Raw genomic sequence first — 461,373 nt, 5'->3', positions numbered from 1 at the left:
GTCACCGCCTACGCGGGCAAGACGCTGCACGGCGTCGTCAAGTCGACCTGGCTGCGCGGTGAACGCATCGTCGCCGAGGGCGAGTTCACCGCTCCCGCCGGCAAGCTCCTCGAAAGGAACAACTGATCACTGTGACGGCGATTCCCAGCTTCACCGGCGACGCGAACCCCTACGGCGGCGGCGACCCCTACGCCGACTACCGCACCGCCGACTTCCCGTTCACGCAGTACGCCGACCTCGCCGCGCGGCAGCTCGGCGCCGGTGTCATCGCCGCCAACGACGAGTTCTTCGCCCAGCGCGAGAACCTCCTCGTGCCCGAGCGCGCCGAGTTCGACCCCGAGCACTTCGGCCACAAGGGCAAGATCATGGACGGCTGGGAGACCCGCCGTCGCCGCGGCACCGGCGCGGACCACCCGTGGCCGACCGCCGAGGACCACGACTGGGCACTCGTCCGGCTCGGCGCCCCCGGCGTGATCCGCGGCATCATCGTGGACACCGCCCACTTCCGCGGCAACTACCCGCAGGCCGTCTCCGTCGAGGCCGCGTCCGTGGAAGGCGCTCCCACCCCGCAGGAGCTCCTGTCGGGCGACGTCAAGTGGACGACGCTCGTGCCGCGCACGGCGGTCGGCGGCCACGCGGCCAACGGCTTCGCCGTCGACGTGGAGCAGCGCTTCACGCACCTGCGCGTCAACCAGCACCCCGACGGCGGCATCGCCCGCCTGCGCGTCCACGGCGAGGTTGTGCCCGACCCCAAGTGGCTCGCCACGCTCGGCACCTTCGACGTCGTCGCCCTGGAGAACGGCGGCAGCGCCGAGGACGCCTCCAACCTCTTCTACTCGCCCGCGAGCAACACCATCCAGCCGGGCCGCTCCCGCAAGATGGACGACGGCTGGGAGACCCGCCGCCGCCGCGACCAGGGCAACGACTGGATCAGCTACCGCCTGGTCGCCCAGTCGCAGATCCGCGCCCTGGAGATCGACACCGCCTACCTCAAGGGCAATTCGGCGGGTTGGGCGTCCGTCTCGGTGCGGGACGGCGATGATGGCGAGTGGGCCGAGGTCCTGCCCCGCACCCGTCTCCAGCCCGACACCAACCACCGCTTCGTGCTCGACACCCCCGCGGTCGGTACCCACGCGCGCGTGGACATCTACCCGGACGGCGGCATCTCCCGCCTGCGCCTGTTCGGCTCGCTGACCGACGAGGGCACGGCCCGCCTGACGGCCCGCCACCAGGAGCTCGGCGGCTGATCCCGTCCCTCCCGCAGACCCGCGCGGGGGCGTACCGGCCCGACAGCACCGGTACGCCCCCGCGCGCATCACGTCATGCCGCGTGCCCGCCGTCCACGGCGAACTCCGCGCCCGTGACATAGGTGGCCTCGGGGCCCGCGAGATAGGCGACCATCGACGCCACCTCGTCGGCCGTGCCGAACCGGTCCAGTGCGACGGAAGCGGTCTGGCCCGGGGCGTAGGGGCCGTCCGCCGGGTTCATGTCCGTGTCGATCGGGCCCGGGTGGACGATGTTCGCCGTGATGCCGCGGCCGCCCAACTCGCGCGCCAGCGCCTTCGTCAGGCCGATCAGGGCCGCCTTGGTCGTCGCGTACACGGTCCCGCCGGGACCCGGTACACGCTTGGCCATGCAGGTGCCGACGGTGACGATCCTGCCGCCGTCGGACAGCCGTGCCGCGGCCGCCTGCGAGGCCAGCAGGACACCGCGCACGTTCACCGCGAGCGCGTGGTCGATCTCGGCGAGGGAGAAGCCCTCCAGCGGTCCGAGCACTCCCACCCCCACGTTGTTGACCAGCACGTCGAGCCTGCCGAACGCCTCCGCCGCCTGCTCCACCGCCCCGGCCGCCTCGTGGGCGTCCGCCGAGTCGGCGCGCAGGGCGAGGCCGCGCCGCCCCAGTGCCTCGATGCGGCGCACGACCTCCTCGGCCGCCTCCTTGCCGTTCACGTAGGTGACCGCCACATCCGCGCCCTCACGGGCGAGCCGCAGCGCGGTCGCCGCCCCGATCCCACGGCTGCCACCGGTGACGAGTACTGCCTTGCCGTTCATGGGTCCTCCTGAAGTCATCGGTTGTTATGACTTCAAGTAAATGGACGGGCGGTCCCTGGTGCTGGCGGCAAACGGACACCTATGCCGCCGCCCCCGGCCACGCGGGCAGACCGATGCATTCCGGGTGCGGGTGGGCCCAGGGCCTCTCGACTGGATCAGGCGAAAGACCCGAGCCGGCCCGGCGGGCGGAAAGCGCTGGCCCGGACGATCTTGCCGCGGGTACGGTGAGCCGCCCCCGTGCGAGCCGCCGCCGTCTCCACGCCCGCCGTACGCCGCCGGAGACCGCACCTTGACCACGCTCACCGTCACCGCGCCCCGCCGCGCCTGGCTCACCGACCTGCCCGTTCTCCTCGTGGCCGTCGTCTGGGGAACCAGCTATCTCGCGGCCAAGGGCATCACCACACAGACCACCGTCCTCGCGGTGCTCGTGCTCCGCTTCGGCGCCGTCCTTCCGGCGCTCGCCGTGGCCGGACGGGGCGCGCTGCGTGGGCTGAGCGCCGCGCAGTGGCGCGGGGCGGGACTCCTCGGGCTGATCCTCAGCGGGATCTTCCTCCTGGAGACCTACGGCGTCGTCCACACCTCCGCGACGAACGCGGGCCTCATCATCAGCCTCACCATGATCTTCACGCCCCTCGCCGAGGCCGCGGTGACCCGGACCAGGCCTTCCCGGACGTTCCTCGCCGCGGCGGCCGTCTCCGTGGCGGGCGTCGTCCTGCTCACCCAGAGCGGCGGCTTCACGGCCCCGTCCGCCGGCGACCTCCTGATGCTGCTCGCGGCACTCGCCCGCACCATCCACGTCCTCGCCATGGCCCGGATGAAGTCCGTGCGGGGCGCGGACGCGCTGCCCCTGACGACGGTCCAACTGGGCTCGTCCGTCGTCGTGTTCGCGCTCCTGTGCGGGGTGCCGGGGACCGGCGCCGCACCGTGGGAGGCGGCCGCGGACTTCGGTGCGCGCGAGTGGGCGGGGCTCGTCTTCCTGTCCGTCTTCTGTACGCTCTTCGCCTTCTTCGTACAGATGTGGGCGGTCCACCGGACGTCACCGTCCCGGGTGAGCCTGCTCCTCGGCACGGAGCCGCTGTGGGCCGCGGCGGCCGGCATCGTCATCGGCGGCGAACGCCTGGGGCTGCTGGGCCTGTTGGGAGCCGTGTTCGTGCTGGCAGGGACGGCATGGGGGCGCCGCGCCACCGCCTGAGCCACCGCCAGAGACGCACGCCGATCGGGCCCCGAACGCGCCCCGGACGCGCCTGAAGCGGCGCCTCCGATTGGTTAACTTCCGGAAAACTCCCCTGACTTGACGTTGACACGTCATGCTCTACGCGCGTCACACTAGGGGTCATGCGAATCCCCCCACGAATCGCCAGTGTCACTGCCCTCGCCGCCGCCCTGCTCATCGGCGGCCCCGTCCTCGCCGGTTCGGCCACCGCGGCCCCGGCCCCCGTCACGTACTCCGTGACCGCCGTCGGCGACATCTGTTACTCGGCGCTGCCCTCCCAGGCCCACGACACCCTCGACCTCATCGAGCAGGGCGGCCCCTACCCGTACGACCAGGACGGCACCGTCTTCCAGAACCGGGAAGGCGTCCTGCCCTCACAGTCCACCGGCTACTACCACGAGTACACGGTCATCACCCCCGGCTCCCCGACCCGCGGCGCCCGTCGCATCGTCACCGGTGAGCAGTCCCAGGAGGACTACTACACCGGCGACCACTACGCGACGTTCGACCTCGTCGACTACGGCTGCTGAACCGCCCGCGGTGACCGGCGCCGTCAGCTCCTGACGTCTCCGATGCGGCGAACAGGGCGAACGCGAGCACGATCAGCGCGATGCTCCCGTACACCTCGTAGCCGTCGAGGAAGCCGAGGTGCTGGATGACGCCCCAGCTCAGCCACCCGGTGAACTCGTGCAGCAGGCCGACCGCGCCCTGAATGAGCGCGATCGCGCCGATGAACTCCAGAACCTTCTTCATAGGTGACAACCTCGCCCCGCGGACCTCCCACGCACATCGGCCGCGGGGCGAGGCGCGTCCCGCCGGAAGACGGGCTTTCCGGCGCGACGCGCCCACCGAAGTCGCAGGCGCAGGCGCCCCGACTTTCGTCTACCAGGTTCATCGGCAGCGCTCCGCCGTTCATGGCGGAGGTGAAGCCGATCTGGTCGTAACGGCGCGGAGCGCCGTAGCGTCTGGTCCTGTCGTGAACCGACGCGAGTCGGGTGGCATTCCGGGGCTGGAGAGAGGTTGTGGTCAGGTGGCGCGTTGCTGTTGCCGGATGTACTGCTTGACCACGGTGAGGGGTGCTCCGCCGCAGGAGGCGGCGAAATAGGAGCCGGACCAGAAGCGCCCACCCCACAGGAAGCGGCGCACATGGGGCTCGAACTCCTGGCGCAGTCGGCGTGAGGAGACGCCCTTGAGGGAGTTCACCAGCTTCGACAGGGCGACCTTGGGCGGATAGTGCACGAGAAGGTGCACGTGGTCGTCCTCGACGTTGAACTCGCGCAGTTCGGCCTCGAAGTCTGCGCAGACCTCCCGCATGATCTCGTCACACCGGTCCAGCATCGTCTCCGTGAACACTCCGCGACGGTATTTGGTCACGAACACCAAGTGGACGTGGAGGTCGTAGACCACATGACGACCGGTTCTGACATCCATGTTTGGCTTCAGGCCCACGCGGCGCGCACCACGTGGAACCTGCTGCACGACTGGTGGACGATGCTGCCGAAGACGAAGCGGACCCTGGCGGCGGCCGACGCGGTGATTCGCCAGGGCCGCCGGGAGTTGGACTGGCTCGGCGTGCTGCCCGCGCAGGCCGCTCAGGCGGTGTTGAAGACCTACTTCCAGGCCTGGAAGAACTGCTGGGAGGGACGCGCCGGAGCGCCGGACTTCAAGGCCCGCTTCCGCACCAGGATGAGTATCGACATCCCCCAGGGCCGTGACCTGCAGGTGGTACGGGTCCATCGTCGGTGGGGCATGGCCAACATCCCCAAACTCGGCCGGGTCCGCTTCCGCTGGACCAAGGACCTGCCCGTCGGCAAGCACGCTGGGAAGGACCACCGGATCACCGGGGCCCGGCTGATCAAGGACGCCCTGGGCTGGCACATCGCCTTCCGCGTCACCAACCTCGCCGAGGCCCCGGCCGCGCATCCCGGTCCGCAGGTCGGCATCGACGCCGGGATCACCGTCCCGCTCGCCCTGTCCGACGGTGAGACGGCCGAGCACGGTCCCTGGCTCAGCAAGGAGGAAGAGGTGCGCCTGCTGCGCTTCGAGCAGCACGCCGCCCGCCGCAAGGCGCATCGCAAGAAGGGTGAGCGCACCAGTCGCCGCCTGCACAAGACGTACGACCAGATCGCTCGCATCCGCGCGACAGCCAAGCGAAGGCGCGAGGACTGGCAGCACAAGACCACCACCGCCATTGCCGAGACGTACGGCACGGTGGTCGTCGAAGCACTGCACATCACGAACATGACCCGCTCCGCAAAGGGCACCGTCGAGCAACCGGGGACGAAGGTCGTGCAGAAGGCGGGCCTGAACCGCTCCATCCTGGGCGAGGCCTGGGGACGCACCGTGGCGCTGCTGGCGTACAAACTCGCCCACCGCGGCGGCACCCTCGCCCAGGTCCCCGCCCAGGGCACCTCGCAGGAATGCGCCCAGTGTCACACCGTGACCCCAGGCAGCCGCAGGAGCCAGGCGGAATTCGTGTGCAACAACCCCGCGTGCGGCGGGGAAGGCAACGCCGACCACAACGCCGCCCGCACCGCGCTCCACCGATTCCGGACGGGCCATGCGCTCGTCCCGGCTGCCGGGAGGGCAGTCGTCAGGCGCGCTGGTCACGGCGTCGAACCCGCCACCGCAAGGTAGGCAGGAATCTCCCGGATTTACCGGGAGAGAGCTTCAAATGAGCGTCGCCACCGTCAAGGCTCACGTCTCCCGCATCCTCGCGAAGCTCGGCCTGAACAACCGCGTCCAGATCGCCCTCCTCACACACGACGCGGGACTCCTGGACGACTGACCCGTGCGGCACGGGTAAATTCACAGTGTGATCCGGGCGCGGGCGAACAGTGCCCAGGGTCCGCCGCACGGGGGAGGATGACGATGGCCGGACCACGCCGGCGCACGGTGCGTGACCTCAGACGCAACAACCGCGCCACGGTGCTGCGCAAGCTCTACTTCGACGGGCCGCTCAGCCGACAGGAGCTGGGACCCCTCACCGCGCTCAGCTCGGGGTCGATCAGCAACGTCGTCTCCGAACTCGTCGCCGACGGCCTCCTGGAGGAGGCCGGTTCGGTCGACTCCGACGGCGGCAGGCCGCGCACGCTCCTGCGCGTCGCCCCGCACTGCGGCCACCTCGCCGGCGTCGACATCGGCGAGACACGCGTACGCGTGGAGCTGTTCGACCTCACCCTGAACGAACTTGCGCGCGTGGACGCCCCGTTGCCCGACGGACACCATGACGCGCAGGACGTCGTACGGATCGTCGCGGCCGGCCTTGCGCAGGTGCTCGACGAGGCGAAGGTCGCCCCGGACGCCCTCATCGGCGTCGGCATCGGCGTGCCCGGCATCGTCGACGCCTCCGATGCGGGCGGCGCCGTCGGAGCCGTCGTGCACGGCCAGGCCATCGGCTGGGACGCCGTCCCCCTCGAAGCGATGCTCCGTGACCGAGGTGAACTCCCGCCGGAACTGCCCCTGTTCGTCGACAACGGCGCCAAGACTCTGGGTCTCGCCGAGATGTGGTTCGGCGCGGGCCGCGGCGCCCGCACCGCCGTCGTCACCCTCATCGGCTCCGGCGTCGGCGCCTGCGTCATCGCCGACGGCGTCCCCTACCAGGGCTCGTCCGGCAGCGCGGGGGAGTGGGGCCACACCACGCTTCAAGTCGGCGGGCGCCGTTGCCGGTGCGGGGCGCGCGGCTGCCTGGAGGCATACGTGGGCGCCGAGGCGCTGCTCGAACGGTGGCGCGAGAGCGGCGGCCACTGGACCTCGACCGACGAGGAGGGGGCGCTCGCCGAACTCCTCGCCGACCCCGGCGCCGGTGAACTCCTCGACGAGACAGCCGAGTTCCTCGGCGCGGGCATCGCCGACCTCGTCAATCTCTTCAACCCGGAGCGCATCGTCGTCGGCGGCTGGGCCGGGCTCCTCCTCGGCCCCCGCCTCCTCGAACCGGTCCGGCGGGCGGCCGCCGCGTACGCCCTGCGCCACCCGTACGCGCAGACCACGATCGAACTCGGGCGCCTCGGACCCGACGCGGTGACGGTCGGCGCGGCGACCCTGCCGCTCGCGCGCTTCCTCGCCGAGGGCGGCGCGGCGATCACCTCACGGGAACCGATCGCCAGTGGCGCGAGTTAGATTCAGCAGAAGCCGAGGGTCAGGGTCATAGCGAGGGGCGGCGCCGTGGGGGAAGCGATCGATCTGGGCGAGTACGCGGGCTTCACGGCCGACCCGTATCCCGTCTACGAGGAGCTGCGCGCCCGCGGCCCGGTGCACCGGGTGCGGCTGCCCAAGCCCGCCGACGACGGCGAGGCGTGGCTGATCGTCGGGCACGAGGAGGCGCGCGCCGCGCTCACCGACCCGCGCCTGGTCAAGTCCCCTGCCAGGCTGGGCTTCTCCGGCCTCGACGAAGAGCTGATCGGCACCCATCTGCTGATCACCGACCCGCCGCACCACACGCGGCTGCGCTCCCTCGTCACCCGCGCCTTCACCGCACGCCGGGTCGAGTCGCTGCGCCCGCGCATCCAGCGCATCACCGACGACCTGCTCGACGCGATGCTCCCGCACGGCCGGGCCGACCTCGTCGAGTCGTTCGCCTTCCCGCTGCCGCTCACGGTCATCTGCGAGCTCCTCGGCGTCCCGGACATCGACCGCGCCGACTTCCGGCGCATGTCGAACGAGGTGGTCGCGCCGAGCGACCGCGACGGCGAGTACGCGACGTTCGTGGAACTCGCCGCGTACCTGCGCGACCTGATCGAGGACAAGCGGGCGTCGGCCCCCGCCGACGACCTGCTCAGCGCCCTGATCCGCACGACCGCGGAGGACGGCGACCGGCTCTCGCCCGACGAGCTGTGCGCCATGGCCTTCATCCTCCTCATCGCGGGCCACGAGACGACGGTGAACCTGATCGCGGGCGGCGTACGCGCCCTGCTGACCCACCCCGACCAACTCGCCGCGCTGCGCGCCGACATGACCCTCGTCGGTGGCGCCGTCGAGGAGATGCTGCGGTACGAGGGTCCCGTGGAGAACGCGACGTACCGCTTCACGGTCGAGGACACCGAGGTCGGCGGCACGGTCATCCCCGGCGGCTCCGCAGTCCTCGTCGGTCTGGCCGCCGCCGACCACGACCCGGAGCGCTTCCCGGAGCCGGACCGCTTCGACATCCGGCGCGACGCGCGGGGCCACATCGCCTTCGGGCACGGCCTCCACTACTGCCTCGGCGCACCCCTGGCCCGCCTCGAAGGGCAGATCGCCCTGCGCTCACTTCTGGACCGCGCCCCCGCGCTCGCACTCGACGGCCCGGCGGACGACTGGCTGCCCGGCATGCTGATACGCGGCGTGCGAAGCCTGCCGGTCCGGTGGTGACCGACGCCCCCGCGCGCGGCATGGCCGGCCGTACCCGCACCCGCCGACCTGCCCGGAGACCCCCATGACCGCACCACGCGACAGTGACAGCCCCCAGGAGCTGGACCTCGCCCTGGCCGCGAAGCTCCTGGACGCTCAGCCGTTCAGCCGTCTCGTGGGCGCCCGGCGCACCGCGTTCGGTGACGGCGAGGCCACCATCGAGGTCGACATCAGGCCGGAGCTGCACCAGCAGAAGGGCTCGCCGAGGGGCCCTGGGGATCAGCCCCCGGGGATCTCCTCCATCCGGACCAACCGCCGTTCCCGGCGGGACAGTTCGCAGGCCTCCGCGATGCGCAGCGCGTGCAGCGCCTCGCGGCCGTCGCACGGGTTCTCGCGTTCGCCGCGCACCACGTCGACGAACGCGACGAGCTCCGCCTCGTACGCGGGGGCGAAGCGTTCCAGGAAGCCGGGCCAGGGCTTGGACGCGGCGGGCGGGCCCTTGGGCTCGGTGGAGGCGACGGGTGTGCGGTCGTCGAGGCCGACGACGACCGTGTCCAGCTCGCCGGAGAGTTCCATGCGCACGTCGTAGCCCGCGCCGTTGCAGCGCGTCGCCGTCGCCGTGACCAGCGCGCCGTCGTCCAGCGTGAGGACGGCGGCCGCCGTGTCGACGTCCCCGGCCTCGCGGAACATCGCGGGTCCGGCGTCGGACCCGGTCGCGTACACCTCCGTCACCTCGCGGCCGGTCACCCAGCGCAGGATGTCGAAGTCATGGACCAGGCAGTCCCGGTAGAGGCCGCCGGAGAGCGGCAAGTACGCGGCCGGCGGCGGCGCCGGGTCGCTGGTCATGGCCCGTACGGTGTGCAGCCGGCCGAGACGGCCCGAGCGCACCGCCTCGCGCGCCGCGGTGTACCCCGCGTCGAAGCGGCGCTGGAAGCCCAGCTGCAGCACCGTCCCGGCCCGCTCGACCTCGGCGAGCGCGGTCAGTGTGCCCGGCAGGTCGAGGGCGATGGGCTTCTCGCAGAACACCGGGAGCCCGGCCCGCGCCGCCCGCCCGATCAGCTCGCCGTGCGCGGACGTCGCCGCCGTGATGACCACCGCGTCCACGCCCCACGAGAAGATCTCGTCCACCGTGGGCGCCGCCGTCGCGCCGATCCGGTCCGCGAGCGCGACGGCCCGCTCCGGGTCCGCGTCCGTGACGACGAGCGAGCCGACCTCGCGGTACCGCTCCAGAACTGCTGCGTGAAAGGTGCCGATACGGCCCGTCCCGATAAGTCCGATGCGCATGCAGTCAAGGTGCCGCCCGGGGAACCCGCTGTCAACGGTTTGTCCGGACAACCGAACTTCACGACTTCCCGTCAACATTCCTTGCGACTACGCTCGGCCCGTGGCCAAACCAGTAGTCGATCCGACCGTGTCGCTCCAGCTCAGCGTGGACCGCAGCAGTCCGGTCCCGCTCTATTTCCAGCTCTCCCAGCAGCTGGAGGCGGCGATCGAGCGCGGCTCCCTGACGCCCGGCAGCCTGCTCGGCAACGAGATCGAGCTCGCGGGCCGGCTCGGTCTGTCCCGGCCCACCGTGCGCCAGGCCATCCAGTCCCTCGTCGACAAGGGCCTCCTCGTGCGCCGCCGCGGCGTCGGCACCCAGGTCGTCCACAGCCAGGTCAAGCGCCCCCTGGAGCTGAGCAGCCTCTACGACGACCTGGAGGCGGCGGGCCAGAAGCCCGAGACGCGTGTCCTGGCCAACACGCTCGTGCCGGCGTCCGCCGAGGTCGCGGCCGCGCTCGGGGTGGGGGAGGGCGACGAGGTGCACCGGGTCGAGCGGCTGCGGCTGACCCACGGCGCCCCGGTCGCGTACCTCTGCAACCACCTGCCCACCGGGCTGCTCCCGCTCGACACGGAGCGGCTGGAGGCGACGGGGCTCTACCGGCTGATGCGCGCCGCCGGGATAACCCTGCACAGCGCCCGCCAGTCCGTCGGCGCCCGCGCAGCGACGGTCGAGGAGGGCGAGCGGCTCGCCGAGCCCGCGGGCGCTCCGCTCCTGACGATGCAGCGGACCACGTTCGACGACACCGGCAGACCCGTCGAGTTCGGGTCGCACACATACCGGGCGTCCCGCTACTCCTTCGAGTTCCAGCTCCTCGTACGGCCGTAAGAATGTTATGACAAAGTCATTGACGGTGCCGGGTACCCACCGCTAGAACTCCTCCAGCCGCACACGGGCGGCGAGGAGAGAGGTGGCACACCATGCGCACAGCCCGCACGGCAGCAACCCTCATTGCGGTCGTCGCACTCGCGGCCGGATGCAGCAGCTCCGGAGGCAAGACCTCCGAGGACAAGGCCGACGGCTCCACGGGCGGCAAGTCCGCCGGCACGCCCCGCCTGAAGATCGCGATGGTCACGCACTCCGGCGAGGGCGACACCTTCTGGGACATCGTCCAGAGCGGCGCCAAGCAGGCCGCGGCCAAGGACAACGTCCAGTTCCTCTACTCGAACGACAAAGAGGCCAAGGGGCAGGCCGAGCTGGTCCAGTCGGCGATCGACAAGAAGGTCGACGGGATCGTCGTCACCCTCGCCAAGCCCGAGGCCATGAAGGCCGTACTCGCCAAGGCGAAGGACGCCGGGATCCCGGTCGTCACGATCAACTCGGGCGGCGAGTTCTCGCAAGCGTTCGGCGCGCTCACCCACATCGGGCAGGACGAGTCCGTGGCCGGTGAGGCCGTCGGCAGCGAACTCAACAAGCGCGGCCGGAAGAAGGCGCTCTGCGTCATCCACGAACAGGGCAACGTCTCCCTGGAGCAGCGCTGCGCCGGCGTCAAGAAGACCTTCAAGGGCACCGTCGAGAACCTCAACGTCGAGGGCACCAACGCCCCCTCGTCCCAGTCGTCCATCGAGGCCAAGCTCCAGGCGGCCAAGGACATCGACGCGGTCGTCGCGCTCGGCGCCCCCACTGCGGCCGTCGCCGTCAAGGCGAAGCAGGACGCGGGCAGCGAGGCGGAGGTCGACACCTTCGACCTGAACGCGGCCGTGGTCAAGAGCCTCAAGGCCAAGGACGTCGGCTTCGCCGTCGACCAGCAGCCCTACCTCCAGGGCTATCTCGCCGTCGACGAACTGTGGCTCTACAAGACCAACGCCAACGTCATCGGCGGCGGAAAGCCCGTCCTGACAGGCCCGGCGATCGTCACCGAGAAGGACGTGCCGAAGCTCGAGAAGTACACCGCGCGCGGTACCCGGTGAACGGATGCATGGTCCCAGTGCCTGCTGTGCCTGCCCGGGGGACAACCCCCGGACCCCCGGCCGGAGGTGCGGCGCGTTGCCCGGGACCTGCACGGCCGCTGAAATCCCCGGTCGGGGATACTGAGGCGTCCGGGGCCCACGATGCGCCCCCCGGGTCCGGTTCGCCGGGGCCGGAGTACCAGGCAGCACAGCAAGAAGGGCACGGCCTCGTGGCACGGTTTCGGAGCTGGGTGAGCATCGCCCTCGCAGGGGCAGTCGGTCTCACCCTCGCGGGGTGCAGCAGCACCGGCGGCAAGCGGGCGGAGGACGCCAGGAAGGCGGCCTCGGCCCAGGGCAAGGCCGCGGTGAACACCCCGCGCTGGACCGTCGCGATGGTGACCCATTCCGGCGACGGCGACACCTTCTGGGACATCGTCCAGAGCGGCGCCAAGCAGGCCGCCGTCAAGGACAACATCAACTTCCTGTACTCGCACAGCGACGAGGCGCAGCAGCAGGCCCAGCTCGTGGACGCGGCCGTGGACAAAAAGGTCGACGGCCTGATCGTCACGCTCGCCAAGCCCGACGCCATGAAGGCCGCCGTCGCCCGCGCCGAGAAGGCCGGCATCCCCGTGATCACCGTGAACTCCGGCTCCGAGGAGTCCAAGAAGTTCGGCGCGCTCACGCACATCGGCCAGGACGAGACGATTGCGGGCCAGGCCGTCGGCGAGGAGCTGAACAAGCGCGGCCGCAAGAAGGCCCTGTGCGTCCTGCACGAGCAGGGCAACGTCGGCCACGAGCAGCGCTGCGCCGGCGCCAAGGAGACCTTCAAGGGCCAGATGCAGAACCTGTACGTCGAGGGCACCAACATGCCCGACGTCCAGTCCTCCATCGGCGCCAAGCTCCAGGCCGACAAGTCCATCGACTCCGTCGTCACGCTCGGCGCGCCCTTCGCCGCCACCGCCGTGAAGGCCAAGCAGGACGCGGGCAGCAAGGCCGAGATCGACACCTTCGACCTCAACGAGAAGGTCGCCGCCGGCCTGAAGGACGGCACGCTCGGCTTCGCCGTCGACCAGCAGCCCTACCTCCAGGGCTACGAGGCCGTGGACCTGCTCTGGCTCTACCGCTACAACGCGGACGTCCTCGGCGGCGGAAAGCCGGTCCTCACCGGACCGCAGATCATCACCAAGGACCAGGCGGCCAAGCTCGAGGAGTACACGAAGCGGGGGACCCGATGAGCGCCGTCGCACCAGGGACCCCGCCGCTGACGGACGAGCGGCTCCTGAAGTCATCGCCGCTGCGCAAGCTCATGGGCCGGCCCGAACTCGGCTCGGTCGTCGGCGCCGTCGCCGTCTTCCTCTTCTTCGCGATCTTCGCGGACAGCTTCCTGCGGGCCTCCAGCCTCGCCACGGTCCTGTACGCGTCGTCGACGATCGGCATCATGGCCGTACCCGTGGCCCTGCTGATGATCGGCGGCGAGTTCGACCTCTCCGCCGGCGTCATGGTCACCACGTCCGCGCTGATCTCGTCGATGTTCAGCTACCAGATGACGGCGAACGTCTGGGTCGGAGTGGGCGTCTCGCTCCTGCTCACGCTCGCCATCGGCGTCTTCAACGGCGTCATGCTGACCCGCACCGACCCACCGAGCTTCATCATCACGCTGGGCACGTTCCTGATGCTGACCGGCATGAACCTCGGCTTCACCAAGCTGATCAGCGGCACCGTCTCCACCAAGTCGATCTCCGACATGGAGGGCTTCTCGTCCGCCAAGGACGTCTTCGCCTCCACGCTCACCGTCGGCGGCGTCGACTTCAAGATCACCATCCTGTGGTGGCTCGCCCTGATCGTCGTCGCCACCTGGATCCTGCTGCGCACCCGCGTCGGCAACTGGATCTACGCGGTCGGCGGCGGCGAGGACGCGGCCCGCGCCGTCGGTGTCCCGGTCAACAAGACCAAGATCGGCCTGTACATGGGCGTCGCCTTCGGCGCCTGGATCTCGGGGCAGCACCTGCTGTTCTCGTTCGACGTCGTGCAGTCCGGCGAGGGCGTCGGCAACGAGCTGATCTACATCATCGCGGCCGTCATCGGCGGCTGCCTGATCACCGGCGGCTACGGGTCCGCGGTCGGCGCGGCCATCGGCGCCCTGATCTTCGGGATGACGAGCAAGGGCATCGTGTTCGCCGAGTGGAACCCGGACTGGTTCAAGTTCTTCCTCGGGGCGATGCTGCTCCTCGCGACCCTGCTCAACGCGTGGGTCCGCAAGCGCGCGGAGGCGACGAAATGACCGAGACCGCAGAACGCACGGCGCTTGTGGAGCTCGACGGCGTCAGTAAGTACTACGGCAACATCCGGGCCCTGGAGGACGTCTCCCTCGTCGTGCACGCGGGCGAGATCTCCTGCGTCCTCGGCGACAACGGCGCGGGCAAGTCGACCCTCATCAAGATCATCGCGGGTCTGCACAAGCACGACTCCGGGTCCTTCAGCATCGAGGGCGAACAGACGCGGCTCGCCAACCCGCGCGAGTCCCTCGACCGCGGCATCGCCACGGTCTACCAGGACCTCGCCGTCGTCCCGCTGATGCCGGTCTGGCGGAACTTCTTCCTCGGCTCCGAGCCGACGAAGGGCTCCGGCCCCTTCAAACGCCTGGACGTCGACCTCATGCGCCGGACGACCCACGCGGAGCTGCTCCGCATGGGCATCGACCTGCGCGACGTCGACCAGCCCATCGGCACGCTCTCCGGCGGCGAGCGCCAGTGCGTGGCGATCGCCCGCGCCGTCTACTTCGGCGCCAAGGTCCTCGTACTCGACGAGCCGACCGCCGCCCTCGGCGTCAAGCAGTCCGGCGTCGTCCTCAAGTACGTCGCCGCCGCGCGCGACGCGGGCCTCGGCGTGGTCTTGATCACGCACAACCCGCACCACGCCTACCTCGTCGGCAACCGCTTCGTCCTCCTGAAGAGGGGCACGATGTTCGGCAGCTACGCACGCGACGAGATCACCCTCGACGAACTGACCCGCCAAATGGCAGGCGGCAGCGAACTGGACGACTTGCGCCACGAGCTGGAGGGCCGGGACGCTCCGTAGGCAGCGCGCCCCAAAGGGGCGCGGGGCTGTGACACGTGCGGCTCCGCCGCGGGGCGCGACAAGCCACGACGAACCCGCGCCCGAAACAGAACCGGCGGTAGCGAACGGCCCACCGCGGGTGACCCGCACGGCACCGGTCCGCCCGAGCGGCGAGCGAACTGGCACAATCGGCGCGATGAGCACCTACCGCGACCTCGCACACCGCGGCTCCGCACGAGCCACCGTCCTGCGGACCGTCGGCACGCGTGAGCGCCGTTCCCACCTGACGGCGCCCCGCGTCCCGACCGTCGGTATCGACATCGGCGGTACGAAGGTGATGGCGGGTGTCGTCGACGCCGACGGCAACATCCTGGAGACCCTGCGCACCGAGACGCCGGACAAGTCCAAGAGCCCCAAGGTCGTCGAGGACACCATCGTCGAGCTGGTGCTTGATCTTTCCGACCGGCACGACGTGCACGCCGTCGGCATCGGCGCGGCGGGCTGGGTCGATGCCGACCGCAACCGTGTCCTGTTCGCCCCGCACCTGTCCTGGCGCAACGAACCCCTCCGGGACCGCATCTCCGGCCGCCTCGCCGTCCCCGTCCTGGTCGACAACGACGCCAACGCCGCCGCCTGGGCCGAATGGCGTTTCGGAGCGGGCCGTGGCGAGGACCACCTCGTCATGATCACGCTGGGCACCGGCATCGGCGGCGCGATCCTGGAGGACGGTCAGGTCAAGCGCGGCAAGTTCGGCGTCGCCGGCGAATTCGGCCATATGCAGGTCGTCCCCGGTGGCCACCGCTGCCCGTGCGGCAACCGCGGCTGCTGGGAGCAGTACAGCTCGGGCAACGCGCTCGTGCGCGAGGCCCGCGAGCTCGCCGCCGCGGACTCCCCGGTCGCGTACGGGCTCATCGAGCGCGTGAAGGGCAACGTCTCCGACATCACGGGCCCTCTCATCACCGAGCTCGCCCGCGAGGGCGACGCCATGTGCATCGAGCTGCTCCAGGACATCGGCCAGTGGCTCGGCGTCGGCATCGCGAACCTCGCGGCCGCCCTCGACCCGTCCTGCTTCGTCATCGGCGGCGGCGTCTCCGCGGCCGACGACCTCCTGATCGGCCCGGCCCGCGACGCCTTCAAGCGCCACCTCACCGGCCGCGGCTACCGCCCCGAGGCCCGCATCGCCCGCGCCCAGCTCGGCCCCGAGGCCGGTATGGTCGGCGCCGCGGACCTCGCGCGGCTCGTCGCCCGCCGCTTCCGCCGCGCCAAGCGGCGTCGCGTGGAACGGTACGAGCGCTACGAGCGTTACCACCAGGGCAAGGGCTTCGGCCTCGGCCCGCAAAGCCCGGCGAGCGCCGCCGGCGAGAATCAGGGAACCAAGTAATGACCGTGCCACGCCAGCCCTCGTCCCCCGACGAAGGGCAGCGCCCCCCTGAGAACCGCCGACGGGTCATCCGCCGCCGCGCGCTCACGCTGCTCACGATCGTGCTGCTCATCGGCGTGCCCGCCGGCTATCTGGTGATCTCCGCGGACCAGAGCCGTAGCAGCGGCAAGGACAAGGAGGCCAAGTACTCCGCGACGGGCCTCACCATCGGGTGGCCCTCCAAAGTCCAGCGCCGGCTGTACCAGGTGCCGATCCCGGTCTCCACCGCCAAGGGCGTCGCGTACTACGAGACGAACAACCTCAGGACGAGCCGCCTCTACGCCCGCTTCCGCACGACGGACGTGGGCCTCGACAAGTTCCTGAAGACCATCGGGACCAGCTCGTCCAAGTTGAAGAAGGACGAGATAACCATCAGCGCGCGCAACCAGAAGGTCGTCGGCTGGGTGTTCGGCGGCCCCGGCCCGTACTGGGGCCTCACCCACAAGCAGAAGAACCCCGAGCCGACCCTGGACATCGTGGTGAACCGCGCGGACCCGGCGAAGCCCGTCGTGTACGTGGTGTCGACGACGACGCCGTAGCGCCGGCGCGCACCCGGCGCCGCTCACCGCTCCTCGCGGTCGGCGGCCTCCCGAACCCCGTACACCACCAACCCCAGGCATACACTCCGTGCGCACTCACGGGCCTCGCCCCGAACCCTCACAGAGCGACTGGATGGCGTGGAGCAAGTGAGTGAGACGAAGACACCTGCCCTCCAGTACCGCCTCGACGGCCCGGACGACGCCCCGGTGCTCCTCCTCGGACCCTCGCTCGGCACCACCTGGCACATGTCGTAGAAGCCGTCTTCTGACGTCCATGTGGTCCGGGGCAATGCTGTTTGCGCAGGTGGGGGCCTTGGGGTTCCGGTGCGTCGATGGTGTTCGTGACAGGCGTGTGCCAGAACAGGCGATGCAGAACCCCCCGCTGGCTCGCCCAGCCGGGGGTTCTGTCGCGTACTGAGTCGGGCCCGGCCGCATGTACGTCCCCCGGTTCGAAGGTACGGGATGACGCGAGGAATGGATGGCCGGCAGCGCTTGCCTCGGGAGGAACGGGCGCAACGGCGTCACATGTCGGGCGTGATCACCGGCCGCACCTGGGGTGCCGAGGGGCGCGCCCCTCGGTCATGCGGCGCGCGGGCAACCGGTTCTCGGTGAGGTGACGACCGTCTCACGCGTGGTGCGGGACCAGATCACCAGGCATCAAAGGGCCTATCCCGCCGGTCGCAGCGACAGATCGCCGTAGTACACCAGGCCCAACGGCGGGCCGTAAGAGTGGGTTCACCTGCTACTACCCTCGTCAGCATGTCTCGCGTATACGGGTGTCTCGCTCCTTCGCGTGAATCGACGGCATTCCTCGGTGTCACAGTGGGTGACTGTCCAGGCGTGCCCTCATCGTGGGTCCGGCCCACCAACCAGGGCCTCTGCTACTTGTGCCCGGGCCTGATGGGCCCGGTGCCTGAGCTCACCGCGAAGGGGTTCGCCTGTGGAGACCGGCCGACGAGAAGTGCTGCGAACCGGAGCGGCCGTCGTGGCCGCCGGGAGCCTGATCGGGCTGGGCGGCGGGGGTGCGGGCGCCGCCGCCCCCGCCGATGCGGCCGCCGCCCGTTCTCTCTTCGCGGGCGAGGGGGTCGAGCCGGCCGCGTGGCGTGAACTGAGGCGGAGCCTCAGTCCGGCCGCCCGTCTCTACCGCCCGGGGGGCGTGGAGTACGCGGCACGGGCGACGCCCGACAACCAGCGTTACGCATCCGTCCGCCCGGCCGGTGTCCTCGCCTGCGCGACTGAGGGCGACGTGGCAGCCGCGATCCGGTGGTGTGCCAAGCACGGCGTGCCCTTCGCACCTCGCTCCGGGGGGCACAACTACGCGGGCTACTCCACCACTCCCGGTCTGGTGATCAGTCTGCGCGCGCTGAAGGCGGTGGTCCCACAAGGGCAGCGGCTGCGTCTGGGTGGCGGCGCCACGAACTCGGACGTGTACGCGGCCCGTGCGGCCAACCTGTACTTCCCCGGTGGGCGCTGCCCGGCCGTGGGCGTCGCCGGGCTGACCCTCGGCGGCGGGCTCGGGTTCAACGACCGTAAGTGGGGTCTGACCTGCGACCGGCTCACCGAGACCCGGGTCGTACTTGCCGACGGGACGCTGGTACGCGCGGCCGACGACGAGAACGCCGACCTGTTCTGGGCCTGCCGGGGCGGGGCCGGCGGCAACTTCGGCATCAACACCGGCTTCGTCTTCGACGCCGTGTCCGTCGCCCGGCTGCGCGCCACCGTCTTCGACCTGACGTTCACACTGGACGCGGGCGTCCAGGTGATGGAAGAACTGCGGCACATCCTCGACGCGGACCGCGACAACAACTTCGACGTCCGGGTCGGCTTCAAGCACACGGGCGACGGCACCACCACGCTCTGGCTCCTCGGGCAGCGGCTCGGCGATGAGAACGCCCTGCAACGCCTGTTCACGCCCCTTCTGCAGCTGCGACCGACGCGGACCTTCATCGAGGAGCGCGGATTCTGGTCCGCGCAGGACTACCTCATGGAACCCCTCGGAGCGAAGGAAGCCTACGCCTCCAAGTCCCTCGTCCCCGACCAGTGGCCCACTCCCGACACGGTGGCCGCCGTCGCCGACTGGACACGCGGCTGGCAGCCGGGACCCGGCCGGGCCACCGGCTACGTGACCCTGTTCGCCATGGGCGGCGGCAGCGCCGCGCCCCGTCCGCACGAGACGGCCTACCCGCACCGCGGCGCGACCTTCGTGATCGACATCGGCACTCACTGGAAGCCCGGCGCCCCGCCCACCCAGGTACGCGCCCTCTTGGAACAGACGCGTACCGCCCATCACATGCTTCGCCGCCGCCTGTCCACCCGCGCGGCCTACGTCAACTTCCCCGACCCGGACCTGCCCGACTGGCAGCACGCCTACTACGGCCGCAACTACGACCGCCTGGTCGCCGTCAAGCGACGCTACGACCCCGCCGGCCTGTTCCGCTACCAGCAAGCCGTCGGCCGTCCCCGCGGCTGAGACCGACAGCCCCCGGTTTACAGAAACGGCCCGTCGGTGAGGCCGACGGGCCGTCACGCAGGCGGTCGGACCGGAGCGGTGGCGAAGCACCCTCGCTCCGTCAGATCGCCGTGTCGCTCACCGCTGGAAGGTGCGGTTCATCTCAGCGATCCGCCCGGGGGCTGACGGCCGACCCGTTCGCCCCAGCCGGCGACGGCGTCCGCGACCACTCGATCCTCAAATACATTGCGGCGCTGAAGAACAACCTCAGCTGAATTCCGCCCGGTTGCGCCAGATGTTCGTGCCCGAACGCACTTCCGGCAGCGGACGGCACACACGTACTCCCGTTGGTCACTGCCCCGCTTCAAGCGGGCAGCTGCGTCCCGGAGAGTTGACCGCCGAGTGAGGATCAGCCTGCTGACCGCCGTACCCGAGCATCCGATCCTCACCGCCACCGCAGCCCTGCTCGCAGAAGAGGGCCACGTCGTTGAGCATCTTCTGCCGGGCCGGACTGCCGAGCAGGCTCCCCTCGCCGACGTCTACCTCCTCAAAGCCAATACCCCGGCCGCGCTCGCCGTCGCCCGCCGGCTGGAGGGGCTCGGCGCGCAGGTGGTCAACTCGGCTGCCTCGACAGGGTTCTGCCAGGACCGGGCACGCATGGCCCGCCTCGCAAGGCGCGCCGGGCTTCCCTTCCCCGCCACTACCGAGCTGCCCGGGCTCGACGCCCTGCTGGCACATGGACCGGTGCGCCGACCGCTCGTGGTGAAGAGCCGCCGCAGCCGTCGAGGCAACCTGGTCGCTCTCGTTGCCGACGACGAGCGGCTGCGTGAACTCGTCGGCCAGTGGCCCGGTGAGCCCGTGGTTGTCCAGGATCTGGCACCAAGCACCGGCTGGGACCACAAGGTCTGGGTGGTCGCCGGTCGGATCTTCGTAGAACTGCGCCACTCCGAACTGGCCGTGGGGGAACAGCTATCCTCCCGGGCCGTTGGCGAGCTGCCGTCCGGCTGGTCCGAGCTCGCCCTGAGAGTGGGCGAGGTGTTCGGCCTGGACGTGTACGGGGTGGACATCCTGGATGTCGGAGGCGCTCCGCTGATCGTGGACGTGAACGCCTTCCCCGGGATACGAGGACAGTCGGCCGCTCCAGCGGCCCTGGCTCGCCTTGCAACCGAGGTCGCCGCCGGAGAGATCTCCCCGCGCGTGATCGCGTAATCGCGGGAATGCCCCGGACCCGGGTGGGCCGACCGGTGCGGTGAAGCGCACCAGCCGTATCCCGCCTCCGGCAGACCGGCCGCGTAGGGGGTATTGCCCGGCGGCCCGTGAACCCGCGGCGGCCGCGGACGTTCACGACTGCCGCGGGCCGTGGTGGGTCTGTTCTCAGCCGTCGTCGCGGACGCACACCGCGTAGGCCGTGTACGGGTAATGCGTGTCGATGTGCACCGTCCAGCCTGCACCGTCCGGATGAGGACAGTTCATCTTGACGCTGTCCGTGTCGTTCATCGAAGGGGCATTCCAGCCCCCACCGGTGACGATGTAGCCCTTCGGGGCCTTCACTTCGACTCTCTGCGTGCCTTCGGCTTCGACGATCTTGTACTCCAGGCCGGATCCGTTCTTGCCGCCGAGAGCGACGTACGCGGTGTCGCGAACCTTTCCGGCGGTCTTGGCCGCACCGTCAACGATTCCCATCTGGCACTCCTTCACTACGGGGGACAGGGCGCCACATGGGTACCCGGCACGCTCCGTGACCTACGCGGCTGTCACTCCAACGGGCCTGGGCGGTGGCCGTCATCCGCGGCACCGCCCAGGCCCTGCCGCCCGCAGCAACCGCACCGCCCCGGCCTTGGTTCCCGCCAACCGAACGCTTGGTCACGGCCGGACCACCGCACCCGCCCGGACGCCGAATGCCATGTCGTCCAAGGTTGAGCGCGGTGTGCCAGGGGCGGTGGCGGGATTGCCGCCCACCTCGGTTCGGGACGCGGACTCGGACTCTGCTCCCGCCAGCCGTAGCAGCAGTCCGGCGATCTGCTGTGTTGACGGCGGCTGAGCCGGAGTGGGTTGGTCTGTTCGCGGGACTGAATGAGCGGCAGTTCCGCAAGCTCGTGGTGCTCGTGCGCGTCGGGGTGGGGGCAAGCCCACCGGCGGCCGACCGTCGGCCCTGCCTCTGGAGGACCGCATATTGCTGGCGGCGGCGTACTGAGGGAGTGCTTCAGTCGGCCACTGAGAAGTTCAGTTGGCCGTTCTGGTGTGCTCAGCATTGATCTGCGTCGTCGCGATCGGAGAATGAGGACGCCTCACCTGGCGACCGAGGCTACTCCAGCCACGCTCCCTCGCGCATGAGGACTCTGCCGCGCAGTTCCGGCTCGCCGCGCCAGGCCAGCACCGTCTTCGGCGCCACGCGTATATACAGAAAGGGGCCTTCCTCCGCACGTGGGTCCCACCCGAACTTTTCGGCGAACGCATCCGCGGCGCCCTCCGGCACGCCCCGGTCCGAGAAGCACTCCGCCTCCCCCTGCAGGAGCACCACATCGAAGGTGTCAGGCAATGCCAGGCGCACACGGGGCTCCTTTCGCACATTACGCGCAGTCGCGGAGGTCTCGCCGGTGCACATCCACACGGCCTGCCCGTCCCACCAGAACCACAGCGGCACTTGATGCGGGCCGTGATCCGGATGAGCCGTCGATACCCATATATCCCGTTCTCCAACGAGCCGTTCAAGAGTGTCGCGCCTGCGCTCCGGCACATCACGACGAGCGATTTCCGTGGTCTGCATGAACGCCGACACTAATCAGCGGTTCCGAAGCGCGCATGAGGCGTTGGTCCTACTCCCAGCGACCGACAAGCCACTCAGCCCGCAGCTTGGGGGTGTGGCCAACTGTGAGGCTCAGGCCGACCAGCTGAAGTGCTGAGTCACAACCGACCGTAGCCAGCAAGATCACGATCTCCAGCCAGATCTTGTTCTGTGCGGCCTCGTGCAGGAGCAGGTTGCGCAGGCCGGCGGCTCGGGCGGACCGGATCCGGTCTTCTGTGCGGGCCCGCAGTCGGTGACGAAGCTCCAGCTCGGCGACCGGACGGTTGGCGGTGTTCGTGGCGAACCACGTGATCCGCATGCCGTCCGCGTCGGTGATCCTCAACTGGCCGCCGGGATGCGGTCGTTCCTTGCGGACGATCAGCCGCATGCCCTTGGGCCGGCCGCCGAGGACGTCACTGGTCAGTTCGGCGACCCAGGCCCCGTCACGGACCTCTCCGTCCGTCTCGATGGCCGGGGTCCAGACCGATGCCGGGATCTTCAGCACGTGCTGGTGGATGGTGCCGGTGATGGTCACGCCGACCGAGTAGGGCAACCAGCGGCCCCGTCGGGCGAGCCAGGTGACGCACTCGGCCGCATCCTGCTTGTCCGAGTGCGCGACGACGAGGACACTGTCCGTCCACCGTCACCTTGGCGCCCGCATCCGGGGCACGGTCGCCAGCCAAGGACCAGACCCGGGGACTTCGGACCGTGCCAGGCGGACGGCGTCCAGTGCCTTCTCGCCCGAGGCAGCGAGGACGTCGATGAGGCGGGAAACGGTCGGATCGGATGCCACCAGGCCGAAGACGGCCGACTCGGACCGCAGCATGGCGATGTCCGCCTCCGCGCCCGCGATACGGAGGATGACGCTGTTGCCCCCGCCCTCCAGGCGGATCAGGTCGAACGACTCCTCAGCCATGAGGGCACCTTCCAGCTCGGCTCCCAGATACGACACACCGTCACTCATCGTCGCTGGAGCCGGGCTCGAAGGTCGGGTTGAGCGCGTACCGCGCCACCCCGAACGGCTGGAAATCGGCATCGGTAAGGATGCGGTAGAGGAACTCCGAGGTGGACATGTCGTACTGGTGCCATGGGCCGACGTCATCGGCCCGCGCGAGGACGGGGTAATCGCCCGGCCGCTCGGCATCGATCAGCCAGCAGTACTCGTCGGCCCATTCGGTGGAGCCCCAGTGGACCAGCCCCTTGCCGCCCGGCGCGTAGATCGCATAGGGCTCGACGGCGGAGACGCTTCCGAGCGCGCTGTCCTGGTCGACCGACAGGGCAACCCGCCACTGTGTCAGGAAGTCGAACGCGAGGCCCTCGTCGCGCCCCAGAAAGTAGACGGAGTCACTGAAGACGCCGCCGCCGAACGCCTCGTAGAGCTCCTTGTAGTCCGCCGGCAGCGCGACTCCTAGCTCTCCCTCGATCGCCGCCCAGTCGGCGGAGATCCCGAGCGGCTCCCACCCGGTCAGTTCGATCACTCGCTGAACCCACATACAACAACCTTTCGGACGGAGGGTCAGACGCTGAGGGTGCGGGTGAATGTCCGCGATATCACCCGCACCCGGAGATGCATCCCGGCCGCTGGTTCAGCCGGCGTTCCTCAGCCTGACGATCGCTCGCCTCAGGGTTGGAGGCCCGTCGGCGTGTCCCGGTCGTCGCCCCGGGCTCGTATTCTCCGGTGTCCATGTTGAGCCAGGTGATGGTGAGGTAGTCGGGAGTTCGGCAGGGCCGGCGGATGGCGGTCAGTGTCCGGGAGCCCGCTGTGGCGAGCGTACCGACCGGGCGGGAGACCGTCGGGTCAGAGGCCACCAGCCCACACAGGGCTGGTTCGGCTCGCTGCATCGCGATATCGGCCAGGCAGTCCTCGCTCAGGGCGGTCGCGAGCGTGAGATCCAGCAGGATGTCGCCCGGGTCGTGCACCGTCCGCGGCTTGCTCCACAGTGCGAGCGCCGCCGGCAACGCAGCATCCACGCCGCTCTTGCGGACCGTCTCCACCAGCAGCACGGCCCCGGCCTGCGAGACCACGGCACGGCCGTTGCCCTCGACTAGGACGGGGCGGGTACGACCCGCTGCGCGTCTTCACTCGGGAGTGCTTCTCCATCGGTGACGAACAGGACCTTCGGCAAGCCCCATCCTCCCAGTTCAGAGGCACTCCTCGCTTATTTGGTCAACCTTCGGACGGCCGCCTTCGTGAAAGCCCGAGGTTAGTTCGGCGGCGAGTTGGGTCCACTGCTGCTCGGGACGTGGACGACGTCGTCGAGTGAGCTGTCCGCGGCGTTGCTGTGCGGCAGCCCGCGGCGACCGAACGCGGCACTAACTTCCGCGGCGACCGAGATCAGGTGATGGACGTGCGATACGCCCAGGATGGCCTTGAGTTCGACCAGGAACGCGAGTACCTGGGTGTCGGAGCCGAGCCGGTCCACTTCGTCGATGGCGATGACGCCCTCGTGACTGTCCGGCAGGAAGCAGGAAGCAGGAAGCAGGAAGCAGGAAGCAGGAAGCAGGAAGAGGGAATCGGGGTCCTCGCTGAGCAGCCGGCCCGCCGCCGAGGCCGTCACGGGGCGGGTCTCCTCGACTAACGGCCCGGGTGGACCGTGATCAGGCCCAGCGGCGCCGCGCCGCTGGGCCTGCCGCGTAGGGCGTGGCGTCTCAGCCGGCGAGGTGAGCTGTCTTCAACGGGGACGGCTATCGCGTTGTCGTCTACTTCAGGCCGGAGGCGGAGAGAACCTCTCGTGCTGTAGTTCCGTCGATCTGTTCTCCCAACTGACGCAGCACGTCGGATCCGTGGCGCAGTGTGCCGCGTTCGCGGGAGCGGTGGGCGCCGGTGTCCAGTTCGTGCCAGAGCAGCGGGTTGGCGACGAGTACGCGGGGGTCCAGTTCCAGCCAGTGGCCGTACGCGTCCCTCAGGACGAGGTGTGCGGTGACACCGCCGTACTGCCGTACGGTCACCAGCGCGTCGGTACGCACCCGACGCCGGCGCACGAGCCCGCGTACCGCCAGCCAGCCGTGGCCTGCGGTGATGCGTGGCGGGAGCAGCACGGTGAACACCACGGCGGCCAGGGTGAGCCAGATGCTTGCGCGGAACATGGTGAGAGTGCCCGCGTCCCAGTCGGCCAGCGTGGCCATGCCCCAGGCCGCGAGAGCGAACCCGGACGCGAACCGGGCGTCGCCGCGCCAGTGGCGGTCGTCGGCCGAATCCCGGGGGCCGCTTCGCTTCATATGACAGACGCTAGGTCGCCCGGACCCCGGCGGATCCGACGCTGACGGCACCCTGACGCCGTGTTGCCCGTTCCTGACGCGTCCTTGACGCCCTCGCCGGCTCAGCCGACGTGGATCCGGGGGCGGCGGTCCCTGTCGGGTTCGGCCTCGCGCAGGACCTCACGGGTGACGGGTGCGACCTCGCCCTGGCCGAAGAGGAAGAAGCGGAGGAAGTTGGTGAAGGGGTTGCCCTCGGTCCATTCGAAGTAGATGTGCGGGGTACAGCCCGTGCTGTCGCGGACGTGCAGGAGGAGGGCGGCCAGGGCGTTGGGAATGGACGAACTCTCCAGAGTCAGGATCCGGTAGCGGTTGTGGAGGACCTCCCCGCGCACGGTCAGCTTCGACTCGAACTCCGAGGCATCGAGGACGGTGACCTCGACGAAGACGAAGTCCTCCGGGGAGGGGACGTCGTTGTCGTGGCGGATCTGCTCGATCTTCTCGCGGTACTCGGCCTTGTCGCGGTTGTCGGGCTCGTTGGCGATGAACCGGATCCGGCGGCTGGCGATGTCGCGTACGAACCGCTGCGCCATGTCGTCCAGGGTCACGCTGGTGACGCGCAGTTCGAAGGCGCGGGCGAGCCGGGAGAGGAACGAGACGAGCATGATGCCGGCGATGAAGCAGGCGCCGATCTTCACGCCGTCGGGGCGCTCGATGACGTTCACGACGGTGACGTAGAGGAGCACCGCCGAGACGACGGCGAAGGCGATGGTCCAGTTGCGCTGGCGGGCCTTGCGCGCGGCGATGGTCACCGCGATCGCCGCGGAGGACATCAGGACCAGGACACCCGTGGCGTAGGCGCCGCCCTGGGCGTCGACGTCGGCGTCGAAGATCCAGGTCACCAGGAATGCCACCAGGGTGAAGACGATGACCATGGGGCGTACGGCGCGCGCCCAGTGCGGGGCCATGCCGTAGCGCGGCAGGTAGCGGGGCATCAGGTTGAGTAGACCGGCCATCGCGGAGGCGCCGGCGAACCACAGGATGGCGATCGTCGAAACGTCGTAGACCGTGCCGAAGGCATTGCCGAGGTACTCGTGCGCCAGATAGGCGAGTGCGCGGCCGTTGGCCTGGCCGCCCGACTGGAACTCCTTCTCCGGGATGAGCACGGTCGTGATGAAGCTGGTCGCGATCAGGAACACGCTCATGATCACGGCGGCCGTGGTGAGCAGCTTCTTGGTGCCGCGGATCCGGCCTGTGGGCTTCTCCTCGGTGTCGGTGGCATCGCCCTCGACGTGCGGCATGACCGCCACGCCGGTCTCGAAGCCGGAGAGACCGAGGGCCAGCTTGGGGAAGACCAGCAGGGACACCCCGATCATCGCGAAGATGTTTCCGTGTTCGGCGGTCAGGGCGTTGGACCAGTCGGTGACCACATGCCCCGCGGACATCACGTGCCACAACCCCGTGATCACGACCACGGTGTTGAGCCCCAGATAGACCGCCACCAGGACCACGGCCACCCCGATCGCCTCGAGGAAGCCCTTGAGGAAGACCGCGCCGAGGAGCGCGACCAGGATCAGCGTGATCAGCAGCTGCTTGTCGTGGAGAGCGTCGGTCAGGTGGGGGTTCTCGACGAGGTGGGTGGAGGCGTCCGCCGCCGAGAGGGTGATGGTGATCAGGAAGTCGGTGGCGGCGAAGCCGAGCAGGGTGAGGACGAACAGCTTGCCCTTCCAGAAGGACAGCAGCCGCTCCAGCATCGCGATCGAGCCCTCGCCGTGCGGGCTCTCCTCGGCAACTCGCCGGTAGACGGGCAGCGCGCCCGCCAGGGTGACTATGACGAGCACGATCGTGGCCACGGGGGACAGCAGCCCGGCTGCGAGGGCCGCGATGCCCGGCTGGTAGCCGAGGGTGGAGAAGTAGTCGACGCCGGTCAGGCACATCACCCGCCACCAGCGCTGCCCCTTGTGTTCGGGCTCCGGCTCGACGGCCCGCTGCCCCTGCTGGTGCTTGGCCATGTCGGACAGGCCTTCCAGCATCCACCCACGCAGGCGGCTCGTGCGGGCGTCGTGGTCGGTGGCGGCCATGGGCGTGCTCCAGACGTACGGCTCTTCGAAAGTTTCCGGCCATCGAGGACACGGCAGCACCAGCGTATGCAGAGAGTGATCCCCAGGCCCACGGATGGCTGGGCCGACCGCGTCAAGGCTGCGTTAAGACCAGCCGGTCGCGCACCTTCACGGGTCACGCTTCCCAGGCGGTGAAACCGTCGTGAAACTGTCCTGATCCCGTATCACCTCCACATGCGGAGCAGTGCACAGCGACGCTTACTGAACCGATACGAAGCGGAGTCCCCACACGGCACTCGGTGACACCCGGTTCGTACGGGATCCGGCGAAGGCCGCGAAGGCCGCGGAGGTGGCGGGCGCGGGGGTCGGCGCGGAACTGCTCGACGGCGCGGGGCCGCCGCCGCAGTACCGGCAGTACCTGGAGATCCTGGTGTTGGTGGACGGGCCGGAGCACACCCGGCTGCGGACCCTTGTGATGAAGGCCTTCGCGCCGCGCCGGATAGCCGCGCTGCGGCCACGGAGCGAGCGCATCGCCGAGGATCTGACCGAGGAACTCGCGGCAAAGGGAAGCGAGTTCGACCTGCTGAGTGCCTTCGCGTACCCGCTGATGACGAACGTGATCTGCGAAATCATCGGGGTCGAGGAGGCGGACCGGCCGAAGGCGGGCGGCTGGATCCGCGACTATGAATCGGACGAGCCGGACCGCTTCCTCCCCGGGATCGACCAGCTCGCCGCGTACGTCGACGGCCTCCTCGACCGCCGTGCCGCCGAGCCGGCCGAGGACCTGGCTGGCCTCTGATCTGCTGCGCTCCAGCCCGGAGGCGGAGGCGGAGGCGGGGCAGCGGCTGAGTCGGCAGGAGATGATCGCGCTGGTCTTCCTGCTGATCAACACGGGGATCGCGCCGCCGGCGTTCTTCCTCACCGATGCGGTGCTCGCCCTCCTCGACCACCCGCAGGAAGTGGCACGGCTGCGCGCCGAGCCCGGACTGCTGCCGCGCGCCGTGCAGGAGCTGATGCGATATGTGTCCGCGGTCCGCGTCGGCGCCACCCTGTTCGCCACCGAGGACGTGGAACTCGGTGGGGGTCCTGGTCCGTCGCGGCGAGGGTGTGGCGAGCGCGCTGCCCGCCGCCAACCGAGACCCCGGCGCCTTCGCAGACCCCGGGCGTCTCGACCTCACCCGCGAGGCGGCGCGCGGTGGCGGGCACTTCGCGTACGGGCACGGCGCGCACCGCTGCATCGGCGCGGCGCTCGCCAACCTGCAGACCGAAGTGATCCTCGAGCAGTTGTTGCTGCGGCGCGACGGCCTCACCCTCGCCGTCGAGCGAGGCGACCTCCAGCGCGTCGGGTTCGCGGGCGACGGCACCTACGCGATCGGGCTGCCGGTCCGGTTCTGAGAACCGAACCGGTCGGCGGGAACGCGGACCTGACCTAGCGCTGGCCGGCCTTGCGGCCGTGGTTCGCCTTCTTCTTGCGGCGGGCTCTCTTCTTGCGGGATCGCTTCGACATGGGCGACAACTCCGTTACGCGGTTGGGAAGTTCAAGCGGCGCGGCCGACGAGGAGGTCGGCCAGTTTGTTGAGGCGCTTGACGGTGCGGTCCTCGGTGGCGGCGGGCGCCGGGTCGACGCGCTCGGCGCGGTCGTAGTAGGCGCCGTTGACGATTTCGACCGACGGGTCGCAGAGGCGGACGACGTGCGCGGCACCCTCGGTGGGCGTGACGCCGTCGTGGGCGTAGAGGGGGAGCAGCGCGGTGTCGCACACACCCGGGTGGACGGACACCGCGGTGACGCGCGGATCCGCCGCGAAGACCGTCAGGGCCAGCTGCGACTGGGCGTACGCGGCGAGCCGGGAGTAGCGGCGGGCGCGGTTGGGGTCGCTCCACTGGATGGAGCCGGTGCGGTGCAGGGAGGAGGAGACGTTCACGACGCGGCCGCCCGGATTTTCCCCAAGCTCTCGGCTTCGCTCGAGCAGGGGAGACCCCAACGTGAGTGCTGGTTCCAGCAGGCAGGTCAGCAGGTAGTGGGCGAGGAAGTTGACCTGGAAGGCGATCTCGTTGCCGTCGGCGGTGATGGTGTGCCGCTCGGGCGCCGCCATGCCCGCGTTGTTCACCAGGACGTCCAGGTGGGGGTGCTCGGCGACGACACGGGCCGCCAGGGTCTCGACCTCGTCCAGGCGGGTGAAGTCGGCGCCCACGGTGCACAGTCGGTCTGCGTCGATGCCGGCCGTCGCGACGAGGCGGTCGGCGGCGGCGCGGGCTTCCTCGGCTGTGCGGCCGTGCAGCAGCACGGTGGCGCCGCGTTCGGCGAGCTGCCGGGCGGTCTCCAGGCCGATGCCGGAAGTGGCGCCCGTGACGAGGAGGGTACGGGACGAAAGGGTGGCGTCAGACATGGTCCATCCGGGGTTCCGAGTACGGCTTCGTGTACGGCTCGGGTCCGCGTACGACAGTTGCGTACGGGCATGGAAAGGGGCGCCGGACGTGGGTCACGGCGCCCCTGGGCAGCGGAAGGCGCGTCAGCGGACGGCGGACGCGGGCGTTTCCGCACAGCGGGGCACACGGCGGGACGCCCGATGAGGCGGCCGGTCGATGAGGAGCCACTCGCTGTTCACGATGTCCATGGAACCGGTTGGAGCTGCCCCGGACAAGCTCAAGTCCGATCCCTTACGGGCCTCTGACGTGCTCGGACGCTTTCTTGACGCGGGCTGTTCACCCCAGCCCCGGCATGCCGGAGATCAGCAGATCGATGAGCTTGATGCCCAGGAAGGGCAGGACGAGGCCGCCGAGTCCGTACAGCGTCAGGTTGCGCCGCAGCAGGTCGTGCGCCGACGCGGGCGTGTAACGCACACCCCGAAGCGCGAGTGGGATCAGCGCGACGATGATGAGCGCGTTGAAGATGATCGCCGAGGTGATGGCCGAGGTCGGGCTGTGAAGGCCCATGATGTTGAGCGACTCCAGACCCGGGTACGCGCCCGCGAACATGGCCGGGATGATCGCGAAGTACTTGGCGACGTCGTTCGTGATCGAGAACGTGGTCAACGCGCCTCGGGTGATGAGGAGTTGCTTGCCGATCTCGACGATGTCGATGAGTTTCGTCGGGTTGGAGTCCAGGTCGACCATGTTCCCGGCCTCCTTGGCGGCCGAGGTACCGGTGTTCATCGCCACGCCCACGTCGGCCTGCGCGAGCGCCGGCGCGTCATTCGTGCCGTCGCCCGTCATCGCGACGAGCTTCCCGCCCTCCTGCTCACGCTTGATCAGCGCGAGCTTGTCCTCAGGAGTGGCCTCGGCCAAGTAGTCGTCCACGCCGGCTTCTTCGGCGATGGCCTTGGCCGTCAGCGGGTTGTCGCCCGTGATCATCACGGTTCTGATGCCCATGCGGCGCAGCTCGGCGAAGCGCTCGCGGATACCTTCCTTGACCACGTCCTTCAGGTGGATCAGGCCCAGCACCCGTGGCCCGTCCCAGTCGTGCACGGCAACCAGGAGCGGGGTGCCCCCGGAGGCTGCGACCGAGTCGGCGAACCACCGGGCCTCGGCGGGGACTTGACCGCCGTACATCTGAACCCACTCGATCACCTGCTGGGCAGCGCCCTTGCGGATCGCGCACACCGCGCCGTTCTCCCAGCGCAGATCGACACCGCTCATGCGGGTCTGCGCGGTGAACTTCACCCACCGCGCGTGGACCAACTCGCCCTCGGTAGGCGCCCGTAGCCCGTACCGTTCCTTCGCCTGCACGACGACGGAGCGACCCTCGGGCGTCTCGTCGGCCAGCGACGACAGCTGGGCGGCGTCGGCGAGCTGCGCTTCGGTGATGCCGGGCAGAGGTACGAAGGCGACCGCCTCGCGGTTGCCGAGGGTGATGGTGCCGGTCTTGTCGAGGAGCAGAGTCCCCACGTCACCGGCGGCCTCGACAGCGCGGCCGGACATGGCGAGCACATTGCGCTGGACGAGCCGGTCCATGCCCGCGATGCCGATCGCCGACAGCAGTGCCCCGATGGTTGTCGGGATGAGGGTGACGAGGAGGGCGACGAGGACGGTGGTGGACTGGGCCGCGTCGGCGTACTCGGCCATCGGCTGGAGCGCGACGACGACCAGGACGAAGACGATCGTCAGCGCGGCCAGCAGGATGTTCAGGGCGATCTCGTTCGGCGTCTTCTGACGCGAGGCGCCTTCGACGAGCACGATCATCCGGTCAAGGAAGGAGTGTCCCGGGCGCGCGCTGACGCGGACCACGATCCGGTCGGACAGGACCGTCGTGCCGCCCGTGACACCGCTGCGGTCGCCCCCCGACTCCCGGATGACGGGCGCCGATTCGCCGGTGACTGCCGACTCGTCGACGGCCGCGACGCCGTCGATGACGTCGCCATCGGCGGGGATCAGCTCGCCTGCCTCGACCACGACGACGTCGAGCGGTTTCAGGTCGGTCGCGGCCACCGCCTCGGTCTCTGCGCTGCCCGGATTGGTTCCGTAGCTCCAGTGGCGCAGGCGCAGCGCGACTGTGTCCGTACGCGCCTTGCGCAGCGATTCCGCCTGCGCCTTGCCGCGGCCCTCGGCGACAGCCTCGGCGAGGTTCGCGAAGATCGCCGTCAGCCACAGCCAGGCGCTGATGACCCAGGTGAAGACGGCGGGGTGGAGGAGCGCGGAGAGGCTGGTGAGGACGGCTCCGACGGAGACGACGAACAGCACCGGGTTCCTGACCAGGACCCGCGGGTGAAGCTTGCGCAGCGCCTCGGGGAAGGACCGTGCGAGCTGGGCGGGTTCGAACAGCCCGCTCGGGGCGCGACGTCCCGAACCTCCCTCCGATCCTGACTGGGGAGCACGCTGCGGACGGGACGGCGGAGCCGGCTGGGGAGGGGCGGAAAACATGGGGACCTTCATGCCTCGGTGGGGAACCGCGCCCACGCGCAGGGCGGCGCGCCGGCGACCGGTCGGGCTGACAGAAACGTGGGGTGGCCGCCGGGCCTTGCGGTGCCGGGGCCCCGGCACCGCAAGGCTGCGCACGGACGTCGGCGACGGGACGACGAGACGCCGCCGCGCGCTCGGCCGCCCGTGAGGTGCCCCGGCCGGAAGCATCCGATGGGTACTTCCGATGGAGAGCCGTCATGCCACTGACGCCCACGGGCCTCTCCGGCGGCCGAGGGGAAATCTAGCCCCGCCGGATGCCCGAACTATCCCGTCCGGCACGGAATTTGCGCCTCCCTTACGGCCAGTCGAACGGCGGCATCAAGCCCCCGTCAAGGTCACCTGAGAAAGCGTCAGGAGAGCGTCAATGGACCACGTCCGTGGCCGATTCCGGTCGCAGACTGAGCGGCGCGGGGGACACGGTCGACCGTCCGTGGCGTGACGATGGAGGGCTCGTGACCATCACGGCCGGTACCACGCGCAGTTCAGAGGCGGAGGCCGGGACTGTCGCAGAGCCACAGCACGAAACGTTCGCCCCGACCGGGGGCGGGCCCGGTCCGCGGCCACGAGGGGGGTCGCGGCCGGGCCCTCACCTCCGTCGCGAGGCCGTGGACGCGTCGGCCGCTCTGCGCCGCCGCTTCTGGGCCACCATGCCCGCGCGGCTGCGACTCCTGCACGTGGCCACGGCCTCGCTCGCCGCCGCCCTCGGCCTCCTGCTTGTGCTGGCCGGGCTCGCCGCTTCCGGCACCTGGGACGCGGTCGCGGAGCAGGACGCGCCCCGCACCACCAGTGCCGCCGACCTCAACCTCGCCCTCAACGACATGGACGCGCAGGCTGCGAACATCCTGCTGTCCAGCGGCGACGCGGGCAAAGGGCGCATGCGGACGCCCTACGAGAAGGCGGTCGGCTTCTACGGCGACGCCCGCACCGCCATCGGCCACGACCTGCGCACCCTCGCCGTAGCCGCCCAGGGCGACCGCACCGACGAGCACACCGTCGAATCCCTCACCGACAACTTCGCCGAGTACCAGGAGCTGGTGGGACGCGCTCTCGAGAACGACGGCCGCACCGGCGGCAAGGCGTCCGCGCTCGCCGACCACCGGAGTGCGACGGACCTGCTCCAGCGGCAACTCCTGCCGGAATCACGCGAGTTGGTGGCCTCCAGCAATCGGGCATTCAACACGCAGTACGCGCAGGCCCGTTCCACGCTGTCCGCGCAGCTCGCCGCTGTCATCGCGCTCGGCGTGCTGCTCCTCGCTGTGCTCGCCGTACTCCAGTGATCGCCGTCGGCGCGGCAAATCGGATCCGTTCGATGCCGAGAACGCGGCGCGAGCCGTGGTGAGCGGGCGGGCGCGCGCCCGGGCCAAAGCGGGCGATGGGCCGGTGCAGATCGCCAGGATGTACAAGCTGGCCAAGGCGTCGGCCGTCAAGGCCCGCACCCAGGCCATCAACCAGCTCAAGTCCGTCCTCATTACTGCTGACCCCGCCTTGCGGGAAGAACTGGCGGGACTGGGCAATGCGGAACTCTTCCGTACCTGTGCGCGGTTCGCTGACGTGAGCGGTCGCGAGGAGGTCAGCGAGGAGTCGGTGCTGCAGGCCACTCGGATCACGCTGGGTCTGCTGGCTCATCGGATCGGCCAGCTCTCCGAGCAGATCCGGGATGTGGACGCTCGTCTGGCCCGTCTCGTGGAATGTCATGCCCCGCAGCTGCTCGACGTGGTGGGGATCGGTCCGGACACGGCCGTCGCTTTGCTGTCACGGTGGGGGACAACCCGGAACGCCTGGACAGTGAGGCGTCCTTCGCCGCTTTGTGCGGGGTCAGTCCTGTCGAGCGTTCCTCGGGTCGCCGGCAGTTCCGTCGTCTCAACCGTGGTGGCGACCGGCAGGCAAATGCCGCGCTCCATCGCATCGTGTTCACGCGTCTGCGGGTCGACCCGCGCACTCAGGACTACTACGAGCGCCGGAGCAAGGAGGGTTAGACCCGTCGCGAAATCGTCCGTTGCCTCAAGCGCTATGCGGCCCGGGAGGTCTTCCACCTGGTCGGACAGCCACAGCCAGGACCCCGCTTATGAGGACTGTGACATGAAACACGGTCACTTCCGAGGCCTGGTTGTCTGCCACGATCTACGTCGCGTGAGCGGAGCGAGGCCGTCGAGGGGCAGCATCTCCGGCTGAACTGCCGGCCCGCCCAGTGCTACGGCGAGGGGGGCCGCTGTGGGGAGCGGAGTACGAGCAGGGTGATCTCGCTCGGGGCGAAGACGCGGAACGGCGGGCCCCAGAAGCCGGTGCCGCGGCTGGTGTAGAGGAGGGTGCGGGTGCCGTGGTGGCTGAGGCCGGCGAGGGCGGGCTGGTCGATGCGGACCAGGTGGTGGAAGGGCCAGATCTGGCCGCCGTGGGTGTGGCCGGAGAGTTGGAGGTCGATGCCGGCGGCTGCCGCCTGGTCGACGAACTTGGGCTGGTGGGCCAGGAGCAGGACGGGGTGGTCGGGGTCGGCGCCGTGCAGGGCTCCGGCGAGGTGGGCGCGGTGGCCGGCGAGGCCGGAGGACTCGGCGGTGACGTCGTCCACGCCGGCGACCACGAGGGTGTCGCCGCCGCGTTCGAGCAGCAGATGGCGGTTGCGCAGCGGCTCCCAGCCCAGTTCGTCCATCAGGTCGACCCAGCCCTGGGCCTCGCTGTAGTACTCGTGGTTGCCGGTGACGTAGACCCGGGCCCGGGTGGCGTGCACGGTGCCGAGTGGGGTGGCCTGGGCGCGGCGGCGTTCGGCCGTGCCGTCCGCGATGTCTCCGGTGTGGCAGACCAGGTCGGCGTTCAGAGTGTTCACCGTCTCGCAGACCCGCGCCGACCAGCGGGCGCGGTCGAGCGGGCCGTAGTGGGTGTCGGTGACAAGGACGACGCGCGTGCCGTCCAACCCGGCCCCAAGCCGCGGAAGTTGCACGTCGAGGCGGCGTACCCGTGGCACCCGGCGGGCCTCGGCGTACCCCCAGGCGAGCAGCACGGCGGCTGCGCCGAGGACCGCCCAGGTGACGATCCGGGCCCGGTCCTGGCCGTCGCCGACGCCGGTCACGGTCAGGGCGAGCCGGAGCAGGACGCCGAGCACAACGGACCAGGTGAACAGGACCCAGATGGTGCCCAGCAGGGTGTCCCCGACGATCGCCGCCCAGTCCTGCTGCCGTCGGCCGTGGCCGCGCACCATCGCGAGCGGCATACCGATCAGGCCGAGGGCGAACAGGGCGGTGCCGGCCGGCGTGACAGGGAGCGGCCAGTGCTGGCCGGCGTGCAGCAGCAGCCAGCAGGGCACGGTCCACAGCAGGACGGGGGCGATCAGGGGGAGGTAGCGCATCAGGCGGTGCAGCCGGCTCTGCTGAGTCTCGTGCGCTGCACTGTCGGCGGATCGGGTTTCGCTGGTGTCGGTCACGCTTCCCCTCCTCAAGCAACCAGGCTGCCGTCGCGCACTGTATCCGGCCGTCTTCGGGCCGGTCGGACGGGCGGGGTGTTCATGGTGGGCGACTCCATGTGGCGAAGGGGACTTTGCCGGGCGGCAAGACTCCGCTACGGCGCCGGGTCTGGACGCTGCGCACCAGCTACGAGTGGAGGTGTCCGCGGTGGCGGGTGGTCGCACCACGGATACGACGATGGCCCAGGCCGCCGTGCTGCAGTACCCGGCCCGCTGTGCCGACGCCCTCCACCTCGGCGTCAGTTCTGGCGCGAGGGGGCCGCGGAGGTGTCGAACGGTGAGGCGTAGAAGCTCCGGAAGCAGATGAGAGTACGTCCCACCGCCGTGAGCCGGGAGGTCTTCCACCTGGTCATACAGCTACAGCCAGGACCCCGCTCATAGGGGCTGTCGTTACTGGCGACGAGGGCGGAGAGGTGGGACCTGGCGCTGCGTCCGCCGTGCACCTGATGGCCGTCGAGGAGGGCACCCACGTGGTGCAGTCCGCGTGCATGGCTGCGGAAGGGGACGCCGGTGGCGGTGGCCGTGCCGCCGGTGGGTGCGTCCAGCCCGAGGATCATTCGAAGGGTGTGGTCTTGCCCGCTCCGTTGGGGCCGAGGAACCCGGTGACCCGGCCCGGCCGCACGGTGAAGGTCAGCTGGTCGACGGCTGTCTTGCTGCCGTAGCGCTTGGTGAGTTCGTTGACTTCGATCACGAGGGCAACACTCCGGGAGGGGCCGTGTCCGGGCATCGGACCGGGGGCGGCAATCCGGAAGAGCGCCCATCCCCCGGGTGTAAGCCCGGGGGATGGTGACCGCCCGTCGCGGGATGGCTGATCTCTTGTGGGCCGGAAGCTCCCTGCACGGGTACACGGGCTGCTGGTGGGGGCGGCCGCGCACGTGTCCGGCACGGTGCGCGCGGTGGGATCCCTGCTGGCCCTGAGCCTGCTCATCGGAGTGGTGCGGCGCGCCGGTGGCGGCACTGGTGCTCGTGCTGTCGGGGGTCACGTTCATGATCGCGGGCGACCCGAGTCCCGCCGGGGCGCGGTCGTCGGTTGCCTACCAGGGGCAGTTCCTCGCCTACCTGGCGGACGACTTCGTCCTCGTACGCATCGTGGTCACCCGCCTGCGGCGGACCGCGATCGCCGCCGCGACCGGCGCTTCGCCACGCTGAGTACGTCACGAAAGGCCGACGACGTCGTCGGCGTCGCCCGGTGAGACGAGTCCCGTCTCATAGGCGAGGACGACGGCCTGGGCGCGGTCGCGCAGGCTCAGTTTGGAGAAGATCCGGGCGACGTGGGTCTTCACGGTCGCCTCGCTGAGCGTCAGTTGCCGGGCCAGTTCGGTGTTGGACATGCCCCGGCCCATCAACGTCAGCACCTCCCGCTCGCGTGGTGTCAGTGCCGCCAGGTCTCGGTGGACGGCCGGGGCCACGGGCCCCGGGCCGGGGCCCGTACCCGGCGTCGGGGTGTCGGCGGCGAAGCGTTCCACGAGGCGGCGGGTGATCGAGGGGGCGAGCAGGGCGTCCCCGGTGTCGACCAGGCGTACGGCGGCGGCCAGGTGCGCGGGGGTGACGTCCTTGAGGAGGAAGCCGCTGGCTCCGGCGGCGAGGGCGGCGTACACGTACTTGTCGAGGTCGAAGGTGGTCAGCATGATCACCCGGCAGTCCGGGGCCTGCGCAAGGATGCGGCGGGTGGCCTCCAGGCCGTCCATGACGGGCATGCGGATGTCCATGAGGACGACGTCGGGCCGCAGTTCGCGTACGGAGGCAACGGCCTGGGCGCCGTCCCCGGCCTCGCCCACCACGTCGATGCCGCGGGCGGTGAGGATCATGCGGAAACCGGTGCGTACCAGTTCCTGGTCGTCGGCGATCACGACGCGCGGGGCGGGCCCGGTGGGCGTCGTCACGGCCGGTCCAGGGGGATGCGGGCGCGCACGCGGTAGCCGCCGCCGAGGCGGCGGCGGGCGTCGAGGTCGCCGCCGTAGACGGAGACCCGCTCGTGCAGGCCGAGCAGCCCGCGTCCCGTGCCGTCCGCCCGTTCCCGGCCCGGCTCCGTCGGGGCGGGCGTGTCGCCCGACAGGACGCTCGGCCCGCTGTTGAGCACTTCAACGCGCAGGTGGTTGTCCGCGTACCGCACCGTCACTTCTGCTTTCGTCCCGTCTCCGTGTTTGAGTGCATTGGTCAGGCCCTCCTGGATGATCCGGTAGGCGGTGACGTCGATCCCGGTCGGCAGCGGGCGCGGCTCGCCCGAGATCCGCATCTCGACGGGAAGGCCGGCGAAGGCGATCTTGTCGATGAGTGGGCCGAGACGGCTCAGGCTCGGCTGCGGCGACAGATCCACTTCGTAGGGCTCGTCCTCACCGTCCTGCGCGGGCGCGAGCAGGCCGAGCAGGTGCCGCAGCTCGGTCATCGTGTTCCGGCCGGCGGTTTCCACGGCGCTCATCGCAGCCGCGGCCTCTTCGGGCAGGGTGGTCAGTACCTCACGGGCGGCTCCGGCCTGGACCACCATGACGCTGACGTTGTGGCTGACGACGTCGTGGAGTTCGGCGGCGATACGGGCCCGTTCGGCGTGGACCGCGGCCCGTGTCGCGCTCTCACGCTCGCGTTCCAGCAGCCAGCCGCGCTCCTCGATGGCCTTGCGGTGGCGGCGTCGCGCCCGCGCCGCGGCCAGCCACCCGGTGGCGCAGACTGCCGCCGCCAGGGCGATGATCAGCACTGTCGTCAAAGGTTCCCCCATCTGATCATCTTCCCAGGTGTACGGCGCGGCCCGTATCGGCCTCCCGGTGATGGCCGTGTACATCCCCGGGATGACCTGCCCGGACGGATACATCCGGTGGGCGACGCCTCGTCATCGCCTCCCGGCCTAGGTTCGGGGCATGACAAACGATCGCGATGGTGCCCGGCAGACAGTGGTGCGGCTGGACGGCGTACACAAGGAGTACGGCGACGCGAAGGCCCTGGACGGGCTTTCGCTGGAGATCCGGGCGGGCGACGCGGTCGCGGTGATGGGGCCTTCCGGCTGCGGCAAGTCCACCCTGCTCAACATGGTGGCCGGTCTGGACCGGCCGACGTCGGGCACGGTCGAGGTGCAGGGCCACGACCTCGGGAAGCTCAACGAGACGGGCCTGGCGCTGTTCAGGCGGCGGAACGTCGGCATGATCTTCCAGTTCTTCAACCTCATCGACGACCTGCCCGTCCTGGACAACGTGGCGCTGGCCGCGCAGTTGACCGGCACCCCGGCCAAGCAGGCGCGCCGCCGGGCCCTGGAGCTGCTGGACGAACTGGGCGTCGCCAAACGCCGCAACAACTATCCGGCGACGCTCAGTGGCGGCGAGCGCCAACGCGTCGCTGTCGCAAGGGCGTTGATGAACCGCCCGGCCCTGCTCCTCGCGGACGAGCCGACCGGCGCACTGGACAGCCGGTCGGGCGAGCAGGTGATGGATCTGCTCATCGACCTGAACCAGATCGGCCAAACCCTGTTGATCGTCACCCACGACCCGCAGCTGGCCACCCGCTGCGCCAGCCGGCTGGTGGAAGTCGCCGACGGCCGGGTCGCCCACGAGAGCACGCTGGAGGTGTCCGCATGAGGGCCGTGTGGAGAGCCTCGCGCGCGGCGGTGAAGCGCCGCCGGGTCCAGACCTTCGTCATCGGGCTGGTGGTGCTGTGCTCCACCACGACCGTCCTGCTCGCGCTGACCCTGCTGACCGCCGCTTCCAGCCCCTTCGACAAGGCGTACGCCGAACAGCGCGGCGCGCATACGGCGGCGTCCTTCGACACCACGAAGGTCTCCCCGGAACAGCTGGCCCGGACCGCCCGGCGGCCGGGGGTGGAGGCCGCGGCAGGACCGTTCGGGCAGGCCGTCGTCGACATCCCCAAGAACTGGCTGTGGATGGCGGGCGGCACCCTCAGCGTGGTGGGCCGGGCCGACCCGGCGGGCCCCGTGGACCGGATCGACCTCCTGGAGGGCCGCTGGGCCACGGGCACCGGCGAGATCGTCGTCAACTGGTCCGCGCAGGGCTCACCCGGCACCGAATTCCTCGGTACGAAGCTGAAGACACCCGGCGGAGCGACGCTGACCGTCGTCGGGTTCGCCACCAGCATGAGCAAGTCGGCGAGCGCCTGGGTCTCACCCGCACAGATGACCGCACTGCACCCCACCTCCGCCCAGATGCTCTACCGCTTCACGAAATCCGACACGGACGCCCAGCTGAGCGCCTCGCTGGACCGGGCCACCGCGGGATTGCCCAAGGAAGCACTCACCGGCGCGCAGACCTACCTCACCCTCAAGCAGGCATTCTCCGCGCTGGCCGACTCCTACCTCCCCTTCATGGCCCTCTTCGGCATTCTCGGCCTGCTGGTCTCCGTCCTGATCGTCGGCAACGTGGTCAGCGGGGCGGTCGTCTCCGGATACCGGCACATCGGAGTGCTCAAGGCGTTGGGGTTCACCCCGAACCAGGTCGTCGCCGTCTACCTGACGATGCTCTCCGTACCGGCCGTGGCGGGCTGCGTGCTGGGCACACTGGCCGGCAACGCACTGGCCGGACCGATCATGAAGGTCGCCTTCACCGGTATCGACGTGGGCCGGGCCACGGTCGGCGAGATCAGCCCGTGGGTGTCCGTGGCCTGCCTGGTGGGCATGCCCGCGCTCGTTCTACTTTCCGCACTGGTGCCCGCCCTACGGGCTCACCGGCTGCCCGCCGCACAGGTCATCAGCGCCGGCGGCGCACCCCGCACCGGGCGCGGGCTCCGCGTCCAGCGGATGCTCGGCGCCACCCGGCTGCCACGCCCGGTCAGTCTGGGCCTGGGCCAGCCCTTCGCCCGCCCCGCCCGCACCCTGCTGACCCTGGCCGCCATCGTCCTCGGGGTCACCACCGTGACCTTGTCCACCGGCCTGACAAGCACCTTGGTGGCATACGGCAACGTCGGCAAGGAGGGTGGCGGCGCCCGCATCCAAGTGACGACCGGCGGAACAGGCGACGCCAAGACGACGCCACGCCTCAGCGATGTGCAGCTCGAGGAACGGCTGCGCGCCCTGCCGGGTGCGAAGGGAGTACGGGCCCGCGCGCTGTCCCAGGCGAACATGACCGGCCAGAACCAGCCCGTCTTCGCCGACTTCTACCGCGGCGACAACTCCCTCTACGAGCACACCATCGTCAAGGGCCGGGCCCCGATGGCGGCCGGCGAGATCGTGGCCGGACCGGCCTTCCTGACCCAGCGCGGCCTGAAGATCGGCGACCGGACCACCCTGGAACTGAACGGAAGGAAGATCACCGCAACCGTCGTGGGTCAGGTCATCGAAGGCAACGCCCGTGCCCTGGAGGCGACTTGGGACACTTTGACCCGGCTCGCACCAAACGCCCACGCCACCGAGTACACGGTCCGTCTCGCCCCCGGTGCCGACGCCCGCGCCTACGCCGAAGAGGCCGGGAAGCTCGACCCGGCCGTGCACGCCTCCGTACTGGACCCCGGCAACGCCGGCACCACCACCGTCATCACCTTCTCCACCGTCTTCACCGTGCTGCTCACCCTCGTCGCCTCGCTCGGCGTCTTCAACACCGTCCTCCTCAACACCCGGGAACGGCGCAGGGACCTGGGCATGCTCAGGTCCATCGGCATGACACCCCGTCAGGTGATCCTGATGACGGTGACCTCGGTCGCCGGACTCGGCGCGGTCGGCGCACTGCTCGGCATCCCGCTGGGGATCGCCGCCCATCGCCTCGTCGTGGACCACGTCGGCGTGATCGACTTCCCCGAGTACATGAAGGACGTCTGGCACGCACCGCAACTCGCCGTGATGCTCCTGGCAGGCGTGACGATCGCCGTCCTCGGCGCCCTCGTCCCCGCCCGGACGGCGGCCCGCACCACCATCGCCATGGTTCTGCATACTGAATAGTCGTCCCGGGCCCTGTCGGTCCCGCCCGCGGCCGGGAAAACAGGGGCGGGTGTCCACCCGGAGGACGTCGACGGAGCCCGGGTCGTCTGACCGGCGGCGGCCGGGGCTCAGGCCACAGCGGCGCCCCCACTCCCGCAGCAGCACGGTGGTGATTCCCGCGCCCACGTCGGCGACCCAGGCATCGGCGCCTGACCACGGTCCGCGAACTCCTCGAAACCGAGACACGCCCATATCGCGCCAACAGTGGGGCAGTCGACAGCCGCGCTCGACCTGCCCCGCGGCACACGCAGCCGTCGAGAGGGGGCGCACCGGTCGTGGAGCAACCTGAACCAAGATGTCGGCCTGTGTGAAGGCAAGACCCGACGCGAAATCGTCCGTTGTCTCAAACACTACGCGGCCCGGGAGGTCTTCCACCTGGTCATACAGCTACAGCCAGGACCCCGCTCATAGGGGCTGTCGTGACAGATGAGAGGGTCAGGCGGGTGAGTGAGACAACGACGAAGACCCTGCAGTACCGCTTTGACGGGCCAGAAGACGCACCAGTCCTGATCTTGGCTCCCTCACTGGGTACCACATGGCACATGTGGGACCGGCAGGTGCCCGAGCTCGCCCGGCAGTGGCGGGTGTTCCGTTTCGACCTTCCCGGGCATGGCGGCGCCCCCGCCCACGCGGCCGGTTCCGTAGCCGACCTCGCCGCGCGGCTCCTGGCCACGCTCGACGAACTCGGCGTGCAGCGCTTCGGCTACGCGGGCTGCTCCCTGGGCGGCGCCATCGGCGCGGAGCTGGCGCTGCGCCACCCTCAGCGCGTGGCCTCCCTCGCGCTGATCGCGGCCTCGCCCCGCTTCGGCACCGCCGACGAGTTCCGCCAGCGCGGCGTGATCGTCCGCAGCAACGGCCTCGACCCCATCGCCCGCACGTCCCCGGAGCACTGGTTCACCAGCGGCTTCGCGGCCGCCCAGCCCGCCATCACGGACTGGGCCGTGCAGATGGTGCGCACCACCGACCCGGGCTGCTACATCGCGGCCTGCGAGGCGCTCGCGTCCTTCGACGTACGGGCCGAGCTCGGCTCCATCGGGGCCCCCACGCTCGTCCTCGTCGGCTCCGACGACCAGGTGACGGGCCCCGCCCAGGCGCGCACGCTCGTCGCCGGCATACCGGACGCCCGGCTCGCCGTGGTGCCCGCCGCCTCGCACCTCGCCCCGGTCGAGCAGCCCGCCGCCGTCACCGACCTCCTCGTACGGCACTTCTCCACCGCCTGGCAGCCCGCGTACGAGACCGGGCAGCACGCGATCCCCGCCGCTCCCGTCAAGCCCGTCCTCGCGCCGCCGCCCCCGCCGGTCGCCCCCGTCGCGGAGATCGGCCCCACGGAGGCCCAGCCCGAGGCGGCGATCCGGCCCGACCGGCACGACATGGGTCTCAAGGTGCGCCGCGAGGTGCTCGGCGACGCGCACGTCGACCGGGCACTGGCCTCCGCGGACGCCTTCTCCGGCGACTTCCAGGAGTTCATCACCCGCTACGCGTGGGGGGAGATCTGGAGCCGGCCGGGCCTCGACCGCCGCATGCGCAGCTGCGTGACGCTCACCGCGCTCGTGGCCGGCGGCCACCTCGACGAGCTGGCCTTCCATACCCGGGCCGCCCTGCGCAACGGCCTCACCGCCGACGAGATCAAGGAAGTGCTGCTCCAGGCCGCCGTGTACTGCGGTGTGCCCGCGGCGAACTCGGCGTTCAAGGTGGCCCAGGCCGTGATCCGCGAGGAGACCACGCCGCAGGAGTAGGAGCCGCAGGAGTGGAAGACGGGCGCCGGGGCGGGCCGGACGCGGGTGGGGAGCGCAGGATGGTTTGTATGAAGCTCACGAAGAAGATCCATGCCTGCGTCCGCCTGGAGAAGGACGGGCGGACGCTCGTCATCGACCCGGGCGGCTTCTGTGAGGAGGACGCGGCTGTCGGCGCCGAGGCGATCCTCGTCACGCACGAGCACGCCGACCACTTCAACGAGGCCCGGCTGCGGGCGGCCCTCGACGCCGACCCGGCCACCGAGATCTGGACCCTGAAGTCCGTGGCCGACAAGATCTCGTCGGCGTTCCCGGGGCGGGTGCACACGGTCGGGCACGGTGACACGTTCGAGGCGGCCGGTTTCGACATCCAGGTCCACGGCGAACTGCACGCCGTCATCCACCCGGACATCCCGCGCATCACGAACGTCGGCTATCTGATCGACCACGGCCGGGTCTTCCACCCCGGCGACGCGTTCACCGTCCCCGACCAGCCCGTCGAGACGCTCCTCGTGCCCGTGATGGCCCCCTGGAACAAGATCGCCGAGGTCATCGACTACCTCCGCGAAGTCGGTCCGCAGCGCGCGTACGACATCCACGACGCGCTGCTGACCGACCTGGCGTGGCCCATCTACGAAGGGCAGATCGGGGCGCTCGGCGGCACGGACAACCTGCGGCTGACGCCGGAGGAGTACGCGACGCTCTGAGCGTTCCCTGAGGGTCTGCGAACTCCCGTTACCGGCCGAGGAGTTCGACGACCTCGTCGGTCGTGGCGAGTTCCGCGATCCGCGGGAAGATCTTGCCGAAGCTGTGCTCGTGGGAGGCGGCGTCCGTGTCCGTCGTCGCGTCCTCGACCACCGTGAGGTGGTAGCTCAGCTCGAACGCGGACCGGGCCGTGGACTCGACGCCGATCGAGGACGAGATCCCCGCGAGCACGATCTGCGTCACTCCGCGGCGGCGCAGCTGGAGGTCCAGCTCCGTCCCGGTGAAGGCGCCCCAGTGGCGCTTGGTGATCACGATGTCGTCGCCGAGCGGGCCGAGCTCGTCCGGGAACTCGGAGAACGCGGCGGGCGGCGCCTGGGTGAGCCCCGGGGTGGCCGACCGGCTCACCGGCAGGTCGCCGCCGTCGGGGGACCAGGCGACGCGGACCCGCACGACGGGCAGGCCCTTGGCGCGGAAGGCCTCCGCCAGCGTGGCCCCGTTCTTCAGGACGGCGTCGGCGGGGTGGACTGTGGGCAGGCCGAGGATCCCGTTCTGGAGGTCGATGAGGACGAGGGCGGTGCGCTCGTCGAGGGTGGTGGCGGGCATGGGGGTGCTCCTTGCGGATCCGGGGGAGATGCTTCGACAGGCTAACTTTCAAGCAGGGAAACTTGCAAGGTAGCCTGCCTATCGCGCCCTGCCTCCGGGCGGTGGCCGCACCTGGGGTCGGCGGCCGCACTTGGGGTCGGCGGGCGTTGTCGTACCCGCCCGGTAGGTTGTGGGCATGCGGATTGCTACCTGGAATGTGAACTCGATCACCGCCCGGCTGCCCAGGCTCCTCGCCTGGCTGGAGAACACCGGGACGGACGTGCTGTGCGTCCAGGAGACCAAGTGCACGGCCGAGCAGTTCCCCGCGGACGAGCTGCGCGAGCTGGGCTACGAGTCCGCGGTGAACGCGACCGGGCGGTGGAACGGCGTGGCGCTGATCTCCCGCGTCGGCCTGGAGGACGTCGTGACCGGCCTGCCCGGCGACCCCGGTTACGAAGGCGCCCACGAGCCCCGCGCGATCTCCGCCACGTGCGGCCCGGCGCGCGTCTGGTCGGTGTACGTGCCGAACGGCCGCGAGGTGGACCACCCGCACTACGCGTACAAGCTCCAGTGGTTCGAGGCGCTCAAGGCGGCCGTCGCGGGCGACGCGGGGGGCTCCCGCCCGTTCGCCGTGATGGGCGACTACAACGTCGCGCCGACGGACGACGACGTCTGGGACATCTCCCTCTTCGACGGCGCCACGCACGTCACCCCCGCGGAGCGCGCCGCGCTCGCCGCGCTCCGTGAGACGGGCCTGTCCGACGTGGTCCCGCGCCCCCTGAAGTACGACCACCCCTTCACATACTGGGACTACCGCCAGCTCGGATTCCCCAAGAACCGTGGCATGCGCATCGACCTCGTCTACGGGAACGCGGCGTTCGCGGAGGCTGTGAAGGACTCGTACGTGGACCGCGAGGAGCGCAAGGGTAAGGGCGCCTCGGACCACGCGCCAGTGGTCGTGGACCTGGAGGTCTAGGACCGCTGCGATCCGAGCGGGGCTGGGCCGGAGCCCTACGGCTTCAGCGCCCCCAGATCCACCGCCCGGGCCATCGCATCGAGCCCCGCGTCCCCGGGGTGCAGATGGTCCCCGCTGTCGTACTTGGGCCGGATCCGTGCGGGATGCGCCGGATCCCGCACCACGGCGTCGAAGTCGACCACCGCGTCGAAGTCGCCCCCGCTGTCCCGCACATACGCGTTGACGACCTCCCGCTCCCGGTCCGCCGTGGCCGTGCACAGAGTCTCGCCCTCGCACGGAGTGACCGTCGCCCCGACCACGCGCAGGCCCCGCGCGTGGGCGCGGGCGGCGATCTCCCTCAGCCCGGCGACGACTTGGGCCCCGGAGAAGCCGGCCCGTACGTCGTTGACGCCCTGGAACACGACGACCGTGCGGGCCGACGTCTGGGACAGCACGTCACGGTCGAGGCGGTGCAGCGCGCTCACGCCGCCCGTGTCCGTGGAGACGCCGTCCCCCGCATAGCGGTCGCCCGTCACCCGGTTCGCCGAGATCCCCTGGTTCAGGACCCCGTAGTGCGGCACCGCGTCCTGCTCGCGCAGCCGGGTGGCGAGGACGTCGGGCCAGCGGTGGTTCGCGTCCGGTGTCGACTTCACGCCGTCCGTGATGGAGTCGCCGAGCAGGACGACCGACCCGGGCCCGCCGCCCACGTCGACACCGGTGAGCAGCGGCCAGTACGTGATCGTCGACGTGTACGAGGCCGCTGAGACCTCCGCCGTGTGATCGCCCGGCAGGCTCACGTACGAGTGCTGGATCGCCTGGCTGTGCACCGGCGCCGTGGCGACCGCCTCCGGGAGGTGGAAGCTGACCAGCAGATTCGCGCCCGCCGGCACATCGAAGCCCACTGCGTCGCTGAACGCCTGCGCCCCCGCGGGGATCTCCGTGCCCGCCGCGCCCCGGAACGTCAGCGGCACCGGATCGGCCTCGGCCCCGGCGCCCGCGTCCTGCACGGCCACCGTCGCGCTCCCGACCCGCACCGGCGCCGACGCGAACGTGTTGTCGAGCCGGATCCGCACGCGCGGCCCGCCCACGCTGGTGTGCACGACCAGCCGCACCGTACGGTCCGCCCAGGGCCCGACGGCCGTGTATCCGGCGGTGGACGCCGACCAGGTGCCGGTCCACCCCGGCGCGGGCGAGCGCACCGACAGGGCGAAGACATGCAGATCGGGGGCGCCGGGGTCCCGGGGCAGATCCACGGAGGCGATCTCGCGGCCCTTGGCCACGGGCACGGTGACGACGAACAGGCGTGTCTTCTCGGCGAGTTGGCCGCCGGGCGTGTTGCGGTGGGGCAGCGCCACGGACTTGGTCGCGACCGGCCCCGTGCGCCAGTCGGGCGCGGTGAGGCGGTATGTGGAGCGCGAGCCGTCCCGGTAACGCACGGTGCCCGAACCGGCCGCGTCGCCGCCGGTTCCGGCCACCAGGAAGGCGAGCGCGTCGCCCCGGCCGTGCACGCGGACGCGCTGGCCGTCGGCGCGCACGTTGTCGGGCCCCGTCGCCGCCGTGCGCGGCCAGGTGAGGCGGGCACCCTCAACACCCAAGGCGCGCCCGGGAGTCCAGCCGGCCGCCGTCAGATCCCCGGCGGACAATGAGCTGCCCGAGCCGTCGAAGTCGGCCTCCCCGGCCCGGTCGTCAGCGCTGACCGCCCTGTTGTCGAAGAGCCGCTCCAGGGGGAGCGGCTCGGGTCTGTGCGGGGCGGCCTGCGCGACGGCGGTTGGGGCGAAGCCCGTAAAGAGCGCCAGTACAGCTGCCGTTCCCCAGACGTGTCGGCGCACGACCGACTCCCTCCACTCGTGGGTGAGACGTGACAGGTGCGCCATGAAGCTAAAGACGGGACAGGTTCGCGTCAATGAGCCGCGTGCGAACGTGGCCCGAACTCTCCGTAACGGGGCTCCGCGCGCCCTGTGGTGCGACGGCCTGCGGGGATGTCAGGGTGAGCGGTATGAACATCCCTTTCTTGGACAACTGGCGCAAGAAGCACGGCTCCGCTTTCGGCGTGGCCGTCTTCACCGAGGGTGACGGCGGGGCCGAGGGCGTCGCGGAGCTCCTCTCCGAGTGCGAACTGCTGCGCTCGCAGGCGCACGAGGCGGGGGTCGAACTGGACGACTCCGTCGCGTCGTTGGAGGCACTCGACCAACTGGTGCCGCGCTGGCGCGAGGACGAGGAAGCGCTGCCGTGGCTCGGCAACGACGCGGGCCTCTACCTCGGTACGGTCCTCGTCCGCCAGGTGCCGGAGGCGACGTGGATGATCTGGCCCAACGGGCAGCCGGTGGTGCGGCTCCCCTCCGGCCGCGAGGTCGACGTCGTCGCCGCGGGCCACGAATGGGCGACCAGCGGGGCGCCCGAGCTGTCGCAGTTCTACGCCGAGGCCTCGGAGACGTAGCACCGCAAATACGGTTAATGGCCATACGTGCGTGTCGCCGGTCAAGTCCCAAATTGACGTGGATAGTTTGCGCGGACCGACACAGCTGAGAGTGGGCAGGTCTTGCCATGGCCGTCGATCCGTTGATCGAGCTGCGTGACGTCAACAAGTACTACGGGGAGCTGCATGTCCTCCAGGACATCAACCTCACCGTCGGCAAGGGGGAGGTGGTGGTGGTCATCGGCCCTTCGGGGTCGGGAAAGTCGACACTCTGCCGGGCGATCAACAGGCTCGAGACGATCCAGTCGGGGAACATCCGACTCGACGGACAACCGCTTCCGGAGGAGGGCAAGGCCCTCGCCCATCTGAGGGCCGAGGTGGGGATGGTCTTCCAGTCCTTCAACCTCTTCGCGCACAAGACGGTCCTGCAGAACGTCTCCCTCGCCCAGATGAAGGTCAGGGGCCGCAAGCGGGACGAGGCCGACAAGCGCTCCCGTGAACTCCTGGACCGGGTGGGGCTCGCCTCGCAGGCCGCCAAGTTCCCCGCCCAGCTCTCCGGCGGCCAGCAGCAGCGCGTGGCCATCGCCCGCGCCCTCGCGATGGACCCCAAGGCCCTCCTCTTCGACGAGCCGACCTCGGCCCTCGACCCGGAGATGATCAACGAGGTCCTCGAGGTGATGCAGCAGCTCGCCCGCGACGGCATGACCATGGTCGTGGTCACCCACGAGATGGGCTTCGCCCGCTCCGCCGCCAACCGCGTCGTCTTCATGGCCGACGGCCGCATCGTCGAGGACCGCACCCCCGAGGACTTCTTCACCAACCCGCGCAGCGAGCGGGCCAAGGACTTCCTCTCCAAGATTCTCAAGCACTGACGGGGGTGGACCGATCCATGCTGCGCAAGACACGTGTGTTCCGCGCCGTCGCCGCCCTCGCGCTCACCGCCCTGGCCGCTGCGGCCTGCGGCAAGGAGGGCAGCCCGCCGACCAAGGGCCCGTCGGACGCGCAACTGCCCAAGTACCAGGTGGCACAAGGGTTTGAGCTGACCGACTCCAAGACGTGGCGCAAGGCCAAGAAGCGCGGGCACTTCGTCGTGGGGGCCAAGGAGGACCAGCCCTACCTCGGCGAGAAGGACCCGGCCACCGGTGTCTACTCCGGCTTCGACATCGAGATCGCCAAGATGATCTCGGCGTCCCTCGGCTTCGCGCCCTCGTCGGTCTCCTTCAGGACGATTGCCTCGGCCAACCGCGAGACCGCCCTGCAGAACGGGCAGATCGACTACTACGTGGGCACCTACACGATCAACGACAACCGCAAGAAGCTCGTCGGCTTCGGCGGCCCCTACTACATGGCCGGCCAGTCGCTCCTCGTCCGCACCGACGAGCACGACATCAACGGACCTCAGGACCTGGACGGCAAACGCGTCTGCTCCGCGGCCGGCTCGACCCCCTACCAGCGCATCCAGAAGGACTATCCGAAGGCGGTGCTCGTCGCGTACGACACGTACTCGGTCTGCGTCGACAACCTGCTCACCTACCAGGTCGACGCCGTCACCACCGACGACGCGATCCTGCTCGGCTACGCGGCCAAGGTGCCCGACGAACTCAAGCTGGTCGGCAAGCCGTTCTCCAAGGAGCCCTACGGCATCGGCGTACCGAAGAGCGACAACGCGCTGCGGTTCGCGATCGACACCGCGCTCCAGACCCGCGAGAACGACGGCGACTGGAAGAAGGCGTACAACGCGACGCTCGGCCTCTCCGGAGTGCCCGCGCCGAAGCCGCCCCCCATCGACCGCTACCCGGCGAGCTGAGGAGGCCCCGTGGACGTACTGACCAGCAATTTCTCCACCTTCGCCAAGGGGTTCCTCGGGACGGTCGAACTGACCGTCTACGCCTCGGTCCTCGCGCTCGTCCTCGGCTTCGTCATGGCGTCGTTCCGGGTCGCGCCCGTCGGCTCCTTCCGTGTCTTCGGCACGGTCTGGGTCAACATCCTGCGCAACACCCCGCTGACCCTGCTGTTCTTCGCGGTACTCCTCGGCCTGCCGCGCTTCGGAATCGTGCTGCCCTTCAAGGTGTTCGCGATCCTCGCCCTCGGCTGCTACACCTCGGCGTTCATCTGCGAGGCCCTGCGCTCCGGCATCAACACCGTGCCGAGGGGACAGGGCGAGGCGGCCCGCAGCCTCGGCATGACGTTCGGCCAGACGCTGTCGATGGTCATTCTCCCGCAGGCCTTCCGGTCGGTCATCCCGCCCGTCGGCTCGACCCTCATCGCCCTCGCCAAGAACTCGGCGATCGCCGGCGCCTTCAGCGTCAACGAGCTGCTCGGCACCTACAAGACCCTCAGCGAGCTGGGCTACAACATCATCTGGACGTTCTTCTGGATCGCCGTCGGCTACCTGATCATCACCCTCACCATCAGCGCGATCTTCAACGTGCTCGAGAAGCGCTGGGGAGTTCCCCGATGAAAGCTCTGGCCCACGACGCGACGGCCCTCTACGACGTACCGGGACCGAAGACCGAGCGCCGGCACCGGCTGTACGGGGTGCTGTCCACGCTGATCCTGCTCGGCCTGCTCGCCTGGATCTTCTACCTCCTGTTCGACACCGACCAGTTCACGTACACGAAGTGGATGCCCTTCGAGTACAAGGGCATCCAGGAGCTGCTCCTGCGCGGGCTCGGCAACACACTGAAGGCCTTCGCCATCGCCGCCGCGCTCTCGCTCGTGCTCGGGACCGTCCTCGCGGTGGGGCGCCTGTCCGACCACCGGCCGGTGCGCTGGCTCGCCACGCTCGTCGTGGAGTTCTTCCGTGCGATGCCCGTCCTGGTGATGATCTTCTTCATCTTCGTGGCGCTGAAGGTCCAGCCGCTGCCCGCCCTCGTCGCCGGGCTCGCCCTCTACAACGGCTCGGTCCTCGCCGAGGTCTTCCGCTCCGGCGTCAACTCCGTCGAACGCGGCCAGGGCGAGGCCGCGTTCGCGCTCGGCATGCGCAAGACCCAGGTCATGACGCACGTCCTCGTGCCGCAGGCCGTACGCGCCATGCTGCCCGCCATCATCAGCCAGCTGGTGGTCGCCCTGAAGGACACCTCGCTCGGCTATCTCATCACCTACGATGAGTTCCTCCACGCCGGGAAACTCATCGCCTCGAACCTCGACTACGATTTGCCTTTCATCCCCGTGGTGATGGTGATCTCTCCGATCTACATCGGGATGTGCATGCTGCTTTCGTGGTTCGCCCAGTGGGTGTCCAAGCGCCAGCGGCGCAACCCCAAGGTCGAGGCGGCCGAAGTCGCCCCGGCCGAACCGGGGACGCTGCTGCCGGGGGTGCAGTAGCAGGGGCTCCTTGCAGAGACCACAGGGCCCTGCCCGCCCGGCAGCAGCCGGAGATCACTGCTCGCGCAGGGGGATCGACACGTATGACGGGTCGTCCTTCGGCGAGGAGAAGGTCAGCTGCGCGCCGGTCGGGTTGTGCTCGATATAGAGCGGGTCGACCGTGTCGACGACCAGGGCGAGCCGGTGCCCTGCCGGGACGTCGTAGGCCGTGGAGAACAACTCCAGGTCCACGCCGAACGGAGCACCGGGTGTCTTGCCGTGGAAGGTGTACGGCGCGTTGCTGACCAGCTTGCCGAGGCCGAGCGGGCCCACGTCGTAGAGGTACGCGACGAGGGTTCCGCTCTCCTTGGTCGGGGTGAGCGTCGTGTGCAGCTTCGCCGTCCCGCGCACATGCTGTTCGGACGTGTACTTCTCCGACTGCCACACGCCCGCCCAGCGGCGCGGCAGCAGCGGCACCGAGGCCGTCGGGGGCAGCCGCAGGAACTGGTCGAGGATGTTCGAGAGTTCCAGGAGCCCGCCGTTGGCGCCCGAGTCGACGTTCGTGTGGATCGTGGTCGTGCCCGCGAGGGCGATCTTCTTCTTCGTCGCGCCGACCGACTTCCAGTCGGGGTAGCTCTCGTACGCGCCGGTGGAGCGGGACTTGATGCGGACGGGGAGCTCGCGGTCGACGCCGTTGTCGTCGCCCTTGAGGTAGTGGTCGAACCAGCGGTGCGTGTCCTCCCACGTGTCGTTGGGCAGCCCGAGCAGTCCGGTCGCCTCGGCCGTGGCGTGGTCGCCGGGGCGGAACTCCAGGCGCTTGGGCGTGGTCAGTTTCTCGTAGAAGTCCGCGTACTGGTTGGGCGGGAAGATGGTGTCGCCCCAGGCGTTGCCGAGCAGGATGGCGGCGCCGTTCTTGTTGATGCTGTCGAGGTACGTCTCGGGGGAGCGCTTCTTGCCCCACGCGATCATGTCGTCCTCCTTGGCCAGGTTCGAGCCGAGGAAGTCCTTCATGACCTGCTGGAGTTCGGGGCTCGGGCGGCCCGTGAGATAGCCGGCGCCGGAGAGCAGGGCGGCGGCCTGGAAGTGCTGGGTGCGGCCCGAGTAGATCGAGTCGATCAGGTCGCCCCAGCCGCTGAGCGCCGCCACGGCCTTGATGCGCTTGTCGTGCCCCGCGGCGAGCAGGCTGATGCCCGCGCCGTAGGAGACGCCCGCCATGCCGACCTTGTCCGGGTCGGCCTGGGTGTTCGCGAGGGCCCAGTCGATGACCTTCGAGGCGTCCTCGATGTCCTCGGGGCCGCCGACCTCGATCTCGCCGCCGGACTGCCAGAAGCCGCGCGAGTTGTAACTCACCACGACATAGCCGGAGTCGGCGAGCTGCTTGGCCTGGGCGAGGTACTCGATCTGCGGCACGGCCCAGCTCGTGGGGAGCACGACGACCGGGTATCTGCGCGAGGTGTCGGAGGGGGCTACGACGTTGGCCTTGAGGACCGTTCCGCCGGCGCCGCTGATGTCGACGAAGCGCACGCCCGGCCCCGGCGCCGCCTGCGCGGCGGGGGCCAGGCCGAGTGCCGCCCCGGCGATCAGGGTCGCGGACACGGCACCAACAGTGGTCGTACGCAGCGCTCTGCGCGGGTGTCGCGGGTGTCCCACGGGTCACTCCTCACTCGTGTCAGTGCAAAGTGACCCGACGGTAACCGTGGCGCCTTACCGTAGGTAACCCGTCGGTAAGTTACGTACGGGTAACGATGTTTTGTTGTTCAACGGCGCCCGCCGTACGGCAGGTCAGGGGCGGGTCACTTCGCCCGGTGCGAGGAGGCGCGGGGCGTCGCCGCCGGGGCCGGCGCCTGGGCGGCGCGGGTGACGTCACCGACCAGCTCGACCACATCGGGGCCGTACGCCTGGGAGTTGACGACCTTCAGGAGGAGCGCGAACGCGTTGCCGCCGTGCTTGCGGGCCAGGCGCTCGTGGTGGCGGGCGAGATAGCGGGTGGCCGCCTGGTTGGTGACCGGCAGCTGGCCGCAGAAGAGGAAGACCGGGCGCGAGTCCTGCCCCTGGCCCGCAGTCAGCCGAGCGAGCAGTACGTACTCCGTGATCCCCGGCTCCAGGCGGTAGCGCTCGCTTCCTATCTGGAACGCGCCGCGGTCGGGGCCGGGTTCCGGATCCGTGTTGACGCGGACGCCCGGCAGAAGACTGTGCATATGGGCGGCCATCCGGCGGTTCGACGCCGGTCCGCCCACGCAGAACTCCGTGCGCTCCCCGAAGCCCTGCTGGGCCGTGTCGTGCGCGACGACCTGCGCGTGCGCCCCGCAGTCCTTGATGATCGCCGAGAGTTCGAGCAGGGCGAAGACGTCGTGACGCTTCACCGTCAGCTCGGGGCCGCCCGCGTCGCGATTGACCACGAGGAGCGACTCGGAGTTGTCGGGCAGCCCGAAGAAGGCCTGCCTGCGGCGGAGTTTGCGCTTCCACAGGTAGGTGCGGGCGAGCCAGCCAAGGGCGGCGCTGATCCCGGCTGCGATCACGCCGAGGACGATGTTGCGCACGTCTTCAGTCATGGGGGCGCATGCTAGCGGGCGGACGGATCCTTGTTCGAGGGGGTCATGACGGCTCGCGGAAGTGAAGTTACGCTGCGCAGAAGGCTGTTGACTGGAGGTACGGATGAGACGTCCTGTTGCGCGGAATCTGCGGAATCTCTCGGGTTTGGCCGTTGCAGCAGCAATGGTGACGGTTGGGGCGGCCACGCCCCCTTCATCCGGCTCGTCCGACGCGCCCGCGCAGAAGGTGCCGCTGGCCGTCGGTTACGGCGGCGCGGTCTCCAGCGTCGACGCGGACGCGTCCGCCGCCGGCATCGAGGTCCTGCGCAAGGGCGGCAACGCGGTCGACGCCGCTGTCGCCACGGCGGCGGCGCTCGGCGTCACCGAGCCGTACTCCGCGGGCGTCGGCGGGGGCGGCTACTTCGTGTACTACGACGCGAAGACCCGCAAGGTGCACACGATCGACGGCCGCGAGACGGCGCCGCTCACGGCCGACTCGGGGCTGTTCCTGGAGAACGGCAAGCCCCTCGACTTCAACGACGCGGTGACGAGCGGCCTGAGCGTCGGGACGCCGGGCACGCCCGCCACCTGGCAGACCGCGCTCGACACCTGGGGCAGCGAGCGGCTCGGCTCGGTCCTGCGGCCCGCGCAGAAGCTGGCGCGGGACGGGTTCACCGTCGACCCGACGTTCCGCTCCCAGACCGAGGCGAACCAGGCGCGGTTCAAGGACTTCCCCGCCACGGCGAAGCTGTTCCTGCCGGGTGGCGCGCTCCCCGTGGTCGGCTCCACGTTCAAGAACCCCGATCTCGCCCGCACCTACGAGGAGTTGGGGCACGACGGCGCCGGCGCCATCTACCGGGGCGACATCGGCGAAGACGTCGTACGCACCGTGAACAAGCCGCCCGTGGACCCGGCGTCCGGCCGGGTCGCGCGGCCCGGCAAGCTGTCCGTCAAGGACCTCAAGGCGTACGGGGCGAAGCTTCAGGCCCCGACGAAGACCTCGTACCGGGGGCTCGGCGTCTATTCGATGGCGCCGTCGTCCTCGGGCGGGACGACCGTCGGCGAGGCGCTCAACATCCTTGAGCGGACGGACCTCTCGAAGGCCACGCAGGAGCAGTATCTGCACCGTTACATAGAGGCGAGCCGGATCGCGTTCGCGGACCGCGGGCGCTGGGTCGGCGACCCGGTCTTCGAGGACGTGCCGGCGAAGGAGCTGCTCTCGCAGCGGTTCGCGGACTCGCGTGAGTGCCTCATCAAGGACGACGCGGTCCTGACGAGCCCGCTGGCGCCGGGCGACCCGCGCCACCCGGGCGCGTGCGGCAAGCCGGGCGACAAGGCTGCCCCGACGACCTTCGAGGGCGAGAACACGACCCATCTGACGGTCGCCGACAAGTGGGGCAACGTCGTCGCGTACACGCTGACGATCGAGTCGACGGGCGGCAGCGGCATCACGGTCCCCGGGCGCGGCTTCCTGCTCAACAACGAGCTCACGGACTTCTCGTTCGCGCCGGCCAACCCGGCGGTCCACGACCCGAACCTGCCCGGGCCCGGCAAGCGCCCGCGCTCGTCGATCTCCCCGACGATCGTGCTCGACCGGCACGACCAGCCGGTGGTGGCCCTCGGTTCACCCGGCGGCGCGACGATCATCACGACCGTCCTGCAGACGCTGACCGGCTTCGTCGACCGCGGTCTGCCCCTGGTGGACGCGATCGCGGCGCCCCGCGCCAGCCAGCGCAACGCGGCGGCGACGGAGCTCGAACCGGGCCTGTGGGACAGCCCGTTGAGGGCCGACCTGGAGAAGCTCGGCCACGTCTTCAAGCAGAACCCGGAGATCGGCGCGGCCACGGGCGTGCAGCGTCTGAAGAACGGCAAGTGGCTCGCGGCGGCCGAGAAGGTACGGCGCGGCGGCGGCTCGGCGATGGTGGTGAGGCCGGCCTCCGGCGGCTGACCGTACGAACGCGCAGGCGGAACAGGTGCCGTGAGGTGCCTCCCCAGGGTTTACGCTGCGGCGTCGCGTGATCGTCCCGAACACGCCGACGTGACAGTGCGGCCCTGGGGAGGGGCTGCCCGACGAGGGGGCCTCGACGGTGCTCAGCGCCACGGAACAGACGATTCAGCCATGCCCGCAGTGCGGCACCGAGATCCGGACCGACCGACGGTTCACCACGTGGTGCGCCGCGTGCGACTGGAACGTCGACCCGGTCGGGCCGGAGACGCGGCCGGGCCGCCTGGAGAGGGCGCGGCGCAGACTCGCCCAGCGGTACGGGGAGCGGCTGCTCGCCGAGATGAGCGCGGGGACCCCGCGGCGCCCCCGACGTGACGTCGCGGGCGTCCTCGCTCACGCCATCGCCCTGTGCGTGCACGGAGTGACCGTCGCCATGGCCGTCGGCGGTGCCCTGCTCGTCGTGCTCGGCTGGGGCGGAGCGCTGCCCGTGCTCGGGGCGTTCCTGCTGGCCCTCGCCTGGCTTCTGCGGCCCCGGTTCGCGAAGCTCCCCGACGACGCCCCCGTGCTGCACCGCGCCGACGCACCCCGGCTGTTCGCCCTGATCGACGAGGTCGCCGCCGTCGCCCCGACCGGTGACGTGCACGCCGTGGCGGTCACGGCCGATGTGAACGCGAGCGTGTACCCGTACGGGATCCGGCAGCGCCGTCTGCTCACCCTCGGGCTCGGGCTGTGGGAGATCACGGCGCCCCAGGAACGCGTCGCGCTGCTCGGGCACGAGCTGGGCCACTACGCGCACGGAGACACGCGCCACGGCGTGATCATCGCCAACGCACTGCGCTCCCTGGATTCCTGGCGCTATCTGGTGACGCCCATCCGGAACCCGGGCGCCATCGAAGTAGCCATGAACGCCCTTTACCTGCTGCCCTTTCTCGCCGTCCAGGGTGTGACGATGCTCCTCGACCAGCTGACGCTGCGCGCCGCGCAGCGCGCCGAGTACCTGGCGGACACGACCGCGGCCCGGGCCGGATCCACCGAAGCCGCGGTGGCCCTCATGGACCGCCTCCTCGTGGCCGACTCCGCCGAGGCCGTGCTGCTGCGCGAGTCCAACGCCCGCCAGGTGCGCGGCGGCGGGGCGTCGCGCGAGGAGGCCGCGCGGGACCTGTGGGACCGCCTCGCGGCCCACGTCGAATCGATACCCGAGAACGAGTACGAGCGCCGGCGCCGCGCCGCCGCCCTGCACGGCCACAGCGTCGACACGACCCACCCGCCGACCCACCTGCGCCGCGCCTGCCTCCTCGCCGCGCCGCCCGTGCCGGCCGCGGTCACGGCCGACGCCGAGGCGGTGGCGGCGATCACCGCCGAACTGGCCGACGCGCGGCTCGAGTTGGCGCGGCACGTCGTACGCGGCTGACCCTACGTGGCGAGAGGGGCCCGTGGGTTCCGCTGGTTGATGTGCGATCGACGTCAACTGGCGGGAGCCGCGGGCCTCTTGGCGTATTCGAGGGGTTGACAGGTACCTGCGGTGACGCAAGATTTGGGGCCCGAAGGTAAGGAAACTTTCCTAACAGAAGGGTCCCCCACGTGCGTACTCGAACGCTCGCCCTCACCGCCTCCGCCGGGGCCGCGCTGCTCGCGACGGCTCTGCTCCCCACGAACGCCACCGCCCGCGAGAGCGGCCCCCAGCGCGCCCAGGAGGGCACGGTCAGCGCGGCCGACCTGCTCGCCAAGGTCACGTCCTGCTCGCAGATATCGAACGGCAAGTACCGCACCGACGAGGAGACCTCGGCGACCGTGCCGGTCTGCGGCAAGAACGGCGCGGTGTTCTGGAAGGCCGACATGGACATCGACTGCGACGGCCGGATCACCACGCAGTGCAACGCCGACACCGACCCCTGGTTCCAGGACGACACGGCCTTCCACCAGTCCGACGGCAAGCCGCTGAGCGCCGAGAAGCTCCCCTATGTCGTCGTGCCCAGCTCCAGCGGCATCTGGAACTACGCCGGAGCCGGCATCAAGGGCGGCGGCGTCGTGGCCGTCATCTACAACAACAAGGTCGAGTACGCGGTCGTCGGCGACACCGGCCCGGACAAGATCATCGGTGAGGCGTCCTACGCCACCGCGAAAGCCCTCGGCATCGACCCGGACCCGGAGACCGGCGGCACGGACTCCGGCGTCACGTACATCGTGTTCAAGAACAACCAGACGTCCCCGATCGAGAGCCACGGCGCGGCGGTGACCCTCGGCGACTCCCTGGCGAAGAAGTTCCTCCAGGACAACTGAGCCGGCGTCGGCGCCTCCCGTTCACAGCGCCGTCAGGATCCGTGGCCCCGCGTCCGTGATGGCCACCGTGTGTTCGGCGTGGGCGGCGCGGGTGCCGTCGCTCGTGCGCAGGGTCCAGCCGTCCGGGGCCGCGTAGTAGTCGTCCATGCCTCCGGCGATCACCATCGGCTCGATCGCGATCACCATGCCGTGCTTGAGGCGCATGCCCCGGCCCGCCCGTCCCTCGTTCGGGACGGGCGGGTCCTCGTGCATCTTGCGGCCGATGCCGTGCCCGCCGAAGCCGTCCGGGATGCCGTATCCCTCCGCCCGGCACACCTTGCCGATGGCGTGGGCGATGTCCCCGATCCTGTTACCGACGACCGCCGCCGCGATGCCCGCCGCGAGCGCGCGCTCCGCCGTCTCGATGAGGTGTACGTCCTCGGGGCGCGCCGTGCCGACCGTGAAGCTGATCGCGGAGTCCCCGGCCCAGCCGCCCAGCTGGGCGCCGAAGTCGGCCGAGAGCAGGTCTCCGTCGCGCAGCCGGTACCCGTCGGGGATACCGTGCACGATCGCGTCGTTCACCGACGCGCACAGGACCGCCGGGAAGGGCGTGGGCGCGAACGAGGGGTGGTAGCCGAGGAAGGGGGAGCTCGCGTCGGCCGCGCGCAGGATGCCGTGCGCCACCGAGTCCAGCTCCAGGAGCGAGACCCCTACGGCCGCCTTCTCGCGAACCGCCGCGAGCGCCTGGGCCACGACCCGGCCCGCTTCCCGCATCTCGTCGATCGATGTGTCTGTCTTGAGTTCCACCATGCCAATTACAATACCGGTATTTGAATGGGGTTCCGCAAGTTTTGCCGGTAGGCTGGGGGCATGGTCCGAACCCCCCTGACCCCCGAAGAGCGCGAGCGCGGTGAGCGGCTCGGGCTGCTGCTGCGCGAGGCCCGGCGCGGGCGGAGCATGGTCGAGGTCGCCGCGAGCGCGGGTCTGTCCGCCGAGACGCTCCGCAAGATCGAGACCGGCCGTGCGCCCACCCCCGCCTTCTTCACGGTCGCGGCCCTCGCCCGGACCCTCGGCCTCTCCATGGACGAGATCGTGGCGAGCTGCTCACCGGTGACCGTCTAGGGCGTGTCCGGCGGATCATGGCCGGGGCCGCGACGCCTGGCACGGCACCTCGCCGCGTTGCCGAAACGCCCGAATAGCTCCGCTATTAGGACGCTCCGGCGCCTTGCGATGCACCGCACCAGCCGCCGCGACCTATCCGACCCTGATCCGCCGGAGACGCCCTGGCTACGGCGAGTGAGGACGGTGCCACTGCGGAAAAGCGCCCGTAGCGCCCTCGAAACACGGAGGGTGTTTTCTTCCGAACCGGAAGACTCCACTCTGCGGAGGGATCGGGCGGCGTGTGATGGAAGTGGAACAACTCCCTGACCAGGTCCGGGAGTTCGCGGTGTACCTGCGGAACCTCCTGGCCCGGCTCGACCAGGACGCCGGCTGGTGCGGCATCTTCTGGCAGCGCGACCCCGACGGGATGAGGGTCTGCCTCACCGGCGCCGAGGTGCCTCCCTGGGATGTCGTGGAAGCCCTGCTCCAGGATCTGGGCGTGGGCGGGCAGTTCTACGAGACTGAGGTCGAGGCCGAGGCCGTACGGGCCCGAGCCCTGCACCGCGCCTCGCTCACCGCCTTCGACGCGCGGCCCGGCGGCCGTGACCTGCTCGGTGACCGGCTCGACGTGATGCTCCGCGAGCAGCGCTACGCCGCCGAGCGCCAGGTGGAGCTGGCCCAGCTTTTGCACACGGCCGCCACGCGCGAGCAGGCGGAGGCGATGCGCCTCGACCTGGCCTGGGCGCGCGACGACCACGAACGCGCGACGGCCCGCTGCGCGGAGCTCCACCGGAGGATCGCGGACCTGGACCGCCAGCCACCACCGTCACCCCTGCCCGTACCGCAGCAGCGCCCGCAGCCGGCGCCGCCCGACCCCCCGGAACGCTCCAAACCGCCCAAGGAACGCAAGCGCCGCCCCCGCGGCAGCGCCCGTTTCGCCGGAATGCTCGACGAGGCCGCGCTCGACGAGGCCGCGCCCGCCGACGACACGCCCCTGCCCACCGCCCTCGCCTTTGACGGCCCGTTACGGGACTCCGCCGCGAGCCCCCGCGGCGCCCGGTTCGCCGGGGCCGCCGAAGGGGAGGCGACGGCACCGCCCGCCCCGCAGCACCTCGACAGCGAGGCGCGCCCCGCCATCGCCGCCTGCGTCGGCACCCTCCTGCGGCTGCGCGCCGAGGGCCGCGGCGGGGAGGCGCACGGCGTGCTCGTCGAGGCCGCCCACTGGCCCGCCGCCCGATTCCCGCTGTTCGCCGCCGAGTTGAACCGCGCGGGCCTCGGCGCCGACTGGGCGACCCTGCTCTGGGAGACGGCCTCGCTCCCGGCCGACCTCCTCGTGGCCGCCGCCGACGCGCTCGCCGCCGCGGGACGCACCGCCGACGCGCAGCAGATCCTGCGCCAGGGAGTGGCCCGCCCCGCCACCGAGATCGGCGCGTCCGTGCTCCGTCTCACCGGCGAGGGCCGCCACCGCGAGACCCGCGCGCTCCTCGACGCGTACGTCCGCGTACGCACCCCCGAAGAGGCTGCCCGCAGCGTGCACGACGACCCCGGGCGCCTCGTCCCGCTGCTCGTCGAGGCGGCGCGCGGCGTGTCCGACGAGCGGTACTGGGACGTCGTGCACGCACTCAGAGTCGCCGGGTTCCACACGTAGCCCGGTCACTCCTCACCCGCACGGGTGCGAAACATGATCGATTCCGTCGGTTAACGGCGATGGTCTTGGCAAGGCCGCCGGTGAGGCTTACGTTCGTCCCTCTACGGCCTGTATCTACGGGCGTAGAGGCTCTCTGACGTCCCCCGGCGGGGGCAACAGGCAAAGGAGCGGCACATGGCCCACGTCGTACGCGCCGCGCTGGTCCAGGCGACCTGGACGGGCGACACCGAATCCATGATCACCAAGCATGAGGAACATGCGCGGGAGGCAGCCCGGCAGGGCGCCCGGATCATCGGCTTCCAGGAGGTCTTCAACGCCCCCTACTTCTGCCAGGTGCAGGAGGCCGAGCACTACCGCTGGGCCGAACCCGTGCCGGACGGGCCGACGGTGACCCGCATGCAGGCGCTGGCCCGCGAGACCGGGATGGTCGTCGTCGTGCCGGTCTTCGAGGTCGAGCAGTCCGGGTTCTACTTCAACACCGCGGCCGTGATCGACGCCGACGGCACGTACCTCGGCAAGTACCGCAAGCACCACATCCCGCAGGTGAAGGGCTTCTGGGAGAAGTACTACTTCAAGCCGGGAAACCTGGGCTGGCCCGTCTTCGAGACCGCCGTCGGCCGCGTCGGCGTCTACATCTGCTACGACCGGCACTTCCCGGAGGGCTGGCGCCAGCTCGGCCTCAACGGCGCCCAGCTCGTGTACAACCCGTCCGCCACGAGCCGCGGCCTCTCGGCGTACCTGTGGCAGCTGGAGCAGCCGGCCGCGGCCGTCGCGAACGAGTACTTCATCGCCGCGATCAACCGCGTCGGCGTGGAGGAGTACGGCGACAACGACTTCTACGGCACGAGCTACTTCGTCGACCCCCGTGGGCAGACCGTGGGCGACGCCGCGAGCGACAAGGACGAGGAACTCCTCGTACGGGACCTCGACTTCGGACTCATCGACGAGGTACGCCAGCAGTGGGCGTTCTACCGGGACCGCCGGCCCGACGCATACGAAGGGCTGGTGCAGCCATGACCACTGTCACTCGTGAAGGAGCCGACGAAGGGACCCGTGGAGCCGTGATGACCCCCGACCTGTACGCCCGTCACCGCGCCGTCCTGCCGGACTGGCTCGCCCTGTACTACGACCGCCCCCTCGAGATCACCCACGGCGAGGGCCGCCACGTCTGGGACGCCGCCGGGAACAAGTACCTCGACTTCTTCGGCGGCATCCTGACGACGATGACCGCGCACGCCCTGCCGGAGGTGACCAAGGCGGTCAGCGAGCAGGCCGGACGCATCATCCACACCTCGACCCTCTACCTCAACCGGCAGATGGTCGAACTCGCCGAGCGCGTCGCCTCGTTGTCCGGCATCCCGGACGCCCGCGTCTTCTTCACCACCTCCGGCACCGAGGCCAACGACACGGCGCTGCTGCTCGCCACCGCGTACCGCCGCTCGAACCAGATCCTCGCGATGCGCAACAGCTACCACGGCCGGTCCTTCTCCGCCGTCGGCATCACCGGCAACCGAGGCTGGTCCCCGACCAGCCTCTCCCCGCTCCAGACGCTGTACGTCCACGGCGGGGTGCGCAGCCGGGGCCCGTACTCCCAGCTGACCGACGCCCAGTTCATCGAGGCGTGCGTCGACGACCTGCGGGACATCCTCGGCCAGACACGTGGCGTCGCCGCGCTGATCGCCGAACCCATCCAGGGCGTCGGCGGGTTCACCTCGCCGCCCGACGGCCTGTATGCGGCGTTCCGCGAGGTGCTCCAGGAGCACGGCATCCTGTGGATCGCCGACGAGGTGCAGACGGGCTGGGGCCGCACCGGCGACCACTTCTGGGGCTGGCAGGCGCACGGGCAGAACGGTCCCCCCGACATCCTGACCTTCGCCAAGGGCATCGGGAACGGCATGTCCATCGGCGGTGTCGTCGCGCGCGCCGAGGTCATGAACTGCCTCGACTCCAACTCCATTTCCACGTTCGGCGGCTCGCCGGTGACGATGGCCGCCGGCCTCGCCAACCTCATCTACCTCCTCGAACACGACCTCCAGGGCAACGCCCGCCGCGTCGGCGGCCTCCTCATCGAGCGGCTGCGGGCCGTCGGCGCCACGACGGAGTGCGTACGAGAAGTGCGCGGCCGGGGCCTGATGATCGGCATCGAGCTGGTGAAACCCGGCACGGACGAGGCCGACCCGGACGCGGCGGCGCGCGTGATCGAGGCGGCCCGCGAGGGCGGACTCCTCGTCGGCAAGGGCGGCGGGCACAACACCAGCGTGCTGCGCATCGCGCCACCCCTGACGCTCACCGTCGCCGAGGCGGAAGAGGGCGCGGCCGTCCTGGAGCGGGCCCTGCACAGCGCCTGTTAGCCGAGGCAGCGGGTCTGCCAGCCGAAGGCAGTGCTAAAGAAGGGGCCCCCGATGACCGTCACCGCCGCCGAACACGCCCTGTCCGTACGGCAGATACTCGCCCTGGAGCGGATCGCGGCGGGGGACCCCGAGGTGGTCGCGGGGGCCGGTCACCTCGACCGGCCCGTGCGCTGGGTGCACGTCGCCGAGGCCGCCGACGTCGGGGTGATGCTCAGCGGCGGCGAGATGGTCCTCACCACCGGCGTCCTCCTGGCCGGGAACGCCCACGCCAGGACCGAGTACATCAAGTCCCTGCACCGCGCCGAGGCAGCCGCCGTAGTCCTCGGGCTCGGCCGTGCCTTCCCGTCACCGCCCGAGGACATGCGGCGCGCGGCCGAGCGGTACGGCCTGCCGATGGTCGTCCTGCACCGCCCGTTCCCCTTCGCCGAACTCACGGAGGAGGTCCAATCGAGGCTCGTCCGCAGGAAGTTCGCCGCCGTCAGCCTCTCCGAGGGCATCCGCACCGCGCTGACCGGACTCATCACGGCGGGCGCCCCGCTCCAGCGGCTCCTCGACGAGGTCGCCGCGCACAGCGGCTGCCCCGTCGTCGTCGCCAACCTCGCCCACCGTGTCCTCGCCACCGCCGGTGAGCGGTCCGCCGTGGACGACGTGCTGCGCGACTGGGAACGCATCGCGCGCCGGGCGGGCTGCGCCGACGGCGCCGACTGGTACCGCGCCGACCTCGACGGGCGCGGCGAGCGCTGGGGCAGCGTCGTGCTGTGCGGCTACCGGGGCGACGGCCCCACCGGACGGCTCCTCGCCGAACGCGCGGCCGAGGCCCTCGTCCTGCACCGCATGCTCGGCGGCGCCTCCCACACCTGGGAGGAGCAGTCGGCACAGAGCATCCTCACCGACCTCGTCTCCGGCGTCGTACCGGCCCGCCAGCTCCTGCCGCGGGCCAGGGCCGCCGGGCTTCCCGTCAACCGCCGCACCTTCGCCCCGCTCGTCGTCCGCGACGGCGACCCGGCCGAACTCGGCCGTGTACTACGCCTGTTGGGGCTGTCGGGGCTCGCCGCCGAACTCGCGGATGGGGCCACCGCCGTCCTGCTCAGCCTCGCCCGCGACCAGGCCGCCGGACCGCTCACCGAGCACTTCGCGGCCCGCCTGCGCGCCGGGGCGGGGGAGGAGCAGGTCGTCGTGGCGGCCGCCGAGCCGTGCACCGGCTGGGACGACGTGCCCGCCGGACTGCGCGAGGCGCTGCACATCGCGCAGGCCGCCGCCGGCACCCCGGACGTCCCGCCCGTCGTGCGCCTGCGCGACGTACGCCTGCGGGGCCTCGTACGGCTCCTGCGCGACGACCCGCACGTCCAGGCCTTCGCCGAACGCGAGCTGGACGGGCTCCTGTACGCCGACGACCCGGGCCTGCTGCCCGTGCTGCGGACCTATCTCGCGACCGGGCGCAACAAGTCGCGCACGGCGCAGCTCCACCACATGAGCCGACCCGCCCTCTACCGCAGGCTGGAGGCCATCGAGTCGCTCCTCGGCCTCGACCTCGACGACTTCGAGCAGGCCGCGTCCGTCCACATCGCCCTCCTCGCCCATGACGCGCAGAGAGGGTGACAGCGTGGAACGCAGTACGGCTCCAGACGTGACACGGTGCAACTCCGGTACGCGGCGCGGACTTCCTAGGCTCACGGCACACCGAGCGACCGGAGGTCCCCGATGAGCACCGTGATCCGCGCCGCGATCTTCCAGACCGCCTGGACGGGCGACAAAGAGTCCATGATCCAGGTCCATGAGCAGGCCGTCCGCGACGCCGCCGCGCAGGGGGCGAAGGTCCTCTGCTTCCAGGAGCTGTTCTACGGCCCGTACTTCTGCCAGGTGCAGGACGCGAAGTTCTACGAGTACGCCGAGGCGATCCCCGACGGCCCCACCGTCCGCCGCTTCCAGGCGCTCGCCGCCGAGCACGGCATCGTCCTCGTGCTGCCCATGTACGAGGAGGAGCAGCCCGGCGTCCTCTACAACACGGCCGCCGTGATCGACGCCGACGGCACCTACCTCGGCAAGTACCGCAAGACCCACATCCCCCAAGTGAAGGGATTCTGGGAGAAGTTCTACTTCCGGCCGGGCAACTCCGGCTGGCCCGTCTTCGACACGGCCGTCGGGAAGATCGGCGTCTACATCTGCTACGACCGGCACTTCCCCGAGGGCTGGCGCGCCCTCGGACTCGAAGGCGCGCAGATCGTCTTCAACCCGTCGGCGACCTCGCGCGGCCTGTCCGGCTACCTGTGGCAGCTGGAACAGCCGGCGTCCGCCGTCGCGAACGAGTACTTCGTCGGCGCGATCAACCGCGTCGGCCAGGAGGAGTACGGCGACAACGACTTCTACGGGACGAGCTACTTCGTCGACCCGGAGGGCCAGTTCGTCGGGGAGGTCGCCGGGGACAAGGAGCCCGAACTCGTCGTACGGGACCTCGACATGGCCAAGCTGCGCGAGGTCCGGAGTCGCTGGCAGTTCTACCGCGACCGCGCGCCGGGCGCGTACACGCCGCTGACCAACCCGTAGGCAGCGTAGACACGGAAGAGGGAGCATGAGCAGCAGCCGTACCGTCATCCGCGGCGGACTCGTCGTCACCGCCGCCGACGAGATCCACGCCGACGTACTCATCGAGGACGGGCGCATCGCCGCCCTCGCCGCGGCGGGCACCGACGCCGCGGAATCCTGGACCGCGGACCGGACGATCGACGCCCGCCAGAAGTACGTCATCCCGGGCGGTGTCGACGCGCACACCCACATGGAGCTGCCGTTCGGCGGCACCTTCGCCTCCGACACCTTCGAGACGGGCACCCGGGCGGCGGCCTGGGGCGGCACCACCACCATCGTCGACTTCGCCGTCCAGACCGTCGGGCACACCCTGCGCGAGGGTCTGGACGCCTGGCACGCCAAGGCCGACGGGAACTGCGCGATCGACTACGGCTTCCACATGATCGTCTCCGATGTGCACGACGAGACGCTCAAGGAGATGGACCTGCTCGTCTCGGAGGGGGTCACGTCGTTCAAGCAGTTCATGGCGTACCCCGGCGTCTTCTACTCCGACGACGGGCAGATCCTGCGCGCCATGCAGCGCTCCGCCGAGAACGGCAGCCTCATCATGATGCACGCCGAGAACGGCATCGCCATCGACGTCCTCGTCCAGCAGGCCCTGGAGCGCGGCGAGACCGATCCCCGGTATCACGGGGAGGTCAGGAAGGCTTTGCTGGAGGCCGAGGCGACGCACCGCGCCATCAAGCTCGCCCAGGTCGCGGGCGCGCCCCTCTACGTGGTGCACGTCTCGGCGCAGGAGGCCCTCGCCGAGATCGCCCGCGCCCGCGACGAGGGCCTGAACGTCTTCGGAGAGACCTGCCCGCAATACCTCTTCCTCTCCACGGACAACCTCGCCGAGCCGGACTTCGAGGGCGCCAAGTACGTGTGCAGCACGCCCCTGCGGCCCAAGGACCACCAGGCGGCCCTGTGGCGGGGCCTGCGCACGAACGACCTCCAGGTCGTCTCCACCGACCACTGCCCGTTCTGCTTCACCGGGCAGAAGGAGCTGGGCCGCGGCGACTTCTCCAAGATCCCCAACGGCATGCCGGGCGTCGAGAACCGCATGGACCTCCTGCACCAGGCCGTCGTCGACGGACACATCTCGCGCCGCCGCTGGATCGAGATCGCCTGCGCGACCCCGGCCCGCATGTTCGGCCTCTACCCGAAGAAGGGCACCATCGCGCCCGGCGCCGACGCCGACGTCGTCATCTACGACCCGCACGCCGAGCAGGTCGTCTCCGCCGAGACCCACCACATGAACGTCGACTACTCGGCGTACGAGGGCAAGCGGATCACCGGCCGCGTCGAGACCGTGCTCTCCCGCGGCGAACTCGTCATCTCCGAGCGGGAGTTCACGGGTCGCGCCGGTCACGGCGTGTACACCGCTCGCTCCACCTGCCAGTACCTGAACTAGAAACGTGGTGGATCCCATGGACTTCGGACTCGTCCTCCAGACCGACCCCCCGGCCTCCGGCGTCGTCTCCCTCATGCAGCGCGCCGAGCGCGAGGGCTTCACCCACGGGTGGACCTTCGACTCGGCCGTGCTGTGGCAGGAACCCTTCGTCATCTACAGCCGGATCCTGGCCGAGACGTCGCACCTGACCGTCGGCCCGATGGTCACCAACCCGGGCACCCGCACCTGGGAGGTCACCGCCTCCACCTTCGCCACCCTCAACGACATGTACGGCAACCGCACCATCTGCGGCATCGGCCGCGGCGACTCCGCGATGCGCGTCGCCGGACGCAAGCCCAACACGCTCGCCCGGATAAGCGAGGCCATGAAGGTCATCAGGGCGCTCGGCCGCGGCGACGAGGCCGACCTCGGCGGCACGGTGATCCGCTTCCCGTGGGTGCGAGACGGTGCCCAACTGCCCGTCTGGATGGCCGCGTACGGGCCCAAGGCCCTGAAGATGGCCGGTGAGGAGGCCGACGGGTTCATCCTCCAGCTCGCCGACCCGTATCTGACCCAGTACATGATCAAGGCCGTGCGGGCCGCGGCCGCCGGCGCGGGCCGCGACCCGTCCGAGGTGAAGATCTGTGTGGCGGCGCCCGCGTACGTCACCGCCGACGACTCGCCCGAGGCCCTCGCCCACGCGCGCGAGGAGTGCCGCTGGTTCGGCGGCATGGTCGGCAACCACGTCGCCGACCTCGTCACCAAGTACGGCGAGCACTCGTCGATGGTCCCCGACGAACTCACCGACTACATCAAGGCCCGCCAGGGCTACGACTACGCCCACCACGGCAGGACCGGGAACCCCGACACGGCGTTCGTACCGGACGAGATCGTCGACCGGTTCTGCGTCATCGGCACCGCACAGGACCACGTCGAGAAGCTGCGCGCCCTGCGGGACCTCGGCGTCGACCAGTTCGCGCTCTACGCGATGCACGACGCGAAGGAGGAGGTGATCGACGCGTACGGGGAGCACATCATTCCGGCGGTGAACGCCTGAGGCGATCCCGTGGGGAAACGCCTGAGCCCCATCTCGGTACACCCCGTCACCCCCGTCCTCCCTGCCAGGGTCCCCACCGCCCGCACCCGCACGGCCCGTTCGCACCTCCCCGCTGACTGAGCCGCGGCTCCTCCGGCTCCCGAACGAATGGCCTGCTCATGACCGACACCGCGCCACCCACGCTGCCCGCGGGCGGCGGCATCGACCTCAGCGCCGACGCCTACCCCTCCGACAGCCGCTACGCCAACGACGACCTGCGCCCCGTCCCTCTCGCCGAACGCCGCTGGACCACCTACAACTTCGTGGCCCTGTGGATCGGCATGGCCCACTGCATCCCGTCCTGGACCCTCGCCTCGGGCCTCGTCGCGCTGGGCATGGACTGGAAGCAGGCCGTCCTCACCATCGCCCTCGCCAACGTCATCGTGCTCCTGCCGATGCTGCTCACCGGGCACGCGGGACCCAAGTACGGCATACCCTTCCCCGTCCTCGCCCGCGCCTCGTTCGGCCTGCGGGGCGCCAATCTGCCCGCGCTGATCCGGGCGGCGGTGGCCTGCTGCTGGTTCGGCATCCAGACCTGGATCGGCGGGCAGGGCGTGTTCGTCCTGCTGGGGAAGGTCTTCGGCGGCTGGGCCGACGTGTCGAAGGTCGGCGGCTACCCGTGGACCCTGTGGCTGTGCTTCGTGCTCTTCTGGGTCCTCGAACTCGCCATCATCTACCGGGGCATGGACACCCTGCGCCGCTTCGAGAACTGGGCGGCGCCGTTCGTCCTCGTCGGCGCGGTCGTCCTGCTCGTGTGGATCGCGAACAAGGCGGGCGGCTTCGGCACGCTCCTCGACGAGCCGTCCAAGGTCGGCTGGGGCGCCGACTTCTGGAAGATCTTCTTCCCCGGCCTCATGGGCATGATCGGCTTCTGGAGCACGCTCAGCCTCAACATCCCGGACTTCACCCGCTTCGGCAAAGGACAGCGTGCCCAGGTCTGGGGGCAAACCCTCGGCCTGCCCACGACCATGACCCTGTTCGCCCTGATGTCCGTCCTGGTGACGTCCGGGTCCGAGAAGGTCTACGGCGCCGCGATCTGGGACCCGGTCGCGCTCGCCGGCAAGACCGACAACGTCTTCGGGCTGCTGTTCGCGCTCATCACCGTTTTCGTCGCGACCATCTCCGTGAACATCGCGGCGAACGTCGTGTCACCCGCGTACGACCTGGCGAACCTCGCGCCCAAGCTCATCAACTTCCGCACCGGCGCGCTGATCACCGGTGTCATCGGCGTCCTCGTCATGCCGTGGAAGCTGACGTCCACGCCCGAGCTGTACATCTTCACCTGGCTCGGCGTCGTCGGCGGACTGCTCGGCACGGTCGCCGGCATCCTCATCGCCGACTACTGGATCATCCGCCGCACGGTGCTCCATCTCGCCGACCTGTATCTGCCGAACGGCCGGTACTGGTACTCGGGCGGCTGGAACTGGAACGCGGTGATCGCCTTCGCCGTGGGCGGCGTCCTCGCGGTCGGCGGCTCGTACTCGACGGTCGACGCGAAGGGCGCCAAGCAGGGCCCGTTCCCGGTGGACGGCCTGATCCCGTTCCTCAAGCCGCTCGCGGACTACGGCTGGGCGGTCGGGCTCGGGTCCTCGCTGATCCTTTACGTGGCTCTGACCAAGGTGCGCGGGGCCCGGATTTAACCGGTCGGACTTGTTTTGCCGGTCAGCGCCGCCACCGCGTCCCCGGCCGCCTTCAGGGCGCCCTTGTAGATGCCGTCCGTCGCGGGCGCGCCGTGGGACTCGAAGTTGCTGCCGTTGTAATTGACGGTCACCAGGGCGTTGCCGGCCCTGACCGTCACCACGGCCTCCCGGGTGTTCTGCTTGTCGTGCGTGGTGAGGGCGACGGCGATCCTGGCCTCGTCACCGAGGCCGGGCGCCGCTTCGCCCTTGCCGCGCACGGCGAAGGAGGTGTTTGCCGCGGCGGCCGACTCCTTGATCTCGAAGGAGACGTCGAGCCAGCGGTAGTCGTAGTCCTTCAGCGCGCTCCACGAGCAGCCGCGGCGCAACGAACGGTCGGCGGCGGCCAGTTCCTTGCCCGCCGGGTCGGCCTTCGGCACCAGGTCCGTGACCGTGTTCGCCGTGACGGCGGAGCACGGCTCGGGCGGCTTGTCGTAGGCGCGGCTCGTCGCGGGCCCCGCCGACTGCGGGGCACGCTTCGACGAGGGCTGCGGGGCAGCGGCGGGCTGCCCGGACGAGTCCGCCATCGGGCCCGAGGTCCAGGCCCAGCCGGTGCACGCGAGCACCACGACCGGCAGGACCCGCACGGTCAGCGCGAGGGGGAGAGGGAGAGAACGCACGGCGTACGCCCCTTGTGCGAGGGGGAGGGGACGCCAGTGTCACACGAGTTGCCCCGTGACAACACCGCCCCCTTGCCCCTCATGCGTCTCACGCGCAGTTCAGTAAGCCCGCACCGCCGCGCCTTCACCCCAAAGGGGTCTTCCGCGTACGCGGTCAGGGCCTCTCCATGAGGGCAGGCAGGGGCAGGGCGGACTCGATACGGTCGATCGCGGCGAAGGCGCCGTACGCGATCAGATGGACCAGACAGTGATCGGTGAAGGGCGGCTTCAGCCAGGCCGCCACGTCCTCGTCGGTGATGCGGTACGGGGCGACAGCGGCCAGCACCGCGAGGCGCGCCCCGGGCCGCCGGTCGCGGTCGGGCAGCTCGTCCCAGGCGAGCGGCGGATGCGAGCCGTCCCAAGCGGCGACGGCCTCCTCGACCAGGGCCAGGTCGACGTCGTCGAGCAGTCCCGCGCCCGTGGACGCGGCGTCGAGCAGCGCGGCGTACGCCGGGCCCACGGGCGTGCCGGCCGCCCAGGCGGGCCCGGGGCCCGGATCGTCGAGCAGGGCGAGGCTCGCGCCCGGCACGTGGTCCCGGCGCACCGTCCGCGCCAGGCTCCGGCCCCCGAGGCTGCGCACGGGGCGCAGGCGCTGGGCGTTGCCGGGCAGCAGGTTCTCGGTGAGCAGGGCGGACACCACGCGGTTGATGAAGTGGAAGGCGAACGCGGTCCCGAGCTGCGCGGGGACCTCGGCACTCGGGAAGGGGAGCGGGGTGAGCCCGGGGGAGCCGGGGGTGCGGGTGGCGCGGCCCCAGTCGAGCACGCGCGCGTGCCGCTCGTCGGACGGGGCCTCGCCGCGCGCAAGGGACTCGGCGAGCGCGTGGTCGCCGGTGGCGTGCAGCAGCATGGTGTGCGCGTCCACGCAGAACGGGCACCGGTTCGCGAGCGACACCCCGGCGGCGACCAGCTCCCTGTCGGTACGGGTCCCCGCACCCGCGATCAGTGACTCCCGCATCAACGCCCAGGCGGGAGCCAGGAGTTCGGGGGCCGACGCCAGGACCACGAAGGTGGCGGCGCGCTCGATCCCGAAGTCCTCGCCGAGCTGCCGGTAGACCTCGGCCACGCGACCGGTGGCCGACTGCGGGGGTGGCGGGCTGGTGTAGCGGAACGTCCGTGACATCGGGTCCTCCTGGTGGCTGCGGGCTGCTTCCGGCTCGCCCCACAGTGGCCGGACGCGGCACCCTCACGCGTCGTACGCCGGAGGTGAGTCGGCGCTGCGCCCCGGAGGCCGAACCCGCCGCCCACTACTGCACAGGGAGTAGTCCAGGGGCGGTCCCCAGGGGTGACGCCGTTGTCGGCGGCCCAGGCTATGGTGCCGGCATGGAGGGGGACCGCAAGCGCCGCACAGGTCCGGTCGGCGCGGACCGCAAGGCCCTGATCGGCGACGTCACACTGGCCGTCGTCATCGGGGCGCTCGTCGTGGCCGCTGCGCTGGCCGACGGGGGAGTGACGGCGCTCGATGCCGTCCTGATCGCCGCGGGCTCGCTCACCCTCACCGCCTACCGGCGGGCGCCGCGCACGGTCCTCGCGCTCACCACGGCGTGTACTGCGGGCTACGTGCTCCACGCGGAGCCGGGCGCCCTCGCCGCGCTGCCCGTCCTTGCGGCCGTGCACACGGCGTCCCGTGCGGGGCACCGCCTGCTCGCTGCGCTGGCGGGCGCCGCGTTTCTCGTCGTGTGCGGCATGGCGGGACGGCCCCTGGAGAGCTGTCTGCTCCTCGCCGGCTGGTTCCTGTGCGCCGTCGTCACCGGGCTCGCCGACAAGAACTGGCAGGCGTATCTGCGTCAGACCGAGCAGCGCGCCCTGGAGGCGGAGCGCACCCGTGAGGAGGCCGCGCTGCGCCGGGCCGGGGAGGAGCGCCTGCGCATCGCCCGCGAGCTGCACGACTCGCTCACGCACAGCATCTCGATCGTCAAGCTCCAGGCGGGCGTCGCCGTGCATCTGGCGCGCAAGCGCGGCGAGGAGGTACCGCCCGCGCTGCTCGCGATCCAGGAGGCCAGCGGCGAGGCGATGCGCGAGCTGCGCTCCACCCTGGACGTGCTGCGGGCCGACGAGCCCACGGGAAGTCCGGCGCTCCTCGTGGAGCGCGCCCGCTCGGCCGGCCTCGACGTGGAGCTGGTGGTGACGGGCTGCGAGCGGCTGCTTCCGACGGCCCTGGACCGTGCCGCGTACCGCATCGTCCAGGAGTCGCTGACGAACGTCGCCCGGCACGCGGGCCCGACCGGGGTGACCGTACAACTCGCCTATGAGGAGAACGAGTTGCTGATCTGTGTCGAGGACGGTGGCGCCGCCGACCCTGCGCGCCCGCCGGTCTCGGGCAACGGACTGAAGGGCATGGCCGAACGTGTCGCCGCGCTCGGCGGAACCCTCCACGCCGCGCCACGCCCCGAGGGCGGCTTCGCGGTGCGGGCCCGGCTTCCTGTGGAGGGTCCCGCTCAACTCCCGTACAAAGATGGGGATATGGCGGAGAGGGTGGCCCGATGAGTGGCGGTGGGCGTCCCGTGATCCGGGTCGTGCTCGTCGACGACCAGGCGCTCATGCGCGCCGGGTTCCGCGCCCTCCTGGAGGCCGAGGACGGCATCGAAGTGGTCGGCGAGGCGGCCGACGGGGAGCAAGGGGTCGCCCTCGTGAGCGAGCACGTGCCCGACATCGCCCTCGTGGACGTCCAGATGCCCGTGATGAGCGGCATCGAGGCGACCCGCCGGATCGCCGCCGACCCGCGCCTGAGCGGCGTACGCGTCGTCATCCTCACCAACTACGGCCTGGACGAGTACGTCTTCGACGCGCTGCGCGCCGGGGCGTCCGGCTTTCTGCTCAAGGACACCGAGCCCGAGGACCTGCTGGCCGGGATCGAGGTCGTGGCCCGCGGGGACGCCCTGCTGTCGCCGGCCGTGACGCGCCGCCTCATCGGCGAGTTCGTGTCCCGGCCACCCGACCGCTCCACGCCGCCGGGCCTGGAGTGCCTCACGCGCCGCGAACGCGAGGTGACCGCGCTCGCGGCGCGCGGCCTGACGAACGAGGAGATCGCCGCCCACATGGTCGTCAGCCCGTTCACGGCCAAGACCCACGTCAGCCGTGCGATGACCAAGCTCGGCGCGCGCGACCGGGCCCAACTCGTCGTGTTCGCCTACGAGTCGGGCCTGGTCGCGGCACGTACACGGTGACGCGCGTCGCTACGAGGCGTGTTACTCCCGCTCGACCGGGATCCACAGCTGCGCGTCCGCCTGCGCCGCGTCGGGTGACAGGCGTGTGCTGAGGATCTCGGGGCCGGGCCTGCTCCGGTACGGGTTGGACGGGAACCACTGGGTGAACACGTCCCGCCACAGATGCTGGAGCGTCTGCGGGAACGGGCCCGAGCTGTCGAAGACGGCCCACGTGCCCGCCGGGACGGCGAGGGTGTCCAGGTCGTCGGGGCCGGCGGCGGAGGCCACCACCGCGTGGTAGTAGTCGAGTTCGGTGCCCTCCGCGCGGCTCGGGTCGAGGTCGTCGCTCACCGAGACGATCCCCTCGGGCTCCTGGTCGGACAGCGCGTGGATCCGGCGCACGGTCTCCTTGTCGATGCCCCGGATGAAGTCGGCGATCGCCGGATTCATGCCCTCGTGGACGAGGGGGACCCGTGCCTTCCTGCCGACCACATGGAACTCGGGCTTCTCCGTCACTCGGTATCGCATGGTGCTGCTCCCTTCGATGATGAGCCGGAAGGACATCCGGGGCTGGGACCGCAGGGCCGCACCGGTCCGCCTGGCCTCGCCGGGGCCCACGCCGTGCAGGCCCCGGAAGGCCCGCGCGAACGCCTCGCCCGAGCCGTAGCCGTAGCGCACCGCGATCTCGAGGAGCGTCGGCTCCCCGGAGAGCACCTCCGCGCCCGCGACGGTCAGCCGCCTGCGCCGGATGTACTCGGAGAGCGGCAGCCCCGCGAGCGCGGAGAACATCCGCCGGAAGTGGTACTCCGACGTCGCGGCGATCCGGGCCAGCTCGCTGATCTCGATGCGCTGGTCGAGGTGGCGCTCGATGTGGTCCATGGCTTCGTTGAGCCGGTCAAGCACCCCGGGCTCCTTCCTGTTGACATCGCTCACGCTAGGGAGGACCCATGGTCGCGGACCCGACATCCTGTGCCCGTTCCGGTCGGGGGTGCCCGTTCCGGCCGGTTGGGGCCTTGTGACCTTCTTTGTCGGGGCCGGTTATTCAATCTTCATCAAATGCGTTCCGCCATGCGGACAACCCTCTTGCCTGTGGACTGTATGCGAAATACGTTCTGCGGTATTCCTTGATCACACACGGATCACCCACAGGATGTCCCGCACACTCGTCCCCTGGCGGAGGTATCTCCTCGTGCGCCGAACAGCGGTTGCCTGCACGGCAGTTGCCCTGGTGTTGTCCACAACGGCGGGCTGCGGCTCCCTCCAGTCCTCGGCCACCGAGGTCGGCGGGGAGCGCATGACCGACGACCGGCCCGTACGGGACGGCGGCACGCTCACCGTCGCCCTCAACGCGGACCCGGACAAACTCGACCCCTCGCTCGCCCAGACCCTCGTAGGCCGCACGGTCTTCGCCGGGATGTGCGAGAAGCTCTACGACGTCGACGAGGCGGGCAAGGTCGTCCCGCAGCTCGCCACCGCTCTGCCGAAGACCTCGCCCGACGGCCGCACCGTCACCTTCTCCGTCCGCAAGGGCCTGAAGTTCAGCGACGGCACCTCCCTCGACGCGGCCGCCGTCGTCACCTCGCTGCTGCGCCACCGCGACCTGCCGGGATCGGCCCGCGCCACCGAACTCGCCCCGCTCAAGGACGCCGAGGCCACCGGCGCGTACTCCGTGAAGCTCACCCTCAAGCAGGCCTACGTCCCGCTCAGCGCCGTGCTCGCCGACCGCTCCGGCATGGTGATGTCCCCGGCCGCGCTCAAGAAGTACGGCAAGAACTTCACCAACCACCCCTCCTGTGTAGGCCCGTTCAAGTTCGTCGAGCGCGTCGGCGGCGACCGCATCGTGCTCGCCAAGGACCCGAACTACTACGACGCGCGCGACGTCCACCTCGACAAGGTGATCTACAAGCCGATCCCCGACGGCAGCGTCCGCCTCGCCAACCTGCGCTCCGGCGACATCCAGGTCGGCGACCAGATGGCCCCCGTGGACGTGAAGAGCGCGCTCACCGAGCCCAAGCTCCAGCTGTTCAACTCGCCCTCGCTCGGCTACCAGGGCATCGGGCTCAACGTCGGCAACGTCAAGGGCCTCGGTGAGAAGCCCGGCAAGCTCGACACCCCCCTCGCCCGCGACGTGCGCGTGCGGGAGGCCTTCGAGCTGTCCATCGACCGCGACCTGATCAACAAGGTCGTCTTCCAGGGCATGTACGAGCCCGCCTGCGGGCCCGTCTCACCCGAATCCGCCATCGCGCCCGGCGCCGCGGCCTCCGCCTGCCCCAAGCGCGATGTCGCCAAGGCGAAGCGGCTGCTCAAGGCGGCGGGCGTGAAGACCCCGCTCAAGATCGAACTCAAGACGTCCACCACGCCCGAGAACAGCCGTCTCGGCCAGGTCGTCCAGGCCATGGCCAAGGAGGCCGGGTTCGAGATCTCGCTGCGGCCCACCGAGTACGCGACGATGCTCGAGGAGACGGACGCCGGGCACTACGACGCGTTCACCAGCGGCTGGTCGGGACGCCTCGACCCGGACGGCAACATCGCCAGCTTCCTCCAGACGCGCGGCGCGATGAACGCCTACGGCCTCTCCGACCCGGACATCGACCGGCTCATCGCCCGCGGCCGCAGCGAGGCCGACCCCGCCCAACGGAACAAGATCTACGACGAGTTGACGAGCCGAGCCGCAGGCCTGCACGCCCTCGTCTACCTCTACCGCCAGAAGAACTACGTCGTCGCCGGCAAGGGCATCGCGGGCATCCGCGTCTACGGCGACGGCCTGGTCCGCGTGAAGACTGCGGGGTACACCAAGTGACGACCGCTCAAGCAACCCTGCCGAAGGCGCGGTTCGCCTTCCTCGCGGGGCATCCGATGGCCGCGTACGTGCTGACCCGCGTACGTCAGTCCGTCATCACCCTCTTCCTCGTCTCGGTCGTCGTCTTCGCCGGCATCCGCGCGCTGCCCGGCGACCCGGCCCTCGCACTCGCGGGCGAGGAGCGCAGCCCCGCCGCGCTCGCCGCGATCCGCGCCGAGTACGGGCTCGACGACAACATCGTCATCCAGTACGGCCGGTTCATCGGGCACGCCCTCACCGGCGACCTCGGCACCTCGTCGCGCACCGGCCTGCCGGTCTCCGACGCCATCGGCCAGGCCTTGCCCGTCACCCTCGAACTCGCCGCGCTCTCCCTCCTGTTGGCGGTCGTCCTCGGCATCGGCGCGGGCATCGTCGCCGCCGTCCGCCGCGGCAGGCCCGCCGAGTGGATCGCCAACGGCCTCGCCCTGCTCGGCCTGTCGGTCCCCACCTTCTGGCTCGGCATGGTCCTGGTCCTCGCGTTCGCCATCGCCGTCCCGGTCTTCGCCGCCTCCGGATACGTCCCCTTCGGCACCGACCCGCTCGACAACCTGCGCCGCATGGTGCTGCCGGCGATCGTCCTCGGCTCGGGGCTCGCCGCCGTCGTCATGCGGCAGACCAGGGCCGCGATGCTCGACTCCCTCTCCGCCGACTACGTGCGCACCGCCCGCGCCAAGGGCCTGACGCGCCGCGAGGTCATCGGCGGCCACGCGCTGAGGAACTCCCTGGTCACCGTGGTGACCGTGCTCGGACTCCAGCTCGGTCACCTCATCTCGGGCGCCGTCGTCACCGAGCAGATCTTCGTCCTGCCCGGCTTCGGCAAACTCACCATCGACGCCGTCTTCACCCGCGACTACGCGACCCTCCAGGGCGTGGTGCTGTGCACCTCCGCCGCCTACATCCTCATCAACCTGCTGGTCGACGTCGCGTACTCGGTCATCGACCCGCGCATCCGGCTCGGAGGCGCCAAGTGACCACGGCCCTTTCCCTGACAGCTGTCCGTTCGCGTGCCGCGGGCAGCGCCAAGCTGCGCGCCCTGCGCAAGAACCGGCTCGCGATGACCGGCGGTGTCATCGCCGGAGTCTTCGTCCTTGCCGCGCTCCTCGCCCCGCTCGTCGCCCCGTACGACCCGGCGCAGCCCGACTTCGGCAACGTGCTCGCCGCGCCGGACTGGTCGCACTGGCTCGGCACCGACGACCTCGGACGCGACCAGCTCTCCCGCGTCGTGTTCGGCGCCCGCGCGTCCATGCAGGTCGGCGTCCTCGCGGTGATCCTCGCGTTCGTCGTCGGCGTCCCCCTCGGGCTGCTAGCCGGCTACTACGGCAAGCTCGCCGACAGCGTCGTCTCGCGCGTCACCGACACGATGCTCGCGTTCCCCTTCCTGGTCCTGGCTGTCGGTCTCGCCGCCGTCCTCGGCCCGTCCCTCACCAACGCGACCATCGCGATCGGCATCTCGCAGATCCCGGCCGTCATCCGCATCACCCGCGCGGAGACACTGCGGCTCAAGCACGTCGACTACGTTGCCGCGGCCGTCGCCAACGGGGGAGGGGACGGCACCGTCCTGTTCCGCCACATCCTCCCCAACGCGACCTCGGCGCTCGTCGTCCAGGCCACCGTCGGCATCCCGGCCGCGATCATCGGCGAGGCTCTCCTGAGCTTCCTCGGCCTCGGCGTCCAGCCGCCCGAGCCGTCCCTCGGCGTGATGCTGTCCTCCGCCCAGGCCTTCCTCGCCCCCGCGCCCTGGATGGCGGTCTTCCCCGGCCTCGCCGTCGTCGCCGCGACCCTGGCGTTCAACCTGCTCGGCGACGGCCTGCGCGACGTACTCGACCCCCGTGGAGCGACCCGATGAGCCCCGACCCCGTGCTGAGTGTCCGAGACCTCTCGGTGTCCTTCCGTTCGGACGCCCGCACCGTCCACGCCGTCGACCACGTCTCGTACGACCTCGCGGCCGGTGAAGTCCTCGCCGTGGTGGGCGAGTCGGGCTGTGGCAAGTCCGTCGCCTCCATGGCCGTCATGGGCCTGCTCCCGCCCACCGCGCACATCACCGGGTCGATCAGGCTCGGGACACGCGAACTCGCGGGCGGCGACGACAAGGCGTACGGGAAGATCCGCGGCAAGGACATCGCGATGATCTTCCAGGAGCCGATGACCTCCCTGAACCCGGTCCTCACCATCGGCCGGCAGATCGGCGAGGTGCTCCGCCGCCACCAGGGCCTGAGCAAGAGGGAGGCACGCGCGCGTGCCGTCGAACTCCTGGACCTCGTGGGCATCCCCGCCCCGGCCCAGCGCGTCGACGAGTACCCGCACCAGCTCTCCGGCGGTATGCGCCAGCGCGTGATGATCGCCATCGCGGTCGCCTGCGACCCGGCCGTCCTCATCGCCGACGAGCCGACCACCGCCCTCGACGTCACCGTGCAGGCGGGCATCCTGGAGGTCCTCCAGTCGCTGCGCGAACGCCTCGGCACGGCGATCGTCCTCATCACGCACGACCTCGGCGTCGTCGCCGACATCGCCGACCGCGTCCTCGTCATGTACGCGGGCCGGCCCGTCGAACAGGCCCCCGTGGACGAGCTGTTCGCGGCGCCCCGCCACCCGTACACCCACGGACTCCTCTCGGCGGTCCTGCGGCCCGGCGCCTCGGCCGCCGCGGACGGTGGCGGCAAGCGGCGCCTGCCCGAGATCCCCGGCCTCGTGCCGAGCCTCGACTCCCAGCCCGACGCCTGCACCTTCGCCCCGCGCTGCGCCCGCGCCGACGAGCGGTGCACGACGGCCAGGCCCGGCTTCAAGTCCGTCACCGACGACGCCGGAGACGGCGCCCCGCACCTGACCGCCTGCTGGCACCCGAACACCCTCCAGGAGGCCGCACAGTGAGCACCCCGGTCCTGCAACTAGACGCTCTGGAGCGGCACTTCACCGCGCCGGGCGGCACCGTACGCGCCGCCGACGGCGTCACCCTGACCGTCGGCCGCGGCGAAGTCCTCGGCCTCGTCGGCGAGTCGGGCAGCGGCAAGTCCACCGTCGGACGCTGCGCCGTACGCCTCGACGAGCCCACCGGCGGCACCGTACGCATCAACGGCACCGACGTGACGACCATGTCCCGGCGCGCCCTGCGCCCCCTGCGCAAGGACTTCCACCTCGTCTTCCAGGACCCCTCGTCGTCCCTCGACCCGCGCATGACCGTCGGGCAGATCGTCGCCGAACCGCTGCGGCTGCACGGCATCGCGAAGGGCGAGGCGGCACGCGCGCGCGTGGCGGAACTCCTCGCCCAGGTGGGCCTGCGTCCCGAGCACGCCGACCGGCATCCGCACGAGCTGTCCGGCGGCCAGCGCCAGCGCATCTCCATCGCCCGCGCCCTGTCGGTCGACCCGGCGCTCCTCGTCGCCGACGAGCCGACCTCCGCCCTCGACGTGTCCGTCCAGGCGTCCGTCCTCAACCTGCTCGCCGATCTCCAGCGCGACCGCGGCTTCGGCTGCCTGTTCATCACCCACGACCTCGCCGCCGTCGAGTACCTCGCCGACCGGATCGCGGTCATGTACCTCGGCCAGATCGTCGAACAGGCCCCCACCGCCGAGCTGTTCGCCGACCCCAAGCACCCCTACACACAGGCCCTCCTGTCCGCGGCGCCCGTGCCCGACCCGGTCACCCAGCGCACCCGCGAACGGATCGTCCTCAGCGGCGAACTCCCCAGCCCGCTGGCGCCCCCGCCCGGCTGCCGCTTCCACACGCGCTGCCCGCTCGCCGTCGACCGCTGCCGCACCGAGGTCCCGGCCCTGCGCACCCTCGAAGGCACGGACAGCGGCCGCGAGGTGTCCTGCCACCTCGTCGCCGACGACGGCGCCGCCCCCGACGCCGCGGCACCCCGTCCCGCGGACGCCGACACCTCACTTCGTACGATCCCTCACAGCCGCCCCGCATCCGCCTGACGCCCGAGGAGCACCACCCTTGTTCACCACCCGGCCGACCCTGCAAGGCACCTTCGGCATGGTCTCGTCCACCCACTGGCTCGCCTCCCAGTCGGCCATGGCCGTCCTGGAGAGCGGTGGCAACGCCTACGACGCCGCCGTCGCCGCGGGCTTCGTCCTGCACGTCGTCGAACCGCACCTGAACGGCCCCGCCGGTGAGGTCCCGATCATCCTCGCCCCCGTCGGCGAGGACGTGAGCGTCCTGTGCGGGCAGGGCGTCGCGCCCGCCGGGGCCACCGTCGCCCACTACCGCTCCCTCGGCCTGGACCTCGTCCCCGGCACCGGCCCCCTGGCCGCCGCCGTGCCCGGCGCCTTCGATGCCTGGATGCTCCTCCTCAAGGACCACGGCACCAAGTCCCTGGCAGAGGTGCTGAGTTACGCGATCGGGTACGCGGAGGGCGGGCACGCGCCCGTGGAGCGCGTCGGCGAGACCGTCGAGACCGTGCGCGCCCTCTTCGAGAACGAGTGGCCCTCCTCGGCCGAGGTCTACCTCAAGGACGGCGCCTCGCCGAAGCCCGGTGAGCTCTTCCGCAATCCGCAGCTCGCCGCGACGTGGCGACGCGTCATCGAGGAGGCCGAGGAGATCGCGGGTGACGCCGGCGACAAGCGGGTCGCCGAGATCGAGGCCGCCCGCGCGATCTGGCGCGAGGGCTTCATCGCCGAGGCTCTCGTCCGGCAGGCCGGCCGCCCCACCATGGACACCAGCGGCACCCACCACACCGGCACGCTCACCGCCGCCGACCTGGCCGGCTGGTCCGCGACCTACGAGGCGCCCGCCACGTACGACTGGAACGGCTGGACCCTGTGCAAGGCCGGCGGCTGGAGCCAGGGCCCCGCCTTCCTCCAGCAGCTCGCCCTCCTCCCCGCAGAGCTGCCCGCCTACGGCTCCGCCGAGTACGTCCACCTGCTCATCGAGGGCTGCAAGCTCGCCATGGCCGACCGCGAGGCCTGGTACGGGGACGCCGGCCCTGAGGGCGTGCCCGTCGCCGAGCTCCTGTCCGACGAGTACAACGCCGCGCGCCGCGCCCTCATCGGCGACAAGGCGTCCCACGAGCTGCGGCCGGGCAGCCCGCGCGGCACCGAGCCCCGGATCTCCGCGCACGCGCACGCCGTGGCCGCGGGGGACGAGGGGTTCGACGCCATGGGGATAGCGGGCGCCGGTGCCGGTGAGCCCACCGTCGCCAAGAGCGGTGACCAGGAGGTCGCCGCGGACGGCGCGACCCGTGGCGACACCTGCCACCTCGACATCGTCGACCGCTGGGGCAACATGGTCGCCGCGACGCCCTCCGGCGGCTGGCTCCAGTCGAACCCCGTCGTGCCCGAGCTCGGCTTCCCGCTCGGCACCCGTCTCCAGATGGCCTGGCTGGAGGAGGACCTGCCGAACTCGCTCACGCCGGGACGCCGTCCCCGTACGACGCTGACGCCCTCGCTCGCCCTGAAGGACGGGGTGCCGGTCCTCGCGTTCGGCACGCCCGGAGGCGACCAGCAGGACCAGTGGCAGGTCCACTTCTTCCTCGCCGTCGCCCTGCGCGCGGCCGTGCGCGGGGGGCTCGACCTCCAGGGCGCCGTCGACGCCCCGAACTGGCACAACGACTCCTTCCCCGGCTCCTTCTACCCGCGCGGCATGCGGCCCGGCAGCGTCACCGTCGAGTCCCGCGTCGGCGAGGACGTCATCGAGGAGCTGCGCCGCCGCGGCCACGACGTGACGGTCGGCGAGCCCTGGTCGGAGGGCCGCCTGTGCGCCGTCGCCCGCGACCCGGAGACCGGCGTCCTGTCGGCCGCGGCCAACCCGCGCGGGATGCAGGGGTACGCCGTCGGCCGCTGACCGATCAGGCCGTGTACGGACGGATCAGGGGTGGGGTTCCGCGGTATTCACGGGGATTCCACCCCTCGTACACCGGGCGGGTACGAATTGTCAGTGGAGCGTGCTCTCATGGACGCATGATCGAAGCACAGGAAACGACGGAAAGCATCGACGACTTTCTCGTACACGGGGTCACCGAGGTGGAGCGCGCTGTGCGCGCCGCCGCTGCTGCAGAGGTGATGCCCCGCTTCCGGCAGCTCGCCGAGGGTGACGTCGCCCAGAAGAGCGGCCCGCACGACCTCGTGACCACGGCCGACCGGCTGGCCGAGGAATATCTGACCCGAGAGCTGGGCGCCCTGCTGCCCGGCTCCGTCGTGGTCGGCGAGGAGGCGGTGCACGCCGACTACACGGTCTACGACGCGATAGGCGAGGACGCCCCGGTGTGGATCGTCGACCCGGTCGACGGCACCCGCCAGTTCGTCCACGGGGACCCCGGGTTCTGCATGCTCGTCGCGCTCGCCCAGCACGGCACGGTCCTCGCCTCCTGGACGTTCGCACCCGCGCTCGGCGAGTTCGCCGTAGCGGTCCGCGGCAAGGGGGCCTGGCTCAACGGCGAGGCGCTGCACGCCGGTTCGCCCGGTGCGGACGAGCCCATCGACGTGGCGACGTCGCACCCCGACTACACGACGGACGCGCAGAAGCGCGACCTCCTGGGCCTGTGGACCGACGGCGTGCGCCCGCGCCCGTGCGGCTCGGCCGGCCTCGAGTATCTGGCCGTCGCCCGTGGCGAGTTGGACGCCACCGCCTTCTCGTGGGAAGCCGCCTGGGACCACGCCGCGGGGCTGCTCCTCGTGGAGGAGGCGGGCGGCACGCACCTGACGAAGGCGGGCGAACCCTTCCGGATCACCGGGGGGAACGCACTGCCGTTCACGGCGGCCCGGGACAAGGCCACCGCCCGGCGCGTGGTGGACCTGCTCGGCGGAGAGTGACCCGGCGGCCGGGGCCCTGGCGGGTGCCCTGGGGGCGCCCGCGCCCATGACCTGCGCCGACCCTCGGCGCTCCTTCGCGCAGCCCGTCCGGGAACGCCCCGCGCCCCGGCTCTGTCAGCCCTCCGGCATATCCTGGCGGCCAGTGGCCTCGGCTGACAAAGGAGTCCGAAGGTGCCGTCGATGCTCGATGCCGTCGTCGTGGGTGCGGGACCGAACGGACTGACCGCTGCCGTGGAGCTGGCCCGCCGAGGCCTCTCCGTGGCCGTCTTCGAGGCCAGGGACACCGTCGGCGGAGGCGCGCGCACCGAGGAGCTCACCCTCCCCGGATTCCGCCACGACCCGTGCTCGGCCGCTCACCCTCTGGGGATCAACTCGCCCGCGTTCAGGGACATGCCGCTGGACCGGTACGGCCTGGAGTGGCTGCACGCCGAGCTCCCCATGGCGCACCCCTTCCCCGACGGCAGCGCGGCCGTGCTGTCACGCTCCGTCGCCGAGACGGCCGCCTCGTTCGGGCCGCACGACGCGGGCACCTACCGCCGGCTCGTCGCACCCCTCCTGCCCAAGTGGGACGCCCTCGTGCGGGACTTCATGGCGCTGCCGCTGACCACCCTGCCGCGCGACCCGCTCACCCTGGCACGCTTCGGGCTCACGGGGCTTCCGCCGTCCACATGGCTGATGCGCCGCTTCCGCGACGACCGGGCGCGCGCCCTGTTCTCCGGCCTAGTCGCCCACGCCATCGCCCCGCTCGGCGGCCTCGGCACGGGAGCCGTCGGCCTCGTCTTCGCGCTCGCCGGCCACGCGCGCGGCTGGCCCGTCGCCCGCGGCGGCTCACAGTCGATCTCCGACGCGCTCACCGCGTACCTCAAGGACCTCGGCGGAGCCGTCCACACGAACTACGAGATCAAGCGCCTCGACGACCTGCCGCCCGCCCGCGCCTACATCTTCGACACCTCGCCCACGGCGCTCGCCCGCATCGCCGGGCTCGGCAGCTACTACGAGCGCTTCCGGTACGGCGCGAGCGTCTTCAAGCTCGACTACGCGCTCGACGGACCCGTGCCGTGGACGGCGAAGGAGGCCCGGAGCGCGGGCACCGTCCAGGTCGGGCCCGGCAGCCGCGACATCGCGGCGGCCCTGCGCGCCGCGTCCCGCGAGGGCCGCGCCCCGGACAAGCCCTTCCTCATCACCGTCCAGCCCAGTGTCATGGACCCCTCCAGGGCCCCGGCGGGCAAGCACGTCTTCTGGGCGTACGGGCATGTCCCGAGCGGCTGGGACGGCGACCTCACCGACGCCGTCGAGCGGCAGCTGGAGCGCTTCGCGCCCGGGTTCCGCGAACGGATCCTGGCGCGGGCCACGGCGGGACCGCCCGAGCTGGCCGCACGGAACGCGAACTATGTGGGCGGTGACATCGCCTGCGGCGCGGTGAGCGGTCTCCAGCTGCTGCTGCGGCCCAAGCTGTCCCTGTCGCCGTACACGACGCCGCACCCCGCCGTCTTCATCTGCTCGTCCGCGAGCCCGCCGGGGCCGGGCGTCCACGGCATGTCCGGGCACAACGCGGCCAAGGCCGTGTGGAGGAGGATCCGCGCGTCATGACCCGAATCACCCTGGTCAAGGGCGACATCACCGCCGAGACCGCCGACGCGATCGTGAACGCGGCCAACTCCTCGCTGCTCGGCGGCGGCGGGGTCGACGGCGCGATCCACCGGCGCGGCGGCCCCGAGATCCTCGCCGAGTGCCGCAGACTCCGCGCCTCCTACTACGGCAAGGGCCTGGCCACCGGGCAGGCGGTCGCCACGACGGCCGGGAACCTCGACGCCGGGCATGTGATCCACACCGTCGGCCCGGTGTGGTCCGCTTCCCTGGACCGGTCCGAACTGCTCGCCTCCTGCTACCGCGAGTCGCTGCGTGTGGCGGCCGGGCTCGGCGCCCGGACCGTGGCCTTCCCCGCGATCTCGACCGGGATCTACGGCTGGCCGCTGGACGACGGGGCGCGCATCGCGGTCCGCACCGTGCGGGAGGTCGCCGGGCCGCCGGTCGAAGAGGTGCGGTTCGTCCTCTTCGACGACAGGGCGTACGCGGCCTTCGCGGAGGCTCTCGCCGAGTGACAGCTCTCCGTCGAGGGCCGGACCGGCGCACACGTTGATGTCGGATTCTCGCCAGCCGGGGCGGCGGCCCTCGGCCATGCTTGCTTCATGCACACCGACACCGACCGATGCGTCCGGGCCGTCCAGTCCAAGGACGCCCGCTTCGACGGCTGGTTCTTCACCGCCGTCCTGACGACCCGGATCTACTGCAGGCCCAGCTGCCCGGTAGTGCCTCCGAAGCCCGAGAACATGACCTTCCTGCCCAGCGCCGCGGCCTGTCAGCAGGCCGGATTCCGGGCCTGCAAGCGCTGCCGCCCCGACACGAGCCCCGGCTCCCCGGAGTGGAACCGGCGCGCCGACCTGGTGGCCCGCGCCATGCGCCTCATCGGCGACGGCGTCGTCGACCGCGAGGGCGTCCCCGGCCTCGCCGGACGCCTCGGCTACAGCACCCGCCAGGTCGAGCGCCAGCTCCTCGCCGAGCTGGGCGCGGGCCCGCTCGCCCTGGCCCGCGCCCAGCGCGCCCAGACCGCGCGCATCCTCGTAGAAACGACCGAGCTGCCGATGGCCGACATCGCCTTCGCCGCCGGCTTCTCCTCGATCCGCACCTTCAACGACACGGTCCGCGAGGTCTTCGCGCTCTCCCCGAGCGAGCTGCGCACCCGCGCGCCCAGGAACGGCGCGTCGGCACCCGGCGCGATCACGCTGCGCCTCCCGTTCCGCGCCCCGCTCAACCCCGACAACCTCTTCGGCCACCTCGCCGCGACCGCCGTACCGGGCGTCGAGGAGTGGCGCGACGGCGCGTACCGGCGCACGCTGCGCCTCCCCTACGGGCACGGCATCGTGACCCTCACACCCGCCCCCGACCACATCGGCTGCCGCCTCGTCCTCACCGACCAGCGCGATCTGACCGTCGCGATCAGCCGCTGCCGCCGCATGCTCGACCTGGACGCCGACCCCGTCGCCGTCGACGAGCAGCTGCGCGCCGACCCGCTGCTCGCGCCGCTCGTCGACAAGGCGCCGGGCCGCCGGGTGCCGCGCACCGTCGACGAGCCCGAGTTCGCGGTCCGCGCCGTGCTCGGCCAGCAGGTGTCCACGGCCGCCGCCCGCACCCACGCCGCCCGCCTCGTCACCGCGCACGGCGAGCCCGTCGACGACCCCGAGGGCGGCCTCACCCACCTCTTCCCCTCACCGGAGGCCCTGGCGGCCCTCGACCCCGAGGCGCTCGCCCTGCCGCGCAGCCGCCGCACCACCTTGACCACACTGGTGCGCGAACTCGCGGAGGGCACCCTCGTCCTCGGCCCCGAGAGCGACTGGGACGAGGCCCGCGACCGGCTCATGGCGCTGCCCGGCTTCGGGCCCTGGACGGTCGAGGTCATCGCGATGCGCGCCCTCGGCGACCCGGACGCCTTCCTGCCGACCGACCTCGGAATGCGGCGCGCCGCACAGGAGTCGGGGCTGCCCCACACCCCGGCCGCGCTCACCGCGCGCGCCGCTTCCTGGCGCCCCTGGCGCGCGTACGCCGTCCAGTACCTGTGGGCCACCGACGACCACCCGATCAACTTCCTCCCCGTGTAAGGGACTCGGCACCATGACCGGTAAGCAGCACCACGTCCTCGACAGCCTCTACGGGCCGCTCACGCTCGTCGCCACCGACGGCACGCTCAGCGGCCTCTACATGACCGACCAGCGCCACCGCCCCGCCGAGGAGACCTTCGGGGAGCGTGACGGCCGGCCCTTCGGGGCGGTCGTCGACCAGCTGGAAGCCTATTTCCAGGGCGAGTTGAAAGAGTTCGACCTGCCGCTGCGCCTCGAAGGCACCCCGTTCCAGCGCAGCGTCTGGGAGCAGCTCCAGCGCATCCCGTACGGGGAGACCCGTACCTACGGGGAGCTCGCCGAGGCCCTCGGCAACGCGAACGCGTCCCGCGCGGTGGGCCTCGCCAACGGCAAGAACCCCGTCGGTGTCATCGTCCCCTGCCACCGCGTCATCGGCGCGAGCGGCGGCCTGACCGGCTACGGCGGCGGCCTGGAGCGCAAGCAGCGCCTCCTCGACTTCGAACAGGGCGCGGCGCTGTTCTAGCGGCACCCCCTACACGGGATCCCGTACGGGGTCAGCTCGGCGAGGAGCCGGGGGAGCGCCGTCCGATCGGTTCCCGCACGACCTCGGCGGCCTGGCGTCGTCGTACGGCGACGGCTCGGCGTTCACGATGACGAGGCGTGCCCCGTTGTCCGCCGCGAGGCTCGCGAGGCCGGCGAGGCCCGTACTCGTACGTACGGACAGCTCATCGTCGGCGGAGGCCCGAATCCGACCAGCTGCCATAGCCCGTATGGCGCACCGTGGTCTTCCTCCCGAGTGACTCCGGTGGCGCGAGTCCCTGGATCGCTGGTGTCTGTACGAAGGAGGACCAGGCAGAAAGCGAGAGACCATGGAGCGAAAGCACGAGCGCCTCGCGACTCCCTGGGCCGCCGGGGTGGCCGGGGTGGTGTTCGCGATCCTGATGGCCGCGGCGATCGTCCTGATGCGCATCGCTCTGCCCGACGGCACCGGCGGGGACGACGTAACCTTCGACGCCGGACAGCGCAGCGCCGTGCAGACGGCGCTGGCGCTGCTCCCGTTCGCCGGGATCGCCTTCCTGTGGTTCATGGGCGCCCTGCGCGAGCAGGCCGGCGAGGGCGAGGACCGGTTCTTCTCCACCGTGTTCCTGGGCAGCGGCCTGGTCTTCGTCGCCACCCTGTTCGGCGCCGCCGCGGCAGCCGGAACTGTGCTCGACGAGAGTCAGCAGCACCCTCCTTTCGGCCGGCACTTCGCCTACGTCCTGCTGACCACGTACGCGATGCGGATGGCGGCCGTGTTCATCATCACGACCTCGACCATCGGCCGCCGGCACGGCTCCCTCCCGCGCCCGCTCGTCGCCCTCGGCTACCTGGCGGGCCTTGCGCTGCTCGTGGTGGGATCGAACGTGCCGTGGTCCGAACTGGTCTTCCCCGCCTGGGCGTTGCTCCTCAGCCTGAACATCCTGCGGGGTCGGCGTCCCGCCCCGTCACAGCCGGCCCCATCGACCTGAGCCGACCACACCGCTCACTCGAACGGCCCCCTTCTCGTCGCCGCGTCCCGTCCGGACACCGAGAGTGGCCACAGGGGGCTGAGCGGGCCGTTGGAGAGGACCGATCCCGTGGTGAGGATTGCCGTCGACCTGAACCGCTGTCAGGGGTATGCGCAGTGCGCGTTCCTCGCGCCCGAGATCTTCGCCATGCACGGCGAGGAGGCGCTGCTGTACAACCCGGAGGCCGACGAGGCACAGCGCGAGAAGCTGGCTCAGGCCGCCACAGCGTGCCCTGTTCAGGCCATCCTGGTCGATGCGGTGGACGTCCCGGCCGAGGCGGTGTCCGGTGAACGGTGACAGATCCCTGGAACGGCTCAAGCGCGAAGGCCGCATCGTCGTCGTCGGCGCCTCGCTGGCGGGCCTGCGGGCTGCGGAAACCCTGCGCGACAAGGGCTTCGCGGGCTCCCTGACCATCATCGGTGACGAGCCCTACGAGCCGTACGACCGACCCCCGCTGTCCAAGCAGGTGCTGCTGGGCAGGGCGACCGCCGACGGCACCGCGCTGCCCAGGCGCCGGTCCGTCGACGCGACCTGGCGGCTCGGGATCCCGGCCACCGGCCTGGACATGCCCGCCAAGCGGGTGCGGCTGGCCGACGGCGACGAAGTGCCGTACGACCGACTGCTGATCGCCACAGGGGTACGGGCGCGACCGTGGCCTCGCGAGGCCGAGGCGGAACTTGACGGCGTCTTCGTGCTGCGGACCCGCGACGACGCGGCCGCGCTCGCACGGCGGCTCGACGAGGGACCCAAGCGGGTCTTCGTCATCGGCGCCGGGTTCACCGGCTCGGAGATCGCCTCCGCCTGCCGCGAACGCGGCATCCCGGTCACCGTCGCGGAGCGCGCCGCGGCGCCCCTGGTCGGCGCACTCGGCGGGGTGGTCGGCGCGGTCGCCGCCGAACTCCATCACAAGCACGGCGTGGACCTGCGGTGCGGAGTCATGGTGACCGCCCTGGAGGGCGACGCCTCGGGACGTGTGCGCGCCGCGCATCTGTCCGACGGCTCCACCGTGGAGACCGACGTGGTGGTTGTTTCGCTCGGCGCCACCCGCAACACCGGTTGGCTCGCCGGATCCGGACTCGGGGCGGGCCCTCGCGGGATCGCGTGCGATGCCGGCTGCCGTGCGTTCGACATCCGCGGAATCGTGACCGACGACATCTATGTGGCGGGCGACGTCGCCCGCTCCCCGCACGCCTTGTTCGGCTACCAGTTCCTGTCCCTGGAGCACTGGGGCAATGCCGTCGCCCAGGCCGGGATCGCGGCGCACAACATGCTGAGCGAAAGTACCGACCGTCTCCCCCACATGTGGATGCCGGCCTTCTGGTCCTCGCAGTTCGGAGTCAACATCAAGTCGGTCGGGGTGCCGTCGCTGGGGACGGAGATCCTCATCTCACAGGGTTCGCTCGAGGAGCGCCGGTTCGTCGGCGTCTACGGGTACCAGGGGCGCGTCATCGGTGCGGTCGCCTTCGACCATGGCCGGTGGATGCCGTTCTACCAGGAGTTGATCGAGACCACCGCACCGTTCCCGCCGCCGTTCCCCACGGTCGACCGGCGCTCGGACGGACAGCAGCCGATGGACGCGGACTTCCCCGACCCGTCGGTCCCCACTCACGGTCCCACCGTGACCCTCAGCGGATACTCGCCGGCCGACCGCCGGATGACGTTCACCCCTGCGCACTGACCCGCACGGCCACGAGGACTCGCCATGACGCAATCCCCCCTGCACCAGATCCTGGACTACGCCAACCGCGCCAATCCGTACCCGATTTACGAAGAGCTGCGGAAGACGCCGGTCCACCACGAAGAGGACGGGCCGTTCGTCGTCAGCACCTACTACGAGATCCGCAGCCTCCTGCACGATCCCCGGATCAGTTCCGACGCCCGCAATCTGGCCTCGACCGCCCGCGACCCGCTGGCCGAGTCGTCCCAGGAGGACGAGAGCGTCCTGCCGCCCAGCTTCCTGCGGCTCGACCCTCCGGAGCACGACCGGCTGCGACGTATGACGAACCGGCCCTTCGGCCCGCCGCACTCCCCCCACCGGGTCGACGGGATGCGCGGAGAACTCCATGGCATCGTCTCCGGCCTCATCGACGGCATCGGCGATCCGGGCCGGATCGACCTGGTGGACCAGTTCTCCTACCCCTTCCCCGTGACAGTGATCTGCCGGCTGCTCGGGATTCCGCGCGAGGACGAGGCGCGCTTCCACACCTGGGCGGACACGATCGCCGCGAGCCTGGACCCCGACCCGGACGGGGATTCCACCGAGCGGGGCAAGACGTCGCACGACGCCCGGATGCAACTGGGCATGTACTTGGCCGGCCTGATCGAGGAGCGCCGCAAGAAGCCCGGGAACGACATGCTCTCCGAGCTGGCGACGGCCAAGGGCGAAGACGGCTCGATGACCACGATGGAACTCCTCAGCACTGCGGCGCTGTTGCTGATCGCGGGCCATGAGACGACCGTCAACCTGATCACCAACGGAATGCTGACCCTGCTGCGCAACCCCGATGTCCTTGAGCGGCTGCGTGCGGATCCACGGCTGGCCGTGCCCATCGTCGAGGAACTGCTGCGCTTCGAGCCGCCCGTACAACTGGTGCCGCAGCGCACCACCCTCGCCGACATCGAGGTCCGGGGCGTCACCATCCCCAAGGGCGCCTCCCTCTGGCTGGTCCTGGCCTCCGGCAACCGCGACCCTCAGCGCTTCGAGGATCCGGACCGCTTCGACCCGGACCGCGGGGACATCCAGCACCTCGGCCTGGGCAGCGGCATCCACAGCTGTTTGGGCGCACCTCTCGCCCGGCTGGAGGCCCAGTTCGCCCTGTCGGAACTGGCCCGGAGGCTGGAAAACCCACGTCTCCTTGAGGACCCGCCGCCGTACCGGCAGAACGCCGTGCTGCGCGGGCCGCGGCATCTGCCCATCTCTTGCGACGGGATCCGCCCTTAGGGCCTGTCCGGCGGATCAGCTCGGCGTGGCGGGGTCCGCCGGAGGGGTCCTAGGGGTGCGCCATGCCGAGTTGGCGCAGCAGCTTCGGCAGCGCGGTGCCGATGGGTTCGCGGATGACTTCGTCGGCCAATTCGTCGTACGGCGTCGCCTCGGCGTTCACGATGACGAGCCGTGCCCCATGATCCGCGGCAACACCGGCGAGCCCGGCGGCGGGCTGCACCTGGAGACTGCTCCCCACGGCGACGAACACCTGACACGCCTTGGTGATCGCGACGGCCTCACCCAGCACCACCGGATCGAGCTGCTCCCCGAACATCACGGTCGCCGACTTGAGGATCCCCCCGCACTCCAGGCACGGCGGATCGTCTTCTCCGGTCTCGACCCGGGCGAGGGCGTCCGCCATGGGCCCACGCGCATGACAGCCGGTGCACACGAAACTCCGTGCGGAGCCGTGCAGTTCGAGCACCTTGCGGGCGGGCATGCCGGCGAGCTGGTGCAGCCCGTCGACGTTCTGCGTGATCACCCGCACGGGTACACCGGCCTGCTCCAGCTCGGCGACGGCCCGGTGCGCGCCGTTCGGCTCGGCGGCAAGGGCCCGGTTCTTCCGCCGCATCTGCCACGACCGCCGCCGGATCTCGGGATCGCCCATGTAGTACTCGTACGTCACGAGCTTCTCGGCCCCGGGATCCTTCCGCCACAGCCCGTTGGGCCCGCGGTAGTCCGGGATCCCGGAGTCCGTGGAGATGCCTGCACCACTGAGAATCGCGACGAGAGGCTGCGTGCTCATGCCGCCGAGGGTAGGCGTCCCGCCGGCCGAACCGCGAGGCGATATCGGCGCCCCGCCGCGCGAGGCCGCGTCAGCCCACGCGGTTGCCGTCCTCCAGCTCGGCTGTGCCCTCGCCCCGCGTGAGCACGTCGAGCGCCGCGAGGACGCGTCGGCCGAGCGAGCCCGGCAGGTACTCCGGCAGGTCGGCCGGGTCCACGAGGCGCCAGGAGAGCAGTTCCTCCTCCTGGAGCCTGATCGCCTTGAAGCGGTCCTCGTCCAGGACCCCGCCGTCGTAGAGATATGCCACGAGCGGCGGTCGCGCGGCCGTGCCGGACACCCAGTCGACCGCGAGCAGCCGGCCGAGCTCCACGTCGAGGCCGATCTCCTCGGCCGTCTCGCGCCGGGCTCCCTGGCGCGGGGACTCACCGGTGTCGGACTCGACGGTGCCGCCGGGCAGCGCCCACCCGTCGCGGTAGTTCGGCTCGACGAGCAGCACACGCCCCTCGGAGTCACGGAAGATCGCGGCGGCGCCGCACAGGACACGGGGGAGACCCGCGATGTACGCGGCGAACTCGGCGGAGACAGTCATGCGGGAAGCCTAACGACCGTGCGCCGCGGCCCGCGCCCGCCGGACTACGCCTCGGCCAACTCGACGGTACGCGCCGCGAGCTCGCTGATCCGCGCGCCGTCGAACCCGAACACCGCGCTGCGCACCCGGTCCTCCAGCGGGTCCTTCCACTGCGCCGGGATCGCCGCCGCCCCGCACAGCACACCGGCCACGGACCCGGCCGTCGCGCCGTTCGAGTCGGTGTCCAGGCCGCCGCGCACCGTGAGCGCGAGGGTGCGGGTGAAGTCCCCGTCGCCGTACAGGAGCCCGGCCGTGATGACGGCCGCGTTCGGGACCGTGTGGATCCAGCCGAGCCCGGCTGTCTCCTCCTCCAGCGTGGCCAGGGTCTCCTCCCAGCTCAGCCGCGACTCGTGGAGCGTCGCCGTGCGGCGCACCGTGCGGGCCAGTCGGCTGCTCGCCGGGATCACGGTGAGCGCGGTGTCGAGCGCCGCGCGCGGGCCCGGCGCCGTGAACGCCGCCGCGACGAGCGCCGCCGCCCACATCGCCCCGTACACGCCGTTGCCCGTATGGGACAGGACCGCGTCGCGGCGGGCCAGGGAGGCGGCGCGGCGCGGGTCGCCCGGGCAGGTCCAGCCGAAGACGTCGGCCCGGATCAGCGCGCCGATCCACTCCTGGTACGGGTTGTCGTAGGTCGCCGTGAGTGGCGGCTTCAGCCCGTTCGCGAGATTGCGGTACGCCACCCGCTCCGCGGTGAACGTCTGCAGATACGGCAGCCTCAGCAGCCACAGATCACCCACCTGTTCCGTGGAGAAGGCGAAGCCGTACGTCTCCAGGAGGTGCAGGCCGAGGATCGCGTAGTCCACGTCGTCGTCCCGGCAGCTGCCATGGATCCGCCCGCGCACGCACCGGCGCCACTCGGGCCGCAGCGCGAGGCCGTCGGACTCGTCGGCGGGTTCGGGCAGATAGTCGGTGAGCGGCAGGGCGGCGGCCCGCCGCAGATAGCCGTCGATGCGCGCCCGGGTCCAGTACTCGCCCTGTTCCACCGGCTTGCCGAGCATGTTGCCGGCGATCCGGCCGAGCCAGCCGCCGAGCACCCGGTCCTGAAGGTCGCTGCCCACTGGGGTCATGTCCTTGGTGTACCCGATGAGGGGGCGCGGCGGGGCGAGGCGTCCCGTACCGGGCGCCGGACCGTCCGCACCGCGCCCGGCTGATCGATCATTTCCGTGCTCGGGACGCCCCGCTATGGGCGGGAATATCGGGGTTTATCGTCCGGGTGTGCCGTTTCGCGGACCGGACAGCCATGGGCAGCGGCCCCCACCTCCGGTTAAGGTCGCAGCGGCGCGACTGCCTTGCGCGAGCAAGGCGCGAAAGCAAGGGGAATGCAAGGTGGCGGACGCTGGAGTGACGGCGGAGCACGTGCTCATCGCCGCGGACAAGTTCAAGGGCTCGCTCACGGCCGTGCAGGTCGCCGAGCGGGTCACGGCCGGTCTGCGGCGGATCGCGCCCGGGGTGACGGTCGAGTCCGTGCCCGTCGCGGACGGCGGGGACGGCACGGTGGCCGCGGCCGTGGCGGCCGGTTTCGAGCGCCGCGAGGTACGGGTGACCGGGCCGCTCGGTGACGAGGTCACGGCGGCGTACGCCCTGCGCGACGGCACGGCCGTCGTCGAGATGGCCGAGGCGTCCGGGCTCCAGCTGCTGCCCGAAGGCGTCTTCGCGCCGCTGACCTCGACCACGTACGGATCCGGCGAACTGCTCGCCGCCGCGCTCGACGCGGGCGCCCGCTCCATCGTGTTCGGCGTGGGCGGCAGCGCCACGACCGACGGCGGCGCCGGGATGCTGGCCGCGCTCGGCGCCCGTTTCCTGGACGCGGACGGCAAGCCCGTCGGCCCGGGCGGCGGGCCCCTCGCGGACCTGGCCACGGCCGACCTCTCGGGGCTCGACCCGCGCCTGGCCGACGTGGAGATCGTCCTCGCCAGCGACGTCGACAACCCGCTGACCGGCCCGAAGGGCGCGCCCGCGGTGTACGGCCCGCAGAAGGGCGCGACGCCGGACGACGTCGCCACCCTGGACGCGGCGCTGGCCCACTTCGCGCAGGTCCTGGCCAAGGCGATCGGCCCGAAGGCACTCGAGTACGCCGACTCGCCCGGCGCCGGAGCCGCCGGCGGCATCGGCTACGGCGCCCTCGTCGGCCTCGGAGCGGGCTTCCGGGCCGGGATCGAGGTCATGCTCGACGTCCTCGGCTTCGCGCCCGCGCTCGCCCGCGCCACCCTCGTCATCACCGGCGAGGGCTCCCTCGACGAGCAGACGCTGCACGGCAAGGCCCCGGCGGGCGTCGCCGCGGCGGCCCGCGCGGCGGGCATCGAGGTCGTGGCGGTCTGCGGCCGTCTCGCCCTTGTCCCGGAGGCCCTGGGCCGCGCGGGCATCCGCCGCGCCTACGCCCTCACGGACGTGGAGCCGGACGTGGCCCGCTGCATCGCCGAGGCGGGCCCGATCCTGGAGACGGTGGCGGAGCGGATCGCCCGCGATTTCCTCGTGTGACGGGTGATGCCTGAACCCTGACGCGCGCCGGGGTGAGGGGCGACCCTCATCCCGGCGAGAGCCGGTACGCGTCGAGGGCCAGGGTCGCCGTTGTCGTCACCCAGGACCTCGGCGACCCGAAGGCCCCCTCGAACCGGTCGGTGATCCTTCAGCCCGACAAGTCGGTGACCGGCGGCATGAAGATCGTGCGCCAGGCGCAGCAGTCGGAGGTCGCCAAGGGCTACACGCCGTCCGTGGCCTGATCCCCGGTGAGGCCGCGCCAGTAGCGGTCGGCGGGCTCCCGCAGCGCCCGCCACGCGTCGACGAACAGCCGGGTCGCGGCGCGGCCCGGCCAGTCGTGCGGCAGCAGCGCGCCGGGCAGCCGCGGATCCCGCTCGAACGTCCCGCGCCAGGCGTGCACCAGCCGGGTCCTGGCCACGAACGCGGCCGCGTCGCCGGACGCGTTCTCTGCTGTGCGGAGGCCGGCGAAGCGCGCCACGAACCGCTCGTGGCTCTCGCGGACCGCGGCCAGGTCCCAGGCCCGCTCGATGAGCCGCGCGTCGTCCGGCGTGCGGGATGTCAGCCACAGCGCGTACGCGTCGAGGCCCTGCTCGCGCAGCAGCTCACGCAGCACCGGCACCCCACCGGCGTCGGCGGCCACCCACACGCCCTGCCCGAGCGGTCCGAACCCCTCGAACGCCAACTGCTGTTCCACCAGCGCCCGTTCACGCCACGCTCCGGCCGGAACCCGCAGCAGCAGCTGCTGCCACTCGCCGCCCCACGCCGTCTCGTCGACCGCGCGCTCCAGCCGGTGCGTCCACGCGGTGAGCAGCGTCACCAGGCGCGGCTCCAGGACGAGGCGGGTCCTGCGCCCGGCCGGCTCCGCGCGCACCCAGCCCTCCCGCGCGAGCCGCGTCAGGGCGCGCCGCGTCGCCGCCTCACCGATGCCGCAGGCGCCGAGCGCGCCCACGACGGCTCCCGACCACACCTTCCCGTCGCCGGGATAGCGCACGTACTCGCCGAGAACGGTGAGCGCGAGCGTGCGCGCACTGGGCGAACCGTCGCCCCGCCGCCGGGTCCGTGGCTCTTCCAACTCCCGCTCCCTGTCCCGCTGTTGCCGTGTGCGTCTGTTGATTTATACGCCGCGCCGCTATAGGACGTAAGAAGCACGATGCCCGACCTTATGTCTCATGAACTGGCCGACGAAAGGCGTACGCGTGCACTCTCCAGCGCATCGACTGCCCACGCGCTTCGGCGCGTTCATCGCCCCGTACCACGGAACCGACGGCAGCCCCGCCCTCCAGATCCGCGGCGACCTCGACCTGGTCCGCCATCTCGACGCACTCGGCTACGACGAGGCGTGGATCGGCGAGCACCACTCCGCCGGGTACGAGACCGTCGCGTCGCCCGAGGTGTTCATCGCTGCGGCCGCCGAGCTCACGCACCGGATCAGGTTCGGCACGGGCGTGAACTCCCTGCCGTACCACCACCCCCTGATCCTCGCCGACCGGCTGCTCCAGCTCGACCACCAGACGATGGGGCGGGTGATGTTCGGCGCGGGCCCGGGCCAGCTGGCCTCCGACGCGTTCATGATGGGCATCGACCCGCTGCGCCAGCGCGCCATGATGGCCGAGGCGCTCGACGCGATCGTGCGCCTGGTGCGCGGCGAGACGGTGACCGAGCGGACGGACTGGTACGAGCTCGCCGACGCGCGCCTCCAGCTCGGCCCCTACCGGCCCGAGGGCCTCGACATGGCCGTCGCCTCCACCGTCTCCCCCTCCGGCTCCGTCCAGGCGGGCCGGCACGGCATCGGCCTGCTGTCCCTCGCCGCCGCGGACCCGGCCGGGCTCGCGGCCCTGAACGGGAACTGGACCGCGTACGAGAAGTCCTGCGCACGCCACGGCCACACCGCCGACCGCGCCGCCTGGCGCCTCGTCGTGCCGATGCAACTCGCCGAGACCCGCGAGGCGGCCCGCGAGCAGGCGGCGTACGGGGTCCTGCACCTGGTGCGCTACATCGAGGGCCTGTCCGGCACGGAGCTGCCCTGGGGCCGCACCGCGAAGGACGCGCTCGACCGGTGGACGACCGAGGGCATCCCGGTCTTCGGGGTCGCCACCATCGGCACCCCGGACGACGCGCTGGCCCGTATCGAGGCGCTCACCGAAGCCTGCGGCGGCTTCGGCACGCTCCTCCTGCTCGACCTCCCGACCGGCAGCCCGGCCGCCAAGCGCCGCAGCTACGAGCTCTTCGCCGAGTACGTCGTCCCACACTGCACCGGCGCGAACCGGCGCCGCACCGCGTCGGCCGCCTGGGCCCACGCGAACAGCGAACGGTTCGTCGGGGCGATGCGCAGCGCCGTCGAGGCGGCGGTGCGCGGCGGGGGTGAGGTCCGGTGAGGGCCGCCGTCCTGCGCCGCGGCCGGTTCGTCGAGGACGACGTGCCCGAGCCCGTGCCGGGCCCCGGACAGGTCCTTGCCGAGCCGCTCGCCACCGGCATCTGCGGCTCCGACCTGTCCGCCGCGCGCCACACCGACGCTTTCCTGCGCGCCTCTCGCGACTCCGGCACCGAGGCCTTCCTGTTCGACCCGGACGCCGATCTGGTCATGGGGCACGAGCTGTGCGCGCGGGTGCTGAGCCCGGGGGAGTGGCAGGGCCGGGTCGTCGTCGGGCTGCCGTGGGCGCTCGACGCGGGCGGCACCCTGCGCACCGTCGGATACGCCACCGCCTTCCCGGGCGGCTTCGGGGAGCGCGTCGTGCTCCAGGAGGCCGCGCTGATCCCCGTGCCCGACCACGTGGCGCCGCATGTCGCCGCGCTCACCGAGCCGCTCGCCGTCGGCTTCGGGAACGTCGCGCGGGCCGCGCCCGAGCGCGGCTCCGGCGCCGTCGTCATCGGGGCGGGGCCCATCGGCCTCGGGGCCGTCGCCGCGCTCGTGGAGCGGGGCGTGGCGCCCGTCGTCGTGTCGGAGCCGTCCCCGCGGCGGCGCGCCCTCGCCGAGCGCTTCGGCGCGCACGTGTGCGTCGACCCGGCGGCACAGGACCCCTTCGACGCATGGCGGGCGGCCGCGCCCGCGGACACGCCGCTCACGGTCCTGGAGTGCTCGGGCCGCGCCGGCATGTTCAACGAGATCCTGCACAGGGCGCCGCGCCGGACGCGGGTGCTCCTCATCGGGGCCTGCATGACGGAGGACGTCTTCACCCCCGTCGTGGGCCTCTACAAGGACATCACCGTGACCATGTGCATGGCGTATCCGCCGGAGGAGTTCGGCAGGACCCTGGAGCGCATCGCGGACGGCACGATCGACGCGGCCGCGCTCGTCACGGGCCAGGTGGGCCTGGGCGGGGTGTCCGCGGCGCTGGACACGCTGCGGCAGCCGGACGACCACGTGAAGGTCCTGGTGCGCCCCGGCCTGCCCGGCCCCGGCCTGCACCCCGCGCCCTGAGACAGGCGAAGGGCCCCGAACCAAGCGGTTCGGGGCCCTTCGGACGTACGGATGGCGGGTTACGGCAGCTGCGCGGCGCGTGCCTCGCGGCGGTTGTCCCGGAAGTTGTTCACCCTCCGGGCCGTCGCGAACAGCGGGATCACGGCGCCGAGGACCAGCTGGAGCGCGCAGCCGGTCTGGAGCAGCAGCTGGCCGCCGGGGGCGTCGAACGCCCAGGCCGCCAGGAGCCCCATCGCCGCCACGATCCACCCCAGCATCGCGACCGCGAGCGGCCCGCGCGGCTTCGGGTACTCGACGCGGCTCACCATCAGCCAGGCCGTCCCGATGATCGCGAGGACCGTGGCCACGAACGGCAGCTCGAGGAGCACGATCGACACGACCGTGAGCGCCCCGAACGGGCTCGGCATGCCCTGGAAGGTGCCGTCCTTCACCGTCACGCACGAGAATCTCGCGAGTCTGAGCACGACGGCCAGGAGCACCACGATGGCGCCCACCGCCGCGACCCGCTGATGCGCGTCGTCCGCGACCATGCCGTACACGAGGACGAAGTACGCGGGCGCGAGGCCGAAGCTGATGAGGTCCGAGAGGTTGTCCAGCTCGGCGCCCATCGGCGACGAGCGGAGCTTGCGCGCCACCAGGCCGTCGAACAGGTCGAAGATCGCCGCGGCTAGCATCAGGATCACGGCCGTGGCCGCGCTGTGCCGGGCCATGCCCGACTCGGCGCTGCCCTGGAGGTGCGGGATCAGGATGCCGGTGGTGGTGAAGTACACCGCCATGAAGCCGCACGTGGCGTTACCGAGCGTGAGGGTGTCCGCTATCGACAGGCGCAGTGAAAGCGGCATTTCCTCCGCTTCATCCGCCTCCTCGGCCTCGGGCACCCACCCGGCCTGCGTCTCTGGATCAGTCACGGTCAATGCGAGTCACCCCAGCCACGGTCTTCTGCCCGACCTCGAGCGCGACCTCGACACCCTCGGGGAGGTAGATGTCGACGCGCGACCCGAAGCGGATCAGACCGATGCGCTCGCCCTGCTCGAGCTTGGTGCCCTGCGGGACGTACGGGACGATCCGGCGGGCGACCGCGCCGGCGATCTGCACCATCTCGATGTCGCCGAGCTCGGTGTCGAAGTGCCAGACAACGCGCTCGTTGTTCTCGCTCTCCTTGTTGAACGCCGGGACGAACCCGCCGGGGATGTGCTCCACGGACGCCACCGTGCCCGCGAGGGGCGCGCGGTTGACGTGGACGTTCAGCGGGCTCATGAAGATCGCGACCCGGGTCCGCCCGTCCTTCCACGGCATGATGCTCTGCACCACGCCGTCGGCCGGGGAGATGACCCGGCCGGGGGCGATCTCACGCTCGGGGTCGCGGAAGAACCACAGCATGCCGGCCGCCAGAGCGGTGGCGGGTACGGCTACTGCGGCGGCCTTCTTGGAGCGACGCGAACGGGCCAGGCTCAGGGCGGCTGTGGCGACGGTCGGCAGGAGCCACGGCGATGCTCCGCGCGCAATGCGTCCACCGAGGACGCCGTCGCGTGGTGCAGAGGTTTGGCTGTGGGGCATGGATGACCTTCGTAGCGGATGATGCCGCGCTCTGTACGGGGGGACGGCGGCTTTTCCGGGATGCTATCGGTTGCGAGCCACAACTGGGCAAGCCAGGAAGCTGAGTCGGCGGCCGAAGAGTGCTGACAGGGTGTGATCTTCTTCTCGAACAAAACACCCTGTAGCGGACATTCAGCCCTGGAATCGATACTCCTCGAGCAGGCGGCGACCAATGATCATTTTCTGGATCTCGGCGGTACCTTCACCGATCAGCAGCATCGGTGCCTCGCGGTAGAGACGCTCGATCTCGTACTCCTTGGAGAAGCCGTAGCCGCCGTGGATCCGGAAGGCGTCCTCGACCACTTCCTTGCAGTATTCGGAGGCGAGATACTTCGCCATTCCTGCTTCGAGGTCGTTTCGTTCCCCGGAGTCCTTTTTGCGCGCTGCATTGACCATCATCGCATGGGCGGCCTCGACCTTGGTAGCCATCTCCGCGAGCTTGAACTGGATGGCCTGGTGCTGGGCGATCGGCTTGCCGAAGGTGTGACGTTGCTGGGCGTAAGAAACCCCCAGCTCAAACGCACGCTGCGCGACACCGCAGCCACGTGCCGCGACATTCACGCGGCCGACTTCGACTCCGTCCATCATTTGGTAAAACCCTCGGCCGGTCTCGCCGCCGAGTACCCGATTGGCCGGAATGCGTAGTCCGTCCATGATGAGTTCGGTCGTGTCGACGCCCTTGTAACCCATCTTGTCGATCTTCCCCGGAATGGTGAGGCCCGGGCGGACCTCTCCGAAGCCGGGCTCCTTCTCGACGAGGAAGGTCGTCATCGACTTGTGGGGCGCCGTGCCCTCCGGGTGTCCTTCGTCACTCTTGACCAGAACGGCCACCAGATTCGACGAGCCGCCGTTCGTCAGCCACATCTTCTGGCCGTTCAGGACGTACTCGTCGCCGTCCTTCACCGCCTTCGACGAGATCGCCGACACGTCAGAGCCGAGCGCCGGCTCCGACATCGAGAACGCGCCGCGCGTCTCGCCCAGCGCCATGCGCGGCAGGAAGTAGTCCTTCTGCTCCTGCGTGCCGTGCTGCTTGAGCATGTACGCCACGATGAAGTGCGTGTTGATGATGCCGGAGACCGACATCCAGCCGCGGGCGATCTCCTCGACGCACAGGGCGTACGTGAGAAGGGACTCGCCCAGGCCCCCGTACTCCTCGGGGATCATCAGGCCGAACAGGCCCAACTCCTTCAGTCCGTCGACGATCTGCTGCGGGTACTCGTCGCGGTGCTCCAGCTCGGTCGCGACCGGGATAATCTCCTTGTCCACGAAGTCGCGGACGGTGGAGAGGATCTCCTGCTGGACGTCGGTGAGACCGGCGGTCTGGGCGAGTCGCGCCATGGCTACTTCTCCTGCTCCTTGAGCTGGGGGCGGCCGGGCTGCTCGCCGCCGCGCTCCTTGATGTACGTCTCGGTGGGGACCATGACCTTGCGGCGGAACACGCAGACCAGCGTGCCGTCCTGCTTGTAGCCCTTGGTCTCCACGTAGACGATCCCGCGGTCGTTCTTCGACTTCGAGGGCGTCTTGTCGAGGACCGTCGTCTCGCCGTAGATCGTGTCGCCGTGGAAGGTCGGCGCGACATGGCGCAGCGACTCGATCTCGAGGTTCGCGATCGCCTTGCCGGACACGTCCGGGACGGACATGCCGAGGAGTAGCGAGTAGATGTAGTTCCCTACGACGACGTTCTTGCCGAAGTCGGTCGTGTTCTCCGCATAGTTGGTGTCCATGTGGAGCGGGTGGTGGTTCATGGTGAGCAGGCAGAAGAGGTGGTCGTCGTACTCGGTGACGGTCTTTCCGGGCCAGTGCTTGTAGACCGCGCCGACCTCGAACTCTTCGTAGGTGCGTCCGAACTGCATGGTGCTCAGGCCTCCGGGGCTTCGAACTTGGAGGTGCGCTGCATGCCCGCGGCGCGTCCCTTGCCGGAGATGACGAGGGCCATCTTGCGGCTGGCCTCGTCGATCATCTCGTCGCCCAGCATCGCCGAGCCCTTCTTGCCGCCGGCCTCGGACGTGCAGAAGTCGTACGCGTCCAGGATCAGCTCGGCGTGGTCGTAGTCCTCCTGCGAGGGCGAGAAGATCTCGTTCGCCGCGGCGACCTGGTCCGGGTGCAGCACCCACTTGCCGTCGAAACCGAGGGCCGCGGCGCGCTTCGCGACCGCCTGGTAGCCCTCCTGGTTGCGGATCTGCAGGTAGGGGCCGTCGATCGCCTGGAGGTTGTTGGCGCGGGCGGCCATCAGGATCTTCATCAGGATGTAGTGGTAGGCGTCGGCGTCGTAGCCGGGCGGCTGCTCGCCGACGACCAGGGACTTCATGTTGATGGAGGCCATGAAGTCGGCCGGGCCGAAGATGATCGTCTCGACGCGCTGGGAGGCCGTCGCGATCGCGTTGACGTTGTTGAGGCCCTGCGCGTTCTCGATCTGCGCCTCGATACCGATCTTGCCGACCTCGAAGCCCATCGTCTTCTCGATCTGCGTGAGCAGCAGGTCGAGCGCGACGATCTGCTGGGCGTCCTGAACCTTCGGCAGCATGATGCAGTCGAGGTTCTGGCCCGCGCCCTCGACGACCGTGACGACGTCGCGGTACGTCCACTCGGTCGTCCAGTCGTTCACGCGGACCACGCGTGTCTTGCCCGTCCAGTCACCCTCGTTGAGGAACTTGACGATGGTGTGCCGCGCTTCCGGCTTGGCGAGCGGCGCGCAGGCGTCCTCCAGGTCCAGGAAGACCTGGTCCGCGGGCAGCCCCTGGGCCTTCTCCAGGAAGCGGGGGTTCGATCCCGGGACCGCGAGACACGAGCGGCGGGGACGAAGACGGTTGATGGGCGCGGTCATGCGGGGACCTCCAGAGGGTCGAGCTTGTTCGCTTGCCGGATCTCGTCGACGATACGTCCGATGATCTCCGTGATGCCGAAGTCCTTGGGGGTGAAGACGGCGGCCACGCCCGCGCGCTTCAGGTCCTCGGCATCGCCGTTGGGAATGATGCCGCCGACGATCACCGGGATCTCGGCGGCGCCCGCCTCGCGCAGCCGGTCGAGGACGTCGGGCACGAGCGCGGAGTGCGACCCGGAGAGGATCGACAGGCCGACGCAGTGCACGTCCTCGGCGAGCGCGGCGGACACGATCTGTTCGGGCGTGAGCCTGATGCCCTGGTAGACCACCTCGAAGCCCGCGTCACGGGCCCGGACGGCGATCTGCTCGGCGCCGTTCGAGTGCCCGTCGAGGCCCGGCTTGCCGACCAGCAGGCGCAGCTTGCCGCCGAGCTCGTCGCCGGTGCGGCGGACCTTCTCGCGGACGAGGGCCAGCGGCGTGCCCGCCTCGGCGGTGACGGCGACCGGCGCCGACGAGACGCCCGTGGGGGCGCGGAACTCGCCGAACACCTCGCGCAGTGCCTGTGACCACTCGCCGGTGGTGACACCCGCGCGGGCGCATTCGAGCGTGGCTTCCATCAGGTTCTCGGTGCCGGCCGCGGCCTCCTTCAGGCGCTCCACGGCCTGCTGGGTGGTCGGGTAGTGGAACGGGTCGCCCATGCCCTGCCGGTCGCTCGACTCCTGGCGCGTGGTGCGCCACTCGTCGATGGCCCGCACGACCCGCGACTCGACCTGGTGATCCACCGTCATGATCGCGGCGTCCAGGTCGGCGGTGAGCGGGTTCGGCTCGGTCGACTCGTGGATGTTCACGCCGACGATCTTCTCCTCGCCGCCCTCGATCCGCGCCCGTCGCTCGGCGTGCGAGGAGACGAGCTGCGACTTGAGGTAGCCGGACTCGACGGCGGCCATCGCGCCGCCCATCTCCTGGATCCGCTCGATCTCGGCGAAGGAGTCGGCGACGAGCTCCTCGACCTTCTTCTCGATGACGTGCGATCCCGCGAAGATGTCCTCGTACTCCAGCAGGTCGCTCTCGTGCGCGAGGACTTGCTGGATGCGCAGGGACCACTGCTGGTCCCAGGGGCGGGGCAGGCCGAGCGCCTCGTTCCAGGCAGGGAGCTGGACGGCGCGGGCGCGGGCGTCCTTGGACAGCGTCACGGCCAGCATCTCCAGGACGATGCGCTGGACGTTGTTCTCCGGCTGCGCCTCGGTCAGGCCCAGGGAGTTGACCTGGACGCCGTAGCGGAAGCGGCGCTGCTTCGCGTTCTCGATGCCGTACCGCTCGCGTGTGATCTGGTCCCAGATCCGCCCGAACGCCCGCATCTTGCACATCTCCTCGATGAAGCGGACACCCGCGTTCACGAAGAAGGAGATGCGGGCCACGACGTCCCCGAACTTCTCGGCGGGGACCTGCCCTGAGTCGCGTACGGCATCGAGAACGGCGATGGCGGTGGACATCGCGTACGCGATCTCCTGGACCGGTGTGGCCCCCGCCTCCTGGAGGTGGTAGCTGCAGATGTTGATCGGGTTCCACTTCGGCATGTGCCGGACCGTGTACGCGATCATGTCCGTCGTCAGCCGCAGGGAGGGGCCCGGCGGGAACACATGCGTGCCCCGCGACAGGTACTCCTTGACGATGTCGTTCTGCGTCGTGCCCTGGAGCTGGGTGATGTCCGCACCCTGCTCCTCGGCGACGACCTGGTAGAGCGCCAGGAGCCACATGGCGGTGGCGTTGATGGTCATCGAGGTGTTCATCTGCTCCAGGGGGATGTCCTGGAACAGCCGGCGCATGTCACCGAGGTGCGAGACCGGCACCCCGACCCGGCCGACCTCGCCGCGGGCGAGGATGTGGTCCGGGTCGTAGCCGGTCTGCGTCGGCAGGTCGAACGCGACCGACAGACCCGTCTGGCCCTTGGCGAGATTGCGCCGGTACAGCTCGTTGGACGCCTCAGCCGTGGAGTGACCGGCGTACGTGCGCATCAGCCACGGCCGGTCCTTCTGGCGCTCAGTCATGTTCCGCTACTCCTCAGGGATTCAGATGTTGCGGAAGCGGTTGATGGCGTCGATGTGCTGGGCGCGCAGTTCCTGGTCGCGGACGCCCAGGCCCTCCTTCGGGGCCAGCGCGAGGACGCCGACCTTGCCCTGGTGGAGGTTGCGGTGCACGTCGTAGGCGGCCTGGCCGGTGTCCTCGAGGGAGTACACCTTCGAGAGCGTCGGGTGGATCTTGCCCTTGGCGACCAGGCGGTTCGCCTCCCACGCCTCGCGGTAGTTGGCGAAGTGTGAGCCCACGATCTTCTTGAGGGACATCCACAGGTAGCGGTTGTCGTACTCGTGGTTGTAGCCGGACGTCGAGGCGCAGGTGACGATCGTGCCGCCCTTGCGGGTGACGTACACGGAGGCGCCGAAGGTCTCGCGGCCCGGGTGCTCGAAGACGATGTCGACGTCCTCGCCGCCGGTCAGCTCGCGGATGCGCTTGCCGAAGCGCTTCCACTCCTTGGGGTCCTGGTTGTGCTCGTCCTTCCAGAACTTGTAGCCCTCGGCGTTGCGGTCGATGACCGCTTCGGCGCCCATGGCCTTGCAGATGGCGGCCTTCTCCGGGCTGGAGACGACGCAGATCGGGTTGGCGCCACCGGCCAGCGCGAACTGCGTGGCGTACGAACCGAGTCCGCCGCTGGCGCCCCAGATCAGGACGTTGTCGCCCTGCTTCATGCCGGCGCCGTTGCGCGAGACGAGCTGGCGGTACGCGGTGGAGTTCACCAGGCCGGGGGCCGCGGCCTCTTCCCAGCTCAGGTGGTCCGGCTTCGGCATCAGCTGGTTGGACTTGACGAGCGCGATCTCGGCGAGGCCGCCGAAGTTCGTCTCGAAGCCCCAGATGCGCTGCTCGGGGTCGAGCATCGTGTCGTTGTGGCCGTCCGAGGACTCCAGCTCGACGGAGAGGCAGTGCGCGACGACCTCGTCGCCGGGGTTCCAGGCGTTGACGCCGGGACCGGTGCGCAGCACGACGCCCGCGAGGTCGGAACCGATGATGTGGTACGGCAGGTCGTGGCGCTTGGTGAGCTCCGACAGGCGTCCGTAGCGCTCCAGGAAGCTGAAGGTGGACACCGGCTCGAAGATCGAGGTCCAGACCGAGTTGTAGTTCACGGAGCTGGCCATGACAGCCACGAGCGCCTCGCCCGGGCCGAGTTCGGGGACCGGCACGTCGTCCAGGTGGATCGACTTGCGGGGGTCCTTGTCCCGGGTGTCGAGGCCGGCGAACATCTCCGTCTCGTCCTTGTGCACGGTGATGGCGCGGTACGACTCGGGGAGCGGCAGAGCGGCGAAGTCGGCGGAGGTCGACTCCGGCGACTGAATCGCGTCCAGGATTTCCTTCACGATGTTGCCTCCGGCGATGCGTCCCAGGGGGACGTTGAGGGGTACGTCGGGGTGGAGAGCTGCTGTGTGGGTGAAGAGGTGCCGTCGGTTCGGCGGGGTGTTGCTACGGCAGCGCTTGGTCGGCGCGAGAAGTTTGCCTGTGACGCAGGCGTCCGGGCGCGCTCGCCACGGTTTGGGGTGGCTTGCGGGGACAGCCGACGTACGGAAGTTCTCTGCACGCCGGCCGCCCGGACACATTCAACGTATGGCACCGCGTGCCAGTCGGCAAGACACTGGGTGCCACAAGTTTTTGAGCGATGATCGATCAGTGCAGGTCAGGGGTGGTGCGGCTCGGTGGCACCGGAGGTCATCGGCGGCTCTGAACTGCGTCTCAGAGGCCCTGGAGGGGGTCCGCGGGGGCCTCCAGGGGTCTCCGGGAGGTCGGGGCGGCGCAGGGGTGAGATGCGGCGAGAGGGCGGCGCGCGGGTCGCGCATCTTGTGGCCGGGCAGCGCCTCGGACTTGGCGCTTGGCCGGCCGGTTCCGGTGAAGCGGCACCGCCGCCCTCCGGAAGCCGGGCGCGCCCATCGCGCCGGACGGCCTGCCGGGGGCGGCGGCGCTCGCCGAGCGGGGGCCCGCGCCCGGGAGCGCCGGGGGGCACCGCGCGTGCGGGTTTTCCGAAAGGGGCGTCAACAGCCCCTGGTTCCCGCGGAGTTCAGAAGATTTCCGGCGGAGCCTAGCCGTGGTCCCGCAGTGCCTTCTCGATCGTCCCCATGATCTCGTCCAGCGGCGCGTCCGTACGCGCCACGGTGACGAGGACGTCGCCTCCGGTGCTCACCGAGGCGGCGGGGGTGGTGGCGGTGGCGGTGTCCCGGCCCGCGCCGATGCCCGTACCGAACGTCTTGCGGACGATCGCGAAGGCGTGGTCGAGCTGATTTTCGACGTCGCCCTGGCCGCCGGCCCGCAGCCAGCGCCGCAGCACGTGGTTGTGGGCGGTGACGACGGCGGACGCGGCGACCTCGGCGAGCAGCGGGTCGTCATTGCCGTGCTGGTGGGCGTGCTCGTCGAAGTGGCCGAGGAGATAGCGGGTGAACAGCCGCTCGTAGCGGGCCACCGAGGCGATCTCGCGCTCGCGCAGGGTGGGTACCTCGCGCGTGAGGCGGTAGCGCTCCACCGACACGGCGGGCGACGCCGCGTACATCTTCATGACTTCCTTGATGCCGCGGCACACCGTGTCGAGCGGATGCTCGTGCGCGGGCGCCGCGTTGAGGACCGCCTCCGCCCGGATCAGGGTGTCGTCGTGGTCCGGGAAGATCGCCTCTTCCTTGGAGCGGAAGTGGCGGAAGAAGGTCCGCCGTGCGACCCCCGCCGCGGCCGCGATCTCGTCGACCGTCGTGGCCTCGTAGCCCTTCGTCGCGAAGAGTTCCATCGCCGCGGCCGCCAGCTCCCGGCGCATCTTGAGCCGCTGGGCGGCGGCGCGGGACCCCGCGGCGCTCTCCGGAGCGTCGGGCGTGGGCGTCGTACGGGAGGACTTGGCGGCCTTGGACATGCCATGAACGTACTGCATATGCGCGGTGGCGTGCGCCCGAGCGGGGTTCCCCCCGCCCGGGTCCCGGGCGGGGGGTGTGAGGCCGGGCGGCCGGAGCAGCCCGCCCCAGTCCGTGGGGCGGGCGGTGCCGCTGCCCTTGGGCCGGTCAGCGCCGGGCATATTCGCGGAAGCCGCGGCCTGTCTTGCGGCCGAGGCAGCCCGCGGCCACCAGGTGCTCGAGCAGCGGCGCGGGGGCCAGGCCCGGGTCGCGGAACTCGCGGTGCAGGACCTTCTCGATGGCCAGCGACACATCGAGGCCGACCACGTCGAGGAGCTCGAAGGGCCCCATCGGGTAGCCGCCGCCGAGCTTCATCGCGGCGTCGATGTCGTCGAGCGTCGCGTAGTGCTCCTGCACCATCTTGATCGCGTTGTTCAGGTACGGGAACAGCAGCGCGTTCACGATGAAGCCCGCGCGGTCACCGCAGTCCACCGGGTGCTTGCGGATCTTCGCGCACACCTCGCGGACGGTGGCGTGCACGTCGTCGCCGGTCAGCACGGTCCGCACGACCTCGACGAGCTTCATCGCAGGGGCCGGGTTGAAGAAGTGCATGCCGATCACGTCCTGCGGGCGCGAGGTCGCGCGGGCGCAGGCCACGACGGGCAGCGACGAGGTCGTGGTGGCCAGGACCGCGCCCGGCTTGCACACCTTGTCGAACGTCCCGAAGAGCTGCTGCTTGACCTCCAGGTCCTCGGCGACCGCTTCGAGCGCCAGGTCGACGTCCGAGAAGGCGTCGTACGAACCCGCCGGAGTGATCCGGTCCAGGGTCTGCGCCGCCGCCTCGGCGGTCATGCGGCCCTTGTCGACAGAGCGCGAAAGAGACTTGCCGATACGGGACTTGGCCTTCTCGGCCTTCTCCTCGCTGCGGGCGGCGAGCACCACGTCGTAGCCCGCCTTCGCGAAGACCTCCGCGATGCCGGACGCCATGGTCCCGGAGCCCGCGACGCCGACCGAGCGGATCGTGCGTGCGTCGGCCACGACCTCGCCCGCGAGCGGGGTGAGCGCGTCCCGCACCACCTCGGAGCTGCCCGGCTCCGTGTACGTGTAGAAGCCGCGCCCCGACTTGCGGCCGGTCAGACCCGCCTCGCTGAGCTGCTTGAGGACGGGCGCCGGCGCGTGCAGGCGGTCGTGGGATTCGGCGTACATGGCGTCGAGGACCGTGCGCGCGGTGTCGATGCCGATGAGGTCGAGCAGCGCGAGGGGACCCATGGGCAGGCCGCAGCCCAGCTTCATGGCGGCGTCGATGTCCTCGCGGGAGGCGTACTTGGCCTCGTACATAGTGGCGGCCTGGTTGAGGTAGCCGAAGAGCAGGCCGTCGGCGACGAAACCGGGCCGGTCGCCCACCGCGACGGGCTCCTTGCCCAGTTCGACGGCGAGATCCGTGACCGCCGCGACGGCCGTGGGCGCGGTGAGCACCGACGAGACCACCTCGACGAGCTTCATCGCGGGCGCCGGGTTGAAGAAGTGCAGCCCGAGGACGCGCTCGGGGCGGGCCGAGTCGGCGGCGAGCCGCGTCACGGACAGGGCGTTCGTACCGGTCGCGAGGATCGTCTCGGGCCGCACGACGGTGTCGAGCTCCCGGAAGATCTGCTGCTTGATCTCGTACGACTCCGGGGCCACCTCGATGACGAGGTCGGCGTCGGCCGCGGCCTGGAGGTCCGTAAAGGTGCGGAAGCGGGCGAGGACGTCCCGCCGCTCGTCCTCGGTGAGGCGCTCGCGGCGCACCGCACGCGCCGTCGAGGCCTCGAGCGCGGCGACGGCCTGCTTGGCCGCGGCCTCGCTGACGTCGATGCCGATGACCTCGCGGCCGGCGCGGGCGAGCACCTCGGCGATGCCGGTGCCCATCGTGCCGAGGCCGACGACCGCGACGGTCGGGAGGGTGGCCGGGGATGCGGGGGACAGAGGAGCGTCCATCTGGGACTCCAGGAGGGAGGAGTGACGACTGAGGGGCACACGCGGATACGCCGACGGGCGCACGGAGTGCGGGAATTCGAGCCCGGACGCGACGCACACAGGCGTCCGGTGAATCGGTGAGAGGGAGATCCGGCGGGCCCTGTCCCGGGGCCGCGCCGTACTGCGGTACCTGAGGCACCGAACCGACTGACACTCTCGGCGGCTGCGTCACCAGGCCGCCAGGAGTGGGGTGCGGGGAGTGTGCCCCGCTCAATTGAGGTTAACCGGCGAGTAACGAGCGCGCCAGTCCTCGGCGTTCACCAGTCTCTGTGATCTACGTCGCCGGGGCCCGGGGCCTGTCTACGCTGGACCGCATGGACGAAGAGTTGCGATCGGTCACGGAGCGCTTACGGGCCGAGTCGGGTGCCTCCCCCCTTCTCGACCGCCTCGCGGCGACCGGCGACGTCGACGAGCTCGCGGCCGTGCTGACCGAGCCCGGGCAGCCGCTGTGGACGCGGGAGCTGGCCGCGTACCGCCTCGGAGTGGCGGGGGACCGCCGGGCCTTCGAGGCGCTCGTCCTGCTCCTCAACCACCGCGACCCGGCACGCTGTGCCACCGCCGCGCACGCTCTGGCCGCGCTCGGTGACCCGCGCACCGCACGCGCGGCGGCGGCGCTCGCCACGAACGAGCTGCGGGTCGCGTACGCGCTGCACCCGGTGCGGCTCCTGGCCGCACTGCGCGCGCCCGAGTCCGCGCCGGCGCTGATCACCACCCTGGAGCGGCGCCTCGGCCCCCGCGATCCGTACCGCGCGGTCGCGCTCGCGTGCGTGGAGGGGCTCGGCGGCCTCGGGGACGCCCGCGCCCGGCCGGTCCTGACCGCGGCCCTCGCCCACCCGGCGCTCGCGGAGGCCGCGGTGCACGCGCTCGCGCGACTGCCCGGGCAGCGTGAGAGCCCGAGCGGCGTCAGAGACTGACAGCGCGCACGTAGCGCACCTCCGGTACGAGTTCCCCGTCCACCTCGTACGGCTCCTCGGCGCCGTCCGGGGTGAACCCGGCGCGCTCGTAGAACCTGCGGGCGCGGGTGTTGCCCTTGAGCACCCACAGGCGTATCCGCTCGTACCCGGCGTCGGCGCAGCGGTCCAGGCAGATGTGCAGGAGGGTGCGGCCCACGCCCGTGGACAGCTGGCCGTCGTGCACGTAGATCGCGTACAACTCGGCTTCCCCGGGCGGGAGATCGTCGTCGCGGGACGGGCCGTGACAGGCCCAGCCGACGATGTCGCCGGCGCGCTCGGCGACCACGTTCACCACGGACGAACCGGCCCGCGCGAGACGCTCGCGGCGGCGTGCCGCGTCTTCCTCGATGCTCAGCGCGGCCAGGAAGGACGCGGGCATCAGGCCCGCGTACGCCGTCCGCCAGCCGCGGATCCGGATCCCGGCCACCGCCTCGCAGTCGGCGTCGGCCATGTCCCGGACGCGGATCTCCGCCGCCGGAACCGAAGCGGGGGCGGTGTCGTGGGCCCGAGGGGTGCTCATGCGCCCATCGTGACCCGGCGGACACCGCCCCTGCCAGGGTGTGCATCAAAAGGAAGTGCTCAGCCGCGGAAGCCCATCAGCCCGTGCAGGCGCACGCCGCGTGACGGGGGCGGGGCGGCGGCGCCCTTCTTCGTGAGCGGCTTCGGGTCCGGCTGCTTCTTGCACGTCGCGTCGGCCTCGCCGCTGCCGCGCGGCACCTTCCCGGTCCGCAGATAGCCGGCCAGGTACCGGTCCAGGCAGGCGTTCCCGCTCAGGCTGATGCCGTGGTTCTCGCCGCCCTGCTCGACCACCAGGCTGGAGCCGCGCAGCTCGCGGTGGACGGCGACCCCGCCCTCGTACGGCGTGGCCCCGTCGTCGGTGGCCTGGAAGAGCAGCGTCGGCGGCAGGTCGTCGTTGGACACGTCCGGCGGGTCCAGCGGGCTCGTCGGCCAGAACGCGCACGGCGCGTTGTACCAGGCGTTGTTCCAGGTGGAGAAGGGGGCCTTCTCGGCCACCTGCCAGTTGTCGTCGCGCCACTGGTTCCAGTCGCGCGGCCACCGGGCGTCGCGGCACTGCACGGCCGTGTAGACGCTGTAGCCGTTGTCGCCCGCGGCGTCGACGGCGCCCAGCTTCTTGTACGCCGCGACCAGCGGGGCCGGGTGCTTGTCCTTCACGTACGCCGCGAACGCCTCGGCCAGATAAGGCCAGTAGCCGTTGTAGTAGCCGCCCGGCAGGAAGGTGTCCTCCAGCTCGGCGGCGCCGACCTTCTTGCCCGCCGGCTTCTTCTGCACGGCGTCGCGCATCGCGTACCACTCGGCCTCGACCTTCGCCGGATCCTTGCCGAGCTTGTACGTCGCGTCGTGCCGCGCGACCCAGGCGAGGAACGCCTGCTGGCGGGCGTTGAACGCGTGGTCCTGCCCCATGTTGTCGTCGTACCAGACCCCGCCCGGGTCGACGATCGAGTCGAGCACCAGGCGCCGCACGCGCTGCGGGTAGAGCTTGGCGTAGACGGCGCCCAGGTAGGTGCCGTACGAGTAGCCGAAGTAGTTGAGCTGATGCGCGCCGAGCGCCGCGCGGATCGCGTCCATGTCCCTGACGGTGCTCACGGTGTCGAAGTACGGGAGTACGTCCGCGTACTTCGTGGTGCACGCCTTCGCGAACGCCTGCGCGCGGTCGAGGTTGGCGCGCTCGATCGCGGGTGTGGACGGCACGCTGGGTGGGCGCACGGTGGCGAAGTGCTTGGGCCGGCAGTTCAGGGCCGGTTTGCTCTTGCCGACGCCGCGCGGGTCGAAGCCCACGACGTCGTACTGGGCGGCGACGCTCTTCGGCAGCTCGCGTGCCACGAAGCCCGCCAGCGACAGGCCGCTGCCGCCGGGCCCGCCGGGGTTCACCAGGAGCGGGCCCTGCGACGTCTTCGCGGTGTGCCGGACCCGGGACAGGGCGAGCGTGATCTGCTCACCGCCGGGCCGGTCGTGATCGAGCGGCACCCGCACCGTGGAGCACTGGAGCTTCGGGTAGTTCTTGGTGCCGCAGTCCTTCCAGGTGAGGGCTGCGCGCTGGAGGGAAAGGGTCGGGGCGGCGGCGGCCGGAGCCGCGGCGAGCATGCCGGCCACCATGGTGGCGGCGCCGCACACAGCGGCTACGCGTTTCTTCATCGGGCCTCCCAGGACGGAGGGTTCGGGGCCGCGAGCGCGCGGCCCCCGCGGCATGGTCCCCGAATCCATGCCAGGAACGTCCTGTTCTGCATAGAGTTGACCCGATTGGCGTGTACGTGTACGGGAGCCGCGTGATCAGAGAAGCGTGAGCTGGGTGGCCGCGGGGGCGGGCTCCGGCTCATGGCGTGCGCGCAGCCGTCGCGGGCCCTCCGCTCGCGAGGGGCCGATGCCGAACTCCTCCGCCAGCTCGTGCACCTGACGGGTGATCCGGCGCTGGTACCACTTCGGCGCGTAGGCGCCCTCCGCGTACAGCCGCTCGTAACGCCGCACCAGGTGCGGGTGGTGCTGCCCGAGCCAGGACATGAACCACTCGCGTGCCCCGGGCCGCAGATGCAGCACGAGCGGGGTCACGGAGGTCGCCCCGGCCGCCGCGACGGCCCGTACGGTCTCCCGCAGCTGTCCGGGGTGGTCGCCCAGGAACGGGATCACGGGGGCCATCAGCACCCCGCAGCCGATGCCGGCCTCGCCGAGGGCGCGGACGACGTCAAGGCGGCGCTCCGGCGCGGGCGTGCCCGGCTCGACGGTGCGCCACAGCTCGCGGTCGACGAAGCCGACGGACACCGAGACGCCGACGTCGGTGACCTCGGCGGCCTGCCGCAGCAGGTCGAGGTCGCGCAGGATCAGCGTGCCCTTCGTGAGGATCGAGAACGGGTTCGCGTAGTCCCTGAGCGCCTCGATGATCCCCGGCATCAGCCGGTAGCGCCCCTCCGCGCGCTGGTAGCAGTCCACGTTCGTGCCCATCGCGATGTGCTCGCCGTGCCAGCGGCGCGAGGCCAGGTGGCGGCGCAGCAGCTCCGGCGCGTTCACCTTCACGACGATCTGGCTGTCGAAGCCGAGGCCCGTGTCGAGGTCCAGATAGCTGTGGGTCTTACGGGCGAAGCAGTAGACGCACGCGTGCGTGCATCCCCGGTACGGGTTGACCGTCCACTCGAACGGCATGCGGGAGGCGCCGGGCACGCGGTTCACGATCGACCTGGCCCGGATCTCGTGGAAGGTGACGCCTGCGAATTCGGGCGTGTCGAAGGTGCGGGTCGTCACGGTGTCCGCGCCGAACAGCGCGGCGTCCGCGACCCTCCCTGTCGGGATTTCGGCCGGATTCTCCGTGAGGTTCTCCCAGCGCATGACGCCTCCTAGTTGGCACTGGGCACAGAATAGAACACATGTTCCCTTGATCGTGCGACCCCGATTTTGGCGGCCGATGCGGAGGGTGGTTGGCTTGGGCTCCCTCTCGAACACCGAGAACACCGACTGCTGGAGGAAGTGCCATGGCGCAGGTCGAGGCCATCACGGAGCGGGTCATCGCCGCCAAGCCGGACGACGTATTCGACGCGCTCGCCGACTACAGCGGCACGCGCGCGAAGCTGCTGCCCGAGCACTTCAGCGAGTACGAGGTCCGCGAGGGCGGCGACGGCGAGGGCACGCTCGTCCACTGGAAGCTCCAGGCCACCAGCAAGCGGATCCGCGACTGCCTCCTCGAGGTCAGCGAGCCCACCGACGGTGAGCTCGTCGAGAAGGACCGCAACTCCTCGATGGTCACCACCTGGCGCGTGACCCCCTCCGGCGAGGGCGCCTCCCGCGTCGTCGTCAGCACCGTGTGGAACGGCGCGGGCGGCATCGGTGGCTTCTTCGAGAAGACCTTCGCCCCCAAGGGCCTCGGCCGCATCTACGACGAGGTCCTCGCGAAGCTCGCCGCCGAGGTGGAGAAGTAACCCCGCTGCAGTACCCCGATGTAGTGCTCACCGTTTCGAGTGGTTTTCCGTTCGCACGCGGTTGTACGCCGTAGGGCTCCCACCGGCGCATTCGCGCCCGGAACCCGCCGGAGCCGCCGCTCGTCGCGCTTGCCCGCAGTTGTCGCGTAATGCGAGAAATATGCGGCGCAGGCGCGACGAGGGGAGCGACAGGTGGGCACGACGACGCTGGTGACGAGTGAGCCGGGGGCGGTGCCGGCGACGGAACCGACCCCGTACCCCGAGTCCCAACCGGCCGTGGAGCAGCGGCAGTTCCCCGACCACGGCCTCGGCCCGAGCCGGGTCCGGATGGTCTTCTTCGGACTCATGCTGGCGCTGCTGCTGGCCGCGCTCGACCAGATGATCGTCGCCACCGCGCTCCCGAAGGTCGTCGGCGAGCTGCACGGCCTCGACAAGATGTCCTGGGCGATCACCGCCTATCTGCTGACCGCCACCATCGGCCTGCCGATCTACGGCAAGCTCGGCGACCTCTTCGGCCGCAAGGGCGTCTTCCAGTTCGCCATCGCCGTCTTCGTCGTCGGCTCCGCGCTGGCCGGCTGGTCGCGCAACATGGACGAACTCATCGCGTTCCGCGCCGTCCAGGGCATCGGCGCCGGCGGTCTCATGATCGGCGTGCAGGCGATCATCGCGGACATCGTGCCGCCCCGCGAACGCGGCCGCTACATGGGCCTCATCGGCGCCGCGTTCGGCCTCGCGTCCGTCGCGGGCCCGCTGCTCGGCGGCTACTTCACCGACCACCTCACCTGGCGCTGGTGCTTCTACATCAACGTGCCCTTCGGCCTGGTCACGCTCGCCGTCGTCACCGTCGTCCTCAAGCTGCCCCGCCCCAAGGCCAAGGCCAGGCTCGACGTCCTCGGGGCCCTGCTGCTCGCGGCGGCATCGACCTGCCTTGTGCTGCTGACCAGTTGGGGCGGCACCGAGTACGCGTGGGGCTCACGCGTCATCCTGGGGCTCGCCGCCGGAGCGGCCGTGACGGCCGTGCTCTTCGTCGTCGCCGAGCACTTCGCCGCCGAACCCATCATCCCGCTGCGGCTGTTCCGCGACCCCGTCTTCAACATCACTGGCCTGGTCGGCATGGTCATCGGTATCGCCCTCTTCGGAGCGGCCAGTTACCTGCCGACCTTCCTCCAGATGGTCGACGGCGCGAGCGCCACCGAGTCCGGCCTGCTCATGCTCCCGATGATGGGCGGCATCGTGATCGCCTCGGTCGTCTCCGGCCAACTCATCAGCCACACCGGGCACTACAAGATCTACCCGATCCTCGGCGGGGCCCTCTCGACGGCGGGCATGTGGCTCCTGTCCCGCCTCGAAGTGGACACCCCGCGGCTGCACTACAGCCTCTTCATGGCCGTACTCGGCGCGGGCATCGGCCTGATCATGCCGGTCCTGATCCTCGCCGTGCAGAACGCCGTACGCCCCGCCGACATCGGCACCGCGACCAGCGCCAACAACTACTTCCGGCAGATCGGCGGCAGCGTCGGCGCCGCGATCTTCGGCACCCTCTTCGCCGACCGGCTCGCCGACGCACTCGCGGACCGGCTGCCCAAGGGGGCGGGCCTGCCCGACCCGGAGTCCATCACCCCGCAGCTCGTCCATGCCCTGCCGCCCGCGCTGCGCGACGGCTACATCCAGGCGTACGCCGACGCGATGCCCCGGATCTTCCTCTACCTCGTCCCGGTGCTCGTCCTCGGCCTCGTGATCGCCTTCTTCCTCAAGGAGACACCCCTGTTGTCCAGTGCCGCCCCCCACAGCGCCCCGAGCGGCGAGACCACCTCCGTCCCGTCCCAGTCCCGGACCTCGCACGGCGCCGGCGTGCCGGTCTGCGGCATCGTCCAGCACTCCGACGGGACCGCGGTGCCGCGCGCCGCGCTCACCCTCATCGACGTCGGCGGCCAGCAGATCGGGCGCGGCGCGAGCGGCGACGACGGCCGGTACGCCCTGTCGACGCCCGGCTCCGGAAGTTACGTCCTGATCGCGGCCGCGGGCGGACACCAGCCCCAGGCCGTGACCGTCACCGTGGGGGAGCGGCCCGTCGACCTCGACGTCGTCCTCGGCGGCGCCGGGCGGCTCGCCGGGAGCGTACTGACCGCCGACGGCGCGCCCGTGCGCGACGCCACCGTGACCCTGACCAACGTCCACGGTGAGGTCGTCGCCACGACCCGCAGCGGGCGCGAAGGCAGCTACGTCATCACGGAGTTGGTGGCCGGCGAGTACACGCTCGCCGGGAGCGCGCCCGCCTTCCGCCCCGCCGCGCTGCCGGTCACCGTGATGGCCGCGCGCGAGACCCGCCAGGACGTCGAACTCGCGGGCGGCGCCGTGCTGCGCGGCACGGTCAGGGCCGGCGGCGGCCGCCCCGTCGAGGACGCGCGCGTGACCCTCCTCGACGCAGCGGGCAACGTCGTCGACACCCTCACGACGGGCGCCGACGGCACGTTCCGCTTCGTCGACCTGTCGTCGGGCGAGTACACCGTGATCGCCGCCGGTTACCCGCCGGTCGCCACGGTGCTGCACATGGCGGGCGGCGGCCGCACGGAGCGTGACCTGCAACTGGGCCACGAGGACTGAGTGTTGGGGGCCGGGCAGGGCGCCCGGCCCCGGCGCGCCGCGCCCGTTCAATTCGGCCGATGCAGCCCCCTGTACCCCCGTACCGCGTACCGTGGAACGGGAAAGGGCCGAACCAATGACGCTCGGTCGCCGCGCGGGGAAGGGAGCGCAGGCCATGCACAGTGGCACCGGGACGGCCCCGCAGAGCCCCGTGCCCGGCCGTGTACCCCTGGCGGTCGTCGTGGTCGACGAGTCCGGGCTCGTCTCGCACTGGAGCACCGGCGCGCGCCGCCTCTTCGGCCCCGCGCGCGAGGACGCCGTCGGCCGCCCCGCCACCGACCTGCTGCCCGTCTCCGGCGCACTGCCCGAAGGGCCCAACTCCCCGGCGTACGGGGACGAGAGCGCGTACGACGGGCTCGGCCCGGACCTGGAGTCCTCGCTCGACGGGCGGGCCTCCTACCCCGCCGCGGGCCGCGCCCGCCTCGAGGCCCCGCGCCAGCAGCGCATCGACGTCCTGTGGTGGGCCTACCCGCTCGTCGGCCCCGGCCCCGAGAAGCTCCTCGTACTCGCCGCCGACGCCGGCCGGCTGCACGCCGACGACGTGCCCGACGGGCATCCGCTGGAGCGCATCGCACCCGGCTTCGCCCTGCACACCGACTTCCCCGGAGCCGACGAGCTGGCCCGCGGACTCCCCGCCATCCTGCCCAGCATGAGCGTCGGCGAGAGCGCCCGCATTGTCTCCCAGGTGCTCGAACTCGGCTATCCCGTCCTGGAGTTCAGCCTCCACGACCGCGTCCCCGTCACCGCCGACTGGGGCGTGCCCCGGCGTGCCGAGCGCAAGGCCCGCAGGGAGGAGGCCGCCCGCGCGGCCGCCGCCGGACTACCCGCGCCGCGCCGCGCACCCGACGACGACGACGCCGGCGACCTCGAGTACGCGGCCGTGCGCGAACACCTGGAGTTCCTCAACGAGGTGAGCGGGCGCATCGGTTCGTCCCTCGACCTGTCCCGCACGATCACCGAGGTCAGCCGGGCCGTCGTGCCGCGCTTCACGGACGTCGCGGGCACCTATCTGCGCGAACAGGTCGTCGCGGGCGAGGGGTTCCCCGACGGCCCGCCCGACGCGACCACGATGTGGCACCGCGTCGCCCTGGAGCATACGGACGAGCCGGGCCGCTGGGACGACGTCGTACCCGTCGGCGAGTCCATGCCGTTCCCCGCGCACACGCCGTTCTTCCAGTGCATGACCTCCGGGCAGCCCGTCCTCGTCCCGCGCATCACCGAGGAGATGGGCAACGCGATCGCGTCGCAGTTCGAGAAGCGCGACATCAGGCCCCTCATCACCGACCGCTCGATGCTGGTGGTGCCCCTGAAGGCGCGCAACGTCGTCCTCGGGTTCATGATCCTGCTGCGCCACCGGGAACGCCCGGTCTTCAACGACATGGACCGCGTCACCGGCGCCGAACTCGCCGCCCGCGCGGGCCTCGTCCTCGACAACGCCCGCATGTACACGTACCAGGAGAGCGTCGCCGAGACCCTCCAGGACAGCATGCTGCCGCACATCGAGCCCCACATGCCCGGCTGTGACATCGCCACCCGCTATCTGCCCGGCACCCTGCTCGGCCGCGTCGGCGGCGACTGGTTCGACTCGATCAAACTCCCGGGCTCGCGGACCGCTCTCGTCGTCGGCGACGTCATGGGCCACGGCCTCAACTCGGCGGCGATGATGGGCCAGTTGCGCACCGCCGTCCAGACCATGGCCGCCCTCGACCTGCCGCCGGCCCAGCTCCTGCGCAACCTCGACGACCTCGCCCAGCGCCTCGGCGAGCACTACCTCGCGACCTGCCTGTACGCGGTCTACGACCCCATCGCGAACGAGCTGGAGCTCGCCAACGCCGGGCACATCCCACCGGTCCTCGTCCGCGCCGAGGACGGCCGCAGCGAACTGCTCGAACTGCCCACCGGCGCGCCCATCGGCGTCGGCGGCGTCCCCTTCGAATCGGTCCGCGTCCCGATGGCGCCGGGCGACCGGCTCGTCATGTGCACCGACGGCCTCGTCGAGGTGCGCGGCGAGGACATCGGCGTCGGCCTCGCCACACTCTGCGAGTCCGCCGCCCACCCGGCGGCCTCCATGGACGCCGCCTGCGACACCATCATCAGGTCCCTGGCTGTGACATTTGCTGACGCGGGCCGCGGCGGCCGCAAGGACGACGTCGCCCTCCTCATGGCCCGGCTCAACGGCATCGCGCCCGAGGACGTCGCGCACTGGAGCGTCTCTCCCGAGCCCGCCGAGGTGCCTCGCACGCGCGCCCTCGTCCGCGACCAGCTCACGGCCTGGGGCCTCGGCGCGCTCACCGCCCCCGCCGAACTCATGGTGGGGGAGCTCGTCGCCAACGCCGTGCGGCACGCCCGCACCCGCAGCGTCGAGGTGCGCCTGGTGCGCTCGGGGACCCTCGTGTGCGAGGTCGAGGACGACGACCAGAGGCTGCCCACGCTGCTCAGCGCGGGCCCGGGCGACGAGTTCGGCCGCGGCCTGCGCGTCGTGAGCGCCCTTGCCAGGGAGTGGGGCACGAGCCGTACGGGTTCCGGGAAGACGGTGTGGTTCGAACTGGCGTCGCCACGAACGTAGTTGGCGGCGCTGGGCGCCCGGCGTACACGTATCGAATGCGCCGTGAAGGTATGCGCCGGGTGCTTGTGGGCGGGCCCGGGGCGCGGTAGACCGATCTTGCCGTGCCACCGCACCCCGGGAGTTGCAGATGAGCGTGACGAGTCGGTACAAGGACGCCTGGGAGAGTTTCTGGCGCGAGGCTCCCGGTGAACCCGGCGGGGTCTTCTGGGATGCCGAGCCCGCCCTCACCGCGGGAGTCCATCTCGCCCTGTTCGAGCCGCACTTGGTGAAGGGCCTGCCCGTCGTGGACCTCGGCTGCGGGAACGGCACCCAGACCCGCTTCCTCGCCGACCGATACCCGCGTGTCGTCGGTGCCGACCTCTCCGTCGCCGCCCTCGACCACGCCCGGCACGCCGACCCCGCGGGCCGGGCCGACTTCCGGCAGATCGACGCCACCGAGCAGACCGAGGCACACCAGCTGCACGCCGAACTCGGTGATGCGAACGTGTACATGCGGGGCGTGCTGCACCAGTGCGAGTCCGAAGACCGTCAGCCGCTGGTCGACGGCATCGCGGCGCTCGTCGGCGAGCGCGGCCGTGCCTTCGTCGTGGAGCTCGCCGAGGCCGCCCGGCCCGTCCTGATGTCTCTCGCGCAGAGCCCCACGGGCCCGCCCGCGAAGCTGGCACCGGTCTTCGCGCACGGCATCGCGCCCGGCGAGGTGTCCGACGCGGCGGTCCCCGACTACGTACAGACCGCGGGCCTCGACGTGCTCGCGAGCGGCGAACTCCCGCTCACCACCACCGAGTACACACCCGACGGCACCCGCATCGAGCTCCCGTCACGATGGCTCGTCGTGGGGCGGGCGCAGTAGGCGCCACAGGCCGAGGCGGCGCAGGGCGTTGCCGAAAGGTCCCAGGAGATGCGGGCAGAGCGGCCGGCCGTGCCGGAGCGGGACGCCTTCGTGTGCGGTGACCGCGAGGAAGAAGCCGCGGCCGGGCCGGGTCTGGAGCGTGGTGTTCCAGCGGTAGCCGTGGCCCTGGGCCAGCGTGACCCGCACCGCGCGCCGGCCGAGCCCCGCCTGACGGCGTGACTCCAGGATCCAGATGCCGAGGAGCCGGCCCGTGCGGCACGGCGCGCACAGCCGGAAGCGGACCTGGCCGACGAGTGCGCCGCTCTCGTCGTGGAGCAGCACCTCACCGGCGCCGCGCGCGGTACGGGGAGGGGTGCTCGTGAGGCGCACCGGCCCGGACGGTGACGCCGGCGGGCCGGGGCCCATGGGGGATCGACCCGCCCGTCAGTCGCGCGAGTTGCCGAAGAGGAGGCGGTAGCCGATGAGCAGGACGAGCGAGCCGCCGATGGCCGCGATCCAGGTGGTCCCGTCGAAGAACTGGTTCTCGATCGGGCGGTCGAGGAACCGCGACGAGATCCAGCCGCCGACGAACGCGCCGGCGACGCCGATGAGGGTCGTGCCGATCAGGCCGCCCGGGTCGCGGCCGGGGAGCAGGACCTTGGCGATGACTCCGGCGGCGAGGCCGAGGATGATCCAGCTGATGATGCCCACGTGTGCGTCGTTCCCCTCGGTGATGTGTGGTGCCTTGTGCCTGTGTTTCCGGCTGAGCTTGTGCGTTGCGAATTTGCGCAACTGTACAGACAGAGGTGAAGACGCGATACGGTCCCGGTCGGTTGCACCAGGTCAGCCAAGGTCAGCCGTAGGACAGGTTCGAGCACAGGTTGTCGTCGGCGGAGCGGGCGTCGTCGGAGACCTGGGACGGTACGGCGGTGGGTTCCGGCGACGCCGTGGCGGCGGCCGACGGATGGTCCGCGTAGTCCTGCCCGAGGACCGCCTTGATGCCCGCGGTCGAGGTCTCTTCCAGGCGCGCGCCCGGGAACCGCTGGGCGAGCGTGCCCGCTCGCGCCTTCTCGCCGGGGCCGTACTGGATCAGCGTGGTGGCCTGGTCCTGGGTGGACGCCGTCGCCGTGCCCGTGACGGTGAACCCGTCGTCCTCCAGGGTGCGCGCGGCCTGGGCGGCCAGTCCCATGACGGTCGTTCCGTTGTAGACGGTGACGCGGATGCCGTCCCCCGGACTCGGCGCGGCAAAGGGCGCGGGGGAGGCGCTCGACCGGGCGCCCTTCTTGCCGCTGGCGTCCTTCCCGTCGATGGTCCGGTCGTCCCTGAGCGACGCCCACAGGGCGTCGGCGTCCGGTTCGACGACCGCGACGCGGCTTCCCTCGTAGCGCCAGGGGATGGTGACGAACTTGGTGTTGTGCAGGTCGACGTTCTTGAGGGACATCGCGAAGGAGAGGAGCTTGTCGGCGGAGCCGAGGCCGGAGTCGACGGTCATCGACCGCGTGGCCGCGTTCGCGAGCGGCAGGAGCTTCGTGGGCGTCAGACCGTCGCTCTTGACCTTCTTTATGAGGCTGCCGACGAAGGCCTGCTGCCGCTTGATGCGGCCGATGTCGGAGCCGTCGCCTATGCCGTGCCGCAGGCGGACGTAGTCGAGGGCCTTCTGCCCGGAGACGCTCTGCTCGCCGCGCGGGAACAGGAGCTTGCCCGGCGTCGTGCGATGGGGGTTGAGGTCACGCTGGTGGATGGGCTGCGGGAGGCACACCTTCACGCCGCCGACGACGTCGGTCAGGGCGGCGAAGCCCTTGAAGTCCACGACGACGGTGTGGTCGACGCGCAGGCCGGTCAGCTTCTCCACCGTGTTCTGCGTGCAGGCGGGGTTCCCGCTGGCGGTCTCGCCGGTCGAGTACGCCGCGTTGAACATCGTGTCGGGCCGCGTCCTGGTCCAGCTGCCGTCGGGCAGTTTGCAGGGCGGGATCGTGACGAGGGTGTCGCGCGGGACGGACACCGCGACGGCGTTGCGATGGTCGGCGTAGACGTGCAGCAGGAACGCCGTGTCCGAGCGGCCGATGTCGCCCTTGTCGCCGCCGCCCAGTGCCTCGTTGCCGCCGGTGCGTGCGTCGGAGCCGATGACGAGGACGTTCTCACCCTTCGACGCGTCGGCGTCCGGGCGGTCGCCGGAGATGCCGTCCGAGCTGAACGTGTTGATGTCGCCGCCGAGTTTCAGGTACACCCAGCCCACGCCGCCGGTCAGGAGGACGAGCAGGGACAGGGCTATCGCGAGCGTGAAGCGCACGCGGCTGCGCCTCGGCCGCCCCGAGCGTGCGGCGGACTTGGCGCTGCCTCCCCGGCGCGTGGGTGACAACTGCTCACGGGTGCCTGCCATGGGGTGCGCCCTCACTCGGATCCGGGGTTGTACAGTTGTGCAATGTAGCAAGCTTCTTGGTGGGTGCCGTCCGTGGCGCTCACCTCATCCGAAGAGACGAAGGGTGGGGCGAAAATGTTCCGCAACGGTCTGGAGCCCTGGCACCTGCTCATTGTGGCGATCGTGGTCATCGTTCTGTTCGGTTCGAAGAAACTCCCCGACACGGCGCGCTCGCTCGGCAAATCGCTCCGGATCCTCAAGAGCGAGACGAGGGCGATGAAGACCGACGAGGTCGAGGAGCGCCGGGACACGGCCGCCTCCTGACGTCAGTGATCCTCCCTGGCCGGAGGGGTGCGCGCCGCCTTTCGGAGGACTGGACCTCTGGCTCTCAGGGTGGCTCTGGCCTGCGCGTTCCCTGACGCGTACCGTGATGCGCCATGAAGATCCTCATCAGCGCCGACATGGAAGGCGCCACCGGCGTGACCTGGCCGGGGGACGTGCTGCCCGGCACCCCGCAGTGGGAGCGCTGCCGGTCCATGTTCACCTCGGACGTCAACGCCGCCGTGCTCGGCTTCTTCGACGGGGGCGCCGACGAGGTGCTCATCAACGAGGCCCACTGGTCGATGCGCAATCTGCTCCTGGAGCAACTCGACGAGCGCGCGGAGATGATCACGGGCCGCCACAAGACGCTCTCCATGGTCGAGGGCGTCCAGCACGGCGACGTCGACGGCATCGCGTTCATCGGTTACCACACGGGCGCCGGCACGGAGGGCGTCCTCGCCCACACGTACCTCGCCAACTCCATCACCGGCGTCTGGATCAACGGCGTACGGGCGAGCGAGGGCCTGCTGAACGCGCACGTCGTCGCCGAGTACGGCGTACCCGTCGTCCTCGTCACCGGCGACGACCTCACCTGCGACGACGCGCTCGGCTACGCGCCCGAGGCCCGCAAGGTGGCGGTCAAGGATTATGTGTCCCGGTATGCGGCTGTCTGTCGTACGCCGAAGCGGACCGCCGCCGACATCCGGGCCGCGGCGAAGGAGGCGGCGGCGCTCGCCGTGCGCCACGAGCCCGTCCAGGGCGGCCCGTTCACCATCGAGCTCGAGTTCGACGCCGAACATCTGTCGATGGCCGCGACGGTGGTGCCCGGCGTCCGGCGCACCGGCGAGCGCAGGGTCTCCTACACGAACGAAAACATGTACGACGGCATCCGCACCTTCAAGGCGGTCACCACGATCGTCTCGGCCGCGGTGGAGGAACAGTATGGCTGACCAGGTATTTCAGGTGGACGAGCAGGCGCTCGACGAGGTCGTGACCTTCACGTCCGAGCTGATCCGCATCGACACCACCAACCGCGGCGGCGGCGACTGCCAGGAGCGCCCGGCCGCCGAGTACGCGGCCGCGAAGCTCGCCGAGGCGGGCCTGGAACCGACCCTCCTCGAACGCACCAAGGGGCGCACGAACGTCGTCGCGCGCATCGCCGGCACGGACCCGACCGCCGACGCGATGCTCGTCCACGGCCACCTCGACGTCGTCCCCGCGGAGGCCGCCGACTGGAGCGTGCACCCGTTCTCCGGAGAGGTCCGCGACGGGGTCGTGTGGGGCCGCGGCGCTGTCGACATGAAGAACATGGACGCGATGATCCTCGCCGTCGTCCGGCAATGGGCCCGCGCCGGCGTGAGCCCGCGCCGGGACATCGTCGTCGCCTTCACCGCCGACGAGGAGGCGAGCGCCGAGGACGGCTCCGGCTTCCTCGCCGACCAGCACGCCGGCCTCTTCGAGGGCTGCACCGAGGGCATCAGCGAATCCGGCGCCTTCACCTTCCACGACGGCTACGGCAAGCAGATCTACCCGATCGCGGCGGGCGAACGCGGCACGGGCTGGCTCCGGCTCACCGCCCACGGCAAGGCGGGCCACGGCTCGAAGGTGAACCACGCCAACGCCCTCACCAGGCTCACAGCCGCCGTCGCGCGGATCGGTGAGCACGAGTGGCCGGTGCGGCTCACGCCGACTGTGGCCGCCGCGCTCACCGAACTCGCCGCCCTGTACGGCATCGACGCCGGCGTGGACTCCCCGGACTTCTCGGCCGACGAGCTGCTCGCCAAGCTCGGCCCGGCCGCGGCGCTCGTCGCGCCGACCGTGCGCAACAGCGCCAACCCGACGATGCTGTCCGCCGGATACAAGATCAACGTGATCCCCGGCGAGGCGACCGCGCACATCGACGGCCGGTATCTGCCGGGCGGCGAGGACGAGTTCCGCGAGACCCTCGACCGGCTCACCGGACCCGATGTGGAGTGGGAGTTCGAGCACCGCGAGGTCGCGCTCCAGGCGCCGGTCGACTCGCCGGCTTTCGCGAGGATGCGCTCGGCAGTGCAGGAATTCGCGCCCGAGGGGCACGTCGTGCCGTACTGCATGTCGGGCGGCACCGACGCCAAGCAGTTCTCGCGGCTCGGCATCACGGGCTACGGCTTCGCGCCGCTGAAGCTCCCCGAGGGCTTCGACTACCAGGCGCTCTTCCACGGTGTCGACGAGCGGGTCCCGGTCGAGGCGCTGCACTTCGGTGTCCGCGTACTCGACCGCTTCCTGCGGTCCGCATAGGCGCCGCCGGGCGGGGTTCGGGCAAGCGGTTCGGGAGACGGTCTAGGAAATGGCGTCACACGTGGAGAACATGGGGGCCTCTGAAGTCATGGGGGACGTGGACAAGTTGGTGCTGATCCAGAATTACGGATCGTGGCCGTCGCCGATCACGGCCGCGCTCGCCGCGGCGCACGACGGGAAGCCGGAGTACGTCGGCTTCGTCGGCGACGAGGCATGGTGGACCGAGCCCCGCCCGGCCGAGGGCGGCCGGCGGGCCCTGGTCAGGCGGCGCGCCGACGGCACGGAGCACACCGTGCTGCCCGCGCCGTGGAACGTGCGCAGCCGCGTCATCGAGTACGGCGGACAGCCGTGGGCCGGCGCCGGGCGCCCCGAAGGCCCGCTTGTCGTGTTCGCCGACTTCGCGGACCAGCGGCTCTACGCCTACGAGCCCGACGCCCCCGGCGCCGTACCCCGCCCCCTCACGCCCGTCTCCGCGGTGGGGGACGGGCTGCGCTGGGCCGATCCGCAGATCCACCTCGACCGGGGCGAAGTGTGGTGCGTCCTGGAGGAGTTCACCGGGGACGCGCCGACCGACGTGCGCCGCGTCGCCGCCGCGGTGCCGCTCGACGGGAGCGCGGCCGAGGACCGCGGCGCGGTGCGCGAACTCTCCGACGGGCGCCACCGGTTCGTCACGGGCCCCCGCCTCTCGCCCGACGGCCGCCGCGCCGCCTGGCTCGCCTGGGACCACCCGCGCATGCCGTGGGACGGCACGGAGCTGGTCGTCGCCGACGTGTCCGCGGACGGCACGTTCAGCGGGGCGAGGACGGCGTTCGGCGGGCCCGACGAGTCCGTCGCGCAGGTGGAGTGGGCGCCGGACGGCGCCCTCGTCTACTCCAGCGACCGCAGCGGCTGGTGGAACCTCTACCGCGTCGGCCCGGACGGCGCACCGCGGCCCCTGTGCCCGCGCGAGGAGGAGTTCGGCGGACCGCTCTGGAAGATCGGCCACCGCTGGTTCGCCCCGCTGGAGAGCGGCCTGATCGCCGTCGTCCACGGCGTCGGCGCCACGGCGCTCGGCGTGCTCGACCCGGCGACCGGCGAGGTCGTGGACGCCGCCGGACCCTGGACCGAGTGGAGCCCCGCGCTCGCCGTGCACGGCACCCGCGTCGTCGGCATCGCCGCCAGCCCGCGCACCGGCCACGAGGTCGTGGAGCTCGACACCTGTACGGGCCGGGCGCGCGTCGTCGGCGCCGCGCACTCCGACGCCGTCGACCCCGCGTACTGCCCGGAGCCGCAGATCCGCACCTTCGCGGGCCCCGAGGGCAGGGACATCCACGCCCACATCTATCCGCCGCACAGCCCCACCCACGCCGCGCCCGACGACGAACAGCCGCCCTACGTCGTGTGGGCACACGGCGGCCCCACCGGGCACTCGCCCCTCGTACTCGACCTGGAGATCGCCTACTTCACCTCGCGCGGCATCGGCGTCGCCGAGGTCAACTACGGCGGCTCCACCGGCTACGGCCGTGAGTACCGCAACCGCCTGCGCGAACAGTGGGGCGTCGTCGACGTCGAGGACTGCGCCGCCGTGGCGCTCGCGCTCGCCGCCGAGGGCACCGCCGACCGCGACCGGCTCGGGATCCGCGGCGGCAGCGCCGGGGGCTGGACCGCGGCCGCGTCCCTGACCGGCACCGATGTATACGCCTGCGGCACGATCCTCTACCCCATCCTCGACCTCACGGCCTGGGGCTCGGGCGAGACCCACGACTTCGAGTCCCAGTACCTGGAGTCGCTCGTCGGGCCGCTAGCCGAGGTGCCCGCGCGGTACGTGGAGCGCTCGCCGTCCGAGCACGCGGAGCAGCTCACCGCGCCGTTCCTGCTGCTCCAGGGCCTCGACGACGTGATCTGCCCGCCCGCGCAGTGCGAGCGGTTCCTCGCCCGCCTGGACGGCCGGCGCGTCCCGCACGCCTACATCGCCTTCGAGGGCGAGAGCCACGGGTTCCGCCGCGCGGACACCGTGATCCGCGCTCTGGAGTCCGAACTCTCCCTGTACGCCCAGGTGTTCGGCCTGCATCCGATAGGGATCCCCACACTGGAGCTGTCCAAGTGACGTCGACGACACCGCTGACCCGTCCCGCACGCCTCGCCCCCGGAGCCCGTGTCGCCGTCGTCGCGCCCAGCGGACCTGTGCCCGAGGACCGGCTCGAGGCCGGGCTCGACATCCTGCGCGGCTGGGACCTGGAGCCCGTCGTCGAGCCCCAGGTACGCGCTGTGCACGACCGGTTCGACTACCTCGCGGGCAGTGACGCCGAGCGCGCCGCCGGCCTCCAGCGGGCCTGGTGCGACCCGTCCGTGGACGCCGTCCTGTGCGCGCGGGGCGGATACGGCGCGCAGCGCATGACCGACCTGCTCGACTGGGACGCGATGCGGGCCGCCGGGCCCAAGGTGTTCGTCGGGTACAGCGACATCACGGCGCTGCACGAGGCGTTCGCCGCCCGGCTCGGACTCGCGACCCTTCACGGGCCGATGGTCGCGGCGGCCGACTTCCTCAAGAGCGCCCGCGCACAGGACCACTTGAGGGCCACGCTCTTCGAACCGGAGACCGTACGGACGATCACGGCTGTGGAGGGCGGGCGGCCGCTCGTGGGCGGCACCGCGCGCGGCGTCACGCTCGGCGGCTGCCTCTGCCTGCTCGCCGCCGACCTGGGCGCCCCGCACGCCCGTCCGTCGGCCGCGGGCGGGCTGCTGTGCCTGGAGGACACCGGCGAGGAGACCTACCGCATCGACCGCTATCTCACCCAACTCCTGCGCGCCGGCTGGCTGGACGGGGTCGCGGGGATCCTGCTCGGGTCCTGGGCCGAGTGCGACGCGTACGACGGGTTGCGCGCGCTGCTCGTCGACCGGCTCGGCGGGCTGGGGGTGCCCATCGTCGAGGAGTTCGGCTTCGGGCACTGCGAGGGGGCGCTGACGATCCCGTTCGGCATTCCCGGTGAACTGGACGCGGATGCGGGGACGTTGACCCTGGACGTGCCCGCGCTGGCCTGAATCGTTCGGTTGCTGAATCTTCGTCAAGAAACACGCGTCACGGTGATTGACCCGCGTATGACACGTGTCACAACATGACCACGCCCAGACTTACCGGTCGGTAGCCGGTGGGTCTTCCTCAGCGTGGAGGTAGCCGTGTCCCGTGCCGTGCCCCGATCCCGACCGCGATCTCCACTGGCGCCGGCCCTCGCCCTCGGCGCCATGGTCGCCGCGCCGCTCGCCCTCGCCGCGCCCGCGAACGCCGCGCCGCAGACGCAGCAGACGGGCGAATACACCGTCACCGCACTGAAGTTCACGATCCAGGCCGGCGGCCGCAGCTGCGTCGTCGACGCCGACCTCTACCGGCCCGCGGGCGTCGACGCCGCCCACACCGCGCCCGCCGTCCTCGCCACCAACGGCTTCGGCGGCAGCAAGTCCGACGGCTCGACCGACGCCATCGGCAAGGCCTTCGCCGCGCGCGGCTACGTCGGACTCGTTTACTCCGGACTCGGCTTCGGCAAGTCGGGGTGCCTCGTCTCGCTCGACGACCCCCGCATCGACGGCGCCGCGGCCTCCGGACTCGTCGACTTCCTCGCCGGGACCCGCGCGGCCGACGACGGAACGAAGGCCGACTACGTCACGAAGGACGGCAAGGGCGACCCCCGCGTCGGCATGATCGGCGGCTCGTACGGCGGGGCGATCCAGCTGGCCACCGCCGCGGTCGACCACCGCGTCGACGCGCTCGTCCCGATGATCACGTGGAACGACCTAGCGTACTCCCTCGACCCGAACAGCGCCGCCGACCGCTCCGTACCCGGCGCCTTCAAATGGCAGTGGACCAACGGCTTCTACCTGATCGGCGAGGGCCAGCCCCTCCTCGAACCGTCCCTCGACCCGTCCCGGATCAACAAGCTCACCTGCCTGCACTTCGTCACCGACGCCTGCGAGACGATCAGCACCCTGAACTCCGGCCGCTACCCGTCCGACAAGGCGGGACCGATGCTCGACTACGCGCGCAGCGTCTCCCCGGTCTCGTATCTGAAGCAGGTCAAGGCGCCGACGCTGCTCGTGCAGGGCCAGTCCGACAGCCTCTTCAACCTGAACGAGGCGCAGGCCACGTACGGGACCCTCAAGGCACAGGGCACCGCCACGAAGATGATCTGGCAGTCGTGGGGCCACAGCGGCGGCCTCACCGATCCGGCGAGCGGTGAACTCAACCTCGCACAGGGCAACCTGGAGACCTCGTACGTCGGCAAGCGGATCCTCGCCTGGTTCGACCGCTACCTCCAGCACAAGAAGGACGTCGACACCGGGCCCGCGTTCGCCTACTACCGCGACTGGATCACGGACCCCGGCCAGACCTACGCCACCGCGCAGAGCGTCCCGGCGCTGAGCCGGAAGCTGTACCTCTCCGGCGACGGCAAGCTCGTCGACAACCGGTCGAAGGTCGCGCGCGGCAGCCGCGAGTACCGGAACTGGCTGATCCCCACCAGCCACTCCGAGTCCTCCCTCGCCGGCCTGATCGGCCTCCCCGACCCCGCCCCGCGCGACACCGCGGGCACCTACCTCGGCTGGACCAGCGAGCCCCTGACCCGCACGACCGACGTCGTGGGCTCCCCGAAGGCCACCCTCAAGGTCGTCTCGCCGAAGACCGAGCGGGTCCAGAACTCGGACGACGCCGCCGACAAGCTCGTCCTCTTCGCGAAGCTGTACGACATCGCGCCGGACGGCAGCAAGACACTCGTGCACCGCCTGGTCGCACCGGTCCGCGTGCCGGACGTGACCCGCTCCTTCACGGTGTCGCTGCCCGGCATCGTCCACCGCTACGAGAAGGGGCACCGGCTCCAGTTCGTCATCGCGGCGAGCGACGACGCGTACGGCGGCAACAAGGGCATCAAGCCCGTCACCGTCACCAGCGCGCCCGAGGACACCGGCGTCCTGGAGCTGCCCGTCGTCGGACAGTAGGCCCGCCCCGGGTCCGGCTGGTGGCGCCGCCACCCGTACGGCCCCACGCCCCACCCCGGAGGGACACCCCGCCGTGCGCGAACCCCGCCCGGCCGCACACGCTGGGCGGGGAAGGCACGGGCCGCTCCGACGGGAGGGCCCACCGATAAGCCCCAAGGACACGGCACCGGCCCCACGGCCGCCGCGTAGGCTGGCCGGATGTCTGCCACCGGTCACCGCCACCTCGCTGAAGGCCCTCGCGTGGGCATACGCCCCTTCGCCCTCGCGGACGTCGACGAGTTCACGGCGCGGGCTCGGGAGAGCGAAGACCTGCACCACCCCTGGCTCTACCCGCCGACCGCCGCCGACACCTACGCCGCCTACGCGGGCGCCCTCATCGACGACCCGACGCGGTTCGGCTGCCTGGTGTACGAGCGGGCGGGCGGCGGCATCGCCGGCTTCATCAACATCAACAACATCGTCCGCGGCGGCTTCCGCTGCGGCGCCCTCGGCTACGGCGCGTTCGCGCACGCGGCGGGCCGCGGCCTCATGAGCGAGGGCCTCGGCCTCGTCGTCCGGTACGCCTTCGGCCCCCTCGGACTGCACCGCCTGGAGATCAACGTGCAGCCGGGCAACGAGGCGTCCATCGCCCTCGCCCGCCGCGCCGGGTTCCGCCTCGAGGGCTACTCGCCCGACTTCATCTTCATGGACGGCGCCTGGCGCGACCACGAGCGCTGGGCGCTCACGGCCGAGATGCCCGGTGCTTCCGGTTGACCTTCATCGTGTCCATGTCCGTCGCCGACGACTTCAGCGCCCCGAAGCCGTACCCCTCACCGAGCGCACCGAGCGACGCCTCGGCCCGCTCCTCGGCGAGCGCCTCCGCCATCTCCTCGCCGTCCTCGGCATCCGACTCCACGACGAACCGGTACGAGAAGTGCTTCAGCACCCGGTCGTACGTGAGTGATCCCTCCGGCGTGAACCTCATCGACGCGAGCCCGTGCTCGTCGACCTCGGCGAGCAGCCGCTCGCGCGCGCCGTCCGCCAGACCGTCCCATGTGCCGCGGACGATGACCCGATAGGTGTGCTGCGTTCCCATCCGCGGAGAGTAACCCGGCGGGCCGAAATGCGCCTTTGCTTAATTCTGACCCGGGGAACCCCTGGTCAGCTCATGGGCGAGCCTGTTCCATGGTCGTCGGGGCACACCGCGTGCGGACGGCGGGCCCCGCGAACCGGGAGGCGGACTTGACGGACTCGCAGGCCGAGCGGACGACCCTTCGACGCGACGTACTGACCCTGCCCGGCGTGGCGGTGGGCGCCCCCGACCCGCTGCCGCCGCTGCGGCCCCTCGACGAACTCCACGAACTCGACGACCGCTCCAAGCAGGGCATGCCGCGCGACATGGCCCGCCAGATCGGCTACGAGAAGCTGCGCAGCGTACTGCCGGAGCGGCTCAAGAACGGCTACGGGCGCGAGCGCGCCCCCCTCACCCTCGACACGCTCGTGATCGAGAACGGCCGGCTGCGCGTCACGGTCCTGCCCGGACTCGGCGGCCGCATCCACTCGATGTTCCACAAGCCCACCGGCCGTGAACTCCTCTACCGCAACCCGGTGTTCCAGCCCGCGGACTTCGCGCTCAACGGCGCCTGGTTCTCCGGCGGCATCGAGTGGAACATCGGCGCGACCGGGCACACCACGCTGTCCTGCGCACCCCTGCACGCCGCCCGCGTCACCGCGCCCGACGGCGGGGACATGCTGCGCCTGTGGGAGTGGGAGCGGCTGCGCGACCTGCCGTTCCAGGTGGACCTGTGGCTGCCCGCCGGATCGGACTTCCTCCACGTGGGCGTGCGGATACGCAACCCCCACGAGCGGCCCGCGCCCGTCTACTGGTGGTCGAACATCGCCGTCCCCGAGGAACACCGCGTCCTCGCCCCCGCCGACGAGGCCTGGCACTTCGGCTACGAGCGCAGCCTGCGCCGCGTCCCCGTCCCGGAGTCCGACGGCGTGGACCGCACCTACCCCCTCAGCGGCGAATACCCGGCCGACTACTTCTACGAGGTCCCCGACGGGCAGCGCCGCTGGATCGCCGCGCTCGACAACGACGGCCACGGGCTCGTACAGACCTCGACCGACCTGCTGCGCGGCCGCAAACTGTTCCTCTGGGGCCACGGTGCGGGCGGCCGCCGCTGGCAGGAGTGGCTGACCGAGCCGGACACGGGCGGCTACGCCGAGATACAGGCGGGCCTCGCCCGCACCCAGCTGGAGCACGTACGCCTGGACGCCGAGGGCGAGTTCGCGTGGCTGGAGTCGTACGGACCGCTGTCCGCGGCGCCCGACGCCGTGCACTCGGCCGAGGACTGGGCGGCCGCGCGCGGTGAGGTCGAGGAGTGCCTCGAAGCCGCGCTGCCGAGGGCCGACGTCGACGCCGCCTACGAGGCCTGGCGCCCGCACGCCGACACCGAACCGGGGGAGTTGCTCGCGGCCGGCTCCGGCTGGGGCGCCCTCGAAGTGCTGCGCGGCGACTTCAAGCTCCCCGGCACCCCCTTCGACGAGTCGACCCTCGGCCCGGCGCAGACACCCTGGCTCGACCTCCTGCGCACCGGCTCCATCCCGGAGCCGCGCCGCGTCGGACCGCCCGGGCCCACCCTCGTCGCGCCGCACTGGCGGGACATGCTGGAGACGGCGCCCGCACAGCCGCTCACCGAGTACCACCTCGGCGTCGCCCAATGGCACGCGGGCGACCTGGCGCAGGCCGTACGCAGCTGGGAGCGCGGCCTCGAACTCGCCCCGTCCCTCTGGCCGTTGCTGCGCTGCCTGGCCGTCGCCGACCAGGAGGCCGGTCATCGTGAACGCGCCGCCGACCGCTACGCCGAAGCCTTCGACGACCTGTGCCAGGAGCGGCGCGACGACGGCGAGGCCTGGACGGCGGCCACCGCGGCACTGGGCCGCGAGGCCATCGACGCGCTGCTCGCGGCACGCCGCCCCGGACCGGCCCGCGCCGTCTGGGACCGGCTGCACGCCGCGACCCGCGCCCGCGGCCGCTTCCGGCTCGTCGAGGCCCGCCTCCTGATCGCCGAGGGCGACAAGGAGGCGGCACGCGCCGTGTTCGACGAGGGCTTCGAGGTCGCCGACCTGCGCGAGGGCTCGGAGGCCATCGCCGAACTGTGGGCGCGCCTGGCCGCACCGGGCGAGCGGCTGCCCGCCCAGTACGACTTCAGCATGCGGCCCAGGGAGTCCTGACCCGGCCGGCGGCGCCGTTCGTGGTCAGGGCAGCAGCAGTTCGCCGTCCCTGGCCACGACCCGGCCCGCCCTGACCACCAGGTCGCGCGGGGGCAGATCCACGACGACCTGGGGCAGGCATTCGCCGCGCACCAGGAAGAAGTCGGCCGGTGAACCGGCGGACAGATCCAGGTGGGGCAGGCCGAGCACGCGGGCGCCGTCATCGGCGGCGACACGGAAGGCGTCGGCCAACTCCTCGTCCAGACGCGCCCCTTGGGCACGGGCGAGCAGGTGCGCCCGGTGCAGCATGTCCGCGTTGCCGAACGGGCTCCACGAGTCGCGCACCCCGTCCGAACCGAGCCCGACCCGCACCCCGAGCTCGCGGAGCCGGCGCGTGGGCAGGACCAGCGGCCGTGAGGGCGCCACGGTCGTCAGGGAGATCCCCGCGTCCGCCAACTCGGCGCCCATGCGGTCGAGTTCGACCCCTTCGAGGCCGGGCACGCAGAACGCGTGACTGATGCTGACCTTGCCCTGGAGGGACAGTGCCCTGGTCCGGTCGATGATCGCGTGCACCGCGGTCAGGCCGGGGACGGACTGGTCGTGGAGGTGGATGTCGACGCCCACGCCGTGCCGGTCGGCGATCTTGAAGACCAGGTCGAGCTGGGCGTCGAGCGCCTCGTCGAAGCCGATCGGGTCGATGCCGCCCACGATGTCGATGCCACCGGTGCGGGCCGCCTCCTCCAGGAGCTCCGCGGTGCCGGGCGCCCGCAGGACGCCGTGCTGCGGGAACGCGACGATCTGCACGTCGACCGCGTCCCGCAGCGCCTCACGCGCGGCGCCGACACCCTCGACACCGGCAAGGCCGAAAGCGGGCGCGACATCGACATGGGCCCGCATCGCCCGGGTGCCCCGGGTGACCGAGTGCGCCATCAGGCGCTGGGCGCGGTCCTTGAGGGGTGTGGTCTGCGAGCGGTACAACTCGGCGTCCGCGGCGGCGAATTCGGCGATCCCCGACGCGGGCTTGCGCGACACCCACGGCTCGCCCCACGCGGTCTTGTCCGGGTGGATGTGCGCGTCCACCAGGGTCGGCAGCGCGATCCGGCCGCCGCAGTCGACGACCTCGGCACCCTCGGGCGCCGGACCGTCGACGATCACCCCGTCGACGACCGTGAGGTCCACGGCCTCCGTCGCACCGAGCGGGCGTACGTTCCGGAAGACGGTGGCCGTCATACGGCGACTCCCGTACGCACCACGCGCACCGGCTTCTTCAGCACCGACACGTCGGCGAGCGGGTTGCCGGACAGCAGGATCGCGTCGCCCGCGTAACCGCGCGCGAGACGACCCACCTTGCCCTCGAAGCCGAGGAGACGGGCCGCGTTGGTGGTCGCGGTGCGGATCGCGTCGAGCGCGGACAGACCGGCCGAGTGCATCATCTCGATCTCGGCGCCGATCGGCTCGACCGAGCCGCCCGACGAGTCCGTGCCGGACACCAGGCCCACGCCCAGCTCGTGGGCGAGCTTCGCGGCTGCCTTGAGCTTCGGCAGGTAGGTGCGGCCGCGCTCGTCGAGAACCGGGTCGGGGTCGCCGATCATGCCGCCGATCGCGACCATCGTGGGCGTGAAGTACGTACCACGGCGGCGCATCTCGTGCAGGGTCCGCTCACTGATGAACGCGCCGTGCTCGACGGACTTGACGCCGGCCATGACGGCGTCGTGGCAGCCCTTCTCGCTGTAGCTGTGGCACAGGACGTCCTTGCCGCCGCGGCGGGCGGTGGCGACGATCGTGGAGAGCTGCTCGCGGCTGTAGACCTGCTCCAGCGGGTCCTGCTCGGCCAGGCCGGCGCGCGGGTTCACGCGCGTCTTGACGGTGTCGGCACCACGCGCCAGGTTGACCTCGACGACGCGGCGCAGCGCCTCGGTCGAGGTGACGCCGCCCTTGAGGCGGGCGAGCGGGGTGAGGTCGGGGTCCGCGAGGATCGTGTCACCGAGGTCGGGCGTGACGAAGACGCCGGACGCGCGCAGCCTGGGGGCCAGGCCAGGGGCCTGCCGGGAGAGCTCGCGGACGGCGATGTCCTGGTAGAAGTTCGTCGAACCGCTGCGCGCGGTGGTGGCGCCGAGCGCGAGGGTCTTGGCGGCCTCGCCGGCGGTGTTCAGGTGGATGTGCGAGTCGACGAGACCCGGCAGGACCCACTGGCCGTGCGCGTCGAGGACGGTGACGCCGGCGGGCACGTCGACGTTCTTGCGCTGGCCGGCCGCGCGGACGACGCCGTCACGGATGACGACGACCGCGTCCTCGGTGACCTCGCCCGTCGCGGGGTCGAGGAGCGTGCCGCCGTCGATGACGAGGTCACCGCCGCGGGGGGCGTTCCCGGAGCGGGCGGCGGACGTGCGGGTCATCGGGGCGGCAGCGGACGCGCCGGGCGCGGCGGCGAGGGCGGCGGTGGTGCCCGCGAGTGCGGCGGCACCCGCGAGTACGCCTCGGCGGGTCAGCCGGTTCGACGGCGGGGGGCAGTTCTCGACGCACATGCGGGGCTCCTCGGCGGATGGCGGGAGGGATCGGTTGGTCCGACATTTTGTATACCAAGATGGGGGAGCGGGCAAGGAGGGGATGATTCCGCTCCTGTCTGACCTGCATGTTCTGCCCGGATCCTGGTCAACCGGAGCAGGATCTAGTAGAGGCTGGTATACAAAGCGGCGTCGTCTCCGTGGCCGGCACCGCGACCGTCATCGCCCTCGTCACCGAAGAGCGAGCGCAGCGCCACCGACCGGCTGTCGCGTACGTGCAACAGCGTGCTCGCGGCGGCCGTCTCCTCGTCGCCCGCGACGATGTGCCGGAAGATCACCGCATGCTGCGCCCGCATGTGGGCGGGCTCCTCGCGCAGGCCGAACAGCAGCTGGAGCTGCCAGCCGAGCTGCTCCATGGTGCGCGCCAGGAGAGGGTTCCCGGACAGGGTCACGATGCCCTCGTGGAACGCGGTGTGCGCGGCCACCTCACGCGCGCCCTCGTCGGCCGCGGCCGCCCGCTCCGCCACGTCCAGCGTCCCGCGCAGCACGCCGAGCCCCTCCGGCTCCCGCGGCGCGGCCCGCGCGACCCGCCGGGCCGCGAGCCGGGACGCCTGTACGGCCAGCGGCTCCCACACCTCGTAGAGATGCTCCACGTCGGCCCGCGCCAGCCGCCGCACGCGCACCCCGCTGTGCGGCAGGAGTTCGAGCAGGCCCTCGGTGACGAGCGAACGCAGCGCCTCCCGCACAGGGACGCGCGACATCCGGAGCTCTTCGGCGACCTCGCGCTCCACGAGCCGGGAGCCCTGCGGGTAGCGCCGGTCGACGATGCGCTCCCGGATCGCGTCCCGCGCGCGCGAGCCGAGCGGCGGCCGGGCCCCGCCGCTCTTCGCGGATTCCCCGGCCTCCCGGGTCTCGCCGCCGTCGTCGTTGCCCGCCATGTCCACCGTCCTCGCTCCCGCTTACCCCGGGCGAGGATACGGGGACGGGCCCGCGACCTGGCGCTAAGCCTGGCCCTGCCGGTCGGCGTACTCGAAGACCGAGCCGTCCGGGTGCATCGCGATGAGGTTGCGGCCCGCGGGCGTCGGGACCGGCCCCGCGAGGACGTGTGCGCCGGACGCGCTGAGGACGGCGTGCGCCTCGTCGACGTCCGGGACGGCGATCGTCGCCGCGACCTTGCGCAGGACGTCGATCTCCTCCTTCGGACCGCTCATCAGGAGGAAGCAGCCGACCGCCGCGACGGAGACCCCGCCGCGCTCGAAGCGCAGGGCCCGGCTGCCCGCGAGCCGTTCGTAGAACGCGACCGAGGACTCCAGGTCCTCGACGCAGATACGCAGCGTGGTTCCCAGGATCTCCATAGCGGTGAGCGTAGTTGGCCACGCGCGGAGGTGTGATCGTTTCCGGGGATCGGTCATGAGCGGGCGGCGGGGCCCGTGTCACCGGGAGGCCGGCGGCACGGGCCCCGCATCGCTCGGCTCAGCTCGCAGCGCCCTCGCGATCCGTCTTGCGGCACAGGATCTCGCCGTGCAGCACCGAGAACCAGGTGTCCGGCTGCTTCCCCCAGGTCCGCCATGCCTCGGAGATCGCTTCCAGCTGTCCGGTCGTCGCGTGGCCGCTCTCCGTCGCGCGCTCGGCGTACGCGGAGGCGACGGTGCGGTCCGCCCACAGGCCGCTCCACCAGTCGGTCTCGTCCGGCGCGGAGTAACACCAGGTGGAGGAGGACGCGTTGATGTCGGCCGGGGCGAAACCCGCCTCCAGCGCCCAGGACTTGAGGCGCCGGCCCGCGTCCGGTTCGCCGCCGTTGGCGCGGGCGACCCGCCGGTACAGGTCCAGCCAGTCGTCCATGGCCGGCGCGTTCGGGTACCAGGTCATGGCCGCGTAGTCCGAATCGCGGACGGCGATGAACCCGGTGGGCTTGGTGACCCGGCGCATCTCGCGCAGGGCCTGCACCGGGTCGCCGACGTGCTGGAGCACCTGGTGGGCGTGCACGACGCAGAACGTGTCGTCCGGGTAGTCCAGTGCGTGGACGTCCGCGGTCGCGAAGTCGACGTTGGTCAGGCCGCGTTCGGCCGCTGTCGCCCGGGCCTGGTCGAGGATCCCCGCGGCCTGGTCCACGCCGGTGACATGTCCCTCGGGGACCAGCGCCGCCAGGTCGGCGGTGATGGTGCCGGGGCCGCACCCGATGTCCAGGATCTTCATGTGCGGCTTCAGCGAACCGAGCAGATACGCCGCCGAGTTGGCGGCGGTGCGCCAGGTGTGGGAACGCAGCACGGACTCGTGGTGGCCGTGCGTGTAGACGGCGGTCTCCTTCGGCATGGCGGACCCCTTCGCAAGATCGGTGAGCGGTGAACCCAGTGAGATCACCGTACGCCGCTCCTCCGAATATTGAGATGGGCATCTCATGATGCGGACCGGATGTGTGGTGTCACAGCATGGCCGGCGGCCGGTAGACCCGCAGCGCCTCGTGCTGCTTGTCGAGGATCAACTCCCGCCCGCACGGCCCGACTTCACCGTCGAAGGCCAGTGGTGTGCCGGGGCTGATGCGGTTCATGCGCAGCCGCGTGCGCCGGACCGCGGCGTGGAACGGGGAGCGGGAAAGCGGCCCAGCGAACGCCGCCGCCAGCAGTCGTACGCCCGGCAGCCGGCCGCCCTGCACCACGCGCACGTCGAGCAGGCCGTCCGCGAGATCCGCGCGCCGGCCCGCCGTGAGCCCCATCCGGCGGTAGGTGCAGTTCCCGGCGAACACCATCCACAACGGCCGACGCGTGCCGTCCAGTTCGGCCTGCAACGGGTGGTCGCGGCGCAGCACGTGCGTGGCGGCCACCACGTCGGCGAGCCGTCCGCCGATCCGCCGCGACCAGCGCTCGCGCTCCTTCACCAGCTCCGGGTACACGCCCAGGCTGAAGGTGTTGAGGAAGATCCCGGAGGTGGCCGACGACCGGAAGCGGCCGACGTCGACCGCGACGGCGTCGCCCGCCTCGACGGCCCGCGACAGATCGCCCGGGTCCTCGACCCCCAGGTCGTACGCGAAGTGGTTGAGCGTGCCGCCGGGAAGCACGGCGAGCGGCAGACCGTGGCGCAGGGCGACCCCTGCCGCCGTGTTCACGGTGCCGTCCCCGCCGCACACCCCGAGCGCCCGCGCCCGGGTCGCCGCCTTCTCCAGCGCGGCCGGCAGATCGGACCCGGAGGCCTCGACGAACTCGGCGTGCGGCAGCAGCCCGCGCAGCGCCCGCGCCTGGTCCGGACTGCCCGCGCCCGTGTTGACCACCATCACCAGGCCCTCACCGCCGGGCAGCTTCGGCACGTCGTCCACCATCGGGCGGCCCGGCGAGGGCATCTGGTCGCGGGTCGGCACGAGACCCCGTACCGCGAACGCCGCGCCCGCCCCGAGCGCGGCGCCCGCGAGGACATCGCCCGGGAAGTGCGCGCCCGTATAGACACGGGACGCGGCGACGGAGAACGCGAGGGGCGCCACCAGCGCGCCCAGCGGACGGGACTCCAGCGCGACGCCCGCCGCGAACGCGGCCGCCGACGCCGCGTGCCCGGACGGGAACGACGTCGTGAACGGCTGCCGCTTCAGGCGCCGCACCAGCGGCACCGGGTCGAGCAGGGGCCGCGGCCTGCGCACCGAACGCTTGCCGAGCGTGTTGATCGTCACGGACGCCACGGCGAGCGAGGCGACACCGCGCACGGCCGCGCGGCGGGCCTTCGGCGAGCCGCCCACCGCCAGCGCGCCCGCCACCGCGAACCACAGCACCCCATGGTTCGCGCTGCGGCTCAGCCGGGGCAGGACGCGGTCGCCGCCCGGCCAGTGCCGGCGCGCCGCGTACTCGAAAACACGCAGGTCAAGGGCGGTGAGCCGGCCGCGCAGGCCGGGCCCGGAAGGGGGCGCGGTCCGCCAGGTCGTCAGATGGTCGAGGGAAGCGCACATTGCGCACGTGTACCCGCCCCGGGACCCCGCACCGGGAGGGCGTGCCGAAATCGTTTTGCTCCTCACCCGGCCGGGCGCCCACAATGCGGACCATGGGACATCTGGAAGCCGCGCATCTCGAGTACTACTTGCCGGACGGGCGGGCGCTGCTCGGTGATGTCTCCTTCCGGGTCGGGGAGGGCTCCGTGGTCGCCCTCGTCGGGCCGAACGGCGCGGGAAAGACGACGCTCCTCAAGCTGATCTCCGGCGAGCTGAAGCCGCACGGCGGCACGGTCACCGTCGGCGGCGGGCTCGGCGTGATGTCGCAGTTCGTCGGCTCGGTGCGCGACGAGACGACCGTGCGCGACCTGCTCGTATCGGTCGCGACCCCGAGGCTCAGGGAGGTGGCGAAGGCCGTCGACACGGCCGAGCACCTGATCATGACCGTCGACGACGAGGCGGCGCAGCTCCAATACGCGCAGGCCCTGTCCGACTGGGCCGAGGCACACGGCTACGAGGCCGAGACGGTCTGGGACATGTGCACCACGGCCGCCCTCGGCATCCCGTACGACACGGCGCAGTTCCGCGAGGTCCGCACCCTCTCCGGCGGCGAGCAGAAACGACTCGTCCTCGAAGCGCTGCTGCGCGGCACCGACGAGGTCCTCCTCCTCGACGAGCCGGACAACTATCTCGACGTGCCCGGCAAGCGCTGGCTGGAGGAGAAGCTGCGCGAGACCCGTAAGACGGTCCTGTTCGTCTCCCACGACCGGGAGCTGCTCGCCCGCTCCGCCGAGAAGATCGTCAGTGTCGAGCCGGGACCCGCCGGCGCCGACGCCTGGGTGCACGGCGCCGGCTTCGCGACGTACCACGAGGCGCGGCGCGAGCGGTTCGCGCGCTTTGAGGAGCTGCGCAGGCGCTGGGACGAGAAGCACGCCCAGCTGAAGAAGCTCGTCCTCAACCTGCGGCAGGCGGCCGCGGTCAGCCACGAGATGGCGTCCCGCTACGCGGCGGCGCAGACCCGCCTGCGCAAGTTCGAGGAGGCGGGACCCCCGCCCGAGCCGCCGCGCGAGCAGGACATCACCATGCGACTGCACGGCGGCCGCACCGGCGTGCGGGCCATCACCTGCAAGGGCCTGGAGCTGACCGGCCTGATGCAACCCTTCGACCTGGAGGTCTTCTACGGCGAGCGGGTCGCGGTCCTCGGCTCGAACGGCTCGGGCAAGTCGCACTTCCTGCGCCTGCTCGCCGGGAACCCCGACGACGAGGTCGCGCACACGGGGGAGTGGAAGCTCGGCGCGCGCGTCGTGCCCGGCCACTTCGCGCAGACCCACGCCCACCCCGAGCTCCAGGGCCGCACCCTGCTCGACATCCTCTGGCTCGACAACGCCAAGGACCGCGGCGCGGCGATGGGGCGGCTGCGGCGCTACGAGCTGACGGCCCAGGCCGAGCAGAAGTTCGAGCGCCTCTCGGGCGGCCAGCAGGCCCGCTTCCAGATCCTGCTGCTCGAACTGGCCGGAGTGACGGCGCTCCTCCTCGACGAGCCGACGGACAACCTCGACCTGGAGTCCGCCGAGGCGCTCCAGGAGGGCCTGGAGGCGTTCGACGGCACGGTCCTCGCCGTCACGCACGACCGCTGGTTCGCCCGCTCCTTCGACCGCTACCTCGTCTTCGGCAGCGACGGCCGCCTGCGCGAGTCCGACGAGCCCGTCTGGGACGAGCGCAGGGTGGAGCGGGCGCGGGGGTAGCCGCCGCGGCGCCCCTGCCGCCGCCCCGTCACCCACTCGGCCCAGGCCCGCGGCACCCTCCCCCCACCGCATTCCCCCGTGCTCCCGCTTCCGGGCGACGGGCACCGACCCTCCCGCGCAGGCCGCGCGGGAGTGTGCGGCTCGGGAGAGGCTGGGGAGGGTATGAGGTGCCCATGAGGTCCCGGCAGTGCGGACTGGCAGCGCGTGGAGGTGGCACATGCGGGGCAACGACCACGGGATCCTGGAGGGGCGCGGGCCCGTCCGGTACGGGCCGCCGCTGCCGGACGACGGCCTTCCCGTCCTGCCTGAGCTGGCCGCCGCGGCCGCCGCTGCGGACCCGGCAGTCCCGGAACCGCTTGGCGGCGCCCCCTCCCTCCTCGACGCCGCCTGCGGCTACTGGCTGCGCCGCGGCCTTCCCACCGAGCCGGGCAGCACCGCGGCCGCGCCCGGCGGCGTACCCCTGCTCCTGGCGCTGACCGCCGCGATCGGCGGCGACGTGCTGCTGCCCCGGCCCTGCCCGGCCTGGTGGGAGCCCCAGGCGCGACTCCTTGGCCGGTCGGTCTTCCACGTGGCGACGCCCGCCGAGTGCGGCGGCGTCCCCGATCCGTACGCCCTCCTCGAAACCGTGCGCCGGGTCCGCGCCGAGGGCGGCGACCCGCGGCTCCTCGTCCTGTCCGTCGCCGACGACCCGACCGGGACGGTGCCGCCGCCCGAGATCCTGCACGAGGCCGTCGAGGCCGCCGCGGCCGAGGGCCTGCACATCGTCAGCGACGAGACCTGGCGCGACACCCTGCACCACGACCCGGCCCGCGCCACCGTCCTGATCGGCCCCGCCGAGATGCTGCCCGAGCACGTCACCGTCGTCACCGACCTCACCGGCGCCTACCTGCCGCCCGGACTGCCCGCGGCCGTCGCCCGCCTCCCCGCCACGGCGCGCGGGGCCGCACTGCGCGCCCGCGTCCTGGACATCCTCACGGCGCTCGGTGCGGTCCTCTCGGCCCCCGCCGCGGCGGCCGCCACGTACGTGCTCGGCGAACCCGCCGGGATCACCGCGCGCCTGCGCGCCACGACCGCCCTCCACGCGCGCGTGGCCGCCGCCGTGCACCGCGCGTTGCTCGTCTCCGGCGGACTCGCCCGGCCGCCCGAGGCCGGCCGCCACCTGTACGCGGACCTGGACCGGCTGCGCCCCGCACTCGCCGCCCGCGGTGTCGGCGACGCCCAGGACCTGGAGGACCGCCTCTCCGAACGGCTCGGCATGCCCACCCCCGGCGGCCACCGCTTCGGCGACGACCTCGCCGCACTGCGCGTACGCCTGTCCACCGGCCCCTTCCTCGGCTCAACCCCGCAGGAGCGCATGACGTCTCTCACCACACCGGAACCTCTGGAATTGCCGCACGTGCAGCGGGCGTTGAGCATGTTGGAGTCGGCACTCGACGATCTCAGGGCCGACGTCAAGGGATGGGAGAGTCCTCGATGACGCAGCAGTCCGAGTCGACGGCACAGCGAGCTGATGCCCCCGCGTCCTTCGTACCCCTCGCCGAGCCGAAGCCGCTCGGCGGGGGACGTATGTGGCCCAAGTCGTTCGCCGACCGCCTGACGGCGCCGCTGCCCGGACTGCGCGCCTTCGCCCGGTTCGCCAGGGAGGGCGCGCTGCGGCCGCCGCCCGAGGCCCTGACCGAGATCGCCGCCCTGCCGTTCGAGCCGGGCCCGCTGCCGGCCGTGGACGCCCGTACCGTCGCCGTCAGCTGGGCGGGGCACGCCAGTTGGGTGCTGCGCATAGGCGGCCTCACCGTGCTCACCGACCCCGTCTGGTCCCGCAAGATCCTCGGCACCCCGGCCCGCGTCACCCCCGCGGGCGTCGCCTGGAGCGCCCTGCCGCGCGTCGATGCCGTCGTGATCAGCCACAACCACTACGACCACCTGGACGCCCCCACCCTCAAAAGGCTCCCGAGGGACACCCCCGTGTTCGTGCCCGCCGGACTCGGCCGCTGGTTCACGCGCCGCCGCTTCACCCGCGTCACGGAGCTCGACTGGTGGGAGGCGGCCGAACTGGACGGCGTGCGCTTCGACTTCGTCCCGGCCCACCACTGGTCCAAGCGCAGCCTCGCCGACACCTGCCGCACCTTGTGGGGCGGTTGGGTCCTCACCGACCTGGAGGGGCAGCGGGTCTACTTCGCCGGGGACACCGGATACGGCCACTGGTTCTCGGAGATCGGCAGCCGCTACCCCGGCATCGACCTGGCGCTCCTGCCCATCGGCGCCTACGAGCCGCGCTGGTGGCTGAAGGACGTCCACTGCGACCCGGAGGATGCGGTGCAGGCTGCGCAGGACGTGGGCGCGCGCCGGATGGCGCCCATGCACTGGGCGACGTTCCTGCTCTCGGCCGAGCCGGTCCTCGAACCTCTCACGCGCGTACGGGCCGCCTGGCAGAAGGCGGGACTTGCGCGCAAGGACCTGTGGGACCTGCCGGTCGGCGCCTCACGCGTGCTGACCGTCTGAGCGGCCCCCGCGCAGCCGCCGCCACACGGCGGGCGCCGCGCTGATCAGCAGCGTCAGACCGACCGCCGCCACGACGCCCTCCCACGGCTCGCTGAACAGGGAGCCGCCGAGGATGCCGATGAGCTGATACGTCAAGGCCCAGGCCAGGCACGCCGGGACATCCCCGCGGGCGAACTGCCGCAGCGGCATCCTCGCCATCAGGCACGCCAGCATCACGGGGATGCGCCCGGCGGGCACGAGCCGGGACAGGACGAGCACCATCACCCCGTGGTCGGCGAGCTTGTCCTGCGCCTGCGCGAGCCGCTCCTCGGGAGCCCGGTCGCGAATGGCGGCCAGCCACTTCGAGCCGTTCTTCGACCCCATCCCGCGCTGCCCCAGCCAGTACAGCGCCACATCACCGAGGAACGCCGCGAACGCGGAGACACCGAACACCAGGAGCAGCGAGAACGGCGCCGTCTGATGGAAGGCGACCACGGCCGCCGAGCTGACGAGCGCCCCCGTGGGGACGACCGGCACCAGCGCCCCGATCACGATCAGCAGGAACAACGACGGGTATCCGACCGCCTGTTGGGTGGACTCCGGCGGCGTGTGCGTCACCGCGGCGGCGAGCAGCTCGTGGCCCGCGCGACCGGCCGGGTTCACCTGGCGACCTCCGGCCGCACGCTCTCCCCGTGACCGAGCAGATGCACCGTCACCTCGGGCGCCAGCTGGGCGGAGCGCCGCACGAACTCGTCGCCCGGCGTGTGGAATTCGTGCGGCCGCACCGCGTCCATGCCGATCGGCCAGTACGTCCCGTAATGCACCGGAACGGCGCTGCGCGGCGCGATCCGCGCGAGCGCCTCGGCGGCCCGGCCCGCGTCCAGATGGTGCGGCCCGAGCCAGGGACCCCAGCCGCCGACCGGGAGCAGCGCCACATCCACCTCGCCCACCGCCTCCGCCATGGAGTCGAAAAGCCCGGTGTCACCGGCGAAATACGTGCGGGCCTCGCCGCTCACCACGAACCCGAGCGCGGGGGAGCGGTGCGGTCCCACGGGGAAGCGCCGCCCGTCGTGCGACGCGGGCACGGCCCGTACGACGAGGTCGCCCACCTCCACGCGCGTGCCCGGCTCGACCTCCGTGAACCGCAGGTGCGTGAGCTTGCGCAGGCCGGGCACCGCGCGCCGGGCCCCTCGCGGGAGCAGGACCAGGGTGCCGGGGGCCAGCCGGGCCAGGGACGGGACGTGCAGATGGTCGGCGTGCAGATGCGAGACGAGGGCGACGTCGGCGACGGCGGCCTCGGGCGGCGGGGGCGCCCCGCGGCGCCGGCGCAGATGGGCGAGGCGGCGCGTGAAGAGCGGGTCGGTCAGCACACGGATCCCCGAGTCCTCGACCGTGCAGGTGGCGTGACCCCACCAGGTGATCTCCACCGGCACCTCCAGGACCTCCTCCGTGCGACTCCCCCCGAGCCTACGGGCAGGAGTAGGGTCGTCGGGGAAACCGGAGGTGAGGGGGACACCATGGGTGAACCGGCGGAAGAGACGGCGGCCGGCGCGGTCCGCGTCACGGCGATCGCCAGTCTGACCCCGCTGGAGGAGCTGGACGCCGACCCCTTCCTCGTGGACTCGCGCAGCCAGCACGCGATGTGCGCCCGCTGGGCCGCCGACCGGGGCTACGTCGTGACCAGAGAACTCCTCGTCCACTCACTGCGCTCCGACCACGACGTGCTGTGGGCGGACGTCGACGCGGGCCTCGTCGACCTGTTCGTCGCCCCGAGCGACCGGGTCCTGCGGGCCGCTCTGCGCTCGGTCGACGAGTTCACGGCCGAGTGCGAGCGCCGCGGCGTCCGCCTGGAGACCGCGGGTCTCGCGGAGCCGTCGTACGACGCGGAGATGAAGAAGCGCGTCCACCGCCGCATGTCGATGCCGACGGCCGGTTACGACGGCTGCTGAGCCGGCACCCCGCGCGTCCCGCGCCGGGCACTTGTGTTCGCAGTCAGGGGAAAACCCGGACGTATCGCGCTCATATGACACGCTTGGCCCGGGGTCGACCGGACAGCGAGAGGGTGAGCGAGGCGTGGGCGAGGGGCGTTGGCGGCGGTTCGCCGGCACGTGGTGGCGGTCGATCGCCGTGTGGGCGGTCAGCACCGTCACGATGCTCGTGCTCGCCGGGATCCTGCCGGACTTCCAGCTCCAGTCGGACAACGGCGACAGCGCCACCCGCATCGCCGTCACCGCCGCGCTCGGCGCGGGCGCCTTCGGCATCCTGTCCGCGCTGGTGTGGCCGCTCCTCGTGCGCGCCCTGCTCCTGGTGCCCGCGCTCGTCCTCGGCCTCGTCGTCTTCTTCCTCAACGGCGGACTGCTGCTCTTCGCCCTGGCCCTCGTCCCCGACGGCCGGGGCGAGGCCAACCCCGAGACCGCCGTCGTCGTCGCCGCCGTGATGTCCGCGGTCGCGTCCGCCACCGGGGGAGCCCTCGCCGTACGCGACGACGACGCCTACCGCCGCCGCCTGTACCGCCTCGCCGACCGGCGCCGCCGCAGAGGGAGCGCCGGAGCGGGACCGTCCACCCCCGGCACGGTCTTCCTCCAGCTCGACGGCGTCGGCCACGACGTCCTGCGTGACGCCGTGGACCAGGGCGTGATGCCCACCGTCGGCGCCTTTCTCGGCGCCGGCACCCACCGCCTCACCCCCTGGCGCACCGACTGGTCCAGTCAGACGGGCGCCAGCCAGCTCGGCATCCTGCACGGCAGCAACTACGACGTGCCCGCGTTCCGCTGGTACGAGAAGGACACCCGCGAGATCCAGGTTTCCAACCGGCCCACCAGCGCTGCCGAACTCCAGCGCCGCGCCATCGAGCACACCGGCGACGGCGGCCTCCTCACCCTGGACGGCGCCAGCCGCGGCAACCTCTTCAGCGGTGGCGCCGAACAGGTCGCCCTCGTGCTGTCGGTCGCGGCCCGCCGCGGCAGGGAGAACCGCTCGCGGGCCGGCTACTTCGCCTACTTCAGCGACCCGGCGAACGCCGTGCGCACCGCCCTGTCCTTCGTCGCCGAGGTCGGCCGCGAGGTCGGCCAGTCCACCCGGGCCCGCCTGACCCGGCAGCGCCCCCGCGTCGGCCGCGGCGGGCTCTACCCGTTCATCCGGGCCTTCGCGACGGTCGTGGAGCGGGACGTCGTCGTCGCCGCGGTCGTCGGCGACCTGCTCGCGGGCCGCAGCGCGGTCTACGCCGACCTCGTCGCGTACGACGAGGTCGCCCACCACTCCGGGCCCGTCAGCCGCGACGCCGAGAAGGTCCTCGCGCGTCTCGACCGCTCCCTCGCGCTGATCGCGAAGGCCGCCGAGCACGCCCCGCGCCCGTACCGGATCGTCGTCCTGTCCGATCACGGGCAGAGCCCCGGCGAGACGTTCCGCGCCCGCTATGGTCTCGGCCTCCAGGACCTCGTCCGGGCGGGCTGCGGGCTGCCCGTGCCGCGCAGGGCCCGGCGCACGCACAGTGGCGCCGAGGCCCGCGCCGCCGTCAGGACCGCGCTGCGCAGACCCGTCGAGGAGGGCGGCGAGAAGCACCGCCCGGCGTCGCGCCGCTCCGAGCCGATCGTGCTCGCCTCCGGCAACCTCGGCCTGGTCTCCTTCCCGGACGTGCCGCACCGCATGAGCAAGGAGGAGATCGACGCCCGCCACCCGGCGCTCCTGCCCACCCTCGCCAACCACCCCGGCATCGGCTTCCTGCTGGTGCGCAGCGAGGAGCACGGCGCCGTCGTCCTCGGCGCGCGCGGCGCCGAGATCCCCCTGGCCGACCTCGACGAGCGCCCGGGCCCGCTGGCCGACTTCGGCGCGCACGCCGCCGACGCGGTCCGCCGCACCGACTCCTTCCCGCACACCGCCGACATCATGGTGAACTCCTGGTACGACCCGGCCGAGGGCGAAGTGCTCGCCTTCGAGGAGCAGATCGGCTCCCACGGAGGCCTCGGCGGCGCCCAGGGCCACCCGTTCCTGCTGGCCCCGAAGGTCTTCTCGCCGCCCGTCGCGAAGGGCGCCGAACTGGTGGGCGCCCAGCAGGTCCACCACGTGCTCCGCCGCTGGCTGCGCGAGGGCAGCGGCCCTCAGGTCCCGGTGGACAAATCCCGGCACGAGCCCGCCCCCGACGCATCATTTACGGCCGCGACGGTCCCTCCGCAGGACAAATCCGCCTGATTTTGAACGATGTGTGCCGGGGGCCGACCATGGGACGTCGCCCGGCGATCCCGGTCGGCGCCCGCACGAGAGAGGCGCACCACCCCATGCCCCACACCGGAACCGTGACGAAGCCGGCTCCGGCCCCGCAGCACGAAGAGCTCCCCAGCAAGCACGCCCGCCGCTTCGGTCTCCCCATCGCCACCACCCTCGTGATGGGCAACATCATCGGCGGCGGCATCTTCCTGCTCCCGGCCTCCGTCGCCCCCTTCGGCACCATCAGCCTCGTCGCCTTCGGCGTCCTCACCGTCGGGGCCATCGCGCTCGCGCTCGTCTTCGGCCGCCTCGCCCGCCGCCATCCCCAGACCGGCGGACCGTACGTCTACGCGCGCGAGGCGTTCGGCGACTTCGCCGGGTTCCTGGCCTCCTGGTCGTACTGGATCACCACCTGGGTGTCGAACGCGGCCCTCGCCGTGGCCGCCGTCGGCTACCTCGACGTGCTCCTGCCCATCCACGGATCCCGGTTCTGGACCCTCGTCGCCGCGCTCACCGTCCAGTGGCTGCCCGCCCTCGCCAACCTCGCGGGCACCCGCTACGTCGGCGCGGTGCAGCTCGTGTCGACGGTCCTGAAGTTCGCGCCGCTGCTCCTAGTCGCCGTCGGCGGCCTGTTCTTCTTCCACGCCGACAACCTCGGACCGTTCCGGGCGAGCGGCGACTCCTCGCTCGGCGCCGTCTCCGCGTCCGCCGCGATCCTCCTCTTCAGCTACCTCGGCGTCGAGTCCGCCTCGGTCAGCGCCGGCGAGGTCCGCGACCCCGAGCGCAACGTGGGCCGCGCCACCGTCCTCGGCACGGGCCTCGCCGCCCTCCTCTACCTGCTGTGCACGGTCGCCGTCTTCGGGACCGTCGCCCACGACCGGCTCGTCGACTCCAGCGCGCCCCTCTCCGATGCCGTCAACGCCATGTTCGGCGGCACCTGGGGCGGCACCGCCGTAGCGATCGCCGCGATCGTCTCCATGCTCGGCGCCCTGAACGGCTGGACGCTCCTGAGCGCCCAGACCCCGTACGCCGCCGCCAAGGACGGCCTGTTCCCCGCGGTGTTCACCAAGAAGAAGCGCGGCACCCCGACCGTCGGCGTCCTCGTCGCCGTCACCCTCGCCTCGCTCCTGACGGTCTACAACTACACGGCGGGCTCGGCCGGGGTCTTCGAGACCCTCGTCCTTGTCACCACGTTCACCGCGACCGTCCCCTACCTCCTCGCGACCGCCGCCCAGATCTACTTCCTGCTGTCCGGGCAGGGCCACCGCGTCAGCGGCCCGCGCCTGGCCCGCGACATGGTGCTCGCCCTCGCCGCGTTCGGCTTCTCCCTGTGGCTGGTCGGCGGCGCCGGATACGCGGCCGTCTACCAGGGGGTCCTGTTCCTCTTCGTCGGGGTCCTCGTCTACGCGTGGATGGCGGCCCGCAAGAAGCGCATCGCCGGGGACACCACCGACTGATCCGTGCCCCGTGCGCATTCCGGCCATAAGCGGTCCGGGTGTGGTCGGATGGTGCCCAACGCCCCAACCGGCACCCGACTGAAGGGAATCACCGTGGCTACCACGCGCTCCGCGCACACCGTGTGGGAAGGCGATCTGCTCAAGGGGAGCGGCCTCGTCACCTTCGACTCGTCCGGCATCGGCCAGCAGGCCGTGTCCTGGCCCTCCCGCGCCGAGCAGGCCAACGGCAAGACCAGCCCGGAGGAGCTGATCGCCGCCGCGCACTCCAGCTGCTTCTCGATGGCCCTGTCCAACGGCCTGACGACCGGCGGCAACCCGCCCACCAAGCTCGTCACGTCCGCGGACGTCACGTTCCAGCCGGGTGAGGGCATCACCGGCATTCACCTCACGGTGGAGGGCACGGTGCCCGGGCTCGACGAGGCCGGATTCACCGCGGCCGCCGAGGACGCCAAGAAGAACTGCCCGGTGAGCCAGGCGCTCACCGGCACCACGATCACCCTCACGGCAAAGCTCGCCTGACGGCGCACACGCAGCCTTCACGTGCCGCGGTCCCGCAACGACGGGCCCGCGGCACTGCTGTCACCACGCGTCGGCTGTCACGGCACGTCGGCGGTCACCACGCGTCGCCGTCATCACACGTGGGCGGTCACCACGCGTCGGCGGTCACCACGCGTCGTGTGTTTCAGAGCGCGTCGCGCTTCTTCCGCAGCAGCTCCACCGTGCGCTCCGCGGACGCCGCCTGCGCCGCGATGTGGTCGAGCACCTCCAGATGGGTGCCCACCTCGGCCCGGCCGTCCAGATAGAGCGCGCCCGTGACGTACTCGCTGAAGACCATGTCCGGCAGCTCGCGCACCGGGAACCGGAAGAGCGTGAACGGTCCGAACGTCCCCGGGTGCGGGCCCGCTGCGAACTCGGCGATCTGGAGCGTCACTTGAGGCAGTTCCGTCGCCTCGATGAGCCGGTCGAGCTGATTGCGCAGCACCTTGGGGCCGCCCGGCGGCCGGCGCAGCACCGTCTCGTCCATCACGACCCACAGATGAGGCGCGTCCTCACGGGTCAGCAGCGCCTGCCGGGCCATCCGCAGCGTCACATGGCGTTCGAGGTCACCGGGCCGCGTGCGCCCGACGGTGCCCGCGTCCAGGACGGCCCGCGCGTACTCCTCCGTCTGCAGCAGCCCCGGCACGAAGTGCGGCTCGTACGACCTGATGAGCCCGGCCGCGCTCTCCAGGCTCACGTACAGGCTGAACCAGTCGGGCAGGATGTCGTGGAACCGCTGCCACCAGCCCGGCAGATTCGCCTCCTCGGCGAGCCCGACGAAGGCCTCGGCCTCCTGCTCCGGCACCCCGTACAGTTCCAGGAGCATCTGTACGTACGGGATCTTGAGGGCGACCTCCGCGGTCTCCATGCGGCGTATCGTCGCGCCGGTGACGCGCAGCGCGCGGGCAGCCTCGTCGCGATTGAGCCCGGCCGACTCCCGCAGTTCCCGCAGGCGTCTGCCCAGAACCACCTGACCCACGGTCGGCGCGGGCCGCCGTTCACTCACGTCACGTCTCCCCACGTGCCGGGCGGCGAGCGGATTCGGGAGCCGGTGCGCTCCCAGCCGCGGCACTGCGCGCACTGAACATGTGCGCGAGCCGCGTGAACGGTACCAGTGCGATGAGTAGCCTGCCCACTACCGCGTGGATCCCGCCAGGAGGTCCCCGACTACGGCGCGAGCGACCGCAGATACTTCGCCGTCGCCGGGTCGGCGGGCAAGAACGTCTCGATCGCCAGCTCGGCCACCGTCACGTCCATCGGGGTGTTGAACGTCGAGATCGACGACACGAACGACAGGACCTGCCCGTCGTGCTCGATCACCATCGGCAGCGCGAAATAGGGCACCTCCTCGCCGCCCTCCCCACCGTCGTCGCCCCCGTCCCTGTCCGCCACCGGATACGCCTTGACCTCGTCGTACACCGCGCGCAGCGCCTCCGAGCGGTCCAGCGCGATCTGCCGCTCCATCTGCGCCAGGAGATGCCCCCGCCACTCGCGCAGGTTCCGGATCCGTGGCGCGAGGCCCTCCGGGTGCAGGGTGAGCCGCATCGCGTTGAGCGGCGGGGTCAGCAGCGACTCGGGAATCCCCTCCATCAGCATCGCGATGCCCCGATTGGCGGTGACCACCGTGTACGTCGCGTCGACGACCAGCGCCGGATACGGCTCGTAGCCGTGCAGGAGCCGGTCCAGGCCCTCACGCAGCGCCCCCATCGACGGGTCGTCGAGCGGGGTCTCCGCGAACCGCGGCGCGTAACCCGCCGCGAGCAGCAGCGCGTTGCGCTCCCGCACCGGCACGTCCAGATGCTCCGCGAGCCGCAGGACCAGCTCCTCGCTCGGCCGCGACCTGCCCGTCTCCACGAAGCTGAGATGCCGGGCGGACGAATCGGCGCGCAAGGCGAGCTCCAGCTGGCTCACCCGCCGCCGTTCCCGCCACTCGCGCAGCAGAGGACCGATTCCGGACTGGCGAGCACGCGTGGCAGTCGACATGCCACGACCGTAGCCGAGGGGCGCGCGGCACCACCCCTGTGGGACGCTGGAACTCCTCGCACATCACAGGGAAAGGACCTGGTCATGCCCTTGGAGCCGCTGTCCCAGAAGGAGATCGAGGACCGTCTCGCCGAGCTGCCCGGATGGAGCGTGGCCGACGACAGACTCACCCGCACCTACCGCCTGGCCAACCACTTCGCGGCCACGGCCCTCGTCGTGCACATCGCGCAGATCCAGGACGAGCTCGACCACCACTCCGACCTCACCCTCGGCTACAACACGGTCGACCTGTCTGTGAACACCCACAGCGTGGGCGGCGCCCTCACTCACCTCGACTTCGGCCTCGCCCGGCGCGTCGAAGAGATCGCCCCCACCCACGGCGTGCGCTGACCGCCAGTGCTGGACTACGACAAGGAAGCCGCGGTCTACGACGAGACCCGCGGCGGCATACCCCGCGCCCGGTCCGCCGCCGAGGCGGTGCTCCGCCTCGTGCCGCCCACCGCCCGCACCCTTCTCGACCTGGCCTGCGGCACCGGGCTCGTCACCATGCGGCTCACCAGGCCGGGCCTGCGCCCTGTCGGCGTCGACCTCGCCCCCGGCATGCTCCGCGCCGCGGCGCCTCGCCTCGACGGCGCCGCCGTCCGCGGCGACAGCCGCCAACTCCCGTTCCGCAGCGCCTCCGTGGACGTGGTGACCGTGATCTGGCTGCTGCACCTGCTGCCCGACGCGCGCCCCGTCATAGCCGAGGCCGCCCGCGTCCTGCGGCCCGGCGGCGTCCTGGTGACCACCGTCGACAAGGCCGCCGCCCACGACGTGGGCAGCGACATCGACGCCCTCGTGGCCCCCTACCGCGGCCGCCTCCCCTCCGACGCGGCCGCACAGGTCGCCGCCCACGCCGCCGGCCACGGGCTGCGGCCGAGCGGCGAGGCCCGCTTCCCCGGACACGGCCAGGGCCGCACCCCGAGGCGCCTCGCCGACGACGTACGCCGCGGCAGGGTCTACGCGGCCGGGGGCGCCGCGCTCGCCGACCGTCTCGCCGCGCTCCCCGGCCCCGAAATCCCGCGCGCGGACCCGCAGTTCACCGTGCACGCCTTCACACGGCACACCTGACGCAGCATCAGTGGGCCGCGTCGGGCCGAGCACGGAGTCTCGGCGTTGAAGCGCACGCGAAGTTCAAGGCGTGGCGCGGCGCGGGACCGGGTCAGGCGTGACGGGTGAACGCCATCGTCCAGTTCGACAGCCACGTGTCCCCGCCGTCCACCGAGAAGAACTGCTCCCAGTGCGCCGTCGTCGCCGAGATCCCCGACCAGACGAACCGCACGCGGACGTCCTTGCCGTCATGGGTGTCGTCCCCCTCGAAGACGCCCCGCCCGGCCCCGTCGAAACGGCCGATGACCGGCGGGAACAGGATGCCCGTGCGGCTGGACGACCAGTTCAGCGACCACGTACCGGCCGCGTGGTCGAAGAGCCGCAGTGTGAGTCCCTTGAAGCCCTGGGCGGGGCAGTCCATCTCGTCGATGTTCGCCGCACCGTCGAACATGCTCCAGCAGCGGTTCGTCGCGGCGAACTCCTCCCAATCGCTGTCCGCGTCGAGGAAGTCCGTGCGCCTGCGGTGGGCGACGTCCCAGTCGCCGCAGAAGAAGTCGAAGTCGTGCGCGGTGCTCATCAGCGGTCTCCCGTGGTGCCGTCGGTGAGTGAATCGGCCAGATATCCGTCGAGGTCGGGGACGTTCGGGGCCAGCATGTGCCGTACCCACGCATCGCGTTCGTGCAGCACCGGCGGCAGCTCCCACACGCAGCCGATCCACGGCAGGTCGAGGATCACGAACCGCGTCGGATCGCTGTCGGGACAGCCGATCACCGGCTGCCCCGCGGCCGCGCCCCGGAAGTGCAGGACGTTGTCCCACACCCAGCTGTACGCGTTGATGTACGCCCCGTCGTCACCACCGCGGTGCACCACGACGAAGGTCGCCGGAGGCGTCCCGTCCGGCTCCGGAAGCAGCTCCGGCAGCATGGCGTACGCCGCCTTCTCCACATCCGGCGCGATCCCCGCCGGATCCGCGCTCACGTGATAGCGCTTCACGCGCCGGCCCCCCACCTCGACGGGCGGCAGCGACCACAACAGTTTCTCCTCGAAAGCCATGGCTGGAAGCTAAGGCCACTTCACTGACATCCTGTGTCAGTGAAGTCCAGCCGACTGGTGTCCATCCTGCTGCTGCTCCAGACCCGCGGCAGAATGACCGCCGCCCAGCTCGCCGCCGCACTCGAAGTCTCCGTACGCACCGTGTACCGCGACATCGACGCCCTGCACGCGGCGGGCGTACCGCTCTACGGCGACGCCGGGCACGCCGGCGGATACCGGCTCATCGACGGCTACCGCACCCGGCTCACCGGCCTCACCGCCGACGAGGCCGAAGCCCTCTTCCTCGCCGGAGCGCCAGGACCCGCCGCCGAACTCGGCCTCGGCCCCGTGCTCGCCGCCGCCCAGCTCAAGGTCCGCGCCGCGCTCCCCGCCGAACTGCGCGCCCACTCCGAACGCATCAGCGCGCGCTTCCACCTCGACGCCCCCGGCTGGTACGCCGACGAGGACGACGTCCCCCACCTCCCGGCCGTCGCCACCGCCGTCTGGAACAGCCGCGTCCTGCACGTGCGCTACCGGCGCTGGCGCGCACCCACCGACGTCGAACGCCGCCTCGAACCCTACGGACTCGTACTCAAGGCGGGCCGCTGGTACGTGATCGCCTCCGCCGGAACGGAAGGCGCCCGCACCTACCGCGTCGACCAGTTCCTCCAACTCCACCTCAGCGACGAGAAGTTCGAGCCGCCCGCGGACTTCGATCTCGCCGCGTACTGGCGCGCCTACCAGGACGACTTCCACGGCCGCCTGCACAGAGGCGACGCCGTCGTACGCCTGGCCCCGGGCGCCGCCGACCGGCTGCCGGGCCCCGTGCCGCGCGCAGCGGCCCACGCCACCGCCCGCCCGGAACCCGACGGCTGGACCAGAGCGGTCGTCCCCATCGAGTCGGTCGACCATGCCCACGACGAGTTCCTGCGCCTCGGCGCCGACATCGAGGTCCTGGAACCCGCCGACCTGCGCCACCGCATCCAGGCCACCGTCAAAGCCCTCGCCGGCCTCTACGGCCGCGCCTGATGACAGGCCTCACACACGTGTGCCCCGCCTCCGGACGGAGACGGGGCACACGTTGCCGTACGTGTGAAGCGGTCAGGCCATGTCGAACGTCGCCGGGTCGGGACCCAGGCGACGGTCCTCGTTCAGCGCGCTGATCGCCGCGATGTCCTCGATGTCCAGCTCGAAGTCGAACACGTCGATGTTCTCCACGATCCGCGACGGCGTCACGGACTTGGGGATCACGACATTGCCGAGCTGGACGTGCCAGCGCAGCACGACCTGAGCCGGCGTGCGCCCGTGCTTCTGGGCGATGGCGACGATCGCCGGGACCTCGAGAAGGCCCTTGCCCTGACCCAGCGGCGACCAGGCCTCGGTGGCGATGCCCTGCTCCGCGTGGAACTCGCGCGCGGCGCGCTGCTGGAGGTGCGGGTGCAGCTCGATCTGGTTGACCGCCGGGATGATCGACGTCTCGCCGAGGAGGCGCTCCAGGTGCTCCGGAAGGAAGTTGGAGACACCGATGGCCTTGGCGCGACCGTCCGCGTAGATCTTCTCGAAGGCCTTGTACGTGTCGACGTAGCTGTCCTTCGAGGGCAGCGGCCAGTGGATCAGAAACAGATCGAGGTAGTCGAGGCCCAGCTTGTCGAGGGAGGCGTCGAAGGCGCGCAGCGTCGCGTCGTAGCCCTGGTCGGCGTTCCACAGCTTCGTGGTGACGAAGAGCTTCTCGCGGGCGATGCCGGAGGCGGCGACGGCCTTGCCGGTGCCCTCCTCGTTGCCGTAGATCGCGGCGGTGTCGATGCTGCGGTACCCGGCCTCCAGGGCCGTCGCGACAGCCTTCTCGGCCTCGGCGTCCGGCACCTGCCAGACGCCGAAACCGAGCTGGGGCATCTCGACGCCGTTGTTCAGGATGATCGGGGGGACCTTGCTCACGAGCTCTCGATCCTTCGCGTTGTCGGGTGGTACTCCCATCGTGAACGATCACGGCCCGGGACGCATTCCCGTTCACGGCGTGTTCACAGCGGCGCCCCGGGCCCCGCTCACCCGGCGGAACCGAGATAGGCGTCCCGCACGGCCGGGTCGGCGCGAACCGCCGCCGGAGTGCCCTCGGCCAGCACGGTCCCCAGGTCGAGAACGACGATGCGGGAGCAGAGGTCCATGACGAAGGAGACGTTGTGCTCGACGAGGAGCACGGCGCAGCCCTGTTGGTCTGACAGATGACGGATGACAGATGTCAGCTGACAGATTTCATCATCTGTCATTCCTGACGCGGGCTCGTCGAGCAGCACCACCCGCGCCCCCTCCACCCCCGCCCTGGCCAGTTCCACCATGCGTGCCTGGCCCACGGGGAGCGCCCCCGCGTACTCCCCGGCCAGCGCGTCGAGGCCGCACGCGCGCAGCATCGACGCCGCCCGCTCGCGGCGCCGGCGCTCGTACGTCCGTCTGGTCGGCGCCGCCAGCAGGTCGGCGGCGAGCCCGCCCCCGCCGCCCCGCCATTCCTGCGCCACCAGCAGGTTGTCCGCGACCGTGAGCTGGCCGAAGAGCTGCTGGCGCTGGAACGTGCGGCGCATCCCGTGGCGGGCCCGCCACACGGGGGAGCGGCGCGTGATGTCCTCGCCGTCCAGAAGGACACGGCCCTCGTCGGGGCGCCGGATCCCGGAGACGACGTCGAAGAACGTGGTCTTGCCTGCGCCGTTCGGGCCGATGAGGCCGCACACCTCGCCGGCGCGCAGCGTCACGCCGGCCCCGTCGAGCGCGCGGATCCCGCCGAAGCGGACGCCGACCCCGGCCGCTTCGAGTACGGGTCCCCCAGTGGTCCCGCTCATGGCCGCACCGCCCCTTCCTCTTCCGCGTCCTGCGCCGTGCCCGGTCCGCTCGCGGCGAGTCCCAGGTAGGCCTCGGTGAGCCGGTCGGCCCGCACCTCGGCGCGCGGGCCGCACCACGAGACGCGGCCCCGGTCGAGATACGCGACGGTGTCGGCGACGCCGAGGATCTCGGTGGCCTTCTCCTCGACGAGGAGCAACCCCGTCCCGGCGTCGCGGAGTTCGGTGAGCAGCCGGAACACGTCCTCGACGATGCGCGGCGCGAGGCCGAGGGACGGCTCGTCGGCGATGAGGACCCGGGGCGGCTCCTGGAGGAGCGGGGCGAGGGCGAGCAGCTGCTGTTCACCGCCGGAGAGTGCGCCCCCGGTGACGTTGCGGCGGGCGGCGAGCCCGGCGAAGCGCTCGTACACGGCCTCGCGCGCGTGCTTGTCGGGGAGGTGCAGGGTGAGGTTCTCCTCGATGGTGAGGGCGGGGAAGATGCCGCGCCCTTCGGGGGCGAGGAGTACGCCGGCCCGCGCCCGGCGGACGGGGCCCTCGCGTGTGACGTCGCGCCCGGCGACGTACACCTGCCCCCGCAGGGGTGTGAGGAGTCCGGCGGCGGTACGGCACGTCGTGGACTTCCCGGCGCCGTTGGGGCCGAGGAGGGCGACGATCTCGCCGGGGTGGACGGCGATGCCGACCCCGTGCAGGACGGGCGCGCCGTCGTATCCGGCGTGCAGGCCGCGCAGTTCGAGTACCGGCGGGGCGACACTGTCGGGCGGAGGGGCCGGCGCCCGGCTCGTTGCTTCGACGACAGGGCCTCCCGCCCCCGGTTTCGTACTCCTGCGCCTGTGCCGTCGTACGGAAACCGCCGCGCAGTACCCGTCCGGGTCGTTGGCGAGTGCGAGGCCCGCCAGGCCGAACAGGACGACCGGCAGATGGACGGAGTCCGTGACGTAGTCCGCGACGAGGTGCGGCACGATCGCGTAGACGAGGCCCGCGACGACCGCGAACTGGGGGCGCCGTACCCCTGCCGCGACGACCACCGCGAGCCAGATCAGGCCCGTCATCGCGGTGAAGTCGGTAGCGGTGATACGGGTGTTGTACGACGCGTACATCACGCCCCCGAAGCCCGCGAGGCCGGCCGAGAGGGTGAAGAGGAGGAGTTTGGTGCGGATCACGGAGACGCCGGAGGCCATCGCGGCGGCGGGCGCCGAGCGTACGGCGAGCATCGCGCGGCCCGAGGGGGAGTTGCGCAGTGCGCCGAGGGCGGCCACGGCGGCCGCGCACAGGACGACCATCGCGACGCCCATCGCCCGGTCGTCGCTCAGGTCGACAGGTCCGAAGGCGGGGCGCGGGATCTCCCAGCCGGTGTCGCCGTTCCTCAACCAGCCCATCTGGAAGAGGACTTGGTCGGCGAGGAAGGCGAGGGCGAGCGTGGCGAGGGCGAGGGTACGGCCGCCGAGGCGCAGCGCGGGCAGCGCGACGAGCGCCCCTAGGACGGCCGCGACGCAGGTGCCCACGAGCGCCGCCGCGATGAACGGCCAGCCGTGGCTCATCAGGAGCCCGGCCACGAGCGCCGCGCCGGTGACGAAGGTGGCCTGCGCGAGGGACACCATCGCGCCGAGCCCGGTCACGACGGTGAAGGAGACGAAGACGAGCGAGAGGGCGAGGCCCTGGGCGAGGATGCCGCTCCAGAACGGGGTCGTCACCGTGTAGAAGGCGGCCGCGAGCAGCACGGCGGCCACTGCCCACGGCCCCCACTTCCGTGCCCAGGGGCGGCCCGCGAGGTAGTCGACGGGCGGGGCGTCGGCGGCGGCCGTCCCCGCCGTGCGCTGTCGCCGGGTGAGCAGCAGCAGTCCGGCGAAGAGGATCAGGAACGGGACGGCGGTGCGGAACCCCGTGATGCGTTCGGCGAAGGAGGAGTAGCCGGCGACGAGGTTCTGCAGGACACCGAGGCCGAGTCCGCCCGCGAAGGCGAGGGGTACGGAGGCGAAGCGCCCGAGGACCGCGGCGGTCGCCGACACGAACAGGAACAGGGTGAAGTCGTGCGCGGACAGGCCGAGCAGCGGGGTCGCGAGGACGCCGGCGAGGCCCGCGAGCCCGGACGACAGCATCCACGCCACGGTGGAGAGCCGGTCGGCGCTCATGCCGCGCAGTTCGACGAGTGAGCGGTTGTCGACGGCGGCCCGCAGGCGCAGGCCGAGGGTGGTGTGGCGCATCAGGATCCACAGGCCGAGCGCGACGGCGGCGGTCGCCACCCAGGTGATCAGCTGGTCGGAGTCGATGCCGACGCCGTCCATCAGCTGCCAGTTCTTCGCGGGGCTCGGGCCGACGCCCGGCAGCCCGAACTGGTTCTCGGCGGGCTTGACGGACACGCCCGCGTCGTCGAGCAGTTCCACCACCCACAGGCCGAGCGCGGGCAGTGCGACGAGGAGGCCGATGGTCGCGACGATCTGTGCGGTCTCGCCGACGCGCGCCAGCTTGCGGAACATCAGCCGGTCAAGTCCCCAGCCCAGCAAGGGAGATGCGACACAGACGAGGAGGAGCGCGGTCGGCACGGCGGGCCAGCCGAGACCGGAGTGCAGTTCGTAGAAGGCGAGCGCGCACAGGTAAGCGGTGGCGCCATGGGCGAAGTTGAAGAGGCCGGAGGCCGAGTAGGACAGGACGAGGCCGGTGGCGAGGAGCGCGTACAGCGCACCCGACACGAGCCCGCTCAGCACGAAGGCCAGCAGGTCGGACATGCGGGGCGCCCCCTACTTGAACGGGATGGGCTCGTAGCACTTGAAGGGTGACGAGACGTGGTACGCCCCGTTCTTGAGCTGGACGAGGGCGCCGCAGCCGAACGACTCCTTCTGCCCCTTGGGCAGGGCGCGGTCGCCGACCATCGTGCCGGTGTCGGAGAACCCGTTCGCGGCCTTCTGGAAGGAGGCGACGGTGAGGTTCCGGCCGGCCTTCTGCGCGATGGAGAGGAACAGGTCGGCGGACATGTAACCGGTCATCATGTGCATGTTGAGCGGCACGTCCTTCCCGCCCGACGCCTTCTTGATGTCCGCCTTGAACTGCTTCATCGCCGCCGAGCGCGTCTCGAAGGGCTCGAAGGTCAGCAGGATGTGCACCCCGTCGAGCGCCTCCTTCGTCGCGCTCTTGGCGAGCAGCCCCGGGTCGTAGTCGGTCGGGTCGGTGAGGACGCCGCGGTACCCGGCGCGCTTGACGGCGGTGAACAGGCCGATGTTGTACGGGGTCTGCATGACGGAGACGACGATGTCGGGTGCCTTGCCGCCGTCGCTGCGCAGGATCTCCTTGGTGTACGCCGACCAGTCGCTCGGCACCGAGGTCGCGGGCACGGACGACTTGGCGAACGTGACATTGTATCCGGCGGACGCGAAGCTCTGCTTGTAGGTGCGGATGGCGAAGGTGCCCGCGTCGTTGTCGTTGGCGAGGATGGCGACGGTCTTCCCCTTGGCGCCGTACGTGACCTGCTTGAGGCCCTCGGGCCAGGTCTGCGAGATGGTGCCGCCGGGCATCGGGACCATGCAGCCGCCGAAGCCGTAGATGTAGGCGGGTCCGCAGAAGGACGGGATCGTGCCCCAGCCGAACGTGGGGACCTTCTGCTTCTGGAGGAAGTCGGCGCCGGAGAAGGTGACCGAACTCATCGGCGAGATCGCGAACACCTTGTCCTGCTGGACGAGTTTGCGGGCCGCGGCGAGGTTCTTGGCCGGGTCCTGGCCGTCGTCCTCCGCGCCCAGGTAGTCGATCTTCCTGCCGTTGATCCCGCCCTCGGCGTTGGCGCGGGCGAAGCGGGCCCTCGCGCCGAGATCGGTGTCCTTCTTGCTGTAGCCGCTGGCGGTCGTCATCGAGACGATGCCGCCGACCTTGATGGCGTCATCCGTCACTCCGCGTACCGAACTCCCCTTGCTGTCAGGGGAGTTGCCGGTGGCTGCGGAGTTGCAGGCGGTGGCGAGCAGCAGTGCCGCCACAGTGGCGGTGATGGCGCGGACAGTTCGCGACACGATGGGCCCCCTCCGTCGGGTGAGGGTGATTCTGTGTGCGACCTGATGAACCGTCAATAACTGACGCATCGGTAATTGATGAACCGTCAGAAACGATTCGCGGCCGGGTCAGGGCCTTGTGGCGGGGTTACCGTCGGGAACGTACCGGGGCGCGATCAGCCCCGGTACAGCGCCTCGACCTCCTCCGCGTACGCCGTCTCGATCGCCTTCCGCTTCAGCTTCAGGGACGGCGTGAGCAGCCCGTGCTCCTCGGTGAACTGGTAGGCCAGTATCCGGAACGTACGGATCGACTCGGCCTGCGAGACCAGGGTGTTGGCCGCCACGACGGCCCTGCGCACCTCGGTCTCCAGGTCATGGTCGTGGACCAGCTGGGCGGGCTTCAGCGGCGGCTTGCCCCGCATGTTCAGCCAGTGCTCGACGGCCTCGGCCTCCAGCGTGACGAGCGCGGCGATGTACGGCCGGTCGTTGCCGACGACGATGCACTGCGCGACCAGCGGATGGTCGCGCACCCGCTCCTCCAGCTGCTGCGGCGAGACGCTCTTGCCGCCGGAGGTCACGAGGATCTCCTTCTTGCGGCCGGTGATCGTCAGGTAGCCGTCGTCGTCGAGCGCGCCCAGGTCGCCGGTGGCCAGCCAGCCGTCGTGCAGCGTGGCGTCGGTGGCCTTCGGGTCGTTGAGGTACCCCTGGAACACATTGCCGCCGTACAGCCAGACCTCGCCGTCGTCGGCGATATGAACCGTCGTGCCGGGGATGGCCTGGCCGACCGTGCCGTAGCGGGTCTGCTCCGGCGGGTTCGCGGTCGCCGCCGCCGTGGACTCGGTGAGCCCGTAGCCCTCGTAGATCGTGACGCCGGCGCCCGCGAAGAACAGGCCCAGGCGGCGGTCCATCCCCGAGCCGCCCGACATCGCGTGCCGCACCCGGCCGCCCATCGCCTCGCGGACCTTGGAGTAGACGAGCTTGTCGAAGATCGAGTGCTGCATGCGCAGCGACGCGGACGGCCCGGGGCCGGTGCCGAACGCCTTCGCCTCCTGCGCGTCCGCGTATTTGACGGCGCACTCGACGGCCTTGTCGAACGGCCCCGCCTTGCCGTCCTTCTCGGCCTTGCGGCGGGCCGCGTTGAACACCTTCTCGAAGATGTAGGGCACGGCGAGGATGAACGACGGGCGGAACGACTGCAGATCGGGCAGCAGGGCCGCCGCGTTGAGCTGCGGCTGGTGGCCGAGCTTCACGCCGCCGCGGATCGCGGCGATCTGCACCATGCGCCCGAAGACGTGCGCGAGCGGCAGGAACAGCAGTGTCGAGGCCTCGTCGCCGCGTTTGGAGTGGAACACCGGCTCCCACCGGCTGACCATCGTGTCCGCCTCGAACATGAAGTTCGCGTGGTTGATGACGCAGCCCTTGGGGCGGCCCGTGGTGCCCGAGGTGTAGATGATCGTGGCGACGGAGTCGGGGGTGACGGCGCGCCGGTGGCGGTGCACCACCTCGTCGTCGATGTGGGCGCCGGCCTCGATGAGATGGGGCACGGGATCGGAGTCCAGCTGCCACATCCGGCTGAGCGTGGGCAGCCGGTCGATGACGGTGGCGATCGTCATCGCGTGGTCCTCGTGCTCCACCATCGCGGCCGACACCTGCGCGTCGTGCAGGGTCCAGAAGACCTGCTCGGCGGAGGCCGTCGGATAGATGGGCACGACCTGGGCGCCGATCGTCCACAGCGCGAAGTCGAAGAGGGTCCACTCGTAGCGGGTCCTCGACATGATCGCGACGCGGTCGCCGAAGCGGACGCCCTGCGCGAGCAGCCCCTTGGCGAGCCCGAGCACTTCGTCACGGAATTCGGCGGCGGTCACGTCGCACCAGCGGCCCGCATTGTCCTTGCGGCCCAGCGCGACGCGCAGCGGATCCTCCAGGGCATGGTCGAACACGGCGTCGGCCAGGCCGCCCACCGGCGGCGCCGACGCCAGAGGGGGGTTGGTGAACTCGCGCAATGTTGCTCCTTGTGGCGCTCCGCACAGCGCCGGTGACGGTACCCCACCGCGCGCCCCGGCGGGAGGGGTCCAAATGGGCCGGAGCGCGCGGAATATGCACTGGTCAGCCGGTGAAATACGGCCACAAGGGGAAGGGCGGGACAGAATTCCTACGGTTCAGTAAGTTTCGGTGGCGTAATCTCCACGGAATCTGTACGGGGCGCTTACTGGGGGTCCGCTGCGGGGTTTTTGGGCGGACTGGTCGCTTCCGATTTCTCCACGGATAGCCCACGACCGTCCCCGGCGGCCGCGGCGGAGGTCGCTCCCCGTGGACGGTGGGCGGCCCGCGGCGCCCTCACCAGCGCAAGGACCAGCACCCCCGCGACGAGCGCCGCACAGCCCGCGACCACGGACGCCGTGTTCAGCCCCGACGCGAAGGCCACCCGCAGCGCGTGCTCCGGGACCACCCCGTCCAGGGCCCGCGCCCCGCCGCCCGCGAGCGTGTGCGCGGCGCCGTGCGACAGGGAGTGCTGCATCGTCGACGTCAGTACGGTGCCGAGGACGGCCACCGCGAGCGCGTAGCCGAGCTGCCGGAACGTGTTCACCGCGCCGCCCGCCATTCCCGCGCGCTCCGGTTCCACCGCGGCGAGCGCGGCGCCCGCGATCCCCGGCGAGACGAACCCGGTCCCGACGCCGACCAGGACGAGCCCAGGCACGAGCGCCGTCCACGTCGAGCCCGGGTCGACGAACGCCTGGCAGAACAGCCCGGCCGCGATCAGGACGAGGCCGCCGCCGATGGTGAACCGGGCCGGCACCCCGTGCAGCAGCCGCCCGCCGATGACCGCCACCACGACCGAGGCGCCCGACATGGTCAGGAAGACCAGGCCGCCGTGGACGGGGCTCATGCCGAGCAGGGTCTGCAGCCAGATCGAGGTGTAGGGGACGACGCCGAACGCGGCGCCGTTGAACGCGAGCGCCCCCGCCATCACCCCGACGAACGCCGGCTTGCGCAGCAGGGCCAGATCCAGCAGCGGATGCGCGCTGCGCCACTCGACCACGACGAACGCGACCAGCGCGAGCGCCGCCACGACGAACGCGGCGGTGGTCCCGGCCGATGTCCACCCCTGCGAACCGGCCCGTACGACCCCGTACGTCGCCGCCCCCGCGAAGCACGCGAACGCCGCGGTGCCCGCCCAGTCGACCCGCCGCCCGCGCGGCCCCCGCGACTCGGGCACCACCCGCAGCGTCAGCCACACCGACACCACGCTCACCGGCAGATTGATCCAGAAGATCCACCGCCAGCCGGGACCCTCCGTCATCACCCCGCCGAGCACGGGACCGATCGCGGCCGCGCCGCCGCTCACCGCTCCCCAGACCCCGAGCGCCGCCGAGCGCCGCTTGCCCTGGTAGACGGAGCCGAGCAGCGGAAGCGTCGTCGCGAACATGGCCGCGGCGCCCACCCCCTGCACCATCCGCGCCGCCACGAGCAGCCCCGGACCGCTCGCGAGACCGCAGCCGAGCGACGCCACCGCGAACAGCGCCACGCCCGCCACATGGACCCGGCGCCGCCCGAGTATGTCGGCGGCGGCCCCCATGCCGAGCAGCAGCGCGGCGAGCGCCAGCGCGTAGCCGTCCATCACCCATTGCAGATCGCTCAGCGACGCGTGCAGGCTGCGCGCCATGTCGGGCAGCGCCACGACGACGATCGTCACGTCCAGCAGCAGCATGAACGTTCCCAGACAGACCGCGGTCAGCGGTCCCCATGTACGCATCCTCAAAAGCTCCTCGCCCGATGCCTTACCGATGTCAGGCTCGTACGATGGGCCGCGCACGGCGGATCCCGGTGATCAGCGGCCAGGGAACGAAGGAATCCGACATCAGGAGCGAGCAGACCGATGGAATCCCCTCCCTTCGACGAGCTGGATCTGAAACTGCTCCACGCCCTTGAGGTCGACGGCCGCGCCCCCTTCAGCCGGATCGCGGCCGTCCTCGGCGTCTCCGACCAGACCGTCGCCCGCCGCTACCGCAAGCTCGTCGCCGAGGGCGGTCTGCGGGTCGTCGGACTCCAGGACAGCCAGCGGCTCGGCCACGACCACTGGATGCTGCGCCTGCGCTGCGCCCCCGAAGGCGCCGAGGCCATCGCCACCGCCCTGGCCCGCCGCCCCGACACCGCGTGGATCGGCCTCACCTCGGGCGGCACGGAAGTCGTCTGCATGACCGTCCCGCGCACCCAGGGCGACCACGACGACCTCCTCCTCGGCAAGTTGCCGCGCACCCCGCACATCGTCGAGATCCGCGCCCTGCAGACGCTGCACCGCTTCTTCGGCGGCCCGGCCGGCTGGCTCGTCAAGAACGGGCCGCTCACCGCGGACCAGGTCGCGGAGCTCGGCGCGCCTCTCCGGTCCACCGGGGACCTCGTCCGCGTCACCCCCGACGACGCGGCGCTGACCGCCGTACTCAAACGCGACGGCCGCGCCGGATACCCCGAACTCCAGCGCGCCACGGGCCGCTCGGAGTCGTCCGTGAAGCGCCGCCTCGACCAGCTCATCGCCTCGGGCTCCCTCTACATCGACATCGAGTACGACACCGAGCGCCTCGGTTTCACCAACGGCGCCGTCCTGTGGATCACGGCGGCCCCCGCCTCTCTCGACGCCGTCGGCCGCGCACTCGCCGAGCACCGGGAGATCGCCTACGCCGCCGCGACCGCGGGCCCCTCGAACCTGGTCGCCACCGTCGTGACCCGGGACACCGCCGACCTCTACGCGTACATCAGCGGCAAGCTCGGCCGGCTCGAAGGCGTCCAGCACGTGGAGACGTCGCCGTTCATGCGGAAGGTCAAGCAGCTGACGTACCAGCCGCCCGTCCGCTAGCGCCCGCCCGCCCGTTCGCTGGCGCCCGCTGCTAGCGGTTGCGGTGCAGCCGGTCGCCCCCGTCGAGGATCGCCTGGGCCAGCGCCTGCGCCGCCTCGCCCTGGGCGCGGCCGTGCCGCGGGCCGTGCAGCAGTACGAAGTCCACCTCGCCCAGCTCCGGCAGTCCGGCCCGTTCCGGTACGCGGACCAGGCCGGGCGGGATCAGGCCGCGCGAGTGCGCCATCACGCCGAGGCCTGCCCTGGCCGCCGCGATCAGGCCGTTGAGGCTGCCGCTGGTGCAGGCCACGCGCCAGGCGCGGCCGTGCCGCTCCAGGGCTTCGAGGGCCAGGGCCCGCGAGATGCCCGGCGGCGGGTACACGATGAGCGGCACCGGACGGTCCGGGTCCAGGCGCAGCCGCTCCGCGCCGATCCACACCAGCCGGTCGTGCCACACGGACTCGCCGCGCGGGTCCTCCGGCCGCCGCTTGGCGAGGACCAGGTCGAGCTTGCCCGCGTCGAGCTGCTCGTGCAGCGTCCCGGACAGCTCGACCGTCAGCTCCAGGTCCACCTCGGGGTGGTCGTGCCGGAACGCCTCCAGGATCTCGGTGAGCCGGGTCAGAACGAAGTCCTCCGACGCGCCGAAGCGCAGCCGCCCGCGCAGCCGCGTGCCCGTGAAGAACACCGAAGCCTGCTCGTGCACCTCCAGGATCCGGCGCGCGAAGCCGAGCATCGCCTCGCCGTCCTCCGTGAGCTCCACCGTGTGCGTGTCCCGGGTGAACAGGGTCCGCCCCGTGGCGTCCTCCAGGCGCCGCACATGCTGACTGACCGTGGACTGGCGCAGGCCGAGGCGGCGGGCGGCCTGCGTGAAGCTCAGCGTCTGGGCCACCGCGAGGAACGTACGCAGCTGCGAGGGGTCGTACATGCCCCCGACCCTACCCGCGCCCATCGCGAAACGTGATGACAGTCAGTGCGGTATGCAGGATTCCCGATCGCGGTGATCAGGAGGACGATGAAGAGGGCACGACCTGAACCGACAGCAAGGAACATGGAACCCGTGAAACGCCTGACTTGGCCGTCCTGGATGCCGGTCGACCCCTACATCCTGGCGCTCATAGGGACGGTGGGCCTCGCGGCGCTCCTGCCCGCGCGCGGTGGTGCGGCCGATGTCGCGTCCGGCGCCTCGACCACCGCCGTCGCGTTCCTCTTCTTCCTCTACGGGGCGCGCCTGTCGACCCGCGAGGCCCTCGACGGGCTCAGGCACTGGCGGCTCCATGTGACCGTCCTCGCCGCCACGTTCGTCGTCTTCCCGCTCCTCGGCCTCGCGGCCCGCGGCCTCGTCCCCGTGGTCCTCACGCCGTCCCTCTACGACGGCCTGCTCTTCCTCACCCTCGTCCCCTCGACGATCCAGTCGTCGATCGCCTTCACCTCCATGGCCCGCGGCAACGTGCCCGCGGCGATCTGCGCGGGCTCCTTCTCCTCGCTGGCCGGCATCGTCATCACCCCGCTGCTCGCGGCGGGCCTCCTCGGCAACAGCGGCGGCGGGTTCTCGGCGGACTCCCTCGTCAAGATCGTGCTGCAGCTGCTCGTACCGTTCCTCGCCGGGCAGTTCCTGCGCCGCTGGGTCGGCTCCTTCATCACGCGGCACAAGAAGGTCCTGAGCTACGTCGACCGCGGCTCGATCCTCCTCGTCGTCTACACCGCGTTCAGCGAGGGCATGGTCCAGGGAATCTGGCACCAGGTCAGCGCGGTGCGCCTGGGCGGGCTCCTCGCCGTCGAAGCGGTGCTGCTCGCCGTGATGCTGGCGGTCACCTGGTACGGCGGCAAGACGCTCGGCTTCGGGCGCGAGGACCGCATCGCGATCCAGTTCGCCGGGTCGAAGAAGTCCCTGGCGGCCGGACTGCCCATGGCGAGCGTCCTGTTCGGGGCGCACGCGTCCCTCGCCGTGCTGCCGCTGATGCTGTTCCACCAGATGCAGCTGATGGTGTGCGCCGTGATCGCCAAGCGCCGGGCGCTCGACCCCCTGGAGCAGGTCAGCGCGGGGGAGAAGCGAGCCGCAGAGCCACGAACCGCGGCCGGTACAGCGACACGTTCCGGCTGACCTGCGCCTGCGCGGTGGCGGGCGCCGCGTCCAGCCAGTTGACGTCATAGCTGAGCAGCACGCGCCCGTCACCACCGCCGAGCGCGGGGTGCGCCTGCGGGTTGTACGCAGCCGTGTCCTGCCGGAGCGCCCCGTCCCGCGGCAGCGGCGCCTCGAAGCCCTTCGCGGGACCGTGCCAGGGCCCGGTCGGCGCACACGCCCAGTAAGAGGTGACGCGCGTCAGGCCGGCGGTCCCGGCGGCCATCGTGAACAGGACGTACGTACCGCCGTCGCGCACGACGGTGAACGCGCTGCCGACCCCGCGCCGTTCACCGTCGCCGAGGACCGCCCGTGGCCGTGGAGCGCGCGTCCAGCGCGAGCCGTCCCAGTAGCGCCACGCCCCCGGCTCGGCGAGCCGGCCGTGCGGCACCCGCGCGACATAGGCGCGGCGCGTGGCCCCCTGCCCGTCGTCACCGCCGAACACGTACGTCCAGCCGCCCCGGTCGACGGCCGTCGTGCCGAACAGGACGCGCCGCGCCGGGTCCGGCACGCCCCGCTGGTCGAGGACCGTGGCGACGCTCTCGACGCCCAGGCCGGGCAGCGAGAGCGTGGCGACCTCGGTGGCGGCGGGCATGCCGTAGATCCAGGGACCCGTCCCCGTCGTACGGGTCCACAGCAGGACGCGGACGACCTGCTCGGCGGAGCCGGGGGAGCGGGGCTCGACGCGGGCGGCGACGGGCCAGCGCCACTGCTGCGGCGCCGGGTCGGGGAACAGGGGCGCGGGGAGCGTGCGCTCCAGGGCGCCCGAACGGCCCGTCACCACCGCCGAGTTGCGCACGAACGGCGCCGAGATGTCCCGCCAGGCGTGGGGCTGGCCCGCCGGGTTGGGCGGCGCGTGCACCTGCCCGAGATAGGTGTCGGAGAACAGCCACAGGACCCGCCCGTCCGGGAGCCGCACCGAGTGCGTGCCGTCGCCGCCCGTCCAGTCGTCGCCCCGCGACGCGTCGTCGCCGTAGCGGGCGAACGCCCCCGTGAGGCCGGGGTCGGCGGACCACGAGGCGACGGTACGCGCAGCGCACGGGCGACCGCCCTCCCGGTCGTCGTCCGGGAGGGCGGTCAGCAGGGCGGCGGCGCACACCAGGGCCAGCAGCAGGCCGAGACCCGCTCCCACGCTCCTGCGGCGCACCGCCTCCGTGTCCGCGGGCACCTTTCGGACGCTAGTGGCCGCCGCGCACGCGGTCCATGGGCAGCCACAGGACGGTGTCCGGGGTCACAGTGGTGATCGGAGTGTTGAGCTCCTCGTCGCTCAACGCCCGGTCCTGGACCCGGACTTCGTCGATCGCGCCGGTGAAGTGCGCCCGGCTGTCCATCCGCTCGCCCACGTGCACGCCGAACGGCGAGTTACGGCTGACGGAGCCCGGTACGTCCGCGGTACTCACCGACGTACCGTCCACGGACAGCGTCAACTGCCCCCCGCCGCGCCGCAGTACGGCGCGGTGCCACTGGCCGTCGTTGTACGCGGCGGCGGTGCGCACCGAGGCCGTTCGCGGGGCCGCGGCTCCGTCCCGCGTGGTGATCAGGCCCGTGATGCGGTTGCTCGCGGGCTCGGCGCGCAGCCACACCTGCGGCTGCGTGGTGCCGATGCCGCCCATCCACAGCAGGGGCTGCTCACCGGTCGTGGCGGAGTAGCGGAACCACAGGGACGCGGTGAAGTCCTTCGTCCCGAGCGGCAGCCGGTCGCCGTACGGGAGCCGTACGGCGTCGTCCGTGCCGTCGAAGGAGAGCGCCCCGCCGAAGCGGCCGGCGGTCGGGGAGGCGCCGCCGAGCACGGCCGCGTCCCGCGCGTGGCGGGCCCGGTCCTGCGTCGTCGGGTCGGCGCCGCGGCGCGGCGTCAGCCAGTCCTCGGTGAAGCGCGCGAAGCGGATCTCGTCGCGGGCGTCGACCGCGCCGCCCTCGTACATGAGGCCCACCTGGTCGCGGGTCGCCTGCACGAGGTCCGAGTAGCCGGACCAGTCGGTCGTCACCACGGTCGAGCGGTCGAAGCTGTCCCAGGTTCGCCCGCCGTCGTACGAGGAACGGATGGTCATGGTCCGGCGCCGGTCGGGGTCGCCGGGGCAGGCCAGCAGGAGCCGGTTGCCGGTGCGCAGGACCGAACCCTGCACCTGCGGGGTGTAGAGGTCGGGGATCGCCGTGAAGCGCCGCGTGAACGAGTCGCCGCCGTCCCGGCTCCACGTGTGCGTGCGGTGACCGAGGTCGGTGCCGTCCTGCTCGCGCCCCGACACGTACAGGGTGCCGCCGGGCAGTTCGGCGAGGGTCATCTCGGACGGCTTCTGCCGGAAGGTGCCGTCGTCCGCGATCGGCCACGAGTCCTTCGCGCCGACCCGCCAGTGGCTGCCGCCGTCGTCGCTGACCATGAGCGCGGCGTGGTTCGCGGTGACGCGACTGCCGTTCCAGGTCTCGGCGTTGACGGTGAAAACGAGCCGGCCGCGGTGACGCCCCTGGGTGAGCTGGATGCCGTGCACGGGCCCGGTCGCGTACCAGGAGTTCCAGTCCTTCGGCAGGATCTCGTCGCTCAGGTCGCGCGGCGCCGACCAGGTGCGGCCGTCGTCGTCGCTGTACTGGAGGTGCGGGGTGCGGTCGCACGGCACGGCGCAGTTCTTTCCGTCCGTGCGGCCGGTGTTGTACGTCTCCGCGAGCAGGATGCGGCCCGTCCTGAGGTCGACCACCGGGGCGGGGTTGCCGTGCGTGTCACCGGCGCCCTCGTTGACGACCTGGAGCGGGCTCCAGGTGCGGCCGCCGTCCTCGGACCGCTTGACGACGATGTCTATGTCGCCCGCGTCGGAACAGTCGTTCGTCCGCCCCTCGGCGAAGGCGAGCAGCGTCCCCTGCTTCGTCTTCACGACGGCGGGAATGCGATAGCAGGCGTACCCGGGATCCTGGGAAGCCTTGAAGAGGACCTGCTGCTCGAACGGCGGCTGCGTCGCGGCCGCTCGGGCCGCCTGCGCCGCGCCGGCCGGTTCGGCGGCGTGCGCGGGCAGCGCGGCTCCGGCGGCGACGGCGAGCAGCGCGACGACGGATGTGCCCAGGGATCTCAGACGTACGCGGAGACTTGACGACATGGTGCGGCCACCCTTCAACGGCTCATGTCAAGGCTGATGTCACGGCTCATGCGTCTGGACATCCAGACATCCCACGTCCAATGTCCGGGCCACAGACGCTACTTGGGACGCTCGGCACGCCACAAGCACCGTGCATCAGGGGATCAGGACGACCTTGCCGAGATTGGCGCGCCCTTCGATGGCCTCGTGGGCCCGCGCCGCGTCCTCCAGGGCGAACTCCGCGTGCACCACGGGCCGCAGAGCCCCCTCGAAGAACAGCCGCCACAGCTCTTTGCGCCACCGTTCGTACATCTCGGGCTTCCCTCGCGCGATGAGCGCCATCTGGAAACCGATGACGGACTTGGCGCCCACGAGCAGGTCGTACGCCTCGACGGTGCCGCCGCCCGAGCTGTACGCCACGAGCCGCCCGTGCGGCGCGAGCGCCTTCACGCCCGGCGTCAGCAGCTCGCCGCCCACCGCGTCCAGGACGTAGTCGACAGGCTCGCCCCAGGTCTCGTCGGCGTAGATCACCACGTCGTCGGCGCCGAGTCCGCGTACGAACTCCGCCTTGCCGGGCCCCGACACTGCGCCTGTGACCCGGGAAGCCCCGCTCGCCGCCGCGAGTTGCAGGGCCAGATGGCCGACCCCGCTCGCCGCCGCCGTGACGAGCGCCGTCTCGCCCGGCTCGGGGCGTGCGGCCTGCAACGCTCCGTACGCCACGAGCCCGCTGCGGACCAGGGCCACCGCGTCGGTGGCGCTCGCGCCGTCCGGCACCGGTGACGCCATGGCGACGTGCAGGAGCGCGTGGTCGGCGTAGCCGTGTCCGAAGACGAGGCCGGTGACGCGGTCGCCAGGGGCGTACTCCGTCACGCCGGGACCCACGGCCGCCACTTCGCCGGCGATTTCGCCGCCCAGTGCGATGGGTTCGCGCGACTCCCGCACCTTGCGGACGACGGGCAGTGTGACGCCGATCGCCTCGGTGCGGACGAGGAGTTCGCCGGGTCCCGGCTCGGGAACGGGCGCGTCTTCCAGGAACAGGACGTCGGGGCCACCGCTGTGTTCGTACCGGACGCGCCGCATCGGCACACCGCCTTCCCGGAGGGAGTCGTTGGGAGAGCCAACGATACCGAGATTCATTGGGAAGTCCAACGGTTATTGGTTAAACTGCCCCCATGTCCGAGAACCCGCCCGCCCTGGGCGCCATCCGCACCCTCCCCAGCTGGCGCCTCGGCCGCGCCGCGGAGCGCGGGCGCGGCCTCGTCGCCGACGCGCTCGCCCGCGAGGGCCTGAAGATGTGGCACCACGTGGTCCTGTGCGCGGTGACGGACCTGCAACCCGTGGCCCAGGCCGACCTGGTGCGCAGCGTCTCGCTCGACCCCAAGGACATGGTCGGCGTCCTGAACGACCTCCAGGACGCGGGACTCGTCGTCCGCACCCCCGACCCGAAGGACCGCCGCAAGAACGCCGTCACGGTCACGGACAAGGGCAGCGCGACGCTACAGCGGTGCGCCGCGGCCGCCGAGGACGCCAACGCCGCGCTCCTGGCGCCGCTTTCGGCCGAGGAGCGCGCCGCGTTCATGGACATGCTGGGGCGGATATCCGGCGAGCCGGGCACGTAGAAAAGCGAGCCGGGCACGTAGAAAAGAGGGATGTCGGGGCGGCGTCGGCGCGTGGGGCCCGGCCGGCGCAGGGGGCGCTCCCCGCCGGATCCGGGCCCCGTCGCCGTGCCGCGGGGAAACCGGTCAGCCCTGAGCGGCCGCGGCCCGCAGGGCGATGCGGTGTTCTCCCGCGTACACGTTCATGTTGGGCCCACGCAGGAAACCGACCAGCGTGAGGCCGGTCTCGGCGGCCAGGTCGACCGCGAGCGACGACGGCGCGGACACGGCCGCGAGGACCGGGATGCCCGCCATCACCGCCTTCTGCGCGAGCTCGAAGGAGGCGCGGCCCGAGACGAGCAGGATCGCGCGCGACAGCGGAAGGCCGCCGCTCTGGAGGGCGCGCCCGACAAGCTTGTCCACCGCGTTGTGCCGGCCCACGTCCTCGCGGATGTCGAGCAGTTCCCCGCCCTCCGAGAACAGCGCCGCGGCGTGCAGACCCCCGGTCCGGTCGAAGACCCGCTGGGCCTCGCGCAGCCGGTCGGGGAGGCTCGCCAGGAGCGAGGGCTCGATCCGGACCGGGGGAGTGTCGTCGATCGCGAACCGCGTCGTCGTACGGACCGCGTCCAGGCTCGCCTTCCCGCACAGGCCGCACGACGACGTCGTGTACACGTTGCGTTCGAGCGTGATGTCGGGGATCACCACACCGGGAGCGGTGCGCACGTCGACGACGTTGTACGTGTTCGACCCGTCCTCCAGGGCCCCCGCGCAGTACACGATGCTCTGCAGTTCCTCCGTCGCGCCGAGGACGCCCTCGCTGACCAGGAACCCCGCCGCGAGCGCGAAGTCGTCGCCCGGGGTGCGCATCGTGATGGCGAGGGGCTTGCCGTTGAGCCGGATCTCCAGTGGCTCCTCGGCGACGAGCGTGTCGGGCCTGCTGGAGACTTGCTCGCCCCGGATGCGGAGCACCTTGCGTCGTTCCGTGACTCGTCCCATGTTCCGATCAGTCCCGGTTCTGTACGTGCTGATAGCCGAAGCGGCCCTTGATGCAGAGGTTGCCGTGGGTCACCGGGTTGTCGTGCGGCGAGGTGACCTTGACGATCTCATTGTCCTGGACGTGGAGAGTGAGGTTGCAGCCCACTCCGCAGTACGCGCACACCGTCGTCGTCTCCGTCTGCTCCGCCTCGTTCCAGGTCCCCGCCGCCCGCATGTCGAACTCCGACTTGAAGGACAGCGCGCCCGTCGGGCACACCTCGATGCAGTTGCCGCAGTACACGCACGCCGACTCGGTGAGCGGGCCGTCGTGCTCGACGGCGATCCGGGCGTCGAAGCCGCGCCCCACGACCGAGATCGCGAACGTGTTCTGCCACTGGTCACCGCACGCGTCGACGCACTTGTAACAGAGGATGCACTTGTCGTAGTCCCGGACGTACAGGTCGTTGTCGACGCGCGGCTCCTCGTCCACACGCGCCGCGTCCGGTCCGAACCGGTCGGGCTTCGCCTCGTACTCCTTGATCCACTCGGCGGCGCGCGGCGTCGTCGACAGGTTCACGGACGAGGCGAGCAGTTCGAGGACGACCTTGCGGCTGTGCCGGGCCCGCTCCGTGTCCGTGCGCACCTCCATTCCCGCCTCGGCCTTGCGCGAGCACGCCGGGGCGAGGGTACGGGCGCCCTCGACCTCGACGACACAGACCCGGCACGCGTTCTTCGGCGTGAGGGTGTCGCCCTCGCACAGCGTCGGGATGTCCTTGCCCGCGGCCCGGCAGGCGTCCAGGATCGTCGACCCCTCGGGCACCCGCGTCTCCTGCCCGTCCAGCGTGAACTCGACGAGGCGGCGCGGTACTCCCAGCGGTATGGCGGTCATTCGTACGCCCCCAGGCGGTCGATGGCGGATTCCACGGCGTTCCACGCGGTCTGCCCCAGACCGCAGATCGAGGCGTCCCGCATGGCCCGCCCCACCTCCCGCAGCAGCGCGATGTCACCGGCGGCCGCCGCGCCCGTCCGCTCGGCGATCCGGTGCAGCGCCTCCTCCTGCCGGACCGTGCCCACCCGGCAGGGCACGCACTGCCCGCACGATTCGTCCCGGAAGAACTCGGCGATGCGCAGCAGGATGCGCGGCAGCGGCACGGTGTCGTCGATGGCGAGGACGACGCCGGAGCCGAGCGTCGTGCCGGCCGCGCGCGTCCCCTCGAACGTGAGCGGGATGTCCATCTCGTCGGCGCGCACGAAGCCGCCCGCGGCGCCGCCGAGCAGCACGGCCCGCAGGTTCTCCGGTTTCCCGGCGAGGTCGAGCAGTTCGCCGAGCGTCGCGCCGAACGGCAGCTCGTAGATCCCGGGCCGCCCGACGCTCCCGGACACGCAGAACAGCTTCGGCCCCGTCGACTTCTCCGTGCCGATCGCCGCGTACGCCTCGGCGCCCATGGTCAGGATCGGCAGCACGTTCACGAGTGTCTCGACGTTGTTCTCGGCCGTCGGCTTCCCGAACAGGCCCTTCTCCACGGGGAAGGGAGGCTTGGAGCGCGGCTCGCCGCGGTAGCCCTCGATGGAGTTGAAGAGCGCGGTCTCCTCGCCGCAGATGTAAGCACCCGCGCCCCGCCGGATCTCGATGTCGAAGGCGTAGCCCTGACCGAGCACGTCGTCACCGAGCAGCCCGCGGGCGCGTGCCTGCTCGATCGCGTTGCCCAACAGCCTTAGCGCGCGCGGGTATTCACCGCGCAGATACAGGTATCCCTTGTGGGCGCCGACCGCGTACCCGGCGATCGTCATGGCCTCGATGAGGGAGTACGGGTCCCCTTCCATCAGGACCCGGTCCTTGAAGGTGCCGGGCTCGGACTCGTCGGCGTTGCACACCAGATAGTGCGGATGGTCGGGCTGCGAGGCGGTGGCCTTCCACTTCACGCCGGTGGGGAAGGCTGCCCCGCCGCGCCCGACGAGGCCCGCGTCGGTCACTTCCCGGATCACCCCGGCGGGCCCGAGCTCGAACGCCCGGCGCAGGGCGGTGTATCCGCCGTGGGACCGGTAGTCGTCGAGCGAGGCGGGGTCCACGACGCCGATGCGGCGCAGCAGGATGAGGCCGGACTGCCCGGCCTGCGGGACGGCGAGGGAGGCGGGCGGTTCGGGATCCGCGGCCTCGGGGGCGGTGGCGGCGAGGACGGCGGCCTCGGGGGTGGCGGGGGCTATGACGGCGGTCGCGTACGACTTCTCGGCGCCGGCCCCCTGTCCCGCCGCAGCGCCCGTACCTTCACCTGCACCCGCGTCCGAGCCCGCCCGCACCACCAGCGCCGCCGGCGCCCGCTCGCACAGCCCCAGACAAGGACTCCGCTCGACCGAAACCCCACTGCCGAGCCCAAGGCGCCCCTCCACCCCCGCGCAGAGCTCGGCGGAGCCGGCCGCCGCGCACGCGACATCCGTGCACACGTGCAGCACGGTCGCCGGGCGCGGCTTCACGGAGAACATCGAGTAGAACGTCGCCACCCCGTACGCCTCTGCGGGCGGCACCGTCAGCCGCCGGCACAGATAGTCGAGGGCGCCCTCGCTGATCCAGCCGACCCGGTCGTTGACCGCGTGCAGCCCCGGCAACAGCAGATCCCGCCGCTCCCGCGCCGCGCGGCCGCCGCGCGCCCAGCGCAGATCCGCGTCCGAACGGACCGTCGAGTCACCGAAAGGCGCTTCCCACGCCGACCCGGGCGGCCCGAGCAACGCGTCCACCGCCTCGCGTTCCTCGTCGGTGGGCTTGCTGTCACCGAAGTGCAGATCCATTTCCTGCCTCAGCTCCTCACGGCCGCGACGGGCAGCTTCTCGATACGGATCGCCGACGCCTTGAACTCCGCCGTCCCCGCGATCGGGCAGTTCGCCTCGATCGTCAGCTGGTTGGTGTCCACCTCGTCGGGAAAGTGCATGGTCATGAACGCGAGCCCGGGTCGCAGGGCCGGGTCGACCCACACGGGCGCCACCACGACGCCGCGCCGCGACGACACTCGGACCTCCTCGCCCACCACGACGCCGTAGTGCTCCGCGTCCTCGGGGCACAGCTCGACGTACTCGCCGCGCCGCAGCGGAGAGGCGAAACTCCCGCTCTGCACACCGGTGTTGTACGAGTCGAGGCGCCGGCCCGTGGTCAGGCGGATCGGGTACGTCTCGTCGGTCAGGTCGACCGGCGGGTCGTGCGCGACGATGCCGAACGGCGCGGGCCGGCCGCGCAGCGCCGGGTCCGACTCCCACAGCCGCCCGTGCAGGAAGCTCGACGGCAGGACCTCCAGGTCGGGGCACGGCCACTGAAGACCCTGGTGCTCCGCGAGGCGGTCGTACGTCATGCCGAAGTGGTCCGGCGACAGCGAGCGCAGCTCGTTCCACACGGCCTCGGAGTCGGCGAACTTCCAGTCGTGGCCGAGGCGCGCGGCGACCTCGCAGATGATGTCGATGTCCTCGCGGGCCTCGCCGGGCGGGGTGAGCGCGGCACGCACGCGCTGAACCCGCCGTTCGCTGTTGGTCGTTGTGCCGTCCGTCTCCGCCCACGCGGCGGTCGCGGGCAGCACGACGTCGGCCATCTCCGCCGTCTTCGTCAGGAAGATGTCCTGCACGACCAGGTGGTCGAGGGCCGCGAGACGGCGCATCGCCTGCTCGCTGTCCGCCTCGGACTGGGCGGGGTTCTCGCCGATGCAGTACACGGCGTGCAGCTCGCCGTGCTCCATCGCCTCGAACATGTCGGTGAGCGTCATCCCGTAGCGCGGCTGGATCTCGGTGCCCCAGGCCCGCTCGAACTTGACGCGGTGCGCGGCGTCGAGGATGTCCTGGAAGCCGGGCAGGCGGTTGGGGATGGCGCCCATGTCGCCGCCGCCCTGGACGTTGTTCTGCCCGCGCAGGGGCTGGACGCCGGAGCCGTAGCGGCCGACGTGCCCGGTGAGCAGCGACAGATTGATCAACGCCCTTACGTTGTCCGTGCCGTTGTGGTGCTCCGTGATGCCGAGGGTCCAGCACAGCTGGGCGCGTTCGGCGGTGGCGTAGGCGTGCGCGAGGTCGCGGATGGCGGCGGCGGGGACGCCCGTGACCTTCTCGGCGAGGGAGAGGGTCCACGGCTCGACCAGCTCGGCGTACTCGTCGAAGCCGGCCGTGGCCCGCTCGATGAACGCCTTGTTGTGCAGGCCCGCGTGGATGATCTCGCGGCCGACGGCGTGGGCGAGCGGGATGTCCGTGCCGACGTTCAGGCCGAGCCAGCTCTCCGCCCACTCGGCGGTCGACGTGCGCCGCGGATCGACGGCGTACATCCGTGCCCCGTTCCTGATCCCCTTCAGGACGTGCTGGAAGAAGATCGGGTGCGCGAAGCGGGCGTTGGAACCCCACATCACGACGAGGTCGGTGTGCTCGACCTCCTCGTACGAGGAGGTGCCGCCGCCCGAGCCGAACGCCGCGGACAGGCCCGCGACGCTCGGGGCGTGACAGGTGCGGTTGCACGAGTCGACGTTGTTGGTGCCCATCACGACGCGCGTGAACTTCTGCGCCACGTAGTTCATCTCGTTCGTGGCGCGCGCGCAGGACAGCATCGCGAACGCGTCCGGGCCGTGCGCCTCCTTGGTGCGCCGGAACCCCTCCGCCGCCCTGGCGAGCGCCTCGTCCCAGGTGGCGCGGCGGAACGGCTCTTCGCGTGAGTCCCGCACGAGGGGATGGGTGAGGCGGGTGTACGTCTTCGGGGTGCGGTCCCGCTTCTTCATGCCGCGCTCCTCATGCGGTCGGCGAGCAGATCCGAGATGGCGTGGACGGTGCGGAGCGTCGGGACCGGGACGCCGGTGATCTCCGCGAGTTCCACGACGGCCGCGAGCAGCACGTCGAGTTCGAGCGGTTTGCCGCGCTCCAGGTCCTGCAGTGTCGAGGTGCGGTGGTCGCCGACGCGCTCGGCCCCGGCCAGGCGCCGTTCGACGGAGATGTCCGGCCGGCAGCCCAGCGCCCCGGCGACGGCGAGCGTCTCGGTCATCATGATCTCGATGACCCGGCGCGTGCCGCCGTGCAGGCACATCTGCCGCATGGTCGCCCGGGACAGCGCACTGATCGGGTTGAACGAGATGTTGCCGAGCAGCTTGATCCAGATGTCACCGCGCAGCTCGGGCTCGACCGGGCACTTGAGGCCCCCGGCCTGCATCGCCTGACTGAACGCGAGGCACCGGTCCGACACCGAGCGGTCGGGCTCCCCGATGGAGAACCGGGTCCCTTCCAAGTGCCGTACGACGCCGGGGCCTTCGAGCTCCGTCGCCGCGTAGACGACACAGCCGATGGCCCGCTCCGGCGCGAGCACCGCACTGACCGCGCCGCCTGGGTCCACACTCTCGATGCGCTGCCCGTCGTGCGGGCCGCCGTGCCGGTGGAAGTACCACCAGGGGATGCCGTTCTGGGCCGCGATCACGGCCGTCGAGCTGTGCAGCAGTGGCTCGATGAGCGGCCCGCACGCCGCGTACGAGTTTGCCTTGAGGCCGAGGAAGACATAGTCGACCGGGCCGATCCCCGAGGGGTCGTCGGTCGCGTGGGTCCGGGCGGTGAAGTCACCGCGGGGGCTGCGTACTTGGACGCCGTGCTGCCTCATGGCCGCGAGGTGCGGTCCACGGGCTACGAGATGCACGTCGGCGCCGGCGCGGTGCAGCGCGGCTCCGACGTAGGCGCCGATCGCACCGGCGCCGAGGACTGCGACTTTCACGATGGCGAGCTCCGTTCGGTCGAGGGCTCCTGCTCTCACGGGAGGAGAGTGCGGAGGACCGTCGGACTGTCGATGGAATATTGTCTACAGTATGGAAGATGGGCCGACAAGAGGTGGCGCATCGCATACCGTGTACGGATTCCGGTGCGTGCTCTTCCCAACTCCCGGGCTGCTCCCTAACGTTCGGGATCATGAGGCCCCCCGTCGCGCCAACCGGCTGGAGCCGCTGGCTCGTTCCGCCCGCCGCTCTGTCCGTCCATCTCTCCATCGGCCAGGCCTACGCCTGGAGCGTCTTCAAGCCCCCGCTCGAATCCGCCATGCACCTCAGCGGCACCGAGAGCGCCCTCCCCTTCCAGCTCGGCATCGTGATGCTCGGCCTCTCCGCGGCCTTCGGCGGCACGCTCGTCGAGCGCAACGGCCCGCGCTGGGCGATGACCGTCGCCCTCATCTGCTTCTCCTCCGGCTTCCTGCTCTCCGCGCTCGGCGCCGCCACCGGACAGTTCTGGCTGATCGTCTTCGGCTACGGCTTCGTCGGCGGGATCGGCCTCGGCATCGGCTACATCTCGCCCGTATCGACCCTGATCAAATGGTTCCCCGACCGGCCCGGCATGGCCACCGGCATCGCGATCATGGGCTTCGGCGGCGGCGCGCTGATCGCCTCGCCCTGGTCCGCGCAGATGCTGGAGTCCTTCGGCGCCGACTCCTCGGGCATCGCCCTCGCCTTCCTCGTGCACGGACTCGCGTACGCCGTGTTCATGTCGCTCGGGGTGCTGCTCGTGCGGGTGCCCCGTACCGAGGGGGCGCCCAAGCCAGGGGCGCCCGCACCGCTCGAAGGGGTGCAGGTCTCGGCCCGCAGCGCCGTGCGCACCCCCCAGTTCTGGTGCCTGTGGCTCGTGCTCTGCATGAACGTGACGGCGGGCATCGGCATCCTGGAGAAGGCCGCCCCGATGATCACGGACTTCTTCAAGGACAGTGGCACCCCCGTCAGCGTCTCCGCGGCGGCGGGCTTCGTCGCGCTCCTGTCGGCGGCGAACATGGCGGGCCGCATCGGCTGGTCCTCCGCCTCCGACCTGGTCGGCCGCAAGAACGTCTACCGCCTCTACCTGGGCGTGGGCGCCGTCATGTACCTGCTGATCGCCCGCTTCGGCGACTCGTCCAAGCCCCTGTTCATCGGCTGCGCGCTGGTGATCCTCTCCTTCTACGGCGGCGGCTTCGCCACCGTCCCCGCGTACCTCAAGGACCTCTTCGGCACCTACCAGGTCGGCGCGATCCACGGCCGGCTGCTCACCGCGTGGTCCACCGCCGGAGTGCTCGGCCCGCTGATCGTCAACCGGGTCGCCGACAGCCAGGAAGAGGCCGGCAAGCACGGTCAGGACCTCTACGGCCTGTCCTTCACGATCATGATCGGTCTGCTCGTCGTCGGGTTCGCCGCCAACGAGCTGATCCGTCCCGTCCACGCCCGCCACCACATCCCCGCCCCGAGGGAGGCCACCGATGACGCAGCCGCAGAGCGCCGGCAGTCCGCCTAGCCGCCGCGCGCTCACCCTGTTCGCCTGGCTGTGGGTCGGGGTGCCGCTCGTGTACGGCCTGTACGAACTCGTGCAGAAGGCGAGGCAGCTCTTCACGGGGTAGACCGGGGCAGACCCCGGGCGCCACAGGGTGATGTGGGGCACCCTCCAACCAGGGCGCCCCAATCCTGTCGCTTTACGTGCCCTCGTACCGGTGAGTCGCTCACCAGACTGGTGGATCCGCATCTCGAACACCGAGGGGGCCCACCCATGACCGGTTCGCGCATCACCGCCGTAGGCCACTACCAGCCCGCCAGGGTTCTCACCAACGAGGACCTGGTGGCCATGGTGGACACCGACGACGCGTGGATCCGCAGCCGCGTGGGCATCCGCACCCGTCACATCGCGGGGCCCGACGAACCGGTCGACGAGCTGGCCGCGCACGCCGCGGCGAAGGCCCTCGCGGCGGCGGGGATGACGGCGAGCGACATCGACCTGGTCGTGGTCGCCACCTCCACCGCCGTCGACCGCTCGCCGAACATGGCCGCACGCGTCGCGCACCGCCTCGGCGTGCCCTCGCCCGCCGCGCTCGACGTCAACGTGGTGTGCGCGGGCTTCACGCACGCGCTCGCCACCGCCGATCACGCCGTACGGGCGGGTGCCGCGACGCGCGCCCTGGTGATCGGCGCCGACAAGATGTCCGCCGTCACCGACTGGACGGACCGCACCACCTGCGTCCTCGTCGGCGACGGCGCTGGCGCCGTCGTGGTCGAGGCCTGCCCGCCCGGCGACGAGCCGGGCATCGGGCCCGTCCTGTGGGGTTCCGTGCCCGAGATGGGCAACGCCGTGCGCATCGAGGGCGAGCCTGCGCGCTTCGCGCAGGAGGGCCAGAGCGTCTACCGCTGGGCGACACAGCAGCTGCCGCCGCTGGCCCGCGCGGCGTGCGAGCGGGCCGGGTACACGCCCGCGGATCTGGCCGCCGTCGTCCTGCACCAGGCGAACCTGCGGATCATCGAACCGCTCGCCGAGAAGATCGGCGCGGTGAACGCCGTCGTCGCGCGTGACGTCGTCGACTCGGGCAACACATCTGCCGCCAGCGTCCCGCTCGCCTTCTCCAAGCTCGTCGAGCGCGGCGAGATCCGCAGCGGCCAGCCGGTGCTGCTCTTCGGATTCGGCGGCAACCTGTCCTACGCGGGCCAGGTCGTCCACTGTCCCTGAGCAGGCGTGATTTCGCGGCGTTCACGGGTGTGACGAGACCGACTCCCGCCCCTACTGGCCATTGTGCTCGGTAGACTGTAGACGAAAGCCAATTCATACTGGCTTCTCCGTTGCACAGGAGGGGGACCGCGATGTTGTCCACAGGACTGCCGCAGGGGGCGGTGCCCAAGCTCGAGCGCCCCGGACCGCTGCGCGAGCGGGTCTACGAGGCGCTGCTCGAACTGATCACGACGCGTGCACTTCAGCCCGGCCAGCACCTGGTCGAGAGCGAACTCGCCGGGCACCTGGGGGTGTCGAGGCAGCCCGTGCGGGAGGCGCTCCAGCGGCTGAACACGGAGGGCTGGGTCGATCTCCGTCCCGCGCAGGGCGCCTTCGTGCACGAGCCGACCGAGGACGAGGCGGACCAGCTCCTCACGGTCCGTACGCTCCTGGAGGCCGAGGCGGCCCGCCTTGCCGCAGCGAACGCCGGCAAGCCCGGGATCACCGCACTCGAAGAGCTGTGCGCCAGAGGCGAGCAGGCCGTCGCCGACGGCGACGTCGAACTCGTCGTCGCCACGAACGCCGCCTTCCACGCCAAGGTCATGGAACTCGCGGGGAACGTCGTCCTCGGAGAACTCGCCGGACAGGTCGACCGCCGCGTGCGCTGGTACTACCAGCCGGTGGCCCGCCAGCGCGGCAAGCAGTCCTGGATCGAGCACCGCGAGCTGATCGCGGCGATCGCGCAGCGGGACGAGGCACGCGCGACGGCGGTCATGCGGGCCCACACCGAGCACACCCGCGAGACGTACCACCGGCGCGACCAGGCATAGGCGCAAGGGACGCGCCGCCCGCGGATCACGGTCGGGGCGCGCCCCTGAAGAGGGCGCGGGGCCGCTACATATGCGGCTCCGCCGCGTGGGCGCGACCAGCCACAGACAACCCGTCGCCCGAAGGAACGCCCCGACAGGCCCGCGCCTCCGCGGCCAGCATCGCCACAAGGATCACGACGAGCGCGACGAGTTCCGCCACGGCGGCCACCTGCGTCCCGAGCAGCGCCGAGCCGAGCACCACCGGCACGGCTGCCGCCCTGAAGGCCAGCGGGGAGAGCCGCATCGCGGTCCTGAACGCGACATCGCCGGCCAGGAACAGCGCGACACCGCCCGCGAGCGCGAGCGCGGGCCCGCTGTGCAGATGCTCGCCGAGGTGCCCGAGCGACTTCTTCACGCCCGCTGCGAGGAACGCGACGCCGAGCAGCATCGGCAGGAAGGCGTAGTAGTACGCGTTCATCGCGAGGCGGAACCGGCGCGCGGGCGACGTCGCCCGGAACGTCTCCTCGGCCGCGCCCTCGTCCCGTACGAAGTACGTCCACCACAGCGCGACCGCGACCGCCAGCGCCAGGAACGCGCCCCCGAACAGGCCCACCGTCAGCGGCTGGTCGCCGATGCCGATGCCGATCGCGATGACGGACTCGCCGAACGCGATGATCAGGAGCAGGCCGTGGCGCTCCACGAAGTGCCCCGGCTCCAGTCCGCCGAGCTGACCCCTGAGGTCGTCCGTCGTGCGCCCGCCCCGGCCGCGGGGGCCGATCTGGGCGAGGAACGGCGTCACGATCTGGAGCACGATCGCGAGCACCCACCACGCGTCGGCGGCGAGCCCGTGGAAGAACCCGGCCGTCGTCACGGCGAGCGCGGCCAGCGCGTTCGGCACCGCGTACCAGATCACGTCACGGCCGTGGCTGCGCGTGTACAGCGCGCTGTGCACCACGACCACGAGCAGGAACCCGAGGCCGAAGACCACGCCGCCGTCGGTGAAGGCGCGCGGGATGGCGAGCGCGCACACGAGGAACGCGCCCATCCCGACGATGAGCAGCAGTCGGCGTGAGAGCCGGTCGGGCGGCACCTGGTTGGTGAGGTAGGCGTAGGCGCCGTACATCCAGAACAGCACGACGAAGACGATGACGACCCGCCCCGCCGTGGCGAACGACAGGTCGTGCGCCAGCAGCACGGTGATCTGCGTCAGGGTGAAGACGAAGACGAGGTCGAAGAAGAGCTCCAGCGTGCTGACCCGCAGTTCCGCGGCGGGCTGCTCCGCTCTCCGCCCGGCGGGCCGTTCCTCTCCCTGCTCCGCCGGCGCGCGCGTGCTCTCCGTCATTCCAACCCCCTTGTGACGTCCATCAGTTGTGCGAGCGACAGGGTACGCGGATCCTCCCTCCCGGCTCTTTGTCCTGTCACTGGAGAAAGTCATGGGTAATTGCTGCGCAACTTCTTCCCACTCCCGGCAAGCACTGCTACGTTCCCCTCGAAAGCCCGAAGACGGGACGACAGGCGGCCCGGTGAGGCGGTGAGGGGCACGTGAGACGCATGACGGCTCGACCCGCGAACGCGCACCAGGCGCGTCTGCTGCGTCTGCTGCGTGACGGCGGACCCAACTCCCGGGCCCAGCTGGGCGATCAGATCGACCTCTCGCGGTCGAAGCTGGCCGTCGAGGTGGACCGGCTCCTGGAGACGGGCCTCGTCGTGGCCGACGGACTCGCCGCCTCGCGCGGCGGGCGCCGCTCCCACAACATCCGGCTCGCCCCCGAACTGCGTTTCCTCGGCGTCGACATCGGCGCGACCTCGGTCGACGTCGCCGTCACCAACGCCGAACTGGAAGTCCTCGGGCACATCAACCAGCCCCTGGACGTCCGCGAGGGTCCGGTCGCCGTCTTCGAGCAAGTGCTCGCGCTGGCGGCCAAGTTGAGGGCCTCCGGGCTCGCCGAGGGGTTCGACGGAGCCGGGATCGGCGTCCCCGGACCCGTCCGGTTCCCCGAGGGCGTGCCGGTCGCGCCGCCGATCATGCCGGGCTGGGACGGGTTCCCCGTCCGCGAGGCCCTCAGCCAGGAACTCGGCTGCCCGGTCATGGTCGACAACGACGTGAACCTGATGGCGATGGGGGAGCAGCACGCGGGCGTCGCCCGCTCCGCGCGCGACTTCCTCTGCGTCAAGATCGGCACGGGCATCGGCTGCGGCATCGTCGTCGGCGGAGAGGTCTACCGCGGTACGACGGGCAGCGCCGGCGACATCGGCCACATCCAGGTCGAGCCCGACGGACGCCAGTGCGCCTGCGGCAACAAGGGCTGCCTGGAGGCCTACTTCAGCGGCGCGGCACTCGCCCGCGACGCCGAGGAGGCCGCCCGCGAGGGCCGTTCCGGCGAACTCGCGGCCCTGCTCGAAGGGGCCGGGAAACTCAGCGCCGCCGACGTGGCCGTCGCGGCGGCCGCCGGTGACGCCACCGCACTCGATCTCATCCGCGAGGGCGGCAACCGCACCGGGCAGGTCATCGCCTCACTCGTCAGCTTCTTCAACCCGGGCCTCGTGGTGATCGGGGGTGGCGTGACCGGCCTCGGCCACACGCTGCTCGCCGCCCTGCGTACCCAGGTCTACCGCCAGTCGCTGCCCCTGGCGACCGGCAACCTCCCCATTGTCCTGGGCGAGCTCGGCCCCACCGCCGGAGTCATCGGCGCGGCCCGCCTGATCAGCGACCACCTGTTCTCACCGGCGTAACACCGCCCGGCGTAACACCGCACGCGATCACCACACCAGTACGGCGTTCAGCTCCGCCCTGCCCTGACACCGGCCCGCATCCGCCGAGGGGATCACTCATGGCACCGGAACCACCCCTGCTCACCATGTCCGGCATCACCAAGTCGTTCCCCGGTGTCCGCGCCCTCGACGGCGTGGACCTGGCGGTCCTGGCCGGTGAGGTGCACTGCCTGCTCGGCCAGAACGGCGCGGGGAAGTCCACCCTCATCAAGGTCCTCGCCGGCGCCCACCAGCCCGACGACGGCACGATCACCTGGCGCGGCGAGCGCACGGTGCTCAAGTCGCCCATCGCCGCGATGCGCCTCGGCATCGCCACCATCTACCAGGAACTCGACCTGGTGGAAGGGCTGTCCGTCGCCGAGAACGTCTACCTCGGACACGAGCCGACCACCGCCGGCTTCGTGGTCCGCGGACGCGACGCCCGCACCACAACTGCTGCACTGCTTAAGCGACTTGGGCACAGCGAGATCGATCCGGGCACGCTCGTCGGCGACCTCTCGGCGGCCCAGCAGCAGATCGTGTCCATGGCCCGCGCGCTCTCCCACGACGTCCGTCTCATCGTCATGGACGAACCCTCGGCCGCCCTCGACCCGGACGAGGTCGACAACCTCTTCCGCATCGTCGACTCCCTCACCGCCGACGGCGTCGCCGTCGTCTACATCTCGCACCGCCTGGAAGAGATCCGCCGGATCGGCGACCGCGTCACCGTCCTCAAGGACGGCCGGGCGGTCGCGGGCGGACTGCCCGCGAAGGAGACGCCGACCCGCGACGTGGTCGCCCTCATGACCGGCCGGAACGTCGAGTACGTGTTTCCCGACCGACCCACGGGCCCCCCGCTCACCGAACCCGTCCTCACCGTCAAGAACCTGTCCCGGCAAGGGGAGTTCGCGCCGCTCGACCTGGAACTTCGGCCCGGCGAGATCGTCGGCCTCGCGGGCCTCGTCGGCTCGGGACGCTCGGAGATCCTGGAGACGATCTACGGCGCGCGCAAGGCCAGCACCGGACAAGTCGTCGTCGACGGACAGGTGTTGCGGCCCGGCAGCGTACGCGCCGCCGTCCGCGCCGGGCTCGGCCTCGCCCCCGAGGAGCGCAAGGCACAAGCCCTCCTCATGCTGGAGTCCGTCACCCGCAACGTCTCGGTCTCCTCCATGTCCCGTTTCTCGTACGGAGGTTGGCTCGACCGCGGCAAAGAGCTCGACGCCGCGCGGGCCGCGACCCGCGAGCTGTCCCTGCGCCCCGACAACCCGTCCGCGCCGGTGCGCACCCTCTCCGGGGGCAACCAGCAAAAGGCCGTCCTCGCCCGCTGGCTCCTGCGCGGCTGCCGCGTCCTCCTCCTCGACGAGCCGACCCGAGGCGTGGACGTCGGCGCCCGCGCCGAGCTCTACGCCGTCATCCGCCGCCTCGCCGACGACGGCCTCGCGGTCCTCCTGGTCTCCAGCGAGGTCCCCGAGGTCCTCGGCCTCGCGGACCGGGTCCTGGTGCTGAGGGAGGGCCGGGTCGTCCACGAGGCCCCGGCGGCGGCCCTGGATGAACACAGGGTCCTGGACCTGGTACTGGCCGGGGCATGAGGCGCCCCTTCAGGGGGCTCAGCTACGACGAACCCGCACACGAGCGACGACGAGGGCGCCCCTTTAGGGGCGCGGGGAACTGCGCAAACGCCCGCCACAACGAACCCGCACACGAAGGGAGCCCGGCACCATGACCCAGCCCGCATCCCCCGCCCGGCCCGCCACCCCGAAGACCACGCCCGCCGGCCCCCGCCCGAGAGGGTTCCGCCCAGACGTGCGGACCCTGTCCCTAGTGGGCGTATTGGCCGCCCTGGTCCTGATAGGCGGAATCACCCAGCCCGACTCGTTCCTCGACACGAACAACGTGCAGCTGATCCTCACGCAGGCGTCCGTCATCGGTGTCGTCACCGTCGGCATGACCTTCGTGATCATCTCCGGCGGCATCGACCTGTCGGTCGGCGCGATCGTCGCCCTCGCGAGCGTCTGGGCGACCACCGTCGCGACGCAGGACTACGGCTTCGCCGGAATCCTGTTCACCGCCGTCGTCGTGGGCGTCGGCTGCGGACTGGTCAACGGGCTGCTGATCGCGTACGGCGGCATGGTCCCCTTCATCGCCACCCTCGCGATGCTCGCGTCGGGCCGCGGTCTCGCCCTCCAGATCACCGACGGCAAGACGCAGACCGTGTCCGTGGACAGCGTCCTCAAGCTCGGCGAGCGCGACGCCTACATCCTCGGCATCCCGCCGCTCGTCCTCGTGTTCGCCGCCGTCACGGTCGTCGGCTGGCTGGTCCTGAACCGTACGACGTTCGGCCGCCGCTCCGTCGCCGTCGGCGGCAACGCCGAGGCCGCGCGGCTCGCCGGCATCGACGTACGCCGCCAGCGCCTCTACCTCTACCTCCTGTCGGGCCTGTGCTGCGGCATCGCGGCCTTCCTCCTGATCGTCCTCGCCGGTTCCGGACAGAACACGAACGGCAACCTCTACGAACTCGACGCCATCGCCGCCGCGATCATCGGCGGCACCCTGCTGACCGGCGGCCGGGGCACCATCACCGGCTCCGTGCTCGGCGTACTGATCTTCACCACGATCACCAACATCTTCGCGCTCAACAATCTGCAGAGCGACGTCCAGCAGATCGCCAAGGGGGCGATCATCGTCGCCGCGGTCCTGGTCCAGCGACGCACCTCCACCACCACTTCTTGACCCGGGAAGGGCCCACCGACATGCCAGAGACCACGAGCCGCAGAGGACTGCTCTTCGGGGCGGCAGCCGCCGTCACCACGGGCGGACTGCTCACCGCCTGCACGAGCAACGAGCCCAAGGACGCGAAGCCCGCGGCGAACGACAAGCCCGCCGCGGACGACAAGCCGGGCAAGCACGTCACCATCGGGTTCGCGGGACCGCAGGCCGACCACGGCTGGCTGAACGCGATCAACGACAACGCCACGGAACGTGCCAAGAAGTACTCCGACGTCACCCTGGAGGCGACGGAGGGCTCGAACGACACCGCCGCGCAGATCGGGCAGGTCGAGACGCTCATCAACAAGAAGGTCGACGTCCTGGTGATCCTGCCGGCCGACGGCAAGGCCCTCACCCAGGTCGGCCTGAAGGCGATGCGCGCCGGGATCCCCGTCGTCAACCTCGACCGGATCTTCAACACCCCGCAGGCGTACCGCTGCTGGATCGGCGGCGACAACTACGGCATGGGCCTGAGCGCCGGCAACTACATCGGTGAGCAGCTCAAGGACAAGAAGAACGCCAAGGTCGTCGAGCTCGCGGGCCTCGACAACCTGGAGCTCACCAAGCAGCGCACCCAGGGCTTCGACGACGCCCTGAAGAACTTCCCGAACGTCAGGAAGGTCGCCCGACAGGCCGCCGAGTTCACCGTCGAGTCGGGCCAGTCGAAGATGTCGCAGCTCCTCCAGGCGCAGAAGAACTTCGACGCCCTGTGGAACCACGACGACGACCAGGGTGTCGGCGCCCTGCGCGCCATCAAGCAGGCCGGACGTGACGACTTCCTGATGGTGGGCGGCGCCGGAGCGCTCTCCGCCATGCAGGCCATCGAGGCCGGCAACAGCGTCCTGAAGGCGACCGTCCTCTACCCGCCGACCATGGCCGCCTCCGCGATCGACCTCGCGCGCGCCCTCGGCCAGGGCAAGGGCGTCAGCGGCATGGCCGAGTTCGAGATCCCGGCCCACGTGACGCTCTTCTCGGCGGTCGTCGACAAGGACAACGTCGCCCAGTACATGCCGACCGGTTTCAAGTGATGGATGCCCCCACAGCGCATCTCGCGGGGCCGGCGTCGACGAGGAGGACTACTGCATGGGCACGACTCAGGAGCCCGGGGCAAGGCCGCGCCCCCTGGGTGTCGGCATGGTCGGCTACGCCTTCATGGGCGCCGCCCACTCCCAGGGCTGGCGCACCGTGGGCCGCGTCTTCGACCTGCCGCTGCGACCGGTGCTCGCGGCCGTCTGCGGCAGGGACGGGCAGGCCGTCCGAGCCGCGGCCGACCGGCTCGGCTGGGCCGCGGCCGAGACGGACTGGCGGGCGCTGATCGCCCGGGACGACGTCGACGTCGTCGACATCTGCACCCCGGGCGACAGCCATGCCGAGATCGCCGTCGCGGCCCTGGAGGCGGGCAAGCACGTGCTGTGCGAGAAGCCGCTCGCCAACACGGTGGACGAGGCCGAGGCGATGGTCGAGGCCGCCGAACGGGCCCGTGTGCGGGGTCAGTTGGCGATGACGGGCTTCAACTACCGGCGGGTCCCCGCCACCGCGCTCGCCCGCCGCATGGTCGAGGAGGGCCGCCTCGGCGCCCTGCGCCACGTCCGCGTCTCCTACCTCCAGGACTGGCTCGTCGACCCCGACTTCCCGCTCACCTGGCGGCTGAAGAAGGAGTACGCGGGCTCGGGCGCCCTCGGCGACCTGGGCGCGCACGCCGTCGACCTCGCGCAGTACCTGGCAGGGGAGTCCCTCGTCGGGGTCTCCGCGCTCACCGAGACGTTCGTACGGGAACGGCCGATCCTGGAGGGGGCGTCGGCCGGGCTCGCGGCGGGCGGCGGCGGGACAGGGCGCGGCCCCGTGACGGTGGACGACGCGGCGCTCTTCACGGCCCGCTTCGCCTCCGGGGCGCTCGGCTCCTTCGAGGCGACCCGCTTCGCGTCCGGCCGCAAGAACGCCCTGCGCATCGAACTCAACGGCGAGAAGGGCTCGTTGGCCTTCGACCTGGAGCGCCTCAACGAGCTCTCGTTCCACGACCACACCGAACCCGGGGTCAGCGCCGGCTTCCGCCGCATCCTCGTCACCGAGCCCGGCCACCCCTACCTGGAGGCCTGGTGGCCGCCGGGCCACGGCCTCGGCTACGAGCACACCTTCGTGCACCAGGCCCGCGATCTGGTCCATGCCATCGCGGCAGGCCGGCAGCCCGAACCGTCCTTCGCCGAGGGCCTGCGCGTGCAGCGCGTGCTCGCCGCCGTGGAGGAGAGCGCGCTCAAGAACTCCGTCTACACCCCCATCCCGGTCTGAGGAGGCACGGCTCATGCCACGCCAGTTCACCCTGTTCACCGGACAGTGGGCCGACCTGCCGCTCGAAGAGGTGTGCAGGCTGGCCCGCGACTTCGGCTACGACGGCCTCGAACTCGCCTGCTGGGGCGACCACTTCGAGGTCGACAAGGCCCTCGCGGACCCCGGCTACCTCGACTCGCGCCGTGCCCTGCTCGACAAGTACGGCCTCAAGTGCTGGGCGATCTCCAACCACCTGGTGGGGCAGGCGGTGTGCGACGCGATCATCGACGAGCGCCACCGGGCGATCCTGCCGGCCCGCATCTGGGGCGACGGCGAGGCCGAGGGCGTACGACGGCGGGCCGCGGCCGAGATGGAGGACACTGCACGGGCCGCGGCGGCCTTCGGTGTCGACACCGTCATCGGCTTCACCGGCTCGTCCATCTGGCATCTGGTCGCCATGTTCCCGCCCGCGTCCGAGTCGATGATCGAGCGCGGCTACCAGGACTTCGCCGACCGCTGGAACCCCATCCTCGACGTGTTCGACGAGAACGGTGTCCTGTTCGCGCACGAGGTCCACCCGTCGGAGATCGCGTACGACTACTGGACCACGCAGCGCGCCCTCGACGCCGTCGATCACCGGGCCGCCTTCGGCCTGAACTTCGACCCCAGTCACTTCGTGTGGCAGGACCTCGACCCGGTCGGCTTCCTGTGGGACTTCCGTGACCGGATCTACCACGTCGACTGCAAGGAGGCCCGGCGCCGCCTGGACGGCCGCAACGGCCGCCTCGGCTCGCACCTGCCCTGGGGCGACCCGCGCCGCGGCTGGGACTTCGTCTCCGCGGGCCACGGCGACGTGCCCTGGGAGGACGTCTTCCGGATGCTGCGCTCCATCGACTACGAGGGCCCGATCTCGGTCGAGTGGGAGGACGCCGGTATGGACCGCCTCCAGGGCGCGCCAGAGGCCCTCAGGCACCTCAAGACCTTCGACTTCGAGCCCCCGACCTCATCCTTCGATTCGGCGTTCAGCAACTAGCCCCCCGAAACCAGCGCCCCGAAGGGGCGCGGGGCTGTATCGATTTGCGGCTCCGCCGCGTGTGCGCGACCAGCCCCAACGGTCGCGCAGTCGCTGAACCCTGCCCAGACACCCCTTTGTCTTCACGCAGGAGAAAGCCTCAACAACCTTACGCACAAGGGCTATCCGAACCAGACAAACGCGGCTAGCTTCGTTGGCGCCTACATGGCAACCGCTTACCCGGGGTGACGGCGCACCCCGTCCACAGCACGTCCCGCCCCCCTTTCCGGAGGAACCCCGTGCACAGGAAACGCCCGAGATTCCGCAAGGCACTCGCACTCCTCACCGGCTCACTTCTCGCCGGAGCCTCACTCGCGATCGGCGCCCCGCACGCCGGCGCGGCGCCCGCCCCCGACGCCGCGGTCGCCGCCGCTGAGGACTTCCAGCAGGTCACCCTCGCCAAGGGCGCCGAAGAGGTCGGCGAGCCCATGTCGCTCGCCGTCCTGCCGGACCGCAAGGTCCTGCACACCTCCCGCGACGGCGTCCTGCGCCTGACCGACGAGAACGGCACCACCAAGGTCGCCGGCAAGCTCGACGTCTACTCCCACGACGAAGAGGGCCTCCAAGGCGTCGGCGTGGACCCGAAGTTCAGCGACAACCACTTCATCTACCTCTACTACGCGCCTCCGCTCGACACCCCCGCGGGCGACGCCCCGAACGACGGCACGGCCGCGGACTTCAAGCCCTTCGACGGCCACAACCAGCTCTCCCGCTTCGTCCTCAACGCGGACGGCACCCTCGACAACGCCAGCGAGAAGAAGATCCTCGAAGTCCCCACCTCGCGCGGCATCTGCTGCCACGTCGGCGGTGACATCGACTTCGACAAGGAGGGCAACCTCTATCTGTCGACGGGAGACGACTCCAACCCCTTCGCCTCCGACGGCTACAGCCCGATCGACGAGCAGGCGACCCGCAACCCGGCCTACGACGCCCGGCGTTCGGCCGGCAACAGCAACGACCTGCGCGGCAAGGTCCTGCGCATCAAGGTCAACGACGACGCCACGTACTCCATACCCGACGGCAACCTCTTCGCCCCGGGCACGGACAAGACCCGCCCCGAGATCTACGCGATGGGCTTCCGCAACCCGTTCCGGATGAGCGTCGACAAGCCGACCGGCATCGTCTACGTCGGTGACTACGGACCCGACGCCGGCGCCGCCGACCCGAAGCGCGGCCCCGCGGGCCAGGTCGAGTTCGACCGGGTCACGAAGGCCGGCAACTTCGGCTGGCCCTACTGCACGGGCAACAACGACGCGTACATCGACTACGACTTCGCCACCAAGACGTCCGGCGCCGCCTTCGACTGCGCCGCGCCGAAGAACACCTCGCCCCACAACACGGGCCTCGTCGACCTGCCGCCCGCGCAGCCGGCCTGGATCCCCTACGACGGCGGCTCCGTGCCCGAGTTCGGCACCGGCTCCGAGTCCCCGATGGGCGGCCCGGTCTACCGCTACGACGCGGCGAACACCTCGCCCGTGAAGTTCCCCGAGGCCTACGACGGCGACTTCTTCGCCGGAGAGTTCGGCCGCCAGTGGATCAAGCGCATCGAGCAGGACGGCGACGGCAAGGTCACCTCGATCAACCCGTTCCCGTGGACCGGCACGCAGGTGATGGACATGGCCTTCGGACCGGACGGCGCACTGTACGTCCTGGACTACGGCCTGTCCTGGTTCGGCGGTGACGAGCACTCCGGCCTCTACCGCATCGAGAACGCCACCGACGGCCACTCACCCGTCGTCGACGCCAAGGTCGACAAGACCTCGGGCCAGGCCCCGCTGAAGGCCCGCTTCTCCTCGACCGCGACCGACGCCGACAGCGACGCGCTGACGTACTCCTGGAACTTCGGTGACGGCACCAGCGGCACGGGCGCGGCGCCCAGCCACACGTACAAGAAGAACGGCACCTACACCGCGACCGTCACCGCCAAGGACACCACGGGCCGCACCGGCAGCGCCGACGTCCACCTCGTCGTCGGCAACACCGCGCCCAAGGTGACCCTCGAACTCCCCGCGGACGGCGAGCTGTTCACCTTCGGCGACAAGGTGCCCTTCAAGGTGAAGGTCACCGACCCGGAGGACGGGACGATCGACTGCTCCAAGGTCAAGGTCACCCACATCCTCGGCCACGACAGCCACGGCCACCCGGTCACCTCGGCCAACGGCTGCTCGGGGACCATTCAGACCTCCGCCGACAGTGAGCACGACGCGAACGCCAACGTCTTCGGGGTCTTCGACGCCGAGTACACGGACCAGGGCGCCAACGGCCAGCCCGCGCTGACCACCCACGACCAGAACGTCACCCAGCCCAAGCACCGCCAGGCCGAGCACTTCGGTGACTCCAAGGGCGTGAGCATCACTGCTCACACCCCGGCGGAGGGCGGCAAGACGGTCGGCGACATCAACAACGGTGACTGGATCTCCTTCAAGCCGTACGTCCTGAGCAACGCCACGTCGTTCACCGCGCGCGTCGCGTCCGCCGGCAGCGGCGGCACCCTCGAGATCCGCAGCGGCTCCGCCACCGGCAAGCTCCTCGGCAGCGCCAAGGTCGAACCCACCGGGTCCTGGGAGACGTACAAGGACGTCACCGGCACCATCAGCCGGGCGCCCGACACGACCACGACACTCTTCCTGGTCTTCAAGGGTGCGGGCACCGACGCCCTCTACGACGTGGACGACTTCACCTTCACCACCGGCTGAGGAAGGAGCAGGACTGTGCGCACCTCCACCCGTATCGCGCTCGCGGCCTCCGCGGCCGCCCTGCTCATCGGCTGCGTCTCCGCTCCCGCGTCCTCCTCACCGGGGGACGCGGGGGCGGGGGGCCGGGTCCTGGTCTTCTCGAAGACCGCGGGCTTCCGCCACGACTCGATCCCCGACGGGATCGCCGCCGTGAAGGACCTGGGCGCAGCGAACGGCTTCGCCGTCGACGCCACCGAGGACGCCGGCGCCTTCACCGACGCCAACCTGCGCCGCTACGACGCCGTCGTCTTCCTCTCCACCACCGGCGACGTGCTCGGCCCCGACCAGCAGACCGCCTTCGAGGACTACATCAGGAAGGGCGGCGGCTACGTCGGCGTCCACGCGGCCGCCGACACCGAGTACGACTGGCCGTTCTACGGCGGCCTCGCCGGCGCCTACTTCCAGAACCACCCGGCGATCCAGCCCGCCACGCTCAGGGTCGAGGACCGCGGCAACCCGGCCACGGCCCACCTCGACCGGGCCTGGAACCGCACCGACGAGTGGTACAACTACCGCTCCAACCCGCGCGAGCACGCCCATGTGCTCGCCTCGCTCGACGAGTCGTCGTACACCGGCGGCACCATGGCGGGCGACCACCCCCTCTCCTGGTGCCAGAACTACCAGGGCGGGCGCTCCTTCTACACGGGCGCCGGCCACACCAAGGAGTCGTACGCCGACCCCGCCTTCCGGCAGCACCTGCTCGGCGGGATCCGCTGGGCGGCAGGCAGAGCGCAGGCCGACTGCCGGCCCGAGAACGGCTACACGTCCCTGTTCGACGGGACGACGCAGTCGCTCAAGGACTGGAAGCAGGCGGGACCCGGCGCCTTCACGCTCTCCGACGACGGCACCCTGACGTCGACCGGCGGCATGGGGATGCTCTGGTACTCGGGCCGCTCGCTCGGCTCGTACTCCCTGAAGCTCGACTGGAAGATGGCCGGGGACGACAACTCCGGTGTCTTCGTGGGCTTCCCGGAGTCCGACGACCCCTGGTCGGCCGTGAACAACGGCTACGAGGTCCAGATCGACGCGACCGACGCACCCGACCGCACCACCGGGTCCGTCTACAGCTTCCAGTCGGCCGACGTGAAGAAGCGCGACCGCGCGCTGAACCCGCCGGGGGAGTGGAACACGTACGAGATCCGGGTCGAGGGCGAACGCCTGCGGATCTGGCTCAACGGCGTGAAGGTCAACGACTTCACCAACACCGACCCCGCCCGGAGCCTGCGCGACGGGTACGTCGGGATCCAGAACCACGGCAACGACGACCAGGTGTCCTTCCGTGACATCCGGGTCAAGGACCTGCCCGCGAAGCCGGGCGCCGGGTCCGGCCACTAGACGACGGCGGGCGGGGGACGCCGGACCCCCGCCCGTCGTCCCGCACCACCGCCGCTCCTCCGGCTCCAGGTTCGCGTACGACAAGGAGGCTGCCCATGTCCGCCGAACCCACTTCCCCCGCCCCCCGCTCTCCTCGTTACGGGGTCTGGCTCATCGGGGCCCGCGGCTCCGTCGCCACCACCGCGGTCGCGGGCTGCGCCGCCGTCGCCGCGGGGCTGCATCCCCCGACCGGCATGGCCACCGAGACCGAACCCTTCGCCGACGCCGGCCTGCCAACGTTGTCGTCCCTCGTCTTCGGCGGCCACGACACCGTCGACTGCCCCCTGCCCAAACGCGCCGAACACCTCGCCGCCGGAGGCGTCCTGCCGCACGGTCTGCCGGCCGCGGTCGGCGCCGAACTCGCCGCCGCCGACCGGGAGATACGCCCGGGAGGCCCCCAGCCGGGGGACTCCCGCTCCGACGACGAACTCATCGCCGGCTTCGCCGCCGACATCCGTGACTTCGCCGACCGCGGCGGCCTCGCCGGCGCCGTCGTCGTGAACGTGGCGTCCACGGAACCCGCCCCCGACAGCAGCCGGCTGCCCGCCAGCTCCCTGTACGCGGCGGCCGCCCTGCGCGCGGGCTGCCCGTACGTCAACTTCACCCCCTCCACCGGCCTGCACCACCCCTTGCTCGCCGATCTCGCCGCCACCAGCGGCCTGCCCTACGCAGGGCGCGACGGCAAGACCGGCCAGACCCTCCTGCGGTCCGTGCTCGCGCCGATGTTCCTCCAGCGCTCCCTGTCTGTGCGGGCCTGGTCCGGCACGAACCTCCTCGGCGGCGGTGACGGCGCCGCGCTCGCCGACCCCGGCGCCGCCGCGGCGAAGAACGCCGGCAAGGAGCGCGTCCTCGCCGACGCGCTCGGGGCCGCGCCCGAGGGCGAGGTCCACATCGACGACGTGCCCGCGCTCGGCGACTGGAAGACGGCCTGGGACCACATCGCCTTCGACGGGTTCCTCGGCTCCCGTATGATCCTCCAGACGATCTGGCAGGGCTGCGACTCCGCGCTCGCCGCCCCCCTCGTCCTCGACCTGGCCCGCCTCCTCCTGCGCGCCCACGAAAAGGGCATCGAGGGACCCCTGCCCGAACTCGGCTTCTACTTCAAGGACCCCGACGGCGACGCGTCCCCCGCGCTCGCCGAGCAGTACGCGACACTGGTCGGTTTCGCGGGACGCCTGCGGTGACCGGCCGCGCGCAGCACCTGCGGGCCTGGGCCGAACTCCTGCGCCTGCCCGCCCTGTTCACAGTCCCCGGCGACGCGCTCGCGGGCGCCTCCGCGGTGGGCCTGCGCCCCGGCCGAGGCACCTTCCTCGCCATCGGGTCGTCCCTGTGCCTCTACGAGGCGGGCATGGCCCTCAACGACTGGGCGGACCGCGCCGAGGACGCCGTGGACCGCCCGCACCGCCCGCTGCCGTCAGGGCGAATCCGCCCCGCAGCGGCCCTCGCGGCAGCGGGCGCCTTCACGGCGGGAGGTCTGGCCCTGGCGCACCGGGCGGGCCGCCCGGCCACCGCCCTGGCCACCGCACTGGCGGCGACGGTCTGGGCGTACGACCTGGGTCTGAAGCACACACCGGCGGGACCGGTGGCGATGGCGGCGGCGCGGGGCTTGGACGTACTCCTGGGGGCAGCAGCCACACACGCCCCACCTCGCTGTGGGCAGGCGTCCCGCAAGGCGATGGGGGTCCCCCCTGCTCGAGCGCAGTCGAGAGCTTGGGGGAGGGTGGGCACAGCCCCATTCGCCGGGCAACAGGCACACGGCCTAAGCAATGCCCTCCCCACGGCAACAACAATCGCCGCCCACACCCTCGCCGTCACCACGGTCTCCCGCAACGAAACCCAGGGCGGCAGCCCCACGGCCCCGCTGGGCGCCCTCGCAACAACCATCGCCCTGACCCACAAACTCCCGACAGGCCGGCGGGTAGCAGCCGCCCCCGGCCTGTCGGGCTCCACCCTCACCACCCTCGCGGCAGGCGCCTACGTCGCGGCAACGGCCCGCCCCTATTTCCACGCCGCCCTGAACCCCTCCCCACCCCTCACGCAACGCGCCGTCGGCGCGGGAATCCGCGCCCTGATCCCCCTCCAGGCGGCCCTGGCCGCCAGAAACGGCGCCCCGGCAACCGCCCTGATCACCGCCGCCCTGGCCCCGCTGGCAAAGCGCATCGCACCGAAGGTGAGCGTCACATGACCATCCGCTGGGGATACGGCACCAACGGCCTGACCGACCTCCGCCTGGAGGACGCCCTCGCGGTCCTCGCCGACCTGGGCTACGACGGCGTCGGCCTCACCCTCGACCACATGCACCTGGACCCCCTGGTCCCCGACCTGCCCACCCGCACCCGGCAGGTGGCCCGCGTCCTCGACCGGCACGGCCTGAGCGTCACCGTCGAGACGGGCGCCCGTTACGTCCTCGACCCGCGCCGCAAGCACGGCCCCTCGCTCCTCGACCCCGACCCGGACGCGAGGGCCGCCCGCACCAGGCTGCTCATCAGGGCCGTGCAGGTCGCCACCGACCTCGGCGCCCACGCCGTGCACTGCTTCAGCGGCATCACCCCGGACGGCACGGACGACGGCACCGCGTGGAAGCGGCTCGCCGACGCGCTCGCCCCCGTCCTCGACGCGGCCTCCGCCGCCGGCGTCCCGCTCGCCATCGAGCCCGAGCCCGGCCACCTCCTGGCCACACTCGCCGACTTCCACTACCTCCGCGAGGAGTTCGGCGGCCCCGAAGCGCTCGGCCTCACCCTGGACATCGGCCACTGCCAGTGCCTGGAGCCGCTGCCGCCCGCCGACTGCGTGCGCGAGGCCGCTCCCTGGCTGAAGCACGTACAGATCGACGACATGCGACGGGGCGTCCACGAACACCTCCCGTTCGGCGACGGCGAGATCGACTTCCCGCCGGTACTCGAAGCCCTCGAAGCCACCGGCTATCAGGGACTGACGGTCGTGGAACTGCCCCGCCACTCCCACGCGGGACCCCAACTCGCCGAGGAATCCCTGCGGTTCCTGCGCGCCGCCGCGGAAGGAGGCACCCCATGACCGGCACACCTCCCGGCATCGCGGCCCTCCGCGCCCGCACCGACGCCTCCCTCGGCGAGACGGCCCGCACGTGGCTCGACAAGGCCACGGCGGAGGCCGCCGCAGATGACGGAGGCATGCAACAGGCGTACCCCACCTGGGAGTTGAGGTTCGCCGAAGCCGGGCGCCGCTGTGGATCCGAGTACGCCGACAGCGCCCGCATCGTCCTCCTGCACGCGGCCCGCGCCGACACCGCCACCCTCACCCGCCTCTACGAACAGGGCGCCGCCGCCGAACGCCGCGCCGTCCTCGCAGCCCTGCCCCACCTCGTCGCAGGGCCCGAAGCGCTGCCCCTCGTCGAGGACGCGCTGCGCACGAACGACACCCGGCTCGTCGCCGCCGCCGTCGGGCCCTACGCCGCCGAGCACCTCACCGCGCACCACTGGCGGCACGCCGTCCTGAAGTGCCTCTTCACCGGCGTGCCGGTGTCCGCCGTCGCCGAGCTCGCCGAACGCGCCCGCGGCGACGCCGAACTCGCCCGCATGCTCGGCGACTACGCGAACGAGCGCACCGCCGCGGGCCGCCCCGTCCCCGACGACCTGCACCGCGTACTGGCCCTGACCCCCCTGGTCGTGCCCCCTCCCCACAAGGCCGAGGAGTCCTGATGCGCATCTTCGACCCGCACATCCACATGACGTCGCGCACCACCGACGACTACGAGGCCATGTACGCGGCGGGCGTACGGGCGATCGTCGAGCCGTCCTTCTGGCTCGGCCAGCCCCGCACCTCGCCCGCCTCGTTCTTCGACTACTTCGACGCGCTCCTCGGCTGGGAGCCCTTCCGCGCCGCGCAGTACGGGATCGCCCACCACTGCACGCTCGCCCTCAACCCCAAGGAGGCGAACGACCCACGCTGCGCACCCGTCCTCGACGCGCTGCCCCGCTACCTCGTCAAGGACAACGTCGTCGCCGTCGGCGAGATCGGCTACGACTCGATGACCCCCGCCGAGGACACCGCGCTCGCCGCCCAGCTCCAGCTCGCCGCCGACCACGAACTCCCCGCGCTCGTGCACACCCCGCACCGCGACAAGCTCGCCGGACTGCGCCGCACCCTGGACGTCGTACGCGAGTCGGCCCTGCCGCTCGACCGGGTCCTCATCGACCACCTCAACGAGACCACGGTCAAGGAGGCCAAGGACGCGGGCTGCTGGCTCGGGTTCTCCGTCTACCCCGACACCAAGATGGACGAGGAGCGGATGGTCGCGATCCTCACCGAGTACGGGCCGGAGCAGGTACTTGTCAACTCGGCCGCCGACTGGGGTAAGAGCGATCCCCTCAAGACCCGCAAGGTCGCCGACGCGATGCTGAAGGCCGGCTTCACCGAGGACGACGTCGACCGCGTCCTGTGGCGCAACCCCGTCGCGTTCTACGGCCTCAGCGGCCGGCTCGACCTCGACGTCGCGGGGACCGACGCCACTCACGAGGGCAACTCCATCCTGCGCGGCGGGGCGTGAGCGATGCGCTTCCGCCACCCCGACGGGTCCACCGTCCACCTCGCGTACTGCACGAACGTCCATCCCGCCGAGACCCTCGACGGCGTGCTGGCCCAGCTGCGCGACCACTGCGAACCCGTCCGCAAGCGCCTCGGCCGCGACCGGCTCGGCATCGGCCTGTGGCTCGCCAAGGACGCCGCGCGCGCCCTCACCACCGACCCCGTCGCCCTGCGCGGCCTGCGCACCGAACTCGACCGGCGCGGCCTCGAAGTCGTCACCCTCAACGGCTTCCCGTACGAGGGGTTCGGCGCCGAAGAGGTCAAGTACCGCGTGTACAAGCCCGACTGGGCCGACCCGGAGCGCCTCGCGCACACCGCCGACCTGGCCCGCCTCCTCGCCGCGCTGCTCCCCTCCGACGTCACCGAGGGCACCATCTCCACGCTGCCCCTCGCATGGCGCACCGCCATCGACGCGGCCCGCCGGGACGTCGCGTACGCCGCGCTCACCACCCTCGTCGAGCGGCTCGACGCCCTGGAGGAGCTGACCGGCCGCTCCATCCGCATCGGCCTCGAACCCGAGCCGGGCTGCACCGTCGAGACGACCGGCGACGCGATCGTCCCGCTCACGGCCGTGGCCCGCGACCGCATCGGCGTCTGCGTCGACACCTGCCACCTCGCCACCTCCTTCGAGGACCCGGCCACCGCACTCGACGCGCTCGCCGCCGCAGGGATCCCCGTCGTCAAGTCCCAGCTCTCCGCGGCCCTGCACGCCGAGCACCCCGAAAGGGCCGAGGTCCGGGAGGCGCTCGCCGCGTTCGACGAACCCCGCTTCCTGCACCAGACCCGCACCCTCACCCCCGAAGGGCTGCGCGGCACCGACGACCTCGGCGAGGCGCTCGCCGGCGGCGCGCTCCCCGACACCGCGCCCTGGCGCGCCCACTTCCACGTACCGCTGCACGCGGCGCCCGCGGCCCCCCTCACCTCCACGCTCCCGGTGCTCAAGGAGACGCTCACGCGTCTGGTCGGCGGCGCGCATCCGCTCACCCGGCACCTGGAGGTCGAGACGTACACCTGGCAGGCGCTCCCGCCCGAGCTGCGCCCCCGCGCCCGCACCCAGCTCGCCGACGGCATCGCCGCCGAACTCACCCTGGCCCGCGACCTCCTGACGGACCTCGGCCTGAAGGAACTCCCATGACAACTGCCCGTACCGACACCACAGTCGACCGGCCGGACGTGAGCCCGAACCCGCTGCTCGTCCTGGACGTCGTGGGCCTCACCCCGCGCCTCCTCGACCACATGCCCCACCTCAAGTCGCTCGGCCGGACGGGTTCCCAGGCCCACCTCGGCACGGTCCTGCCCGCCGTCACCTGCGCCGCCCAGTCGACGTTCCTCACCGGCACCATGCCGTCCGAGCACGGCATCGTCGCCAACGGCTGGTACTTCCGCGAGCTGGGCGACGTACTCCTGTGGCGTCAGCACAACGGACTCGTCGCCGGCGACAAGCTCTGGGATGCGGCCCGCCGCAGCCACCCCGGCTACACGGTCGCCAACATCTGCTGGTGGTACGCCATGGGCGCCGACACCGACATCACCGTCACACCCCGTCCCGTCTACTACGCCGACGGCCGCAAGGAACCCGACTGCTACACCAGGCCGCCGGCCCTGCACGACGAACTCACCGAGAAACTCGGCACGTTCCCCCTCTTCCACTTCTGGGGCCCGGGCGCCGACCTCGTCTCCAGCCGGTGGATCGTCGACGCGACCCGCCACATCATCGCCACCCGCCATCCCGACCTGGCGCTGGCCTACGTCCCCCACCTCGACTACGACCTCCAGCGCTTCGGCCCCGACGACCCGCGCTCGCACCGGGCAGCGGCCGAACTCGACGCCACCCTCGCGCCACTCCTCGACGACGCGAAGGCCGAGGGCCGCACCGTCGTCGCCCTCTCCGAGTACGGCATCACCCGCGTCGAGCGGCCCGTCGACATCAACCGCGCCCTGCGCCGCGCCGGACTCCTCGAAGTGCACACGCAGGACGGCATGGAGTACCTCGACCCGATGACGTCGCGGGCGTTCGCGGTCGCCGACCACCAGATCGCGCACATCTACGTGCGCCGCCCGGAGGACCTCGACATGGTCCGCGAGGCGCTGAAGGACGTGCCCGGCATCGAGCAACTCCTCGACGACGAGGGCAAGAAGGCCCACCACCTCGACCACCCGCGCTCCGGGGAACTCGTCGCCATCGCCGAGCCCGACGCCTGGTTCACGTACTACTACTGGCTCGACGACGACCGCGCGCCCGACTTCGCGCAGCTCGTCGAGATCCACCGCAAGCCCGGCTACGACCCCGTCGAGCTGTTCATGGACCCCCAGGACCCCTACGTCAAGGTGAAGGCCGCCGGCGCCCTGGCCCGCAAGAAGCTCGGCATGCGCTACCGCATGGCGGTCGTGCCCCTCGATCCCTCACCCATCCGCGGCAGCCACGGCCGCCTCCCCTTGAGCGACGACAGCCCCGACGGTCCGCTCATCCTGTGTTCCACCCCCCGCGCCGTCACCGGCCGTGTCGCGGCCACCGACGTGAAATCGCTGTTGCTCGACCTGGCCGGTCTCGCATGAGGCCACCTTTGAGAAAGAGAGACACCGTGACCGCGTTCAACGACGAATCCGGAACCGGCGACGCCCTGCGCCGCACCCTCGGCGTCAGCCGCCGCCGCTTCCTGAGCACCTGCACCGCCGCAGCGACCGCCGCCGTCGCCGCCCCCGTCTTCGGCGCCGCGCCCGCCTTCGCCGAGACCGCGCCCACCGCCACAGGCGCCGGCGGTGGCGGCGGCCTCGCCCTCGTCCCGTCGGGCAAGCGCGGCATCATCCTCTACACCGTGCGCGACGCCACGGGCAGAGACCCGCTCTCCTCGAACCTGCCGTCCGGGTTCCGGGAGGTCTTCAAGGAGCTGGCCCGTTACGGCTACAAGCAGGTCGAGTTCGCCGGCTACGGCCAGCACGCCAACGCGCCCGGCGGCGCCAACCTCGAATCCGTCGAGGGCGCCAAGCTGCTGCGGTCCTGGCTCGACGAGTACGGCCTGCGCGCGCAGGGCAACCACGGCTTCATCCCGGGGTCGTGGCCGCTCAGCCAGCCCGACCTCGATACGTTCAAGAAGCACCTGGAGATAGCCAACATCCTCGGCATGGACCACATGGGCACCGGTGGCGACCCCACCGGCAGCGCCTACCGGTCCGACTGGGACACCGCCGCCGACAAGTGGAACGCGCTCGGCAAGATCGCCCACAGCGCGGGACTCAAGCTGTACACGCACAACCACGACGCGGCGTACGGCTTCCTGCTCGACGGCGGGCCCCTCGACGCGCAGGGCAAGCCGACCCGCAGCTCCGGCATCCGCAAGCTGGAGTACTTCCTCGAGGTGACCGACCCGAAGACGGTCTGGCTGGAGATGGACATCTTCTGGGCGCACGTCGCCCAGTACAAGTTCCACACCTACACCGCCCACGACGGCTCGCAGCAGGAGAACGTCTTCGACCCGGCGGCGCTCGTACGCAGCAACAACAAGCGCTACCCGCTGTTCCACGCCAAGGACGGCACCACCAACACCACGAACGGCATGGGCTACGACATGGTGCCGTTCGGCGAGGGCGTCATCGACTACCGGACGTTCTTCTCCCGCGTCGGCGCGAAGAACTACCACAACCCGATGGTCGAGCAGGACAACGCGCCCAGCTCCACGGACCTCGGGCAGTCCCTGAAGTACGCGCGGATCGGCTACGACAACCTGGCCGCCCTGCGCAAGTAGTACACAGAGGGCGGCCCTCCCCGTGACACTCGCGGGGAGGGCCGCCCTCTGTACGGACGGGTCTCAGGCGACAGCCTGTGGTGCCGGCGCCCCCTTCGTCCGCCCCGGCTGACGCAGCAGCAGCGCGATCACGGCCGCCACCATGGACACGCCGCCGGCCAGCGCGTACGCGCCGTCGTAGCCCCAGGCGGCGACCACCATCGAGCCGAGCCCGCCGCCGAACAGGCCGCTGACCAGCTTTCCGCTGTACACGAGGCCGTAGTTGGTGGCGTTGTAGTTCTCACCGAAGTAGTCCGGGGTCAGCGCCGCGAACATCGGGTAGAACGCGCCGCCGCCGAACCCGGAGAGGAACGCGAAGACCAGGAACAGCCATTCGCTGTGCATCCTGCCCGCCCAGATCACCCCGAACTGGGCGAGCCCCAGGACGACGATCACGAACACCAGGGTCAGCTTGCGGCCCCAGATGTCGGACAGCCAGCCCACCACCGCGCGGCCGACGCCGTTGATGACGGCCATGAGACCCATCGACGTCGCGGCGACCAGCGGACCGAAGCCCACCTCCTTCGCGAAGTCGACCTGGAACGAGATGCCGAAGATCGACACACCCGCGGTCATCACGATCGTGACCCACATCAGCGGGAGCATGCCCGTCCTGATGGCCTCCTTGGGCGTGTACTGCTTCACCGCGGGAGGATTCTTGGCCAGGCTCACCGCGTTCTTCTCGTCGCCCGCGAAGGACAGCGGGTCGATGTCGGAGGGCCACCAGTTCTTCGGCGGGTCCTTGAAGAAGAACGCGCACGACAGGACCACGATCAGGATGTAGCAGCCGATGAGGTCGAGGACCCGCGTGTAATTCGCTGTGTCGAAGGCGTAGTTGAAGATGAAGATGAACGGCAGCGAGCCGTAGGCGAATCCGCCGTTCACGAATCCGGTCCGCGCCCCGCGCCGCTCGGGGAACCACTTGCCGACCATGTTGATGCACGTGGCGTAGACGAGTCCGGAGCCGACGCCGCCGATGACGCCGAACCCGATGATGGCGAGCAGGACGTTGTGCAGATGCGAGAGGGCGAGAAATCCGACCAGACACATCGCGGAACCGGCGTACATGGCCCTGCGCGCGGTCAGGATTCCCTTCTCCCGCAGCCAGCCCGCGGGGAACGCGATGCCCGCCTGGAAGAACACCCAGACGCTCAGGATCCAGAAGGTGTTGCTCTGCGTCCAGCCATGGGCGTGGGACAGGGTGTCCTCCGCCGAGCCGAAGGCGTACTCGAAGACGCTGATGGCCATCATGGCGATCCACGGCAGGTACACCATGAATTTCCGTGAGTGGCCGAGGATGTCCCGGTCGGTCTCCCCGACCCGGTAGACGCGGCCGTGTCCGTCGGTGACCTCGCGGTACCGGCGGCCCGCGGTGTCCGGCGTCTGTCCTGCGGCGATCGGCTCCGCCGTCATATCAAGCCATCTCCTCACCGAGCGGTTGCGGGTTGGGAACGATGCGGCGCTGGTGCTTGGGCCGTCCCGGTGCCTTCAGGAACAGCGCGAGCACCGCGGAGGCCAGTCCGATGGAGCCCGCGATGACGAAGGCGCCCTCGTAGTCCCACGCGTGGACCACGACGCCGCCCACTCCGGAGCCCACGAGCCCCGATATCAGCTTCGAGCTGTAGACCATTCCGTAGTTGGAGGCGTTGTTGTTCTCACCGAAGTAGTCCGCCGTCATCGCCGCGAAGAGCGGGAAGATCGCTCCCCCGCCGAATCCGGAGACCATGGAGCAGAACAGGAAGAACGGCATGCTGCCCATCGACCCGGAGACAAGGACGCCGAACTGGGCGGAGCCGAGGACGAGGCAGACGATGATGAGTGTGTTGCGGCGGCCGAAACGGTCGGAGATCCAGCCGATGACTCCGCGGCCCGTTCCGTTGACGATCGCCTTCAGCGACATCGCCGTGGCGACGATCCCGCCGGCGAATCCCATGTCCTTTCCGAACGGCACCTGGAAGGCGATGCCGAAGATATTGATTCCCGCGGTGCAGAGCAGACAGAACCACATCATCCACAGGACGGGCGTACGGGCGGCCTCCTTGGGGGTGTACTGCTTGACGGCCGGCGGGTTCTTCGCCAGAGCCCGGCGGATCTTCGGGTCGTCCGACACCTTCAGCGGGTCCACGTGCGAGGGCCACCAGCCCTTCGGCGGATCCTTGAAGAACCAGCCCGCGAACGCGACGACGGCGCAGCAGATGAGGCCGACCATCACCAGGACGCCCTCGTAGTTGCCGACGTCCATGTACGAGGTGAACAGGAACACGAAGGGCACCGAGCCATAGGCGAAACCGCCGTTGACCATGCCGGTCTTGCCGCCCTTGCGCTCCGGATACCACTTGCCGACCATGTTCACGCAGGTCGCGTAGACGAGGCCGGCGCCGATGCCGCTGAACATGCCGAACCCGATGTACGCGACGATCACGTGCGGCGCGTACGCGAGCGAGAGATAGCCGAGGATCGTGCCGAGAGCGCCGAGGAACATGGCGTAGCGCGCCGGCAGTCTGCCACTCTCGCGCAGCTGCCCGGCCGGGAAGGCGACGGCGGCCTGGAAGAACACCCAGACACCCATCAGCCAGAAGATGTGCCCGCTGTTCCACAGATGGGCCTCGTGCAGTGTGTCCTCGGCGGAGGTGAAGGCGTACTCGGACGAGCTGATGCCGAGCATGCCCATCCATGGGAAGAGCACCATGGTCCAGCGTGGTCGCCCCATGATGTCCCGATCGGTCTCACCGATGCGGTACAGGCGGCCGTTGCGGTCCGTCACCTCCCTGTAGGGGACGGAGGTTGATAGATCGGTTGCGGTCATGACGGTCGCACCCCTTGCGTCGAAAGATCTGGCCAGCGCCCCCTGTCCAAATTCCTTTCGCGTGCGCATGGGTCCCGGGGCCGGCCTGCGCGCACCGCCGGCCGGCCCCCAGTCCGGTCACCTCATGAACCGCCCCCCAACAGCCCCGCCGCACGGGCCCACCGGGCGGTGTTTCGCCCGGGGGGCAACCCCCGGACCCCTGGCCGGTTCGTGGGCTGGTCCGGGCATCACAACAGCCCCGCCGCACGGGCCCACCGGGCGGTGTTTCGCCCGGGGGCAACCCCCGGACCCCCGGCCGGTTCGTCGGCTGGTCCGGGCATCACAACAGCCCCGCCGCACGGGCCCACCGGTACTTCGCACCGAGTGCGGCCACCGGCTTCTCCGTCGTGTACGGGTACGCGACGACGCCCCGCTCGTAGAGGTACTGGCAGGCCTCCTCGACCTCGACGTCGCCCGCGAGCGACGCCACCACGGGCTTCTCGATGCCCCGTGCGCGGAACTCCTCGACCACCCGCGCCGTCAGCTCCGCGAAGACCATCGGCGGGGTGACGATCGTGTGCCAGTAGCCGAGGACGAGGGAGTGGATGCGCGGGTCCTCAAGGCCGAGCCTGATGGTCGCCTCGTACGTCGACGGCGGCTCACCGCCCGTGATGTCGATCGGGTTGCCCGCGGCGCCGAAGGGCGGGATGAACGCCTTGAAGGCGGCGTCGAGATCCTCGGGGATCTCCATCAGGGTCAGGCCGTTGTCGACGATGGCGTCCGAGAGCAGCACACCCGAGCCGCCCGCGCCGGTGATGATGACGACGTTGTCGCCCTTGGGCGTCGGCAGCACGGGAAGCGCCCGCGCGTACTCGAGCATCTCGTTGAGCCCCGGCGCCCTGATGACGCCGGCCTGCCTGAGGATGTCGTCGTACACCGCGTCGTCGCCCGCGAGGGCTCCCGTGTGCGAACCGGCGGCCTTCGCGCCGGCGCTGGTGCGCCCCGCCTTGAGGACCACGACGGGCTTCTTCGGCACCGTCGCCCGCGCGGCCTCCACGAAGGCCCGCCCGTCCTTCAGGTCCTCCAGGTGCATGGCGATGCACTGAGTGTTGGGGTCCTCGCCGAACCACGTGAGCAGGTCGTCCTCGTCCAGGTCCGACTTGTTGCCGAGCCCGACTATCGCGGAGACACCGGTCTTCGTCGTGCGCGCGAAGCCGAGGATCGCCATGCCGATGCCCCCGGACTGCGAGGTCAGCGCCACCCCGCCCTTCACGTCGTACGGCGTGCAGAACGTGGCGCACAGGTCCTGCCACGTCGAGTAGTAGCCGTAGATGTTCGGCCCGAGCAGGCGTACCCCGTACCGCTCGCCGATCGCCACGATCTCGTCCTGGAGGGCCTGTTCGCCGGTCTCCGCGAACCCGGAGGGGATCAGGACCGCGTTCGGGATCCCCTTGCGTCCCACCTCTTCGAGGGCCGAGGCCACGAACTTGGCGGGGATCGCGAAGACCGCCACATCCACCTCACCCGGGACGTCCGTGACACTCTTGTACGCCTTGCGGCCCAGGATGTCATCGGCCTTGGGGTTCACCGGATGGATCTCCCCGGAGAAACCCCCGTCGATGAGGTTGCGCATGACCGAATTGCCGATCTTGCCCTGCTCGTTGGACGCGCCGATCACCGCGACCGAGCGCGGCTGCATCAGCCGGCGCATCGACCTGAGGATCTCCTCGCGCGAGTACGTGCGCCGCTGCTTCGGCGCCCCGTCGGCGAGGATCACCCGGATGTCGGCGGCGACCGCACCCTCCGGCGTCGCGATCACCGGGTTGAGGTCGACCTCGGCGATCTCCGGGAAGTCGGTGACCAGTTGGGACACCCGGCGGATCTGCTCGGCCAGCGCCCACCGGTCGACCGGCTGCGCACCGCGCACCCCGCGCAGCACCTCGGCCGCCCGGATCGAGTCCAGCATCGACACGGCCTCGTCCGCGCCGACCGGCGCGAGCCGGAACGTCACGTCCTTGAGTACCTCGACCAGCACACCGCCGAGCCCGAACGCGACGACCTTCCCGAACGTCGGATCGGTGACGGCCCCGACGATGACCTCCTGCGAGGAGGGCCCGGTCGGCAGCAGTTCCTGCACCTGGACGCCCTCGATCCGGGCGTCCGGCGCGTAGGCCCGCGCGTTCTTCACGATCGTGCAGAACGCGGCCCGTACGTCGGCGGCGCCCTCCACGCCCACGATCACGCCGCCCGCGTCCGTCTTGTGCAGGATGTCGGGGGAGACGATCTTCATCACGACGGGTCGGCCGAAGCGCGCCGCGTACGCGACCGCCTCGTCCACGTCCCTCGCCAGCTCCTCGCCGGGCACGGAGATCCCGTACGCGTCGGCGATCACCTTGCCCTCGGGGGCGGTGAGAGCGCTGCGGCCCTCCGCGCGCACGGATGCGAGCAGCGCCCGTACCGTGAGGTCACGGTCCTCGGCCATCAATCAGATCACTCCGTTCGACTTGAGCAGGCGCAGTTCCTCGTCCCCGAGCCCCAGTTCCCCGACGAACACCTCGGCGTTGTGCTCGCCGAGCAGGGGTGAACTGACCACTTCCACAGGGGAGTCGGAGAGCTTGAGGGGGGAGCCGACGGTGGTGAACGTGCCGCGCTCCGGGTGGGCCACCTCGACGACCATCTCGTTCGCGACGAGCGACTCGTCCTCGATGATCTCCTTGGTGGACAGGATCGGCCCGCACGGGATGTTGTGCGCGTTGAGCCGCTCGAGCACCTCCCACTTGGGCAGGGTCGAGGACCACTCCTCGATGAGCTGGAACATCTTGTTGAGCTTGGGCAGGCGCGCCTCTGGCGTCGCCCACTCGGGGTCCTCAGCCAGCTCGGGCCGCCCGATCAGCTCGCTCAGCGGCTGCCAGCCGACGGGCTGCACGATGACGTACACGTAGTCGTTCGGGCCGCCCGGCGCGCACTTGACCGCCCAGCCTGGCTGCCCACCGCCGGACGCGTTGCCCGAGCGCGGCACCTCGTCCGCCTCGGCGGTGTCCTGGGAGTTCGGGTACTCGGCCAACGAGCCGTGGGTGAGGCGCTGTTGGTCGCGCAGCTTGACCCGGCACAGATTGAGCACCGCGTGCTGCATGGCGACGTTCACGCGCTGGCCGCGCCCGGTGTTCTCGCGCTGGAACAGCGCCGCGAGGATGCCGGCGACGGCGTGGATGCCGGTGCCGGAGTCGCCGATCTGCGCGCCGGTGGCCAGCGGCGGGCCGTCCTCGAAGCCGGTGGTCGCCATCGAGCCGCCCATGGCCTGCGCCACGACCTCGTATGCCTTGAAGTTGGTGTACGGGCCGTCGCCGAAGCCCTTGATGGAGGCGTAGACGATGCGCGGGTTGATCTCCTGGATGCGCTCCCAGGTGAAGCCCATACGGTCGACGGCGCCCGGGCCGAAGTTCTCGACCATGACGTCGGAGCGCCGGATCAGCTCGGTGAGGAGTTCCTTGCCGCGTTCCGTCTTCGTGTTGAGGGTGATGCTCCGCTTGTTGCAGTTGAGCATCGTGAAGTAGAGCGAGTCGACGTCCGGCAGGTCACGCAGCTGCTTGCGCGTGATGTCCCCGGTCGGCGCCTCCAGCTTCACCACGTCCGCGCCGAGCCAGGCGAGGAGCTGGGTCGCGGAGGGCCCGGACTGCACATGGGTCATGTCGAGGACACGGACGCCCTCAAGAGCCTTGGTGGTCATGGCAGGGGCTCCTCACTTGTACATGGTCTGGTTCATGGTTCCGGGGGCGTACGCGTCCGGGTCGACCCACACGTTGATCAGCGAGGGCTTCCCGGACTCGCGGGCCCGCCGGAGCGCGGGCGCGATGTCGGCGGGGTCGCGGACCTCTTCGCCGTAACCCCCCAGCATCTGCGCGAACTTGTCGTAGTGGACGTCGCCGAGCGTGTTGCCGACGCGCTCGCGCTCGTCGCCGTACTTGGCCTTCTGGCCGTAACGGATCTGGTTCATCGACGAGTTGTTGCCGACGATCCCGACGAAGGGCAGGTTGTAGCGGACGAGGGTCTCGAAGTCCCAGCCCGTCAGCGAGAACGCCCCGTCGCCGAAGAGCGCGACGACCTCCTTGTCGGGCCGCGCCTGCTTGGCGGCGAGGACGAACGGGATGCCGACGCCGAGGGTGCCCAGCGGCCCCGGGTCCATCCAGTGGCCCGGCGACTTGGGCTGCACGACCTGCCCGGAGAAGGTGACGATGTCGCCGCCGTCGCCGATGTAGATCGAGTCCTCGGTGAGGAAGTCGTTGATCTCGCTGACCAGGCGGTACGGGTGGATCGGCGAGGCGTCGGAGCGCAGGCTCGGCAGGCGCTTGTCGATGGCGGTCTGCTCGGCGGCCCGCAGCTCGTCGAGCCACTCCTTGCGCTTGGCCCCGCCGCCGTTGAGGCGCCCGGACGCGGCCTCGGTGACGGACTTCAGGACGAGGCCCGCGTCGCCGACGATGCCGAGGTCGATGTCCCGGTTCTTGCCGACGGTGCGGTAGTCGAGGTCGATCTGCACGACGGTCGCGTCGGGGGAGAGGCGTTTGCCGTAGCCCATGCGGAAGTCGAAGGGCGTGCCGACGATGATGATGAGGTCGGCGTTGGAGAAGGCGTAGCGGCGCGAGAGCTGGAAGTGGTGCGGGTCGCCGGGCGGCAGGGTGCCGCGGCCCGCCCCGTTCATGTAGGCGGGCACGTTGAGGGCGCGTACGAGTTCGATGGCGTCCTTGGTGGCACGGGTCGTCCACACCTGGCTGCCGAGCAGGATCGCCGGCTTCTCGGCGTGCACGAGGAGGTCGGCGAGCTTCTCGATCGCCTCGGGGTCACCGGCCGAGCGGGTCGAGGCCCGGTACTGCCCGGCCCGGGGCACGCGGGCCTTGTCCACCGGCACCTTGGCGTCGAGGACATCGCGCGGGATCTCCAGGAAGGACGGGCCGGGGGCGCCGTGGTAGCACTCGCGGAACGCCATCGACACCATGTCGGCGGCGCGCGCGGTGTCCGGCACGGTCGCGGCGAACTTGGTGATGGGCGTCATCATGTCGACGTGCGGCAGGTCCTGGAGCGAGCCCATCTTGTGCTGGGTGTGCGCGCCCTGGCCGCCGATGAGGAGCATGGGTGACTCCGCGCGGAACGCGTTCGCGACGCCGGTGACGGCGTCGGTGGTGCCCGGGCCCGCGGTGACGACGGCGCAGCCGGGCTTGCCGGTGATGCGCGCGTACCCGTCCGCCGCGTGGGCGGCGACCTGCTCGTGACGGACGTCGACGACTTCAATGCCTTCGTCGACGCAGCCGTCGTAGATGTCGATGATGTGACCGCCGCACAGGGTGTAGATGACCTCCACACCTTCTGCCTTGAGCGCCTTGGCGACCAGATGACCACCGGAGATGAGTTCCTGGCTGTCGTCGGGCATGGCGAAGTCCTGTCCCTTCGTAGGGGAGTCGTGCGCTGTCGCAGTACATTGCATACAGTCGACGAATACTGTATGAAGCTTGTTATCCCGCATCCGGTGGGTGGTGTCCAGGGGGCGTGCGGCACTTTTCCGGGGGACTGGGGGTCGCTCCCCAGACAGACACAGTGGCAGGAGCCGAGATGGACCTGTACGAGCACCAGGCAAGGGAACTCTTCGAAGAACACGGCATCGTGGTGCCGAAAGCCGAGGTCACCCAGTCACCCAAGGAGGCCCGCGAGATCGCGCGCAGGCTGGGCGGCCGCGTCGTCGTCAAGGCGCAGGTGAAGACCGGGGGCCGCGGCAAGGCGGGCGGCGTCAAACTCGCCGCCGACCCGGCCGCCGCCGAGCTGACGGCACGCCAGATCCTCGGCATGGACATCAAGGGCCACACCGTCGGCAAGGTGATGCTGGCCCAACCGGTCGACATAGAGAGCGAGTTCTACGTCTCCTACGTCCTCGACCGAGCGGCCGGACGCTTCCTCGCCATCGCCTCCGCGGAGGGCGGCATGGACATCGAGGAGGTCGCGGCCACCCGGCCCGAGGCCGTCGCCCGTATTCCGGTCGACCCGGCCGAGGGCGTCACCGCGGCGAAGGCCGCACAGATCGCACAGGCGGCAGGGCTGCCCGCGCAGACCGTGGACGCTCTGGTCCGCCTCTGGTCCGTCCTCACCCGCGAGGACGCCGTACTCGTCGAGGTGAACCCCCTCGTGCGCACGAGCGGCGGCCAGATCCTGGCCCTCGACGGCAAGGTCACCCTCGACGACAACGCCCGCTTCCGCCAGGAGCGTTGGGGCACCCAGGAGTCCCCCCACGACGACGCCCTCGAAGCGGCCGCCGCGGCCAAGGGCCTCAACTACGTCAAGCTCGACGGCGAGGTCGGCATCATCGGAAACGGCGCCGGACTCGTCATGTCGACCCTCGACGTGGTCGCGGGCTGCGGCGCCCGTCCCGCCAACTTCCTCGACATCGGCGGCGGCGCCTCCGCGCAGATCATGGCCGACGGCCTCTCCGTCATCCTCTCCGACCCGGCGGTGAAGTCCGTCTTCGTGAACGTCTTCGGCGGCATCACCGCCTGCGACGCCGTCGCCGACGGCATCGTCCAGGCCCTGGAGTCCGTCCGGCTGACCAAACCACTCGTCGTCCGCCTCGACGGGAACAGTGCCGTGGAGGGCCGCGCCATCCTCGACGGCCGCGCCCACCCCCTCGTCGAACAGGCCACCACCATGGACGGCGCCGCGCGCCGGGCCGCCGAACTCGCCAACGCGCACTGAGGAGCCGGGACATGGCGATCCACCTGACCAAGGAGAGCGGGACATGGCGATCTATCTGACCAAGGAGAGCAAGGTCCTCGTCCAGGGCATGACCGGCGCCGAGGGCATGAAGCACACCCGCCGCATGCTCGCCGCGGGCACGAACGTCGTGGGCGGCGTCAATCCGCGCAAGGCGGGCCGGAGCGTCGACTTCGATGACCGTGCTGTCCCCGTGTTCGGCTCGGTGGCCGAGGGTATCGCGGCCACCGGCGCCGACGTCACCGTCGTCTTCGTGCCGCCCGTCTTCGCCAAGGCCGCCGTCACGGAGGCCGCCGACGCGGGCATCCCCCTCGCCGTCGTCATCACGGAGGGCATCCCCGTCCACGACGCCGTGACCTTCCACGCGTACGCCGCCGCGAAGGGCACCCGCATCATCGGCCCCAACTGCCCCGGCCTGATCACCCCCGGCCAGTCCAACGCCGGCATCATCCCCGCCGACATCACCAAGGCGGGCCGCATCGGCCTCGTCTCCAAGTCCGGCACCCTCACCTACCAACTCATGTACGAACTGCGCGACATCGGCTTCTCCACCTGCGTCGGCATCGGCGGCGACCCCGTCATCGGCACGACGCACATCGACTGCCTCGCCGCGTTCCAGGACGACCCGGACACCGACCTGATCGTCCTCATCGGGGAGATCGGCGGCGACGCGGAGGAGCGCGCCGCGGCCTACGTACGCGACCACGTCACCAAGCCGGTCGTCGCCTACATCGCCGGGTTCACCGCCCCCGAGGGCAAGACCATGGGGCACGCGGGCGCGATCGTCTCGGGCTCCTCCGGCACGGCGCAGGCCAAGAAGGAGGCCCTGGAAGCGGCCGGGGTCCGCGTCGGCTCCACCCCGACGGAGACGGCCCGCCTGGTACTCGACCTCTTGGCGGACTGACGCGTACGGCGGGAGTGGGGAGCGAGCCCACCGGGCAACCTCCCCACTCCACCCCACACCAGCCATGCACCCCCCGCCCCGACTGTGCACCGTGAGCGGAGAACCCGAAATGGCAAACAACCCAGGCAATCCCACTGACCGCACCCCCGGCCCCGACGCCACCGGCCCGGACACTCCCGTGGCGACCACCCTCAAGGCCGGCACCTCCTGGCACGACGCCTGGCAGCGCTGCCTCGCCGTCGCCCCCGAGGCATTCCGCGACGACCGCGTACTCAACCTGTGGAACGGCACCTGGCAGGCCGACGGCCGCGCACTGCCCGCCAGTACCCCCGTCGACGGCAGCCCCATCGCCGGACCGCCCCGCCTCGACGCCGCCACCGCCCACCGGGCGGTGCGCGCCTCCCTCGACCAGCACCGCGCCTGGCGGCACGTCCCGCTCGACGAGCGCCGCGCCCGCGTCGGCGCCACCCTCGACGCCCTCACCCAGCACCGCGAACTCCTCGCGCTCCTCCTCGTCTGGGAGATCGGCAAGCCCTGGCGCCTCGCCCAGGCCGACGTCGACCGCGCCATCGACGGGGTGCGCTGGTACGTCGACGGCATCGAGCCCATGGTCGAGGGCCGAGCCCCGCTCGACGGCCCCGTCTCGAACATCGCCAGCTGGAACTATCCGATGAGCGTCCTCGTGCACGCGGTCCTGGTCCAGGCACTCGCCGGCAACGCGGTCATCGCCAAGGCCCCCACCGACGGCGGCGTCGCCTGCCTCACCCTGGCCTGCGCGCTCGCCGCCCGCGAGGGCATCCCCGTCACCCTCGTCAGCGGCAGCGGGGGCGAACTCTCCGAAGCGCTGGTGCGGGCCCCCGAGATCGGCTGCGTCTCGTTCGTCGGCGGCCGCGACACTGGCGCCGCCGTCGCCACGGCCGTCGCCGACCTCGGCAAGCGCCACATCCTCGAACAGGAGGGCCTCAACACCTGGGGCATCTGGAACTACTCCGACTGGGACAAGCTCGCGGCGGTGATCCCCAAGCTCTTCGACTACGGCAAGCAGCGCTGCACCGCGTACCCGCGCTTCGTCGTCCAGCGCAGCCTCTTCGACGACTTCCTCGCCGCGTACCTCCCGGCCGTACGCACGCTGCGCATCGGCCACCCCCTGGCAGTGGCGAACCCCCAAGACCCCTACCCCCAGCTCGACTTCGGCCCACTCGTCAACGCGGCCAAGGCGAAGGAACTCGCCGACCAGGTCGCGGAGGCCATCGACCGCGGCGCCGTGCCGCTGCACCGCGGCGCCCCGGACCCCGCCCGCTTCCTGCCCGGCCAGGACACGAGCGCGTACGTCCACCCGGTCACGCTCCTGAGCCCACCCCGCTCCTCCCCCCTCCACCACGCCGAACCGTTCGGCCCCGTCGACACGATCGTCCTGGTCGACACCGAGGCGGAGCTGCTCGCCGCGATGAACGCCTCCAACGGCGCGCTGGTCGCCACCCTCTCCACGGACGACGACTCGACGTACGACCGCCTCGCCCCACAGATCCGCGCCTTCAAAACAGGCCGGGACAAGCCGCGCTCGCGCGGCGACCGGGACGAGCTGTTCGGCGGGTTCGGCGCGTCCTGGCGCGGCGCGTTCGTCGGTGGCGAACTCCTCGTACGGGCCGTCACCCAGGGCCCCGACGGCGAGCGTCTCCCGGGCAACTTCCCGGACTACCACCTGATGCCGTAGGCCTCACCGCACCACCGAGCGGCACACCACGGTCCACCGCCACGGCGGGTGGTGTGCCGCTCCCTCACCCGATGCCCTGCCCGTCAGGCCGGAGCGTGAAGTCACGGTCGGCGGCGTCCGGCACGGTCCGCTCCACGGCCAGCGTCAGCAGCTCCCGGTGCCGCAGCAGCGGCCCGCGCCGCTCCTCGGGCGCGAGCAGCAGCAGATCGTCGAGCCCGGCCGGCATGTGCCGCGACACCTGGGGACTGCCGACCGCGCACCCCCGGATCTCGGCGAACCCCAGATCGACGAGCTCCTCCCACCCAGGCACCGGCTGCACGAGCCGCACCACGCCGCTCCGGTCCGCCTAGACACCGATGAAGGTCATCATCGCGGCGCTGATGGTGCTCACGACGGTCTGCGCGTCGTCGGCGATGCTCTGGAGCTCGGCGATGCTGTCGTACGCACCGTCATGGCGCAGCGCGTCGACGATGGCGGTGTCCAGCTCGTTGGCCAGCGCCCACACGACGACGATCCCGACCATGGCCCCGGTCGGCGCGAACCAGAACGTGTCCCGAAGATGCTCCCGCAGCGGCGACAGGGCTCGCGGCCGCCGCACCCGTCGATAGGTCGTCCCGGTGACGGACTGACTACTCATGGTGAGACTGTAGGCGGCCCCGCTCCCGACCTCCCGCAGGTGCCGCCGAAGGGACGGAAACGCAGGTGAAAGGCACTCCGAGGCTTTGGTATTGTTATCCATGTCGCCGCGGGGAACACCCCGGCCGGGCGACAGACACCTAGTCCGGGTGGCGGAATGGCAGACGCGCTAGCTTGAGGTGCTAGTGCCCTTTATCGGGCGTGGGGGTTCAAGTCCCCCCTCGGACACCAGTGAGAGTGCCGGTCGAGATCTTCTCGACCGGCACTTCGCGTTTGCGCCCTTGGGGACCACGCGGGCCGCGGCGCCGGCATCCCGATCACAGCGAGTGACGGGCGCTTACCGGGAAAGGCTCACTGGCCGTCGGCCGTGTCAGCGGGGGAGCCCGCCCGGTTGGCACCTCATTTTCTAAACATTCTCAGCCCGCACGAGCACCCGCATCACCGGCGCCGAGGCCACATTGAGCGTCCACCGGGCAAGCGGCCCCGAGGTCCGGAGCTACCTGGCGACGGCACCAGCGCTGTTGGGGAGGGATTGCTCGGCCCAGATGGTCTTGCCGCGGGGGTGGTAGCGGGTGCCCCAGAGCTGGGCGAGCTGGGCGACCATGTACAGCCCGCGTCCTCCCTCGTCGGTCTCCAGTGCGCGCCGGATGTGGGGGGAGGTGCTGCTGCCGTCGATGACCTCGCAGATCAGGCTATTGTCGCGGATCAGCCGCAACTGGATCGGCGGGCTGCCGTAGCGGATGGCATTGGTGACCAGTTCGCTGACCACGAGTTCCGTGGTGAACTCCAGTTCCTCCAGGCCCCATTCAGTTAGTTTCCGGTTCGCGAGCGCGCGTGCCTGGCCAACGACCTCGGGCTCGGCCGCCAGTTCCCAGGTGACGTGCCGGTCCGGGGCAAGCCCGTGTACCCGCGCTACGAGCAGGGCCGCATCGTCCTGCGTGCGGGCCGGCATCAAGTGGCGGATCATCGCGTCGCAGACACCGTCGAGCCCGGGCGGATGGGTGAGGCGGGTGTCGGACAGTGCCTCGCGGAGCCGTGCGAGAGCCGTATCCGCGCTCTGCTCCGGTCCGTGCGCCGGGCCGTCGGTGTACAGCACGAGCAGTTCTCCGTCAGCCAGAATCACCTCGCCGCTCTCGAACGGGGCTCCGCCGCGACCGAGCGGAGGATCGCCGGGCAGATCGATGAACTCGACGTTCCCGTCCGCCGTCACCCGCGCAGGTGGCGGATGTCCCGCCCGCGCCACCGTGCATCGCCGTGCGATGGGATCGAACACCGCGTACACGCATGTCGTTCCGGCCGCCCCGCCTGTGAGCCCCTCCCCGTGTTCCTCCTGGAACCGGTTGACTTGGTCATCCAGATGGGTGAGCAACTCCTCAGGCGACAGGTCGAGATCCGCGAGGGTGCGCACCGCGGTACGCAGCCGTCCCATGGTCACCGCCGACTGCAGGCCATGCCCGACCACATCTCCTACCACCAAGGCCACCCGCGCGCCCGACAGCGGAATCACGTCGAACCAGGCACCACCCAGCACCGCGTGACCGCCCGCCGGCAGATAGCGTGACGCCACTTCCACAGCACCGAACACCGGCATCTGCTGCGGCAGCAGACTGCGTTGCAGCGCCAATGCCGTCGTCCGCTCGCGGGTGTACCGCCTCGCGTTGTCGATACACACGGCGGCACGCGCCACGAAATCCTCGGCCAGCAGCACGTCGTCCGCCTCGAACGCATGCGTCCCCCGGTGGCGTAGGAAGACCGCCGCACCGAGCGCGGCTCCTCGTGCGAACATCGGTACCAGCAGCCACGAGTGGACGCCGTATTCGCGGACCAGCGCGGCCCGTTGAGGGGCGACCGCGGCGATGGCGGCTATCACCTCTTCGCTCGTCAGTAGCAGGGGCTCGCCACTGGCCAAAGCGCGGGTGAACAAGGACCTGGCCCCGGAGGTGAACGGGTCGACGTCCCCCGTCTCAACCACTGGTTCCCTCGGACCCTCAGGGACAGTCGAACTTGCCGCACGGCGCAGTGGCATGGCCTCGGAGACGGGACCGGTAACCGGCTCATCGCCCCCGAACACCGAGTCCAGTAGGTTGACATAGGAATGATCGGCCAGGAGGGGGACGGCCACGTCGGTCAGTTCCTGCGCGGTGTGCAGGACGTCAAGTGTGCTGCCGATCTTCGCGCTCGCGTCGTTGACCAGGGCCAGCCGCTCCCGTGCCCGGACCCGCTCGGTCACTTCGAACACCACGTGTGCCAGTCCGATCACCTCGTCGGAGTCGCTCCGCAGCGGAACGATGGTCTCCGAAAAGGCTTGGTACCGGTCCGGGTCATCGGGATCCCGGGCGTGCACCTCAGTGGCGACCAGCGCTTCACCGGTGGCCAGGACCTGCCGCTGGCGGCTCTCGAAGGCCGTCATGTCCATCACTCCGGCCGGGGCCACCTCCCGCATGGTGCGCCCGAGGAAATCCTGGTTCCTGAAACCCTTCAAGCGCCGCGCATTTTGCGCGACAAAGCGGAACTGGGTGTCGAATACGTCGATGTGGAAAGGCGATTCGGTGAACAAGCCTTTCAGGAGCGCGCGGCCGAGATTCTTCCGGCGTACGGCATCGATGCTCTCCGCCTGGACCAGCCAATACGGCTCACCGGTGGTGGACACGAGGGAATGGGCCCACAAATCGACCTCGACTCGGCTGCCATCCCGGTGTCGCAGCGCTATCGCCCCAAGGGCGGTGGCCTCCCGTGCGTGGCAGCGCTCCACGAGACCGGCGGCGTCGGCATGGAAGTACAGCAGTTCGGCCCCGCGCCGCCCGCGGACTTCCTCGGCGGTGTAACCAAGCAGCCGCTGGGCACCTGGGCTCCAGCCCGTCAGCACACCCTGTCCATCGACAGTGGCGTATCCCTTGTCGCCCGGCTCGGGGAGATCGCCGAGGGCGCCGTGGAACATGGCGTCGTGCATGTGTCACACCCGCTCCGAGACCCGCGGCACTTGGCTGTGCCACACCTCAGGAAATTTCGCTGCCGTATAGAAGGCGTTATTTCGCTGGCCGGGTCCGACAATTCCGAATCCAACTCTATCGTCGAGTCATGCCTCCTGCGAGTCAGCGAACCGCGGTGATCAGTGCGCAGAACAGCCTGATTGCGGGGGGGCGAGTTTGCGCCACTCACGAGAGCGAGCCGTTCCCCTGCGCGGAGTGGCGGAGCTCCGCCCACACCGTCTTGCCTGCCTGTTCGCGAGGCGCCGTTCCCCAGCGTGTGGCCAGCGCCTCGACCAGGAGCAGGCCTCGGCCCGTGATCGCCCCGTCGTGCGACTCCGCAGCGGGGTGCGGCAGCCGCTCGCCTCGGGCGTCCGAGACCGCGATCGTCAGAAGGTCACCTTCGAGGGTCAGCCGCAGCTCGAAGTCCCGGCCCGGAACGCGTCCATGGGTGACGGCGTTCGTGGCGAGTTCGGCGACGACCAGCGCGGCCGACGTGGACAAGTCGCTGTCGTAGGCGATGCCCCACGCGCTGAGCTGCCCGACGGAAAGCAGTCGCGCCAGGCGGGCGCCGCGTCTCGTCGGGCTCAGGCGTTGCGAGAACACACGTACGGTAGCCGTCGCCGGGGACGTCGGGGGAGATGTCATGCGTCCACGGTGGCGAGTTCGGGCAGGTCACGCCATGGACGCCGCTCGTACGGAGCGCAGCGTACGAGCTCACGCTCTGGACAGTACGCGTGACCGACCGTGAGCATGGTCGCGTTGCGTGCCCGAGTCGGGTGCGGCAGGCGTGAGACGCGCGACAAGGGGGTCGCCCATGGCGAACAACAGCACCGAACCCGAACCGTCCGACAGCCTGAAGGCCTTCGGCGCGATCCTGAAGGTCTTCCGTGAGCGCGCCTCGCTCACACAGGAGCAACTGGCCCCGATGGTCAGATACTCGCCCCACTTCGTGGGCTCGATCGAGCAGGGGCGCCGCCTGCCGCCGACCGACTTCGTGGAACGCGCCGAGGAGGCGCTCGACGCGTTCGGCGTGCTGAAGGCTGCGGCACGGCATGTCGCGCGGCAGCCTGGTCTGGCGGCCTGGTTCCGGCTGTGGGCACAGCTCGAGGCGACCAGCGTCGGACTGTGCACGTACGAGTGCCGCGTGGTGCCGGGGCTGTTACAGACCGAGGCCTACGCTCGATCAGTCATGCTCAGCGTTCCGCCGCCGCCCACGCGGGAGCAGGTCGGCGAGCGGATCGCCGCCCGCCTGGAACGGCAGAAGCTGCTCACGCGCACACCACCTGTCGCCTTCAGCTTCATCGTCGAGGAGGCGGTTCTGCTACGGGGTACGGGCGGGGAGGACGTCACTCGTGAGCTGCTTGAACACCTCATCGTCTGCGGAGAGTTGTGGAACGTCGAGGTGCAGATCATGCCTCTGCGGCAGCCGCACCACGCGGGAGCTGATGGGCCGATGCAGCTTCTGGAGACGCCGGACAACCGGTGGTTGGGGTACGCGGAAGGGCAGCAGACGGGGCAGCTGATTTCTGTCCCGAAAGACGTCAGCTTGATGCAGATGCGCTATGCCAAGATGCGCTCACAGGCCCTGTCCCCCGCGGACTCGGCGGACCTGTTGACGCGGATGCGAGGAGCGCTATGAGTGGCGACAGCGGCGGGCTGAACTGGTTCAAGAGCAGCTACAGCGGTTCTCAGGGCGACAGCTGCGTGGAGGTCGCGTATGGGCGTGGGGCGGGTGACGGTGCCGCCGTTCATGTGCGGGACTCAAAGGACAGGGAGCGTCCGGGAGTCGCCGTGTCCCCGGCGGCCTGGGCGGTGTTCGTCGGGCACGCGGGCCGCTGAGCGCGCCCCCAAGCGGACCCGTACACCTGATCGGATACGCTGCGGCGCGATGTATGACGTGTACACCTCTGGTGTGCGAGCCCCTGAAGAGGAGAAATGTCCGTGAAGCAGCGCCCGGTGTTCGCCGGCCTGACATTGATGCTTGTGGCCGTTCTGAGTGCGTGCGGTGGCGGTGCGGACAAGGGGGACGGCCACGCCGGAGGCAAGGGCGGTGGGAAGGGCGGTAGTTATTCTCAGCCGCACTCCGACCAGGTGCGTGGTCTCTACGACGCCGTCCGGCATCTCCCGCGCAAGACCGCCAAGGCCACCCGCGCGCACATGGTCAAGGAGTGCGACCCGGCGACACGGAAGGTCAAGCACACCTCGCGCAGCGGCAGTGGCAAGCGCAAGAGGACCCGCACCTGGTACACCACCGAGCGCTACAACCAGTGCCACAAGGTCCGTAAGGGCAGCGAGACGTACACCCGCGTCGTGCGGCCCGAGCGGTGGTGCGTGCGGCTCGACGACGTCAACGGGAAGCCCCAGAAGGACGACCGCTGGTTCCGCGTCAGCCCCGCCACGTACAGCGAGGTCCACGGCAAGGATGAGCACGCGCGCGTGAAGTTCGAGCCGCGGGGGCGCGGCTGCTGATGCCGGTCCGCATCCGCGGGCCCGTGTCTACTCGTAAAACCGCAGGTCCGCGCCCCCGTACCCATGGCATCCTGACCCGGTGAACGGACCGGAGATCGTCGTCAGTGTCGTGCCCGAGCTGGGTCTTTTCGTTCCGCACGGGCGGCGCGAGGGCAGGGCCGTCCCGCTCGTCACCGACGGCGTGTCCACGCTGGGGCATGTGATCGAGTCGCTCGGCGTGCCGCTGACGGAGGTCGGGGCGCTGGTCGTGGACGGGCGCGAGGTGGCCGTCGGGCACATTCCCGTGGCCGGGGAGCGGGTCGAGGTCAGGGCCGTCGTCCGGCCGCAGCGGGTCGGGGGAGCACCGCTGCGGTTCTTGCTCGACGTCCATCTCGGCACGCTGGCACGGCGGTTGAGGCTGCTCGGGATCGACTCCGCGTACGAGTCCACGGACATCGGCGACCCCGCGCTGGCGGCCCGCTCCGCCGCCGAGCGGCGCGTCATGCTCAGCCGGGACCGCGGGCTGCTGCGGCGGCGCGAGCTGTGGGCCGGCGCATACGTCTACAGTGACCGGCCCGACGAGCAACTACGCGACGTACTGGGCCGGTTCGCGCCCGAGCTGCACCCCTGGACCCGGTGCACCGCCTGCAACGGACTGCTGAAGGAAGCCCGTAAGGAAGACGTCGCCGACCTGCTTGAAGGCGGGACGCGCGGCACGTACGACGTGTTCGCCCAGTGCCGCGCGTGCGGGCGCGTGTACTGGCGGGGTGCCCATCACGACCGGTTGGAGCGGATCGTGGGGCGGGCGGTCGCCGAGTTCGGGAGCTGAGCGGCTGCCTCGTCCTCCGGCACCCGGGGTGATTCGATGCGCCAGGCGATGCGCTGCCCGTCCTGGACCACCCTTCGGTACGCGTACAGCACCACCGAGATCAGCAGGATGCCGACCGCGAGGAAGGACTCCGTCGCGCCCCCGTAGCCCGCGAGGGACGGGTGCGTGACGCCCACCGAGACGATCACGACGTTGAACGCCAGGATGACCCAGGCGACCGGGATCCAGGCGCGGGCACGGCGGATCGGGCGGGGCCAGTCGGGGCGGTCCTTGCGCAGGAGCAGGAAGCCGGCGACCGCGAGTGTCATGGCCACCAGATAGCCGAAGTTGCTGGCGATGAGAATGCTCAGGGGCTCGCCGAGCAGGACCACGATCGCCGCGTTGACGAGCGCGTCCAGCGTGAGGGCCCGGCCCGGCACGCCCCAGCGGTTCACCTTGTCGAGCTGCCGCACGGTCATGCCCTCGCGCGCCAGGCCGTACAGCGCCCGGCCCCCGTCCGCCGTGCACGACACCATGCCGAAGAACATCGAGACGATCAGGATGAGGACGCCGACGTCGGAGAAGCCGCCGAGCGCCTGGGTGAAGGCCGTGGCGAACGCGCCGACCGGGTCCGAGCGCAGCGTCGCCTCGCCGACGCTGCCGACCGTCGCGAGCGGGACGACGAAGAAGACACCGAGCGAGATGAGGGACGTCAGCCGCAGCGCCTTCGCGGTGTCGCGCGCCGTGTCGCGGTACTCGGGCGCGAACGACGCGCAGATCTCCGTGCCGTACGTCGTCCAGGCCGTGACGTAGAACCACACGATCAGCGTCATCCAGCTCCCGCCGTGGTACCAGGTCAGACGTGACGCATCCCAGCTCCCCGGGCGCAGGAACGGGGCTATGACGACCACCGCCAGACCGCACATCACCAGGGCCGCGACGGCCTTGGAGACGCTCGCGGCCAGCCGTGCGCCGAAGTAGTTGCAGGCCCAGCCGCCGGCGATGGCCAGGACCGCGAGCGCTTCCGGGAGACCGATGCGGTGGCCGGGGAACGGGATCGACGGGGCGTGCGGGAACCACTGGGCGGTGATGAGGTGGCCGATCGCCGCGCCGTTGACCGCGATGCTGAACGACCAGCCGATCCAGTAGCCGTACGACGCCACGGCGCCCAGCGGGGCGAAGTAGCGCTTCCAGCCCTCGGTGGCGTATCTGCTGATGCCGCCGGACATGCCGGGGAACATCGCGGCGGTCTCGGCGAACAGCATGTTCTGAGCGAACGCGACGAGCGCCCCGACGCACCAGATGGTGATCGCCGTCCAGCCTCCGATCGCGCCCACGGTGTAACCCACCGTCAGGAGCAGGCCGTTGGGGATCACCATGGCGATGGCGAGGCCGTCGCGCCAGGTCAGGGACTTGTGCAGCTGTTGGCTCAAGGGGGCCACCTGTCTCGGTCGGGGGGACTGACGGGAGAAGGTCGGGCGCGGCGAAAAGTGATGCCGCTGCGCTGTGTCGGCGGTCACAATAATTCGTTATTGTTGGCCGGGATAGGGGTCCGGCAGTGGCCAATTCCAGAGGGGTCGGTTCCCGGGCGAGCGGTTCCGGAGCGACCGACACAGAGACGAGGGGCGGGCATGGGGGAGAAGGAGAGCGGTGGCGACGCGGGCGAGGTGCAGCGCGAGCGGATTCTGCGGGCGGCCGCCCTGGTCATGGCCGAACGCGGCTTCGACGCGGCGCGCATGAGGGACGTGGCGCGCGGCGCCGGCGTGTCCATCGGGCTGCTCCAGCACTACTTCGACACACGCGACCTGCTGTTCCGCGAGGCCTTCGAGTGGTCGATCGGCGAGCTCATCGCCCGCTGGCGCAAGGGTGCGTCCGCCGAGCCCGACCCGTGGCGCCGCTTCGAACTCCTCGTACGCGAACTGGCCGACGACCCCGACCTCCAGCGCCGGTGCGCGACCTGGACCGAGTTCTGCGCGAGCGCCGCCCGCAGGCCCGAGCTGCGCGACGGGGTGCGGCGCGCCCACCAGGACTGGCGCGAGCTCGTCCTCGGCATCGCCGAATCGGGCGTCGCCGCAGGAAAGTTCGTGCCCGTCGTGTCCACCGACGTCGCGGTGCGCTCCGTGCTCGCCGCCGTCGACGGCTGCGACATGGCCGTGGCGTCGGGCAGCGGCATGGGGGCGGAGGGCTACGCCGCCGTCATCCTCGCCACCGCCCGCTCGGTCCTCGGCGTACGCGACTGAGCTGTTTCCCTATCGACTCACTCCATCCGAGCCGCAGTTCACAGGAGGCACCGCGCCATGACGTCGACCGCGTTCCCGCATCTGTTCAGCCCGCTCGCCATCGGCGGCGTGACACTGAAGAACCGCGTTCTGTCCTCCGGCCATGACACGGTCCTCGTCGAGGGCGGGCAGGTCACCGACGATCTGGTCGCCTATCACGAGGCGCGCGCCGAGGGCGGTGTCGGGCTCATCGTCGTACAGGTGGCGGGAGTTCACGAGACGGCGCGGTACACGACGCACGTGCTTATGGCCACGGACGACTCGTGTGTCGAGGGGTACCGGCGGCTCGCCGAGGCCGCGCACCGGCACGGCGCCAAGGTCTTCGGACAGCTCTTCCACCCGGGACGCGAGATCCTGGAGTCGCGCGACGGCTCCGCGCCCGTCGCCTGGTCGGCGTCGGCGACGCCCAGCGAGCGCTTCCATGTGATGCCGCGCGCCATGACCGGGGCCGAGATACGCGAAGTCGTCGACGGGTACGGAGAGGCCGCCCGCAGGTTGCGCGCCGCCGGGCTCGACGGCGTGGAAGTGGTCGCCAGCCACGGCTACCTCCCGGCCCAGTTCCTCAACCCGCAGGTCAACGTGCGCACCGACGGGTACGGGGGTGACGTGGACGGCCGGCTGCGTTTCCTGCGCGAGGCCCTCGCGTCGGTGCGGGCGCACACCGGACCCGGCTTCGTGGCCGGACTGCGCATCTCCGGCGACGAGTTGAGCCATGACGGCCTCACCGCCGAGCTCGCCGTCGAGGCGGCCGCCCGGCTGGACCGCGAGGGTCTCGTCGACTATGTGAGCGTCTGCGCCGGGTCGTCGGCGACGATCTCCGGCGCCGTGCACATCGCACCCCCGATGACGCAGCCCGCCGGATACACCGCCCCCATCGCCGCGCGCGTGCGGGCGGCGGTCGAGGTGCCGGTCATGGTCGCCGGGCGCGTCAACCAGCCCCAGGAGGCCGAGCAGATCATCAAGGAGGGCCAGGCCGACGCCTGCGCCATGACCCGCGCCCTGATCTGCGACCCCGACATGCCGGGCAAGGCGAGCGACGGCCGCACGGAGGAGATCCGGGCCTGCATCGGCTGCAACCAGGCCTGCATCGGCCACTTCCAGCGCGGCTACCCGATCTCCTGCATCCAGCACCCCGAGACCGGCAGGGAGCGCCGGTTCACGCGGCTGCCCCAGCCCACCAGACGTCGGAAGGTCCTCATCGCGGGCGGCGGACCGGCCGGGCTCAAGGCCGCCGCCGTGGCTGCGTCCCGTGGGCACGACGTCACCCTGCACGAGGCGGGACGGCGCGTCGGCGGACAGGTACTGCTCGCCCAACTCCTCCCAGGACGCGCCGAGTTCGGCGGTGCGATCACCAACCTTGAGGGCGAGGCGCGGCGGGCCGGGGCGCGGATCGTCACGGGATCCCGCGTCGACGCCGAGCTGCTCGACCGTGAAGAGGCGGACACCCTCATCGTCGCCACGGGAGCGGTGCCGCGCCGGCCCGCACTCGAACTCCTCGACGACCCCGTCGTCCTCGACGCCTGGGACGTCATCCGCGGCACCTCCGAGGTCCCCAAGGGCCGGATCGTCGTCGCGGACTGGCGGGGCGACTGGATCGGGATCGGCGTGGCCGTCCAACTCGCGGGCCAGGGAAGAAGAGTGACGCTGTGTACGACCGGCTTCGGCGCGGGCGAGCATCTTCAGCAGTACGTGCGCGCGTCGATGCTCGCCGAGGCCGCGCGGGCCGGCGTCGAGACCGTGCCGACGGTGCGTCCCTACGGCGCCGACGCCGACACGGCGTACTTCCAGCACACCCTCACCGAGGAGCCGGTGATCATCGAAGGGGTCGCGGCCCTCGTCCTCGCCCAGGGGCACGACCCCGTGGGTGAACTCGCCGGCCTGGCGGACGGACGGGTGGGTGAGGTCCTGATGGCGGGGGACTGCGTGTCACCGCGGACCGTGGAGGAGGCCGTACTGGAGGGGCTGACGGTCGCGTCGTCGCTCTGAGACACGCAGACATGCCCGGTCACCGGCCGCCATGCGTGGTTCAGCGCGGATGGCGGCGCAGCCGCACCCGGTACGAGTAGTGCTCCGGAAGGAAGTGGCTGACGGCCAGCTCGACCGGGCGGCCCGATGCCGACAGGTAGAGGCGGTCGATCCGGAGCAGCGGATGCTGCGGCGGGCAGTCCAGGTGCGCCGCCACCTCGGCCGAGGCGAGGGCGACCGTGACGGACTGCTCCGCCTCCGCGATCGGCTCGGGCAGCCGGCCGTCGAGGAGGCCGATGATGGTGACGCGGCTGTCCGTGCCCGCCTCCGTCAGCTCCGGGCGGTCCGCGACGAGCGCGCCCACGTCCGGCGGCAGATGCACCGTCGTCAGGCAGAACGGGGTGTCCTCGTGCAGCCGCAGGAACGAGAGGTGGTCCACGCGGTCGGAGCCGACGCGCAGCCTGCCCGCCGCGTCCACGTCGACCCGGCGGCGCAGCGGCGACACCAGGCGCATCGTCGTGTCGAGGGACAGCGCCATGAGGTCCTCGACCGAGCCGAACTGCCGCAGATACTGCTCCTCGCGGGGCGCCGCGAACGTGCCGCGCCCCGGGACCCGGTGCACCAGGCCCTCCGTGACCAGGTCCTGGAAGGCGCGCCGCACGGTCTGCCGGCTGAGCCCGTGCGAGGCGGCGAGCTCCGCCTCCGTGGGCAGCCGCACCCCCTCGGGGTAGTCGTGCCGCAGGATCGCCTCGCGCAGCTCGCGCGCGAGGCGTACATAGGCGCTGTCACGCCCGGGGGCCGCCATCTGTGTCCCCCTCGTCCGCTCTGTGCGTGTCGTACGCGTCATGTCTGCCGTTCACCGCCCTGCCTGTGCCGTGAGTCTAATGGCCGTACAAGACGGTGCGCAGGTCAGACGTCCAGACCGCCGCGGGAGACCAGCTGGCGCACGATGACGCCCCGCTGGATCTCGTTGGTGCCCTCGCCGACGATCATCAGGGGCGCGTCGCGGAAGTAGCGCTCGACGTCGAACTCGGTCGAGTAGCCGTAGCCGCCGTGGATACGGACCGCATTCAGGGCGATCTGCATGGCCGTCTCCGACGCGAAGAGCTTGGCCATGCCCGCCTCCATGTCGACGCGCCGGCCCGCGTCCGCCTCGCGGGCGGCGTACAGGGTGAGCTGGCGCGCCGCGGTGAGCGAAGTCGCCATGTCCGCAAGGTAGTTGCCGATCGACTGGTGCTTGTAGATGGGCTCGCCGAATGTCTCGCGCTCCTGCGCGTAGCGCAGCGCGTCCTCGAACGCGGCCCTGCCGACGCCGAGCGCGCGCGAGGCGACCTGGAGGCGGCCCGTCTCCAGGCCCTTCATCATCTGCCCGAAGCCCTTGCCCTCGACGCCGCCGAGCAGCGCGCCGGCCGGGACGCGGTAGTCGTCGAAGGTCAGCTCACAGCTCTCGACGCCCTTGTAGCCGAGCTTCGGCAGGTCGCGCGAGACGGTGAGCCCCGGGCCGTGCTCGGCGAGCAGGATGGAGATGCCGCGGTGCTTCGGCTCGGCCGCCGGGTCCGTCTTGCACAGCAGCGCGATCAGCTGCGAGCGGCGGGAGTTGGTGATCCAGGTCTTGCCGCCGTTGACGACGTACGAGTCCCCGTCGCGCCGCGCGACCGTGCGCATCGCCTGGAGGTCGGAGCCGCCGCCCGGCTCGGTGAGGGCCATCGTCGAGCGGATCTCGCCGGTGGCCATCTTCGGCAGGTAGCGGTTCTTCTGCTCGTCGGTGCCGAAGTGCAGCAGCAGCTTGGAGACGACGGTGTGGCCGCCCATGGCGCCGGCGAGGCTCATCCAGCCGCGCGCCAGCTCCTCCGTGATCAGCACGTAGCAGGGCGTGGAGACGGGCGTGCCGCCGTACTCCTCGGGGATCGCCAGGCCGAAGATGCCGAGGTCCTTCATCTGCTCGATGAGCGCCTCGGGATAGGTGTTGGCGTGCTCCAACTCCCGTACGACCGGCTTCACTTCGCGGTCCACGAAGTTCCGCACGGTCTCGACGATCAGCTGCTCGTCGGAGGAGAGGGTGTCGAGGGTGCTCACTTCGCGGACGCTCCTTGCTCGTGGTCGTGCGTGGTGTCGATGACGCCCTGCGCCCGCAGCCGCTCGATGTCGGCGGCGCTGCGGCCCAGGGAGGTGAGGATCCGCTCGGTGTGCTCTCCCGCGGCGGGCACGGGGTCCATCCGGGGGGTGACGCCGGAGAGGTCCGCCGGGGGGAGCAATGCTTGTACGGGTCCCTGCGCGCCCGGCACCGCGATGTCGCGCCAGCGGTCGCGCTCGGCGAGGGCCGGGTGGGCGAGGAACTCGGCGATGGAGTTCACACCCGCGTTGGCGATGCCGGCCTTGTCGAGGAGCGCCACGGCGTCCTCGCTGCCGAGCTCGGCGAAGCGCGCGGAGACGGCCGCGTTGACCTCGTCGCGGTGGGCGACGCGGTCGGCGCCGGTGGCCATGCGGGGGTCGTCGGTGAGTTCGGGACGGCCGAGGACCGTGGAACACAGGGCCTGCCACTCGCGCTCGTTCTGGATGGAGAGCAGCACCTCCTTCCCGTCGGAGGCGGTGAACGGGCCGTAGGGAGCGATCGTGGCGTGCTGGGCGCCGATGCGCGGCGGCTGCGTGCCGCCGTAACGCGTGTAGTAGGCGGGCTGGCTCATCCACTCGGCGAGCGCCTCGAAGAGGGAGACCTCGACGGCGGGCACCCGCCCGGTGGTGGCCCGCGTGTAGAGGGCGGAGAGGACGCCGCTGTACGCGTACATGCCCGCCGCGATGTCGGCGACCGAGATGCCCACGCGGGCGGGTTCGTCGGGCGAGCCCGTGATGGAGAGCAGTCCCGTCTGGCACTGCACGAGCAGGTCGTACGCCTTGCGCTGCGACCAGGAGCCGCTGGTGCCGTACCCGCTGATGGTGCAGGGGATCAGGCGGGGGTGGCGGGCCTGGAGCGCGGCGGGGCCGAGGTCCATGCGGTCGGCGGCGCCCGGGGCGAGGTTCTGGACGAACACGTCGGCGTCCGTGAGGAGTTCCTCCAGGATGTCCCGGCCCTCCTGCGACTTGAGGTCCAGGGTGAGGGACTCCTTGGAGCGGTTGAGCCACACGAAATAGCTGGCCTGGCCGTGCACCGTGGTGTCGTAGCGGCGGGCGAAGTCGCCACCGCCGGGACGCTCGACCTTGATGACGCGGGCACCCAGGTCGGCGAGCTGGCGGGTGGCGAAGGGCGCGGCGACGGCCTGTTCCAGGCTGACGACCGTGATGCCTTCGAGGGGGAGCGGCTCGGTCATGCGGGGTCCTTCCCGGGAAGTTCGGTCAGGAGAAGGGCGCGGGCCGACTCCCAGGTCGTGTCCTTGAGCAGAGCGGGTACGTCGCTGCCGCACGCGACGAACTTTTCCTCCAACTCCCTTTCTGTAGGCGGACGTTGGGGCGAGCCTGGGGGATGGGCGAGGGCGGACCGCAGGACCCGGCCGTCGGTGAGCGTCACCGCGAGGTCGACCTCGCCGTCGAGGAGCCCGGCACCGCCCTCGGTGCGCTCCGTCTCGACGGTGGCCATCAGGCGCCGCGCCTCGGGCCGGCCCACCGCGTCGTCCGTGAAGGCCCCGAAGCCGGGGAAGCCGTCGAGCAGGGCCGTCGCCACCGCGTACGGGAGGCTGAACTTGCCTTCGAGCCCGGTGTCCGGGTCGTCGTGGATGAGGGGGTGGACGGTGGCACCCGGGGTGGTGACGCGGACGGCCGTGACGTCGTCGGGGCCGCACTCGGCGCGCAGGTCGCGCAGCGCCGCGATCGGGCGCTGCATCGCGTAGCAGCAGGGGAACATCTTGATGGCGAGGCCACCGGGTACGGCGGGACCGCCGCTGTGGGGCGCACCTCCCTCGGCGCCGTCCGCTCCTTGCGCGCCCACCAGCTTCAGCCACGCGTCGACCGCCCGCGGGTCGGCCGTCGCGCCGGCCCGGGCGAGGCGCGCCGCCCGCACCCCCGCCTCCGCCGCGAAGCCCACCTGGAGCGACTTGCTGTGCGTGCCGAACGCGGCCTGGACCCCGCTCGCGCCGGGCACCGCGAGCGCCATGGCCGTCGCGAGCCGCTCGGGCGTGAGGCCCCAGGCGACACCCGCCGCGACGGCCGCCGCGGGGGCGCCCGCCGTGCACGTGGCGTGCCAGCCGGCCGCGTAGTGCGACCAGCCGAGCAGGGTGCCGAGCCGGGCCATCACGCCCGCTCCGGCGAGATAGGCGCGCGCGTCGCCGCCCGCCGCGAGGACCGCGGGGACGATCACGACGCTGATGTGTGTCGTGGACTCGATGTGCAGGTCGTCGAAGTCGAGGACGTGCCCGACCGCGGCCCAGCGCGCCGCGTCCGGCAGTTCGGCGGCCAGCGCGCTCACCGGGTGGTCGCGCGCGGCGAGCGTGACCGCGACCGTGTCCAGGAGGGAGCGGCGGGCGAGCGCCAGGTCCTCGGCGTCGGGTTCGTATCCGTACGCCCACTCGGCGAGCGATTCCGCGATGGCCGGCATGGCTTCCCTTCGTACATGTCCTGCACTGCGTGGTTACTTTGTACGGCCAAATGGCGGGGCCGTCAATGCCGCCACCGCAGGGCAACTCAAAGCTTTCACATGCGACTTCTTCCCAGGGGGGTTGACGGGACGCCCGGCGGGGCGGACGCTGGGCCGCGTTTTGTACGGCACAATCCGCCATTGAGGCGGCCACATCAATCGGTCTGTCCAGCCACCTGTCCAGCACCTGGCAATCCACCTGTCCAGGTACCTGGCAATCCCACCTGTCCACCGGCTGTCCGACCGCCTGTCCCCCCGGAGGTCTCGCATGGGCGATGCGCATCCCCTGCTCGCCGCGCTCAGCGGCGCCCGGCACGGTGCCCTGCACCGGCGGGTGCTGCTCACTGTCAGTGCCATGTTCTTCTTCGACCTCGCCGACCTGAACACGTTCGCGTTCGCCGCGCCCGCCATCCGCCGGGCGCACCTCTTCACCGTCGACGACATCGCGTTCGTCACCGCCCTGGCCTTCGCCGGCATGGCGGCAGGCGCGATCCTCGGCGGCCGGTTCGCCGATCATGTGGGCCGGCGCCGGGTCATGGCTTGGTCCGTGGTGCTCTTCTCCGCGGCCTCTGTGATCAACGCAGTGGTCAGCGGGGTGGGCGCGATGGCCGCGGCCCGCTTCGCGACCGGGTTCGGCCTCGGCGCCATGACCTCCGTCGCGATCACCTACCTCTCCGAGGTCACCCCGGCCGCACGCCGCGGCCGCGCCCAGGCGACGGCGCTCGGCACCGGCCTGATCGGCATCCCCGTCGTGGCGTTCACCGCCCGCGGCCTGACCGCCGACGACCCCGGCGGCTGGCGCGCCCTCTTCGTCATCGGCGCCCTCGGCGTCCTGCTCGTACCGCTCCTGATGCGCCTGCCCGAGTCGCCGCGCTGGCTCCTCGCGCGCGGCCGCGGCGCCGAAGCCGTGCAGGTCACGCGCGCCTTCGTGCCCGACTGGGAGCCGTCCGCCGACGCGCTCGCCGTGCCGCCCGCTCCGTCGGACCGGCCCCGGTTCACCGAACTCTTCGCCGCGGGCCAGCGGCGCAACACCGTCGCCCTCATGGCCCTGTGGCTCTTCGGGCTCGTCGGCTTCTACGGGTTCCAGTCCTGGGTGCCGACGCTGCTCGCCGACCACGGCCAGGACTTCGCGAAGAGCATGACCATGTCCGCGGTCACCACCATCGGGGCGGTGCCCGGCGCGTTCCTCGCCTGGCCGTTCATCGACCGCTACCCGCGCAAGCACCTCGCGGTGGTGCTCGGTCTCGTGGTCGCGGTCCTCGGCATCGGGTACGGGCTCAGCTCGTCCGTCGTGGCCGTCGTCGTGTTCGGCACGCTCGTCGCCGCACTCAGCCAGACGTTCATCGCGGTGCTCTACTCGTACACCCCCGAGGTCTTCCCCACCCGCCTGCGCACGGCGGGCGCCGGGCTCGGCAACGGCGTCGGCCGGATCGGCAACGTCATCGCGCCGCTCGTCGTCGCGGCGATCTACACCACACCGGGGCTCGGCTACGTCGCCGTGTTCGTGTTCATCGCGGGATGCTGGCTGGTCGCCACGGCCACCGTGTTCTTCTTCGGCGTCGACACGCGCGGCCGGTCGCTGGAGACCCTGCACGACGCTGCGGCGGCCCCGGTGGCTTCCACGGCACCCGTTTCGCAACGCATCGGAGAATGAGAACCATGCCCCAACCAGACGTATCCCAGGGCGAGTTCGGGCTCGCTCGGTATCTGGACGCCTGGGCCCCGGCGCCCGTGACCCTGGACGATCCCGTCGCCGCCGCGCCCGTCGCCGCGCTGAGTCAGGTGCTCGACCAGGAGGCGGCCGTGGCCGGCGAGGGGGAGCCGTTGCCGCCGCTGTGGCACTGGCTGCACTTCCTCGAATGGCCCGCACAGCGGGAGCTGGGGGCCGACGGGCACCCCGCGCACGGCCACTTCCTGCCGCCCCTCCCGGACCGCAGGCGCATGTTCGCCGGCGGCCGCGCGGAGTTCACCGCGCCGCTGCGGGTGGGCGTGCCTGCCCGGCGTACGAGTTCCCTCGCCAAGGTCGAGATCAAGCGCGGCCGCACCGGCGAGATGGCCTTTGTGACGGTCCGTCATGAGATCGCGCAGGAGGGGGAGACGCGGGTCACCGAGGAGCAGGACCTCGTCTACCGCGTGGGCGAGGACGAGCGGCGGAGCGGGGGCTTCGGCCTCGACCTCGGTGAGGCCGAACCGTCCGACGCCGACTGGCAGTTGATCCTGCGTCCCTCGCCGACCCTGCTGTTCCGCTACAGCGCGCTGACCGCGAACGCCCACCGCATTCACTACGACGAGCCGTACGTGCGCGACGTCGAGGGCTACCCGGGTCTCGTCGTCCACGGGCCGCTCCTCGTCCAGCTGATGCTGGAACTCGCGCGCCGCGAGGCCCCGGAGCGGGAGATCCACACGCTTTCCTACCGGCTCCGCAAGCCCGTGTTCGCGGGCGAGCAGGTGTGTGCGCTCGGCGACGTGGCGGACGGCGGAGGGTCGGCAGGCATGCGGATCGCCACGCGTCGGGACGAGCGGCATGCGACGGCGGAGGTGACTTTCAAATGAGCGCTGAGCACACCACTGTCGAACCTGCGAGTGCCGACCCCGCGCGTCCCGAACTCGCCGGCCCCGCACGCCTCGGCAGGGACCGCACCCGCCTCGCCGCCGCCCGCACCCTTCTCTTCGTCCCGGGGCACCGCCCGGACCGGTTCGAGAAGGCGGCCGCGGCCGGGGCCGACGCCGTGATCATCGACCTGGAGGACGCGGTCGCGCCCGACGCCAAGGACGCGGCCCGCCGGCACGCCGCCGACTGGCTTGCGCGGGGCGGGGACGCGGTGGTGCGGATCAACGCGCCCGGCACGCCTTGGTGGGACGCCGACCTGGACCTCGTCACCGCGTTCGGCTGTCCGGTGATGCTGCCCAAGGCCGAGGACCCCGAGGTGATCGCGCGGATCGCGGAGATCTGTGCCGTGATCCCGCTCGTCGAGACGGCGTCCGGGATCGAGCGCGCCCTCGAGGTGTGCTGCGCGCCCGGAGTCGTCCGCGCGGCCTTCGGCAGCGTCGACCTCGCCACCGAGCTGGGCGTGCGCCACGACGACACCCTGGCGCTGGCGTATGCGCGGTCCCGGCTGGTCATGGCGTGCGCTGCCGCCGGTGTCGCGCCCCCGCTGGACGGCGTCACCACCGCGCTCGACGACGCAGACGCCCTCGCGCAGGACATCCACCACGCCCGACGGCTCGGCTTCGGAGGCAAACTCTGCATCCATCCGAGGCAACTCCCCGCGGTGGCCGAGGGGTTCGCGCCTTCGGGCGAGGAGCTGGCCTGGGCCAGGAAGGTGCTCGCCGCGGGCGACGCGGTGTCGTCCGTGGACGGCGTAATGGTCGACAAACCGGTGCAGGAGCGGGCGCGACGGCTGCTCGGGGCGGAGCTCACCACCGGCCCTGCGGGAGAGATGGCGTAAGGCGGAGGATCAGGGGACGCCCGGCGATGTCACGTCGCCGGCAGTTCCCGGAGCCCGTCGGCGAACCCGTCGACCAGGTCGACGAGCGCCGCCACCGCCGGATCGGTGTCGTCCGCCCGCCAGGCGAGGCCGAGCGGGAGGGCCGGGGCGTCAAGGACCGGGACCAGCGTCACCCCCGGCACCGCCAGATGCCCGGCGGAGTCCGGAGTGAGCCCGATGCCGACGTTCGCCCCCACCAGGGAGAGAAGGGTGTGGGTGTCGGGCGCGTCCTGGACGATGCGCGGGGTCGTGCCCTGCGCCAGGAACGCCGACAGCACCAGGTCCCGCACGATCGAGCCCCGGCCGGCCGGATAGCTGACGAAGGGCACGCCCCGCAGATCGGCGAGGGTCAGCGACTCCCGTGCGGCGAGCGGGTGTTCGGAGGGTACGGCCGCGACCAGCGGGTGCCGCAGCAGCTCCCGCACCCGCAGCCCGGTGTCCGGCAGCGGGAGCCGCACCAGACCCGCGTCCGCCTCCCGCAGGTGCAGGCGCTCGGCCAGCTCGCCACCGTAGTAGGGGCCGACGATGTCGAGCCTGACGGTGGGGTGCCGCAGCCTGAACTCGCGGGCAATGGCGAGGAGTTCGCGGTACGACGTGGGGCCGCTGAACGCCAGCCGCACCACCCCGGTGAGCCCCTCCGCCGCGCGGTGCGCCGCGAGCTTCGCGGCTTCCAGGGAGTCGAGCGCGGACCGTACCTCGGTGAGGAACGCCGCCCCGGCGGCGGTGAGTTCGACGCTGCGGGTGGTGCGGTGCAGCAGCTCGACGCCGACGTCCTGCTCAAGACGCTTGATCTGCTGCGAGAGCGGCGGCTGCGACATGTGCAGCCGGGCCGCGGCCCGGCTGAAGCTGAGCTCCTCGGCGACCGCGACGAAAGCCTGCAGACGGCGCAGTTCCATGCCCTTCCACCCTCCACCTCCGCCGGAAGCCGTTTCGTTCCGGTGCGTCGAGATTATGTCGCCCAGGCGAATAAATCGATGGCCAACAATGTGTTAGTTGCATCACACATCCGGTGATACGGTAAATTTCACCAGACGCGAAAAGCGGCCGCACGGAGGCCGGAATTCAATAAGCGCGCCATTGGCCCAACTACCCACGTGAGACGGGCTTTCGGTGAATCCGAATTGCCTCCCGAAGGAGTGTGGCAAGGGTGAGACGCAAACTCGTCGCAGACGAGAAGATGGGGCGGCGAGCGGGAATTGCCGCATTCATCGGAACCACCATCGAGTGGTACGACTTCTACATATTCGGGACCGCGTCGGCGATTGTTCTCGGGAAACTCTTCTTCCCCGAGGCGTCACCCGCCGTCGGCGTCCTCGCATCCTTCGCGACGTTCTGGATCGGCTTCGTCGCCCGCCCCCTCGGCAGCATCGTCTTCGGGCACCTGGGCGACCGCATCGGCCGTAAGAACACGCTCATCGCGACGCTTCTCCTCATGGGCGTCGCCACCGCGGGCATGGGCCTGCTGCCCACGTACGACACGGTCGGCGTCCTGGCCCCGGTCCTGCTCGTCCTGCTGCGCGTCGTGCAGGGCGTCGCCGTGGGCGGCGAATGGGGCGGAGCCGTACTCATCGCGACCGAACACACCGAGCGGCGCCGCGGGTTCCTCTTCGGCGCCTTCGCCCAGCAGGGCTCGCCCACCGGCCAGATCCTCGCCGTCCTCGCCTTCACCGCCGTCACGCAGCTCCCCGACGCCGCCTTCGTGACGTGGGGCTGGCGCCTGCCCTTCCTCGCCTCCGCGCTGCTCGTGATCGTCGGTCTGATCGTGCGGATGCGCATCCAGGAATCCCCCGAACTGCTGCGGCTCAAGGAGACGGAACAGGTCGCACGGCTGCCCCTCGTCGAGCTGCTGCGCACCCACAAGACGACGGTCGCGCTCGGGCTCGCCGCCTCCGTCATCGCGTACGTCGCCTCGTACCTCAAGAACACCTTCGCCCTGTCCTGGGCCACCAACGACCTCGGCATGTCCCGCGACAGCATGCTCACGATCATCCTGCTCGCCACGGTCGCGCAGTTCGTCGCCCAGCCCTTCGGCGCCGTCCTCGGCAGCCGCTGGAACACCCGCAAGGTCGTCACCGTCCTGCTGATCCTCGAGATCCCGGCCATGCCCGTGCTGTTCTGGCTGATCTCGACCCGCAGCTTCGGCCTCACCCTGCTCGGCATGGTCATCGCGACGCTGCCGCACGTCATGTTCTACGCACTCCTCGCCGGCATGCTCGCCCAGGCGTTCCCCGCCCGCGTCCGCTACACCGGCATCTCGGTGTCGTACTCCGCGGCCGGGATGCTCTTCGGCGGCGGCACGCCCCTCATCGGGCAGGCGCTGCTCACCGCCACCGGGTCGATCGTGCCCGTCGTGGCCTTCGCCGTCCTGATGGTGCTGCTCTCGCTCTTCGGTGCCCGCGCCCTGCTCGCGCGCACCGCGGCCGCCGAGGAGCGGGACGCCGTGGCGGCAGACGCGACGCAACAGCCCGCCGCGCTCTGACGATCAGTCAAGTAACAGGCCGGACAGGCCCCGACATGAGGGAGACACAGTCATGGACTCCGATGTCTTCGAGGACATCCTGCGCACCGTGAAGGACTTCGTCCGCGGTGAAGTCGTGCCGCTGGAGGAGGAGATCGAGCAGAGCGACGCCATACCCGAGCGGCTGCGGCGCGGCGCCGCCGACATGGGCCTGTTCGGCTGGGCGCTGCCCGAGGAGTACGGCGGGCTCGGCCTCGACATGCGCCAGGACGTGCGCCTGGCCATCGAACTCGGCTGGACCACACCGGCGTTCCGCTCCATGCTCGGCACCAACAACGGCATCGCGGGCAAGGCCCTGGTGAACTTCGGCACGCCCGAGCAGCAGAAGCGCTGGCTGCCCGCGCTCGCCACCGGTTCCGCCGTCGCCTCGTTCGCCCTCACCGAGGACGGCGCGGGCTCGGACCCCAGCGGCGTACGCACCCGCGCCGTCCGCGAGGGCGACGGCTGGGTCCTGTCCGGCGCCAAGCGGTTCATCACCAACGCCGACCACGCCGACCTGTTCGTCGTCTTCGCGCGGACCGACCCCGACGCCGAGGCCCACCGCGGAATCTCCGCCTTCCTCGTGGAGAGCACGGCGCCGGGCGTACGGATCGGGCCGCCTGACCGCAAGATGGGCCAGCGCGGCGCCCACACCGCACCGGTCTACTTCGACGACGCGCGGGTCCCCGCCGACGCCGTACTCGGCGGTGAGCCCGGCACCGGATTCCGCGCCGCGATGGCCTCCCTCACGCGCGGCCGCCTGCACATCGCGGCCCTGTGCGTCGGCCTCGCGGCCCGCGCACTCGACGAGGCCGTGCGCTACGCCGCCACCGCCGAGCAGGGCGGCGAGTCCATCGGCCGCTTCCAGCTCGTCCAGGAACTCCTCGCCGAGTCGCACGCCGAACTCCTCGCGGGCCGCTCCCTGGTGCTTGCCGCCGCCGAGGCGTTCGACGCGGGCACCGACACCCGCATGGGGCCCTCCAGCGCCAAGCTGTTCTGCAGCGAGATGGTGTGCCGGGTCGTCGACCGCGCCGTTCAAGTGCACGGCGGCAGCGGCTACATGAGCGACTCGACCGTCGAGCGCCTCTACCGTGACGCGCGCCTCTTCCGCATCTACGAGGGCACCAGCGAGATCCAGAAACTCATCATCGGCAAGGGGCTGCTGCGGGAGGCCCGGGCATGAGCGCGCGACCGTCCCGCACGGACCTCGTCGACACCCTGCTCCACCCCCGCTCGATCGCCGTACTCGGCGCCTCCGACAACCCCCGAAAGCTGTCGGGGCGCCCCATCGACTACCTCAAGCGCTTCGGATACGCGGGCCGCATCCTGCCCGTGAACTCCCGCCGCGCCACCGTCCAGGGCCTGCCCGCCCACCCGACCCTCGACGCGATCGACGGCGACATCGACCTCGCGATGGTCATGCTCGACGCCGCCCACGCGGCCGACGGCATCCGGGCGTGCGGCCGGCGCGGCATCAAGGCGGCGATCGTCGCGGCCGCCGGTTACGCCGAGACCGGCGAACAAGGAGCCGAACTCCAAAGGGAGTTGAAGGCAGCCGCCGAGGAGAGCGGCGTCCGCGTCCTCGGGCCCAACTGCCTCGGCCTCATCAGCGTCCACGACCGGGCGGTGCCCACCTTCACGTCGGCGCTCGACGAGAACATCGAACTGCGCCCGGGCCCCGTCGCGTTCGTCAGCCAGAGCGGCGCCTTCGGCTCGTTCATCTTCAGCGAGGCCCGCCAGTACGGCATCGGCCTCGCCCACTACGTCAACACCGGCAACGAGGTCGACATCTCGGTGTCCGAACTCCTCGGCGCGTTCGCCGCAACCGACGAGTCGAAGGTCCTCCTCGCCTACCTCGAAGGCGTCAGCGACGGCCCCGGGCTCCTCGACGCGGCCCGCGCCGCGCACGCGGCCGACAAGCCCGTCATCGCCGTGAAGGTGGGCCGCTCCGCCGCCGGTGCCCGCGCCGCCCAGTCGCACACCGCGTCACTGGCCGGCGAGGACCGCGTCTTCGACGGCGCGGCACGCCAGTTCGGCCTCACCCGCGTGAGCGGCGTCGAACCCATGCTGGACGCCGCCCAGATCTTCGCCACCGGCCGCCGCACCAGGGGCCGCCGCCTCACCACCCTCTCCCTGTCGGGCGGCGCCGGAGTCCTCATGGCCGACGAGGCCGCCACCCACGGCATCGCCGTCGACACCTGGGACGAACAGTGGCAGCGGCGCATGGCCGGCGTCATCCCCCCGTTCGGCTCGCCCCGCAACCCCGTCGACCTGACCGCCGCGCTCGTCAGCGAACCCGACATGCTGCGCCGCGCCCTCGACGTCGCCCTCGAACACCCCGGAACCGACATGATCGGCGTGCTGCTCGGCAACGCCGACGGCGACATCGACGAGCTGACCGACGCCATCGCGAAGGCGCACGGCTCCACCGACCAGCCGCTCGTCGTCGTCTGGACCGGCGGCAACGGCAGGGCGCGGCAGCGGCTCCGCGAGCTGGGCGTGCCCTGCTACAGCGACCCGGGCCGGGCCGCCGCGGCCCTCGGGCACCTCGCCGACTTCAGCCTTCGCCCGCCCCTTCCGACGGGCGCACGCCCCACGGGCACCGACCCGCAGGCCGCCCGCGCGGTCATCGACGAGGGCCGCGCCCAGGGCCGTACCAGGCTCGACGAGTACGAGTCGGCCCGGCTCATCGCCGCCTACGGACTCCACTGCGCGCAAGCCCGCACCGCGCGCGACCCCGAGGAAGCCGTACGGGCGGCGGCGGACCTCGAAGGGCCCCTGGCCGTCAAGCTGCTGTCGGCAGACATCGCCCACAAGAGCGACATGGGGGGCGTGCGGCTCGGCCTGACCACGCCGGACGGCGTGCGTGACGCCGCGCGGGACATCCTCGCCGCCGCGGCCCGCGCGGGCGTCGGCGACGCGCGGCTCCTCGTGCAGCGCATGGCGGGCGGCGACCGCACCGAGCTGATCCTCGGCATCCAGCGCGACGCCGCGTTCGGGCCCGTCGTGGTCGCCGGGTTCGGCGGTGTCCTCGTCGACGTACTCGACGACAGCCAGGTCGCCGTGGCCCCCGTCGACCACGCGGGGGCGGTGCGCATGCTGCGCTCGCTGCGCGCGGCGCGGGTCCTCGACGGGGTGCGCGGCGCGCCCGCGCGCGACGTCGACGCCGTGGCGGACGCGCTCGTCCGCCTGTCCTGGCTCGCCACCGACCTCGCCGACGACCTCCTCGAACTCGACGTGAACCCGCTGCTGTGCGGCGCGGCGGGCGACGGCGCCGTCGCCGTGGACTGCCTCGCCCTGCTGAGCGCCCCTTCGGAACAGGACGCACGATGAACCCACTCGCCCCCCGTGAAGACGCCGTGACACCGGAACACCGGTCCCCGGCCCTCGCCCACCGCGCCGGCCTCAGCCGCGGCGAACTGCGCTACCAGCGCTGCGCGCACTGCGCGTCCGCCGTCTTCCCGCCCCGCACCCTCTGCCCCGACTGCGGTGCGCAGAAGCTGAGCTGGGAACGCAGCACCGGTGACGGCACCGTGTACGCGACCACCGTCGTGCGCGGCCGCGACAGCGCGCACAACGTCGTACTCGTCGACCTCGACGACGGCTTCCGCATGATGTCGCGGGTCGAGGGGCCCGCTCCGGAGGACGTCGCGATCGGCGACCGCGTCCGGTTCCGTACGACAGCGGACGGCGACACCGCCGTCTTCGAGCCGAAGGAGGACGCCCGATGACACAGTCGCTGCGCGGCAGGGCCGCCGTCGTCGGCGTGGCCGAGTCCGACCTCGGCGAGGTCGCCCCCGGCCTCACCCACCTCGACCTCGTCGGCCAGGCCACCGCCCGCGCCCTCGCCGACGCGGGCATCGCCAAGTCGGAGGTCGACGGCCTATTCACCGCCTCGTCGTACCTGCCGATGGCCGCCATGGACACCGCCGAGTACCTCGGCATCCGCCCCCGCCACCTCGACGGCACCAACATCGGCGGCAGCTCCTTCGTCTCCCACCTCCTGCACGCGGCCGCCGCGATCGAGCAGGGCCTGTGCACCACCGCGCTGATCGTGTACGGCAGTACGCAGCGCTCCGACGGCGGCCGCCTCGTCTCCCCGACCAGGCCGGACCCGTACGAGGAGCCGTACGGCCCCCGCTACCCGCTGAGCATGTACGCGCTCGCGACCTCGCGGCACATGTACGAGTACGGGACCACGCGGGAACAGCTGGCCGATGTGGCGGTCGCGGCGCGGGCGTGGGCGCAGCTCAACCCGGCCGCCTTCGAACGCAAGCCGCTCACCCGCGAGGACGTCCTCGGCTCCCGTATGATCAGCGACCCGCTGACCGTACGGGACTGCTGCCTCGTCACCGACGGCGGCGGCGCCCTCGTCGTCACCTCGGCCGAGCGGGCCCGCGACCTGGCCGCCGCGCCCGCCTATCTGCTCGGCGGGGGCGAGGCCACCTGGCACCGCAACATCTCGCGGATGCCCGACCTCACCGTGACGGCGGCGACCGAGTCCGGACGCCGCGCCTTCGACATGGCGGGGCTCACCCCGGGCGACGTGGACGTCGTCGAGCTGTACGACGCGTTCACCATCAACCCCGTCCTGTTCCTGGAGGACCTCGGGTTCTGCGCCAAGGGAGAGGGCGGTCCCTTCGTCGCCGACGGCGGCATCGCGCCCGGCGGCAGGCTCCCCGTCAACACCAACGGCGGCGGCCTCTCGTACGGCCACCCCGGCATGTACGGCATCTTCACCGTCATCGAGGCCGTACGCCAACTGCGCGGCGACTGCGACGAACGCCAGGTCGACGGGGCCCGCGTCGCCCTCGCCCACGGCAACGGAGGCGTGCTCTCCAGCCAGGTCACCGCGCTGCTCGGCACCGCCGAAACCCTCAACTGACGTATCCGGCAAGGAGATTCAACCCATGCTGCACGGCAGGAGCGCCCTGGTCACCGGGGCCGCCAAGGGGATCGGCCTCGCCATCGCCACGGCCTTCCACAAGAACGGCGCGCGCGTCGTCATCGCCGACATCGACGGGCCCGCGGCCGAGGCGAGCGCCCGCGCCCTCGACTCCACCGGCACCCAGGTGGCCGCCGTCACCTGCGACGTCACCGACGCCGACGCGGTGAAGGCCGCCGTACGCGGCTGTGCCGAGCGGTTCGGTTCCCTCGATGTGATGGTCAACAACGCGGGCATCACACGGGATGCCACCCTGCGCAAGATGTCCGAGGCCGACTTCGACGCGGTCGTCGACGTCCACCTCAAGGGGGCCTGGCTGGGCACCCGAGCGGCCGCCGAGGTCATGCGCGAGCAGGGGAGCGGCTCGATCGTCAACATCTCGTCGATCTCCGGCAAGGTCGGCATGGTCGGACAGACCAACTACAGCGCGGCCAAGGCCGGTCTCGTCGGCCTCACCAAGGCCGCCGCGAAGGAACTCGCCCACCGGGGCGTACGCGTCAACGCCGTCCAGCCCGGCCTGATCCGCACCGAGATGACGGAGTCCCTGCGCGAGGACATCTGGAACGCCAAGCTCGCCGAGGTACCGATGCGCCGCGCCGGCGAACCCGAGGAGGTCGCGGGCACGGTCCTGTTCCTCGCCTCCGACCTGTCGTCGTACACGACGGGCTGCGTCCTGGAGGTGGCGGGCGGCCGGTTCATCTGACGGGCCGCCGGGCGTGCGGTCAGTCCGTGGCGCTCTCCGGCGAGACGGACCGCGCCACGGGTTCGGGTGAGGGGGAGGGTGCGGCCGCGGGCATCGGCTTCGGGCTCGGCTTCGGTGCCGGTGGTGCCGATGGGTCGGCCCGGTCGGGCCCCGGTCGTGGGAGCCGGGTCCCGGTGGAGCGCTCGTCCGTCCGGTGTTCCAGCTGGGGGTGAACTCAGCGCGGGCGGTGACGTCTGCGGCGAGTGCGATGTGATGGACTGCGGCATCGGCCGAGCAGTACCGGACGCCCGATCGAAGGGACACAGCATGGGCCTTGGCATCATCGTCGTGCCGCTGTTCCTCTATCTCGCCCTGGTGACGCCGCTGTGCGTCAAGGTCGGCGAAAAGACGTCGGAGAGGACGGGCTGGTTGATGGCCGCAGGCCTCGTCGTCCCTCCGGTCGCCCTGTTCATCGCCCTGCTCACCTAGGGCCTTTCGCCTGGATCAGGCTGGGCTCGCGGGGTCTGGTCTCGTTTGAGGCGTGCCGGGCTCGCGAGGTCCGGCACGCCCAACTGCCGTGCCGCCGCTACCTCGCCGCCCGCTGCACCGCCTCGGCCGCCAGACCCGTGGCCGCTCGGCGCGTCGCCTCCGACAGGAGTGCCGTCCGGATGGGGCCTCCCGCCGCCAGATGACGGTCGTACGGCAGGTGCACCACCGCGACCCCCGTCTCGCGCAGATGGGCGGTCGCCGCCTTCAGGTCCAGCGTCATGTCGGGCGCGCTCGACGTGAGTGCGACGACGGTACTGGCCAGAGCCGCCTTCGGCAGCTGCGCCAGCCAGTCGAGCACCACGCGCGTGCCGCCCACACCCTCCACCGTCATCGGGGCGACGACCACCCGCGCGTGCGCCGTGTCCATCGCCGTACGCGCCACCTCGCCCGGCAGCGTCTCGCAGTCCACGACCATCATGGCGAAGTAGCGCCGCAGGGCGAGCGACACGGTCCGGTACGTGGGCACGTCCAGCGGGGCGCCGACGCGGCCCTGGCTCGCCGGCAGCAGCCAGCCGCCGTCGGTGACCGGCACGAGATAGCCGGTGACGTCGATGAGTTGCATCGACGGTTTGAGGATCTGCGCCAGGTCCGGGCACGACCAGCGCACCGACTCGGCACCGAGCCGCACCGGCAGCGTGCCGAGAGCGGCGTCCGCTTCCAGCGCGAGCACCGGGTCGTGGCGGTAGTGGTTGAGGGTGCGGGCGAGGAGGGCGGACACGGTGGTCTTGCCCACCCCGCCGCGGATGGACGTCACGGCGACCACCCGGCCGTTGGACACCGGCTGCTGCAACTCCCGTGCGAGACGCGTCTCTTCGGACACCTCCTGCGCGGCGGACGAGGCGAGCCTGCGCAGTGAACGCCCGGTACGCCGGGCCACGGTGTCCCCGTGCTGAGGCCGCCCGAGCGAGCCCGCGAGCCGCGGGTCGACGGTGGGGACGGATTCGGGGGTGACGGCGGGGAGGCGGGAGTTCCGCGAGCGGGAGTTGGGGGCGACTGCGGGCGTGTGCGGCTGGGGGGCCGGCGCGGGCACGGGTGTGTAGGGGGCGGGGAGTCCTGAGGGGGCCGGAGCGGGCGGCAGCGGTGAGGCCGGGGTGTACGGGGGTGGGGTGGGCGCCGGGGTGTGGGCGGGGGCGTCGGGGGTGGGCGGGGCGTCCGTGATGTCGGCTCGGGGGTTGGGGGTCGGTGCGCCGGGGGCCGGGGTGGGGGTGGCTGCCTTCGGGACGGGCGCGGCGTTCGTGATGTCGGCTCGCGGAGTGGGGGTTGGTGCGTCCGGAGCCGGGGTGTGGGTGGCTGTTACCGGGACGGGCGGCGCGGCGTCCGTGATCTCGGCCGGCGGTACGGGTGTTGGTGTGGCCTTCGTCTGGATCTCGATGGACACGTTCGGTATCGCAGAGGAGCCCGTGCCGATGGGTCGGGGCGCTGGCGCCGGGGGCTCTGGGGCCGCCGGCGCGTCGGCGGGGGCGTCGGTTGATGCCTCCGGGACCGGTGCCGCGTCCGTGACGTCGGCCTTGAGCAGAGACGCTGGCGCGCCCGGCGCCGGGGCATGCGCGGGTGCGGGCGCCTCAGAGGTGGCGTCCGCGTCCGCCGGCGGAGTCGGACGGCCCGCTCGGCCTGCCGCCAGGCGCGCCGCCAGTGACGCCGTCCGGCGCGGAACCGGGGTGGACGTCTGGCGCGGCGCCGGGGTGACCGTCCGGGGCTCCGGCCCATCCGTTGCGTCGGCGTCCGGGTCGAGCGGCGGTGAGGGCGAAGGGCCGGGGCCCGCGCCCGGTGACGGGGCCGTGTTGGGGCGCCGGCGCGGAAGCCGGGCGCGCCCGGGCGCGGGCGGTGGCGCCACTGAGGTCTCCGCCTCGCCACCTGCCCCGGAGTCCTGCCCCGCCACCCCGGAACCCGGCACCTCAGACGCCGCCATCCCGCCGTCCTCCCCGCCCAGTTGTGCCTGGGTCTGCCTGAGCAGGTCCCTCAGTACGTTGTTCTGCCAGTCGCTCTGCGTCATTCCCCGAGCCCTTACGCGAAGGTGCCGAGCAGACGCCCGTACACACCGAACACGCCGATCACCAACGGGAGCAGCGCGATCACACCGACCGATTCGAGTACGTCGCCGACGCGGCGCAGCCGGACCCGCACAGGTTCTGCGGGCCGCACGGCGAGCACCCCGAGCGACATCAGCGCGAGTACGACCAGCGCGGCGGGCGGCCCCACCGCGCCCGAGCCGTCGTGCCCGGCGAGGAGCGTGCCGCCGACGGCGGACAGCGCGTCCGCCTGGCCCTGGCGTGCGAGGAGTCCGGCGAGAACGGCCCAGACGACCGTGGCCGCACCGGCCACCACCCTGCGGGCGGCGGGCCGCCGGCGCCAGGTGCGCAGGTCGATGCAGATGTCTTCCGCAGACGTGGACGCCGATCCTTCGCTGCGTACGAGGCGCAGCACCGCACCGTCGGACACACCCGCGGACTCCAGCGTGCTGTCGGGTTCGAGTGCCGACCCGTCGGCGGCGATGAGGCGGTCGTGCGGGGAGCTGCCGTCGTCGAGGAGGCGCAGGACTTCCGGCGGGAGCACGCCGAGCGGCTCGCGGGACGGCAGGACGAGTTCGACACGTCTGCGCGCACCCACCAAGGTGACTCGGCTCAGCGCCGTACGGCTCAGTGGCCCCGTCGATATCACGCGTTTGAACCTATCATCGGGCCGAAGACGTGCTGGTCGGCGTGGTGGACGGGGTCCCGGCGGGAGGAAATGGCCGGTTGCGTACGTTCCCTGCGGTCCCGCTGGTCCGGGAATCGAGGACCTGGACGGTCGCGCCGCGGCTGTTCAGCCACTCTTCGAGTGCGAGGCCGGACAGCTCGCGCGGCGGACCGTTTCCTTCGAGGCGTGCGGGACCGAAGACGGTGCCGGTGAGGCCCTCGACGCGCGTGCGGTCGTCGAGAACCGCCTTGAGGGACGTCTCGCGCACCGAGGCGCCGGCGAGGTCGGCGCCGTCCAGACGCGCGTCGAGGAACGAGGCACCGTTGAGCCGCGCGCCGCGGAAAGAGGCCGCCCGCGCGTCGACGCCGTAGAGCTCCGCGCTGCCGAGATTCGCCTCCACGAAGACCGCGCCCCTCAGGTCGGCCTCGTCGAGGATCGCCTTCGTCAGGCAGGCGCGGGAGAGATCGGCACCTTCCAGGACCGCGCCTTCCATGTGCGCGCGATACAGGTCCGTGCCGATGAGCCGGGCGCCGCGCAGCACGGTCCCGGTGAGCAGCCCCACGGCCAGGTCGAGGCCGGAGAGGTCGGCGTGGGACAGGTCGAGTTCCGCCACGTCGAGCAGGGAATCCCCTTGCTCCGCCCATGACGTGAGAACGGCGGCGGCCTCGGGGTTGGCGGGCGCAACGCGGACACGACGCCGCGAATCGGCCGTAGCGGACACCCTCACCCCTTTCTCCGTGCTCTCGCGCGGACGCATTGGGGGACATCGTACGAGCAGCCCGCGTCGCACAAGCAAACCGCCTGGTGCGGTGTGGGGGTGGGGGTGGGGCCAGCGCCGGGAATCCGGCGCGGCCCCGAAGGCAGTTGACCCGGAGTGCAGGCAATGGCCGAGGGCGGGCCCGCACCAGCGGACCCGCCCTCACCTCACTCCGTACCGTGGATCAGCGCCGCAGCGTCACCGTGAAGTCGCGGTCGAGGGACTGGCGCGCGGTCTTCACCGTCGTCACTCCCGTGTCCGCGTCGTAGTACCAGCCGGACCCGGCCGCGGCGAGCGCGTCCGCCGAGCCGACGCGGGGCAGGGTGCGCCCCTCCGCCGACACCCGGTGCGGCGCGCTCTCGCCGTGGACGGTGAACCGGTAGGCGCGGGCGTCGGGCTTGTTCTTGTAACTGCCCTTGCTCGCACCGACGTTGACCTCGGTCGCGTGCTCGCCCTGGTCGACGGTGACGTGCTGCGTCGCCGACGCGCCCTTGGCGAAGTCGCGGGTCACCCCGTCGTCCTCGTACAGCGTGTAGGAGGAGCGGCCCTGCGGGTACACGTCCCAGTCCAGCTCGTGGACGTCACGGGACTTGTACGATGTCGTCCCCTTCGGCCACATCGGCACGACCGCACCGGACTTGACGAAGAGGGGGAGCGTGTCGATGGGCGCGTGGTAGCCGTCGATCGTGGTCGGACCGTGGTACGTCTTGCCTGTCCAGTAGTCCGTCCACGTGCCCTTGGGCAGGTAGATGCCGTCGCGGGTGTCCGAGTCCTTGTAGACCGGGGCGACCAGGAAGTCGTCGCCCGCCAGGTACTCGTACTTGGCGTTCGCGCCCAGCGTGGCGGGGTCGTCCGGGTACTCCAGGTAGAGCGGGCGCACCCCGCCGACGCCGGTCTTCGCCGCCTCGGCGGACAGCGTGTACAGGTACGGCAGCAGGCGCTCGCGCAGCTGGAGGTACTTGCGGTTGATGGATGTGTAGGGCTCGCCGTCCACCCACGGCTGCTGGTTGATCTTCTGCTTCGTGGTGATGTCCCGCGCCCAGCCGTCCATCGTCATGATGGCCGGCAGGAACGTCTTGGCCTGGAGGTCACGCGCGTACATCTTGGCGTCGTGGCTGTAGATGCTGCCGACGTCACCGGTGTTGTACGCGATGCCCGACATCGTGGCGCCCGCGTACGTCGGGATCTGCCAGCGCACGAAGTCCCACGACAGCTTCTGGTCGCCGCTCCACAGCACGCCGCAGCGCTGCGCGCCCGCCCACGAGACGGGCATCCAGACGAAGCCGCGCGCGTCGCTGTTGTCCTCGATGCCGGCCTTCGCCTTGTCGCAGGCGTCCAGGGACATGCCGTAGCCGTTGCCGATCCAGGCGACGTCGAGCTTCGCGACACGCTGCCCGGCCTTCACCTGCTCGGCGAGCTTGCCGATGCCGTCCTGGGTCCACAGGCCCATCTCTGCGCCCCGGTCCTGGAGGCCCTTCGCGGTCTCGGCGAGGTTCTCGTAGCCGCAGCCGTAGCCGTCGTTGACGAGCATCCAGCCGAGCGGCATCTGGTTGTCGACGTACCCGTCGGCGACCTTCAGTGAGTCGAGGGTGTGGCGCTCGCCCTGATTGGCGTTGTGGAGATAGCAGTCGGCGTCGCCGGGTTCGAGGCCGTACACCGGCGGCATGAACGGCTTGCCGACCAGCGACGTGTAGCCGCCGATCACCTTCTTCGCGTCACCGAGGAAGTAGTACGCGTCGAGGCGGCGCTCCTGCTGGCCCGCGTGGACCGAGGGGCCGAAGTCGTAGACGCCCGGGGCGAAGGTGTTGCGGTAGACGCCGTAGCCCGCCGAAGAGAGGTAGAACGGCTGCGAGTTGTTGTAACCGCCCTCGTTCCAGTTGGTGTTGTTCGCGACGTAGACCGTCTTGTCGCGGTGCGAGAACGAGCCGTTCTGCTCGCCGCCGCCGAAGAACTGCTCATCCTTGCCGCGCTCCAGGCTCTGCCGCATGCCGCCGGTGGACCAGCGCAGGGGCTTGTCCTCCTGCCAGATCCGCGTCCGGTTGTCGGCCTTGTAGAGGCCGAAGCGCAGCGGCTTCTTGTAGACGCGCAGGACGGCGCCGGCGGAGCGGATGCCGTAGTACGCGCCCGCGTCGAAGGACGACGTGTGCTGGTCGAGGGCGGGCTGCTTGCGCACGATCTGCGAGCCGGCCGGATCGCTGAACGTGCCGGACGGGTCGGCCTGGAGCCGCAGTTGACCGCCCGTCAGGAAGTCGGCCCGCGCCTTGAGGGCGCCGGCCCCGATGGTGTAGCTGCCGTCCTTGCCCGTGAAGGAGGTCAGGTCGCCCGCGTCGGTCGTCTCGGGCAGATAGGCCTTGCCGACGAAGGAGTTGTCGTGCACGTCGTAGGGGACGACCACGACGTGGTACGTGCCGTTGGCCTTCGGGATCACCGTGGCCTCGGGGTCGGCGGTGCCCGCGCTGGCGGCGACCTGCTTGCCCGCGTCGTCGAACACGTACATGTCGAAGTCGTCGGTGGGCTGCTTCGCCCACTCGATCGAGACGGGCACGCCGCCCTCGGGGTTGTCGTCCCAATAGCCGTCAGGGACCGACACCTTGAGGTCGAAGCGGTCGCACACCTTGTTGTCGGGGTCGTCCGCGGCGGCCGGGCACTTGCCGGGATCGCCCACGGTCCCCGCGGCGTACACCGGGCTCTGCCACGTCACGCTCTTGTGGCCGTCGTCCAGGACGCCGCTGCCGGGGGTCGCCGCCTTCGCCTGCTGGGCGGGGGCCCCGAGCAGGGTCGCGCCGAGGAGTGCGGCCGTGCCGATCACCGCCAAGGTGCCCCCGCGAGACGGTCGTTGCCGTCTCAGCCGCCGTTGCCGCAGTCTTCGCAATCCGTGCAAGGTGCATCTCCGCTCAACCCGAGTGACCCGTGGAGCCCGGCCGGTCGATGTTTACCAGTGCTTGAACTATTGCCGTTTCGAGCAACTTCGAGCACGAAGTTCACAGGGTTCAGGGGTTCTGTCAATGTCCTTGCGCGGGCTGCGGCCCTTGCGCGAGCCGCGTTCCCTGCGCGGGCTACGCCATCTGACGCCGCACCAGCTCGTGCAGCCGTCCGTTCGTGTCCGCGAGCAGCTGGGCCGGCGGTCCCTGCTGGACGACGCGGCCGTCCGCCATGACGATCACCCGGTCCGCGTCCATCACCGTGGACAGGCGGTGCGCGATGACGACGCGCGTGGCGTTCAGGGCGCGGGTGCTGTCGATGACGGTGCGCTGGGTCTCGTTGTCGAGCGCGCTCGTGGCCTCGTCGAAGAACAGGATGCGCGGCCGGCGGATCAGCGCCTGCGCGATCATCAGGCGCTGGCGCTGGCCGCCGGAGATGGCGCCGCCGCCGGCGATCATCGTGTGCAGGCCCATCGGCATCCGCTTGATGTCCTCGGCGAGCCCCGCCATCGCCGCCGCCTCCCACGCCTCCTCCTGCGTGAACACCTCGGCGCCGCAGATGCAGTCCAGGATCGAACCGGTCAGCGGCTGCGCATTCTGGAGCACGACGCCGCACTGCCGGCGCACGGCGGCCTGGTCGAGCGCGCCGAGGTCCTGGCCGTCGTACAGGACACCACCGGAGACCGGTTTGTCGAAGCCGATGAGGAGGCGCAGGAGCGTGGACTTGCCGCAGCCGCTCGGCCCGACGACCGCGACGAACTCGCCCGGCCTGATCGACAGGTTCACGTCGTCGAGGACGAGCGGCCCGTCGTCCGTGTACCGGAAGGACACGCCGCGCGCCTCGATCTCGCCGGTCAGCTCGCCCGGCTGGGTGCTGGCGGCCCGCACCTCGGGCGCCTCGTCGAGGACGGGCTTGATCTGCTCGAACATCGGCAGGACGGCCGCCGCGGAGATCAGGGCGCCCGTGAGCTGCGTGACCGACGACAGCAGCATCGTCACCGCGGTGCTGAACGTGAGGAAGTCGCCCGCGGAGAGGGTGCCCCGCGCGGGGCCCGCGAGCAGCATGAACATCACGAGCGAACACAGCGGCAGATAGACCGCGTTGAGGACCGTCGTCAGGTTCTTGATGCGGCCCGCGCGCCGCTGGAGCTCCCGGCTGCGCGCGAACTCCCCGGCCCACGAGGCGTACGCGAAGCTCTCCGCCCCCGCGACCCGCAGCTTCGGCAGGCCGCGCAGCGTCTGGAACGCCTGGTTGTTGAGCTTGTTGCCGAGAACGACGAGACGGCGCTGCCAGCGCAGCTCCCACAGCCCGAGCGTGAGGAACACGCCCGCGATCACCGCGAGCATGGCGAGCGCGGTCAGTGCCAGGGGGACGCTGTAGAGGAGGAGCAGGACGAGGTTCATCGCGCCGACCGTGCCGGACTGCACCACCACCGGCCCCACGCCGGACATGAGGCGGCGGATCGAGCTGATGCCCATGGCGGCGCTCGCCAGCTCGCCCGTCGACCGCGACGCGAAGAACCGCGTCGGCAGCCTCAGCAGGCGGTCCCACACGGCGGGTTGGAGCGCGCTCTCGATCCGGCCCTCCATGCGCAGGATCGTCAGGTTCTGCAGCAGCATGAACGCGGCCGACACGATGCTCGTCACCATCACCGCGAGGGAGACCTGCACGATGAGGTCCGTCTGGGCGTTCGGCACGTACACGCCGAGCACCCGCCCGGTGGCGACCGGCACCAGGGCCCCGATCGAGACCGTCACGAGACCGGCGAGCAGCAGGTTGCGCACGTCGGCCCGGGTGCCGCGCGCGCTGAACCGCAGTAGCCGCAGTGGGCTCAGCGCCCGGTCGGGCAGCGGCCGGTACAGCATGACGGCCCGCGTTTCGAACTCCTCCGCGTTGTCCTCGTCCACCCGGGTCCGCCGCCCGCTCGACGGATGCACTGCCTCGTACCCGCCGCGCCGCCACAGCAGTGCGACCGGGGTGCCGGACGCCGCGCGGTGACCCACCAGGGGACCCGCGTTCTCGCGCCACCAGCGCCCGTCGAGGCGGACCGCGCGGGTGCGGATCCGTGAGGCGACGGCGACCTGCTCGACCGGGTCGACGCGGTCGCTGACGGCGCCGCTCCGCTCGGGCGCCGTCAGCTTGATCCCGGCCGCGGTCGCGACCAGCTTGCATGCGGCGTACGTCGCGTCGTCCCCGTTCCCGGAGGAGGAGCCGCGCCGCGCACCCCCCTTGCCCTGGCGGCCGATGGACGCGAGCAGCGTCCGGTCGGCCTCCTCGCGGACGGTCTCGCCCGCCTTGATCCCGGCCGCGGTCCGGGTCTCGTGCGCGCTCTCCAGGCGTTCGATCCACCGGTCGAGTGCCGACAGGAGACGGAACTGCTGGTTGACCATGCGCTGCCACATCGAGCCGTCGACGAGCAGCTCGCCCACGGTGTCCGCGCTGTACGACGCCCCGTACTGCACGCTGCCCGGCAGGATCGGCAGCCACAGGATGTCGTCGTCGCCCACGGAGTCGTCACCGGCCGTCCGGCCGTCGAGCGGCGCCTCGAACAGGACGCGCTGGCTGCGCCCCACACCCAGGGCGAAGGCGTGCTCGAGGAGGCTGAGGGCCGCGTCCTGGGTGTCGTACTGGCTGAGGTACTGCTGGTCGTACGACCACGAGGCGTCGCCGTAGTCGGGGCGCTGGAGTTCGCGCAGACCGATACGGCGCAGCAGGCAGCCCTGCAACGGGCGGCCCACCAGCGTGTGCTGGGGTCCCTCGACCGGGCCGAGCAGCAGGGTGCCCGCCTCCAGGCGTCCGAGGAAGTGCCAGTGGCCCTGGGCGGCCGCGTCGACCGCGAACAGGTCGAGCGCGCCCTGGACGACCAGCCACAGGACCTGCGGTCCTTCGAGGTCCAGGCTGCGCATGCCGGCGCAGTCCACCGGCATGCCCAGGGAGCCGAACGAGGCGGTCACCTGGTCGCCGGCCGCGTACTCCTGATCTGCGTACGTCACGTCAGTGCTCCTTGACCAGCTCGGCGTACGGCCCGCCGGCGGCGACGAGCGCCTCGTGCCGGCCCCGCTCGACGATCTGGCCGTGGTCGAGGACGACGATCTCGTCGCTGTCGCGCACGGTGCTGAGGCGGTGCGCGATCACGACGCAGGCGCAGCCGCGGCGCCGCAGATTGTCGATGATGAGCTGTTCCGTCTCGGCGTCGAGCGCGCTGGTCACCTCGTCGAGCACGAGGATGCTCGGCCGGCGCACCAGGGCCCGTGCGATCTCCAGGCGCTGGCGCTGACCGCCGGAGAAGTTCCGCCCGTCCTGCTCGACCCGGCCCTGGATGCCGCCGGGCCTGCGCGCGATGACGTCGTACAGCGCCGCGTCCTTGAGGGCGTCGACGACGGCCTCGTCCGGGATCGACGGATCCCACAGGGCGACGTTGTCACGGACCGTGCCCTCGAAGAGGAACACGTCCTGGTCGACGAAGGACACCGACGCCGACAGGGCGCCCCGCGGGATGTCCTCCAGACGCTGCCCGTCGATCCGGATCGTGCCCTCCCACGGGCTGTAGAGCCCGGAGATCAGCCGGGACACCGTCGACTTGCCGCTGCCCGAGCCGCCGACGAGCGCCACCTGCTGACCGGGGCCGACCGCCAGCGAGAAGCCCGTGAGGAGCGGCTTGTCCAGCGGGCTGTACCCGAACGTGATGTCGTCGAGCGTGACGTGTCCCTTGAGGCGGCGCGTGCTCGCCGCCGCGTCGGGCCGCGTGTACAGGGCGTCCGCCGGGAAGCTCTCCACGTCCTTGAGGCGCGCCACGTCGGCGGCGAAGTCCTGGATGCGTCCCGCGACACCGTTGAGGCGGGTGATCGGCGCGGTGAACCGCGTGACGAGCGCCTGGAACGCCACGAGCAGACCCACTGACAGGTGTCCCTCGACCGCGCGCAGGCCGCCGATCCACAGGATCAGGGCGCTGTTGAGCGTCGCCAGGGTCGGCGCCACGATGCCGAGCCACGCGCTCGGCACCCCGAGCCGCTGCTGCTCCTCCAGCGTGGTCGCGTGCTGCCCCGCCCAGCGCCGGAAGTACCCGTTCTCGCCGCCCGTCGCCTTCATCGTCTCGATGAGCTGAAGGCCGGTGTACGAGGTGTTGGTGAGCCGCGCCGTGTCCGCGCGCAGCTTCTGCGTACGGGTGGCCCGCAGCCGGATCACGATCCGCATCGCGACGACGTTCCCGAGCGCGATGCCCACCCCGACGAGCGTGAGCTGCGGGTCGTACGTCCACAGCAGCGCCGCGTACAGGAGCACCACGACACCGTCGACGCCCGCCGCGGTCAGGTCACGCGCGAGCGTCTCGGAGACCGCGTCGTTCGACTGGAGGCGCTGCACCAGATCGGCCGGACTGCGCTGCGCGAAGAACGTCACCGGCAGCCGCAGCAGATGGCCGAAGAACCGGGCGCTGCTCAGCGTCGACGCGATGACGCGCCCGCGCAGCAGATTGGCCTGCTGGAGCCAGGTGAGCACGGCCGTGAGCGCCACCATCGCGCCCATCGACGCGAACAGCGCCCCGAGGAGCGAGGTCTGCTCACCGATCAGGAACATGTCGATGTACGTGCGGCTCAGCGCGGGCAGCGCCGCGCCGACCGCGACGAGCAGGAGGCTGGCGAGCAGCGCCGCGAGCATCGTGCCCGTCGTGCCGCGAAGGCGGGCGGGCAGCGCCCGCAGGACGCCGGGCCTGCGCCCGCCCGGGCGGAAGCCGTCGCCGGGTTCGAGGACGAGGACGACGCCCGTGAAACTGGTGTCGAAGTCCTCGGAGGGCACGAACCTGCGGCCCTTGTCCGGGTCGTTGATGTGCACGCCGCGCCGCCCGAAGCGCCGGCCCATGCCGTCGTAGACGACGTAGTGGTTGAACTCCCAGAACAGGATGGCGGGCGCCTCGACCTCCGCGAGCGCGGCCGGCTCCATCTGCATGCCGCGCGCGGTCATCCCGTAACTGCGGGCCGCCTTCAGGAGGTTGCTGGCCCGCGAGCCGTCGCGCGAGACGCCGCACGCGATGCGCAGCTCCTCCAGCGGGACGTGGCGGCCGTGGTGCGCCAGGACCATCGCGAGGGACGCGGCGCCGCACTCGACGGCCTCCATCTGGAGGACGGTGGGCGTGCGGACGGTGCGGTGCCGGCGCCGCGGCGGCTTCGGCGCGGGGCGCGCGCGGCGGCGGCCGTGTCCGGCCGGGGGCAGCTGCTGCTGGACTGCGGGGGAGGGGCTCACGGGAGCAGCCAATCGATCGGGCGCTGCTCGGCGAGGTGCACGGCGCCGGAGGCGGGGGTCATCGAGTCGAGCGCGTACGGGGGGCCGCCCTTGGACGACCAGGCGTAGCCCGACTTGGTGGAGGGCGACGCGACGAGCTTCACGAGGACCGCGACCGTCGGGCCGTCCTTAGTGAACTGCGTGGCCAGTTCCTTGTCGCCGAGGAACGCCTCGACCCGCTGACTGCTCTGCGCGCCGCGTCCGACCGCCTGCACGCGGCCGCGCAGCATGCCGTACTGCTGGGACGGTGCCGACTGGACGGTGAGGTCCACGTCCGCTCCGACGGGCACGGTGCCCGCGCGGTCCGCGGGGACGTACAGCATCGCGAGGAGGGGGTCCTTGGCGCCGGTCTTCTCGACGGTCGCCACGTCGGAACCGGTGGTGACGACCGCGCCGATCCGGGCGACGAGTGTGGTGACGCGGCCCGCGTCGACGGTCCGCACATAGCGGTCGCCCTGCGGTGTACTGACCTTGAGGAGCGGGGAGTTCGCGGCGAGGCGCTGCCCCTCCTTGGCGAGCACGCCCGTGACCTGACCGGTGACGGGGCTCTGGAGGACGTAACTGCCCTGCGCGTGGGTGAGGACGCCGGGGACCCGCAGCGTCGAGGAGAGCGACCCGGTCACCGCCCACACGGACGCGGCCGCCATCACGACGAGGGTCACGGCCAGCGCGAGTACGCCCTGGGGCCTGGCGAGCCGCACGGGAAGGTCGAGTTCCTCGGGCGACTGCAGTTTGGACAGGGCCTGTTGGCGGAACTGCACGACGTACTTCCCTTACGTGTCTTCCGGTCCGGCGAGGTGCCGGGAGTGCCCAAGGGCCCCGGAACCGGGGGGAGGTTCCGGGGCCCTGGCAGAGCCGTGGCTCAGAGACCAGCGGTCAGGCCGGTGGCCAGGCCGGTGACGGCGGCGGTGTTGACGCCGGTCAGGCCCTCGACGGTGCCGGTCAGGCCACCGACGACGCCGGAGATGGGGGCGATGGAGTCGGCCGCGCCGGTCACGTTGGCGGCCAGACCGCCGACGAGGCCGCCCGACACGTTGTCGAGGTCGGCGTCGGAGATCTCGAGGGTCTCAACCTGGGGGGTGGAGTTCATGATGTGAGCTGCCCTTCTCATTGGTAATTCCAGAATGCGTGAATCACTTGCGTAACTCCCGCAGTGCGGAGGATCAAAGCACGCCAACGCCTCGCACATCCAATCGGAAGGTCCCCGGTCAGAGGCTGTGCGGGCACGTAATTACCGCCGCGTGCAGGAGTGTTCACGTCGTGGGAGCAGACCCTTCACAGGATCCACAGGTCCGAATTTGCGAGCGGGCTCCATGAATTTCTGCAAAATGGACACTCCCGTATTTTTGGCCTGGGTCACATTTGAGGGTTGTGCGCATTCACAGCACACCGTGACCGGACTGCGCATTCGGTGTGCAGGTTTGCTGGAGGGGTGCGCGGGACCGCAGGGGGGTTGTCTCCCGGGCCCCGCCGTGAACAATGGGGCGATGCTGGAGTTGTCGCAGGACACAGGTGTGACGCTGCCCGGCGGTGCGGGGGCGGTGCGGTTCGGGATGACACCCGACGAGGTGCTCTCCCAACTCACCGAGGGCGCGATCACGCGCAGGCGGCAGTGCATGACGCTGACGCGCGAGCAGTACCCGGAGCTGCGGCACGCGCACGACGCCTGGCTCAACGGGCTTCTCCACGAACCGGACTGGGCCTTCGAGGCGGAGTTCGACGGCGTCACGCTCGGCTTCCGGGGCGGCGGCCCCGGAGCGGCGGACCGGCTGTCCCGGCTCGACGTCACCACCACGGTCCCCGCCCCCGCGACGCCGGTCGCCTGGGACGACATAGACCTCTTCGGCTACCCGGCGGGCGAGGTCGCCGAGGCCCTGCCCGAGGCCACGCGGATGCCGGACGGCCCGGCGGCGGGAGCCGGCCGGACCGCCACCGGCCTGGTCGTCGAGACCGCGGGACTGAGCCTGTCCCTGCTGACGCCCGCGGCGGCCGGCCAGCGCGTCGTGCTGCTCGGACCCGACGCCCGGTCCTGGCAGGCGTGTTGCGACGGCGCGTGGGAGTGCGCGAAGGAAGGGGACGCACTCACCGGGATCATGCGGTGACCACGCGCGCTACAGCGGCGGTGCGCAGACGGCGATCGGCGCGGCGAACGCGGGACCGTCCGCCGGGGTGAGCCCGCCGGCGCCGTCCAACGCGCCTCAGCGGTCCAGCTCCTTGTGCGCGCTCTCCGGCAGCCGCAGGTACACCACGGACGACACCAGGCAGAGCACGGCGACGTACCAGGGGAAGAGTCCGGCGTGCCCGGTCTCCTTGAACAGCGTGCCGACATAGGGGGCCGTCCCGCCGAAGACGGCGACGGTCAGCGAGTACGGGAAGCCGATGCCCGCCGCGCGCACCCGCGCGGGGAACACCTCGGCGTTGACCGCTGCCGAGATCGACGTGAATCCGGTGAGCAGCACCATCCCCGCGCACTGCACCAGGAGCAGCGACCCGAACGAGCTGCCGAGCGACCGGAGCAGCGGCACACTGAGCAGCGCGAAGCCCAGGCCGAAGAAGAGCAGCAGCGGCTTGCGCCCGAACCGGTCCGAGAGCATCCCGCCGACGGGCTGGAGCAGGGCGAAGAAGGCCAGCGCGATGGTGCCGGCGACGAGTGCGTCCGCCTTGTCGATGCCCGCGTTCAGCTCCGCGTACGTGGGCAGATAGGACGTCCACGTGTAGTAGGCGAGGGTGCCGCCCGCGGTGATGCCGCAGATCAGGAGCGACTGGCGCGGGTGGTGACGCAGCGCGTCGAAGAGGCCGGGCCGCTCGGCCGCGCGCTGCTCGGCGCTGCGCGTCTCGTACGCGCCGCGCCGGATCCAGAAGCCGACCAGGCTGAGGAGCGCGCCGAGCACGAACGGCACGCGCCAGCCCCAGCCGTCCATCTGACCGTCGCCGAGCGTGCTCACCAGCGCCGCCGCGACTCCGGACGCCGCGAGCTGCCCGGCGGACGTCGACACGTACTGGAAGGACGAGAACAGGCCGCGCCGTCCCGGGCCCGCCGACTCCACGAGGAAGGTGGTCGAGGCCGCGAACTCGCCGCCGACGGACAGGCCTTGGAGCAGTCGCGCGAGGACGAGCACGACGGGCGCGAGGACGCCCATGGCCGCGTACGTCGGGGTGAGCCCGACCAGTAGGCTGCTGCCGCCCATCAGGAGGATGGTCACGGTCAGCGCGGCCCGGCGGCCGTGCCGGTCGGCGACCGCTCCCATGAGGAGTCCGCCGACCGGCCGCATGAAGAACCCCACGGCAAACACCGCGAACGTGGAGAGCAGCGGCACGAGGGAGTTGCCGGAGCTCTTGGGGAAGACCTGGCCCGCGATGTACGTGGCCAGAAAGGTGTAGGCGTACCAGTCGTACCACTCGACGGCGTTGCCGACCGAGGCGGCGAGGAGCTGGCGCAGTGGGCGGCGCGGGGGAGCGGCGGTCAGGGCCCCGGCCGCCGGCTGTGACGGGTCCGAGGGGCCGGACGGGGCCGACGGGGAGGGGGACGTGCGATCTGTCATGATCGCGACCATCCCCCGAACCCCGCCGTCCCACACCTCAGCCCTTGCGGTACGAGATCACCGTCGTCGTCACCAGACACGGAGAGGGCGGCACCATCTCCACGCGCAGCGTGCCGCGCGCCGTGTCGTAGTCGACGCCCTCGGCCTCGAACGTGCCCGAGCAGATACTGCGTTGCGGGATAGCGAACGCGCTCGTGACGTGCCCGGCGGCCGGCGAGCCGTCCAGCGGGCGGTCGAGGGCGACCTCCAGGACCTCCTTCGTCGAGCCGTCGGACGAGCACACCAGATGCGTGGCGTCGGTGAAGTCGCAGCCCTGGATGTTGTCGACCGGCTTGTCGAGGCTGATCTGCCCGGCCTGCGGGAGGTTCGCGCCGGGCGCGGGCGCCGACGGGTTGAGCACGGGCGCCGGGAACACTTGCAGCCGGTTCATGGTGCCCCACTCGCCCGCCACCAGCCACTGCCCGTCGGGCGACACGGACGCGAACGAGTTGTTGAGCAACTCGCCCTGATCCAGGGCGTGTTCGTACGTGGTGCGCTGCCCGTCCGGGGCCGTCACCGCGAACATCTTCTTCGTCGCGCCGTCGCCGCCCTGGTACGCGTCGAACGTGTAGCCCTGCGCCACGTCCGGGTCGCCTATGTGCGACCAGCCCGCCGTGCGCAGATCGAGCGGTACGGAAGCGAGGCCCCGGTACACCAGCGAGCCGTCGGCATGGCTCGCCAGGCCCTGGCTGCCGGTCAGTGAACTCACCCGCGCGGTGCCGGTCTCGGTCCAGGTGGGCGCGGCCGTCGCCGTGCCCGCGCCGAGCGACAGGGCGCCCAGGGTCGCGGCCAGAGTGAGGAGTTGGCGTCTCGTCCGTCGTTGCGTGGGGGGTTTCATGCGGCCTCCGCCGGTCGAAGATCGGGTCGCGGACCAGGCTGCCCTACGATCGGCGCATGAGGCTGACGATTCTCGGCGGTGGCGGATTTCGAGTGCCCTTGGTGTACGGAGCGCTGCTCGGCGACCACGCCGAAGGCCGGGTCACCGAGGTCACGCTGCACGACACCGACCCGGACCGGCTGCGGGCCGTCACCGGCGTACTGGCGGAACAAGCCACCGGCGTCCCCGACGCGCCCGCCGTGCACGCCACCACCGACCTCGACGAGGCGCTGCGCGGCGCCGATTTCGTCTTCTCCGCGATCCGCGTCGGCGGCCTCGCGGGCCGCGCGGCGGACGAGCGGGTCGCCCTCGCCGAGGGGGTGCTCGGCCAGGAGACGGTCGGCGCCGGCGGCATCGCGTACGGCCTGCGGACCGTGCCCGTCGCCGTCGACATCGCGCGCCGCGTCAGGCAACTCGCCCCCGACGCCTGGGTCATCAACTTCACCAACCCGGCCGGCCTGGTCACCGAGGCCATGTCGCGGCACCTCGGCGACCGCGTCATCGGCATCTGCGACTCGCCCGTCGGACTCGGCCGCCGCGTGGCGCGCGTCCTCGGCGCCGACCCGGGCGAGGCCTGGATCGACTACGTCGGCCTCAACCACCTCGGCTGGCTGCGCGGACTCAGGGTGAACGGCCGCGACGAGCTGCCCCGCCTGCTCGCCGACGAGAAGCTGCTCGGCTCCTTCGAGGAGGGGCGCCTCTTCGGCACGGACTGGCTCCGCTCGCTCGGCGCGATCCCCAACGAGTACCTGCACTACTACTACTTCAACCGCGAGACGGTGCACGCCTACCAGGAGGCCGAACGCACCCGCGGCGCGTTCCTGCTCGACCAGCAGGCCGCCTTCTACTCCGACCCGTCGTACGCCAGTTGGGACCGCACCCGGGCCGAGCGCGAGGCCACGTACATGGCGCACAACCGCGAGGCGTCCGGCGCGGGCGAGCGGGACGCCGCCGACCTGGAGGAGTCGGGCGGCTACGAGAAGGTGGCGCTCGCCCTGATGCGCGCCATCGCCCGCGACGAGCGCGCGACGCTGATCCTCAACGTGCGCGGGCGCGGCGCCCTGCCGTCCCTCGACGACGACGCCGTCGTCGAGATCCCCTGCCTCGTCGACGCCAACGGCGCGCACCCCGTGAGCGTGGCGCCGCTGCCCGGCCATGCCACGGGCCTCGTCTCCTCCGTCAAGGCCGTCGAGCGCGAGGTTCTCGAAGCGGCCGAAGGCGGCTCGCGCGCCACCGCCGTCAAGGCGTTCGCCCTGCATCCCCTCGTCGACTCCGTGACCGTGGCCCGCCGCCTCCTGGAGGGATACACGGCGGCCCACCCCGGCCTCGCCTACCTGACCCGCTAGGGGGTGTCCGGCGGGTCAGGGTCGGGTAGGTCGCGGCGAGGTGCCGTGCCAGGCGTCGCGCCCCCGGCCGTGATCCCGGACGCCCCCTAGCAGAGGAGCAGGTATGCACGACGAACTCCGCCGCATCGAGCAGCGCGTCGCCCGTGTCCACGACCAGCGCGTCAAGCCGGCCGTCCACAGCGCCAGGGTCCCGCTCGCCCTCCAGGCCTGGCACGCGCCCGGCGAGCCCGTCCCCTTCGCCGAGGCGAAAGCGGCCGCGTACAAGCCGTTCGGCGTCGGCACCCCGTGGGGGCCGCCCTGGGGCACCACCTGGTTCACGGCGCACGGCACCGTCCCCGCCGAGTGGGCGGGCCGCCGCGTCGAGGCCGTCTTCGACCTCGGCTTCGTCAACGAATGGCCCGGCAACCAGGCGGAGGCCCTCGTCCACCTCCCCGACGGCCACCCCCTCAAGGCCGTCAACCCGCAGAACCAGTACGTGCCCGTGGCCCGCCCGGCCCAGGGCGGCGAAGAGGTCGAGTACCTCATCGAGGCCGCCTCCAACCCGGACATCCTCGCCGACCGCTTCGCCCACCCCACCGCGCTCGGCGACCCGCGCACGGCGGGCGACGAGCCGCTCTACACCTTCAGGAGCGCCGACCTCGCGATCCTCGACGAGGACGTCTTCCACCTGTCGCTCGACCTCCAGGTCCTGCGCGAGCTGATGCTGGAACTGAGCGAACACGAGCCACGCCGCCACGAGATCGCGCACACCCTCGAAGCGGCGCTCGACACCCTCGACCTCGACGACGTCTCCGGCACGGCCGCCGCCGCCCGCGCCGTCCTCGCCCCCGCCCTCGCGAAGCCCGCGCACGCCGGCGCCCACACCCTGTCCGCCGTCGGCCACGCGCACATCGACTCGGCCTGGCTGTGGCCGATCCGCGAGACCAAACGCAAGACGTCCCGCACCTTCTCGAACGTGACGGCGCTCGCCGACGAGTACGACGAGTTCGTCTTCGCCTGCTCGCAGGCCCAGCAGTACGAGTGGGTCAAGGACAACTACCCGCACGTGTGGGACCGCATCAAGGAGGCCGTCGCCAAGGGCCAGTGGGCGCCCGTCGGCGGGATGTGGGTCGAGTCCGACGGCAACCTGCCCGGGGGCGAGGCCATCGCCCGCCAGCTCGTCCACGGCAAGCGTTTCTTCATCGAGCACTTCGGCGTCGAGACCAAGGGCGTGTGGCTGCCCGACTCGTTCGGCTACAACGCTGCGTACCCGCAGCTCGCCAGGCTCGCCGGAAACGAGTGGTTCCTCACGCAGAAGCTGTCCTGGAACCAGACCAACAAGCTGCCCCACCACTCCTTCTGGTGGGAGGGCATCGACGGCACGCGGATCTTCACCCACTTCCCGCCGGTCGACACCTACAACGTCGAGTTCTCCGGCAAGGAGATGGCGCACGCCGTGCGCAACTACCAGGACAAGGGACGCGGCACCCGCTCCCTCGCGCCCTTCGGACACGGCGACGGCGGGGGCGGCCCCACCCGCGAGATGCTGGAGCGGGCCCGCCGGCTCGCGGACCTGGAGGGCTCCGCGAAGGTCAGGGTCGAGCACCCGGACGCCTTCTTCGCGCAGGCGAGCAAGGAGATCCCCGAGGACCAGGTGTGGTCGGGGGAGCTCTATCTGGAACTGCACCGCGCGACGTACACCTCGCAGGCCCGCACCAAGCAGGGCAACCGCCGCAGCGAACACCGCCTGCGCGAGGCCGAGTTGTGGGCCACGGCCGCGGCTCTGCGCGCGCCGGGGTACACGTACCCGTACGAGAAGCTCGACCGGCTGTGGAAGACGGTGCTCCTGCACCAGTTCCACGACATCCTGCCCGGGTCGTCCATCGCCTGGGTGCACCGGGAGGCCGAGGCGGAGTACGCGCGCGTGGCGGTCGAACTCGAAGCGGTCACCGCGGAAGCGGTCGCCGCGCTCGGGGAGGGCGCGCTCGGGGAGGGCGTGCCGCACGTCTTCAACACCAGCCCGTACGCCCGTACCGAAGTGATCCGCACCCCGGCCGGTGAGCTGGCCCGCACCCACGTGCCCGCAGGCGGGTCGGCGCCCCTCGCCCCCGCCGCCCCCGACCACCCCGTCACCGTCACGGACGGCCGCACCCTCGACAACGGCCTCGTGCGCGTCGTCGTCGGCCCCGACGGGACGCTCGCCTCCGTGTACGACCTGACCGCGGAACGCGAGGTCCTCGCCGGCCCGGGCAACCTGCTCCGCCTCCACAGCGACCTGCCCAACTACTGGGACGCCTGGGACATCGACAAGCACTACAAGAACCGTTATCACGACCTCCTCGACGCCGAGTCCGTGACGGTGACCGAGGAGGGGCCGCTGTGTGCCGCCGTCCGCGTGGAACGCGCCTTCGGCAAGGGCTCCCGCATCACACAGACCGTGACCTTGCGCGCGGGCAGTAAGCGCGTCGACGTCGAGACCGAGATCGACTGGCACGAGACCGAGAAGATCCTCAAGGCCGCGTTCCCCGTCGACGTCCGCGCCGACCACTCCAGCGCCGAGATCCAGTTCGGCCACGTCAAGCGCCCCACGCACACCAACACCAGCTGGGAGGCGGCCCGCTTCGAGGTGTACGGCCACCGCTGGGTCCACATCGGTGAACCCGGCTACGGCGTCGCGGTCCTCAACGACTCCACGTACGGCCACGACGTCTCGCGCACGACCCGCGACGACGGCGGCACGACCACCACGGTCCGCCTCTCCCTGGTGCGCGCCCCGCGCGTCCCCGACCCGGAGGCCGACCAGGGCGCGCACCGCTTCACCTACTCCCTGCTGCCCGGCGCGACCATCGCCGACGCCGCGGCCGAGGGGTACGCGCTCAACCTGCCGCTGCGCGTGGCAGGTTCGGGTGGTGCGCCCGACCCGGTGGTGTCGGTGGACGGCGACGGTCTGACGGTGGAGGCGGTGAAGCTGGCCGACGACGGCTCGGGCGATGTCGTCGTGCGGCTCTACGAGTCGCTCGGCGGCCGGGCGGCGGGCACTCTGCGCACGGGCTTCCCGCTGGCCGGTGTCCAGGTCACCGACCTCTTGGAGCGGCCGCTCGCACAGCAGCCGGACCAGGTGCGGCAGGCGGCGGACGGCGGTGACGCGGTGCGGGTGGCGCTGCGGCCGTTCCAGATCGTGACGCTGCGGCTCGCGGTGGGCGAGCGGGGCTGAAGTCGTCGGCGGGGAGGACCGGTTGGAATCCGTTCGGTCCTCCCCGTCGATCGAGGCCTCAGCGCCTGGGTGATTGTTTCTGACGCATACGGCGAGTTTTCATGCAAGTGTCATCACCCCTTCCCCTGTGACCGGTCCTCTTGGAACACTCTGCTCGCTTCTGTCCCCACACACCCAAGAGGCCCCACACCCATGCCTGAACTCAACCGGCGGCGTTTCCTGCAGATAGCGGGCGCGACCGCGGGCTTCACCGCCCTGTCGAACAGCATCGACCGCGCCGCGGCCATCCCGGCCGCCCGCGTCAAGGGAACCGTCCAGGACATCGAGCACATCGTCGTCCTGATGCAGGAGAACCGGTCCTTCGACCACTACTTCGGCACGATGAAGGGCGTCCGCGGCTTCGGCGACCCGCGACCCGTGACGCTCCCCAGCGGCAAGCCCGTGTGGAACCAGGCGAGCGGCGGCAAGGAGGTCCTGCCCTACCACCCCGACGCGGCGGACCTCGGCATGCAGTTCATCGCGGGCCTCGACCACGACTGGGCCGGCGGCCACAGCGCGTTCAACAACGGCAAGTACGACAACTGGATCGCCGCCAAGGGCACCGGCACGATGGCGTATCTGACGCGCCAGGACATCCCGTTCCACTACGCGCTCGCCGACAAGTTCACGGTGTGCGACGACTACCACTGCTCGTTCATGGGAGCCACCGACCCCAACCGCTACTACATGCTGTCGGGTTACGTCGGCAACGACGGCACCGGCGGCGGCCCGGTCCTCGGCAACCAGGAGGCCGGCTACGGCTGGACCACGTACGCCGAGCGCCTGGAGAAGGCCGGGGTCTCCTGGAAGGTCTACCAGGACATCGGCGACGGTCTCGACGCCGCCGGGAGCTGGGGCTGGATCAACGACGCCTACCGCGGCAACTACGGCGACAACTCGCTCCTCTACTTCAACAACTACCGCAACGCCAAGCCGGGCGACCCCCTCTACGACAAGGCCCGCACCGGCACGAACGCCAAGGCGGGCGACGGCTACTTCGACGTCCTGAAGGCCGACGTCAAGGCCGGGAAGCTCCCGAAGATCTCCTGGATCGCCGCGCCCGAGGCGTTCTCCGAGCACCCCAACTGGCCGGCGAACTACGGGGCTTGGTACATCTCGCAGGTTCTCGACGCGCTCACGTCCAACCCGGACGTGTGGAGCAAGACGGCGCTGTTCATCACGTACGACGAGAACGACGGCTACTTCGACCACGTCGTGCCGCCCTACGCCCCCGCCTCAGCGAACCAGGGGCTGTCCACCGCCGACACCACGCTCGACTACTTCAAGGGCAACGTGAGCTACGCGGCGGGCCCCTACGGCCTCGGCCAGCGCGTCCCCATGATCGTCGTCTCGCCGTGGTCCACGGGCGGCTACGTCTGCTCCGAGACGCTCGACCACACCTCGATCCTGCGGTTCATGGAGAAGCGCTTCGGCGTCAAGGAGACCAACATCTCCCCGTGGCGCCGCGCGATCTGCGGCGACCTCTCCTCCGCTTTCGACTTCTCCCTCACGGACACGGCCCCGGCTCAACTGCCCAGCACCGCCGCGTATGTGCCGCCGGACCACGACCGGCACTCCAGCTACGTGCCGAAGCCGCCCGCCCAGCCCGTGCTGCCCAAGCAGGAGTCGGGCTCCCGGCCCGCGCGCCCGCTGTCGTACGCGCCGTACGTCGACGGGGTCTCCACGCCGTCGACCGGCAAGTTCCAGCTCACGTTCAGCGGCGGCCCCTCCGCGGGCGCGGCCTTCCAGGTCAGGTCGCAGAGCCGGACCGACGGCCCCTGGACGTACTCCACCGAGGCCGGGAAGTCGATCTCGGACGCCTGGAACTCCACTTACTCCGCGGGGAAGTACGACCTCACGGTGCACGGCCCGAACGGATTCCTGCGCGCCTTCAAGGGCACCAACACCGTCGCCGAGCCCGGACTCACGGCCCGCCACGACGCGAGCACGGGCAACCTCACGCTCACGCTGACGAACCCCACCGGCGCCGACGTCCACCTCACGGTCACCAACGCCTACGGCGGACAGCCGCAGACGTACACCGTGCGGGCCGGTGCCACCGTCACGCAGACCGTCGACCTGCGCGCGACCAAGCGCTGGTACGACCTGAAGGTGACAGCCGACAGCGACAGCACGTACCTGCGGCGCCTCGCGGGCCATGTCGAGAACGGGCAGGCCGGCGTGAGCGACCCCGGGATCCTCACGGTCTGACCACGTAGGGCTTCGATCTCGAAGACCTCGAAGACACTGGAAAATCGCGCCGCCGCCCGTTCCGTACCGGTTCGGGCGGCGGCGTACGTCACATCTGTCCGGACTGGATACCGCCACAGGACGGCGCGATAGTGTGCCCGGGTGACGACGCAATCGAACACCCCTGCAGGCTGGTACCCGGACCCCCAGGGCGCGCCCCAGACCCTGCGGTGGTGGGACGGCGCGCAGTGGACCGAGCACACCAGCCCCGTACAGCAGCCCGCCGGCCAGCAGGTCCCGCACCAGGCGCAGCAGCCTCAGCAGCAGCCCGTGCAGCAGGCGGCCCAGGGCCAGTTCGCGCAGCAGCAGCAGCCTGTGCAGCACCAGCAGCCCGGGCAGTACCAGCAGCCCCAGCAGCACGCCGCCGCCGGTCCGTACGGGCAGCAGGCCCCGCAGCAGCAACAGAGTTACGTCGACCCCGCCAAGGTGCAGCGCCAGGTGCAGCACCAGGCCGGTGTCGCGCCCACCGCGCAGGGCGGCGGCAGCCTCTTCACCGAGCCGGTCCTGGTGGTGAACCAGAAGGCCAAGCTGATCGAGCTGACGAACGAGTACACCGTCATGGATCAGAACGGCGGCCAGATCGGCTCCGTCGTCCAGGTCGGCCAGAGCACGCTCAAGAAGGTCGCGCGCTTCGTCTCCAGCCTCGACCAGTTCATGACCCACAAGCTGGAGATCCGCGACGCGTACGGGCAGCCGCAGCTCGTCATGACACGGCCCGCGAAGTTCATGAAGTCGCGTGTCGTCGTGGAGCGTCCGGACGGCTCGCCGGTCGGCGAGATCGTCCAGCAGAACATGATCGGCAAGATCAACTTCGGGATCAACGTGAACGGCCAGCAGATCGGCGCCATCAAGGCCGAGAACTGGCGGGCCTGGAACTTCTCGATCGTCGACCACGCCGACAACGAGGTCGCCCGCATCACGAAGACGTGGGAGGGACTCGCCAAGACGATGTTCACGACCGCGGACAACTACGTCCTCCAGATCCACTACCAGCTGCCCGAGCCGCTCCTGAGCCTCGTCGTGGCGACCGCCCTCACCGTGGACACCGCCCTCAAGCAGGACGCGCGCGGCTTCGGCTGACCGGGCCGGCACCCGGGTACCCGGCGGGCGCCGGTTCACCGCGACGTCGGCTGCTCCAGGCCCACCTGCTCGTCCGCCCCGGCCGTCGTCCCGTGCGCGGCCGGGACGCGCGGTCCGCCCGCGCGGCGCGCGGCCGGGACCAGCAGCGCGGCGAGCGCGGCGGCGAGGCACAGCGCCGCGAGCAGCGTGAAGCCGTGGGTGTACCCGGAGGCGTAGGGGAGTCCCGACGCCTGGAGGTGCCCCGTGACCAGGCTGCTCATCACGGCGGCGCCGATCGAGCCGCCGATGGTGCGGATGTTGGCGTTCATGCCGGTGGCCGCGCCGGTCTGCGCCGCCGGGACGTTCTGCACGATCAGGTTCGCCATGGACGCGAACGCGAGCCCGATGCCGAGCCCGAACACGCCTGCCGCGAGGGCGACTTGCCACTGCTCGGTGTGCCAGGCGGCAAGCATCGCGCAGGAGACCGCGCCGAGCGCGGCGCCGGTGGTGAGCAGCGCCTTCGCCCCTACGACCGGTTCGAGCCGGCCGCTGAGCACTCCGGCGAGGAACATCGCCACGAGCATCGGCAGCATCAGGAGCCCCGCACCCGTCACGCTCGCCCCGAAGCCGTATCCGGCGGACGAGGGCGTCTGGGCGAAGCCGGGCAGGAACGACCACACCGCGTACATCCCCGCGCCGAAGAGCAGCGCGGCCGTGTTCGTCGTCCACACGGCGGGCAGACGCATGACGCGCAGGTCGATCAGCGGGCTCGCGGAGCGGGCCTCGGACAGCACCCACGCGGCGAACAGGACCACGGCGGCGGCCAGCAGACCGACGACCTTGATCGATCCCCAGCCCCAGGACGTGGCCTGACTGATGGGGAGCAGCAGGGCGACGAGCCAGCCGGAGAGCAGCACGGAGCCGAGCCAGTTCACGCGTCCCGTGCCGCGCGTCGGCGACTCGGGCACGTAGCGGTGCGCGATCAGCGCCGTCACCGCGACGACGGCCGCGGGCAGCCAGAACAGCCAGCGGTAGTCGAGCGCGCCCACGATCGGCCCGGCCGCGACCATGCCCACACCGCCGCCCGCCGCGATGACGGCGGACAGGTTGCTGATGCTGGGGCTGACCCGGTGGCCGGGGAACTCGTCGCGGATGATGCCGAACGACAGCGGGAAGAGCGCGCCGCCGATGCCCTGGACGACACGGGCGACGATGAGCACGGTGATGCTCGGGGCGAGGGCCGCGAGCAGACAGCCCACGGTCAGCGCGACGAGCGCGGCGACCATGGTGCGCTTCTTGCCGACGAGGTCGCCGACCCGGCCGAGTATGGGCGTGAAGATCGAGGCGGACAGCAGATAGGCGGTCATCACCCAGGTCGAGGTGGCCTGGCTGGTGTGCAGCGCGTGCTGGACGGTGGGCAGGGCCGGGGCGACGAGCGACTGCATCATCGAGAACACGCCGGCACCGGTCGCGAGGACCGCGAAGGTGAGGCGGTTGGAGCTTCTGGGCGCCGGGCTCGGCGCCATGGGGATCCCGGACGTGGGATTACCGGGCAGAGGGTTCCTGGTCGTGCGACGAGAGGGCATGCGATTCCGGTTCAAGGCGGTGTCTCTCTGAACGGAAGGTGGCCGGGCACACCGGCGTGACCTGTGGCAAGGGCCGCGGTCTGCGGGCGCGCACGAGCTGGGAGGATGGGGGATCCGGCCGTTTCGGCCGGTCTGCCCGCAGCGCTGTGCGGCGGGCGCGGGGTGCGTCGACTGTTAAAGTGGAGGCACCCCTCGACTTCGATAACGATAGCGGAGGGAAGCCTCCGGTACAACCTCGGCAGCCCGCGCTGCCTCACCCCGGGAGTGGCACGCATGACGGACAGGGAACTCGTCGGCGGGATCGTCGCGGCCCAGCGCCCGCGCCGCGCGGACGCGCGCCGCAACTTCGACGCGCTCCTGGCCGCGGCCCGCGACGCGTTCGCCGAGAAGGGCGCGGAGGCGTCGCTCGAGGACATCGCCCGCCAGGCCGGCGTCGGCATCGGCACCCTGTACCGCAACTTCCCCACGCGCAGGCACCTCTTCGAGACCGTCTACGCGGAAGAGGTCGACGCCCTGTGCCGGCTCGCCGACGAACTCGCGGACGCCCCGCCGTGGGACGGGCTCGCCACCTGGCTGCGCCGCTTCGTGGACTACACCGTCACCAAGCGCGCCATCAGGGACGCGCTCAGCGGGGAGTCCGACATCTTCATCGCCTGCCGCCGCGCCATGCTCGACGCCGGCGAACCCCTGCTGCTGCGCGCGCAGGCCGCCGGGGAGGTCCGCTCGGACATGTCGTTCGACGACCTGCTCCGCCTGATCTCGGGCGTCACCGGCGCGGCCTATGTGGACACCGAGCAGCGCGACCGGGTCTTCGGGATCACGCTCGACGGGATGAGGACGCGTCCCGCGCCTGCCAAGCCGTGACGCGGAACCCGTAAGGCGGAACCCGAAAGGCGAAACTCGTCATGGGGAACCCGTCATGGGGACCCCGTAAGGGATCGCGCTCAGGATGCCTGGAGCGCGCCCGGTGCCGATTCCGGCTGCGTCGGGATCGACGGCAGGACGATCACCGTGCCCGGCAGTATGGGCATCGGGGGAAGGCCCTGAAGGTCCGGCGGGGTCGCGATCGGCCCCGTCTCCGTCACCCGGGACGGCAGCTCGGGCCGGCGTTCCGCCGCGCTGAGCGACGGTTCCGGTCGGGTCTCCGGAGTCTCCTGCGTCTCCGGCGACGTACGCGTGAGGAGCAGGACACCCCGGGCCGCGAGCGTCGCCCCTGCCGCCGCGAGCAGGATCCCCGTGATCCCGCCCTGGAGCCGTTCGCCGAGCAGCGTGACGCCGATGACCGCCGCGGCCACCGGGTTGGAGAGGGTGACCATCGCGAGCGGGGCGCCGAGGCCACCGCGGTAGGCGATCTGGGACAGGAGCAGGCCGCCCGCGGCGAACGCCGCGATCAGCAGTGCCACGACGATGACCTTGACGCTGAGCAGCGGCCCCGTCCGGTCGGTGACCGCGACGGTCACGGTCTGGGCGAGCGCCGAGGCGATGCCCGAGGCGAGACCGGAGGCCGTCGCGTGCCGCAGTCCCGGCTTCGCGCCGCGCCGCGACAAGAGGCCGATCAGCGCGGCCGTCGCACCGGCGACGGTGAGTGCCTCGCCGAGGCTGAGTGTGTCGTCGGGGGCCGGGCCCGAGGCCGTGAGCAGGAGCGCGCCGAGCCCGGCGAGCGTGAGCGCGGTACCGCGCCATTCGACGGACAGGACGCGCCGCCCCGCCATGCGCGCCCCGAGTGGCACCGCCGCGACGAGCGTCAGCGCGCCCAGCGGCTGTACGAGGGTGAGGGGACCGTACTTGAGAGCCGCCACATGCAGCAGCGCGGCGGACGCGTTGAGCAGGACCGACCCCCACCAGGCACCGGTGCCGAGCAGGCGCAGGACACCGGAGTCGGTCCCCGCGGTGCGTGACGCGAGGCGTTCCTGGGCGACGGCGGCAGCCGCGTAGGCGACCGCCGAGACGAGGGAGAGTGCGACGGCGAGGAGGGTGGCGTTCACCGGTGTGCTCCCGTCGCCGTGAGGACCGCGCGACCCGGACCCACCGCTCCCGCCGTGACCGGCGCGTCGACGGCGGACGCCGAGCCCCCGGTCACCGACACCGGGATGTGTGCGAGCACTTCGGACGCGGAGAGGGGTCCGCCGCGCTGGTGCGCCGGGGTCCACGGGGCGGGCAGCGCCGCGCCCATGGTCTCCGCCGTCGCCATGAGCGAGGCGGCGGAACGCGGGGCGGGCAGCAGGCGCCGGCCGATGGACTGTCCGGGCTTCGCGGCCTGTGTGGTGCCGGGCAGCCGGATCGCCGCGAGCGCGATGCCCAGGAGACCCGTCGCCACGATCGCGTCCAGCCAGTAGTGGTTCGCCGTGCCGACGACGACGAACAGGGTGAGCGCCGGGTGCAGCAGCCACAGCCAGCGCAGCCGGGAGCGGGTCGCGGCGATGAGGCCGACGGCGACCATCAGGGCCCAGCCGAAGTGCAGGGACGGCATCGCGGCGAACTGGTTCGCCATCGAGTCGGTCTGCGGCGTCGCGCCGTAGACGGTCGGCCCGTACACCTGCCCGGTGTCCACGAGGTGCGCCGCGGCCAGCATCCGGGGCGGCGCCAGCGGGAAGGTGAGATGCAGCACAAGGGCCGCGGCGGTGAGGGCGGCCAGTACCCGGCGCGTCCATATGTAGTGCCGGGGCCTGCGCAGATACAGCCAGACCAGAAAGGCGGCCGTCGCCGGGAAGTGCACCGTCGCGTAGTACGTGTTCGCGATGTGTACGAGGTCTTCGCTGTGCAGCAGGGCATGCTGCACGGCGCCCTCGCCCGGCAGATGGACGGCGCGTTCGAGGTCCCACACGCGGTGCGCGTTGTGGAACGCCTCGCCGGTGTGGCCATTGGCCAGTTGCCTGCCGAACTTGTAGACGAGGAACAGTCCGACGACCAGCAGGAGCTCCCGGACCAGGGGCGGGCGGGCGACGACGTCCGGCTGGTGGCCGACAGCGTCCGTCTCGCGGCCGGCTGTGTCCGGCTCCGGTTCGGCAGGCTCGGTAAGGGAATTCATCCCCCGGCCCCTTTTCATGACGACTGGGTGGTGCGGTGATGCGGAGGTGAGCACGGCGTGAACCGCGCTCATCGATACGCCAGTGTACCGAAACGCTGGCGTACCGGTACACTGGCGTATCGATAGCGAAGATCGCGAGGAGAAGAGCCATGACGTCCCAGGAGCAGGCAGGCACATCAGTGACCACTTCGCGCCGCTCCAAGATCACTCCGGAGCGCGAGCGGGAGTTCTACGACGCGGTCCTCGACCAGCTCCGCGAGAACGGCTACGAGGCGCTCACCATGGAGGGCGTCGCGGCCCAGGCGTGCTGCAGCAAGTCCACGCTCTACCGGCAGTGGAAGACGAAGCCGCAGCTCGTGGCCGCCGCACTGCGGGCGGGGCGCTGCGTGAAGTTCGCCAGTGTCGACACGGGTACGTTCGCCGGGGACCTGCGCTCGGCCGCCCGCGCGGCGGCGCAGCAGGCGGGACGTGACACCCAGCTCGTCCAGGCCCTGGGCCATGCGGTCCTCAGCGACGAGGAACTCCAGGCGGCGCTGCGCGAGGCCCTGGTCGAGCCGGAGCTGGCCGCGCTCGGGGCGATGGTCGACCGGGCCGTGGTGCGCGGCGAGATCGCTGCGGACCATCCGGCCGTCGAGTTCCTGGCCGCCCAGCTGCTCGGGGTGCAGCGCATCCGTCCGGTCCTCGAGGGCCGGTACGCGGACGCGGACTACCTCACCCGCTTCGTCGACGCCGTGGTGCTGCCCGCACTGGGCCTGAGCGAAGCCACCTGAACGGGAGACCGCCGTCTGTCGGGATGACCGGACGGCGGTCTGCCCGCGCCGCACCGTGGGGACGGGCGCGGCGCGCACCCCCGGGCCGGGCGGGTCCCTCCTTGAGCGGAGGGGGACCTGCCCGGCCCCTGGGCTTTCTCCCCGGCGACGCCCCCGGGTGGTTCACGGAGTCCCGCACGTCTTGCTACGGGGTCCCGCACATCTTGCTGCGGGGTCCTACACGTTCTGTCCGTTGCCGCCGCCCTCGGCGATCGCGGACTTCTTGATGCCCTTGGTGATCTTGTCCATCGACGTCACGTCCGGCGCCTTGTCGTTCACGTCGATGCCGAAGCGGACGACGACGAGCGACTTGGGGTTGGCGGGCGCGGGGAAGACCAGCGACTCGACGTAGCCGTCGTCGCCCTTGGCCGTGACCACCTGCCAGCGCACCAGGTAGCCCTTCTGGCCGGCCACGGTGACGGCCTCGGAGGCCAGTTCCTTGTGCGAGGTGATCTTTCCGTAGATCGCGCCGCCGTATGACTCCTGCGCGTTCTTGGAGATGTCCTCCTTGGCCGCGGCCTCCGCGCCCGTCGCCTTGAGCTTCAGCGCCTCGGCCGACGCCGAGAACGCGCCGCCGCGCACACACTGCTGCTTCGTGTCGCCGGGGCAGGCGTACGGGCCGGTCGTCACCCCCGCGTTGCCGCCCTTCGTCGTGCCGCCGGTCCAGCCGTCGAGCACGGGCATCGACACCCCGTTGACGAGGTCGGCGGCGAAACCGTCACCCGAACCCGGCGCCTGCGGAGCGCCGCTCTCCCCGCCGGAACCGCCGGAACCGCCGGTGCCACCGCCGCCCCCGCTCCCGTCAGGACCGTCACCCGGTGCCTGGGGAAGTCCCGGAGAAGCAGAGGGACTTGACGACGAGTCGGCCCGGTCCCTCTTCCCGTCGCCGTCACCGGAGGTCAGCGCGTACACCCCGCCGACGATGCCGCCGAGCACCACCACGGCGACACCGGCGGCGATGGCTATCTTGAGGCCGCGTCTCGGCTTCGGCTCCGGGTACGCGGGGTAGCCCGGGTATCCGGGGTGGCCGAACTGCCCCGGCGGCTGCGAGGTCTGCGGATAGCCGTACGCCTGCGGATGCGCGCCGGGAGCCGCCGGCGCGTACGCGGGCGGGCCCGTCGCGGAGCCGGTCTCGGCGGCACGGGTCTGCTCCGTCCACACACTGCCGTCCCACCAGCGTTCGGTGCGGGGGCCTTCGGGCTTCTGGCCGGGATCGGGGTACCAGCCGGGGGGAGTCACCTGGGTCATGGGCGCCACAGTATGAGGCGTGCGTGAAAGGGGCATGAGAGGGGGCGGGTCCCGTTCCGGAACGGCACCCTCCCACTTATGGCGAAGACCTGCGCAGACCCCCACCCACAACCCCCCGGCTACGGCTACTCTCAACATCTGTACGTCGATTGAGCGACTTCGGGAGGGTGCGGGATGACGCAGAGTCGGCCTGAAGGAGCCGCCTCGGCCGCCCTGTGGGAGCGGGACAAGGAGATCGGGGTCGTCGAGCAGGCGCTCGGTGAACTCTGCGGGGACGCGGCGTCGTCGGGCAGCCTCGTCGTGTTCAGGGGCGAAGCGGGCATCGGCAAGACCGCCCTCCTGGAAGAGGTGCGCCGCATCGCGGTGGGACGGGCCACGGTCTGGTCGGCGCGCGGCGGCGAGACCGTCACCTCGGTCCCCTTCAACGTCGTACGCCAGTTGCTGCAGCCCGCGCTCCTCGCGCTCTCGCAGGAGGAGGCCCGCGAGTACTTCGGCGACTGGTACGAGATCGCGGGCCCCGCCCTCGGGATAGCCGAACCGGGCGGCCGGCAGGCCGACCCGCAGGGTGTGCGCGACGGACTCGTCGCGGCGGTGTCCCGGCTCGCCCGGCTGCACTGGCCGCTCGTCCTGCTCGTCGACGACGCGCAGTGGGCCGACGAGGAGACCCTCCACTGGCTCGCCGCGTTCGCCGAACGCCTCGACGACCTGCCCGTCCTCGTCGTGGTCGCCCACCGCGACGGCGAGGCCACCGCCGCCTCCACCGGCCACCTCGAAGCCGTCGGCGCCGCCGCCCGGCCCCGCACCACCCTGTACGCCCTCACTCCCGACGCCACCGCAGGCCTCACCCGGGCCACCCTCGGCGAGCACGCCGACGCCCCCTTCTGCCGCGAGGTGTGGGCCGTCACCGGCGGCAACCCGTACGAGACCGTCGAGCTTCTCGCCAAGGTCCAGGACAGCGAACTCGAACCCGCGGAAGGCTCGGCCGGCGAACTGCGCGCCCTGAACAAGTCGGCGCGCGGCCGCGGTCTGATCGACCGCCTCGAAGGCCTCGGCACCGACGCGACGCGCTTCGCCTGGGCCGCCGCCATCCTCGGCACCCGGATCGCCCACGACCTCGCGGCGCGCCTCGCCGGGATGACGCCGGGCGAGGCCGGCCGCTGCGCCGTGCGGCTGCGCGCCGCCCGCATCCTCACCGACGCGACGTACGAAGACGGCGGCGTGGGGATGGAGTTCGTGCATCCGCTGATCGCCAGCGCCGTGTACCGCTCGATCCCTGCGGCCACGCGCACCGCCATGCACGGGCAGGCCGCCTGGGCCGTCACGGCCTCGGGCCACGGCGCCGCGGCCGCCTCCCGGCATCTGCTCCAGGTCCACCCGGACGACGACCCCGAGCTCGTCGAGCAGCTGCGCGCGGCGGCCGGTGAACATCTCGCGGTCGGCGCCCCGGAGGCCGCCCGCCGCTGTCTGGAGCGCGCGCTCCAGGAACCGCCGCTGCCCGGCGTACGGTCCCAGCTCCTCTACGAGCTGGGCTGCGCCACCCTCCTCACCTCGCCTGCCGTCACCATCGGCCATCTGCGCCAGGCACTCGACGCCAAGCCGGGGCTCGACGGCGACGCGCGCGTGGACGCCGTGTGCCGGCTGTCCCAGGCCCTCGTCCACAACAACCAGCTGGAAGAGGCGCTGCGCGAGATCGACTCCGAGGCCGCGCGGCTCGAACCGGGCCCGTCCCGCCTCCGCCTCCAGGCCATGCGCTACATGTGGGAGGGTATCCACGCCGGCGAGGAGGACTCCCCGGGCCGCTCCCGCAGCCTCGCCGCCCTCGCGGGCTCCCTCACCGGCCGGGACAACCCCGAGCGGGTCCTGCTCGTCCTGCGCGCCTTCGACGCGATGACCCGAGGCGAGAACGCGGAGGTGGTGGTCGAACTCTGCGACCGCTCCCTCGTCAACGAACGCCTCGCGCCGGGCCTCGGCTGGACCGACCCCGAGTGGGGCTTCGAACTCCTCGCCATGCTCGGCAGCGCGTATCTCTTCTCCGACCGGCTCGACCGCGCGGAGAGCCTGTTCACGGAGGCCGTACGCGCCTACGAGACCGCCGGCTGGAGCGGCGGCCATCTGGCGCTCGCGCACGCCTTCGTCGGTTACGTCCACCGCAGGCGCGGCCGCCTCACCGACGCCGAGGCCGTCCTGCGCGAGAGCCTGCGCCTGGCCGACCGCGTCGGCCGCGGCCTGCCCATGCACTGGGACGCCGCGTGCATGCTCATCGACACGCTCGTGGCCCGCGGCCGGATCGGCGAGGCCATGGAGATCGCGGACCGCTACTCCTTCGGCCCGCCCTACCCCTCCACGATCGTCCTGCCCGACGCGCACTCCGTGCGCGGCCGCCTGCTGATCGCCGCGGGCCGCACGGAGGAGGGCGTCGACGAGCTGGAGGCGGCGGCCAAGGCGGCCACCGCCCGCGGCGGACACAACACGATCATGGCGCCCTGGGCCTGCGACCTGGCCCGCGCGCTCGCCACCGAGGACCCCAAGCGCGCAAGGCAACTCGCCGCCGACGCCCGGCTCCAGGCCGAGCGCTTCGGCACGGACACGGCGATCGGGGAGGCCCTGCGCTGCGAGGCAGCCCTGGAGACCGGCCAGCGCTCCCTGACGCTCTACGCGAAGTCGGTCACGTACCTCGAAGCCTCTCCCTGCGCGTACGAACACGCGGCGGCCCGCGTCGAGTACGGCATCGCGGCCCGCTCGGTCGCGGAGATCACCCGCGGCCTCACCCTGGCCAAGTCGTGCGGCGCCGACGGCCTGGTGGCCCGCGCCCGCGAGGTACTCGACACGGGACGCGGCCTGCGCTGACCGTCGGCGTACGCGGGGTTCAGCCCGCGGCCGGGTCCTCTCCGCTCTGCTCGGAGAGGACCCGCTGAGCCACGGCGAACGCCGAATTGGCCGCGGGGACACCGCAGTACACCGCGGTCTGCAGCAGTACGGCGCCGATCTCGTCGGGCGTCAGGCCGTTGCGCAGCGCGGCGCGCACGTGCATGGCGAGCTCGTCGTAGTGGCCGTGGGCCACCAGCGCGGTCATCGTGATCATGGAGCGTTCGCGGCGCGCCAGCGTCGGGTCGGTCCAGATCTCGCCCCACGCGTAGCGCGAGATGAAGTCCTGGAAGCGGGCCGTGAAGGGGCTCTGCCGGGCCTGCGCGCGGTCGACGTGTGCGTCGCCGAGAACCTGCCTGCGCACCTCCATCCCGCGTTTGGTGCCTCCGCCGAGCTGGGCGCGCAGCGCCGTGATCACGGGTTCGGGGCACTGGGCGGGGGCGAGGTGCGAGGCGCCCGCGATCTCGACGAGCGACGAACCTGCCACCGCGTCGGCGATCTCCCGCAGATGCGCGGGCGGCGTCGCCGGGTCCTCGCGGCCCGCGATCAGCAGCGTGGGAGCCGTGATCGAGGAGAGGTCCTCGCGGATGTCGAAAGCGGCGAGCGCGTCGCAACAGGCCGCGTATGCCTCGGGGTCGGCGGTGCGGTGGTCCTCGACGAGGGCCGGCACGGTGAACCCGGGGGTGAACCAGCGCCGGTCGGCGGTCTCGGCGACCGGGCCGAGCCCCTCGCGGCGTACCAGCGCGGCCCGTTCCTCCCAGGGCTTCGAGCCGCCGAAGTGTGCGGACGAGCAGATCACCGCGAGGCTCGTGACCCGCTCCGGGTGGTGGACCGCGAGGTGCAGGCCCACGGCGCCGCCGAGCGACACCCCCGCGTACGCGAAGCGCTCGATGCCGAGGGAGTCGGCGAGGTCCAGGACGAGCCCGGCCAGATCGGCGACGGTCGCGCCGGGGCCGATCAGCGTGGCCGGGGACCTGCCGTGCCCCGGCAGGTCCCAGCGCACCACCCGGTGGGTGACGGACAGCTCGGGCGCGACCGCGTCCCACAACGCGGTGGAGGTGCCGAGCGAGGGGCCCAGGAGGAGCGGGGGAGCGGTGGCGGGACCTTCGGCGCGGTGATGAAGGAGTGTGCCGTGGTCGGGGGATGCAGTGCTCAACGTCGCTCCAGAGCGCGGTCGGTGAGGGCTCCGGCGGAGCCGGTGTAACGGATGGGGTCGGTGAGGTCGGCCAGGTCGACGCCCTTGAGATCGGGCTCGTCGGCCAGGATCCCGGCCAGGGGCCTGTCCTCGGCGCGGGTGCGCCGCGCCGCCTCGGTGAGCAGGGACTTCGCTCGGGCACGCCCGAGCAGGGGCGCGAGCTCGGCGGCCAGGCGCTCCGAGACGATCAACCCATGGGTGGCGAAGAGGTGTTCACGCATCACGTCCGCGTGGACCTGAAGCCCTTCGGCGAGCTCGGCGGCGTCGCGTGCCGCGCCGCCCACGAGCCGCAGGAGGTCGCGCAGCGGCTCCCACTCCGCGTGCCAGGCGCCGGCCGGGCGCTCGTCCTCGGCCGCCATCGACGCGTACAGCGTCGCGGCGAGGGCGGGGGCGCGGCGGGCGGCCGCCGCGACGAGCGTGGACCTCACGGGGTTCGCCTTGTGCGGCATCGCGGAGGAGCCGCCGCCCGCACCCTCGCCCAGCTCGCCGATCTCCGTACGGGACAGCGTGAGCACGTCCACCGCCGGCTTGCCGAGCGCGCCGGCCGTGAACGCTAGCGCGCCCGCGAGGTCGGCGACCGGGGTGCGCAGAGTGTGCCAGGGCAACACGGGCGCGACCAGACCGAGTTCGGCCGCGTACGCCTCGGTCAGCTCCCCGGCGTGGGTGGCACCGAACACGCCGAAGGCCGCCAACGTGCCCGCCGCGCCGCCCAGTTGGACGGGAAGCGAGGCCCGTACGGTGCGCAGCCGGTCGCGTGCGTCGAGCACGAGGGAACGCCAGCCCGCCGCCTTGAGGCCGAACGTCGTCGGCACGGCGTGCTGCGTGAGCGTACGGCCCGGCATGACGGTGTCCCGGTGCGCGGCGGCGAGCCGCCCGAGCGCACTTTCCGTGCGCGCCAGGTCGCCGAGCAGCCCGTCCAGCGTCCGGGCCGCGACCAGCATGAGCGCCGTGTCCAGGATGTCCTGGCTGGTGGCGCCCCGGTGGACGTACGGGGCGTGCTCCCCGGCCACCGCAGCCGTCAGGTCGGCGACCAGCGGGATCACCGGGTTGCCCCCGGAGCGGGCGCGCAGCGCGAGGTCACGGGCGTCGAAGCGCCCCTCGTCCGCGGCGGCCCGCGTCACCGCGTCCGCCGCGGCCGCGGGCGCCAGGCCCAGGGCGGCCTGCGCCCGGGTGAGCCCGGCCTCCGCGTCGAGCAGGCCGCGCAGGACCGCCGCGTCCGAGGTGGCCGACTCGGCGGGGGATCCCGCCCGGCCGGGGGAGAGCAGCCCGGCGTCGGGATCGGCGTCAGGATCGACGTGTGTCACTGGAACTCCAGGAAGACCGTTTCGCCTTCGCCCTGAAGGCGGATGTCGAAACGGTACGTGCGGTGCGCGTCTTCCTGCGGCTGCGCGAGCAGCGTCGCGCGCCGCTCCGCCGGCAGGGCGTCGAGCAGCGGGTCCGCGCCGTCGGCGAGGTAGGCGCGGGTGAACAGGTGGTGCAGGAGCCCGCGCGCGAACACGCACACGCTGACGTACGGCAGTCCCGCGTTGCCCGGCGGCAGTGTGAAGAGCGCGTAGTGCCCGTCGGCGTCCGTGGCGACCCGGCCGAACCCGGTGAAGTCCGTACCGTTGCGGCCGAGATAGCCGCCGGTCGTGGTGTCGCGGCGCAGCGAGCCCGGCGCCCCGGCGAGCGAGCCGTCGGGGCCCGCCTGCCAGAACTCAAGGATGGCGTCCGGCACCGGGTCGCCCTGGCCGTCGAACACGTGGCCGTGCAGGGCGATCGTGTCGGGATGCCCCTTCGGCGCGACCTGCTCGCCCTCGGGGAAGGGCAGGGCGTAGCCGTAGAACGGGCCGACGGTGTGCGACGGCGTGGGGAGCAGCTTCTCGGGCACGGAGGTCATCGGCCTTCCTCGATCCAGGTGGCGGAGGGACCGTCGAGGACGATGTCCCACTCGTATCCGAGGGAGAACTCGGGCTGCGACAGGTCGTGGTTGTACGCCGCGACCAGACGGTTGCGAGCTGACTCGTCCGTCACCGACCGCAGGATCGGGTCGTAGCGGAACAGCGGGTCGTTCGGGAAGTACATCTGCGTCACGAGCCGCTGCGTGAACGCGTCGCCGAACAGGGAGAAGTGGATGTGCGCGGGGCGCCACGCGTTGGTGTGGTTGCGCCACGGGTACGCGCCCGGCTTGACGGTGGTGAAGGAGTACCGTCCCTGATCATCCGTCAGGGTCCGCCCCACACCGGTGAAGTTGGGGTCGAGCGGCGCCGGGTGCTGGTCGCGCAGATGCGCGTACCGGCCCGACGCGTTGGCCTGCCAGATCTCCACGAGCTGGCCGCGCACGGGGCGGCCGTCGCTGTCGAGCAGCCGTCCGGACACGGTGATGCGCTCGCCGAGCGGCTCGCCCGCGTGCTGACGCGTCAGGTCCTGGTCGATGTCGGTGATGTCCGTGGCGCCGAAGACGGGCCCGTACAGCTCGACGGTCTCCGGGTCGCCGCCGTTCACGGCGACGAGCGGCTGCTGCGGGTGGCGCAGCAGCGAGCTGCGGTACGGCGCGTAGTCACGCGCCGGGTGGTGCTGGGCGGGGGCGCCGCCCGCGAGCGCCTTGTCGTACGCGCTCTGGAGGTCCGCGACCTCGACGTCGATGTCCGACTGGGTGAGTGCCATGGTGGGTTCCTGAGTCCTTAGCGTTCGAGGACGAGCGCGAGGCCCTGTCCGACGCCGATGCAGAGGGTGGCGACGCCGGTCCCGGAACCGGCGGCCTTGAGCTGGTGCGCGACGGATCCGGCGAGCCGTGCGCCGGACGCGCCGAGCGGGTGGCCGATCGCGATGGCGCCGCCGCGCGGGTTGAGGATCGCGGGGTCGAACTCGGGCCACTCGGCGACACAGCCGAGGACCTGAGCGGCGAACGCCTCGTTCAGTTCGAGCGTGGTCAGGTCGCCGAAGCCCTTGCCGGTCCTGGCGAGCGCGCGGTTGACCGCCTCGACGGGGCCGAGCCCGAAGTAGTGCGGGTCGATCGCGGCGACCCCGGAGGCCGTCACCCGGGCGAGCGGCTCGCGGCCGGTGGCCTTCAGCCCCTCCTCGTCGACGAGGAGCAGCGCGGCGGCGCCGTCGTTGAGCGGGGACGCGTTGCCCGCCGTCACCGTCCCGTTCTCCGTACGGAACGACGGCTTGAGCTTGGCCATGGCCTCCAGCGAGGCGCTCTCGCGCACGCACTCGTCGCGTGCGAGGACGAGCGGGTCGCCCTTGCGCTGCGGGACGGCCACCGGCACGATCTCGGCGTCGAACAGTCCGTTCTTCTGTGCGGCGGCCGCCTTCTGGTGGCTGCCCAGGGCGAACGCGTCCTGCTGCTCGCGCGTGATGCCGTGCTTCTCGGCGATCAGCTCGGCCGACTCGCCGAGCGGCACGGTCCACTGCGGCTCCATCCGCGGGTTGACCATGCGCCAGCCCAGGGTCGTGGAGTACAGCTCCGCGTTGCCCGCGGGGAACGGCCTCTCGCTCTTGGGGAGCACGTAGGGAGCGCGGGTCATCGACTCGACGCCGCCGGCCAGGGCGATGGAGGCGTCGCCGAGCGCGATGGCCCGCGCGGCTTGGATCACGGCTTCGAGGCCGGAGGCGCACAGCCGGTTCACGGTGACACCGGGCACGGAGGTGGGCAGCCCGGCGAGGAGCCCCGCCATACGGCCGACGTTGCGGTTCTCCTCGCCCGCGCCGTTCGCGTTGCCGAAGTAGACGTCGCCGATCAGCGCCGGGTCCAACTCCGGCGTCCGTGCGAGCAGTTCACGGATGACGTGCGCGCCGAGGTCGTCCGGGCGGACCGGGGCGAGGGAGCCGTTGTACCTGCCGACCGGCGTGCGGACGGCATCGACGACGTAGACGTCCTTCATCGGGCTTCCTCCGGAATGCGGACCTTGGCCGCGGTCCTCGCGGTGACGTCGTCGGCGGTGACGCCGGGGGCCAGCTCGACGAGTTCGAGCCCGTCGGCGGTGACGTCGAGGACGCAGAGGTCGGTGATGACGCGGTTGACGCAGGCCTTGCCGGTCAGGGGCAGCGTGCAGTCCTCGACGATCTTGGGCGTGCCGTCCTTGGCGGTGTGGGTCATGGCGACGATGACCGTTCGCGCGCCGTGGACGAGGTCCATGGCCCCGCCGATGCCGGTGATCATCTTGCCGGGGACGGCCCAGTTGGCGAGGTCGCCGCGTGCGGAGACCTGCATGGCGCCGAGCACGGCGACATCGATGTGGCCGCCGCGGATCATGCCGAAGGAGAGCGCCGAGTCGAAGTAGGAGGCGCCGGGCAGGACGGTGACGGTCTCCTTGCCGGCGTTGATGAGGTCGGGGTCGACCTCGTCGTCGGCCGGGTAGGGGCCGACGCCCAGGATGCCGTTCTCGGACTCGAGGATCACCTCGACGCCGGGCGGCAGGTGGTTCGGGATGAGGGTCGGCAGGCCGATGCCGAGGTTGACGTACTGGCCGTCGCGCAGTTCGCGGGCGGCGCGCGCGGCCATCTCTTCGCGGGTCCAGGCCATCAGCTGCTCACCGTTCCTTGTGCCGGAGGCGCGGAGACGGTGCGCCGTTCGATCTGCTTGTCGGTCGCCTGCCCCGGCGTCAGCGCGACGACGCGCTGGACGAAGATGCCGGGCAGGTGTACGGCGTCGGGGTCGATGTCGCCGGGTTCGACGAGTTCCTCCACCTCGGCGATGGTGATGCGTCCGGCCGTCGCGGCGAGGGGGTTGAAGTTGCGGGTGGACTTGTTGAACACGAGGTTCCCGTGGCGGTCGCCCTTGGCGGCGCGCACGAGGGCGTAGTCGGTGCGGATGCCGTGTTCGAGGACGTAGTCCGTGCCGTCGAAGGTGCGGACCTCCTTGGGCGGGGACGCCAGCGCCACGCCGCCCTGGCCGTCGTAGCGCCAGGGGAGTCCGCCCTCGGCCACCTGGGTGCCGACGCCGGCGGGCGTGTAGAAGGCGGGGATGCCGGCGCCGCCGGCCCGCAGGCGCTCGGCGAGCGTGCCCTGCGGGATCATCTCGACCTCGACCTCGCCGGACAGGTACTGGCGGGCGAACTCCTTGTTGGCGCCGATGTACGACCCGGTGACCCGGGCGATCCGCCCGGCCGCGAGCAGCACGGCCAGGCCCGAGTCCATCGCCCCGCAGTTGTTGGAGACCACGCTCAGGCCCGTGGTGCCGCGCTCGTGGAGCGCGCCGATGAGCACGTTCGGGACGCCGACAAGACCGAACCCGCCGACCGCGAGGGACGCCCCGTCCCCCACATCGGCGACCGCTTCCGCCGCCGTCGCCACCACCTTGTCCATCCGAGCCAGCCTCTCCACGAACTGAAATGCTCAGCGCACTGAGCATTTATGTGACTGGCGCTTACGGTGCCACCGCATGCCCGTACCGTCAATAGCTCAGGGTTACGACGGTTGGAGGCGGGGGAGTCGACTCGACATGGGCTGCCCTATGGTCGAGTATTGGTCAGTACACACCCGAAAAAGACCGGAGGTCCGCGATGGCCGCGGTGGATCTGACCACCCACCCGGGGCACCTGGCCCGGCGCCTCCAGCAGGCGCACTACCTGCTGTGGAACACGATGGTCTCCGAGGAGATCACCTCACCGCAGTTCGCCGTCCTGAACGCGCTCGTCGCCGAGCCCGGCCTCGATCAGCGCACCGTGGGCGAGCGCGTCGGCCTCGACCGCTCGACCATCGCCGAGGTCATCAGCCGCCTCAGCCGCCGCGGACTGATCGACAAGGTGCGCGACCCGCAGGACGGCCGCCGCTCCCTGCTGCGTCTCACCGACGAGGGCACGCGCATCCACCGCAAACTGACCGTGCGCACGGCCCGGATGAACCAGATCTTCCTCGCCCCGCTGTCGGCCGACGAGCAGGCCGTCTTCTTCGACCTGATCCAGCGCGTCTCGGACGCTGCGGAAGGGCTCCGCAACCCGGCGGAGCCGCTCGCGAAGACCTGACGACGGCGCCTCGGGGCGTCCCGGTGCGATCCGGGGCTCTCACCGCTCGGCGAAGAGGACCCACACCTGTCCGGGCGCGAACGTCATGCGCTTGCCGCCGGCCGCCGTCGTGAACTGTGTGCCGTCGGCCGCCGAACGCCGCTCCCACCGCACGTCGTAGGCCCGCCCGTCCCGCAACACCGTCGCCTTGCCCGTACCCACGGTGTCGGAGAACGGTGACGTGCTTCCCGACCGGTCGTGGAACCGCGAACCGCGGACATCCACGTACTGGACCACGACGGTCGAAGCGTTCAGCGCCCCGCCGTCCGTGGTGCCCGCCCGGGTACCGTCCATCGACACCTGCCAACTGCCGCTCTGCGCCGACCAGTTGAAAGTGAAGCGGGCCGCCGGGAAGCGCACCGTGAGGGCGTTCTTCACCTGCCCGCCCGCCGGAGGGGCCCCGAACGTGACCCCGGCCGCCGCCAGCGCGCCCGCCTTCGGCGTCACGCCCAGTTTGGCGGGGCGGAGGTAGAGGTTGTGCGGCGCCGGTCTGTCGCTGCCGCGGAAGTACGCCGCGGCCGGCGCCTTGCCGGGCGGGAGCGCGTTGAGCGGGGCCTCAGCGATCAGCGGCAGGAGCTTCGACTGGGCGCCCGAGAACGCGAGCGCGGGGCGGTCGAACTGCCGCAGCAGTTCGAGATCGGTCTCGCGGGCGCTGCGCACGGGGCCGACCACGGGCGGCAGCCGGGTCGCGTACACGGCCATCAGCCGGCTCAGGCCGCTCTCCACCTGCTCGGCGTAGATGATGTCTGCCCGGCCGATGCCGGTCTGCGGGCGCGCCGGACCCACGTTGTCGATCTTCACTGCGAGGACGGGGCCAAGGGCTCCCTCGCCGGTGGGGCTCGCGGAATGGCCGTCCGGCGGATGCCCGTCGCCCACGGTGCACCCGGCGGCCGTCGCAGCCAGGACCATCGCGACGATCGCGGCCCGTCGCACACGCGTCACCCGCATCGGTCGTATACCCACGCGGGGGTGATACCCGCCCGGCGGCGGATCGATCAGTTCCGGTCGAACATGTTCGAAAACGTGGCGGTGCTCGCGTAGGCGGAGCCGGTGCTTGCGTGAGCCGACGCCCGTGTCAGCCGACGCCCGCGTGAGCCGACGCCCGTGTCAGCTAACGCAGGACATCCGCCAGGTCGTACCGGACCGGCTCGTCCAGCTGTGCGTACGTGCAGCTCTCGGGCGTCCGGTCCGGGCGCCAGCGGCGGAAGCGGGCCGTGTGGCGAAAGCGCGCGCCGTTCTCCATGTGCTCGTACGCCACCTCGGCGACGAGCCGCGGTTCGAGCGGCACCCACGAGAGGTCCTTCTTGCCGGTCCAGCGGCTTGTCGCCCCGGGCAGCCGGGCCTTCTCGTGCGCCGACTCCTCGGTCCACGCGGCCCACGGATGGTCCTGCGCCGACTCCAGCCGCAGCGGCTCCAGCTCCGCGATCAGTTCCGTACGCCGCTTCATCGTGAACGCCGCGCACACGCCCACGTGCTGGAGAACGCCCTCGTCGTCGTACAGGCCGAGCAGCAGGGAGCCGACCACCGGGCCGCTCTTGTGGAAGCGGTAGCCGGCCACGACACAGTCCGCGGTCCGCTCGTGCTTGATCTTGAACATCAGGCGTTCGTTCTCGCGGTAGCGCAGGTCGAAGGGCTTGGCGATCACTCCGTCGAGGCCCGCGCCCTCGTACTGCTCGAACCACGTCTGCGCCAACTCCGCGTCGGTCGTCGACGGGGCCAGGTGGACGGGCGGCGTCGCGCCCGACAGCGCCTCGGCCAGGCGGGCCCGGCGGTCCACCATGGGCGTGTCCATCAGCGACTCGTCGCCCAGGGCCAGTACGTCGAACGCCACGAACGACGCCGGGGTCCGCTCCGCCAGCGTCTTGACCCGGGACGCGGCCGGGTGGATGCGTTCGGTGAGTGCGTCGAAGTCGAGCCGGCCGTCCCGGGCGATCACGATCTCGCCGTCGAGGACACAGCGCTCGGGCAGCCGGTCGAGGAGGGCTGCGACCAGCTCGGGGAAGTAGCGGGTCAGGGGCTTGCCCGTGCGGCTGCCGATCTCCAGGTCGGCGCCGTCCCGGAACACGATCGCGCGGAAGCCGTCCCACTTCGCCTCGTACTGCATCCCCGGCGGGATCTTCGCGACGGACTTGGCGAGCATCGGCTTCACGGGCGGCATCACCGGCAGATCCATGACCATGAGCCGATTCTGACGCGATACGCCCCCATCCGCCCGGTATGCGCAAGTCGGCCGATGCGCCTAGCGTGGCCCGCATGGGCAAGTCGAACGGCGCGGCGGTGGAGCTGGAGGCGGGGGAGCGGACGGTACGCCTGTCCAGCCCCGACCGGGTCATGTTCCCGGAGCCCGGCTACACCAAGCTCGACCTCGCCCGCTACTTCCTCTCCGTCGGCGACGGCATCGTGCGCGCCCTGCGCGACCGCCCCACCACCCTCCAGCGCTACCCCGAGGGCCTGGACGGCGAGTCCTTCTATCAGAAGCGCGCCGCCAAGAACATGCCCGACTGGATCCCCACCGGCACCATCACCTTCCCCAGCGGGCGCCACGCGGACGAGATGTGCCCCACCGAGATCGCCGCCGTCATCTGGGCGGCCCAGTACGGCACCCTCACCTTCCACCCCTGGCCCGTCCGCCGCGCGCACCCCGACCACCCCGACGAGCTGCGCATCGACCTCGACCCGCAGCCCGGCACCGACTACACCGACGCCGTCCGCGCCGCCCACGAGCTGCGCTCCGTCCTCCATGACTTCGGCGGCCTGCGCGGCTGGCCCAAGACGTCCGGCGGCCGCGGCATGCACGTCTTCGTGCCGATCGCCCCGCACTGGACGTTCGTCGAGGTGCGCCGCGCGGCCATCGCCTGCGGCCGCGAGCTGGAGCGCCGTATGCCGGACCGCGTCACCACGGCCTGGTGGAAGGAGGAGCGCGGCGAGCGCATCTTCGTCGACTTCAACCAGACCGCACGCGACCGCACCATCGCCTCCGCCTACTCGGTACGGCCACGGCCGAACGCCCCCGTCTCCGCGCCGCTGCGCTGGGACGAGGTCGACGACGCGCGCCCGGCCGACTTCGACATCGGCTCCATGCCGGCCCGCTACGCCGAACTCGGCGACGTCCACGAGGACATGGACGAGCACGCCTTCCGGCTCGACGCGCTCCTCGAACTCGCCGGCCAGGACGAACGGGACCGCGGCCTCGGCGACATGCCGTACCCGCCCGAGTACCCGAAGATGCCGGGCGAGCCCAAGCGGGTACAGCCGAGCCGGGCCAGACACGAGGACTGACCCGGCTCGACGTGCTCAACTGCCTTACGAATACTGCGAATACCGCCTGTTACAGCTCCTTGATGCGGATGTCCCGGTACGAGATGACGTCCGTAGTGCTGTGCACCTGGAGCCCGACATAGCCGGAGGAGAACCGCCGGCCGTCCGTGCCCGGGTCGTCCCCGCGCGGCGGCTCGAAGACCTGCCCGCCGGTGTTGTCGAACTCGTTGATCAGGACGCCGTTGCGCAGGATCGAGAAGTGCTGGCCGACCACCCGGATCTCGTAGTCGTTCCACGTGCCCTTCTGGGTGACGCCCGCGCCCGCGAGACCCACGCGGTCGAAGCCGTAGATCGAACCGGTCTTGTACATGTCGCCGTCAGGACGGTCGAGGACCTGCACCTCGTGCCCGTACTTGATGGCGACCCACTCCGGCCGCGACTCCTCCGGGTGGTCGTGGACCCACGGGAAGCGCACGAAGACACCGCCGTTGGCGTTGCCCGTGCCCGGCGCGTCGTCCCGCCACTGGAGCTTCAGCGAGAAGTCGCCGTACTTGCGCTGCGGGAACCACAGCATGCCCATGCCCGCCACCGTGGTGCTGGAGGTGATCGAGCCGTCCTCGTTCAGGCCGAACTTGCCGCCGCCGACCTGCTCCCACTTGGCGAGCGAGTCCTGTGTGCCGTCGAAGATCTTGCGGTAGCCCTCGGTCTGGCCGGGCTTGCCGATCCCCGACTGCCTGGCGGCGCGGTTGATCTTGTTGTACTCGCGCTGGTCGATCACGCCCTCTTTGAGGAGCTTGTCGGTGACGGTCTTGACGTGCTTGAGGAAGAGGGCCTGCGAGGTCCACTCCCGCTCGTCCTCGATCAACTCGTTGATCCGGCACCGGTTGTTGGTGACCCGGTTCGGGATGCCCGTGTCGACCGTGCCGACGATCACCGTCAACCGCTCGTCGAATTCGGCGCAGTTGGGCGCCGGGACCCCGCCGCCCGTGGTGACCGTGAAGGCCTCCGACTTCGCCGCCGACGTGTTGCCGGCCTTGTCGCTCGCCCGGTACGCGACCGTGTGCGCGCCCGCCCGGTCCACCACGACCGGCGCCGTGTAGGCGAGGTAGGGGCCCGCGTCGAGCGAGTACTCGATCTTGTCGACGCCCGAGTCGGCGTCCGTCGCGGTGACCGTCACCTTGGCGCTCGTGATGTACGCGCCGTTGGAGTCCTTGTCGCCGTCGACCTTCGCCGTCACCTCGGGCGGCGTCCTGTCCTGGACGGGCGGGGCGACCACGGTGAAGTCGACCGACTTCTCGGCGGCCTGGTTCCCCGCCTTGTCGGACGCCCGGTAGCGCACGGTGTGGGCGCCCACCTCGTGCACCATCACCGGTGAGGTGTACGGCTGCCAGGCTCCGTCCGAACCCACCGCGTACTCGATGGAGTTGACGCCGGATCCGGTGTCGGAGGCCGTCACCGTGACGGTCGCCATCGAGAGGTACTCGCCCTTGTCGTTCTTCTCGCCGCTGACCGTCGCCGAGGTCTCCGGTGGCGTCTTGTCGTCGGTCGGCGGGGCGACCACCGTGAAGTCCACCGACTTCTCGGCCGCCACGTTCCCCGCCTTGTCGGACGCCCGGTAGCGGATCTTGTGCGCCCCGACCTGGTCGACGACCACCGCGGTCGTGTACGGCTGCCAGGCGCCGTCGGCGCCCACCGCGTACTCGACCTTGTCGACACCGGAGCCCGCGTCCGTCGCCGTCACACTGACCGACGCCGAACCGACGTACTCCCCTTGGGCGTTCTTCTGCCCGTCGACCTTCGCCGAGGTCTCCGGCGCGGCCGTGTCCTCACCGCCGCCCTCGGTCACGACGAGGATGCCCTGCATGGCCCCGTGGCCGGGGATCGTGCAGTGGTAGAAGTAGCGGCCCGGCGTCAAGGTGACCTCGACCGAGTGCTTGCCGCCCTCACTGTCGTTCGGGTTGGCCAGGATGTTCACCGACACGTCGTTGTTGTACTCGGGGTCCGACGTGTCGAACGTCAGCGTGTGCGGCATGCCCATGGTGTTGCCGGTCGCCGCGCTGTTCTCGAAGACGATCGTCGTCGCGCCCGCGACCGCTGTCGTCGGCGCCGAGGCGTACTTGGTGATGTCGTCGCTGCCGGTCCAGTTCAGGACCTGCTGCGCGGCGGCGACCGGGGCGTCCTGCCCGAACGCGACGGGGGAGCCGAGTCCGAGCGTCATCAGCAGGGCGGCGAACAGCGCCGTCCACAGTCTTCGCCGGTTCTTGCTGCGCATCCTCATCACTGCGCCTTCCTGGCCAGGTCACCGGCCGCAGGGGTCGCCTCGCCGCCCGTGTAAGTCACCTTCCACAGGGCTGACTTGGCGTCCGAGGTGAAGAAGCCGCGGCCGTAGTCGAGGACGTAGAGCGCGCCGTCGGGGCCGAACTTCCAGTCCATGAGGTTCTTGATGCCGTCGTTGCCGACCGGCACGATCTTCTTGAGGTTCTCGGCGTGCACCGGGATGCCGCCGTCGCCGGCCGTCTTCGGGTCGGTGATCACCGCGTGCCGCGGCTGCGTGGCGTCGTAGAAGTCACCGACGAACCACTTGCCGTCCCAGTAGCTCGGCCACTTGTCGGCGTTCGGGACGGACGCGTCGTAGCGGTACACGGGACCGTCCATCGCGGCCTGGCCGCCGCCCTTCAGCCACGGCAGGAGGTACTTGGCCTCCTCCTTCTTGTACGAGGGGATGCCGTTGGCATCGCGCGGGTAGTCGGGCGCCCCGCCCTGCGGCGAGTACCAGATGTTGTTGCCGGTGACCGGCGGGAGGTTGACGAGGCCGTCGTTGTTCGGCGACTCGTTCTTCGGGTGGTCGCAGTCGTACCAGCCGAGCGGCTTCGTCGGGTCCGGCAGATTGCGGTCGCGGTAGGGCTGCTTGTTGCCCATGCAGTACGGCCAGCCGCGGTTGGACGCCTTGGTGATGACGGCGAACGTGTCGTACTTCGCCGGACCCCAGGTCGTCGACGGCTCACCGGCGTCCGGGCCGACCCAGCCCGCGTACAGCGTGTCGGTCTTCTTGTCGACGGAGATGCGCGCCGGGTTGCGGACGCCCATCACATAGATCTCGCCGCGCGTCTTGCCGCCGCCCTCGGCTGTCTCCTTGCCGGTGAAGAGGTTGCCCTCCGGCAGCGTGTACGTGCCGTCGGCCTCCGGGTGGATGCGCAGGATCTTGCCGTTGAGGTTGTTCGTGTTGCCGGCGGTGCGGCGCGCGTCGGCGAACGAGACGCCCTTGTAGTTGGGCTCGGGGTTGTTGCCCGAGTAACCGTCGCTGAAGCGGCTGGAGTTGTTGTCACCGGTCGCGATGTACAGATTGCCCTTGGAGTCCCAGGCCATCCCGCCGCCCGCGTGGCAGCAGCTGTGGATCTGCACCGGCCACTTGAGCAGCACCTTCTCGCTGCTCATGTCCAGCTTGTTGGTGTTCAGGTCGAGCGTGAAGCGCGAGACGCGGCGCTCGGCCATCTGCTTGTCGCGGTCGATCTGCGAGTGCGGCGTGTAGTGCAGGTACACCCAGCCGTTCTGCTCGAACTTCGGGTCGAGCTCGATGCCGAGCAGGCCCTCCTCGACCTTGACCAGCTCGTCGCCGCCGCCCTTGTTGCCGAAGACGGTGAGTGCCCCTGCCTGCGTCACCGTCTTGGTCTTCGGGTCGTACACGTGGATCTCGCCCTTGCCCTTGCCGACATCGGGGTTGTTCCAGTCGGTGATCACCGGCTGCGAGGAGTCGGCGCCGCCGCGGCCGATGTAGAGGACGCGTCCGTCGGGCGCGGTGACCAGGCCGTGCGGCTCGCCGATCTGGTCGTTCTGGCCGGCCTGGTTGGGCTGGGTGAGGCGCTCCGCCTTGTAGTTGGAGTCGATCGCGGCCTTGCAGTCGGCGCGCACGATACGGCTCGTCCACAGCAGGGCGCCGCGCAGATGCGACTGGAAGTCCACCTCGTCGTAGCTGGAGGCCGTGCCGCCCATGCCGGTGTAGAAGGAGCGTCCGCCGTCGTAGTCGCGGCACCAGGACACCGGGTGGTCCGCGCCGTTGGCGCTCGCGCCCGGCTGGTACGTCGACTCGCGGACCCGGGCCACGGTGTGCACCGAGCCGGACGGGTTCTTCACCCAGTTCAGCCACTGGTCGGGCCGCTTCCACTGCACGGGAAGGTCCTTGGTGGCCGGATGCTGACGGTCACCGACCTCGACGGTGGCCCGCTGGACGTTCGCCGGGCTGGAGTCCGCCGGGCGCGCGCCGATCAGGCCGGTGAACCAGTCCGAGTACGGCTCGGCGCGGGCCGCGTCATGGATGCCGACGAATCCGCCGCCGGCCTCCATGAACGACTCGAGCCCCGCCTCCTGGTCCGGGTCGAGCACGTCGCCGCCGCCGGTCAGGAAGACGACCGCGTTGAAACGGCCGAGCTTGGTGGCGTTGGTGAACACGGACGCGTCGTCCGTCGCCGTGATCTTGAAGCGCTGGGCGGCGGGGCCGCTCTGGCCGATCTTCTCGATGGCCGCGATCCCCGCGTTCACCACCGGTGACTCGTCGCCGCCCGCGGCGGAGCCGTAGTACACCAGGACGCGCACGTTCGCCCCGCCGGGAGGTGACGGCAGGGACATCGTTGTCACGGATGGTTCGGGGAACGGACGCGCGCTGGCGGCGGGCCCGGTGAGGAGTCCGGCGGCGACCGCCCCGGACGCCAGGACCGCGGCGACGGCGCGGCGTCGTCTGCGTCTGTCTCTGTCCAACCCTCTTACGTCCAAGGGTTTTTGATGCGGCGTGGACCGCATGAGTTCACCCACCCCTCGTCGGTCACAGGTACGGCGCGGACGAAGCTAGACCTCTTTTCGCGGCTCGCCAATAGGTATGGCCGCAATGGCACGAACTTTGTCCTGAGTGTGGATAAACGAAGATCACCCGGTTACCGTCTCTCTGGCCGTCACGAGAGGCACTGGTGGCACGTCCGCGTAAGTCCCGTACGAGGGTGGGGAGTTCGGCATGGACAGACGCAGCTTCAACCGGCGGGTGCTGATGGGCGGGGCCGCCGCCGTGACGACCGCGACATCGTTGTCGCTCATCGCGGCGACGGATGCCGCCCCCGCGGACGGCCCGGTGCGCACGGCCCCGGCCGGCGGTGAGGTCAAGCACATCAAGATGTACGCCGAGAAGCTCGCGGACGGGCAGATGGGCTACGGGTTCGAGAAGGGCAAGGCATCCGTACCCGGCCCCCTCATCGAGCTCAACGAAGGCGACACGCTGCACATCGAGTTCGAGAACACCATGGACGTGGCGGCCAGCCTGCACGTCCACGGCCTCGACTACGAGGTCTCCAGCGACGGCACCAAGCTCAACAAGAGCGACGTCGAACCCGGCGGCAAGCGCACCTACACCTGGCGCACGCACGCCCCGGGCCGGCGCAAGGACGGCACGTGGCGCGCGGGCAGCGCGGGGTACTGGCACTACCACGACCACGTCGTCGGCACGGAACACGGCACCGGCGGCATCCGCAAGGGCCTGTACGGGCCGGTGATCGTCCGGCGCAAGGGCGACGTCCTCCCGGACACCACGTTCACGATCGTCTTCAACGACATGACCATCAACAACAAGCCGGCGCACGAAGGCCCCAACTTCGAGGCCACGGTGGGTGATCGCGTCGAGATCGTCATGATCACGCACGGCGAGTACTACCACACCTTCCACATGCACGGTCATCGCTGGGCGGACAACCGCACGGGCATGCTCACCGGCCCGGACGACCCGAGCCAGGTCGTCGACAACAAGATCGTCGGCCCCGCGGACTCGTTCGGCTTCCAGATCATCGCGGGCGAGGGCGTCGGGGCGGGCGCCTGGATGTACCACTGCCATGTCCAGAGCCACTCCGACATGGGGATGGTGGGGCTCTTCCTAGTGAAGAAGGAGGACGGCACCGTCCCGGGCTACGAACCGCACCACCCGGCGGGTCACACCGGCTAGGAGTCGTACCGAGGGTACGCGACGGGTGTACACCTCCGGGGAGGACGGGGATCATCTCACCTTGACCCCAACCACCCACCCCGGGAGTCGAGTTGAGCAAGGACAGCGAGTACGACTACGTCATCGTCGGGGCCGGGTCGGCCGGCTGTGTGCTGGCCGCGCGGCTGTCGGAGGATCCGGCCGTGCGCGTCGCGCTCGTCGAGTCGGGCCCGCGCGACCGCAAACCCGAGATCCGCATCCCGGCGGCGTTCCCGAAGCTGTTCAGGACGCCGTACGACTAGGACTACTCGACGTCCAAGCAGTCCGCGCTCGACGGCCGCGAGCTGTACTGGCCGCGCGGCCACACCCTCGGCGGCTCCTCCTCGATGAACGCCATGATGTGGGTGCGCGGCCACCGCGACGACTACGACGCGTGGGGCGAGGCGGCCGGCGAGGAGTGGTCGTACGACCAGCTCGCGCGCTACTTCCAGCGCGCCGAACGCTGGGCGGGCACCCGGCGCGCCGACTCCCCGCACGGCACCCAGGGCCCGCTGTGGATCTCCCCGCCCCGCGACCCGAACGTGACGACGTCCGCTTTCCTCGACGCCTGCCGCGCCGCCGGTCTGCGCGAGCTGGCGGAGCTGAACCACGAGGACCACGGCGGCTTCGCGCTCACCCCGCTCAATCAGCGCCGCGGCCGCCGGTGGAGCGCGGCCGACGGCTATCTGAAGCCGGCCGCGCGCAGGCCCAACCTGCACATCCACACCGAGGCCCGGGTCACCCGCCTCGACTTCGACGGCACCCGCGTGGCCGGCGTCGTCGCCGAAGGAGTCCCCGGCATCCTGCGGGCGCGCCGCGAGGTGATCCTCAGCGCGGGCGCGATCGGTTCACCGCAGCTGCTTCAGCAGGCGGGCGTCGGTGACCCCGAACAGCTCGCCGAGGCCGGGATCGACGTCCGTGTCGCGTCTCCCGACGTGGGCCGCCACCTCCAGGACCATCTCTCCTTCGCCGTCACGATGCGCTGCCCCCGGCCCGTCACCCTCACCGGCGCGGACTCCCTCGCCAATGTCGGCCGCTTCCTGCTGGCCGGCCGCGGACCGCTCACGTCGAACGTCGGAGAGGCGGTCGCCTTCATCAGGACGCGCCCCGAACTGGCCGCCCCCGACATCGAGTTGATCTACGCGCCGGTGCCGTTCGTCAACCACGGGCTCACCCCGCCCGTCGAGCACGGCATCACGATCGGCGTCGTCCTGCTGCAGCCCGCGAGCGAGGGCAGCATCACCCCGGGCGGGGCGGACGCCTCGGCGCGGCCGCTGATCGACCCCGGCTACCTCACGCGCGACGAGGACCTGCGCACGCTCATGGCCGGAGTGCGCCGCGCCGAGGAACTCCTCGCGGCCAAGTCGCTCGCCCCGTACACCGACGGGCCCCTCGGGCCGTACCCGGGGGCCGTCGGCGACGAGGAGCTCGCACAGGTGATCCGCGCGGGCGCCGAGACGCTCTACCACCCCGTCGGCACGTGCCGCATGGGCGCCGACGAGGGCTCGGTGACGGACCCGCGCCTGCGGGTCAGGGGCGTCGAGGCCCTGCGCGTCGTCGACGCGTCGGTGATGCCGCGCATCACCCGCGGCCACACCCACGCCCCGACCGTCGCCCTCGCGGAGAAGGCGGCAGAGCTCATCCGCGAGGACGCCGGGGCATGAGCCGCCCGGGACCTACGATCCGACGCTGACGGTGAAGCGCCGCGGGTTCCCGTCGTGCGCCGCGCCGGACACGTCCGGCTGCCCGTCGGGACGCACGTCGTCGTACGGGAAGGCGTACCCGATGGGCGAGTTGGCGTGCACGACCCGCGACCAGTGGTTGGTGACGCCGCCCTGGTAGTAGTCGGCCGTCGTGGTGCCGTTCGGCTGCTCGGGGTGGGTCAGCATGATGCTCCGGTTGAACCCGGCGGCGAGACGGGCGAGGAGGCCCTTCTTGTCGTCGGGGTCGCCCGGGTTGTTGGTGAACGGGCCGTGGTTGCAGGTGAAGATGTCCTTCGAGGCGGGCTTGGGGAAGCTGTGCCCGCCGTTGAAGGTGAGCGTGTCGCCGCTGACGCGACCGGTGAACACGCCCCGGCCGCCCTGGAGGTCGATCTTCAGGTCGGTCGTGCGGTACTTCTCCCAGACCTGGTCGACATAGCTGCCCCAGACGTCCCTGAACGGCATCTGGTCGGGGCGGTCGAAGTACGGGGCCATCAGGTTCTGCGGCGAGATGACGCGCAGGACCTTGCCGTCGCCGCCGCGGATGACGAGCTTGTCCCAGGGCTGCCCGTCCTTGGCGGTCTGGGCCGCGAGATCCGCGGAGATCTTCTCCACGGCGCCGTCCGGGAGCGGCGCGACGGTGTGCGTGGCGTCGCCCTCCAGGGTCAGGCCGATGGGCAGGGCGGTCACCAGGTCGACGTAGCTGATGTTCGCGTACAACTGGTCGGAGTTGAAGGTGAATTCGCAGAACGACCAGGTCTTCCCGTAGTTCGCGTCGGTGGAGGTCGCGAAGGCCGGCTCGACGAGCGAGGGGCCCGGGTTGAGGAAGAAGTCGAGCGTGTTGTCGCGTACGAAGTAGACCCGGGCGCCGTACATCTGAGGGAGCGTCAGGACCTTCGGCGCCGAACCCGCGGCGCCCAGGGAGATGGCGCAGTCGACGGGCAGCGGGGTCTGCGGCGCTGATGGCGAGTCGGGGTGGTAGACCCCGCCGTCGGGCTTGAGCAGCACCCAGCGGTCGGTGCCCTGCTCGTGGCCCGTGACGTAGGCGCGCACGGTGCCGGGCAACGACTTGTTCTGCAGGGCGAGTTCGCAGGTGGCGGGGGCCGCCTTGGCGTCCGGGCTGAGGGCGCTGCCCCAGGCCGGGTAGGTGAGTGCGGTGGCGGCCGTGGCGGCGCCGGTCAGGAACAGTCTGCGCGATATCACGGAGGACTCCTGAGGTGTGGGGGAGCCCCACTGTTGCGAGTGCGGCGCGACGGGTCAAGACTTGTGACGGGGAGCGCTCCCATTTCAGTGGACCGTTCAACTCTTGGCGATGGCTGACGTGGTGGCTGACGCCATGGCTGACGCGATGGGTGGGCGGTGGCTCGGCGATGGCTGCGCGGTGGCTCGGCGTCGGCCAGGTGGCCGTCCGGGGCGGTGGCGGCGTTTGGAACGGCCATTGTCAGTGCGCGGTGCCAGACTCGGTGAGGCAGACAGCGGGACCCCTGCAAGGGGGGCACCCTCAACGAGGAGGGCACCATGCTCACCACCCGTTTCGTCGACGGCTCGCCGAACTGGCTGGATCTCGGAACCCCGGATCTCGACGCCGCCGTTTCCTTCTACAGCGCACTCTTCGGCTGGCAGTTCCAGTCGGGCGGCCCCGAGGTCGGCGGCTACGGCCTGTTCCAGCTGGACGGCAGGAGCGTCGCCGGCGGTGTGAAGGTCACGCCCGACCAGGCCCCGCCGTCCTGGACCGTCTATTTCCAGACGCAGGACGCGGACGCGACCGTGAAGGCCGCCGAGCAGGCCGGCGGATCCGCGCCGTTCCAGACCATGGACGTGCTGGACCTGGGCCGCATGGCCGTCATCGCCGATCCCGCGGGGGCCACGTTCGGCCTCTGGCAGCCAGGGCGGAACAAGGGCCTGGATCTCGCCACGGAGGACGGCTCGCTCAACTGGATCGAGCTGTACACCCCGGACGTCGCCATGGCGAAGGACTTCTACGGCTCGGTGCTCGGCTGGGGCACGTTCGACGTGTCGTTCCCCGGCGGCACGTATGTGACGGTGAACCCGGCAGGCACGAGCGAGGACGATATGTTCGGCGGCATGGTCACGCTGGGCGACGACCCGTCCGAGTCCGGCATCGGGGCGCACTGGACGCCGTACTTCCATGTGCCGGACGTCGACGCGATCGCCGCCCGGACCCAGGAGCTCAGGGGTAAGGTGCGCTTCGCGCCCACGAGCCTGCCGGGTGTCGGCCGCATCGCCAAGCTCACCGACCCGCAGGGCGCCCGCTTCGCTGTGATCAAGGGAGACCCGGACCAGACCTGAGCCGGGTCGGGCCCAGCCCGGCGGGCACAGGTCGCGATCCGCCCGGCGCGCCGCGTTGATCAGTCGTTGATCGTCTGTTTTTCGCCACGCGGCACGATCTGCGGCATGTACTCGAACCACACGCTGCGCCCCGTGACGAGCGCTCCCGTGACCCCCGTCCCCTCATGGCAGGACGAGGCGCTGTGCGCCCAGACGGGCGCCGACTTCTTCTTTCCCGAGCCCGGCAGCTCCGTGCGCGAGGCGAAGAGCATCTGCGGCCGGTGCGAGATGCGCTCCGCCTGCCTGGAGTACGCACTCGACAACGACGAACGCTTCGGCGTCTGGGGCGGCCTCTCCGAGAAGGAGCGCCACCAGCTGCGCCGCCGCGGCTGAGCGGGCCACGCGCCCGTGACGCGGCACGCCCCGGGCGCGTGGCCCGGGGCGTGCTTGCGTGACGGGGGGCGGGTCAGCCGGCGGCGCGGGCCGCCATGCGGGCCTTGCGGGCCGCCAGCTTCTCGTCGAACTTGGCGGCCTCGCTGTCCAGGCCGCCCATGTACAGACCGAGCTCCTCCTGGGCCTTGAGACCCTCCGGGCCGAGCCCGTCGATGTCCAGGACCTTCAGGAAGCGCAGCACGGGCTGGATCACGTCGTCGTGGTGGATGCGCATGTTGTAGATCTCGCCGATGGCCATCTGGGCGGCGGCGCGCTCGAAGCCGGGCATGCCGTGTCCGGGCATCCGGAAGTTGACGACGACGTCGCGCACGGCCTGCATCGTGAGGTCGGGGGCGAGCTCGAAGGCCGCGCCGAGCAGGTTCCGGTAGAAGACCATGTGCAGGTTCTCGTCGGTGGCGATGCGCGCCAGCATGCGGTCGCAGACCGGGTCGCCCGACTGGTGGCCGGTGTTGCGGTGCGAGACGCGGGTCGCGAGCTCCTGGAAGGCGACGTACGCGACCGAGTGCAGCATCGAGTGCCGGTTGTCGGACTCGAAGCCCTCGGCCATGTGCGCCATGCGGAACTGCTCGAGCTGGTCCGGGTCGACGGCGCGCGAAGCCAGCAGGTAGTCGCGCATCACGATGCCGTGGCGGCCCTCCTCGGCGGTCCAGCGGTGCACCCAGGTGCCCCAGGCGCCGTCGCGGCCGAAGAGGGAGGCGATCTCGTGGTGGTAGCTGGGGAGGTTGTCCTCGGTCAGCAGGTTCACGACGAGCGCGATCCGGCCGATCTCGGTGACCTTGGACTGGTCCTTCGCCCAGGCCTCGCCGTCCTCGAAGAAACCGGGGAAGTTACGGGCGTCGGCCCACGGCACGTACTCGTGCGGCATCCAGTCCTTGGCCACCTTGAGGTGCCGGTTCAGTTCCTTCTCGACCACTTCCTCCAGCGCGTACAGCAGCTGGGCGTCGGTCCAGGTGGAGGACGAGCTGCCGAGGTGGGGAGAGGTGATGGTCACGAGGGCTCCAGGGGGGACGGGAGTAGTGCGAGGAGACGAATCGCAGGCACGAGCGGTTGTACCTACGGTGTCGTAGGTTACGTTGCCGTAGGTTAAACCCTCTGTAAAGGGCCCCCCGGAACTGCCCCCTCCGGTCTCAGTGGCCTCCATGGCTTCATTGCGCCTCAGGAGTGCAGCTCGCGGAGCCTGACTGAGAGGCACGTCACACAGCCTTCGAGCTTTTCGAACTCGCCGATGTCCACCAGAACCGGCTCCAGACCGAGATCCGAGTAGAGCTCCGCAGTCCTCGGCGCGCTCGCCGCCATCAGGAGCTTCCCGCCGCCCAGGAGCACCACATGAGCGCCGGCCTCCTCCGGGACGGGCAGGAATCGCGGGAAGAGGGACGGCACGTCCACCATCGGCTCGTGCCCGACGACCGTGCCGTCGGGCAGGGCCGTCACCGCCGACTTCAGGTGCAGCACCTTGCTGACCGGTACGGCGACGATCCGCGCGCCGAGCGGCTCGAACACGGCCCGCAGCTGCCGCACGCCGTCCGCGTTCGTGCGCCCGCCGCGTCCGACGTAGATCGTGTCGCCGACCTTCAGGACGTCGCCGCCGTCGAGCGTGCCCGGCTCCCGCACCCGGTTGACGGAGCAGCCGAGCCGGGCCACGGCCTCCTCGACGCCCGCAGTCTCCCCGCGCCGGGACGCGGCGCCGGGCCGGGTGATCAGCGCGACGTTGCGGTACATGACCACCGCGTCCTCGACGAAGACCGCGTCGGGGCACTCGTCGGCGGCCCCGACCTCCACCGTCTGCCAGCCGTGCTCCCGCAGCGCCGCGACGTAGGCCTCCCACTGCGTGAGCGCCCGCTCCGGATCGACGGGTGTGCGCTCGACATGCGTGACGAGCCCGTCCGTGAGGCGGGGTCCCGGGCGGCGGATCAAGGCCTTCTGGCTGGGCACGGGCGGCACTCCTCGGGGCTTGGGCGGCGGTTCCACGTGCTCGGAGGGCTCGTGGGCGGACTGGGGCGAGCTCTTCGGGCGGGGCCGGTGCGCGACGGTCCGGCGCGGACATCATGCACATCCCGGCCCCGGCGACGGAATCCCCTGCCGGACCCGGCTCCCGCCCCCGCCGCCCGCACCCGGTCCCGCCCCGCCGCCCGCCCTCGGCGCGGCTATCCGCCGTATCCGACCTCCCCCTTCGTGATGTCCCGGAGCCGGCCTCCCTCCATGAGCAGCGTCCGCGTGACCCCGATGGACTTCAGGAACGGCAGGTCGTGGCTCGCCACGAGCAGCGCGCCCTCGTAGGACTCCAGGGCCGTGGTCAGCTGCCGGACGCTCGCCAGGTCGAGGTTGTTCGTCGGCTCGTCGAGCATCAGCAGCTGGGGTGCCGGCTCGGCGAGCATCAGCGCCGCGAGGGTCGCCCTGAACCGCTCGCCGCCCGAGAGGGTCGCCGCCGCCTGATCGGCCCGCGCCCCCTTGAACAGGAAGTGGGCGAGACGCGCCCTGACGCGGTTGTTCGTCGCCCCGGGAGCGAACCGTGCCACGTTCTCGGCGACGGTGAGCCCCTCGTCGAGCACGTCGAGCCGCTGCGGCAGGAAGCGCAGCGGGACATGCGCCACCGCCTCGCCCGCAACGGGGTCGAGGTCACCGGAGATCGTGCGCAGGAGCGTCGTCTTGCCCGAACCGTTGCGCCCCACGAGCGCGATCCGCTCCGGGCCGCGCACCTCGAACTCGCCCTTCACGCAGGCTCCGTAGGCCATCCGCAGCTGACTCAGCGTGAAGACGGAACGGCCGGGCGGCACCGCCGTGTGCGGCAGATCGACGCGGATCTCGTCGTCGTCACGCACGGCGTCCACCGCCTCGTCGAGGCGCTCCCTCGCCTCGGTGAGCCGGCCCTCGTGCAGTTGGCGGTGCTTGCCCGCGGAGACCTGGGCCTGCCGTTTGCGCTGGGCCATGATCGCCTTGGGCTCGCGCTTGGTGTCCCACATCTTCTGCCCGTAGCGCTTGCGCCGGGACAACTTGACCTGGGCGTCCGCCAGTTCACGCTTCTGCTTCTTCAGGTCGGCGTCGGCGACCCGCACCATGCGCTCCGCCGCCTCCTGTTCGGTCGCGAGCGCCTCCTCGTACGCCGAGAGGTTTCCGCCGTAGCGGACGAGGCCGCCCGGGCGCAGATCGGCGATCTGGTCGACCCGTTCGAGGAGTTCACGGTCGTGGCTGACCACGACCATGACGCCCGGCCACGCCTCGACGGCCGCGTACAGGCGCCTGCGTGCGGCCAGGTCGAGGTTGTTCGTCGGCTCGTCGAGCAGCAGGACGTCGGGGCGGCGCAGGAGCAGCGCGGCGAGGCGGATCAGTACGGACTCGCCTCCCGAGAGCTCGCCGACGGTGCGGTCGAGACCGATGCGGCCCAGGCCGAGCCCGTCCAGGGTCGCGACGGCGCGCTCCTCGACGTCCCAGTCGTCGCCGACCGCGGTGAAGTGCTCGTCGCGTACGTCGCCCGCCTCGATGGCGTGCAGCGCGGCCCGGGCACGGGCGATGCCGAGGGCCTCGTCCACGCGGAGCGAGGTTTCGAGGGTGACGTTCTGCGGCAGGTAGCCGATCTCGCCCGACACCTTCACCGTGCCGTCGGCCGGGGCGAGTTCTTTGGCGATGAGCTTCAACAGCGTTGATTTCCCTGCACCGTTGAGGCCGATGAGCCCGGTCCTGCCGGGGCCGAACGCGGCCTGGAGGCCGTCGAAGACCCGTGTGCCGTCGGGCCAGGCGTAGGTGAGGGAGGTGCAGGTGACGGATGTGGGGGAGGTAGACATACGGGCCTCGCGGTCGCTCGGTGGGAACGGTGGGCAACGCGTCGGGACACCGCGGGCGACGACAGCCGGAAGCAACGAGAGCGCATGGGGCGCGAAGGACGGTCCTGCGCCGGATTCCGGCAGGAGGACGGCTCGATCATCCGAGGTCGCACACGCAGGACACGTGGGGCACCGGTGGGGTGCGGCCGCGTGACGCGGTGTCTCAGAACCTCAGAAGAGCAACGTCCTACTCCGATCGACGACAACAGGATCAACGGGAACGCTCAACACCGTACGAAGGCGGATGTGTGCCGTCAACGAATTATCGTGGACCCCCGCGCCCCCGCCCCCGCCCTCCAGGAGGAGGCCCCCGTGCCCCACGGCTCGCTCTCGCTGCCCGCCCGGCTCTTCCTGCTGGGCTTCGACACGGAGAAGGGCAGGGTCTCCGGCGCCCCGGACCTTGCGCTCTCCGTCCGCGCCGCCGCACTCGTCGAACTGGCCCGGCGCCGCATCATCAGCGACGTGGACGGGGTCGTGACCCCGGTCTTCGACGCGCGCACCGGCGACCCCGTCCTCGACGAACTGATGGAACTCGCAGAGGAGTCGAGGCCGCGCTCATGGCGTACCTGGATCGGCTACCGCTCCGGCGCCGGCCTCGACACCGTGCGCCGCCAACTCGCCTCCGAGGGCTATCTGTCGGCCGAGCGCAAGCGGGTCTTCGGGCTCTTCCCCGTGACCCGGTACGGCCTGGAGCGCGCCGGATACGTCGAGGTGCTGCGGGCCGAGGTGCTGGGCGCGCTGGAGGGGGCCGAGCCGGCCGGCCGGGTGGACGAGGACGACGCGGTCCTCGCGGTGCTCGCCGCCACGGGCAAGCTGCGCCGGCTGATCCCCGGCAAGGCCCGGCGCACGCACAAGGACCGCCTCGACGACCTCGCCGCCCGCGCCGGCGGCATGTCCCCCGAACTGCGCCGGAGCCTGGGCGACATCCGCGCCGCGCTCGCCGCGGCCGTCAAGGCGGCGGAGGCGGCGCGGGCCTCGGCGGCCGGGGGCGGCGGGGGCTGAGCAGGGATTGAGCGCGCATCACACGTACGTGTCGGATTCCTGCCAGCCGCGCCCCGGGGCCGGATGGTTGGCTGTCCGGCATGACGAACCGTACGCACCTGAATGACCAGGCCCTGGCCTTCCGCTCGCAGCATGTCGCCGGCCGCCCGCTCGTCCTGCCCAACGCCTGGGACGTCGCGAGTGCCCGCATCGTCGCGGACGCCGGAGCCGCCGCTGTCGCCACCACCAGCGCCGGACTGTCCTGGGACCTCGGCGCGGCGGACGGGGACCGGCTCGGCAGGGACGAGGCGCTCGATGCCGTCGCGCGGATCGCCGCCGCCGTGGACGTGCCGGTGACCGCTGACATCGAGAGCGGCTACGCCGACGCGGCCCAGGACGTCGCCGCCACCGTGCGCGCCGTGCTCGACGCCGGAGCGGTCGGCGTCAACATCGAGGACGCCTGGCACGGCGGGAGTGCGCCGCTGCGGCCCGTGGAGGCGCAGGCGGAGCGGATCGCGGTGGCCCGTGCCGCGGCGGATGCGGAGGGCGTGGCGCTGTTCGTGAACGCCCGCATCGACACGTATCTGATGGGCGTGGGGGAGCCGGAGGAGCGGCTCGCGGCGACGCTGGAGCGGGCCGCGGCCTACCTCGCGGCGGGTGCTGACGGGATCTTCGTGCCGGGGGCCGTCGACCCGGTGACCGTGAAGGCGCTCGTCGCCGGCGTCGAGGGGCCGCTCAACGTGATGGCGTGGCCCGGGGTGCCGTCCGTGGCCGAGTTCGCCGCGCTCGGCGTCGCCCGGATCAGCGTCGGCGCGGGCATCGCGCAGGCCGCGCACGCCCTCGTCCGCAGGGCGGCCCGGGAACTGCTCACCGAGGGAACGTACGGGAGCCTTGCCGGTGGTCTCGCATACGAGGAGCTCAACACCCTGCTCGGCAACGGGAGTTGAGCCAGGGGGATCGGGCTGGTCGGGTGGTCAGTACGCGTCCCGCATCAGTTCCGCGAGATCGCCGTCCAGGTCCACGTGCAGATGCTCGTCGCCCACCGGCACCATCGCCGCCGTGCTGCTGAGGAAGCGGCGCAGCTCGCCCGTCCGGATGTGCACGATCGCCGTGCCCTCGTGGGCGTGGAACTCCAGGACCGTGCGGTCGAAGCCGTACGGCCGTACCCGGACGTCGCCCGCACCGGCCGGCTCCCGCACCCCGGCAGAGAGCAGCTCACGGGCGAACGTCCAGCTCACGTCGACGCCCTCGAGCGTGGCCGGCGCGGGGAACGACATGCGCACGGCGAAGGGGTCCCGCATGTCGTAGCGCAACGTCGCGGGAATGGTCGACATCCGCGGCGCGGCGGCGACGAGACGGGCCTCTACGGCTTGCTCGATGACGGTGGACAACGCCTGCTCCCTTGTGACGGCTGAACGGACGGCGGTTCGGGCAAGAGCTCGGACGGCGAGTCGGACGGCATGTCGGACGGCGGGTGGGACTCCCCGCCACTTGAAGAGACGGCGGAACGAGGGAATCCGTGCACCGGACGGCCCAGGAAAGGTGAGTGACCTCGGTCACCGGTAGGCGTCGTTCCGGTCGGCAGGCCATCTGGACGGGGCCGGGGGAGTGGGCTAGCTTCGCCCGCCATGAGGGGCATGGGGAAGTCGAGACGCATGGTGTCCATGGGGCTGGCCGGGGCGGCACTCGCCCTCGCTTTCGCTCCGGCGGGTCCGGCGCAGGCCGATGACGGGCACATACAGGCGAGGCCGCACCGGACGCCGCACTGGGAGCTGAAGGACACCGGCACGGATGCGCGGTTCCGGGGACTTGCCGCGGTGAGCCGCGACGCGGCTTGGGTGGCCGGGGCCAAGGGCACGGTGCTCCGCACCTCGGACGGCGGCGCCCACTGGCGGAACGTGTCGCCGCCCGGCGCGGACGAGCTGGAGTTCCGTGACATCGAGGCCTTCGACGGCCGGCGCGCGGTCGTCCTCGCGATCGGTGAGGGCGACGCCTCGCGGGTGTTCCGCACGGACGACGGCGGGGCCACCTGGACCGAGTCCTTCCGCAACCCCGACCCGAAGGCGTTCTACGACTGTCTGACGTTCTTCGACGCGCGCCACGGCCTCGCGATGAGCGACCCCGTCGACGGCAAGTACCGGATCCTGTCCACGCGCGACGGAGGACGCTCCTGGGACGTCCTGCCCAGCGACGGCATGCCCGCGGCGCAGGAGGGTGAGGCCGGGTTCGCGGCGAGCGGCCAGTGCCTCGTCAGCTCCGGACCGCGCGACGTGTGGCTGGCCACGGGCGGGGCCGCACGCGCGCGCGTGCTGCACTCGTCGGACCGTGGCCTGACCTGGCGGGCGACCGACGCCCCGATCCCGGCGGGCGACCCGGCGCGCGGCGTCTTCGGCCTCGCGTTCCGCGACCGCACGCACGGCATCGCGGTCGGCGGCGACTACCGCGCGGATCAGGCGTCGCCCCGGGCCTCGGCCACGACGCGCGACGGCGGCCGCACCTGGACGGCGTCCGCCGCGTCCGTCCCCGCCTACCGCTCGGGCGTCACCTGGCTCCCGCACAGCCGCACGAGCGCCCTCGCGGTCGGCCCGACGGGGACCGACCTCACGCTCGACGCGGGCCGCACCTGGCGCACCGTCGACACGGGCTCGTACGACACGGCGGACTGCACCCACGACGGCGCCTGCTGGGCCTCGGGCGAGAAGGGACGCGTCGCCAGGCTCGAACGGTGACCGGGCCCGAGCCGACTAGCGGGCCAACTGCTGTCGGAATCCGGCCAGTTCGGGCGCCGTCTTCGTCGCGATGAACTCCGTGACGCGGTACGCGCACACGTCGCCGGTGATGAAGGGGTCGGCCGCCGTGATCTTCTCGATCTGCGCGCGGTCGTCCCCGACGGCGAGGATGATCCCGCCGTCGCGCGGGTTCTTGCGGCCGGAAGCGATGAAGACACCGGCTTCGTACTGCTCGTCGAGCCAGGCGAGGTGCGCTGCGTGAAGCGCGTCGACGCGCTCGACCGGGGCCGTGTAGGTCAGCTCAAGTACAAACATGATCGCCAGGCTACCCGTGGCCCGCCGACGCCGCGCCCTATGGTGGTCGCCACCATGAGCCACCAACAGATCCTCGCCGACTGGCCCACCGACGAGCGCTCCGCCCGCGCGGTCCAGGACGAGCTGCGCGCCCGCGTCGTCCTCGACGAGCCGGGGCCCCCGCCCGGCACCGGATTCGTCACCGGTGTCGACGTGGCCTACGACGACGAGCTCGACCTCGTCGCCGCGGCGGCCGTCGTGCTCGACGCGGCGACCCTCGACGTCGTCGAGGAGTCCACCGCTGTCGGCCGGATCTCCTTCCCGTACGTGCCGGGCCTGCTGGCCTTCCGGGAGATCCCGACCGTCGTCGCCGCCCTGGAGGGGCTCAACTCCCGACCCGGGCTTGTCGTCTGCGACGGGTACGGGCTGGCCCACCCGCGCCGCTTCGGCCTCGCCAGCCACCTCGGCGTCCTGACGGGGCTGCCCACGATCGGCGTCGCGAAGAACCCGTTCACCTTCACGCACGAGGAGCCGGCGGCGCCGCGCGGCAGCACGGCGCCCCTGCTGGACGGCTACGAGGAGGTCGGCCGGGCCCTGCGCACCCGCGACGGCGTCAAACCCGTCTACGTCTCCGTCGGCCACCGCACGAGCCTCGACACCGCGTGCGCCCACACCCTGAGCCTCACGCCGCACTACCGCCAGCCCGAAACGACCCGCAGAGCGGACGCGCTGTGCAGGCGAGCGCTGGCGGAGGCCCAGGAGAACGCCCCGCGCGCCTAGCCACCAGCCGCGTCCTCGGCGAAGCAGGCCCAGGGGGCGGCGCCGCGCGCGTGGCCACCGGCTACCGCGTCGCGGCCACGCGCACCGGGCACTCGCGAAGGCCCCGGAGAGCGCCCCGCGCGTGGTCACCAGCTGGGCCGGCCTCCCCGTGTCGCCTGGTCACCGTCGCGCGCGTAGTCCCCTACCGCGTAGCCGCCACCCGGAACCTGATCCCCGCATCCTGCAGTCGGGTCGTCAGGGCGTCGCCCATCGCGACGGCCGTGGTGACCTGGCCCGCGGTCTCGGGCAGGTCGTCGAGGGCCAGGCACATCGCGGACTCGCCGAGCATCTTCGCCGTCTCGTCGTAGCCGGGGTCCCCGCCCGAGACCTCCGTGTACACGCGGCGGCCGCCGCCCTCGCCGACGAAGCGCACCGAGAACCAGCTCGCCGCGCGCCGCGCCTCGTCCGGCCCGTCACCCGGCTTGAGCCGTCCCGACAACCACCTGCGCGCGGGCGGCAGTTGGGCGGCGGCGAACAGCGCGCCCGTAGCCGCGACGCCGCCGAACGCGACGGGCAGGTGCCGCACCGCCGCGTAGTGCCGGTAGCGGAAGTCGGGACCGTAGCGCTCCAGAGCCCGCGCGGAGCGCTGCACGACCTGCGGGTCGATCGTCGGCAGCGGCAGCGCCCACGCGTCGACCTCCTTGGCGTAGCGCGGCGCGCCCGTCGGCGCGTACGCCCTGCGGCCGACGAGGCGCGGCTGGTGCCGCCGGCGGTCCTGCTGCGCGGCCAGCATCTGCCGGCCCCGCGAGAACTGCGTCAGCGCCGACGCGAACGTGCCGCCCGAGAACGTCGCGTTCGACCGCACGAACCCGTCGACGCGCAGCGGCACGCCCTCGGGGAGCTGCCCCACCGTGAAGTGCACGCCCAGGTCGTGCGGGATCGAGTCGAAGCCGCACGCGTGGACGAGGCGCGCCCCGGTCTCCCGCGCGCGGGCGTCGTGCCGCACGTACGTGACGTCGACGAACTCGGGCTCGCCGCACAGGTCCGTGTAGTCGGTGCCCTCCTCGGCGCACGCGGCCACGAGGTCCTGGCCGTAGGTGACGTATGGGCCGACGGTCGTGGCCACCACGCGCGTGCGTGCCGCGAGGGCGCGCAGCGACGCCGGGTCGGCGACGTCGGCGCGGACCAGCGGCAGCACGGCGCACGCGGGGTCGATCGCGGTGAGGCGCTCGCGCAGCCGCTCCAGCTTCCCCGTGTCGCGCCCCGCGACGGCCCACCGCAGCCCCTCGGGCGCGTGCGCCGCCAGATACTCGGCGGTGAGCGCGCCGGCGAACCCGGTCGCCCCGAAGAGCACGATGTCGTACTCGCGGTCTGTCCTGTCGGCTCTGCCGGGCCTGTCCCGCATGTCCCGATCCTTGCCGTGCCCGCTGTCCTGCCTGGTCATGACACCCCTCAGCCCTGCGCCCCGCGCCGTTGTCGGTGGCCGAGGCTAGCGTGAGGGGTGAGCGGAGGTTCAGGGGCCCCGCCTGGAGCGGGAGGTCGTCGTGGCCGAGCCGAAGAAGCCGTCGCAGCGGGCGCTCAAGACGTGGGCGCGCGTACGGGAGTTCGCACTCGGGATGCCGGGTGCCACGGAGGACTTCCCCTGGGGCGAGACGGTCGCGAAGGTGAACAAGAAGGTGTTCGTGTTCCTCGGTGTCGACGACGGCAGCTATCCGATGGGGCTCACGGTCAAGCTCAGGGACGAGGAGGCCCACGCGCACGCGCTCACGACCCCGGGCGCCGAGCCCGCCGGATACGGCCTCGGCAAGGCGGGCTGGGTGCAGATCCCCCTGGACGTGAAGGGCGCCCCGGGCACGGAGCTGCTCTGCGACTGGGTCGAGGAGAGCTATCGGACGGTGGCCACGAAGAAACTCGTCGCCGAGCTGGACGCGCGGTGAGCGCCGCCCCCGGGAGGTAATGGCATGCCGTCTCAGGCCTGTGTCCCCGAATCCATACGCGCCTCCTGGCAACACCGCAGCAGCGCGTCGTAAATTACTAAGCGCTTGCTCTCCAGGGGTTGTGCTGAGTGGAACACGTTCTTAGCATCGCTGGTGTTACATCAGTTGTGTCACAGTGCTGGGGGCTCGATGGCAGTGGCAGGGATGGCGAACAGCGGCCCGCTCGCCGGGGTGCGCGTGGTCGAACTGGCGGGCATCGGCCCGGGCCCGTTCGCCGCGATGCTCCTCGCCGACCTGGGCGCCGATGTCGTGCGCGTGGACCGCCCCGGCGGCGCCGGGCTCGCGATCAACCCCGAGTACGACATCACCAACCGCAACAAACGCTCCGTGATCATCGACCTCAAGGCAGACGACGGCCCCGCGCGCGTCCTCGACCTCGTCGACAGGGCGGACGTCCTCATCGAGGGCTACCGTCCCGGGGTCGCCGAGCGCCTGGGCGTCGGCCCCGACGCCTGCCACGCCCGCAACCCGCGCCTCGTCTACGGACGCATGACCGGCTGGGGCCAGGAAGGCCCCCTCGCGCAGCGCGCCGGGCACGACATCGCGTACATCGCCCTCACCGGCACCCTCGGCATGATCGGCAAGCCGGACGAGCCGCCGACCGTCCCCGCGAACCTCGTCGGCGACTTCGCGGGCGGCTCGCTCTACCTCGTCGTCGGCATCCTCGCCGCCCTCCACCACGCGCGTGACACCGGCGCGGGCCAGGTCGTGGACGCGGCGATCGTCGACGGCGCCTCGCACCTCGCCGCGATGATCCACGGCATGCTCGCGGCCGGCGGCTGGCAGGACCGGCGCGGCAGCAACCTCCTCGACGGCGGCTGTCCGTTCTACGGGACGTACGAGACCTCCGACGGCCAGTACATGGCGGTCGGCGCCCTTGAGCAGCAGTTCTACGACGAGTTCATCGCGCTCCTCGGCATCGGGGGCACGGCGCCCGCCCGCAAGGACCTCGCCCGCTGGGGCGAGCTGCGCGACGCCGTCGCCGCCGGCTTCAAGACCCGTACCCGCGAGGAGTGGACGGCCGTGTTCGAGGGGTCCGACGCGTGCGTGGCGCCGGTCCTGTCCCTGCGCGAGGCGCCCGGCCACCCCCACCTGGCCGCGCGCGGCACCTTCACCGACCACGGCGGCATCACCCAGCCCGCCCCCGCACCCCGCTTCTCCGCGACCCCCACCGCCGTCCGCAGCGGCCCCGCCCAGCCGGGCGCCGACACCGCCGGCGTGGCCCGCGACTGGGACGTACCGAGCCTGACGAAGGAAGAGAACTGATGGAGCTGTCCGCACCCCTCGCCTACGCAGCCGACCCCCGGCAGGCGGCCGATGACGCCGCCACGCTCGAGTCGGCAGGCCTCGACGCCGTCTGGGTCGCGGAGGCCTACGGCTTCGACTCGCCGACGATCATGGGCTATCTCGCCGCCCGCACCGAGCGCATGAAGATCGGCGCCGCGATCCTCAACGTCTACTCGCGCACCCCCGCCCTCATCGCCCAGACCGCCGCCGGACTCGACGCCGTCTCCGGCGGCCGCGCCATCATCGGCCTGGGCGCATCAGGCCCGCAGGTCGTCGAGGGCTGGCACGGGAAGGCGTACGACAAGCCCCTCGGCCGTACCCGCGAGACCATCGAGCTGACCCGGCGCATCCTGCGCCGCGAGGTCATCGACCACCACGGCATCACGGACATGCCGCTGCCCCCGGAGAAGGGCGGCAGGCTCGGCAAGCCCCTGAAGATCCTCTCCAGGCCCGTGCGCCCCGAAGTCCCGCTGTACGTCGCGTCGTTGGGACCGGCCAACGTCCGGATGACGGCCGAGATCGCCGACGGCTGGCTGCCCACCCTCTTCATCCCGGAGAAGGCCCACCAGGTGTGGGGCACCCCGCTCGCCGAGGGCGCAGCCAAGCGCGCCCCCGAGCTCGGACCGCTCCAGGTCGTCGCGGGCGGCCTGCTCGCCATCGGCGAGGACGCGGCGGCCGCCCGCGATCTCGCCCGCCCCAACATCGCCCTGTACGTGGGCGGCATGGGCGCGGTCGGCAAGAACTTCTACAACGACCTCGCCGTGGCCTACGGCTACGAGAAGGAGGCCAAGCTCATCCAGGAGCTCTACCTCTCAGGGAAGAAGAAGGAGGCGGAGGCCGCCGTTCCGGACGAGTTCTGCGAGCTCATGAGCCTGTGCGGGCCCGAGAGCTACGTACGCGAGCGTGTCGAGGCCTTCCGCGCCGCGGGGGTCACCATGCTGAACGTCATCCCGGTCGGCCCCGAGCCCGCCCGGCTGGTCGAGACCGTCAAGAACTGGCTGTAGGGAGGGCACCACGATGGCAATGGAACGGCAGATCTTCACCGAGGAGCACGACGCGTTCCGCGAGACCGTGCGCACCTTCCTCGCCAAGGAGGTCACCCCGCACTACGAGCAGTGGGAGAAGGACGGCATCGTCTCGCGCGAGGCCTGGCTCGCGGCCGGACGCCAGGGGCTGCTCGGGCTCGCCGTGCCCGAGGAGTACGGGGGCGGCGGCAACGCCGACTTCCGCTACAGCGCCGTCATCGCCGAGGAGTTCACGCGCGCGGGCGCCGCCGGCCTCGCGATCGGTCTCCACAACGACATCATCGGGCCGTATCTGACGTCTCTCGCCACGGACAAGCAGAAGCGCCGTTGGCTGCCGGGGTTCTGCGACGGCTCGCTGATCACCGCCATCGCGATGACTGAGCCGGGCGCCGGATCGGACCTCCAGGGCATCCGCACCTCGGCCGAGGACCGCGGCGACCACTGGGTGCTCAACGGCTCCAAGACGTTCATCTCGAACGGGATCCTCGCCGACCTCGTGATCGTCGTCGCGAAGACGACGCCCGACGGCGGCGCCCACGGCCTGTCCCTCCTGGTCGTCGAGCGCGGCATGGAGGGCTTCGAGCGCGGCCGCAACCTCGACAAGATCGGCCAGAAGTCCCAGGACACGGCCGAGCTCTTCTTCAACGACGTACGCGTCCCGAAGGAGAATCTCCTCGGCGAGCTCGACGGCGCCTTCGTCCACCTGATGACGAACCTCGCGCAGGAGCGCATGGGCATCGCCGTCGCCGGGATCGCCGCCGCGGAGCACCTCCTGGAGATCACCACGACCTACGTCAAGGAGCGCGAGGCCTTCGGCCGGCCGCTCGCCAAGCTCCAGCACATCCGGTTCGAGATAGCCGAGATGGCCACCGAGTGCGCCGTCACCCGGACCTTCCTGGACCGCTGCATCGTCGACCACTCGAACGGCGAACTCGACGCGGTGCACGCCTCGATGGCCAAGTGGTGGGCCACCGAGCTCCAGAAGCGCGTGGCGGACCGCTGCCTCCAGCTCCACGGCGGCTACGGCTACATGACGGAGTACCGCGTCGCCAAGGCCTTCACCGACGGACGCATCCAGACGATCTACGGCGGTACGACCGAGATCATGAAGGAGATCATCGGGCGCTCCCTGCTCGGCTGACTCCCCACCGACCTCCCGGCCCGGCCCACACCCTCATCGCCCGGCCCACCCTCATTGAAAGGCAAGCGAGTGAGCACCGAAGCGTACGTGTACGACGCGATCCGCACCCCGCGCGGACGCGGCAAGGCGAACGGCGCCCTGCACGGCACCAAGCCGATCGACCTCGTCGTCGGACTGATCCACGAGGTCCGGCGGCGCTTCCCGGACCTCGACCCCGCCGCCATCGACGACATCGTGCTCGGCGTCGTCGGCCCGGTCGGCGACCAGGGCTCCGACATCGCGCGGATCGCGGCCATCGCCGCCGGACTGCCCGACACCGTGGCCGGCGTCCAGGAGAACCGCTTCTGTGCCTCGGGCCTCGAAGCGGTCAACCTGGCGGCCATGAAGGTCCGTTCGGGCTGGGAGGACCTCGTCCTCGCCGGCGGCGTCGAGTCGATGTCGCGCGTCCCGATGGCCTCGGACGGCGGCGCCTGGTTCGCCGACCCGATGACCAACTACGAGACGGGCTTCGTGCCGCAGGGCATCGGCGCGGACCTGATCGCCACCATCGAGGGCTTCTCGCGGCGCGACGTCGACGAGTACGCGGCGCTCTCGCAGGAGCGCGCGGCCGCCGCCGTGAAGGACGGCCGTTTCGCCCGCTCCGTCGTGCCCGTCACGGACCGCAGCGGCCTGACCGTCCTCGACCACGACGAGTTCCTGCGCCCCGGCACCACCGCCGACTCGCTCGCCAAGCTGAAGCCGTCGTTCGCGGACATCGGTGACCTCGGCGGCTTCGACGCCGTCGCGCTGCAGAAGTACCACTGGGTCGAGAAGATCGACCACGTCCACCACGCGGGCAACTCCTCCGGCATCGTCGACGGCGCGTCCCTCGTCGCCATCGGCACCAAGGAGGTCGGCGAGCGCCACGGCCTGACCCCGCGCGCGCGGATCGTCTCCGCGGCGGTCTCCGGCTCCGAGCCCACCATCATGCTCACCGGTCCCGCGCCCGCCACCCGCAAGGCCCTCGCCAAGGCGGGTCTGACCATCGACGACATCGACCTCGTCGAGATCAACGAGGCCTTCGCAGCCGTCGTCCTGCGCTTCGTCAAGGACATGGGCCTCTCCCTCGACAAGGTCAACGTCAACGGCGGCGCCATCGCGCTCGGCCACCCGCTCGGCGCCACCGGCGCGATGATCCTCGGCACCCTCATCGACGAACTGGAGCGCCAGGACAAGCGCTACGGCCTCGCCACGCTGTGCGTCGGCGGCGGCATGGGCATCGCCACCATCGTCGAGCGTCTCTGACCGTCCTTTCCCGCACCGGTATTTACGGAGTAGCAGCAATGACCGAAAGCACTACGATCCGCTGGGAACAGGACGAGACCGGCATCGTCACCCTCGTCCTGGACGACCCCAACCAGTCCGCGAACACCATGAACCAGGCGTTCAAGGACTCCATCGCGGCGATCGCCGACCGCGCCGAGGCCGAGAAGGACTCGATCCGAGGCATCATCTACACCTCCGCGAAGAAGACCTTCTTCGCCGGCGGTGACCTCAAAGACATGATGAAGGCCGGCCCCGAGAACGCCCAGCAGGCGTTCGAGACCGGCACCGGCATCAAGAACTCCCTGCGCCGCATCGAGACGCTCGGCAAGCCCGTCGTCGCGGCGATCAACGGCGCAGCCCTGGGCGGTGGTTACGAGATCGCGCTCGCCTCCCACCACCGCATCGCCCTCGACGCGCCCGGCTCCAAGATCGGCCTCCCCGAGGTCACCCTCGGCCTGCTCCCCGCGGGCGGTGGCGTGACCCGTACCGTACGCCTCATGGGCATCACCGACGCCCTGCTGAAGGTGCTGCTCCAGGGCACCCAGTACACCCCGAAGCGCGCCCTGGAGAACGGCCTCGTCCACGAAGTGGCGGCCACCCCCGAGGAGATGCTCACCCAGGCGCGCGCCTTCATCGACGCCAACCCCGAGTCGCAGCAGCCCTGGGACAAGCCCGGCTACCGCATCCCGGGCGGCACCCCGGCCAACCCGAAGTTCGCGGCGAACCTGCCCGCCTTCCCGGCCAACCTCAAGAAGCAGCTGAACGGCGCCCCCTACCCGGCCCCGCGCAACATCCTCGCCACGGCCGTCGAGGGCTCCCAGGTCGACTTCGAGACGGCCCTGACCATCGAGGCGCGCTACTTCACCGAGCTCGTCACCGGCCAGACCGCGAAGAACATGATCCAGGCGTTCTTCTTCGACCTCCAGGCCGTCAACTCCGGCGCGAACCGGCCCAAGGGCATCGAGAAGCGCACCGTCCGCAAGGTCGCCGTCCTCGGCGCCGGCATGATGGGCGCGGGCATCGCCTACTCGTGCGCCCGCGCGGGCATCGAGGTCGTCCTCAAGGACGTGACCGCCGACGCCGCCGCCCGGGGCAAGGGCTACTCCGAGAAGCTCTGCGCCAAGGCCGTCTCCCGCGGCCGCACCACGCAGGAGAAGGCGGACGTGCTCCTCGCCCGCATCACGCCCACCGCCGAACCGCAGGACCTCGCGGGCTGCGACGCCGTGATCGAGGCCGTCTTCGAGGACCCGGCGCTCAAGCACAAGGTGTTCAAGGAGATCCAGCACGTCATCGAGCCCGACGCGCTGCTGTGCTCCAACACCTCGACCCTGCCGATCACCCTGCTCGCCGAGGGCGTCGAGCGGCCCGACGACTTCATCGGGCTGCACTTCTTCTCGCCCGTCGACAAGATGCCGCTCGTCGAGATCATCAAGGGTGAGCGCAGCGGCGACGAGGCGCTCGCCCGCGCCTTCGACCTGGTCCGCCAGATCAACAAGACGCCGATCGTCGTGAACGACTCGCGCGGGTTCTTCACCTCGCGCGTGATCGGGCACTTCATCAACGAGGGCGTCGCGATGGTCGCCGAGGGCATCGAGCCCGCCTCCGTCGAGCAGGCCGCGGCCCAGGCCGGCTACCCGGCCAAGGTCCTGTCCCTGATGGACGAGCTGACGCTGACCCTGCCCCGCAAGATCCGCAACGAGACCAAGCGGGCCGTCGAGGAGGCGGGCGGCACCTGGGCCGGCCACCCCTCGGACGTCGTCATCGACCGCATGGTCGAGGAGTTCGACCGTCCCGGACGCAGCGGCGGCGCGGGCTTCTACGAGTACGTGGACGGCAAGCGCGCCGGCCTGTGGCCGGGCCTGCGCGAGCACTTCACCAAGCCCGGGTACGAGATCCCGTTCAAGGACATGCAGGAGCGCATGCTCTTCTCCGAGGCGCTCGACACGGTGCGCCTCCTGGAGGAGGGCGTCCTGACCTCGGTCGCTGACGCCAACATCGGCTCCATCTTCGGCATCGGCTTCCCGGGCTGGACCGGCGGCGTCCTGCAGTACATCAACGGCTACGAGGGTGGCCTGCCCGGCTTCGTGGCCCGCTCGCGCGAGCTCGCCGAGCGCTACGGCGAGCGGTTCCAGCCGACCGCGCTGCTCGTCGAGAAGGCCGAGAAGGGCGAGACCTTCACCGACGCCTGACCGTCACGGGGTTCCGCGCCGGGGCTCAGCCCTCGGCGCGGAACGCCTCCCGCAGCTGCTCCTTGAGCGACCGCTGGAACGCGGTCACCAGGGCCTGCACCACCATCGGCTGCATATGGGCCGACAGCGACTTCATCGCCGCCACGTGCGCGGGATCCTCGGGGTTCGACTCCCGCTCCCGGTAGGGCCCCCACACCTCGTCGCGGAACAGCCGCGTCAGCTCCTGGGCGGCGTCCCGCGTGTGCTCCATGAGGACGGTGCGCGCCGCGAGGATCGTCTCGTGGGCGATCGGCACCCCGAGCAGCTCCACCCCGAGCCGCAGCAGACCGGGGTCCACGCGGAAGCTGTCGCTGTCCTCCAGGTACGCGACGACGCCCATCGCGGCGAGCCGGTCCAGATCCTCCCCGGACAGAGCGCGCCCGGCCCGACGCTCCAGCTCGGCCCGCGTGACGTCCTCCGCCGAGTCCGGGGCCCAGGTCGCAACCAGCGCGCGGTGGATCGCCAGATCGTCCGCGCTCAGGTCCGCGGGCAGCTGCTCCAGATACCGCTCGATCGCGGAGAGCGTCATGCCCTGGTGCTGGAGCTCCTCGATGAGCGCGAGCCGGGAGAGGTGGTCCCGGCCGTAGTGGCCGACCCGGCGCGGCCCGATCACGGGCGGCGGGAGCAGGCCCTTCGTGCTGTAGAAGCGGATCGTTCGGACGGTGACGCCCGCGCGCGCGGCCAGTTCGTCGACCGTGAGCGTCGGCTCCTCGGTGTCCGTCGTCATGCTGCGCCTCGCTTCTCGGGTCCCGCGTCCTGCCGTGCTCCGGTTCCACGCCCGGCAGGTTCAACAGTATTGCTGACACACCAATGTTGTGAAAGCGCGGCGCGGCGGAAAAGGCGGGCGCCCAGGGGCCGTTCGGGAATGAGCGAGTGCTTATACGCCTCGCCGAACCCGCTGTACAGAGGCTGATCATCATGTGAGAAGTGCCGCTATGTGATCTCCGCCACCGCGTGCTGCTCGCCTCATGGGGGAAGGTGCACAGTCGGTCCGCGCCATGTCAGGAATGTCGCGGGCCGCAGCACATCCGGACCCCGGAGCAATCCGGGCACCACAGAGGGATCCCCCCACGTGAGCAAGGAAGCCGCCAACACGGCTCTGGACGCATCCCGCACAGATGCGTCCCAGGCGCCCGCCGACGCGGGTGACGCCGGCTACAGCAAGGACCTCAAGGCCCGCCACGTCAACATGATCGCGATCGGTGGCGCGATCGGTACCGGACTGTTCCTCGGAGCGGGCGGCCGCCTCCACTCGGCGGGCCCCGCACTCGCCGTCGCGTACCTCGTCTGCGGAGTCTTCGCGTACCTGGTCGTGCGCGCCCTCGGTGAGATGGTCGTGTACCGGCCGTCCTCCGGTTCTTTCGTGTCGTACGCGCGCGAGTTCCTCGGCGAGAAGGGCGCCTACGTCGCCGGCTGGATGTACTTCCTGAACTGGTCGATGACAGGCATCGCGGACATCACCGCGATCGCCCTTTACACCCAGTACTGGAGTGCCTTCACGACCATTCCGCAGTGGGTGCTCGCACTGATCGCCCTCGCGGTCGTGCTCAGCGTGAACCTCATCTCCGTGAAGTACTTCGGCGAGATGGAGTTCTGGTTCGCGATCATCAAGGTGGCCACGCTCGTCGCCTTCCTGTTCGTGGGCATCTTCCTGGTCGCCACCCAGCACCCGATCGACGGCCAGACCCCGGGCCTGAGCATGATCACGGACCACGGCGGATTCATGCCGGGCGGCACCATGTCGGTGGTCCTCGTCATGCAGGGTGTCGTCTTCGCGTACGCCGCCCTGGAGCTGGTGGGTGTCGCGGCGGGCGAGACCGCCGAGCCGCAGAAGGTCGTCCCGCGCGCGGTGAACTCGATCATGTGGCGCGTCGGCCTGTTCTACTGCGGCTCGGTGGTGCTGCTCGCGCTGCTGCTGCCGTCGTCGGTGTACTCGTCGAACGAGAGCCCGTTCGTCACGCTGTTCAGCAAGCTGGGCGTGGGCGGCATCGGCGACATCATGAACCTGGTCGTGCTCACCGCGGCCATGTCCAGCCTCAACTCCGGCCTCTACTCCACGGGCCGCATCCTGCGCTCCATGGCGATGTCGGGCTCGGCCCCGAAGTTCACCGCCCGCATGAACCGCAGCCAGGTGCCGTACGGCGGCATCCTGCTCACCGCCGGTGTCGGCGTCCTGGGAGTGGGCCTCAACTACCTCCTCCCGCACGACGCCTTCGAGATCGTCATCGAGGTCTCATCGATCGGCATCATCGGCACCTGGGTCATGATCATGGTCGCCCACCTGGCGTTCGTCCGGCGGGCCAAGCAGGGCCTGATCAAGCGGCCGTCGTTCCGCCTGCCCTGGTCCCCGGTCACCGAGATCGTCACGATCGTCTTCCTGCTGCTCGTGCTCGGCCTCATGTGGAACGACCCGGACACGGGCCGCAAGACCCTGATGCTGATCCCGGTCATCGCGGTCCTGCTCGTCGCCGGCTGGTTCGCCGCCCGCCGCCGCATCCAGCGCGAGGCAACCCAGGAACTGACCAAGCTGACCGACGGCGAATAACGCCGCCCCCCACTGTCAGCGGCAGCTCCTACGGTGGCGTCATGTCGGAGATCACGTATGTCTTCGGGGTGACGCCACCTTGCTGTTGGGCATCGCGGTGACGGTGTACGACCACGGGGGCTGAGCCGCACGTGTTGCGAGTCGGGGGTGGTCGGGTAGGTCCCAGGCATGGCCCTGGTACCCCTGCCCCTGGAATTCCACCTCAAGGTGGGTCAAGTCGGCGCATCGGTCGCCCTGTTCGCGGCGGGGGTCCTCGGCCGGGCGCGGCGGTGGACCGGCGCGCAGGGCACGGCCGCCCCTGGGCGCGAGCAACCGCCTCAGCCTTGCCAGTGCGCCCCCGTCCGGCCCCGCGCGGACGCCACCGGCGTGCCGCGCGGCCCGGTCGCCGCCGCCGAGACGGACCTGCGCACCTGTGTCTCGGAGCTCGCGTCCGACCTGGCGTCCCGGTTGGGCAGTGAGTCGCAGGGCAGCGGCGGCATGGCACATCCCTGACCGGTACCACCGGGCCCCGGGGTCGCATACTGGATCACATATCACCCGGGAACCGCTGGGGAGCCGTATGAAGCAGCACGCGTCCGATCCGGAGCCGCCCCCGCCCGGCGGCATCCTGTGGGACATCGCAGGTGAGGTGCGGTCCTTGCTCGCGCTTCCGGCTGCGCTCACCCTTCAGGTGGCCCACCCGGCCGTCGGCGCCGGCGTCGACGAGCACTCCGTGTTCCGCACGGACCCCTGGGGCCGCGGCGAGCGGTCCCTGCGCTCGGTGATGCTGTGGGTCTACGGCGGTGACGCCGCCGCGGAGGAGGGGCGCCGCCTGCGGCAGCTCCACCGCACCATTCGCGGCACCGACACCCGGGGCCGCAGCTACCACGCGCTGACCCCCGCCTACTACGCCTGGGTCCACGCCACCGGCTTCCCCGTCTACCGTCAGGCCCAGCGCTACCTCGGCCGCCGCCCCTTCACCGAGGCACAGGAGCGCCGGCTCTACGCGGAGTGGCTCCAGGTCGGCCGGATCCTCGGCCTGCACGACCGCGACATGCCGCAGACCGTCGAGGAGTTCTGGCCCTACTACCGCAAGGTCCTGGCCGACGAGATCGAGCTGACGGCAGTCGTCCGCGAACTCGTCGCGGTCGACGTGCCTGTCCCGCCGCCCGACCGCGGGCCGCTGCCGGTCAGGCGCGCGCTGCGCGCGCTGTGGCCGGTGCTGCTGCCCCCGCTGGCCCGCTTCCGCCGCTTCCTCACGATCGGGCTGATGCCGCCCGACGCGCGGGAGGCCATCGGCCTGCCGTGGACCCCGGTCCAGGAGCGCAGGCTGCGATGGTTCGGCGCGGTCGTACGACGGGTGGTGCCGCTCCTGCCGGAGCGCCTGCGCTACCTGCCGATGGCGAGACGGGCGCGAGCCGCCGAAGCGACCCGCGCCCGCTGAGAGGCATCTGCCGCGTCAGTGGTCGTGCACCGAGTTCGTCGCGGCGATCTGCTTCCACGACTTCGGCTTCGCCGGCGCCACCCCGGCCCGCGCGACCCGGTCCCGCTGCGCCGCGGACGTGCCCGGCTTCGACGGCTGGTAGAGCCACGTGTCGAAGAGACCCGCCAGCGGCTTGCCCGAGACCTTCTCGGCGAACTTCACGAAGTCGGAAACTTTCGCGTTCCCGTACGCGTGCTCCTGCGGCCAGCCCTTGAGGATCGCGGCGAACTTCTTCTCGCCGACCTCGTTGCGCAGCGCCTGGATGGCCAGCGCCCCGCGGTCGTACACGGCGATGTCGAACTGGTTCTCCGCGCCCGGGTCACCGGGCTTGACCTGCCAGAACGCGTCGTCGGACGGGTGCTGCGCGTACACGTAGTCCGCGAGCTCCTGCGCCGTGCCCTCGCCCTCCTTCTCCGACCACAGCCACTGGCTGTAGCGGGCGAAGCCCTCGTTGATCCAGATGTCCTTCCAGCCGTCGACGGAGACGCTGTCGCCGTACCACTGGTGCGCCAGCTCGTGCACGATCACCGACACGTTCGACCCGTTCGCGAACTGCGCGGGGGAGTAGAAGGGCCGCGTCTGTGTCTCGAGCGCGAAGTGCGACGGCACGTTCGGGACGTACCCGCCGAGCGCGTTGAACGGGTACTTCCCGAACTTCGTCTCCAGCCACTCGGCGACCTCGGTCGTCCGCTCGACGCTGGCGCGTGCGGCGCCGTAGTTGTCGCCCAGGTCCTTGCTGTACGCGTTCACGACGGGCAGGCCGTCCGCGGTCTTGTCGGTCGTGATGTCGAACTTGCCGACCGCGAGCGTGGCCAGATAGGTCGCCTGCGGCTTGTTGGAGCGCCAGTTGAAGCGCGTCCAGCCGAGCTTCGACGACTGCGACTGGAGCACGCCGTTGGAGATCGCCTGCGTCCCGTCCGGCACCGCGACCGACACGTCGTACGTCGCCTTGTCGCGCGGGTGGTCGTTCGACGGGAACCACCAGGCCGCCGACTCCGGCTCGTTGGCGAAGACGGCGCCGTCCGGGGTGCGCTGCGGGGACGTGAAGCCGTACAGCTTCACGTCGGAGGGCTTGCCGGAGTAGCGCACGACGACCGTGAACGAGGACCCCTTGGGCAGGCCCGCAGGCGGAGTGACCTCGAGTTCCTCCACGCCGGACGTGGCGAACTTGGCCTTCTTGCCGTTGACAAGTACCTCGCTCACCTTGAGGCCGAAGTCGAGGTCGAAGCGCGAGAGGTCCTGCGTGGACGTGGCGAGGATCGTCGCCGTGCCCTCCAGGAGGTCCGTCTTCGGCTGGTACTTCAGGCGCAGGTCGTAGTGGGAGACGTCGTAGCCGCCGTTCCCGTAGTCCGGGTAGTAGGGGTCGCCGATGCCCGGAGCCCCAGGCGTGAAGTCCGCCGCCGATGCCGGGATCGCCAGCATGAGAGCGGCCGCCAGTGCGCCCGGGGCGATGAGTCTGCGGTACACGAAAGCTCCAAGTCGTAGGGCCGTGAACGTTGTTGCCGACCCTATTCAGCCCCTCCCGCCCCGGTCATGTCCATGGCCGCACGTGTCACACGATCGCCATTCGGCCGACATGTGCCATTCCGTCCCACGCACCTTTCATCGTGGCGTACTGCCCCCTTTTGCAAGGGAGTTGACCGGGGTACCTTCCGCCCCATGCCGATACCTGAGAGACGCACGCGCCCCCTGTGGAGGACGCTCGCGACAGCGGCCACCGCCGCACTCCTTGCCGTACTCGTCTCTCCCGGGGCCGCCCAGAGCGCCGCGCCCCGCGAGTCGAAGCCCGTCTACTCGTACGACAAGGCCATCCGTGAATCCGTCTGGGTCGACACCCGGCTCGACGGGGACGGCGACGGGAAGACCGACCGGGTCGCCGTCGACATCGTCCGGCCGCGTGAACCCGCACAGCAGGGCCGCAAAGTCCCCGTCATCATGGACGCGAGCCCGTACTACTCCTGCTGCGGCCGCGGCAACGAGAGCCAGAAGAAGACGTACGACGCGCACGGGAACGTCGTCCAGTTCCCGCTCTTCTACGACAACTACTTCGTGCCGCGCGGCTACGCCTTCGTCGCCGTCGACCTCGCCGGAACCAACCGCTCCGACGGCTGTGTCGACGTCGGCGGCCGCTCCGACATCCAGTCCGGCAAGGCCGTCGTCGACTGGCTGAACGGCCGCGGCAAGGGCTACACGACCCGCACGGGCACCGAACGCGCCAAGGCCGGCTGGACCAACGGCAGAACCGGCATGATCGGCAAGAGCTACGACGCCACCATCGCGAACGGCGTCGCCGCCACCGGAGTCGAGGGCCTGAAGACGATCGTCCCGATCGGCGGCATCTCCTCCTGGTACGACTACTACTTCCAGCAGGGCGCGCCCCTGTACGACAGCGGCCCCGAGTGGCTGTCCGACTACGTCGAGAGCCCCGAGGCCCGCGCGCGCTGCGCCGCCGTGCAGAAGCGACTTGTCGATGAAGCGCCCAGGACCGGCGACTGGACCGGCCTGTGGGACGAGCGGAACTACGTGCCCGACGCAGGCAAGGTCAAGGCCAGCGTCTTCGTCGTACACGGCATGCAGGACCTCAACGTCCGCGCCAAGCACTTCGGCCAGTGGTGGGACGCCCTCGCGAAGGCGGGCGTCGACCGCAAGATCTGGCTCGCGCAGACCGGCCACGTCGACCCCTTCGACTCCCGCCGGAGCGCCTGGGTTGACACCCTCCACCGCTGGTTCGACCATGAACTCCTCGGCTACGACAACGGCGTGGACCGCGAGCCGATGGCCGACATCGAGCGCACCCCCGACCACTGGACCACCGACCGCGTCTGGCCGCCCCGCACCACCGACTCCGTGCGTCTGAGCCCCGCCAAGGGCAGCGCGGCCGGTGTCGGCACGCTCGGCCTGAAGCACGGCTCGGGCACCGAGGCGTTCACCGACGACCCGAAGCTGAGCGAGACCGACTGGGCCGCGCAGATCGACAAGTCGACGCCGGAAAAGGCCGGGTTCATCACCGAGCCGCTCGGCAAGGACCTGCGCCTGTCCGGCTCGTCGAAGGTCACCGTCACCGCCACGCCGTCGACCACGACCGCTCACCTCTCGGCCGTCCTCGTCGACCTCGGCCCGGCCACCATCCGCGACTACGCCGACGCCGGTGAGGGCATCACCACGCTCACCGACCGCACCTGCTGGGGCGCGAGCACGGCCGGCGACAGCTCCTGCTTCCTGCGGACCGAGGCCAAGACCGCCGACGTGAACTCCACCGTCTTCAGCCGTGGTTGGGCCGACCTCGGCAACTACGCCTCCGACCGCACGGGCAAGCCGCTCACCCCGGGCAAGCCCTATACGATCACCCTCGACCTGGCCCCGAGCGACCACGTCGTCCCGGCGGGTCACCGCCTCGCGCTGATCGTCGCGGGCACCGACAAGGACCTCATCGACCCGCCGTCCACCACACCGACTCTCGCGCTTGACCTGTCGCGCACCGTCGCGCGCGTGCCGCTCGTCGGCGGCGCCGACGCCTTCGCGGCCGCGACGTCCGGCTCCGCCAAGGCCACCCCCCGCGCCACCGCACCCGACGGCGTCAGCTCGCTGCGTCCGTCCCGTCCGATCCCGGGAGGCACCCACTGATGACCCAGCGCATGCGCACCCTCGCCCTGGCCGCGACCGCCGCGGCCCTGGCCGCACCCCTGGTGACGGTGCCGGCCCAGGCGGCGCCCGCCGTTCCGCGTACCGGATTCGAGCAGAGTGACGGCGCCCGCTGGACCAGCCAGCCGGAGGAGCAGGACTTCCTCGCGGCCGTCGACAAGGCGAGCGACCGCGTCTCGGTGGACAAGGCCGGCACCACCAAGCAGGGCAGGCCCGTCCAGCTCGTCCGCATCGGCGAGCACCGGACCGCGAACACCGTGCTGCTCATCTGCAGCCAGCACGGCAACGAACCGTCGGGCCGCGAGGCGTGTCTCACCACGATCCGCGACCTCGCCTACGCCAAGGACGAGAAGACGAAGGCCTTCCTGTCCCGCACCACCCTGCTCGTCGTCCCCACCGCCAACCCCGACGGCCGCGCCGCGAACACCCGTGGCAACTCCGACGGCGTCGACATCAACCGCGACCACATCGCCCTGGAGACCGCCGAGGCGCGGGCCATGGCCGCCGTCATCCGCGACCGCAAGCCCGACGTGATCTACGACCTCCACGAGTACGGGGCCACACCCAAGTACTACGACAAGGACCTCTTCGACCTCTGGCCGCGCAACCTCAACACCGACACCCAGGTCCACGACGAGGCGGAGACCCTCTCCACGGCGTACGTCCGTCCTGCCGCCAACTCGGGCGGATACTCCACCGGCACGTACGGCATCTGGACCGACCCGGTGACCGGTGAGCCCGTCAAGCAGACCGCGGGGGACGGGCAGGAGCGCATCCTGCGCAACGTCTCCGGCGTGAAGCACGCGGTCGGACTGCTCATCGAGAGCCGTGTCGACCCCCAGACCGACGCGGAGATGGCCGACCCGGCGCTCAACAACCGGCGCCGGGTGAAGAGCCAACTCTCCGCGCTTGGCGGCCTGTTCACGTTCACCGACCAGCATCGCGGCAGGATCGAGGCGGCCACCGGCGCCGCCCGCGTGGCCGGATACCGCGACCGCGGACCCGTCTATGTCGGCGGAGCGGACAACGACCCGGCCGAGCCCGCCGAGATCATCCAGAACCCGCCGTGCGGCTACCGTCTCGACGCGGCGCAGTACGCGGCCGTGAAGGACAAACTGGCGCTGCACGGGATCGCCGTGCACAAGGACCGGGCGGGGGAAGGGGTGTTCGTGCCACTGCGCCAGTCCGAACGGGCGCTCGTGACGCTGCTCCTCGACGCGCGTGCTCCGTACCACCTCATCGAGGGGGAGCCCGACACAACCTGCTGAATCCGGGGCATTCAAGTCATTTGTGGTAGGTCCTGAGGGGTGAATAATCCCGAAATCAAACCTGCCGCGGAGGCGGCGGGGCGACGGAGTCCGGCGACCGACCGGGTGGTGTTCGGCGTGACAGCCGCACTCACCGTGGCGTTCGTCATCTGGGGCTCCGTCGCCACCGACTCCCTTGAGGACGTCTCGACACGCCTCCTCAATGGGCTGATCCACAACGGCGGTTGGGCGTTCATGCTGGCCGCGTCCGGCTTCGTCGTCTTCGCGCTCTGGCTGGCGATCAGCCGGTACGGGAAGATCACGCTCGGCGACGAGGGCGAGGCGCCCGAGTTCAGGACCGTCTCCTGGGTCGCCATGATGTTCAGCGCCGGCATGGGCATCGGCCTGATGTTCTACGGAGTCAGCGAGCCCCTCGCCCACTACACCACGCACCCGCCGGGCACCCAGCCCGTCGACTCCGCCCAGGCCATGGAGACCTCCATGGCCACGACCCTCTTCCACTGGACACTGCACCCCTGGGCGATCTACGCCGTCGTCGGACTGGCCATCGCCTACAGCACGTTCAGGCGCCGCCGCCGGCAGACCATCAGCTCCGTCTTCGTACCGCTGATCGGCGAGCGGCACGCGCACGGGGCCTGGGGCCGCGTCATCGACATCATCGCGATCTTCGCCACGCTCTTCGGCTCCGCCGCGTCCCTCGGCCTCGGTGCCCTGCAGATCGGCAGCGGATTCGAGGTGCTCAACTGGATGGACAAGGCGAGCACAGGGCTCCTCGTCACCATCATCGCGGTCCTCACCGTCGCCTTCGTCGCCTCGGCGGTGTCCGGGGTGGAGAAGGGCATCCAGTGGCTGTCCAACATCAACATGGTCCTCGCGATGATCCTGGTCGTGTTCGTGTTCATCGCCGGGCCGACGATCCTCGTCCTCGACCTGGTGCCCACCTCCCTGGGCGCGTACCTCGGTAACCTGCCGCAGCTCATCGGCAGGACCGAGGCGTCCAGCGGCAAGGGCGTCGCGGCCTGGCTGGGCAGCTGGACGGTCTTCTACTGGGCGTGGTGGATCTCCTGGACGCCGTTCGTCGGCATGTTCATCGCCCGCATCAGCAAGGGCCGCACGATCCGGCAGTTCGTCGGCGGCGTCATCCTCGTCCCCAGCACCGTCAGCCTCATCTGGTTCGCGGTCTTCGGCGGTACGGCGATGAACCTGAAGGAGGGCGGTGCACTCGGCAACGCCTCCACGCCTGAGGCCCAACTCTTCGGCGTGCTCCAGGAGTTCCCCATCGCCACCGCGACGAGCCTGCTCGTGATGATTCTCGTCGGGATCTTCTTCGTGTCCGGCGCCGACGCGGCGTCCATCGTGATGGGCACGCTTTCGCAGAAGGGCGCCCTCGAACCCGGCCGCTTCGTGGTCATCTTCTGGGGCGTCGTCACGGGAGCCGTCGCCGCCGTCATGCTCCTCATCGGCAACGGCTCGGGCAACGCGCTGACAGGCCTGCAGAACCTGACGATCCTCGTCGCCGCGCCCTTCACCCTCGTCATGATCGGGATGTGCGTGGCCCTGATGCGGGACCTGCGCCACGACCCGCTGATCGTCCGCGGCGACATGGGCGTCGAGGCCGTCGAGGCGGCGGTCATCGCCGGACACGAGCAGTACGACGGCGACTTCGAGATCCGGATCGGGCCGGGCCAGGGCACGGAGCGTGCGGGCGACCCGATCGGCTAGCCCCCGGTCTGTGCGGTCGAAGTACTCAGGAGACGGCGAGCCCGGCCGCCTCCTGGGCGCAGCCCCACGCGACCGTCACACCGGCCCCGCCGTGACCGTAGTTGTGGACCAACACCCCGCCCCACGGCGCCCGTTCACGCTCGACCCGCACCTCGGGCCGCGTCGGCCGCAGCCCCACCCGGTGCCCGATGACCCGCGCCTTCGCGATCTCGGGCCGCACCGCGGCACACCGCGCCACGATCGCCTCGGCCACCTCCGGATCGGGCTCGAGCGAGAATGTGTCCTGCTCCGCGGTGCCGCCCAGGATCAGCCGGCCCGGCTGAGGAAAGAAATACGTCGAGGTCTCAGCCGTCTCCCCGGAGCCACCAGCGGCCGTGAACCACGTGTCCACGCCCGGGTTCTCCACGAGGACGAGCTGCCCGCGCAGGGGACGTACGGTCGCGTCCGGTACGAGCGTACGCGCGTCGAGGCCCGTGCAGTTCACCACCACCGGAGCCGCGGCCCCCGCCTCCGCGAGATCCGCCACCTCCCGCGTCTCCACGAGCCCGCCCGCTGCGAGAAACCGCTCCGTCAGCCACTCCAGGTGCACCGGCATGTCGACCAGCGGAAGCCGCGCCCACACGCCCTCGCCGCCCGCGTACTCCTCGGCGGTCGACGGGCGAAGCCCCGCCACCTCGGCCGCCCACGACCCCAGACCGTCGAAGCGCGTGTCGGCCTGCACGCCCTCAACCATGCGGACGCCCGTACGCTCGGGGCGCGCCGCCAACTCCTCGAACACGCGCAGCGCCCGCAGCGACCAGCCGCCCACGCGCTCCACGGGGTCGATCCGGTACGGCCACCACAGCGCGCCCGCGACGGCCGAGGTCGTCCCGGCGGTGGGGTCCCGCGTCCAGACGCGCACACGCCGCCCGGCCCGCGCGAGTTCCAGGGCCGTCGTCAGGCCGACGACTCCGCCACCGACCACGATCACATCGCCGCTCGCATCACTGTCCACGACCGGACCGTACCGGAATGTGTCATGCAGTGCTCAACTCCCGTCTCAGGTGGGAATACTCAGGACATGTCTGCCGAGTACGCGACCTTCGGCCTGGCACCGGCCATGCGCGCCGGTGGAGTTCTCACGAACGGGGACTACCAAGTCCACCGGGAGTTCCTGGACTTCATCGTGAACGGCTCGCCGCTGCTGTTCCAGCTCTCCGACCTCGACGCCGTCTCCCCGCTCGCCTCCGACATCCCGCCGGCGATCTTCACGGCCCACGTCCGCAGCCTGCTCCTCGAAGCGGACGCGCCGCTGCCCGGCGGCCGCTACGTCATCTACGGGTGCCCCGAGTGCGAGGGCCTCGAATGCGGGGCCGTCACCGCGGTCATCGAGGCGGATGGGCCCGACGTCATCTGGCGCGACTTCGCCTGGCAGACCGAGGAACAGGCCGACCTGGACCTCAACGGCTACCACGGCATAGGCCCCTTCCGCTTCCACGGCACCGCGTACCGCGAAGCCCTGCGGCCGCTGCTCGACGGCGCCGCGGAGCCCGCCCCGGCCCGCCGTGTCCTGCTCATAGGGGCCCGCGTCGCCGTCCTCGCCAAGCTCGCCGCCGCGCTGCGCACCATCGGCATCGGCGCCGAGATCACCCAGGACGCGGCCGGTGTGCCGCCCGACGAACTGCGCACCTACGGCGCGGTCGCCTTCGGCCGCGCCGTCAGCGAGTCCGACCGGGCCGCGGTGCGCGAACAGTTCGAGCGGGCGGGCGCGGAGGCGGCGTACGTGGACGGGCTCGCCCCGATCATCCCGCTTCTCGTCGCCCAGATAGAGAGCGCCCTGGACCGCCGCGCGGTCCCGCAGCGGCGCCTCACCCGCCTCGTCGCCGCCGACGGGGAGGCGGGCCTGGAGGTCACCTCCGCCTGCCGGGTCCGCCTCACCGCGTACCGCCTCGACCGGCTCTACCGCACCCATGCCGAGGACGTCTTCGACGCCGTACTCGAACCGGGCCGCCACCGCATCGCGCTCGACCCGAAGGCGACGAGGGGTGAGTCGTTCGTCGTGGCCCGCACCACGGGGAGCGTGCTGGTGGCGCCGATGGCCCGGTGAGGGGGGTCTTGCGCTGACGGGGAGCGGTGGGCGTAGGCGGTCCGCCCGATCGCTAAAATCGGCGGTCTGATGACTGCCACTCTCGTAGCCAAGAACCTCGCCGCCGGGCACGGCGACCGGTCCCTGTTCTCCGGGCTCGACCTCGTGGTCGCGCCCGGCGACGTGATCGGGCTCGTCGGCGCCAACGGCGCCGGGAAGTCCACGCTCCTCAAGCTCCTCGCCGGCCTCGACACCCCCGAGCAGGGCGAGCTGCGGCTCTCGCCGCCCGGCGCGACCGTGGGGCACCTGCCCCAGGAGCCGGAGCGCCGCCCCGGTGAGACCGTGCGCGAGTTCCTCGCCCGGCGCACCGGCGTCGACGCCGCGCAACGCGCCATGGACGAGGCCACCCAGGCCCTCGTCGACGGGGCGCCGGGGGCCGACGACGCCTACTCCGTCAGCCTGGAGCGCTGGCTCGACCTCGGCGGCGCCGACCTCGACGAGCGCGCCGAGGAGATCACCGGCTCCCTCGGCCTCGGCGTCGGCCTGGACCAGGCGATGGCCTCGCTCTCCGGCGGCCAGGCCGCCCGCGCGGGTCTCGCCTCGCTGCTGCTGTCCCGCTACGACGTGTTCCTGCTCGACGAGCCGACCAACGACCTCGACCTGGACGGCCTGGAGCGCCTGGAGTCCTTCGTGCGCGGGCTGCGCGCGGGCACGGTCGTCGTCAGCCACGACCGCGAGTTCCTGACCCGCACCGTCACCAAGGTCCTGGAGCTCGACCTCGCCCAGCAGGAGATCAACCTCTACGGCGGCGGATACGAGGCCTACCTGGAGGAGCGCGAGGTCGCCCGCCGGCACGCCCGCGACGAGTTCGACGAGTACGCCGACAAGAAGTCGGCCCTCGAAGGCCGCGCCCAGATGCAGCGCGGCTGGATGGACAAGGGCGTCAAGAACGCCCGCCGCAAGGCCACGGACAACGACAAGATCGGCCGCAAGTTCCGCAGCGAGGCCAGCGAGAAGCAGGCGGCCAAGGCCCGGCAGACGCAGCGCATGATCGAGCGCCTCGACGTCGTGGACGAGCCGCGCAAGGAGTGGGAGCTGCGCATGGAGATCGCGGCGGCGCCGCGCTCCGGCGCCGTCGTCGCCACGCTGCGCGACGCCGAGGTGCGGCGCGGCGACTTCACGCTCGGTCCGGTCTCGCTCCAGATCGACTGGGCCGACCGCATCGCGATCACCGGGGCCAACGGCGCCGGGAAGTCGACGCTGCTCGGCGCGCTCCTCGGCCGGGTGCCGCTGGACGCGGGGCACGCGACGCTCGGTTCCGGTGTCGTCGTCGGCGAGGTCGACCAGGCGCGGGCCCTGTTCCACGGCTCGGAGTCGCTGCTCGACGCGTTCTGCGCGGCCGTGCCGGACACTGAGCCGGCCGAGGTGCGCACGCTGCTCGCGAAGTTCGGCCTGAAGGCCGATCACGTCCTGCGGTCGGCGGCCACGCTGTCGCCGGGCGAGCGCACCCGCGCCGCGCTGGCGCTGCTCCAGGGCCGCGGCGTCAACCTGCTCGTCCTGGACGAGCCGACCAACCACCTCGACCTGCCCGCCATCGAGCAGCTGGAGTCGGCGCTCGACTCCTACGAGGGCACGCTCCTGCTCGTCACCCATGACCGCCGCATGCTGGACGCCGTCAGGACGCAGCGGCGTCTGGAGGTCGCCAACGGCAAGGTGACGGAGCTGTCCGTCTGACGTTCTGCGGTGTGTCGCGCGAGCTGATGTGTGGTGCGTGTGCCGACGTGTGCCGCGCGAGCTGATGTGTGGCGCGTGTGCCGCGCGTGCCGACGTGTGCCGCGTGGGCCGACGCGTGGCGCGGGGCTGACGTGAGCCGGCCGCGTCGGCGATGCGCCCGGGGCCGGTCACCTGCGTGGTGACCGGCCCCGGGTGTGTCAGCGCCCCTTCGGGTCGAGCAGGCCCGCGCGGCGCAGCGCCTCGGCCATCTCGCTGTTCGCGGGCGCGGGCGCGGACGCGCCACCACGCCGCTGCCCCTGGGACTGCTGCCGCTGGCCCTGGCCCTGGCCTTGCTGGCGTCGGCCCTGGCCGCCCTGACCCTGGCCACCCTGTGCCTGGCCCTGGCCCTGGCGCTGCTGCCCTCGCTGCTGCGGCGGGCGCCCGCCACGCTCCCGGCGGCCGCCACCGCCACCGCCACCGGCACCTGCCCCGCCCCCGGCGCCCGGCTCGCCCGCCGCAGCCTCGTCGTCGAGGCGCAGCGTCAGCGAGATCCGCTTGCGCGGGATGTCTACGTCGAGGACCTTCACCTTGACGATGTCACCCGGCTTCACGACGTCCCGCGGGTCCTTCACGAACGTCTTCGACATCGCGGACACATGCACGAGCCCGTCCTGGTGCACACCGACGTCCACGAACGCGCCGAACGCCGCCACATTCGTCACGACACCCTCGAGGACCATCCCGGAGGCCAGGTCGGAGATCTTCTCGACGCCGTCCTTGAACGTCGCCGTCTTGAAGGCGGGACGCGGGTCGCGCCCCGGCTTCTCCAGCTCCTTCAGGATGTCCGAAACCGTCGGCAGACCGAACGTGTCGTCCACGAACTCGGCCGGCTTCAGCGACCGCAGCGCCGCCGCGTTCCCGATGAGGGACGCGACCTCGCCGCCCGTCGTCTTGACCATGCGCCGGACCACGGGGTACGCCTCCGGGTGCACCGACGACGCGTCGAGCGGGTCGTCGCCGCCACGGATCCGCAGGAAGCCCGCGCACTGCTCGTACGCCTTCGGGCCCAGCCTGGACACGTCCTTGAGACCCTTGCGGGACGTGAACGGGCCGTTCGCGTCGCGGTGCGCCACGATGTTCTCCGCGAGGCCCGAGCCGATGCCGGACACGCGGGCGAGCAGGGGAGCGGACGCCGTGTTCACGTCCACACCCACGCCGTTCACACAGTCCTCGACGACCGCGTCCAGGGAGCGCGACAGCTTCACCTCGGACAGGTCGTGCTGGTACTGGCCGACACCGATCGACTTCGGGTCGATCTTCACCAGCTCGGCCAGCGGGTCCTGGAGGCGGCGGGCGATCGACACGGCGCCGCGCAGCGACACGTCCATGTCGGGCAGCTCCTGAGAGGCGAAGGCCGACGCCGAGTACACCGACGCGCCCGCCTCCGACACCATCACCTTGGTGAGGTTCAACTCCGGGTGCTTGGTGATCAGTTCACCGGCAAGCTTGTCGGTCTCGCGCGACGCCGTGCCGTTCCCGATCGCGATCAGGTCGACCGAGTGCTGGGCCGCGAGGCGGGCCAGCTTGGCCAGCGCCTCGTCCCACCGGTTCGCGGGCACGTGCGGGTGGATGACGTCCGTCGCCACGACCTTGCCCGTCGCGTCGACGACCGCGACCTTCACGCCCGTACGGAAGCCGGGGTCGAGGCCCAGCGTCGCGCGCGTGCCCGCCGGGGCGGCGAGCAGCAGGTCCCGCAGGTTCGCCGCGAAGACCTGCACGGCCTCGTCCTCCGCCGCCGTGCGCAGCCGCAGCCGCAGGTCGAGGCCGAGGTGCACCAGGATGCGGGTCCGCCAGGCCCAGCGCACCGTGTCGGACAGCCACTTGTCCCCGGGCCGCCCCTGGTTCCTGATCCCGAACCGGTCCGCGACGATCGGCTCGTACGAGGACGGCCCCCCGGCCGCGTCCCCCGGCTCCTCCGGCTCCAGGGTCAGGTCGAGGATCTCCTCCTTCTCGCCGCGGAGCATCGCGAGGATCCGGTGGGAGGGCAGCGCGGTGAACGGCTCCGAGAAGTCGAAGTAGTCGGCGAACTTCGCGCCCGCCTCCTCCTTGCCCTCGCGGACCTTGGCGGCCAGCTGTCCCCGGCCCCACATGCGCTCGCGCAGCTCACCGATCAGGTCGGCGTCCTCGGAGAAGCGCTCGGTGAGGATGGCGCGGGCGCCGTCGAGCGCCGCCTGCGCGTCCGCGACGCCCTTGTCGGCGTCGACGAACGCGGCCGCCGCGGCGGCCGGTTCCACCGTCGGGTCCCCGAGCAGCCCGTCCGCCAGCGGCTCGAGCCCCGCCTCACGCGCGATCTGCGCCTTGGTGCGGCGCTTCGGCTTGAACGGCAGATAGATGTCCTCGAGCCGGGCCTTGGTCTCGGCCGCCATGATCTGCGCCGCCAACTCGTCGGTCAGCTTGCCCTGTTCCCTGACCGAGTCGAGGACCGCCGCCCGCCGCTCCTCCAGCTCCCGCAGATAGCGCAGCCGCTCCTCGAGCGTGCGCAGCTGCGCGTCGTCGAGCATCTCGGTCGCTTCCTTGCGGTAGCGCGCGATGAACGGGACGGTCGAACCGCCGTCGAGCAGCTCGACGGCGGCCTTCACCTGCCGCTCCCGTACGCCGAGCTCCTCGGCAATCCTGCCTTCGATGGACCCCGTGATGGGACCTGCGCTGGGTGTTGCCACGATGCCGTACCGCCTTCTCAACTGAGGGTGCGCGGCAATTGTGGCAGGTGGCGCCGACAACGGGGGGCAGCCCACCGGCCTGCCGGCGCCGGGTGGCCTTTCAGGCGGCCTTGCCGATCAGGTCGGCCGGGAACGCGCCCGCGCCCAGGGCGGTGCCCATGAACCCCGCCGCCAGCTCCGTGAGCCGGGCCACGCCCGCCTCTCCCAGGTGGGCGTACGGCTCGAGGTCGAGCCGGTCGGTCTCCGCCTCCAGCTCCCGGCGCAACGCCACCCCGAGCTCGGTCAACTCGCCCTGCGCGTCGAGCACCTTGCGCTCCCGCAGCCGGTCGGCGGCCGCGTCGAAGTCATCGCGGGTCCAGCCGCGCGTGGCAAGCAGCCACTTCGGGGCCATGCCCTTGCCGGTCGCCACATGGCTCACCAGCGCCTCGACGGGGTCGAGGTCCGCGGCGAGCAGCGCGGCCAGGTGCCCGTCGCCGCGGTGTTCGCGCAGCAGCGTGGCGGCGTGCCAGTACGCGAGGTGCGGCTCCTCGGGCACGGGCAGGTCGGCGTGGGCGGCGTACAGCGGCCGGGCGTGGCGGCTGCAGGCCTCCGTGGCCCGCAGTGCGAGAGCGGCGGCCTCGGCCATCTCGGGGGAGGCCAGGATCTCGTCGCCCAGGAGCCTGCGCAGCGTCGAATCGACGGCACGCGCGCGTGCCGCGAGGACGGTCTCCGGAGAGGCCGTCTCCCATACCGCGGGCACGTGTTCGGCGACGAGCTCGTGCTTGAAGTTGTAGAACGTCGCCGTCACGGTCCCGGCGCCGACGGCCCCCATCGCCGCTGCGCGGGCCGCGAAGTACGCCGCGCTGCGGTGGGTGATCCCGATGGCGCCCAGCTCCTTGCCCAGGTCGGGCGAGAAGTAGTGCGTCGAGTGGAACGGGTTGAGCATGTTGTGGCAGCGGCGGGCGGCGCGCGGGTCTGAAGCCGGGGAGGTCGTCATGCGAGTACGTTACCGACTGGTTGGTACGGGCGGAACGTGCGGGGCGCGGACCATTCACCGAACCATTCACCGAACCGTTCGCCGAAGCGTTCGCCGAGCCGCTGGCCGGACCCCTCCCACCGCTCCGGTCCCGCGATGGCAGGAAAGGTGGGGTACTCGTCATTGCGGCCGTCGTGCCGTGCCCGAAGACTGGCCGCATGGCCGCCCGCACCGTGCTCATCCCGCTGTTCGACGACGTCCAGAGCCTGGACGTGACCGGCCCGGCAGAGGTCTTCGCCGGCGCCGCCCTCTGTCAGGGCCCGCGCCCCGGGGACACGTACCGCATCCGGACCGCCTCCCTCGACGGCGGGCCCGTACGCACCTCCAGCGGGCTCACGCTCGTCCCGGACCACGCACTGGAGGACGCGCCGGCCCCGCACACGCTCCTCGTCCCCGGCGGCCGCGGCACGCGCCGCCCGGATCCGCGCCTGAGCGCCTGGCTGCGGGAGCACGGCCCGCGCGCAGAGCGCCTCGTCTCTGTGTGTACGGGCGCCATCCTGCTCGCCCGGGCGGGCCTGCTCGACGGCCGCCGGGTGACCACACACTGGGCGTACTGCGACCGCCTCGCCCGCGACCACCCCGCCGTCGAGGTCGACCCGGATCCCATCTACGTACGCGACGGGAACGTGGCGACCTCGGCCGGCGTCACCGCGGGCATCGACCTCGCCCTGGCGCTCGTCGAGGAGGACCACGGCCGCGACACCGCGCTGACGGTCGCCCGTCACCTCGTCGTGTTCCTGCGGCGCCCGGGAAACCAGGCCCAGTTCAGCGCCCAGCTCTCCGCCCAGACCGCGCGGCGCGAGCCGCTGCGCGAGATCCAGCACTGGATCACCGAGCACCCCGACGACGACCTGTCCGTCGAGTCGCTCGCCTCCCGCGCACGCCTCTCGCCGCGCCACTTCGCCCGCGCCTTCCAGGCGGAGACCGGAATGACCCCGGGCCGGTACGTCGACCTGGTCCGTCTCGAACAGGCGCGCCGCCTCCTGGAGGACACCTCCGACGGTGTCGAGGAGATCTCCCGCACCTGCGGCTACGGCACCCCCGAAGCGATGCGCCGCGCCTTCGCCAGAACGCTCGGCGCGTCTCCTGCCGAGTACCGCCGCCGCTTTTGCGCGCCCGGACCCCGTACACCGGGCCGGCGCCCGTCCGAACCCCGCACACCCCGACCGAAAGGCACCCGATGAAGATCGCCATCGTCCTCTTCGACCGCTTCACCGCGCTCGACGCCGTCGGCCCCTACGAGACACTCGGCAGGCTCCCCGACGCGGACCTCACCTTCGTGGCCGAGCGGACCGGGCCCGTGCGGTCGGACACCAGACGGCTCGCCCTCACCGCCGACAAGGCGCTTCCGGAGCTGACCGACCCGGACATCGTCGTCGTCCCCGGCGGCCCGGGCCAGAGTGCGCAGATGGACAACGAGGTGCTGCTCGACTGGCTGCGCGCCGCCGACACCACCAGCACCTGGACGACCTCCGTGTGCACGGGTTCCCTGCTCCTCGCCGCGGCCGGTCTGCTCGACGGCCGGCGTGCGACGTCGCACTGGCTGGCGCTCGACGCCCTGAAGGAGTTCGGAGCCGAGCCGACGGGCGAACGGGTCGTCGTCGACGGCAAGTACGTCACCGCGGCCGGGGTCTCCTCCGGCATCGACATGGGCCTGACCCTCGTCGGCACGATCGCGGGCGACGAGCATGCGCAGGCGGTGCAGCTGCTCACCGAGTACGACCCGCAGCCGCCCTACGACGCGGGTTCGCCCGAGAAGGCCCCCGCGCACCTCGTCGAGAAGTTCCGCGCGGAGAGCCGCTTCATCCTGAAGTAGTCCAGGAGCCCGTCCTCATCCTCAGTGGGCCCAGGAGACCTGCTTCACCCTGAAGTGGTCCACGTGAAGCGCGGCTTCCTGCGCTCCAGGAACGCGGCGACGCCCTCCGCGGTGTCGCCGCTTCCGCGCGCCTGCTCGGCCCAGTGCGCCGCCCGGTCCACGCGCCCGTCGGCGAACTCCTTCGCCGCGGCCTGCGTCAGCTGCGAACGCTCACCGAGAATCCGCGCGAACTCGCCGACGCGCTTGTCCAGTTCGTCCCCGGCGAGCACCTCGTCCACGAGCCCGGTCCGCAGGGCACGCTCCGTACCGATCAACTCGCCCGAGAACAACAGGTACTTGGCCGTCGCGGGACCCACCAGGGAGGCGAGGCGGCGCGTCGAGCCCGCCGGGTAGACGATCCCCAGCTTCGACGGGGTGACCCCGAACAGCGCGTCCTCGGCCGCGAACCGCAGGTCACAGGCCGCCGCCAGCTGGCAGCCGCCGCCCACGCAGTACCCGCGCACCGCGGCCAGCGTCGGCTTGGCGAAGGCCGCGAGCGCCTCCTCGGCCGCGACCGCGAGCTCCTGCGCCTGCGACCCCGAGCCGCCGAGCGTGGAGATGTCGGCGCCCGCGCAGAACGTCCCGCCCGCACCGGTCAGCACCAGCACCCGCACCGCCGGGTCGGCCTCGAGCCGGGCGAGCAGCGGCGGGAGCGAGCGCCACATGCTGTCTGTCATGGCGTTCCGTTTGGCGGCGTGGTCGATGACGACGGTGGCGATGCCGTCGGTGACCGAGTGTGTGAGCTGCGGCGGCGTGTGCGACATGCGCCGGATGCTATCCGCAGGCCTCGAACGTACGACCAGGAAGGGGTGGCCTGCGAGGAGGCGTCATGGAGCGGCCCGGCCGACGCGTCGTAGGTCTCATGACGGCCGATGGCGAGTCCAAACACGTACAACCTGAATAGCCATGGAAGAGGGAACTAGAACGGCAGGATCAGTCGCACACCTGACGCTGTCATACGCCAACGGTCAAATTGCGTCGATACTCGCTGACTTCTGGTCAGTCATTCGGTACGGACCAGTGGATTCCCAACACTCGATGCGTGGTGACAATCGAGCGCAAGGGCGGCGACCGGACGATGAGCGACCAAGGGTGGGGGTCCCGCCCGCGTCCTCAAGACACCGGGGGAGTGACCCCCGACCAGGAACCGGGAAGTCCGCTGCCGTACGAGGGGGTCTGGCGCTTCACGGCGCAGGCCGTCGACGTGTCCGTGCCGCAGGCCCGGCACGCCGTCCGTGACCTGCTGGTCCGGCAGGGCGTACCCGCCTCCGACGACCTCGTCCAGGGGCTGCTGCTCATCGTCTCCGAGCTGGTCACCAACGCCGTGCGGCACGCGGCCCTGCTCTCGCCCGTCCTCGCCGTGGAGGTCGCCGTCGGCGCCGAGTGGGTGCGCGTCTCCGTGGAGGACGAGCACCCCTACCGCCCGACCGCCCTGGAGGCCACCGACGGGCAGACGGGCGGGCGCGGCCTCCTCCTCGTACGAGAGGTCACCCGCGAGGCGGGCGGGGTGTGCGACGTCGAGCACACGGCGAGCGGGGGCAAGGTGATCTGGGCCGCCCTGCCCCTCAAACCCGCCGACGCCTGAGCGGCGGACTCACCAGCCGGCGGACGGCCCCGTCAGCTCCCGGATCGCCGGCCGCGCCGCGTCCAGCACGGTCATGAACCATGCCGAGAACGGCCCCTGGGCGTGCCGCACGGCCAGCTCCTCCGCCGTCACATACGCGGTCTCGCCCACCTCGGAGGGATCCGGCCGCAGCGGCGCCTGGACCATCCCCACGAACAGGTGGTTGAACTCCTGCTCCACCAGGCCCGATTCCGGGTCCGGGTGGTTGTAGCGCACCGTCCCCGCCTCCGCGAGCAGCGAGGGCGAGACCCCCAGCTCCTCGAACGTCCTGCGGGCGGCCGCGGCGAACGGCGCCTCGCCCGGATACGGGTGCCCGCAGCACGTGTTCGACCACACGCCGGGGGAGTGGTACTTGCCGAGCGCGCGCTGCTGGAGCAGCAGCCGGCCCTGTTCGTCGAAGAGGAACACGGAGAACGCTCTGTGCAGCTGTCCGGGCGCCTGATGCGCGGAGAGCTTCTCCGCCGTGCCGATCGTCCTGCCGTCCTCGTCCACGAGTTCCAGCAAGATCGCTTCTCCGGTGCCGTTCGACGAGCTGTTCGCCGCGGTGGCAGGTGTGGTCGGCATACCCATCCTTCGCTTCGGTCCTCGAACCCCAAGTCTGCCGTACCGGACAGACAGTCCCGGCACCTGGCAGCGCCCGCATGTCCCGCCCGGTGGGCCGGGCGGGACATGCGCAGGGTCAGACGCCGAAAGCGGCCGGGTAGGTGATCGTGCCCTGCGGCACCTGCCAGGAACCGTCCGCCGCGCCCAGGACGAGCGCCATCATCGCCTCGTCGGGCACCTCGAAGCCGGGCCGGATGCCGTACCCGGAGGCGGGCGAGCAGTGCCATCCGGGGGACACTCCCGGACCCCCGGCGAACCTCCGGTAGTACTCCGGGTCCCCGAGCACGAGGACGAGCCGCTCCCCACGCGCGCGTGCCGCGTCGAGCGCCGCGCTGACGACCGCCGAACCGGCGCCCGTGCGCTGGTATCGAGGAAGTACCGCGACGGGTGCCAGGGCCGCCGCGGGCGCGCCGCCGACCAGGCAGCGGGTGATCAGCGCGTGCGCCGCCACGGTGCCGTCCGGCGCCTCGGCGACGTACGACAGACCCGGCAGCCACGCCCCGTCGTCCGCCCGCAGGGCGTCGACCAGGTCGGCCTCCGCCTCCGTCGGGAAGGCGGCGGCGTTCACGGCGTGCACGGCCGCGGCGTCGGCGGCCGACTCCGGCCGCGTGGGCCACGACGCCGCGGGGCGCAGCGCGTAGCCGGTGTAGCCGTAGTCCTCGCCGTGGTCGCGCCGCATGGCCAGCTCGGCGCGCGCGCCTGCGAGGGCCTCGGCCATGCCGGGTGCCTGCGGGTCCGCGGCGTCGGCGCGCTCGGCGAGCGGGCCGTAGTACTCGTCCCAGTCGGACTCGGGCTGCGGGTGGACGCCGAGCACGGAGTACCCGGCGCCGGTGCAGGCCCGGACGTTCTCCTCGGTCGTCCGCAGCGCGTAGTGCGGCTCCCAGAAGGCGCGTGCCTCGGGGGACGGATCGGCGGCGGTCCACTCGCACTCGGTGAGCACGAGCGAGCCGCCCGGGGCGAGCAGCCGCTTCCACCGCTGCAGTGTGTTGTCGAAGCCGATGGAGTACGCCGAGCTCTCGGCCCAGATCAGGTCGAACGAAGCATCCTGATAGGGGAGTTCGCCCATGTCGGCGTTGACCGGGTGGATCCGGCCGGCGAGGCCGCGCGCCTTCGCGGCGTCGCGCAGCTCGTCGAGGAACGGCTCGTGGAGGTCGACCGCGGTGACCTCGCCGCCGGTCTCGGCGGCCAGGAGCAGAGCGGAGCGGCCGGGGCCACAGCCGAGGTCGAGCACGCGCGGGCGCTCGGGCAGCGGCCCCACTAGGGAGAGGAGTCGCAGGGTGGTGGAGTCGGAGCCGGGGCCCTGCCGGGGAAGTCCGTGGTGCAGGGCGAAGAAGGCGTCACGTACGACGTTGTCTGTCAACGGTTTGAACCCTTGGGTGTGAGGGCCCCGCCAACGCACACCCGACAACCGAAAAGAGGAGGGGGAGAGTCAGCCGGTGGCCCGGGAGATGGGGATGCACCTGTCGCTGCGCGGGGCAGCGCTCACCGCGACGACAGTCATCAACCCACCTCCTCAAAGATCCATGGCCAACGTAGCACGCAGCGTGCGCGCCCGGCCCGCCATTAAAGACACTGGCCCGCCATCAAAGAAGCCAAGAAGCAGAGGCCTCAGTGGCAGAGCTTCGCCTCGTGCTCCGCGTGTCCGACCGGCTCCAGCTGGAACGTGCAGTGCTCGACGTCGAAGTGGACGCCGAGGCAGCCCTGGAGTTCGTGCAGCATCTTCTCGTGCCCGATGGCGTTGAGGGCCTCCGAGCTCACGACGACGTGCGCGGACAGGACGGGCATGCCCGAGGTGATCGTCCAGGCGTGCAGGTCGTGGACGTCCAGGACGCCGGGCAGCCCCGCGATGTGTGCGCGCACCTCCGCCATGTCGACGCCCTTCGGCGCCGCTTCGAGCAGCACGTTCAGCGTCTCCCGCAGCAGCTTCACGGTCCGCGGGACGATCATGAGGCCGATGGCGATCGACGCGATCGGGTCGGCGGCCTGCCAGCCGGTGGCCAGGATGATCGTCGCCGAGATGATCACGGCGACCGAGCCCAGCGCATCGGCAGCCACCTCGAGGAAGGCGCCGCGCACGTTGAGGCTCTCTTTCTGGCCGCGCACCAGGATCGACAGCGAGATCATGTTCGCGACGAAGCCGATCACGCCGAAGACGATCGTCAGCCCGCCCTCGGTCTCGGCGGGTTCCATGAACCGCTGGATCGCCTCGACCAGCACATAGCCGCCGACACCGAGCAGCAGCAGGCAGTTGGCGAGCGCGGCCAGGATCTCGGCGCGCGCGAATCCGAAGGTGCGCTGTTCGCTCGCGGGGCGGTTGGCGAAGTGGATGGCGAGCAGCGCCATGCCGAGCCCGAGCGCGTCGGTCGCCATGTGTGCCGCGTCCGCGACCAGGGCGAGCGAGTCCGCGAGGACCCCGCCGACGATCTCGACCACCATCACGGTCAGGGTGATGCCGAGCGCGATGCGCAGCCGGCCCAGATGCGCGGCCGAGGCTGTGCCCGTGGGCGCGTGGCTGTGCCCGTGATCGTGTCCGGCCCCCATGGAAACCGCCCTCCGTCCGTTCGTCGGCGCTCCTCCGTGGAGAGGCGCGCCCGCCCCCGCGATCACAGTGAACTACGGGTAGGGGGTATCTGCAAACACTGCACTGAACACCGTTGTCATGTGCCCTGACCTGCGGAAATGGGCGCAGGTCAGGGCGTCGCGAGGGTCAGTTGCCGGCGGTCTCTGGGTGCCGCAGCCGCCAGCCCGCCCACGCCGACTCGACCATCTCGCGCACCCCGCGACTCGTCGCCCAGCCGAGCTCCTTCGCCGCGAGTTCCGCGACTGCCACCGCACGCGGGGAGTCGCCCGCACGGCGCGGCTCGACCACGGCCGCCCGCGGGTCGCCGCTGACCTCGGAGATCAGGTCGACCAGTTCGCGTACGGAGACGCCCTCGCCGGAGCCGATATTCACGGTCAGGTCGCCCGTCGCGCCCGGCTCCATGAGCCGGCGCGCGGCCGCGAGATGGGCCTCGGCGAGATCGGCGACGTGCAGATAGTCACGTACGCACGTGCCGTCCGGCGTCGGGTAGTCGTCGCCGAAGATCCGGGGGGCCTCGCCGCGGCTCAGCCGGTCGAAGACCATCGGGATCACGTTGAAGACGCCGGTGTCCGCGAGCTCGGGGGCGGCGGCGCCCGCCACGTTGAAGTAGCGCAGGCACACGGTCGCCATGCCGTGCGCGCGGCCGGCCGCCCGCACCAGCCACTCGCCCGCCAGCTTCGTCTCGCCGTAGGGGCTCATCGGCGCGCAGGGGGTGGACTCGGTGATGAGGTCCGCGTCCGGATTGCCGTACACGGCCGCGGACGAGGAGAAGACGAAGCGCCGCACACCGGCCTCGGCGACCGTGTCCAGGAGCACCGCGAGGCCGCCCACGTTGTCGCGGTAGTAGAGCTCGGGCCGCTCCACGGACTCCCCGACCTGCTTGCGGGCCGCGAGATGCACCACACCGGTCACGGAGTGCTCGGCGCACACCCGCTTCACCAGCTCGGGGTCCAGGGCCGAGCCCCTGACCAGCTCGATGTCCGACGGCAGCCGCTCGGCCACCCCGGTCGAGATGTCGTCGAGGACGACCACGTCCTCACCGGCGGCAGCCATCGCCCGCGCCACATGTGCCCCGATATAACCCGCTCCGCCTGTGATCAGCCATGTCATGGTCGACCACCCTAGGCCGTGCCCGTACGTGCCCCCGCGTGAGCAGCAGTTTGTGGGGCGGGGCCTTGATCGACAATGATGGCGGGGCGGTCGCGCACACTCAGACCGCTCTTATCGGGCCGTAAACGGGCGGTGAACGTCCGCTTCTCATCATCCGATAGCCTCTGCCGACGTGCCGCCCGGCCGATCTCGGCCCGGGGCGCCCCCACCACGCCTGTGCCCGCTGCGCCGGCGTGCAGGCAATCCAAGGAGTGAGTTCGTCTGTCGACCGCCATCGTCACCGGTCAGCCGGTACCCGGGTCGTCGCTCGAGGGCGAGCTGCGGGCACTCGGCTTCGACGTGCGGCTCGCCCCGGACGCCGCACAGGCAGGGGCGGCGCTCGCCGCGGTCCCGGCAGGACAGCGGGTCGCGCTCGTCGACGCGGGCTTCGTGGGCCACACCCACGCACTGCGCCTCGGCCTCACCGACCCCCGCTTCGCCGCCTCGGCCGTCCCCGGAGCCGTCTCCGTACAGCCCGCGGCCCGCGAGGCGCTGACCGACGCCCTGCGTGACACCGCCGAAGGGCCTTCCCCGACGGACTTCGGTACGCGGGCCGGCACCCTGGCCGGCGTGCTCGCCGACCGCGTCGCCGAGCGCCTGGCGGCGGCGTACGGCACCGAGGTGCACCACCCCGAGCTCGGTGAGCTCGTCGCCGCCGTGCCCGCCGACCCGCAGGCCCGCAACGAGGCCCGCCAGGCGGTCGCCTCCGTCGACGACGAGGCGATCCGGCTGCGTACGGCGGTCAAGGCGCGCGACGGCTTCTTCACGACCTACTGCATCAGCCCGTACTCCCGCTACATCGCCCGCTGGTGCGCCCGGCGCGGTCTCACCCCGAACCAGGTGACGACGGCCTCGCTGTTCACCGCGCTGATCGCGGCGGGCTGCGCGGCCACCGGCACCCGCATCGGCTTCGTCGCCGCGGGACTGCTGCTCCTCTTCTCCTTCGTCCTGGACTGCACGGACGGGCAGCTCGCCCGCTACTCCCTGCAGTACTCGACGCTCGGCGCCTGGCTCGACGCGACCTTCGACCGCGCCAAGGAGTACGCCTACTACGCGGGCCTCGCGCTCGGCGCGGCCCGCGGCGGTGACGACGTGTGGGCGCTCGCGCTCGGCGCGATGGTCCTGCAGACCTGCCGCCATGTCGTGGACTTCTCCTTCAACGAGGCGAACCACGACGCGACGGCCAACACCAGCCCCACCGCGGCCCTCTCGGACAAGCTCGACAGCGTCGGGTGGACGGTCTGGGTGCGCCGGATGATAGTGCTGCCGATCGGCGAACGCTGGGCCCTGATCGCGGTGCTCACCGCGCTGACGACGCCGCGCATCACGTTCATCGTCCTGCTGATCGGCTGCGCCCTCGCGGCGACGTACACCACGGCCGGCCGCGTCCTGCGCTCGCTGACCCGCCGGGCCACCCGCACGGACCGGGCCGCACAGGCCCTCGCGGAGCTCTCCGACAGCGGGCCGCTGAGCGAACTGCTCCAGCGCGCGGTGCGCGGTGTGCCTCGTCACACGGCCCCGGCGATCGCCGCGCTCGGAGCCCTGGTCCTCGTACTCGCCACCGCGCTGTCGGACTACGGCAGCTGGTGGCCCGTCCTCGGCGCCGCCGTCTACGCGCTGACCTCCGCCGCGGCCGTCTCGCGCCCCCTCAAGGGCCCCCTCGACTGGCTGGTCCCGCCCGTCTTCCGCGCCGCCGAATACGGCACGATCCTGTTGATCGCAGCGAAAGCGGACGTAAACGGAGCGTTGCCGGCGGCTTTCGGACTGGTGGCCGCGGTCGCCTACCATCACTACGACACGGTGTACCGCATCCGCGGTGGCACCGGCGCGCCGCCGCGCTGGCTGGTCCGGGCGATCGGCGGGCACGAGGGCAGGACGCTGGTGGTCACCGTGATCGCCGCACTGCTCACCAACACAGATTTCACTGTCGCGCTCACGGTTTGCGCCGTGGCCGTGGCACTGGTGGTGCTCGTCGAGAGCATCCGCTACTGGGTGACCGCCCACAGGCGCGGCGCACCCGCCGTACACGATGAAGGAGAACCCGCATGATCGGCCTCGTGCTGGCTGCCGGCGCCGGACGGCGTCTGCGTCCCTACACCGACACGCTGCCCAAGGCCCTGGTGCCGGTCGGCCCCGAGGGTGACGAGGAGAGCCTCACGGTTCTGGACCTGACCCTCGGCAACTTCGCCGAGATCGGTCTGACCGAGGTCGCGATCATCGTCGGGTACCGCAAGGAGGCCGTCTACGAGCGTCGCGAGGCGCTCGAGCAGAAGTACGGCGTCAAGATCACCCTGATCGACAACGACAAGGCCGAGGAGTGGAACAACGCCTACTCCCTGTGGTGCGGTCGTGACGCGATCAAGCACTCGGTGATCCTCGCCAACGGCGACACCGTGCACCCGGTCTCCGTCGAGAAGACGCTGCTCGCCGCCCGCGGCGACGGCAAGAAGATCATCCTCGCCCTCGACACGGTGAAGGACCTCGCCGACGAGGAGATGAAGGTCGTCGTCGGCCCCGAGGGCGGCATGACGAAGATCACCAAGCTCATGGACCCGGCCGAGGCGACCGGTGAGTACATCGGCGTCACGCTCATCGAGGGCGAGGCGGCCGACGAGCTCGCCGACGCGCTCAAGACCGTCTTCGAGACGGACCCGCAGCAGTTCTACGAGCACGGCTACCAGGAGCTCGTGAACCGCGGCTTCCGGATCGACGTGGCCCCCATCGGCGACGTCAAGTGGGTCGAGATCGACAACCACGACGACCTCGCCAAGGGACGTGTTATCGCGTGCCAGTACTGACGAGGCTCATCCCCTCGCCGGTCGTCGTCGACATCCGGCCGGGAGCGATCGACGACCTGGCCACGGTCCTCGCGGACCAGCGGATCTCGTCGTCCACCGGACGCCTGGCCATCGCGATCAGCGGTGGCTCGGGCGCGGTGCTCCGCAAGCGCCTCGAACCGCAGCTGCCCCGCGCGGAGTGGTTCGAGGTCGGCGGCGGCACGCTCGACGACGCGATCAAGCTCGCCGACGCCATCAAGAAGGGCCGCTACGACGCGGTCGTGGGCCTCGGCGGCGGCAAGATCATCGACTGCGCCAAGTTCGCCGCGGCGCGCGTCGGTCTGCCGCTGGTCGCCGTAGCGACGAACCTGTCGCACGACGGCCTGTGCTCGCCGGTCGCGACCCTCGACAACGACGCGGGCCGCGGCTCGTACGGCGTGCCGAACCCGATCGCCGTCGTCATCGACCTCGACATCATCCGTGAGGCCCCGGTCCGCTTCGTGCGGTCCGGCATCGGTGACGCCCTGTCCAACATCTCCGCGATCGCGGACTGGGAGCTCGCCGCCCGCGAGCGCGGCGAGGACATCGACGGCCTGGCCGCCGCCATGGCCCGCCAGGCCGGCGAGGCCGTGCTGCGCCACCCCGGCGGCGTGGGGGACGACGCGTTCCTCCAGGTCCTGGCCGAGGGGCTGGTCCTCACCGGCATCGCGATGTCGGTGTCGGGCGACTCCCGCCCGGCGTCCGGCGCCTGCCACGAGATCAACCACGCCTTCGACCTCCTCTTCCCCAAGCGCGCCGCGAGCCATGGCGAGCAGTGCGGCCTGGGCGCGGCCTTCGCGATGTTCCTGCGGGGAGCGCGCGAGGAGTCGCTGTACATGGTCGAGGTCCTGCGCAGGCACGGCCTGCCCGTGACCCCCGAGGAGATCGGCTTCACCGTGGACGAGTTCGTCCAGGTCGTGGAGTTCGCGCCGCAGACCCGTCCGGGCCGGTACACGATCCTCGAGCACCTCAATCTGTCCACCGACCAGATCAGGGACGCCTACGCCGACTATGCAAAAGCCATCGGTAGCTGAGCTCCGCCCGGTCGTTCACCCCGCAGGGGTGAAGGACCGGCGGAGCGGCGAGCACTGGGGCGGGCGGCTCTACATGCGCGAGATCTCGCTGCGCATCGACCGCCACCTCGTGAACACCAAGGTCAGCCCCAACCAGCTGACCTACCTGATGACCGTGTGCGGCGTCCTCGCGGCGCCCGCGCTGCTGGTCCCGGGTATCTGGGGCGCCGTTCTCGGCGTCGTCGCGGTCCAGCTGTACCTGCTGCTCGACTGCGTCGACGGCGAGATCGCCCGCTGGCGCAAGCAGTACTCGCTCGCCGGCGTCTGGATGGACCGAGTCGGCGCGTACCTGACCGACGCCGCGGTCCTCGTCGGCTTCGGTCTGCGCGCCGCCGACCTGTGGGGCAGCGGCCGGATCGACTGGCTGTGGGCCTTCCTCGGCACGCTCGCCGCGCTCGGCGCCATCCTGATCAAGGCCGAGACGGACCTGGTCGGCGTGGCCCGCGCGCAGAACGGCAAGGAGCAGGTCAAGGAGTCCGCGTCCGAGATCCAGGCCTCCGGCATGGCGCTCGCCCGCAAGGCGGCGTCGGCGCTCAAGTTCCACCGCCTCATCCTCGGCATCGAGGCGTCGCTGCTGATCCTGGTCCTCGCGATCGTCGACCAGATCCGGGGCGACCTGTTCTTCACGCGCCTGGGCGTGGCGGTTCTGGCCGGCATCGCGCTGCTCCAGACCGTGCTGCACCTGGTGTCCATCCTGGCGTCGAGCAGGCTGAAGTGAGTACGCGGATGAAGGTCGGCGCGGTGATCATCACCATGGGCAACCGCCCCGAGGAGCTGCGCGCCCTCCTCGACTCCGTCGCCAAGCAGGACGGCGACCGCGTCGAGGTGGTCGTGGTCGGCAACGGCTCCCCGGTCCCGGACGTCCCCGCCGGTGTCCGCACCGTCGAACTGCCCGAGAACCTCGGTATCCCGGGTGGCCGTAACGTCGGCATCGAGGCCTTCGGGCCCTCGGGCTCGGACGTGGACGTGCTGCTCTTCCTCGACGACGACGGCCTCCTGCCGAACACCGACACCGCGGAGCTGTGCCGCCGCGCCTTCGCCGACGACCCGAAGCTCGGCATCGTCAGCTTCCGGATCGCGGACCCGGAGACCGGTGTCACCGCGCGCCGCCACGTCCCGCGCCTGCGCGCCGCCGACCCGATGCGCTCCTCGCGCGTCACCACGTTCCTCGGCGGCGCCAACGCGGTGCGCACCAGTGTCCTCGCCGAGGTCGGCGGCCTGCCCGACGAGTTCTTCTACGCCCACGAGGAGACCGACCTCGCCTGGCGTGCCCTCGACGCGGGCTGGATGATCGACTACCGCGCGGACATGGTGCTGCACCACCCGACCACGGCGCCCTCCCGGCACGCGGTCTACCACCGCATGGTCGCCAGGAACCGGGTCTGGCTCGCCCGCCGCAATCTGCCGGCGCTCATCGTCCCCGTCTACCTCGGCGTCTGGCTGCTCCTCACGCTCGCCCGCCGCCCCTCCGGACCTGCGCTCAAGGCCTGGTTCGGCGGGTTCAAGGAAGGCTGGACGAGCCCGTGCGGCCCCAGGCGTCCCATGAAGTGGCGTACGGTGTGGCGCCTGACCCGACTGGGCCGACCTCCCATCATCTGACAAGCTCGTGTCTGAGAGCATTCGGCCCGTACCCCGGTCCCTGGCCCGTGCCTATGCCCGACCAGGCTGCGCACTTTGAAGACGAAAGTTTCCACTAGTGAGTGAGACAACGCATGACGGCGGTGTCGCGGTGACAGCGCGTCCGTCGCCCGACGAGGGGCTCTCCCCGGCCGACCTGGCCGCCAAGTACGGTCTGACCGTCAGTGGCGCCAGGCCCGGCCTGTTCGAGTACGTCAGCCAGCTGTGGGGGCGGCGTCACTTCATCCTCGCCTTCTCGCAGGCGAAGCTCACCGCCCAGTACAGCCAGGCCAAGCTCGGCCAGCTCTGGCAGGTGGCCACGCCGCTGCTGAACGCGGCCGTGTACTACCTCATCTTCGGCCTCATCCTGCACGCCAGCCGGGGCATGTCGATGGACGTGTACATCCCGTTCCTGGTCACGGGCGTCTTCGTCTTCACCTTCACGCAGAGCTCGGTGATGGCGGGCGTGAGGGCGATTTCGGGCAACCTGGGCCTGGTGCGCGCCCTGCACTTCCCACGGGCCTCGCTGCCGATCTCGTTCGCGCTCCAGCAGCTCCAGCAGCTGCTGTTCTCGATGATCGTCCTGTTCATCGTCGCGATCGGCTTCGGCAGCTACCCCGGTCTGTCCTGGCTGCTGATCGTCCCGGTGCTCGCGCTCCAGTTCCTCTTCAACACCGGACTCGCGCTGATCATGGCGAGGATGGGCTCGAAGACCCCGGACCTGGCGCAGCTGATGCCGTTCGTGATGCGTACGTGGATGTACGCGTCCGGCGTGATGTTCTCCATCCCGATCATGCTGGCCGACAAGCCCGCGTGGGTCGCCGACCTCCTGCAGTGGAACCCGGCCGCCATCTACATGGACCTGATGCGCTTCGCGCTCATCGACGGATACGGCTCCGGGAACCTGCCGCCGCACGTGTGGGCGGTCGCGGCCGGCTGGTCGGTGCTGGTCGCCGTCGGCGGCTTCGTCTACTTCTGGAAGGCAGAGGAGCGGTACGGCCGTGGCTGACGAAGACATCCTGGGCAAGAACGCAGGCAAGGGACACATCCCGACCGTCATCGCGGACGGGCTGCACATCGTCTACCGCGTCAACGGCGCCAAGACGGGCAAGGGCAGCGCGACCTCCGCGCTGAGCCGCATCGTCAAGCGCGGCGAGGAGCGCGGGGTCCGCAAGGTGCACGCCGTCAAGGGCGTCACCTTCACCGCGTACCGCGGCGAGGCGATCGGCCTGATCGGCTCGAACGGGTCCGGCAAGTCGACCCTGCTGCGCGCGATCGCCGGGCTCCTGCCGGCGGAGAAGGGCAAGGTCTTCACCGACGGCCAGCCCTCGCTCCTCGGCGTGAACGCGGCGCTCATGAACGACCTGACGGGCGAGCGGAACGTCATACTCGGCGGGCTCGCGATGGGTATGTCCCGCGAGCAGATCCGGGAGCGCTACCAGGAGATCGTCGACTTCTCGGGCATCAACGAGAAGGGCGACTTCATCACGCTCCCGATGCGCACCTACTCCTCCGGTATGGCGGCGCGGCTGCGCTTCTCCATCGCGGCGGCCAAGGACCACGACGTCCTCATGATCGACGAGGCCCTGGCCACGGGTGACCGCAAGTTCCAGAAGCGCTCCGAGGCCCGCATCCGCGAGCTGCGCAAGGAGGCCGGCACGGTCTTCCTCGTCAGCCACAACAACAAGTCGATCCGCGACACCTGCGACCGCGTGCTCTGGCTGGAGCGCGGCGAGCTGCGTATGGACGGACCGACAGCTGAGGTACTCAAGGAGTACGAGAAGTTCACGGGCAAGTAGCCGGGGCGGCCCCCGGGCAACCCTCTGCACCCGTTTCGCGTCTCAAGGCCCCGCCTGGATCTCCTCGGCGGGGCCTTGATATGCATGTAGATGGCAATTGATTCTCGCTGAGGTCAAGTGAAGGTCAACTTCCTTGCACGCAGGGAATCTTGGGGCCAATCGGTGTGTTGTTGTGATCTGCAGGAAACCCCGTCGGGGCAGGGCCGGTTGTACAACGTAAGCTGTACCGGTGCCGATTCGCGGCAAAGGGGCGATAATGCGCGACATCCTGACTCAGGGGTCGGGTCTGCTGTGCGTACGGCTGGGCGGCGTGTCCGAAATAGGATGTTTTGGGTCGGCAGTGTAGAACGGGAGATGTGACGGCAATGGCTATGGAAACTCTCCAGCTCCACGATGCTTTCGCCGTCCTAGTACCGGGCAGCGCGTGGTGACGGGATCATCGGGAGCGCCCGCCGGGTCCCCGGCCGGAGCGACACTCGACAAGGCCGCCGACGAGAACTTTCCGGTGGCCCCCTTCTTCCTGCCCCGGGACTGGCGCGACGACCTCATGGCGGTCTACGGCTTCGCCCGTCTCGTCGACGACATCGGTGACGGCGACCTCGCTCCCGGCGGCGCCGACGCCCGCCTCCTGGGCGTGTCACCCGAATGGGCCGACGGGGACCGGCTGGCTTTGCTCGACGCCCTCGAGGCCGACCTTCACCGGGTGTTCGATTCCACTCCCCGTCACCCCCTTCTGCGCGCCCTGCAGCCCACCGTGCACCGCCGCGGCCTCACCCCCGAACCCTTCCTCGGCCTCATCCAGGCCAACCGCCAGGACCAACTGGTCGCGCGCTACGAGACGTACGACGACCTGCTGGCCTACTGCGAGCTCTCCGCCAACCCGGTCGGCCGTCTCGTCCTCGCGATCACCGGCACCGCGACCCCGGAGCGCATCCGCCTCTCGGACGCCGTGTGCACCGGCCTGCAGATCGTCGAACACCTTCAGGACGTCGGCGAGGACCTGAGGCAGGGCCGCATCTACCTGCCCGCCGAGGACATGAAACAGTTCCACGTCCAGGAGTCCGATCTCGCCGCACCCACGGCGGGCGCATCGGTGCGCGCCCTGGTCGCGTTCGAGGCCGAACGCGCCCTCGGTCTCCTGAATGAAGGCACCCCCCTCGTGGGTAGCGTCCACGGCAGGCTGAAGCTGCTGCTTGCCGGGTTCGTGGCAGGGGGGAAGGCGGCGGTCACCGCGATCGCCGCCGTTTCGTACGACGTACTTCCTGGACCGCCCAAGCCCACCAAGCTCCGGTTGCTGCGTGAGGTGGGAGCGACTCTGCGAGGAGAGGGGTGAGCCGGACCGTGGAGTCAGACCAGCACGTGTCGGCAGCGGTACTCGCCGCATACGGCTACTGCGAGACCGTGACCGGACAGCAGGCACGTAACTTCGCCTACGGCATCAGGCTGCTGCCGACGGCCAAGCGGCGCGCCATGTCGGCGGTGTACGCGTTCTCGCGCCGCGTCGACGACATCGGCGACGGAGCGCTGCCGCCGGACGTCAAGGCCGACCGGCTCGACGAGACCCGGGCACTGCTCGCCCGGGTGCGCGACGGCGACGTGGCGGAGGACGACACCGATCCGGTGGGCGTCGCCCTCGCGCATGCCGCGCACCGGTTCCCGATCCCGCTCGGCGGCCTCGACGAACTCATCGACGGCGTCCTGATGGACCTGCGCGGCGAGACGTACGAGACCTGGGACGACCTCAAGGTCTACTGCCGCTGCGTCGCCGGCGCCATCGGCCGGGTCTCGCTCGGCATCTTCGGCACCGAGCCGGGCGCGCGCGGCGCCGAGCGCGCTTCCGAGTACGCGGACACGCTCGGGCTCGCGCTCCAGCTCACCAACATCCTGCGCGACGTGCGGGAGGACGCGGCGGACGGCCGCACCTACCTGCCCGCCGACGACCTCGCCAAGTTCGGCTGCTCGGCCGGATTCGACGCCCCGACTCCGCCGGTGGGCTCGGACTTCGCGGGCCTCGTGCACTTCGAGGTGCGCCGCGCCCGCGCCCTGTTCGCCGAGGGATACCGGCTCCTTCCGCTGCTCGACCGGCGCAGCGGCGCCTGCGTCGCCGCCATGGCCGGCATCTACCGGCGCCTCCTGGACCGCATCGAGCGCGAGCCCGAGGCCGTCCTGCGCGGCCGCGTCTCGCTCCCCGGGCGCGAGAAGGCCTACGTCGCCGTGCGCGGCCTGTCCGGTCTCGACGCCCGCAGCGTCTCCCGGCAGCACCTCAGGAGGCGTGTCCGATGAGCACGTCCGACAGAGCGGTCCGCACCGACGGGAAACGGCGGGCAACCCTCCGCGCCGACGCGGCGTCCATGACTTCAGCGGCCTGCCGTGCGTCTTTCAACCATCGCGCGCACACTGACGGAACGGCCGGAGGGGAGGGCGCATGAGCACCGGGAACATGCGGCCAGACGGGCCGGGCGCGGACACCGCCAGAGAATCCGGACGGCAGACCGCGGTCGTGGTCGGCGGTGGTCTCGCCGGGACCACGGCCGCACTCGCGCTCGCCGACGCGGGCCTCGACGTCACCCTGCTCGAAGGGCGCCCGAGGCTGGGCGGTCTCGCGTTCTCCTTCAGGCGCGGCGACCTCACCATCGACAACGGCCAGCACGTGTACTTGCGCTGCTGCACCGCCTACCGCTGGTTCCTCGACCGCATCGACGGCACGGCCCTGTCGCCCCTGCAGGAACGTCTCGACGTACCCGTCCTCGACGCCGACAGGAACCGGCTCGGCAGACTGCGCCGCACCGCACTGCCCGTGCCGCTGCATCTCGCCGCGAGCCTCGTCACGTATCCGCATCTCTCGCTCGCCGAGCGCGTCAACGTAGGGCGTGCCGCGCTGGCCCTCAAGGGGCTCGACCTGGGCGATCCGGCCCTGGACGAACGGGACTTCGGCAGCTGGCTGGCCGAACACGGCCAGTCGCAGCGCGCCATCGAGGCCCTCTGGGACCTGGTGGGCGTCGCCACCCTGAACGCCGTCGCCGGCGAGTCCTCGCTCGGGCTCGCCGCCATGGTGTTCAAGACCGGGCTGCTGTCCGAACCGGGCGCGGCCGACATCGGCTGGGCCCGCGTCCCCCTCGGTGAACTCCACGACACTCTCGCCCGCAAGGCACTCGACTCCGCGGGCGTACGCACCGAACTCCGTACACGCGTCACCTCCATCTCCCGTACCGAGAACGGACGTTGGAGCGTGGAGGTTCCCGGGGAGCGGATCGCGGCGGACACCGTCGTCCTCGCCGTGCCCCAGCGCGAGACGTACGACCTGCTGCCCGACGGCGCGCTCGACGACGCCGAGCGGCTGCTCGCCATCGGGACCGCGCCGATCCTCAACCTGCACGTCGTCTACGACCGCAAGGTCCTCAAGCGACCCTTCTTCACCGCGCTCGGCTCGCCGGTGCAGTGGGTCTTCGACCGCACGGAAGCGTCCGGGCTCACCGAGGGGCAGTACCTCGCGGTGTCCCAGTCCGCCGCGCACGACGAGATCGACGAGCCCGTCGCCGTGCTCCGCGAGCGCTACCTGCCCGAGTTCGAGCGGCTGCTGCCCGCCGCGCGGGGCGCGAAGGTACTCGACTTCTTCGTCACCCGGGAGCGCACGGCGACCTTCGCGCCGGCCCCCGGCGTCGGCGCGCTGCGGCCCACGGCCCGCACCAACGCCCCCGGCCTGTACCTGGCCGGCGCGTGGACCGCCACCGGGTGGCCCGCGACCATGGAAAGCGCGGTACGCAGCGGTGTCAGCGCCGCCGATGCCGCTCTCGCCGCACTCGACCGCCCACGCGGTCATCTGTTCCGGGAGGCGGCATGAAGCTCGATCTCCAGGGGGCGGACCATCCGGCCCCCGGCGACGCAACAAAAGGAGACCCTGTGCCCGCTGTGCCCTCGGCCGAACCGGCTGCCGACGCGGTGGACGTGACCGCGCTGCTCGAGCGCGGCCGGACCCTTGCCACCCCGGTGCTGCGGGCCGCCGTGGACCGCCTCGCACCCCCGATGGACACCGTCGCCGCCTATCACTTCGGCTGGATCGACGCCCAGGGCAACCCGGCCGACGGCGACGGCGGCAAGGCGGTACGCCCCGCGCTCGCCGTGCTGTCCGCCCAGGTCCCCGGCGCGGCACCCGAGGTGGGCGTGCCCGGCGCGGTCGCCGTCGAGCTCGTGCACAACTTCTCGCTCCTGCACGACGACCTGATGGACGGCGACGAACAGCGCCGCCACCGGGACACCGTCTGGAAGGTGCACGGCCCGGCGCAGGCCATCCTCGTCGGCGACGCACTCTTCGCCCTCGCCAACGAGGTGCTCCTCGAACTCGGCACCGCCGAGGCCGGCCGCGCCACGCGCCGTCTGACCGCCGCCTCGCGCGCCCTGATCGACGGGCAGGCGCAGGACATCAGCTACGAGCACCGCGAGCGGGTCACCGTCGAGGAGTGCCTGGAGATGGAGGGCAACAAGACCGGCGCCCTGCTGGCCTGCGCCTCCTCCATCGGCGCCGTGCTCGGCGGCGCCGACGACCGGACCGCGGACCAGCTGGAGAAGTACGGGTACCACCTCGGCCTCGCCTTCCAGGCCGTCGACGACCTGCTCGGCATCTGGGGCGACCCGGAGGCCACCGGCAAGCAGACCTGGAGCGATCTGCGCCAGCGCAAGAAGTCACTGCCCGTCGTCGCCGCGCTCGCCGCGGGCGGCCCCGCGTCCGAGCGGCTCGGTGAACTCCTCGCCGCCGACGCGAAGAGCAGCGACTTCGACACCTTCTCCGAGGAGGAGTTCGCGGCCCGCGCCGCCCTCATCGAGGAGGCCGGCGGCCGCGACTGGACCGCCGAGGAGGCGCGCCGGCAGTACGCCGTCGCCATCGAGGCCCTGGACTCCGTCCAGATGCAGGACCACGTGCGGGCGCAGTTCGTCGCGCTCGCGGACTTCGTCGTCGTACGAAAGAGATGATCACTATCGCCGGTATATGACTCGCAGTCGCCGGCCGGTGTCCATCCAGGGCATCGGCCGACGGCGGACCCAGCAGAGATCGAGCACTGCACGAAGGGGAAGCCATGACAGCGACGACCGACGGAAGCAGCGGAGCGGCAGCTCCCGGCGCGACCTCGGCCACCACTGCCCAATTGACCGACACGAGCCCCGGGGCGGCCGGGACGCACGACGCCGCCAACCGCGCCGTCCAGCGCGCCACGGACTTCCTGCTCGCCCGGCAGGACGCCCAGGGCTGGTGGAAGGGCGACCTCGACACGAACGTCACGATGGACGCCGAGGACCTGCTGCTGCGCCAGTTCCTCGGGATCGGGGACGAGGCGACCACCCGAGCCGCCGGGCTCTTCATCCGCGGTGAACAGCGCGACGACGGCACCTGGGCCACGTTCTACGGCGGCCCCGGCGAACTCTCCACCACCATCGAGGCGTACGTAGCCCTGCGCCTGGCCGGGGACGCCCCCGACGCGCCGCACATGGCGAAGGCCTCCGCCTGGATCCGGGAGCGGGGCGGCATCGCCGCGAGTCGCGTCTTCACCCGCATCTGGCTGGCCCTGTTCGGCTGGTGGAAGTGGGACGACCTGCCCGAACTGCCCCCGGAACTCATCTACTTCCCGAAGTGGATGCCGCTCAACATCTACGACTTCGGCTGCTGGGCCCGCCAGACCATCGTGCCGCTCACGGTCGTCTCCGCGAAGCGCCCCGTACGGCCCGCGCCCTTCCCGCTCGACGAGCTGCACACCGACGCGCGGGACCCCAACCCGGCCAAGCCCCTTTCTCCGGTGGCGAGTTGGGACGGCGCCTTCGAGCGGCTCGACAAGGCGATGCATCTGTATCGCAAGGTCGCGCCGCGCAGGCTGCGCAAGGCGGCCATGAACTCGGCCGCCCGCTGGATCATCGAGCGCCAGGAGAACGACGGCTGCTGGGGCGGCATCCAGCCCCCGGCGGTGTACTCCGTCATCGCCCTTCACCTGCTCGGCTACGACCTCGAACACCCTGTGATGAAGGCGGGGTTGGAGTCACTCGACCGGTTCGCCGTGTGGCGAGAGGACGGGGCCCGGATGATCGAGGCCTGCCAGTCTCCCGTGTGGGACACCTGCCTGGCCGTGATCGCCCTCGCTGACGCCGGCCTGCCCGCCGACCACCCCCGGCTGGTCAAGGCCGCCGACTGGATGCTCCGGGAGCAGATCGACCGGACCGGCGACTGGTCCGTACGCAGGCCCCAACTCGCCTCCGGCGGCTGGGCGTTCGAGTTCCACAACGACAACTACCCCGACATCGACGACACCGCCGAGGTCGTCCTCGCGCTGCGCCGCGTCCGGCACCCGGACACCGTGCGCATGGAGAAGGCCATCGAGCGCGGCGTGCGCTGGAACCTCGGCATGCAGTCGAGGAACGGCGCCTGGGCCGCCTTCGACGTCGACAACACCAGCCCGTTCCCGAACCGGCTGCCGTTCTGCGACTTCGGCGAGGTCATCGACCCCCCGTCCGCGGACGTCACCGGGCACGTGGTGGAGATGCTCGCCGTCGAGGGCATGTCGCACGACCCGCGCACCCGGCGCGGCATCGAGTGGCTGCTCGCCGAACAGGAGCCGAACGGCGCCTGGTTCGGCCGCTGGGGCGTCAACTATGTATACGGGACAGGGTCGGTGCTGCCCGCCCTGACGGCCGCCGGGCTGCCCGCCTCGCACCCCGCGGTCCGCCGCGCCGTGGCCTGGCTCGAATCCGTCCAGAACGACGACGGCGGCTGGGGCGAGGACCTGCGCTCCTACCGCTACGAGGACTGGAAGGGTCACGGCGTCTCGACCGCCTCGCAGACCGGCTGGGCGCTGATGGCGCTCCTGTCGGCGGGGGAGCGGGACTCCAAGGCCGTCGAGAGGGGAGCCGCCTGGCTGACCGAGACCCAGCTGGAGGACGGCACCTGGGACGAGCCGTACTTCACCGGCACCGGCTTCCCGTGGGACTTCTCGATCAACTACCACCTCTACCGCCATGTCTTCCCGCTCACGGCACTCGGCCGGTACGTCCATGGGGAGCCGTTCGCCGACCAGGCGTCCCTGCCGGGCAAGGGGAGCTGATGGCCCGATCCCCGGCGGCCCCGCGCCCGCCGGACGCCGCCCCGCTGCTGGTCGCCTGCGCGCTCGGCATCGAGCACCTCGCCCTGCGCACCGGCGCCCGGACCGGGGCGCCCGCCCCCGTGACCGTGCTGCGCACGGGCATGGGCCCCAAGGCGGCCGAGCGGTCCGTGGCCAAGGTCCTCGAGGACCCCGCCCTGCAGGACGCGGCGGTCGTCGCGACCGGCTTCTGCGCCGGCCTCGCCCCCGGGATGCACCCGGGCGACCTGGTCGTCGCCGAGGAGACCCGCGACCCGTACGGCTCCACGCCGTGCACCGGTACGGAACTCCTCGTCAAGGAGCTGGTCAGGGCGGTACCGGGACGGACCGTGCACACCGGTCCGCTCACCGGCTCCGACCATGTCGTGCGCGGACACGAGCGCGGCGACCTGCTCGCCACGGGCGCGATCGCCGTGGACATGGAGTCCGCGGCCACGCTGCGCACGGCGGCCGCGCGGGGCCCGCGTCCGGTTGCGGCCGTACGAGTGGTCGTGGACGCTCCAGAACATGAACTCGTCCGTATCGGCACGGTGCGCGGTGGAATATCAGCTTTCCGCGTTCTTCGTGCCGTGCTTCCCGCATTTTTCGAATGGCACCGTTCTTTGCTGCTCCCCCGGAGGTGAGCCAGATGGCCATGCCGCTTCGTCAGTCCATCAAGGTCGCGACGTACCTCATTGAACAGAAGGTTCGCAAGCGCGACAAGTTCCCGCTCATTGTCGAACTGGAGCCGCTGTACGCCTGCAACCTCAAGTGCGAGGGCTGCGGAAAGATCCAGCATCCCGCCGGAGTGCTGAAGCAGCGGATGCCCGTGGCGCAGGCCGTGGGCGCCGTCCTCGAGTCCGGCGCGCCGATGGTGTCCATCGCCGGCGGCGAGCCGCTCATGCATCCGCACATCGACGAGATCGTCCGGCAGCTGGTGGCGAAGAAGAAGTACGTCTTCCTCTGCACGAACGCGTTGCTCATGCGCAAGAAGATGGACAAGTTCACGCCCTCGCCGTACTTCGCCTTCACGGTGCACATCGACGGGATGCGCGAGCGTCACGACGAGTCCGTCGCCAAGGAAGGCGTCTTCGACGAGGCGGTGGAGGCGATCAAGGAGGCCAAGAAGCGGGGCTTCCGCGTCACCACGAACTCCACCTTCTTCAACACGGACACCCCGCAGAACATCATCGAGGTCCTGAACTACCTCAACGACGACCTCGAGGTCGACGAGATGATGCTCTCGCCCGCCTACGCCTACGAGAAGGCGCCCGACCAGGAGCACTTCCTGGGCGTGGAGCAGACCCGCGAGCTCTTCAAGAAGGCCTTCGCGGGCGGCAACAGGCGCCGCTGGCGCCTCAACCACTCGCCGCTGTTCCTCGACTTCCTCGAGGGCAAGGTCGACTTCCCGTGCACGGCGTGGGCGATCCCGAACTACTCGCTCTTCGGCTGGCAGAAGCCCTGCTACCTGATGGCGGACGGGTACGTCACCACGTACAAGGACCTCATCGAGAAGACCGACTGGGACGCCTACGGGCGCGGCAAGGACGAGCGCTGCAACAACTGCATGGCGCACTGCGGTTACGAGCCGACGGCCGTCCTCGCCACGATGGGCTCGCTCAAGGAGTCCCTCCGCGCCGCCCGCGAGACCGTCTCAGGGAATCGGGGCTGATACCCCATGAACTCCGGAGAGCCCGTCTCACTTGGGCTCCCTTCGCTGCCGGTCCGACCGATCGCCGACCGCAGAACGAGTCGGCAGATCCACGTCGGACCGGTGGCAGTGGGGGGCGGAGCGCCGGTGTCCGTGCAGTCGATGACGACGACGCGGACCTCGGACATCGGGGCCACGCTGCAGCAGATCGCCGAACTGACGGCGTCCGGCTGCCAGATCGTGCGGGTGGCGTGCCCCACGCAGGACGACGCGGACGCGCTCGCGACGATCGCGAGGAAGTCGCAGATCCCGGTCATCGCGGACATCCACTTCCAGCCGAAGTACGTCTTCGCGGCCATCGAGGCGGGCTGCGCCGCGGTCCGGGTGAACCCGGGCAACATCAAGCAGTTCGACGACAAGGTCAAGGAGATCGCGCAGGCGGCCAAGGACCACGGCACCCCGATCCGTATCGGGGTCAACGCCGGTTCCCTGGACGCCCGTTTGCTGAAGAAGTACGGAAAGGCGACGCCCGAGGCGCTCGTCGAGTCGGCGCTGTGGGAGGCGTCCCTCTTCGAGGAGCACGGGTTCAGCGACATCAAGATCTCGGTCAAGCACAACGACCCCGTGGTGATGGTGAACGCCTACCGGCAGCTCGCCGCTGCCAGTGACTATCCGCTGCATCTGGGTGTGACCGAGGCGGGCCCGGCCTTCCAGGGCACCATCAAGTCCGCTGTCGCCTTCGGGGCGCTGCTGAGTGAGGGGATCGGCGACACGATCCGTGTCTCGCTGTCCGCGCCGCCGGTCGAGGAGATCAAGGTCGGTATCCAGATCCTGGAGTCGCTGGGGCTTCGGCAGCGGCGTCTGGAGATCGTGTCGTGCCCGTCGTGCGGGCGGGCGCAGGTCGACGTCTACAAGCTGGCCGACGAGGTCTCCGCGGGCCTCGACGGGATGGAGGTGCCCCTTCGGGTCGCCGTCATGGGGTGTGTGGTGAACGGTCCCGGCGAGGCGCGCGAGGCGGATCTCGGCGTCGCGTCGGGCAACGGCAAGGGCCAGATCTTCGTGAAGGGCGAGGTCATCAAGACCGTCCCCGAGTCGAAGATCGTCGAGACCCTCATCGAAGAGGCGATGAAGATCGCCGAGCAGATGACGGACGCCGGGGTGGCCTCGGGCGCTCCCGACGTCACCGTGAGCTGAGGAACAACCGGAGAGGGGGCCCGAGCGTGACAATTCTGGAAAGCATCCGGGGGCCGCGCGATCTGAAGGCGCTGAGCGAGGAACAGCTCGACGAACTGGCCGCGGAGATCAGGGAGTTCCTGATCCACGCGGTCGCGAGAACCGGCGGCCACCTGGGACCCAACCTCGGGGTGGTGGAACTCTCGATCGCCCTGCACCGGGTCTTCGAGTCGCCGGTCGACCGGATCCTGTGGGACACCGGCCACCAGAGCTACGTGCACAAGATGCTGACAGGACGTCAGGACTTCTCGAAGCTGCGCGGGAAGGGCGGCCTGTCCGGCTACCCCTCGCGCGAGGAGTCCGAGCACGACGTCATCGAGAACAGCCACGCGTCCACCGCGCTCGGCTGGGCGGACGGCCTCGCCAAGGCCAACCAGGTCCTGGGGGAGCGGGGCCACGTCGTCGCCGTCATCGGCGACGGGGCGCTCACCGGCGGCATGGCCTGGGAGGCGCTCAACAACATCGCGGCCGCCAAGGACCGCCCGCTGATCATCGTCGTCAACGACAACGAACGGTCCTACGCCCCGACCATCGGCGGCCTCGCCAACCACCTGGCCACCCTGCGCACCACCGACAGCTACGAGAAGGTCCTCGCCTGGGGCAAGGACGTCCTCCTGCGCACCCCCGTCATCGGACACACCGTGTACGAGTCCCTGCACGGCGCCAAGAAGGGGTTCAAGGACGCCTTCGCGCCGCAGGGCATGTTTGAGGACCTGGGGCTCAAGTACGTGGGGCCCATCGACGGGCACGACCTGGGCGCGGTGGAGTCGGCGCTGCGACGTGCGAAACGGTTCCACGGGCCGGTGCTCGTGCACTGCCTCACCGAGAAGGGCCGCGGCTACGAGCCCGCCCTCGCGGACGAGGCCGACCGGTTCCACACCGTCGGCGTGATGGACCCGCTCACCTGCGAGCCCCTCGCGCCGTCCAACGGCCCGTCCTGGACCTCGGTGTTCGGCGACGAGATCGCCCGCATCGGGCGGGAGCGCGACGACGTCGTGGCGATCACCGCGGCGATGCTGCACCCGGTCGGCCTCACCAAGTTCGCCCAGGAGTTCCCCGGCCGGGTGTGGGACGTGGGGATCGCCGAGCAGCACGCGGCGGTCTCGGCGGCCGGACTCGCGACCGGCGGCCTCCACCCGGTCGTCGCCGTCTACGCAACCTTCCTCAACCGCGCCTTCGACCAGCTCCTCATGGATGTGGCGCTGCACAACTGCGGCGTGACCTTCGTCCTCGACCGGGCGGGCGTGACCGGCGTCGACGGCGCCTCGCACAACGGCATGTGGGACATGTCCGTCCTCCAGGTCGTCCCCGGCCTGCGCATCGCCGCGCCCCGAGACGCCGAGCAACTGCGGGCGCAGCTGCGCGAAGCGGTCACCGTGGACGACGCCCCGACGCTGATCCGCTTCCCGAAGGAGTCGGTCGGCCCCGAGATCCCGGCGGTGGACCGGATCGGCGGCCTCGACGTACTGCACCGGGCGGACGACCCGGACGTCCTGCTGGTCTCCGTCGGCGTGATGGCGCCGGTGTGCCTCCAGGTGGCGGAACTCCTGGAAGCGCGCGGCATCAACTGCACGGTCGTGGACCCGCGGTGGGTCAAACCCGTCGACCCGGACCTTGCGCCCCTCGCCGCACGGCACCGGCTCGTCGCCGTCGTCGAGGACAACAGCAAGGCGGCCGGCGTCGGCTCCGCCGTGGCGCTCGCGCTCGGCGAGGCCGAAGTCGACGTACCCGTACGGCGGTTCGGGATCCCCGACCAGTTCCTCGCGCACGCCAAGCGCGGCGAGGTGCTCGCCGACATCGGGCTCACGCCCGTCGAGATCGCCGGGCGGATCGGCACCAGCATGGCCCGCAGGGCCGAGACCGCGGCCCTCGTGGCCGGCAAGGAGAGCGACGACGTATGAGCAAGGAGTTCGATCTCGCAAGACTCCTGGCCGACCGCGGCGCCGAGCGCTACGAGCTGCACGCCAAGTACCTCAACCACCAGCTCCCGCGCATGCTGCACACCATCGGCTTCGACAAGGTCTACGAGCGGGCGGAAGGCGCCTACTTCTGGGACGAGGACGGCAACGACTACCTGGACATGCTCGCCGGGTTCGGCGTGATGGGCCTCGGCCGGCACCACCCCGTCGTCCGCAAGGCGCTGCACGACGTCCTCGACGCCTCGCTCGCCGACCTCACCCGCTTCGACTGCCAGCCGCTGCCGGGCCTCCTCGCCGAACGGCTCCTCGCCCACAGCCCGCACCTGGACCGGGTCTTCTTCGGCAACAGCGGGACGGAGGCCGTCGAGACGGCACTGAAGTTCGCCCGGTACGCCACGGGCCGGCCCAGGGTCCTGTACTGCGGTCACGCCTTCCACGGACTGACCACTGGGTCTCTGTCCGTGAACGGCGAGTCCGGATTCCGGGACGGCTTCGCGCCGCTCCTGCCGGACACGGCGGTGCCGCTCGGTGACCTCGACGCCCTGCGCGCGGAGCTCGCGAAGGGCGACGTGGCAGGGCTGATCGTCGAGCCCATCCAGGGCAAGGGCGTCCACGGGACACTGCCCGGCTATCTGCGCGCCGCTCAGGAGCTGCTCCACCAGCACAAGGCGCTGCTCATCGCGGACGAGGTGCAGACGGGCCTCGGCAGGACGGGCGACTTCTACGCCTACCAGCACGAGGAGGGCGTCGAACCCGACCTCGTATGCGTGGCGAAGGCGCTCTCCGGCGGCTATGTGCCCGTCGGCGCGACCCTCGGCAAGGACTGGATCTTCAAAAAGGTCTACTCGTCCATGGACCGCGTCCTCGTGCACTCGGCCAGCTTCGGCTCGAACGCGCAGGCCATGGCCGCAGGGCTCGCCGTGCTCTCCGTGATGGAGAACGAGGAGGTCGTCGCGAACGCCCGGGTGACCGGTGAGCTCCTGAAGTCCCGGCTCACCGCGCTCGTCGACCGCTACGAGCTGCTGAGCGACGTACGCGGCCGCGGCCTGATGATCGGCATCGAGTTCGGGCGGCCGAAGTCGCTGAAGCTGCGCAGCCGCTGGACGATGCTCCAGGCCGCGCGCAAGGGTCTCTTCGCGCAGATGGTCGTCGTGCCGCTGCTCCAGAAGCACCGGATCCTCACGCAGGTCTCCGGCGACCATCTGGAGGTCATCAAGCTGATCCCGCCGCTGATCATCGGGGAGCGCGAGGTGGACCGCTTCGTCGAGGCGTTCACCGCCGTCATGGACGACGCGCACTCGGGCGGCGGGCTGATGTGGGACTTCGGCAAGACGCTGGTGAAGCAGGCGGTCGCCAACCGCTGACCGCTTCGTAAGGCCACTTCCTGAAGAAGGTCGCTGTACGAAGGTCGCTGTTTGCCTCTGGGGCAAGAAATTTGCCCCAAAGGTACGGCTCTGGCTCAATCGACGATATGAGCCCTGCCCCTCCGGAGCCGGCTCCGGAACCCACGGAGCTGCCCGCCGTCGCCCCGCAGCTGCGCGAACTCCGGCGCCGCGCCGCCCTGACCCTGGAGGCCGCGGCCCGCGCCGCCGGGCTCTCGCCCGCGCACCTCTCCCGCCTGGAGACGGGCCGCCGTCAGCCCTCGCTCCCGATGCTGCTCGCCCTCGCCCGCACCTACGGTACGACGGTCTCCGAGCTCCTGGGCGAGACGCCCGCCGACAGGGACGCCGTCGTGCGCTCCGGCGACATGGAGCCCACCGAGGCGGGCGGCTGGATCTACCGGCAGGCGGGCGCCCCGGGGCGCGGCATGCAGGCCTTGCGCGTGCACGTGCCGTTCGGAGCCCAGGGCGACATCGTGCGGGTCCACCCCGGTGAGGAGTGGCTGTACGTCCTCGAAGGGCGGCTGCGGCTGCGCCTCGGCGATACCGCGTACGCGCTCGCGCCGGGGGACAGCGCGCACTTCGACTCGCTCACCCCGCACCGGATCGCCGCCGCCGACCGCGACGGCGCCGAGCTCCTCTTCGTACACACCCTGCTGCAGAGCCCGTCCGCCGCGCTGTGTCTCGGCCCGGCGACGGGCGGCGGCGAACGGACCCAGGGAGGCCCTCGATGAGCGCAGAGCCCAACGACGTGACCGAGCCCGAGCGGCAGCCCGCCCGGCGTGACATTGAGGACAAGCTCCCGCGCGGCATCTGGGTGCGCCTGCTTGTCTACGTCTTCGCCGGGCACCTCGTCGCGGGCTTCATCTATCTGCTGTTCACGCTGGGGGCGTCACGCGGGTGACGCGCGGGTGACGCGCCCCGCGTGTGGACCGGTGAGCCTCAGTCGAGGAGGCGCTCGCGCAGCCGCTCGCGCCGGGCGGGGGAGAGCTTGAGGCCTTCCTCCAGGTAGCGGTCGGTGGAGCCCCAGGTCTGCACGACCTGCTCGAAGGCGGCCGCCAGATACGTGGCGCGGGCGTCGAACAGCGGGCTCAGCAGCTCCATGACTTCGGGGGACATCGCGTCCTTCGAGGCACTGCTGCGGTGCACCTTGTAGCGGCGGTGCGTCGCGTTCGACTCCAGGTAGTCCGCCTCGATGGCGTCGCGCTCCACACCCACGGCCAGGAGCGTGACCGCTATCGACAGCCCCGCGCGGTCCTTGCCCGCCGCGCAGTGCATGAGCGCCGGCACGCTGTCCTCGGCGAGGGAGTGCAGGACCTGGCTGTGCTCGGCGGTGCGCTCCGTGATGATCGCCCGGTACGACGTGATCATGCGGTTCGCGGCCTGGCCCTCGGCGAGGGCGGCGCGCAGGTCGTCGAGGTTGCCGTCGCGCACCATCTGCCAGAACTCGGCGCCGTCCGCCGGGTCGGTCAGCGGCAGATTCACGTTCCGCACGCCGGGCAGCGTGACGTCGGGGCCTTCGAGGCGCTGGTCGGCGGCGTTGCGGAAGTCGAAGATCGTGTGCAGCCCGAGCGAGGAGAGGAACGCGGCGTCCTCGTCCGTGGCGTGCGCGAGGTGACCACTGCGGAACAGCACGCCCTGCTTGACCCGACGCCCGTCCACGGTCGGGAGACCACCGACATCGCGGAAGTTGCGCACTCCGGCCAACTCGGGCTCGGTGGACGGGACCTGCTGCGTCACGGGGGCTCCTCCCGGTCGGCCGCGGCGCTGCTCGCCTGCGGGCGGCTTCGACGATACGACATGGCTGCCAGGGGCAACCATGTGAGAGGCGGCTGGTGATTGAGTGTCGAATGCCCGAAATAAACCGATAGATAGGTAATCAAGCTTTATGGGATAACTGACCCTGAAATACAGCCACATGGTGGCCGATAGGTGAGCAGGGTCATAGCGGTGACCGTGCGTGGCGGCGGGGCCGAATGAGTTTCCAGTAGGTATCGCAGTTGCAAAGATCGTGAATCGACGGAGCGTGACGGCCTTTTCCGGAATGGATCATTTAAGGATCAAGAACCGGAATGCCCGGGGGAATTCGCGGCTTGTCCCCGCGCTCCCCGCTCGCTTACGTTCGGCGCAATCCGGACGGACCGCCTAATCCTGCCGCCGCCCGGAATCCGCACATCGATCCGTGCTCGGCAGGAGTGGGGGACCCAGGTAGACCGCCGTTTCCGGGACACCGGAAACGGCTCGGGGTGAAGCCGTGCCCGAAAGGGGCGCGGCCGGGCAGTTCCAGCCCGAACCCGACAGCTCACCTCGCAGGCGACGGAGAGGAATCCCCCATGCCCGCGAAGGGTAAGCACCGTCGTCCCAAGTCCCAGGGCTTCGCACGCACGATCGTCGTTGCCGGAGTGGGCGGCGTCGCGCTCGCGCTGCCGCTGATGGGTGCCGCCGGCGTCCACGCCGCGACTCCCGCGGTCGCCCACTCGGTCGTGAAGGCCGCGCCCGCCGCCAAGACCTACACGGTCAAGGGCGGGGACAGCCTTTCGAAGATCGCCGACGCGCAGAACGTCAGCGGCGGCTGGAAGAAGCTCTACGCCGACAACCGCTCGGCCGTCGGCGGCAACCCCTCCCTGATCCACCCGGGCCTGAAGCTGACGATCGGCCAGAAGGCCGCGGCTCCCGCCGCGAAGTCCTCGGCCACCGCCACGCAGGCTTCCGCAACCAAGGCCGCCACCGCTTCCGGTTACACGCTGCCCGTCCAGAGCGCCTCCATCGGCACGGCGTACAAGACCGCGGGCAGCATGTGGTCCAGCGGCTACCACACCGGTGTCGACTTCGTGGTTCCGACGGGCACTCCGCTCAAGGCCATAGCCGCGGGCACCGTCGTGTCGGCCGGCCTTGACGGTGCGTACGGCAACGAGGTCGTCATCCAGCACGCCGACGGCAAGTACTCGCAGTACGCCCACATGTCGTCCCTCTCCGTCTCGTCCGGGCAGACCGTGACCGAGGGTCAGCAGATCGGCCTCTCCGGCGCGACCGGCAACGTCACGGGACCGCACCTGCACTTCGAGATCCGCACCACCCCGAGCTACGGCTCGGACGTGGACCCGGTCGCGTACCTCCGTGCCCACGGGGTCTCGCTCTGACTCCGAAGGTGTGACGTCGCTCCGACCCTGACGGTGTGACGTGAAGGTGTCTCGTCGAGGCGTGACGTGAAGGGGCGGGTCCGGTTCCGGGCCCGCCCCTTCGTCGTGCCCCTTCGTCGTGTCCCGTCGTATTCCTGAAATCGCGAAACTGACCGGGTGGGCTATATCACCACCCGTCAACCCCTTCCTACGGTCGCGTAGGTCACATCGCAGGGTGAAAGATGTGTGGTCGTGGCAAACGAATCGAGATCACTCAGCGGCGGCACGATTCGGTCCTACGCGGCGGTGGGGGACAGCTTCACCGAAGGCGTCGGGGACCCCGGTCCCGACGGGGCCTTCGTGGGCTGGGCCGACCGTCTCGCCGTCCTCCTGGACGACCGGACCCCCGAGCACTCCTTCCGGTACGCGAACCTTGCCGTGCGCGGCAAGCTCCTCGACCAGATCGTGGAGGACCAGCTCCCGCGGGCCGTCGAACTCGCCCCGGACCTGGTGACCTTCGCCGCCGGCGGCAACGACATCATCCGTCCCGGCACCGACCCCGACGACGTCGCGGAGCGCTTCGAGAAGGCCGTGGCCCGGCTGACCTCCGCCGTCGGCACGGTCATGGTGACCACCGGCTTCGACACCCGGGACGTCCCGGTCCTCAAGCATCTGCGCGGCAAGATCGCGACGTACAACGGGCATGTGCGCGCGGTCGCCGACCGCTACGGCTGCCCGGTGCTCGACCTGTGGTCCCTCAAGACCGTCCAGGACCGCCGTGCCTGGGACGACGACCGGCTGCACCTCTCGCCCGAGGGGCACACGCGGGTCGCGCTGCGGGCGGGGCAGGCGCTCGGCGTCGAGGTGCCGGCGGACCCGGACCAGCCGTGGCCGGCGCAGCCGCCGCGCGGCACGCTGGAGGTGCGGCGCGACGACATCCACTGGGCGCGGGAGTTCCTGGTGCCGTGGATCGGCCGACGGCTGCGCGGCGAGTCGTCCGGGGATCATGTGGCGGCGAAGCGGCCGGATCTGCTGCCGCTCTGACGGGAGTTGCGCGCGTCATGGGGGAGCTCGCCCTTGGGGGCGGCTCCCCCGCGTCATTTCTGCGCGGTCACCCCGGGCTCCCTTCGGAGCCCGACGTCGTGGCGCCGTCAGCCCGCCGTCGTCGCCGTCAGGTCCGCCCGCTCGAGTCCCAGCTCGCGGGCCAGCGCGTCGTCGACCCACTCCTGCATGCGGGTCCGTGAGACCGTCCCCGTATACGCGGTCATCTGCACCGCGAGACCGTCGAGGAGCGCCGTCAGGCGCAGTGCGGCGCCCGCCGGGTCCGGGCAGCGGAACTCGCCCGCCGCCACGCCCTCCGCGACGACCTCCGTGAGCGCCGCCTTCCACTGCTTGTCCAGGTCGCGCGTGACCTCCCGCAGCGCGGGCTCACGCAGTGCCGCGGACCAGCCCTCGATCCACAGCCGCCACCCCTTGGCCTGCCCGGTCGGCGCGTACCAGCGCACGGCCGAGCGCAGCCGGCGCAGCGCCGTCGTGCGCTTGCCCAGCAGCTTGCGCAGATGCGCCAGGTCGCCCTCGGCGGCGTGCGCGAACGCGGCCGAGACGAGCTTTTCCTTCGTCGAGAAGTGGTACAGAACCAGCGCGTTGCTCACCCCGAGCGCTGCGGCGACGTCGGCGATGCGCACGGCTGCCACGCCCCGCGCCTCGATCTGCTCGATGGCGGCACGCAGCAACTCTTCGCGCCGCTCGGCCACGCTCAACCGCACTCTTGCCACGCGGTAACCCTACACACGGGCACCGGCGGTGGGGGCCGAGCGGCGAACCCGGCGTGAACGCCTCGTGCACGACTCTTGACAGTGCCCAGTGGTGCCCGTCACAGTCTCGCTTACTGACTGGCCGTTCAGTCAATAGGGCGACTGGGGAGCCGGTCCGGCACCGTCGCAAGAAGAGTCGCAGCACCGTAGCAAGAAGAGTCGCAGCACAGTCCGAGAACAACCGTCACGCCCCGTGCCCCGTCGTGCAGCAGGAGTTTCCCCGTGACCCAAGCGCCGCCGATACCGCCGACCGAGCCGTCCGCCAAGGGCGCACCCGACCTGCCTGACCTGTCTGAGGGCTGGGGTGAACAGCGCTCCCGGCTCAAGAAGGACCTGCGCAGGCTGGACGTGCTGTTCTTCCTGATCTGCACCCTCGTCGGCCTCGACACGATCGGCTCCGTGGCCGCCCAGGGTCCGCAGGGCCTGACCTGGATGGCGATCCTCGCCCTCGCGTTCTTCCTCCCGTACGGGCTGCTCGTGGCCGAACTCGGCTCGGCCTTCCCCGTGCAGGGCGGCCCCTACGTCTGGACGCGCCTGGCGTTCGGGCGGCTCGTCGCCGGTGTGAACCAGCTCCTCTACTGGATCTCCAACCCCGTCTGGGTGGGCGGCAGTCTGTGCATCATCGCGCTCACCACGTGGGAGGAGTTCTTCACCCCGCTGCCGGGATTCTGGAAGTACGCGGCCGGCCTCGTCTTCATCTGGGGCGGCGCACTGGCCGTCGTACAGTCCGTGCGCATCGGCAAGTGGGTGCCCATCGCGGGCGCCGTAGCCCGGGTCGTGCTCCTCGGGTTCTTCCTCGTCTCCGTGGTGGTGTTCGCCGTCCAGCACGGCGTGCACGCGCTGCCCGCGGGTGAGTTCGTCCCGACGTACGCCGGTTTCGTGGCGCTGGTCCCGGTCCTGATCTTCAACTACGTCGGCTTCGAACTGCCCAGCTCAGCGGCCGAGGAGATGACGAACCCGCGGCGCGACATCCCCCTGTCGATCCTGCGCTCGGGCTTCGCGGCGGTGCTCCTCTACGGCGGCCCGATCCTCGGCATCCTCTTTGTGCTGCCCAGCAAGGAGATCGGCAGCCTCGGCGGTTTCATCGACGCCTGCAAGGCCGTGTTCACGGTCTACGGCGGGTCGATCGCGGCCGACGGCACGGTCACGCTCACCGGCCTCGGCTCCGTCTTCGGCGGGGTCGCCGCGGCGGGCCTGATCATCGGCCTGCTGACCTCGGGCGTCACCTGGGCCATGGGCGCCCACCGCGCGCAGGCCGTCGCCTGTGCGGACGGCGCGGGTCCGGCGTGGCTCGGCCGCATCTCCGAGAAGCACGGGACGCCGGTGCGGGTGAACCTGCTCTCCGCCGTGCTCGGTTCGATCCTCTTCGTGGTCGCCCTCAACCTCACGGGCGGCAACGGCGAGAAGTACTTCGCGGCGGGCCTCGGCCTGACGATCTGCACCACCTTCATCTCGTACGTCATCACCTTCCCCAGCCTCGCCGTGCTGCGCCGCAAGTACCCGGACACGCCGCGCCCGTACGCCGTCCCGGGCGGACGCGTGGGCGCGTGGGTCGTGAGCGTCCTCGCCACCGGGTTCGTGGCGTTCACCGTGATCGTGCTGATCTGGCCGGGCTTCGGGGTCGGCTGGTTCGGCTCGGCGGGCAGTGCGGCGGACTCATTGCCTGAGTCGTTCGCCGGCCAGCGCGCCCAGTACACACTCAGCCAGGTGCTGCCCCTGCTGCTCTTCGTCGGCATCGGGCTCGCCTTCTACGCCATGGGCGCGCGGACGCGCAGGCGCGTGAGCGAGTAGCGCGGCCGCGCGCAAGAGAGGGCCTTCCCCGTGGCGGGGAGGGCCCTCTGGCGTGTCGGATCCCGACGGACGATCTGCCGCGTCAGACGCCCACGAACTGGTAGTCACGCACGATGCGTCCGTCCTCCGCCACAACCACGAACTCCAGCCCTTCGCCCGTCACTTCCCTGCTTTGCGTGAGGACCGACTCCCAGCGGAACGTGACGACGTCGTTCAACTGCTGCGCGTGCGCGGCCGTCGCCCTGAACGTGTACTCGCCGGACGCCACGAACTCTTCATGGGCCCGCGCCACCCGCGCCTCCAGCTCCTCGTGACCGCGCGCCTACAAGGCGGCCGTGGGGAAGCCGAGGCGCACGGCCGACTCCCGCAACTCCTGCGGCGGCAGCAGGGCGTGCACACCGTCCGGGGACCACAGCGCGTGCACCGCCCTGCGGCGCAGCTCGGGGTCCCTCTCGTTCCAGACGGCCGCGTACCGGCCGGCCAGCTCCTGTGCGTCGATGTGCGGCGTGGTCTCGCTCTCTTCCTGTCCTGTCCCTGATGGCTGTACGTGATGTGTGAACTCTGCGCGACGGGATGCGGCGCGACAATTCCCCGCAGGGAATGGCCAGTAGGTCCCGTCGTCGGGTTGGCGACTGTTTCTTGATTGATGGTCACGCTTGGTCATTTCGGGATAACTTGCCGGGATGGATCAAGGGATGGTTTCGGCGACAAGGGCTGCCCGGATATTGGGGGTGTCGACGCGGACGCTGCGCAGGTATACGGCATCCGGGGTGCTGGCTGACCGCAGGTCGCCGGGCGGGAAGCGCATCTTCTCCGTGGTGGAGCTGGAAGCGTTGCGGGCCGAGGCCGGGAAGCTGCCGGATGTTGAGGGTGTGGTGTTGTACGGGCGCGTGTCGTCCCAGCGGCAGCGGGGTGAGGGTGACCTTGACCGGCAGATGGCCCGGCTCAGAAAGGCTGCTGCCGGGCGCCCGGTTGTGGGCGAGTTCTTCGATGTCGCCTCTGGCCTCTCGGACCAGCGGCGGGGGCTGCGCAGGGCGTTGACGTTGTGTCAGCGTCCGGAAGTGTCGGTGCTGCTGGTCGAGCACGAGGAACGCCTTGCTCGGTTCGGGACCGGGGTCATGCGGGATGTAATGCTGCCAGCGTTCGGTGTGGCGCTGGAAATTACCGGTACGGATGAAGACCTGGACGCTTCGCAGGAATCGGAGCTGGTGCGGGACATGCTGGCCGTGGTCACCTCGTTCTCCGGAAGGTTGTACGGGGAGCGCTCCGCGAAGGCCAGGGCGCTGACGAAGGCAGTCAAGTCCACTGTCTTTTCCCCGGACTTGTAGGACATGCTTGGCCATCGCCGGTAGGGTGATCTTGTCGATGTGAGGGGAGGTCAGCCAGTGGCGCGTAAGAAGCGAGGTAAGCGGCTTCGCGTACTGGCTGACCCTTTCACCGTCGCCGCCCCGTCTGGGGCCCGGATACGGGACCGTGTGCATGCCACCGGCGCTGACGCCGAAGTCCTCACGCTGGCCGGCCGGCATCTGGGTCACCATCAGCGAGTCGACCTCGCCCGGCGAGTCGAGATCGGCAAGGTGTGCGTCAAGGACAATCAGCGCACCGAGCGGAAACACTCGCTGACGAAGCACTCGTCGTCGCGCATGGCTGGCGCGATGACCAGGGCGAGCGAGGACCAGTACCAGCTCTCTTTGCGGTGCCTGTACGACGAAGCGTCCTCGCTCCGCCGGGCGATCCGTACCATCACCCGCCGCCTGGCTGTTGCGTGCGGGACCAAGAAGGGCAAGGTCCGCGGCTACCGGGACCAGGCCGAACACTTCGGCAAACGGCGCCGCATGCAGGTCCTCAATGCGCGCCTCGCCCGAGTCGAGCAGCGCATTGCCGAGGGTCGGCCGAGCATTGTGGTCGGCGGGCGCCGCCTGGCGAAGACCCGGCACAATCTGGCCAAGGCCCGGCTCACCGAGCAGCAGTGGCGCGAACGGTGGGACGCTGAGCGGCTGTTTCTCACCGCTGACGGGGAGTCGGGGGCACCGTTCGGGAACTACACCATCAGCGTGGACCCGAACGATGGCAGCGTGACGGTCGTTCTCCCCGAGCCTCTGCGGCACCTGGCGAATCAGCCTCGTGGCCGGTACCGGCTGTCCTGCACCGTGCAGTTCTCGCACCGCCGTGACGAGTGGCTGGACCGCGTGACCGCGAACCGCGCCGTGCGGTACGACTTCGTCCACGATCCCGAGCGCGGACGCTGGTACCTCGATGCGTCCTGGGGCGCTGACACGGCCGTGCTGCCCACTCCGGAGGAGATCCGGCGGTTTGGTGAGCGGACGATCGGCATCGACCTCAACGCCGATCACCTGGCCGCCTACGTGTTGGACCCCCACGGAAACCCGATCGGCCAGCCCCACAGCATCCCCCTCGACCTGGTCGGCCCGGCATCGCAGCGGGACGGCCGACTGCGCGAGACGATCAGCCAACTCATCACGCTCGCCCGGCGCCACAACTGCGCCGGGATCGTGGTGGAGAACCTCAACTTCGACGACGCCCGCGCCACCGGCCGCGAGCGGATGGGGCGAGGCCGGCGCGGCAAGACCTTCCGCCGCACCGTCGCCGGTATCCCGACCGCACGGTTCCGGGAACGGCTGCGCGGCATGGCATTCCACGCCGGCCTCGTCGTCATCGCCGTCGACCCGGCCTACACCAGCAGCTGGGGCGAGAGGTACTGGAAGACCCCGCTCCAGGAGACCAGCAAGAAGACCACGGTCACACGGCACCACGGTGCCGCTGTGGCTACCGGCAGGCGTGGCCTGGGACACAGGATCCGGCGTCGGCCAGGTGTGACCGTAAGCGACCAGAGGATCGCTTCGCGGAGAGCTGCCGGCCAGACCGTATCCGTTCCCAGGCCATGCGGGACCGTGAGCCCACCCAGGACAGCGAGCGCGCCCGTACGGGGCGGTAAGACTCGGCTGGACCGAGGTGACCAACTCGCGCTGTTCCTCGACCCCGAAGACCGTTCGTGGGGTCACCGGATCACCTATCCGGTTTGTCACGATTCGGCCAACACTGGCCAATCACGATAGGAACGGTAGACACGGTCCGGTGACGACGCAGGCGGAATCGGCTGAGGTGGGGACAGGGGCAGGGCCTTCGGGCAGGGCGGCGCCGCGCGGGCTCGGTGAGGCGTTGCGTGAGTGGCGGGTGCGGCGGCGCGTCAGCCAGCTGGAGTTGTCCACGCGGGCGGGGACCACGCAGCGGCATGTCAGCTTCGTGGAGAGTGGCCGCTCGGTGCCGGGTCGCGCCATGGTCGTACGCCTGGCGGAGGCGCTGAAGGTGCCGCTGCGGGAGCGCAACGCCCTTCTCCTTGCGGCGGGTTACGCACCCGCGTACTCGGAGTCGCGTTTCGGGGGGCCGCAGCTGTCCGCCGTCCGTACGGCCCTGGAGCGCGTCATGGAGGCGCATCTGCCGTATCCGGCGGTCATCATCGACCGGTGCGGGGATCTCGTCTCGCGCAACGAGGCCTTCGACGCGCTGACCGAAGGGGTCGATCCGGCGCTGCTCTCGGCGCCGGTGAACATCGCGCGCGTGCTGCTGCATCCGCGCGGCCTCGGGCCGCGGATCGTGAACCTGGACGAGTGGGCCTGGCACGTCATCGACGGACTGCGCGACGAGTCCGTCCGCAATTCCAACCGAGCTCTCACGGAGCTGGTCGCCGAACTGGAGGACATGGTGCCGGACCGGCCTCGACAGGCCGGTCCGGACTACCTCGGCTTCGCCGTCCCGCTGCGGTTGCGTACGGAGCGCGGCGAGCTGCGCCTTTTGAGCACGCTCACCCACTTCGGGACGGCGGTCGATGTCACGCTTGCCGAGTTGAAACTGGAGGCGTTCCTACCGCTCGACCAGGAGACCGCCGCCCTCCTTGCCGACGCAATGGGCGGGCGCCGGTGAGGTGCCGGCCTGGTCGAGCACCCCGTGCGCGTCCAGCGCGATCGCGCCGCCCGGGTGCACGAGCAGGGGATTGACCTCCAGTTCGGTCAGCTCCGGATGGTCGACGGCGGCTCGTGCGACCGCGCACACGGCGGCGGCCGCCGCGTCCAGATGCGCTCCGGGCGCGCCGCGCCAGCCCGTCAGCAACGGCGCGTGCCGCAGCCGAAGGAGCAGGGCACGCGCGCGTGCGGGTGTGAGGGGTGCGAGGGCCAGCGCCGTGTCGGAGAGCAGTTCGGCGGTCACCCCTCCGATGCCGACCATGACGACGGGCCCGAACGACGGGTCGCGCCGTACACCGACGATCAGTTCGTGTCCGTACGGCGGTGTGGCCATCGCCTCCACGGCGTAGCGGTCCGCACCCGTAGCCGCCTTCATACGGGCGAACGCGGTCCGCAAGGCGTTGGCGTCGGCGATCGACAGGGCGACCCCGCCCGCCTCGGTCTTGTGCGCGAGCCCCATCGCCTTGAGGACGAGCGGATACCCCGTCCGGTGCTCCGCCGCCTCCACGGCTCCGTCCGCGTCGGTCACGAACTCGGCTGCCGGGAAGGCGAGTTGATAGGAGGCGAGCAGCTCCCGCACGCTCTCGTAACCGCCGTCCGCCAGCCTGTACGTCGCCGGTGCCGGCGGATCCTCGCGGGTGAGCGCAGGGTCCGTGAGGCGGGCCGCCGCGGCGACGGCGGTCGCGGCCTGCTCGATGCGCTCGTAGACGGGCACACCGCGCTGCCGCAGAACCGTCAGGGCGGGGGTGTCACGGGCCATTGTGTGCACCACGAGGGCGCGCCCGGATGCGACGGCGGCGTCCGCGAGGGCGTGTGCGACCTCGCATTCGCGCTCCGCCTGGGCCGGGTTGGCGGTCGCGTAGTCGCCGAAGTAGCCCGTGAGGACGACGGCGTCGGTGTCTCCCGAGTGCAGCAGGGTGCCCGCCACGCGCGCGTAGTTGCCGAGATCGGCCTCACCCGCGCCCGCCAGGTCGACCGGGTTGCCGCACCCGGCCCCACTCGGCAGCTGCTTAGCCACCGCCTCGCGCGTGCCCTCCGCGAAGGCGGGCACGTCGAGGCCCTGTGCGGCGAACGCATCGGCGGCGAGGGCGCCTTGGCCGCCGCTGTCCCCGACCACGGCGACGCTGCGCAGGTGAGGCGACGGGCCGGCTGCCCCGTGCCCCGCACTCCGGTCGCGTACACCCTGCGCCAGCAAGTACACCGCCGTGTCGACCAGTTCGCCCGCCGTGTCGAGCAGCAGGGCGCCGGCGTCGCGGCACACCGCCTCCACGGTGGCGCGCGCGCTCACCAGGGCGCCGGTGTGGGACGCGGCGGCGCGCCCGGACGCGGCGCTGCGCCCCACGGTCAGGAGCAGGACGGGCTTCCCGGCGGCGTGCGCGGCCGCCAGGACCTGTGCGAGCCGCCGGCCGTCGCGGAAGTCCTCGATGTACGCGGCGAGCGCTCTCGTGGGGCCGTGTGCGATCAGCGACTCCAGGGCGTCCGCCGCGTCGATGTCCCGCTGGTTGCCCAGCGACACGAACCGGGAGAAGCCCTGCCCGGAGCGTGCGAGGAGTCGGCCGATCTCCAGGGCGAGATTCCCGCTCTGGGACACGAGACCGAGGCCGCCCGAGGGGAACTCGCCCCAGCTGAGCCGCAGTTCGCTCGTCGTGTCCACCACGCCCATGCAGTTCGGGCCGAGCAGCCGCGCTCCCCGGGCGGTGACGAGCTCGGCGAGCGCCCGCTCCTCCTCGGCGGTGGCGCCGCCCGACGTGATCACGGTGAAACACCGGGCGCCCGCCGCGAGACCATCCGTGACCACGGGCCGCACATGGCGGGGCGGCACGGCGACGACGACGTGCTCGGGCGGCACGGGCAGCGACGCGAGATCCGGCAGGAACGGTTCACCGTCCAGGGCGCCCCCGCGGTGGTTGACGAGGTGGACGGCCCGGCGGTCGCGGCCCGACAGGGCCCCCGACGCCAGCCAGTAGCCCCACTTCTCCGGGTTGTCGGACGCCCCGACCACGGCGACCGACCGAGGGTCGAAGAGCGCGTCGAGGCCCACACGCGCGTGCACACTGGCGTCCGGCGGGGGCGTCACCTGTACCACCCGAACCGCTCCGCGATCACCGGAAGACGGTCGGCGACGATCGCGTGCGCGGCGGCACGCGGCGTCGTCCCGTCCGCCTCGGCCCGCGCCAGCATCTGGTCGATCAGCGCGCGCATGGAGCGCCGCGTGTAGGCGAACGCCTCGTCCGCGTTGGCCTCGATGTCCCCGAACAGGGTCCACCACCACCAGGCGTTCGTACCGGAGTTGACGACGACGTCGGGCAGGACGGTGATGCCGCGCCGCGCGAGCAGCTCCTCCGCCTCGGGCAGCACGGGCATGTTGGCGGCCTCGACGATCCAGCGCGCCGTGATCTGTTCCTGGTTCGCCGCGTCCACCGCGTACGACACGGCGGCGGGCACGAGGACCTCCGCTTCGGCCGACAGCCAGGCGTCGCCCGGCAGTTCACGGTCACCCTCGCGCAGCGCCGAACGGTCCACCGTCCCGTAGGCGTCACGGGCGGCGAGGAGCGCGTCCACGTCCAGGCCTTCGGGGTTGGCGACGGTGCCCTTGACGTCCGCGACGGCCACGACCCGCAGACCCGCGCGCGCCAGGAACCGGGCGGTTGCCCCGCCCATGGTGCCCAGGCCCTGCACGGACACCCGGGTGCCCTCGTACGGGACGCCCGCGCGGTCCAGGGCCGCGAGCACCGACTCGGCGACCCCGCAGCCGCCGACGAGCTCGTCGAGGCCGATGCCGTCGACGTCGACCGCGAAGGCGTCGGCGAGGCGCCGGCGCGCGGCCGCCTCGTCGTCGAGCAGCGGGTAGACGGCCTGGATGGACGAGACGAGCCCGGCCTCCTCGGCCGCCCTGTCGACGAGGTCCTGGGTGAGCCCCAGGTCCTCGCCGGTCGTCCAGAAGGACTCGATGTAGGGCCGCATGGCGCGCAGATAGCGCACGAGGACGCCGTACGCCTCCGGGTCCTGCGGGTCGCAGTCGATGCCGCCCTTGGCGCCGCCCAGCGGGATGTAGCGGCCCTGCGGGTTGTAGTGCAGGGCCTCCTTCATCGTCATCCCGCGCGCGAGGCCCGCGACCTCGTCGAGGGTGCAGCCCTGACGCATCCGGAGCCCGCCGCTGGACACGCCGCGCACGAGCCGGTCGACGACGAGGTAGCCGTGCCTGCCGGTGACGTGGTCGGTCCAGGTGAGCGACATCAGGGGGGTGGCGGGCGCGGTCATGCGGTCTCCTCGGGGACGGTGATCAGGGTGGGTCCGGGGGTGGCCAGGGCGCGGGTCAGGAGCGCCGCGAGTTCGCCGGGGGAGTGCGCGGGGGCACCCCTGCCGCCGAAGGCCCGCGAGAGGCCGGCGAGGTCCACGCGCGCGTGGTCGACGGCGGCCGGTGTGTCGCCGCGCGCGGCCATCTCGTCGCGGATCTCGCCGTAGCCGCCGTTGTCGAACACGACAACGGGCAGCGGCAGTTGGAGCTGCGCGGCCGTGGCCAGCTCCTGCACGGAGAACTGGATCCCGCCGTCCCCGCTGATCGCGATCACCTGCCGGTCGGGGCAGGCGGTCTTCGCGCCGATCGCGGCGGGCAGCGCGTAGCCGAGCGTGCCGAACCCGGTCGGGTGCAGATAGCGCCCCTCCGGGCCGACGGGGAGGTGCGGGAGCGCGCCGTAGTAGCAGCACTGGGCGCTGTCGGAGGTCACCACGGCATCGGCAGCGAGGACGCTCCTGATGGCTTCGAGATACGGCACCCAACGAGCGTCACGCGCGCGTGTCTCGTCGTCGCGGGCGGCGCGCACGGCGGCCGTGGTCCGCGTGGCCGCGTCCGTGGACGCGGGGCCCGGCACCTTGGCGAGCCGCTCCTTCAGCGCCTGCATCGTGGCCTGCGCGTCGCCCACCAGAGCGACGTCCGCAGGGAGGCCCGCGTACATCTGCGCCGGATCGACGTCGACACGGATCAGCCTGCCGCCGAGCGCAGGGGGCGCGGACCACAGGTCCGACTCGGCGAGCTCCGTCCCGACGGCGAGCACGACGTCGCAGTCGGCCAGCCACTTCTGTACGGAGGGGCTGTGCAGGGACACGCCGAGGGACAGTGCATGCCGTTCGTCGACGATGCCCTTGCCGTTCGCGGTCGTCGCCACCGGAGCGCCCAACTGCTCGGCCAGTGACCGGCATTGCTCGGCCGCACCGCGCGCGCCACCGCCCAGGACCAGGCCGGGGCGCACCGCGCCGGCGAGGAGGGCGACCGCCGCGTCGAGCGACGGACCGTCCGCCGTACGGGGCGCCGACAGGGGAGCGCGCCGTACCGGCCCGGCGTGCTCCGTCGCCTCGAGCAGGTCGAGCGGCACCTCGATGTGCACGGGCCGCGGCCTCTCCGTACGGAACAGGCTGAACGCGCGCGCCACAGCCGCCCCGATCTCCTCCACCGAGGACACCCGATGGCTGAACGCCGCCACGTTCCGCAGCGCCTCCGTCTGGCTGCGCATCTCGTGCAGCAGACCCGTCGACTGGCGCGGGTGGCGCAGCGGCATGCCAGGCGACACCACGAGAAGCGGCACGCTGTCCGAGTATGCCTGCCCGACCGCGGCCGCGATGTTCAGGAGAGCGGGCCCCGTCGTCGTGATCGCCACCCCGGGATCGCCCGTCACGCGCGCGTAGGCGTCGGCCGCGTACCCGGCGCCCTGCTCGTGACGCGGGGCGACGTGCGTGATGCCGTACGCCGCCAAGTGCCGGTAGATCTCCAGGTTGTGGGTCCCCGGAATGCCGAACGCGGTGGAGACCCCATGGGCGGCGAGTGCCCTGACGAGCGCCTCGCCGCCGGTCGACGTCCGCATCTGCTCAGTCACCGTCTCCTCGGTCACAGCGACCTCGATATGACCAGGCGCATGATGTCGGAGGTGCCTTCCTCGATCTCCTCCAGCTTGGCGTCCCGCATCCACTGCTCGACCGGGAACTCCCGCGAGTAGCCCCAGCCGCCGAGCGTCTGCACGGCCGCCCAGGTGCAGTACGCCGCCGTCTCCGACGCGGTCAGCTTGGCCATGGCCGCCTCGGCGGTCGCGTCGAGTCCGGCGTCCAGACGCCGCGCGGCACGCCACGTCATCAGACGGGACTGCTCGATCCGCGTCCGCATGTCCGCGAGGCGGAACGCCACGGCCTGGTGCTCGATGATCGGCTTGCCGAACTGCGCGCGCGTGCGTGCGTAGTCACGGGCGTACTCGTACGCGGCCCGCGCCACACCCGTGGCCGCCGCGCCCAGAACGGCGCGCGAGATGTCGAACGTCCGCATGAGGCCGGCGAAGCCCTGCCCCTCGTCGCCGAGACGGTCGGCGTCGGGCACGAACACGTCGGTGAAGAACACCTCGCGGCACACGATCGCGCGCTGGCCCATCTTGCGCATCGGCTCACCGAACGTGAGCCCCTCCGCGCCCTTGCGCAGCAGGAACGCCGTGACACCGCGCGAGCGCTGCGACGGGTCGGTCTTGGCGAAGACGACGTACTGCTCGGCCTCGCCCGCGTTCGAGATCCACGCCTTCTGGCCGTTCAGGAGGTAGCCGCCCGCCGTGCGCGTCGCGGTCGTCACGATCGACGCGGCGTCGGAGCCGGAGCCCGGCTCGGTCGTCGCCAGCGAGGTCATCGGGGTGTCGGGCCCGGCCAGCGGCGTCAGCCACGCGCGCTTCTGCTCCTCGGTGCCCAGCTCCATGACCGGGTCGGCGAAGAAGCCGTTCGAGCACAGGAGGTTGCCGATGCCCAGGTCACCGACGCACAGCTCCTCCTGGACGAGGACCTGCGTGAACACGTCGGTGAACCCGCCGCCCCCGTACTCCTCGGGCAGCATGAATCCGGTGATGCCGACCTTCGCGGCCGCGCGCCACAGATCCCAGGGCGTCTCCACGTCCGCCTCGTCCACGGCGCGCCCGCGCGGGCGGATCTCCTCACGCGCGAACGTCCTCGTGAGGTCCACGATGTCCCGCTGCTCCGGGGTGAGGGGGACCAGCTCGATGGGGAGCTCTGACACGGTGCCTCCAGAAACTGACGGATACCGACGAGGGGGTCACGACCGGCGCGGATCACTGACCCGATTACTGAATCGCCAGTCAGTATCCGAGGCCGTGAAGACCGATGTCAACGCAACGGCTACTGAATGATGGATCAGTTTTCTGGCGCTCTGCGAAGAGGCTTCCGCCCGCTCGGCGCGGGGAGGCCCGAACGGGGCACGAGCCGGTTGCCGGCCGTGACGCCGAGTGACGTCGGCGCCACGTAACCGGGGCGTGCCTTGGAATTCCCTGTGCGTCCAGGTCCCGGATCGGGCACTGTCTGCGGGGCCGCCCATAATGGAATCCCTGATCGGGACAGCCTGATCGATCCACCGGGAGGCGCTGTGTCACGTTCCCTGAGCTCCGGGCTCCGCCCGCTGCGGCCTGCCGCTTTCGGCGCGGACCCGGCGGGAGAGCGACTCGAGCGGATCCGGAGGTCGCCGAACTTCGCGGACGGCAGCTTCCAGAACCCGGTGGGCGCACGCACCAGGCCCGCGGGTTCCATGATCGAGTTCGCGAAGGTCTTCTTCGCCAAGGAGGGGCGCGTCCGCCGGGCGCCCACGGGCACCGTCCCCGTGCACTCCACGACCCTCGCCGACCTCGCCAAGCCCCCGGCGAGCGGCCTGCGACTCACCTGGATGGGGCACTCCAGCGTCCTCGCCGAGATCGACGGCCGCCGCGTGCTGCTCGACCCCGTCTGGGGTGAGCGCTGCTCCCCGTTCTCCTTCGCGGGCCCCAAGCGGCTGCACCCCGTACCGCTGCCGCTCGCCGCGCTCGGCCCGGTGGACGTCGTGGTGATCTCCCATGACCACTACGACCACCTGGACCTGCCCACGATCCGGGCGCTGGCCGACTCGGACACGGTGTTCGCGGTGCCGCTCGGCGTCGGCGCGCACCTGGAGCACTGGGGCGTCCCCGCGGACCGCCTCCGCGAGCTCGACTGGAACGAGTCGACGAAGGTGGCGGGGCTGACCCTGACGGCTACTCCCGCGCGCCACTTCTGCGGCCGCGGCCTGCGCAACGAGCAGCACACCCTGTGGGCGTCCTGGGTCGTCGCCGGTCCCGAGCACCGCGTCTACCACAGTGGTGACACCGGCTATTTCCCCGGCTTCAAGGACATCGGCGCGGAGCACGGGCCGTTCGACGCGACGATGATCCAGATCGGCGCGTACAGCGACTTCTGGCCCGACATCCACATGCGTCCCGAGGAGGGCATGCGCGCCCACCTCGACCTCCAGGGAGGGCCCGGCGGCGGGCCCATGCTGCCGATCCACTGGGGCACGTTCAATCTGGCGCCGCACCCGTGGTCCGAGCCCGGCGAGGGCACGCTCGCGGCGGGACAGCGGGCCGGGGCCAAGGTCGCGCTCCCGTGCCCGGGCGAGCCCTTCGAACCCACGGCCGAGACGCTTCCCGTCCAGCCGTGGTGGCGCGGCGTCGCCACGCAGCCCGCGGAAGGCCGGCCCGAGGCGGAGCCGGCGGACCGGCCGGACGCCGGCGCGGCAGCCGGGAAGGGCGCAGGGGCCGGCTCCGGCGAGCAGGAGGCCGTACCGGCGGTGTGAGGCGGCGTCAGCCGCAGTTCACGAACTACGCGTTCACTGGCGGGGTGTGCCGCGGCCCAGTTCAGGCGGCCCGGCCGTAAGTGGGCAGGGGCTGTGCGGCCCTGGCCTGCAGGCGGCGTTCGACGGCGCCTGCAGTCTTCATCAGCGGGCCGGCGCTGGCGTGCCGGTCGGATCGTCCAGTGGGCGGAACGGCAGGGGCGGGCCACTGCTGCCGGGTTCGGGGGGCGTCGTACCGGCGATGGCGTTCACCCGCCCAGCAGAACGGCCTTGTTGAGGGCCAGCCATTGGCGTTCCGCGTCGATCTCCTCGGCGTCGCCGCGCCGCAGCATCAGGTCCCACGGGGCCCGGCCGCGCCCACCCTGCTCGCGGATGCGGGCCGCCTCGCGCACCTGCATGCGGTCCAGCGCCGCCAGCACCGCGTCCGGCCCGATGCCGCCGCCATAGGCCTCGCAGAGTCCGAGGAACCGCTCGTGCACCGGAGCGCCGTCCGGGAAGCCGCAGCGAGCCTGCACTCCGGCGTCACGCAGCGGCACCGCGTACCAGGCGAGTTGGGCCAGATCGTCGACGGGCTCGCCGGGTTCGGCGAAGTCCCAGTCGATGAACCCGGCCAGTCGATCGCCGCTCCAGATGGAGTTCCACATCCCCAGATCGCCGTGGCGCACGATCTGGCCCGGGCGCCACCGCGCGTCCGGCGCGAACCACTCGGCGTCCTGCGGCGGCCGGAAGCCGCGAACGGCCTCGTGGTAGTCGCGGGCCCACCGCCCCAACTTCCGCAGACCCTCCGCGCCTTGGAGGGCCGGCCCCCACGGGTTCAACCCCGGCTCGCCGTGCAACAAGGACAGCACCTCGCGGCCGTCCTCGTCGAAGCCCAGTACCCGTGGAGCGCCGTGGAATCCGGCCGCCTCGAGGTGGGCGAGCAACGCGTGCACCAGCGGGGTCCAACGGCCGGGAGGGCGCCGGATGGTGTCGCCCACCCGCTGAACCGTCGTCACGGTGCCCTGGTCTGTTCCGCCGTCCTCAATCACGATGGAGAGCGTATCGACAGGCCGGCGCCCGCATCAGTCCGACGGCTGCTCCCGACAGGCTCCGCCTCCGCTGCGACGTCTCTCCGACGATGGAACACCCGTACCCATGACCGGTCGGGCGTCCAGAACTGTTATCGGTCTGTCGTACGAAGCCTCATACCAGAGCGGGACCTGGGCCGCCGGACTTTGGCAACTGCCCACCGCATGTGAGCCGTCCCCGACTACCGTGTGTGCTCGCTGAGCGACGCAGCGGCGGCATTCCCACCCGCTCCCGGCCGGGAGCGCGATGCCGCCTGCCCGCCTCGCGCCGACCCGCAGGAGCCCCCACGTACGAGGACGCCGAATGTCTCACCTTCGCCCACCGGCCCCCCGCGCAGACCGCCGAGAGGGCGGTCGGCACGGCAGGCCGGGCGGCCGGTCCGTCCCCCCGCAGCCCGAGACCCACATACGGCCCCAGCTTCTGCGCCTAGCCGTACTGCCCCCGCTCGCCGTCGCCCTGAGCGCCAGCGCGGCCGTTCTCTTCACCATCCGCTCCACAGGCGCCCGCCCCGGGCTCGCCCTGTGGGCCGTCCTCGCCGGAGCATGCCTCGTCACCCTGGCCGGCATCGTGATCGCCGCCGTGGCTGCCGACCGGGCGGCCAGGACCGTACGCGAACGGGTCGGTGTCCTGCGCCGTGCGAGTGCGCGCGGGCAGGGTGAACTGCGCGGTCTCGTGGAGCAGTTGCGTAAGGGTGAGGGGCTGCCGCCCCGCAGGCAGCCTCCCGCGGCCGCCCCGGACGCCGACGAGTTCGACCTGCTGGCCGCGGACATGACGCGCGCCCAGGACGTGGCTGTCAGCGCCGTCGTCCAGGCGTCCCAGCTGTCCAGCCACGCGGGCAGCGAACAGAAGGTCGAGGTCTTCGTCAATCTGGCCCGGCGCCTGCAGTCCCTCGTCCACCGCGAGATCTCGATCCTCGACGAACTCGAGAACGACGTCGAGGACCCCGACCTGCTCAAGGGTCTGTTCCACGTCGACCACCTCGCCACCCGGATCCGCAGGCACGCCGAGAACCTGGCCGTGCTCGGCGGCGCCGTGTCCCGGCGCCAGTGGAGCCGCCCGGTCTCCATGACCGAGGTCATGCGGTCGGCCATAGCGGAGGTCGAGCAGTATTCACGGGTCAAGCTCGTCCCGCCGGTCGACGGGACCCTGCGCGGGCACGCCGTCGCCGACTGCATCCACCTGCTCGCCGAACTCGTCGAGAACGCCACCGTGTTCTCGGCACCGCACACCCAAGTCCTGCTCCGCGCCAACACCGTCACGTCCGGTCTCGCCATCGAGGTCGAGGACCGCGGCCTCGGAATGCCCGTCACCGAGCAGAACAAGATGAACACGCTGCTCGCCGACCCGGACCAGGTCAACGTCGCGAGCCTCCTCCAGGACGGGCGCATCGGCCTCTTCGTCGTCTCGCAGCTCGCCCGCAGACACGGCATCACGGTCCGGCTCCAGAGCAATATCTACGGTGGTGTGCAGGCGGTCCTCGTCGTGCCGCAGAGCCTGCTCGGCGGCGACGAGAACGAGCCCGCGCCGATGCCACGGAGCGCCGCGGACGCGACGGACGACAGCGCGCAGACCATGCACCAGCGGCACCAGGCGCATGAACGGCGACTCTCGCAACACCAGAACCAGCAGGAACGGCAACACCAGCTCGAACAGCAGCCTCAGCCACAGCCCCACCGCCGGCCACCGCAGCCACAGCCACAGCCCCAGCCCCAGAACCAGCTCCACCGTCCCCCTCAGCCCGACCTCCACCCGTTCGACCCCCAGCCGTACGAGGCACCCCATCAACCCCCGCCGCCCCGCGAGACCCCGCACGCCGGCATGGCCGTCGTCCCGCGGCAGCCTCAGGGCGGTGCCTCCGACGGCAGGCATTCCGGGGCGAACGGCGTCGCGCCGCCCCTCCCGTTGCGTACCGCCAGGGACGAGCGACGGACACCCGCCGACGCGCTGCCCGGCATCCGTGCCGAGGACCGGAAGGCCACCGGGGAGCACACGCCCGTCCCGCCGACCCCCGTCAACGGCGCTGTGCGCGGCACCATGGGGCGGCCCCAACTCCCCAGACGGCGCGTCCAGGAACACCTCGCGCCGCAGCTGAGGGGCGGCCCGGCGCAGCGGCAGGAGCGCCCCGAGAACGAGGCGCCCGTACTCCACGACCCGGGTCTGATGGCGGCGTTCCAGCGCGGCATCGGGCTCGCGGAGGCGGCCGAGGCGCGGGATCCGACCCTCGGGGTGCGCGACCTGCCTCAGGCCGGTCCCGAGCCGACCGGCGGCCCCGCCACCGGGTCGCTCGCCGCCTACGAACCGGACGCACGGCACGACGGGAGCGATACGGCCGGATGACGTTCGCCCGCCACCTGTGCGCCCACCCACCGTGCGCCCGCCAAGTGCCGCAAGCAGTCCCGCACTTCCCACAGTCAACGCACCCCCAGCAGTCCACCAAGGAGTCGATCCCCTATGGCGAGCGATGTGCCGACGGGTCATGTGTCCGATCTCGACTGGCTGATGAGCGGCCTCGTCCAGCGTGTGCCGCACGCCCGCAGCGCCGTCCTCCTCTCGTCCGACGGGCTGGTCAAGTCCGTCCACGGCCTCGACGCCGACAGCGCCGACCACATGGCGGCCCTGGCGTCGGGCCTGTACTCCCTAGGCCGTAGCGCGGGCGTCCGTTTCGGGGACGGGGGCGAGGTCCGGCAGGTCGTCGTCGAGCTGGACTCCACCCTGCTGTTCGTCTCCACCGCGGGCTCCGGCACGTGCCTCGCCGTGCTCGCCGGGCGTGAGGCCGACGCCGCGGTGCTCGGCTACGAGATGGCCATGCTGGTCAAGAGCGTGCGCCCGTACCTGATGACCGCACCCCGCCAGCACGCGGCCGAACCCACGGCGATGAGGAACTGAGCATGACGGCCCCGCAGGACGGGCCGTGGCTCGACGCAGCGGCCGGCCGCCTCGTCCGCCCGTACACGGTGAGCAACGGGCGGACGCAGCCGACCACTTCGCTGGATCTCCTGTCGCTGGTGATGGCGACCGGGGCCACCCCGCTCGGCTACCTGGGGCCCGAACACGGCGAGGCGCTCAAACTGTGTGCCCACCCCACATCGGTCGCGGAGATCGCGGCCCATCTGAAACTCCCCGCCGCCGTCACGAAGGTCCTGCTGTCCGACCTCGTCGACTGCGGGGCGATCACCACCAAGCCCCCCACGTTCCACGACAACCCCACTGACCGGTCCCTACTGGAGGCAGTGCTCGATGGACTACGACGACAGCTCTGACGCCTTCCCCACCGCGCTGAAGATCCTGGTCGCGGGTGGCTTCGGTGTCGGCAAGACGACCTTCGTCGGCGCGGTCAGCGAGATCGCCCCGCTGAGCACGGAGGAGCTGCTCACCACGGTCAGCGCCGAGACCGACGACCTCGAAGGCATCGAGAACAAGGTCGAGACCACGGTCGCGATGGACTTCGGGCGGATCACCCTGGACCCGGACCATGTGCTGTATCTGTTCGGCACGCCCGGGCAGGAGCGCTTCTGGTTCATGTGGGACGAGCTTTCCGAGGGGGCGCTCGGCGCGGTGATCCTCGCGGACACCCGCCGTCTCGAGGACTGCTTCGCGGCCGTCGACTTCTTCGAGGAGCGCGGCATGGGGTTCATCGTGGCCGTCAACGAGTTCGACGGCGCCTACCGTTACGACCCCGACGAGGTGCGGGCGGCCATCGACCTCGACCCGCAAGTGCCCGTCGTGCGGTGCGACGCCCGGATCTCCAGCTCGGGCATCCAGACCCTTCTCACCCTCGTCAGGCATCTGCTCGCCCACGCCCCCGCCCAGACGTACGGGGCCCGCACATGACGGCGTCAGACGGTGACCGTCCCGCCGTCGGGGAACGTGATCCGCACCTGCCCGCCGTCCCCGGGGGCCGCCACGCATGAGATCGACTCGCGCAGGGCCTGCGGATGCACGACGTCGCGCGTCAGGACCGCGAGCGTGACATGGACGCTCGGACCTCCCGGGTGGCCGGTCGAGCGGAGGTACGGCGTCGCCGAGTGCGGGCCGTAGGCGTTGGCCTCGACCTCCCGTGCGATACCGGACTCCTCGTCCCAGCCGTGCAGTGCCACCACCGCGCTGGTCACCCCGGACTCCGTGCGCGTCAGCGCCCAGCCCGGGCCCCGCTCGGCGTGGACGCTGGTCTCGTCGGCGACCGCGTAGCCGCCCTCGCGCACCGTCACGCCCGCGGGAGCCTGCACCCGGTGCACGCGGATCTCCCACGGCCCGTGCAGCACGGTCGTCGACTCGATCGGGAACTCCTCGTCGAATCCCGGCAGTTGGGCGTCATGACGGGACGAGGCGACGCGCCCCTCGCAGGAGACCGGGTGGATCCGGCGCCGGCGCGACGGGGTGCCGTCCCCCGCGACGAGCGCCACATGATTGTCGACGGTCCGCTGCCAGGCGTGCGGCGCCGACTCGGGCGCCGTTGCCGTGGAGTAGGCGAGCTTCGCGTAGTGCGGATCGTCCGTGGCGGGACCTTCGAGCGGGTTGTGGTCGCTGCCGTGGTTGATCAGCCGCACGATCCCGTCGTGGGGCGTGCCGTGCAGCAGCCAGCCGGGCGCGGGCAGCGCGGTGTACTGGATGGCCCGCTCGGCCTTCTCGACGGGCAGTTGCGCCTCGCGATCGGTCCACACCGGATGGTCGGCGGGCAGCAGCAGTCCGAGGAACCCCTTGCTCGCCCAGTACGGCGAGGCGGGGCCCGAGTAGGGCTGCGTCGTCGGCAGGAACGTCCCGTACCAGCCGAGCGGCAGCAGGCCCCGCTCGTCGGGGACGCTGCGCTCCACGAAGTGCCGCGCCGTGCCCGACGCGAGGCGCCGGGTGAGCCCCGGCTCCAGCGGGGTGCAGTCCGCGAGAGCGCCCATCCACACGGGCGCGGTGGCGGCGAAACGGTACGTCAGTGAGCGGCCCTGGTGCACGGGTGCGCCGTCACCGCCGAAGAAGTGCGGGTAAGTGGTGAGGAACTGAGACAGGCGCTCCCGGTAGACCTTCGCGCGGCCGCCGTCGCCGTCCGGGCCCGCCATCCGCGCCCACAGCAGCGGGTACAGATGCATGGCCCAGCCGATGTAGTAGTCGAAGTTGCGGCCGTCGCCGTCGGTGTACCAGCCGTCGCCGACATACCAGTCCTCGATACGGTCCAGGCCGCCGTCGATGTCGTCCTGGCTGTACGGAGCCCCGACCGAGGCCAGGAACTGCTCCGAAACCACCTGGAACAGACGCCAGTTGTTGTCCCAGGTGCGGCCGCCGACGAAGCCGGAGAACCAGTCCACGATCCGCTCCTGGACCCGGGAGTCGAGCTTGTCCCAGATCCAGGGGCGGGTCTCGTGCAGCCCGATCGCGATGGACGCGGCCTCCACCATCTGCTGGGAGCAGTCGGTGAGTTCGGGCCACGCCTCGCCGTCGAGGCCCGTGCCGCGGCCGCGGTCGGTGCCGGTTGTCAGACCCTCCGCGTAGCGTTCTACGAGTCGGGGATCCACGTCCCCGCCGGCGCCCGCTATACGGAAGGAGGCCAGCAGGAATGACCGAGCGAACCCCTCGAGCCCGTCCGACACGACGCCCGACCAGCTGGCCCGCCCCGGCAGCCGGTACTGCGCGAACCCAGGCGTCGCGTACGGGACGAGCGCCTCCAACTGCCGGTCGGCGAGCGCCTCCCAGTGGGCCCGCGTCCAGCCCGTGAGCGGGGACAGGACACGGTCGGTGGGCGGCAGCGAGAGGTGCGGTGCGGGCATGGGGGCGTGTCGCTCCTTGATCGGAAGTGGCGGGCCGGGGGTGACCCTATGCGCGCCCGGGACGGACGTCGACGGTCGGAATTGACGGACATGACCTCATGCGAGCTCCGCCGTGTGGCTGTGCCCGCGTGAGCCCGCGACGTCGACCGTCAGGACGGGCCGGCGGCCCGGGGTGAGCCTGATCGTGTCGTCGGCACGCGTCACCTTGCTTACGGGGAAGGGGAGTTCGACCGTGAGCGTCGACCCGGTGCGGCCGGGGTCGGCCACGGCGACCGCGATGGCGTCGCCGTGCCGCCGCACCAGGACGGTGCCGGGACCGGACGACGTGAGTCCGCCGGCGCTGCCGGGACCCCAGAAGTGCGCGGCGAGGAGCCCGAGGCGGCGCGCCTCGACGGCCTGGACCGTGGCGTCGTTCGCCACGATCCGCACGGGCCGCGAGTGCGCCCAGACCCCGGTCGCCACGGCGCTCGCACCCGGCAGGAGCACATAGGCGTACGAGGAGTCGGTGGGGGAGGAGCCGTGGTCGAACCACAGCGTGACGTAGCGGCGGGTGACCGGGTCGGCGTCGCCGCCGGTGTCCGCACCGGAGTTGAGGGCGCCCCACGTGCCGGTGCGCTCCTCCCGCAGCGCTCTCAGCGGGACGGCGCCGCCCGGCTTCCGTCCCGGATGGTCGGGAAAGACGTAGCCGCCCGTGCCCTCCAGATGCGCCCAGTCGGCGCCGGACAGCGATGCGGACGAGCCCTGCTCGCCCGGCTGCCGCCTCCCGTCCACCAGGAGGCGCGGCGCTCCGTCCGTATGCAGACTGCGGTTCTCGACGACGGTCTCGATCGTGCGGCCGTCGCTCGCGGTGATGCCCGCGCCGAGCGCGACGACCGCGTTGTCCAGGCAGAACCACGCCTTCCGCGCCTGCAGGGTGCTGCCGTCGGCGAGGAGTTCCATCGCGGCCGCGCCATAGCGGTCCTGGAGGACGGCGCCGCCCGCCACGGCGTTCTTCGGGCGGTACGTTCCGGTGCCGGCCCCCGTGCCGAGGTCCGCACGCGCGCGCGTGTCCACCGTCGTGCCCGGCAGCCGGTACGGGTCGACGGTCGGCCAGAACCCGTCGCCGAACTGGCCGAGGTCGTCACCGTCGTACAGGTACGTCATACCGTCGCCGGTGTACCAGCCGTGCAGGTTCTCACCGTTGCCCGCCTCGTAGGCCGCGATGCGCTTCGAGGAGAGCGACAGGGCGAGCGCCCAGCCGGGGCGCCGGTGCACCACGCGGTCCATGTCGGCGAACGAGAAGTGACCGGTGAGACGCTCCGTCGCCGGGATCGCCTTGTCGTCGAGGACAGCCTTCGCGCGCGCCAGAGCCGGGATGCCGACGAGACCCGTGTACGGATTGGCCTTGTTGCGGCTGATCCACCCCTTGGCGAGCGCACGCCAGCGGTCGGCGTACGGGGCCGGGGCGCCCGCGGCGAGCTGAAGGATGTAAGTGAGGGTGACAGCGCCGTCGTTGTAGTCGCGGGCCCGCTCGCGGGAGATCGCCCGCCCGCGCAGCGCGTCCATCATCAGCCCGTCGAACATGACGGGCGAGAAGGACCGCTCCACCGCCTCGTAGAGCACCGACACCTTCGGGTCGTTCAGGGCCCAGTCCGATCCGGCGAGCAGCGCGATCAGCTGCCCCGCGCTGCCGAGCAGCACACTGCCGTACGTCCCCGTGTAGGCGACGCTGTCGTGCTGGACGAACGACCCGTCCTCGTAGAAGCCGTCGCCCGAGGTGACATAGGTGAACAGGCTGCGGCGGCCGTTGTCCCGCACGTCCGACAGGCCGTCGCGGGCCAGCGCGACGGTGGCCGCGTCACGGGCGAGGAGCCCGCGCAGGGCCACGATGACGGCCTTGTCGGCGCGGTTCGCGCCGGTCTCGGCGAGGGAGGGGGAGTTCGTGCGACGGTCGGGGTTCGGGCAGAACTTCGCGACGGTCGCGACGTATCCGGCCAGATCCGCGGCAGGCAGCTTCGACCGCAGGAGCACGCAGGTGTCCATCAGCGCCCGGGGTGCGCCGATCTCCCAGAACCACCAGTTGCCGGACTCGCCGCGGGCCGGGTTGTAGCCGGTGCTGCCCAGGAAACCCAGCGCCGCGACGAGTGTCTCAGCGACCTCGGCGCTGCCGGTCAGCGAGGTGCCGGGGGTGGCCCAGGCGGTGGCCAGGGTGCGCAGGCGCGGATAGCTCTGCCCGAACATTCCGGGGTCCGACGCGGGGGAGAAGTCGGCCCACAGCGCCTTCCTGCCCGCGCTCCGGTCGAGGTCCCTCCACCAGGCGGACGCCTGCGTGTCGAGGGCCTTGACGGCGGCCGCGAAGTCCGGATCGGCAGTGTCGAACGCGCCGCCGGTGAGCTGCTCCTCGGCGCGTGCCAGCAGTACGTCGAAGGCGTCGGCGGCAGGGGCGTCCGCCGCTTCTGCGGTGTCCGCCGCCGTCGCGACGCCCGCTGTCAGGGGGAGCGTCGCCGCGGCGGTCGCGCCCGCGAGGGTCAGGGTCTGTCTGCGAGTGAGGTCCATGTTCGGTGGGTCCCCTCCGGGTCGGTCGCGTCGGTCACGTCAGTTGGGTCAGTCGGTCAGCGTGGCCGGTTCGACGGTCGGCTTCGGCAGCTGGAGCGCGGCGATCTCGGCCAGTCCGGTGGCGTCGATGGGGAAGGCCCAGTCGCGGCTGAAAAAGTCCGTGAGGTCGCGGCCGGAGACACGGCTGGCGTAGGTCGACAGGGCGCGGTACCGCTTGGCGGTCTCGGTGTAGTCGGACTGCGGGTTCTCCTCGCGCACAAGCCGGTGCAACCGCGGCCAGAAGTCGTCGCCGAAGGCCAGCTCCAGCTGCCGCAGCGGCACGAGCTTCTCGTAGGCGCCGAAGGACTTCTCGTACGTCAGCCCGTCCGTGCCGAACTTCGCGCGTGCGGACTGGAAGGGGTTGAGGCCGGTCTTCGGGTCGACGGTCAGAAGGTTCGACGGCTGGCCAAGGGCCCGCTGCACCGCGAGCGAATAGATGTTGACCGTGACCTCGGTCAGGCCCGTCGGCTTGTACGCCATCTGCTGATGCAGGTGACCGAGTTCGTGGTAGAGGCCCCAGCCCCGGGTGCGCAGCCCGTCGACGGTGGTGGCGCGGTCGAGATAGGCGCGCGGGAAGCCGTTGTAGCCGTGCGTGGCGTAGGCGCCGACGCCGGACGGGACCACCGACACCTCCGTGAAGTGGTAGCCGCCCGCCTTCGGCCGGTGCACCGGCTTCGACCCGTCGAGCCCGCTGATCCGCGACTCGGCCTCGATGATCTCCTCGACGAGCCGGAGCAGCGCCGCGTGGTCCTGGTCGCGGTACAGGAGCGCGCCGTCGCGCGTCAGCGTCATGATGGTGCGCAGCGCGTGCAGCTCGACCACCGGTACGTCGGCGAGGGTGTCCAACTGCCGCTGGTAGTCGGCCTCGGAGGTGTGGCCGAGCGAGAAGACGGGCATCGCGGTGGCGCCCGCCCTGAACTTCACGGCGGCGCGCTCGCCGTGGCCTTCGAGGGAGAAGTAGACGGGACCGCCGTGCGGGTCGGTGACCGTGTTGGCGCCGGGCTTCAGCGCATAGCTGCGCGGCTCCGTCACCGTGCCGTAGTAGTCCCACTGCCCGATCCAGAGCGTGGGTACGAGGCCGTCGTAGGGCAGCACGTCGATGCGCAGCGCGGTCCCGGCCGGGACGTACTGCCCGGTCGGCTGGAACTCGGTGGCGCGCAGGGCCTGTCCGAGGCGGAGGCGCTCGGTCTCGGCGGAGGGGCGCGCGATGAGCGGGACGGTGAGGCCGACACCGCGCACGTCGTGGGCACTTGCGGTGCCGGTGCCGAGGAGCGTGGCGGCTCCCGCGCCGGCCAGGGTGGCGAGCACCGCACGACGGGAGAAGCCCGAGGTGGCGGGGGTGTCGGCGGGGACAGCGGCGTCGGCCGAGGCGGCGGAGGGCATACGGGCAGGGCGCATCCAGAGACTCCCATGGGGATCAACAGCATCGGAGTGATGTGCGGGCTGCGCGCCAGCATGTAAGCGTTTGCTATCCCGCCGCAAGAGGGCCCGGCAAGTTTCTGTCTGTTACTACGACCTGAGGGAGGAAACCGGTGAACAGAGCCGGGCGGAAAGCCGTTGAACGGTCCAGGGCAGCACGTCGTGAGCTGGGGAGCCGCAGCCGGAACGTGGTGAGTCGGTGCGCCGCAAGCCGGTACGTCGTGAGCCGGGGCGCCGCAAGCCGGAACGCCGTGAGCCGGGGCGCTGCAAACCGGAACGTCGTGAGCCGGTGCACCGTGAGCCGGAGGCGCCGCACACCGAGACGCCGTGAGCCGGAGCGCAGTTCACCCCCGGCGGCGCCGCACCCCACGTGGCGCCGCCACGGAATCGCGTACCACCAGATGCGTACCGAGGCGCAGCGTGCCCGTCGTCGGGGCCCGCCAGTCGTCCTCGTCGCCGCCCGCGAGGGCGACGCGGACGGCCTGGCGGCCCATCTCCTCCAGCGGGATGTGCACGGTGGTGAGGCGCGGCCGTAGCTCCTGCGCCACGGGCACGTCGTCGTAGCCGACCAGGGAGACGTCCTGCGGCACCCGCATTCCGGCCTCCTCCAGGGCCTGGGCCGCGCCCGCCGCCACGATGTCGTTGGCCGCGAAGACAGCGGTGAACTCCGGCCCGTCGCACAGCAGTTCCGTCATCCGCCGGTGGCCGAACTGGCGGCTGAACGCCCCGGGCTGCACGAGCGCCGGATCGCGCGGCAGCCCGCGCTGCTCCAGGGCGCGACGGTGGCCGGCGATCCGTTCCTTGGTGGTGGAGAGCCCCGGCGGCCCGCCCAGGTACAGGATCCGCTCGTGGCCCTCGGCCAGGAGGTGGTCGGTGATCGCGAAGGCGCCGCCCTCGTTGTCGTACTCGACCCCGACCGTGGGCGCGTCCTTGCCGAGGGAGGGGCGGCCGCACAGCACGAGTTTCGAGCCGCCGGCGTCCAGTTCGCGGGCGCGGCGTTCGAGTTCCGTGCGGTAGTCGCGGTCGGCGACGCTGCCGCCGACGAGGATCACCGCGTCGGCGCGGCGCTCGTGCATCAGCTCGATGAAGGCCAGCTCGCGCTGCGGGTCGCCCTGGGTGCTGCAGACCAGGCAGAGCCGGCCGCCCGCCGTCGCCTCGCGTTCCACGCCGCGCGCGATATAGGCGTAGAAGGGGTCGACCACGTCGCTGATGATGATGCCGACCGTGCGTCCCGAGACACCCGCCAGGGCGCGGGCATGGGCGTTCACCACATAGCCCAGCTCGCGCATGGCCTCCTCGACGCGCTCGCGGGTGGCGGCCGCGACCGGGTAGTTGCGGTTCATCACGCGGGACACGGTCGCGGTCGACACGCCCGCGAGACGCGCCACGTCCACGACGGTCGCGCGCCGTCCGTTCGCCGTAGAGCCCTGCCGGGGCATCCGGACCTCCCCCTGGTCGTCGCGGTCGTCGCGGTCGTCATGGTCGTCCTGACCGTCCTGGTCACCGGTCTGCGCGGCGGGCCCCGCGACCCGTCCCGCGACCCTCCCGTGCGCAGAGCCTAGGGCGTCCGCGGAGCCCCCGCTCACGCGATGCGCTCCAGTTCCTCCAGGAGGACCGGGTGGTTGAGCGGCACCCCGCGTGCGTAGCGGGCGAGTTCGTCGACCGCGAGGGCGCCGAGCCGCCCCACCTCGTTGCCCTGTGCCCCGGCCAGGTGCGGGGTGATGAAGACGTTGGGCAGGTCCCACAGGGGGTGGTCGGCGGGCAGCGGCTCGGGGTCCGTGACGTCGAGTACGGCGTCGATCCGGCCGCTGACCAGGTGCGCGGTGAGGGCCTCGGTGTCGACGAGAGGGCCGCGTGCCGTGTTGATCAGCAGGGCGCCCGGGCGCATCAGCGCGATGCGCCGCTCGTCGAGCAGGTGGTGGGTGAGGGGGGTGGACGGCGCGTGCAGGGTCACGACGTCGCTGGTGGCGACGAGGGTGTCGAGGTCGGTGCGGGTGGCCCCGAGCAGCTCCGCCTCGGCGTCGCTCACGTACGGGTCGTGGAGGAGTACGTCGGCGTCGATGGAGCGCAGCAGCTGGATGACCCTGCGTCCGGTGCGTGACGCGCCGACCACGCCGACGGTGATGCCGTGCGTGCCGAGCCAGTGGTGGCGGTCGAGGTCGGCCGCGGTGCGGTGGGAGCGGCGGGACCGGAACAGCTGGGCGAGCGGGAAGGCCCGCTTGGCGCCCATGATGATCGCCGCGAGGGTGAACTCCGCGACGGGTACGGCGTTGGCGGCCGCGGCGGACGACACCGCGATGCCGCGCCCGTACGCCTCGGGGGTGAGGAACGTCTTGACCGTGCCCGCCGAGTGGATCACCGCGCGCAGCCGCGGTGCGCGGTCGAGCACGTCCGTGTCGATGTGCGGGCAGCCCCAGCCGGTGAGCAGGACCTCGCACTCGGCGAGCGCGGCCACCGCCTCGGGACTCCCGAACTCGCCCACCACCTGCGGTGGCCGGATGTCCGCGGACTCCTCGAGCCGTAGCCGTACGGCGGGCGGAAAGACGTCGTCGAGCAGCCCCGCGTCCATGGCCAGGACGGTACGGGGTCTGCGTGGGGGCCGTGTGGAGCCGGCGGAGTCGGCCTGGACCGGCGACTCGTCAGTGGTACGCACCCTGCCTCCGGACAGTAAACGTGTTCTATGAAGTCACCGCACGCTAGGGATCACGAGGGGTGAGCGTCAAGCATGCCGACCGTGGCCCTCGCCCGCCTTACCGCGAGATAGTGCCAAATACGCATCAGGAACGGTCAGTTGAAAAGCTCGCTTCGGCCCAGGTGTTGCCCAGACCTATTGACGTGAGGGGTAACCGATTACTAACTTGCCGCCCCATGGCTGACACAACGCCCTCCCCGCCGCGGGCAGTTCACCGCCTCTCGCTGGGGCAGCGGCTCAAGCGGGACAAGGTCATGCTGCTGCTGACCCTGCCGGGCTTGCTCTATTTCTGCGTGTTCCACTACGTGCCGCTCCTCGGCTACGTGGTGGCCTTCCAGGACTACCAGCCGTACCTGGGCTACATGCACAGCGCCTGGGCGGGCGTCTCGAACTTCACGTCCGCCTTCGCCGACCCGGCGTTCTGGTCGGCGACCGGCAACACGCTGAAGATCGCGCTCGTCCAGCTGGTGTTCTTCTTCCCGGTCCCCATCGCCCTCGCGCTGCTGCTCAACAGCATCGTCAGCGACAGGGTCCGCCGGTTCGTGCAGAGCGTCGTCTACCTGCCGCACTTCATCGGCTGGGTCATCATCGTCTCGATCTTCCAGCAGATCCTCGGCGGCGCCGGCGTCCTGCCCGACCTCCTCGGCCAACTCGGCCTGCCACGCTACGACATGACCACCGACCCGGCCGCCTTCCCCTGGCTCCTCACCCTCCAGGTGGCCTGGAAGGACGCGGGCTGGGGCACGATCATCATGCTCGCCGCCCTGCTCAACATCGACCGGGGCCTGTACGAGGCCTCGGCGATCGACGGGGCGGGGCGCGCCCGGCGCCTGTGGCACGTCACGCTGCCCGGCATCTCCCCGGTGATCATCCTGCTCCTGATCCTCAACCTGGGGCAGATCCTCTCCGTCGGCTTCGAGCAGATCCTGCTCCAGCGCGACGCGGTCGGCCCCGCCGCCGGTGAAGTCCTCGACACCTACGTGTACTTCCACGGGATCAAGAACAACGACTGGGGCACGTCGGCGGCCGTAGGACTGGTCAAGGCGGTCATCGGCACCGTCCTCGTCCTCGGTGCGAACAAGTTCGCCCACCGGCTCGGCCACGAAGGGGTGTACCGCGGTGCTGACCGCTGAGAAGCAGACGGCGGCCGCCGGACGCCGCACACGCAAGCCGGCCGCCCCGGCCGAAACCGGCATCAGGGTGTCCGACGGCCGCCCGCCCTGGATGGAGAAGCCCACCCGAACCGGCTTGTTCCTCAAGGGACTTGTGCTGGTCCTGGTGGTCGCGGCCGTCGCCTACCCGCTGCTCGGTGTGATCGGCACGAGCTTCGCCTCGCAGTCCGACATCATCCGCAGCCACGGCCTGGTCCTGTGGCCCGACCACCCGACGCTGGAGGCGTATCGCACGGTCTTCAGCGGCGGCGTCGTCACGCACGCGCTGCTCGTCTCCGTCGGCGTGACCCTCGTGGGCACCGCGACCAGCGTCCTCGTCACCATCGGGATGGCGTACGGCCTCTCGCGCCGCGAGGTCACCGGCTCCCGCTTCATCCTCATGACGGCCCTGTTCACGATGCTCTTCGACCCGGGCATCATCCCCAAGTTCCTCACCGTCAAGGAACTCGGCCTGTACAACACCCTGGCTTCGCTCGTGCTGCCCACCATGGTCAGCGCGTTCAACCTGGTCGTCCTGCGCTCCTTCTTCATGAACCTGCCCGAGGAGCTGTACGACGCCGCGAAGGTGGACGGCGCGGGCGATCTGCGCACTCTGGTGCGCATCGTGCTGCCGCTGTCGAAGGCCGTCATCGCCGTGATCAGCCTGTTCTACGCGGTGACGTACTGGAACGCCTTCTTCAACGCGATGCTCTACCTGAGCGACAACGACAAGTGGCCGCTCTCCATGGTCCTGCGCACCTTCGTCCTCCAGGGCCAGTCCCTCGAAGGCGCCTCGGCCGGTGAGGCCCTCGCGCCCCAGCAGGCCGTGCAGATGGCCGTGCTGGTGATCGCCGTCGTGCCGATCCTGTGCGTCTACCCCTTCCTCCAGCGCTACTTCACCAAGGGCGTGCTCACCGGCGCCATCAAGGGCTGACGCGCACAGCCGACGCCGCACAGCCCCCGCTCACACCCCCCGCGCCCATGTCCCCTCCGTCACCGAGGAGTTCACCGTGCCGCGCTCCACCCCCATCAATCGCAGAACCCTGCTGAGGACATCCCTCGGCCTGGGCTTCGGACTCGCCGCGGCCCCGCTGCTGACCGCATGCGGTGACGGCGGCGCCGCCGAGAAGTCCGCCGCGAAGAGCCGCAAGGTGCTGCCGTCCACCGTCACGGCCAACACCGTCAAGGCCGACCTCCCCGGCACGGCCGCCGGTGTGCCCAACGCCTTCTTCAGCTACCCGAAGACCCCGGTCCGCTCCGTCGAAGGCACTCCGCTCAAGGGCGCCAAGACCGTCAAGGCGTTCACCGAGACCTATGCGCCGCCCGCCCCGGCCCGCGGCAGGAACGCCGCGTGGCAGGCGATCGAGAAGCGGCTCGGCGGCACGGTCGACATCACCGCCGTGGCCGCCGACGACTACCCGGCGAAGTTCTCGACGATGGTCGCGGGCGGTGACCTCGCGGACGTCTTCATGTATCCGGAGACCGGCGGCGTCGACCACAAGGCGGCTTTCCTCGCCGCCGAGTGCGCCGACCTGACGCCGTTCCTGTCCGGCGACAAGGTCAAGGCGTACCCGAACCTCGCGGCGATCCCGGCCACTGCCTGGCAGCAGGGCCTGTACGGCGAAAAGCTGTACGGCGTCCCGATCACCCGCTACGGCACCGCGGGCGCGGGCTTCTACCGGCACGACCTGTTCAAGGAGGTCGGGGTCGACAGCCTCGACCAGATCACCGACCTGGACCGCTTCTTCGAGGTCTGCAAGGAGCTGACGCAGCCGAAGAAGAAGCAGTACGCGATCATCGCCAACGCCGTCAGCATGCTCGCCATGTCGGCCGGCGCCCCCTACTTCTGGTCGATGGACAAGAAGACCGGCAAGTTCACCGCCGACCTCGAGACCGACGAGTACCGCTCCGCCGTCGAGATGGCGGCCAAGCTCTACAAGGCGGGCTGCTACTACCCGGGCACCCTCGCCATGACCGGCGCCCAGAAGGCCCAGTACACGGACCTCTTCAAGAACGGCAAGGGCGCCTTCGTCTACGACGGCATGCCGACCTACCTCCAGCCCGCGAGCGGTTACGTCGACGCGATGGCGGCCATCGACAAGATCTTCGATGTCCGCCCCTTCGTGCCGATCGGCAAGAGCGCCGTGACGTGGACGGACAACCCCACGCTCAGCGAGTCCTTTGTGAAGAAGGCCCCCAAGGAGCGCGTCGAGCAGATCCTTCGCCTCCTCGACTTCATCGCCGCACCGTTCGGCACCGAGGAGTACACCCTCATCAACTTCGGCGTGGAGGGCACCGACTTCAAGCGCGACGCGAAGGGCAACCCCGTCCTCACGGACCGCGGCAGCCAGGACATCGGCGTCCCCTGGGGCAAGCTCGCCTCCGGCATCCCGGCGATCTTCTCCACCACCTCCAAGGACGCCGTCGGCTACGTCCACGAGGCGTACAAGAAGCTCATTCCGATGCAGGTCAGGGCCGACTTCCTGGACTACACGTCCCCGACCTGGGACTCGAAGGGATACGGCAGCCTCTACACGCTCAAGCTCGACGGGCTCAAGGACATCGTCTCCGGCCGCAAGTCCATGAAGGACTACGACGCCCTGGTCAAGGACTACCTGGCGAAGGGCGGCGAGCAGTGCCGTTCCGAATTCGAGGACGCCGCCCAGAAGGGAGCCGGCAAGTGACCCGCACCGTACGCGCCGCCATCGCCACCGCCGCGGCCGCCGCGACCCTCGCCCTGGCCGCGCCCGCGCAGGCCCACCCGTTCGACCCGAAGCCCGGCGCGGACGGCGTCGGGGACCCGCTGTTCCCCACGCTCGGGAACGGCGGCTACGACGTCCGGCACTACGACCTGTCGTTCGACTTCACGCCGGTGACATACGACTTCACCGGCACCATGAAGATCAGCGCGAAGGCCACCCAGGACCTCTCCTCCTTCAACCTCGACATCGACTCGCTCGCCATCGACGCGGTGAAGGTCAACGGCAAGGACGCGGCCTTCGCCGTATCGCTCGGCAAGAGCGGCCAGGAGCTGACGGTCACGCCGGCCGGCGGCCTGCACGACAACCGGCCCTTCGAGGTCGCCGTCACCTATCACGGCAACGGCAAGACCAAGCCCATCGGTGCACCCGGCTGGCGCTACATGAGCGACGGTGGGTTCGCCTCCGCGGCGCAGTCGTCCCGCGCCGACACGTTCGCGCCCGTCAACGACACCACGATGGACAAGGCGAGCTGGACGTTCCACCTCACCGCCCCCGACGGCTGGACGCCCGGCGCCAACGGCACCGCGACCGGCACCCGCCCGGCAGGGGAGGGGAAGACCACCTCCGACTTCCGGCTCGACGCGCCCATGGCCTCCGAACTCCTCGGCATCTCCGTGGAGAAGCAGACCCTCCTGACCGGCAAGGGGCCGCACGGAGTGACACTGCGCCACTACGTCCCCGACGACCAGGTCGCCACGTACCGGCCGATCGTCGAGCAGACCGGCGGCCAGATCGCGTGGCTGGAGAAGACCCTCGGCGTGCGCTTCCCGTTCGACACCTACGGGATGCAGATCGTCCGCGACGGCTACAGCGACGCGTTGGAAAACCAAACCCTGTCACTGTTCGGGCCGGGCTGGTTCAAGAACGCGTCCACGTCGACGACGTACACGAACGTCATGGTCCACGAGATGACCCATCAGTGGTTCGGCGACTCGGTCACGCCCACCACCTGGCAGAGCGCCTGGCTGAACGAGGGGCCGGCCGTCTACTACGCGGCCCTGTGGGCCGACCAGCAGGGCACCGCCTCCATGGAGGACAAGATGCGGACGGCGTACGGGAAGCTCGACGCCGTCCGCAAGACCGACGGGCCGCCCGGACTGCCCACCGCACTCGGCGGGTTCAACATCTACGACGGGGCCGCCGTCGTGCTGTACGCCCTCAACCAGCAGGTCGGCCAGGACGACTACGACGGGATCATGAAGTCCTGGCTCACGAAGCACCGGCACGCCAACGCCGACTCCCAGGACTTCATCGACAACGCGGTGGGGGTCACGCACGACCCGTCGCTGCGGCCCTTCCTGGAGGACTGGCTGTTCAGCAAGGACAACCCGCCCATGCCCGGCCACCCCGACTGGAGCTGACGCCGACCATGAACGGCATTCGCATCGCCGTGGCCCTCGCCGCCACGGCCGCCCTCCTGTCCACCGCCCCCGCCGCGCACGCCGATCCGTCCCCCCGCGTCCTGTACGCCGCCCCCGACGGCTCCGGCACCGCCTGTACGCACGGCCGCCCCTGTTCCCTCGACGGCGCCCGCGACGCCGCCCGCACCGTCGAGGGACGCGACATACGCGTCGAACTCGCGGACGGCACCTACGCGTTGAGCAGACCTCTGGAACTCGGCGCGGCCGACTCCGGGCGCGACGGGCACACCGTCACCTGGACCGCCGAGCGAGGCGCCCACCCCGTACTCTCCGGCGGCAGGACCCTGAAGGGCTGGGACAGCAACACCGACGGGACCTGGACCACGCACGTCCCCGAAGGCGTCACACCCCGCCAGCTCTTCGTCGACGGCGTACGGGCCGTGCGCGCACGCGGCGCGTCGTGCGCCGCCTCCGTGTGCGACGCCACCAAGACCGGCATGACCGGCGCGAAAGCCACCGGCATCGCCTCCTGGGCCCGCCCCACCGACGCCGAGGCCGTCATCAGCGTCCGCTGGCGCAACTACCACTGCCGCATCGACTCCGTCACCGGCGACATCATGACGTTCGCCCAGCCCTGCTGGACCAACTCCGCCTCCGGCACGAACCGTACGGGCCCCGCCTGGGACTCCACCACCGTCGACTCGTCCCGCTACTCGAAGGTCGCCTACTTCGAAAACGCGCTCGAACTCCTCGACGAGCCCGGCGAGTTCGTCTGGAACTCCGGCGCCCGCTCCCTCACCTACCTGCCGCGCGAGGGCGAGGACATGCGCCACGCCAAGGCCGTCACCCCCGCCACCGAACGGCTCCTCGTCCTCGACGGCGCCCACGACGTACGCGTCGAGGGCATCGCGCTGCGGTACGCGGCCTGGCACCAGCCCTCCACCGACGAGGGCCACGCCGGCATGCAGGCGGGACTCGTGCTCACCGGCGCCACCGGCCCCGTCGACCACGCGGGCCGCTACTACACCAAGCCCTCGGCCGCCCTCACCGTGCGCGGCGGCAGGCATGTGGCCGTCGACCAGGTCGAGTTCAGCCACCTCGGCGGCGCCGGAGTGGTGTTCGAGGCCGGTACGCAGGACTCGAAGATCACCCGGTCCCGCTTCACCGACCTGTCCTCCGGAGCCGCCTACATAGGGGACACGGAACCCATGCCGGCCGCTGAACTCGTGGGTGCGCGCAACACGGTGGCGTACAACACTATCCGCCGCACCGGTGTGGAGTTCACCGACGCCGTCGGCATCTGGGCCGGCTACGAGGCCGCCACCGTCATCGACCACAACACCCTCGACGACCTGCCCTACTCGGGCATCTCCGTCGGCTGGGGCTGGAACCAGCCCGAGGCGCAGAAGTCCGTCCTGCGCGACAACCGGATCACGAACAACCGGATCACGAACGTCATGCGCGTCGAGCACGACCAGCACGACGGCGGCGCCATCTACACCCAGGGCGCCCAGCCCGGCACCGTCGTCTCCGGCAACTACATCAACCGCAGCGCCTTCGGCAACACCGAGCGCGACGGCAACGGCATCTACCTCGACGAACAGTCCAGCCACATCCGCGTCGAGGGCAACGTCCTCACCCGCCTCGGCTACAAGTGGGTGTCCAACTGGGCCGACTACGGCATCGACAACCACGCCACCGGCAACTGGACCGACACCGACGCCCCCGCCCTCGCCGGCACCGGCTCGGCGATGGCCGACAACCACACCAGGCTCGACCGGCTCCCCGCCGACGCGCTGAAGGTCGCCGCCTCCGCGGGCGCCCAGGGCCACGACCGCGTCGAACAGCTGCGCCCCGACCTCGCCCGCACCGGCACCGCCTCGCAGTCCTCCACGGACGGCACCGCCACCGCGGCCGCCGCGACCGACGGCGACACCTCCACCGACACCCGCACCCTGTCCGAGCCGGGCGCCTGGTGGCAGGTCGACCTGGGGTCCGTACAGCACGTCGGCCAGGTCGAGGTCTGGAACAACACCTCGATGACCACGACCGGCTTCGACGTCCAGCTGGCCCGCACCGCGGACTTCGCCGACGCCACCACCCTCCACGTCCCGGGCAAGGCCCTGCGGCCCACCGTCCTGGACACCGACAAGGGCACCGAGGCCCGCTACGTACGGATCAAGCTCACGGGAACGGGACGCGTGGCACTCGCCCACGTCCTGGTCCACCCGTAGCTCCGGTGGGGGCCTGAAGGAAACCTGCGGCGGCGCTTAAGAAATCCTCGATGGACCAAGAGCGCCGCCGTACGGCAGATTTGCTCCCGTCGGCAGCAGGGCGCGCCGCAGCCGCACCAAGGTGCCCGCCCGTGCCGTCACTTCACTCTTCCCCTCGCACGGCGGCCGGTCCCGGCATGCCGTGACGCGGGGTGCGACGACGGGAGCCGTGCGTTGAAGGCGCTGGTCAAGGAGAAGTCCGAGCCGGGACTGTGGCTGACGGACGTGCCCGAGCCGGGCATCGGCCACGGAGATGTGCTGATCAAGGTCCTCAGGACCGGGATCTGCGGCACCGACCTCCACATCCGCAACTGGGACGGCTGGGCGCAGCAGGCGATCAGCGCGCCGCTGATCGTCGGCCACGAGTTCGTCGGCGAGGTCGTCGAGACCGGCCGTGACGTCGCCGACATCGCCATCGGCGACCGCGTCAGCGGCGAGGGCCACCTCGTCTGCGGCAAGTGCCGCAACTGTCTCGCCGGGCGGCGCCACCTGTGCCGCTCCACGGTCGGGCTCGGCGTCGGACGCGACGGCGCGTTCGCCGAGTACGTCGCCCTGCCCGCCGCCAACGTGTGGGTCCACCGGGTGCCCGTCGACCTCGACGTGGCCGCGATCTTCGACCCGTTCGGCAACGCCGTGCACACCGCCCTGTCCTTCCCGCTGGTCGGCGAGGACGTCCTGATCACCGGCGCCGGGCCCATTGGCCTGATGGCCGCGGCCGTCGCCCGGCACGCCGGCGCCCGCAACGTCGTCGTCACCGACGTCAGCGAGGAGCGGCTCGACCTGGCCCGCAAGATCGGCGTCAGCCTCGCCCTGAATGTCGCCGAGTCGACGATCGCCGAGGGCCAGCGCTTCCTGGGCCTGCGCGAGGGCTTCGACGTCGGCCTGGAGATGTCGGGCAACCCCGTCGCCATGCGCGACATGCTCGCCAACATGACCCACGGCGGCAAGATCGCCATGCTCGGCCTGCCCGCCGAGGAGTTCGCCGTCGACTGGTCCCGGATCGTCACCTCGATGATCACGATCAAGGGCATCTACGGCCGCGAGATGTTCGAGACCTGGTACGCGATGTCGGTCCTCCTGGAGGGCGGCCTCGACCTCGCCCCCGTGATCACAGGCCGCTACAGCCACCGTGACTTCGAGGCAGCCTTCGACGACGCGGCCAGTGGCCGCGGCGGCAAGATCATCCTGGACTGGGAAAGCTGATCTCTGGCTCGGTGAGCCCTCGACCTCCTGACCGACCTCTTCTTTAAAGGAAGTCACCATGTTCGACTCCGTACGCGACGATCTCCAGGCCACCCTCGACGAGATCGCCGCCGCGGGCCTGCACAAGCCCGAGCGCGTCATCGGCACCCCGCAGTCCGCGACGGTCGCCGTCACCGCGGGCGGCCGCCCCGGCGAGGTCCTCAACTTCTGCGCGAACAACTACCTCGGCCTCGCCGACCACCCCGAGGTCATCGCCGCCGGCCACGAGGCACTCGACCGCTGGGGCTACGGCATGGCCTCCGTCCGCTTCATCTGCGGCACCCAGGAGGTCCACAAGGAGCTCGAGGCGCGCCTGTCCGCGTTCCTCGGCCAGGAGGACACGATCCTCTACTCCTCCTGCTTCGACGCCAACGGCGGTGTCTTCGAGACGCTCCTCGGCGAGGAGGACGCCGTCATCTCCGACGCGCTGAACCACGCCTCGATCATCGACGGCATCCGCCTCTCCAAGGCCCGCCGCTTCCGCTACGCCAACCGCGATCTCGCGGACCTGGAGCGGCAGTTGAAGGAGGCGCAGTCCGCGCGCCGCCGCCTGATCGTCACCGACGGCGTCTTCTCCATGGACGGCTACGTGGCGCCGCTGCGCGAGATCTGCGACCTCGCCGACCGCTACGACGCCATGGTCATGGTCGACGACTCGCACGCCGTCGGCTTCGTCGGCCCCGGCGGCCGCGGCACCCCCGAGCTGCACGGCGTCATGGACCGCGTCGACATCATCACCGGCACCCTCGGCAAGGCGCTCGGCGGCGCCTCCGGCGGCTATGTCGCGGCCCGCGCCGAGATCGTCGCGCTGCTGCGCCAGCGCTCGCGCCCGTACCTCTTCTCCAACAGCCTCGCCCCGGTGATCGCGGCCGCGTCCCTCAAGGTCCTCGACCTCCTGGAGTCGGCGGGCGAGCTGCGCGAGCGGCTCGCCGCGAACACGGCGCTCTTCCGCACGCGCATGGCGCAGGAGGGCTTCGACATCCTGCCCGGCGACCACGCCATCGCGCCCGTCATGATCGGCGACGCGTCCGTCGCGGGCCGCATGGCCGAGCTGCTCCTGGAGCGCGGCGTGTACGTGATCGGCTTCTCGTACCCGGTCGTCCCGCAGGGCCAGGCCCGGATCCGCGTCCAGCTCTCCGCGGCGCACTCCACCGAGGACGTGAACAGGGCCGTGGACGCCTTCGTCGCGGCGCGCGTGGAGCTCGACGCGGAGTCCGCCGGGGCGGCGAGCTGACCTGGGGCCTGTCCGGCGGATCATGCCGGGGCGCGGCACGGGCATTCACGGCCACCCGGTTCCGGCCTGATCCGCCGGACAAGCCCCCGGTTCGGACATCGGCGGCACATTTGGGAGAATCGGTCGCATGATCGAAGCGCGGCGGCTGCACATCCTCCGTGCGGTGGCCGACCACCGCACCGTGACGGCGGCTGCCGCCGCGCTCTATCTGACCCCGTCGGCGGTCTCCCAGCAGCTGACCGCCCTGGAGCAGGAGACCGGCCACCGGCTCGTCGAGCGGGGCGCGAAAGGCGTCCGGCTCACCCCGGCGGGCGAGATCCTGCTCACGCACACCAACGCGGTCCTCGCCCAGCTGGAGCGGGCGGAGGCCGAGCTCGCGGCGTACAGCTCGGGGGCGGCCGGCACGGTCACCGTCGCCGCGTTCGCCACCGGGATCGGCCTGGTCGTCGCACCGGCCCTGGCCCGCCTCGCGCGGACGGCGCCCGGCATCCGGATCCGCGTCCAGGACGCCGAGGGCGACGCGAGCCTGCCCATGGTCCTCGACCGGCAGGTCGACGTCGCGGTCGCCGTCGAGTACCGGGGGGCGCCGGGCGCGGACGACGCCCGCCTGACGCGCGTACCGCTGTACGCCGAGCCGTTCGACGCGGTGCTGCCCGCGGCGCACCGGCTCGCGGCGTCCGACCGGGTGCCGCTCGCCGAGCTGGCCAAGGACACCTGGATCGGCCCGTTCCCCGGCAACCCGTGCCACGATGTGGTGGTCCTGGCCTGCGAGCACGCCGGTTTCCAGCCGCGGGTCGAGCACTCCTCGGACGACTTCCGCGCCGTCGTGGCCCTCGCCTCGGCGGGTGCGGGCGTCGCGCTGGTGCCACGCTCGGCGCTGCGCGGCATGGACCTGTCCGACGCGGTCGTCCGCCCGGTCGACGGGGTGGCCCCGACCCGCAGGGTCTTCGCGGCGGTCCGCTGCGGGGCGGAGGAGCACCCTCTGATCAGGCCGGTACTGGAGGCACTGGGGGAAGCAGCAGAGTAGGCGGGCCCGCAGGCCCCTGGGTCACCCCGGCGTCCCCGTGCTCGCCCGTATCCGTACCTCGCCCACGATCCGCTCCACCCGCGAGCGCGGCCCCCTCGGTTCACGTAACGCGAGGTCGAGGGCGGCGCGGCCCATGCCGGTCAGCGGGAGGGCCACCGTCGTGAGGGGCGGGGTCAGTTCGCGGACCAGCGGGATGTCGTCGAAGCCGGCCAGCGAGATGTCCTGAGGGACGCGCAGACCGTGGTCGCGGAACGCGGCGAGCGCCCCCACAGCCATCACGTCGGTGACGGCGAAGACGCACGTGGGCCGGGGTGCGCGGCGCAGCATTTCGCTCGCCGCCGCGTAACCGCCGTCACGCGTGAAGGCGCCCTCGACGACCCGCTCGTCCGCGAGGGGCACCCCCGCCTCGGCGAGCCCCTGCCGGAATCCGGCCAGCCGGTCCGCGACGGTCGTCAGCCGTGCGGGCCCGGCGAGCACCCCGAACTCCCGGTGCCCGAGGCCGTGCAGCGCGCGGGCGAGCGCCGCCGCCCCCGCCCGGTTCTCCGGCAGCACGGTGTCGACGCGCAGACTGCGGTGCCGGCTCACGACCGCGACCCGGCCCCCGCCGCGTAGATAGGGAGCGATCTCGGACTCCAGCGAACGCTCCCACGCGGGGTCCTGGAAGCCGGAGCCGATGAGCAGGATCGCGCGGGCCCGCTGCGCCCGCAGCATGGAGATGTACGCGATCTCGCGCTCGGGCGCGCGGAACGTGCTGGACAGCATCACCAACAGCCCGCGCTCGGCCGCCCGCGCCATGATCCCGCTGGCGATCGCGGCGAAGTACGGGTCGCCCACGTCGTGGCAGATGACGCCGACGGTGTTGTTGGAGGCGCTGGCGAGGGCCTGCGCGTGGGCGTTCGGGATGTAGCCGAGTTCGTCGGCCGCGGCGCGGACCCGGCGCAACAGGTCGTCGCGTACGCGGGTGGTTCCGTTCAGGGCGCGGGACGCCGTCGCGGGGGAGACCCCCGCCGTGCGGGCCACCGCGTCGAGGGTCACGTGCGGTTCTTGCGGGTGCCCGTGCGGTTCGCTCACTCTGCCCCCTCGGATTCCGGTTGCGGCACCGGTCGCAGGAAACTTCGGAACGGCCTATTGACCCTGTGCTCCACGAGTCATTAGCGTGGCTGACATCGTACCAGAAAGCGCTTTCTGAAAGCGATTTCCGGGCTTCGTTACCGTAGTGACTGTTGATCCCTTACCTCGCGAGTTCGTTACCCCGGCTCTCCTCAACTGCCTCCCGATTCCGTAGGAGTTCATCGTGAGTCAGAGCACACTGCCCGCAACTCCCGCCAAAACAGCGGGAGTTTCCGACCGGCAGGCTCCCGGGCTGCGCCGGCGTGCCGCGGACGTGGCCGAGCGGAGCTGGCGCCCCGTCGCGCTGCTCGTCGTCTGTTTCGTCGCCTGGTGGGTGATCGCCGAGGCGGAGCTGGTCGAGCCGTATCTGGTGCCGTCGCCGGGCCGGACCCTCGACGTCATCCTCGACAAGCCGGACTACCTCTGGCAGCACACCTGGGTGACCACGTACGAGACGCTGCTCGGCTTCGTCATCGCCGTCGGCGTAGGCATCTTCTCCGCCGTGATCATGGTCTACTCGTCGACCGTCGAGAAGACCCTCTATCCGATCCTGCTCTTCGCCCAGGTCGTCCCGAAGATCGCGATCGCGCCGCTGTTCGTGGTCTGGCTCGGCTTCGGCATCGCCCCCAAGATCCTCATCGCCGTGCTCATCGCGTTCTTCCCGGTCGTCATCTCGATGGTGACCGGACTCAAGGCCGTCGACCCGGAGATGCTCCAGCTCTCCGCGACGATGGGCGCGAGCCCCTGGCAGACCTTCCGCAAGATCCGGTTCCCGGCCTCCCTGCCGCACCTGTTCTCCGGCCTCAAGGTGGCCGTCACGCTCGCCGTCACCGGTGCCGTCGTCGGTGAATTCGTGGGCGCGAACGAGGGGTTGGGCTACGTCATCCTCCAGGCCAACGGCAACCTCGACACTCCGATGCTCTTCGCGGGCCTGCTCGTCATGTCCTTGATCGGTGTCGTGCTTTTCGTCCTCGTCGAGATCGCCGAGAAGCTGCTCCTGCCGTGGCACGCGAGCCGCCGCGACGTCGCGGCGACCACGGCGTACTGAACGCCGGCACCCCCGGGAACCGCCCCGGACCACCCACCGACCGCCGTGAGAAGGGCCGCCCCATGCACGCGCGCAGACTCCTGACCGGTCTCGTCCCCCTGACGCTCGTCGCCCTGACGGTGACGGCCTGCGGCGACGACTCCGGCTCCACGTCGACCAGCGACTCCGGCAAGAAGCTCGACAAGGTCACGCTGACGCTCAACTGGTACCCGTACGGCGAGCACGCGCCGTTCTACTACGGCAAGAAGCAGAAGATCTTCGAGAAGCACGGCATCGACCTGGAGATCCGCGCGGGACAGGGCTCGCAGAAGACCGTGCAGGCCACGGGCGCGGGCCAGACCGACTTCGGCTGGGCCGACACCCCCGCCGTGCTCGCGGGCGTGGACCAGGGCGTCAACGTGAAAAGCCTCGGTGTGTTCCTCCAGACGACGCCCGCCTCGGTGCAGTCCTTCGCGAGCCAGAACATCAAGTCCCCGGCGGACCTCAAGGGCAAGACCATCGCGGGGACGGCGGGCGACGCGCTCTCCAAGACGTTCCCCATCTTCCTGAAGAAGAACGGCCTCTCCGAGTCGGACGTCAAGGTCCAGAACACCGACCCCGCCGGCAAGATCGCCGCCGTCATCTCGGGCAAGACGGACGCCCTCCTCGGCTACGCGAGCGATCAGGGCCCCACCATGCAGGACAAGGCGAAGAAGGACGTCGCCTACCTCCGCTTCTCCGAGCACGGCCTGAACTTCTACTCGAACGGGCTCATCGCCGGCCCCAAGACCCTTCAGGGCAAGGGCGATCTGGCCAAGCGCATGGTCGAGGCCGTCAGCGAGTCCTGGGCCGCAGCGGAGAAGAGCCCCGAGCCCGCCGTCGCCTCCATGAAGGGCGCGTCCGAGCAACTCCCGCCGGAGACCGTGCTGTCCGAACAGTTCAAGACGACCCTGACCCTCCTGCACACGGACGCGACGCAGGGCAAGGCGCCCGGCGCCAACACCGAGGCCGACTGGCAGCAGACCATCGACGTCTTCGCCCAGGCCGGCATGGTCAAGAGCCCGAAGCCGGTGGCGGACTACTGGGATTCGGCCAACGGGATCAAGGGCTGAGCACCCGTCCCGTACAGCCCACAAGGAGAGCTGCACCATGCCGAAGGACGCGACACTGAAGAAGGCCGACAGAGCGAGCGGACACGTCGGGGCCGCCGTGCGCGCGGCGGACGTCGACGTCCGCTTCCGTACGAAGAAGAAGGACGTCACCGCCCTCACCGACGTCTCGCTCGACGTCGCGTCGGGCGAGTTCGTCGCCATCGTCGGACCGTCCGGCTGCGGCAAGTCCACGCTCCTCAAGCTCGTCGCGGGGCTCCTCGCACCCTCGTCCGGCGAGGTCAGCCTCTACGGGGAGCGGGTGCGCGGCCCGCGCCACGACATCGGGTACGTGTTCCAGCGCGCGGCCCTCCTGGAGTGGCGCTCGGCGCGCCGCAACATCCTGCTCCAGGCGGAGATGCGCGGCATGGCCACCGAACTGGCACGCGCGCGTGCCGACGAACTGATCCGGATGACGGGGCTCACCGGCTTCGAGGACGCCTATCCGCACGAGCTGTCGGGCGGCATGCAGCAGCGGGTCGCCCTGTGCCGGGCCCTGCTGCACGAGCCGCCCGTCCTGCTCATGGACGAGCCGTTCGGCGCCCTCGACGCGCTCACGCGCGAGCAGCTCAACGTCGAGATGAACCGCATCTGGCGCCAGACCCGCACCACCGTCCTCCTGGTGACCCACTCCATCGCGGAGGCCGTCTACCTCGCGGACCGCGTCGTCGTCATGAGCCCGCGCCCCGGCACCGTCACCGAGATCATCGACGTCGGCCTGCCGGCCGAGCGGGACTACGCGGCGACGCTCGCGACCCCCGAGTTCCGCACGGCGACGGGCCGCATCCGCGAACTTCTGGGGGCGGTCTCGGCCCACGACTGACCGCCGCGCCCATGACAGGGACCCCGTACCCCGAGACGATCCTCGGGGTACGGGGTCCCATCCACGTACGCGTCTGCACGCGTCAGTACCGCAGCGCCGCCAGATACCCGTAGCTGTTGCGGGCCGTCGCGAACGGGTCCTTCGGGATGTCGTGCTCCACCAGCCACTGCCGGACACCACCGGTGTCCGCGTCCTCGAACATGGCGGCGAAGTCGAGCGTCCCCGATCCCACGTCGGCGAAGCTCCCGTCGGGTGCCATGTCCTTCACGTGCAGGGCGGGAAAGCGGTGCGGGTGCCGCACGAAGTACGCGGCGGGATCGGCGCCGCCCTTCGACGCCCAGTACACGTCCAGCTCGAAGGCGACCAGATGCGGATCGGTCTCGCGGACGAGGATGTCGTACAGGTTCTCCCCGTCGATCACGTCGTGGTCGCCGTCGTGGTTGTGGAACAGGACGGGGCCCAGACCCGCCTCGCGTGATGCGGCCCCGATCCGGTTGAACTCCCTTGCCGCTTCCCGGTATCCGGCCGGACTGTGCATCGAGCCTGGCAGGCTGGGCACCACCGGCCACCTGGCGCCCAGGGTGTGCAGATCCTCCAGGGCCTGCGGCAGTCCGCTGCCCGTCAGCGTCTGATACGCGACATGTTCCAGGACCGCGCGCAGGCCGACGGTGTCGAGCATGCGCCGGATGTCCGCCGCCCCGTACCCGTGCCGCCCGCTCACACCGACCGTCGCGTACCCGATCTCCGCGAGCTGCTCCACGGTGCCGGCGAAGTCCTTCGCGAGGACGTCACGCATCGTGTAGAGGTGCATGCCGATGCCGCCGCGCGGGATGCGCCGCCGCTGCTCGGCGGACGCGGGCAGCGCCGTGCCGACCGCTGCCGCGAGCCCCAACGACGTACCGAGAAAGGCCCTTCTGCTGCTCTTCATGCCCACACCCCTCACTTCACTGTGATCCGGACCGAGCCGGTGGTCGTGTCGCCCTTTTCGTCGGTGACGGTCAGATGCGCCGTGTACGCACCCGCGCGCGCGTACGCGTGCTGGGCGTCGGCACCCTCCGTACCGCCCGGCTTGACGTTGTCCCCGAAGTCCCAGTGGTACGAGGCCGCGGTACGGCCCTCCGGGAGCTTCACCGTGCCCTTGAGCGCGACGGTGAGCGGCGGGGCTCCGCTCTCCGGTGTCGCGGTCACCGTCACCTCGGCGCCGGCGTGCTTCTCCACCCCGGGCCCGTTGAAGTGCAGCCAGTCGACCGCGAACAGGTCGGGCTTGTCGGCGCTCCACTGCGGGTTGGTGAAGACGACGTACAGCGGGAACGTGCCGTTGTAGTCCGCGAGTTCGGTGGTGGGGGAGACCACGTTGCCCCAGTCTCCCGTGTTCGGGACGGACACCTTGCCGAGCAGCTCGCCTGTCGGGGAGCCCGCGCGGAACTCGACGTCGCCGCCGATCCCGCCGGACGCGGCGCCCACGGTCACCGAGTCGACCCCCTTCAGGTGCACGGGGTCGAAGGACACCCAGTCCCCGTCCTCGATCTCGGTGAGCCGCTTGCCGCCCGAGGCGTCCGCGCGGCTCGCGACCACGACGCCGTCGTGCGCGCCACCGGTCTTCGTGAAGTGCTCGGCCTCGCGGAACGAGGTACGCAGCGAGAGCGACGCGGACCCGGTCAGCGCGGGCACGCCGTCCGGCCCGCCCTTGTCCTCGTACTGGGCGCTGATGCCGTAGTACAGGTTCTGGCCGGGCCCGTGGCTGTCCCCGGCGTCCGTCACGATCTCCCCGGCGCACCCCGTGTAGTTGTCCAGCGGATGCAGATGGGAGTCGTGGCCGAGCTGGGACTGGACGACGACGCGCGAGCAGTCGATGGGACGCCCGTCCTCCCGGTCCGTCACCTTGATCTTGAACGGGATCGTGTCGCCGAAGCTGAACGTCCCGCCGTTCGGCGGCTGTTGGATCGTCACCTTGGGCCGGGTGTTCCCCACGGTGACGTCCTGCACGGCCAGTCCGGTGAGCCCCGTCGGCCCGGTCACCGTCAGCCGCGCCGTGTACACGCCGTTCTTCGTGTACGTGTACTTCGGATTGGCGTCGGTCGAATCGGTCGTGCCGTCCCCGTCGAAGTCCCAGGCGTACGTGACCGGTTTGCCGTCCGGCAGGCCCGAACCCGCGCTGGAGAACGTGACGGCGAGCGGCGCCGAGCCACTGTCCGGCGCCGCGGCTGCCCGCGCGTCCGGCAGGCGGCTGTCGGCGACGTAGTCGATCCGGTAGATGCCGGACCCCTCGTTGCTCCCGCCGCGGCCCGTGCCGCTGCCGAGCCCGAAGTCGATGACATACAGCGCCCCGTCGGGACCGAAGTCCGCATCGAAGGGCTGGTTCCACTTCATGTCACCGAACACGGAGTTGATGGACTGCAGATCGCCGGACTCGGCGGGCGCGAACCGCGGATCCGTGAACGTCTGGTCCTTCTCCTGGATCGAGAAGGTCTTGAACCACTGCCTGGTCAGCTCGTAGTTGAACCACTTCCCGTCGAAGTACTCCGGGAACTTGGTCTTGTTCGGGTTCGCGGGATCGTAGGCGTACACGGGACCGCTCATCGGGCCACCGCCGCCGGTACCGAGCTCCGGGAACTGCTCCGAGGCGGAGTACGCGTACCAGACCGACGCCGCGTGCGCGGGCGGCAGGTCGCGCAGGCCGGTGTTGTTCGGCGAGTCGTTCACGAGGTGACCGCAGTCGAACTTCGCCCCGGACGTCTTCGACTCGAAGTCGTAGTCGCTGAAGGGGGTGTTGTCGCCGATGCAGTACGGCCAGCCGTAGTTCCCCGCCTCGGTGATGCGGTTGAACTCGACGGTGCCCTCGGGCCCGCGGTCGGCCACCGCGTTGCGCGCGTCGGGACCGTAGTCACCCACGAGGAGCGCCCCGCTGACCGGATCGGTCGTGATCCGGAACGGGTTGCGCATGCCCATCGCGTAGATCTCGGGGCGGGTCTTGTCGGTGCCGGGCGCGAACAGGTTCCCCTCGGGGACGCCGTACGTCCCGTCGGCCTTCGGGGTGATCCGCAGCACCTTGCCGCGCAGGTCGTTCGTGTTGCCCGCGGTGCCCTGCGCGTCCCAGGCGCGTCGGCCCTCGCGTTCGTCGATCGGGTTGAACCCGTCCGATGCGAAGGGGTCGGTGTTGTCGCCCGTCGCGATGTAGAGGTCACCCTTGTTGTCGAAGGCGATGGAGCCCGCCATATGGGAGTTGGCGCGTCCCTCGCCCCGCCAGGTCGGCAGGGTGAGCAGGCGCTTCTCCGACGCCGGGTCGACCTTGCCGCCCGACTCGGTGAACCGCGAGAGATTGATCCGTTTCTCGGTCTTGTCGGAGTTCAGCAGATAGATCCAGTGGTTGTCCCCGAACTTCGGATCGAGCGCCAGCCCCAGCAGACCGTCCGACTGGCTCGTCATCTCGGGCGTGTAGGCGAGGTCGAGCGCCGTGGTGACCTTCAGCGTCTCCTGGTCGATGATCTTCAGCTTGCCGGTCCGCTGGATGAAGAACACGCGCCGGTCCGGCGCCACGGCCAGCTCGAACGGGTCGGCGAGGTCGGCCGTCGCCAGCGGGGTGCGCTGGAAGCTGCCGGTCCTGGTCGCCGAGCAGTCACCCGGCTTGTCGCCGGCCGCCCACTGGATGCCGCCGAGGATGTGCTGGAGGAAACCGGCTTCCTCGAACGCCGACTTGGCGTGCCCGCCCGCGGTGAACCAGGAGCGGCCGCCGTCGTAGTTCTGGCACCACGACCACGGGTGGTCGACGCCCTCGTCGAGGCCGGTGACCCCGTCGCGCACCTTGACCTGCGCGAGCGTGTGCACCTTCCCGGTGGGGTTGGTGCGCCAGTTGTACCACTCCTCCGTACGCTCCCAGAGCTCCGGAAGCCCCTTCGTGGACGGGTGCGCGTGGTCGAGGACCTTGATCCGGCCCGTCTGTACGGCGGGATGCTGGTCGAAGATCGCTCCGACGAGCCCCTCGTACCAGCCCCAGTCCCGCTCGCTGGCCGACGCGGCGTGCAACCCGACCCAGCCGCCGCCCCCGCGGACGTACTTCTGCAGAGCCGCGCGCTGGTCGGCGTCGAGCAGATCGCCCTTCTCGGGCGTCGAGTTGGTGTTGTTGAAGACGATCGCCTTGAAGCGGGCGAGGTTCTCGTCGGTGAACGCGGCGGCGTCGTCGGTCGCTTCGACCTCGAAGCCGTTCTCACTGCCGAGCTTCTTGATCGCGTCGATCCCCGCCGGGATCGAGTCGTGAGCGAAGTTCGTGACCTTGGAGAAGACAAGCACGCGGTACGAGGCTGCGGCCTCGGCGCGCGGCGGGGCCGCCAGTCCGAGGCCGACGACGAGGGCGACGAGCGCGAGGAGCACGGTCCAGGGCGAGCACCTGTGCGGGCTTCGCCGGCTGTGTGGGCTTCGCGCGGTGGGCGTGGTGCGCTCGGGAGGACCGTGTCTCCCGGACGGTACGGGTGTGGCGGAACTCGTAGAACTCATGGCGCTCCCTGGGCTGTTGGCCGGTGGCCGACTCGGGCGTGCGGTGAGTGCTGCGGGAATGCCGGAGCGCCTAGAAAGCGCTTTCCCGATGGCGTCGTTTAGCGTAGGTTCCGGGCGGAGAGGGGTCAATGGGTCGGAACGGGCCAGGGGGTGCGGAGGGGGCGCCGCGATCGCCGGGGACCGGGTGGCAGTCGCCGTCGAACCGGTGGAGGGGTCGGTGTCGATCACGGTGTCGATCACGGGGGGGCGGTGGCGGTGGCGCCTGAAGTGGTGGGCGGGCCGGTCGTCGTTCGCGGGGACGGGGCCCGGCGCTGGTGTCGCCCGAACTGGCGGGCCGGTCGGCAGTCGTTCGTGGAGGCCCGGTGCCGGTCGCGCCCGAACTGGTGGGCCCACTGGCCGTTGTTCGCGGGGACGGGGACGGGGACGGGGGCCCGGTGCCGGTGGCGCCTGAACTGGTGGGCCGGCTGTCCGTTGTTCGCGGGGCCCCGGCGCCGGTCGCGCCCGAACCGGCGGGCAGGCTGTCCCGCGCATGCGCTCCGACCGGCGGTTGTCAGTGGGCTTGGCTACGGTTTCTTCCATGCAAGACGCCGACGACGTACGTTCCATCGCACTCGCCCTGCCAGAGGTGACGGAGAAGATCGCCTGGAGCATGCCGACGTTCCGGGTCGCGGGGAAGATGTTCGCCACGATGCCCGAGGAGGAGACCTCCATCGCGGTGCGCTGCCCCAAGGTGGAGCGCGACGAACTGGTTCTCGCGGAGCCGAAGAAGTTCTGGATCGCGGACCACGAGGCGGGCTTCGCGTGGGTGCGGGTGAGGCTCGCCGCGCTCGACGACGGTGACGAGCTACGTGACATCCTCACCGACTCCTGGCGCCAGGCCGCCCCGGGCCGACTCCTGGACGCCCACCCGGAGTTGGGCCCACCGGCGCCGACTGACTGATATTCCCGGGGCGATGTCAGTGCTGCGTGGCATGATCCGGCTGGGGTGGGGGACGCGGGGCCGCTGGGGCCGCCGCGCCGCCGGGGAGGGCACGGGCAGGCATGGGCGGAATGTCGAAGGAAGGGCCACGGGGGTCGGAGGAGGAGCGGGAGCGGGCCGGGGATTCGGCTGGGGGGTCGATTCCTGGTCCTGGTGAACCGAGGCGGCCGCGGGATTCGGCCGGCGGATCGAATCCTGGTCCCGGTGAATCGAGGCGGCCGCGCGGCGGTATCTGGTCGCGGGACTTCGGGTTGTTCTTCTCGGCGCGTGCCGTGGCCAAGCTGGGGGACACCATGCTGCCGGTGGCGCTCGCCGCGGGCTTGCTCCAGCACGGGTACGGCGCGGGCGCCGTCGGCCTCGCGATGGCCGCCTCCGTTGCCTGTTTCGCCGGACTCGTCATCTTCGGCGGTGTTTTCGCGGACCGGTTCAGCACCCGGCTGCTGATGATCGGCGCCGACGTCACGCGCCTCGTCACCCAGTCCCTCGCCGCGGTCATGTTCTTCTCCGGGCACGTGGTGCTGTGGGAGATCTGCGTGATCGGGGCGGTGAACGGCGCGGCGGCCGCCCTCTTCCAGCCCGGCGTCGCCAGCACCGTCCCGCGCCTCGCCGCCGACGTACAGGCGGCGAACGGTGCGATACGCGTGGCCGAGTCGGTGGCGCAGCTCGCGGGCCCGGCCGTCGCCGGCCTGCTCGTCGCGTTCGCCTCGCCGGGCGTCGTCTTCGCGGCCCACGCGGGTACGTACGGGCTGAGCGCCCTGTGCCTGATCCTGCTCCGGCTCCCCCCGGCCCAGCCCGGCACCGAGGCGATCCGTGGCAGCGGGTTCCGGGCCGATCTCGTCGAGGGCTGGCGGGAGTTCAGATCGCGCACGTGGCTCTGGGGAGTCATAGCGATCTGGTGCGTGCTGATGATCGCCGCCTGGGGCCCGGCCGTCCCGCTCATCGCCACGCAGGTCGTCCAGGAGCACGGCCCGCGTGCCTACGGCCTGGTCAACTCGGCGCTCGGCCTCGGCACGGTCATCGGCGGCGTCTTCGCCCTGCGGCTGCGCCCCCGCCGCATGCTGCGCGCCGGCGCCGTCGCCCTGTTCGGCTTCAGCTTGTTCCCGGCGACCGTGGGCGCCGGTTTCGGTGTGGAGTGGATGGCGGCGGGCGCGGTCGTCGCGGGCGCGGGCATGTCGTTCTGGGGCGTCATGTGGGCGACCAGCATCCAGACCCAGGTCCCGCGCGACGTCCTCAACCGCATACACGCCTATGACGTCGCCGGCTCCCTCGCGATGACACCGGTCGGCCAGGCGCTCGCGGGCCCCGCCGCCGGAGTCTTCGGCACCCGCCACGTCCTGCTCGCCGGTGGCGTCACGACCGTCCTCGTGGCGGCGGCCCTGCTCTCCGTCCCCGCGATCAGGGGCCTGATACGGGTGGACAGCACCGTGCCGGTGCCGGGCCGGAGCCTGGACAAGCCCTCCTCTAACCGCGCCCCCGTCCACCGAGGAAGCCGCTGATCCGATCCCGCAGAGACGCGGGATCGAGGCCGTGCGCGGCCACGTGCTCCTCGATCTGTCCGTACCGGCGCAGCTCACGGCGGCCCACGCCCAGCCCCAGCACCCGGTGCGGCAGATCGGCGAGCGCGTCGTTGGCGGCCGCCGTCGACGTACCCTCCAGGTACGGCTCGACGATCACTACGTCGGCGGCGTCGGCTGCACCCGCGGCACGGCGCAGCGCCCTGGCGTCGAAGGGCCGCACCGTCGTCGTGTAGAGCACGGTCACGTCGAGGCCCTCCGTAGCGGCGAGGACGGCGTCGAGCATCGGCCCGACCGCGACCACGACGCCGTTCCGGCCTTCGCGGACAGTCAGGAATCGCTCCCCGTCGACGGCGAGTGCCTCCCTGTTCGACTGCACCGAAAGGCGGACGTACACGCGGTCGTCACCGGCGCCGACCGCGTGCCGCAGCAGAGTCTCGGCCTCGTCCGGATGGCCCGGCACATGCACAGTCCAGCCGTCGAGGGTGTCGAGCAGTGCCACGTCGCCCGGCGCCATGTGCGTGAAGCCGCCGGACGGCCAGTCGAAGGAGGCGGCGGCGCTCACCAGGACTCCGCCCACGTCCTGATGCCCGAAGTCGAGCTTCACCTGCTCGAAGGGGCGCTCCACCAGGAAGCTGGCGAAGGTGTGCATGACGGGCCGCAGCCCGGTCAGCGCGAGCCCCGCACCCGTCCCGATGAGCAGCTGCTCCCTGATGCCGACATTGATCACCCGGTCCGGGTGCCGGCGCTCCGCCTCCACGAAGCGGTCTCTGCCGATCTCCGCGAGGACGACGGCGACCCGGGGATCCTCGTCGAGCAGCCGGGAGACGACAGGGGCGAATCGATCACGCATGGTGTCCATGACGTGGGTGTCCTTCCTGGGAAGAGAGAAGAGAGCAGGGGAGAGGGGCGGCGCGGCTCAGGCGTTCTTGGGCTCCACGCGGGCGACGACCACGCGCGGCCTTCCCGGGTGCGGCGCGGTGAAGGCGGCGTACAGGGACTCGTGATCGCGTCCGTCGACGGTCGCGGCGGACCAGCCGGCCGCCTCGAAGCGGGCGGCGATGCCGCCGGGCCTGGCGTGGCTGGCCGAGGAATTGTCGACGACGACGGCGTGCAGCCGGTCGAGGGCGGCGGGTCCGGCAAAGGCGATGGCCTCGTGGTTGCTGCCCTCGTCCAGCTCGGCGTCCCCGATCAGCGTCCAGACCGCCGGCCCCGCGAGGCCCTGCGCGCGGAGTCCGAGTGCCGTCCCGACGGCGATCGGCAGCCCGTGCCCCAGGGACCCGCTCGCGATCTCCACGCCGGGGACGAGCACCCGGTCCGGGTGGTGCCCGAGCGGGGAGTCGTACGACCCGAAGCCGGGCAGCCACTCCACCGGCACGAACCCCTTCGCCGCGAGCACCGCGTAGTACGCCATGGGGCCGTGGCCCTTCGACAGCAGGAACCGGTCACGTTCCGGATCCCGTACACCGTCGGGCGTCACCCGCAGCACGCGGTCATAGAGCACCCACAGGACATCGAGGGTGGAGGTCGCCGCGGGGCCGTGCTTCTCGTCGCCGGTCATGCGTTCCATGAGGGCGGGAAGGTCTTCGTAGGAGTAGGAGGCCGCCGCTGTACGTGCCGCTGTCGTTGTCATGACAGGAGCGTGCAACCTCAAGCCAGCTTGAGGTCAAGAGTGACCTGCCACGCGCCTGCCGCGGAAGAAAGGGGTGCGCGACCACGGCCCCGAGTGCGGTATGGTTTCCGTGCGCGTTCGGCCAGGGGAAAGCCCAGGTCAGACGAGCACCGGGACGTGGCGCAGCTTGGTAGCGCACTTGACTGGGGGTCAAGGGGTCGCAGGTTCAAATCCTGTCGTCCCGACAGTTCGAACGATCGAACGTCGCAGATGAGGGGCCGTTTTCGAACGGCCCCTTTTCTGATTCCGGGCCCGCTCCCTGGGAGCGATGGGAGGGAGCGCGCTCCCTCCCAGTCCCCTTAACGGATTGCTCCCACTCGGGCCGCTGCGCACATATTCGATTCCTTGCCCACGCGTTCACATTCGTGCCCGTTTTGTGACCGCTGGCTTTCCGTCGTTCGGGGGGTCTTTTGGGTATGGGCTTGCGCTCTTCGTGCAGGTCACGCTCGCTCCCGGTGGGAGCGTAGCTGGGAGCAGCGTTCCCATAACCGGGGCCGATGGTATGGGGCCATGCGAAATCTTGGCCCCATGTCCGAATTCTGGGACCCCATATGCCGGATTCTTCTCTGGGGCGTTGTGCGCGGCATTGAGAAGTTGAACGCGGTAGGGAGTGCTGGGCAGGTGGGCTGCGCCGCAGATGGGAGACGGGTGGCCCCGGCGGCGCTAGCTAGGCCTGGCCTAAGGGTTGTCCCGTAAATGATCACCGGGTCGATGAGGGCATGGCGGCTCGGTCGTCGGCGGCCTTGCCTATCCGGCGAGGTTGAGGTTGTGCAGGCGTGCGATGCCGAGCATGGCGTGGTGGACGCCGTCGCCCTTGAGTCGGCAGTCGCGGAGGATCTTCCAGCACTTCATGCGCGCGAAGACGTGCTCGACGCGGGCCCGTACCTGCTTGTGTGACTTGTTGTGCCTTTCCTTCCACTCGGGCAGTTCCTCGCCCTTGCGGCGCCGGTGGGGCATCACGAGTCCGGTGCCCGGGTAGCCGCCGTCGGCGATCGTCATGGTCTTGCCGACGGCGGCTTTGGCTCCGGATTCCTCCCACGCCCTGCAGTCGTTGCGGTTGCCGGGAAGGGACTCGCCGACCACGACGACCAGGCGGGTGTCGGCGTCGATGACGACCTGGTGATTGGTGGAGTAGCGGTAGTTCTTGGACTGTTCGGCGATGCTGTGGTCTCGGGTGGGGACCAGAGTGCCGTCCACGATGAGCACGGTGTCTTTCGCGAAACGCTTCCTGGGCTGCAGGGCGAGGAGCGGGCCGAGCTGGTCGATGATGCGGTCGGCCGCCGACTTGGAGACGCCGAACAGCGGGGCTATCTGGCGCATCGTCAAGTTCGTGCGCCAGTACGCCGCGACCAGCAACACGCGGTCTTCCAGCGGCAGACCCCACGGCCGGCCCCGCCGCACCGCGTCCGCGCCCTCGCGGCGCAGCGCAGCCACCAACTTCCCGAAGCAGCGCGGGCTCAGCCCGGTGAACGGGCCTATCCAGGACGGCTCCGACGCCGTGATCACACCAGCCACACCAAGATCATCTCACCTGTGACCAGCAGTTACGGGACAACCCTTAGGCCCCCTTTACGCATAGAGGTAGATCGTAGGACTCCTGGGACACAGCGCCAATGGCTCCGACATCATCGGGGCATGCAGCAACTCGAGGCGCAGGAAGTGTCCCTGCACAAGGTTTTCAGCAGCGACTACGACTTCAGGATCCCGGACTACCAGCGGCCGTACGCCTGGGACATCGAGCAGGCAGTCCAACTACTCACCGACTTGGAGGAGTCGTTGGACAGGGGGACGGACGAGCCGTACTTCCTCGGCTCCATCGTCCTCGTCAAGGCCAAGGGCAACGCGCCCGCCGAGGTCATCGACGGTCAGCAGCGCCTCACCACCCTGACTATTCTGCTCGCCCTTCTTCGCGACCTGACGGAGGACCCCGACCTGCGCAGCGATCTTGACAAACTGGTCACTGAGCCAGGCAACAAGGTCCGCCGGCTCGATCCCAAGCCGAGGCTCACCCTGCGAATCCGCGACGCCGGTTTCTTCCAGCAGTACGTCCAGACAAAAGGCGCCACTGAGGCACTGCGGATCCTGAAGGAGGAGACGCTGCCGACGGACGCGCGAAAGGCCGTTCTGCGCAACGCGAAGGCGCTGCACGCGATACTCGCCGACTGGTCGGAGGAGCGACGGCTGGACCTCGTACAGATGCTTGGCGAGCGCACCTTCCTGGTCGTCGTCAGCACCCCCGATCTGGACAGCGCGCACCGCATCTTCAGCGTGATGAACTCCCGGGGCATGGACCTCTCGCCCACGGACATCTTCAAGTCGCACATCATCGGTGCTCTGGACGAGAAGGCCTCGGAGGAGTGCGCCCGCAAGTGGGAAGACGCGGAGGAGGCACTGGGGCGAGACGACTTCGCCGATCTCTTCCTTCACCTGCGCATGGTGTTTGCCATGAAGCGGGCAGAGCGGGAACTGCTCAAAGAGTTTCCCGAGCAGGTGCTCAGCCGCTACCTGCCCGGCAAGGCAGAGTCGTTCGTCAATGACGTCGTCGTGCCGTATGCGGACGCCTACGTGCAGATCCGCGACGCCAGCTACCCGGCGGCCTCTGGAGCGGAGCAGGTCAATGCCTGGTTCAAACGCCTCCAGCAGATCGACAACAACGACTGGCGGCCCGCGGCCCTGTGGGCGCTGCGTAACCACGGCGACGACCCTGCCTGGCTCGACAGATTCTTCGGCGCACTGGAGCGGCTGGCGGCCAGCATGTTCATCCGCCGCGTCTACACCACTCCCCGCGTCACGCGTTACGCGGACCTCCTGCGTGAACTCAACGCCGGCAAGGGCCTGGACGCAACGTCCTTCGCCCTGACGGACACGGAGAAGGTCGAGACTCTCGCGCGTCTCGACGGCGACATCTACCTGGTGACCAAGACCCGCAAGTACGTCCTGCTGCGCCTGGACGAGACGCTCGCCGGAAAGCCCGGAGTCTCGTACGACCACACCCTGATCACCGTCGAGCACGTGCTCCCGCAGAATCCGAAGCAGGGGTCGCAGTGGCTACGGCACTTCACCGACGAGCGGCGCACGGAGTGGACGCACCGACTGGGCAACCTCGTCCTGCTCAACCGGACGAAGAACGCCTACGCCCAGAACTACGACTTCACAGAGAAGAAGGCCAAGTACTTCACCGGCAGGCACGGCGTCTCCACGTTCGCCCTGACCAGCCAGGTGTTGCAGCACCAGGAGTGGGCGCCGGAACTGCTGCAGCAGCGGCAGCAGCGGCTCGTGGGGCTTCTGGCCGACGAGTGGGATCTGTAAGGAGTCAGGGACAGCAGCCCGCAGGGCTCATGCGCCTGCAGGCTGTCGCTCACCCGGGAAGCCCGGCTCGAAAGTTGTGGTCATCGGTGCGGCGCAGATCCGAACTCGTTGCGAGCAGGATGGTTTCGGACGATGCGGCTTCCGGAGGGCCCGGGTCAGGAAGCCGAACCGTCGAGGCCGAGGCGGATCACGGCGAGTGCCTCGGCGATCTCGACGGTCATCTCGTCGTCGGGGCCGAACACCATGCACATGTCCTGGTGGAGCGGTTCGAGGACCTGCCGGGCTTCGACGGCCCGGCCCTGGGCGAGCAGCAGCATCCCGATGTTGTGCCGTAGCTCCACGGCTTCCTCGCTTACGTCGCTGTCGACGGCCCGCACGACGTTCAGCACGCCCTGGAGCGCGGCGAGCGCGTCGGTGACCTGGCCGAGTTCGGCGCGGCACCGGGCCGCCTGGGCGCGGCAGGCGCGGGCCTGCTCGCCGGTGGGTCCGGCGATGCGGGCGTACGCGTCGGCGAGGGCCTCGAACTCGGGCAGGGCGGCCCGGTAGTCGCCGCCGAGGAGGCGGATCGCTGCTCGCTGGCGGCGCAGCGCCAGGACCGGCATTCTCTCGGAGCCGAGGGCGAGGGCCGCGGGTTCGATGACCTCGCCGAGCACCTCGGCGGCCTGCGCGAACCGTTCCTCCTCCAGCAGGGCGTCGGAGTGGGCGTACGCCTCCTTGATGTCCTCGCGCAGCTGTGCGGGGACGGGCACCGGCTGGGCCCCCGAGAGGACGGCTGTCGGCGTCGAACCACCGGGTGCTGGGGCCTGGGCGCGGGCGTGGGGCGCGAAAGGGTGACGGAACACGCCCGTCGGGTCGGGTGCGCCGGCCAGCCCGGCATCGGCCGTGCCGGGCTCCTGGCCCGGCGGCGGGAGGAACGGCAGCAGCCGCGCGTACACCTCCTGCGTGTCGGCGGGCCGCGCCTCGGGCGCCTTGCGCAGCAGGTGCAGGACCAGCTCCTCCAGCGCCTGGGGGACGTCGGGCCGCAGCTGTCGCAGCGGGGTGGGGGCGGCGTTGACGTGCTGGTACATCAGCAAGTACTCGTTCTCCGCCTTGAACGCGAGGCGCCCGCTGAGGAGTTCGTGCAGCACACAGCCCAGCGCGTACAGATCGGTCTGCGGGGTGATGCGTCCGCCGCGGACCTGCTCGGGCGACATGTACTGGTGGGTGCCTATGGGGCTGCCGGTGGCGGTCAGCTTGGTGACGTCGGTGCGCAGGATCGCCGCGATGCCGAAGTCGAGGACCTTCACGGTGCCGTCGCGGGCGACGAGGATGTTGCCCGGCTTGAGGTCCCGGTGGATGACCGGCACGTCGTGCGCGTACGACAGCACGGTCGCGACCTGCGCGGCGACGGCGGCCGCCCAGCTGACCGGCAGCGGCCGGCCGGGGTCGAGGTAGGCGGACAGCGGTACGCCGTCGACGAGCTCCATCACCAGGAACAGCCGCTCGTACGACGCGTCGAGCACCGCGTCGTACACCTGCGGCACGCCGGGGTGCTGGATGCGCGCGGTGATGCGGGCCTCGCGACGGAAGCGCTTGGCGAACTCCTCGGCCAGCTGCGGGGAGGTGACCGACGCCTGCCGGATGAGTTTCACGGCGACGGGCCGGTCGAGCACGGCGTCGTAGCCGCGCCACACGTCGCCCATGCCGCCGTGGCTGAGCTCCTCCAGGAGTTCGTAACGGTCGGAGATCGCCTCCTGCGGCACCTTGCCCCCGGTGTGCGTGATGAACAGTCACGGTCAGGGGGCAAGTGTGACCTCTGCGTCGATCTGCCGTCCAGGGCTCGCGTTGCTACATGGGCACGTCCGCGGCGGTGGACGACGGGCAGGAGGGTGCGGCGGCCGGTCGGCCTCCCGTCGGCAGGACGTACTCCGCCCAAACCGTCTTGCCGGGGCCGCCCTGGCGCGGGTGCCAGTCCCAGCGGTCGGCGAGGTGCTCCACCAGGAGCAGGCCGCGGCCGGTGTCGCGGAGGTCCGTGGGCCTCGCTACGACCGGTACGCCTTCGGTGCGGGTGTCGGTGACCTCGATCCGTACGGTCGTGGCGTCGCAGGCCAACGAGAGGTGGAAGTCGCGGCCGGGAACCCGGCCGTGCCGGACGGCGTTGGCGGCGAGCTCGGCGACGATCAGCGTCAGCGCGTGGTGCGTGTCGCAGTCGTATGGGATGCCCCACGCGTCGAGCCGCTGCCCGGCGAGACGCCGGGCGAGCCGCGCGCCGCGCGGGGTGGAGCTGAACCGCATCGTGAAGTGGCCTGTGGGGCTGGTGGGTCGGGGGACGCGGTCGGGGGGAGCGGTCTCACTGGTCATGCCCTCAACGCTCCCGGTGGTCGCGTAGCGTGACCAGTGGTGACGCACCGCCGCGTTCCGGTTGTACGCGGTGGAGCGGGAGGTGTACGAGGGGCGCCGCGTGACCGGCTCGGGGCGGGCGCGTTGGGCCGGGGAACCGGGCCGGGGAGGCGGTGGAGCCGATGGAGTCGGTGGAGCAGGGCGAGGGCGAGCGGGAAGACGCCGGGCCGAGGCCGGAGGACGAGCCGGGGTCGGGCGTGGTGACGGCGTTCGGGCGGCAGTTGAAGCTGCTGCGGGTACGGGCGGGCCTGGAACGGCCGGAGTTCGGGAAGCTCACGGGGTACGCGGGCCAGTCGATCGCGTCCTTCGAGCAAGGGCGGCGGATTCCCTCGCCCAGGTTCATCGACCGCGCGGACGAGGTACTGGACGCCGGGGGCGTCCTCAAGGCGCTCAAGGAGGAGGTGGGGCGGGCACAGTATCCGGCGTTCTTCCGGGACATGGCGCGGTTGGAGGCGGAGGCGGTCGAACTGTGCTCCTACGACTCCCACGTGGTCAAGGGCCTGTTGCAAACGGAGGAGTACACGCGGGCGTTGCTCGCCATGCGGCGCCCGCTGCTGGAGGAGGAGACGATCGAGCTGCGGGTGGGAGCGCGACTCGCCAGGCAGACGATCTTCGAGCGCTGGCCTGCGCCACTGCTCAGCTTCGTGCTCGAAGAGTCTGTGCTGCGTAAGCCGCTCGGTGGGAAGGCAGTACTGCGAGGGCAGCTCGAACAGCTACTGCTCATCGGCCAGAAGCGCAATGTGGAGATCCAGGTCATGCCGCTCGACCGTGAGGACAACGCCGGCGTGGACGGTCCTTTCACGTTGATCACGCGAAAGGGCGGAGAGCAGTTCACGTACATGGAGGTCCAAGGGCGAAGCAGCCTCCTGACGGACCGAGAAGAGGTGCGTCTCGCCGCCGCGCGCTATGGAATCATCCGGTCCCAGGCTCTCACTCCGCGAGAGTCCCTGGGATTCATCGAGAAGTTGCTGGGAGAGCTATGAACACCGTGGACAGCTCGAATGCCGCTCTGGAACTCGCCTGGTTCAAAAGCAGCTACAGCGGCGCTGAGGGGGGCGACTGCGTAGAGATCGCAGCCGCCGTCGAGGGCATACACATCCGGGACTCGAAGGTCCGATCCGGACCGGTTCTGACGGTCACCCCCCAGGCGTGGGCCGGGTTCGTCGGGCTGGCCGCCGACCAGGCCATCTGAGCCGTACATTCGTAACCCCCGTGGGGCCAGTCGCACAGGCGGCTGGGCCCACCTCTGGGGTCGTACTCCACCCACACGTCACTCGGACACCGCCCGTCGCCATGTCCTCGACGGTACGCAGCTCGTCCATGGCGGATCGGAATGCGGGGCCGTCCTTGCTGAGGCGAGTGCGCCTACGCTTGCATGGGCAGCGCGGGGAACACGATCACCGAGCCGTCCTTGTTGCGGGCAATCTCGATCGCCACGTCTGTCGTGCGGCTGTTGACCATGACGCCGTCGCCCAGTTTGCGAATGCGGTCTGCCGCGCGCATTAGGCGATCGACTTCACCGGTCGTGAAGACGGGCCGCAAACCTTGCGGACCTGCCAGCTCCAGCGCCGAAAGGTGCACCAGCACATCGGCGATGCTCGACTCCAGCTCGTCGAGGCGCTGCTGGTCGCGCTTGAGCCCGCGGGTGAAGTTCTCGAACATGTTGTCAGGGTTGTCCTGGGCATGCTCGACCGCCTGCAGGACGACGACCCGCCGCTTCAGCGCAATGGCCAAGGCGGCGAGTTCGAGGTGGGCGCGGAACGTGCCGCCATGCTCGTCGACGCCGGGGAACGACTTGGCCAGCGTGCTGATCTCGACGGGCTTGTCGTCGGGCAGCTTGTCGAGTGCGGTCTGCCACCGGGCAAGGCGGCGGTCAGCGGCGCCAAGAGCCGTGTTGATGGCATGTACCGCCGAGTCCAGTCCTAGCGAGATACCGAGTTTGCCCTGGTCGAGCAGAATGGCGGTGGCTTTGTCGATGGCATCGCGGCAGCCGTCGAGTTCGCTGTGCTCGTCTTCGAGCTTCTGCTCGTGCAGTTGCTCCAGCAGTTCTGTGATGTGTTCGATAGCCTGCTGGCGCTTGTAGTCGGCATGCGCGCTTACCCCCACCGCTACGGCCATGAGCACGAGCGGCGCGGCCACGGTGAGCGCCGCGCTGCCAGCGGCCGCGACGCCGGCTGTCGCACCGGCTCCGCCGACTGCGCCTGCTGCGGCCACTTTGCCGACTGGCACGAACGTCGCGCCGGCGACGATGCCGCCCGTTGAGTTCACGAGTGGGCCTCGGATGCCACCGGCCACCGCCTTCGCCGCCATCGGACGAACCATGCCCTGACCGAACTGGGCAGCAACCTTCGCCGGAACCACCATGCGATACAGGTTTTCGCCGGCAGCGGTCGCCCTGGCCGCCGTAAGGGAACTTCGCGTAGATTGCGTGATGAACTGTGACAGGTGCTGCGCCAGGGGACTCGCGGCATCGAGCGGGATACCTCGGCTGCGGTCGAGCTTGTCGGGCAGCGGATGCACCTCCAGTGTGGCAATCGGCGCGTCGGCCAGGGCGGCCAGCACACCGCGCAGTTCAGCCAGGCGCTCAGCCGTCATCGGCTCGTCTCCGGCCAATGCGGGCACCCGGACGTCACCGGTCGCCAGCGTCCACACCGGAACGAGTGCTCTGCGGTCGTCAGTCATCGTCTCCCCCTCTTTTCCCACAACAACCTATGGCTTACATCGGACAAGAACGGCCTGAACCTCGTGCATTCGTTTACGGGCACTGTCTGCCGGCGAACCGACGATCATCCGGACAAAACCCACCACATCACCCACAGGCATCAGGCCGTAGACGAATCGAGGCCAACGGGCGCCCCGGCCGACATGTCCAGCCGGGGCTTACGCATCAGACGTCGTCGTCCAGGCCCTCCTCGCGGCGGATCATCCGCCAGGCGGCCTTGCGGGCGCTGCGGTCCAGGCTGGACTTGAAGCCCTTGTCGGGGCCGAAGTACTGGCGGCCCATGCCCGCGATGGTGTCGATGTGGTCGGCCATCTTGTCCGCGAAGACGTTGTCGAAGACGAGGCCGAAGTTGTCCTCGTCGTTGACGACGGCCGCCGCCCGCACCTTCGGGTCGGCCTTGGCCTCCTCGAACGGGCGGATGACGTCCTGTTCGGTGAACTCGGTGCCGAAGCGTTCGTTGAACTTGTCGATCAACTGCGAGAGCAGCGACTTCTCCGCTTCCTTCGCGCCGCCCGAGCCGTCGCCGAAGCCCTGCATCGTCGTCGGCCCCTCGGAGGTGAGGGAGACGTCGTACTCGCCGGTCTTCTCCACCCGCATGTGGCTGAGGTCGATCTCGCCTATGTCCACGCCGCCGTCCGCGCGGCGCGGCAGCCGGTTGAGGAGGTAGCGTCCGTAGAGGTGCAGCCGCTCCAGCTCGGCGTCCCGGTACGGGACGATCTGTGCGAGGAAGCCGTACTTCCTGACGTAGTCGTTGAGGTCGGCGCGGAAGCCCTCCGCCATCTCCTGGTCGTCCTCGTCGTCGCTTTCGAGCAGGGGCGTGAAGCGGGCGACGGCGGGGGAGAGCAGCCGGTACAACTCGGCGTGCAGCTTCTCCCACTTGGACTGTGAACCTGCCGTCTTCTCCTTGGCGGCGAAGTACGCGGCGGCGAACTCGTCCATCTCCTGCCCGGACAGGATCGCCGCCTGCATGACCCGGCTCTGAGCGGTGTAGAGCAGGTTGGGGTCGGAGGGGAGGGTCATCGCCTCCTCGAAGTACGGGCGGAAGGACTCCTGTATGTCCTCGGCCTTGTTGACGAAGTCCAGCACCGCCAGGTCCGCCTGCGTCTTGCGCTCGGCGGTCCGGTTCAGCCGCGACAGCGTCTGCACGGCGGAGATGCCGGTCAGCGACTTGTTGACGTACATCGTCGTGAGCAGCGGCTGGTCGAACCCGGTCTGGTACTTCTCCGCGACGACCAGGATCTTGTACTCCTGCTGACCCGCACCGCGGGCGCGTGCGGCCTTGTCGTCGGCGCGGGTGTACGCGAACGCCTTCGGTAGCGCGCTCTCCGACAGCCCGCCGTTCTCCTTCGGCTCGGTGGTCTCCTCACCGTCGACGGTGAGCGAGCCGGAGAAGGCGACCAGGACACCCAGGTCGGGGTACTTGGTGTCGTAGTCCCGGTCCTTGATGTAGCTCTTGATCGCGCGCGCCATCTGCACGGCGGACTGCCGCGAGGCGGTCACCACCATCGACTTGGCCCGCCCGCCGAGACGGCCCCGGCTGTGCGCCACGAAGTGCTCCACGATCACCTGCGCGTGCTGGGCGACCGTCGAGTCATGGGTCAGCGCGTACCGGGCGAGCAGGGAGTTCGCCTTCGACGGGTCGACCTCCCGCTCGTCCGGGTTCTGGTTCACCAGCTTCCAGTACGTGTTGTACGTGACGTAGTTGCGCAGCGGGTCGAGGATGAAGCCCTCCTCGATCGCCTGCCGCATGGAGTACGTGTGGAAGGGCCGGTAGGTCGCCTTGCCGTCGATGTCCTGGAGCGTGCCGAAGAGTTCGAGGGTCTTGGCCTTCGGCGTGGCGGTGAACGAGAAGTAGGAGAGGTTCGCGGCGCGGGAACGCTGCTCGGCCCTCTTCTTGAGCTGCTCGTCCAGGGTGGCGGCTTTGGCCTTGACCGTGGTCGCGCCCGCGTCGTCCGAGTCGGAGTCCAGGCCGAGGTCGCGGAGGGCGGACCGTACGGCGGTGGCGGCGTCGCCGGACTGCGAGGAGTGCGCCTCGTCCACGATGATCGCGAAGCGGCTGCCCTGGATCTCGGTGGGATTGCGCTGGAGGTAGTCGAGCAGCGCCGGGAAGGAGTGAAGGGTGACGGTGACGATCTTGCCGGTGTCGCGGGAGAGAGCCTTGGCGAGCTGCTCGCCCTTCGCCCCGTGCTTCTCGTCGATTTTCACGACGAGGCCCGCGGTCTGCTCGAAACTGCCGACCGTCTCCCGGAGTTGCGCGTCCAGGTTGCGGCGGTCGGTGATGACGATGACCTTGTCGAAGACCGGCACGCCGGGCTTGAGGCCCTTGGCCATGGCCTCGGCGTCGAGCTCCGACGGGTCGGTGGGGGTGTGCAGGTCGCTGAGGCGGTGCGCGAGCCAGCCGATGGTGTTCGACTTGCCCGAGCCGGCCGAGGCCATGACCAGGTAGTCGTGTCCCGCGCCGTTCGTTGCGGCGTGCGCGGTGAGCTTCTTGACCGCGTCCCACTGCTGGAACCGGGGGAAGACCATCGTCTTCGTCGTGCCGCCGCCGGGCGTCTTGCTCTTGTGCAGGTGCACGAACCGCTGGAGCAGGTCCAGCCAGTTGTCCCGCTGCCAGACCTGCTCCCAGAGGTAGGAGGTCGCGTACGTGCCGTAGGTGGTCGGGGCCGGGTTCCCGGCGCCGCCCGGCTGACCGGGACCGTTGGAGCCGGTGTTGAACGGGAGGAAGCGGGTGTTCTTGCCCTTGAGCTGGGTGGCGACGAAGACCAGGTCCGGGTCCACGGCGAAGTTCGCGACGACCCGGCGCGTGAAGATCAGCTCGGTGGGGTCGCGGTCGGTGCGGTACTGCTCCTTGGCCTGCTCCACCCCTTGCTTGGTCAGCGGGTTCTTCAACTCGGCCGTGGTGACGGGGATTCCGTTGAGGAACAGGGTCAGGTCGAGCCGGTTGCCCCAGTCGGCCTGCTTCGTCGCGTACTCGAGTTCGCGGACGACGGTGAGGCGGTTGGCCCGGTAGCCGTCGAGGACGGAGTCGTGGGCGACGAGGTTCGGCTTGAAGTAGGCGACGCGGAGGTGGACGCCCCGGTCCTTGACGCCGTTGCGGAGGACATCGAGGAGCCCGTTGGTGGCGATGGCCTGGTCGAGGCGACCGGCGAACCCGCGCTGCGCCTCGTTCGGGTCGCCGCCGTAGAGGGTGAGAAGTTCGTTCCACTCGTCGGGCTGGGTCGCGCCGATGAAGGTGAACAGCTCGTTGGTGTCAAGGCCGAGATCGGCCCGGTAGTCCTGCGGGCGAGCTTCGCGCCAGCCACGTTCGACCATGGCGGCGACGATGGCGTCACCGAAGGCGGACTCCGTGTGGATGGGGCTCATGGCTACGCGCTCACTCCGTCCGTTACGTTGCGTCCGCTGGCGGTGGATACGTCGAACTGACCGGTTACGGCGGCTGTGATCAGGGCTTGGCGGCGCTCCTTTAGTAGCGAGACCTGACGGTCAAAGCGGCTGGCAAGCGCATCGATCTCCCTGGTCCTGGCGTCGATACGATCCACGATCGCTTCTTGCTCGGCTAGCGGAGGGAGGGGAATCCTGATCGAGTACAGGTCGGGCATGAACACCGTGACGTTGGTGGTACCAACCTGGACGCTCTCGAAATACTGCCGCATGGCGCGCAGCAGTTGGAGTAGATACGTCGGAAGCAAGGAATCACCGCATGTCCAGGTCACGAAGTGCTGGCTCACCGCCATCTCGACGCCCATGATCGTGGAGAAGCCGACAGACGCTGTGCGCGAGAGTACGACGGTGCCCGCGGGATGGAGGCAGGCCGAGGAATTCGCCATGCCCAGCTCGCTGATCTGTTGTGCCGTCTCAGCGAGTTCGGTCTGTCGAACATCGCGCATTCGGCCCACGTCGAACAGAGAAATCCAAGGAATCGTGCACTCCTGCCAGTACTCCGGCCGGCTGCGGCTCGGAGTGTGGCCGCTTCCCAAACTTGCCACGAACTTGAGTGGCATGACTGGCCAGCTAGTGGGCACTTCCTGGACCCAACCAAGGCCAGGATCCCGACGAGGCACGGAACAATCGGAGCCAGTCACGAGAGTGTGAACGGTTGTCCAGCGACGTTCGACTAGGAGTTTGCAGCCTCTCTCCGCAGCCAGCGTCATCCGGTCGATGCGGGCGGTCTCGGCGTCGAGGAAGTCGGCGATGCGGCGCTGCTCCTCCAGCTCTGGGTATGCCCACGCCGAAGAGAAGAAGGTCCCAGCATCCAAGTTCTGGATACCCGTGGTCTGCTTGATCGCACTCTGCGTCAGCCCCTGCCCGTACGCGGCGGCGAAGACGTACGTCAGGAAGCGAGAATCAACATGCATTGCTGGGGAGATCCGAGCGCAGAAATTGGAGCACACTGCCCTCTCTGCACCCTCGTAGAGAACAGCCATGCCGACGGGCTGCTTTTCTCCTCCCCCTGACTTCTCTAGGATGAGGTCGCCGGGACGGAGGAGATGCTGCCGTAGCGATGATGCGTCGATGGTTCGCAACGGAGCCCCATCAACCTTCGCTCGACGCCCCACACGGTCGAAGTCCGCAGCGCGGATACATCGGACATCGCTGCCGTCTTCGGCAGGTTCGCCACCCCAAGTTCCGTTGGTGGCGGACGCGATGAGATTCTTGATGCGCCCCCGTGTCCATTGAACAGGTGCGCCGTGGATCCAACTGTCTGCGGTGATGGTCATTCCGTTACCTCACCCAGCAGCGTCTGAATCTCCGCCTCCAGCGACTTCAACTCTGCGTCGATCTCCGCCAACGGCCGCGGTGGCTGATACACGTAGAAGTGCCGCGTGAACGGGATCTCGTAGCCGATCTTCGTCTTCGTGTGGTCGATCCACGCGTCCGCCACGTGCGGCAGCACCTCGCGCTTGAGGTAGTCCTCTACGTCCTCGCCCAACGGAACGTTCTCGTAGTCCCGCAGGTCCGTGTCCGGTTCCGGGGCGCCCTTGACCTTCTGGACCTCGCCCTCGGGGTCACGGACGCCGATCGTCTCCCGTACCGCCTTCGCGAACGGCGCTCCCGAGGGCCACGTCAGGCCGGCCGCGACCACCGCGTCCTTGAGCGCGATGAACGCCTCGGACTTCGTCATCCACGTCGAGCCGAGCAACGTACGCACCGCCGCCACGAACTCCTCACTCCGCACCAGCTTGGCCACCGGCTTCGCCTCCGCCAGCGCCGCCAAGGTCTCCTCCGTGACCTCGAAGCTGAGCTTCAGCGGACGTTCGACGGTGATGCGCTGGTAGCCGAAGTCCTCGTTGGCGAAGACCTTGACCTTGCCGTGCAGCGGGCGCTCCGGGTCCTTCGCGACCTGGACGGCCTCCGCGTACAGCCGGGTGATGTCGGCGATGTGGTCGGGGCGGCCGTTCGTCCCGTCGCCCAGCTCCTTGCGCTTGTCGCCGAGCGACTTGCGCATCTTCTGCCACTGGCCGCGCGCGTCGAGCAGGACGACCTTGCCCTTGTGGTCGGCGTCCTTGCGGTTGGTGAGGATCCAGAAGTACGTGGAGATGCCGGTGTTGTAGAAGAGCTGGTCCGGGAGGGCGACGATGGCCTCCAGCCAGTCGTTCTCCAGGATCCAGCGGCGGATGTTGGACTCGCCGGACTCGGCCGCGCCCGTGAACAGCGGGGAGCCGTTGAAGACGATGGCGATGCGGGAGCCGCCCCCGCCGTTGACGTCCACCGGCTTCATCTTCGAGATCATGTGCTGGAGGAAGAGCAGCGAGCCGTCGTTGATGCGTGGCAGGCCCGCGCCGAAGCGGCCGGCGTCGCCGAGCGACTTGTGCTCGTACTCGACCTCCTCCTTGACCTTCTTCCAGTCCACGCCGAACGGCGGGTTGGCGAGGATGTAGTCGAACTTGCGGCGGGCGTGGCCGTCGTCGGAGAAGGAGTTGCCGAAGCGGATGTTCTCCGGGTCCTGGCCCTTGATCATGAGGTCGGACCGGCAGATCGCCCAGGACTCGGGGTTGAGTTCCTGCCCGTACACCTCGACCGTCGCGTCCGGGTTGAGGGCCTTGATACGGTCGTCGGCGGCGCTGAGCATGCCGCCCGTGCCGCAGGCCGGGTCCATGACCGTGCGGACGACACCCGGCAGGCTGAGGGCGTCCGCGTCGGGCGCCACCAGCAGGTTGACCATCAGTTTGATGACCTCGCGCGGGGTGAAGTGCTCACCCGCGGTCTCGTTCGACTGCTCGGCGAAGCGGCGGATCAGCTCCTCGAAGATGTAGCCCATGTTGTGGTTGGGCACGACATCGGGGTGCAGGTCGAGGTCGGTGAACTTGCCGATGACCTGGTAGAGCAGGTTCGCGCCGTCGAGCTTCTTGACCTGCTGGTTGAACTCGTACTTGTCGAGGACCTCGCGGGCGTTGTCGGAGAAGGCGCCGACGTAGATCTGCAGGTTCTTCGCCGCGTTCTGCGGGTCGGCCGCGATCTTCCGCAGCGTCAGGTCACTCTTGTTATAGAAGGAGTGGCCCGAGGCCTTGCGCAGGAAGTGGCCGGTGTCGATCTCCTGGCCCGCGAACTTGGCGACGGTCTCGACGACCTTCTCGCGCGTCGGCTCCAGGACGCACTCCAGGCGGCGCAGCACGGTGAACGGCAGGATGACCTTGCCGTAGTCGGACTGCTTGTAGTCGCCGCGCAGGAGATCGGCGACGGACCAGGCGTGGTTCGCCAACTCCGTGTGCTTGCTGCTGTTCAAGAGGTCCCGGCTTCCTTCCGATGAGCGCCGTCCGGGCGTGGGACGGCAGGGATCCAGTGTGGTCGTGTGCGGGGGGACGTGTTGGGCGTTTCAGGCGGAACGGTTGTCCGGGGTATCCGGTGGCAGGAGCACGCCGGCGGTGAGACCGGTGGTGAGGGTGGCCGCGGTGTCGGCGGCGAGGTCGGCGGTTCGGCGGACGGCCGCGCGCAGTTCGTACACGCGGCGGAAGGCCTCCCCGTAGCGCCGCTGTTCTTCCAGGGGCAGCAGCGGTACGCGCAGGCGGCCCGGTGTGACGTGCACGAGGGTGCTGCCGGTGGACGCGGAGGCGATGTTGTCCTCGGCGCCGAGGAACCCGGCCAGGAACCACGGGTCGAGGCGGGCCGGGTCGGGGCGTAGGAGGTGGATGTGCGGACCGAGCAGGGCTCCGGCGTCCTGGTCGTCTGCGACCCGGGTCATCGCGGCCGCGTCGCCGCCGCTCGCGACGGCGCGAACGAGGACGTCCCCGGCGGCGACGGGTTGCGCGGCGTCGGCGTGGAGGTCGACGGACCCACCGGACGGGGGGTTCCCGGCGGAGACGTCCCGGGCGGTGAGGACCGGTCGGTCCACGGTGGGGGCGGTGCCGCCCTTGGAGCCTCGTGTGCCGGGCGTCGCCGCCCGCAGTACGGTCAGGGCCCCGCCGCGCGCCAGGTCGGAGACGGTCGCCGTACGCCACTCGCGGGCCGAGGACCCGGACGGCTGCCACCCGCCGGACGCGGAGGCGGCCGTCAGGGCGGCGACCTGCTCGGCCAGTTGCTCGTGCAGGTCGTGGACGCGGCGGGCCAGGGCGGCCGGGTCGATGTCGGCCGCGGTCGCCCGCACATGGCGGGCCGGGGTGACGTCGACGACGTCGTCGAGGAGGTCGACGAGCGGCACCGCGCGGGCGACGCCGGGCTCGTCGGCGTAGGTGTCGGGGGCGGTGGTGAACGCGGCCCACTGGGCAAGGACCCGGTCGGTCAGCCCCGCCCAGTCGAAGGAGGCGGCGGAGGCGGAAGAGGTGGGGGCAGAGGAGGCGGCGGAAGAGGACGAGCCGGATCGGCGGGGGCGTGAGCCGCCGCGGGTGCCGGCGCCGGCCGTGGCCGTATCGGTGGCGGACGGCGTGCCCGCGGCGCCGTCCCGCTGCTCGCCCTCCCCGTCGACGAACAGCACCGTCGTACGGTCCGTGCCGCCCGGCTCGGGGCGTTGGAACACCCAGATCTGCAGGCCGATGTGGAGCGGATACGCGGCACGCGCGGGAAGTGAGACGACGGCGCGCAGGGCCCCGCTGCGGATGAGTTCCGCGCGGACGCGGCGGCCGGAGGAGCGGAAGGCGAGCGCGGGCGGCAGCAGCATGACCGCGTGGCCGCCGGGCTCCAGGTGCGCGAGGGCGTGCTGCACCCAGGCCAGTTCGGATTCGAAGCGCGGTGGGAGTCCGTACGCCCACCTCGGGTCGTAGGCCAGCTCGTCGTGACCCCAATCGCGGTCGGCGAACGGCGGGTTGCAGAGGACGGCGTCGACGGTGACGTCGGGGAAGGCGTCGGCGCGCAGGCTGTCGCCGACGCGGATCGCCGTCTCGGCCTCGGGTGCGGCGAGCAGCAGCCGGACCGCGGTGCGTTGGCCCTGGACGGGGAGCGAGTCCTGCCCGTACAGCTCCTGTGCGCCCTGCCGGGCGGCGGCGGCGAGGAGTGTGCCGCTGCCGCAGGCAGGGTCGAGGACGCGGGACGTGCCGGCGGGCAGGAGCCGTGCCATGAGCAGGGCCAGGCCCTCCGGGGTCTGGTAAACGCCGCTGGCGGCGCCCTCGTCCAGTTCGCGTTCGGCGAGGACGTCGACGGCGGCCTGTGCCCCCGCCTCACGGACGCAACCCAGCAGCGCGCGGACCGCGCCCGCGTCGTCCGGACCGTAGCGGACCGGCTCGGCCTCGGGCACAGCAGCCGGGAGTTCGCCCGCGGTCTTCTCCGCCTGTGCGATCAGCTGGTCGTCGGGCACGGCGGCGAGTTCGGCCAGTTCCTCCGGCGTGCGGCGGGACGCGGCAGCCACCAGCGGGAACAGTCGCGCGGCCACTCCCGAGCCGGGTCCCAGTAGCCGTAGCGCCGTACGCAGCTCCTCCGTCGGCGAGGCGGTGGAGGTGTGACCGCGTCCCCGCAGCCATGCCTGGACGGCCGGCAGGTCGTAGAGCGGGCTGGTTTCCGTGCCTCCGCTGGGGGCCGGGAAGTCGTCGTGGCGGCGGCGCCAGTTGCTGACGGTGGCGCGTGTGACCCCTGCGATGCGGGAGATCTCGGCGGCTGTCACATGCGCGGAGGGCGCCAGTTGGGCTGGTGGCTGCTGGGGCATGGCGTGGGGTTCCGCACCTCTCGGGCCAGTCGGATAGTGGACGGTTAACACATTACAGCGGCCGTCAAGTCCGTCAATCCGTTTGACGATGCTTTCAGTCTCGTGCTTATCTAGTCCTGCTTCCGAGTGGAAGCGGCGGCCCGAGGCGCTCTACTGAGTCCGCGCCGCGCATCCGATCTCTTCAGATCCCTGCCGATCCCAGCGGGCGTCACGCGCCGCCTGTCCTCTCTCCCGCTGCCCCCCGAGGGCTACCTGCTCGGAAAAGGAAGTCAGCCATGACCATCACTGTCGACTCCTCGCGCCTCTCCCTGGTGCGTGAGGAGTCCACTTACCTGGCGATCCGCACGAGCCAGGGCGGCCGGACCGTCTACACGACGCGCATTCCGCTCGCCGACCTCTCGGTCATCCTCACCATCCCGGACCCCGCCAAGCCGGACCCGGACAACCGCAAGGTGGACATCACCCACGCCAAGGGCTTCGGCCAGTACCTCGCCGACAACCCCAGGTGGGTGGCTCCGGCCCTCCTCATCCGCGACACGGGCGGCTGCCGCTTCGAGCCGATCAGCGAAGACGGCTCGGTCGGCTACCTCACCGTCCCGTGGTCCATCGGCGGCATCGGACGCCTGATCACGATCGACGGCCAGCACCGCATCCTCGGGGTCCACCTGGAGAAGAAGCGCATCACGGACGAGGTCTCCCGCATCGACCGGGAGATCCACCGCGCCAACGAGGCCAAGAAGGCGAAGTTGGAGCAGGACCGCGCGGCGCTGATCGGCCGAATGCAGCGACTCAAGGACGAGTTCGTCGGCATTGACATCTACGTGGAGCCCGACGGCGTCAGCGGCCAGCAGATGTTCGTCGACGTCGCGGACAACGCCAAGGGGATCTCCGGTGCCGTGCGGGCCCGCTTCGACACCTCGCGCATCGCCAACCGCACGCTCAGCGACATCGTCGTCCACCCCCTCTTCCTGGGCAAGGTCGACATTGAGCGGGACCGGATGACCCTGATCAACCGCAACCTGATGGGCGCCAAGCACGTCGCTGACATAACGCGGGCCGTCATCGCCGGTCCCGGTGGCCGTGTCAGCAAGAAGGTCGAGTCGCTGACCGACAACGAGGTCATCGAGAGTGTCCGCGGCTTCTTGGATGTCATCTCCATTGCGTTCACCGCGCTCGCGGAGATCACTGAGGAGGACGTGGACAACTACGATCCCTCGCTCTCCGTCAAGAAGAAGAACGAGCCGTCGGCTCCCCCCACCAAGGCCATGAGGCTGCGCGAGTCCTCGCTTCTGGGCTCGGTGGGCATGCTCCGCGTCCTGGGTGGCGTCTACCGCAACCTGAAGGAGGACGGAGCCGAGGACGGTGACATCCAGGAGTTCTTCAAGCGGCTCGACCGGCACATGACCGCCCCCGTCACCGAGGACAGCATCTGGCGCACCACGGACGCGAACGAGGACTTTGAGCCGAACGCCTCCGCCCCGATCATGCGTCAGCAGAACGTCGTGCACCTGACCAGGGTGATCACGGACTGGTACAAGAAGGCCCCGGCTGCTATCTGACCCACCAGCACCACCGGAGCCCCTCCGCAATCTGGCGGATTCCAGGGGTCATTGCAACGCAGTGATGGCGCCTGACCCACACGGCCAAGCTCGGCGGGCGTCACGCGCCGCCCGCCCTCTCTCCCGCTGTCCCTTCACGAAGGCAAGGAGGCAACAACTGTCATGGGGCGTCGTTCTCCCCTCGCCCACGCACCGCACCCCGCCATGTCCGCTTGCCGCCAGGTGTGCGTGAACGAAATGGTCAAGGCCGTCGCCGGGCCGATCGTGCTGGCCACGGATGCCTCGGTAGGCCCGGACCAGGTGGCCTCCGGCTACCTCGCCACCACCGGCCACACCGGGCTGCGCGCCCACCTCTACCCGAAGCACCTCGTACGACCCCGCTCCCGCGTGGTCGTCACCGAACTGCGCGCCGTGTACTGGGGCCTCAAGACGGTCCTCCACGCGCACCCCGGCCAACCCATCGAGGTCCGCGTGGACAACTTGCAGGCGCCGCGGCACCTGCACAGCTGGCAGCAGGGCGGGACGGACATGCCCGAGGGCTACGACACCCACCTGCGCTCCCAGGGCCGCTGGCCCAGCCTGGTCAAGCTGCAGTTGCTTGCCGAGTACACCCCTCACTTGACCTTCGTCCACGAGAAGGCCCACGCCGGTCACCCCCTCAACGAGGCCGCCGACTCTCTGGCCAAGCTCGGCCTGCGGTGCGTGCGCGGCACCGTCCCGCGCACCGAACTCCCGCGCTTGGTCCCGCTGTGGGCTACAGGCGCTCTCGCCGCCTGGTCCGCCTGACGCACATTCCAGCTTCACAAGTCACACGCACCCGCAAGGTGCATCTACATCCCCTGGGGGGACCATGAGCCAGCAGCAGCCCCAGCCCGGTTGGGGCGGCCCGCAGCACCAGGGCTACGGCATTCCGCCGTTCCAGCCGCAGCGGCCGAAGAAGTCGAAGGCAGGGAAGATCGTCGGCTTCGGCTGCCTCGGCGTCGTTGCCCTCTTCGTTCTGATCGGCGTCGCCGCCGCGGCCGGCGGCGGAAACGGCGACTCCACCGACACGGGCGCCAAGGACAAGGCCGTCGCCGCCGGCCGCACGCCGGAGTCCGACAAGGCCGAGGCGACGCCCGCGCAGAAGACGAAGACGCAGGCGGAGCAGTTCAAGGCCTGCGTCGCCAAGTCCGGTACGGCCACGGAGAAGAAGGCCGTCCAGCACGTGACGAAGGTGACCGGCGCGGACAAGCGGAACGACATCCTGGACTCGGCTGAGGTCTACACCGACTTCACTGGCGGGCTTATGAGCGACAACCAGGGGGACGCGAAGCTCATCGCCTCTGCGTTCACGTCCTGCTACGAGTCCAAGAACGGGCTCGTCAGCGTCTACGGCCAGGATGGCGACCTCATCGCCAACGCCAACTACTGATCTCTTCGACCAAGGCCGTGACGGTGGCGCGGCGGCAGCTCATTCTTCAGCGGCAAGTGGACCGACGCCACGGCTGGCTGGCTGCCCGAGCGGGCCAGTACGCCTTCGAGTGCGGCGGCGAGGCGATGCTCCGCCACCTACGCGCCGCCCCCCGGCCACGACCTGCTGCGTGGTGTTCACCCTCCGATTCCTTACCCGAAGGACAACCGTGAACCGAGCCAACGTCATTGCCATTGCCGCCTGCGGGTTGACCGCCCTGTCCCTCACCGCGGCCACGGTGGATCACGTCAGTACCCACTCTGCCCTCGCCACCGCCCGCCGTCAGGCGGCTGCTTCCGACCACCGCGCCCATCAGGCCGAGTCTCGCCCGCCCAAGGTCGTCACCCATACGGTCACCAAGGCTGTGGGCAAGCCTGTCTTCGGCCGCTCAACACTTCTCGGCGCCTACGCCTCCGGCGCGATATCGGGGGCGTGTACGTCGACGACGGCAGCATGACCTACACCGCGAGCGACAGCACCTGCTCGCAGGAGTACGCCCAGATCTCCCAGGAGCCCACCGGCGGCACCATCCACCGTGACGCCTTCATGAAAGCCTGCCTGACCAACGTCGACGACATCGCCAAGACCGACCCCGCGCCCTGACCGGCGGCGCTCGGCGCCGACCGGCAGGTCACGTGGGCGCATCGGGCGCGGCACCCCTCAACGAGGCCGCCGACCCCCTCGCGAGCTCGGCCCGCACTTCGCGCGTGACACCGTCCCGCCCACCGAACTCCCGCGCCTGGTCACGCTGTAGGCCACCGGCGCCCTCACCGACTACCGACGCCCTCGGGCCGCCTTTCTCCCCACTGCCGGCCGGGGATCCGGTGAACCTGCCCCGCCTTCGGCCCGGCCCCCGGGCTCTTCCATGTTTCCCGCGCCCACCCCGGAGCACCTCATGACCGAGAAGGAACAGCCCCAGCACACCGCGCACCATTCCACCCAGCCGCCCCAGACCGCCCCGTCCATGCCCATAGCCGAACTGGTGGAGGCCCGCCTCGCGGAGGCGGTCCTCAGCGAGCCGGTGAAGGTGCTCCTCAAGGACGCTCTGGGCGAGGGGGAGGCCGAAGGGCTGTCCTCCGTCGGCCGGATCTACCTCGACTCCGTCTCCGTGGAAGGCTTCCGTGGCATCGGCCCCCGCGCCTGGCTCAACCTCAGCCCCCGGCCGGGTGTCACCCTCGTCGTGGGCCGCAACGGCTCCGGCAAGTCCAGCATCGCCGAGGCCGTCGAGACGGCGTTCACCGGGACGAACACGCGATGGCTGGGACAGGACGCGACGCGCACCAGCAACTGGCGGAACCTGCACGAGAGTTCCAAGACGGAAGTCGAGGTCAAGCTCGCGGCAGAGGGCGACAACGGCCTGAGCACGCTCACCCGCACCTGGTCCGGCAACGACATCGGCGACTGCGCGGGCACGTTCCGGCGGCCCGAACACGGCACGGTCCCCCTCGACCAGGTGGACTGGAAGCAGGCCCTCACGGACTACCGCCCCTTCCTGTCGTACGTCGATCTCGGCCGCATGATCAGCGGCAAGCCCTCCCAGATGTACGACTCCATCGCCACGATCCTCGGACTGGGGCACATCAGCGCCGCGTACAACCGCCTCGGGCAGCAGGAGAAGGCGCTGGGTGACGCCGTCAAGGCGGCGAAGAACGAGGTGCCGGAGCTCAAGGACGCGCTGTACGCACTGCAGGACGACGAACGTGCGGTCCAGGCGCTCGTAGCCATCGAGACGAAAGGTCGACCCGACTTCGAGACTCTTGAGGGGCTGGTGGTGGGCCTGCCTGCTACTGACGACGGCCTCCTCGCCGAGCTGCGCGCCGCGGCTGACGTGCAGGGACCCGACCTGGAGCAGGTCGGGGCCGCGGTGGACCGGCTGCGCGAGGCGCTCGCCGGAGTCGAGGACGTGCGCTTGACCGGCGCCGAGGACGCGCTGCAGCGCGCCCACCTCCTGGAGAAGGCACTGGCCCACAACAACCGCCACCCTGACGAGGCGTCCTGCCCCGTCTGTGGCACGGAGCAGGTCCTCGACGTCGCGTGGGCCGCCGGCGCCAGTGTTCAGATCGACATGCTCCGCCATGAGGCGAAGACCGCCGAGGACGCCCGCAGCGAACTGCGGTCGGCGACACGGGCGGCGCAGGACCTCGTCCAAACGCCCCAGCGGATCCCGGTCGCCCTGGCGGATCCGTGGAACGCCTGGCTCGCCTGCCGGACGGTCAGCGACCCGGGTGAGCTCGCCCAGCGCGTCCACGACACCGCATTGACCCTGGCCGATGCCTGCGCCGCGGTGAAGGAAAACGCCGCCAGGGAGCTGGAGAAGCGGGACGAACGGTGGCGTCAGCTCGTCACGCGTCTGGCGAGCTGGACGGAGAAGGCCCGCGCCGCGGCGGAGGGCGAGCCCCGGCTAGGTCACGTCAGGAAGGCCCGGGCCTGGGTCAAGGCGCTCTCCGCCGAGCTGCGGGAGAAGCGCATGGAGGGCTTCACCAGCCACTCCCAGCGGATCTGGGAGAAGCTTCGCCAGGAGAGCGACATCGACCTCCAGTCGGTGACTCTTCAGGGCAGCGAGAAGGCTACTGTCCGCAAGCTCGTCATGGACGTCACCGTCGACGGCGAGGAGGCTTCGGCACTGAGCGTCATGAGCCAGGGAGAGCAGCACTCTCTCGCGCTGTCCCTGTTCCTGCCCCGGGCCGCCACCGCCGACAGTCCGTTCGGCTTCATCGTCATCGACGACCCCGTGCAGTCCATGGACCCCGCCAAGGTCAACGGGCTCGCCCAGGTCCTGCACGAGCTCGGCGAGCACCGACAGGTGATCGTGTTCACCCACGACACCCGGCTCCAGCGCGCCTTCACGACCCAGGAGCTGCCGGTCACGGTGTTCGAGGTCGAACGGGGCAAGTCGTCCAAGGTGCACGTCAAGCCGGTGACCGACCCGGTCCGCCAGGCAATCGGGGACGCCAGGGCCCTTGCCAGCACCAAAAACCTGCCGGAGGCAGCACGCACCCATGTACTGCCCAGCCTGTGCCGGATCGCCCTGGAGAACGCCTTCGTCGAGGCGGCCTGGGTCCAGTACCACCGCTCCGGAGGCTCCGAGCATGATCTGCATGCCTCCGTAGCCGACGCCGACAAGCTCATGAAGATGGCCGCGCTGGCCTTCTTCGGTGACATCGGCCGCACCGACGATGTGTATCGGGAACTCCGCACCCGCTGCGGACCGCGTTCGGTGGACCTCCTCAAGCAGTGCCAGAACGGCGCCCACGCCACGGGCGCGCGGATCGCCGATGCTCACCACTTCGTGGACGAGATCAAGGATCTCGCGCAGAAGGTGCGTACGGCAGGGGTGACCAAGTGACGACCACCCAAAACACCTCCGTCGAAGAGCTGCTGCTGACGGCCGACCTGTTGCTCTCCGACCCCAACGTCGGGGCGACGGCGGCCGGCCGGCACCGCGGGGCCTCCCTCGTGCTGCGGACGGCCCTGGAGATCGCCGTCGACTGCACGCTCGACGCAGCGGTGCCGGGGCTCGCCGGCATCACCACGCGGGCCAAGATGCTCTGCCTGCGCTGCTACATAGCCGCGACGACCGCCCGCCGGACCAACGCCGTCTGGTCGCACCTCTGCCTGGGGTGCCACTACCACCAGTACGAGATCGGTCCCACCCGGGATCAGGTCCGCGCATGGCGGACGGAAGTCCGCAAACTGGTACAGGAATTGACCCCCTGACCCGGTATTAACAGCTGACCCATGTGTCTGATAAGTCTTTTGCCGGGGGCCGGGCGTATGCCCGGCGCGCGGCGCCTCTCGGGGCGCCGCAGGGGGAGGGGACGTACATGAGCACCACCACACGCGTCGAGATCATCGCCGAGGGGCAGAAGGCGGTGGACCGCGCCAACGGCTGCGACGAGAAGCCTCTGGCCGAACTGAGTGGCGGCTCCATCACCTCGACCCCCGTAAGCGGCAAAGATAGCGTCGCCAACCGGAAAGACGCCGAAGACAAGGCCGCGGAAGACACCGGTCTCGGTGACGCGTCGCTGGTCATCAGCCGCGTGGACACGCGGGATGGGCAGGACGGGAAGCCGGATACCTGGTACGTCGGCCGTCGTGCCGTCTCCGATGTGGAAACCCGCGGCTCCATCGTCGTGCTGTGGCCCACCCCGCTGGCGCAGAAGTGGTCCAAGGCCCTGCCCGGCCCACGGGTGAGGTGCTCCTGCGGCGGCAACTGCGCTGGAAGGCCGTACTCAACGCCTTCGACATCACCTTCGACGGCCGGCTCGCCGCCGGGCGCCGCTGAAAACATCCGATCGAGTTTCACGGTTCCCTACACAGACCCCCTGTTCCCGTGAGGCAGCAGTGACCCAACCCATGTTCTCCGACCACCGTCTCGTCCAGACCGCAGTGGTCGCAGACGCCCACTCCGACCACCCGGTCATCCTCCCCATGGACGCCGCGGAACTGGACGCATGGCGCAGACGCCACCCCAACTACACCTATTGGTGCGGATACGAACTAGGCGGTTGTGGCGGCAAGTTGGCAGACCGGCTCTATCACGACAAGGTCTGCCACTTCGCCCACGTGGCCGGCGGCCCCACCTGCGGTCGCGCCGCCACCGGCGAATCCAGCGCGGACCACCTGTTCATCAAGCGGGGCCTACGTAACCTGCTCGGCAACCATGGGCATCGAGGCACCGTGGAGACCCGCAATCTCGGCTCAGGACCCGGTGACGCTGTTGACCTTCACCTGCCCGCCGTCCGCCGCAGGCTCCGCTTCCAGCTTTCCCAACTCGACTACCGGGGCTGGCGCGCAGCGACCCAGGCCCTCGGTGACGACGTGGACGAGGTCGACTGGCTCTTCGGCACGGACGATCCCCTCACCAAGGAACTCCTCGCCCGCCAGGGCTACAGTCTCCGCTTCCGCCTGGAGACCGCCGGCGGCGAGCGCCGTGTCCACGTCGGAGCCCAGACCCTCGTCGAACCGACCGTGCGGTGGAGCCCTCTGGAAGACTGCCGCATCACGCCCACCGGCTTGCTGGCCCCAGCCGCCGAAGCGATACGCATATCCCCGCCGCGACCGAAGCCGCTCGGCTTCCCCGTCAGCGGCACTCTGCACTTCGCTTTCGACCTCGAGGCCCCCGTCGCAGGCGACTCGCCGTTCGGCGCGGAGGGGCGCCGCCTCGTCATGGCCGACGTGAAACCCATGGACAGCCCCATCGTCCGTGCGGTGCTCTCCCTTCCCGACGACACCGAGCTTCCTCCCGCGCGACATGTCTACGGCACCGACAGCCATGACCACGCCCGCCTCTTGGTCCAGGAGGGCGGCGGCTGGGTAGTCCAACTGGACCGCTTCTACCGCCTCGACGTACACAGCGCCGCCCGTAGCGGGCTGTCCTCGAGCGGACCGGGATCGCTGTCGGGCGAGCCTGCTGCCGAGAACCGTGAGCTAGAGAAGCCGTTTTATGTGTTGCCGAAGGTACGGGGCGTGGCGGACCCGCGTGAGTCACGCAGAGACAAGGAGAAGCGGCTAGCCGTGCCGGAGCAGGCCAAGGCGACGACCGCGCCGCCCAATCTGCTGGCCGAAACCCGCCCCATGACCCGCCCCGATGCGGTACGGCGCATCCGAGCCCTGTTGACAGAGGGCGCGGTGAAAGGGAGAACCGTCGCCTGGTCGGAGATCGTCGCCGCCATAGGGCCGGTCCTGGAAGGGCTGCCCCAGTCCGAGATCGCGGACCTTCTGGTGGGGCTCGAATTTCCACTCACCGCTATCAAGCCCGTGCTGTCCGCCTTGTTGTCCGAGCACGGTGCCCCTTTCCACTCCTGCCTCCCAGCCGTCCTTGTCAAGCTAGGCGTCGAGTACGCAGCCGACGTACCGCTGCACGATCCCCGGCTGACGCGGTGGGTCACTGTCGAACGGCAACGCGCTCATGCGGCGTTCGCCGAGCCGAAGGCGTTGATCCCGCCCCGCGTCGAACTGGCCCCGTCGGAGGAACCAGTGGCCTCCCCGAAAGTCGAGGCCGTCGCATCTCTGCGACAAGAGATCTTCGAACTCGTTGAGCAACTCGTGGAGTTGAGGCCGCGCCTGTACGCAGGCTCGACCATCAGCAAGCGAGCCGGTGACGCGACACGCAAAGCGCAAGGTTGGCTTCAGTTCCATGATCTCTCGGACAGTGAGAAGGAAGCGCTCTCCAACAATCAGCGCAGCCGGGCATCGGCGAATCCGGAACATCTCAGGCGCACGCTTCAAGAGGTGCGAGCAGAGGCAGCCAGGCAGACGGCGGTCAAGACTGAACCGGGCGAGGAACTGCGACAGCTTCTCGTCACTGTGGCGAGGCGAGGGGCCACCATCACCACATCAGAACTGGAAGGGCTGCGCTGTATAAAAGATGGTGCGCAGGCGTTGGTACTGATGGAGGTCGACAGGAGCGTCTCTGAAGACGCACCCTTCCTATCCGCACTGGTCGTCAGCGATCAGGGTTTGCCCTTGCCGGGCTTCCGTGAAGCTCTACGGGCCGCGGGGTACAAGGTGCCGTCGTCCAAGCACGCTTTAAGGCGCGCCTGGCGGCGAGAGCAGGAGCGGGCCCATGCGGCCCATGCCACCCCACCCCGCCGACTGCCAGGACGCCTCGTGCAGAAGAGCGACACGGCGGATCAGTCCCCGGCATAAGAGGCGAAGGCGGTTCACGATACCGCTAGCCGGAGTCGGCGCAGTGTCGCGCGTGGGAGCGGAGTGACAAGTGCGGCGAGGAAAGTGCGGTCCGCGGCGTGGAGGCAGGGACGCTTGCCGTTGAGTTGTCGCTGCAGAAGGCCGAGTTGGTGGCGGAGGGCCAAGATTTCGGCGTCCTTCTCGTGGTCGGTCCTTGGCAACAACCGGAGTGCTGAAAAGGTCTGGGTCATGGCGAGGTAGGCAAGGCGAAGAAGCATGAGTAGTGATCATGTCGGATAGCAGATGGTCACGCCCTGGCTGCGCTGACCTGCGCGGATGTATTTTCCGGCACGCACAACGCCATGATCTCAGCCGCCACCGGAGCGGTCGCGTTGGTGATCGGGCCGCTCAACCGAGAGCACGGCTTCGGGTGTTTGGTCGTCGCGGTGATCCTGGCCGGTGTGTCCCAGATCGCCCTCAGGGCGATCGGAGCCGCGAAGTTGATGCGGTTCGTGCCGCGCAGCGTGGTGGTCGACTTCGTCAACGCCCTCGCCATCATGATCTTCATGGCCCAGCTGCCCGAGATGACGGACGTACCGTGGGTCGCCTACCCGCTGAAGCTCCTCGGACTGAAACCCGATAGGGGCCCAGGTGATCTCAGCCAGGGAGATCCTGAATTCTGCTCATGCGGATGCCGGTCGATTCGGCCACCTGACGGAGACCGGGGCCCATGTCCGTATCATTCTCCAGCACCATGAGGGGCTGAAATCGAGTCTGTGACGGGATGGATCCAACCGACCGGGCGATATGCCGAGCCGCCTCTCTGAGTTGGTTCGAGCCTTCACCGGGTTGGGGTTCGGGGCTCGCTACCCAGGCCCCATAGGCGGTGTGTCCGTCGACCCAGCCGAGGTCGAACTCTGGACCACGCCGGCCGGGGGATCGAACTTCGAGGGAAGTGCGCTCAGCCGTCTGATCGATCAGACGTGCCAGAAGCCTCTGATGTCGAGGCGTTCCGCGCCCGAAGACATGGGCCTCAAGCCGACTGACCCTGCGGTTGCGCAGGTTGAGTCGGTCGAACGGTCCCCCGAGGACTCCGTCGCCGACCTCGGGCAACACCGCCACCTGGCTACCTCGCATCTTCAGGTGTCGGCATCGAGCAGGTGCTCCGAACAGAAGATCGGAGAAGCCGGCGGCATCGACTACGTGTATGTGCTGTCCGAGTCTGCGTGACTCGATTACTTTCAATAGCTTTTGACTCAACCCGTGGTCTGCGTCCTTGACGTTGCCTGCCAACTCGCCGTGGACGACGAGCGTTACCTTCCTGGAGAAGCTGTCCTGGCAGATGGCTCCTAATGATTCGGATCTTGAGCGGCAGTCCTTGCGGAACACCCATTCGCCATCCACCAGGGTTTTTCCGGTGAACATGACTATGTGCCCACGGAGTTCACGTATCCATCCGGTACATGGTGCGGGCATTCGCGTCAGCCTCCCAGAGTCTGAACAACCTCCGCCGCGCAGCATAGTGCTGTCGTCAATTTCGGGAAAGTGCGTAGCCAATTATTCGGGCCCCCGCCCGGCTTCGGCCCTTGGCCAGTACATCGGCGCGCCCGCGCCCGCCCGTCACGATCCTGGGGCGGACCCAGCTCCCTCGCAGTATCTCGACCACCGGCTTTGGCGTTGCCCACTACCCCACCGGCAGCGATGACTTTACGAGCCACAGGCACGACCAGCGATCAAGGTGGTGCCCTTAGCAAGGTCTTTTGTAGCTCTGTGGCGCGAGAGCGTGGCCACCTTCGGTACGGTTGGCTCTTCTCGCGGCAACCTGTGCGTGCCGATAATTACGCCCTTGCAGGTCAGGAAGCGTGTTGGTACTCGTGGAGCACACCGCCGAGACGGTCGCGTCGGCGTATGCCAAGACGCTCGATCTGTACTGGTTCGAGCGGTTCGGGGACGGCGTGGAGAGGCGCGGCAGCCTGCAGTGTGCGGTGGGTGCGGTGATGGTTGTAGTGCTGCTCGTACTCGCGGAGCGCTCGCCGGAGGTGGGCTTCGTTCCATAGCAGGGCGCGATCGAGGAGTTCACGGCGCAGGCTGCGAACCCAGCGTTCCATGATTGAGTTCATGCGCGGCGTGCGGACGGCGGTGAGCACGGTACGGATCCCGGCCTGACCGAGGATCTCGGCGATGGCAGCGGGGTATTTCGCGTCGCGGTCGCGGATCACGAACTTGATGGCGGCGAGCCGTCCGGCATCTTCGAGGTCCATGACCAGGTTCTTGATTGCCTGGGTGACCCAGGCATGGGTGGGATGCGCGGTGGTGCCGAGCACACGGACACCTCGGCGGGCGTGGTGGATGGCGGCGAGGATGTACTGACGCTGCCCGCTGAGGGTGACGGTCTCGATGAAGTCCATCGCGAGGATGGCCTCGGCCTGGGAGTGCAGGAAGGTGGCCCAGGTGACGTTCGAGCGTTGGGTCGCGGGATCGACGCCTTCGGCCTTGAGGATTTCCCAGACGGTGGAGGGCGCCAGCTTGATGCCGAGGAGCGTGAGTTCGCCGTGGATGGGCCGGTAGCCCCAGGTGGGGTTTTCCTCGGCGAGGCGGAGTATGAGGCGGCGGACGGAAGTGACTGTGCGGGGGCGGCCGGCACGCGGGTTGCGGCTGAGGCGGACGTGACGGTTATTCATGAAGTCGCGGTGCCAGCGCAGGACAGTGTCCGGGGAGACGATGAGCCGCAGCCGGCGCAGGGCGGCTCGTGGCAGCGGGGCGAGGAGAGTGGCTAGGAAGGCGCGGTCGGCCGCCTGAAAACCGGGGCGCTGGTTGCCGAGCCGACGTTGCAGGACGGCGAGCTGGTGACGCAACGCGAGGATCTCGATGTCCTTGTCGTGGTCGTTCATCGGGATCAGTCGCAGGGCGGTGAAGGCGTGAGTGACGGCAATGCAGGCCAGGCGTGCGAGCATGAGCAGTGATCATTGCCGACCGCTGTCGTCGGCGCGATAGCGGGGCTGAACTGCACCGACGTAATATTCGGCACCCACAACGCCAGTCGTAGCAGCACAGCCGATCATCATGGCGCAGTGGTCTTCGGTCCTGCCAGAGCGCCGGGCCGGGCGACGCAGCCGACATCCCACGCGTCGTGGCACAGCTAGCACCAGGGCGGATGAGGTTATCGGCAAGGGCAAGGACACGATCGACCGCGGGCAGGGGGCGCCGGGAGAGCTGACGACGGCCGAGCGCGAAGAGCTGCGCCGGCTGCGGAGGCTGGCCGCCGAGCAGGCAGAGACGATCGAAGTGCTGCGAAAAGCGGCGGTCTTCTTCGCGAAGGAGAGCGATCGATGAGCGAGGTGTACGCGTTCATCGAGGCGGAGAAGACCACCCACAACGTTGCTCTGTTGTGCCGGCTGCTGAAGGTGGCCCGCTCCTCCTTCTATGCGTGGCTGGCCGGCGAGAGAGCTCGCTCGGCGAGGAAGGCCGCTGATGACGCCCTGGCCCACGAGATCACTGTGCTGCACGTCGCCTCCAGGGCAGCCTATGGGGTGCCGCGCATCCACGCCGGGCTGCGCCGTCTCGGGCACCGGGTCAACCGCAAACGGATCGAGCGCGTCATGCGTGAACGCGGCATCAGCGGTGTCACGCGGCGCAGGCGAAAGGGGCTGACCCGCCCGGCCAAAAGGGCGGTGCCGGCCCCGGACCTGATCGGCCGCGACTTCACCGCGAGTGCGCCGGGGTTGAAGCTGGTCGGCGACATCACTTACATACCTACCGATGAGGGGTGGCTGTATCTGGCGACCTGGCTCGACCTCGCGACCCGCGAGATCGTCGGCTACTCGATGGCCGACCACCACCGCGCATCCCTGGTCGTGGACGCGCTGAAGATGGCCGCCGGACGCGGCCTGCTCCAGCCCGGATGCATTGCGCACTCGGACCGCGGCAGTGAATACACCTTGGACGAACTCCGCTGTGAAATAAGCCGGTTGGGACTGCGGCAGAGCATGGGCCGCACTGGCTCGTGCTTCGACAACGCCGCCGCCGAGTCGTTCTTCGCACTGCGAAGGAGGAGATCGGAACCCGCCGCTGGCCCGACCGCTCCAGCGCCCGCGCGGACATCTTCGCTTTCGTCGAGACCTTCTACAACCGACAGCGCCTACGCCGCCATCCACGCTGGGGCTACCTCACCCCGTTGGAGACCCGACAGCGCCTCGAACAAGAACACGCCCTCGTGGCGTAAGAATCGAGTGTCCAAGATCACGGGGAAGCTTCAGGTGGAGGCGTATTCGGGTCTATGTCAGCCACTCCGTCGAAATTTCCCGTTCGAGATACACCCACGGGTCGTTACGCAGGGATGCCAGCAGTTCCTCCGCGTCGTAGAGGGACCGGGAAACCTCCTGGCAGACGAACTGCGTCAGACCCAGCACCGTCATGCGTAGATCCTCCCAGCCGCGGGTGATGGCCACAACGTCCACGAACCGCTCCCGACGTGAATCGTCCGTGACGTGCGACAGCGCGTTACGGCGCTGGCCGAACCCGCTGAAATGCCTGTTGAGCTGGGTGCTGAGGTACTGCGGGAGCAGAGGACGTGACTCCTTGAGCAACTCCTGTATGGCCGGGCTGCCTTCCCCCGTGGCCGGCTTGAGCGCCTCGGCTATCCCGTAGCCGCGCCAGTACGTGGAGGTCTGCATCATCTCGGGCCACGGCTCAGCCATACCCTCCAGCACTAGGACATGATGCGTGAGCCCGATGAAGGCCAATCTGAGGTTCACGTCGTCTGGCAGCGCTGCTGGAGCGATAGGCCAGTCGTAGGGGGGCGAGCCGATGATGCTGGCAAGCGTCCATCCAACGATCACTGGGCTCAGGACTGGGGGCAGCGGTGCGGTGAGACCCGGCACTTCGGCGATCGCGCGCCGCAGTACGTTCGTTGCCAGCGCGGAGCCCAGCTCTCGATCGTCTCCTGTGGTGCGCAGCCCGGCCAGGATCCAGGTGGCCAGCAGAGCATGTTCGTCGCTGGGCGGCGCGAGGCTGCTAACGCTGTCGGCGCCGGCCAACTTCAGCCATGCCTCCCAGTACTCGTTGTACGCATCGGCTGCAGTGCCGAGCCACACGTGGTCGTAGCCGATCTCGGCGAGGCGCTCTTCCAGAACGTCGCGGCGTGCCTCATCGGCGGCGAGCAGCCGGTACAGCTCGGTGTAGACCAGCGGTGAAAGCTCGCACCTCAGCTCGTCCATAGGACCTGCTCCAGCTGTTCGGCCAGCGGCACGTCCGGCTCAGCGTCGCCGTCATAGTCGAGGGCTTCTCGCGGGATCGGGAAGCGTTCGATGTCCGCGCGCTTCACAGACTGCACGGTCGACCCACGCAGGAGGATCCGCCTGATCGCCTGACCTTCGCGCCCGTTGAGGTAGTGCGCCAGGGCGGGCCCCTGCGACTGATCGAGTAGGCGCAGGACGAAGACATGCGGATCTGCTACGCCCGGGCGCTGCGCGACAGTGGCATAGGAATATTCGCCCAAGCCCGCGATGAGGAGATCTCCGGGAGCGATGACGGTGGCCCCGGTTGTCTTTGGCTCGACCCATCGGCGGGGCGGCTTTCCGGCCAGGGTACTAACGTCCACCACTGGCAGGGTTCCCGGCAGCTCCTCAAGGCTTTCGGCATTTCGGGTCGATCGAGACCGCGCCAGCTCCCGGATGAAGGAGCTGAGGGGCTCTCCGTTGTCCAGGAGGCGGGGGTTGGGCGTCGCAAGCGTGATCGCCCAGTCATTCCGGACGCGCAGATCCGCCGTGGTCCACCATGTCGACTCCGCAGGCGCCTCCGCCCGATGGGTTCGCTCCTCGATCTGGGCGAGGTCCTGGTGCAAGCGCTGTGTGTGCGCCAGAGGCGGCATTGGCAGAGTTATGTCGAGCAGGTCCGATGTCTTGACGGCTCCCGTGGGCGACCCTGCCGCCAGGAGCGCCCGCCGAGCACGCCCGCTCTGGCTGTTGAGTACGGCCCAAATCCACAGGGAATCGGTCACGGCGAGGGGGCGCAAGGCCGTGAACCGCGAAGAGAACAGTGCCCCGTTCAGCCGGTCGTCGATAAGGAGTGCCGAGCCGGATGCCGAGGACGGCACCAGGACGTCACCACTTCGCAGCCCGCGCAGGCCGACGACGAAGACGCTCCCCTGATACTTGGTGCTCCGCCGCCTGACGGAGCCGGTTGACGCAGCCACATTGACGGGTGTGATGACGGGCGAACCAGCCCTTGTCACGGTGCCCGGCGGCAGTGTCGAAGCAAGCTCACGAAGGGAAGCCAGTGGTGCTTGTATCGGCCATTGGAATGCGGAAGAAGCCAACCTGACGGGGTCCCATCCGGGACCGACCTTGCGCAGGTCAACGACCAGGGACGTACTCACGGTTGCCCCAGGCCACGTCGAGTTGCTGCAGGATTGATGAACTCAAGTGCTGCGTTCAGAGCCGCGCCCTCCGGCTCCAGTTGGTTCTCCCAGTCCTCCCCGAGCTGCGCAACGAACGTCTGCGCCGGATCCTTCTTGTCAATCGTCATGAGTACGGAAGTGGCTCCCGTGCCGGCCATGGCTCCCCTAGGCAGACCGATCAAGGCCGCTACGTGAAACTCATTGGCCAGAAAAGTCCGATATGACGCAAAGCGATCCGACGAGGTGAACCAGCTAGCTACATGGAACACGGCACGCCCGCCCGCCTTCAACGCCCGCAGGCTCTTGTCGACTGCTACGACGTCACCGTCGCTGGTCCTCGATCCGTCCAACAGCGTCTCGTGATCACGCGAGCGGACACGAAGAGGCGGCGCTGTGATGATGACGTCGGCCCTCACGAATTCCGTGCCAAAGGCATCGGCCTCGTCGATCGTCACGGGCAGCGGGGCGCCGTGACCGATACCGGCAGCGAGGCTGGCGAGTCGCGGGTTGATCTCGTAGCCGACGAACCGGGCCGGGATTTCCAGACGGGCGGTACGGTCGAGGACGGCCCACAGGAACGAGCCGGTCCCGCAGAACGGGTCCAGGACGGTCCCCGCCACACGCTGTTCGACCAGCGCAGCGACCGCGGAAGTGATCGCCGGGTGGGAACTGGATTCAGAACTGCCGCGGGAGGCAAACTCGATCAGTGCCGCACGCTTGGCACGCCACAGCACATTCGGTCGCACGGGAAGCAGCCCGCCGTCCGGCAACTCGATGTAGGACTGCTCAGTCTCGGCCAGGGCTGCCCCGGCTGGGAAGGCATCGCCGACACGCACCCCGGAATCGCGAAGACGACTGGCCTCGAACCAAAGGCGTTGTACCAGCAGGGAAGTCGCGAGTTCGTCATCGGTAAGCAGGCCTTGCGCACCATACTCGGGAGGCGTCGGACCATCGACAGGCTCCAGGGACCGGACACCGCGGTCGGCCTTGAACCACCTACCGTTGATGACGGCGTAGTGGTCGACAGTGCCCATGATGTCGCGGCTACGGGCAAGGCTAGGGAGAACGAGCTCGGGCTGCTTCAGCTGCCCCGTCTTGAGTTCGACAACTGCCCACGGCACCAAGTCCCCATCGGAGTTGGCGGCCCAGGCCAGCACATCCGGCCGAAAGCTCGGCAGCTTCTCAAGGCGCGGCTGCACCTGTAAAAGCGTATAGCCCGCGCCTCGAAGCATGGACCGTACGTCAGTCGCCCCCACGTTCCTGTCCGACATCGTCTACCCCCTCTCCCGATCAAGCCAGCCGCGCAAAGTATCGCACCCACTTGACCACTGCAACCCGAAGCCGCCGTCACTCACCCCAGGCTCTTCGCGTTACCCCCGTCTACCGGCCGACCCTCGTCGATCCCTACCGCGACCACCTACGCGCCCGCCGCGCAACAGACCCCGCAGTCCCCACCGCACAACTACTTCGGGAAGTCGATAGAGTTGGGCTACACAGGCAGCGCCAACTTGCTGGTCCGCTACCTCAACCAAGGCCGCGCCGAGGGCAACCGCCCCGCGCCACGCCAGCCGGCTCCTCGAGGATGCGCCAGACGCCGGACTTGCTGATAGCGATGTCGTGGTACCGCTTGAGGTACATCGCGATCTTCTCGAAGCCGAAGCGGTAGTTCTGCCGCGCCGCTGACCTCTTCGACGTGGCGTATGACGGCGAGGCGCTGCTTGGCCTCTCGGCCAAGCGGCTTGGTGGGGCTGGAGTTTGACATGTGTGTGATGCAGTTACCTGGCACCACGCTTTTGTTGAGGGTTGCTATAGGAAGCAGGGGCGTGATGGACGATGCGCCTATGCTGCAGGTCTACCTCAGTTGTCGCCTTGTCGAAGTTTCCCGTGGGACACTGGGCGTGTCATAGCGGACACCAACACGGTTGGGGCGGGTAGTCGATGAGCGTGCAGTTCGAGCAGGTTCCCCTTGTTGGAACTGGCGCTAGCCCGGCTGATGATGTGGACACGTGGCTGGCCTCGGCGCCCGTACACGCCCTCGTCGAAGCGTTCGCCAGGACATCAGATGATCGGAACCTGCTGGAAGCGCTAGCTGCCGCCAAGGGGGAGCCGAGCGACCGCCTGGCCGCACTCGACACTTTCACCGATCGCTGGGACACCCGCCAGGGACTGGAGCGCAACCAGGCCGCGGAGTTGCCGCTGACCGCCGAGCAGCAGGAACTCGTCCTCGCAGCTGCTACCGCCCTGAGTCTGCGTGGCGGCGCCCGGCTCCGCTTCCGCCGTTACGACCACGTGCTGGTCCTCGGCGGCCTGATCCGGGCATGCTTGGTCCGGCCCGCCTATGCGGCGCATCTGATCAGTACCGGGCAGATCGAGGCAGGTGCGATCACAGCGCTCGGAGGACACCGGCCTTTTGTCGGCGACGAGTTTCAGCTAGCCGCTGAGGCAGGCGCCCCGGAGCTCGATGAAGAGTACGAGGCCATGGACTTCGGCACTCGCCGGGCGTTTGGCCTTTCAGAGCCGGAGCGTGTGGAAGGGGAAGTGTCTGATCTACCCGGCGGTACCTGGGGGGTGAGGCACTACCGTACCGACCGAGGCGTAGCGGTCCATGTGGTCGCCGCTCCATCCTCAGAGCCAGGTGTCCGCAGGGCCAACACTCCAGACTCCTACGACTTCTTCGCCAGGCGACTCGCCGAGCTGCAGCCCGGTCAGCGACTGCTGATGGTCACCACGCCGATCTATGTGCCCGCCCAGCACGCAGCTGCTGTCCGGATGCTGGCGCTGCCGTTTGGAGTGGAGGTGGACACAGTGGGCAATGAGCCGGCGGCCGTCCCAGGTGCTCCAGCCGCGAACTTCAGCGCCACCAAGTATCTACTCGAGGTGCGCTCTGCCGTCCGCGCCATGCGGCAGCTGATCGCCTCGTTGTAAAGCCTTTCAGTCGTTGCCGCTCGCGTCTTCCAGTCCCGCCTGACAGGTCTCCAGTTCGCGCTGTGCGGCAGCCGCGCCCGTCTCGTTGCCTGCGTTCCTGTAGAAGTTCAGGGCTTCCACAGCCTCGCTGGCGCCCGCAGCGTACCGTCCCTGCTGGCGAAGGGTAGCCGCGAGCAGTAGGTGGGCGCGAGCCTCGCCGAAGCTTGCACGCATCGGGCGGTACAACCGCACTGCCTCCTGGAGTTTCAGCTCCGCCGCAGCGTGATCGCCTTGCCTGCTCCGCAGATCGCCCGCCACGAGCAGTGCGTCGGGGTAGCCGTAGGGACTGTACTTCTGGAAGCGCTCCAAGGCCTCACTGTGGATGCCGATGGCTTGCTCAAGATTCCCTGCTAAGGCCATGGCGGACGCGAGGTTGTTGACGGCGTGGGCGATACCCCGGTTGTCATGCGCCTTGCGATATAGATGTACAGCTTCCTCAAGAGTCCCGATCGCTGTGGTGTAGTCACCGCCAAGACGCTGGATCACTCCCATAAGATTCAGGCAGCGGGCTTCACCGGCAGTGAAGGCGGAGTCCTGATACAGGTCAAGGGCCCGGCGCAGGTGGCCAAGTGCTCGTGCCTGGTCGCCATCCAGGCGGGCCGCCATGGCTAGAAGGTACTCCGCCTCGGCAGAGCCGAAGCTATCCCCGGCCGATGTGTATTCCTCGATGGCTTGCAAGCAACTGGCGACTGACTGCTCAGGACCTTCGATGGTGCGTTGCGGGGCACTCCCTCGAGTCAGCATGTCGGCTGCGGAGACGGTGTCACCCAGCCCGATGTAGAGCGAGCGGGCTGCACGGAACTCGGCGAGAGACCTGTCTTGCTTCCCCTCGGCGCGCAGTGCGTCACCGAGAAGACCTCGCAGATCTGCCACGGCGCGTTGATCCGATGCCTTAGCGGCTTCGATCCCCCGTTCGTAGCGGGGGATGGCGTCTTTCGAATTGGACGAAAGAGAAAGATACATACCCATGGCTCGGGGGAGGCGCCAGACGTACGAGGTGTGCCCGTACTGAGCAGCAAGGTCGATGCAGCCAAGCAAATTCTGATGTTCGAGCTCGAACCACTGCAGCGACGGGGCCAGACTGGACACGTCGGGCAACTGCGGATGCAACAGCTCGGCCGTATCCGATACGGGCCGGGCAGGTAACTGCACTTGGCGGGCGGACAGTGCCACCGCTAGGTAGTAGTCGATCAGCCGACCGGAGGCCTGCCGCCGTGACTCCCATGACTCAATGGCGACGAGTTCCCCGCGGGCGTATTCCCTGAGTAGATCGTGCATGCCGATTCGGGAGCGGCCGTGCTCATTCACCAGACTCTCTCGGGTCAAAACGTGCAGTCCTGCTCGTGCTGTCTGTCCGTCCTCAGCCAGAGCCTCAACAGCTCGACGATCCATAGCTTCCGGTGGGTGCAAGCCCAGGAGCCGGAAGAGCCTCTGGTGTGGTTCGGGCAGTCGACGGAACGACGTGAGGAACGCGGTACGGACCGGATGCGCAGTACCTAATCGGAGCTGTCCGAGGCGACCGTCCGCCGGGGTGGCCTGTCGCCGGCCTCTTTCCGTCTCCGTACGTTCCTCTTCGGCCATCTCGTCCCGTATGTCAACGAGACTCCATGTAGGCCGCCCCTTGGCGTAGGCAGCCTTCAGCCGGATCGCAAGCGGCAGGTGACCGCACAAGCGAACGAGCTCCTCGACCGCCTCTGGTTCAGTATCGGATCGACGCCGTCCGACGACCCGGGTGAACAGCTCGACGGAGGCATCCTCGTCGAATACCGTCAGCTGTCTCGGCACGCTGCCATCTGCGCCCAGCTCCTCCAGCCATCGACGGCTCGTGACCAGTATGAGAACTTGCCCTGCCCGCGGCAACAACCGCTGGATCTGGTCGAATGACTCGGCGTTGTCCAATACGACGATTATCCGTCCCAATCTCACAACGTCTTGCCAAACGGAGGAGAGCTCAGGGAGTGTGCTTCCTTCCTTCGACGGATGGCCGAGTGTGGCGCGCAGCAGTGTACGGAGAGTCTGCTCCGGGGTGAGTGGATCGACGCCGACGGTGTGCGCCTGTAAGTCGATGAAGTACTGACCATCCGGGTAGCGAGCCTTGTACCGGTGGGCGAGGCGGACGGCCAGTGTGGTCTTGCCAATGCCCCCCATGCCGTAGACAGCCTGGACTATGGGGAAGCCGTCTGCCCCCTCGATCTCTTCACTGATGTCTGCCATCTCGCTCTCGCGGCCGGTGAAGTCGCGGATGTCGGAGGGAAGCGGGCATGATGTTCCCAGATCGGCGGCTGTCGGCTCAGACGAGTGCTGACTGGGAACCGGCCCGGTTTCCAGGGCTCTGGCAACCGGGCGTAGGTGCTCGGCTAACAGTCGGATGGGCAGCATCCAGGAGACCCGGGGCGACACGTTGCCGGTGTCGACGGTGGCGAGCGTGACCATGCCTGCTACCTGGTCGCGGTCCTCAAGGACTACGGCCGCTCCACTGAAGCCAGGCCGAATCTGTTCCCCTCTCAGGCGGCTGTCGTCCAGCTGGTACCAGCCCTGGGAGAGGGTCTCACCCGTGATCTCCGCCCGGGCGTGTACCCCGAAGTCTCGTTCCAAGGGGTAGCCGAATGTCAGTACGGCGGCTCCCGCTGGGCACTCGTAGGTCAACGGCGCGGCAGTTGCCCCCTGTGGGAGGGGAACGGAGAGCCGGAGTACAGCGGCATCTCCGCGTAGGGCATCGTCGTAAGGCCACCAGCCGTCCGGCTCCACCACAGCTATAAGCCATTCTGCTGAGAGGCCGGGGAAGTTGACGAAGACGGGCTCGGTAGGGCGGGGTGTGATCTCGGCCGCCTGCGTCGCGTCCCGCACTACATGGGCACAGGTGAGGATCAGTCCGCCACCGAGGTGTAAGCCGGCACCGCAGATGGCGCCGTCTCTATCGGATATCCGCACCGACCATGATGCGAGATCACTCATTCGAGGCCCTGGCCTCCCGACGACAACTGGGGTGTTTGGAGCTCTGCGGCCGTCCGGTCCCAGGTGATCGTCACCTTGAGATGGCCTTCAGCCCCGGCCTCGGTGATCACCGCGCCGGTCTTCGCGTGGATTCGTACCCCGAACTCCACCTCAACCGCAGTTGGGTTGACCGTCTGAAGGGTGCGCAGAGCCATGGCGGCTGCTTGGGTGATCGGTTTTAGGGACTCTTGCAGCGTCTGCGTCGCTTGAGTGACCCGGTCCCCGGCGCGCGATACCTGTTGGATGTCACGCGGGTTGGATCTGAGCTCGACAACGAGTGTGCCCTCCTCGTCGTCCCCGATCGGTATCCGCAGCAGCTCAGTCATGCAATCCCTCGCCTGGGCCGTTCGACAGCGTACAGTGAAGTGCCATCCTGCGGTGCAGCAACTGCGCGACACAAGAACCAAGTTGAGATGGCAGCTCGTCGGCCCCTGACGATCTTTGGCGTCTTCAGTCTCGGCACTGTTCGGTGAAGGACATCGAAGAGTGGGGGTGGGATGAGCTCGCCGTGCACGAGTTGGACGGCGTCAGCTTGGGGTTGGCTGCAGTGCGCAAGAAGATCGTGGTGAACGCCGCAGTGGGAGCGTTGCGTCTCGCCGGCTGCTCCGCTGAGTCCAACGGAGGTGCCGACAGGGATCGGGTCATGGGGGACGCCAAGGACCGCATGCCCAGCCGTAGGCTCGCGTACGAAGTCAAGCGCGGCCCGGTAGGTGGCGTTGGCCTGCGCCTGCCCGGCCTCGGATGGGCCTGGGCTGCGCGGACCGCGGCTTTGGTCTTGCGCTTGCTGGAAACCCCGTCCACGCTGGTCACGCCGCATGTTGGTGCTCGTGCAGGATGCCGCCGAGCCGTCCGCGTCTTCGTCTGTCGAGGCGGTCGATCTGCTCAGTTTCGGCGATGGGTGCAGGCAGAGGGCGTAGCGGTGCTGCGTTCGCGATGCCCTGGTGTGGCCGATGACCGTTGTAGAAACGTTCGAACTCGCGCAGGGCGTGGAGCAGGTGGCGCTGGTTCCAGATCAAGGTGCGGTCCAGCAGCTCGCGTCGGCAGGCCTGCACTCAGCGTTCCGCGATCGATTTCATCCTCGGCGTCCGGATTCCGCTGAGGACGACCTCGATGCCTGCGTCCTTGAGGACTGTGCCGAACAGGTCGGGGAACTTTCCGTCGCGGTCCCGGATCAGGAACCGGGCCCGGTAGCCGGCGTCCTCGAGGTCCATGGCGAGATTCTTCGCGGCTTGCGCCACCCATGAGGCGGTCGGGGTGCGCGGTCGCGCCCAGGATCCGGATACGGCGGTTGGTGTGCTCGATAACAGCGAACACGTACATCCGCGCCCCGGACAGCGTGACCGTTTCCAGGAAGTCGCACGCGAGCAGGGCGTCGGCCTGGGAGCGAAGGAAGGCGGCCCACGTGCTGGAACTCCGTTCGGGTGCCGGATCGATGTCTGCCTCTTTGAGGATCTCCCAGACGGTGGATGGGGCCACTTTCACTCCCAGGACAAGCGGTTCGCCGTGCAGGCGGCGATCCCCAGCTGGGATTCTCCTTCGCCAGACGCGGCACAAGGGCGCGGACGGAGCGTACGGTCCGAGGCCGTCCCGGGCGCTTCGGCCGGGAGGTGGCAGCATGGCGACGTGCGACCAGGTCGCGATGCCAGCGCAGCACGGTGTCGGGGCGCACCAGCAGCCGCACTCTCCGCAGGACGTCCAACGGCAGCCGGTGCAGAAGCGCCGCGAGGAACGTCCGATCACTCGGCGTGAACCGCACCTTCTCTTTACCAAGTTGGCGCTCCAGCACAGTGACCTGATGGCGGAGGGCAAGAATCTCGAGGTCCTTGGCCTGGTCGCTCATCGGCAGCAGGCGCAGCATCGCGAACGCGTTCGTCACGCCCAGGTAAGCCAGTCGCAGCAGCACGGTTGATCATCATGCCGTGGCGATCACCAGTCACGCGAGGGGCCCACTGAGGGCAGTCACGGACGACATCCGCGACACCCGGCACAGCAGCTCCCACCTGCGCGGATGAGTTTTCGGCAATAGCACGGTCACACGCGCCCTTGGCCGGTCATGGGACAACACTGACGCTCGCAACCGAGGCGCCCGCCGCGCCACCGTTGCGGTCTTCCGCCGGTACATGTTGAAGCCGGTGGGGGAGCCGTATGACTCCACCGTCGCCTACAGCGAAGCGCACCACCTCGCCGACTGACGAATGCACGGAGGCCCGGCAATCTGTGGTGGTTGCCGGGCCTTGTCAGCGTTGCACGGGCTCGCATCGATCCCCTGGGCCACACCTGACGGCAAGCTGGCACCCCAGTGAGAGATGCGGACGAGCCAGCTGGTCGTAGGCCTTTCGCGGTTTCGTCGTGTTGATGCCCGTATGGCGGCCAGCCAGTGCGAGGAGCCAGCGGTTACGGATCGCAAGTTCAGTGGGAACGACGAGTTGTTCCACGAATGGTGAGAAGCCGCCAAACGGCGTCGGACGCCAGCGCTGACCGTGTCGGTGAGTGCGAGGGATGTGCCTACCCAGAGCGGCGTTCGTAGCCCTCTGTCACCCAGCTGGCCTGCGGAATCGCGTGGGCAGTGCTGTCTCGTGTTAGTGGTTCCTGGACTTCCTGAAGCTTGAGATGCCAGCCGCTTTCAGCCACTGCGCCTGCCTGAACCCGTGGAGGCTCTGCAGGGGATGTAGGGCCCGGATATCGTGCTCAGGTTGCATCTGTTACAGATGGGAACATGACGAAGAGCCTCGGCGGGACTGGACGTATGCCGAGGGGCGGGCTTTACGGGGAGGGACAGATCGTGTCGGAGGGCACGGGGGATGCGCCGCAGTCGACAGTGGCCGGGATCGGCGCGGCGGCGGGGGGTTTGGCTGCGTCGGTTCTGGGGGCCGGCGGTGCGTCTGTGGCGCAGGCGATGCGGGTCGAGGGAGAGACGCTGACGGCGTTCAAACGCCGCGTCGA

Annotated in this window: 386 protein-coding genes, 2 tRNA genes, 10 pseudogenes and 1 riboswitch (2 of these 399 cut by a window edge); of the genes and pseudogenes, 232 read left to right on the top strand and 166 right to left on the bottom strand. The window is 70.8% G+C overall.

All coding sequences use genetic code 11. From position 1 onward, the window contains the following. Window positions 1-126, top strand: partial view of an allantoinase AllB gene (allB, locus tag OHA58_RS06230; protein WP_405477199.1) — the end only. Its footprint begins 1,215 nt before the window's first position; the window shows 126 of its 1,341 coding nt (coding positions 1,216-1,341); the start codon falls outside the window, past its left edge; the stop codon is at window positions 124-126. Between the two features lie 5 nt (window positions 127-131). Then, entirely contained in the window at window positions 132-1,247 is a 1,116-nt protein-coding gene (gene alc / locus OHA58_RS06225) for an allantoicase (protein WP_405477197.1), read from the top strand. A 73-nt stretch (window positions 1,248-1,320) separates the two neighbouring features. Here alc and OHA58_RS06220 read toward each other — a convergent pair whose 3' ends face one another. After that, on the bottom strand, window positions 1,321-2,052 hold the full coding sequence (locus OHA58_RS06220) for an SDR family oxidoreductase (protein WP_405477195.1): 732 nt from the start codon (window positions 2,050-2,052) through the stop codon (window positions 1,321-1,323). Window positions 2,053-2,341: 289 nt separating this feature from the next. On the opposite strand from OHA58_RS06220, the gene OHA58_RS06215 reads away from it, so the two are divergent. After that, a complete protein-coding gene (locus OHA58_RS06215; protein WP_405477193.1) occupies window positions 2,342-3,244 on the top strand; it encodes a DMT family transporter in 903 nt (300 codons plus the stop codon). A 143-nt stretch (window positions 3,245-3,387) separates the two neighbouring features. After that, a complete protein-coding gene (locus tag OHA58_RS06210; protein ID WP_329569115.1) occupies window positions 3,388-3,795 on the top strand; it encodes a ribonuclease domain-containing protein in 408 nt (135 codons plus the stop codon). Between the two features lie 496 nt (window positions 3,796-4,291). On the opposite strand, the gene tnpA is transcribed toward OHA58_RS06210, so the two are convergent. Next, window positions 4,292-4,696: an IS200/IS605 family transposase gene (gene tnpA / locus OHA58_RS06205; RefSeq protein ID WP_405477190.1), complete on the bottom strand. Its 405-nt coding sequence runs from the start codon at window positions 4,694-4,696 to the stop codon at window positions 4,292-4,294. Here tnpA and OHA58_RS06200 point away from each other — a divergent pair. From OHA58_RS06200 to OHA58_RS06185, 4 genes and pseudogenes are all read left to right on the top strand, one after another. Beyond that, window positions 4,673-5,902, top strand: coding sequence for an RNA-guided endonuclease InsQ/TnpB family protein (locus OHA58_RS06200; protein WP_405477188.1), 1,230 nt, complete (start codon window positions 4,673-4,675; stop codon window positions 5,900-5,902). The genes tnpA and OHA58_RS06200 overlap by 24 nt on opposite strands. A 31-nt stretch (window positions 5,903-5,933) precedes the next feature. Next, window positions 5,934-6,053: pseudogene (locus OHA58_RS06195) on the top strand (LuxR C-terminal-related transcriptional regulator); the annotation flags it as partial. Window positions 6,054-6,136: 83 nt separating this feature from the next. Continuing rightward, window positions 6,137-7,384: an ROK family protein gene (locus OHA58_RS06190; RefSeq protein WP_405477186.1), complete on the top strand. Its 1,248-nt coding sequence runs from the start codon at window positions 6,137-6,139 to the stop codon at window positions 7,382-7,384. A 45-nt stretch (window positions 7,385-7,429) separates the two neighbouring features. Beyond that, window positions 7,430-8,611: a cytochrome P450 gene (locus OHA58_RS06185; RefSeq protein WP_405477184.1), complete on the top strand. Its 1,182-nt coding sequence runs from the start codon at window positions 7,430-7,432 to the stop codon at window positions 8,609-8,611. Window positions 8,612-8,869: 258 nt separating this feature from the next. Here the strand turns inward: OHA58_RS06185 and OHA58_RS06180 are convergent, their stop codons facing one another. Then, the gene (locus OHA58_RS06180; RefSeq protein WP_266675257.1) at window positions 8,870-9,874 is read right to left on the bottom strand and encodes a Gfo/Idh/MocA family oxidoreductase; all 1,005 of its coding nucleotides are present in this window, start codon (window positions 9,872-9,874) and stop codon (window positions 8,870-8,872) included. 127 nt (window positions 9,875-10,001) lie between these two features. Here OHA58_RS06180 and OHA58_RS06175 point away from each other — a divergent pair, with 127 nt between their 5' ends. The 9 genes from OHA58_RS06175 (at window position 10,002) to OHA58_RS06135 (ending at window position 20,474) form a co-directional block, all read left to right on the top strand. Beyond that, on the top strand, window positions 10,002-10,739 hold the full coding sequence (locus OHA58_RS06175) for a GntR family transcriptional regulator (protein WP_405484812.1): 738 nt from the start codon (window positions 10,002-10,004) through the stop codon (window positions 10,737-10,739). Window positions 10,740-10,831: 92 nt separating this feature from the next. Beyond that, complete coding sequence (locus OHA58_RS06170) at window positions 10,832-11,821, top strand: sugar ABC transporter substrate-binding protein (protein WP_405477183.1); 990 nt, start codon at window positions 10,832-10,834, stop codon at window positions 11,819-11,821. A gap of 209 nt (window positions 11,822-12,030) precedes the next feature. Continuing rightward, on the top strand, window positions 12,031-13,035 hold the full coding sequence (locus tag OHA58_RS06165; protein WP_375983260.1) for a sugar ABC transporter substrate-binding protein: 1,005 nt from the start codon (window positions 12,031-12,033) through the stop codon (window positions 13,033-13,035). After that, window positions 13,032-14,081: an ABC transporter permease gene (locus OHA58_RS06160; protein ID WP_405477180.1), complete on the top strand. Its 1,050-nt coding sequence runs from the start codon at window positions 13,032-13,034 to the stop codon at window positions 14,079-14,081. The genes OHA58_RS06165 and OHA58_RS06160 overlap by 4 nt, the downstream gene beginning before the upstream one ends. Further along, window positions 14,078-14,878, top strand: coding sequence for an ATP-binding cassette domain-containing protein (locus tag OHA58_RS06155; protein WP_382474626.1), 801 nt, complete (start codon window positions 14,078-14,080; stop codon window positions 14,876-14,878). Before OHA58_RS06160 ends, OHA58_RS06155 begins: the two co-directional genes overlap by 4 nt. 175 nt (window positions 14,879-15,053) lie before the next feature. Next, window positions 15,054-16,238 carry an ROK family glucokinase gene (locus OHA58_RS06150; protein ID WP_405477178.1) on the top strand — a complete coding sequence of 395 codons (1,185 nt, stop codon included), beginning with the start codon at window positions 15,054-15,056 and terminating at the stop codon, window positions 16,236-16,238. Beyond that, window positions 16,238-16,816 carry a sugar kinase gene (locus tag OHA58_RS06145; RefSeq protein WP_405477176.1) on the top strand — a complete coding sequence of 193 codons (579 nt, stop codon included), beginning with the start codon at window positions 16,238-16,240 and terminating at the stop codon, window positions 16,814-16,816. Before OHA58_RS06150 ends, OHA58_RS06145 begins: the two co-directional genes overlap by 1 nt. A 940-nt stretch (window positions 16,817-17,756) precedes the next feature. Then, window positions 17,757-19,286: an FAD-binding oxidoreductase gene (locus OHA58_RS06140; RefSeq protein ID WP_405477174.1), complete on the top strand. Its 1,530-nt coding sequence runs from the start codon at window positions 17,757-17,759 to the stop codon at window positions 19,284-19,286. A gap of 381 nt (window positions 19,287-19,667) precedes the next feature. Further along, window positions 19,668-20,474 (top strand): RimK family alpha-L-glutamate ligase, encoded by an 807-nt coding sequence (locus OHA58_RS06135; protein ID WP_405477172.1) that lies wholly within the window; start codon window positions 19,668-19,670, stop codon window positions 20,472-20,474. 165 nt (window positions 20,475-20,639) lie between these two features. Here the strand turns inward: OHA58_RS06135 and OHA58_RS06130 are convergent, their stop codons facing one another. The 8 genes and pseudogenes from OHA58_RS06130 to OHA58_RS06095 all read right to left on the bottom strand — a co-directional run bounded on the left by OHA58_RS06130 (window position 20,640) and on the right by OHA58_RS06095 (window position 27,326). Further along, complete coding sequence (locus OHA58_RS06130) at window positions 20,640-20,948, bottom strand: hypothetical protein (RefSeq protein WP_405477170.1); 309 nt, start codon at window positions 20,946-20,948, stop codon at window positions 20,640-20,642. A 622-nt stretch (window positions 20,949-21,570) separates the two neighbouring features. Then, window positions 21,571-22,032, bottom strand: coding sequence for a pyridoxamine 5'-phosphate oxidase family protein (locus OHA58_RS06125; protein ID WP_405477169.1), 462 nt, complete (start codon window positions 22,030-22,032; stop codon window positions 21,571-21,573). A 163-nt stretch (window positions 22,033-22,195) separates the two neighbouring features. After that, window positions 22,196-22,888: pseudogene (locus OHA58_RS06120) on the bottom strand (transposase); the annotation flags it as partial. Between the two features lie 118 nt (window positions 22,889-23,006). Further along, window positions 23,007-23,543 carry an SMI1/KNR4 family protein gene (locus OHA58_RS06115; RefSeq protein WP_405477167.1) on the bottom strand — a complete coding sequence of 179 codons (537 nt, stop codon included), beginning with the start codon at window positions 23,541-23,543 and terminating at the stop codon, window positions 23,007-23,009. Window positions 23,544-23,781: 238 nt separating this feature from the next. Next, window positions 23,782-24,133 (bottom strand): annotated as a pseudogene (locus OHA58_RS06110) (transposase); the annotation flags it as partial. Window positions 24,134-24,254: 121 nt separating this feature from the next. Further along, the gene (locus OHA58_RS06105; protein WP_405477165.1) at window positions 24,255-24,608 is read right to left on the bottom strand and encodes a hypothetical protein; all 354 of its coding nucleotides are present in this window, start codon (window positions 24,606-24,608) and stop codon (window positions 24,255-24,257) included. Window positions 24,609-24,750: 142 nt separating this feature from the next. Beyond that, entirely contained in the window at window positions 24,751-25,269 is a 519-nt protein-coding gene (locus OHA58_RS06100; protein ID WP_405477163.1) for a hypothetical protein, read from the bottom strand. Window positions 25,270-25,370: 101 nt separating this feature from the next. After that, complete coding sequence (locus tag OHA58_RS06095) at window positions 25,371-27,326, bottom strand: amino acid transporter (protein ID WP_405477161.1); 1,956 nt, start codon at window positions 27,324-27,326, stop codon at window positions 25,371-25,373. A 328-nt stretch (window positions 27,327-27,654) separates the two neighbouring features. Between OHA58_RS06095 and OHA58_RS06090 the strand changes: the two genes are divergently transcribed. Together OHA58_RS06090 and OHA58_RS06085 are read left to right on the top strand one after the other, a co-directional pair. Beyond that, window positions 27,655-28,104 carry a hypothetical protein gene (locus OHA58_RS06090; protein ID WP_405477159.1) on the top strand — a complete coding sequence of 150 codons (450 nt, stop codon included), beginning with the start codon at window positions 27,655-27,657 and terminating at the stop codon, window positions 28,102-28,104. 278 nt (window positions 28,105-28,382) lie between these two features. After that, window positions 28,383-28,700, top strand: a complete 318-nt coding sequence (locus OHA58_RS06085) for a cytochrome P450 (RefSeq protein ID WP_405477157.1) — start codon at window positions 28,383-28,385, stop codon at window positions 28,698-28,700. A gap of 34 nt (window positions 28,701-28,734) precedes the next feature. Here the strand turns inward: OHA58_RS06085 and OHA58_RS06080 are convergent, their stop codons facing one another. The 3 genes from OHA58_RS06080 to kdpB all read right to left on the bottom strand — a co-directional run bounded on the left by OHA58_RS06080 (window position 28,735) and on the right by kdpB (window position 32,162). Beyond that, a complete protein-coding gene (locus OHA58_RS06080) occupies window positions 28,735-28,812 on the bottom strand; it encodes a 50S ribosomal protein bL37 (RefSeq protein ID WP_405484810.1) in 78 nt (25 codons plus the stop codon). Between the two features lie 31 nt (window positions 28,813-28,843). Beyond that, window positions 28,844-29,692 carry an SDR family NAD(P)-dependent oxidoreductase gene (locus OHA58_RS06075; RefSeq protein WP_405477155.1) on the bottom strand — a complete coding sequence of 283 codons (849 nt, stop codon included), beginning with the start codon at window positions 29,690-29,692 and terminating at the stop codon, window positions 28,844-28,846. A 316-nt stretch (window positions 29,693-30,008) separates the two neighbouring features. Then, window positions 30,009-32,162, bottom strand: a complete 2,154-nt coding sequence (kdpB, locus tag OHA58_RS06070) for a potassium-transporting ATPase subunit KdpB (RefSeq protein WP_405477153.1) — start codon at window positions 32,160-32,162, stop codon at window positions 30,009-30,011. 644 nt (window positions 32,163-32,806) lie between these two features. On the opposite strand from kdpB, the gene OHA58_RS06065 reads away from it, so the two are divergent. Continuing rightward, window positions 32,807-33,478: a hypothetical protein gene (locus OHA58_RS06065; protein WP_405477151.1), complete on the top strand. Its 672-nt coding sequence runs from the start codon at window positions 32,807-32,809 to the stop codon at window positions 33,476-33,478. Between the two features lie 480 nt (window positions 33,479-33,958). Beyond that, a complete protein-coding gene (locus tag OHA58_RS06060; RefSeq protein ID WP_405477150.1) occupies window positions 33,959-34,177 on the top strand; it encodes a transposase in 219 nt (72 codons plus the stop codon). A 215-nt stretch (window positions 34,178-34,392) separates the two neighbouring features. Here OHA58_RS06060 and OHA58_RS06055 read toward each other — a convergent pair whose 3' ends face one another. Together OHA58_RS06055 and OHA58_RS06050 are read right to left on the bottom strand one after the other, a co-directional pair. Beyond that, a complete protein-coding gene (locus OHA58_RS06055) occupies window positions 34,393-35,613 on the bottom strand; it encodes a metallophosphoesterase (protein ID WP_405477148.1) in 1,221 nt (406 codons plus the stop codon). A gap of 410 nt (window positions 35,614-36,023) precedes the next feature. Beyond that, window positions 36,024-36,343 (bottom strand): annotated as a pseudogene (locus OHA58_RS06050) (ATP-binding cassette domain-containing protein); the annotation flags it as partial. Window positions 36,344-36,600: 257 nt separating this feature from the next. Between OHA58_RS06050 and OHA58_RS06045 the strand changes: the two are divergent. Continuing rightward, the gene (locus tag OHA58_RS06045) at window positions 36,601-36,801 is read left to right on the top strand and encodes a hypothetical protein (protein WP_405477146.1); all 201 of its coding nucleotides are present in this window, start codon (window positions 36,601-36,603) and stop codon (window positions 36,799-36,801) included. A gap of 5 nt (window positions 36,802-36,806) precedes the next feature. Here OHA58_RS06045 and OHA58_RS06040 read toward each other — a convergent pair whose 3' ends face one another. Together OHA58_RS06040 and OHA58_RS06035 are read right to left on the bottom strand one after the other, a co-directional pair. Next, window positions 36,807-37,535 carry a response regulator gene (locus OHA58_RS06040; protein WP_405477144.1) on the bottom strand — a complete coding sequence of 243 codons (729 nt, stop codon included), beginning with the start codon at window positions 37,533-37,535 and terminating at the stop codon, window positions 36,807-36,809. Then, window positions 37,532-38,365: a sensor histidine kinase gene (locus OHA58_RS06035; protein ID WP_405477142.1), complete on the bottom strand. Its 834-nt coding sequence runs from the start codon at window positions 38,363-38,365 to the stop codon at window positions 37,532-37,534. Before OHA58_RS06035 ends, OHA58_RS06040 begins: the two co-directional genes overlap by 4 nt. Before the next feature lie 139 nt (window positions 38,366-38,504). Here OHA58_RS06035 and OHA58_RS06030 point away from each other — a divergent pair, with 139 nt between their 5' ends. The 4 genes from OHA58_RS06030 to OHA58_RS06015 all read left to right on the top strand — a co-directional run bounded on the left by OHA58_RS06030 (window position 38,505) and on the right by OHA58_RS06015 (window position 44,000). Then, window positions 38,505-39,215 (top strand): ABC transporter ATP-binding protein, encoded by a 711-nt coding sequence (locus OHA58_RS06030; RefSeq protein ID WP_405477141.1) that lies wholly within the window; start codon window positions 38,505-38,507, stop codon window positions 39,213-39,215. Beyond that, on the top strand, window positions 39,212-41,521 hold the full coding sequence (locus OHA58_RS06025) for an FtsX-like permease family protein (RefSeq protein WP_405477139.1): 2,310 nt from the start codon (window positions 39,212-39,214) through the stop codon (window positions 41,519-41,521). The genes OHA58_RS06030 and OHA58_RS06025 overlap by 4 nt, the downstream gene beginning before the upstream one ends. A 482-nt stretch (window positions 41,522-42,003) precedes the next feature. After that, on the top strand, window positions 42,004-43,296 hold the full coding sequence (pcaC, locus tag OHA58_RS06020) for a 4-carboxymuconolactone decarboxylase (protein WP_405477138.1): 1,293 nt from the start codon (window positions 42,004-42,006) through the stop codon (window positions 43,294-43,296). 68 nt (window positions 43,297-43,364) lie between these two features. After that, window positions 43,365-44,000 (top strand): MBL fold metallo-hydrolase, encoded by a 636-nt coding sequence (locus tag OHA58_RS06015; RefSeq protein WP_326710380.1) that lies wholly within the window; start codon window positions 43,365-43,367, stop codon window positions 43,998-44,000. 28 nt (window positions 44,001-44,028) lie between these two features. Here OHA58_RS06015 and OHA58_RS06010 read toward each other — a convergent pair whose 3' ends face one another. After that, window positions 44,029-44,601: an isochorismatase family protein gene (locus OHA58_RS06010; RefSeq protein WP_326710379.1), complete on the bottom strand. Its 573-nt coding sequence runs from the start codon at window positions 44,599-44,601 to the stop codon at window positions 44,029-44,031. Window positions 44,602-44,776: 175 nt separating this feature from the next. Between OHA58_RS06010 and OHA58_RS06005 the strand changes: the two genes are divergently transcribed. Next, the gene (locus OHA58_RS06005; RefSeq protein ID WP_405477135.1) at window positions 44,777-45,556 is read left to right on the top strand and encodes an exodeoxyribonuclease III; all 780 of its coding nucleotides are present in this window, start codon (window positions 44,777-44,779) and stop codon (window positions 45,554-45,556) included. A gap of 35 nt (window positions 45,557-45,591) precedes the next feature. Here the strand turns inward: OHA58_RS06005 and OHA58_RS06000 are convergent, their stop codons facing one another. Continuing rightward, window positions 45,592-47,409 carry an SGNH/GDSL hydrolase family protein gene (locus OHA58_RS06000; RefSeq protein ID WP_405477133.1) on the bottom strand — a complete coding sequence of 606 codons (1,818 nt, stop codon included), beginning with the start codon at window positions 47,407-47,409 and terminating at the stop codon, window positions 45,592-45,594. 122 nt (window positions 47,410-47,531) lie between these two features. Between OHA58_RS06000 and OHA58_RS05995 the strand changes: the two genes are divergently transcribed. From OHA58_RS05995 to OHA58_RS05975, 5 genes are all read left to right on the top strand, one after another. After that, complete coding sequence (locus tag OHA58_RS05995; RefSeq protein WP_405477131.1) at window positions 47,532-47,972, top strand: DUF6278 family protein; 441 nt, start codon at window positions 47,532-47,534, stop codon at window positions 47,970-47,972. A gap of 107 nt (window positions 47,973-48,079) precedes the next feature. Next, window positions 48,080-48,823: an amino acid ABC transporter ATP-binding protein gene (locus OHA58_RS05990; protein WP_405477130.1), complete on the top strand. Its 744-nt coding sequence runs from the start codon at window positions 48,080-48,082 to the stop codon at window positions 48,821-48,823. A gap of 17 nt (window positions 48,824-48,840) precedes the next feature. Beyond that, a complete protein-coding gene (locus tag OHA58_RS05985) occupies window positions 48,841-49,758 on the top strand; it encodes a glutamate ABC transporter substrate-binding protein (protein ID WP_405477128.1) in 918 nt (305 codons plus the stop codon). A gap of 9 nt (window positions 49,759-49,767) precedes the next feature. Then, window positions 49,768-50,412, top strand: coding sequence for an amino acid ABC transporter permease (locus OHA58_RS05980; RefSeq protein ID WP_405477127.1), 645 nt, complete (start codon window positions 49,768-49,770; stop codon window positions 50,410-50,412). Then, a complete protein-coding gene (locus tag OHA58_RS05975) occupies window positions 50,409-51,278 on the top strand; it encodes an amino acid ABC transporter permease (RefSeq protein ID WP_405477125.1) in 870 nt (289 codons plus the stop codon). The genes OHA58_RS05980 and OHA58_RS05975 overlap by 4 nt, the downstream gene beginning before the upstream one ends. 54 nt (window positions 51,279-51,332) lie before the next feature. Here OHA58_RS05975 and OHA58_RS05970 read toward each other — a convergent pair whose 3' ends face one another. Beyond that, window positions 51,333-52,907, bottom strand: coding sequence for an alpha/beta fold hydrolase (locus OHA58_RS05970; protein ID WP_116508085.1), 1,575 nt, complete (start codon window positions 52,905-52,907; stop codon window positions 51,333-51,335). Window positions 52,908-53,050: 143 nt separating this feature from the next. Continuing rightward, window positions 53,051-53,809, bottom strand: coding sequence for a hypothetical protein (locus tag OHA58_RS05965; protein ID WP_405477123.1), 759 nt, complete (start codon window positions 53,807-53,809; stop codon window positions 53,051-53,053). Window positions 53,810-53,912: 103 nt separating this feature from the next. Here OHA58_RS05965 and ggt point away from each other — a divergent pair, with 103 nt between their 5' ends. The 3 genes from ggt to OHA58_RS05950 all read left to right on the top strand — a co-directional run bounded on the left by ggt (window position 53,913) and on the right by OHA58_RS05950 (window position 58,013). After that, complete coding sequence (ggt, locus tag OHA58_RS05960) at window positions 53,913-55,736, top strand: gamma-glutamyltransferase (protein ID WP_405477121.1); 1,824 nt, start codon at window positions 53,913-53,915, stop codon at window positions 55,734-55,736. Between the two features lie 139 nt (window positions 55,737-55,875). Beyond that, entirely contained in the window at window positions 55,876-57,144 is a 1,269-nt protein-coding gene (locus OHA58_RS05955) for a M48 family metalloprotease (RefSeq protein ID WP_405477119.1), read from the top strand. Window positions 57,145-57,314: 170 nt separating this feature from the next. Continuing rightward, window positions 57,315-58,013 (top strand): glycoside hydrolase family 75 protein, encoded by a 699-nt coding sequence (locus tag OHA58_RS05950; RefSeq protein WP_405477118.1) that lies wholly within the window; start codon window positions 57,315-57,317, stop codon window positions 58,011-58,013. Window positions 58,014-58,034: 21 nt separating this feature from the next. Here the strand turns inward: OHA58_RS05950 and map are convergent, their stop codons facing one another. Next, on the bottom strand, window positions 58,035-58,802 hold the full coding sequence (gene map / locus OHA58_RS05945; RefSeq protein ID WP_405477117.1) for a type I methionyl aminopeptidase: 768 nt from the start codon (window positions 58,800-58,802) through the stop codon (window positions 58,035-58,037). 60 nt (window positions 58,803-58,862) lie between these two features. Here map and OHA58_RS05940 point away from each other — a divergent pair, with 60 nt between their 5' ends. From OHA58_RS05940 to OHA58_RS05900, 9 genes are all read left to right on the top strand, one after another. Then, entirely contained in the window at window positions 58,863-59,114 is a 252-nt protein-coding gene (locus OHA58_RS05940) for a helix-turn-helix domain-containing protein (protein WP_227298150.1), read from the top strand. Between the two features lie 283 nt (window positions 59,115-59,397). Further along, window positions 59,398-60,741 carry a hypothetical protein gene (locus OHA58_RS05935; protein ID WP_405484808.1) on the top strand — a complete coding sequence of 448 codons (1,344 nt, stop codon included), beginning with the start codon at window positions 59,398-59,400 and terminating at the stop codon, window positions 60,739-60,741. A 174-nt stretch (window positions 60,742-60,915) separates the two neighbouring features. Beyond that, complete coding sequence (locus OHA58_RS05930) at window positions 60,916-61,758, top strand: nitrilase-related carbon-nitrogen hydrolase (RefSeq protein WP_116508073.1); 843 nt, start codon at window positions 60,916-60,918, stop codon at window positions 61,756-61,758. A gap of 47 nt (window positions 61,759-61,805) precedes the next feature. Continuing rightward, on the top strand, window positions 61,806-63,092 hold the full coding sequence (locus OHA58_RS05925) for an aspartate aminotransferase family protein (protein WP_405477114.1): 1,287 nt from the start codon (window positions 61,806-61,808) through the stop codon (window positions 63,090-63,092). A gap of 51 nt (window positions 63,093-63,143) precedes the next feature. Continuing rightward, entirely contained in the window at window positions 63,144-64,691 is a 1,548-nt protein-coding gene (locus OHA58_RS05920; RefSeq protein WP_405477112.1) for a PucR family transcriptional regulator, read from the top strand. A 102-nt stretch (window positions 64,692-64,793) separates the two neighbouring features. Beyond that, window positions 64,794-65,636 carry a nitrilase-related carbon-nitrogen hydrolase gene (locus tag OHA58_RS05915; protein ID WP_405477110.1) on the top strand — a complete coding sequence of 281 codons (843 nt, stop codon included), beginning with the start codon at window positions 64,794-64,796 and terminating at the stop codon, window positions 65,634-65,636. A 25-nt stretch (window positions 65,637-65,661) separates the two neighbouring features. Further along, window positions 65,662-67,068, top strand: a complete 1,407-nt coding sequence (hydA, locus tag OHA58_RS05910) for a dihydropyrimidinase (RefSeq protein ID WP_405477108.1) — start codon at window positions 65,662-65,664, stop codon at window positions 67,066-67,068. Window positions 67,069-67,084: 16 nt separating this feature from the next. Further along, on the top strand, window positions 67,085-68,104 hold the full coding sequence (locus OHA58_RS05905; RefSeq protein ID WP_405477106.1) for a TIGR03842 family LLM class F420-dependent oxidoreductase: 1,020 nt from the start codon (window positions 67,085-67,087) through the stop codon (window positions 68,102-68,104). A 158-nt stretch (window positions 68,105-68,262) separates the two neighbouring features. Continuing rightward, on the top strand, window positions 68,263-69,783 hold the full coding sequence (locus tag OHA58_RS05900; protein WP_405477104.1) for an NCS1 family nucleobase:cation symporter-1: 1,521 nt from the start codon (window positions 68,263-68,265) through the stop codon (window positions 69,781-69,783). Here the strand turns inward: OHA58_RS05900 and OHA58_RS05895 are convergent. Both OHA58_RS05895 and OHA58_RS05890 read right to left on the bottom strand, forming a co-directional pair. Beyond that, entirely contained in the window at window positions 69,780-70,439 is a 660-nt protein-coding gene (locus tag OHA58_RS05895; RefSeq protein ID WP_405477102.1) for a hypothetical protein, read from the bottom strand. The two genes, OHA58_RS05900 and OHA58_RS05895, sit on opposite strands and share 4 nt — an antisense overlap. A 154-nt stretch (window positions 70,440-70,593) precedes the next feature. Continuing rightward, complete coding sequence (locus OHA58_RS05890; protein ID WP_405477100.1) at window positions 70,594-71,598, bottom strand: carboxymuconolactone decarboxylase family protein; 1,005 nt, start codon at window positions 71,596-71,598, stop codon at window positions 70,594-70,596. A 200-nt stretch (window positions 71,599-71,798) separates the two neighbouring features. On the opposite strand from OHA58_RS05890, the gene OHA58_RS05885 reads away from it, so the two are divergent. Beyond that, window positions 71,799-72,962: a sensor histidine kinase gene (locus OHA58_RS05885; protein ID WP_405477098.1), complete on the top strand. Its 1,164-nt coding sequence runs from the start codon at window positions 71,799-71,801 to the stop codon at window positions 72,960-72,962. Beyond that, window positions 72,959-73,642 carry a response regulator gene (locus tag OHA58_RS05880; protein ID WP_405477096.1) on the top strand — a complete coding sequence of 228 codons (684 nt, stop codon included), beginning with the start codon at window positions 72,959-72,961 and terminating at the stop codon, window positions 73,640-73,642. The genes OHA58_RS05885 and OHA58_RS05880 overlap by 4 nt, the downstream gene beginning before the upstream one ends. 21 nt (window positions 73,643-73,663) lie before the next feature. Here OHA58_RS05880 and OHA58_RS05875 read toward each other — a convergent pair whose 3' ends face one another. Further along, window positions 73,664-74,524, bottom strand: coding sequence for a GyrI-like domain-containing protein (locus OHA58_RS05875; RefSeq protein WP_405477095.1), 861 nt, complete (start codon window positions 74,522-74,524; stop codon window positions 73,664-73,666). A gap of 325 nt (window positions 74,525-74,849) precedes the next feature. Between OHA58_RS05875 and OHA58_RS05870 the strand changes: the two genes are divergently transcribed. The 11 genes from OHA58_RS05870 to OHA58_RS05820 all read left to right on the top strand — a co-directional run bounded on the left by OHA58_RS05870 (window position 74,850) and on the right by OHA58_RS05820 (window position 87,370). Further along, complete coding sequence (locus OHA58_RS05870) at window positions 74,850-76,421, top strand: ABC transporter substrate-binding protein (protein WP_405477093.1); 1,572 nt, start codon at window positions 74,850-74,852, stop codon at window positions 76,419-76,421. A gap of 56 nt (window positions 76,422-76,477) precedes the next feature. Further along, on the top strand, window positions 76,478-77,431 hold the full coding sequence (locus OHA58_RS05865) for an ABC transporter permease (protein ID WP_405484806.1): 954 nt from the start codon (window positions 76,478-76,480) through the stop codon (window positions 77,429-77,431). Window positions 77,432-77,445: 14 nt separating this feature from the next. Next, window positions 77,446-78,306: an ABC transporter permease gene (locus OHA58_RS05860; RefSeq protein WP_383985189.1), complete on the top strand. Its 861-nt coding sequence runs from the start codon at window positions 77,446-77,448 to the stop codon at window positions 78,304-78,306. After that, window positions 78,303-79,328: an ABC transporter ATP-binding protein gene (locus tag OHA58_RS05855; RefSeq protein WP_405477091.1), complete on the top strand. Its 1,026-nt coding sequence runs from the start codon at window positions 78,303-78,305 to the stop codon at window positions 79,326-79,328. The genes OHA58_RS05860 and OHA58_RS05855 overlap by 4 nt, the downstream gene beginning before the upstream one ends. Continuing rightward, window positions 79,325-80,380, top strand: a complete 1,056-nt coding sequence (locus OHA58_RS05850) for an ABC transporter ATP-binding protein (protein ID WP_405477089.1) — start codon at window positions 79,325-79,327, stop codon at window positions 80,378-80,380. Before OHA58_RS05855 ends, OHA58_RS05850 begins: the two co-directional genes overlap by 4 nt. Before the next feature lie 19 nt (window positions 80,381-80,399). Next, a complete protein-coding gene (locus OHA58_RS05845; protein ID WP_405477087.1) occupies window positions 80,400-82,244 on the top strand; it encodes a gamma-glutamyltransferase family protein in 1,845 nt (614 codons plus the stop codon). Window positions 82,245-82,360: 116 nt separating this feature from the next. Further along, entirely contained in the window at window positions 82,361-83,212 is an 852-nt protein-coding gene (locus tag OHA58_RS05840; RefSeq protein WP_405477086.1) for an inositol monophosphatase family protein, read from the top strand. A 180-nt stretch (window positions 83,213-83,392) separates the two neighbouring features. Then, a complete protein-coding gene (locus tag OHA58_RS05835; RefSeq protein WP_405484803.1) occupies window positions 83,393-84,802 on the top strand; it encodes a phytoene desaturase family protein in 1,410 nt (469 codons plus the stop codon). After that, on the top strand, window positions 84,799-85,314 hold the full coding sequence (locus tag OHA58_RS05830) for an O-acetyl-ADP-ribose deacetylase (RefSeq protein ID WP_405477084.1): 516 nt from the start codon (window positions 84,799-84,801) through the stop codon (window positions 85,312-85,314). The genes OHA58_RS05835 and OHA58_RS05830 overlap by 4 nt, the downstream gene beginning before the upstream one ends. Window positions 85,315-85,401: 87 nt before the next feature. Beyond that, a complete protein-coding gene (locus OHA58_RS05825; protein ID WP_405477082.1) occupies window positions 85,402-86,868 on the top strand; it encodes an AlkA N-terminal domain-containing protein in 1,467 nt (488 codons plus the stop codon). 13 nt (window positions 86,869-86,881) lie between these two features. Next, window positions 86,882-87,370 carry a methylated-DNA--[protein]-cysteine S-methyltransferase gene (locus OHA58_RS05820; protein WP_405477080.1) on the top strand — a complete coding sequence of 163 codons (489 nt, stop codon included), beginning with the start codon at window positions 86,882-86,884 and terminating at the stop codon, window positions 87,368-87,370. A 31-nt stretch (window positions 87,371-87,401) separates the two neighbouring features. Here the strand turns inward: OHA58_RS05820 and OHA58_RS05815 are convergent. Further along, window positions 87,402-87,544: pseudogene (locus tag OHA58_RS05815) on the bottom strand (NAD-dependent deacetylase); the annotation flags it as partial. A gap of 172 nt (window positions 87,545-87,716) precedes the next feature. On the opposite strand from OHA58_RS05815, the gene OHA58_RS05810 reads away from it, so the two are divergent. The 4 genes from OHA58_RS05810 (at window position 87,717) to OHA58_RS05795 (ending at window position 91,335) form a co-directional block, all read left to right on the top strand. Then, window positions 87,717-88,355: a hypothetical protein gene (locus OHA58_RS05810; RefSeq protein ID WP_405477078.1), complete on the top strand. Its 639-nt coding sequence runs from the start codon at window positions 87,717-87,719 to the stop codon at window positions 88,353-88,355. Window positions 88,356-88,466: 111 nt separating this feature from the next. Next, window positions 88,467-88,691, top strand: a complete 225-nt coding sequence (locus tag OHA58_RS05805; RefSeq protein WP_405484801.1) for a ferredoxin — start codon at window positions 88,467-88,469, stop codon at window positions 88,689-88,691. Then, window positions 88,648-90,072 (top strand): NAD(P)/FAD-dependent oxidoreductase, encoded by a 1,425-nt coding sequence (locus OHA58_RS05800; RefSeq protein ID WP_405477076.1) that lies wholly within the window; start codon window positions 88,648-88,650, stop codon window positions 90,070-90,072. The genes OHA58_RS05805 and OHA58_RS05800 overlap by 44 nt, the downstream gene beginning before the upstream one ends. 24 nt (window positions 90,073-90,096) lie before the next feature. After that, window positions 90,097-91,335, top strand: a complete 1,239-nt coding sequence (locus OHA58_RS05795) for a cytochrome P450 (RefSeq protein ID WP_405477074.1) — start codon at window positions 90,097-90,099, stop codon at window positions 91,333-91,335. A 49-nt stretch (window positions 91,336-91,384) separates the two neighbouring features. On the opposite strand, the gene OHA58_RS05790 is transcribed toward OHA58_RS05795, so the two are convergent. From OHA58_RS05790 to OHA58_RS05780, 3 genes are all read right to left on the bottom strand, one after another. Beyond that, window positions 91,385-92,122: an SIR2 family NAD-dependent protein deacylase gene (locus tag OHA58_RS05790; protein WP_405477072.1), complete on the bottom strand. Its 738-nt coding sequence runs from the start codon at window positions 92,120-92,122 to the stop codon at window positions 91,385-91,387. Between the two features lie 70 nt (window positions 92,123-92,192). Next, window positions 92,193-92,690, bottom strand: coding sequence for an NUDIX domain-containing protein (locus OHA58_RS05785; RefSeq protein WP_405477070.1), 498 nt, complete (start codon window positions 92,688-92,690; stop codon window positions 92,193-92,195). 44 nt (window positions 92,691-92,734) lie between these two features. Then, window positions 92,735-93,796, bottom strand: a complete 1,062-nt coding sequence (locus tag OHA58_RS05780; RefSeq protein WP_405477068.1) for an ADP-ribosylglycohydrolase family protein — start codon at window positions 93,794-93,796, stop codon at window positions 92,735-92,737. A gap of 259 nt (window positions 93,797-94,055) precedes the next feature. On the opposite strand from OHA58_RS05780, the gene OHA58_RS05775 reads away from it, so the two are divergent. Beyond that, on the top strand, window positions 94,056-95,207 hold the full coding sequence (locus tag OHA58_RS05775) for a glycerate kinase (RefSeq protein WP_405477066.1): 1,152 nt from the start codon (window positions 94,056-94,058) through the stop codon (window positions 95,205-95,207). Between the two features lie 32 nt (window positions 95,208-95,239). Next, window positions 95,240-95,449, top strand: a complete 210-nt coding sequence (locus tag OHA58_RS05770; protein ID WP_405477064.1) for a hypothetical protein — start codon at window positions 95,240-95,242, stop codon at window positions 95,447-95,449. On the opposite strand, the gene OHA58_RS05765 is transcribed toward OHA58_RS05770, so the two are convergent. After that, entirely contained in the window at window positions 95,428-96,279 is an 852-nt protein-coding gene (locus tag OHA58_RS05765) for a PaaX family transcriptional regulator C-terminal domain-containing protein (protein WP_405477062.1), read from the bottom strand. The two genes, OHA58_RS05770 and OHA58_RS05765, sit on opposite strands and share 22 nt — an antisense overlap. A 97-nt stretch (window positions 96,280-96,376) precedes the next feature. Here OHA58_RS05765 and OHA58_RS05760 point away from each other — a divergent pair, with 97 nt between their 5' ends. Then, on the top strand, window positions 96,377-97,582 hold the full coding sequence (locus OHA58_RS05760; protein ID WP_405477060.1) for an LLM class flavin-dependent oxidoreductase: 1,206 nt from the start codon (window positions 96,377-96,379) through the stop codon (window positions 97,580-97,582). Further along, window positions 97,579-98,625, top strand: a complete 1,047-nt coding sequence (locus OHA58_RS05755) for a zinc-binding dehydrogenase (protein ID WP_405477058.1) — start codon at window positions 97,579-97,581, stop codon at window positions 98,623-98,625. Before OHA58_RS05760 ends, OHA58_RS05755 begins: the two co-directional genes overlap by 4 nt. Window positions 98,626-98,684: 59 nt before the next feature. Here the strand turns inward: OHA58_RS05755 and pssA are convergent, their stop codons facing one another. The 9 genes from pssA to OHA58_RS05710 form a co-directional block, all read right to left on the bottom strand. Next, window positions 98,685-99,539, bottom strand: coding sequence for a CDP-diacylglycerol--serine O-phosphatidyltransferase (pssA, locus tag OHA58_RS05750; protein WP_405477057.1), 855 nt, complete (start codon window positions 99,537-99,539; stop codon window positions 98,685-98,687). Next, entirely contained in the window at window positions 99,526-100,182 is a 657-nt protein-coding gene (locus OHA58_RS05745; RefSeq protein ID WP_405477055.1) for a phosphatidylserine decarboxylase, read from the bottom strand. The genes pssA and OHA58_RS05745 overlap by 14 nt, the downstream gene beginning before the upstream one ends. Before the next feature lie 171 nt (window positions 100,183-100,353). Then, on the bottom strand, window positions 100,354-101,559 hold the full coding sequence (locus OHA58_RS05740; protein ID WP_405477053.1) for an acyl-CoA dehydrogenase family protein: 1,206 nt from the start codon (window positions 101,557-101,559) through the stop codon (window positions 100,354-100,356). Window positions 101,560-101,561: 2 nt separating this feature from the next. Next, window positions 101,562-102,074, bottom strand: a complete 513-nt coding sequence (locus tag OHA58_RS05735; protein WP_100591523.1) for a MaoC family dehydratase — start codon at window positions 102,072-102,074, stop codon at window positions 101,562-101,564. Window positions 102,075-102,079: 5 nt separating this feature from the next. Then, window positions 102,080-103,045 carry a CoA ester lyase gene (locus tag OHA58_RS05730; RefSeq protein WP_327578920.1) on the bottom strand — a complete coding sequence of 322 codons (966 nt, stop codon included), beginning with the start codon at window positions 103,043-103,045 and terminating at the stop codon, window positions 102,080-102,082. Then, window positions 103,042-105,090 carry a protein meaA gene (locus OHA58_RS05725; protein ID WP_405477050.1) on the bottom strand — a complete coding sequence of 683 codons (2,049 nt, stop codon included), beginning with the start codon at window positions 105,088-105,090 and terminating at the stop codon, window positions 103,042-103,044. The genes OHA58_RS05730 and OHA58_RS05725 overlap by 4 nt, the downstream gene beginning before the upstream one ends. A 21-nt stretch (window positions 105,091-105,111) precedes the next feature. Then, entirely contained in the window at window positions 105,112-106,449 is a 1,338-nt protein-coding gene (ccrA, locus tag OHA58_RS05720) for a crotonyl-CoA carboxylase/reductase (RefSeq protein ID WP_405477048.1), read from the bottom strand. A 713-nt stretch (window positions 106,450-107,162) separates the two neighbouring features. After that, entirely contained in the window at window positions 107,163-107,993 is an 831-nt protein-coding gene (locus OHA58_RS05715) for a TetR family transcriptional regulator (protein ID WP_405484799.1), read from the bottom strand. Between the two features lie 127 nt (window positions 107,994-108,120). Next, complete coding sequence (locus tag OHA58_RS05710; protein ID WP_405477046.1) at window positions 108,121-109,926, bottom strand: 3-hydroxyacyl-CoA dehydrogenase family protein; 1,806 nt, start codon at window positions 109,924-109,926, stop codon at window positions 108,121-108,123. Between the two features lie 353 nt (window positions 109,927-110,279). On the opposite strand from OHA58_RS05710, the gene OHA58_RS05705 reads away from it, so the two are divergent. Next, complete coding sequence (locus OHA58_RS05705; protein ID WP_405477045.1) at window positions 110,280-110,879, top strand: adenylosuccinate lyase; 600 nt, start codon at window positions 110,280-110,282, stop codon at window positions 110,877-110,879. On the opposite strand, the gene OHA58_RS05700 is transcribed toward OHA58_RS05705, so the two are convergent. The 3 genes from OHA58_RS05700 to OHA58_RS05690 all read right to left on the bottom strand — a co-directional run bounded on the left by OHA58_RS05700 (window position 110,869) and on the right by OHA58_RS05690 (window position 114,254). Continuing rightward, the gene (locus OHA58_RS05700) at window positions 110,869-111,438 is read right to left on the bottom strand and encodes a GNAT family N-acetyltransferase (RefSeq protein WP_405477043.1); all 570 of its coding nucleotides are present in this window, start codon (window positions 111,436-111,438) and stop codon (window positions 110,869-110,871) included. The two genes, OHA58_RS05705 and OHA58_RS05700, sit on opposite strands and share 11 nt — an antisense overlap. A 59-nt stretch (window positions 111,439-111,497) precedes the next feature. Then, entirely contained in the window at window positions 111,498-113,072 is a 1,575-nt protein-coding gene (locus tag OHA58_RS05695; protein WP_405477041.1) for an alpha/beta hydrolase, read from the bottom strand. 135 nt (window positions 113,073-113,207) lie between these two features. Further along, window positions 113,208-114,254: an Rv2578c family radical SAM protein gene (locus tag OHA58_RS05690; protein ID WP_405477039.1), complete on the bottom strand. Its 1,047-nt coding sequence runs from the start codon at window positions 114,252-114,254 to the stop codon at window positions 113,208-113,210. 143 nt (window positions 114,255-114,397) lie between these two features. On the opposite strand from OHA58_RS05690, the gene OHA58_RS05685 reads away from it, so the two are divergent. The 4 genes from OHA58_RS05685 (at window position 114,398) to OHA58_RS05670 (ending at window position 120,900) form a co-directional block, all read left to right on the top strand. Beyond that, on the top strand, window positions 114,398-114,841 hold the full coding sequence (locus OHA58_RS05685; RefSeq protein ID WP_382601706.1) for an SRPBCC family protein: 444 nt from the start codon (window positions 114,398-114,400) through the stop codon (window positions 114,839-114,841). A gap of 192 nt (window positions 114,842-115,033) precedes the next feature. After that, the gene (locus tag OHA58_RS05680) at window positions 115,034-117,445 is read left to right on the top strand and encodes an MFS transporter (protein ID WP_405477037.1); all 2,412 of its coding nucleotides are present in this window, start codon (window positions 115,034-115,036) and stop codon (window positions 117,443-117,445) included. A 154-nt stretch (window positions 117,446-117,599) separates the two neighbouring features. Next, window positions 117,600-120,050 (top strand): SpoIIE family protein phosphatase, encoded by a 2,451-nt coding sequence (locus tag OHA58_RS05675; RefSeq protein WP_405477035.1) that lies wholly within the window; start codon window positions 117,600-117,602, stop codon window positions 120,048-120,050. A 127-nt stretch (window positions 120,051-120,177) separates the two neighbouring features. Beyond that, window positions 120,178-120,900, top strand: a complete 723-nt coding sequence (locus tag OHA58_RS05670) for a class I SAM-dependent methyltransferase (RefSeq protein WP_405477033.1) — start codon at window positions 120,178-120,180, stop codon at window positions 120,898-120,900. On the opposite strand, the gene OHA58_RS05665 is transcribed toward OHA58_RS05670, so the two are convergent. From OHA58_RS05665 to OHA58_RS05655, 3 genes are all read right to left on the bottom strand, one after another. After that, window positions 120,868-121,269 carry a hypothetical protein gene (locus OHA58_RS05665; protein ID WP_405477031.1) on the bottom strand — a complete coding sequence of 134 codons (402 nt, stop codon included), beginning with the start codon at window positions 121,267-121,269 and terminating at the stop codon, window positions 120,868-120,870. The two genes, OHA58_RS05670 and OHA58_RS05665, sit on opposite strands and share 33 nt — an antisense overlap. 54 nt (window positions 121,270-121,323) lie before the next feature. After that, window positions 121,324-121,590, bottom strand: a complete 267-nt coding sequence (locus OHA58_RS05660; RefSeq protein WP_405477029.1) for a GlsB/YeaQ/YmgE family stress response membrane protein — start codon at window positions 121,588-121,590, stop codon at window positions 121,324-121,326. Between the two features lie 142 nt (window positions 121,591-121,732). Beyond that, window positions 121,733-123,259 carry an LCP family protein gene (locus OHA58_RS05655; RefSeq protein WP_405477027.1) on the bottom strand — a complete coding sequence of 509 codons (1,527 nt, stop codon included), beginning with the start codon at window positions 123,257-123,259 and terminating at the stop codon, window positions 121,733-121,735. A 114-nt stretch (window positions 123,260-123,373) separates the two neighbouring features. Between OHA58_RS05655 and tatA the strand changes: the two genes are divergently transcribed. The 7 genes from tatA (at window position 123,374) to OHA58_RS05620 (ending at window position 131,554) form a co-directional block, all read left to right on the top strand. Beyond that, on the top strand, window positions 123,374-123,562 hold the full coding sequence (gene tatA, locus OHA58_RS05650; RefSeq protein WP_405477025.1) for a Sec-independent protein translocase subunit TatA: 189 nt from the start codon (window positions 123,374-123,376) through the stop codon (window positions 123,560-123,562). A gap of 113 nt (window positions 123,563-123,675) precedes the next feature. Then, window positions 123,676-124,509: a M55 family metallopeptidase gene (locus tag OHA58_RS05645; RefSeq protein WP_405477023.1), complete on the top strand. Its 834-nt coding sequence runs from the start codon at window positions 123,676-123,678 to the stop codon at window positions 124,507-124,509. Next, complete coding sequence (locus OHA58_RS05640) at window positions 124,502-125,836, top strand: M20/M25/M40 family metallo-hydrolase (protein WP_405477021.1); 1,335 nt, start codon at window positions 124,502-124,504, stop codon at window positions 125,834-125,836. Before OHA58_RS05645 ends, OHA58_RS05640 begins: the two co-directional genes overlap by 8 nt. Before the next feature lie 88 nt (window positions 125,837-125,924). Then, window positions 125,925-127,922 carry a prolyl oligopeptidase family serine peptidase gene (locus OHA58_RS05635; RefSeq protein WP_405484797.1) on the top strand — a complete coding sequence of 666 codons (1,998 nt, stop codon included), beginning with the start codon at window positions 125,925-125,927 and terminating at the stop codon, window positions 127,920-127,922. After that, a complete protein-coding gene (locus OHA58_RS05630) occupies window positions 127,919-128,857 on the top strand; it encodes an LD-carboxypeptidase (protein WP_405477019.1) in 939 nt (312 codons plus the stop codon). Before OHA58_RS05635 ends, OHA58_RS05630 begins: the two co-directional genes overlap by 4 nt. 201 nt (window positions 128,858-129,058) lie before the next feature. After that, entirely contained in the window at window positions 129,059-130,801 is a 1,743-nt protein-coding gene (locus OHA58_RS05625; protein WP_405477017.1) for a CocE/NonD family hydrolase, read from the top strand. A gap of 198 nt (window positions 130,802-130,999) precedes the next feature. Then, window positions 131,000-131,554, top strand: coding sequence for a GNAT family N-acetyltransferase (locus OHA58_RS05620; protein WP_405477015.1), 555 nt, complete (start codon window positions 131,000-131,002; stop codon window positions 131,552-131,554). Here the strand turns inward: OHA58_RS05620 and OHA58_RS05615 are convergent. Continuing rightward, window positions 131,523-131,876, bottom strand: a complete 354-nt coding sequence (locus OHA58_RS05615) for a DUF6204 family protein (protein ID WP_405477013.1) — start codon at window positions 131,874-131,876, stop codon at window positions 131,523-131,525. The genes OHA58_RS05620 and OHA58_RS05615 overlap by 32 nt on opposite strands. Before the next feature lie 146 nt (window positions 131,877-132,022). On the opposite strand from OHA58_RS05615, the gene OHA58_RS05610 reads away from it, so the two are divergent. Beyond that, a complete protein-coding gene (locus OHA58_RS05610) occupies window positions 132,023-134,017 on the top strand; it encodes a DUF5107 domain-containing protein (protein ID WP_405477011.1) in 1,995 nt (664 codons plus the stop codon). Window positions 134,018-134,041: 24 nt separating this feature from the next. Here the strand turns inward: OHA58_RS05610 and OHA58_RS05605 are convergent, their stop codons facing one another. The 6 genes from OHA58_RS05605 to OHA58_RS05580 form a co-directional block, all read right to left on the bottom strand. After that, a complete protein-coding gene (locus OHA58_RS05605; RefSeq protein WP_405477009.1) occupies window positions 134,042-135,226 on the bottom strand; it encodes an amidohydrolase in 1,185 nt (394 codons plus the stop codon). Next, the gene (locus OHA58_RS05600; protein WP_405477007.1) at window positions 135,223-136,521 is read right to left on the bottom strand and encodes an amidohydrolase family protein; all 1,299 of its coding nucleotides are present in this window, start codon (window positions 136,519-136,521) and stop codon (window positions 135,223-135,225) included. Before OHA58_RS05600 ends, OHA58_RS05605 begins: the two co-directional genes overlap by 4 nt. 143 nt (window positions 136,522-136,664) lie before the next feature. Then, complete coding sequence (locus tag OHA58_RS05595; RefSeq protein WP_405477005.1) at window positions 136,665-137,438, bottom strand: GntR family transcriptional regulator; 774 nt, start codon at window positions 137,436-137,438, stop codon at window positions 136,665-136,667. A gap of 63 nt (window positions 137,439-137,501) precedes the next feature. Beyond that, on the bottom strand, window positions 137,502-137,855 hold the full coding sequence (locus tag OHA58_RS05590; protein ID WP_383527927.1) for a VOC family protein: 354 nt from the start codon (window positions 137,853-137,855) through the stop codon (window positions 137,502-137,504). Between the two features lie 118 nt (window positions 137,856-137,973). After that, window positions 137,974-138,813, bottom strand: coding sequence for a class I SAM-dependent methyltransferase (locus OHA58_RS05585; RefSeq protein ID WP_405477002.1), 840 nt, complete (start codon window positions 138,811-138,813; stop codon window positions 137,974-137,976). Window positions 138,814-138,922: 109 nt separating this feature from the next. Further along, entirely contained in the window at window positions 138,923-140,428 is a 1,506-nt protein-coding gene (locus OHA58_RS05580; RefSeq protein ID WP_405477000.1) for a bifunctional phosphatase PAP2/diacylglycerol kinase family protein, read from the bottom strand. 92 nt (window positions 140,429-140,520) lie between these two features. Between OHA58_RS05580 and OHA58_RS05575 the strand changes: the two genes are divergently transcribed. The 3 genes from OHA58_RS05575 (at window position 140,521) to OHA58_RS05565 (ending at window position 144,651) form a co-directional block, all read left to right on the top strand. Next, complete coding sequence (locus OHA58_RS05575) at window positions 140,521-142,152, top strand: ATP-binding cassette domain-containing protein (RefSeq protein WP_405476999.1); 1,632 nt, start codon at window positions 140,521-140,523, stop codon at window positions 142,150-142,152. Window positions 142,153-142,369: 217 nt separating this feature from the next. Next, window positions 142,370-143,629 (top strand): aminotransferase class I/II-fold pyridoxal phosphate-dependent enzyme, encoded by a 1,260-nt coding sequence (locus OHA58_RS05570; RefSeq protein ID WP_405476997.1) that lies wholly within the window; start codon window positions 142,370-142,372, stop codon window positions 143,627-143,629. Next, window positions 143,626-144,651, top strand: coding sequence for an MBL fold metallo-hydrolase (locus OHA58_RS05565; protein ID WP_405476996.1), 1,026 nt, complete (start codon window positions 143,626-143,628; stop codon window positions 144,649-144,651). The genes OHA58_RS05570 and OHA58_RS05565 overlap by 4 nt, the downstream gene beginning before the upstream one ends. On the opposite strand, the gene OHA58_RS05560 is transcribed toward OHA58_RS05565, so the two are convergent. Both OHA58_RS05560 and OHA58_RS05555 read right to left on the bottom strand, forming a co-directional pair. Then, window positions 144,631-145,293 carry a DedA family protein gene (locus tag OHA58_RS05560; RefSeq protein WP_405476994.1) on the bottom strand — a complete coding sequence of 221 codons (663 nt, stop codon included), beginning with the start codon at window positions 145,291-145,293 and terminating at the stop codon, window positions 144,631-144,633. The two genes, OHA58_RS05565 and OHA58_RS05560, sit on opposite strands and share 21 nt — an antisense overlap. Next, entirely contained in the window at window positions 145,290-146,063 is a 774-nt protein-coding gene (locus tag OHA58_RS05555) for an MBL fold metallo-hydrolase (RefSeq protein ID WP_405476992.1), read from the bottom strand. Before OHA58_RS05555 ends, OHA58_RS05560 begins: the two co-directional genes overlap by 4 nt. Before the next feature lie 84 nt (window positions 146,064-146,147). On the opposite strand from OHA58_RS05555, the gene OHA58_RS05550 reads away from it, so the two are divergent. The 4 genes from OHA58_RS05550 to OHA58_RS05535 all read left to right on the top strand — a co-directional run bounded on the left by OHA58_RS05550 (window position 146,148) and on the right by OHA58_RS05535 (window position 150,809). Then, window positions 146,148-146,579, top strand: coding sequence for a hypothetical protein (locus OHA58_RS05550; RefSeq protein WP_227298216.1), 432 nt, complete (start codon window positions 146,148-146,150; stop codon window positions 146,577-146,579). Window positions 146,580-146,703: 124 nt separating this feature from the next. Then, window positions 146,704-148,818, top strand: a complete 2,115-nt coding sequence (locus OHA58_RS05545) for a phage holin family protein (RefSeq protein WP_405476990.1) — start codon at window positions 146,704-146,706, stop codon at window positions 148,816-148,818. 86 nt (window positions 148,819-148,904) lie between these two features. After that, complete coding sequence (locus OHA58_RS05540) at window positions 148,905-150,290, top strand: amino acid permease (RefSeq protein ID WP_405476988.1); 1,386 nt, start codon at window positions 148,905-148,907, stop codon at window positions 150,288-150,290. Window positions 150,291-150,383: 93 nt separating this feature from the next. Beyond that, entirely contained in the window at window positions 150,384-150,809 is a 426-nt protein-coding gene (locus OHA58_RS05535; protein WP_405476986.1) for an OsmC family protein, read from the top strand. A gap of 163 nt (window positions 150,810-150,972) precedes the next feature. On the opposite strand, the gene OHA58_RS05530 is transcribed toward OHA58_RS05535, so the two are convergent. Together OHA58_RS05530 and OHA58_RS05525 are read right to left on the bottom strand one after the other, a co-directional pair. Continuing rightward, complete coding sequence (locus OHA58_RS05530; protein WP_405476984.1) at window positions 150,973-151,833, bottom strand: helix-turn-helix domain-containing protein; 861 nt, start codon at window positions 151,831-151,833, stop codon at window positions 150,973-150,975. A 161-nt stretch (window positions 151,834-151,994) separates the two neighbouring features. Beyond that, entirely contained in the window at window positions 151,995-152,810 is an 816-nt protein-coding gene (locus OHA58_RS05525; RefSeq protein WP_405476982.1) for a helix-turn-helix domain-containing protein, read from the bottom strand. A gap of 84 nt (window positions 152,811-152,894) precedes the next feature. On the opposite strand from OHA58_RS05525, the gene OHA58_RS05520 reads away from it, so the two are divergent. Together OHA58_RS05520 and OHA58_RS05515 are read left to right on the top strand one after the other, a co-directional pair. Beyond that, complete coding sequence (locus tag OHA58_RS05520; RefSeq protein ID WP_405476981.1) at window positions 152,895-153,200, top strand: 4a-hydroxytetrahydrobiopterin dehydratase; 306 nt, start codon at window positions 152,895-152,897, stop codon at window positions 153,198-153,200. A 6-nt stretch (window positions 153,201-153,206) separates the two neighbouring features. After that, window positions 153,207-153,920, top strand: coding sequence for a class I SAM-dependent methyltransferase (locus tag OHA58_RS05515; RefSeq protein ID WP_405476979.1), 714 nt, complete (start codon window positions 153,207-153,209; stop codon window positions 153,918-153,920). 91 nt (window positions 153,921-154,011) lie between these two features. Here OHA58_RS05515 and OHA58_RS05510 read toward each other — a convergent pair whose 3' ends face one another. Then, window positions 154,012-154,476, bottom strand: a complete 465-nt coding sequence (locus OHA58_RS05510) for a hypothetical protein (RefSeq protein WP_405476977.1) — start codon at window positions 154,474-154,476, stop codon at window positions 154,012-154,014. After that, window positions 154,476-154,952, bottom strand: coding sequence for a hypothetical protein (locus tag OHA58_RS05505; protein ID WP_405476975.1), 477 nt, complete (start codon window positions 154,950-154,952; stop codon window positions 154,476-154,478). The genes OHA58_RS05510 and OHA58_RS05505 overlap by 1 nt, the downstream gene beginning before the upstream one ends. Before the next feature lie 39 nt (window positions 154,953-154,991). On the opposite strand from OHA58_RS05505, the gene OHA58_RS05500 reads away from it, so the two are divergent. Next, the gene (locus OHA58_RS05500) at window positions 154,992-155,960 is read left to right on the top strand and encodes a helix-turn-helix transcriptional regulator (RefSeq protein ID WP_405476974.1); all 969 of its coding nucleotides are present in this window, start codon (window positions 154,992-154,994) and stop codon (window positions 155,958-155,960) included. Window positions 155,961-156,032: 72 nt separating this feature from the next. Here the strand turns inward: OHA58_RS05500 and OHA58_RS05495 are convergent, their stop codons facing one another. The 6 genes from OHA58_RS05495 to OHA58_RS05470 form a co-directional block, all read right to left on the bottom strand. After that, on the bottom strand, window positions 156,033-156,905 hold the full coding sequence (locus OHA58_RS05495) for an aldo/keto reductase (RefSeq protein ID WP_405476972.1): 873 nt from the start codon (window positions 156,903-156,905) through the stop codon (window positions 156,033-156,035). 68 nt (window positions 156,906-156,973) lie between these two features. Further along, window positions 156,974-157,759, bottom strand: coding sequence for an ABC transporter ATP-binding protein (locus tag OHA58_RS05490; protein WP_405476970.1), 786 nt, complete (start codon window positions 157,757-157,759; stop codon window positions 156,974-156,976). After that, the gene (locus OHA58_RS05485) at window positions 157,756-160,479 is read right to left on the bottom strand and encodes an ABC transporter permease subunit (RefSeq protein ID WP_405476968.1); all 2,724 of its coding nucleotides are present in this window, start codon (window positions 160,477-160,479) and stop codon (window positions 157,756-157,758) included. Before OHA58_RS05485 ends, OHA58_RS05490 begins: the two co-directional genes overlap by 4 nt. Window positions 160,480-160,491: 12 nt before the next feature. Beyond that, on the bottom strand, window positions 160,492-161,748 hold the full coding sequence (locus OHA58_RS05480; RefSeq protein ID WP_405476967.1) for an ABC transporter substrate-binding protein: 1,257 nt from the start codon (window positions 161,746-161,748) through the stop codon (window positions 160,492-160,494). A gap of 155 nt (window positions 161,749-161,903) precedes the next feature. Continuing rightward, a complete protein-coding gene (locus OHA58_RS05475; protein ID WP_405476965.1) occupies window positions 161,904-163,730 on the bottom strand; it encodes an AMP-dependent synthetase/ligase in 1,827 nt (608 codons plus the stop codon). 203 nt (window positions 163,731-163,933) lie between these two features. Next, window positions 163,934-165,481, bottom strand: coding sequence for an MFS transporter (locus OHA58_RS05470; RefSeq protein ID WP_405476963.1), 1,548 nt, complete (start codon window positions 165,479-165,481; stop codon window positions 163,934-163,936). Between the two features lie 123 nt (window positions 165,482-165,604). Here OHA58_RS05470 and OHA58_RS05465 point away from each other — a divergent pair, with 123 nt between their 5' ends. Continuing rightward, window positions 165,605-166,579, top strand: coding sequence for an Lrp/AsnC family transcriptional regulator (locus OHA58_RS05465; protein ID WP_405476961.1), 975 nt, complete (start codon window positions 165,605-165,607; stop codon window positions 166,577-166,579). Window positions 166,580-166,610: 31 nt separating this feature from the next. Here the strand turns inward: OHA58_RS05465 and OHA58_RS05460 are convergent, their stop codons facing one another. Further along, complete coding sequence (locus OHA58_RS05460; protein ID WP_405476959.1) at window positions 166,611-167,480, bottom strand: LysR substrate-binding domain-containing protein; 870 nt, start codon at window positions 167,478-167,480, stop codon at window positions 166,611-166,613. 159 nt (window positions 167,481-167,639) lie between these two features. Between OHA58_RS05460 and OHA58_RS05455 the strand changes: the two genes are divergently transcribed. Beyond that, a complete protein-coding gene (locus OHA58_RS05455; RefSeq protein WP_405484795.1) occupies window positions 167,640-168,656 on the top strand; it encodes a bile acid:sodium symporter family protein in 1,017 nt (338 codons plus the stop codon). Here OHA58_RS05455 and OHA58_RS05450 read toward each other — a convergent pair. The 3 genes from OHA58_RS05450 to OHA58_RS05440 form a co-directional block, all read right to left on the bottom strand. Then, entirely contained in the window at window positions 168,589-169,842 is a 1,254-nt protein-coding gene (locus tag OHA58_RS05450; RefSeq protein ID WP_405476958.1) for a hypothetical protein, read from the bottom strand. The genes OHA58_RS05455 and OHA58_RS05450 overlap by 68 nt on opposite strands. 10 nt (window positions 169,843-169,852) lie before the next feature. After that, window positions 169,853-171,754: an exo-alpha-sialidase gene (locus OHA58_RS05445; protein ID WP_405476956.1), complete on the bottom strand. Its 1,902-nt coding sequence runs from the start codon at window positions 171,752-171,754 to the stop codon at window positions 169,853-169,855. Between the two features lie 135 nt (window positions 171,755-171,889). Then, window positions 171,890-172,813: a zinc-binding alcohol dehydrogenase family protein gene (locus OHA58_RS05440; protein WP_405476955.1), complete on the bottom strand. Its 924-nt coding sequence runs from the start codon at window positions 172,811-172,813 to the stop codon at window positions 171,890-171,892. Between the two features lie 92 nt (window positions 172,814-172,905). Between OHA58_RS05440 and OHA58_RS05435 the strand changes: the two genes are divergently transcribed. Next, window positions 172,906-173,352: a MarR family winged helix-turn-helix transcriptional regulator gene (locus tag OHA58_RS05435; RefSeq protein ID WP_405476953.1), complete on the top strand. Its 447-nt coding sequence runs from the start codon at window positions 172,906-172,908 to the stop codon at window positions 173,350-173,352. 123 nt (window positions 173,353-173,475) lie between these two features. Here the strand turns inward: OHA58_RS05435 and fdhD are convergent, their stop codons facing one another. Genes fdhD through OHA58_RS05410 form a run of 5 tightly spaced genes read right to left on the bottom strand, consistent with a single transcriptional unit; the run spans window position 173,476 to window position 180,010 of the window. Beyond that, window positions 173,476-174,324, bottom strand: coding sequence for a formate dehydrogenase accessory sulfurtransferase FdhD (fdhD, locus tag OHA58_RS05430; protein WP_405476951.1), 849 nt, complete (start codon window positions 174,322-174,324; stop codon window positions 173,476-173,478). Between the two features lie 7 nt (window positions 174,325-174,331). Then, window positions 174,332-175,192, bottom strand: coding sequence for a 2Fe-2S iron-sulfur cluster-binding protein (locus OHA58_RS05425; protein WP_405476949.1), 861 nt, complete (start codon window positions 175,190-175,192; stop codon window positions 174,332-174,334). Beyond that, window positions 175,189-177,087: an NAD(P)H-dependent oxidoreductase subunit E gene (locus OHA58_RS05420; protein WP_405476948.1), complete on the bottom strand. Its 1,899-nt coding sequence runs from the start codon at window positions 177,085-177,087 to the stop codon at window positions 175,189-175,191. Before OHA58_RS05420 ends, OHA58_RS05425 begins: the two co-directional genes overlap by 4 nt. Window positions 177,088-177,095: 8 nt before the next feature. Continuing rightward, window positions 177,096-179,036: a molybdopterin oxidoreductase family protein gene (locus tag OHA58_RS05415; RefSeq protein ID WP_405476946.1), complete on the bottom strand. Its 1,941-nt coding sequence runs from the start codon at window positions 179,034-179,036 to the stop codon at window positions 177,096-177,098. Then, on the bottom strand, window positions 179,033-180,010 hold the full coding sequence (locus tag OHA58_RS05410; protein ID WP_405476944.1) for a 2-dehydropantoate 2-reductase: 978 nt from the start codon (window positions 180,008-180,010) through the stop codon (window positions 179,033-179,035). Before OHA58_RS05410 ends, OHA58_RS05415 begins: the two co-directional genes overlap by 4 nt. Window positions 180,011-180,201: 191 nt before the next feature. On the opposite strand from OHA58_RS05410, the gene OHA58_RS05405 reads away from it, so the two are divergent. The 4 genes from OHA58_RS05405 to OHA58_RS05390 all read left to right on the top strand — a co-directional run bounded on the left by OHA58_RS05405 (window position 180,202) and on the right by OHA58_RS05390 (window position 183,545). Then, window positions 180,202-181,539 (top strand): OFA family MFS transporter, encoded by a 1,338-nt coding sequence (locus OHA58_RS05405; RefSeq protein WP_405476942.1) that lies wholly within the window; start codon window positions 180,202-180,204, stop codon window positions 181,537-181,539. After that, window positions 181,505-181,642, top strand: coding sequence for a hypothetical protein (locus OHA58_RS05400; RefSeq protein WP_165914588.1), 138 nt, complete (start codon window positions 181,505-181,507; stop codon window positions 181,640-181,642). Before OHA58_RS05405 ends, OHA58_RS05400 begins: the two co-directional genes overlap by 35 nt. Before the next feature lie 146 nt (window positions 181,643-181,788). Beyond that, window positions 181,789-182,736 carry a beta-ketoacyl-ACP synthase III gene (locus OHA58_RS05395; protein WP_405476940.1) on the top strand — a complete coding sequence of 316 codons (948 nt, stop codon included), beginning with the start codon at window positions 181,789-181,791 and terminating at the stop codon, window positions 182,734-182,736. Between the two features lie 131 nt (window positions 182,737-182,867). Further along, window positions 182,868-183,545, top strand: a complete 678-nt coding sequence (locus OHA58_RS05390; RefSeq protein WP_376251557.1) for a GntR family transcriptional regulator — start codon at window positions 182,868-182,870, stop codon at window positions 183,543-183,545. A gap of 64 nt (window positions 183,546-183,609) precedes the next feature. On the opposite strand, the gene OHA58_RS05385 is transcribed toward OHA58_RS05390, so the two are convergent. Beyond that, window positions 183,610-184,866 carry a low temperature requirement protein A gene (locus tag OHA58_RS05385; RefSeq protein WP_405476938.1) on the bottom strand — a complete coding sequence of 419 codons (1,257 nt, stop codon included), beginning with the start codon at window positions 184,864-184,866 and terminating at the stop codon, window positions 183,610-183,612. A 209-nt stretch (window positions 184,867-185,075) separates the two neighbouring features. Here OHA58_RS05385 and OHA58_RS05380 point away from each other — a divergent pair, with 209 nt between their 5' ends. The 16 genes from OHA58_RS05380 (at window position 185,076) to OHA58_RS05305 (ending at window position 204,793) form a co-directional block, all read left to right on the top strand. Next, on the top strand, window positions 185,076-186,257 hold the full coding sequence (locus OHA58_RS05380) for an ROK family protein (RefSeq protein WP_405476936.1): 1,182 nt from the start codon (window positions 185,076-185,078) through the stop codon (window positions 186,255-186,257). Between the two features lie 98 nt (window positions 186,258-186,355). After that, window positions 186,356-187,864 (top strand): sugar ABC transporter ATP-binding protein, encoded by a 1,509-nt coding sequence (locus tag OHA58_RS05375; protein WP_405476934.1) that lies wholly within the window; start codon window positions 186,356-186,358, stop codon window positions 187,862-187,864. A gap of 130 nt (window positions 187,865-187,994) precedes the next feature. Then, on the top strand, window positions 187,995-189,005 hold the full coding sequence (locus tag OHA58_RS05370) for an ABC transporter permease (protein WP_405476933.1): 1,011 nt from the start codon (window positions 187,995-187,997) through the stop codon (window positions 189,003-189,005). Window positions 189,006-189,025: 20 nt separating this feature from the next. Then, entirely contained in the window at window positions 189,026-190,069 is a 1,044-nt protein-coding gene (locus OHA58_RS05365) for a substrate-binding domain-containing protein (protein WP_405476932.1), read from the top strand. Window positions 190,070-190,124: 55 nt separating this feature from the next. Continuing rightward, a complete protein-coding gene (locus OHA58_RS05360; RefSeq protein WP_405476930.1) occupies window positions 190,125-191,327 on the top strand; it encodes a Gfo/Idh/MocA family protein in 1,203 nt (400 codons plus the stop codon). Window positions 191,328-191,340: 13 nt separating this feature from the next. Continuing rightward, complete coding sequence (locus tag OHA58_RS05355) at window positions 191,341-192,339, top strand: sugar phosphate isomerase/epimerase family protein (protein ID WP_405476928.1); 999 nt, start codon at window positions 191,341-191,343, stop codon at window positions 192,337-192,339. A 278-nt stretch (window positions 192,340-192,617) separates the two neighbouring features. Next, window positions 192,618-195,074: a PQQ-dependent sugar dehydrogenase gene (locus tag OHA58_RS05350; protein WP_405476926.1), complete on the top strand. Its 2,457-nt coding sequence runs from the start codon at window positions 192,618-192,620 to the stop codon at window positions 195,072-195,074. A gap of 15 nt (window positions 195,075-195,089) precedes the next feature. Then, complete coding sequence (locus OHA58_RS05345; RefSeq protein WP_405476924.1) at window positions 195,090-196,448, top strand: ThuA domain-containing protein; 1,359 nt, start codon at window positions 195,090-195,092, stop codon at window positions 196,446-196,448. Between the two features lie 95 nt (window positions 196,449-196,543). Beyond that, a complete protein-coding gene (locus OHA58_RS05340) occupies window positions 196,544-197,671 on the top strand; it encodes an inositol-3-phosphate synthase (RefSeq protein WP_405476922.1) in 1,128 nt (375 codons plus the stop codon). Continuing rightward, the gene (locus tag OHA58_RS05335) at window positions 197,668-198,672 is read left to right on the top strand and encodes an SCO3242 family prenyltransferase (protein ID WP_405476920.1); all 1,005 of its coding nucleotides are present in this window, start codon (window positions 197,668-197,670) and stop codon (window positions 198,670-198,672) included. Before OHA58_RS05340 ends, OHA58_RS05335 begins: the two co-directional genes overlap by 4 nt. Then, a complete protein-coding gene (locus OHA58_RS05330) occupies window positions 198,669-199,520 on the top strand; it encodes a sugar phosphate isomerase/epimerase family protein (protein ID WP_405476918.1) in 852 nt (283 codons plus the stop codon). Before OHA58_RS05335 ends, OHA58_RS05330 begins: the two co-directional genes overlap by 4 nt. Then, a complete protein-coding gene (locus OHA58_RS05325) occupies window positions 199,517-200,164 on the top strand; it encodes an EboA domain-containing protein (protein WP_405476916.1) in 648 nt (215 codons plus the stop codon). The genes OHA58_RS05330 and OHA58_RS05325 overlap by 4 nt, the downstream gene beginning before the upstream one ends. Beyond that, a complete protein-coding gene (locus tag OHA58_RS05320; protein WP_384671119.1) occupies window positions 200,164-201,012 on the top strand; it encodes a TatD family hydrolase in 849 nt (282 codons plus the stop codon). Before OHA58_RS05325 ends, OHA58_RS05320 begins: the two co-directional genes overlap by 1 nt. 3 nt (window positions 201,013-201,015) lie before the next feature. Further along, on the top strand, window positions 201,016-202,185 hold the full coding sequence (eboE, locus tag OHA58_RS05315; RefSeq protein WP_405476914.1) for a metabolite traffic protein EboE: 1,170 nt from the start codon (window positions 201,016-201,018) through the stop codon (window positions 202,183-202,185). Continuing rightward, window positions 202,182-203,606 carry a nucleotide pyrophosphatase/phosphodiesterase family protein gene (locus OHA58_RS05310; RefSeq protein WP_405476912.1) on the top strand — a complete coding sequence of 475 codons (1,425 nt, stop codon included), beginning with the start codon at window positions 202,182-202,184 and terminating at the stop codon, window positions 203,604-203,606. Before eboE ends, OHA58_RS05310 begins: the two co-directional genes overlap by 4 nt. Before the next feature lie 26 nt (window positions 203,607-203,632). Beyond that, on the top strand, window positions 203,633-204,793 hold the full coding sequence (locus OHA58_RS05305; protein ID WP_405476910.1) for a sugar phosphate isomerase/epimerase family protein: 1,161 nt from the start codon (window positions 203,633-203,635) through the stop codon (window positions 204,791-204,793). A 63-nt stretch (window positions 204,794-204,856) separates the two neighbouring features. Here the strand turns inward: OHA58_RS05305 and OHA58_RS05300 are convergent, their stop codons facing one another. The 5 genes from OHA58_RS05300 to OHA58_RS05280 form a co-directional block, all read right to left on the bottom strand. Then, window positions 204,857-206,245, bottom strand: a complete 1,389-nt coding sequence (locus tag OHA58_RS05300; protein ID WP_405476908.1) for an OFA family MFS transporter — start codon at window positions 206,243-206,245, stop codon at window positions 204,857-204,859. Window position 206,246: 1 nt separating this feature from the next. Beyond that, on the bottom strand, window positions 206,247-207,638 hold the full coding sequence (locus OHA58_RS05295) for an OFA family MFS transporter (protein WP_405476906.1): 1,392 nt from the start codon (window positions 207,636-207,638) through the stop codon (window positions 206,247-206,249). A 319-nt stretch (window positions 207,639-207,957) separates the two neighbouring features. Further along, window positions 207,958-210,099 (bottom strand): acetate--CoA ligase family protein, encoded by a 2,142-nt coding sequence (locus tag OHA58_RS05290; RefSeq protein WP_405476904.1) that lies wholly within the window; start codon window positions 210,097-210,099, stop codon window positions 207,958-207,960. Window positions 210,100-210,102: 3 nt separating this feature from the next. Next, window positions 210,103-211,344 carry a formyl-CoA transferase gene (gene frc / locus OHA58_RS05285; protein ID WP_405476902.1) on the bottom strand — a complete coding sequence of 414 codons (1,242 nt, stop codon included), beginning with the start codon at window positions 211,342-211,344 and terminating at the stop codon, window positions 210,103-210,105. A gap of 12 nt (window positions 211,345-211,356) precedes the next feature. Then, entirely contained in the window at window positions 211,357-213,039 is a 1,683-nt protein-coding gene (locus OHA58_RS05280; protein ID WP_405476900.1) for a thiamine pyrophosphate-binding protein, read from the bottom strand. Between the two features lie 179 nt (window positions 213,040-213,218). Here OHA58_RS05280 and sucC point away from each other — a divergent pair, with 179 nt between their 5' ends. From sucC to OHA58_RS05265, 3 genes are all read left to right on the top strand, one after another. After that, window positions 213,219-214,349: an ADP-forming succinate--CoA ligase subunit beta gene (gene sucC, locus OHA58_RS05275; protein WP_405476898.1), complete on the top strand. Its 1,131-nt coding sequence runs from the start codon at window positions 213,219-213,221 to the stop codon at window positions 214,347-214,349. A 43-nt stretch (window positions 214,350-214,392) separates the two neighbouring features. Beyond that, window positions 214,393-215,271 carry a succinate--CoA ligase subunit alpha gene (gene sucD / locus OHA58_RS05270; protein ID WP_405476897.1) on the top strand — a complete coding sequence of 293 codons (879 nt, stop codon included), beginning with the start codon at window positions 214,393-214,395 and terminating at the stop codon, window positions 215,269-215,271. Window positions 215,272-215,380: 109 nt separating this feature from the next. Next, window positions 215,381-216,985 carry an aldehyde dehydrogenase family protein gene (locus tag OHA58_RS05265; RefSeq protein WP_405476895.1) on the top strand — a complete coding sequence of 535 codons (1,605 nt, stop codon included), beginning with the start codon at window positions 215,381-215,383 and terminating at the stop codon, window positions 216,983-216,985. A gap of 64 nt (window positions 216,986-217,049) precedes the next feature. On the opposite strand, the pseudogene OHA58_RS05260 reads toward OHA58_RS05265, so the two are convergent. Together OHA58_RS05260 and OHA58_RS05255 are read right to left on the bottom strand one after the other, a co-directional pair. Continuing rightward, window positions 217,050-217,328 (bottom strand): annotated as a pseudogene (locus tag OHA58_RS05260) (DUF2254 domain-containing protein); the annotation flags it as partial. Between the two features lie 3 nt (window positions 217,329-217,331). Next, window positions 217,332-217,622 carry a hypothetical protein gene (locus OHA58_RS05255; protein ID WP_405476893.1) on the bottom strand — a complete coding sequence of 97 codons (291 nt, stop codon included), beginning with the start codon at window positions 217,620-217,622 and terminating at the stop codon, window positions 217,332-217,334. A gap of 142 nt (window positions 217,623-217,764) precedes the next feature. On the opposite strand from OHA58_RS05255, the gene OHA58_RS05250 reads away from it, so the two are divergent. After that, window positions 217,765-217,852 (top strand) — tRNA-Leu (locus OHA58_RS05250). 265 nt (window positions 217,853-218,117) lie between these two features. Here the strand turns inward: OHA58_RS05250 and OHA58_RS05245 are convergent. Then, window positions 218,118-220,571 carry a SpoIIE family protein phosphatase gene (locus OHA58_RS05245; RefSeq protein ID WP_405476891.1) on the bottom strand — a complete coding sequence of 818 codons (2,454 nt, stop codon included), beginning with the start codon at window positions 220,569-220,571 and terminating at the stop codon, window positions 218,118-218,120. 205 nt (window positions 220,572-220,776) lie between these two features. Continuing rightward, entirely contained in the window at window positions 220,777-221,235 is a 459-nt protein-coding gene (locus tag OHA58_RS05240) for an ATP-binding protein (RefSeq protein ID WP_405476889.1), read from the bottom strand. A 169-nt stretch (window positions 221,236-221,404) separates the two neighbouring features. On the opposite strand from OHA58_RS05240, the gene OHA58_RS05235 reads away from it, so the two are divergent. The 4 genes from OHA58_RS05235 to OHA58_RS05220 all read left to right on the top strand — a co-directional run bounded on the left by OHA58_RS05235 (window position 221,405) and on the right by OHA58_RS05220 (window position 223,867). Next, window positions 221,405-222,229 carry a Scr1 family TA system antitoxin-like transcriptional regulator gene (locus OHA58_RS05235; RefSeq protein WP_405476887.1) on the top strand — a complete coding sequence of 275 codons (825 nt, stop codon included), beginning with the start codon at window positions 221,405-221,407 and terminating at the stop codon, window positions 222,227-222,229. Then, window positions 222,226-222,429 carry a DUF397 domain-containing protein gene (locus tag OHA58_RS05230; RefSeq protein WP_405476886.1) on the top strand — a complete coding sequence of 68 codons (204 nt, stop codon included), beginning with the start codon at window positions 222,226-222,228 and terminating at the stop codon, window positions 222,427-222,429. Before OHA58_RS05235 ends, OHA58_RS05230 begins: the two co-directional genes overlap by 4 nt. 96 nt (window positions 222,430-222,525) lie before the next feature. Further along, window positions 222,526-223,059 (top strand): hypothetical protein, encoded by a 534-nt coding sequence (locus tag OHA58_RS05225; RefSeq protein ID WP_405476884.1) that lies wholly within the window; start codon window positions 222,526-222,528, stop codon window positions 223,057-223,059. A gap of 79 nt (window positions 223,060-223,138) precedes the next feature. Beyond that, window positions 223,139-223,867, top strand: a complete 729-nt coding sequence (locus OHA58_RS05220) for a Mut7-C RNAse domain-containing protein (protein WP_405476882.1) — start codon at window positions 223,139-223,141, stop codon at window positions 223,865-223,867. Here OHA58_RS05220 and OHA58_RS05215 read toward each other — a convergent pair. Then, window positions 223,813-225,279: an APC family permease gene (locus OHA58_RS05215; RefSeq protein WP_405476880.1), complete on the bottom strand. Its 1,467-nt coding sequence runs from the start codon at window positions 225,277-225,279 to the stop codon at window positions 223,813-223,815. The two genes, OHA58_RS05220 and OHA58_RS05215, sit on opposite strands and share 55 nt — an antisense overlap. Window positions 225,280-225,477: 198 nt before the next feature. Here OHA58_RS05215 and OHA58_RS05210 point away from each other — a divergent pair, with 198 nt between their 5' ends. Together OHA58_RS05210 and OHA58_RS05205 are read left to right on the top strand one after the other, a co-directional pair. Beyond that, a complete protein-coding gene (locus OHA58_RS05210) occupies window positions 225,478-226,086 on the top strand; it encodes a TetR/AcrR family transcriptional regulator (RefSeq protein ID WP_405476879.1) in 609 nt (202 codons plus the stop codon). 57 nt (window positions 226,087-226,143) lie between these two features. After that, window positions 226,144-228,111: an FAD-dependent oxidoreductase gene (locus OHA58_RS05205; protein WP_405476877.1), complete on the top strand. Its 1,968-nt coding sequence runs from the start codon at window positions 226,144-226,146 to the stop codon at window positions 228,109-228,111. A 40-nt stretch (window positions 228,112-228,151) separates the two neighbouring features. Here the strand turns inward: OHA58_RS05205 and OHA58_RS05200 are convergent, their stop codons facing one another. The 4 genes from OHA58_RS05200 to OHA58_RS05185 form a co-directional block, all read right to left on the bottom strand. After that, window positions 228,152-228,895 (bottom strand): GntR family transcriptional regulator, encoded by a 744-nt coding sequence (locus OHA58_RS05200; RefSeq protein WP_326710243.1) that lies wholly within the window; start codon window positions 228,893-228,895, stop codon window positions 228,152-228,154. Between the two features lie 104 nt (window positions 228,896-228,999). Then, on the bottom strand, window positions 229,000-230,166 hold the full coding sequence (locus tag OHA58_RS05195; RefSeq protein WP_405476875.1) for an acyl-CoA dehydrogenase family protein: 1,167 nt from the start codon (window positions 230,164-230,166) through the stop codon (window positions 229,000-229,002). Further along, complete coding sequence (locus OHA58_RS05190) at window positions 230,163-231,395, bottom strand: CaiB/BaiF CoA transferase family protein (RefSeq protein ID WP_405476873.1); 1,233 nt, start codon at window positions 231,393-231,395, stop codon at window positions 230,163-230,165. The genes OHA58_RS05195 and OHA58_RS05190 overlap by 4 nt, the downstream gene beginning before the upstream one ends. Continuing rightward, on the bottom strand, window positions 231,392-232,615 hold the full coding sequence (locus OHA58_RS05185) for an MmgE/PrpD family protein (RefSeq protein WP_405476871.1): 1,224 nt from the start codon (window positions 232,613-232,615) through the stop codon (window positions 231,392-231,394). The genes OHA58_RS05190 and OHA58_RS05185 overlap by 4 nt, the downstream gene beginning before the upstream one ends. A 307-nt stretch (window positions 232,616-232,922) precedes the next feature. Here OHA58_RS05185 and OHA58_RS05180 point away from each other — a divergent pair, with 307 nt between their 5' ends. From OHA58_RS05180 to OHA58_RS05170, 3 genes are read left to right on the top strand one after another with little or no spacing between them, the layout of a single operon-like run. Further along, a complete protein-coding gene (locus OHA58_RS05180) occupies window positions 232,923-234,308 on the top strand; it encodes an MFS transporter (protein ID WP_405476870.1) in 1,386 nt (461 codons plus the stop codon). A 5-nt stretch (window positions 234,309-234,313) separates the two neighbouring features. After that, window positions 234,314-235,207, top strand: coding sequence for a MaoC family dehydratase N-terminal domain-containing protein (locus OHA58_RS05175; RefSeq protein ID WP_405476868.1), 894 nt, complete (start codon window positions 234,314-234,316; stop codon window positions 235,205-235,207). Further along, window positions 235,204-236,103: an HpcH/HpaI aldolase/citrate lyase family protein gene (locus tag OHA58_RS05170; RefSeq protein ID WP_405476867.1), complete on the top strand. Its 900-nt coding sequence runs from the start codon at window positions 235,204-235,206 to the stop codon at window positions 236,101-236,103. Before OHA58_RS05175 ends, OHA58_RS05170 begins: the two co-directional genes overlap by 4 nt. A 29-nt stretch (window positions 236,104-236,132) precedes the next feature. Here the strand turns inward: OHA58_RS05170 and OHA58_RS05165 are convergent, their stop codons facing one another. Beyond that, window positions 236,133-237,038 (bottom strand): LysR substrate-binding domain-containing protein, encoded by a 906-nt coding sequence (locus OHA58_RS05165; protein WP_405476865.1) that lies wholly within the window; start codon window positions 237,036-237,038, stop codon window positions 236,133-236,135. A gap of 251 nt (window positions 237,039-237,289) precedes the next feature. On the opposite strand from OHA58_RS05165, the gene OHA58_RS05160 reads away from it, so the two are divergent. From OHA58_RS05160 to OHA58_RS05130, 7 genes are all read left to right on the top strand, one after another. Next, on the top strand, window positions 237,290-238,621 hold the full coding sequence (locus OHA58_RS05160; protein WP_405476863.1) for an MFS transporter: 1,332 nt from the start codon (window positions 237,290-237,292) through the stop codon (window positions 238,619-238,621). Between the two features lie 52 nt (window positions 238,622-238,673). Beyond that, window positions 238,674-239,822, top strand: a complete 1,149-nt coding sequence (locus tag OHA58_RS05155; protein WP_405476861.1) for an acyl-CoA dehydrogenase family protein — start codon at window positions 238,674-238,676, stop codon at window positions 239,820-239,822. Further along, window positions 239,819-241,972 (top strand): acetate--CoA ligase family protein, encoded by a 2,154-nt coding sequence (locus tag OHA58_RS05150; RefSeq protein WP_405476860.1) that lies wholly within the window; start codon window positions 239,819-239,821, stop codon window positions 241,970-241,972. Before OHA58_RS05155 ends, OHA58_RS05150 begins: the two co-directional genes overlap by 4 nt. Further along, window positions 241,969-242,370, top strand: coding sequence for a Zn-ribbon domain-containing OB-fold protein (locus OHA58_RS05145; protein WP_405476858.1), 402 nt, complete (start codon window positions 241,969-241,971; stop codon window positions 242,368-242,370). Before OHA58_RS05150 ends, OHA58_RS05145 begins: the two co-directional genes overlap by 4 nt. After that, window positions 242,367-243,524: a thiolase gene (locus OHA58_RS05140; RefSeq protein ID WP_405476856.1), complete on the top strand. Its 1,158-nt coding sequence runs from the start codon at window positions 242,367-242,369 to the stop codon at window positions 243,522-243,524. Before OHA58_RS05145 ends, OHA58_RS05140 begins: the two co-directional genes overlap by 4 nt. Before the next feature lie 25 nt (window positions 243,525-243,549). Continuing rightward, window positions 243,550-244,287 carry a 3-oxoacyl-ACP reductase FabG gene (fabG, locus tag OHA58_RS05135; RefSeq protein ID WP_405476854.1) on the top strand — a complete coding sequence of 246 codons (738 nt, stop codon included), beginning with the start codon at window positions 243,550-243,552 and terminating at the stop codon, window positions 244,285-244,287. A 306-nt stretch (window positions 244,288-244,593) separates the two neighbouring features. Continuing rightward, window positions 244,594-244,755, top strand: coding sequence for a hypothetical protein (locus OHA58_RS05130; protein WP_405476852.1), 162 nt, complete (start codon window positions 244,594-244,596; stop codon window positions 244,753-244,755). Between the two features lie 97 nt (window positions 244,756-244,852). On the opposite strand, the gene OHA58_RS05125 is transcribed toward OHA58_RS05130, so the two are convergent. The 8 genes from OHA58_RS05125 to OHA58_RS05090 all read right to left on the bottom strand — a co-directional run bounded on the left by OHA58_RS05125 (window position 244,853) and on the right by OHA58_RS05090 (window position 257,537). Further along, complete coding sequence (locus tag OHA58_RS05125; RefSeq protein WP_405476851.1) at window positions 244,853-246,193, bottom strand: type VII secretion protein; 1,341 nt, start codon at window positions 246,191-246,193, stop codon at window positions 244,853-244,855. 626 nt (window positions 246,194-246,819) lie between these two features. After that, the gene (locus tag OHA58_RS05120; protein WP_405476849.1) at window positions 246,820-247,473 is read right to left on the bottom strand and encodes an EsaB/YukD family protein; all 654 of its coding nucleotides are present in this window, start codon (window positions 247,471-247,473) and stop codon (window positions 246,820-246,822) included. Window positions 247,474-247,486: 13 nt separating this feature from the next. After that, window positions 247,487-248,212, bottom strand: coding sequence for a pentapeptide repeat-containing protein (locus OHA58_RS05115; protein WP_405476847.1), 726 nt, complete (start codon window positions 248,210-248,212; stop codon window positions 247,487-247,489). A gap of 220 nt (window positions 248,213-248,432) precedes the next feature. Beyond that, a complete protein-coding gene (locus OHA58_RS05110) occupies window positions 248,433-251,057 on the bottom strand; it encodes a TIM-barrel domain-containing protein (protein WP_405484793.1) in 2,625 nt (874 codons plus the stop codon). A gap of 247 nt (window positions 251,058-251,304) precedes the next feature. Then, on the bottom strand, window positions 251,305-254,097 hold the full coding sequence (locus tag OHA58_RS05105) for an NHLP bacteriocin export ABC transporter permease/ATPase subunit (protein ID WP_405484791.1): 2,793 nt from the start codon (window positions 254,095-254,097) through the stop codon (window positions 251,305-251,307). Between the two features lie 67 nt (window positions 254,098-254,164). Then, window positions 254,165-256,420 carry an NHLP family bacteriocin export ABC transporter peptidase/permease/ATPase subunit gene (locus OHA58_RS05100; RefSeq protein ID WP_405476846.1) on the bottom strand — a complete coding sequence of 752 codons (2,256 nt, stop codon included), beginning with the start codon at window positions 256,418-256,420 and terminating at the stop codon, window positions 254,165-254,167. Continuing rightward, on the bottom strand, window positions 256,405-257,208 hold the full coding sequence (locus OHA58_RS05095) for an HlyD family efflux transporter periplasmic adaptor subunit (RefSeq protein WP_405476844.1): 804 nt from the start codon (window positions 257,206-257,208) through the stop codon (window positions 256,405-256,407). The genes OHA58_RS05100 and OHA58_RS05095 overlap by 16 nt, the downstream gene beginning before the upstream one ends. Before the next feature lie 101 nt (window positions 257,209-257,309). After that, window positions 257,310-257,537 (bottom strand): type A2 lantipeptide, encoded by a 228-nt coding sequence (locus OHA58_RS05090; RefSeq protein ID WP_405476842.1) that lies wholly within the window; start codon window positions 257,535-257,537, stop codon window positions 257,310-257,312. A gap of 397 nt (window positions 257,538-257,934) precedes the next feature. Between OHA58_RS05090 and OHA58_RS05085 the strand changes: the two genes are divergently transcribed. Next, entirely contained in the window at window positions 257,935-258,549 is a 615-nt protein-coding gene (locus tag OHA58_RS05085; RefSeq protein ID WP_405476841.1) for a hypothetical protein, read from the top strand. Window positions 258,550-258,645: 96 nt separating this feature from the next. On the opposite strand, the gene OHA58_RS05080 is transcribed toward OHA58_RS05085, so the two are convergent. Further along, window positions 258,646-259,989 carry an MFS transporter gene (locus tag OHA58_RS05080; RefSeq protein ID WP_405476839.1) on the bottom strand — a complete coding sequence of 448 codons (1,344 nt, stop codon included), beginning with the start codon at window positions 259,987-259,989 and terminating at the stop codon, window positions 258,646-258,648. A gap of 37 nt (window positions 259,990-260,026) precedes the next feature. Further along, entirely contained in the window at window positions 260,027-260,866 is an 840-nt protein-coding gene (locus OHA58_RS05075) for a hypothetical protein (RefSeq protein ID WP_405476837.1), read from the bottom strand. A 56-nt stretch (window positions 260,867-260,922) separates the two neighbouring features. Here OHA58_RS05075 and OHA58_RS05070 point away from each other — a divergent pair, with 56 nt between their 5' ends. The 4 genes from OHA58_RS05070 to OHA58_RS05055 all read left to right on the top strand — a co-directional run bounded on the left by OHA58_RS05070 (window position 260,923) and on the right by OHA58_RS05055 (window position 268,813). Continuing rightward, a complete protein-coding gene (locus OHA58_RS05070; protein WP_405476835.1) occupies window positions 260,923-262,251 on the top strand; it encodes a 6-phospho-beta-glucosidase in 1,329 nt (442 codons plus the stop codon). A 103-nt stretch (window positions 262,252-262,354) separates the two neighbouring features. Then, window positions 262,355-265,444, top strand: a complete 3,090-nt coding sequence (locus OHA58_RS05065) for an alpha-mannosidase (protein WP_405476833.1) — start codon at window positions 262,355-262,357, stop codon at window positions 265,442-265,444. Window positions 265,445-265,636: 192 nt separating this feature from the next. Then, a complete protein-coding gene (locus tag OHA58_RS05060) occupies window positions 265,637-267,694 on the top strand; it encodes a phosphocholine-specific phospholipase C (protein WP_405476831.1) in 2,058 nt (685 codons plus the stop codon). Between the two features lie 141 nt (window positions 267,695-267,835). Further along, window positions 267,836-268,813, top strand: coding sequence for a phospholipid scramblase-related protein (locus tag OHA58_RS05055; RefSeq protein WP_405476829.1), 978 nt, complete (start codon window positions 267,836-267,838; stop codon window positions 268,811-268,813). 35 nt (window positions 268,814-268,848) lie between these two features. Here the strand turns inward: OHA58_RS05055 and OHA58_RS05050 are convergent, their stop codons facing one another. After that, window positions 268,849-270,318 (bottom strand): MFS transporter, encoded by a 1,470-nt coding sequence (locus OHA58_RS05050; protein ID WP_405476827.1) that lies wholly within the window; start codon window positions 270,316-270,318, stop codon window positions 268,849-268,851. Window positions 270,319-270,651: 333 nt separating this feature from the next. Between OHA58_RS05050 and OHA58_RS05045 the strand changes: the two genes are divergently transcribed. Continuing rightward, window positions 270,652-271,242 carry a TetR/AcrR family transcriptional regulator gene (locus tag OHA58_RS05045; RefSeq protein WP_405476825.1) on the top strand — a complete coding sequence of 197 codons (591 nt, stop codon included), beginning with the start codon at window positions 270,652-270,654 and terminating at the stop codon, window positions 271,240-271,242. Window positions 271,243-271,322: 80 nt separating this feature from the next. Here OHA58_RS05045 and OHA58_RS05040 read toward each other — a convergent pair whose 3' ends face one another. Then, window positions 271,323-272,363, bottom strand: coding sequence for a hypothetical protein (locus OHA58_RS05040; RefSeq protein WP_405476823.1), 1,041 nt, complete (start codon window positions 272,361-272,363; stop codon window positions 271,323-271,325). Next, a complete protein-coding gene (locus tag OHA58_RS05035; protein WP_405476821.1) occupies window positions 272,360-273,406 on the bottom strand; it encodes a phosphatase PAP2 family protein in 1,047 nt (348 codons plus the stop codon). The genes OHA58_RS05040 and OHA58_RS05035 overlap by 4 nt, the downstream gene beginning before the upstream one ends. 149 nt (window positions 273,407-273,555) lie before the next feature. Here OHA58_RS05035 and OHA58_RS05030 point away from each other — a divergent pair, with 149 nt between their 5' ends. Continuing rightward, the gene (locus tag OHA58_RS05030; RefSeq protein WP_405476819.1) at window positions 273,556-274,176 is read left to right on the top strand and encodes a TetR/AcrR family transcriptional regulator; all 621 of its coding nucleotides are present in this window, start codon (window positions 273,556-273,558) and stop codon (window positions 274,174-274,176) included. A 216-nt stretch (window positions 274,177-274,392) separates the two neighbouring features. On the opposite strand, the gene OHA58_RS05025 is transcribed toward OHA58_RS05030, so the two are convergent. Then, on the bottom strand, window positions 274,393-275,463 hold the full coding sequence (locus tag OHA58_RS05025; RefSeq protein ID WP_405476817.1) for a DUF2510 domain-containing protein: 1,071 nt from the start codon (window positions 275,461-275,463) through the stop codon (window positions 274,393-274,395). A gap of 174 nt (window positions 275,464-275,637) precedes the next feature. Between OHA58_RS05025 and OHA58_RS05020 the strand changes: the two genes are divergently transcribed. Beyond that, window positions 275,638-278,310, top strand: a complete 2,673-nt coding sequence (locus OHA58_RS05020) for an ATP-binding protein (RefSeq protein WP_405476815.1) — start codon at window positions 275,638-275,640, stop codon at window positions 278,308-278,310. A 19-nt stretch (window positions 278,311-278,329) separates the two neighbouring features. Here the strand turns inward: OHA58_RS05020 and pcaD are convergent, their stop codons facing one another. The 7 genes from pcaD to OHA58_RS04985 are packed head-to-tail and all read right to left on the bottom strand — an operon-like array spanning window position 278,330 to window position 284,812. Next, window positions 278,330-279,484 (bottom strand): 3-oxoadipate enol-lactonase, encoded by a 1,155-nt coding sequence (pcaD, locus tag OHA58_RS05015; protein WP_405476814.1) that lies wholly within the window; start codon window positions 279,482-279,484, stop codon window positions 278,330-278,332. Next, a complete protein-coding gene (pcaB, locus tag OHA58_RS05010; RefSeq protein ID WP_405476812.1) occupies window positions 279,481-280,827 on the bottom strand; it encodes a 3-carboxy-cis,cis-muconate cycloisomerase in 1,347 nt (448 codons plus the stop codon). The genes pcaD and pcaB overlap by 4 nt, the downstream gene beginning before the upstream one ends. Beyond that, the gene (gene pcaG, locus OHA58_RS05005; RefSeq protein WP_405476810.1) at window positions 280,824-281,402 is read right to left on the bottom strand and encodes a protocatechuate 3,4-dioxygenase subunit alpha; all 579 of its coding nucleotides are present in this window, start codon (window positions 281,400-281,402) and stop codon (window positions 280,824-280,826) included. The genes pcaB and pcaG overlap by 4 nt, the downstream gene beginning before the upstream one ends. Next, the gene (pcaH, locus tag OHA58_RS05000; RefSeq protein WP_405476809.1) at window positions 281,399-282,169 is read right to left on the bottom strand and encodes a protocatechuate 3,4-dioxygenase subunit beta; all 771 of its coding nucleotides are present in this window, start codon (window positions 282,167-282,169) and stop codon (window positions 281,399-281,401) included. Before pcaH ends, pcaG begins: the two co-directional genes overlap by 4 nt. 17 nt (window positions 282,170-282,186) lie before the next feature. Then, on the bottom strand, window positions 282,187-283,389 hold the full coding sequence (locus OHA58_RS04995; protein ID WP_405476807.1) for a thiolase family protein: 1,203 nt from the start codon (window positions 283,387-283,389) through the stop codon (window positions 282,187-282,189). Continuing rightward, window positions 283,386-284,030: a CoA transferase subunit B gene (locus OHA58_RS04990; RefSeq protein ID WP_375983786.1), complete on the bottom strand. Its 645-nt coding sequence runs from the start codon at window positions 284,028-284,030 to the stop codon at window positions 283,386-283,388. Before OHA58_RS04990 ends, OHA58_RS04995 begins: the two co-directional genes overlap by 4 nt. Continuing rightward, entirely contained in the window at window positions 284,030-284,812 is a 783-nt protein-coding gene (locus tag OHA58_RS04985; RefSeq protein WP_405476805.1) for a CoA transferase subunit A, read from the bottom strand. The genes OHA58_RS04990 and OHA58_RS04985 overlap by 1 nt, the downstream gene beginning before the upstream one ends. A 197-nt stretch (window positions 284,813-285,009) precedes the next feature. On the opposite strand from OHA58_RS04985, the gene OHA58_RS04980 reads away from it, so the two are divergent. Beyond that, on the top strand, window positions 285,010-285,471 hold the full coding sequence (locus OHA58_RS04980) for a MarR family winged helix-turn-helix transcriptional regulator (RefSeq protein ID WP_405476803.1): 462 nt from the start codon (window positions 285,010-285,012) through the stop codon (window positions 285,469-285,471). A gap of 39 nt (window positions 285,472-285,510) precedes the next feature. Here OHA58_RS04980 and OHA58_RS04975 read toward each other — a convergent pair whose 3' ends face one another. Both OHA58_RS04975 and OHA58_RS04970 read right to left on the bottom strand, forming a co-directional pair. Further along, window positions 285,511-286,458 carry a DUF3048 domain-containing protein gene (locus OHA58_RS04975; protein ID WP_405484789.1) on the bottom strand — a complete coding sequence of 316 codons (948 nt, stop codon included), beginning with the start codon at window positions 286,456-286,458 and terminating at the stop codon, window positions 285,511-285,513. Between the two features lie 163 nt (window positions 286,459-286,621). Beyond that, on the bottom strand, window positions 286,622-287,683 hold the full coding sequence (locus OHA58_RS04970) for an ATP-dependent DNA ligase (protein WP_405484787.1): 1,062 nt from the start codon (window positions 287,681-287,683) through the stop codon (window positions 286,622-286,624). Between the two features lie 80 nt (window positions 287,684-287,763). On the opposite strand from OHA58_RS04970, the gene ligD reads away from it, so the two are divergent. Beyond that, entirely contained in the window at window positions 287,764-288,789 is a 1,026-nt protein-coding gene (gene ligD, locus OHA58_RS04965; protein ID WP_405476801.1) for a non-homologous end-joining DNA ligase, read from the top strand. A 49-nt stretch (window positions 288,790-288,838) separates the two neighbouring features. Here ligD and OHA58_RS04960 read toward each other — a convergent pair whose 3' ends face one another. Next, on the bottom strand, window positions 288,839-291,040 hold the full coding sequence (locus tag OHA58_RS04960) for an OmpL47-type beta-barrel domain-containing protein (protein ID WP_405476799.1): 2,202 nt from the start codon (window positions 291,038-291,040) through the stop codon (window positions 288,839-288,841). A 5-nt stretch (window positions 291,041-291,045) separates the two neighbouring features. Continuing rightward, the gene (locus tag OHA58_RS04955) at window positions 291,046-293,475 is read right to left on the bottom strand and encodes a ThuA domain-containing protein (protein ID WP_405484785.1); all 2,430 of its coding nucleotides are present in this window, start codon (window positions 293,473-293,475) and stop codon (window positions 291,046-291,048) included. Window positions 293,476-293,770: 295 nt separating this feature from the next. Between OHA58_RS04955 and OHA58_RS04950 the strand changes: the two genes are divergently transcribed. From OHA58_RS04950 to OHA58_RS04935, 4 genes and pseudogenes are all read left to right on the top strand, one after another. Continuing rightward, complete coding sequence (locus OHA58_RS04950; RefSeq protein ID WP_405476797.1) at window positions 293,771-294,745, top strand: multicopper oxidase domain-containing protein; 975 nt, start codon at window positions 293,771-293,773, stop codon at window positions 294,743-294,745. Window positions 294,746-294,837: 92 nt separating this feature from the next. After that, window positions 294,838-295,026: a lycopene cyclase family protein gene (locus OHA58_RS04945; protein WP_405476795.1), complete on the top strand. Its 189-nt coding sequence runs from the start codon at window positions 294,838-294,840 to the stop codon at window positions 295,024-295,026. Window positions 295,027-295,059: 33 nt separating this feature from the next. Further along, window positions 295,060-295,713, top strand: a pseudogene (locus OHA58_RS04940) (GMC family oxidoreductase); the annotation flags it as partial. Window positions 295,714-295,740: 27 nt separating this feature from the next. Then, window positions 295,741-296,427, top strand: coding sequence for a GMC family oxidoreductase (locus OHA58_RS04935; protein ID WP_405484783.1), 687 nt, complete (start codon window positions 295,741-295,743; stop codon window positions 296,425-296,427). Window positions 296,428-296,439: 12 nt separating this feature from the next. On the opposite strand, the gene OHA58_RS04930 is transcribed toward OHA58_RS04935, so the two are convergent. Continuing rightward, window positions 296,440-297,666 carry a glycoside hydrolase family 64 protein gene (locus OHA58_RS04930; RefSeq protein WP_405476793.1) on the bottom strand — a complete coding sequence of 409 codons (1,227 nt, stop codon included), beginning with the start codon at window positions 297,664-297,666 and terminating at the stop codon, window positions 296,440-296,442. A 315-nt stretch (window positions 297,667-297,981) separates the two neighbouring features. Here OHA58_RS04930 and OHA58_RS04925 point away from each other — a divergent pair, with 315 nt between their 5' ends. Then, a complete protein-coding gene (locus OHA58_RS04925) occupies window positions 297,982-298,773 on the top strand; it encodes a VOC family protein (RefSeq protein ID WP_405476791.1) in 792 nt (263 codons plus the stop codon). A 105-nt stretch (window positions 298,774-298,878) separates the two neighbouring features. Then, on the top strand, window positions 298,879-299,145 hold the full coding sequence (locus OHA58_RS04920) for a WhiB family transcriptional regulator (protein WP_405476789.1): 267 nt from the start codon (window positions 298,879-298,881) through the stop codon (window positions 299,143-299,145). A gap of 73 nt (window positions 299,146-299,218) precedes the next feature. On the opposite strand, the gene OHA58_RS04915 is transcribed toward OHA58_RS04920, so the two are convergent. From OHA58_RS04915 to OHA58_RS04905, 3 genes are all read right to left on the bottom strand, one after another. Then, window positions 299,219-300,196 carry an acyl-ACP desaturase gene (locus OHA58_RS04915; RefSeq protein WP_116507652.1) on the bottom strand — a complete coding sequence of 326 codons (978 nt, stop codon included), beginning with the start codon at window positions 300,194-300,196 and terminating at the stop codon, window positions 299,219-299,221. 164 nt (window positions 300,197-300,360) lie between these two features. Further along, window positions 300,361-301,137 carry a dimethylargininase gene (gene ddaH, locus OHA58_RS04910; RefSeq protein ID WP_405476787.1) on the bottom strand — a complete coding sequence of 259 codons (777 nt, stop codon included), beginning with the start codon at window positions 301,135-301,137 and terminating at the stop codon, window positions 300,361-300,363. Between the two features lie 212 nt (window positions 301,138-301,349). Beyond that, window positions 301,350-302,984: an ABC-F family ATP-binding cassette domain-containing protein gene (locus tag OHA58_RS04905; RefSeq protein WP_405476785.1), complete on the bottom strand. Its 1,635-nt coding sequence runs from the start codon at window positions 302,982-302,984 to the stop codon at window positions 301,350-301,352. A gap of 306 nt (window positions 302,985-303,290) precedes the next feature. Between OHA58_RS04905 and OHA58_RS04900 the strand changes: the two genes are divergently transcribed. Continuing rightward, window positions 303,291-304,025 (top strand): GPP34 family phosphoprotein, encoded by a 735-nt coding sequence (locus OHA58_RS04900; RefSeq protein WP_405476783.1) that lies wholly within the window; start codon window positions 303,291-303,293, stop codon window positions 304,023-304,025. 80 nt (window positions 304,026-304,105) lie between these two features. After that, window positions 304,106-304,951, top strand: coding sequence for an isocitrate lyase/phosphoenolpyruvate mutase family protein (locus tag OHA58_RS04895; RefSeq protein WP_405476781.1), 846 nt, complete (start codon window positions 304,106-304,108; stop codon window positions 304,949-304,951). A 27-nt stretch (window positions 304,952-304,978) separates the two neighbouring features. Here OHA58_RS04895 and OHA58_RS04890 read toward each other — a convergent pair whose 3' ends face one another. Further along, on the bottom strand, window positions 304,979-305,395 hold the full coding sequence (locus OHA58_RS04890) for an SsgA family sporulation/cell division regulator (protein WP_382474894.1): 417 nt from the start codon (window positions 305,393-305,395) through the stop codon (window positions 304,979-304,981). Between the two features lie 273 nt (window positions 305,396-305,668). Here OHA58_RS04890 and OHA58_RS04885 point away from each other — a divergent pair, with 273 nt between their 5' ends. Beyond that, the gene (locus tag OHA58_RS04885; protein ID WP_405484781.1) at window positions 305,669-306,733 is read left to right on the top strand and encodes a WD40/YVTN/BNR-like repeat-containing protein; all 1,065 of its coding nucleotides are present in this window, start codon (window positions 305,669-305,671) and stop codon (window positions 306,731-306,733) included. Between the two features lie 15 nt (window positions 306,734-306,748). On the opposite strand, the gene OHA58_RS04880 is transcribed toward OHA58_RS04885, so the two are convergent. Beyond that, entirely contained in the window at window positions 306,749-307,048 is a 300-nt protein-coding gene (locus OHA58_RS04880; RefSeq protein ID WP_405476779.1) for a YciI family protein, read from the bottom strand. A gap of 54 nt (window positions 307,049-307,102) precedes the next feature. Between OHA58_RS04880 and OHA58_RS04875 the strand changes: the two genes are divergently transcribed. Then, window positions 307,103-307,807 carry an endonuclease V gene (locus OHA58_RS04875; protein ID WP_405476777.1) on the top strand — a complete coding sequence of 235 codons (705 nt, stop codon included), beginning with the start codon at window positions 307,103-307,105 and terminating at the stop codon, window positions 307,805-307,807. 181 nt (window positions 307,808-307,988) lie between these two features. On the opposite strand, the gene OHA58_RS04870 is transcribed toward OHA58_RS04875, so the two are convergent. Continuing rightward, window positions 307,989-309,191, bottom strand: a complete 1,203-nt coding sequence (locus tag OHA58_RS04870; protein WP_405484779.1) for a saccharopine dehydrogenase family protein — start codon at window positions 309,189-309,191, stop codon at window positions 307,989-307,991. A gap of 211 nt (window positions 309,192-309,402) precedes the next feature. Here OHA58_RS04870 and OHA58_RS04865 point away from each other — a divergent pair, with 211 nt between their 5' ends. The 6 genes from OHA58_RS04865 to OHA58_RS04840 all read left to right on the top strand — a co-directional run bounded on the left by OHA58_RS04865 (window position 309,403) and on the right by OHA58_RS04840 (window position 316,730). Further along, window positions 309,403-309,723 carry an MmcQ/YjbR family DNA-binding protein gene (locus tag OHA58_RS04865; protein ID WP_405484777.1) on the top strand — a complete coding sequence of 107 codons (321 nt, stop codon included), beginning with the start codon at window positions 309,403-309,405 and terminating at the stop codon, window positions 309,721-309,723. 189 nt (window positions 309,724-309,912) lie between these two features. Then, entirely contained in the window at window positions 309,913-311,049 is a 1,137-nt protein-coding gene (locus OHA58_RS04860; RefSeq protein WP_405476775.1) for a CaiB/BaiF CoA transferase family protein, read from the top strand. After that, the gene (locus OHA58_RS04855; protein ID WP_405476773.1) at window positions 311,049-312,074 is read left to right on the top strand and encodes an LLM class F420-dependent oxidoreductase; all 1,026 of its coding nucleotides are present in this window, start codon (window positions 311,049-311,051) and stop codon (window positions 312,072-312,074) included. The genes OHA58_RS04860 and OHA58_RS04855 overlap by 1 nt, the downstream gene beginning before the upstream one ends. A 19-nt stretch (window positions 312,075-312,093) precedes the next feature. Beyond that, entirely contained in the window at window positions 312,094-313,236 is a 1,143-nt protein-coding gene (locus OHA58_RS04850; protein ID WP_405484775.1) for an acyl-CoA dehydrogenase family protein, read from the top strand. A gap of 69 nt (window positions 313,237-313,305) precedes the next feature. Next, on the top strand, window positions 313,306-314,520 hold the full coding sequence (locus tag OHA58_RS04845; protein WP_405476771.1) for an acetyl-CoA C-acetyltransferase: 1,215 nt from the start codon (window positions 313,306-313,308) through the stop codon (window positions 314,518-314,520). A gap of 38 nt (window positions 314,521-314,558) precedes the next feature. Next, window positions 314,559-316,730, top strand: a complete 2,172-nt coding sequence (locus OHA58_RS04840) for a 3-hydroxyacyl-CoA dehydrogenase NAD-binding domain-containing protein (RefSeq protein ID WP_405476769.1) — start codon at window positions 314,559-314,561, stop codon at window positions 316,728-316,730. 25 nt (window positions 316,731-316,755) lie between these two features. On the opposite strand, the gene OHA58_RS04835 is transcribed toward OHA58_RS04840, so the two are convergent. Further along, window positions 316,756-317,496 (bottom strand): MerR family transcriptional regulator, encoded by a 741-nt coding sequence (locus tag OHA58_RS04835; RefSeq protein WP_405476767.1) that lies wholly within the window; start codon window positions 317,494-317,496, stop codon window positions 316,756-316,758. Between the two features lie 345 nt (window positions 317,497-317,841). On the opposite strand from OHA58_RS04835, the gene OHA58_RS04830 reads away from it, so the two are divergent. The 3 genes from OHA58_RS04830 (at window position 317,842) to OHA58_RS04820 (ending at window position 320,737) form a co-directional block, all read left to right on the top strand. Then, window positions 317,842-319,314: an amino acid permease gene (locus OHA58_RS04830; protein WP_405476765.1), complete on the top strand. Its 1,473-nt coding sequence runs from the start codon at window positions 317,842-317,844 to the stop codon at window positions 319,312-319,314. A 168-nt stretch (window positions 319,315-319,482) separates the two neighbouring features. Continuing rightward, the gene (locus OHA58_RS04825) at window positions 319,483-319,806 is read left to right on the top strand and encodes a hypothetical protein (RefSeq protein WP_405476763.1); all 324 of its coding nucleotides are present in this window, start codon (window positions 319,483-319,485) and stop codon (window positions 319,804-319,806) included. A gap of 67 nt (window positions 319,807-319,873) precedes the next feature. Beyond that, window positions 319,874-320,737, top strand: coding sequence for an oxygenase MpaB family protein (locus OHA58_RS04820; RefSeq protein ID WP_405476761.1), 864 nt, complete (start codon window positions 319,874-319,876; stop codon window positions 320,735-320,737). Between the two features lie 15 nt (window positions 320,738-320,752). Here OHA58_RS04820 and OHA58_RS04815 read toward each other — a convergent pair whose 3' ends face one another. Then, entirely contained in the window at window positions 320,753-322,243 is a 1,491-nt protein-coding gene (locus tag OHA58_RS04815; protein WP_405476760.1) for a M1 family metallopeptidase, read from the bottom strand. A gap of 192 nt (window positions 322,244-322,435) precedes the next feature. On the opposite strand from OHA58_RS04815, the gene OHA58_RS04810 reads away from it, so the two are divergent. The 3 genes from OHA58_RS04810 (at window position 322,436) to OHA58_RS04800 (ending at window position 327,408) form a co-directional block, all read left to right on the top strand. Next, window positions 322,436-324,400 (top strand): Xaa-Pro dipeptidyl-peptidase, encoded by a 1,965-nt coding sequence (locus OHA58_RS04810; protein ID WP_405476758.1) that lies wholly within the window; start codon window positions 322,436-322,438, stop codon window positions 324,398-324,400. Next, complete coding sequence (locus OHA58_RS04805) at window positions 324,400-325,686, top strand: M14 family metallocarboxypeptidase (protein WP_405476756.1); 1,287 nt, start codon at window positions 324,400-324,402, stop codon at window positions 325,684-325,686. Before OHA58_RS04810 ends, OHA58_RS04805 begins: the two co-directional genes overlap by 1 nt. A gap of 108 nt (window positions 325,687-325,794) precedes the next feature. Next, complete coding sequence (locus OHA58_RS04800; protein WP_405484773.1) at window positions 325,795-327,408, top strand: BCCT family transporter; 1,614 nt, start codon at window positions 325,795-325,797, stop codon at window positions 327,406-327,408. A gap of 25 nt (window positions 327,409-327,433) precedes the next feature. Here the strand turns inward: OHA58_RS04800 and OHA58_RS04795 are convergent, their stop codons facing one another. After that, on the bottom strand, window positions 327,434-328,402 hold the full coding sequence (locus OHA58_RS04795; protein ID WP_405476755.1) for an FAD-dependent oxidoreductase: 969 nt from the start codon (window positions 328,400-328,402) through the stop codon (window positions 327,434-327,436). 66 nt (window positions 328,403-328,468) lie between these two features. Here OHA58_RS04795 and OHA58_RS04790 point away from each other — a divergent pair, with 66 nt between their 5' ends. Together OHA58_RS04790 and OHA58_RS04785 are read left to right on the top strand one after the other, a co-directional pair. After that, window positions 328,469-329,494 carry an oxidoreductase gene (locus OHA58_RS04790; RefSeq protein WP_405476754.1) on the top strand — a complete coding sequence of 342 codons (1,026 nt, stop codon included), beginning with the start codon at window positions 328,469-328,471 and terminating at the stop codon, window positions 329,492-329,494. A 69-nt stretch (window positions 329,495-329,563) separates the two neighbouring features. Further along, window positions 329,564-331,207, top strand: a complete 1,644-nt coding sequence (locus OHA58_RS04785; RefSeq protein ID WP_405476752.1) for an ABC-F family ATP-binding cassette domain-containing protein — start codon at window positions 329,564-329,566, stop codon at window positions 331,205-331,207. A 197-nt stretch (window positions 331,208-331,404) separates the two neighbouring features. Here the strand turns inward: OHA58_RS04785 and OHA58_RS04780 are convergent, their stop codons facing one another. Together OHA58_RS04780 and OHA58_RS04775 are read right to left on the bottom strand one after the other, a co-directional pair. Then, the gene (locus tag OHA58_RS04780; RefSeq protein WP_405476750.1) at window positions 331,405-333,906 is read right to left on the bottom strand and encodes a Tex family protein; all 2,502 of its coding nucleotides are present in this window, start codon (window positions 333,904-333,906) and stop codon (window positions 331,405-331,407) included. 100 nt (window positions 333,907-334,006) lie between these two features. Further along, window positions 334,007-334,882 carry an SCO6745 family protein gene (locus OHA58_RS04775; RefSeq protein WP_405476748.1) on the bottom strand — a complete coding sequence of 292 codons (876 nt, stop codon included), beginning with the start codon at window positions 334,880-334,882 and terminating at the stop codon, window positions 334,007-334,009. Window positions 334,883-335,079: 197 nt separating this feature from the next. Between OHA58_RS04775 and OHA58_RS04770 the strand changes: the two genes are divergently transcribed. Both OHA58_RS04770 and OHA58_RS04765 read left to right on the top strand, forming a co-directional pair. Beyond that, window positions 335,080-336,105 (top strand): GlxA family transcriptional regulator, encoded by a 1,026-nt coding sequence (locus tag OHA58_RS04770; RefSeq protein WP_405476746.1) that lies wholly within the window; start codon window positions 335,080-335,082, stop codon window positions 336,103-336,105. Continuing rightward, entirely contained in the window at window positions 336,102-336,737 is a 636-nt protein-coding gene (locus tag OHA58_RS04765; RefSeq protein WP_405476745.1) for a DJ-1/PfpI family protein, read from the top strand. Before OHA58_RS04770 ends, OHA58_RS04765 begins: the two co-directional genes overlap by 4 nt. A 44-nt stretch (window positions 336,738-336,781) precedes the next feature. Here OHA58_RS04765 and OHA58_RS04760 read toward each other — a convergent pair whose 3' ends face one another. After that, the gene (locus tag OHA58_RS04760; protein WP_405476743.1) at window positions 336,782-337,540 is read right to left on the bottom strand and encodes an enoyl-CoA hydratase/isomerase family protein; all 759 of its coding nucleotides are present in this window, start codon (window positions 337,538-337,540) and stop codon (window positions 336,782-336,784) included. A gap of 314 nt (window positions 337,541-337,854) precedes the next feature. On the opposite strand from OHA58_RS04760, the gene OHA58_RS04755 reads away from it, so the two are divergent. Further along, on the top strand, window positions 337,855-338,361 hold the full coding sequence (locus OHA58_RS04755) for an ATP-binding protein (RefSeq protein ID WP_405484771.1): 507 nt from the start codon (window positions 337,855-337,857) through the stop codon (window positions 338,359-338,361). Between the two features lie 9 nt (window positions 338,362-338,370). On the opposite strand, the gene idi is transcribed toward OHA58_RS04755, so the two are convergent. The 4 genes from idi to galE form a co-directional block, all read right to left on the bottom strand. Then, window positions 338,371-338,964 carry an isopentenyl-diphosphate Delta-isomerase gene (gene idi / locus OHA58_RS04750; protein ID WP_405476741.1) on the bottom strand — a complete coding sequence of 198 codons (594 nt, stop codon included), beginning with the start codon at window positions 338,962-338,964 and terminating at the stop codon, window positions 338,371-338,373. Between the two features lie 115 nt (window positions 338,965-339,079). Beyond that, complete coding sequence (locus OHA58_RS04745) at window positions 339,080-340,363, bottom strand: bifunctional class I SAM-dependent methyltransferase/N-acetyltransferase (protein WP_405476739.1); 1,284 nt, start codon at window positions 340,361-340,363, stop codon at window positions 339,080-339,082. 248 nt (window positions 340,364-340,611) lie between these two features. Beyond that, window positions 340,612-341,544 carry a cation diffusion facilitator family transporter gene (locus OHA58_RS04740; RefSeq protein ID WP_405476737.1) on the bottom strand — a complete coding sequence of 311 codons (933 nt, stop codon included), beginning with the start codon at window positions 341,542-341,544 and terminating at the stop codon, window positions 340,612-340,614. Between the two features lie 166 nt (window positions 341,545-341,710). Continuing rightward, entirely contained in the window at window positions 341,711-342,694 is a 984-nt protein-coding gene (gene galE / locus OHA58_RS04735; RefSeq protein ID WP_405476735.1) for a UDP-glucose 4-epimerase GalE, read from the bottom strand. A 261-nt stretch (window positions 342,695-342,955) separates the two neighbouring features. On the opposite strand from galE, the gene OHA58_RS04730 reads away from it, so the two are divergent. The 20 genes from OHA58_RS04730 (at window position 342,956) to OHA58_RS04635 (ending at window position 364,221) form a co-directional block, all read left to right on the top strand. Further along, window positions 342,956-344,782, top strand: a complete 1,827-nt coding sequence (locus tag OHA58_RS04730) for a DUF5941 domain-containing protein (RefSeq protein ID WP_405484769.1) — start codon at window positions 342,956-342,958, stop codon at window positions 344,780-344,782. Then, window positions 344,779-345,531 (top strand): sugar phosphate nucleotidyltransferase, encoded by a 753-nt coding sequence (locus OHA58_RS04725; protein WP_405476734.1) that lies wholly within the window; start codon window positions 344,779-344,781, stop codon window positions 345,529-345,531. Before OHA58_RS04730 ends, OHA58_RS04725 begins: the two co-directional genes overlap by 4 nt. Next, the gene (locus OHA58_RS04720; protein WP_405476732.1) at window positions 345,519-346,583 is read left to right on the top strand and encodes an iron-containing alcohol dehydrogenase family protein; all 1,065 of its coding nucleotides are present in this window, start codon (window positions 345,519-345,521) and stop codon (window positions 346,581-346,583) included. The genes OHA58_RS04725 and OHA58_RS04720 overlap by 13 nt, the downstream gene beginning before the upstream one ends. Then, on the top strand, window positions 346,561-347,340 hold the full coding sequence (locus OHA58_RS04715; protein ID WP_405476730.1) for a CDP-alcohol phosphatidyltransferase family protein: 780 nt from the start codon (window positions 346,561-346,563) through the stop codon (window positions 347,338-347,340). The genes OHA58_RS04720 and OHA58_RS04715 overlap by 23 nt, the downstream gene beginning before the upstream one ends. Beyond that, window positions 347,337-348,221, top strand: a complete 885-nt coding sequence (locus OHA58_RS04710; protein WP_405476728.1) for a glycosyltransferase family 2 protein — start codon at window positions 347,337-347,339, stop codon at window positions 348,219-348,221. Before OHA58_RS04715 ends, OHA58_RS04710 begins: the two co-directional genes overlap by 4 nt. Window positions 348,222-348,318: 97 nt before the next feature. Further along, a complete protein-coding gene (locus OHA58_RS04705; RefSeq protein ID WP_405476726.1) occupies window positions 348,319-349,248 on the top strand; it encodes an ABC transporter permease in 930 nt (309 codons plus the stop codon). Then, window positions 349,241-350,038, top strand: coding sequence for an ABC transporter ATP-binding protein (locus tag OHA58_RS04700; protein WP_227298363.1), 798 nt, complete (start codon window positions 349,241-349,243; stop codon window positions 350,036-350,038). Before OHA58_RS04705 ends, OHA58_RS04700 begins: the two co-directional genes overlap by 8 nt. A gap of 427 nt (window positions 350,039-350,465) precedes the next feature. Then, window positions 350,466-351,371, top strand: coding sequence for a squalene synthase HpnC (gene hpnC, locus OHA58_RS04695; RefSeq protein ID WP_405484767.1), 906 nt, complete (start codon window positions 350,466-350,468; stop codon window positions 351,369-351,371). Further along, window positions 351,368-352,321 carry a presqualene diphosphate synthase HpnD gene (gene hpnD / locus OHA58_RS04690; RefSeq protein ID WP_405476724.1) on the top strand — a complete coding sequence of 318 codons (954 nt, stop codon included), beginning with the start codon at window positions 351,368-351,370 and terminating at the stop codon, window positions 352,319-352,321. The genes hpnC and hpnD overlap by 4 nt, the downstream gene beginning before the upstream one ends. Then, window positions 352,318-352,467, top strand: a complete 150-nt coding sequence (locus OHA58_RS04685; protein ID WP_405476722.1) for a DUF6380 family protein — start codon at window positions 352,318-352,320, stop codon at window positions 352,465-352,467. Before hpnD ends, OHA58_RS04685 begins: the two co-directional genes overlap by 4 nt. Window positions 352,468-352,478: 11 nt before the next feature. Continuing rightward, on the top strand, window positions 352,479-353,879 hold the full coding sequence (hpnE, locus tag OHA58_RS04680; protein ID WP_405484765.1) for a hydroxysqualene dehydroxylase HpnE: 1,401 nt from the start codon (window positions 352,479-352,481) through the stop codon (window positions 353,877-353,879). Continuing rightward, window positions 353,876-355,006 (top strand): polyprenyl synthetase family protein, encoded by a 1,131-nt coding sequence (locus OHA58_RS04675; protein WP_405476720.1) that lies wholly within the window; start codon window positions 353,876-353,878, stop codon window positions 355,004-355,006. The genes hpnE and OHA58_RS04675 overlap by 4 nt, the downstream gene beginning before the upstream one ends. A gap of 104 nt (window positions 355,007-355,110) precedes the next feature. Continuing rightward, window positions 355,111-357,120, top strand: a complete 2,010-nt coding sequence (gene shc / locus OHA58_RS04670) for a squalene--hopene cyclase (RefSeq protein ID WP_405476719.1) — start codon at window positions 355,111-355,113, stop codon at window positions 357,118-357,120. Beyond that, the gene (locus OHA58_RS04665; RefSeq protein WP_405476718.1) at window positions 357,120-357,779 is read left to right on the top strand and encodes a 1-hydroxy-2-methyl-2-butenyl 4-diphosphate reductase; all 660 of its coding nucleotides are present in this window, start codon (window positions 357,120-357,122) and stop codon (window positions 357,777-357,779) included. The genes shc and OHA58_RS04665 overlap by 1 nt, the downstream gene beginning before the upstream one ends. A 5-nt stretch (window positions 357,780-357,784) precedes the next feature. Further along, a complete protein-coding gene (gene hpnH / locus OHA58_RS04660) occupies window positions 357,785-358,807 on the top strand; it encodes an adenosyl-hopene transferase HpnH (protein WP_405476717.1) in 1,023 nt (340 codons plus the stop codon). 6 nt (window positions 358,808-358,813) lie between these two features. Next, complete coding sequence (ispG, locus tag OHA58_RS04655; RefSeq protein WP_405476715.1) at window positions 358,814-359,980, top strand: flavodoxin-dependent (E)-4-hydroxy-3-methylbut-2-enyl-diphosphate synthase; 1,167 nt, start codon at window positions 358,814-358,816, stop codon at window positions 359,978-359,980. A 26-nt stretch (window positions 359,981-360,006) separates the two neighbouring features. Next, a complete protein-coding gene (dxs, locus tag OHA58_RS04650) occupies window positions 360,007-361,920 on the top strand; it encodes a 1-deoxy-D-xylulose-5-phosphate synthase (protein WP_405476712.1) in 1,914 nt (637 codons plus the stop codon). Further along, window positions 361,917-363,302 carry an aspartate aminotransferase family protein gene (locus tag OHA58_RS04645; RefSeq protein ID WP_405476709.1) on the top strand — a complete coding sequence of 462 codons (1,386 nt, stop codon included), beginning with the start codon at window positions 361,917-361,919 and terminating at the stop codon, window positions 363,300-363,302. Before dxs ends, OHA58_RS04645 begins: the two co-directional genes overlap by 4 nt. A gap of 107 nt (window positions 363,303-363,409) precedes the next feature. Further along, a complete protein-coding gene (locus tag OHA58_RS04640) occupies window positions 363,410-364,051 on the top strand; it encodes a helix-turn-helix domain-containing protein (protein ID WP_405476706.1) in 642 nt (213 codons plus the stop codon). Next, window positions 364,048-364,221: a DUF6126 family protein gene (locus tag OHA58_RS04635; protein WP_199841643.1), complete on the top strand. Its 174-nt coding sequence runs from the start codon at window positions 364,048-364,050 to the stop codon at window positions 364,219-364,221. Before OHA58_RS04640 ends, OHA58_RS04635 begins: the two co-directional genes overlap by 4 nt. Window positions 364,222-364,259: 38 nt before the next feature. Here the strand turns inward: OHA58_RS04635 and OHA58_RS04630 are convergent, their stop codons facing one another. Further along, the gene (locus tag OHA58_RS04630; RefSeq protein ID WP_405476704.1) at window positions 364,260-365,057 is read right to left on the bottom strand and encodes a tyrosine-protein phosphatase; all 798 of its coding nucleotides are present in this window, start codon (window positions 365,055-365,057) and stop codon (window positions 364,260-364,262) included. Window positions 365,058-365,465: 408 nt separating this feature from the next. Further along, window positions 365,466-365,646, top strand: a riboswitch (cyclic di-AMP (ydaO/yuaA leader). Window positions 365,647-365,650: 4 nt separating this feature from the next. Here OHA58_RS04630 and OHA58_RS04625 point away from each other — a divergent pair. Next, a complete protein-coding gene (locus OHA58_RS04625; RefSeq protein ID WP_405476701.1) occupies window positions 365,651-366,457 on the top strand; it encodes a peptidoglycan DD-metalloendopeptidase family protein in 807 nt (268 codons plus the stop codon). Between the two features lie 231 nt (window positions 366,458-366,688). Then, complete coding sequence (locus OHA58_RS04620) at window positions 366,689-367,480, top strand: SGNH/GDSL hydrolase family protein (protein ID WP_227298375.1); 792 nt, start codon at window positions 366,689-366,691, stop codon at window positions 367,478-367,480. Between the two features lie 107 nt (window positions 367,481-367,587). Here OHA58_RS04620 and OHA58_RS04615 read toward each other — a convergent pair whose 3' ends face one another. Continuing rightward, window positions 367,588-368,211, bottom strand: coding sequence for a TetR/AcrR family transcriptional regulator (locus tag OHA58_RS04615; protein WP_405476697.1), 624 nt, complete (start codon window positions 368,209-368,211; stop codon window positions 367,588-367,590). Between the two features lie 261 nt (window positions 368,212-368,472). On the opposite strand from OHA58_RS04615, the gene OHA58_RS04610 reads away from it, so the two are divergent. After that, window positions 368,473-370,041 (top strand): APC family permease, encoded by a 1,569-nt coding sequence (locus tag OHA58_RS04610; RefSeq protein WP_405476695.1) that lies wholly within the window; start codon window positions 368,473-368,475, stop codon window positions 370,039-370,041. Window positions 370,042-370,123: 82 nt separating this feature from the next. On the opposite strand, the gene OHA58_RS04605 is transcribed toward OHA58_RS04610, so the two are convergent. Then, window positions 370,124-370,333, bottom strand: a complete 210-nt coding sequence (locus tag OHA58_RS04605) for a hypothetical protein (protein ID WP_405476693.1) — start codon at window positions 370,331-370,333, stop codon at window positions 370,124-370,126. A 30-nt stretch (window positions 370,334-370,363) separates the two neighbouring features. After that, the gene (locus OHA58_RS04600; RefSeq protein ID WP_405476691.1) at window positions 370,364-370,705 is read right to left on the bottom strand and encodes a hypothetical protein; all 342 of its coding nucleotides are present in this window, start codon (window positions 370,703-370,705) and stop codon (window positions 370,364-370,366) included. 19 nt (window positions 370,706-370,724) lie between these two features. On the opposite strand from OHA58_RS04600, the gene OHA58_RS04595 reads away from it, so the two are divergent. The 3 genes from OHA58_RS04595 (at window position 370,725) to OHA58_RS04585 (ending at window position 373,983) form a co-directional block, all read left to right on the top strand. Continuing rightward, window positions 370,725-371,369: an IS607 family transposase gene (locus OHA58_RS04595; protein WP_405476689.1), complete on the top strand. Its 645-nt coding sequence runs from the start codon at window positions 370,725-370,727 to the stop codon at window positions 371,367-371,369. A gap of 147 nt (window positions 371,370-371,516) precedes the next feature. Then, a complete protein-coding gene (locus OHA58_RS04590; RefSeq protein ID WP_405476688.1) occupies window positions 371,517-373,118 on the top strand; it encodes a hypothetical protein in 1,602 nt (533 codons plus the stop codon). A 46-nt stretch (window positions 373,119-373,164) separates the two neighbouring features. Then, window positions 373,165-373,983 (top strand): helix-turn-helix domain-containing protein, encoded by an 819-nt coding sequence (locus OHA58_RS04585; RefSeq protein ID WP_405484763.1) that lies wholly within the window; start codon window positions 373,165-373,167, stop codon window positions 373,981-373,983. Here the strand turns inward: OHA58_RS04585 and OHA58_RS04580 are convergent. Genes OHA58_RS04580 through OHA58_RS04565 form a run of 4 tightly spaced genes read right to left on the bottom strand, consistent with a single transcriptional unit; the run spans window position 373,924 to window position 380,061 of the window. Beyond that, the gene (locus tag OHA58_RS04580) at window positions 373,924-376,098 is read right to left on the bottom strand and encodes an acetate--CoA ligase family protein (RefSeq protein ID WP_405476685.1); all 2,175 of its coding nucleotides are present in this window, start codon (window positions 376,096-376,098) and stop codon (window positions 373,924-373,926) included. The two genes, OHA58_RS04585 and OHA58_RS04580, sit on opposite strands and share 60 nt — an antisense overlap. After that, complete coding sequence (locus OHA58_RS04575; protein ID WP_405476683.1) at window positions 376,095-377,282, bottom strand: Glu/Leu/Phe/Val dehydrogenase dimerization domain-containing protein; 1,188 nt, start codon at window positions 377,280-377,282, stop codon at window positions 376,095-376,097. Before OHA58_RS04575 ends, OHA58_RS04580 begins: the two co-directional genes overlap by 4 nt. After that, window positions 377,279-378,892, bottom strand: coding sequence for a 5-guanidino-2-oxopentanoate decarboxylase (locus OHA58_RS04570; protein ID WP_405476681.1), 1,614 nt, complete (start codon window positions 378,890-378,892; stop codon window positions 377,279-377,281). The genes OHA58_RS04575 and OHA58_RS04570 overlap by 4 nt, the downstream gene beginning before the upstream one ends. A gap of 11 nt (window positions 378,893-378,903) precedes the next feature. Then, the gene (locus OHA58_RS04565) at window positions 378,904-380,061 is read right to left on the bottom strand and encodes an acyl-CoA dehydrogenase family protein (protein WP_405476679.1); all 1,158 of its coding nucleotides are present in this window, start codon (window positions 380,059-380,061) and stop codon (window positions 378,904-378,906) included. A gap of 363 nt (window positions 380,062-380,424) precedes the next feature. On the opposite strand from OHA58_RS04565, the gene OHA58_RS04560 reads away from it, so the two are divergent. Then, a complete protein-coding gene (locus OHA58_RS04560; RefSeq protein WP_405476677.1) occupies window positions 380,425-381,639 on the top strand; it encodes an MBL fold metallo-hydrolase in 1,215 nt (404 codons plus the stop codon). 245 nt (window positions 381,640-381,884) lie between these two features. Here the strand turns inward: OHA58_RS04560 and OHA58_RS04555 are convergent, their stop codons facing one another. Further along, window positions 381,885-382,664 (bottom strand): aminoglycoside phosphotransferase family protein, encoded by a 780-nt coding sequence (locus OHA58_RS04555; protein ID WP_405476676.1) that lies wholly within the window; start codon window positions 382,662-382,664, stop codon window positions 381,885-381,887. 343 nt (window positions 382,665-383,007) lie between these two features. Here OHA58_RS04555 and OHA58_RS04550 point away from each other — a divergent pair, with 343 nt between their 5' ends. From OHA58_RS04550 to OHA58_RS04535, 4 genes are all read left to right on the top strand, one after another. Next, on the top strand, window positions 383,008-385,041 hold the full coding sequence (locus OHA58_RS04550) for an ATP-binding protein (RefSeq protein ID WP_405476673.1): 2,034 nt from the start codon (window positions 383,008-383,010) through the stop codon (window positions 385,039-385,041). A 114-nt stretch (window positions 385,042-385,155) separates the two neighbouring features. After that, complete coding sequence (locus OHA58_RS04545) at window positions 385,156-385,590, top strand: roadblock/LC7 domain-containing protein (RefSeq protein ID WP_340459920.1); 435 nt, start codon at window positions 385,156-385,158, stop codon at window positions 385,588-385,590. Between the two features lie 2 nt (window positions 385,591-385,592). Then, window positions 385,593-385,964, top strand: coding sequence for a DUF742 domain-containing protein (locus OHA58_RS04540; RefSeq protein ID WP_266675527.1), 372 nt, complete (start codon window positions 385,593-385,595; stop codon window positions 385,962-385,964). Beyond that, entirely contained in the window at window positions 385,942-386,535 is a 594-nt protein-coding gene (locus OHA58_RS04535) for a GTP-binding protein (protein WP_405476670.1), read from the top strand. Before OHA58_RS04540 ends, OHA58_RS04535 begins: the two co-directional genes overlap by 23 nt. 5 nt (window positions 386,536-386,540) lie before the next feature. Here the strand turns inward: OHA58_RS04535 and OHA58_RS04530 are convergent, their stop codons facing one another. The 5 genes from OHA58_RS04530 to OHA58_RS04510 all read right to left on the bottom strand — a co-directional run bounded on the left by OHA58_RS04530 (window position 386,541) and on the right by OHA58_RS04510 (window position 395,019). Beyond that, window positions 386,541-388,457 (bottom strand): DUF2264 domain-containing protein, encoded by a 1,917-nt coding sequence (locus tag OHA58_RS04530; RefSeq protein ID WP_405476667.1) that lies wholly within the window; start codon window positions 388,455-388,457, stop codon window positions 386,541-386,543. A gap of 96 nt (window positions 388,458-388,553) precedes the next feature. Then, window positions 388,554-390,992 (bottom strand): polysaccharide lyase 8 family protein, encoded by a 2,439-nt coding sequence (locus OHA58_RS04525; RefSeq protein ID WP_405476665.1) that lies wholly within the window; start codon window positions 390,990-390,992, stop codon window positions 388,554-388,556. 48 nt (window positions 390,993-391,040) lie between these two features. Next, window positions 391,041-392,429, bottom strand: coding sequence for a M60 family metallopeptidase (locus OHA58_RS04520; RefSeq protein ID WP_405476662.1), 1,389 nt, complete (start codon window positions 392,427-392,429; stop codon window positions 391,041-391,043). 365 nt (window positions 392,430-392,794) lie between these two features. Beyond that, window positions 392,795-393,889 (bottom strand): LacI family DNA-binding transcriptional regulator, encoded by a 1,095-nt coding sequence (locus OHA58_RS04515; protein WP_405484761.1) that lies wholly within the window; start codon window positions 393,887-393,889, stop codon window positions 392,795-392,797. A 143-nt stretch (window positions 393,890-394,032) separates the two neighbouring features. Next, window positions 394,033-395,019, bottom strand: a complete 987-nt coding sequence (locus OHA58_RS04510; RefSeq protein WP_326715886.1) for a hydroxyacid dehydrogenase — start codon at window positions 395,017-395,019, stop codon at window positions 394,033-394,035. Window positions 395,020-395,318: 299 nt separating this feature from the next. Here OHA58_RS04510 and OHA58_RS04505 point away from each other — a divergent pair, with 299 nt between their 5' ends. From OHA58_RS04505 to OHA58_RS04470, 8 genes are all read left to right on the top strand, one after another. After that, complete coding sequence (locus OHA58_RS04505) at window positions 395,319-396,275, top strand: ABC transporter permease (RefSeq protein WP_405476659.1); 957 nt, start codon at window positions 395,319-395,321, stop codon at window positions 396,273-396,275. 91 nt (window positions 396,276-396,366) lie between these two features. Further along, window positions 396,367-397,227, top strand: coding sequence for a carbohydrate ABC transporter permease (locus OHA58_RS04500; RefSeq protein WP_405484758.1), 861 nt, complete (start codon window positions 396,367-396,369; stop codon window positions 397,225-397,227). A 76-nt stretch (window positions 397,228-397,303) separates the two neighbouring features. Beyond that, on the top strand, window positions 397,304-398,977 hold the full coding sequence (locus tag OHA58_RS04495) for a hypothetical protein (RefSeq protein WP_405476656.1): 1,674 nt from the start codon (window positions 397,304-397,306) through the stop codon (window positions 398,975-398,977). After that, window positions 398,974-400,416, top strand: a complete 1,443-nt coding sequence (locus OHA58_RS04490) for a M1 family metallopeptidase (RefSeq protein ID WP_405476654.1) — start codon at window positions 398,974-398,976, stop codon at window positions 400,414-400,416. Before OHA58_RS04495 ends, OHA58_RS04490 begins: the two co-directional genes overlap by 4 nt. Window positions 400,417-400,424: 8 nt before the next feature. After that, window positions 400,425-402,650 carry a right-handed parallel beta-helix repeat-containing protein gene (locus OHA58_RS04485; protein WP_405476651.1) on the top strand — a complete coding sequence of 742 codons (2,226 nt, stop codon included), beginning with the start codon at window positions 400,425-400,427 and terminating at the stop codon, window positions 402,648-402,650. Between the two features lie 213 nt (window positions 402,651-402,863). After that, complete coding sequence (gene tdh / locus OHA58_RS04480) at window positions 402,864-403,892, top strand: L-threonine 3-dehydrogenase (protein WP_405476648.1); 1,029 nt, start codon at window positions 402,864-402,866, stop codon at window positions 403,890-403,892. A gap of 58 nt (window positions 403,893-403,950) precedes the next feature. Continuing rightward, complete coding sequence (locus OHA58_RS04475) at window positions 403,951-405,165, top strand: glycine C-acetyltransferase (protein ID WP_405476645.1); 1,215 nt, start codon at window positions 403,951-403,953, stop codon at window positions 405,163-405,165. 127 nt (window positions 405,166-405,292) lie between these two features. Further along, window positions 405,293-406,192: a LysR family transcriptional regulator gene (locus OHA58_RS04470; RefSeq protein ID WP_405476642.1), complete on the top strand. Its 900-nt coding sequence runs from the start codon at window positions 405,293-405,295 to the stop codon at window positions 406,190-406,192. A 21-nt stretch (window positions 406,193-406,213) separates the two neighbouring features. On the opposite strand, the gene OHA58_RS04465 is transcribed toward OHA58_RS04470, so the two are convergent. After that, window positions 406,214-407,227: a LacI family DNA-binding transcriptional regulator gene (locus OHA58_RS04465; RefSeq protein WP_405484756.1), complete on the bottom strand. Its 1,014-nt coding sequence runs from the start codon at window positions 407,225-407,227 to the stop codon at window positions 406,214-406,216. A gap of 259 nt (window positions 407,228-407,486) precedes the next feature. On the opposite strand from OHA58_RS04465, the gene OHA58_RS04460 reads away from it, so the two are divergent. The 3 genes from OHA58_RS04460 (at window position 407,487) to OHA58_RS04450 (ending at window position 410,300) form a co-directional block, all read left to right on the top strand. Beyond that, a complete protein-coding gene (locus OHA58_RS04460) occupies window positions 407,487-408,350 on the top strand; it encodes an ABC transporter permease (RefSeq protein WP_405476639.1) in 864 nt (287 codons plus the stop codon). A gap of 62 nt (window positions 408,351-408,412) precedes the next feature. Then, on the top strand, window positions 408,413-409,441 hold the full coding sequence (locus OHA58_RS04455) for an ABC transporter substrate-binding protein (RefSeq protein WP_405476636.1): 1,029 nt from the start codon (window positions 408,413-408,415) through the stop codon (window positions 409,439-409,441). Between the two features lie 37 nt (window positions 409,442-409,478). After that, window positions 409,479-410,300 (top strand): ABC transporter ATP-binding protein, encoded by an 822-nt coding sequence (locus OHA58_RS04450; protein WP_405476633.1) that lies wholly within the window; start codon window positions 409,479-409,481, stop codon window positions 410,298-410,300. An 82-nt stretch (window positions 410,301-410,382) separates the two neighbouring features. On the opposite strand, the gene OHA58_RS04445 is transcribed toward OHA58_RS04450, so the two are convergent. Together OHA58_RS04445 and OHA58_RS04440 are read right to left on the bottom strand one after the other, a co-directional pair. Further along, window positions 410,383-411,228, bottom strand: coding sequence for a sugar phosphate isomerase/epimerase family protein (locus OHA58_RS04445; protein ID WP_405476631.1), 846 nt, complete (start codon window positions 411,226-411,228; stop codon window positions 410,383-410,385). Window positions 411,229-411,239: 11 nt separating this feature from the next. Then, window positions 411,240-414,791, bottom strand: coding sequence for a ThuA domain-containing protein (locus OHA58_RS04440; protein ID WP_405476628.1), 3,552 nt, complete (start codon window positions 414,789-414,791; stop codon window positions 411,240-411,242). 577 nt (window positions 414,792-415,368) lie between these two features. Here OHA58_RS04440 and OHA58_RS04435 point away from each other — a divergent pair. Together OHA58_RS04435 and OHA58_RS04430 are read left to right on the top strand one after the other, a co-directional pair. Then, window positions 415,369-415,731 carry an MmcQ/YjbR family DNA-binding protein gene (locus OHA58_RS04435; protein WP_405476625.1) on the top strand — a complete coding sequence of 121 codons (363 nt, stop codon included), beginning with the start codon at window positions 415,369-415,371 and terminating at the stop codon, window positions 415,729-415,731. Between the two features lie 110 nt (window positions 415,732-415,841). Then, a complete protein-coding gene (locus tag OHA58_RS04430) occupies window positions 415,842-417,266 on the top strand; it encodes an MFS transporter (protein ID WP_405484754.1) in 1,425 nt (474 codons plus the stop codon). Here the strand turns inward: OHA58_RS04430 and OHA58_RS04425 are convergent. Beyond that, window positions 417,232-418,146, bottom strand: coding sequence for a transketolase family protein (locus tag OHA58_RS04425; protein WP_405476622.1), 915 nt, complete (start codon window positions 418,144-418,146; stop codon window positions 417,232-417,234). The genes OHA58_RS04430 and OHA58_RS04425 overlap by 35 nt on opposite strands. 57 nt (window positions 418,147-418,203) lie before the next feature. Then, window positions 418,204-418,917 (bottom strand): transketolase, encoded by a 714-nt coding sequence (locus OHA58_RS04420; protein WP_405476620.1) that lies wholly within the window; start codon window positions 418,915-418,917, stop codon window positions 418,204-418,206. A gap of 150 nt (window positions 418,918-419,067) precedes the next feature. Between OHA58_RS04420 and OHA58_RS04415 the strand changes: the two genes are divergently transcribed. Next, window positions 419,068-419,141 (top strand) — tRNA-Pro (locus tag OHA58_RS04415). A 562-nt stretch (window positions 419,142-419,703) separates the two neighbouring features. On the opposite strand, the gene OHA58_RS04410 is transcribed toward OHA58_RS04415, so the two are convergent. Further along, window positions 419,704-420,471 (bottom strand): transposase, encoded by a 768-nt coding sequence (locus tag OHA58_RS04410; protein ID WP_405476617.1) that lies wholly within the window; start codon window positions 420,469-420,471, stop codon window positions 419,704-419,706. 120 nt (window positions 420,472-420,591) lie between these two features. Between OHA58_RS04410 and OHA58_RS04405 the strand changes: the two genes are divergently transcribed. After that, entirely contained in the window at window positions 420,592-422,265 is a 1,674-nt protein-coding gene (locus OHA58_RS04405; RefSeq protein ID WP_405476615.1) for a DUF262 domain-containing protein, read from the top strand. Between the two features lie 155 nt (window positions 422,266-422,420). Here OHA58_RS04405 and OHA58_RS04400 read toward each other — a convergent pair whose 3' ends face one another. Further along, window positions 422,421-424,007 (bottom strand): protein kinase domain-containing protein, encoded by a 1,587-nt coding sequence (locus OHA58_RS04400; RefSeq protein WP_405476613.1) that lies wholly within the window; start codon window positions 424,005-424,007, stop codon window positions 422,421-422,423. An 85-nt stretch (window positions 424,008-424,092) separates the two neighbouring features. Beyond that, complete coding sequence (locus tag OHA58_RS04395; RefSeq protein ID WP_405476610.1) at window positions 424,093-424,605, bottom strand: ATP-binding protein; 513 nt, start codon at window positions 424,603-424,605, stop codon at window positions 424,093-424,095. Between the two features lie 161 nt (window positions 424,606-424,766). Here OHA58_RS04395 and OHA58_RS04390 point away from each other — a divergent pair, with 161 nt between their 5' ends. Next, entirely contained in the window at window positions 424,767-425,627 is an 861-nt protein-coding gene (locus OHA58_RS04390; protein WP_405476607.1) for a helix-turn-helix domain-containing protein, read from the top strand. After that, complete coding sequence (locus tag OHA58_RS04385) at window positions 425,624-425,836, top strand: DUF397 domain-containing protein (RefSeq protein ID WP_405476605.1); 213 nt, start codon at window positions 425,624-425,626, stop codon at window positions 425,834-425,836. The genes OHA58_RS04390 and OHA58_RS04385 overlap by 4 nt, the downstream gene beginning before the upstream one ends. A gap of 173 nt (window positions 425,837-426,009) precedes the next feature. Here the strand turns inward: OHA58_RS04385 and OHA58_RS04380 are convergent, their stop codons facing one another. The 5 genes from OHA58_RS04380 to OHA58_RS04360 form a co-directional block, all read right to left on the bottom strand. After that, on the bottom strand, window positions 426,010-427,326 hold the full coding sequence (locus OHA58_RS04380; RefSeq protein ID WP_405476602.1) for a hypothetical protein: 1,317 nt from the start codon (window positions 427,324-427,326) through the stop codon (window positions 426,010-426,012). A gap of 205 nt (window positions 427,327-427,531) precedes the next feature. Continuing rightward, the gene (locus OHA58_RS04375) at window positions 427,532-430,729 is read right to left on the bottom strand and encodes a type I restriction endonuclease subunit R (RefSeq protein WP_405476600.1); all 3,198 of its coding nucleotides are present in this window, start codon (window positions 430,727-430,729) and stop codon (window positions 427,532-427,534) included. A gap of 2 nt (window positions 430,730-430,731) precedes the next feature. Beyond that, window positions 430,732-432,084, bottom strand: a complete 1,353-nt coding sequence (locus OHA58_RS04370) for a restriction endonuclease subunit S (protein WP_405476598.1) — start codon at window positions 432,082-432,084, stop codon at window positions 430,732-430,734. Then, on the bottom strand, window positions 432,081-434,090 hold the full coding sequence (locus OHA58_RS04365; RefSeq protein ID WP_405476595.1) for an N-6 DNA methylase: 2,010 nt from the start codon (window positions 434,088-434,090) through the stop codon (window positions 432,081-432,083). Before OHA58_RS04365 ends, OHA58_RS04370 begins: the two co-directional genes overlap by 4 nt. A 90-nt stretch (window positions 434,091-434,180) precedes the next feature. Beyond that, window positions 434,181-436,394: an N-6 DNA methylase gene (locus tag OHA58_RS04360; protein WP_405484752.1), complete on the bottom strand. Its 2,214-nt coding sequence runs from the start codon at window positions 436,392-436,394 to the stop codon at window positions 434,181-434,183. 317 nt (window positions 436,395-436,711) lie between these two features. Between OHA58_RS04360 and OHA58_RS04355 the strand changes: the two genes are divergently transcribed. The 10 genes and pseudogenes from OHA58_RS04355 to OHA58_RS04310 form a co-directional block, all read left to right on the top strand. Next, the gene (locus tag OHA58_RS04355; protein WP_405476592.1) at window positions 436,712-437,995 is read left to right on the top strand and encodes a DNA sulfur modification protein DndB; all 1,284 of its coding nucleotides are present in this window, start codon (window positions 436,712-436,714) and stop codon (window positions 437,993-437,995) included. Window positions 437,996-438,157: 162 nt separating this feature from the next. Continuing rightward, complete coding sequence (locus OHA58_RS04350) at window positions 438,158-438,781, top strand: ribonuclease HI (RefSeq protein ID WP_405476590.1); 624 nt, start codon at window positions 438,158-438,160, stop codon at window positions 438,779-438,781. A 64-nt stretch (window positions 438,782-438,845) separates the two neighbouring features. Then, a complete protein-coding gene (locus tag OHA58_RS04345; protein ID WP_405476587.1) occupies window positions 438,846-439,406 on the top strand; it encodes a hypothetical protein in 561 nt (186 codons plus the stop codon). A 208-nt stretch (window positions 439,407-439,614) separates the two neighbouring features. Continuing rightward, on the top strand, window positions 439,615-439,902 hold the full coding sequence (locus tag OHA58_RS04340; protein ID WP_405476584.1) for a hypothetical protein: 288 nt from the start codon (window positions 439,615-439,617) through the stop codon (window positions 439,900-439,902). Continuing rightward, the gene (locus tag OHA58_RS04335) at window positions 439,899-440,048 is read left to right on the top strand and encodes a hypothetical protein (RefSeq protein ID WP_405476582.1); all 150 of its coding nucleotides are present in this window, start codon (window positions 439,899-439,901) and stop codon (window positions 440,046-440,048) included. The genes OHA58_RS04340 and OHA58_RS04335 overlap by 4 nt, the downstream gene beginning before the upstream one ends. Window positions 440,049-440,340: 292 nt before the next feature. Beyond that, window positions 440,341-442,791, top strand: a complete 2,451-nt coding sequence (locus OHA58_RS04330; RefSeq protein WP_405476579.1) for an AAA family ATPase — start codon at window positions 440,341-440,343, stop codon at window positions 442,789-442,791. Then, complete coding sequence (locus OHA58_RS04325) at window positions 442,788-443,162, top strand: hypothetical protein (protein WP_405476576.1); 375 nt, start codon at window positions 442,788-442,790, stop codon at window positions 443,160-443,162. The genes OHA58_RS04330 and OHA58_RS04325 overlap by 4 nt, the downstream gene beginning before the upstream one ends. Before the next feature lie 107 nt (window positions 443,163-443,269). Next, window positions 443,270-443,782: a hypothetical protein gene (locus OHA58_RS04320; RefSeq protein WP_405476573.1), complete on the top strand. Its 513-nt coding sequence runs from the start codon at window positions 443,270-443,272 to the stop codon at window positions 443,780-443,782. 19 nt (window positions 443,783-443,801) lie between these two features. Further along, complete coding sequence (locus tag OHA58_RS04315) at window positions 443,802-446,096, top strand: hypothetical protein (protein ID WP_405476571.1); 2,295 nt, start codon at window positions 443,802-443,804, stop codon at window positions 446,094-446,096. Window positions 446,097-446,437: 341 nt separating this feature from the next. Further along, window positions 446,438-446,707 (top strand): annotated as a pseudogene (locus OHA58_RS04310) (SulP family inorganic anion transporter); the annotation flags it as partial. 25 nt (window positions 446,708-446,732) lie between these two features. Here the strand turns inward: OHA58_RS04310 and OHA58_RS04305 are convergent. Beyond that, the gene (locus tag OHA58_RS04305; RefSeq protein WP_405485423.1) at window positions 446,733-447,500 is read right to left on the bottom strand and encodes a hypothetical protein; all 768 of its coding nucleotides are present in this window, start codon (window positions 447,498-447,500) and stop codon (window positions 446,733-446,735) included. Window positions 447,501-447,928: 428 nt separating this feature from the next. Further along, complete coding sequence (locus OHA58_RS04300; protein WP_405476568.1) at window positions 447,929-449,029, bottom strand: integrase core domain-containing protein; 1,101 nt, start codon at window positions 449,027-449,029, stop codon at window positions 447,929-447,931. Window positions 449,030-449,138: 109 nt separating this feature from the next. Here OHA58_RS04300 and OHA58_RS04295 point away from each other — a divergent pair, with 109 nt between their 5' ends. Next, window positions 449,139-449,408 carry a hypothetical protein gene (locus tag OHA58_RS04295; RefSeq protein ID WP_405476566.1) on the top strand — a complete coding sequence of 90 codons (270 nt, stop codon included), beginning with the start codon at window positions 449,139-449,141 and terminating at the stop codon, window positions 449,406-449,408. Continuing rightward, window positions 449,405-450,496, top strand: a complete 1,092-nt coding sequence (locus OHA58_RS04290; protein WP_405476563.1) for an IS3 family transposase — start codon at window positions 449,405-449,407, stop codon at window positions 450,494-450,496. The genes OHA58_RS04295 and OHA58_RS04290 overlap by 4 nt, the downstream gene beginning before the upstream one ends. A 782-nt stretch (window positions 450,497-451,278) precedes the next feature. Here the strand turns inward: OHA58_RS04290 and OHA58_RS04285 are convergent. Both OHA58_RS04285 and OHA58_RS04280 read right to left on the bottom strand, forming a co-directional pair. Then, complete coding sequence (locus OHA58_RS04285) at window positions 451,279-452,268, bottom strand: hypothetical protein (protein WP_405476560.1); 990 nt, start codon at window positions 452,266-452,268, stop codon at window positions 451,279-451,281. Window positions 452,269-452,447: 179 nt separating this feature from the next. After that, window positions 452,448-453,671, bottom strand: a complete 1,224-nt coding sequence (locus OHA58_RS04280) for an N-6 DNA methylase (protein ID WP_405476558.1) — start codon at window positions 453,669-453,671, stop codon at window positions 452,448-452,450. A gap of 125 nt (window positions 453,672-453,796) precedes the next feature. Here OHA58_RS04280 and OHA58_RS04275 point away from each other — a divergent pair. Beyond that, a pseudogene (locus OHA58_RS04275) lies at window positions 453,797-454,028 on the top strand (ISL3 family transposase); the annotation flags it as partial. Between the two features lie 382 nt (window positions 454,029-454,410). Beyond that, window positions 454,411-455,397, top strand: a complete 987-nt coding sequence (locus tag OHA58_RS04270) for a hypothetical protein (RefSeq protein WP_405476555.1) — start codon at window positions 454,411-454,413, stop codon at window positions 455,395-455,397. Window positions 455,398-455,403: 6 nt separating this feature from the next. Here OHA58_RS04270 and OHA58_RS04265 read toward each other — a convergent pair whose 3' ends face one another. From OHA58_RS04265 to OHA58_RS04255, 3 genes and pseudogenes are all read right to left on the bottom strand, one after another. Further along, complete coding sequence (locus OHA58_RS04265; protein ID WP_405476553.1) at window positions 455,404-458,391, bottom strand: ATP-binding protein; 2,988 nt, start codon at window positions 458,389-458,391, stop codon at window positions 455,404-455,406. After that, complete coding sequence (locus OHA58_RS04260) at window positions 458,388-458,756, bottom strand: CU044_2847 family protein (RefSeq protein WP_405476550.1); 369 nt, start codon at window positions 458,754-458,756, stop codon at window positions 458,388-458,390. Before OHA58_RS04260 ends, OHA58_RS04265 begins: the two co-directional genes overlap by 4 nt. 480 nt (window positions 458,757-459,236) lie before the next feature. Further along, a pseudogene (locus tag OHA58_RS04255) lies at window positions 459,237-460,111 on the bottom strand (integrase core domain-containing protein). On the opposite strand from OHA58_RS04255, the gene OHA58_RS04250 reads away from it, so the two are divergent. Together OHA58_RS04250 and OHA58_RS04245 are read left to right on the top strand one after the other, a co-directional pair. Then, the gene (locus OHA58_RS04250; RefSeq protein ID WP_405485421.1) at window positions 460,046-460,339 is read left to right on the top strand and encodes a hypothetical protein; all 294 of its coding nucleotides are present in this window, start codon (window positions 460,046-460,048) and stop codon (window positions 460,337-460,339) included. The pseudogene OHA58_RS04255 and the gene OHA58_RS04250 overlap by 66 nt on opposite strands. 987 nt (window positions 460,340-461,326) lie before the next feature. Next, a protein-coding gene (locus OHA58_RS04245; protein WP_405476547.1) for a hypothetical protein crosses the window boundary here: on the top strand, window positions 461,327-461,373 show its 5' portion. It continues 388 nt past the right edge of the window; the window shows 47 of its 435 coding nt (coding positions 1-47); its start codon is at window positions 461,327-461,329; its stop codon lies beyond the right edge, outside the window.

The sequence above is a fragment of the Streptomyces sp. NBC_00009 genome (assembly GCF_045040855.1).
GTDB lineage: Bacteria > Actinomycetota > Actinomycetes > Streptomycetales > Streptomycetaceae > Streptomyces > Streptomyces aureus.
This window is presented reverse-complemented; position numbering and strand designations above follow the sequence as displayed.

What these genes read in the sequence shown, in the direction of transcription:
- OHA58_RS05075 (WP_405476837.1), bottom strand. Translation starts at nt 260,866, where the DNA reads ATGAAACCCCCCACGCAACGACGGACGAGACGCCAACTCCTCACTCTG.
- OHA58_RS04935 (WP_405484783.1), top strand. Translation starts at nt 295,741, where the DNA reads ATGCGCTGCCCCCGGCCCGTCACCCTCACCGGCGCGGACTCCCTCGCC.
- OHA58_RS05505 (WP_405476975.1), bottom strand. Translation starts at nt 154,952, where the DNA reads ATGGCTTTCGAGGAGAAACTGTTGTGGTCGCTGCCGCCCGTCGAGGTG.
- OHA58_RS05835 (WP_405484803.1), top strand. Translation starts at nt 83,393, where the DNA reads ATGCTCGATGCCGTCGTCGTGGGTGCGGGACCGAACGGACTGACCGCT.
- tatA (WP_405477025.1), top strand. Translation starts at nt 123,374, where the DNA reads ATGTTCCGCAACGGTCTGGAGCCCTGGCACCTGCTCATTGTGGCGATC.
- OHA58_RS05620 (WP_405477015.1), top strand. Translation starts at nt 131,000, where the DNA reads ATGTCTGCCACCGGTCACCGCCACCTCGCTGAAGGCCCTCGCGTGGGC.
- OHA58_RS04545 (WP_340459920.1), top strand. Translation starts at nt 385,156, where the DNA reads ATGGCGAGCGATGTGCCGACGGGTCATGTGTCCGATCTCGACTGGCTG.
- OHA58_RS06170 (WP_405477183.1), top strand. Translation starts at nt 10,832, where the DNA reads ATGCGCACAGCCCGCACGGCAGCAACCCTCATTGCGGTCGTCGCACTC.
- OHA58_RS04435 (WP_405476625.1), top strand. Translation starts at nt 415,369, where the DNA reads ATGCAAGACGCCGACGACGTACGTTCCATCGCACTCGCCCTGCCAGAG.
- OHA58_RS04980 (WP_405476803.1), top strand. Translation starts at nt 285,010, where the DNA reads ATGGCCGCGGTGGATCTGACCACCCACCCGGGGCACCTGGCCCGGCGC.
- OHA58_RS04330 (WP_405476579.1), top strand. Translation starts at nt 440,341, where the DNA reads ATGACCGAGAAGGAACAGCCCCAGCACACCGCGCACCATTCCACCCAG.
- OHA58_RS04575 (WP_405476683.1), bottom strand. Translation starts at nt 377,282, where the DNA reads ATGACCGCGCCCGCCACCCCCCTGATGTCGCTCACCTGGACCGACCAC.
- OHA58_RS05585 (WP_405477002.1), bottom strand. Translation starts at nt 138,813, where the DNA reads ATGCCGAAGGAGACCGCCGTCTACACGCACGGCCACCACGAGTCCGTG.
- OHA58_RS05325 (WP_405476916.1), top strand. Translation starts at nt 199,517, where the DNA reads ATGACCGGCACACCTCCCGGCATCGCGGCCCTCCGCGCCCGCACCGAC.
- OHA58_RS05025 (WP_405476817.1), bottom strand. Translation starts at nt 275,463, where the DNA reads ATGACCCAGGTGACTCCCCCCGGCTGGTACCCCGATCCCGGCCAGAAG.
- OHA58_RS05440 (WP_405476955.1), bottom strand. Translation starts at nt 172,813, where the DNA reads ATGCGGCGCGTCCGGTACGAACACAGCGGTGGCCCCGACGTCCTGTTC.
- OHA58_RS05985 (WP_405477128.1), top strand. Translation starts at nt 48,841, where the DNA reads ATGCTGCGCAAGACACGTGTGTTCCGCGCCGTCGCCGCCCTCGCGCTC.
- OHA58_RS04995 (WP_405476807.1), bottom strand. Translation starts at nt 283,389, where the DNA reads ATGAAGGACGTCTACGTCGTCGATGCCGTCCGCACGCCGGTCGGCAGG.
- OHA58_RS05295 (WP_405476906.1), bottom strand. Translation starts at nt 207,638, where the DNA reads ATGACCGCAACCGATCTATCAACCTCCGTCCCCTACAGGGAGGTGACG.
- OHA58_RS05390 (WP_376251557.1), top strand. Translation starts at nt 182,868, where the DNA reads ATGTTGTCCACAGGACTGCCGCAGGGGGCGGTGCCCAAGCTCGAGCGC.
- OHA58_RS05200 (WP_326710243.1), bottom strand. Translation starts at nt 228,895, where the DNA reads ATGGCGGCCCCCGGGCGTGACAGCGCCTATGTACGCCTCGCGCGCGAG.
- OHA58_RS04520 (WP_405476662.1), bottom strand. Translation starts at nt 392,429, where the DNA reads ATGCGCCCTGCCCGTATGCCCTCCGCCGCCTCGGCCGACGCCGCTGTC.
- OHA58_RS04755 (WP_405484771.1), top strand. Translation starts at nt 337,855, where the DNA reads ATGAGCGACCAAGGGTGGGGGTCCCGCCCGCGTCCTCAAGACACCGGG.
- OHA58_RS05065 (WP_405476833.1), top strand. Translation starts at nt 262,355, where the DNA reads ATGCACGACGAACTCCGCCGCATCGAGCAGCGCGTCGCCCGTGTCCAC.
- OHA58_RS06210 (WP_329569115.1), top strand. Translation starts at nt 3,388, where the DNA reads ATGCGAATCCCCCCACGAATCGCCAGTGTCACTGCCCTCGCCGCCGCC.
- OHA58_RS05575 (WP_405476999.1), top strand. Translation starts at nt 140,521, where the DNA reads ATGGGACATCTGGAAGCCGCGCATCTCGAGTACTACTTGCCGGACGGG.
- OHA58_RS05915 (WP_405477110.1), top strand. Translation starts at nt 64,794, where the DNA reads ATGAGCACCGTGATCCGCGCCGCGATCTTCCAGACCGCCTGGACGGGC.
- OHA58_RS05740 (WP_405477053.1), bottom strand. Translation starts at nt 101,559, where the DNA reads ATGGCGCGACTCGCCCAGACCGCCGGTCTCACCGACGTCCAGCAGGAG.
- OHA58_RS05380 (WP_405476936.1), top strand. Translation starts at nt 185,076, where the DNA reads ATGACGGCTCGACCCGCGAACGCGCACCAGGCGCGTCTGCTGCGTCTG.
- OHA58_RS06010 (WP_326710379.1), bottom strand. Translation starts at nt 44,601, where the DNA reads ATGCCCGCCACCACCCTCGACGAGCGCACCGCCCTCGTCCTCATCGAC.
- OHA58_RS04770 (WP_405476746.1), top strand. Translation starts at nt 335,080, where the DNA reads ATGGCCGCCCGCACCGTGCTCATCCCGCTGTTCGACGACGTCCAGAGC.
- OHA58_RS05635 (WP_405484797.1), top strand. Translation starts at nt 125,925, where the DNA reads ATGGGGGACGTGGACAAGTTGGTGCTGATCCAGAATTACGGATCGTGG.
- OHA58_RS04725 (WP_405476734.1), top strand. Translation starts at nt 344,779, where the DNA reads ATGATCGGCCTCGTGCTGGCTGCCGGCGCCGGACGGCGTCTGCGTCCC.
- OHA58_RS04715 (WP_405476730.1), top strand. Translation starts at nt 346,561, where the DNA reads ATGCAAAAGCCATCGGTAGCTGAGCTCCGCCCGGTCGTTCACCCCGCA.
- OHA58_RS06180 (WP_266675257.1), bottom strand. Translation starts at nt 9,874, where the DNA reads ATGCGCATCGGACTTATCGGGACGGGCCGTATCGGCACCTTTCACGCA.
- OHA58_RS05745 (WP_405477055.1), bottom strand. Translation starts at nt 100,182, where the DNA reads ATGCCCCACAGCCAAACCTCTGCACCACGCGACGGCGTCCTCGGTGGA.
- OHA58_RS05360 (WP_405476930.1), top strand. Translation starts at nt 190,125, where the DNA reads ATGGGCACGACTCAGGAGCCCGGGGCAAGGCCGCGCCCCCTGGGTGTC.
- OHA58_RS04380 (WP_405476602.1), bottom strand. Translation starts at nt 427,326, where the DNA reads ATGACTGACGACCGCAGAGCACTCGTTCCGGTGTGGACGCTGGCGACC.
- OHA58_RS04645 (WP_405476709.1), top strand. Translation starts at nt 361,917, where the DNA reads ATGAGCAAGGAGTTCGATCTCGCAAGACTCCTGGCCGACCGCGGCGCC.
- OHA58_RS05435 (WP_405476953.1), top strand. Translation starts at nt 172,906, where the DNA reads ATGTCCGAGAACCCGCCCGCCCTGGGCGCCATCCGCACCCTCCCCAGC.
- OHA58_RS05925 (WP_405477114.1), top strand. Translation starts at nt 61,806, where the DNA reads ATGACCCCCGACCTGTACGCCCGTCACCGCGCCGTCCTGCCGGACTGG.
- OHA58_RS06035 (WP_405477142.1), bottom strand. Translation starts at nt 38,365, where the DNA reads ATGGGGGAACCTTTGACGACAGTGCTGATCATCGCCCTGGCGGCGGCA.
- OHA58_RS04865 (WP_405484777.1), top strand. Translation starts at nt 309,403, where the DNA reads ATGCCGGGTGCCACGGAGGACTTCCCCTGGGGCGAGACGGTCGCGAAG.
- OHA58_RS04425 (WP_405476622.1), bottom strand. Translation starts at nt 418,146, where the DNA reads ATGGACACCATGCGTGATCGATTCGCCCCTGTCGTCTCCCGGCTGCTC.
- OHA58_RS05935 (WP_405484808.1), top strand. Translation starts at nt 59,398, where the DNA reads ATGGAAGTGGAACAACTCCCTGACCAGGTCCGGGAGTTCGCGGTGTAC.
- OHA58_RS05290 (WP_405476904.1), bottom strand. Translation starts at nt 210,099, where the DNA reads ATGGCCGAGGACCGTGACCTCACGGTACGGGCGCTGCTCGCATCCGTG.
- OHA58_RS04810 (WP_405476758.1), top strand. Translation starts at nt 322,436, where the DNA reads ATGCCGATACCTGAGAGACGCACGCGCCCCCTGTGGAGGACGCTCGCG.
- OHA58_RS04885 (WP_405484781.1), top strand. Translation starts at nt 305,669, where the DNA reads ATGGGGCTGGCCGGGGCGGCACTCGCCCTCGCTTTCGCTCCGGCGGGT.
- OHA58_RS05320 (WP_384671119.1), top strand. Translation starts at nt 200,164, where the DNA reads ATGCGCATCTTCGACCCGCACATCCACATGACGTCGCGCACCACCGAC.
- OHA58_RS04685 (WP_405476722.1), top strand. Translation starts at nt 352,318, where the DNA reads ATGAGCACGTCCGACAGAGCGGTCCGCACCGACGGGAAACGGCGGGCA.
- OHA58_RS05035 (WP_405476821.1), bottom strand. Translation starts at nt 273,406, where the DNA reads ATGAATTCCCTTACCGAGCCTGCCGAACCGGAGCCGGACACAGCCGGC.
- OHA58_RS04450 (WP_405476633.1), top strand. Translation starts at nt 409,479, where the DNA reads ATGCCGAAGGACGCGACACTGAAGAAGGCCGACAGAGCGAGCGGACAC.
- OHA58_RS04990 (WP_375983786.1), bottom strand. Translation starts at nt 284,030, where the DNA reads ATGGCCTGGACCCGCGAAGAGATGGCCGCGCGCGCCGCCCGCGAACTG.
- OHA58_RS05790 (WP_405477072.1), bottom strand. Translation starts at nt 92,122, where the DNA reads ATGAGCACGCAGCCTCTCGTCGCGATTCTCAGTGGTGCAGGCATCTCC.
- OHA58_RS05155 (WP_405476861.1), top strand. Translation starts at nt 238,674, where the DNA reads ATGGACTCCGATGTCTTCGAGGACATCCTGCGCACCGTGAAGGACTTC.
- OHA58_RS06200 (WP_405477188.1), top strand. Translation starts at nt 4,673, where the DNA reads ATGACGACCGGTTCTGACATCCATGTTTGGCTTCAGGCCCACGCGGCG.
- OHA58_RS05930 (WP_116508073.1), top strand. Translation starts at nt 60,916, where the DNA reads ATGGCCCACGTCGTACGCGCCGCGCTGGTCCAGGCGACCTGGACGGGC.
- OHA58_RS05355 (WP_405476928.1), top strand. Translation starts at nt 191,341, where the DNA reads ATGCCACGCCAGTTCACCCTGTTCACCGGACAGTGGGCCGACCTGCCG.
- OHA58_RS06115 (WP_405477167.1), bottom strand. Translation starts at nt 23,543, where the DNA reads ATGTGGGTTCAGCGAGTGATCGAACTGACCGGGTGGGAGCCGCTCGGG.
- OHA58_RS05210 (WP_405476879.1), top strand. Translation starts at nt 225,478, where the DNA reads ATGGGGGAGAAGGAGAGCGGTGGCGACGCGGGCGAGGTGCAGCGCGAG.
- OHA58_RS04525 (WP_405476665.1), bottom strand. Translation starts at nt 390,992, where the DNA reads ATGGACCTCACTCGCAGACAGACCCTGACCCTCGCGGGCGCGACCGCC.
- OHA58_RS05940 (WP_227298150.1), top strand. Translation starts at nt 58,863, where the DNA reads ATGGTCCGAACCCCCCTGACCCCCGAAGAGCGCGAGCGCGGTGAGCGG.
- OHA58_RS05385 (WP_405476938.1), bottom strand. Translation starts at nt 184,866, where the DNA reads ATGACGGAGAGCACGCGCGCGCCGGCGGAGCAGGGAGAGGAACGGCCC.
- OHA58_RS04850 (WP_405484775.1), top strand. Translation starts at nt 312,094, where the DNA reads ATGGAACGGCAGATCTTCACCGAGGAGCACGACGCGTTCCGCGAGACC.
- OHA58_RS05520 (WP_405476981.1), top strand. Translation starts at nt 152,895, where the DNA reads ATGCCCTTGGAGCCGCTGTCCCAGAAGGAGATCGAGGACCGTCTCGCC.
- OHA58_RS05590 (WP_383527927.1), bottom strand. Translation starts at nt 137,855, where the DNA reads ATGGAGATCCTGGGAACCACGCTGCGTATCTGCGTCGAGGACCTGGAG.
- OHA58_RS05840 (WP_405477086.1), top strand. Translation starts at nt 82,361, where the DNA reads ATGATCGAAGCACAGGAAACGACGGAAAGCATCGACGACTTTCTCGTA.
- OHA58_RS05090 (WP_405476842.1), bottom strand. Translation starts at nt 257,537, where the DNA reads ATGAACTCCACCCCCCAGGTTGAGACCCTCGAGATCTCCGACGCCGAC.
- OHA58_RS05495 (WP_405476972.1), bottom strand. Translation starts at nt 156,905, where the DNA reads ATGGGAGTACCACCCGACAACGCGAAGGATCGAGAGCTCGTGAGCAAG.
- OHA58_RS04320 (WP_405476573.1), top strand. Translation starts at nt 443,270, where the DNA reads ATGAGCACCACCACACGCGTCGAGATCATCGCCGAGGGGCAGAAGGCG.
- OHA58_RS06145 (WP_405477176.1), top strand. Translation starts at nt 16,238, where the DNA reads ATGACCGTGCCACGCCAGCCCTCGTCCCCCGACGAAGGGCAGCGCCCC.
- OHA58_RS04475 (WP_405476645.1), top strand. Translation starts at nt 403,951, where the DNA reads ATGTTCGACTCCGTACGCGACGATCTCCAGGCCACCCTCGACGAGATC.
- OHA58_RS05460 (WP_405476959.1), bottom strand. Translation starts at nt 167,480, where the DNA reads ATGTACGACCCCTCGCAGCTGCGTACGTTCCTCGCGGTGGCCCAGACG.
- OHA58_RS04920 (WP_405476789.1), top strand. Translation starts at nt 298,879, where the DNA reads ATGTACTCGAACCACACGCTGCGCCCCGTGACGAGCGCTCCCGTGACC.
- OHA58_RS04510 (WP_326715886.1), bottom strand. Translation starts at nt 395,019, where the DNA reads ATGGACGCGGGGCTGCTCGACGACGTCTTTCCGCCCGCCGTACGGCTA.
- OHA58_RS06095 (WP_405477161.1), bottom strand. Translation starts at nt 27,326, where the DNA reads ATGGCCGCCACCGACCACGACGCCCGCACGAGCCGCCTGCGTGGGTGG.
- OHA58_RS05405 (WP_405476942.1), top strand. Translation starts at nt 180,202, where the DNA reads ATGAGGCCCCCCGTCGCGCCAACCGGCTGGAGCCGCTGGCTCGTTCCG.
- OHA58_RS04790 (WP_405476754.1), top strand. Translation starts at nt 328,469, where the DNA reads ATGTCTGCCGAGTACGCGACCTTCGGCCTGGCACCGGCCATGCGCGCC.
- sucD (WP_405476897.1), top strand. Translation starts at nt 214,393, where the DNA reads ATGGCGATCTATCTGACCAAGGAGAGCAAGGTCCTCGTCCAGGGCATG.
- OHA58_RS05550 (WP_227298216.1), top strand. Translation starts at nt 146,148, where the DNA reads ATGGGTGAACCGGCGGAAGAGACGGCGGCCGGCGCGGTCCGCGTCACG.
- OHA58_RS05865 (WP_405484806.1), top strand. Translation starts at nt 76,478, where the DNA reads ATGGCCGCGTACGTGCTGACCCGCGTACGTCAGTCCGTCATCACCCTC.
- OHA58_RS04335 (WP_405476582.1), top strand. Translation starts at nt 439,899, where the DNA reads ATGACCTACACCGCGAGCGACAGCACCTGCTCGCAGGAGTACGCCCAG.
- OHA58_RS05225 (WP_405476884.1), top strand. Translation starts at nt 222,526, where the DNA reads ATGTCCGTGAAGCAGCGCCCGGTGTTCGCCGGCCTGACATTGATGCTT.
- OHA58_RS05715 (WP_405484799.1), bottom strand. Translation starts at nt 107,993, where the DNA reads ATGCAGTACGTTCATGGCATGTCCAAGGCCGCCAAGTCCTCCCGTACG.
- OHA58_RS04295 (WP_405476566.1), top strand. Translation starts at nt 449,139, where the DNA reads ATGGCGCAGTGGTCTTCGGTCCTGCCAGAGCGCCGGGCCGGGCGACGC.
- OHA58_RS05760 (WP_405477060.1), top strand. Translation starts at nt 96,377, where the DNA reads ATGAACTGGCCGACGAAAGGCGTACGCGTGCACTCTCCAGCGCATCGA.
- OHA58_RS06005 (WP_405477135.1), top strand. Translation starts at nt 44,777, where the DNA reads ATGCGGATTGCTACCTGGAATGTGAACTCGATCACCGCCCGGCTGCCC.
- OHA58_RS04785 (WP_405476752.1), top strand. Translation starts at nt 329,564, where the DNA reads ATGACTGCCACTCTCGTAGCCAAGAACCTCGCCGCCGGGCACGGCGAC.
- OHA58_RS04600 (WP_405476691.1), bottom strand. Translation starts at nt 370,705, where the DNA reads ATGACCAAGCGTGACCATCAATCAAGAAACAGTCGCCAACCCGACGAC.
- OHA58_RS04485 (WP_405476651.1), top strand. Translation starts at nt 400,425, where the DNA reads ATGAACGGCATTCGCATCGCCGTGGCCCTCGCCGCCACGGCCGCCCTC.
- ggt (WP_405477121.1), top strand. Translation starts at nt 53,913, where the DNA reads ATGAGACGTCCTGTTGCGCGGAATCTGCGGAATCTCTCGGGTTTGGCC.
- OHA58_RS04675 (WP_405476720.1), top strand. Translation starts at nt 353,876, where the DNA reads ATGAAGCTCGATCTCCAGGGGGCGGACCATCCGGCCCCCGGCGACGCA.
- OHA58_RS04505 (WP_405476659.1), top strand. Translation starts at nt 395,319, where the DNA reads ATGGCTGACACAACGCCCTCCCCGCCGCGGGCAGTTCACCGCCTCTCG.
- hpnH (WP_405476717.1), top strand. Translation starts at nt 357,785, where the DNA reads ATGGCCATGCCGCTTCGTCAGTCCATCAAGGTCGCGACGTACCTCATT.
- ligD (WP_405476801.1), top strand. Translation starts at nt 287,764, where the DNA reads ATGGGCAAGTCGAACGGCGCGGCGGTGGAGCTGGAGGCGGGGGAGCGG.
- OHA58_RS05445 (WP_405476956.1), bottom strand. Translation starts at nt 171,754, where the DNA reads ATGTCGTCAAGTCTCCGCGTACGTCTGAGATCCCTGGGCACATCCGTC.
- OHA58_RS05830 (WP_405477084.1), top strand. Translation starts at nt 84,799, where the DNA reads ATGACCCGAATCACCCTGGTCAAGGGCGACATCACCGCCGAGACCGCC.
- OHA58_RS05700 (WP_405477043.1), bottom strand. Translation starts at nt 111,438, where the DNA reads ATGAGCACCCCTCGGGCCCACGACACCGCCCCCGCTTCGGTTCCGGCG.
- OHA58_RS05735 (WP_100591523.1), bottom strand. Translation starts at nt 102,074, where the DNA reads ATGCAGTTCGGACGCACCTACGAAGAGTTCGAGGTCGGCGCGGTCTAC.
- OHA58_RS05280 (WP_405476900.1), bottom strand. Translation starts at nt 213,039, where the DNA reads ATGCCCGACGACAGCCAGGAACTCATCTCCGGTGGTCATCTGGTCGCC.
- OHA58_RS05995 (WP_405477131.1), top strand. Translation starts at nt 47,532, where the DNA reads ATGAACATCCCTTTCTTGGACAACTGGCGCAAGAAGCACGGCTCCGCT.
- OHA58_RS04805 (WP_405476756.1), top strand. Translation starts at nt 324,400, where the DNA reads ATGACCCAGCGCATGCGCACCCTCGCCCTGGCCGCGACCGCCGCGGCC.
- tnpA (WP_405477190.1), bottom strand. Translation starts at nt 4,696, where the DNA reads ATGGATGTCAGAACCGGTCGTCATGTGGTCTACGACCTCCACGTCCAC.
- OHA58_RS05640 (WP_405477021.1), top strand. Translation starts at nt 124,502, where the DNA reads ATGGCTGACCAGGTATTTCAGGTGGACGAGCAGGCGCTCGACGAGGTC.
- OHA58_RS05395 (WP_405476940.1), top strand. Translation starts at nt 181,789, where the DNA reads ATGACCGGTTCGCGCATCACCGCCGTAGGCCACTACCAGCCCGCCAGG.
- OHA58_RS06075 (WP_405477155.1), bottom strand. Translation starts at nt 29,692, where the DNA reads ATGTCTGACGCCACCCTTTCGTCCCGTACCCTCCTCGTCACGGGCGCC.
- OHA58_RS04350 (WP_405476590.1), top strand. Translation starts at nt 438,158, where the DNA reads ATGGGGCGTCGTTCTCCCCTCGCCCACGCACCGCACCCCGCCATGTCC.
- OHA58_RS06000 (WP_405477133.1), bottom strand. Translation starts at nt 47,409, where the DNA reads ATGGCGCACCTGTCACGTCTCACCCACGAGTGGAGGGAGTCGGTCGTG.
- OHA58_RS04925 (WP_405476791.1), top strand. Translation starts at nt 297,982, where the DNA reads ATGCTCACCACCCGTTTCGTCGACGGCTCGCCGAACTGGCTGGATCTC.
- OHA58_RS05240 (WP_405476889.1), bottom strand. Translation starts at nt 221,235, where the DNA reads ATGACATCTCCCCCGACGTCCCCGGCGACGGCTACCGTACGTGTGTTC.
- OHA58_RS05710 (WP_405477046.1), bottom strand. Translation starts at nt 109,926, where the DNA reads ATGGACGCTCCTCTGTCCCCCGCATCCCCGGCCACCCTCCCGACCGTC.
- OHA58_RS05965 (WP_405477123.1), bottom strand. Translation starts at nt 53,809, where the DNA reads ATGACTGAAGACGTGCGCAACATCGTCCTCGGCGTGATCGCAGCCGGG.
- OHA58_RS05420 (WP_405476948.1), bottom strand. Translation starts at nt 177,087, where the DNA reads ATGGATCTGCACTTCGGTGACAGCAAGCCCACCGACGAGGAACGCGAG.
- OHA58_RS05900 (WP_405477104.1), top strand. Translation starts at nt 68,263, where the DNA reads ATGACCGACACCGCGCCACCCACGCTGCCCGCGGGCGGCGGCATCGAC.
- OHA58_RS04440 (WP_405476628.1), bottom strand. Translation starts at nt 414,791, where the DNA reads ATGAGTTCTACGAGTTCCGCCACACCCGTACCGTCCGGGAGACACGGT.
- OHA58_RS05465 (WP_405476961.1), top strand. Translation starts at nt 165,605, where the DNA reads ATGGAATCCCCTCCCTTCGACGAGCTGGATCTGAAACTGCTCCACGCC.
- kdpB (WP_405477153.1), bottom strand. Translation starts at nt 32,162, where the DNA reads ATGTTTTCCGCCCCTCCCCAGCCGGCTCCGCCGTCCCGTCCGCAGCGT.
- pcaH (WP_405476809.1), bottom strand. Translation starts at nt 282,169, where the DNA reads ATGGCACTCACCCAGTCGGACATCGACGTCGAGGTCGCGGACCTCCAG.
- OHA58_RS04395 (WP_405476610.1), bottom strand. Translation starts at nt 424,605, where the DNA reads ATGACCAGTGAGACCGCTCCCCCCGACCGCGTCCCCCGACCCACCAGC.
- OHA58_RS05470 (WP_405476963.1), bottom strand. Translation starts at nt 165,481, where the DNA reads ATGCGTACATGGGGACCGCTGACCGCGGTCTGTCTGGGAACGTTCATG.
- OHA58_RS04765 (WP_405476745.1), top strand. Translation starts at nt 336,102, where the DNA reads ATGAAGATCGCCATCGTCCTCTTCGACCGCTTCACCGCGCTCGACGCC.
- OHA58_RS05890 (WP_405477100.1), bottom strand. Translation starts at nt 71,598, where the DNA reads ATGTCACGGACGTTCCGCTACACCAGCCCGCCACCCCCGCAGTCGGCC.
- OHA58_RS06125 (WP_405477169.1), bottom strand. Translation starts at nt 22,032, where the DNA reads ATGCAGACCACGGAAATCGCTCGTCGTGATGTGCCGGAGCGCAGGCGC.
- OHA58_RS05510 (WP_405476977.1), bottom strand. Translation starts at nt 154,476, where the DNA reads ATGAGCACCGCGCACGACTTCGACTTCTTCTGCGGCGACTGGGACGTC.
- OHA58_RS04975 (WP_405484789.1), bottom strand. Translation starts at nt 286,458, where the DNA reads ATGCGGGTGACGCGTGTGCGACGGGCCGCGATCGTCGCGATGGTCCTG.
- sucC (WP_405476898.1), top strand. Translation starts at nt 213,219, where the DNA reads ATGGACCTGTACGAGCACCAGGCAAGGGAACTCTTCGAAGAACACGGC.
- OHA58_RS04640 (WP_405476706.1), top strand. Translation starts at nt 363,410, where the DNA reads ATGAGCCCTGCCCCTCCGGAGCCGGCTCCGGAACCCACGGAGCTGCCC.
- OHA58_RS05330 (WP_405476918.1), top strand. Translation starts at nt 198,669, where the DNA reads ATGACCATCCGCTGGGGATACGGCACCAACGGCCTGACCGACCTCCGC.
- OHA58_RS05455 (WP_405484795.1), top strand. Translation starts at nt 167,640, where the DNA reads ATGCCGGTCGACCCCTACATCCTGGCGCTCATAGGGACGGTGGGCCTC.
- OHA58_RS04760 (WP_405476743.1), bottom strand. Translation starts at nt 337,540, where the DNA reads ATGTCGCACACGCCGCCGCAGCTCACACACTCGGTCACCGACGGCATC.
- OHA58_RS05140 (WP_405476856.1), top strand. Translation starts at nt 242,367, where the DNA reads ATGACACAGTCGCTGCGCGGCAGGGCCGCCGTCGTCGGCGTGGCCGAG.
- OHA58_RS05300 (WP_405476908.1), bottom strand. Translation starts at nt 206,245, where the DNA reads ATGACGGCGGAGCCGATCGCCGCAGGACAGACGCCGGACACCGCGGGC.
- OHA58_RS05105 (WP_405484791.1), bottom strand. Translation starts at nt 254,097, where the DNA reads ATGCCGGTGGACTGCGCCGGCATGCGCAGCCTGGACCTCGAAGGACCG.
- OHA58_RS04250 (WP_405485421.1), top strand. Translation starts at nt 460,046, where the DNA reads ATGGCGACGTGCGACCAGGTCGCGATGCCAGCGCAGCACGGTGTCGGG.
- OHA58_RS04860 (WP_405476775.1), top strand. Translation starts at nt 309,913, where the DNA reads ATGGCAGTGGCAGGGATGGCGAACAGCGGCCCGCTCGCCGGGGTGCGC.
- OHA58_RS04985 (WP_405476805.1), bottom strand. Translation starts at nt 284,812, where the DNA reads ATGGACAAGGTGGTGGCGACGGCGGCGGAAGCGGTCGCCGATGTGGGG.
- OHA58_RS06015 (WP_326710380.1), top strand. Translation starts at nt 43,365, where the DNA reads ATGAAGCTCACGAAGAAGATCCATGCCTGCGTCCGCCTGGAGAAGGAC.
- OHA58_RS04840 (WP_405476769.1), top strand. Translation starts at nt 314,559, where the DNA reads ATGACCGAAAGCACTACGATCCGCTGGGAACAGGACGAGACCGGCATC.
- OHA58_RS05800 (WP_405477076.1), top strand. Translation starts at nt 88,648, where the DNA reads ATGCGGTGGACGTCCCGGCCGAGGCGGTGTCCGGTGAACGGTGACAGA.
- OHA58_RS04305 (WP_405485423.1), bottom strand. Translation starts at nt 447,500, where the DNA reads ATGTTCACCGGAAAAACCCTGGTGGATGGCGAATGGGTGTTCCGCAAG.
- OHA58_RS05615 (WP_405477013.1), bottom strand. Translation starts at nt 131,876, where the DNA reads ATGGGAACGCAGCACACCTATCGGGTCATCGTCCGCGGCACATGGGAC.
- OHA58_RS05150 (WP_405476860.1), top strand. Translation starts at nt 239,819, where the DNA reads ATGAGCGCGCGACCGTCCCGCACGGACCTCGTCGACACCCTGCTCCAC.
- OHA58_RS05375 (WP_405476934.1), top strand. Translation starts at nt 186,356, where the DNA reads ATGGCACCGGAACCACCCCTGCTCACCATGTCCGGCATCACCAAGTCG.
- OHA58_RS04960 (WP_405476799.1), bottom strand. Translation starts at nt 291,040, where the DNA reads ATGCGCAGCAAGAACCGGCGAAGACTGTGGACGGCGCTGTTCGCCGCC.
- OHA58_RS04265 (WP_405476553.1), bottom strand. Translation starts at nt 458,391, where the DNA reads ATGAGTGATCTCGCATCATGGTCGGTGCGGATATCCGATAGAGACGGC.
- OHA58_RS04870 (WP_405484779.1), bottom strand. Translation starts at nt 309,191, where the DNA reads ATGCGGGACAGGCCCGGCAGAGCCGACAGGACAGACCGCGAGTACGAC.
- OHA58_RS06155 (WP_382474626.1), top strand. Translation starts at nt 14,078, where the DNA reads ATGACCGAGACCGCAGAACGCACGGCGCTTGTGGAGCTCGACGGCGTC.
- hpnE (WP_405484765.1), top strand. Translation starts at nt 352,479, where the DNA reads ATGCGGCCAGACGGGCCGGGCGCGGACACCGCCAGAGAATCCGGACGG.
- OHA58_RS04420 (WP_405476620.1), bottom strand. Translation starts at nt 418,917, where the DNA reads ATGACAACGACAGCGGCACGTACAGCGGCGGCCTCCTACTCCTACGAA.
- OHA58_RS05645 (WP_405477023.1), top strand. Translation starts at nt 123,676, where the DNA reads ATGAAGATCCTCATCAGCGCCGACATGGAAGGCGCCACCGGCGTGACC.
- OHA58_RS05580 (WP_405477000.1), bottom strand. Translation starts at nt 140,428, where the DNA reads ATGTGCGCTTCCCTCGACCATCTGACGACCTGGCGGACCGCGCCCCCT.
- OHA58_RS05340 (WP_405476922.1), top strand. Translation starts at nt 196,544, where the DNA reads ATGTCCGCCGAACCCACTTCCCCCGCCCCCCGCTCTCCTCGTTACGGG.
- OHA58_RS05085 (WP_405476841.1), top strand. Translation starts at nt 257,935, where the DNA reads ATGCTGGAGTTGTCGCAGGACACAGGTGTGACGCTGCCCGGCGGTGCG.
- OHA58_RS05525 (WP_405476982.1), bottom strand. Translation starts at nt 152,810, where the DNA reads ATGTCGACTGCCACGCGTGCTCGCCAGTCCGGAATCGGTCCTCTGCTG.
- OHA58_RS05190 (WP_405476873.1), bottom strand. Translation starts at nt 231,395, where the DNA reads ATGACCGAGCCGCTCCCCCTCGAAGGCATCACGGTCGTCAGCCTGGAA.
- OHA58_RS05020 (WP_405476815.1), top strand. Translation starts at nt 275,638, where the DNA reads ATGACGCAGAGTCGGCCTGAAGGAGCCGCCTCGGCCGCCCTGTGGGAG.
- OHA58_RS05485 (WP_405476968.1), bottom strand. Translation starts at nt 160,479, where the DNA reads ATGTCCGACCTGCTGGCCTTCGTGCTGAGCGGGCTCGTGTCGGGTGCG.
- OHA58_RS05165 (WP_405476865.1), bottom strand. Translation starts at nt 237,038, where the DNA reads ATGGAACTGCGCCGTCTGCAGGCTTTCGTCGCGGTCGCCGAGGAGCTC.
- OHA58_RS05825 (WP_405477082.1), top strand. Translation starts at nt 85,402, where the DNA reads ATGCACACCGACACCGACCGATGCGTCCGGGCCGTCCAGTCCAAGGAC.
- OHA58_RS05705 (WP_405477045.1), top strand. Translation starts at nt 110,280, where the DNA reads ATGGACGAAGAGTTGCGATCGGTCACGGAGCGCTTACGGGCCGAGTCG.
- OHA58_RS05180 (WP_405476870.1), top strand. Translation starts at nt 232,923, where the DNA reads ATGGGCGATGCGCATCCCCTGCTCGCCGCGCTCAGCGGCGCCCGGCAC.
- OHA58_RS05050 (WP_405476827.1), bottom strand. Translation starts at nt 270,318, where the DNA reads ATGGCGCCGAGCCCGGCGCCCAGAAGCTCCAACCGCCTCACCTTCGCG.
- OHA58_RS04970 (WP_405484787.1), bottom strand. Translation starts at nt 287,683, where the DNA reads ATGGATCTGCCGGTGATGCCGCCCGTGAAGCCGATGCTCGCCAAGTCC.
- hydA (WP_405477108.1), top strand. Translation starts at nt 65,662, where the DNA reads ATGAGCAGCAGCCGTACCGTCATCCGCGGCGGACTCGTCGTCACCGCC.
- OHA58_RS06030 (WP_405477141.1), top strand. Translation starts at nt 38,505, where the DNA reads ATGACAAACGATCGCGATGGTGCCCGGCAGACAGTGGTGCGGCTGGAC.
- idi (WP_405476741.1), bottom strand. Translation starts at nt 338,964, where the DNA reads ATGCCGACCACACCTGCCACCGCGGCGAACAGCTCGTCGAACGGCACC.
- OHA58_RS05570 (WP_405476997.1), top strand. Translation starts at nt 142,370, where the DNA reads ATGCGGGGCAACGACCACGGGATCCTGGAGGGGCGCGGGCCCGTCCGG.
- OHA58_RS06190 (WP_405477186.1), top strand. Translation starts at nt 6,137, where the DNA reads ATGGCCGGACCACGCCGGCGCACGGTGCGTGACCTCAGACGCAACAAC.
- shc (WP_405476719.1), top strand. Translation starts at nt 355,111, where the DNA reads ATGACAGCGACGACCGACGGAAGCAGCGGAGCGGCAGCTCCCGGCGCG.
- OHA58_RS04470 (WP_405476642.1), top strand. Translation starts at nt 405,293, where the DNA reads ATGATCGAAGCGCGGCGGCTGCACATCCTCCGTGCGGTGGCCGACCAC.
- OHA58_RS04260 (WP_405476550.1), bottom strand. Translation starts at nt 458,756, where the DNA reads ATGACTGAGCTGCTGCGGATACCGATCGGGGACGACGAGGAGGGCACA.
- OHA58_RS06160 (WP_405477180.1), top strand. Translation starts at nt 13,032, where the DNA reads ATGAGCGCCGTCGCACCAGGGACCCCGCCGCTGACGGACGAGCGGCTC.
- galE (WP_405476735.1), bottom strand. Translation starts at nt 342,694, where the DNA reads ATGACATGGCTGATCACAGGCGGAGCGGGTTATATCGGGGCACATGTG.
- OHA58_RS05080 (WP_405476839.1), bottom strand. Translation starts at nt 259,989, where the DNA reads ATGACAGATCGCACGTCCCCCTCCCCGTCGGCCCCGTCCGGCCCCTCG.
- OHA58_RS04535 (WP_405476670.1), top strand. Translation starts at nt 385,942, where the DNA reads ATGGACTACGACGACAGCTCTGACGCCTTCCCCACCGCGCTGAAGATC.
- OHA58_RS05310 (WP_405476912.1), top strand. Translation starts at nt 202,182, where the DNA reads ATGACAACTGCCCGTACCGACACCACAGTCGACCGGCCGGACGTGAGC.
- OHA58_RS05070 (WP_405476835.1), top strand. Translation starts at nt 260,923, where the DNA reads ATGAGGCTGACGATTCTCGGCGGTGGCGGATTTCGAGTGCCCTTGGTG.
- OHA58_RS05255 (WP_405476893.1), bottom strand. Translation starts at nt 217,622, where the DNA reads ATGAGTAGTCAGTCCGTCACCGGGACGACCTATCGACGGGTGCGGCGG.
- OHA58_RS05725 (WP_405477050.1), bottom strand. Translation starts at nt 105,090, where the DNA reads ATGACTGAGCGCCAGAAGGACCGGCCGTGGCTGATGCGCACGTACGCC.
- OHA58_RS05400 (WP_165914588.1), top strand. Translation starts at nt 181,505, where the DNA reads ATGACGCAGCCGCAGAGCGCCGGCAGTCCGCCTAGCCGCCGCGCGCTC.
- OHA58_RS05685 (WP_382601706.1), top strand. Translation starts at nt 114,398, where the DNA reads ATGGCGCAGGTCGAGGCCATCACGGAGCGGGTCATCGCCGCCAAGCCG.
- OHA58_RS04950 (WP_405476797.1), top strand. Translation starts at nt 293,771, where the DNA reads ATGGACAGACGCAGCTTCAACCGGCGGGTGCTGATGGGCGGGGCCGCC.
- OHA58_RS04390 (WP_405476607.1), top strand. Translation starts at nt 424,767, where the DNA reads ATGGAGTCGGTGGAGCAGGGCGAGGGCGAGCGGGAAGACGCCGGGCCG.
- OHA58_RS04445 (WP_405476631.1), bottom strand. Translation starts at nt 411,228, where the DNA reads ATGAAGAGCAGCAGAAGGGCCTTTCTCGGTACGTCGTTGGGGCTCGCG.
- OHA58_RS04405 (WP_405476615.1), top strand. Translation starts at nt 420,592, where the DNA reads ATGCAGCAACTCGAGGCGCAGGAAGTGTCCCTGCACAAGGTTTTCAGC.
- pcaG (WP_405476810.1), bottom strand. Translation starts at nt 281,402, where the DNA reads ATGACCTCCGTGCCCGAGAAGCTGCTCCCCACGCCGTCGCACACCGTC.
- OHA58_RS05670 (WP_405477033.1), top strand. Translation starts at nt 120,178, where the DNA reads ATGAGCGTGACGAGTCGGTACAAGGACGCCTGGGAGAGTTTCTGGCGC.
- OHA58_RS04825 (WP_405476763.1), top strand. Translation starts at nt 319,483, where the DNA reads ATGGCCCTGGTACCCCTGCCCCTGGAATTCCACCTCAAGGTGGGTCAA.
- OHA58_RS04550 (WP_405476673.1), top strand. Translation starts at nt 383,008, where the DNA reads ATGTCTCACCTTCGCCCACCGGCCCCCCGCGCAGACCGCCGAGAGGGC.
- OHA58_RS05795 (WP_405477074.1), top strand. Translation starts at nt 90,097, where the DNA reads ATGACGCAATCCCCCCTGCACCAGATCCTGGACTACGCCAACCGCGCC.
- OHA58_RS04300 (WP_405476568.1), bottom strand. Translation starts at nt 449,029, where the DNA reads ATGCTCGCACGCCTGGCCTGCATTGCCGTCACTCACGCCTTCACCGCC.
- OHA58_RS04355 (WP_405476592.1), top strand. Translation starts at nt 436,712, where the DNA reads ATGACCATCACTGTCGACTCCTCGCGCCTCTCCCTGGTGCGTGAGGAG.
- OHA58_RS05540 (WP_405476988.1), top strand. Translation starts at nt 148,905, where the DNA reads ATGCCCCACACCGGAACCGTGACGAAGCCGGCTCCGGCCCCGCAGCAC.
- OHA58_RS04455 (WP_405476636.1), top strand. Translation starts at nt 408,413, where the DNA reads ATGCACGCGCGCAGACTCCTGACCGGTCTCGTCCCCCTGACGCTCGTC.
- OHA58_RS05130 (WP_405476852.1), top strand. Translation starts at nt 244,594, where the DNA reads ATGGGCCTTGGCATCATCGTCGTGCCGCTGTTCCTCTATCTCGCCCTG.
- OHA58_RS04530 (WP_405476667.1), bottom strand. Translation starts at nt 388,457, where the DNA reads ATGCCCGCACCGCACCTCTCGCTGCCGCCCACCGACCGTGTCCTGTCC.
- fdhD (WP_405476951.1), bottom strand. Translation starts at nt 174,324, where the DNA reads ATGGGACGAGTCACGGAACGACGCAAGGTGCTCCGCATCCGGGGCGAG.
- eboE (WP_405476914.1), top strand. Translation starts at nt 201,016, where the DNA reads ATGCGCTTCCGCCACCCCGACGGGTCCACCGTCCACCTCGCGTACTGC.
- OHA58_RS05425 (WP_405476949.1), bottom strand. Translation starts at nt 175,192, where the DNA reads ATGACCGCCATACCGCTGGGAGTACCGCGCCGCCTCGTCGAGTTCACG.
- OHA58_RS04315 (WP_405476571.1), top strand. Translation starts at nt 443,802, where the DNA reads ATGTTCTCCGACCACCGTCTCGTCCAGACCGCAGTGGTCGCAGACGCC.
- OHA58_RS05030 (WP_405476819.1), top strand. Translation starts at nt 273,556, where the DNA reads ATGACGTCCCAGGAGCAGGCAGGCACATCAGTGACCACTTCGCGCCGC.
- OHA58_RS06130 (WP_405477170.1), bottom strand. Translation starts at nt 20,948, where the DNA reads ATGGGAATCGTTGACGGTGCGGCCAAGACCGCCGGAAAGGTTCGCGAC.
- fabG (WP_405476854.1), top strand. Translation starts at nt 243,550, where the DNA reads ATGCTGCACGGCAGGAGCGCCCTGGTCACCGGGGCCGCCAAGGGGATC.
- OHA58_RS05695 (WP_405477041.1), bottom strand. Translation starts at nt 113,072, where the DNA reads ATGAAGAAACGCGTAGCCGCTGTGTGCGGCGCCGCCACCATGGTGGCC.
- OHA58_RS06025 (WP_405477139.1), top strand. Translation starts at nt 39,212, where the DNA reads ATGAGGGCCGTGTGGAGAGCCTCGCGCGCGGCGGTGAAGCGCCGCCGG.
- OHA58_RS04370 (WP_405476598.1), bottom strand. Translation starts at nt 432,084, where the DNA reads ATGACCATCACCGCAGACAGTTGGATCCACGGCGCACCTGTTCAATGG.
- OHA58_RS05490 (WP_405476970.1), bottom strand. Translation starts at nt 157,759, where the DNA reads ATGAGCGGGACCACTGGGGGACCCGTACTCGAAGCGGCCGGGGTCGGC.
- OHA58_RS05365 (WP_405476932.1), top strand. Translation starts at nt 189,026, where the DNA reads ATGCCAGAGACCACGAGCCGCAGAGGACTGCTCTTCGGGGCGGCAGCC.
- OHA58_RS04665 (WP_405476718.1), top strand. Translation starts at nt 357,120, where the DNA reads ATGGCCCGATCCCCGGCGGCCCCGCGCCCGCCGGACGCCGCCCCGCTG.
- OHA58_RS06080 (WP_405484810.1), bottom strand. Translation starts at nt 28,812, where the DNA reads ATGTCGAAGCGATCCCGCAAGAAGAGAGCCCGCCGCAAGAAGAAGGCG.
- OHA58_RS04905 (WP_405476785.1), bottom strand. Translation starts at nt 302,984, where the DNA reads ATGTCTACCTCCCCCACATCCGTCACCTGCACCTCCCTCACCTACGCC.
- OHA58_RS05565 (WP_405476996.1), top strand. Translation starts at nt 143,626, where the DNA reads ATGACGCAGCAGTCCGAGTCGACGGCACAGCGAGCTGATGCCCCCGCG.
- OHA58_RS05675 (WP_405477035.1), top strand. Translation starts at nt 117,600, where the DNA reads ATGCACAGTGGCACCGGGACGGCCCCGCAGAGCCCCGTGCCCGGCCGT.
- OHA58_RS05600 (WP_405477007.1), bottom strand. Translation starts at nt 136,521, where the DNA reads ATGTGCGTCGAGAACTGCCCCCCGCCGTCGAACCGGCTGACCCGCCGA.
- OHA58_RS05370 (WP_405476933.1), top strand. Translation starts at nt 187,995, where the DNA reads ATGACCCAGCCCGCATCCCCCGCCCGGCCCGCCACCCCGAAGACCACG.
- OHA58_RS04875 (WP_405476777.1), top strand. Translation starts at nt 307,103, where the DNA reads ATGAGCCACCAACAGATCCTCGCCGACTGGCCCACCGACGAGCGCTCC.
- OHA58_RS06220 (WP_405477195.1), bottom strand. Translation starts at nt 2,052, where the DNA reads ATGAACGGCAAGGCAGTACTCGTCACCGGTGGCAGCCGTGGGATCGGG.
- OHA58_RS05265 (WP_405476895.1), top strand. Translation starts at nt 215,381, where the DNA reads ATGGCAAACAACCCAGGCAATCCCACTGACCGCACCCCCGGCCCCGAC.
- OHA58_RS04835 (WP_405476767.1), bottom strand. Translation starts at nt 317,496, where the DNA reads ATGACGACGGACACCGAGGAGCCGACGCTCACGGTCGACGAACTGGCC.
- OHA58_RS04855 (WP_405476773.1), top strand. Translation starts at nt 311,049, where the DNA reads ATGGAGCTGTCCGCACCCCTCGCCTACGCAGCCGACCCCCGGCAGGCG.
- frc (WP_405476902.1), bottom strand. Translation starts at nt 211,344, where the DNA reads ATGACCACCAAGGCTCTTGAGGGCGTCCGTGTCCTCGACATGACCCAT.
- OHA58_RS04375 (WP_405476600.1), bottom strand. Translation starts at nt 430,729, where the DNA reads ATGAGCCCCATCCACACGGAGTCCGCCTTCGGTGACGCCATCGTCGCC.
- OHA58_RS05880 (WP_405477096.1), top strand. Translation starts at nt 72,959, where the DNA reads ATGAGTGGCGGTGGGCGTCCCGTGATCCGGGTCGTGCTCGTCGACGAC.
- OHA58_RS05415 (WP_405476946.1), bottom strand. Translation starts at nt 179,036, where the DNA reads ATGAAGAAGCGGGACCGCACCCCGAAGACGTACACCCGCCTCACCCAT.
- OHA58_RS04385 (WP_405476605.1), top strand. Translation starts at nt 425,624, where the DNA reads ATGAACACCGTGGACAGCTCGAATGCCGCTCTGGAACTCGCCTGGTTC.
- OHA58_RS05785 (WP_405477070.1), bottom strand. Translation starts at nt 92,690, where the DNA reads ATGACTGTCTCCGCCGAGTTCGCCGCGTACATCGCGGGTCTCCCCCGT.
- OHA58_RS04740 (WP_405476737.1), bottom strand. Translation starts at nt 341,544, where the DNA reads ATGGGGGCCGGACACGATCACGGGCACAGCCACGCGCCCACGGGCACA.
- OHA58_RS04775 (WP_405476748.1), bottom strand. Translation starts at nt 334,882, where the DNA reads ATGACGACCTCCCCGGCTTCAGACCCGCGCGCCGCCCGCCGCTGCCAC.
- OHA58_RS06100 (WP_405477163.1), bottom strand. Translation starts at nt 25,269, where the DNA reads ATGAAGCGAAGCGGCCCCCGGGATTCGGCCGACGACCGCCACTGGCGC.
- OHA58_RS04270 (WP_405476555.1), top strand. Translation starts at nt 454,411, where the DNA reads ATGAGCGTGCAGTTCGAGCAGGTTCCCCTTGTTGGAACTGGCGCTAGC.
- OHA58_RS04500 (WP_405484758.1), top strand. Translation starts at nt 396,367, where the DNA reads ATGGAGAAGCCCACCCGAACCGGCTTGTTCCTCAAGGGACTTGTGCTG.
- OHA58_RS04635 (WP_199841643.1), top strand. Translation starts at nt 364,048, where the DNA reads ATGAGCGCAGAGCCCAACGACGTGACCGAGCCCGAGCGGCAGCCCGCC.
- OHA58_RS05175 (WP_405476868.1), top strand. Translation starts at nt 234,314, where the DNA reads ATGCCCCAACCAGACGTATCCCAGGGCGAGTTCGGGCTCGCTCGGTAT.
- OHA58_RS05625 (WP_405477017.1), top strand. Translation starts at nt 129,059, where the DNA reads ATGGTCGCCGCGCCGCTCGCCCTCGCCGCGCCCGCGAACGCCGCGCCG.
- OHA58_RS05780 (WP_405477068.1), bottom strand. Translation starts at nt 93,796, where the DNA reads ATGACCCCAGTGGGCAGCGACCTTCAGGACCGGGTGCTCGGCGGCTGG.
- OHA58_RS05060 (WP_405476831.1), top strand. Translation starts at nt 265,637, where the DNA reads ATGCCTGAACTCAACCGGCGGCGTTTCCTGCAGATAGCGGGCGCGACC.
- OHA58_RS05170 (WP_405476867.1), top strand. Translation starts at nt 235,204, where the DNA reads ATGAGCGCTGAGCACACCACTGTCGAACCTGCGAGTGCCGACCCCGCG.
- OHA58_RS05205 (WP_405476877.1), top strand. Translation starts at nt 226,144, where the DNA reads ATGACGTCGACCGCGTTCCCGCATCTGTTCAGCCCGCTCGCCATCGGC.
- OHA58_RS04595 (WP_405476689.1), top strand. Translation starts at nt 370,725, where the DNA reads ATGGATCAAGGGATGGTTTCGGCGACAAGGGCTGCCCGGATATTGGGG.
- OHA58_RS04290 (WP_405476563.1), top strand. Translation starts at nt 449,405, where the DNA reads ATGAGCGAGGTGTACGCGTTCATCGAGGCGGAGAAGACCACCCACAAC.
- ispG (WP_405476715.1), top strand. Translation starts at nt 358,814, where the DNA reads ATGAACTCCGGAGAGCCCGTCTCACTTGGGCTCCCTTCGCTGCCGGTC.
- OHA58_RS05975 (WP_405477125.1), top strand. Translation starts at nt 50,409, where the DNA reads ATGAAAGCTCTGGCCCACGACGCGACGGCCCTCTACGACGTACCGGGA.
- OHA58_RS05885 (WP_405477098.1), top strand. Translation starts at nt 71,799, where the DNA reads ATGGAGGGGGACCGCAAGCGCCGCACAGGTCCGGTCGGCGCGGACCGC.
- OHA58_RS04515 (WP_405484761.1), bottom strand. Translation starts at nt 393,889, where the DNA reads ATGCCCCGGCAGGGCTCTACGGCGAACGGACGGCGCGCGACCGTCGTG.
- OHA58_RS05145 (WP_405476858.1), top strand. Translation starts at nt 241,969, where the DNA reads ATGAACCCACTCGCCCCCCGTGAAGACGCCGTGACACCGGAACACCGG.
- OHA58_RS05595 (WP_405477005.1), bottom strand. Translation starts at nt 137,438, where the DNA reads ATGGCGGGCAACGACGACGGCGGCGAGACCCGGGAGGCCGGGGAATCC.
- OHA58_RS05185 (WP_405476871.1), bottom strand. Translation starts at nt 232,615, where the DNA reads ATGCCGGCCATCGCGGAATCGCTCGCCGAGTGGGCGTACGGATACGAA.
- OHA58_RS05905 (WP_405477106.1), top strand. Translation starts at nt 67,085, where the DNA reads ATGGACTTCGGACTCGTCCTCCAGACCGACCCCCCGGCCTCCGGCGTC.
- OHA58_RS05730 (WP_327578920.1), bottom strand. Translation starts at nt 103,045, where the DNA reads ATGACCGCGCCCATCAACCGTCTTCGTCCCCGCCGCTCGTGTCTCGCG.
- OHA58_RS04820 (WP_405476761.1), top strand. Translation starts at nt 319,874, where the DNA reads ATGAAGCAGCACGCGTCCGATCCGGAGCCGCCCCCGCCCGGCGGCATC.
- OHA58_RS05990 (WP_405477130.1), top strand. Translation starts at nt 48,080, where the DNA reads ATGGCCGTCGATCCGTTGATCGAGCTGCGTGACGTCAACAAGTACTAC.
- OHA58_RS05810 (WP_405477078.1), top strand. Translation starts at nt 87,717, where the DNA reads ATGGAGCGAAAGCACGAGCGCCTCGCGACTCCCTGGGCCGCCGGGGTG.
- OHA58_RS04345 (WP_405476587.1), top strand. Translation starts at nt 438,846, where the DNA reads ATGAGCCAGCAGCAGCCCCAGCCCGGTTGGGGCGGCCCGCAGCACCAG.
- OHA58_RS04880 (WP_405476779.1), bottom strand. Translation starts at nt 307,048, where the DNA reads ATGTTTGTACTTGAGCTGACCTACACGGCCCCGGTCGAGCGCGTCGAC.
- OHA58_RS05855 (WP_405477091.1), top strand. Translation starts at nt 78,303, where the DNA reads ATGAGCCCCGACCCCGTGCTGAGTGTCCGAGACCTCTCGGTGTCCTTC.
- OHA58_RS05690 (WP_405477039.1), bottom strand. Translation starts at nt 114,254, where the DNA reads ATGCGCTGGGAGAACCTCACGGAGAATCCGGCCGAAATCCCGACAGGG.
- OHA58_RS05920 (WP_405477112.1), top strand. Translation starts at nt 63,144, where the DNA reads ATGACCGTCACCGCCGCCGAACACGCCCTGTCCGTACGGCAGATACTC.
- OHA58_RS06150 (WP_405477178.1), top strand. Translation starts at nt 15,054, where the DNA reads ATGAGCACCTACCGCGACCTCGCACACCGCGGCTCCGCACGAGCCACC.
- OHA58_RS05230 (WP_405476886.1), top strand. Translation starts at nt 222,226, where the DNA reads ATGAGTGGCGACAGCGGCGGGCTGAACTGGTTCAAGAGCAGCTACAGC.
- OHA58_RS04895 (WP_405476781.1), top strand. Translation starts at nt 304,106, where the DNA reads ATGACGAACCGTACGCACCTGAATGACCAGGCCCTGGCCTTCCGCTCG.
- OHA58_RS05245 (WP_405476891.1), bottom strand. Translation starts at nt 220,571, where the DNA reads ATGCACGACGCCATGTTCCACGGCGCCCTCGGCGATCTCCCCGAGCCG.
- OHA58_RS04625 (WP_405476701.1), top strand. Translation starts at nt 365,651, where the DNA reads ATGCCCGCGAAGGGTAAGCACCGTCGTCCCAAGTCCCAGGGCTTCGCA.
- OHA58_RS05655 (WP_405477027.1), bottom strand. Translation starts at nt 123,259, where the DNA reads ATGGCAGGCACCCGTGAGCAGTTGTCACCCACGCGCCGGGGAGGCAGC.
- OHA58_RS05045 (WP_405476825.1), top strand. Translation starts at nt 270,652, where the DNA reads ATGACGGACAGGGAACTCGTCGGCGGGATCGTCGCGGCCCAGCGCCCG.
- OHA58_RS05820 (WP_405477080.1), top strand. Translation starts at nt 86,882, where the DNA reads ATGACCGGTAAGCAGCACCACGTCCTCGACAGCCTCTACGGGCCGCTC.
- OHA58_RS04430 (WP_405484754.1), top strand. Translation starts at nt 415,842, where the DNA reads ATGTCGAAGGAAGGGCCACGGGGGTCGGAGGAGGAGCGGGAGCGGGCC.
- OHA58_RS05235 (WP_405476887.1), top strand. Translation starts at nt 221,405, where the DNA reads ATGGCGAACAACAGCACCGAACCCGAACCGTCCGACAGCCTGAAGGCC.
- OHA58_RS05605 (WP_405477009.1), bottom strand. Translation starts at nt 135,226, where the DNA reads ATGACGGCCACCGTCTTCCGGAACGTACGCCCGCTCGGTGCGACGGAG.
- map (WP_405477117.1), bottom strand. Translation starts at nt 58,802, where the DNA reads ATGGTGGAACTCAAGACAGACACATCGATCGACGAGATGCGGGAAGCG.
- OHA58_RS04540 (WP_266675527.1), top strand. Translation starts at nt 385,593, where the DNA reads ATGACGGCCCCGCAGGACGGGCCGTGGCTCGACGCAGCGGCCGGCCGC.